Annotated in this window: 398 protein-coding genes, 2 tRNA genes, 1 other RNA gene and 1 pseudogene (1 of these 402 only partly in view); 225 read left to right on the top strand and 177 right to left on the bottom strand. The window is 74.2% G+C overall.

Annotation, left to right across the window (positions count from 1 at the left end; translation table 11 throughout):
* Both N555_RS29110 and N555_RS25930 read right to left on the bottom strand, forming a co-directional pair.
* Positions 1–1021 (bottom strand): flagellin N-terminal helical domain-containing protein (locus tag N555_RS29110; protein WP_029431769.1); only part of this gene is annotated, 1021 nt, incomplete at its 3' end.
* Between the two features lie 207 nt (positions 1022–1228).
* Positions 1229–2161 carry a sigma-70 family RNA polymerase sigma factor gene (locus N555_RS25930; protein WP_369794021.1) on the bottom strand — a complete coding sequence of 311 codons (933 nt, stop codon included), beginning with the start codon at positions 2159–2161 and terminating at the stop codon, positions 1229–1231.
* Positions 2162–2352: 191 nt separating this feature from the next.
* On the opposite strand from N555_RS25930, the gene N555_RS0112185 reads away from it, so the two are divergent.
* From N555_RS0112185 to N555_RS0112145, 9 genes and pseudogenes are all read left to right on the top strand, one after another.
* On the top strand, positions 2353–2838 hold the full coding sequence (locus N555_RS0112185; protein ID WP_029431767.1) for a flagellar protein FlgN: 486 nt from the start codon (positions 2353–2355) through the stop codon (positions 2836–2838).
* Positions 2835–4247 carry a flagellar hook-associated protein FlgK gene (gene flgK, locus N555_RS0112180; RefSeq protein WP_029431766.1) on the top strand — a complete coding sequence of 471 codons (1413 nt, stop codon included), beginning with the start codon at positions 2835–2837 and terminating at the stop codon, positions 4245–4247. Before N555_RS0112185 ends, flgK begins: the two co-directional genes overlap by 4 nt.
* Entirely contained in the window at positions 4247–5170 is a 924-nt protein-coding gene (locus N555_RS0112175; protein ID WP_029431765.1) for a flagellin N-terminal helical domain-containing protein, read from the top strand. Before flgK ends, N555_RS0112175 begins: the two co-directional genes overlap by 1 nt.
* A 43-nt stretch (positions 5171–5213) precedes the next feature.
* Entirely contained in the window at positions 5214–5618 is a 405-nt protein-coding gene (gene fliW / locus N555_RS0112170) for a flagellar assembly protein FliW (RefSeq protein ID WP_029431764.1), read from the top strand.
* Between the two features lie 79 nt (positions 5619–5697).
* A pseudogene (csrA, locus tag N555_RS29270) lies at positions 5698–5871 on the top strand (carbon storage regulator CsrA); the annotation flags it as partial.
* Positions 5872–6175: 304 nt separating this feature from the next.
* Positions 6176–6691: a hypothetical protein gene (locus N555_RS0112160; protein WP_051683989.1), complete on the top strand. Its 516-nt coding sequence runs from the start codon at positions 6176–6178 to the stop codon at positions 6689–6691.
* Between the two features lie 50 nt (positions 6692–6741).
* Positions 6742–7824 (top strand): sigma-70 family RNA polymerase sigma factor, encoded by a 1083-nt coding sequence (locus N555_RS0112155; RefSeq protein WP_029431761.1) that lies wholly within the window; start codon positions 6742–6744, stop codon positions 7822–7824.
* A 243-nt stretch (positions 7825–8067) separates the two neighbouring features.
* Positions 8068–8376, top strand: a complete 309-nt coding sequence (locus tag N555_RS0112150) for a hypothetical protein (protein WP_231502713.1) — start codon at positions 8068–8070, stop codon at positions 8374–8376.
* Positions 8373–9137 carry a hypothetical protein gene (locus tag N555_RS0112145; RefSeq protein WP_029431759.1) on the top strand — a complete coding sequence of 255 codons (765 nt, stop codon included), beginning with the start codon at positions 8373–8375 and terminating at the stop codon, positions 9135–9137. Before N555_RS0112150 ends, N555_RS0112145 begins: the two co-directional genes overlap by 4 nt.
* A 10-nt stretch (positions 9138–9147) precedes the next feature.
* Here the strand turns inward: N555_RS0112145 and N555_RS0112140 are convergent, their stop codons facing one another.
* The 4 genes from N555_RS0112140 to N555_RS0112125 all read right to left on the bottom strand — a co-directional run bounded on the left by N555_RS0112140 (position 9148) and on the right by N555_RS0112125 (position 14440).
* Positions 9148–11112, bottom strand: a complete 1965-nt coding sequence (locus N555_RS0112140; protein WP_051683988.1) for an NlpC/P60 family protein — start codon at positions 11110–11112, stop codon at positions 9148–9150.
* Positions 11113–11335: 223 nt separating this feature from the next.
* Positions 11336–11578, bottom strand: coding sequence for a hypothetical protein (locus N555_RS0112135; protein WP_051683987.1), 243 nt, complete (start codon positions 11576–11578; stop codon positions 11336–11338).
* Positions 11579–11589: 11 nt separating this feature from the next.
* Positions 11590–12906 carry a citrate synthase gene (locus N555_RS0112130; protein ID WP_029431756.1) on the bottom strand — a complete coding sequence of 439 codons (1317 nt, stop codon included), beginning with the start codon at positions 12904–12906 and terminating at the stop codon, positions 11590–11592.
* A 100-nt stretch (positions 12907–13006) separates the two neighbouring features.
* Complete coding sequence (locus N555_RS0112125; RefSeq protein ID WP_029431755.1) at positions 13007–14440, bottom strand: class II fumarate hydratase; 1434 nt, start codon at positions 14438–14440, stop codon at positions 13007–13009.
* 154 nt (positions 14441–14594) lie between these two features.
* Between N555_RS0112125 and N555_RS26850 the strand changes: the two genes are divergently transcribed.
* The 3 genes from N555_RS26850 to N555_RS0112110 all read left to right on the top strand — a co-directional run bounded on the left by N555_RS26850 (position 14595) and on the right by N555_RS0112110 (position 17368).
* Positions 14595–15296 carry a hypothetical protein gene (locus tag N555_RS26850; RefSeq protein WP_029431754.1) on the top strand — a complete coding sequence of 234 codons (702 nt, stop codon included), beginning with the start codon at positions 14595–14597 and terminating at the stop codon, positions 15294–15296.
* A 181-nt stretch (positions 15297–15477) separates the two neighbouring features.
* Entirely contained in the window at positions 15478–16638 is a 1161-nt protein-coding gene (locus N555_RS28320; RefSeq protein WP_197028978.1) for a hypothetical protein, read from the top strand.
* Between the two features lie 97 nt (positions 16639–16735).
* Positions 16736–17368, top strand: coding sequence for a DUF1707 SHOCT-like domain-containing protein (locus N555_RS0112110; RefSeq protein WP_051683985.1), 633 nt, complete (start codon positions 16736–16738; stop codon positions 17366–17368).
* Between the two features lie 15 nt (positions 17369–17383).
* On the opposite strand, the gene glpX is transcribed toward N555_RS0112110, so the two are convergent.
* On the bottom strand, positions 17384–18448 hold the full coding sequence (gene glpX / locus N555_RS0112105) for a class II fructose-bisphosphatase (protein WP_029431751.1): 1065 nt from the start codon (positions 18446–18448) through the stop codon (positions 17384–17386).
* A gap of 119 nt (positions 18449–18567) precedes the next feature.
* Between glpX and N555_RS0112100 the strand changes: the two genes are divergently transcribed.
* Together N555_RS0112100 and N555_RS0112095 are read left to right on the top strand one after the other, a co-directional pair.
* Complete coding sequence (locus N555_RS0112100; RefSeq protein WP_029431750.1) at positions 18568–19176, top strand: DUF4245 domain-containing protein; 609 nt, start codon at positions 18568–18570, stop codon at positions 19174–19176.
* A 214-nt stretch (positions 19177–19390) separates the two neighbouring features.
* Entirely contained in the window at positions 19391–19609 is a 219-nt protein-coding gene (locus N555_RS0112095) for a hypothetical protein (protein WP_029431749.1), read from the top strand.
* Here the strand turns inward: N555_RS0112095 and N555_RS0112090 are convergent, their stop codons facing one another.
* From N555_RS0112090 to N555_RS26840, 3 genes are all read right to left on the bottom strand, one after another.
* Positions 19610–19831, bottom strand: coding sequence for an exodeoxyribonuclease VII small subunit (locus tag N555_RS0112090; protein WP_029431748.1), 222 nt, complete (start codon positions 19829–19831; stop codon positions 19610–19612). It lies immediately after the preceding gene.
* A complete protein-coding gene (gene xseA / locus N555_RS0112085; RefSeq protein ID WP_029431747.1) occupies positions 19828–21048 on the bottom strand; it encodes an exodeoxyribonuclease VII large subunit in 1221 nt (406 codons plus the stop codon). Before xseA ends, N555_RS0112090 begins: the two co-directional genes overlap by 4 nt.
* An 88-nt stretch (positions 21049–21136) precedes the next feature.
* A complete protein-coding gene (locus tag N555_RS26840) occupies positions 21137–22162 on the bottom strand; it encodes a hypothetical protein (RefSeq protein ID WP_081866153.1) in 1026 nt (341 codons plus the stop codon).
* Positions 22163–22327: 165 nt separating this feature from the next.
* On the opposite strand from N555_RS26840, the gene N555_RS0112070 reads away from it, so the two are divergent.
* Positions 22328–23281 carry a 4-hydroxy-3-methylbut-2-enyl diphosphate reductase gene (locus N555_RS0112070; protein ID WP_029431745.1) on the top strand — a complete coding sequence of 318 codons (954 nt, stop codon included), beginning with the start codon at positions 22328–22330 and terminating at the stop codon, positions 23279–23281.
* 67 nt (positions 23282–23348) lie between these two features.
* Here the strand turns inward: N555_RS0112070 and N555_RS27910 are convergent, their stop codons facing one another.
* From N555_RS27910 to N555_RS0112040, 6 genes are all read right to left on the bottom strand, one after another.
* Positions 23349–23879, bottom strand: coding sequence for a DUF6542 domain-containing protein (locus N555_RS27910; RefSeq protein WP_029431744.1), 531 nt, complete (start codon positions 23877–23879; stop codon positions 23349–23351).
* Positions 23880–24405: 526 nt separating this feature from the next.
* Entirely contained in the window at positions 24406–25488 is a 1083-nt protein-coding gene (locus N555_RS0112060) for a DNA recombination protein RmuC (protein ID WP_231502712.1), read from the bottom strand.
* A 122-nt stretch (positions 25489–25610) separates the two neighbouring features.
* A complete protein-coding gene (locus tag N555_RS0112055; RefSeq protein ID WP_231502711.1) occupies positions 25611–26165 on the bottom strand; it encodes a methylated-DNA--[protein]-cysteine S-methyltransferase in 555 nt (184 codons plus the stop codon).
* Positions 26162–27649 (bottom strand): AlkA N-terminal domain-containing protein, encoded by a 1488-nt coding sequence (locus N555_RS0112050; protein ID WP_029431741.1) that lies wholly within the window; start codon positions 27647–27649, stop codon positions 26162–26164. The genes N555_RS0112055 and N555_RS0112050 overlap by 4 nt, the downstream gene beginning before the upstream one ends.
* Before the next feature lie 64 nt (positions 27650–27713).
* On the bottom strand, positions 27714–28073 hold the full coding sequence (locus N555_RS0112045; protein WP_029431740.1) for a nuclear transport factor 2 family protein: 360 nt from the start codon (positions 28071–28073) through the stop codon (positions 27714–27716).
* A gap of 47 nt (positions 28074–28120) precedes the next feature.
* The gene (locus tag N555_RS0112040; protein WP_197028977.1) at positions 28121–28876 is read right to left on the bottom strand and encodes a TetR/AcrR family transcriptional regulator; all 756 of its coding nucleotides are present in this window, start codon (positions 28874–28876) and stop codon (positions 28121–28123) included.
* A 119-nt stretch (positions 28877–28995) separates the two neighbouring features.
* Here N555_RS0112040 and N555_RS0112035 point away from each other — a divergent pair, with 119 nt between their 5' ends.
* Positions 28996–29601, top strand: a complete 606-nt coding sequence (locus tag N555_RS0112035) for an MSMEG_1061 family FMN-dependent PPOX-type flavoprotein (protein WP_029431738.1) — start codon at positions 28996–28998, stop codon at positions 29599–29601.
* A gap of 72 nt (positions 29602–29673) precedes the next feature.
* Entirely contained in the window at positions 29674–30219 is a 546-nt protein-coding gene (locus N555_RS0112030; RefSeq protein ID WP_029431737.1) for a glutathione peroxidase, read from the top strand.
* A 47-nt stretch (positions 30220–30266) separates the two neighbouring features.
* On the opposite strand, the gene N555_RS0112025 is transcribed toward N555_RS0112030, so the two are convergent.
* On the bottom strand, positions 30267–31277 hold the full coding sequence (locus N555_RS0112025; RefSeq protein ID WP_029431736.1) for an alpha/beta fold hydrolase: 1011 nt from the start codon (positions 31275–31277) through the stop codon (positions 30267–30269).
* A 50-nt stretch (positions 31278–31327) separates the two neighbouring features.
* Between N555_RS0112025 and ychF the strand changes: the two genes are divergently transcribed.
* On the top strand, positions 31328–32401 hold the full coding sequence (ychF, locus tag N555_RS0112020) for a redox-regulated ATPase YchF (protein ID WP_029431735.1): 1074 nt from the start codon (positions 31328–31330) through the stop codon (positions 32399–32401).
* Between the two features lies 1 nt (position 32402).
* Here the strand turns inward: ychF and N555_RS0112015 are convergent, their stop codons facing one another.
* The 7 genes from N555_RS0112015 to N555_RS0111985 all read right to left on the bottom strand — a co-directional run bounded on the left by N555_RS0112015 (position 32403) and on the right by N555_RS0111985 (position 41315).
* Positions 32403–33128 (bottom strand): ABC transporter permease, encoded by a 726-nt coding sequence (locus tag N555_RS0112015; protein WP_029431734.1) that lies wholly within the window; start codon positions 33126–33128, stop codon positions 32403–32405.
* Positions 33125–34075 carry an ABC transporter ATP-binding protein gene (locus N555_RS0112010; protein WP_029431733.1) on the bottom strand — a complete coding sequence of 317 codons (951 nt, stop codon included), beginning with the start codon at positions 34073–34075 and terminating at the stop codon, positions 33125–33127. The genes N555_RS0112015 and N555_RS0112010 overlap by 4 nt, the downstream gene beginning before the upstream one ends.
* Before the next feature lie 120 nt (positions 34076–34195).
* On the bottom strand, positions 34196–35278 hold the full coding sequence (locus N555_RS0112005) for an acetate/propionate family kinase (RefSeq protein WP_197028976.1): 1083 nt from the start codon (positions 35276–35278) through the stop codon (positions 34196–34198).
* Entirely contained in the window at positions 35275–37671 is a 2397-nt protein-coding gene (locus tag N555_RS0112000; RefSeq protein ID WP_029431731.1) for a phosphoketolase family protein, read from the bottom strand. Before N555_RS0112000 ends, N555_RS0112005 begins: the two co-directional genes overlap by 4 nt.
* A 153-nt stretch (positions 37672–37824) precedes the next feature.
* Complete coding sequence (locus N555_RS0111995) at positions 37825–38715, bottom strand: DUF4349 domain-containing protein (protein ID WP_081866151.1); 891 nt, start codon at positions 38713–38715, stop codon at positions 37825–37827.
* Positions 38716–38812: 97 nt separating this feature from the next.
* Positions 38813–39487, bottom strand: a complete 675-nt coding sequence (locus tag N555_RS0111990; RefSeq protein WP_029431729.1) for a hypothetical protein — start codon at positions 39485–39487, stop codon at positions 38813–38815.
* A 10-nt stretch (positions 39488–39497) separates the two neighbouring features.
* Positions 39498–41315, bottom strand: coding sequence for a substrate-binding and vWA domain-containing protein (locus N555_RS0111985; RefSeq protein WP_156036328.1), 1818 nt, complete (start codon positions 41313–41315; stop codon positions 39498–39500).
* A 203-nt stretch (positions 41316–41518) separates the two neighbouring features.
* Between N555_RS0111985 and N555_RS29265 the strand changes: the two genes are divergently transcribed.
* Together N555_RS29265 and N555_RS0111975 are read left to right on the top strand one after the other, a co-directional pair.
* The gene (locus N555_RS29265) at positions 41519–42007 is read left to right on the top strand and encodes an HU family DNA-binding protein (RefSeq protein WP_029431727.1); all 489 of its coding nucleotides are present in this window, start codon (positions 41519–41521) and stop codon (positions 42005–42007) included.
* Positions 41997–42599 (top strand): PaaI family thioesterase, encoded by a 603-nt coding sequence (locus N555_RS0111975; protein WP_051683980.1) that lies wholly within the window; start codon positions 41997–41999, stop codon positions 42597–42599. The genes N555_RS29265 and N555_RS0111975 overlap by 11 nt, the downstream gene beginning before the upstream one ends.
* 12 nt (positions 42600–42611) lie before the next feature.
* On the opposite strand, the gene N555_RS0111970 is transcribed toward N555_RS0111975, so the two are convergent.
* The 3 genes from N555_RS0111970 to N555_RS0111960 all read right to left on the bottom strand — a co-directional run bounded on the left by N555_RS0111970 (position 42612) and on the right by N555_RS0111960 (position 45177).
* Positions 42612–43181 carry a TIGR03086 family metal-binding protein gene (locus N555_RS0111970; protein WP_029431725.1) on the bottom strand — a complete coding sequence of 190 codons (570 nt, stop codon included), beginning with the start codon at positions 43179–43181 and terminating at the stop codon, positions 42612–42614.
* A gap of 72 nt (positions 43182–43253) precedes the next feature.
* Complete coding sequence (locus tag N555_RS0111965; protein ID WP_029431724.1) at positions 43254–44435, bottom strand: NAD(P)/FAD-dependent oxidoreductase; 1182 nt, start codon at positions 44433–44435, stop codon at positions 43254–43256.
* Between the two features lie 241 nt (positions 44436–44676).
* A complete protein-coding gene (locus N555_RS0111960) occupies positions 44677–45177 on the bottom strand; it encodes a hypothetical protein (protein WP_029431723.1) in 501 nt (166 codons plus the stop codon).
* Between the two features lie 164 nt (positions 45178–45341).
* Between N555_RS0111960 and N555_RS0111955 the strand changes: the two genes are divergently transcribed.
* On the top strand, positions 45342–46031 hold the full coding sequence (locus tag N555_RS0111955) for an NADPH-dependent F420 reductase (RefSeq protein ID WP_029431722.1): 690 nt from the start codon (positions 45342–45344) through the stop codon (positions 46029–46031).
* A 422-nt stretch (positions 46032–46453) separates the two neighbouring features.
* Positions 46454–47224 carry an SDR family NAD(P)-dependent oxidoreductase gene (locus N555_RS0111950; RefSeq protein ID WP_029431721.1) on the top strand — a complete coding sequence of 257 codons (771 nt, stop codon included), beginning with the start codon at positions 46454–46456 and terminating at the stop codon, positions 47222–47224.
* A gap of 36 nt (positions 47225–47260) precedes the next feature.
* Here the strand turns inward: N555_RS0111950 and N555_RS0111945 are convergent, their stop codons facing one another.
* Positions 47261–47890 carry a TetR/AcrR family transcriptional regulator gene (locus N555_RS0111945; RefSeq protein WP_051683979.1) on the bottom strand — a complete coding sequence of 210 codons (630 nt, stop codon included), beginning with the start codon at positions 47888–47890 and terminating at the stop codon, positions 47261–47263.
* A gap of 36 nt (positions 47891–47926) precedes the next feature.
* Complete coding sequence (locus N555_RS0111940) at positions 47927–49240, bottom strand: cytochrome P450 (RefSeq protein WP_029431719.1); 1314 nt, start codon at positions 49238–49240, stop codon at positions 47927–47929.
* Between the two features lie 109 nt (positions 49241–49349).
* On the opposite strand from N555_RS0111940, the gene N555_RS28315 reads away from it, so the two are divergent.
* A complete protein-coding gene (locus N555_RS28315; protein WP_029431718.1) occupies positions 49350–49547 on the top strand; it encodes a ferredoxin in 198 nt (65 codons plus the stop codon).
* Positions 49548–49553: 6 nt separating this feature from the next.
* On the opposite strand, the gene N555_RS0111930 is transcribed toward N555_RS28315, so the two are convergent.
* On the bottom strand, positions 49554–50399 hold the full coding sequence (locus N555_RS0111930) for a TIGR03620 family F420-dependent LLM class oxidoreductase (protein WP_029431717.1): 846 nt from the start codon (positions 50397–50399) through the stop codon (positions 49554–49556).
* 57 nt (positions 50400–50456) lie between these two features.
* Between N555_RS0111930 and N555_RS0111925 the strand changes: the two genes are divergently transcribed.
* Both N555_RS0111925 and N555_RS26830 read left to right on the top strand, forming a co-directional pair.
* Positions 50457–51398: an alpha/beta fold hydrolase gene (locus N555_RS0111925; RefSeq protein WP_156036326.1), complete on the top strand. Its 942-nt coding sequence runs from the start codon at positions 50457–50459 to the stop codon at positions 51396–51398.
* Between the two features lie 23 nt (positions 51399–51421).
* Positions 51422–51814, top strand: a complete 393-nt coding sequence (locus tag N555_RS26830) for a nuclear transport factor 2 family protein (RefSeq protein WP_051683977.1) — start codon at positions 51422–51424, stop codon at positions 51812–51814.
* Here N555_RS26830 and N555_RS0111915 read toward each other — a convergent pair.
* On the bottom strand, positions 51811–52122 hold the full coding sequence (locus N555_RS0111915) for a hypothetical protein (RefSeq protein ID WP_029431714.1): 312 nt from the start codon (positions 52120–52122) through the stop codon (positions 51811–51813). The genes N555_RS26830 and N555_RS0111915 overlap by 4 nt on opposite strands.
* 145 nt (positions 52123–52267) lie before the next feature.
* Here N555_RS0111915 and N555_RS0111910 point away from each other — a divergent pair, with 145 nt between their 5' ends.
* A complete protein-coding gene (locus tag N555_RS0111910) occupies positions 52268–52486 on the top strand; it encodes a hypothetical protein (RefSeq protein ID WP_029431713.1) in 219 nt (72 codons plus the stop codon).
* A 7-nt stretch (positions 52487–52493) separates the two neighbouring features.
* Here N555_RS0111910 and N555_RS0111905 read toward each other — a convergent pair whose 3' ends face one another.
* Positions 52494–53960, bottom strand: coding sequence for a protein adenylyltransferase SelO (locus N555_RS0111905; RefSeq protein WP_029431712.1), 1467 nt, complete (start codon positions 53958–53960; stop codon positions 52494–52496).
* Between the two features lie 51 nt (positions 53961–54011).
* A complete protein-coding gene (locus N555_RS0111900) occupies positions 54012–54578 on the bottom strand; it encodes a TetR/AcrR family transcriptional regulator (protein WP_051683976.1) in 567 nt (188 codons plus the stop codon).
* Positions 54579–54740: 162 nt separating this feature from the next.
* On the opposite strand from N555_RS0111900, the gene N555_RS0111895 reads away from it, so the two are divergent.
* A complete protein-coding gene (locus N555_RS0111895; protein WP_034509873.1) occupies positions 54741–56165 on the top strand; it encodes an MFS transporter in 1425 nt (474 codons plus the stop codon).
* A 114-nt stretch (positions 56166–56279) separates the two neighbouring features.
* Complete coding sequence (locus N555_RS0111890; protein ID WP_029431709.1) at positions 56280–56861, top strand: gamma carbonic anhydrase family protein; 582 nt, start codon at positions 56280–56282, stop codon at positions 56859–56861.
* 120 nt (positions 56862–56981) lie between these two features.
* Here N555_RS0111890 and N555_RS0111885 read toward each other — a convergent pair whose 3' ends face one another.
* From N555_RS0111885 to N555_RS28310, 4 genes are all read right to left on the bottom strand, one after another.
* A complete protein-coding gene (locus tag N555_RS0111885) occupies positions 56982–57740 on the bottom strand; it encodes a succinate dehydrogenase/fumarate reductase iron-sulfur subunit (RefSeq protein WP_029431708.1) in 759 nt (252 codons plus the stop codon).
* Positions 57737–59536 carry a fumarate reductase/succinate dehydrogenase flavoprotein subunit gene (locus tag N555_RS0111880; protein ID WP_197028975.1) on the bottom strand — a complete coding sequence of 600 codons (1800 nt, stop codon included), beginning with the start codon at positions 59534–59536 and terminating at the stop codon, positions 57737–57739. The genes N555_RS0111885 and N555_RS0111880 overlap by 4 nt, the downstream gene beginning before the upstream one ends.
* Positions 59536–60366: a hypothetical protein gene (locus N555_RS0111875; protein WP_029431706.1), complete on the bottom strand. Its 831-nt coding sequence runs from the start codon at positions 60364–60366 to the stop codon at positions 59536–59538. Before N555_RS0111875 ends, N555_RS0111880 begins: the two co-directional genes overlap by 1 nt.
* Before the next feature lie 233 nt (positions 60367–60599).
* On the bottom strand, positions 60600–61073 hold the full coding sequence (locus tag N555_RS28310) for a hypothetical protein (protein WP_051683975.1): 474 nt from the start codon (positions 61071–61073) through the stop codon (positions 60600–60602).
* A 141-nt stretch (positions 61074–61214) separates the two neighbouring features.
* Here N555_RS28310 and N555_RS0111865 point away from each other — a divergent pair, with 141 nt between their 5' ends.
* Both N555_RS0111865 and N555_RS0111860 read left to right on the top strand, forming a co-directional pair.
* Complete coding sequence (locus N555_RS0111865) at positions 61215–61532, top strand: hypothetical protein (protein WP_029431704.1); 318 nt, start codon at positions 61215–61217, stop codon at positions 61530–61532.
* A gap of 408 nt (positions 61533–61940) precedes the next feature.
* The gene (locus N555_RS0111860) at positions 61941–62312 is read left to right on the top strand and encodes a nuclear transport factor 2 family protein (RefSeq protein WP_029431703.1); all 372 of its coding nucleotides are present in this window, start codon (positions 61941–61943) and stop codon (positions 62310–62312) included.
* Positions 62313–62430: 118 nt separating this feature from the next.
* Here N555_RS0111860 and N555_RS0111855 read toward each other — a convergent pair whose 3' ends face one another.
* Complete coding sequence (locus N555_RS0111855) at positions 62431–63045, bottom strand: TasA family protein (RefSeq protein ID WP_034509870.1); 615 nt, start codon at positions 63043–63045, stop codon at positions 62431–62433.
* Between the two features lie 156 nt (positions 63046–63201).
* On the opposite strand from N555_RS0111855, the gene N555_RS0111850 reads away from it, so the two are divergent.
* The gene (locus tag N555_RS0111850; RefSeq protein WP_029431701.1) at positions 63202–64095 is read left to right on the top strand and encodes a DUF1028 domain-containing protein; all 894 of its coding nucleotides are present in this window, start codon (positions 63202–63204) and stop codon (positions 64093–64095) included.
* Positions 64096–64098: 3 nt separating this feature from the next.
* On the opposite strand, the gene N555_RS0111845 is transcribed toward N555_RS0111850, so the two are convergent.
* Positions 64099–64641, bottom strand: coding sequence for a PaaI family thioesterase (locus tag N555_RS0111845; RefSeq protein WP_029431700.1), 543 nt, complete (start codon positions 64639–64641; stop codon positions 64099–64101).
* On the bottom strand, positions 64631–65137 hold the full coding sequence (locus N555_RS0111840) for a winged helix-turn-helix transcriptional regulator (RefSeq protein WP_231502710.1): 507 nt from the start codon (positions 65135–65137) through the stop codon (positions 64631–64633). The genes N555_RS0111845 and N555_RS0111840 overlap by 11 nt, the downstream gene beginning before the upstream one ends.
* 78 nt (positions 65138–65215) lie before the next feature.
* Here N555_RS0111840 and N555_RS0111835 point away from each other — a divergent pair, with 78 nt between their 5' ends.
* Positions 65216–66415, top strand: coding sequence for a thiolase family protein (locus N555_RS0111835; RefSeq protein WP_029431698.1), 1200 nt, complete (start codon positions 65216–65218; stop codon positions 66413–66415).
* A gap of 152 nt (positions 66416–66567) precedes the next feature.
* On the opposite strand, the gene N555_RS0111830 is transcribed toward N555_RS0111835, so the two are convergent.
* The 3 genes from N555_RS0111830 to N555_RS0111820 form a co-directional block, all read right to left on the bottom strand.
* Entirely contained in the window at positions 66568–67341 is a 774-nt protein-coding gene (locus N555_RS0111830) for a succinate dehydrogenase/fumarate reductase iron-sulfur subunit (RefSeq protein ID WP_029431697.1), read from the bottom strand.
* 76 nt (positions 67342–67417) lie between these two features.
* Complete coding sequence (locus tag N555_RS0111825; protein WP_029431696.1) at positions 67418–69364, bottom strand: fumarate reductase/succinate dehydrogenase flavoprotein subunit; 1947 nt, start codon at positions 69362–69364, stop codon at positions 67418–67420.
* 27 nt (positions 69365–69391) lie between these two features.
* Positions 69392–70099: a succinate dehydrogenase cytochrome b subunit gene (locus N555_RS0111820; RefSeq protein WP_029431695.1), complete on the bottom strand. Its 708-nt coding sequence runs from the start codon at positions 70097–70099 to the stop codon at positions 69392–69394.
* A gap of 188 nt (positions 70100–70287) precedes the next feature.
* On the opposite strand from N555_RS0111820, the gene N555_RS0111815 reads away from it, so the two are divergent.
* Both N555_RS0111815 and N555_RS0111810 read left to right on the top strand, forming a co-directional pair.
* Positions 70288–70896: a sulfite oxidase-like oxidoreductase gene (locus N555_RS0111815; RefSeq protein ID WP_029431694.1), complete on the top strand. Its 609-nt coding sequence runs from the start codon at positions 70288–70290 to the stop codon at positions 70894–70896.
* Between the two features lie 5 nt (positions 70897–70901).
* A complete protein-coding gene (locus tag N555_RS0111810; RefSeq protein ID WP_231502708.1) occupies positions 70902–71624 on the top strand; it encodes an FAD-binding oxidoreductase in 723 nt (240 codons plus the stop codon).
* On the opposite strand, the gene N555_RS0111805 is transcribed toward N555_RS0111810, so the two are convergent.
* Positions 71621–73072 (bottom strand): M1 family metallopeptidase, encoded by a 1452-nt coding sequence (locus N555_RS0111805; protein WP_029431692.1) that lies wholly within the window; start codon positions 73070–73072, stop codon positions 71621–71623. The two genes, N555_RS0111810 and N555_RS0111805, sit on opposite strands and share 4 nt — an antisense overlap.
* Before the next feature lie 107 nt (positions 73073–73179).
* Between N555_RS0111805 and N555_RS0111800 the strand changes: the two genes are divergently transcribed.
* Positions 73180–73698 (top strand): GNAT family N-acetyltransferase, encoded by a 519-nt coding sequence (locus tag N555_RS0111800; RefSeq protein WP_029431691.1) that lies wholly within the window; start codon positions 73180–73182, stop codon positions 73696–73698.
* Between the two features lie 40 nt (positions 73699–73738).
* Here N555_RS0111800 and N555_RS0111795 read toward each other — a convergent pair whose 3' ends face one another.
* Positions 73739–75859, bottom strand: a complete 2121-nt coding sequence (locus N555_RS0111795) for a catalase (protein ID WP_029431690.1) — start codon at positions 75857–75859, stop codon at positions 73739–73741.
* A 145-nt stretch (positions 75860–76004) separates the two neighbouring features.
* Here N555_RS0111795 and N555_RS0111790 point away from each other — a divergent pair, with 145 nt between their 5' ends.
* The 3 genes from N555_RS0111790 to N555_RS0111780 are packed head-to-tail and all read left to right on the top strand — an operon-like array spanning position 76005 to position 78050.
* Entirely contained in the window at positions 76005–76907 is a 903-nt protein-coding gene (locus N555_RS0111790; RefSeq protein ID WP_029431689.1) for an ABC transporter ATP-binding protein, read from the top strand.
* Entirely contained in the window at positions 76904–77635 is a 732-nt protein-coding gene (locus N555_RS26820) for an ABC transporter permease (protein WP_051683974.1), read from the top strand. Before N555_RS0111790 ends, N555_RS26820 begins: the two co-directional genes overlap by 4 nt.
* Before the next feature lie 46 nt (positions 77636–77681).
* Positions 77682–78050, top strand: a complete 369-nt coding sequence (locus tag N555_RS0111780; RefSeq protein WP_029431687.1) for a nuclear transport factor 2 family protein — start codon at positions 77682–77684, stop codon at positions 78048–78050.
* Position 78051: 1 nt separating this feature from the next.
* Here N555_RS0111780 and N555_RS0111775 read toward each other — a convergent pair whose 3' ends face one another.
* Complete coding sequence (locus N555_RS0111775) at positions 78052–79206, bottom strand: serine hydrolase domain-containing protein (protein WP_034509865.1); 1155 nt, start codon at positions 79204–79206, stop codon at positions 78052–78054.
* Between the two features lie 84 nt (positions 79207–79290).
* On the opposite strand from N555_RS0111775, the gene N555_RS0111770 reads away from it, so the two are divergent.
* Complete coding sequence (locus N555_RS0111770) at positions 79291–79641, top strand: iron chaperone (protein WP_029431685.1); 351 nt, start codon at positions 79291–79293, stop codon at positions 79639–79641.
* A 4-nt stretch (positions 79642–79645) separates the two neighbouring features.
* Here the strand turns inward: N555_RS0111770 and N555_RS0111765 are convergent, their stop codons facing one another.
* Complete coding sequence (locus N555_RS0111765; RefSeq protein ID WP_034509863.1) at positions 79646–80191, bottom strand: DUF1990 family protein; 546 nt, start codon at positions 80189–80191, stop codon at positions 79646–79648.
* A gap of 42 nt (positions 80192–80233) precedes the next feature.
* On the opposite strand from N555_RS0111765, the gene N555_RS0111760 reads away from it, so the two are divergent.
* The 3 genes from N555_RS0111760 to N555_RS28305 are packed head-to-tail and all read left to right on the top strand — an operon-like array spanning position 80234 to position 82046.
* A complete protein-coding gene (locus tag N555_RS0111760) occupies positions 80234–81103 on the top strand; it encodes a HipA family kinase (protein ID WP_231502707.1) in 870 nt (289 codons plus the stop codon).
* Positions 81104–81132: 29 nt separating this feature from the next.
* Positions 81133–81534: a DUF3037 domain-containing protein gene (locus N555_RS0111755; RefSeq protein ID WP_029431682.1), complete on the top strand. Its 402-nt coding sequence runs from the start codon at positions 81133–81135 to the stop codon at positions 81532–81534.
* Positions 81531–82046: a DUF3995 domain-containing protein gene (locus N555_RS28305; protein ID WP_255347356.1), complete on the top strand. Its 516-nt coding sequence runs from the start codon at positions 81531–81533 to the stop codon at positions 82044–82046. The genes N555_RS0111755 and N555_RS28305 overlap by 4 nt, the downstream gene beginning before the upstream one ends.
* On the opposite strand, the gene N555_RS0111745 is transcribed toward N555_RS28305, so the two are convergent.
* From N555_RS0111745 to N555_RS0111720, 7 genes are all read right to left on the bottom strand, one after another.
* Positions 81991–82284, bottom strand: a complete 294-nt coding sequence (locus N555_RS0111745) for a 4a-hydroxytetrahydrobiopterin dehydratase (RefSeq protein ID WP_029431680.1) — start codon at positions 82282–82284, stop codon at positions 81991–81993. The genes N555_RS28305 and N555_RS0111745 overlap by 56 nt on opposite strands.
* Positions 82285–82308: 24 nt before the next feature.
* Positions 82309–83019 (bottom strand): phosphoadenylyl-sulfate reductase, encoded by a 711-nt coding sequence (locus N555_RS0111740; protein WP_029431679.1) that lies wholly within the window; start codon positions 83017–83019, stop codon positions 82309–82311.
* Positions 83016–83195: a hypothetical protein gene (locus N555_RS0111735; RefSeq protein ID WP_029431678.1), complete on the bottom strand. Its 180-nt coding sequence runs from the start codon at positions 83193–83195 to the stop codon at positions 83016–83018. The genes N555_RS0111740 and N555_RS0111735 overlap by 4 nt, the downstream gene beginning before the upstream one ends.
* Positions 83192–84865, bottom strand: a complete 1674-nt coding sequence (locus tag N555_RS0111730) for a nitrite/sulfite reductase (RefSeq protein WP_029431677.1) — start codon at positions 84863–84865, stop codon at positions 83192–83194. Before N555_RS0111730 ends, N555_RS0111735 begins: the two co-directional genes overlap by 4 nt.
* Positions 84866–84963: 98 nt before the next feature.
* Positions 84964–85050: a putative leader peptide gene (locus N555_RS29260; RefSeq protein ID WP_369794022.1), complete on the bottom strand. Its 87-nt coding sequence runs from the start codon at positions 85048–85050 to the stop codon at positions 84964–84966.
* A gap of 40 nt (positions 85051–85090) precedes the next feature.
* Positions 85091–85654, bottom strand: coding sequence for an adenylyl-sulfate kinase (gene cysC / locus N555_RS0111725; protein WP_051683972.1), 564 nt, complete (start codon positions 85652–85654; stop codon positions 85091–85093).
* A gap of 30 nt (positions 85655–85684) precedes the next feature.
* Positions 85685–86158, bottom strand: coding sequence for an RrF2 family transcriptional regulator (locus N555_RS0111720; protein ID WP_029431675.1), 474 nt, complete (start codon positions 86156–86158; stop codon positions 85685–85687).
* 43 nt (positions 86159–86201) lie between these two features.
* On the opposite strand from N555_RS0111720, the gene N555_RS29105 reads away from it, so the two are divergent.
* A complete protein-coding gene (locus N555_RS29105) occupies positions 86202–86972 on the top strand; it encodes a (deoxy)nucleoside triphosphate pyrophosphohydrolase (RefSeq protein ID WP_034509860.1) in 771 nt (256 codons plus the stop codon).
* 80 nt (positions 86973–87052) lie between these two features.
* Here N555_RS29105 and N555_RS27430 read toward each other — a convergent pair whose 3' ends face one another.
* Positions 87053–87223 (bottom strand): CsbD family protein, encoded by a 171-nt coding sequence (locus N555_RS27430; protein WP_081866146.1) that lies wholly within the window; start codon positions 87221–87223, stop codon positions 87053–87055.
* A 355-nt stretch (positions 87224–87578) separates the two neighbouring features.
* Here N555_RS27430 and N555_RS0111705 point away from each other — a divergent pair, with 355 nt between their 5' ends.
* The 7 genes from N555_RS0111705 to N555_RS0111675 all read left to right on the top strand — a co-directional run bounded on the left by N555_RS0111705 (position 87579) and on the right by N555_RS0111675 (position 94750).
* Positions 87579–89195 carry a peptide ABC transporter substrate-binding protein gene (locus tag N555_RS0111705; RefSeq protein ID WP_156036325.1) on the top strand — a complete coding sequence of 539 codons (1617 nt, stop codon included), beginning with the start codon at positions 87579–87581 and terminating at the stop codon, positions 89193–89195.
* Between the two features lie 166 nt (positions 89196–89361).
* Positions 89362–90285 (top strand): ABC transporter permease, encoded by a 924-nt coding sequence (locus tag N555_RS0111700; RefSeq protein WP_029431672.1) that lies wholly within the window; start codon positions 89362–89364, stop codon positions 90283–90285.
* On the top strand, positions 90278–91249 hold the full coding sequence (locus N555_RS0111695) for an ABC transporter permease (protein ID WP_029431671.1): 972 nt from the start codon (positions 90278–90280) through the stop codon (positions 91247–91249). The genes N555_RS0111700 and N555_RS0111695 overlap by 8 nt, the downstream gene beginning before the upstream one ends.
* Complete coding sequence (locus N555_RS0111690; protein WP_029431670.1) at positions 91246–92292, top strand: ABC transporter ATP-binding protein; 1047 nt, start codon at positions 91246–91248, stop codon at positions 92290–92292. Before N555_RS0111695 ends, N555_RS0111690 begins: the two co-directional genes overlap by 4 nt.
* The gene (locus N555_RS0111685) at positions 92285–93373 is read left to right on the top strand and encodes an ABC transporter ATP-binding protein (protein WP_081866145.1); all 1089 of its coding nucleotides are present in this window, start codon (positions 92285–92287) and stop codon (positions 93371–93373) included. Before N555_RS0111690 ends, N555_RS0111685 begins: the two co-directional genes overlap by 8 nt.
* 85 nt (positions 93374–93458) lie before the next feature.
* Positions 93459–94361, top strand: coding sequence for an N-acetyl-1-D-myo-inositol-2-amino-2-deoxy-alpha-D-glucopyranoside deacetylase (gene mshB, locus N555_RS0111680; RefSeq protein WP_029431668.1), 903 nt, complete (start codon positions 93459–93461; stop codon positions 94359–94361).
* Complete coding sequence (locus N555_RS0111675) at positions 94358–94750, top strand: DUF6113 family protein (RefSeq protein ID WP_029431667.1); 393 nt, start codon at positions 94358–94360, stop codon at positions 94748–94750. Before mshB ends, N555_RS0111675 begins: the two co-directional genes overlap by 4 nt.
* On the opposite strand, the gene N555_RS0111670 is transcribed toward N555_RS0111675, so the two are convergent.
* Positions 94726–95484 carry a GNAT family N-acetyltransferase gene (locus N555_RS0111670; RefSeq protein ID WP_029431666.1) on the bottom strand — a complete coding sequence of 253 codons (759 nt, stop codon included), beginning with the start codon at positions 95482–95484 and terminating at the stop codon, positions 94726–94728. The genes N555_RS0111675 and N555_RS0111670 overlap by 25 nt on opposite strands.
* A 152-nt stretch (positions 95485–95636) precedes the next feature.
* On the opposite strand from N555_RS0111670, the gene fdxA reads away from it, so the two are divergent.
* Genes fdxA through N555_RS0111655 form a run of 3 tightly spaced genes read left to right on the top strand, consistent with a single transcriptional unit; the run spans position 95637 to position 97612 of the window.
* Positions 95637–95963 carry a ferredoxin gene (gene fdxA / locus N555_RS0111665; RefSeq protein ID WP_029431665.1) on the top strand — a complete coding sequence of 109 codons (327 nt, stop codon included), beginning with the start codon at positions 95637–95639 and terminating at the stop codon, positions 95961–95963.
* Entirely contained in the window at positions 95960–97090 is a 1131-nt protein-coding gene (gene dapC / locus N555_RS0111660; protein WP_029431664.1) for a succinyldiaminopimelate transaminase, read from the top strand. The genes fdxA and dapC overlap by 4 nt, the downstream gene beginning before the upstream one ends.
* 9 nt (positions 97091–97099) lie before the next feature.
* Positions 97100–97612 carry a DinB family protein gene (locus N555_RS0111655; RefSeq protein WP_029431663.1) on the top strand — a complete coding sequence of 171 codons (513 nt, stop codon included), beginning with the start codon at positions 97100–97102 and terminating at the stop codon, positions 97610–97612.
* Positions 97613–97618: 6 nt separating this feature from the next.
* Here N555_RS0111655 and N555_RS28970 read toward each other — a convergent pair whose 3' ends face one another.
* Together N555_RS28970 and dapD are read right to left on the bottom strand one after the other, a co-directional pair.
* Positions 97619–98263, bottom strand: a complete 645-nt coding sequence (locus N555_RS28970; RefSeq protein WP_156036324.1) for a hypothetical protein — start codon at positions 98261–98263, stop codon at positions 97619–97621.
* 67 nt (positions 98264–98330) lie between these two features.
* A complete protein-coding gene (gene dapD, locus N555_RS0111645; protein ID WP_029431661.1) occupies positions 98331–99302 on the bottom strand; it encodes a 2,3,4,5-tetrahydropyridine-2,6-dicarboxylate N-succinyltransferase in 972 nt (323 codons plus the stop codon).
* A gap of 100 nt (positions 99303–99402) precedes the next feature.
* On the opposite strand from dapD, the gene dapE reads away from it, so the two are divergent.
* Genes dapE through N555_RS0111620 form a run of 5 tightly spaced genes read left to right on the top strand, consistent with a single transcriptional unit; the run spans position 99403 to position 102913 of the window.
* Entirely contained in the window at positions 99403–100506 is a 1104-nt protein-coding gene (gene dapE / locus N555_RS0111640; protein ID WP_029431660.1) for a succinyl-diaminopimelate desuccinylase, read from the top strand.
* A gap of 24 nt (positions 100507–100530) precedes the next feature.
* A complete protein-coding gene (locus N555_RS0111635) occupies positions 100531–101358 on the top strand; it encodes an LOG family protein (RefSeq protein WP_029431659.1) in 828 nt (275 codons plus the stop codon).
* A gap of 9 nt (positions 101359–101367) precedes the next feature.
* The gene (locus N555_RS0111630; RefSeq protein ID WP_029431658.1) at positions 101368–101748 is read left to right on the top strand and encodes a DivIVA domain-containing protein; all 381 of its coding nucleotides are present in this window, start codon (positions 101368–101370) and stop codon (positions 101746–101748) included.
* A complete protein-coding gene (locus tag N555_RS0111625) occupies positions 101735–102202 on the top strand; it encodes an SRPBCC family protein (protein ID WP_231502706.1) in 468 nt (155 codons plus the stop codon). The genes N555_RS0111630 and N555_RS0111625 overlap by 14 nt, the downstream gene beginning before the upstream one ends.
* 3 nt (positions 102203–102205) lie before the next feature.
* Positions 102206–102913: a DNA alkylation repair protein gene (locus N555_RS0111620; RefSeq protein WP_029431656.1), complete on the top strand. Its 708-nt coding sequence runs from the start codon at positions 102206–102208 to the stop codon at positions 102911–102913.
* Between the two features lie 5 nt (positions 102914–102918).
* Here the strand turns inward: N555_RS0111620 and N555_RS0111615 are convergent, their stop codons facing one another.
* The gene (locus tag N555_RS0111615; RefSeq protein WP_029431655.1) at positions 102919–103542 is read right to left on the bottom strand and encodes a LysE family translocator; all 624 of its coding nucleotides are present in this window, start codon (positions 103540–103542) and stop codon (positions 102919–102921) included.
* Positions 103543–103545: 3 nt separating this feature from the next.
* The gene (locus N555_RS26815) at positions 103546–103875 is read right to left on the bottom strand and encodes a luciferase domain-containing protein (RefSeq protein WP_051683971.1); all 330 of its coding nucleotides are present in this window, start codon (positions 103873–103875) and stop codon (positions 103546–103548) included.
* Between the two features lie 44 nt (positions 103876–103919).
* Between N555_RS26815 and N555_RS0111605 the strand changes: the two genes are divergently transcribed.
* The 6 genes from N555_RS0111605 to N555_RS0111580 all read left to right on the top strand — a co-directional run bounded on the left by N555_RS0111605 (position 103920) and on the right by N555_RS0111580 (position 109538).
* A complete protein-coding gene (locus N555_RS0111605; RefSeq protein WP_029431653.1) occupies positions 103920–104816 on the top strand; it encodes a DMT family transporter in 897 nt (298 codons plus the stop codon).
* Between the two features lie 152 nt (positions 104817–104968).
* Positions 104969–105517 (top strand): DNA-3-methyladenine glycosylase I, encoded by a 549-nt coding sequence (locus tag N555_RS0111600; RefSeq protein ID WP_029431652.1) that lies wholly within the window; start codon positions 104969–104971, stop codon positions 105515–105517.
* 119 nt (positions 105518–105636) lie between these two features.
* The gene (locus N555_RS27425) at positions 105637–105804 is read left to right on the top strand and encodes a DUF3117 domain-containing protein (RefSeq protein WP_081807929.1); all 168 of its coding nucleotides are present in this window, start codon (positions 105637–105639) and stop codon (positions 105802–105804) included.
* An 89-nt stretch (positions 105805–105893) separates the two neighbouring features.
* Positions 105894–107417 (top strand): leucyl aminopeptidase family protein, encoded by a 1524-nt coding sequence (locus tag N555_RS0111590; protein WP_034509854.1) that lies wholly within the window; start codon positions 105894–105896, stop codon positions 107415–107417.
* Position 107418: 1 nt separating this feature from the next.
* Complete coding sequence (locus N555_RS0111585) at positions 107419–108879, top strand: hypothetical protein (RefSeq protein ID WP_029431650.1); 1461 nt, start codon at positions 107419–107421, stop codon at positions 108877–108879.
* 29 nt (positions 108880–108908) lie between these two features.
* A complete protein-coding gene (locus N555_RS0111580) occupies positions 108909–109538 on the top strand; it encodes a DUF4232 domain-containing protein (protein ID WP_197028974.1) in 630 nt (209 codons plus the stop codon).
* Between the two features lie 6 nt (positions 109539–109544).
* On the opposite strand, the gene N555_RS0111575 is transcribed toward N555_RS0111580, so the two are convergent.
* Positions 109545–110051, bottom strand: coding sequence for a DinB family protein (locus N555_RS0111575; RefSeq protein WP_197028973.1), 507 nt, complete (start codon positions 110049–110051; stop codon positions 109545–109547).
* A gap of 111 nt (positions 110052–110162) precedes the next feature.
* Here N555_RS0111575 and N555_RS0111570 point away from each other — a divergent pair, with 111 nt between their 5' ends.
* A complete protein-coding gene (locus tag N555_RS0111570) occupies positions 110163–111119 on the top strand; it encodes a daunorubicin resistance protein DrrA family ABC transporter ATP-binding protein (protein WP_029431647.1) in 957 nt (318 codons plus the stop codon).
* Complete coding sequence (locus N555_RS0111565; protein ID WP_029431646.1) at positions 111116–111934, top strand: ABC transporter permease; 819 nt, start codon at positions 111116–111118, stop codon at positions 111932–111934. Before N555_RS0111570 ends, N555_RS0111565 begins: the two co-directional genes overlap by 4 nt.
* A 23-nt stretch (positions 111935–111957) precedes the next feature.
* Here N555_RS0111565 and N555_RS0111560 read toward each other — a convergent pair whose 3' ends face one another.
* Both N555_RS0111560 and N555_RS0111555 read right to left on the bottom strand, forming a co-directional pair.
* Positions 111958–115155 (bottom strand): AfsR/SARP family transcriptional regulator, encoded by a 3198-nt coding sequence (locus tag N555_RS0111560; protein ID WP_029431645.1) that lies wholly within the window; start codon positions 115153–115155, stop codon positions 111958–111960.
* A 29-nt stretch (positions 115156–115184) separates the two neighbouring features.
* Entirely contained in the window at positions 115185–116687 is a 1503-nt protein-coding gene (locus tag N555_RS0111555; RefSeq protein WP_029431644.1) for a phytoene desaturase family protein, read from the bottom strand.
* A 156-nt stretch (positions 116688–116843) separates the two neighbouring features.
* Between N555_RS0111555 and N555_RS0111550 the strand changes: the two genes are divergently transcribed.
* Both N555_RS0111550 and N555_RS0111540 read left to right on the top strand, forming a co-directional pair.
* Entirely contained in the window at positions 116844–117230 is a 387-nt protein-coding gene (locus N555_RS0111550; protein WP_156036323.1) for a hypothetical protein, read from the top strand.
* Between the two features lie 85 nt (positions 117231–117315).
* Positions 117316–117999: a DUF6766 family protein gene (locus N555_RS0111540; RefSeq protein ID WP_029431642.1), complete on the top strand. Its 684-nt coding sequence runs from the start codon at positions 117316–117318 to the stop codon at positions 117997–117999.
* Position 118000: 1 nt separating this feature from the next.
* Here N555_RS0111540 and N555_RS0111535 read toward each other — a convergent pair whose 3' ends face one another.
* From N555_RS0111535 to glgA, 4 genes are all read right to left on the bottom strand, one after another.
* On the bottom strand, positions 118001–119650 hold the full coding sequence (locus N555_RS0111535; RefSeq protein ID WP_029431641.1) for a SpoIIE family protein phosphatase: 1650 nt from the start codon (positions 119648–119650) through the stop codon (positions 118001–118003).
* A gap of 100 nt (positions 119651–119750) precedes the next feature.
* Complete coding sequence (locus N555_RS0111530; protein WP_029431640.1) at positions 119751–120494, bottom strand: ANTAR domain-containing protein; 744 nt, start codon at positions 120492–120494, stop codon at positions 119751–119753.
* Positions 120495–120516: 22 nt separating this feature from the next.
* On the bottom strand, positions 120517–121440 hold the full coding sequence (locus tag N555_RS0111525) for a hypothetical protein (RefSeq protein ID WP_231502705.1): 924 nt from the start codon (positions 121438–121440) through the stop codon (positions 120517–120519).
* Between the two features lie 182 nt (positions 121441–121622).
* Positions 121623–122795, bottom strand: a complete 1173-nt coding sequence (gene glgA, locus N555_RS0111520) for a glycogen synthase (RefSeq protein ID WP_029431638.1) — start codon at positions 122793–122795, stop codon at positions 121623–121625.
* Between the two features lie 119 nt (positions 122796–122914).
* On the opposite strand from glgA, the gene glgC reads away from it, so the two are divergent.
* Complete coding sequence (gene glgC, locus N555_RS0111515; RefSeq protein WP_029431637.1) at positions 122915–124135, top strand: glucose-1-phosphate adenylyltransferase; 1221 nt, start codon at positions 122915–122917, stop codon at positions 124133–124135.
* Entirely contained in the window at positions 124135–124638 is a 504-nt protein-coding gene (locus N555_RS0111510; RefSeq protein ID WP_029431636.1) for a 2'-5' RNA ligase family protein, read from the top strand. Before glgC ends, N555_RS0111510 begins: the two co-directional genes overlap by 1 nt.
* Here N555_RS0111510 and N555_RS28295 read toward each other — a convergent pair.
* Positions 124635–125468, bottom strand: coding sequence for a 5'/3'-nucleotidase SurE (locus tag N555_RS28295; RefSeq protein WP_051683968.1), 834 nt, complete (start codon positions 125466–125468; stop codon positions 124635–124637). The two genes, N555_RS0111510 and N555_RS28295, sit on opposite strands and share 4 nt — an antisense overlap.
* Before the next feature lie 120 nt (positions 125469–125588).
* Between N555_RS28295 and N555_RS25885 the strand changes: the two genes are divergently transcribed.
* Positions 125589–126458 carry a LysR family transcriptional regulator gene (locus tag N555_RS25885; RefSeq protein ID WP_051683967.1) on the top strand — a complete coding sequence of 290 codons (870 nt, stop codon included), beginning with the start codon at positions 125589–125591 and terminating at the stop codon, positions 126456–126458.
* A gap of 13 nt (positions 126459–126471) precedes the next feature.
* On the opposite strand, the gene N555_RS0111495 is transcribed toward N555_RS25885, so the two are convergent.
* Positions 126472–127149 carry an O-methyltransferase gene (locus tag N555_RS0111495; protein ID WP_081866143.1) on the bottom strand — a complete coding sequence of 226 codons (678 nt, stop codon included), beginning with the start codon at positions 127147–127149 and terminating at the stop codon, positions 126472–126474.
* Between the two features lie 196 nt (positions 127150–127345).
* Here N555_RS0111495 and sigE point away from each other — a divergent pair, with 196 nt between their 5' ends.
* The 4 genes from sigE to N555_RS0111475 all read left to right on the top strand — a co-directional run bounded on the left by sigE (position 127346) and on the right by N555_RS0111475 (position 130695).
* A complete protein-coding gene (sigE, locus tag N555_RS25880; RefSeq protein ID WP_051683966.1) occupies positions 127346–127939 on the top strand; it encodes an RNA polymerase sigma factor SigE in 594 nt (197 codons plus the stop codon).
* Positions 127936–128532, top strand: a complete 597-nt coding sequence (locus N555_RS0111485; RefSeq protein ID WP_029431631.1) for a zf-HC2 domain-containing protein — start codon at positions 127936–127938, stop codon at positions 128530–128532. The genes sigE and N555_RS0111485 overlap by 4 nt, the downstream gene beginning before the upstream one ends.
* Before the next feature lie 140 nt (positions 128533–128672).
* Entirely contained in the window at positions 128673–130181 is a 1509-nt protein-coding gene (locus N555_RS0111480; protein ID WP_231502704.1) for a S1C family serine protease, read from the top strand.
* A 73-nt stretch (positions 130182–130254) separates the two neighbouring features.
* Positions 130255–130695: a twin-arginine translocase TatA/TatE family subunit gene (locus tag N555_RS0111475; RefSeq protein WP_029431629.1), complete on the top strand. Its 441-nt coding sequence runs from the start codon at positions 130255–130257 to the stop codon at positions 130693–130695.
* 129 nt (positions 130696–130824) lie between these two features.
* Here N555_RS0111475 and N555_RS0111470 read toward each other — a convergent pair whose 3' ends face one another.
* A complete protein-coding gene (locus N555_RS0111470) occupies positions 130825–131976 on the bottom strand; it encodes an Mrp/NBP35 family ATP-binding protein (RefSeq protein WP_051683965.1) in 1152 nt (383 codons plus the stop codon).
* A gap of 155 nt (positions 131977–132131) precedes the next feature.
* Here N555_RS0111470 and N555_RS0111465 point away from each other — a divergent pair, with 155 nt between their 5' ends.
* Genes N555_RS0111465 through N555_RS0111455 form a run of 3 tightly spaced genes read left to right on the top strand, consistent with a single transcriptional unit; the run spans position 132132 to position 133656 of the window.
* Positions 132132–132638 (top strand): SRPBCC family protein, encoded by a 507-nt coding sequence (locus N555_RS0111465; RefSeq protein WP_029431627.1) that lies wholly within the window; start codon positions 132132–132134, stop codon positions 132636–132638.
* Positions 132639–132649: 11 nt separating this feature from the next.
* Positions 132650–133345: an AzlC family ABC transporter permease gene (locus N555_RS0111460; RefSeq protein WP_029431626.1), complete on the top strand. Its 696-nt coding sequence runs from the start codon at positions 132650–132652 to the stop codon at positions 133343–133345.
* A complete protein-coding gene (locus N555_RS0111455) occupies positions 133342–133656 on the top strand; it encodes an AzlD domain-containing protein (RefSeq protein WP_029431625.1) in 315 nt (104 codons plus the stop codon). The genes N555_RS0111460 and N555_RS0111455 overlap by 4 nt, the downstream gene beginning before the upstream one ends.
* On the opposite strand, the gene N555_RS0111450 is transcribed toward N555_RS0111455, so the two are convergent.
* Genes N555_RS0111450 through N555_RS0111440 form a run of 3 tightly spaced genes read right to left on the bottom strand, consistent with a single transcriptional unit; the run spans position 133653 to position 135938 of the window.
* Positions 133653–134129, bottom strand: a complete 477-nt coding sequence (locus N555_RS0111450; protein ID WP_029431624.1) for a methylated-DNA--[protein]-cysteine S-methyltransferase — start codon at positions 134127–134129, stop codon at positions 133653–133655. The genes N555_RS0111455 and N555_RS0111450 overlap by 4 nt on opposite strands.
* Before the next feature lie 41 nt (positions 134130–134170).
* Positions 134171–134707 (bottom strand): DUF1003 domain-containing protein, encoded by a 537-nt coding sequence (locus N555_RS0111445; protein ID WP_029431623.1) that lies wholly within the window; start codon positions 134705–134707, stop codon positions 134171–134173.
* On the bottom strand, positions 134700–135938 hold the full coding sequence (locus N555_RS0111440; RefSeq protein ID WP_029431622.1) for a magnesium transporter MgtE N-terminal domain-containing protein: 1239 nt from the start codon (positions 135936–135938) through the stop codon (positions 134700–134702). The genes N555_RS0111445 and N555_RS0111440 overlap by 8 nt, the downstream gene beginning before the upstream one ends.
* Before the next feature lie 26 nt (positions 135939–135964).
* Here N555_RS0111440 and N555_RS0111435 point away from each other — a divergent pair, with 26 nt between their 5' ends.
* The 3 genes from N555_RS0111435 (at position 135965) to N555_RS0111425 (ending at position 138792) form a co-directional block, all read left to right on the top strand.
* On the top strand, positions 135965–136831 hold the full coding sequence (locus tag N555_RS0111435; RefSeq protein ID WP_029431621.1) for a PhzF family phenazine biosynthesis protein: 867 nt from the start codon (positions 135965–135967) through the stop codon (positions 136829–136831).
* On the top strand, positions 136828–137745 hold the full coding sequence (locus tag N555_RS0111430; RefSeq protein WP_051683964.1) for a DMT family transporter: 918 nt from the start codon (positions 136828–136830) through the stop codon (positions 137743–137745). The genes N555_RS0111435 and N555_RS0111430 overlap by 4 nt, the downstream gene beginning before the upstream one ends.
* A 93-nt stretch (positions 137746–137838) precedes the next feature.
* A complete protein-coding gene (locus N555_RS0111425; RefSeq protein ID WP_029431619.1) occupies positions 137839–138792 on the top strand; it encodes an HpcH/HpaI aldolase/citrate lyase family protein in 954 nt (317 codons plus the stop codon).
* Positions 138793–138877: 85 nt separating this feature from the next.
* Here N555_RS0111425 and N555_RS0111420 read toward each other — a convergent pair whose 3' ends face one another.
* Positions 138878–139300 (bottom strand): DUF4190 domain-containing protein, encoded by a 423-nt coding sequence (locus tag N555_RS0111420; protein WP_029431618.1) that lies wholly within the window; start codon positions 139298–139300, stop codon positions 138878–138880.
* Between the two features lie 13 nt (positions 139301–139313).
* Entirely contained in the window at positions 139314–140006 is a 693-nt protein-coding gene (locus N555_RS0111415; protein WP_029431617.1) for a hypothetical protein, read from the bottom strand.
* A 132-nt stretch (positions 140007–140138) separates the two neighbouring features.
* Between N555_RS0111415 and N555_RS0111410 the strand changes: the two genes are divergently transcribed.
* A complete protein-coding gene (locus N555_RS0111410) occupies positions 140139–141335 on the top strand; it encodes an acyl-CoA dehydrogenase family protein (protein WP_029431616.1) in 1197 nt (398 codons plus the stop codon).
* 51 nt (positions 141336–141386) lie between these two features.
* Here N555_RS0111410 and N555_RS0111405 read toward each other — a convergent pair whose 3' ends face one another.
* The 4 genes from N555_RS0111405 to N555_RS0111390 form a co-directional block, all read right to left on the bottom strand.
* Complete coding sequence (locus N555_RS0111405) at positions 141387–142178, bottom strand: ABC transporter permease (RefSeq protein ID WP_029431615.1); 792 nt, start codon at positions 142176–142178, stop codon at positions 141387–141389.
* A complete protein-coding gene (locus tag N555_RS0111400) occupies positions 142175–143119 on the bottom strand; it encodes a daunorubicin resistance protein DrrA family ABC transporter ATP-binding protein (protein WP_029431614.1) in 945 nt (314 codons plus the stop codon). The genes N555_RS0111405 and N555_RS0111400 overlap by 4 nt, the downstream gene beginning before the upstream one ends.
* A 3-nt stretch (positions 143120–143122) precedes the next feature.
* Complete coding sequence (locus N555_RS0111395; protein ID WP_029431613.1) at positions 143123–143914, bottom strand: DUF4097 family beta strand repeat-containing protein; 792 nt, start codon at positions 143912–143914, stop codon at positions 143123–143125.
* Positions 143915–143992: 78 nt separating this feature from the next.
* Complete coding sequence (locus N555_RS0111390) at positions 143993–144505, bottom strand: toxin-antitoxin system HicB family antitoxin (RefSeq protein ID WP_029431612.1); 513 nt, start codon at positions 144503–144505, stop codon at positions 143993–143995.
* A 98-nt stretch (positions 144506–144603) separates the two neighbouring features.
* On the opposite strand from N555_RS0111390, the gene N555_RS0111385 reads away from it, so the two are divergent.
* Positions 144604–145539 (top strand): quinone oxidoreductase family protein, encoded by a 936-nt coding sequence (locus N555_RS0111385; RefSeq protein ID WP_029431611.1) that lies wholly within the window; start codon positions 144604–144606, stop codon positions 145537–145539.
* A gap of 4 nt (positions 145540–145543) precedes the next feature.
* Here the strand turns inward: N555_RS0111385 and N555_RS0111380 are convergent, their stop codons facing one another.
* Entirely contained in the window at positions 145544–145942 is a 399-nt protein-coding gene (locus N555_RS0111380) for a hypothetical protein (RefSeq protein ID WP_029431610.1), read from the bottom strand.
* A 79-nt stretch (positions 145943–146021) separates the two neighbouring features.
* Between N555_RS0111380 and N555_RS0111375 the strand changes: the two genes are divergently transcribed.
* The 9 genes from N555_RS0111375 (at position 146022) to N555_RS0111330 (ending at position 160065) form a co-directional block, all read left to right on the top strand.
* Positions 146022–147563, top strand: coding sequence for an acetolactate synthase large subunit (locus N555_RS0111375; protein WP_029431609.1), 1542 nt, complete (start codon positions 146022–146024; stop codon positions 147561–147563).
* 130 nt (positions 147564–147693) lie between these two features.
* Complete coding sequence (locus N555_RS26810; protein WP_051683963.1) at positions 147694–150306, top strand: putative bifunctional diguanylate cyclase/phosphodiesterase; 2613 nt, start codon at positions 147694–147696, stop codon at positions 150304–150306.
* Between the two features lie 103 nt (positions 150307–150409).
* Complete coding sequence (locus N555_RS0111365) at positions 150410–151333, top strand: glycosyltransferase family 2 protein (RefSeq protein ID WP_231502703.1); 924 nt, start codon at positions 150410–150412, stop codon at positions 151331–151333.
* 392 nt (positions 151334–151725) lie between these two features.
* Positions 151726–153075, top strand: a complete 1350-nt coding sequence (locus tag N555_RS0111360) for a lipopolysaccharide biosynthesis protein (RefSeq protein WP_029431606.1) — start codon at positions 151726–151728, stop codon at positions 153073–153075.
* Positions 153072–154100 carry a glycosyltransferase family 2 protein gene (locus N555_RS0111355; RefSeq protein WP_231502702.1) on the top strand — a complete coding sequence of 343 codons (1029 nt, stop codon included), beginning with the start codon at positions 153072–153074 and terminating at the stop codon, positions 154098–154100. The genes N555_RS0111360 and N555_RS0111355 overlap by 4 nt, the downstream gene beginning before the upstream one ends.
* An 11-nt stretch (positions 154101–154111) precedes the next feature.
* Positions 154112–155929, top strand: a complete 1818-nt coding sequence (locus tag N555_RS26805) for a glycosyltransferase (protein WP_156036321.1) — start codon at positions 154112–154114, stop codon at positions 155927–155929.
* Positions 155926–157374 carry a glycoside hydrolase family 16 protein gene (locus N555_RS26800; RefSeq protein WP_051683961.1) on the top strand — a complete coding sequence of 483 codons (1449 nt, stop codon included), beginning with the start codon at positions 155926–155928 and terminating at the stop codon, positions 157372–157374. Before N555_RS26805 ends, N555_RS26800 begins: the two co-directional genes overlap by 4 nt.
* On the top strand, positions 157365–159338 hold the full coding sequence (locus N555_RS0111335) for a DUF6541 family protein (protein WP_029431603.1): 1974 nt from the start codon (positions 157365–157367) through the stop codon (positions 159336–159338). Before N555_RS26800 ends, N555_RS0111335 begins: the two co-directional genes overlap by 10 nt.
* Entirely contained in the window at positions 159331–160065 is a 735-nt protein-coding gene (locus tag N555_RS0111330) for a hypothetical protein (protein ID WP_156036320.1), read from the top strand. Before N555_RS0111335 ends, N555_RS0111330 begins: the two co-directional genes overlap by 8 nt.
* Here N555_RS0111330 and N555_RS0111325 read toward each other — a convergent pair.
* The 4 genes from N555_RS0111325 to N555_RS0111310 form a co-directional block, all read right to left on the bottom strand.
* Positions 160062–160907, bottom strand: a complete 846-nt coding sequence (locus N555_RS0111325; RefSeq protein ID WP_051683960.1) for a DUF6492 family protein — start codon at positions 160905–160907, stop codon at positions 160062–160064. The two genes, N555_RS0111330 and N555_RS0111325, sit on opposite strands and share 4 nt — an antisense overlap.
* Before the next feature lie 94 nt (positions 160908–161001).
* Positions 161002–161349 carry a hypothetical protein gene (locus N555_RS0111320; RefSeq protein ID WP_029431600.1) on the bottom strand — a complete coding sequence of 116 codons (348 nt, stop codon included), beginning with the start codon at positions 161347–161349 and terminating at the stop codon, positions 161002–161004.
* Positions 161350–161535: 186 nt separating this feature from the next.
* The gene (locus N555_RS0111315) at positions 161536–162075 is read right to left on the bottom strand and encodes a hypothetical protein (RefSeq protein WP_197028972.1); all 540 of its coding nucleotides are present in this window, start codon (positions 162073–162075) and stop codon (positions 161536–161538) included.
* 12 nt (positions 162076–162087) lie between these two features.
* Positions 162088–162489, bottom strand: a complete 402-nt coding sequence (locus N555_RS0111310; RefSeq protein ID WP_051684011.1) for a hypothetical protein — start codon at positions 162487–162489, stop codon at positions 162088–162090.
* 425 nt (positions 162490–162914) lie between these two features.
* Here N555_RS0111310 and N555_RS0111305 point away from each other — a divergent pair, with 425 nt between their 5' ends.
* The 7 genes from N555_RS0111305 (at position 162915) to N555_RS0111275 (ending at position 167656) form a co-directional block, all read left to right on the top strand.
* The gene (locus N555_RS0111305; protein WP_029431597.1) at positions 162915–164159 is read left to right on the top strand and encodes a CpaF family protein; all 1245 of its coding nucleotides are present in this window, start codon (positions 162915–162917) and stop codon (positions 164157–164159) included.
* A complete protein-coding gene (locus N555_RS0111300; protein ID WP_231502701.1) occupies positions 164156–165013 on the top strand; it encodes a type II secretion system F family protein in 858 nt (285 codons plus the stop codon). Before N555_RS0111305 ends, N555_RS0111300 begins: the two co-directional genes overlap by 4 nt.
* The gene (locus N555_RS0111295) at positions 165010–165942 is read left to right on the top strand and encodes a type II secretion system F family protein (protein ID WP_231502700.1); all 933 of its coding nucleotides are present in this window, start codon (positions 165010–165012) and stop codon (positions 165940–165942) included. Before N555_RS0111300 ends, N555_RS0111295 begins: the two co-directional genes overlap by 4 nt.
* 37 nt (positions 165943–165979) lie before the next feature.
* Positions 165980–166177, top strand: coding sequence for a hypothetical protein (locus tag N555_RS0111290; protein ID WP_051683959.1), 198 nt, complete (start codon positions 165980–165982; stop codon positions 166175–166177).
* Complete coding sequence (locus N555_RS0111285) at positions 166170–166580, top strand: TadE/TadG family type IV pilus assembly protein (protein WP_029431593.1); 411 nt, start codon at positions 166170–166172, stop codon at positions 166578–166580. The genes N555_RS0111290 and N555_RS0111285 overlap by 8 nt, the downstream gene beginning before the upstream one ends.
* Positions 166577–167044: a hypothetical protein gene (locus N555_RS0111280; RefSeq protein WP_029431592.1), complete on the top strand. Its 468-nt coding sequence runs from the start codon at positions 166577–166579 to the stop codon at positions 167042–167044. The genes N555_RS0111285 and N555_RS0111280 overlap by 4 nt, the downstream gene beginning before the upstream one ends.
* A 63-nt stretch (positions 167045–167107) precedes the next feature.
* A complete protein-coding gene (locus N555_RS0111275) occupies positions 167108–167656 on the top strand; it encodes a hypothetical protein (protein WP_029431591.1) in 549 nt (182 codons plus the stop codon).
* A gap of 7 nt (positions 167657–167663) precedes the next feature.
* Here the strand turns inward: N555_RS0111275 and N555_RS0111270 are convergent, their stop codons facing one another.
* The 3 genes from N555_RS0111270 to N555_RS0111260 form a co-directional block, all read right to left on the bottom strand.
* Positions 167664–167879 (bottom strand): hypothetical protein, encoded by a 216-nt coding sequence (locus N555_RS0111270; protein WP_029431590.1) that lies wholly within the window; start codon positions 167877–167879, stop codon positions 167664–167666.
* Positions 167880–167988: 109 nt separating this feature from the next.
* Positions 167989–168981, bottom strand: coding sequence for a YihY/virulence factor BrkB family protein (locus N555_RS0111265; RefSeq protein ID WP_029431589.1), 993 nt, complete (start codon positions 168979–168981; stop codon positions 167989–167991).
* 48 nt (positions 168982–169029) lie between these two features.
* Positions 169030–170247, bottom strand: coding sequence for a YncE family protein (locus N555_RS0111260; protein ID WP_197028971.1), 1218 nt, complete (start codon positions 170245–170247; stop codon positions 169030–169032).
* Positions 170248–170355: 108 nt separating this feature from the next.
* On the opposite strand from N555_RS0111260, the gene N555_RS0111255 reads away from it, so the two are divergent.
* Positions 170356–171162, top strand: a complete 807-nt coding sequence (locus tag N555_RS0111255; protein ID WP_029431587.1) for a dioxygenase family protein — start codon at positions 170356–170358, stop codon at positions 171160–171162.
* A gap of 27 nt (positions 171163–171189) precedes the next feature.
* Here the strand turns inward: N555_RS0111255 and N555_RS0111250 are convergent, their stop codons facing one another.
* The 4 genes from N555_RS0111250 to N555_RS0111235 form a co-directional block, all read right to left on the bottom strand.
* Positions 171190–171831 carry a DUF4230 domain-containing protein gene (locus tag N555_RS0111250; protein WP_029431586.1) on the bottom strand — a complete coding sequence of 214 codons (642 nt, stop codon included), beginning with the start codon at positions 171829–171831 and terminating at the stop codon, positions 171190–171192.
* A gap of 118 nt (positions 171832–171949) precedes the next feature.
* The gene (locus tag N555_RS0111245; RefSeq protein ID WP_029431585.1) at positions 171950–172885 is read right to left on the bottom strand and encodes a hypothetical protein; all 936 of its coding nucleotides are present in this window, start codon (positions 172883–172885) and stop codon (positions 171950–171952) included.
* Positions 172886–173008: 123 nt separating this feature from the next.
* On the bottom strand, positions 173009–174607 hold the full coding sequence (locus N555_RS28290) for a serine/threonine-protein kinase (protein ID WP_051683958.1): 1599 nt from the start codon (positions 174605–174607) through the stop codon (positions 173009–173011).
* Positions 174608–174725: 118 nt separating this feature from the next.
* Entirely contained in the window at positions 174726–174962 is a 237-nt protein-coding gene (locus N555_RS0111235; RefSeq protein WP_029431583.1) for a hypothetical protein, read from the bottom strand.
* 33 nt (positions 174963–174995) lie between these two features.
* On the opposite strand from N555_RS0111235, the gene cutA reads away from it, so the two are divergent.
* From cutA to N555_RS0111150, 18 genes are all read left to right on the top strand, one after another.
* The gene (cutA, locus tag N555_RS0111230) at positions 174996–175367 is read left to right on the top strand and encodes a divalent-cation tolerance protein CutA (RefSeq protein ID WP_231502699.1); all 372 of its coding nucleotides are present in this window, start codon (positions 174996–174998) and stop codon (positions 175365–175367) included.
* 74 nt (positions 175368–175441) lie between these two features.
* Complete coding sequence (locus N555_RS0111225) at positions 175442–177223, top strand: putative bifunctional diguanylate cyclase/phosphodiesterase (RefSeq protein WP_051683957.1); 1782 nt, start codon at positions 175442–175444, stop codon at positions 177221–177223.
* A gap of 49 nt (positions 177224–177272) precedes the next feature.
* On the top strand, positions 177273–178388 hold the full coding sequence (gene prfB, locus N555_RS0111220) for a peptide chain release factor 2 (protein WP_081866140.1): 1116 nt from the start codon (positions 177273–177275) through the stop codon (positions 178386–178388).
* A 177-nt stretch (positions 178389–178565) separates the two neighbouring features.
* On the top strand, positions 178566–179255 hold the full coding sequence (gene ftsE / locus N555_RS0111215) for a cell division ATP-binding protein FtsE (RefSeq protein ID WP_029431579.1): 690 nt from the start codon (positions 178566–178568) through the stop codon (positions 179253–179255).
* A 44-nt stretch (positions 179256–179299) separates the two neighbouring features.
* The gene (gene ftsX / locus N555_RS0111210; RefSeq protein WP_029431578.1) at positions 179300–180193 is read left to right on the top strand and encodes a permease-like cell division protein FtsX; all 894 of its coding nucleotides are present in this window, start codon (positions 179300–179302) and stop codon (positions 180191–180193) included.
* A gap of 168 nt (positions 180194–180361) precedes the next feature.
* Positions 180362–180838, top strand: coding sequence for an SsrA-binding protein SmpB (gene smpB, locus N555_RS0111205; RefSeq protein WP_029431577.1), 477 nt, complete (start codon positions 180362–180364; stop codon positions 180836–180838).
* Between the two features lie 137 nt (positions 180839–180975).
* On the top strand, positions 180976–181899 hold the full coding sequence (locus tag N555_RS0111200; RefSeq protein WP_029431576.1) for an NADP-dependent oxidoreductase: 924 nt from the start codon (positions 180976–180978) through the stop codon (positions 181897–181899).
* Entirely contained in the window at positions 181896–182576 is a 681-nt protein-coding gene (locus N555_RS0111195; protein ID WP_029431575.1) for a GNAT family N-acetyltransferase, read from the top strand. Before N555_RS0111200 ends, N555_RS0111195 begins: the two co-directional genes overlap by 4 nt.
* A 21-nt stretch (positions 182577–182597) precedes the next feature.
* Positions 182598–183488, top strand: a complete 891-nt coding sequence (locus N555_RS0111190) for an amidohydrolase family protein (RefSeq protein WP_029431574.1) — start codon at positions 182598–182600, stop codon at positions 183486–183488.
* Positions 183485–183868, top strand: coding sequence for a VOC family protein (locus tag N555_RS0111185; RefSeq protein WP_034509842.1), 384 nt, complete (start codon positions 183485–183487; stop codon positions 183866–183868). The genes N555_RS0111190 and N555_RS0111185 overlap by 4 nt, the downstream gene beginning before the upstream one ends.
* Before the next feature lie 136 nt (positions 183869–184004).
* Positions 184005–184838, top strand: coding sequence for a GNAT family N-acetyltransferase (locus N555_RS25875; RefSeq protein WP_051683956.1), 834 nt, complete (start codon positions 184005–184007; stop codon positions 184836–184838).
* Positions 184835–185293, top strand: a complete 459-nt coding sequence (locus N555_RS25870) for a GNAT family N-acetyltransferase (protein WP_034509839.1) — start codon at positions 184835–184837, stop codon at positions 185291–185293. The genes N555_RS25875 and N555_RS25870 overlap by 4 nt, the downstream gene beginning before the upstream one ends.
* Positions 185294–185303: 10 nt before the next feature.
* Positions 185304–186179, top strand: a complete 876-nt coding sequence (locus N555_RS0111170; RefSeq protein WP_029431571.1) for an SCO6745 family protein — start codon at positions 185304–185306, stop codon at positions 186177–186179.
* Complete coding sequence (locus N555_RS0111165) at positions 186176–186703, top strand: carboxymuconolactone decarboxylase family protein (RefSeq protein ID WP_197028970.1); 528 nt, start codon at positions 186176–186178, stop codon at positions 186701–186703. Before N555_RS0111170 ends, N555_RS0111165 begins: the two co-directional genes overlap by 4 nt.
* A gap of 231 nt (positions 186704–186934) precedes the next feature.
* Positions 186935–188077 (top strand): magnesium/cobalt transporter CorA, encoded by a 1143-nt coding sequence (corA, locus tag N555_RS0111160; protein WP_029431569.1) that lies wholly within the window; start codon positions 186935–186937, stop codon positions 188075–188077.
* 366 nt (positions 188078–188443) lie between these two features.
* Positions 188444–188819, top strand: a transfer-messenger RNA (tmRNA) gene (gene ssrA, locus N555_RS27415).
* 82 nt (positions 188820–188901) lie between these two features.
* On the top strand, positions 188902–189273 hold the full coding sequence (locus tag N555_RS0111155) for a GatB/YqeY domain-containing protein (protein ID WP_029431568.1): 372 nt from the start codon (positions 188902–188904) through the stop codon (positions 189271–189273).
* 111 nt (positions 189274–189384) lie between these two features.
* Entirely contained in the window at positions 189385–190131 is a 747-nt protein-coding gene (locus tag N555_RS0111150; RefSeq protein WP_029431567.1) for a hypothetical protein, read from the top strand.
* Here N555_RS0111150 and N555_RS0111145 read toward each other — a convergent pair.
* Positions 190128–190535, bottom strand: a complete 408-nt coding sequence (locus N555_RS0111145; protein WP_029431566.1) for a cupin domain-containing protein — start codon at positions 190533–190535, stop codon at positions 190128–190130. The genes N555_RS0111150 and N555_RS0111145 overlap by 4 nt on opposite strands.
* An 85-nt stretch (positions 190536–190620) precedes the next feature.
* A complete protein-coding gene (locus N555_RS0111140) occupies positions 190621–191565 on the bottom strand; it encodes an alpha/beta hydrolase (protein ID WP_029431565.1) in 945 nt (314 codons plus the stop codon).
* Between the two features lie 134 nt (positions 191566–191699).
* Here N555_RS0111140 and N555_RS0111135 point away from each other — a divergent pair, with 134 nt between their 5' ends.
* Positions 191700–192563 carry an alpha/beta fold hydrolase gene (locus N555_RS0111135; RefSeq protein WP_231502717.1) on the top strand — a complete coding sequence of 288 codons (864 nt, stop codon included), beginning with the start codon at positions 191700–191702 and terminating at the stop codon, positions 192561–192563.
* Between the two features lie 69 nt (positions 192564–192632).
* Positions 192633–193637 (top strand): alpha/beta hydrolase, encoded by a 1005-nt coding sequence (locus N555_RS0111130; protein ID WP_051683954.1) that lies wholly within the window; start codon positions 192633–192635, stop codon positions 193635–193637.
* A 20-nt stretch (positions 193638–193657) separates the two neighbouring features.
* Here the strand turns inward: N555_RS0111130 and N555_RS0111125 are convergent, their stop codons facing one another.
* Positions 193658–194170 carry a DinB family protein gene (locus N555_RS0111125; protein WP_029431562.1) on the bottom strand — a complete coding sequence of 171 codons (513 nt, stop codon included), beginning with the start codon at positions 194168–194170 and terminating at the stop codon, positions 193658–193660.
* A gap of 79 nt (positions 194171–194249) precedes the next feature.
* On the opposite strand from N555_RS0111125, the gene N555_RS0111120 reads away from it, so the two are divergent.
* Positions 194250–194945: a dienelactone hydrolase family protein gene (locus N555_RS0111120; protein WP_029431561.1), complete on the top strand. Its 696-nt coding sequence runs from the start codon at positions 194250–194252 to the stop codon at positions 194943–194945.
* 13 nt (positions 194946–194958) lie between these two features.
* On the opposite strand, the gene N555_RS0111115 is transcribed toward N555_RS0111120, so the two are convergent.
* Positions 194959–196716, bottom strand: a complete 1758-nt coding sequence (locus N555_RS0111115) for a DUF2207 domain-containing protein (protein ID WP_029431560.1) — start codon at positions 196714–196716, stop codon at positions 194959–194961.
* Between the two features lie 113 nt (positions 196717–196829).
* Positions 196830–197204: a YybH family protein gene (locus tag N555_RS0111110; protein WP_029431559.1), complete on the bottom strand. Its 375-nt coding sequence runs from the start codon at positions 197202–197204 to the stop codon at positions 196830–196832.
* 135 nt (positions 197205–197339) lie between these two features.
* Between N555_RS0111110 and N555_RS28285 the strand changes: the two genes are divergently transcribed.
* The 10 genes from N555_RS28285 to N555_RS0111060 all read left to right on the top strand — a co-directional run bounded on the left by N555_RS28285 (position 197340) and on the right by N555_RS0111060 (position 205538).
* Complete coding sequence (locus tag N555_RS28285) at positions 197340–197516, top strand: hypothetical protein (RefSeq protein ID WP_197028969.1); 177 nt, start codon at positions 197340–197342, stop codon at positions 197514–197516.
* A 47-nt stretch (positions 197517–197563) separates the two neighbouring features.
* The gene (locus tag N555_RS0111100) at positions 197564–199078 is read left to right on the top strand and encodes an adenylate/guanylate cyclase domain-containing protein (protein ID WP_197028968.1); all 1515 of its coding nucleotides are present in this window, start codon (positions 197564–197566) and stop codon (positions 199076–199078) included.
* An 85-nt stretch (positions 199079–199163) separates the two neighbouring features.
* Complete coding sequence (locus N555_RS0111095) at positions 199164–200333, top strand: sensor histidine kinase (protein WP_034509836.1); 1170 nt, start codon at positions 199164–199166, stop codon at positions 200331–200333.
* Entirely contained in the window at positions 200330–200992 is a 663-nt protein-coding gene (locus N555_RS0111090; RefSeq protein ID WP_029431556.1) for a response regulator, read from the top strand. The genes N555_RS0111095 and N555_RS0111090 overlap by 4 nt, the downstream gene beginning before the upstream one ends.
* The gene (locus tag N555_RS0111085; protein WP_029431555.1) at positions 200989–201546 is read left to right on the top strand and encodes a hypothetical protein; all 558 of its coding nucleotides are present in this window, start codon (positions 200989–200991) and stop codon (positions 201544–201546) included. The genes N555_RS0111090 and N555_RS0111085 overlap by 4 nt, the downstream gene beginning before the upstream one ends.
* 114 nt (positions 201547–201660) lie before the next feature.
* On the top strand, positions 201661–202188 hold the full coding sequence (locus tag N555_RS0111080) for an RNA polymerase sigma factor (protein ID WP_029431554.1): 528 nt from the start codon (positions 201661–201663) through the stop codon (positions 202186–202188).
* Positions 202185–203036: a zf-HC2 domain-containing protein gene (locus tag N555_RS0111075; protein ID WP_051683953.1), complete on the top strand. Its 852-nt coding sequence runs from the start codon at positions 202185–202187 to the stop codon at positions 203034–203036. Before N555_RS0111080 ends, N555_RS0111075 begins: the two co-directional genes overlap by 4 nt.
* Positions 203033–203896 carry an ABC transporter ATP-binding protein gene (locus N555_RS0111070; RefSeq protein WP_029431552.1) on the top strand — a complete coding sequence of 288 codons (864 nt, stop codon included), beginning with the start codon at positions 203033–203035 and terminating at the stop codon, positions 203894–203896. Before N555_RS0111075 ends, N555_RS0111070 begins: the two co-directional genes overlap by 4 nt.
* Positions 203893–204849, top strand: coding sequence for a hypothetical protein (locus N555_RS0111065; RefSeq protein ID WP_029431551.1), 957 nt, complete (start codon positions 203893–203895; stop codon positions 204847–204849). Before N555_RS0111070 ends, N555_RS0111065 begins: the two co-directional genes overlap by 4 nt.
* A gap of 8 nt (positions 204850–204857) precedes the next feature.
* Complete coding sequence (locus tag N555_RS0111060; RefSeq protein WP_156036319.1) at positions 204858–205538, top strand: hypothetical protein; 681 nt, start codon at positions 204858–204860, stop codon at positions 205536–205538.
* On the opposite strand, the gene N555_RS0111055 is transcribed toward N555_RS0111060, so the two are convergent.
* Both N555_RS0111055 and N555_RS0111050 read right to left on the bottom strand, forming a co-directional pair.
* Positions 205441–206472 carry a potassium channel family protein gene (locus N555_RS0111055; protein ID WP_081866136.1) on the bottom strand — a complete coding sequence of 344 codons (1032 nt, stop codon included), beginning with the start codon at positions 206470–206472 and terminating at the stop codon, positions 205441–205443. The genes N555_RS0111060 and N555_RS0111055 overlap by 98 nt on opposite strands.
* Positions 206473–206569: 97 nt before the next feature.
* Positions 206570–208297, bottom strand: a complete 1728-nt coding sequence (locus tag N555_RS0111050) for a class I adenylate-forming enzyme family protein (protein ID WP_029431548.1) — start codon at positions 208295–208297, stop codon at positions 206570–206572.
* A gap of 94 nt (positions 208298–208391) precedes the next feature.
* On the opposite strand from N555_RS0111050, the gene N555_RS0111045 reads away from it, so the two are divergent.
* Positions 208392–209243, top strand: a complete 852-nt coding sequence (locus N555_RS0111045) for a patatin-like phospholipase family protein (protein ID WP_029431547.1) — start codon at positions 208392–208394, stop codon at positions 209241–209243.
* A gap of 44 nt (positions 209244–209287) precedes the next feature.
* On the opposite strand, the gene N555_RS0111040 is transcribed toward N555_RS0111045, so the two are convergent.
* The 5 genes from N555_RS0111040 to N555_RS0111015 all read right to left on the bottom strand — a co-directional run bounded on the left by N555_RS0111040 (position 209288) and on the right by N555_RS0111015 (position 215270).
* Entirely contained in the window at positions 209288–211741 is a 2454-nt protein-coding gene (locus tag N555_RS0111040; protein ID WP_197028967.1) for an ABC transporter permease, read from the bottom strand.
* 8 nt (positions 211742–211749) lie between these two features.
* Positions 211750–212502: an ABC transporter ATP-binding protein gene (locus N555_RS0111035; protein WP_029431545.1), complete on the bottom strand. Its 753-nt coding sequence runs from the start codon at positions 212500–212502 to the stop codon at positions 211750–211752.
* Positions 212503–212759: 257 nt separating this feature from the next.
* Positions 212760–213464 (bottom strand): response regulator, encoded by a 705-nt coding sequence (locus tag N555_RS0111025; RefSeq protein WP_029431543.1) that lies wholly within the window; start codon positions 213462–213464, stop codon positions 212760–212762.
* On the bottom strand, positions 213461–214645 hold the full coding sequence (locus N555_RS0111020; protein ID WP_051683951.1) for a sensor histidine kinase: 1185 nt from the start codon (positions 214643–214645) through the stop codon (positions 213461–213463). The genes N555_RS0111025 and N555_RS0111020 overlap by 4 nt, the downstream gene beginning before the upstream one ends.
* 85 nt (positions 214646–214730) lie before the next feature.
* On the bottom strand, positions 214731–215270 hold the full coding sequence (locus tag N555_RS0111015; protein WP_029431541.1) for a hypothetical protein: 540 nt from the start codon (positions 215268–215270) through the stop codon (positions 214731–214733).
* 152 nt (positions 215271–215422) lie between these two features.
* On the opposite strand from N555_RS0111015, the gene N555_RS0111010 reads away from it, so the two are divergent.
* The 5 genes from N555_RS0111010 (at position 215423) to N555_RS0110990 (ending at position 221007) form a co-directional block, all read left to right on the top strand.
* Positions 215423–216376: an ABC transporter permease gene (locus N555_RS0111010; RefSeq protein WP_029431540.1), complete on the top strand. Its 954-nt coding sequence runs from the start codon at positions 215423–215425 to the stop codon at positions 216374–216376.
* Positions 216373–217254 (top strand): ABC transporter permease, encoded by an 882-nt coding sequence (locus tag N555_RS0111005; RefSeq protein WP_029431539.1) that lies wholly within the window; start codon positions 216373–216375, stop codon positions 217252–217254. The genes N555_RS0111010 and N555_RS0111005 overlap by 4 nt, the downstream gene beginning before the upstream one ends.
* Positions 217254–218294, top strand: a complete 1041-nt coding sequence (locus N555_RS0111000; RefSeq protein WP_029431538.1) for an ABC transporter ATP-binding protein — start codon at positions 217254–217256, stop codon at positions 218292–218294. The genes N555_RS0111005 and N555_RS0111000 overlap by 1 nt, the downstream gene beginning before the upstream one ends.
* A 1-nt stretch (position 218295) precedes the next feature.
* Positions 218296–219315, top strand: coding sequence for an ABC transporter ATP-binding protein (locus N555_RS0110995; RefSeq protein ID WP_029431537.1), 1020 nt, complete (start codon positions 218296–218298; stop codon positions 219313–219315).
* A gap of 105 nt (positions 219316–219420) precedes the next feature.
* Positions 219421–221007: an ABC transporter substrate-binding protein gene (locus N555_RS0110990; RefSeq protein ID WP_156036318.1), complete on the top strand. Its 1587-nt coding sequence runs from the start codon at positions 219421–219423 to the stop codon at positions 221005–221007.
* An 87-nt stretch (positions 221008–221094) separates the two neighbouring features.
* Here N555_RS0110990 and N555_RS0110985 read toward each other — a convergent pair whose 3' ends face one another.
* On the bottom strand, positions 221095–221583 hold the full coding sequence (locus N555_RS0110985; protein WP_029431535.1) for a MarR family winged helix-turn-helix transcriptional regulator: 489 nt from the start codon (positions 221581–221583) through the stop codon (positions 221095–221097).
* A gap of 85 nt (positions 221584–221668) precedes the next feature.
* On the opposite strand from N555_RS0110985, the gene N555_RS0110980 reads away from it, so the two are divergent.
* The 3 genes from N555_RS0110980 (at position 221669) to typA (ending at position 224806) form a co-directional block, all read left to right on the top strand.
* Complete coding sequence (locus N555_RS0110980) at positions 221669–222232, top strand: YceI family protein (RefSeq protein ID WP_029431534.1); 564 nt, start codon at positions 221669–221671, stop codon at positions 222230–222232.
* A 70-nt stretch (positions 222233–222302) separates the two neighbouring features.
* Positions 222303–222635, top strand: coding sequence for a hypothetical protein (locus N555_RS0110975; protein WP_051683950.1), 333 nt, complete (start codon positions 222303–222305; stop codon positions 222633–222635).
* A gap of 278 nt (positions 222636–222913) precedes the next feature.
* Entirely contained in the window at positions 222914–224806 is a 1893-nt protein-coding gene (gene typA, locus N555_RS0110970) for a translational GTPase TypA (RefSeq protein ID WP_029431532.1), read from the top strand.
* Between the two features lie 50 nt (positions 224807–224856).
* Here typA and map read toward each other — a convergent pair whose 3' ends face one another.
* Positions 224857–225627: a type I methionyl aminopeptidase gene (map, locus tag N555_RS0110965; protein ID WP_029431531.1), complete on the bottom strand. Its 771-nt coding sequence runs from the start codon at positions 225625–225627 to the stop codon at positions 224857–224859.
* Between the two features lie 44 nt (positions 225628–225671).
* Here map and N555_RS0110960 point away from each other — a divergent pair, with 44 nt between their 5' ends.
* On the top strand, positions 225672–225941 hold the full coding sequence (locus N555_RS0110960) for a helix-turn-helix domain-containing protein (RefSeq protein WP_029431530.1): 270 nt from the start codon (positions 225672–225674) through the stop codon (positions 225939–225941).
* 176 nt (positions 225942–226117) lie between these two features.
* Positions 226118–226612: a DUF5994 family protein gene (locus N555_RS0110955; RefSeq protein ID WP_029431529.1), complete on the top strand. Its 495-nt coding sequence runs from the start codon at positions 226118–226120 to the stop codon at positions 226610–226612.
* Positions 226613–226621: 9 nt separating this feature from the next.
* Here the strand turns inward: N555_RS0110955 and N555_RS0110950 are convergent, their stop codons facing one another.
* Together N555_RS0110950 and N555_RS0110945 are read right to left on the bottom strand one after the other, a co-directional pair.
* Positions 226622–227875: an amidohydrolase family protein gene (locus N555_RS0110950; RefSeq protein ID WP_051683949.1), complete on the bottom strand. Its 1254-nt coding sequence runs from the start codon at positions 227873–227875 to the stop codon at positions 226622–226624.
* Positions 227872–228378, bottom strand: a complete 507-nt coding sequence (locus N555_RS0110945; protein ID WP_156036317.1) for a DUF7700 domain-containing protein — start codon at positions 228376–228378, stop codon at positions 227872–227874. The genes N555_RS0110950 and N555_RS0110945 overlap by 4 nt, the downstream gene beginning before the upstream one ends.
* Before the next feature lie 86 nt (positions 228379–228464).
* On the opposite strand from N555_RS0110945, the gene N555_RS0110940 reads away from it, so the two are divergent.
* A complete protein-coding gene (locus N555_RS0110940) occupies positions 228465–229256 on the top strand; it encodes an IclR family transcriptional regulator (RefSeq protein WP_051683947.1) in 792 nt (263 codons plus the stop codon).
* Positions 229257–229404: 148 nt separating this feature from the next.
* Positions 229405–231621 carry a CoA transferase gene (locus N555_RS0110935; protein WP_081866134.1) on the top strand — a complete coding sequence of 739 codons (2217 nt, stop codon included), beginning with the start codon at positions 229405–229407 and terminating at the stop codon, positions 231619–231621.
* Here N555_RS0110935 and N555_RS0110930 read toward each other — a convergent pair whose 3' ends face one another.
* The 5 genes from N555_RS0110930 to N555_RS0110905 form a co-directional block, all read right to left on the bottom strand.
* Complete coding sequence (locus N555_RS0110930) at positions 231622–232617, bottom strand: sulfite exporter TauE/SafE family protein (protein WP_029431524.1); 996 nt, start codon at positions 232615–232617, stop codon at positions 231622–231624.
* Positions 232618–232842: 225 nt separating this feature from the next.
* On the bottom strand, positions 232843–234255 hold the full coding sequence (locus N555_RS0110920) for an MFS transporter (RefSeq protein WP_034509780.1): 1413 nt from the start codon (positions 234253–234255) through the stop codon (positions 232843–232845).
* 11 nt (positions 234256–234266) lie between these two features.
* Positions 234267–235268, bottom strand: coding sequence for an inorganic phosphate transporter (locus N555_RS0110915; RefSeq protein ID WP_029431522.1), 1002 nt, complete (start codon positions 235266–235268; stop codon positions 234267–234269).
* A gap of 33 nt (positions 235269–235301) precedes the next feature.
* Positions 235302–235919 (bottom strand): DUF47 domain-containing protein, encoded by a 618-nt coding sequence (locus tag N555_RS0110910; RefSeq protein ID WP_029431521.1) that lies wholly within the window; start codon positions 235917–235919, stop codon positions 235302–235304.
* A 109-nt stretch (positions 235920–236028) separates the two neighbouring features.
* Positions 236029–236583: a sigma-70 family RNA polymerase sigma factor gene (locus N555_RS0110905; RefSeq protein ID WP_034509777.1), complete on the bottom strand. Its 555-nt coding sequence runs from the start codon at positions 236581–236583 to the stop codon at positions 236029–236031.
* Between the two features lie 91 nt (positions 236584–236674).
* On the opposite strand from N555_RS0110905, the gene N555_RS0110900 reads away from it, so the two are divergent.
* Genes N555_RS0110900 through N555_RS0110880 form a run of 5 tightly spaced genes read left to right on the top strand, consistent with a single transcriptional unit; the run spans position 236675 to position 241617 of the window.
* Positions 236675–237316 (top strand): zf-HC2 domain-containing protein, encoded by a 642-nt coding sequence (locus N555_RS0110900; protein WP_029431519.1) that lies wholly within the window; start codon positions 236675–236677, stop codon positions 237314–237316.
* Positions 237313–239109: a copper resistance CopC/CopD family protein gene (locus N555_RS0110895; protein WP_081866164.1), complete on the top strand. Its 1797-nt coding sequence runs from the start codon at positions 237313–237315 to the stop codon at positions 239107–239109. The genes N555_RS0110900 and N555_RS0110895 overlap by 4 nt, the downstream gene beginning before the upstream one ends.
* 29 nt (positions 239110–239138) lie before the next feature.
* Positions 239139–239879, top strand: a complete 741-nt coding sequence (locus N555_RS0110890; RefSeq protein WP_029431517.1) for a YcnI family copper-binding membrane protein — start codon at positions 239139–239141, stop codon at positions 239877–239879.
* Entirely contained in the window at positions 239876–240547 is a 672-nt protein-coding gene (locus N555_RS0110885; protein ID WP_231502697.1) for an SCO family protein, read from the top strand. Before N555_RS0110890 ends, N555_RS0110885 begins: the two co-directional genes overlap by 4 nt.
* 5 nt (positions 240548–240552) lie before the next feature.
* Positions 240553–241617 carry a hypothetical protein gene (locus N555_RS0110880; protein ID WP_051684003.1) on the top strand — a complete coding sequence of 355 codons (1065 nt, stop codon included), beginning with the start codon at positions 240553–240555 and terminating at the stop codon, positions 241615–241617.
* A gap of 24 nt (positions 241618–241641) precedes the next feature.
* On the opposite strand, the gene N555_RS0110875 is transcribed toward N555_RS0110880, so the two are convergent.
* Genes N555_RS0110875 through N555_RS0110860 form a run of 4 tightly spaced genes read right to left on the bottom strand, consistent with a single transcriptional unit; the run spans position 241642 to position 245900 of the window.
* Positions 241642–242460, bottom strand: a complete 819-nt coding sequence (locus N555_RS0110875; protein WP_231502696.1) for a phosphocholine cytidylyltransferase family protein — start codon at positions 242458–242460, stop codon at positions 241642–241644.
* The gene (locus N555_RS0110870) at positions 242447–243574 is read right to left on the bottom strand and encodes a CDP-glycerol--glycerophosphate glycerophosphotransferase (RefSeq protein ID WP_029431513.1); all 1128 of its coding nucleotides are present in this window, start codon (positions 243572–243574) and stop codon (positions 242447–242449) included. Before N555_RS0110870 ends, N555_RS0110875 begins: the two co-directional genes overlap by 14 nt.
* A complete protein-coding gene (locus N555_RS0110865; protein ID WP_051683945.1) occupies positions 243571–244356 on the bottom strand; it encodes an HAD family hydrolase in 786 nt (261 codons plus the stop codon). Before N555_RS0110865 ends, N555_RS0110870 begins: the two co-directional genes overlap by 4 nt.
* Positions 244353–245900 carry a mannitol dehydrogenase family protein gene (locus N555_RS0110860; RefSeq protein WP_081866132.1) on the bottom strand — a complete coding sequence of 516 codons (1548 nt, stop codon included), beginning with the start codon at positions 245898–245900 and terminating at the stop codon, positions 244353–244355. The genes N555_RS0110865 and N555_RS0110860 overlap by 4 nt, the downstream gene beginning before the upstream one ends.
* Positions 245901–246369: 469 nt before the next feature.
* Here N555_RS0110860 and N555_RS0110855 point away from each other — a divergent pair, with 469 nt between their 5' ends.
* The 6 genes from N555_RS0110855 to N555_RS0110830 all read left to right on the top strand — a co-directional run bounded on the left by N555_RS0110855 (position 246370) and on the right by N555_RS0110830 (position 249546).
* Positions 246370–247137 (top strand): M23 family metallopeptidase, encoded by a 768-nt coding sequence (locus N555_RS0110855; protein ID WP_081866131.1) that lies wholly within the window; start codon positions 246370–246372, stop codon positions 247135–247137.
* 22 nt (positions 247138–247159) lie between these two features.
* Positions 247160–247573: a helix-turn-helix domain-containing protein gene (locus N555_RS0110850; RefSeq protein ID WP_156036316.1), complete on the top strand. Its 414-nt coding sequence runs from the start codon at positions 247160–247162 to the stop codon at positions 247571–247573.
* A 20-nt stretch (positions 247574–247593) separates the two neighbouring features.
* Entirely contained in the window at positions 247594–248007 is a 414-nt protein-coding gene (locus N555_RS0110845) for a VOC family protein (protein ID WP_029431508.1), read from the top strand.
* Positions 248008–248098: 91 nt separating this feature from the next.
* Positions 248099–248171 (top strand) — tRNA-Ala (locus N555_RS0110840).
* Positions 248172–248286: 115 nt separating this feature from the next.
* Positions 248287–248586 carry a hypothetical protein gene (locus N555_RS25865; protein ID WP_034509774.1) on the top strand — a complete coding sequence of 100 codons (300 nt, stop codon included), beginning with the start codon at positions 248287–248289 and terminating at the stop codon, positions 248584–248586.
* A gap of 225 nt (positions 248587–248811) precedes the next feature.
* A complete protein-coding gene (locus tag N555_RS0110830) occupies positions 248812–249546 on the top strand; it encodes a hypothetical protein (RefSeq protein WP_029431507.1) in 735 nt (244 codons plus the stop codon).
* A gap of 87 nt (positions 249547–249633) precedes the next feature.
* Here N555_RS0110830 and N555_RS25860 read toward each other — a convergent pair whose 3' ends face one another.
* Positions 249634–250287 (bottom strand): GAF domain-containing protein, encoded by a 654-nt coding sequence (locus N555_RS25860; RefSeq protein ID WP_231502695.1) that lies wholly within the window; start codon positions 250285–250287, stop codon positions 249634–249636.
* Between the two features lie 206 nt (positions 250288–250493).
* Between N555_RS25860 and N555_RS0110820 the strand changes: the two genes are divergently transcribed.
* The 7 genes from N555_RS0110820 to N555_RS0110790 all read left to right on the top strand — a co-directional run bounded on the left by N555_RS0110820 (position 250494) and on the right by N555_RS0110790 (position 257503).
* Positions 250494–251402 carry a Dyp-type peroxidase gene (locus N555_RS0110820; protein ID WP_029431506.1) on the top strand — a complete coding sequence of 303 codons (909 nt, stop codon included), beginning with the start codon at positions 250494–250496 and terminating at the stop codon, positions 251400–251402.
* A gap of 67 nt (positions 251403–251469) precedes the next feature.
* Complete coding sequence (locus N555_RS0110815) at positions 251470–251658, top strand: hypothetical protein (RefSeq protein WP_156036315.1); 189 nt, start codon at positions 251470–251472, stop codon at positions 251656–251658.
* A 118-nt stretch (positions 251659–251776) separates the two neighbouring features.
* Complete coding sequence (locus tag N555_RS0110810; protein WP_029431504.1) at positions 251777–254146, top strand: xanthine dehydrogenase family protein molybdopterin-binding subunit; 2370 nt, start codon at positions 251777–251779, stop codon at positions 254144–254146.
* Positions 254143–255021, top strand: coding sequence for an FAD binding domain-containing protein (locus N555_RS0110805; RefSeq protein WP_029431503.1), 879 nt, complete (start codon positions 254143–254145; stop codon positions 255019–255021). Before N555_RS0110810 ends, N555_RS0110805 begins: the two co-directional genes overlap by 4 nt.
* Positions 255018–255503: a (2Fe-2S)-binding protein gene (locus N555_RS0110800; protein ID WP_029431502.1), complete on the top strand. Its 486-nt coding sequence runs from the start codon at positions 255018–255020 to the stop codon at positions 255501–255503. The genes N555_RS0110805 and N555_RS0110800 overlap by 4 nt, the downstream gene beginning before the upstream one ends.
* Positions 255504–255561: 58 nt before the next feature.
* A complete protein-coding gene (locus N555_RS0110795; RefSeq protein ID WP_156036314.1) occupies positions 255562–256119 on the top strand; it encodes a hypothetical protein in 558 nt (185 codons plus the stop codon).
* 82 nt (positions 256120–256201) lie between these two features.
* The gene (locus N555_RS0110790) at positions 256202–257503 is read left to right on the top strand and encodes an amidohydrolase family protein (protein WP_029431500.1); all 1302 of its coding nucleotides are present in this window, start codon (positions 256202–256204) and stop codon (positions 257501–257503) included.
* Positions 257504–257537: 34 nt separating this feature from the next.
* Here the strand turns inward: N555_RS0110790 and N555_RS0110785 are convergent, their stop codons facing one another.
* The 3 genes from N555_RS0110785 to N555_RS0110775 are packed head-to-tail and all read right to left on the bottom strand — an operon-like array spanning position 257538 to position 261122.
* Complete coding sequence (locus N555_RS0110785; RefSeq protein WP_231502694.1) at positions 257538–258860, bottom strand: hypothetical protein; 1323 nt, start codon at positions 258858–258860, stop codon at positions 257538–257540.
* Positions 258861–258864: 4 nt separating this feature from the next.
* A complete protein-coding gene (locus N555_RS0110780; protein WP_029431498.1) occupies positions 258865–259281 on the bottom strand; it encodes a cupredoxin domain-containing protein in 417 nt (138 codons plus the stop codon).
* Entirely contained in the window at positions 259278–261122 is a 1845-nt protein-coding gene (locus N555_RS0110775) for a hypothetical protein (protein WP_231502693.1), read from the bottom strand. Before N555_RS0110775 ends, N555_RS0110780 begins: the two co-directional genes overlap by 4 nt.
* A 61-nt stretch (positions 261123–261183) precedes the next feature.
* Between N555_RS0110775 and N555_RS0110770 the strand changes: the two genes are divergently transcribed.
* The gene (locus N555_RS0110770; protein ID WP_051683944.1) at positions 261184–261996 is read left to right on the top strand and encodes a MerR family transcriptional regulator; all 813 of its coding nucleotides are present in this window, start codon (positions 261184–261186) and stop codon (positions 261994–261996) included.
* 10 nt (positions 261997–262006) lie between these two features.
* Here N555_RS0110770 and N555_RS0110765 read toward each other — a convergent pair whose 3' ends face one another.
* Both N555_RS0110765 and N555_RS0110760 read right to left on the bottom strand, forming a co-directional pair.
* Entirely contained in the window at positions 262007–262186 is a 180-nt protein-coding gene (locus N555_RS0110765; RefSeq protein ID WP_156036313.1) for a hypothetical protein, read from the bottom strand.
* Positions 262187–262237: 51 nt separating this feature from the next.
* A complete protein-coding gene (locus N555_RS0110760; protein ID WP_051683943.1) occupies positions 262238–262528 on the bottom strand; it encodes a flagellar FlbD family protein in 291 nt (96 codons plus the stop codon).
* A gap of 182 nt (positions 262529–262710) precedes the next feature.
* Between N555_RS0110760 and N555_RS0110755 the strand changes: the two genes are divergently transcribed.
* Together N555_RS0110755 and N555_RS0110750 are read left to right on the top strand one after the other, a co-directional pair.
* Positions 262711–263061: a hypothetical protein gene (locus N555_RS0110755; protein WP_029431493.1), complete on the top strand. Its 351-nt coding sequence runs from the start codon at positions 262711–262713 to the stop codon at positions 263059–263061.
* A 105-nt stretch (positions 263062–263166) separates the two neighbouring features.
* Positions 263167–263874: a response regulator transcription factor gene (locus tag N555_RS0110750; RefSeq protein WP_029431492.1), complete on the top strand. Its 708-nt coding sequence runs from the start codon at positions 263167–263169 to the stop codon at positions 263872–263874.
* Positions 263875–263939: 65 nt separating this feature from the next.
* Here N555_RS0110750 and N555_RS0110745 read toward each other — a convergent pair whose 3' ends face one another.
* The 12 genes from N555_RS0110745 to N555_RS0110690 form a co-directional block, all read right to left on the bottom strand.
* The gene (locus N555_RS0110745; protein WP_029431491.1) at positions 263940–264536 is read right to left on the bottom strand and encodes a hypothetical protein; all 597 of its coding nucleotides are present in this window, start codon (positions 264534–264536) and stop codon (positions 263940–263942) included.
* Positions 264537–264661: 125 nt separating this feature from the next.
* Positions 264662–265294 (bottom strand): signal peptidase I, encoded by a 633-nt coding sequence (locus N555_RS0110740; protein ID WP_081866130.1) that lies wholly within the window; start codon positions 265292–265294, stop codon positions 264662–264664.
* A 34-nt stretch (positions 265295–265328) separates the two neighbouring features.
* A complete protein-coding gene (locus N555_RS0110735) occupies positions 265329–265958 on the bottom strand; it encodes a TasA family protein (RefSeq protein ID WP_029431489.1) in 630 nt (209 codons plus the stop codon).
* Between the two features lie 184 nt (positions 265959–266142).
* Positions 266143–266808 (bottom strand): response regulator, encoded by a 666-nt coding sequence (locus N555_RS0110730; protein ID WP_029431488.1) that lies wholly within the window; start codon positions 266806–266808, stop codon positions 266143–266145.
* A complete protein-coding gene (locus N555_RS28280) occupies positions 266802–266990 on the bottom strand; it encodes a hypothetical protein (protein ID WP_029431487.1) in 189 nt (62 codons plus the stop codon). The genes N555_RS0110730 and N555_RS28280 overlap by 7 nt, the downstream gene beginning before the upstream one ends.
* Entirely contained in the window at positions 266987–267628 is a 642-nt protein-coding gene (locus N555_RS25855) for a signal peptidase I (protein ID WP_197028966.1), read from the bottom strand. The genes N555_RS28280 and N555_RS25855 overlap by 4 nt, the downstream gene beginning before the upstream one ends.
* Positions 267629–267720: 92 nt before the next feature.
* Positions 267721–268335: a TasA family protein gene (locus N555_RS0110715; protein ID WP_029431485.1), complete on the bottom strand. Its 615-nt coding sequence runs from the start codon at positions 268333–268335 to the stop codon at positions 267721–267723.
* A gap of 235 nt (positions 268336–268570) precedes the next feature.
* Positions 268571–269833, bottom strand: a complete 1263-nt coding sequence (locus tag N555_RS0110710; protein ID WP_051683942.1) for a sensor histidine kinase — start codon at positions 269831–269833, stop codon at positions 268571–268573.
* On the bottom strand, positions 269830–270219 hold the full coding sequence (locus N555_RS0110705; protein WP_029431483.1) for a response regulator transcription factor: 390 nt from the start codon (positions 270217–270219) through the stop codon (positions 269830–269832). Before N555_RS0110705 ends, N555_RS0110710 begins: the two co-directional genes overlap by 4 nt.
* 161 nt (positions 270220–270380) lie before the next feature.
* The gene (locus tag N555_RS0110700) at positions 270381–271046 is read right to left on the bottom strand and encodes a DUF3618 domain-containing protein (protein ID WP_029431482.1); all 666 of its coding nucleotides are present in this window, start codon (positions 271044–271046) and stop codon (positions 270381–270383) included.
* 40 nt (positions 271047–271086) lie between these two features.
* Positions 271087–271620 carry a phage holin family protein gene (locus N555_RS0110695; RefSeq protein ID WP_029431481.1) on the bottom strand — a complete coding sequence of 178 codons (534 nt, stop codon included), beginning with the start codon at positions 271618–271620 and terminating at the stop codon, positions 271087–271089.
* A gap of 3 nt (positions 271621–271623) precedes the next feature.
* The gene (locus N555_RS0110690) at positions 271624–272448 is read right to left on the bottom strand and encodes a hypothetical protein (protein ID WP_029431480.1); all 825 of its coding nucleotides are present in this window, start codon (positions 272446–272448) and stop codon (positions 271624–271626) included.
* Positions 272449–272772: 324 nt separating this feature from the next.
* Here N555_RS0110690 and N555_RS0110685 point away from each other — a divergent pair, with 324 nt between their 5' ends.
* Positions 272773–273615: a siderophore-interacting protein gene (locus tag N555_RS0110685; protein WP_029431479.1), complete on the top strand. Its 843-nt coding sequence runs from the start codon at positions 272773–272775 to the stop codon at positions 273613–273615.
* Here N555_RS0110685 and N555_RS0110680 read toward each other — a convergent pair whose 3' ends face one another.
* The 4 genes from N555_RS0110680 to N555_RS0110665 all read right to left on the bottom strand — a co-directional run bounded on the left by N555_RS0110680 (position 273616) and on the right by N555_RS0110665 (position 278053).
* Positions 273616–274404, bottom strand: a complete 789-nt coding sequence (locus N555_RS0110680; RefSeq protein ID WP_051683941.1) for an enoyl-CoA hydratase/isomerase family protein — start codon at positions 274402–274404, stop codon at positions 273616–273618.
* 126 nt (positions 274405–274530) lie between these two features.
* A complete protein-coding gene (locus N555_RS0110675) occupies positions 274531–275451 on the bottom strand; it encodes a KPN_02809 family neutral zinc metallopeptidase (protein WP_029431477.1) in 921 nt (306 codons plus the stop codon).
* Positions 275452–275527: 76 nt separating this feature from the next.
* Entirely contained in the window at positions 275528–276376 is an 849-nt protein-coding gene (locus N555_RS0110670; RefSeq protein WP_029431476.1) for a formate/nitrite transporter family protein, read from the bottom strand.
* Positions 276377–276454: 78 nt separating this feature from the next.
* A complete protein-coding gene (locus N555_RS0110665) occupies positions 276455–278053 on the bottom strand; it encodes a helicase HerA-like domain-containing protein (RefSeq protein WP_029431475.1) in 1599 nt (532 codons plus the stop codon).
* Positions 278054–278113: 60 nt separating this feature from the next.
* On the opposite strand from N555_RS0110665, the gene N555_RS0110660 reads away from it, so the two are divergent.
* The 4 genes from N555_RS0110660 to N555_RS0110645 all read left to right on the top strand — a co-directional run bounded on the left by N555_RS0110660 (position 278114) and on the right by N555_RS0110645 (position 280812).
* The gene (locus tag N555_RS0110660) at positions 278114–278503 is read left to right on the top strand and encodes a hypothetical protein (protein ID WP_029431474.1); all 390 of its coding nucleotides are present in this window, start codon (positions 278114–278116) and stop codon (positions 278501–278503) included.
* Positions 278500–279762: a glutathionylspermidine synthase family protein gene (locus tag N555_RS0110655; protein WP_029431473.1), complete on the top strand. Its 1263-nt coding sequence runs from the start codon at positions 278500–278502 to the stop codon at positions 279760–279762. Before N555_RS0110660 ends, N555_RS0110655 begins: the two co-directional genes overlap by 4 nt.
* A 9-nt stretch (positions 279763–279771) precedes the next feature.
* Entirely contained in the window at positions 279772–280233 is a 462-nt protein-coding gene (locus N555_RS0110650; protein WP_029431472.1) for a nitroreductase family deazaflavin-dependent oxidoreductase, read from the top strand.
* Positions 280234–280326: 93 nt separating this feature from the next.
* Positions 280327–280812, top strand: coding sequence for a hypothetical protein (locus N555_RS0110645; protein ID WP_029431471.1), 486 nt, complete (start codon positions 280327–280329; stop codon positions 280810–280812).
* Positions 280813–280923: 111 nt separating this feature from the next.
* Here the strand turns inward: N555_RS0110645 and N555_RS0110640 are convergent, their stop codons facing one another.
* Both N555_RS0110640 and N555_RS0110635 read right to left on the bottom strand, forming a co-directional pair.
* Complete coding sequence (locus N555_RS0110640; protein WP_029431470.1) at positions 280924–281895, bottom strand: aldo/keto reductase; 972 nt, start codon at positions 281893–281895, stop codon at positions 280924–280926.
* A gap of 50 nt (positions 281896–281945) precedes the next feature.
* Positions 281946–283022 carry a winged helix DNA-binding domain-containing protein gene (locus N555_RS0110635; protein ID WP_029431469.1) on the bottom strand — a complete coding sequence of 359 codons (1077 nt, stop codon included), beginning with the start codon at positions 283020–283022 and terminating at the stop codon, positions 281946–281948.
* A 53-nt stretch (positions 283023–283075) separates the two neighbouring features.
* On the opposite strand from N555_RS0110635, the gene N555_RS0110630 reads away from it, so the two are divergent.
* From N555_RS0110630 to N555_RS0110605, 6 genes are all read left to right on the top strand, one after another.
* Positions 283076–283651: a class I SAM-dependent methyltransferase gene (locus N555_RS0110630; RefSeq protein WP_029431468.1), complete on the top strand. Its 576-nt coding sequence runs from the start codon at positions 283076–283078 to the stop codon at positions 283649–283651.
* 10 nt (positions 283652–283661) lie between these two features.
* The gene (locus tag N555_RS28965) at positions 283662–283784 is read left to right on the top strand and encodes a hypothetical protein (protein ID WP_255347351.1); all 123 of its coding nucleotides are present in this window, start codon (positions 283662–283664) and stop codon (positions 283782–283784) included.
* Between the two features lie 10 nt (positions 283785–283794).
* Complete coding sequence (locus tag N555_RS0110620) at positions 283795–284220, top strand: DUF1801 domain-containing protein (protein WP_029431467.1); 426 nt, start codon at positions 283795–283797, stop codon at positions 284218–284220.
* 110 nt (positions 284221–284330) lie between these two features.
* Positions 284331–284552, top strand: a complete 222-nt coding sequence (locus N555_RS0110615; RefSeq protein WP_029431466.1) for a three-helix bundle dimerization domain-containing protein — start codon at positions 284331–284333, stop codon at positions 284550–284552.
* Between the two features lie 34 nt (positions 284553–284586).
* Positions 284587–285570 carry a zinc-binding dehydrogenase gene (locus tag N555_RS0110610; RefSeq protein WP_029431465.1) on the top strand — a complete coding sequence of 328 codons (984 nt, stop codon included), beginning with the start codon at positions 284587–284589 and terminating at the stop codon, positions 285568–285570.
* 33 nt (positions 285571–285603) lie between these two features.
* Positions 285604–287223 carry an ABC-F family ATP-binding cassette domain-containing protein gene (locus tag N555_RS0110605; protein ID WP_029431464.1) on the top strand — a complete coding sequence of 540 codons (1620 nt, stop codon included), beginning with the start codon at positions 285604–285606 and terminating at the stop codon, positions 287221–287223.
* 6 nt (positions 287224–287229) lie between these two features.
* On the opposite strand, the gene N555_RS0110600 is transcribed toward N555_RS0110605, so the two are convergent.
* Genes N555_RS0110600 through N555_RS0110590 form a run of 3 tightly spaced genes read right to left on the bottom strand, consistent with a single transcriptional unit; the run spans position 287230 to position 290068 of the window.
* The gene (locus tag N555_RS0110600; RefSeq protein ID WP_029431463.1) at positions 287230–288423 is read right to left on the bottom strand and encodes a benzoate/H(+) symporter BenE family transporter; all 1194 of its coding nucleotides are present in this window, start codon (positions 288421–288423) and stop codon (positions 287230–287232) included.
* 8 nt (positions 288424–288431) lie between these two features.
* Positions 288432–288824: a Fur family transcriptional regulator gene (locus N555_RS0110595; RefSeq protein ID WP_029431462.1), complete on the bottom strand. Its 393-nt coding sequence runs from the start codon at positions 288822–288824 to the stop codon at positions 288432–288434.
* A 35-nt stretch (positions 288825–288859) separates the two neighbouring features.
* The gene (locus tag N555_RS0110590; protein WP_029431461.1) at positions 288860–290068 is read right to left on the bottom strand and encodes an amino acid deaminase/aldolase; all 1209 of its coding nucleotides are present in this window, start codon (positions 290066–290068) and stop codon (positions 288860–288862) included.
* Between the two features lie 61 nt (positions 290069–290129).
* On the opposite strand from N555_RS0110590, the gene N555_RS0110585 reads away from it, so the two are divergent.
* The 3 genes from N555_RS0110585 to N555_RS0110575 are packed head-to-tail and all read left to right on the top strand — an operon-like array spanning position 290130 to position 293237.
* Entirely contained in the window at positions 290130–291431 is a 1302-nt protein-coding gene (locus tag N555_RS0110585; protein ID WP_029431460.1) for a D-arabinono-1,4-lactone oxidase, read from the top strand.
* A 1-nt stretch (position 291432) separates the two neighbouring features.
* Positions 291433–292026 (top strand): TetR/AcrR family transcriptional regulator, encoded by a 594-nt coding sequence (locus tag N555_RS0110580; protein WP_034509743.1) that lies wholly within the window; start codon positions 291433–291435, stop codon positions 292024–292026.
* Positions 292023–293237: an MFS transporter gene (locus tag N555_RS0110575; RefSeq protein WP_029431458.1), complete on the top strand. Its 1215-nt coding sequence runs from the start codon at positions 292023–292025 to the stop codon at positions 293235–293237. The genes N555_RS0110580 and N555_RS0110575 overlap by 4 nt, the downstream gene beginning before the upstream one ends.
* On the opposite strand, the gene N555_RS0110570 is transcribed toward N555_RS0110575, so the two are convergent.
* Positions 293234–294121, bottom strand: a complete 888-nt coding sequence (locus tag N555_RS0110570) for an oxidoreductase (protein ID WP_029431457.1) — start codon at positions 294119–294121, stop codon at positions 293234–293236. The two genes, N555_RS0110575 and N555_RS0110570, sit on opposite strands and share 4 nt — an antisense overlap.
* A gap of 81 nt (positions 294122–294202) precedes the next feature.
* Positions 294203–295384: an alcohol dehydrogenase catalytic domain-containing protein gene (locus N555_RS0110565; protein ID WP_029431456.1), complete on the bottom strand. Its 1182-nt coding sequence runs from the start codon at positions 295382–295384 to the stop codon at positions 294203–294205.
* A 292-nt stretch (positions 295385–295676) separates the two neighbouring features.
* Here N555_RS0110565 and N555_RS27410 point away from each other — a divergent pair, with 292 nt between their 5' ends.
* The 3 genes from N555_RS27410 to N555_RS0110550 all read left to right on the top strand — a co-directional run bounded on the left by N555_RS27410 (position 295677) and on the right by N555_RS0110550 (position 299044).
* Positions 295677–296966, top strand: a complete 1290-nt coding sequence (locus N555_RS27410) for a M23 family metallopeptidase (RefSeq protein ID WP_231502692.1) — start codon at positions 295677–295679, stop codon at positions 296964–296966.
* A 124-nt stretch (positions 296967–297090) separates the two neighbouring features.
* The gene (locus N555_RS0110555; RefSeq protein WP_029431454.1) at positions 297091–298020 is read left to right on the top strand and encodes a cation diffusion facilitator family transporter; all 930 of its coding nucleotides are present in this window, start codon (positions 297091–297093) and stop codon (positions 298018–298020) included.
* Positions 298021–298087: 67 nt separating this feature from the next.
* Complete coding sequence (locus tag N555_RS0110550) at positions 298088–299044, top strand: cytochrome c oxidase assembly protein (protein ID WP_029431453.1); 957 nt, start codon at positions 298088–298090, stop codon at positions 299042–299044.
* Between the two features lie 103 nt (positions 299045–299147).
* Here N555_RS0110550 and N555_RS0110545 read toward each other — a convergent pair whose 3' ends face one another.
* Positions 299148–300725 carry an MFS transporter gene (locus N555_RS0110545; protein ID WP_029431452.1) on the bottom strand — a complete coding sequence of 526 codons (1578 nt, stop codon included), beginning with the start codon at positions 300723–300725 and terminating at the stop codon, positions 299148–299150.
* Between the two features lie 82 nt (positions 300726–300807).
* Here N555_RS0110545 and N555_RS0110540 point away from each other — a divergent pair, with 82 nt between their 5' ends.
* The 4 genes from N555_RS0110540 (at position 300808) to serB (ending at position 305356) form a co-directional block, all read left to right on the top strand.
* Positions 300808–301311 carry a metallophosphoesterase family protein gene (locus tag N555_RS0110540; protein ID WP_197028965.1) on the top strand — a complete coding sequence of 168 codons (504 nt, stop codon included), beginning with the start codon at positions 300808–300810 and terminating at the stop codon, positions 301309–301311.
* Positions 301308–302171 carry a putative RNA methyltransferase gene (locus N555_RS0110535; RefSeq protein ID WP_051683940.1) on the top strand — a complete coding sequence of 288 codons (864 nt, stop codon included), beginning with the start codon at positions 301308–301310 and terminating at the stop codon, positions 302169–302171. Before N555_RS0110540 ends, N555_RS0110535 begins: the two co-directional genes overlap by 4 nt.
* Before the next feature lie 68 nt (positions 302172–302239).
* Entirely contained in the window at positions 302240–303991 is a 1752-nt protein-coding gene (gene ctaD / locus N555_RS0110530) for an aa3-type cytochrome oxidase subunit I (RefSeq protein ID WP_029431449.1), read from the top strand.
* A 114-nt stretch (positions 303992–304105) separates the two neighbouring features.
* Positions 304106–305356, top strand: coding sequence for a phosphoserine phosphatase SerB (gene serB / locus N555_RS0110525; RefSeq protein ID WP_029431448.1), 1251 nt, complete (start codon positions 304106–304108; stop codon positions 305354–305356).
* Positions 305357–305434: 78 nt separating this feature from the next.
* Here the strand turns inward: serB and N555_RS0110520 are convergent, their stop codons facing one another.
* Positions 305435–306004, bottom strand: a complete 570-nt coding sequence (locus N555_RS0110520; RefSeq protein WP_029431447.1) for a nicotinamidase — start codon at positions 306002–306004, stop codon at positions 305435–305437.
* 11 nt (positions 306005–306015) lie between these two features.
* Positions 306016–307299, bottom strand: a complete 1284-nt coding sequence (locus N555_RS0110515) for a nicotinate phosphoribosyltransferase (RefSeq protein ID WP_029431446.1) — start codon at positions 307297–307299, stop codon at positions 306016–306018.
* A 66-nt stretch (positions 307300–307365) separates the two neighbouring features.
* On the opposite strand from N555_RS0110515, the gene clpS reads away from it, so the two are divergent.
* Together clpS and N555_RS0110505 are read left to right on the top strand one after the other, a co-directional pair.
* Positions 307366–307662, top strand: coding sequence for an ATP-dependent Clp protease adapter ClpS (gene clpS / locus N555_RS0110510; protein ID WP_029431445.1), 297 nt, complete (start codon positions 307366–307368; stop codon positions 307660–307662).
* A complete protein-coding gene (locus N555_RS0110505) occupies positions 307659–308159 on the top strand; it encodes a DUF2017 family protein (protein ID WP_029431444.1) in 501 nt (166 codons plus the stop codon). Before clpS ends, N555_RS0110505 begins: the two co-directional genes overlap by 4 nt.
* Here N555_RS0110505 and N555_RS0110500 read toward each other — a convergent pair.
* Positions 308095–308448 (bottom strand): hypothetical protein, encoded by a 354-nt coding sequence (locus N555_RS0110500; RefSeq protein ID WP_029431443.1) that lies wholly within the window; start codon positions 308446–308448, stop codon positions 308095–308097. The genes N555_RS0110505 and N555_RS0110500 overlap by 65 nt on opposite strands.
* A gap of 129 nt (positions 308449–308577) precedes the next feature.
* Here N555_RS0110500 and N555_RS0110495 point away from each other — a divergent pair, with 129 nt between their 5' ends.
* The 7 genes from N555_RS0110495 to N555_RS0110465 all read left to right on the top strand — a co-directional run bounded on the left by N555_RS0110495 (position 308578) and on the right by N555_RS0110465 (position 313695).
* Complete coding sequence (locus N555_RS0110495) at positions 308578–309051, top strand: M67 family metallopeptidase (RefSeq protein ID WP_029431442.1); 474 nt, start codon at positions 308578–308580, stop codon at positions 309049–309051.
* Positions 309052–309175: 124 nt separating this feature from the next.
* Positions 309176–309454 (top strand): ubiquitin-like small modifier protein 1, encoded by a 279-nt coding sequence (locus N555_RS0110490; protein WP_029431441.1) that lies wholly within the window; start codon positions 309176–309178, stop codon positions 309452–309454.
* Positions 309455–309495: 41 nt separating this feature from the next.
* Positions 309496–310446, top strand: coding sequence for a PLP-dependent cysteine synthase family protein (locus tag N555_RS0110485; RefSeq protein WP_029431440.1), 951 nt, complete (start codon positions 309496–309498; stop codon positions 310444–310446).
* 78 nt (positions 310447–310524) lie between these two features.
* Complete coding sequence (locus N555_RS0110480) at positions 310525–311262, top strand: MBL fold metallo-hydrolase (RefSeq protein WP_029431439.1); 738 nt, start codon at positions 310525–310527, stop codon at positions 311260–311262.
* Positions 311263–311274: 12 nt separating this feature from the next.
* Positions 311275–312231 carry a DNA polymerase domain-containing protein gene (locus tag N555_RS0110475; RefSeq protein ID WP_029431438.1) on the top strand — a complete coding sequence of 319 codons (957 nt, stop codon included), beginning with the start codon at positions 311275–311277 and terminating at the stop codon, positions 312229–312231.
* Positions 312228–313112: a TIGR03854 family LLM class F420-dependent oxidoreductase gene (locus N555_RS0110470; RefSeq protein ID WP_029431437.1), complete on the top strand. Its 885-nt coding sequence runs from the start codon at positions 312228–312230 to the stop codon at positions 313110–313112. Before N555_RS0110475 ends, N555_RS0110470 begins: the two co-directional genes overlap by 4 nt.
* A 100-nt stretch (positions 313113–313212) precedes the next feature.
* A complete protein-coding gene (locus N555_RS0110465) occupies positions 313213–313695 on the top strand; it encodes a DUF4262 domain-containing protein (protein ID WP_029431436.1) in 483 nt (160 codons plus the stop codon).
* Positions 313696–313702: 7 nt separating this feature from the next.
* Here N555_RS0110465 and N555_RS0110460 read toward each other — a convergent pair whose 3' ends face one another.
* From N555_RS0110460 to N555_RS0110440, 5 genes are all read right to left on the bottom strand, one after another.
* Complete coding sequence (locus N555_RS0110460; RefSeq protein ID WP_081866128.1) at positions 313703–315241, bottom strand: multicopper oxidase family protein; 1539 nt, start codon at positions 315239–315241, stop codon at positions 313703–313705.
* Positions 315238–316032: a hypothetical protein gene (locus N555_RS0110455; protein ID WP_029431434.1), complete on the bottom strand. Its 795-nt coding sequence runs from the start codon at positions 316030–316032 to the stop codon at positions 315238–315240. The genes N555_RS0110460 and N555_RS0110455 overlap by 4 nt, the downstream gene beginning before the upstream one ends.
* Before the next feature lie 136 nt (positions 316033–316168).
* On the bottom strand, positions 316169–316954 hold the full coding sequence (locus N555_RS0110450) for a hypothetical protein (protein ID WP_029431433.1): 786 nt from the start codon (positions 316952–316954) through the stop codon (positions 316169–316171).
* 182 nt (positions 316955–317136) lie between these two features.
* Entirely contained in the window at positions 317137–317631 is a 495-nt protein-coding gene (gene bcp, locus N555_RS0110445; RefSeq protein ID WP_029431432.1) for a thioredoxin-dependent thiol peroxidase, read from the bottom strand.
* A 59-nt stretch (positions 317632–317690) separates the two neighbouring features.
* Positions 317691–318095 carry a YjbQ family protein gene (locus N555_RS0110440; RefSeq protein WP_029431431.1) on the bottom strand — a complete coding sequence of 135 codons (405 nt, stop codon included), beginning with the start codon at positions 318093–318095 and terminating at the stop codon, positions 317691–317693.
* A gap of 166 nt (positions 318096–318261) precedes the next feature.
* Here N555_RS0110440 and rph point away from each other — a divergent pair, with 166 nt between their 5' ends.
* A complete protein-coding gene (gene rph / locus N555_RS0110435; RefSeq protein WP_029431430.1) occupies positions 318262–319002 on the top strand; it encodes a ribonuclease PH in 741 nt (246 codons plus the stop codon).
* The gene (gene rdgB, locus N555_RS0110430; RefSeq protein ID WP_029431429.1) at positions 318999–319610 is read left to right on the top strand and encodes an RdgB/HAM1 family non-canonical purine NTP pyrophosphatase; all 612 of its coding nucleotides are present in this window, start codon (positions 318999–319001) and stop codon (positions 319608–319610) included. Before rph ends, rdgB begins: the two co-directional genes overlap by 4 nt.
* Positions 319611–319632: 22 nt before the next feature.
* Here rdgB and N555_RS27890 read toward each other — a convergent pair whose 3' ends face one another.
* Positions 319633–319809: a hypothetical protein gene (locus tag N555_RS27890; protein ID WP_156036311.1), complete on the bottom strand. Its 177-nt coding sequence runs from the start codon at positions 319807–319809 to the stop codon at positions 319633–319635.
* A gap of 152 nt (positions 319810–319961) precedes the next feature.
* Between N555_RS27890 and N555_RS0110420 the strand changes: the two genes are divergently transcribed.
* The 3 genes from N555_RS0110420 (at position 319962) to N555_RS0110410 (ending at position 322227) form a co-directional block, all read left to right on the top strand.
* Positions 319962–321053, top strand: a complete 1092-nt coding sequence (locus N555_RS0110420; RefSeq protein ID WP_034509735.1) for an HPP family protein — start codon at positions 319962–319964, stop codon at positions 321051–321053.
* A 77-nt stretch (positions 321054–321130) separates the two neighbouring features.
* The gene (locus N555_RS27885; RefSeq protein ID WP_156036310.1) at positions 321131–321277 is read left to right on the top strand and encodes a hypothetical protein; all 147 of its coding nucleotides are present in this window, start codon (positions 321131–321133) and stop codon (positions 321275–321277) included.
* Positions 321278–321306: 29 nt separating this feature from the next.
* Positions 321307–322227 (top strand): DUF6910 family protein, encoded by a 921-nt coding sequence (locus N555_RS0110410; protein ID WP_029431427.1) that lies wholly within the window; start codon positions 321307–321309, stop codon positions 322225–322227.
* A gap of 11 nt (positions 322228–322238) precedes the next feature.
* Here the strand turns inward: N555_RS0110410 and N555_RS0110405 are convergent, their stop codons facing one another.
* From N555_RS0110405 to N555_RS0110395, 3 genes are read right to left on the bottom strand one after another with little or no spacing between them, the layout of a single operon-like run.
* The gene (locus N555_RS0110405) at positions 322239–323291 is read right to left on the bottom strand and encodes an LLM class F420-dependent oxidoreductase (RefSeq protein WP_029431426.1); all 1053 of its coding nucleotides are present in this window, start codon (positions 323289–323291) and stop codon (positions 322239–322241) included.
* A 5-nt stretch (positions 323292–323296) separates the two neighbouring features.
* The gene (locus N555_RS0110400) at positions 323297–324082 is read right to left on the bottom strand and encodes an enoyl-CoA hydratase-related protein (RefSeq protein ID WP_029431425.1); all 786 of its coding nucleotides are present in this window, start codon (positions 324080–324082) and stop codon (positions 323297–323299) included.
* Complete coding sequence (locus N555_RS0110395; RefSeq protein ID WP_029431424.1) at positions 324079–324912, bottom strand: enoyl-CoA hydratase/isomerase family protein; 834 nt, start codon at positions 324910–324912, stop codon at positions 324079–324081. Before N555_RS0110395 ends, N555_RS0110400 begins: the two co-directional genes overlap by 4 nt.
* Positions 324913–324998: 86 nt before the next feature.
* Between N555_RS0110395 and N555_RS0110390 the strand changes: the two genes are divergently transcribed.
* A complete protein-coding gene (locus N555_RS0110390; RefSeq protein WP_029431423.1) occupies positions 324999–327362 on the top strand; it encodes a CaiB/BaiF CoA transferase family protein in 2364 nt (787 codons plus the stop codon).
* Here the strand turns inward: N555_RS0110390 and N555_RS0110385 are convergent.
* The 4 genes from N555_RS0110385 to N555_RS25845 form a co-directional block, all read right to left on the bottom strand.
* Positions 327355–328164 carry a hypothetical protein gene (locus N555_RS0110385; protein WP_156036309.1) on the bottom strand — a complete coding sequence of 270 codons (810 nt, stop codon included), beginning with the start codon at positions 328162–328164 and terminating at the stop codon, positions 327355–327357. The genes N555_RS0110390 and N555_RS0110385 overlap by 8 nt on opposite strands.
* Before the next feature lie 158 nt (positions 328165–328322).
* Positions 328323–328934, bottom strand: coding sequence for a class I SAM-dependent methyltransferase (locus N555_RS0110380; RefSeq protein ID WP_029431421.1), 612 nt, complete (start codon positions 328932–328934; stop codon positions 328323–328325).
* A gap of 43 nt (positions 328935–328977) precedes the next feature.
* Entirely contained in the window at positions 328978–329889 is a 912-nt protein-coding gene (locus N555_RS0110375; RefSeq protein WP_231502691.1) for a sterol desaturase family protein, read from the bottom strand.
* A 20-nt stretch (positions 329890–329909) separates the two neighbouring features.
* Positions 329910–330494, bottom strand: coding sequence for a TetR/AcrR family transcriptional regulator (locus N555_RS25845; RefSeq protein WP_051683939.1), 585 nt, complete (start codon positions 330492–330494; stop codon positions 329910–329912).
* 56 nt (positions 330495–330550) lie between these two features.
* On the opposite strand from N555_RS25845, the gene N555_RS0110365 reads away from it, so the two are divergent.
* The gene (locus N555_RS0110365) at positions 330551–330943 is read left to right on the top strand and encodes a DoxX family protein (RefSeq protein WP_081866126.1); all 393 of its coding nucleotides are present in this window, start codon (positions 330551–330553) and stop codon (positions 330941–330943) included.
* 6 nt (positions 330944–330949) lie between these two features.
* Here the strand turns inward: N555_RS0110365 and N555_RS0110360 are convergent.
* Positions 330950–331030 (bottom strand) — tRNA-Leu (locus N555_RS0110360).
* 121 nt (positions 331031–331151) lie between these two features.
* Here N555_RS0110360 and N555_RS0110355 point away from each other — a divergent pair.
* Positions 331152–331397 carry a DUF3618 domain-containing protein gene (locus N555_RS0110355; protein ID WP_034509933.1) on the top strand — a complete coding sequence of 82 codons (246 nt, stop codon included), beginning with the start codon at positions 331152–331154 and terminating at the stop codon, positions 331395–331397.
* Positions 331394–331894 (top strand): DUF427 domain-containing protein, encoded by a 501-nt coding sequence (locus tag N555_RS0110350; protein WP_029431417.1) that lies wholly within the window; start codon positions 331394–331396, stop codon positions 331892–331894. The genes N555_RS0110355 and N555_RS0110350 overlap by 4 nt, the downstream gene beginning before the upstream one ends.
* Before the next feature lie 9 nt (positions 331895–331903).
* On the opposite strand, the gene N555_RS0110345 is transcribed toward N555_RS0110350, so the two are convergent.
* On the bottom strand, positions 331904–332521 hold the full coding sequence (locus N555_RS0110345) for a TetR/AcrR family transcriptional regulator (RefSeq protein WP_029431416.1): 618 nt from the start codon (positions 332519–332521) through the stop codon (positions 331904–331906).
* Between the two features lie 128 nt (positions 332522–332649).
* Between N555_RS0110345 and N555_RS0110340 the strand changes: the two genes are divergently transcribed.
* Positions 332650–333723, top strand: a complete 1074-nt coding sequence (locus N555_RS0110340; protein ID WP_081866125.1) for an EAL domain-containing protein — start codon at positions 332650–332652, stop codon at positions 333721–333723.
* Here N555_RS0110340 and N555_RS0110335 read toward each other — a convergent pair.
* Entirely contained in the window at positions 333720–334298 is a 579-nt protein-coding gene (locus N555_RS0110335; RefSeq protein ID WP_029431414.1) for a histidine phosphatase family protein, read from the bottom strand. The two genes, N555_RS0110340 and N555_RS0110335, sit on opposite strands and share 4 nt — an antisense overlap.
* A gap of 59 nt (positions 334299–334357) precedes the next feature.
* Between N555_RS0110335 and N555_RS0110330 the strand changes: the two genes are divergently transcribed.
* Both N555_RS0110330 and N555_RS0110320 read left to right on the top strand, forming a co-directional pair.
* Positions 334358–335212, top strand: coding sequence for an aldo/keto reductase (locus tag N555_RS0110330; RefSeq protein WP_029431413.1), 855 nt, complete (start codon positions 334358–334360; stop codon positions 335210–335212).
* A gap of 128 nt (positions 335213–335340) precedes the next feature.
* On the top strand, positions 335341–336495 hold the full coding sequence (locus N555_RS0110320; protein ID WP_029431412.1) for an acyl-CoA dehydrogenase family protein: 1155 nt from the start codon (positions 335341–335343) through the stop codon (positions 336493–336495).
* Positions 336496–336547: 52 nt separating this feature from the next.
* Here N555_RS0110320 and N555_RS0110315 read toward each other — a convergent pair whose 3' ends face one another.
* Both N555_RS0110315 and N555_RS0110310 read right to left on the bottom strand, forming a co-directional pair.
* Positions 336548–337798: an ABC transporter substrate-binding protein gene (locus N555_RS0110315; protein ID WP_051683938.1), complete on the bottom strand. Its 1251-nt coding sequence runs from the start codon at positions 337796–337798 to the stop codon at positions 336548–336550.
* Between the two features lie 225 nt (positions 337799–338023).
* Complete coding sequence (locus N555_RS0110310; protein ID WP_197028964.1) at positions 338024–339268, bottom strand: ABC transporter substrate-binding protein; 1245 nt, start codon at positions 339266–339268, stop codon at positions 338024–338026.
* Between the two features lie 311 nt (positions 339269–339579).
* Here N555_RS0110310 and N555_RS0110305 point away from each other — a divergent pair, with 311 nt between their 5' ends.
* Positions 339580–340365: a tyrosine-protein phosphatase gene (locus tag N555_RS0110305; RefSeq protein ID WP_197028963.1), complete on the top strand. Its 786-nt coding sequence runs from the start codon at positions 339580–339582 to the stop codon at positions 340363–340365.
* Positions 340366–340416: 51 nt separating this feature from the next.
* On the opposite strand, the gene N555_RS0110300 is transcribed toward N555_RS0110305, so the two are convergent.
* Both N555_RS0110300 and N555_RS0110295 read right to left on the bottom strand, forming a co-directional pair.
* Positions 340417–341679, bottom strand: coding sequence for an amidohydrolase family protein (locus N555_RS0110300; RefSeq protein ID WP_029431408.1), 1263 nt, complete (start codon positions 341677–341679; stop codon positions 340417–340419).
* 125 nt (positions 341680–341804) lie between these two features.
* Positions 341805–343031 (bottom strand): CaiB/BaiF CoA transferase family protein, encoded by a 1227-nt coding sequence (locus N555_RS0110295; protein WP_029431407.1) that lies wholly within the window; start codon positions 343029–343031, stop codon positions 341805–341807.
* A gap of 159 nt (positions 343032–343190) precedes the next feature.
* Here N555_RS0110295 and N555_RS0110290 point away from each other — a divergent pair, with 159 nt between their 5' ends.
* Genes N555_RS0110290 through N555_RS0110270 form a run of 5 tightly spaced genes read left to right on the top strand, consistent with a single transcriptional unit; the run spans position 343191 to position 347285 of the window.
* Positions 343191–343664, top strand: coding sequence for a pyridoxamine 5'-phosphate oxidase family protein (locus N555_RS0110290; protein WP_029431406.1), 474 nt, complete (start codon positions 343191–343193; stop codon positions 343662–343664).
* Positions 343665–343708: 44 nt separating this feature from the next.
* Positions 343709–344575: a mycofactocin-coupled SDR family oxidoreductase gene (locus N555_RS0110285; protein WP_029431405.1), complete on the top strand. Its 867-nt coding sequence runs from the start codon at positions 343709–343711 to the stop codon at positions 344573–344575.
* A 2-nt stretch (positions 344576–344577) separates the two neighbouring features.
* Positions 344578–345525 (top strand): zinc-dependent alcohol dehydrogenase, encoded by a 948-nt coding sequence (locus N555_RS0110280; RefSeq protein ID WP_029431404.1) that lies wholly within the window; start codon positions 344578–344580, stop codon positions 345523–345525.
* Between the two features lie 52 nt (positions 345526–345577).
* Positions 345578–346546: an alpha/beta hydrolase gene (locus N555_RS0110275; RefSeq protein WP_029431403.1), complete on the top strand. Its 969-nt coding sequence runs from the start codon at positions 345578–345580 to the stop codon at positions 346544–346546.
* A gap of 52 nt (positions 346547–346598) precedes the next feature.
* Positions 346599–347285, top strand: coding sequence for an IclR family transcriptional regulator (locus N555_RS0110270; RefSeq protein ID WP_029431402.1), 687 nt, complete (start codon positions 346599–346601; stop codon positions 347283–347285).
* A gap of 31 nt (positions 347286–347316) precedes the next feature.
* Here the strand turns inward: N555_RS0110270 and dmpG are convergent, their stop codons facing one another.
* Genes dmpG through N555_RS0110255 form a run of 3 tightly spaced genes read right to left on the bottom strand, consistent with a single transcriptional unit; the run spans position 347317 to position 350149 of the window.
* Positions 347317–348342, bottom strand: a complete 1026-nt coding sequence (gene dmpG, locus N555_RS0110265; protein ID WP_029431401.1) for a 4-hydroxy-2-oxovalerate aldolase — start codon at positions 348340–348342, stop codon at positions 347317–347319.
* Positions 348339–349295 (bottom strand): acetaldehyde dehydrogenase (acetylating), encoded by a 957-nt coding sequence (locus N555_RS0110260; protein WP_029431400.1) that lies wholly within the window; start codon positions 349293–349295, stop codon positions 348339–348341. Before N555_RS0110260 ends, dmpG begins: the two co-directional genes overlap by 4 nt.
* Positions 349292–350149 (bottom strand): 2-keto-4-pentenoate hydratase, encoded by an 858-nt coding sequence (locus N555_RS0110255; protein ID WP_029431399.1) that lies wholly within the window; start codon positions 350147–350149, stop codon positions 349292–349294. Before N555_RS0110255 ends, N555_RS0110260 begins: the two co-directional genes overlap by 4 nt.
* A gap of 110 nt (positions 350150–350259) precedes the next feature.
* On the opposite strand from N555_RS0110255, the gene N555_RS0110250 reads away from it, so the two are divergent.
* The gene (locus N555_RS0110250) at positions 350260–351033 is read left to right on the top strand and encodes an IclR family transcriptional regulator (protein ID WP_029431398.1); all 774 of its coding nucleotides are present in this window, start codon (positions 350260–350262) and stop codon (positions 351031–351033) included.
* A 22-nt stretch (positions 351034–351055) separates the two neighbouring features.
* Here N555_RS0110250 and N555_RS0110245 read toward each other — a convergent pair whose 3' ends face one another.
* On the bottom strand, positions 351056–351790 hold the full coding sequence (locus tag N555_RS0110245; protein ID WP_029431397.1) for a helix-turn-helix domain-containing protein: 735 nt from the start codon (positions 351788–351790) through the stop codon (positions 351056–351058).
* 64 nt (positions 351791–351854) lie between these two features.
* Between N555_RS0110245 and N555_RS0110240 the strand changes: the two genes are divergently transcribed.
* Genes N555_RS0110240 through N555_RS26790 form a run of 4 tightly spaced genes read left to right on the top strand, consistent with a single transcriptional unit; the run spans position 351855 to position 355687 of the window.
* Entirely contained in the window at positions 351855–353504 is a 1650-nt protein-coding gene (locus tag N555_RS0110240; RefSeq protein WP_051683935.1) for a bifunctional 3-(3-hydroxy-phenyl)propionate/3-hydroxycinnamic acid hydroxylase, read from the top strand.
* Position 353505: 1 nt separating this feature from the next.
* Positions 353506–354477: a 3-carboxyethylcatechol 2,3-dioxygenase gene (locus N555_RS0110235; RefSeq protein WP_029431395.1), complete on the top strand. Its 972-nt coding sequence runs from the start codon at positions 353506–353508 to the stop codon at positions 354475–354477.
* On the top strand, positions 354474–355319 hold the full coding sequence (locus N555_RS0110230; RefSeq protein WP_029431394.1) for an alpha/beta fold hydrolase: 846 nt from the start codon (positions 354474–354476) through the stop codon (positions 355317–355319). The genes N555_RS0110235 and N555_RS0110230 overlap by 4 nt, the downstream gene beginning before the upstream one ends.
* Before the next feature lie 5 nt (positions 355320–355324).
* Positions 355325–355687 carry an ArsR/SmtB family transcription factor gene (locus tag N555_RS26790; protein WP_156036308.1) on the top strand — a complete coding sequence of 121 codons (363 nt, stop codon included), beginning with the start codon at positions 355325–355327 and terminating at the stop codon, positions 355685–355687.
* On the opposite strand, the gene N555_RS0110220 is transcribed toward N555_RS26790, so the two are convergent.
* The gene (locus tag N555_RS0110220) at positions 355596–356402 is read right to left on the bottom strand and encodes an SDR family NAD(P)-dependent oxidoreductase (protein ID WP_051683933.1); all 807 of its coding nucleotides are present in this window, start codon (positions 356400–356402) and stop codon (positions 355596–355598) included. The genes N555_RS26790 and N555_RS0110220 overlap by 92 nt on opposite strands.
* A 261-nt stretch (positions 356403–356663) precedes the next feature.
* Between N555_RS0110220 and N555_RS0110215 the strand changes: the two genes are divergently transcribed.
* Both N555_RS0110215 and N555_RS26785 read left to right on the top strand, forming a co-directional pair.
* Positions 356664–357944, top strand: a complete 1281-nt coding sequence (locus N555_RS0110215; protein WP_029431391.1) for an acyl-CoA dehydrogenase family protein — start codon at positions 356664–356666, stop codon at positions 357942–357944.
* A gap of 61 nt (positions 357945–358005) precedes the next feature.
* Positions 358006–358479 (top strand): VOC family protein, encoded by a 474-nt coding sequence (locus tag N555_RS26785; RefSeq protein WP_051683932.1) that lies wholly within the window; start codon positions 358006–358008, stop codon positions 358477–358479.
* 3 nt (positions 358480–358482) lie between these two features.
* Here N555_RS26785 and N555_RS0110205 read toward each other — a convergent pair whose 3' ends face one another.
* From N555_RS0110205 to N555_RS0110195, 3 genes are read right to left on the bottom strand one after another with little or no spacing between them, the layout of a single operon-like run.
* Positions 358483–359490, bottom strand: a complete 1008-nt coding sequence (locus N555_RS0110205; RefSeq protein ID WP_029431389.1) for an aldo/keto reductase — start codon at positions 359488–359490, stop codon at positions 358483–358485.
* A gap of 14 nt (positions 359491–359504) precedes the next feature.
* Positions 359505–360887 (bottom strand): cytochrome P450, encoded by a 1383-nt coding sequence (locus N555_RS0110200; RefSeq protein ID WP_029431388.1) that lies wholly within the window; start codon positions 360885–360887, stop codon positions 359505–359507.
* A 31-nt stretch (positions 360888–360918) separates the two neighbouring features.
* The gene (locus N555_RS0110195; protein WP_029431387.1) at positions 360919–361110 is read right to left on the bottom strand and encodes a ferredoxin; all 192 of its coding nucleotides are present in this window, start codon (positions 361108–361110) and stop codon (positions 360919–360921) included.
* Positions 361111–361440: 330 nt separating this feature from the next.
* Between N555_RS0110195 and N555_RS0110190 the strand changes: the two genes are divergently transcribed.
* The 5 genes from N555_RS0110190 to N555_RS0110170 form a co-directional block, all read left to right on the top strand.
* Positions 361441–362724, top strand: coding sequence for an amidohydrolase family protein (locus tag N555_RS0110190; protein WP_034509718.1), 1284 nt, complete (start codon positions 361441–361443; stop codon positions 362722–362724).
* Positions 362725–363043: 319 nt separating this feature from the next.
* The gene (locus N555_RS25840; RefSeq protein WP_156036307.1) at positions 363044–363694 is read left to right on the top strand and encodes a carboxymuconolactone decarboxylase family protein; all 651 of its coding nucleotides are present in this window, start codon (positions 363044–363046) and stop codon (positions 363692–363694) included.
* 79 nt (positions 363695–363773) lie between these two features.
* Complete coding sequence (locus tag N555_RS0110180; protein ID WP_029431384.1) at positions 363774–365051, top strand: cytochrome P450; 1278 nt, start codon at positions 363774–363776, stop codon at positions 365049–365051.
* 23 nt (positions 365052–365074) lie between these two features.
* A complete protein-coding gene (locus N555_RS0110175; protein WP_051683930.1) occupies positions 365075–365278 on the top strand; it encodes a ferredoxin in 204 nt (67 codons plus the stop codon).
* Positions 365279–365393: 115 nt separating this feature from the next.
* Positions 365394–366987, top strand: partial view of an FAD-dependent oxidoreductase gene (locus N555_RS0110170; protein ID WP_029431382.1) — the 5' portion only. The gene runs 47 nt beyond the window's last position; only the first 1594 of its 1641 coding nucleotides appear in the window; it begins with the start codon at positions 365394–365396; its stop codon lies off the right edge, out of view.

Below are 366987 nucleotides of genomic sequence, written 5' to 3'. Positions count from 1 at the left end.
GGATGCGCGACTCCGACGCGGTCAGGTTCTCCACCGACACGTTGAGGTTGTTGATGGTGTGCTCGAACCGGTTCTGCAGCGCACCCAGGTTGGCCCGGGTGGTGGAGACGGTGCTGATCGCGGAGTCGATGGCGCTGATGGCCGCGCTCGCGCCGGAGGCAGCCGCGGCGTTGAACGTCGCGGTGCCGGTCACGCCGGCACCGGCGATGACCAGGTCGGTGGTGATGGACCCGGTCGGGCCGTTGGACTTGATGGCACCGAACTGGTCGACCTTGACGGTGAAGCCGGAGCCGTTGAGCTCCTTGTCGAAGGCCTTCTGCACCAGGGCCTGGTTGGCCGCGGCACCGGCGGCGTTGGTGGCCGTGGACCAGCCGGTCAGGTCCAGGGTGCGGGCGCCGGTGCCCTTGACGTTCACCGTCAGCACCGGGGCGGTGGCGTTGGTGTAGTCCAGGGCACCCGGGTCGAAGGTCCACTCGGGACCACCGGTGGAGACGTCGACCGCGCCGACGCCCAGGCCCGTGGCGCTCATGGCCGTGGTGACCGCGACGTTGATCGTCTCGCCGGAGTTCGCGCCGACCTGGAAGGTGCCGGAGTACGAGCCGCTGAGCAGGGCGTTGCCGTTGAACTTGGTGGTGGTGGCGATCCGGTCCAGCTCGGACTTGAGCTGGGTGACCTCGGCCTGGATGTTGGTCTTGGCGGCGGCGTTGAGGCCACCGTCGTTGCTGGCCTGGACGGCGAGGTCGCGCATGCGCTGGAGGATGCTGTGCGTCTCGGTGAGCGCACCTTCAGCGGTCTGCACGACCGAGATGCCGTCCTGGGTGTTGCGGACGGCGACCTTGAGGCCACCGATCTGCGAGCGCAGGCCCTCGGAGATGGCCAGACCGGCGGCGTCGTCGGCGGCGCGGTTGATGCGGAAGCCGGAGGAGAGCTTCTCCAGCGACTTGGTCATCTGGGTGTCGGTGACGGCCAGGTTGCGGTACGAGTTCATCGCCGCGATGTTGTTGTTCACGCTGAGACCCACGGGGGGTTCCTCCTTGGACGGGGCCGGGAGCCCGCCGCATCCGTGCCGCGGGCCTTGCACACCCCGTAACGGCAGATCCCAGCAGTCACTTGAGCACCAAACCGCAGGCCGGGGCGGCCGTCCCTCGTGCGGGGGAGGGACGGGGAACGCCGCAGCGCCCCGGCCGGGGAGGCCGGGGCGCTGCGGGAGGGCTCACGTCGAGGCGAGTCAGGCGGGGCGCGCCGCCCCGTACCGGTCGGTTCGGTGGTGCTCGGCCCCGTACCGCTCGGCCAGCCGGGCGCCCCGCGCCGACGGCATCAGGGCCGCCGGGGGTGCCGGCGGGGCAGCGTTGCGTCCGGCCACCCGGTCGACGTACGAGCGCTGCTGGTTGCGGGCGCGCACCCCGCCGTCCGCGGGGACGGCCTGGCCCTCCCACACCTCGCTCATCGCGGCGTGCAGCAGGGTCAGTGCCCGGGCCCGCATCTGCGAGACGCGGGAGAGCGTGACGCCGAGGTCCTCGGCGATCTCGGTCAGCGACTCGCCGCCGAAGAAGTTGCGCTCGATGACCTCGTCGAGCCGGTCGGGGAGCTCCCGGATCGCCTGCTGCAGGTAGCGGGCCCGCTCGACCCGGAGCAGCGCCCGCTCGGGCGACTCCCCGGGGTCGGGCAGGTCCAGCCCGCCGGAGTCGCCGTTCGAGTCGGCGTCGATGCTGACCATCACCGCCCGGTGGACGTCGACCTGCAGCGCCTCGAGCTCGCCCTGGCGCACGCCCAGGCTCGCGGCCAGCTCCTCGCGCGTGGGCGGGCGGCCCAGGGTGATGGTGAGCGCGTCGGCGGCGGCGTCGGTGCGGCGGGCCGCGGCCCGGACCGACCGGCTCGCCCAGTCGCCGGAGCGCAGCTCGTCGAGCACCGCGCCCTGCAACCGGGGCAGGGCGTAGGTGGCGAACGTCGCGCCGGCCGTGGGGTCGAACCGCCGCGCCACCTCGACCAGCGCCACCTTCGCGCAGGACAGCAGGTCCTCGCGGCTGACGTGGGACGGCAGCGAGATGCGGGAGGCCACCGCGTTGACCGCGAAGGAACAGAGCGGGAGGTGTTCGGTCACCAGGTCGTCCACCGCCCGGGCCGTGCGGGGGAGGGGAACGGCCGGGGGACGCTCGGTCACCGGAGATCGGGCTGCTCGCACACCTCCCTTCTCGGCACCCTCTACACCGGGCGGCACCGTCGGCCCACGGGGAAGATCTGACAACGTGCGCCCCTCGGCTTGAGGGTTCCTCGCCCGGTGCCGAAGGCCTCTCTGCGACGAACACGCAGGCCGCTCCCCGGTCTGCGACGGATCAGGGAGGCGGTGGGGACGTGGACTACCAGCACCTGTCGACGTTGCTGTGGCGAGAGCAGGAGTTCCTGGACCTGCTCTTGTTCAAGGCGGAGGAGAAGCAGTACCTCATCGTCACGGGCAAGACCCGGTGGCTGGCCCGCATCGCGCACGAGATCGAGGTGGTCCTCGACCAGCTCAGGACCCTCGAGGTCGAGCGCGCCGCCGTCACCGAGTCCATCGCCGTGGAACTGGGTCTGGACGCCAACCCCTCGCTGCGCCAGGTCGCCGACGCCGCCCCCGCGCCGTGGAACGACCTGTTCGGCAAGCACCACGAGTCGCTGCTCGTGCTGGTCACGGAGCTCCGTGGCCTCTCCGAGAGCAACCGCGGCCTGATCGAGGGCGGTCTGGCCGCCATCGACGAGGCCATGCTCTCCGTCCGTCCGCCCACCGCCGGCACCTACGGCGCCTCGGGCCGGACGACGGCCGGCGCCCACCGCGCCGTCACCCTGGACGGTGCCCTGTGAGCACCTTCGGCGGTCTGACCCGGGCGTCGACGGCGCTGTGGGCAGCGCAGCGCGGTCTGGACGTCACCGGGCAGAACATCTCCAACGTCAACACCGACGGCTACACGCGTCAGCGGGTCGAGCAGTCCTCGATCAACGGCTCCGTCGTGCCGGCCATCCACGCCATCGGTGACGGCATCGGTTCCGGCGTCGACTCGAGCAGCGTGATCCGCATCCGGGACGCGTTCCTGGAGGCACGCGGTCGGCTCGAGACGGCCAGCACAGCGCGACTGACCGTGGAGAGCGACGCGTACACCCAGATCGAGTCGGCCTTCCGCGAGCCGGGCGCCACCGGCATCCAGAAGATGCTCGCGAATGTCTGGAGCGGGTTCAGCGACGTCGCGAACAACCCGACGGAGCGGAACCTCGCCGCGCGCAGCCAGGTGATCGAGCGGCTGCAGACCCTCACCGCCGGCATCCGCACCACGGCGACCGCCATGGACAAGCAGTGGGATGACACGTACGCCTCCCTGCAGTCGGTCGTCAGCGACGTCAACGCGACGGCGTCCTCGATCGCGGAGCTGAACCAGAAGATCCGGCTGGGGAACCTGAGCGGCACCCCGGTCAACGAGCTCTCGGACCGCCGGGACTCGCTCATCATGAAGCTCTCCGAGCAGGTCGGCGCAACGGCGACTCCGGGCGAGGACGGCGTGATCAACGTGGCCATCGCCGGCTCGTCGCTCGTGACCGGGAACAGCGCGATCTCCGTCAAGCTCGTCGGGGGGACCTCGCTGGCCTCGGCCGCCACGTCGCCGCCGAGGCTGGTGGCCGATCCCGGTGGGTCGACGTTGGACCTCGGGGGGACGGCCGAGGGACAGGTCGCCGTGTTGACGTCCATCGTCCCCGGCTACCGCGCCTCTCTGGACTCGCTGGCGGACAGCCTGGCCACCGCGCTGAACACCCAGCACGCGCAGGGACTCGACCTGGACGGGAACGCCGGCGGTCCGCTGCTCGGCGCCTCGTCGGGGACGACCGTCACGGCGGCGAACATCACGGTGGCCCTGTCCGACCCGCGCAAGCTCGCGGCGTCCGGCGCGGTGCCGAGCGGGGCGGTGACGGTCAACGGCAACAACGCCGACGCGCTCTACCGGCTGTCCCTGGCGCCGGCCGGCGTCGACGCCAGCTATCGCGAGATGATCGTCTCCCTCGGCGTGAGGTCCTCGGTCGCCAAGGGCGACCTCGAGGTGCAGACGGTCATCCGCAACCAGGTGGACGCGGCCCGCGAGTCGGTCTCCGGGGTCAACCTCGACGAGGAGATGACGAACATGATGTCCTACCAGCACGCGTACTCGGCCGCGGCGCGGCTCGTGACCGCGATCGACGAGACCCTCAGCACCATGATCACCAGCATGGGCTTGGTGGGCCGCTGATGAGGATCACCCAGCGGGCCGTCGCGCAGACCAGCCTCCTCGGCCTGAACCAGAACCTCGCCCGGATGGCCAAGCTGCAGGAGCAGCTGACCACCGGCCGGGTGCTCAACGCACCGTCGGACTCGCCGACCGGCACGAACAAGGCCATGCAGGTCCGGCAGAGCACCGATGCGGTCATGCAGCAGGCGCGCAACATCTCCGACGGTCAGGGGTGGCTCGACGCCGCCGACAGTGCCCTCACCACGATGCTCAACCAGGTGCGCCGGGTGCGGGACCTGACGGTGCAGGGCCTGAACACGGGGTCCATCCAGGGCAACTCCGCCTCGGCCATCGCCACCGAGGTGGCGTCGCTGCGAGAGAGCCTGCTCGGCGTGGCCAACCAGACCATCAACGGACAGCCGGTCTTCGGCGGAGCCACCGACAAATCGCAGGCGTACGACCCCGCGACCGGCGCCTTCATCGGGGTCGGCGGCACCGTCGCGGGCGTCGACCAGACCGTGCCGCTGGTCCGACGGGTGTCCGACACCGAGGTCATCCGCGTCGACGTCACCGGCCCCGAGGCGTTCGGTGAGCAGAGCCCGGGACGTGACCTGTTCGCGCTCGTCGGTGACATCGCCGACCACGTCCTGACCGCCGGCGCGGACCCGACCGACCTGTCGACAGACCTCGCCGACCTGGACGTGGCGATCAGCCGGCTGCTGACCGCGGCTGCCGGCATCGGTGCGCGATCGGCCAGGCTGGATGCCGCGCAGCAGGTCAACACCGACCTCCAGTTGACGCTCAAGGGCCAGCTCTCCGACGTCGAGGAGATCGACCTCCCGAAGACGATCATGGAGCTGAACATGCAGAAGACCGGCTACGAGGCCGCTCTCGGCGCCACCGCCAAGGCCATCCAGCCCAGCCTCATGGACTACCTCCGATGACCGTCGTCATCCTGCCCACAGAGTCGCCGTCTGGAGTCGCATCGTGACGCTCGCCCCCGTCGCCACCCTGCCGCTGCTGGGCATGGTGCAGCCGGTGCCCGGATTCCCCGACCACCGTGACTACGTGCTCGTCACGGCCGACGGAGACGGGCTCCTCTACTGGCTGCAGTCGCTCGACGCGGACGGTCCGCGGTTCCTGGCCATCGCCCCGGCCCGGTACTTCCCGGACTACGCGCCCGAGCTGCCCCGGTCGGTGTGCGAGGACCTGGGTCTGACCGACCCGGCCGATGCCCAGCTGTTCTGTCTCGTGACGGTTCCCCCGGAGGGTGCGGCGGCCGCCACGGCGAACCTGCGGGCACCGGTCGTCGTCAACCGCGCCACCTGGCGCGCCACCCAGGTCGTGCTGACCGACGGCGCACATCCCATCCGGCGGCCACTCCGCCGATAACACCCATGGCGCCCATGCGCCCAGTGCCCGCGGTCCGCGGGCTGCCACGGAGGCCACCACAACCCATGGAGGGGTTCCCATGCTCACTCTCACCCGCAGCGTCGGCGAGACGATCCGGATCGGCGACGACATCGAGGTCCACGTCGTCGAGGTCCGCGGCGGCACCGTCCGGCTGGGCTTCAAGGCACCGCGCGAGGTGACCATCCACCGCGAGGAGGTCTACCGGCAGATCGCCGAGGCCAACCTGCTCGCCGCCCAGGTCACCGCCGACACCCTCGGCGCGCTCGCCGCGTTCGCCCCCCCGCCCGCCGGCGAGGTCACCGCACCCGCTGCGCCGGGGCAGGCGCCCTCCGCCTGACGCAAGTGCACGTCCCGGCCACCGTGCCGTTGTCGGTACTTGCCGATGAGTCGGTAGCCGAGCGTGCGCCGGGCAGCAACACGGGCAAGAACTGCCGAAGCTGACCCCGCACATTGCGTCGGAGACAGCGAGTGTTGTGCTGAAGTCGGCGTCGCCATGCGCCAGAGTTGCCCCCGAAGCACGACAAGGGGGCGATTCCATGTACCGCAGCGCTGACCAGGCCATCCCGGCCGACACCGTCGACCTGACGACCTCGTCGATCGACGAGCACGACCTCTCCATGTCCGACGAGCACGCGTCCGACGCCGTCCTCGACGACGACGGGGCCACCGACGCCGACACGGTCGTCGTCCACGTGGCCCTGCGCCCGCGGCGCGGCTCCGCCCGCCGCTGCCTGGCCGGCCTGGCCGCCCTGGCCGCCGCCCACCCCGACGTCGCCGTCGCGGTGACCGGCCTGGGCAAGGACGAGCGCACCGTGCGCGTCACCGTGGGCGTCGAGCTCGGCCCGCGCGCCGGGGTGGCCCGCTTCTCCCCGCAGGCGCAGGCGGCCTACGCGTTCGTGAGCGAGCTGTTCACCACGCTCTACGACCACATGCCGGTCTACTGCGCCGAGCCCGGCCCGGCCGAGTGCGCCGCCGCCGCCGGCCTCATGGCCAGCCTCGGCGTCGGGTCGGCTCCCGCCGACGTCCCCGCGGTCCAGCACACCTTCGCCTGAGCCACCCGCCCGCGACGCACCTCTTCCCCGACGCCTCGCCTGGAGCATCCGTGACCACCACCGCCACCCCCTCTGCAGAGCGCATCCGCCAGCCGCTGGTCTTCGGCGGCATCCCCGAGGCCGAGGGCTTCGCCCGCGTTCCGATCACCCCCCGGGACCGGGTCCACTTCCGCGTCGACCGCGAGCTCCCGCTGCCGGAGTTCCGGGCCGACCTGCCCGACCGCGTCACGGTCAGCTTCGACTCCGGCGAGGGCCTGTACCGCGTCGACGGCGCCTGTGGCCAGGGTCCGGTGCTCGCCGACTGGATCCGCGCCTGGTGCGCCGGGCGCGGCATCACCACCGTGGGCCTGCGCGCGGAGGCCGACGTGCGCCGCCGCGCCGCCCGGGACCTGCCCCCGGCCTTCCTCGACGACCTGTGCCGCCACTACGGGCCGGTCAGCCTCAAGCGCCTGCAGCGGAACATGAGCACGATCCGCCTGCACCTGCCCGACCCCGACGACCTCGCCCAGCAGGTCGCCGAGTGGATCCTCAAGGCCGTCGGCCAGTACGACGAGACCAAGGGCGTGCCGTTCGGCGCCTTCCTGGCCACCCAGCTCTCCAAGTGGGTGCACGACCTGGGCCGCGCCGCGCACGGCCGCACCGCCGCCGACACCGAGCACAAGCAGCAGAAGGCGATCGCCGCGTTCGTCGCCGAGCACCAGCGCCGGCCGTCGGAGAAGGAGCTCGCCGCCTACATGGGCCAGAGCGTCGCGACCCTCCGCCGCAACTCGCAGACCGTGGCGACCCTCAACGGCCTGCGCAACCTGCAGTCGCTGGACGGCGCCCCGGACGCCGCGGAGATCCTCATCCCCGACAGTCACGAGGCGCCGGACGAGATCATGGGCGAGGCGGAGCAGACGCTGCTCTCCCACGCGCTGACCGCCGCCTGCGCACCGGATCCGGGCGCCCGCCCCGAGCAGCGGGCCGGCCAGCCCAACGTGCTCGGCTGGGCCACCTGGTACCTGACCACCTGGGGCGGGGTCACCAAGACCCAGCTGTCGGCCGACCTCGGCACCAGCGTGCGCAACATGAACGTGCACGCCGACCGCGTGGAGCGGGCGCTCAAGACGCAGCTGGCCGAGCTCGCCGACTGATCCCGTCCGCACGCCGAAGGCCCTGGTCTCTGGGAGACCGGGGCCTTCGTCGTCCCCGGGGGTCGCGCGCCGGTGGTGGGCGCTGCGACCAGCGGGACGAAACTGCGCCGGAGAGGGTCCATGCGGCGCCCGGACTGCCGATATCACGGGTGTGACCGCCTCCCTGCTCCGCCGCCAGGCGCCGGGGACGTCCACGGGGGGCCCGACCTGAGCGCCCTCGCCGCGGGGGAACCGACCCCCGACGTGCTCGTGCCGTACTGGCTGGCCGCACCCGCGCGTGCCGCGCTGGCCGCCTCGGTGCGACACGGGCTGAACGCCGGTGAGGTGCACCCGGTCGCGGCGATCCACCTGGCCGACGTCCTCACCGAGCTGCACGTGGCCATGGCCCGCGACGCCGTCTGGCCGGGCCCCGCCGCCCGGGTGCGGCAGGCCACCGGCTGGGACGACGACGTGCTCCCGGTCCGTCTCTCCGCGGTCGAGCTGGAGAGCGTGCTGGCCCTGCCGGCCCTCCCCGAGGCGCTGCGGGTGGCGTTGGCCAGGGTGCCGCGGTGAGCGACTCCCCGTTCGGGCGGTCCTCGGCCGGCCTGCTGCACCGGCTGCGGCCGGTGCCGGTGGACCCCGACGACCTGCGCGACGTCGCCGCCGAGGTGTTGCCCGAGTTCGCGACCGCACGGCTGCGGCTGGTGCTCACCGACGACCGCGTGGACGGCCCGGTCCTCGTGCTGCGGGAGGACGAGCGCACCCTGCGCACCCCGCTGCGCGACCTCGCCGAGGACATGACCGCGGCCGGGGTCGTCGCCGCTCCCGAGGCGCTCGCGGCGGCGCTGGCCTCGTGGGTGGCCCACCGTCCGGTGCCCGACGCCGCGGCGGCAGCGACCGGTACCGCGGTCTTGGACTGGACCGACCGCGGGCGGACCGCGGTCGGCTGGCGCGTCGTCGTCCGGCGGGACGCGGTGGCGCTGCCCTGGATGCCGTCGCCCTCGGCCGGTGCCGAGGACGTCGCCCGGATCCGCGCCCGCGCCGTCGAACGCTCGGCCGCGGTGGAGACCGAGCTGCGGGTCCAGGGCCCGGTCGCGCTCTGGTCGCACCCCGTGGTGCCGCTGCTGGCCTCGGCGCCGTTCACCGCTCCGGAGCGGGTCCTCGAGCGGGTCGCGGCGGCGGGGCCGGCGATGCCCGACATGCACGTCGTCGTCACCCCCGGCCGGCCGGTGGCCGGTGCCGGTGCGGGTGTCGCCGCACGGCTGGCCGAGTCGACCGGCGAACCCTGCGTCCGGCTCCCCTGGCGGGACCTCGCGACCCTGCCCTGGCTCTGAGGCCGGTCGGCTACGCGTCGAGCAGGTGGCCGAACTCCCAGTGCCACGCCTCGGGCTTCTCCCCGCCCGGCTGCGCCCAGTCCGGCTGGACGAAGCCGTACCGGCCGGCGTTGGCCGTCATCCACTGCCACTCGGCGCTGCCGGCGCGGTTGATGCCGCCGCAGAGGTCGACCGCCAGCGCCCAGCCGTGGTTGGACGTGCCGGGATAGGCCGCCAGGCGGGGCTTGGCGCGGTACGCCGAGACCTGCGCGGCGAAGGACCGGTAGGAGTCGGTGATGCACATCGGCCGGCCGAAGTCGGCGGCGAAGGCGGCGGCGAGCCCGGCGTAGCCGGCCGCCGCGTCGCAGCGGAGGGCGTGCGACCCGCCGATCGCGCAGAGCGCCGAGGTCGGGATGCGGCCGTTGCCATAACCACCCCACATCGGGCTCACCGGGCCGACCGGCGCCGGCGGGGCACCGCAGGCGCCGTTGCCGTTGGCGGCGGGCGGCAGCGGGGCGTTGGGCGTGGCCGGGGACGGGAGGGTCACGCGCACCGTGCCGGTCGCGCCGGTCATCGTGCGGACGCCGACCGACCAGCCGGCGGCCGAGGCCGCGAGCACCTGGCCCTCACCGAGGTAGAGGCCGACGTCGGCACCGCCGTCGGCGAACACCAGGTCGCCGACCTGCAGCTGGGAGGCGGGGACGGGCGCGCCGGTGGTCCACTGGCCGGCCGCCGTGGTGGGCAGACCGAGACCGCCCTGCACCCACGCCGCGGCCGCGAGACCGGCGCAGTCGTAGGCGTCGGGCCCGGTGCCGCCGGCCTGGTAGGGCCGGCCGAGCTGGGCGAAGGCGACGCTGACGGCGGCCACGGTCTCGGCGGGCAGCACGGTGACCGGCCGGTTGCCGGCCACGGCGAGGGCCACGCCCGGGATGGGCATGCCGGTGCCGTCGAGGGCGGGGGAGAAGCCGTCGGGCAGGTCGGTGGGGTCGGTGAGCTCCGCCGCGGCGGGCGGCTGGATGCCGGCGACGGCGAGCGCGCCGAGGTAGTCCTGCCAGCGGTGCAGGGCCTGGGTATTGCGCTCCTGTTGCTCGCCGGCGGCCGGGACGGCGCTCAGGCCGGCCAGCTGCGCGGTGGTGGCCGGGCTGAGGTCGGCGACCTGCTCCCGGACCGCCGCGAGCAGGGTGCCGGACTCCGCCTCTGCGGCGTCGACGGCGACCTGCGCAGTGCGGGTGGCCGCCACCGCCGCGGTCACCGCCTGCTGGGCGCGGGCGGCCCGGGTGACGTCGAGGCTGCGGTCGTCGTCGGCCCGCTCGGCGAGCCCCTGCATCCAGAGGGCGTCGGACACGCTGCCGCTGTCGTGCACGTCGAGGGTCAGCAGGGGAGCGCGCTGCTCGGTCGTCATGCGGTACAGGTCGGCGGAGAGGCCGCCCACGGCGGCCCGCGCGGTCGCGGCGTCGGCGCGGGCCTGCGCCTCGGCGGCCTGTGCGCGGGCGAGCTCGTCGCGGCGGCCGACCAGGTCCTGCTGCAGCCGGCGGTAGCGGGCCGCGTCGTCGGCGAGGCTCTGCTGGGTGGAGGCGGCCAGGTTGAGCGGATCGGTCCCGGCCGCGGTGGCGGGCACCGGCGGGGTCGGGGAGAGGGCCCCGGCGAACGCGGGCAGCACGATGCCCAGGACGACGACCAGCGCCCGGCGCTTCCAGTGCCGGGCGTCCTGGGCGGCGAGGTACCGCCGCCAGGCCGGCGGCTGGACGGGACGACGGGAGCGCTTCTTCGCGGAGGTGCGCGCCGGTGCGCGGCGGGCAGCGGACGGGCGCCCGGTCCGCGTCGCGGCGGACGTGCGGGCGGGGGGCTTGCGGGCGGCGGGCTTGCGGGCGGCGGGCTTGCGGGCGGCGGGCTTGCGCGGCTCGGGCGTCGTGCGGGTGCCGGCGGGAGTCGCGTCCCCGGCGGCGGCGCGGGCGGCGAGCACGGCGCGGACGGCGGCCGCCTCCTGGGCGGTCATGGGCGTGCGCGTGGCGGAGCTGCGGCCCGCCGGGGGCCGGGCGGTACGGGCGGCCCTGGGGGCGGGCGTGCGTGGTGCGGGCACTGCGATTCCCCCGGGGGTCTCGTCCTACGCGGCCGGCGCGCTGCAGTGCAGCGGCCTCGCCGTCGTATCGACGGGACACGGGGGTGCCCGGAGGTGCGGGGGAGGGTCCCTCACCCCTGCGGGTGAGGGTGAGTTCCGGCTATGTCGCCCGATCGGTGGACCGGTCGGGCGAGACGGTCCAGCGCGGCGTGGCGGGCGCCCACCAGGCGCCGTGCTGCTCGTCGAGCGCCACGCGGTGCTCCACGCCGTCGTCGGTGCGGACGACGAGGGACACCTCGGTGATGCGGCGGGGCGCGGTGCCCGCACCGCCGGGGAGGAGTTGCCCCGTCGCCAGCGGCAGCGGCGGCAGGACGATGACCTCCTCCCCGGACGGCTCGGACACGCGGGGACCCGTCAGCGGTCGCCGAGCTCGACGAACGCGCGCTCGGTGGGGCCGGTGTAGAGCTGACGGGGACGGCCGATCTTGGTCGACGGGTCGGCGATCATCTCGCGCCACTGGGCGATCCAGCCGGGCAGCCGGCCGAGCGCGAAGAGCACGGTGAACATGCGGGTCGGGAACCCCATCGCCCGGTAGATCAGGCCGGTGTAGAAGTCGACGTTCGGGTAGAGCTTGCGCTCGATGAAGTAGTCGTCGGAGAGCGCGATCTCCTCCAGCTGCCGGGCGAGGTCCAGCAGCTCGCTGTTGCCGCCGAGCTTGTCGAGCACGCTGTCGGCGGTCTGCTTCACGATCGCGGCCCGGGGGTCGTAGTTCTTGTAGACCCGGTGACCGAAGCCCATCAGCTTGACGCCGGGCTCCTTCTTCTTGACCCGGTCGACGAAGCTCCGCATGTCGCCGCCGTCGCGCTGGATGGACTCGAGCATCTCGAGCACCGACTGGTTGGCCCCGCCGTGCAGCGGGCCGAACAGCGCGTTGATGCCGGCCGAGACCGACGCGAAGATGTTCGCGTGGGAGGACCCCACGAGCCGCACCGTGGACGTCGAGCAGTTCTGCTCGTGGTCGGCGTGCAGGACGAAGAGCATGTCCAGCGCCGCGGCGAGGTCGGGGTCCACCTCGTAGGGCTCGGCCGGGAAGCCGAACGTCATCCGGAGGAAGTTCTCGACCAGGCCCAGGGAGTTGTCCGGGTACAGGAACGGCTGGCCGACCGACTTCTTGTAGGCGTAGGCCGCGATCGTCGGCAGCTTGGCCAGCAGCCGCAGGGTCGACAGCTCCACCTGCTTCTCGTCGAACGGGTCCAGGGAGTCCTGGTAGAAGGTCGACAGGGCGCTGACGGCCGAGGAGAGCACCGGCATCGGGTGCGCGTCCAGCGGGAAGCCCTTGAAGAACTGCTTGAGGTCCTCGTGCAGCAGCGTGTGCCGGCGGATGCCCGAGTCGAAGGTCGCCAGCTGGTCGGGGGTCGGCAGCTCGCCGTAGATCAGCAGGTAGCTGACCTCGAGGAAGCTGGCCTTGCCGGCGAGCTGGTCGATCGGGTAGCCGCGGTAGCGCAGGATGCCCGCGTCGCCGTCGATGTAGGTGATCGCCGACGTGCAGGCCGCCGTGTTCACGAACCCGATGTCGAGCGCCACGTTGCCGGTCGTGGCCAGCAGCTTGCTCGTGTCGAAGCCGTCGGACCCCTCGGTGGAGGGGACGACGGGCAGGGGCAGTTCTCCGCCGGGATAGCGCAGGGCGACGTCAGGCGTGGCTACGTCACCGGCGCTCGTTGTCTCGCTCATCGCCGAGGACGCTACTGCTCCGCCGCCGAGTTGCCACCGGGCGGCACCACATCGGCGGGGATCCGGGGCCGCTGCCGGGCCGCGGATCCCCGCCGGCGGGTCAGGGGTGGGTCATGGAGAGGACGTCGAGGGCCTCGTCCAGCTGCTGCTCGGTGAGCTTGCCCTGCTCGACGTAGCCGCGTTCCACGACGACCTGGCGGATCGTCTTCTGCTCCTTCAGCGACTGCTTGGCCACGATTGCCGCCTCCTCGTAGCCGATGTACTTGTTCAGCGGCGTGACGATGGAGGGGGAGGACTCGGCGAGCTCGCGGCAGCGCTCGACGTTCGCGGTGATCCCGTCGACGGTGCGGTCGGCCAGGATGCGGCTGACGTTGGCCAGGAGCCGGATCGACTCGAGCACGTTGCGCGCCATCAGCGGCAGCGTCACGTTGAGCTCGAAGCTGCCGGTGGTGCCGGCGAAGGTCACCGCGGCGTCGTTGCCGATGACCTGGGCGGCGACCTGGATCGTCGCCTCCGGGATCACCGGGTTCACCTTGCCCGGCATGATCGAGCTGCCCGGCTGCAGGTCGGGCAGGTTGATCTCGCCCAGGCCGGTGCGCGGTCCCGAGCCCATCCAGCGCAGGTCGTTGGCGATCTTGACCAGGCCGACGGCGATGGTCTTCAGCTGGCCGGAGGCCTCGACCAGACCGTCGCGCGAGCTCTGCGCCTCGAAGTGGTCGCGCGCCTCGGTGAGCGGGAGGTCGAGCTCGCCGGCCAACCGCTCGATGATCGCCGCGGCGAACCCGGGCGGGGTGTTGATCCCGGTGCCCACGGCGGTGCCGCCCAGGGGCAGCTCGCCGACCCGGGGGAGTGAGGCGCGCAGCCGCTCGACGCCGTAGCGGACGGCGGCGGCATAACCGCCGAACTCCTGCCCGAGGGTCACCGGGGTGGCGTCCATGAGGTGGGTGCGGCCGCTCTTGACGACGTCGGCGAACTCGTCGGCCTTGCGCGAGAGCGACAGCTCGAGGTGCTGCAGAGCGGGGATGAGATCGCGGACGATCGCCCCGGTCGCCGCCACGTGGATCGCCGAGGGGAAGACGTCGTTGGACGACTGGGAGGCGTTGACGTGGTCGTTCGGGTGCACCGGCCGGCCGAGGGACTCGGTGGCGAGGGTCGCGATGACCTCGTTGGTGTTCATGTTGCTCGACGTCCCCGATCCGGTCTGGAAGACGTCGATCGGGAAGTGCTCGTCGAACTCGCCCTGGGCGACCCGGGCGGCCGCCTCCTGGACCGCGTCGGCGATCTCGGTGTCCAGGACGCCGAGGTCGGCGTTGACCCGCGCGGCGGCGCCCTTGATGGCCGCCAGCGCACCGATCAGCTCGCGCTCGATCGGCGTTCCCGAGATGGGGAAGTTCTCGACGGCACGCTGCGTCTGCGCCCGCCACTTCGCCCAGGCCGGGACGCGCACCTCCCCCATCGAGTCGTGCTCGACGCGGTACTCGGCGCCGGTGGCCGGCGGACCGTCCTGTCGAGGGGTGGCATCGGCAGGGGGCATGGCTGCGCTCCGTGTGGGGGAGAAGGGGTGGGTGCTCCAGGAGCGACCCTAGATGCCGGGTCCTGCTCCCTCCGGGGGAGCCGGGTCCGCGTCCTGACCCCGCGGCGACGTCGGTGCCCGTACGGTTCGCCGACCGTCGAGGCCGAGGAGCGCCATGACCGACAGCTACGGCACGCCCGGACAGGCGGCCTCCGGGTACGAGGTGTCCGGCGCCGGCTACCCGGCCCCGGGTGCGAGCACCCCCGGGTACGGCGCCTCCGGCTACGGCGCCCCCGTCTACGGCGCCCCCGGCTACGGCGCCCCGGTACACGGCACCCCCGGCTACGGGGCCCCTGGCTACGGCGTGCCCGTGCAGGGCCTCCCGGCGTCCGGCGGGCCGGCCCCGGTGTTCCCGCCGGGCCGGTACCGGCCGGTCCTGGTCGCCACGGCGGCCGCCGGCGTCCTGGTCGTGGGCGCCGCGGTGGCCGCGGCCGTGGCCGGGTCGATCATCGCCACGCAGGCCGACGACGTCGGTCGGGAGATCGGCGCGGAGCTGGGCCGTGCGCAGGAGCAGCAGATGGACCAGATGCTGGACGACATGCTGTCCATGGACCCCTACGCCATGGACCCCTACGCCGGCGGTGGCGCGTACGGCGCGCTCGGGCCGGTCGAGCAGTCGCCGCCGGTGGAGCCGGGCGAGCTCGGTCCCGACCCGGTGCTCGACGAGTACGCCCAGGAGTGCTTCGCCGGGGACCTCCAGGCCTGCGACGACCTGTACTACGAGTCGCCGCCCCTGTCGGCCTACGAGGAGTACGGGTCCACCTGCGGCGGCCGGGTCAAGATCTACACCGTGCCGTACTGCACCGAGCTGGACTGACCGACCGGCACCGGCGGCGTGCCAGTCGCGCGCAAGTGCCGCCCAAGCAGTGGGGCCGAGGGTGTTCCTGGGACCTCCCGTGACCTCTCCGTGCTGGTCGGCACGGAGGCCCCCCGAATAACATCCCCAAGCCACGCCCCTGGCGTGGGCCGTTCCCGCGATCGCTCGAGGAGTCCGCACCATGTCTCAGCCTCCGTATCCGCCCCCGGGTGGCTCTGAGCCCTCCGAGCAGCCTGGCAACCAGGGCTGGGGACAGCCGGGTCAGCAGCCCGACGAGGCCACGCAGCAGATGGGTCAGCCGGCGCCTCCGACCTCGCAGTACCAGGGCGGCCAGTACGGCCAGCCCGGTGAGCGCGACGAGACCGCGCAGTTCGGCCAGCCGCAGTACGGGCAGCCGCAGTACGGCCAGCCCCAGCCCGAGTACGGCCAGCCGCAGTACGGGCAGCCGCAGTACGGCCAGCCCCAGCCGGAGTACGGCCAGCCGCAGTACGGGCAGCCGCAGTACGGCCAGCCCCAGCCGGAGTACGGCCAGCCGCAGTACGGGCAGCCGCAGTACGGCCAGCCCCAGTACGGGCAGCCCCAGTACGGCGGTCCCGGTGGCCCCGGCGGCCCGGTCCCGCCGCCCGGTGGCTACGGCGGTCCGGGTGGGTCCTCCGGTGGCGGCAACGGCAAGCTGATCGCGATCATCGCGGCCATCGTCGTGGTCCTGGCCGGCGTCGGCGTCGGGCTGTTCTTCCTGCTCGGGGACGACGACGACGACAACCCCCCCGCGGCCCAGACCAGCGCCTCGACCAGCACCAGCCAGAGCTCCAGCAGCTCGTCGTCCTCCAGCACCTCGGCCTCACCGGTCGACTGCGAGGAGCCCTCGGGCGCCGGGACGCCGGGCGTGCCCGCCGCCGACAACCCGTGCGACATCACGGAGGCGGACCCCGACGGGGACCTCACCCCCCTCGCCGTCGACTGCGCCGACGAGGACTGGGACTCCTGTGACGACCTCTGGCTGCAGTCGGACGTCGGGTCCGACTTCGAGGCATACGGCTCCACCTGCGGCGGCCGCAACGAGGAGACCAGCGGCGGGTGCGCCGACCTCTACTCGGGTGGCGGCGCCGGTGGCGGCGGTGGTGGGGGCGACGTCCCGGCCGCGACGATCCCGCCGACCGGCCTCGGGAACGACGCGGCGCTGAACGGTCTGGCCGCGTCCTGCTTCGCCGGCGACATGCAGGCGTGCGACGACCTGTTCATCCAGGCGCCGATCGACTCGGCCTACGAGGGCTACGCCGACAGCTGCGCGGGACGTCAGCCCGAGGGCACCGGCACGTACTGCACGGACACGTTCGGCTGATCCCTGCCGGTCCGCATCGACCGGCGACACCGGCCCGGCACCTCGACGAGGTGCCGGGCCGGTGTCGTCCCGGGGCAGAGGCCTCTACGGTCGGGAGGTGACCGACGACGCCGCCGGGCCGCCGGACGTCCGGGCCTCCGACGCCGACCGCGAGGCCGTGGTGGCCCGGCTGCAGGTCGCCCTCGCCGAGGGACGCATCGACGTCGCGGAGTTCGGGGAGCGTGCCGGTGCGGCGCACACCGCCGTGACCATCGCCGACCTGGCCGCGCTCGTGGGCGACCTGCCGCGTGCCGCGGACCTGCGCGGTGCGCCGGACCCGGCCGCGCCGGCGGAGATCGTCGGCGCACGCCGCCCCGCGCAGCTGTCGTCGGTGTTCGGCGACGTGGTCCTGGGCGGCGCGGTCGAGCCGCCGCGGACGATCAACGCCGTGTTCGGCGACATCCGGCTGGACCTGCGCTCGCTGCGGACCGGCGCCGACCGGGTCGAGCTGCGGCTGGGCACGGTGTTCGGCGACGTGGACGTCGTCGTCGCCGAGGGCGTGGACGCCCAGCTGGACGGCTGGACCGTCTTCGGCGACAGGCGCACCCAGCTGGCGCCGGTGCCGCGGGTGCCGGGCACCCCGCGCGTGCTGGTCAGCGCGCGGACCGTCTTCGGCGACCTCCGGCTGCGCAGCCTCGCGCCCGGCGAGCCGACCAGCCGCTGGCGGGCCCGGCTCCGGCGCGGGCGCTGAGGCTGCGCGGCGCCGTCAGGCGTCGGTGTCGTGCCGGTCGAACGGCACCGCGGAGTACGCGCGCAGCTTCTCCAACGAGTGCAGGCTGTCGATCAGCCGGATGGTGCCCGAGCGCGACCGCATCACCAGCGACTGCGTGGTGCAGCCGCCGGACCGGTACTGCACCCCGCGCAGCAGCTCGCCGTCGGTGACGCCGGTGGCGACGAAGAAGACGTCGCCGGCGACCAGGTCGTCGATGGAGAGGACGCGATCGAGGTCGTGGCCGGCGTCGATGGCCTTCTGCCGCTCCTCGTCGTCCTTGGGCCACAGCCGGCCCTGCAGGGCGCCGCCCATGCACTTGAGGGCGCAAGCCGCGATGATCCCCTCGGGGGTGCCGCCGATGCCGACCAGCATGTCGACGCCGGTGCCCTCCCGGGCGGCGGCGATCGCGCCGGCGACGTCGCCGTCGCTGATGAACTTGATGCGCGCGCCGGCTTCGCGGACCTCGTGCACCAGTTCCTCGTGCCGCGGGCGGTCGAGGATGCAGACGGTCACGTCGGCCACGGAGCTGTGCTTGGCCTTGGCCACCCGGCGGATGTTCTCGGCCACCGGCGCGGTGATGTCGACGACGTCGGCCGCGGCGGGACCGACCGCGATCTTCTCCATGTAGAAGACCGCGGACGGGTCGTACATGGCGCCACGGTCGGCCACGGCCATCACGGAGATGGCGTTGGGCATGCCCTTGGCCATGAGGGTGGTGCCGTCGACCGGGTCCACCGCGACGTCGGTCTCCGGGCCGTAGCCGTCGCCCACCTGCTCGCCGTTGTAGAGCATGGGCGCCTCGTCCTTCTCGCCCTCACCGATGACGACGACGCCGCGCATGCTCACCGTGCCGATGAGGGCCCGCATCGCGTCGACCGCGGCACCGTCCCCGCCGTTCTTGTCCCCGCGGCCCACCCAGCGACCGGCGGCCATCGCGCCGGCCTCGGTGACGCGGACCAGCTCGAGAGCCAGGTTGCGGTCCGGTGCGGGGCGGTCGGCGAGGAAGGTGCTGACGCGGCTGGTCGAGCTGGGCTGTCCGTCGGGGAGCGGCAGGGACAACAGGACCTCCATGTAGGGACCCCATCCCGGGGTCCCTCCCTGGCTCGGAGGGGGCCTCGGACGCGCGGTCGGGGGACGACGGCGGCAGAGCGGGGGAGCTGTGCTGCGATCCTAGGGGAATGACCGGAGCCGGCCCCTCGGACCAGGAGCAGCAGACCGTCCCCGAGGAGGAGCGACCGCCGCCGGTGTCGGCGGTCGAGCGGGCCAACCGGATGAGCGCGGGCAACATGCTGCGCTCGCTGGCGCCGCTGGTCCTGATCTGCCTGGCGGCGGTCGGCTGGCTGGCCTTCCTCCGGGACGACGAGCAGGACCCGGTCCCGCCGGTCGACGCCGTGGGCACCATCGAGCGGGCCGCCGAGTACGCCTCCTACGACCTGGAGGCCCCGGCCGACCTGCCCGAGGGCTACCGGGTCAACGACACCGACATCACCGGGACCCCCGGGAGCCCGGTCACGCTGGGCGTCGACTACCTGACGCCGTCCGAGGAGTACGTCGGCTTCGTGACCAGCGACGACCCGGACGCGCCGGCGGTGGACGACGTCCTCGGCGACGCCGCGCCGCAGGGGACGGTCGAGATCGACGGGGTGGAGTGGACCCGGTCGACGACGGCGCGGGACGAGACGGCGCTCTCCCGCGAGGCCGACGGGGTGACCGTCCTCGTCACCGGATCGGCCGACGAGGACGAGCTGCGCACCGTCGCCGCCGCGGTCCGACCGGTGGCCGGCTGACCGCGCGGTGGTCCACGTCACGAGTTGGTGACGCTCCGGTGCGCCGCGCCGTGTGACAGCTGGGACGGGCGGGACCCTCGGCGTCCCGGCCCACCGGTATCCCCACGACGGGCCACCACTCGGATCCCTCGAGGAGTTCGGCGTGAACGGATACGGCGTGTGCCGCGGCGGCGACCACCGAGCGCCCCAGAGCGGAGGATCGTGCGCGTGCGGCATGGTCACCCGCATCCCGGCCCGGCGACCGGCGGTGCTCCCGTCGACGCCCGGCGCGGAGGTGCTCGCCCTGCTGGAGCGCTGCCTGCGCGACGGGCCCGGTGTGCTCGACCCGGTGGCCTCCGGCTTGCTGCGCGAGCGGGCGACCCAGCTCCTGGCCGCGCTGGACACTGCCGGTGGCCTCCCGCACCCCGGGGGACCGGAGCAGGCAGCGGCCTGACTACTGCGGCGAGTCGGCGGGAGCGGCGGCGGCCAGCCGCTCGCGGGCGCGGTCCAGCCAGTGCTGGCAGAGCTCGGCCAGCTGCTCGCCGCGCTCCCACAGGGCCAGCGACTCCTCGAGCGTGAGCCCGCCGGCCTCGAGCCGGCGGACCACCTCGGCGAGCTCCTCGCGGGCCTGCTCGTAGGTCGTGGTCGGCTGCTCGTCCTGCGTCGGCGTGGTCACGACTGCCCATCCTCCCTGGCCACCCGGACGGGCAGCCGGCCGCCGGCCACCCGGACGGTGAGCCGTTCGTCGTCGCCGACCTCCGCGGGGTCGCGCACCAGTGCGCCGTCGGCCCGCTGCACCACGGCGTACCCGCGCTCCAGCGTCGCGGCGGGGGAGAGGGCCGCGACCCTGGCCCGGGCGTGCTCGAGGTCGCGCTCGGCGCTCTCGACGCGGTGGGTGAGGGTGCGCAGCGACCGGCCGCGCAGTGCGGCGACGTCGTCGGCCCGGCCATGCAGCATGCGCTCGGGTGCGGCGAGGACCGGGCGGCTGCGCACGCCCTCCAGCCAGCGCTCCTGCTGCTCCAGCCGGCCGGTCAAGACCTGACGGGCGCGGGCCCGCAGCGACTGGACCAGGCGGCTCTGCTCGCCGATCTCCGGCACCACCCGGTGCGCGGCGTCGGTCGGGGTGGCGGCGCGCACGTCGGCGGCGTGGTCGACCAGCGTCGTGTCCGTCTCGTGCCCGACGGCGGTGACGACCGGCGTGCGGCAGGCGGCGATGGCCCGGACCAGTCCCTCGTCGGAGAAGGGCAGCAGGTCCTCCACGGACCCACCGCCGCGGGCGATCACGATGACCTCGACCTCCGGGTCGCGGTCCAGCCGCTGCAGGGCCTCGATGACCGAGCCGGCGGCCATGGGTCCCTGCACGAGGGTGTGGTGCACGGCGAACCGGACGGCGGGCCAGCGGCGGCGTGCGGTCACCAGCACGTCGCGCTCGGCCGCGCTGTCCTTGCCGGTGACCAGGCCGACGACCGCCGGCGCGAACGGCAGCGGGCGCTTGCGGGCGGCGTCGAAGAGCCCCTCGGCGGTGAGCAGCCGGCGGATCCGCTCGATCCGGGCGAGCAGCTCACCCAGCCCGACGGCGCGGATCTCGGTCGCGCGCAGCGAGAACGAGCCGCGGGCGATGTAGTAGTCGGGCCGGGCCCGCACGATCACCCGGGCGCCCTCGGCGAGCTCCAGGCCCGGGCGGTCGGCCACGTCGCGGGCGCAGGTCACCGGGACCGACAGGTCGGCGGCCGGGTCGCGGAGGGTCAGGAAGACCGTGCCCGCCCCGCGGCGGGAGAGCTGGGCGACCTGGCCCTCGACCCACACCTCGCCGAGCCGGCCGATCCACTCGGCGACCTTGCGGGCCACCGTGCGGACCGGCCACGGCGCCTCGGGGGACGACGGGCTGGTCATGCCCCCGAGACTGCCACGCGTGCAGCCGGCCCCCCTGCAGGGTCCCGTCGCGAGCGTGCGAGTGACGGGGGGCAGGGGGGTCCTTTCGTTACATGCCGCGGGGGGCCAGCGGGCTGGACTCGACGGCCTGCCGCTCCAGCTTCTCCAGGCGGTTGCGCAGCATCCGCAGGAACGGCTCGCGCGCCCGCTGGGCCTCCTCGTAGGCGAGCAGGTCCGCGACGGTGGAGAGCTGGTAGCCGCGGAGGCGGCCGCGCAGCTGGGCGACCGTCCAGCCCTCGTAGCCCTCGACGGGCGCCTTGGCCCCGCCCGTGGCGGCGGCGACGGGCGAGCCGCCTTCGTCGACCGCGGTCGCCTGGTCGGGGGTCGCCTCCTCGGCGGGGCTCTCCGGTGCGGCGACCGCCTCGTCGGTGACCGTCGCCTCGACGGTCTCCACCTCGCCGTCCGGGGTGAGGACGTCGACCTCGGTCACCTCGGCGCCGACGTCCGGGACGCCGTCCACCTCGCCCACCGGGGAGCCGCCGGGATCGGCCGGCACGCCGGGCGCGGCGTCGGTCTCGAGCAGCGCCGTCTCCAGGGCGTCCTCGGCCGTCAGCACGGCCTCGGCGTCCTCGACGGCGGCGGCCTCGTCGAGTGCCACCACCTGGTCGGTGATGTCCTGCAGGGTCTCCACGACCTCGATCGGGTCCGGCACGGCGGCCAGACCGGAGACCTCGTCGTCGACCAGCGATGCGGACGCGGTCACGGCGTCGGTCTCGTCGAGCGCCGCGGCGGTGTCCTCGACCGACAGGTCCTCGTCGTGGTCGGGCACGTCGGCGGCGGCACGGTCGAAGGCCGAGGCGCGGGCGGAGGGCGCCGGCGGGGTGTCGAGGACGTCGTCGTCGTCGAAGGTGGCGAGACCGGGCTCGTCCTCGCCGCGGAAGCCGGTGAGGACCTCGTCGCCGCGGGCGACCAGGCCCGCCCACTGCTGCTGCACCTTGAGGGCGGTCTGCATCGCGAGACCGACGGCGCGCACCGGCAGCCCGGGGAGGGCCTCGGGGAGCTTGCGCGCCTCGTCGAGAACGGTGGCTGCGAGTCCGACGTACGCGCGGATGGGCTCGGGGATCTGACGCGACATGCCGACAAGGGTGCCGCAGGCGCGCCGGTCCGGCAGCACCACCTCCCCGGATGTACCCACCCGGGGCATGAGTTCCGTCACGGCGGGCGTCCGGCGCCCCTGTCGGGGCGCCTCGTGGGCCGGCGAGGGACGGGGGACGGAGGCTCCGCTCTCTACAGTGGTGGCATGGCCGAACAGCGTGGACGAGTCCTGCTCGCAGACCCTCGCGGCTACTGCGCCGGCGTCGACCGCGCGGTCGTCGCCGTGGAGCGGGCGCTGGAGATCCACGGCGCGCCGGTCTACGTCCGCAAGCAGATCGTCCACAACAAGCACGTGGTCGCGACGCTCGAGCGCCGTGGCGCGATCTTCGTCGACGAGACCGACGAGGTGCCCGAGGGCTCGGTCGTCGTCTTCAGCGCGCACGGGGTCTCCCCGGCGGTGCACGAGCAGGCGTCGCAGCGCTCCCTGCGCACGATCGACGCGACCTGCCCCCTGGTGACCAAGGTGCACTCGGAGGCGAAGCGGTTCGCCAAGGACGACTTCGACATCCTGCTCATCGGCCACCGCGGGCACGAGGAGGTCGAGGGCACCTCCGGGGAGGCCCCGGCCCACATCCAGCTCGTCGACGGTGCGGACGACGTCGCGAACGTGCAGGTGCGCGACCCCGAGAAGGTCGTGTGGTTGTCGCAGACCACGCTCTCGGTCGACGAGACGCTGGCGACGGTCGACGCGCTGCGCGAGCGGTTCCCGACGCTGCAGTCCCCGCCCAGTGACGACATCTGCTACGCCACGCAGAACCGGCAGCAGGCGGTCAAGCTGATGGCCCCCGGCTGTGACCTGGTGATCGTCGTGGGATCGACCAACTCGTCGAACTCGGTGCGGCTGGTCGAGGTGGCACTGGAGGCCGGCGCGCGGTCGTCCTACCTGGTCGACTACGCCGCCGAGCTCGACGAGGCCTGGTTGGCCGGCGTGGCCACCGTCGGCGTCACCAGCGGCGCCTCGGTGCCGGAGGTGCTGGTCGACGAGGTGCTCGACTGGCTGGCCGAGCGCGGCTTCGGGGACGTCGAGACGGTCAAGGCCGCCGAGGAGCGGCTGGTCTTCGCGCTGCCGCACGAACTGCGCGAGAAGCGCACTTCCTGAACGCCTGACGCACGAAGGGCCCCTCCCGGAGTTCCGGAGAGGGGCCCTTCGTCGTCGGTGCGCGGTGTCAGCGCCGCGCGGCCCAGCGGACCAGCGCCAGCACCAGTGCGGTGCCGGTCGCCGCGGCCATCACGGTGAAGCCCTGACCGAGTGCGAGCTCGGCGGCGACCTCGGCCCCGACCTTCTTCGGGCCGGCGCCGGAAGCGCGGTGCGTGTACTTGAGGACGGCGACGACCGCGAGGTAGACCAGCGGCGGCGCGATCACCAGGGTGGTCATGTCGCGGCGGCGCACGAGCAGCGTGGCGACGGCGGTGCTGCCCACCAGACCGACGAGGGTGATCAGCCCGAGGGTGCCGTTGCCCGTCGCGTCGAGGAAGCCGGCGGCGAGGGTCACGACGAGGACGCCGAGGACGGCCAGGCTGCCCCGGAGCCGGCTGCCGCGCTCGGGGACGGTGGTCTCGGCAGGGCGGCCGGCGGCCCGGGGGGTCCGCGGGGACGACGCGGCGTCGGGCCGGCCGGCGTCGTCGGTCTCCTGCCGGCGCCGGCGGTCGGCGGCCGGGGACAGGCTGGCGGAGGAGCGCGGGTAGCCGGGGATCACGCGGCCGGACTCGTCGGGCCGACGCGGCGGGGTGGCGCGGTCGGCGGGGGGGACCGGCGGGCGCTGGACCGGGCGGCCCTGGACCGGGCGCCCCTGACCGGGGTTGCGCGGGGCAGCGGCCGCGGGTCGCTGCGCCGGCGAGCCTCCGCGGCCGTGCGAGGGCAGCGGCGGGAGGGGCGGCACCGGGGGACGGGCCGGGCGCTCGCCGGGCGCCGGACGGCCGGCGCGGGACGCGGAAGAGCCACCGGCGGACCGCGCGGAGCGAGCTCCGGCCTCCCGCCACGTGTCGGCGGAACTCACCGACGCCATGGCGCACCTCCCGTCCCGTTCGCGAGGAGCCCGGGGAGGGGCTCCCTTCATCAGGGGAAACGGTAGCGAGCCCAGCGGTGGTTCGGGGGCAGGCGGAGCCGAACCGCGCGGGCAAGTTGTGCCCAACCGGGGACGGTGCGCTGATCAGAGGGCGTTACGGGTGAGGGGCCTGTGACACGGGGTGACCTGCGGGCCTCCCGAGACGGACCGGTCACGCTCACCCGATGGTGCCGTCGCGGGGTTCGGTGAAGGTCGTGGCGCCGTCCTCCTGGGGGACCGGCGGCCGCAGCGCCCGGACGGTGGCCTCGATCGGCGGTGGGGTGGGCACCTCGGTCTCGGCGACCCCCAGCTCGTCGAACCGACGGGCGGCGGCCAGCACCGACCGCTCGTAGGAGCCGACCGTGTCGTTGTAGCGCGCCATCGCGGTGCCCAGCGCCGACCCGAGGCGGGTGAGGTGACCGGACAGGGTCGTCAGGCGGGCGTGCAGCCGGCGGCCGACCTCCAGCACCTGGTCGGCGTCGCGGGCCAGCCGCTCCTGCCGCCAGGAGTAGGCGACCGTGCGGAGCAGTGCGAGCAGGGTGCTCGGCGTGGCCAGGACGACGTCCTTGCCGAAGCCGTACTCGAGCAGGCCGGGCTCGGCCTCCAGCGCGGTGGTGAGGAAGCCGTCGGAGGGGACGAAGAGGACGGTGAACGGCGCCGCGGGCCGGAAGGCGGTCGGGTAGCGGCGGGCGGCGAGCGCGTCGACGTGCGCCCGGAGCTGGCGGGCGTGGTCGGCCACCCGCTCCGCCCGGACCGCCTGGTCGGTCGCCTGCACCGCGTCGATGTAGCCGGTGAACGGCACCTTCGCGTCGACCACCACCTGCCGGCCGTCGGCCAGGGTCACGACCAGGTCGGGGCGGACGCCCGCGCCGCTGTCGTTGGTGCCCGAGGGCTGCTCGACGAAGTCGCAGTGCTCCAGGAGACCGGCCACCTCCACGACCCGGCGCAGCTGGACCTCGCCCCACCGCCCGCGCACGTGCGGGGTGCGCAGCGCCGTGACGAGGGCGGCGGTCTCCTGGCGGAGCATCGCCGAGGTCTGGCCGACCGTGCCCATCTGCTCCCGGAGCTCCCCGTGGGCGGTGGCCCGGTCGCGCTCGATGCCGGCCAGCAGGCGGTGCAGGTGGTCGAGCGACTCGTGCACCGGTTCCAGCCCCGCCTCCGCCGGCCGGCGGCGGGCCAGCAGGGCGACGACCCCGAGGGTGACCGCGGTGGCCAGCAACGCGCCCAGCAGCAGGCCGAGGAGGAGGGAGGCGGCGTCCACGAGCGGAAGCGTGCAGCACCCCACCGACAGAACCGGTCAGCCCCGCCCGGGGACCGGCATAGGAAGCAATACCCACGTCTTGGCCCGCAGGACGTGGGTATTGCTTCCTATGCCTCGCGAGGTCAGGCGGCGGGGACGGCGGCGTGCTGGGCCTCGTGGTCGAGCAGCCAGCGCTTGACGTCGGTGCCCCAGCGGAAGCCGCCCATCCCGCCGTCGGACCCCATGACCCGGTGGCAGGGCACGAACAGCGCCGCGGCGTTGCGGGCGCAGGCGTTGGCGGCGGCCCGGATCGCGGCGGGCCGGCCGCAGCGGGCGGCGAAGCCGGCGTAGGTGTCCGGCCGGCCGGCGGGCACGGTGCGCAGCACCTCCCACGCCTCGGTCAGGAACGGCCCGGACCGCTGCTGCACGACGACGTCGTCGATCACCCCCACCTCGCCGGCGTGGAAGGCCTCGACGACGTCGAGCACCGCCAGCCGCTGGGCGGGCGCCACCGAGTCCGGGCGCAGCGAGCGGTGGATCACGGGCAGCAGGTCGCCGACCTCCTCGGTCCAGCCACCGGCGAGGACGACGTCGGCGCCGTCCGCGCCCTCGGTCACCACGACGGTGAACGGCCCGGGCGGGGTGGGCACGGTGGCGTAGCGGGCGGCGGTCATGCCGGCGGGGTGGGTGGGGATCACGAGGCGCTCCGATCGGAGGTGGCGGGCAGGGGACGGGTGAAGAGGGCGGGCACGGCCAGCGCCCAGAGGTGCAGCACCGCGTAGGAGCGCCACGGGCGCCAGCGGGTGAGGGCGTCGGCGTCCGAGGAGCCGAGGGCGGCCAGCGAGCGGCGCAGGGCGAGGTCGCCGGGCAGCCACACGTCGGGGTCGGCGAGACCGCGGAGGCCGACCAGCGCAGCCGTCCACGGGCCGATCCCCGGGACGGCGAGCAGCGAGCGGCCCGCCTCCTCGCGGTCGGCGCCGGGATCGAGGACGACGTCCCCGCGGGCCAGTGCGCTGGTCAGCGCGGTCACGGTGCGCCGGCGGGCCCCGGTGAGCCCGACCGTCGAGAGATCGGCCCCGGCCAGCGCCTCGGGCCGCGGGAAGGCGTGCGTGAGGGTGCCGACGGGCTCGGGCAGCGGGGTGCCACCCAGCGGCAGCAGCCGCGCGGTCAGTGTCCGGGCGCCGGCCACCGACACCTGCTGGCCCAGCACCGCGCGCACCGCGAGCTCGGCGGCATCGGGGGAGGCGGGCACCCGCCGGCCCGGCGCCGCGGCGACGAGGGCGGCCAGCGCCGGATCGGCGCCGAGCACGCCGTCGACGGCGGAGGGATCGGCGTCGAGGTCCAGCATCCGGCGGCACCGCGCCACCGCCGCGCCGAGGTCGCGGAGCTGGGCCAGCCGCAGCCGGGCGGTGACCGCGGACCCGTCTCCGGGGGAGAGCTGCACGACCGCGGGGCCGTGCGGCAGGTCGAGCACGCGGGAGAACGTCGTCCCGTCCCACTCCTCGAGGCCGGGCACCGCGTGCGCGCCCAGGAACAGCAGCACCTCGGCGGCGTCGAACGGCGGGCGGGCGGCCAGCCGGACGGTGAGCTCGCCGGGGGTGCCGGCCTCGGCGCCGGGACGGCGGCGGCGCATGTCCGACGGCGTCGCGGCGAAGACCTCGCGGATCGTGTCGTTGAACTGGCGGATGCTGGCGAAGCCCGCGGCGAAGGCCACGTCGGCCACCGGGATCGCCGTGGTCTCCAGGAGGACACGCGCGGTCTGGGCGCGCTGTGCCCGGGACAGCGCGAGTGCGCCGACCCCGAGCTCGCCGACCAGGTGCCGGTGCAGCTGCCGCTCGGAGTAGCCCAGGCGGGACGCCAGCCCGGGGACGCCGGAGCGCTCCACCTCGCCGTCGGCGATCAACCGCATCGCCCGGGCGACGACGTCGGCGCGGGCGTCCCACTCGGGCGAGCCGGGCACCGCGTCGGGGCGGCAGCGCTTGCAGGCGCGGTAGCCGGCGGCCTGGGCGCCGGCCGCGGTGGCGAAGAAGGAGACGTTGGCCGCGAGCGGGGTGCGCGCCGGGCAGGAGGGCCGGCAGTAGATCCGCGTCGTCCGCACCGCGGTGAAGAACCACCCGTCGAAGCGGGCGTCCCGGCTGGCCACCGCGCGGTAGCAGCGCTCGTGCTCCAGGGAGGCCGTCATGGGGACCAGCGTGCCACCCGCGGCCGCCGGGTACTGGCGGGAATCGGACGCCGCCGTGAGCCGGTCAGGAGTCCTGGTCGTCGAGCTCCACCGCGTAGGTCGTGATCGCGACGACGGCGCCGTCGGCGAACTCGTAGACGTCGCAGGACGACACCACCGACACCTCGTCGCCCTCGACGTAGCGGGCCACCACGTCGACCGCCGCGGCCCGGTCGTCGGCGGCCACGACGACGCGGCGGAAGTCGACCGAGGCGTCGGCGAGCCCGGCGAGGGACTCCTCGCAGGCGTCGATCACCGCCTGCCGGCCACGCAGCGTCGGCCCGCCGCCACGGGAGGTCCACACCACCTCCTCGGCGAGTGCGGGGTAGACGTCGCGGAAGCGGTGGCGGGAGAAGGCCTCGGCGATCTCGCGGGGTGCGGTCATGCAGGACAGACCGTCCGGGGAGGCGGACGTCATCGGTGTGCGCCGGCTCAGCGCTCGACCAGCACCGCGATCCCGTCGAGCAGTCGGGCGAGGCCGAACTCGAACGACCGCGCCGGATCGCCGGCACCGAGCTCGGGGCCGGCGACCGGTCCGACCCGCGCCGCGGTGGGGAAGCGCTCGGCGTCGAAGACCCGCTCGATGTGCGGTTCGGTCGCGCGCCACCACTGCTCGTCGGTCAGCCCGCTGGCGCGCTCGGCGGCGTGCTTGTCGTGCAGGCCGCCCACGCTGCCGCGGACGAAGTCGCCGACCAGCGTGATGACCAGTTCCATGTCGACCTCGGACAGGCCGAGCCCGTCGACGGCGCCCAGTTCCAGGTCGTACTTGCGCATCAGGTTCGGGCCGAGGATCGGCCGGCCGGTGCCCAGGTGCGCCGCCCAGGGGTGGCGGACGTAGAGCTCCCAGTTGGCGCGCGCCACGGCGGTCAGCCGCTCGCGCCAGTCCCCGGCCGGCGGGGAGGGGTGGACCTCGCCGAGCACGGCGTCGTACATGAGGTCCACCAGCTCGGCCTTGCCCGGCACGTGCGTGTAGAGGGTCATCGCACCGACGCCGAGCTCGGTCGCCAGCCGGCGCATCGTGACCGCGGCCAGGCCCTCGGCGTCGGCGAGCGTGACCGCCGCGGTGACGATCCGGTCGACGTCGATGCCGGCGCGCGGTCCGGGGCGGCGCACGGGCTCGGCAGGCGCCCGCCACAGCAGGGCCATCGTGCGGGCGGGGTCCCCGCCGCCGGTCGACTCGATCGCCACGACGCCAGCCTCTCCCATCGGCGCGGACGTCGGTGCGGGACGTCGAGGGGCTGGCCTGCTGAACGATGACCTGATTCGATGAACAGACGTTCATGCCCCGCCGAGCGGAGGAACGACCCATGGGTCGCATCAGCACGATCGACCAGCTCCGGGCGATCATCCCGGAGCCCAGCCCGACGGCGTTCGCGAAGATCCGCGACCGGCTCTGCGCGCAGGGGACGGCCTTCGTCGCGGGCAGCCCGTTCCTCGTGCTGGGCACGGTGGGCACCTGGGGTCTGGAGCTGAGCCCGAAGGGGGACCAGCCGGGCTTCGTCGGGGTCGTCGACGACCGGACCCTGCTTATCCCCGAGCGCAAGGGCAACCAGTTCGCGTTGAGCCTGGCCAACATCCTGGCCGACCCCCGGGTCGGCATCCTGATGATCCGGCCGGCCACGCACGAGGTGCTGCGGATCTCCGGGCGAGCGACCCTGATCGACGACGAGGACGTGTGCGCGCGGCTGTCGGCCGGCGGCCGCCCGGCGGAGCTCGCCATCCGCGTCGAGATCGACCGCGCCGCCTTCCACTGCGTGCGGTCGGCGAAGCGGGCCGGGCTGTGGGATCCAGAGACCTGGGACGAGCCGACCCGCGTCTCCTTCGGCCGGATCTACGCCGAGGCCCTCGCCCGACCGGAGGTCGAGACGCTCTTCGACGACCTCACCGAGAAGGTCAACGCGACGCTCTACTGAGCCGGGGGGAATAGCCCGAGTTCTGGTAGGGCTTGCGGTTGCAGCCCCATCCGCCGCGCGAGAGGACCCCGCATGAAGACCCACGACTTCACCGTCGACGCCGCCGACGGCTCGACCCAGCGCCTGAGCGACTACGCGGGGAAGGTCCTGCTCGTCGTCAACGTCGCGAGCAAGTGCGGGCTGACCCCGCAGTACGAGGGCCTCGAGCGGCTCTACGAGGACTACAGCGACAAGGGCCTGGAGGTGCTCGGCTTCCCGTCCAACCAGTTCATGGGCCAGGAGCCGGGGACGAACGAGGAGATCCAGGAGTTCTGCTCGACTCAGTACGGCGTCAAGTTCCCGGTCTTCGCGAAGATCGACGTCAACGGCGAAGACGCGCACCCGCTGTGGGCCTACCTGCGCGCGGCCGACCCCGGCGACTTCACCGCCGAGACCGCGCCCGGCCTCTACGACCACATCGCGAAGATCAAGCCCGAGGCGCTGGGCACCGACGAGGTGAAGTGGAACTTCACCAAGTTCCTCGTCGGCCGCGACGGCGAGGTCATCCGCCGCTACGAGCCGAGCGTGCCGCCGGAGCAGATCCGCGGCGACATCGAGACCGCCCTCTCGGCAGCCTGATCGCTCAGCGCTCCCGGGCGGCCGCACGGCCGCCCGGGACCGCTGGGTCAGACAGCCGGTGCCGGGCTGAGCGCCTTGTCCACGAGCGCGAGCAGCCGGTCGCTGACCTCCCGCCGGCGCTCCATCTGGACCATGTGGCCGACTCCCGGGTAGACCGCGAGCTCGGCGTCGGGCAGCGCATCGGCCATCGTGCGGCTGTGCTCGACCGGGCAGAGCCGGTCGGCGTCCCCGACGGCGATCAGTACCGGGACGTCGCTCAGCGCCGCCAGGGCCGTGACGCGGTCGTGGGTGGAGAACGTCGGCAGGAACGCGGCGACCGTCTCGGCGGTGGTGCCGCGGTGCACCTCCGTCGCCGCCGCGATGTCGGCCGCGTCAGCGGTGCCGCTGAAGATCAGCCACATGTCGAGGGTGCCGACGGGACGCTTCTTCCCGGCCGACTCCGCCTTGACCGCCCGCTCGTTGAGCACCGGCAGCAGCTTCTTGACGACCTTCGCGACCGGGGCCGGCAGGCCGTAGGTCACCGCGTCGAGGCCGCCGGAGCTGGTGCCGACGAGCGCCACCCCGACGATGCGGTCGCCGAAGAGCTCGGGCCGCTGCTCGGCCAGGGCGATGACCGTCATGCCGCCCATGGAGTGCCCGCCGAGCACGACCGGTCCCTCCGGCGCGACCTCCTCGAGCACCCGGGCGAGGTCGCGCGCGAGCTGCTCGATGGTGGCCGTGTCGCGGGTCGTCGGGCCGGAGGACCCGTGGCCGCGGTGGTCGTAGGTGACCACCCGCAGGTCGGACCGGGCCTCGAGGAGGTCCCGGATCTGGCCGGCCCACAGCCGCGAGGACTGCACGTACCCGTGTGCCAGGACGACTGTCGCGGCGGGGTGCTCGGCGCCGAAGACCTCGACGTGCAGGTCGACGCCGTCCTCCGTGCGGACCGTGCGGACCTGGCCCGACGGGGGCGGGGGCACCTCGGGCGCGGGCGGCGTGGGGCGGCCCGCGCGGCGGCGGGCGGCGACGGCCGCTCCGGCGACGACGACGGCGAGTCCGGCGGCAGTGGTGGCGCGCATGGCCGGGATGCTCCCAGGCGCGGACCGGGGGCGCCGTAGGCTGGTCTCCCGTGAGTCTCACCATCGGGATCGTCGGTCTCCCCAACGTCGGCAAGTCGACGCTGTTCAACGCGCTGACCAAGAACGACGTCCTCGCGGCGAACTACCCGTTCGCCACGATCGAGCCCAACGTCGGCGTCGTGGGGGTGCCCGACCCGCGCCTGGCCCGGCTGGCCGAGGTGTTCGGCTCGCAGAAGATCATCCCGGCGACGGTGTCGTTCGTGGACATCGCCGGCATCGTGCGTGGCGCCAGCGAGGGCCAGGGGCTGGGCAACAAGTTCCTCGCCAACATCCGCGAGAGCGACGCGATCTGCCAGGTGATCCGCGTCTTCAGCGACCCCGACGTCGTCCACGTCGAGGGCAAGGTCGACCCGGCTGACGACATCGAGACGATCAACACCGAGCTCGTCCTGGCGGACATGCAGACGCTGGAGAAGGCGATCCCGCGGCTGGAGAAGGAGTCGCGCAAGGACAAGGAGCGCAAGGCCCTGCACGACGCCGCCGTCGCCGCGCAGGAGGTGCTGAACTCCGGGAAGACGCTGTTCGCCGCCGGTGTCGACCCCGAGCCGCTGCGCGAGCTCACGCTGCTGACGACGAAGCCGTTCCTCTACGTCTTCAACGTGGACGCCGACGAGCTGGGCGACGAGGCCAAGCTGGCCGAGCTCCGCGCGCTGGTGGCCCCGGCCGAGGCGATCTTCCTCGACGCGCAGACGGAGTCCGAGCTGATCGAGCTGCCGGCCGACGAGGCAGCCGAGCTGCTGGAGTCGATCGGCCAGAACGAGCCCGGCCTCGACCAGCTGGCGAAGGTCGGCTTCCGCACCCTCGGGCTGCAGACCTACCTGACCGCCGGCCCCAAGGAGTCGCGGGCCTGGACCATCCCGGTCGGCGCCACCGCCCCGCAGGCCGCCGGGGTGATCCACACCGACTTCCAGCGCGGCTTCATCAAGGCCGAGGTCGTCTCCTTCGACCACCTCATGGAGGCCGGCTCGATGACCGAGGCGAAGTCCAGGGGCTGGGTGCGGATCGAGGGCAAGGACTACGTGATGCAGGACGGCGACGTCGTGGAGTTCCGCTTCAACGTCTGACCTACTTCAGGTCGTCGCGCAGGAAGCGCAGCCAGCCGGGCACGAGCAGGACCACCGCCCAGACGACGACGCCGAGGACCGCCACCGGGAGTGAGTGCACCTCGACGCCGGGCGCGACGTCGCCGGCCAGGCGGCTGGTCATGTCGCCCTCGAACGTCGCGTACACCAGCCGGTTCACCGCGGGCAGGAAGACGAGGAGGCCGGGCAGGACCAGCACGAAGGTCAGCGCCACGGTGATGGCGCCGCCGATCGAGCGGGTGAGCAGTCCGAGCCCGAAGGCGACGACCGTCACCGTGATGGCTGCGGGCACGTTGGCGAAGAGGGTCCGGGCCAGCTCGCCGCGGTCGAGGTCGATGCCCTGCTGCCGGGTCACGACGTCGACGAGGCCACCGGCAGCGGCGGCTGCGGCGATCGCCAGTGCGGCAACGGCGAGGACGAGGACCCCGAGCTTCGCGAGGAGCACCCGGCTCCGGTCGGCCTGGGCGGTCAACGTCCGCTGGAGGGCCCCGGAGTTGAACTCCAGGGTCGCCGCCCAGGCGCCCAGCACGATGGCCGCGATCTCGGTGAGCAGGCTGGTCACGGTGCCCATGACGCCGATGAACGCGGCGCCGTCGTCACGGGGGAAAACGTCGAGCATCGCGCCGGTCACCACCACCCCGCCCAGGACGGCGATCGCCGTCCAGCGGGGGAGGGCCAGGAGTCGCAGTTTCAGGAGCTCGGCGTTCACGGCTGCGTCCCGTCCTGGTCGGTGCCGGTGATCTCGAGGAAGGCCTCCTCGAGATTGGCGTGCTGGGTCTGCAGGCCGCGCAGGTAGATGCCCTGCTGCGCGAGCGCGCGGGTCAGCACGGAGGGGTCGTCGAGCGTGCGCGCCAGGACGACGTCGCCGTCGTCCACCGACACCTGGCCCAGGCCGAGCGCGGTGAGCGTGGCGACGGCGCGCTCCAGCGCCTCCGGCGCCACCTGGATGCGGTGCCCGCCGACGGTCGACCTGGCCCGGATCTCGTCGAGGGTGCCCTCCGCGACCAGGCGGCCCCTCTGCATCAGCACCGCGTAGTCGCAGGTCGACTCGATCTCGGCGAGCCGATGGGTGCACACCAGGGTGGTGATGCCGCGGCCGGGGAGTTCCTGGATCAGCTTGCGGATCTCGAAGGACCCCGCGGGGTCGAGCCCGTTGGTCGGCTCGTCCAGCACCACGATCTTCGGGTCCCCGACGAGGGCGAGAGCGATCCCGACGCGCTGACGCATGCCGAGGGAGAAGTCGCCGACCGGGTCGTCGAGACGTCCGGCCAGCCCGACGCGGTTCAGCAGACCGCGGACCTCGGCGTCACCGGCGGAGAAGCCGGTGGCGGCCACGCGGATCCGCAGGTTGTCGATCGGGCTGAGCCGCTTGTACAGCGGCGGGGCCTCGATGATCGTGCCCACCCGCCGTACCGCCTCGGCGAAGCCCCGGTCGCCCTTGGCCTGCCCCAGGACCCGGGCGCGCCCCGACGTCGCGGAGTACAGGCCGAGCAGCACCCGCATCGCCGTCGACTTGCCCGACCCGTTCGGGCCCAGCATCCCGACGACGGTCCCCTCCGGGACGCTGAACGACAGGTCCGACAGCACGGTGCGCTTCCCGAACGTCTTCGTGACCTGCTCGAACTCGATCGGGTGCGCGGACGAACCGGCCGTCACCACTGCAGCACGCTCATGTTCACCGGACGACCTCTCGACGATGGGACGGGGATCTGCGGGACGGACCACCCGGGTGGATGTGCGGGGCGGTCGTGCGGGAACGGCCGCGAGCTGCTCGGCTCAGGGCGTCGTCCCGGGGTGTGGTGGGCCGGCGGGGCGGGCGAGGGCCTGCTCGACGCCGGCGGCGATCTGCAGGTCCTCCCGCGAGCGCACCACGAGCGTGCGTACGCGTGCGCCGTCGCCGGTGACGTCGGCGTCGTCGGCACTGGTGGCCGCGTCGTTGCGGTGCGGGTCGACGGCGACGCCCAGATGGGCCAGCCGTGCCGCGGCTCCGGCGCGGACCGCCGGTGCGCGCTCGCCGACGCCACCGGTGAAGACCAGGACGTCCAGGCCGCCGAGCGCCACGGTCATCGCCGCGACGTGGGTCGCCAGGCTGTGCAGGTACACGTCCAGCGCGAGCCGGGCCTGCGGGTCGTCTCGCTCGAGGACCTCGCGCATGTCGCCGGTGCCGGCGAGCGCCAGCAACCCGGACGAGTGCTCCAGGGCGTCGGCGACCTCGTGCGGGCGCAGGCCCTCGTGCTCCTCGAGCCACAGCAGCAGACCGGGGTCGACCGAGCCGCTCCGGGTGGCCATCACCAGCCCGGCGAGTGGGGTGAACCCCATCGTGGTGTCGACGCTGCGCCCGTCCAGGACGGCGGCGAGCGAGGCGCCGGCGCCGAGATGGCAGGTGACCACGCGGCGGGCTCCGGGCACCAGCTCCCGCGCGCGGGACGACGCCCAGGCGTGGGACAGGCCGTGGAAGCCGTAGCGGCGGAGGCCCCACCGGTCCCGCCACTCCTGCGGCAGCGCGAAGGTCGACGCGGCCGCCGGGAGGGTGGCGTGGAAGGCGGTGTCGAAGCAGGCCACGTGCGGTACGTCCGGCAGCAGCTCCTGCGCCGCGGCCAGCCCGTCCAGCGACTTGGGCTGGTGCAGCGGCGCGAGGTCCACCAGGTCCCGCAGCTGCTGCTCGACGGCGGCGTCGATGACGACGGGCTCCACCAGATCGGCGCCTCCGTGCACGATCCGGTGCCCGACGGCATCCACTGCCGGTGGCCGTTCGGGCAGCCCGTCCGAGGAGTCGACGACCCGGCCGTCCTCGAGGACCGCCACCTTCAGCGAACTCGATCCGGCGTTGACGATCAGGATCCGCATGCCGTCGGTCACGCGACCGGCGAACCGGCCCAGGTCCAGTCGCGGACCTCCGGCATGTCCTCCAGGTGCTCGCGGACGTAGGCGGCGTGCCGGGCGAGCTGGTCGCGGCAGAACCGGGCGAGCTCCTCGCCGCGCTCGGGGACGCGGCGCGACCGGCGCAGCGCCTCCAGGACCAGGTGGTACCGGCTCATCCGGTTCAGCACGACCATGTCGAACGGGGTGGTCGTCGTGCCCTGCTCCTCGAAGCCGCGCACGTGGAAGCGCCCGGGGTTCGTGCGGCCGTGCAGCAGCTGGTGCACGGCCCGGGGGTAGCCGTGGAAGGCGACGACGACGTCGGTGTCGCGGCTGAACAGCTGGAGGAAGCGCTCCTCCGACAGGCCGTGCGGGTGGTCGTCCTGCGGGAGGAGGGCCATCAGGTCGATCACGTTGACCACGCGCACGCGCAGGTAGGGCACCCACTGCCGGAGGAGCTCGGCGGCGGCCAGCGTCTCCATGGTGGGGACGTCCCCGGCGGCGGCCAGGACGACGTCCGGCTCGTCCCGGCCGTTCTCGGGCTCGGTCCCGGCCCACGACCACACCGACGCGCCGGCCGCGGCGTGCGCGTTCGCCTCCTCCAGCGTCAGGTACTGCAGGTGCGGCTGCTTGTCGGCGATGAGCAGGTTGACGTGGTCGGTGCTGCGCAGGCAGTGGTCGGCGACCGACAGCAGGCTGTTCGCGTCCGGCGGCAGCCAGACCCGGACGACCTGCGGCGACAGCGGGATCACCGTGTCGAGGAGGCCCGGGCCCTGGTGGCTGAACCCGTTGTGGTCGTTGCGCCAGCAGGTGCTGGTCAGCAGGATCGTCAGCGAGGAGACCGGCGCCCGCCACGGCAGCGAGGCCGCGTGCTGCAGCCACTTCACGTGCTGGATCACCATCGAGGCGCTGACCATCGCGAACGCCTCGTAGGTGGCGAACATGCCGTGCCGGCCCGACAGCAGGTACCCCTCCAGCCAGCCCTGGCACAGGTGTTCCGACAGCACCTCCATGACCCGGCCGTGCGGTGACAGGTGGTCGTCGGTGGGGAGCACCTCGGCCTGCAGGCAGCGGTCGGTGACCTCGAAGACCGACTGAAGCCGGTTGCTGGCGGTCTCGTCGGGACAGAACAGCCGGAAGGTGCCGCCGCCGTCCTCCGTGGTGGTCCGCGCGTAGACGTCGCGCAGCAGCTCCCCGAGCGGGTGCGTCGTCTGGTGGAAGGTGGTCCCGGGTGAGGGCACCTCGACGGCGTAGTTCTCCAGCGGCGGCAGGTCCAGTGGGGTGCGCCGCCGTCCACCGTTGGCGTGCGGTGTCGCGCCCATCCGCAGGTCGCCCTCCGGAGCCAGCGCGGCCAGCTCGGGCACGAGCGCGCCGTCGTCGGTGAAGAGCGTCTCCGGGGAGTAGGAGCGCATCCACTGCTCGAGGAGGGCCAGGTGGGCGTCGTCGGTCTGCACACCGGACAGCGGCACCTGATGCGCGCGGAAGGTGTCCTCGACCTGCACGCCGTCCACCTCGTGCGGGCCGGTCCAGCCCTTGGGGGTGCGGAGCACGATCGCCGGCCAGCCCGGCCGCAGGTCCTCGCCGCCGCTGCGCGCGGCGGCCTGGATCTCCCGGATCCGGTCGTGGGCGTGCCGCAGAGCCGCCTCCAGCTCCCGGAACACCTGGTGCGGGTCGTCGCCGGAGACGAAGACCGGTGCCCACCCCTGGCTGGTCAGGTAGCCGGTGATCTCCTCGTCGGAGGACCGGCCCCAGACCGTCGGGCCGCTGATCTTGTAGCCGTTCAGGTGGAGCACCGGCAGCACGGCGCCGTCGCGTCGGGCGTCGAGGAAGGCCGGGATCTTCCACGAGCCCGACAGGGGGCCGGTCTCGGCCTCGCCGTCGCCGACCACGCAGGCGACCAGCAGGTCGGGGGAGTCGAAGGCGGCGCCGGCGGCGTGCACCAGCGCGTACCCGAGCTCGCCGCCCTCGTGGATGCTCCCGGGCGTCTGCACGCTGACGTGGGAGGGGATCCCGCCCGGGCTGGAGAACTGGCGGAACAGCCGCAGCAGCCCCCCGGCGTCCTGGCTGACCGCCGGGTAGACCTCGCTGTAGGTGCCCTCGAGGTAGGTGTTGGCGACGAGCGCCGGCCCGCCGTGCCCGGGCCCGGTGACGTACAGGCACGGCGTCCCGGTGCGCCGGATCAGCCGGTTCAGCTGCACGTACAGGGCGGACAGCCCGGGGCTGGTGCCCCAGTGGCCGAGCAGCCGCGGCTTGATGTCGTCGTGCTGGAGCGACCGGCGCAGCAGCGGGTTCTCGCGCAGGTAGATCTGCCCCACGGTCAGGTAGTTGGCGGCGGCCCACCAGCGGAGGTCCAGGCCGAGGTCGTCCGACGAGTAGTCCGTTGCGAGCGGCACGGTCCCGATCCCTGGCTGCGACGACATCCACCGACCCTCCCGCAGTCGTGTGAACGCCGCGCGACGGACGTGCGAATCAGCGGAGCCGGCCGCTCGGTGGTGTGGGGGAGGTCTCGGGAGGGTCTGGGCGCGCGTCCACGCGCTGAGGTGCCCTCAGGCGGTCGGGGACGGTGATGCGGGAGGCGGCGGGGCCATCGGCGCCGTCCGCCGCCGGGTCCGGCGGAGCGAGAGGACGACCGCGCCGGCCACCAGCAGGAGGACCGGCAGCCAGGGGAGCAGGGTGCCGAGGACGACGACGGCCGCGCTCCCGACCGCGAGCAGGGCGTCCCACCCGGCGCTCAGCCCGTCGACGAAGCCGGGGTCCCCGCCGGCTGCCACGACGGCGACCGGCTCCAGGTGCACGCTCAGCGTCGACAGCTCGACCTGGTCACCGAGGAACGCCCGCTGGGACTGCAGCGACTCCAGCTGCTCCTGCCGTGCCGACAGTGCTCCCTCGGCCGCCAGGAGGGCCTCGGTGCTCGCCGCGTCGTCCATCAGGGACTGCAGCCGCGCGACCGAGGTCTGCAGCGCCGAGATCCGCGCGTCCAGGTCGACCGCCGTGGACGTCACGTCGGAGCGGGACACCGACACGTTCCGCACGTCGCCGAGGTCTTCGAGCTCGGCCAGGACGCCGGTGAGCTCGTCCGCCGGCACGCGCACCACGAGATCGGCGACGGCGCCCTCGCCGTCCTCGGACGCCGCCTGCTCGGTGCGCTGCTCCACGCGGCCGCCGACGGACTCGACCAGCTCGCTGACCGCTTGGGCGGACTCGGCCGGGTCCTCGACGACCACCGAGGAGGTGGCGGTCGTGACGACCTGGCGTTCGGTGTCGGAGCCGGAGTCCGCCGACCCGCCTCCTGTATCGCCCGGGGCGGCGGGCGCCGGAACGGCCGCACCCCCGCCGCCCGAGTCCACGCTGCTCGAGCCCTCGTCGGACGAGCTGGAGCAACCGACCAGGAACGCCGCGGCCAGCGCCAGGACTGCCATGCCTGAGGAGCGCCTCATGGGCCGACGGTAGGGGGCGATCCGAGTCCGACCAGGGCCGATGCACGATCGTGGCGGCGTCGAGGCCCTTCCGTGACCCGGACCGCCTGCGGGCGTGTCAGCCCGGCTGCCCGGGCGGGAGTTGGCGGCCGGTCGCCTCGAGCTCGGAGGCGATGACGCGCAGGTCGTCGAGGCTCGTGGAGACCGCCTCGAGTGCCTGGGCGTCGCCGGCGGCCACGTCGCCGGTGCCGAGGGTGCTGGTCGCGAGGGTCGCGTTGGTCTCGACGAGGTTGCCGTAGACGTCGAGCAGCTGGTCGGCGGTCGAGCGCAGCCGCTCCAGCAGCGAGTCCCGACGACGGCGCAACCGGCCGGTCGCGCCGTCGTCGGCACCGCGGTGCCGACCCACCTCGGTGAGCTGCGCGATCGCGGCGTCCAACTGGTCGACGGCGCGGGCCACGGTCCGCGCGGTCGACTGCGCGGACCGGGCGAGCCCGGCGGCCTCGTCGGCCTGGGGTCGGACCGCCGGCACCAGGTCGGAGGCACAGAGCTCGTCGATCCGCGCGACAGCCTGCTCGATCGCGGCCACCAGGTGCATCTGGTCGGTCCCGGCGGAGCGGGCCGCCGGCAGCTCGGCTCGCCGGGGCTCGGGCAGCGCCTGGACGGCGACCCCGACCACGAGCGTGCCCACGACCACGAGCAGCCCGATCCCGATGCTCATGCCGAGCCCGACGGTCGCGAGCAGGCCCAGGAAGACCGCGAGCAGCGCGATCCGTGGGTCCAACCAGCGGTTCACCGACGCCCGCCTAGAAGTTGCTCAGGATCGCGGTGAACACCCGGCCGATGTTCGTCGCATCCCGCGCGTCGTAGGCCTTGGCCCGGGTGGCCGTCGCGATGCTCGTCAGCGTGTCCAGGTCCGCCGAGCTGCCGTAGGCGACGGTGAACACCCGGACGTGGTTCTCGCTGGCCCGGCTCTCCAGGTGATCGAGCAGATCCTCCTGGGAGATGCCGCCGTCGTACTCGTTTTGACCGTCGCTGAGCAGGACGACTCCGGTGATGTGCTGGTCGTCGGCCACGTCGCCCATCGTGTCGAACATGGCCTGCGTCGCCTCGTAGAGCGGGGTGCCGTTCTGCGGCTGCAACGCTGCGATGGCGGCGTCGAGCTGCTGGCGGTTGGCCCCCAGTGGGCCGACCGGCACCAGTTCCTGGTGGTTGCGGCCGCCCGCCAGGTCGGTGGTGAAGATGGTCAGTCCGACCTCGTCCGTGTCGGTGAGCTGGGGCAGGCTGTCGCGCGCCGCGCGCTTGGCCAACTCCATCTTGCTCTCGCCCGAGGCGCCGTTGGCGGGCTCGTCCATGCTGCCGGAGACGTCGATCAGCAGCATGACGCGGGCCCGCTTGCGCTGGTCGTCCCAGACGCTGCGGACCTCGTCGAGCACCTGGCCCGACGGGATCGTCAACGCTCGCTGCTCGGGCGACGGCGCGGTCGTCGTCCCGGCGTCGAGCAGGGACGACGGCGGCTGCCCGTCCAGGGAGCGGAAACCGGCGTCGCCGAACTCGGCCTGCTGGGCGTCCTCCCGCAGCCAGTCGGCGAAGTCCGCAGCACCGGCGCGCTGCTGCTCGGTCACCCAGTCGGCGTCGAGGACGGCGAAGGGGTTGTCGCTGTAGAGCGTTCCCTCCTCCGGGTACACGGCCACCAGCGGCACGTCCGGCGGGGTCGCGTCGGCCAGCGTGGCCGGGTCACCGCTGGGGTTACCGGCGTTGTAGTCGAAGACCGACTTCTCCTCGACCGCGACCGCCGAGATGTAGGACAAGCCGCGGCCGCGCCGGTCGGCGTCGAGCAGGTTGGCCAGGAAGGTCAGGGTCGTGTCGCCGTAGTGCACGACGGCCTGTTCGAGCGCACCCAGTCGCTGCTGCACTGCGGGATCGGCGACGTCAGCCGAGGTGAGGTCCGAGGACTTCCCGGTCGCCGCGGCCAGCTGACCGACGGTGGCGGCCAGGCCCGACGTGGAGATGTACGGGTTGGTCTTGCCGAGCGTGAAGCTCCCCCACTCGGGGTGCCCGAGCGATCCCCAGCCGGCCGGGTCTGCGGCGAGGGCGAGGACGTCGGACCAGCCGACGGGCGTCTCCGGCCAGCCCATCGCCTCCGCCATCGGCTGCGGCATGGCGAGCACGAGTGGCGTGGCGGTGATCTGCACCGGGGAGTCAGGCACGGTGATCGGGTTGTCGGCACTCGCCTGCTCGTAGCGCAGCAGGTTCAGCCAGGTCGACGACGCCGGTGTCCAGACGTCCGGTCGTTCGATGCCGGCGGCCACCCGCGAGTCGTCCCACCCGTCGACGAGCGCGGCCTCCATGTCGCCGGAGGCGGCGGTCTCCACCCGGACGGTCACGCAGGTGCTGTCGTCTCCGCGGCCCAGGCCGTTGTAGTCGTCGGCGAGGCGGCTGAGCAGCGGGCCCTTCTCCGACGAGGCGGCCACGGTCAACAGCTCGCACCCGTCCCGCGCTGTCACCGGTGCGCTGTCGGGGGCGGGGGAGTCGTCGTCGCCGCCCGTCACCAGCCGGGCGGCGACGATGATCGCCACCCCCGCCACCGCGGCGGCGGCGAGAGCCGCTCCTCTGCGCTCCACGGACACCCCGTTCCCGGTCCCGTCGGACCACTCGACTGCAGCCGGTGGAGTATGCGGTGCGGTCGGGGTGCGCCGGGCGTATCCGGCGACCTCCCGCGTCTCGCGGCGCAGGCGAACCGGGCGTGGCACTGACCAGCGTGGTTGGGGCAGTCTGTGGCTCGGCTGCGCGGAGTGCGCAGACGTGCGACGCGAGGAGACCGCCCGTGAACAAGACCGATCTCATCGTTCGGATGACCGAGCGGCTCAGCGGCGACCGGACCGCGGCCGTGGCTGCCGTCAACGGGGTCCTGGAGGAGATCGAGGGCAGCGTCGCCCGCGGGGAGCGCGTGTCCTTGACCGGCTTCGGCACCTTCGAGCGCCGCGAGCGGGCGGCCCGCACGGCCCGGAACCCGCGGACCGGCGAGGCGGTGCAGGTGGGTGCGTCGGTGGTGCCGGTGTTCCGCGCCGGCACCGGGTTCCGGACGCTGCTGACCGAGGCCGTGAGTGGAAACGGCTCGCGGGCGGCAGTCTCCCCGTCGCCCGCCGAGGTCGCCGAGGTCCCGGACGACGGCGCCGCGAAGGGCGGCAAGAAGGCCCGCAAGCAGCAGGCCGCGGGGAAGTCCGTCGCGGCGGAGTCCAAGGCCGGGAAGGGCAAGGACAAGAAGGAGAAGGCCGGCAAGAAGGCGGCCAAGGACATTCGCAGTGCCCGGTGACGGGGGCCTGCGCAGTCTCGGCCTGACCGAGGAGCCGCCCGAGCCGGAGCTCGCGCGGCTGACCGGCGCCGTCCGCCGCATCCAGGACTCCGTCGTCGGCACCGAGGCGCCGCCCGAGGTCCTCGCGCAGGTGTCGGCCCACCTCGAGCAGGCGGCCGCCCTGCTCGAGTCGTACGCGATGCGGCCGGACGCGCCCCACGACTGGAGCGACCTCCGGCGCTCGTCGGGGAGCCGGGTGCTCAGTCCGCTGCTGGCCGACGTGCGGGTCGACCACGAGTCGTTCTCCGCCGCCGTCACGTTCACGAACCACTACCTCGGCGCCAACGGGGCGGTGCACGGCGGCGTGCTGCCGCTGGTGTTCGACGAGGTGCTCGGCCGGCTGGCCAGCACCGACCGCCCGCGCTGCCGGACGGCCTACCTCCGAGTCGACTTCCGCCGGATCACGCCGGTCGGCCGACGGCTGCGGATCGAGGCGGCCTTCGAGCGGGAGGAGGGCCGCAAGCGGTTCCTGCGCGGCGCCCTGTACGACGGCGACGAGGTCACCGCCGAGGCCGAGGGCCTGTGGGTGGAGCTGCGCGAGGGCGCGCCCTGACCTCGGTGCCGGTCAGCGCGGGTCGCGGCCGATGAACGCCAGCAGCTTGGTCTGCGGGTCGGCGTCCTCGGGCACCGGAACCCGCGGGCCGTACTGACCGCTCGCGCGCAGCATCTCGTCCAGGGGCTCCATGCCCGCGAACATCACGGCGCAGCGTGCGGCGTCGAGGGTCTCGTCCTGTCCGGTGGCGCGGGCGAGGTCCCAGGTGTGCATGAAGACGTCGGCGGTGAAGAACTGCGACACCGCCTGCGGCAGCGGGATGTCGCCGATGTGCGGGTTGCTCAGCACGAGTTCGGCGGACGCCGGGTCGTCGAGCAACTCCTGCACGCCCGTGCTGAACGTCGTCCACGCGGCGACGGGGTCGTCGTCCACCGACGGCCCGGCGGGCAGCTCGATCCCCGCGCCGCCGTGCAGGAAGGCCGGGAACCACTCGACCAGATGCCGGACGACGTCGCGGGCGGTCCAGCCGTCGACGGGGGCGGGCCGGTCCCAGGTCGCGGCGTCCGTAACCCCCTCGACGAGCCGGGTGAAGCGGTCGGCGATCTCGCGGTACTCGTCGGCCGGGGACTGCTCGGCGTCCATGTCGGGGTCCTCTCGCGCGGGTGCGGTCAGGGGTATGACCGCGCCGTCGCGGGAACTCATCGCTCCCGGGGGTCAGACCCGGCCGCGGAGGATCCTCCGCCAGTAGACCTGCGGAAGGGCGTACCGGTCGAACCACCACGTGGCGCGCCGGGGCTTGGTCGGGTCGACGAACGGCACGGAGGGGCTCGGCCGGCCGTCACGGTCGACCTCGGTCAGCGTCAGCGTGTGCCGGCCGACGGTGATCGGCACGACCGTGTAGCCGTCGTAGCGCTGGAGCGCGCCGCCGTCCCGCGCCGCTCGCAGGTTGGCGCTCAGGACGGCGACCTGCTTGCGCAGTGCGCCACCGGACGGGCGGGGGGTCACCCCCGCGGCGTCGCCGATCGCCCAGATCGAGCCGTGCCGGCGGGAACGCAGGGTCTCCGTATCGGTGTCCACGAGCCCCGTCGCCGGGTCGGCCAGGCCGCTGCCGGCGATCCAGGACGGCGCCCGGTAGTGCGGGACGGCGTGGGCGAAGGCGACGTCGTCGAGCACCCGCGCTCCGGTCGAGGAGCCGACCGTGAGGGAGTGCAGGTCGGCGTCCACGCGCTCGATCCGCGACTGCCGCAGCACCTCGACGCCGTAGTCGGCGAGGGCGCGCTCGAGGACGTCGTCGGCCTGGGGGAGCCCGGTCGGCGTCGCCTCGGGGAGGAGCAGTCGCACCTCCAGGTCGGCCAGGACGCCGGCCCGCCGCCAGTGGTCACACGCCAGGAACAGCGGCTTGAGCGCCGTCGGCCCGCACGACGCCGGCTCCGGCGGCACCGTGAAGACGACGGAACCGCGACGCAGCGACCTCAGCCGTGGCCACACCTGGGGCGTGCTGCCCGGTACGTACGTGGAGGCCGCCCACCCGTCGGCGTAGGCCTCCTGCAGACCCGGGGTGGCCGTCCAGTCCTCCTCCAGCCCGGGGCAGAGCACGAGCGTCGAGTAGCGCAGGGTGCGCCCGAGCCGGGTGCGGACGGTCGATGCGTCGGGGTCGACCGCCGCGACGGCGTCCCGGATCCAGGTGCAGCCGTCGGGGACGACGTCGGCCATGGGGCGCTCGAGGTCGGCCATCGTGGCCTCGCCGCCGCCCACGTAGTTGAGCAGTGGCTTGTACCGGTGCAGCGGTTGCGGGGCCACGACCGTCACGCCGGAGAAGCCGTCGCGCAGCAGTCTCGCTGCCAGGGAGATGCCGGCGTTGCCCCCGCCGACGATGAGTACCTCGGGCTGCGCCATGCCACCGAGGTGCCCATCCGGGATGGATTGCACACAACTCATCGCCGCGGACCGGTGGGCTCACTTCTTGCGGAGATCGTGCGGAACGCCTGCGCGGACGGTGCGGCACGAGCGGCAGAGTTCCTCTTGTCACCGGGTCACGGGGGAACGGGGACACGCACGGGGGAGCACGGGGGAGCACGAAGGAGCCCCGCTCACCGCCTCGGGGGAGGGTCGGTGAGCGGGGCTCCTGCGCGTCCGCTCAGGTCGTGACGAGGCTGCGCGCGCTGTGCGTGACCGCCAGGGCCAGCCGGCGTGCGACGCGCAGCCCCTGGTCGGCCAGCGCGAACGTCGTCTCGATGGCCTCCTGCGGCCGGACCAGCACGGCCGGTACGAGGCTGCGCACGATCGTCGTCACGCCCTGCACGAGACCCGCGACGGCGTCCTCGCTGCTGTCCGCGGCCGCGGACAGCTGACGGCGGGCCTGCTCCTGCTCCTGCTCCCGCAGCTCCACGAGCAGATCGCGGCGGACGGCCAGGACCAGCTGGCGGGCCCGCTCGTCCTGGGAGCCGTTGCGCGTGGCCTGGAGCACCTCGGCAGCGAGCAGCTCACGCGCCCGGTCCTCCGCCTCGTCGCGCGTACGGCTGAGCTCCGTCAGCTCGGGGCCCGCGGCCGTCCCATCGGAGTCGGTGTGCGGAGCCTGCTCGTCGGTGTGCGGTCCGTCCGCGGGCGTGGTGGGCGACTTCTGCTTCGGCGTGGTCATGGCTTCCTCCAGGGTCGGGTCTGTCCGGCAGGACGAGAATCCGGCCGGCGGATGACCTCCGGGAGTGCGGTGGGGGCACAGCGGACGAGCGGGCCCCCAACACCCGGCGGAGCGGATCCGCTCGGGGCGGGAATGTGGTCCCTCGCCTCGGACTTGGCGCGTGCATGACGACTCTCGGACTCATCGGCAGCGGACACATCGGCGGGACCCTCGCGCGGCTGGCGGTCGACGCCGGCCACGACGTCGTCCTGAGCAACCGGCGCGGGCCGGACACCCTCGCCGACCTCGTGGCCGAACTCGGGCCGCGGGCGCGGGCGGCGACCCCGGCGGAGGCCGCGGAGGCGGGTGACCTCGTGGTCGTGACCGTGCCGCTGAAGGCCTACCGCGACGTCCCGGTCGAGCCGCTGCGCGGCAAGGTCGTGATCGACACGAACAACTACTACCCCGAGCGCGATGGCCACATCGCCGAGCTCGACGACGAGTCGACGACGGTCAGCGAACTGCTCCAGGCGCACCTGCCGGAGTCCCGCGTGGTGAAGGGCTTCAACAACATCTACTTCGAGCACCTGGGCAAGCTGGGGCGCCCCGCCGGGGACCCCGAGCGGTCCCTCATCGCGATCGCGGGCGACGACGCCGAGGCGAAGCGGACCGTCACGGAGTTCCTCGACTCGATCGGCTACGACGCCTACGACGTCGGCCCGCTGGCCGAGGGCTGGCGGTTCCAGCGTGACACCGCGGCCTACGCCGGCGTCTACCTCGCCCCGGGCACCGAGTTCCCCGGTCCCGGCCGACCGGCCACGGCCGAGATCCTCCGCGAGAAGCTGGCCGCCGCGAAGCGGTACCGCGACATGTGAGGTCGTGCGGGAATCGTGCGGAACCGGTGCGCGGATCCTGCGGCACGGGCGGCAGAGTCCCTCTCGTCACCGGGTCACGGGGGGAACGGGGACACACACGGGGGATGCACGCAGGAGCCCCGCTCACCGCCTCGGGGGAGGGCTGGTGAGCGGGGCTCCTGCGCGTCCCGGTGTCCACGGTCCCGTCGCACCGCCGGGGGATCGCCTCGGTCAAGCACCCGGATCCCCGCGCCGACCGGCCGCCACGGCGCCCGAGGAGCCCGTTGCGGACCGCGGGCCACCCGATCCGCCCGTACGGGGCGGGCACGCTCGCATCCGGACGGCCCTCGATCGAGGACGGACGTCGCGCCGCGTGATCGCGGCCACTTACAGTGCCGGGCGCGACGTGTCGGTGGTACGCGTCCCGGAGAGCGGAGAGACCGTTGGACCTCACTGGAGCATCAGCACTCGTCGTCGGCGGCGCCGGCGGGTTCGGCGAGCAGACCGTGCGCAAGTACGCGGCCGAGGGCCTCAAGGTCGTCATCGCCGACGTCGCCGAGGAGAAGGCCAACGCCATCGCGGCGGAGCTGGGCGAGAACGTCGTGTTCGTGCACACCGACGTCACCAGCGACGAGTCGGTCGACGCCGCCATCGCCAAGGCCCAGTCCCTCGGCACCCTCCGCGTGACCGTCATCGTCAACGGCGGCCCCGGTGGAGGTGCCGCCCAGCGGATCGTCTCCCGCGACGGCAAGCCGATGCCGATGGAGGCCTTCCTCCAGACGACCGAGTACTACTACACGGCCACCTACCGGGTGCTGTCCCGCGCGGCCGCGTCGATGCAGGGCAACGAGCCGCTCGAGGACAACCAGCGCGGCGTCGTGATCATGACCGCGAGCATCGCCGGCTTCGAGGCCGCGCCCGGCCAGACCAGCTACGCGATGGCCAAGGGCGGCGTCATCGCCCTGACCCTGGCCGCGGCCCGCGACCTCGCTCCGGCCGGCATCCGCGTCATGGGCATCGCGCCCGGCACCTTCCTGACCCCGGCGTTCCCGGACCCGGTCAAGGCCGACGAGACCTTCGGCAAGATGGTGCTCAACCCCAAGCGCATGGGCCGCCCCGCGGAGTACGCGAAGCTGGCCTACCAGATCGCCGAGAACGACTACCTCAACGGCTACGTCATCCGCCTCGACGGCGGCCTGCGCTTCGGCGCCTGATCCCGGTCCCCGGGGGGCGCCGACGCGCCCCCCGGGTCACTCCGGTGCGCTCGGGCGGTCGAGGCCGCCCGAGAGCTCCGTCAGGGTCCGCTCCAGCCCGCCGCGCAGGTCCCTGAGCGAGGGGACGACGCCCTCGCGGGCGGTCTCCAGCCACTGGTCCAGCGTGACCCGCAGCCCCGCCAGAGCGATCGCGGCGCACAGTCGCGGGTAGCCGTCGTCCTCCGCGGCGTCCACCCGTTCGGCGATGGCCTCGGCGAGCGCCGACTCCTGCGCCGCCAGGGCGGCGAGGAGCTGCGGGACCAGGGACCGCTCGCCGCGGATCACCACCAGGGCGGTGATGTGGTCCTGCCCGTCTCCCGACGCCCGGTCGAGCACGACGAGTGCCGCCTCGTGCAGCGCCCGGAGCACCGACTCGCTGCGCGGCCGCACCCGGAACTCGGCCACGAAGGCGCGGAAGTCGCCCGCGGCGCCGGCGACGACCGCCTCCTCCTTGCTGGAGAAGTAGTTGAAGAACGTGCGCAGGGCGATGTCGGCCTCGGCGGTGATCTGCTCCAGCGTCACCCGCTCGACGCCGTCGCGGAGAGCGAGCCGGATCGCCGCATCGCGGATCGCGGCCCGCGTCGCGGTCTTCTTCCGCTCCCGCCGCCCGGCCGCCTCGTTCTCCACGGCGACCTGTGTACCAACCGCCACGTCAGCTGCCTGTCATGCCCAGGTCACCGGCAGGGAGCGCACGCCGAAGAGGAGCATCTCGTTCTTCACGGGGACCTCCTCCACCGGCACGGCCAGGCGCAGTTCGGGCAGCTGCTCGAACAGCACCTGCAGGCCGATGCTCATCTCGATCCGCGCCAGCTGCTGACCCAGGCACTGGTGCACGCCGTGGCCGAACGTCAGGTGCGGCGGTCGCGGGCGGGTCACGTCCAGCTGGTCGGGGTGGTCGAAGTGCGCCGGGTCCCGGTTGGCCTCCGGGGCGGCGAGCATGACGGTCGCGCCCTTGGGGATGTCGACCCCGGCCAGGGTGACGTCGTCCATGGCGATCCGGGTGACGCCGAGCTGGATGATGCTCAGGTAGCGCAGCAGCTCCTCGACGGCGTTGTCGAACAGCGTCGGGTCCGCCCGCAGCGCGGCGAGCTGCTCGGGGTGGGACAGCAACGCCAGCGCACCCAGCCCGAGCATGTTCGCCGTCGTCTCGTGGCCGGCGCCGAGCAGCGTGAGGGAGATGTCGATCAGCTCGGAGTCGGTCAGCGCCGGGTCGCTGACCTGGATCAGCCCCGAGATGAGGTCGTCGCCGGGGGTGGCCCGCTTCTGTGCGACCAGCTTGCCCATGAAGGCGTACTGCCCGGCGGCCGAGGCCGCCTTCTCCTCGTCGCTGGCGAGCACGTTGGTGCTCACGGACGTGTACTCCTGGAACTCCTCCCGGTCGGCGTAGTCGACGCCGAGCAGCTCGCAGATCATCAGCGAGGGGATGGGCATCGCGAAGGCCGGGACGAGGTCGGCCCCGGTTCCGGCGGCCTGCATCGCCTCGATGTGCTCCGCGGCGATCTCCCGCACCCGGGACTCCAGCTGCTTCATGCGGCGCACGGTGAACTGGCCGGTGAGCAGCCGGCGCAGCCGGGTGTGCTCGGGCGGGTCCATGAAGATGAAGTAGCCGTCGGTGCGCGGCGGCGCGTCCTCGAACGGGATCACCGGGCACACGCCCCGCCCGGCCGCCTCCTTGCCCAGGGCCGCGACCTCCTCGGGCTGCATCGCGGTGACGTCGCGGTTGCGGAACTTGTCGGCGCTGAACCGCTGGTCGGCGAGCACGGCCCGGCCCTCGTCGAAGCCGGTCACCAGGTACACGGTCAGGCCGTTGGTCAGCGAGATCGGCTGCACCGGCCCCTGCCCGCGCCGGGCGAGCAGCCCCGGAGCCGGGTCGAACGGGCAGCCGGGCGGGTGCTCCACCATGTCGGCCTCGAGCGGGCGGCGCATCTCGATCAGGTGCGGCTCGACGGTGCTCGTCTGCGTGTCGTCGGTGGTCATCGGGGTGTCCTCTTCTCCGGGCCGTCGGACGTCGAGGAGGACGCTAGTCTGGTCATGCACGCCGTGCATAGATGCACGACGTGCATCGAATGAGAGACGAGGAGCTGCCGTGATCGTCGAGACCGACCGGGGCCGGTGCATCGGCGCCGGTCAGTGCGTGCTCAACGCCCCCGACCTGTTCGACCAGGACGAGGACGAGGGGCTGGTCCTCCTCCTGGAGCCGTCGCCCGCACCCGGGCAGGAGGCCGCCGCCCGGGCGGCCGCGGTGGCCTGCCCGGCGTCGGTGATCACGCTCCGCGAGGGCTGACCCGGGTCAGCGGACGGTCGCCAGCTCCCGGTAGGCGCCCGCGTCGTGGGACCGCGGACCCAGGACCTGCAGGCAGACGTGGTCGGCCCCGGCGTCGCGGTGTTCCCGGACCCGCGCCGCGATCGCATCGACGTCCCCGATGGCCACGATCGCGTCGACGAGGCGGTCGCTGCCACCGCCGGCGAGGTCGTCCTCGGTGAAGCCCGAGCGGAGCCAGTTGTTCGTGTAGTTGGGCAGGCCCAGGTACGGCGCCAGCGCCTCGCGGGCCGTCTCCCGCCCGGTCGCTACGTCGGACGTGAGGACGACGGGCAGCTCCGGCGCGACGAGCCGGCCGGGACCCACCCCGGCCCGTGCGGCGGCCGTGTTGGCCACGGTCACGTGGTACGGGTGCGTGCCGGCCGTGCGCTCGGCGGCCAGGGCGAGCATCTTCGGGCCCAGCGCACCGAGCACCCGGCGCTCCGGCGGCAGCGGGTCGGTCTGCGCGTCCAGGCCGTCCAGGAACGAGCGCATCGTCGCCACGGGGCGCCGGTAGGTCTGGTCGGTGAGGTTGTCCACCAGCGGCGCGTGGCTGATGCCCAGGCCCACCAGCAGCCGGCCCGGCCAGCGCTCCTCGGTCCGGTGCCAGCCCGCGGTCACCGACTCGGCCGTCTCCATCCAGATGTTGACGATCCCGATGCCGATGGTGATCCGGTCGGTGGCGGCCAGGACCTGCTCGATCTGGTCGAAGACGCCGGGCCGGATCCCTCCCGCCATCCACAGCACGTCGTAGCCGGCGTCCTCCACTGCGCGGGGCAGGTCGGCGGTGCCCTCCGGGAGATGGGAGAGCCACACGCCGCGGGGTCCGATGTCCATGCGGCAATCCTCTCGCACCCCTTCCGGTAGGTCATCCCGGCCGTGTACTCATCGGTCATGCCCAGCCGTAGCGTGGACCGCCGGATCGACGTCGGCGGGGGAGCCCAGCTCGCCGTCACCATCTACGTGCCGGACACGGTGCGCAGCGACGCCGTCCTCTTCCTCTTCCCGGGCGGCGGCTACGGCCGGCGCTACTTCGACCTGGACCTCGACGGCCACCCCGGCCACAGCCAGGCCCGGTGGCACGCCGACCGCGGGCAGCTCACCGTCACCGTCGACCACCTCGGCGTCGGCGACAGCACCGTGCCCGGGCACCCGCTGGGCTTCGCCGAGGTGGCGTCGGCCGGCGACACCGCCGTCCGCGCGGTGCTGGAGCAGGTGCGTGCCGGAGACCTGGATCCCGACCTGCCCGCGGCGCCCGGGGCGGTGGCGGTCGGCGCCGGCCAGTCGATGGGCGGCCACATCGTGGTCTGGACGCAGGCCGCCCACGGCACCTTCGCCGCGGTCGGCGCACTGGGCAGCAGCTTCACCCAGACCCGGCTGACGGGGCGGCCGGGGAGCCGGCCGGCGTTCCGCGGGGACGGGATGGACGCTGTGTACGCGGCGATGGGCGACGTCGACTTCGTCGCCAGCTTCCACTGGCCCGAGGAGCCGCCAGAGCTCGTCGCCGCCGACATGGACGCCGAGCACCTCGCGCCCTGGCGGTCGGCGACCGTGCCGGACTGCGCCGTCGAGCTCATGGAGCCCTTCGCGGTCGCCCGGCAGGCGGCGGCGGTCCGCGTGCCGGTCCTGCTGGTCTACGGCGAGCAGGACGTCACCGTCGAGCCCCTGGCCGACCTCGGGGTCTTCCGCTCGGCGCCGGACCTGTCGCTGCTGCTGGTCCCGCGCAGTGCCCACATGCACAACTTCGCCCCGACCCGGCACCGGGTGTGGGCCCGGCTGGAGTCCTTCGCCGACTCGGTGCTCTCCCAGCGCCTGCTGGCGACCCGCGAGGGCTGAGCGCGCCGCCGCGAGGTGCGAGCATGCCGGCCGTGCCCTCTCTCGCCGACGACCGTGACGCCATCCGCGACCTCTACGCCCGGTACGTGCTGTCCCTCGACACGGGGGACGCGGCGACCTTCGCCTCGCTCTACGCCGAGGACGGCGTCTTCGTCGGTGGCGGCACCGGTGGGGACGACGTCGTCGGCCGGGAGGCGCTCCTGGAGTTCGCGGCCGGTCTCGCGGTCGGGTCCACGCACCGGCTGTCGCTGAACCACGTCATCGACGTGGACGGCGACACCGCCGGGTGCCGGTCCTCGATCGTGGTGCTGGCCGGCACCGCCGTGGTCAGCGCCGGCCGGGTGCACGACGAGTTCCGCCGGGTGGACGGCGCCTGGCGGATCGCCCGGCGCACGTTCACCCCCGACCCGTCCTAGGCGGCGAGCCGGTGGTGGTGGCAGCGGCCGCCGCCGGTGGCGCGGGCGGCGCAGGGGGTGCCGGCCTTGGTGAGACCGCCGTTGTCCCCGCAGCGGGCCGGGGTGGCCGGCGCGGCAGCGGTCACCGAGCGCAGGAACGGCAGGACGACGCCCGGGACCTCCGGAGCGGGGGTCTCGATCGGCGCCGGGGCGGGCGTGGCGGAGGCCGCGGTGTGCTGCTCCCGCTCGGCACGGCGGTGCAGCACGGTCGCGGCCGACAGGCCGGCGGCGAAGGCGGTCAGGGCGGTGGCGAGGTGGCTGGCGCGCATGCCCTCCTCATCGGCAGGGCACCGGCCGGTTGGGAAGGGCCGGGCCGCGGGGACCGGCGGGGCGGGTGGGACGCGGTGGACGGATCGGTCCGCCACGCCCGCCCGCGTCCCGGGACGCGCCGGTGACCGGTGTCACCGTCGTCCCATGCACGAGCACCGCATCTCCACCGCCGGCACCCCGTCCGCCGAGGACGCCCACCGCCTCCGCTACCTGCACCTCGTGGCCGCCGCCCGCGCCGCCGCTCTCTGCCCGACCGACGAGCAGCAGGTCGCCGACGTCGTCCGGGTGACCGTGGACGACGAGGTGGACACCACGACCTTCCGCGCGATCGTCACCGAGGTCTCGCGCGACGTCCTCCGCTGAGGGTCGGTCAGGTGCCGCAGAAGGTCCGGTAGGCGGCGCCGAACTCCTCCGGCGCGGGCGCCGCGTAGCGCTCCAGGCCCTCCCGCTGCTCGAACGGGCGGGTCACCGCGGTGAGCAGCCGGCCCAGCGGCTCGAGGTCGCCGGCCGTCGCTGCGTCGAGGGCCTCCTCGACGAGGTGGTTGCGCGGGATGTAGACGGGGTTGACCCGGTCCATCGCGTCGCCGTCCGGCGCGAGGGCGCGCCACCGTTGGGCCCAGGCGTCGAAGCCGGCCAGGTCGAGGAACAGGTTGCGCGCGGGGTCGGCGTCGCCGCGGGCCGCCGAGCCCAGGGCCCGGAAGAACGTCGTGTGGTCGACGTGCCCCGCCTGCAGCAGCGCCAGGAGGTCGTCGGCGAGCGCGGTCGTCGCCTCGTCGTCCAGACCCTCGGGCAGGCCCAGCTTGGCGCGCATGCCGGCGGCCCAGGCGGCGCCGTACCGCGGGCGGAAGCCCTTGAGCGCCTCGACGGCGATCTCGACCGCCCGCTCCTGCTCGTCGGCGAAGAGCGGCAGCAGGGCCTCGGCGAGCCGGGCGAGGTTCCACTCGATGACCAGCGGCTGGTTGCCGAACCGGTAGCGGCCGCCCGAGTCGATCGAGCTGTAGACCGTGTCCGGGTCGACGGCCTCCATGAACGCGCACGGCCCGTAGTCGATGGTCTCGCCGGAGATGGTGGTGTTGTCGGTGTTCATCACGCCGTGGATGAAGCCGACGAGCATCCACTGCGCGACGAGCGATGCCTGCGCGGCGACGACGGCCTCGTACAGCGCCAGGTACCGGTTGTCGGCGGAAGCCGCCGCCGGATGGTGCCGCTCGATCGCCATGTCGGCCAGCCGGCGGAGCAGGTCGACGTCCCCGGTGGACCGGGCGAACTGGAAGCTGCCGACCCGCAGGTGGCTGCTCGCGATCCGCGCCAACACCGCCCCCGGGAGGGCGGTCTCCCGGTAGACCGGCCGGCCGGTCGCCACCACCGCCAGCGCGCGGGTCGTGGGGCTGCCGAGCGCGTGCATGGCCTCGCTGATCACGTACTCGCGCAGCATCGGGCCGACGGCGGCGAACCCGTCGCCACCCCGGGAGAAGGGGGTCGGTCCGGACCCCTTGAGGTGCAGGTCGTGCAGCTGGCCGTCGGGTCCGGTCAGCTCGCCGAGCAGCAGCGCCCGCCCGTCGCCCAGGCGCGGGTTGTACCCGCCGAACTGGTGGCCCGCGTAGGCCTGCGCCACCGGGTGCGCTCCGTCGGGGACGGCGTCCCCGACGAGGAGGCGCACGCCCTCGCCGCTGCGCAGCGAGTCCGGGTCGAGCCCGAGCTCGGCCGCCAGCGGCTCGTTGAGCACGAGCAGCCGGGGGTCCGGCGCCTCCTCGGCCTGCCAGGGGAGCGCCATCTCCGGCAGCTCGCGGGCGAACCGGTCGCCGAGGGAGACGGTCGACGGCGGGGCGGTGGTCACCTGCTCGACGGTACGACGGGCGGTCGCTCCCGCGCGTCCCGAGCGGTCGGTTCAGGAGGCGGGGGAGTCCACCAGTGCCTGGATCGCGGCGCCGTAGAGGTCGATGACCCGCTCGCGGCCGACGGTGGCCAGCAACTCCTCGCCCACGGTGGGCCAGGCCTGCATGAGCCCGCCGACCTGCGCTCCGATGAGCTCGGCGCGGGCGGCGACGCACGGGCCGGTCAGCAGGGCGGTCAGCCCGTCGATGAAGGTCGACCGGGCGGCCTGCCGCAGGCTGTCGCGGACCCCGTCGTGGTCCGACGCCCGGACCATCGCCGCGTAGGCGCGCCGCTCGCGGTCCCGCGCGGGGTCGAGGGCGTGCTCGACGAGCCGCCGGCCCAGGGTCTCCAGCGGGCCGTCGAGCTCGGGCCCGGCGCCGCGGTTGCCGCCGACCACTTCGACGAACAACTGCTCCTTGGACCCGAAGTGGCGGATCACCAGCGCGGGATCGACCCCGGCGGCCGCCGCGATCGCCCGGACGGACGTGGCGGCGAAACCGCGCTCCTCGAACAGCGCGAGCGCGCTCGCCGCGATGGCGCTCCGGGTGGTGGCACCCGCGCCGGTCGCTGTGATGGTCACCTCATCACGGTCGCACACCTGTCAACGTCGTTGACAAGGCGTTGGTCAACGGCGTTGACTACGCGGTAGTAGTTGCTCCGAGCAACGAGTCTTGGCCCCCGGCGACGCTGCCGGTCCCGCCGTTCCACCGTTCAGCCCAGCGTCCGAGGAGCTCTCTTCCGCATGACCACCCAGACCCTCGCCGTCCCCGCCCCCACCACCGAGCCCGCGGCACGCACCTGGCCGTGGTTGCTGTTCGTCGGGCTGGGGGCCCTCGTCGTGTCCCTCGCCCAGTCGCTGCTCATCCCGGTGCTGGCGACGCTGCCCGCGACGCTGGACACCTCGGCGGACACCGTCCAGTGGCTGCTCACCTCGACGCTGCTCGTGGCCGCCGTCTCGGTCCCGCTGTTCGGCCGGCTGGGCGACATGTTCGGTCCGCGCCGGATGCTGCTGGTCGCCATCGGGGCACTCGTCGTCGGCTCGGTCGTCACCGCGACCAGCACGAACGTCGCGGTGCTGATCGCCGGCCGGGCGATCCAGGGCGTCTCGGCCGCGGCCATCCCGCTCGGCATCGGGCTGCTGAGCTCCCTGCTCCCGCGCGAGCGGTCCGGCAGCGCGATCGCGCTCATCAGCGCCATGCTCGGGGTCGGCGGTGCGCTCGGGCTGCCCTTCGCGGGGATCATCGCCGAGCACTTCGACTTCCACGTGCTGTTCTGGATCACCGGCGCGGCCGCGGCGATGGCCTTCGCCGGCATCTGGCTCGCCGTGCCGGAGAGCCCGTTCCGCAGCGGTGGCCGGGTCGACGTCATCGGCGCCGTCCTGCTGGCCGGCACCCTCGTCTCGCTGCTGCTCCCGCTCGCGGAGGGCTCGGACTGGGGCTGGAGCTCGGGGAAGACGATCGGGCTGCTCGCGCTCGCGGTCGTCCTGCTGGTCGCCTTCGGCTGGTCGCAGACCCGGATCGCGTCGCCGCTGGTCGATCTCTCGACCCTGCGTCGTCGTCCCCTCGTGCTGACCAACATCGCCACGCTGTTCTTCGGCTTCGCGCTGTTCGCCTCGCTGATCGGCACCGCCTCCTACGTCCAGGCGCCCGTGTCCAGCGGCTACGGCTTCGGCTCGTCGATCGTCGTCGGCGGCCTGGCGATGCTGCCCGGTGGCCTCTGCATGCTGCTGTTCGCCCCGGTCTCCGCGCGCCTCATCGCCTGGCGGGGCGCGAACCAGGTGCTCGCGGTGGGCGGCGTCATCGTGGCGCTCGGCTGGCTGGGGCGCATCGTGTTCACCGGTTCGCTGACCCAGGTGGTGCTCGGCGCGACCGTGGTGGGCATCGGCACCAGCATCGGCTACGCGTCGATGCCGGCGTTGATCAACCAGTTCACGCCGCGCGAGGAGATCGCCGCCGCCAACGGCCTCAACATGCTCATCCGGTCCCTGGGCAGCTCGCTGGCCAGCGCCGTCGGTGGGAGCCTGCTGGCCGCCATCACGATCTCGGTCGGTGCCTACGCGCTGCCCTCGCTGACCGCCTACCGGGTGCTGTTCGTCATCTGCGCGCTCGCCGCGCTGGCCGCCGCCACCGCCGCGCTGTTCATCCCCTCCCGCCCCGAGCAGGACTGATCGCGCCGAAGACCCTTCCCGACCCGGTGTGATCCACGCCACTCTGCTCCCGGGTCGGGGAGCGGCACGGTGCCGGCGCGGGGGCGCGCCCGACGACCGGACCGGGAGCGCGACATGGACAGGGACAACTACATCGCGGAGCTGCCGTACGGCAGGCCCGACATCGACGAGGAGGCGTTCGTCGCGCCGACGGCGGTGGTCGTCGGCGCCGTCACCCTCGGGCCCCGGTCGAGCATCTGGTACGGCTCGGTGGCCCGAGCCGACGAGGAGCAGATCGTGATCGGCGCCGACTCGAACGTGCAGGACGGGTGCGCGCTGCACTCGGACCCGGGCTTCCCGCTGGTGGTCGGCCGCGGGGTCACCGTCGGCCACCGGGTGGTGCTGCACGGCGCCCGCATCGACGACGACGTCCTCGTCGGCATGGGCAGCATCGTGATGAACGGCGCGCAGATCGGCGGCGCCTCGATCGTGGCGGCGGGCGCGGTGGTCACCCCGGGCACCCAGGTCCCACCGTGGTCGGTCGTGGCGGGGGTCCCGGCGCGGGTGGTCCGGGCCGCCACCGAGGAGGACCTCGCCCACATCCGCGGCAACGCCGAGAGCTACACCCGCCGGCTGGCGGCCGCCCGGCGGGTCCGCCCCGTGGTCCGCCGTCCGCTGCCCGCGGCCGGGTTGGTCGCCGGCGACGGGATGTACTGACGCCTCGGGTGCGGGGGACGGTGGCCACGCGGGGCCGCCGGGTGCAGACCGTCACCGCGCAGCGGTCCCGTCGCGACGCACCGCGACAGGAGCGCTGGAGGGTGACACCGAGGTGGCTCCTCAGTCCTCCGCGCGCCGCCGGCGGATCTTCGAGCCGAGCCAGGTGAGCGGGTCGTACCGGCGGTCCACCACCCGTTCCTTCAGCGGGATGATCCCGTTGTCGGTGAGGTGGATCCCCTCCGGGCAGACCTCGCTGCAGCACTTGGTGATGTTGCAGTAGCCGAGCCCGAACTCGTCCTGTGCCACGGACCGGCGGTCGACGTCGTCCAGCGGGTGCATGTCGAGCTCGGCCAGCCGGATGAGGAAGCGCGGACCGGCGAAGACGGCCTTGTTCTCCTCGTGGTCGCGGATCACGTGGCAGGTGTCCTGGCAGAGGAAGCACTCGATGCACTTGCGGAACTCCTGCGAGCGCTCGACGTCGACCTGCTGCATCCGGTGACTGCCGTCGGCCTCCCGCGCCCGGGGCGTGAAGGCCGGGATCTGCGCCGCCTTCTCGTAGTTGTAGGAGACGTCGGTGACCAGGTCGCGGATCACCGGGAACGTCCGGAGCGGCGTCACCGTCACCGTCTCGTCCTCGGCGAACGTGCCCATCCGGGTCATGCACATCAGCCGGGGGCGGCCGTTGATCTCCGCGCTGCAGGACCCGCACTTGCCGGCCTTGCAGTTCCACCGGACGGCGAGGTCGCCTGCCTGGGTGGCCTGCAGCCGGTGGACGATGTCGAGCACGACCTCGCCCTCGTTCACCTCGACCGTGAAGGTCTGCAGGTCCCCGCCGCCGGCGTCGCCGCGCCACACCCGGAACGTCCCGTCATAGCTCATGCCGGCACCTCCTCGAACACCTCGGCGAGGTCGGCCGGCATCTCGGGCAGCGGTTGGCGGGTGAGCGCCACCGAGCCGTCCGGTGCCCGGGAGCAGATGAGGTTCGTCTTCCCCCACTCCGGCACCGGCCCCGGGAAGTCGTCGCGGGTGTGCCCGCCGCGGCTCTCCTGCCGCTCCAGGGCCGCCTTCGCGATGCACTCGCTGACCAGCAGCATGTGCGGCAGGTCCAGCGCGAGGTGCCAGCCCGGGTTGTACTGCCGGTGGCCCTCCACCGAGAGGTTGGCGACCCGCTCCTTCAGCGCCGCGATCCGCGCCAGCGCCTGCTCCATCTCGGCCTCGGTACGGATGATCCCGACCAGGTCGTGCATCGTCTGCTGCAGGTCGTGCTGCACGGTGTACGGGTTCTCGCCGCCCTCCCGTTCGAAGGGTGCGAGCGCCGCCCGCGCGGCGTCGGCCAGGGCGTCGTCCGGCAGCGGGGCCCGGTCCGGGTGGCCCGCGGCGTGCTCGGCGGCCGCGAGCCCGGCCCGCCGTCCGAACACCAGGAGGTCGGACAGGGAGTTGCCGCCGAGCCGGTTCGACCCGTGCATGCCGCCGGCCACCTCGCCGGCGGCGAACAGCCCTGGCACGCGGGCGGCCTCGCTGTCGGGGTCCACCTCCACGCCGCCCATCACGTAGTGGCAGGTCGGCCCGACCTCCATCGCCTCGGCGGTGATGTCGACCTCCGCCAGCTCCTTGAACTGGTGGTACATCGAGGGCAGCCGCTTGCGGATGTACTCCGGCGTCCGGCGCGAGGCGATGTCGAGGAAGACGCCACCGTGCGGCGTCCCACGGCCGGCCTTCACCTCGCTGTTGATGGCCCGGGCGACCTCGTCGCGGGGGAGCAGCTCCGGCGGCCGCCGGTTGTTCTTCTTGTCCTCGTACCAGCGGTCGGCCTCGTCCTCGGTCTCCGCGGTCTCCTTGCGGAAGAAGTCCGGGATGTAGTCGAACATGAACCGGTTGCCGGCCGAGTTCTTCAGGATCCCGCCGTCGCCGCGGACGCTCTCGGTCACGAGGATCCCGCGCACCGACGGCGGCCAGACCATCCCCGTCGGGTGGAACTGGACGAACTCCATGTTCACCAGCGTCGCCCCGGCCTGCAGTGCCAGCGAGTGCCCGTCGCCGGTGTACTCCCACGAGTTCGAGGTGACCTTGTAGGACTTGCCGATGCCGCCGGTGGCCAGCACGACCGACGGGGCCGACCAGGCGACGAACCGGCCGGACTCGCGCCAGTAGCCGAAGGCGCCGGTCACGCCGTTCTCGTCGGTGAGCAGGCGGGTGACCGTGCACTCCATGTAGACGTCGATGCCGAGCGCAACGGTGCGCTGCTGCAGGGTGCGGATCAGCTCCAGCCCCGTGCGGTCCCCGACGTGGGCGAGCCGCGCGTACCGGTGGCCGCCGAAGTCGCGCTGGCTGATCAGCCCGTCGGGGGTGCGGTCGAACAGCGCGCCCCAGTCCTCGAGCTCGCGGACCCGGTCCGGGGCCTCCTGCGCGTGTAGCTGCGCCATCCGCCAGTGGTTGAGCATCTTCCCGCCGCGCATGGTGTCCCGGAAGTGCACCCGCCAGTTGTCCTCCGGGTAGAGGTTCGCCATCGCCGCGGCGATGCCGCCCTCGGCCATGACGGTGTGCGCCTTGCCCAGCAGCGACTTGCACACCACCGCCGTCCGCGCGCCGCGCTCGTGCGCCTCGATCGCCGCCCGCAGGCCGGCACCGCCGGCCCCCACCACGACGACGTCGTACTCGTGCCGCTCGAGCTCCATCAGAAGAACCTCAGATCCGAGATCGTGTCGGTCGCCAGCAGCAGGACGTAGAAGTCGGCGAACGCGACGCCGAAGAGGGAGATCCAGGCGAACTTCATGTGGTGGGCGTTGAGCTTCGAGACGACGGTCCAGAAGCGGTACCGCAGCGGATGTCGCGAGAAGGAGTTGAGCCGGCCGCCGACGATGTGCCGGCAGGAGTGGCAGGACAGCGAGTAGAGCCACAGGAGCGTCGCGTTCGCCAGCAGCACCAGCGTGCCGAGCCCCATGTGCCCCCACGCGCCGGTCTCGTCGCGGAAGGCGAAGACGGCGTCGTAGGTCAGGATCAGGTTGAAGACCAGGCCCGCGTAGAAGAAGTACCGGTGGATGTTCTGCCCGAGCAGCGGCAGGCGGGTCTCCCCCGTGTAGCGGCGGTGCGGCTCGCCGACCGCGCAGGCCGGCGGGGAGAGCCAGAACGACCGGTAGTAGGCCTTGCGGTAGTAGTAGCAGGTCAGCCGGAAGCCCAGCGGCACGACCAGGATGTAGATGGCCGGCGAGATCCAGGACGGCCCGGTGAACAGCTCCGGGAAGGTGTCGCCCTCGCAGTCGGTGGTGATGCAGGGCGAGTAGAACGGCGAGATGTAGGGCTCGGAGAAGTAGTTCGCGTTCTGGAACGCCCGCACCGTCGAGTAGGCGATGAAGAGCACCAGGACCGTGACGGTGATCAGCGGCTGCAGCCACCAACGGTCGGTGCGCAGGGTGCGGGCCGCGATGGCGGCGCGGCGGGGCGGGGTCTCGGAGGTCCCGCGCCCGGGGGTGACCGCCCCGGTTCTGCGCGGAGCGGTCGCGGTCACGGCCGGCAGTGCGGCGATGTCCGCCGCGGCGCCCCGGGGACGCGGCGGGGATGAGCCCCGGCGTCCGCCTCCAACGACATGTCGTCCATGAGCGCCTCCAGCAACGTTGCTGACGCGCCGCCGCGTGGCGGTGGGGCGCAGTCGACCACGGAGGCGGGCCGGAGGGGAAGGGGTTGCGGGAGTGGCGGCCGGCGGGCCCCGGCGCCGCCCGGAGGCGGGCGCCGGGGGCACTGCTACCGGGTGTGCTCGGTGGCCGGCTCGTCCGCGGTCCGCTCGGTGAAGGCGGAGAAGGTCTGCGCGACCGGGTCCTCGTCCTCGGCGGCGGCGTTCACGGGCACGGGGCCGGCCGTGTTGCCCGGGTCCTCCGTCGCCGGCTCGTCGCCGGAGCGCCCGCGCATGGCCGAGAAGGTCTGCACCACGACCTCCTCGTCGTCCTCCATCGGGAACGACCCGGTGACGGTGGGACCGCTCGCCGAGCCACCCCCGGACCCGGCGGTGCTCCCGCCGGCCTTCTGGACCAGCCCGTCCACGGTGCCCTGCAGCGGCGCCGGCAGGCTGTCGCGCACCTTGCCGACGGCGTCCTGGACCTCCGGGCGGCCGGACAGCCGGGCCGCGGCCTGCTGGATCTGCTCGTACCGTGCGTGCCCTGCGCGGGAGCCGAGCACGTAGCCCGCGCCCAGACCGAGTGCGAACGACAGCTTGCCCATGAGTCAGCTCCTGTTCCGGCCCTGCGGCCGTCGATGTCCTGATCCCCATCGCCCTACCCCTCCTGGCGGAGGTGAACCCGCAGGTCGCGACCCGCGTGCGGGGTCGTTGACGCCGGGCGGTCGGCGGGTCACGCTCGGCCCATGACGGTCGTCCCGTTCCCCGCCGGCAGGTGGACCTGGGAGAGCGCGCGCGGGTCCAGTCGCGCCGTCCGAGTCTCGCCCCACGCGGACGCCGGCCTGCTGGCGGTCAGCTTCTGGCGGGAGGACCGCTGCGCAGGCAGCGTCCACCTCACCCCCGAGGAGGCCGCGTCCCTGGTCGGCCGGTTGTCCGCGGCGCTGGCCGGGATGGTGCAGCCGCCTGGCGCCGACGAGGTGGGCGGGGAGTCGGTCGAGCAGCGGCTGGTCTCCGTCGAGCAGCGCCTGCGGGCTCTCGAGGGGACGCCGGAACCGCCGGCCTGAGGGTCAGGACCAGTCGATCCCGGCGGCCAGGACGCGCAGCCGGACGCCGAGCGCCGGGTCGACCGACGCCGCCCAGGCCACCCGGCCCAGGACGTGGTCGCGGAACGTCTCCGGGTCGCGGTCGCGGACCTGGGTCCGCCAGCCCCGCGTGGCGCAGTTGTGCGGCAGGGCCCGCAGGGCGTCCCGCTCGGGCCGCGGCAGCGTGGGGTGCGCGTTGACGACGGTGCCGTCACCCGATCGGCGAAGCGGTCACCGGCCAGGCCCGGCCCCCGCTGAACGGGACCGGATCGCACCGGTCGCCCGGCCCGTCCCGCCGCGCACCGGGGCACCGTAGAGGGACCCGCGTGGAGGACAGGCAGCTCAACCGGCGGCGTTGACATCTCCGCGCCGTCGGCGGAACCCTCGGGCATGACCGATGACCTGCGTGAGGACCTGCTCGGCCTCGAGCGCCGCGGGTGGGACGCGCTCTGCGACGGCTCGGCCGCCGACTTCTACGGCCAGACGATGACCCCGGGCGGGGTCATGGTGCTGGCGAACGGCGCGGTGATGTCGAGGGACGAGGTGGTGACCGCGCTCGCCGGGTCGCCGGCCTGGGCGTCCTACGAGCTGGCCGACGTCATGGTCGTCCCCGTGGGCACCGACGGCGCGGCGATGGTCTACACCGGGCGGGCCTGGCGGGAGGCGGGTGGCGAGCCGTTCGTCTGCGCCATGACCAGCACCTACGTCCGGACGCCTGACGGGTGGCGACTGGCGCTCTACACCCAGACGCCGGTGGGCTGAGGGACCGGCCGGGGACGCGGCGACGCCCCCCGCTCCCGGGTCAGGGGGAGCGGGGGGCGTCGTCATCACCTGCCCCCTCCGTCGACACCCCGCGGTCGGCGGGGCGGGGGCAGGCGGGTCAGCGAGCGGTGCCGTCGGTCTGGACGCCGGTGAAGGTCAGTCCGAGCGTGGCGCTCTTGTCCTGGAAGGCGGTCCCGGCCGACGACGGCAGGGACACGGTGACGACCAGGTGGTCGATCCCGCCCGGCTGCAGGCTGGCGACGCCCGGGAGCGCGGCGTCCATGACGGCCCGACCCGAGTAGAGGGTCGTCGGGCCGGCGCAGGTGTAGGTCGGCGCCGACGCGGTGCCGCCCTGGGTCCAGGCCACCGGGCAGGAGCGGACGGACAGCTGGAGGCCGTTGGCGGCGTCGGTGGTCAGCACGCTGGCGGCGCTCGCCGTGGAGGCCAGGCTGACCCGGCCCAGCGGCGAGGTGCCGTCGTTGACGAGGTCCACGGCGCGGGTCATCGAGTCGCCCGGCACGAAGTTCGCCGTGGTCGCCGGGATGGTGGCGCCCCGCTGGCTCACGTCGATCGAGACGGTGCCGCTCGAGACGCCGGTGGAGAGCGGGGTGGTGCTGTCGGTGAACGTGCCGAACGTGCCCAGGCCGGCCACGGCGGCGGCTGCGGCCATGACGCCCAGCGAGCCGAGCACCTGGGTGCGGCGGCGGGCGACGACGCTGCGGGAAGACGTCATCAGGAGTTCCTCCGGTGGGTTCGCGACGGGCTGTTTCCGCCGACAGGGAGGACTCTCGGCCCCGAACCGCACGCCACCCGCCGCGCTCCCGCAAGGTCTCCGCAAGAACCCGGCCGGGGGTTTGCAGGGGACGCCGGGGCGGGCAGGCCGGACCGCGTGACCTACTCGATCGTCGCCCGGGACACCACGACCGGGGAGATGGGCGTCGCCACCCAGTCGCAGGCCTTCGCCGTCGGCAGCGGTGTCCCGTTCGCGCTGCCCGGCCAGGGCGTCATCGCCAGCCAGTCGATGGGTGAGCCGATGTACGGCCAGATCGGGCTGGACCTGCTGCGCGGCGGGTTCACCGCCCAGGAGGTGCTCACGGCGCTGCGCAGCGTGGACCCGAACCCCGAACTCCGGCAGGTCGCCGTCCTCGCCGTCACCGGCGACCTGGCGGCCTACACCGGTGAGGCCTGCGTGGCCGACGGCGGGCACATGGTGGGGGAGGGCTGCGTCGCGCTGGGCAACATGGTGGCCGGGCCGCAGGTGTGGGAGTCGATGGTCGCCACCTTCGAGACCTCCGAGGGACCCCTGGCCCACCGGCTGCTCCTCGCGCTGCACGCGGGGGAGGACTCCGGCGGTGACCTGCGCGGGCGGCGCTCGGCGGCCGTGTTCGTGGTGCGCGCGAGCACGACCGGCCGCCCGTGGCGGGACACGGTCGTGGACCTGCGGGTCGACGACTCCGACGACCCCGTGGCCGAGCTCGACGCACTGGTGGTCCGGCTGAGCCGCTACCAGGACGTCGTCCGTGCCTTCCAGCAGGCCATCGGCGGCGACCCGGTCACCGCCGACCGCGTGCTCGAGGAGCTGCGGCTGCCGGACCCGCACACGGAGCCCGACCACGTGCTGTGGCGGGCCGTGGTGGCGGGCCTGGCCGGGCGGGAGGACGCCGCCCGGGCCCTGCTGACCGAGCTGGCCGGCGTGGCACCGCAGTTCGTCGAGGTGGGACGGCGGTTCGGCTCCGCCGGCCTCGTCGACCCGGACCTCATGGCCCGGATCCTGCCCGGGTAAAGGTCAGGCCGGGATCGGGAAGACCAGCAGGGAGCTCGAGGCCGTGGCCACGCTGCGCCCGGCCGCGTCGAAGACCTCGCCCTCGGCGAAGGCCACGCGCCGGCCCGGCTTGACCACCCGGCCGACCGCGCGCAGCGGCCCGCTCTCGGCGGTCACGGGGCGCAGGTAGGTCACCTTGATCTCGATCGAGGTGTACCCGGTGCCCTGCGGCAGCGTGGAGTGGACGGCGCACCCGGCCACGGTGTCCAGCAGCGTGCACACCAGCCCGCCGTGGACGACGCCGATCGGGTTGTAGGCCGACTCGTCGACGGTGCAGGAGAACTCGACGCGGCCCGCCTCGACGGCGATCATGCCGAACTGCATCAGCTGCGCGATCGGCGGCGGGGCGAGGACGCCGTCGCGTATCGCCTCGAGGGCCTCCAGCCCGGACCGCCCCATCGAGGCGGCCGCGGTGAGCAGCGGGTCGTACCAGGTGACGGTGCGCGACCGCGGCTCGCCCCAGGCGGCGGGTACCTCGTCGGTGGCCGGGGTCAGGTCAGTGCTCATGGTCGTGCTCCTCGTCGGCAGGCAGGCCGGACAGCACCCGGCCGGCGGGGGTGAGCTCGCGCGTGACCCGGGAGCCGATCGCCGGCTCGCCGCAGGTGCGGCAGATCCACTCCGCGTCGACCGGGTGCTCCGCGTGGCCCGCGGGGGCGTGCTTGAGCAGGACGGGAGGCTCGTCCGCGACCCACTTGTCGCCCCACTGCAGCAGCGCCTGCAGGACCGGCAGCAGGTCCCGGCCGGCCGCCGTCAGGTGGTAGCCGGACCGGGGCGGGGCGTCGCTGTAGGCGCGCTTCTCCAGCACCCCGGCGGCGACCAGGGAGTTGAGCCGTGCGGTCAGCCGGTCGCGGGGTGCGCCGGTGCCGCGGGCGATGTCGCTGAAGCGGTGGCTGCCCCACGCGACCTCGCGGATGACCAGCAGCGACCAGCGCTCCCCGACCAGCTCCAGGGAGGCGGCGATCGAGCAGGCGCCACGGGGCAGGGGGAACGGAACGGCGGTCACCCCCATAGGTTTGCATATCAAACCGAGGCGCGCTAGCTTCCGATGGTCAGTTCGATCGTCAAACTCAGGAGGCCCGTCATGCGTGACGCGGTGATCGTGGAGGCCGTCCGCACGCCGGTCGGCAAGGGCAAGCCCGGCGGCTCGCTGTCGGGGGTGCACCCGGCCGATCTGCTCGCCGGGGTGCTGGAGAGCGTGGTCGACCGCGCCGGCATCGACCCGGCGGTCGTCGACGACGTGATCGTCGGGTGCGTGTCGCAGTCGGGGGAGCAGGCGGCCAACATCGCCCGTCGCGCGCTCCTGGGGGCGGGCTTCCCGGAGCACGTCCCCGGGACGACGGTCGACCGGCAGTGCGGCAGCAGCCAGCAGGCGGTGCACTTCGCTGCACAGGGCGTGATCGCCGGCTCCTACGACATCGCCGTGGTGGGCGGTGTCGAGTCGATGAGCCGGGTGCCCATGGGCAGCGCGGCGCGGGGCGTCGAGGACGTGATGGGGGAGCGGTACGCCGCGCGCTACCCGGAGGGTGGCGTGAGCCAGGGCGTGGCCGCCGAGCTGATCGCTGCCAAGTGGGGCCTGTCCCGGTCGCAGCTGGACGGATACGCCGCCCGCAGCCACGCCCGCGCCGCCGAGGCGTGGCGCGCCGGCCTGTTCGCCGACCAGGTCGTGCCGGTCAAGGCCCGGCAGGCCGACGGGTCGCTCGCGCTGGTGGGCACCGACGAGACCGTGCGACCGGGCACCGACGTCGAGACCCTCGCGGGCCTGCGGCCGGCCTTCGCCGACGACGCGGTCGCCGCCCGCTTCCCGCAGATCACCGACTGGCGCGTCACCGCGGGCAACAGCAGCCCGCTCAACGACGGCGCCGCGGCACTCCTGGTCATGACCAGCGAGAAGGCGCGCGAGCTGGGCCTCACGCCGCGGGCGCGGATCCACACCATGACCGTCGTCGGCGACGACCCGCAGATGATGCTCACCGCGGTCATCCCGGCGACGGAGAAGGCGCTGCGCCGGGCCGGCCTGTCCATCGACGACATCGACCTGTTCGAGGTCAACGAGGCGTTCGCCTCCGTCGTCCTCGCGTGGCAGGCCGAGACGGGCGTGACCACCGACAAGGTGAACGTGCACGGCGGCGGCATCTCGATCGGGCACCCGCTGGGGGCCAGCGGCGCCCGGATCATGACGACGCTGGTCGACGCGCTGCACCAGCGCGGTGCCCGCTACGGGCTGCAGACGATGTGCGAGGCCGGCGGACTGGCCAACGCCACGATCCTCGAGCGCCTCTGACCCCTGACCCCCGAGGCATAGGAAGCAATACCCACGTCTCCCGTCCCAGGACGTGCGCATAGCTTCCTATGCCTCGCCCAGGGCCGGTGCGGACGACGGAGGGCGGGGACCCCGAGTGGGTTCCCCGCCCTCCGGCGTGGGTGGTGCTGGACCTAGCTCTTGGGGCGCGTCCCCGCGCGCAGGGCGCCGAGCAGGTCGTGGTTGAGCCGCGAGATGGTCTCCATCGAGATGCCCTTCGGGCAGGACGCGGAGCACTCGCCGATGTTGGTGCAGCCGCCGAAGCCCTCGGCGTCCTGCTGGGCCACCATGTTCACCACGCGGTCGTTGCGCTCCGGCTGGCCCTGCGGCAGCAGCCCCAGGTGGGTCACCTTGGCCGCGGTGAACAGCATCGACGACGCGTTCGGGCAGGCCGCGACACAGGCGCCGCAGCCGATGCAGGTCGCCGCGTCGAAGGCGAAGTCGGCGTCCTTCTTCGGCACCGGCGTCGCGTGGGCCTCGGGGGCGGTCCCGGTCGGGACGCTGATGTAGCCGCCGGCCTGGATGATCCGGTCGAAGGACCGCCGGTCGACCGCGAGGTCCTTGATCACCGGGAAGGCCGACGCGCGCCACGGCTCGACGTCGATCGTGTCGCCGTCCTTGAACGACCGCATGTGCAGCTGGCACGTGGTGGTCTGGACCGCGCCGTCGTGCAGGCCGTTGCCGTGCGCCCGCCCGTTGATCATGACGCCGCACATGCCACAGATGCCCTCGCGGCAGTCGTGGTCGAACGCGACCGGGTCCTCGCCGTCCATGATCAGCTGCTCGTTGAGCACGTCGAGCATCTCGAGGAAGGACATGTCCGGCGAGACGTCGTTCAGCTTGTAGCTGACCATCTTGCCCGCGGACCTCGCGTCCGGCTGGCGCCAGACCCGCAGCGTGATCCGCATGGTGCGCTCCTGGTGGGGCGCCGTGGTGGCCCGGGTCGGGTCCTCGGTCATCGTCATCGCTGGCTCCGCTGGTTCGTCACTTGTAAGAGCGCTGGGCGAGGTGGACGTACTCGTAGTTGAGGTCCTCGCGGTGCAGCACCGGGCCGGTGCCCTGCGGCGTCCACTCCCAGGCGGCCACGTAGGCGAAGTTCTCGTCGTCGCGCAGCGCCTCGCCCTCGGGGGTCTGGCTCTCGGCCCGGAAGTGCCCGCCGCAGCTCTCGTTCCGGTGCAGGGCGTCGATGCACATGAGCTCGGCGAGCTCGATGAAGTCGGCGACCCGGCCGGCGTGCTCCAGGTTCTGGTTGAACGAGCCCCAGGTGCCCAGGACCTTCACGTTGGTCCAGAACTCCTGGCGGATCCCCTGGATGCGGTCGATGGCCTTGCGCAGACCCTCGTCCGTGCGCTCCATGCCGCAGTAGTCCCACATGAGCTGCCCGAGCTCGCGGTGGAAGGACGCGACGCTGCGGGTGCCCTGGATGGACAGCAGCTGCTGGATCTGGTCGGTGACGCCCTGGACGGCCTCCTGGGCGGCCGGGTGGCTGTCGTCGACCTTCGGGAAGGGCCCGTCGGCGAGGTACTCGGTGATGGTCGACGGCAGCACGAAGTAGCCGTCGGCCAGGCCCTGCATGAGGGCGCTGGCGCCGAGCCGGTTGGCGCCGTGGTCGGAGAAGTTGGCCTCGCCGATCACGAACATGCCGGGGATCGTCGACTGCAGGTCGTAGTCGACCCACAGGCCGCCCATCGTGTAGTGGACGGCGGGGTAGATCCGCATCGGCGTCGCGTAGGGGTCCTCGCCCGTGATCTGGGCGTACATGTCGAAGAGGTTGCCGTACTTGGCCTCGACGGCGGCCCGGCCCAGGCGCTGGATGGCCTCGGCGAAGTCCAGGTACACGCCCAGCCCGCCGGGGCCGACGCCGCGGCCCTCGTCGCAGGCCTGCTTGGCCGCGCGGGAGGCGATGTCGCGGGGCACGAGGTTGCCGAACGCCGGGTAGCGCCGCTCGAGGAAGTAGTCGCGCTCCTCCTCGGGGATCTGCCGGGCGTCGCGGGTGTCGCCGCGCTCCTTCGGCACCCACACCCGGCCGTCGTTGCGCAGCGACTCGCTCATCAGCGTGAGCTTCGACTGGTACTCGCCGTGCACCGGGATGCAGGTCGGGTGGATCTGCGTGTAGCAGGGGTTGGCGAAGTACGCGCCGCGCTTGTGCGCCCGCCAGATCGCCGTGGTGTTCGAGCCCTTGGCGTTGGTGGAGAGGTAGAAGACGTTGCCGTACCCACCCGAGGCGATGACCACGGCGTCGGCGTAGTGCGTGCTCAGCTCGCCGGTGACGAGGTCGCGGGCGACGATCCCGCGGGCGCGGCCGTCGACGATGATCAGGTCGAGCATCTCGGTGCGCGCGAACTGCTCGACGTTGCCGGCCGCCATCTGCCGCTCGAGGGCCTGGTAGGCGCCGTACAGCAGCTGCTGACCCGTCTGGCCCCGGGCGTAGAAGGTCCGGGAGACCTGGGTGCCACCGAAGGAGCGGTTGTCGAGCAGGCCGCCGTACTCGCGGGCGAAGGGCACGCCCTGGGCCACGGCCTGGTCGATGATGTTGACGCTGACCTCGGCGAGGCGGTGCACGTTGTTCTCGCGCGAGCGGAAGTCGCCGCCCTTGACCGTGTCGTAGAACAGCCGGTGCACGGAGTCGCCGTCGTTGCGGTAGTTCTTCGCGGCGTTGATGCCGCCCTGCGCCGCGACGCTGTGCGCGCGGCGGGGGCTGTCCTGGTACCAGAACGACTTGACCTTGTAGCCGGCCTCGCCGAGCGTGGCGGCGGCCGAGCCGCCGGCCAGGCCGGTGCCGACGACGATGATCGTCATCTTGCGGCGGTTGGCCGGGTTGACCAGCCGGCCGCGGAAGCGTCGCTCGCTCCAGCGCTCGCCGATCGGGACGTCCGTGGGCGCCTTGGTGTCGGCGATCGGGTCGCCGACGCTGAAGAGGTCGAGAGGCATGCCGGTGGCTTCCTTAGTCATGGAGACTCAGTCGATCAGGCCGAAGAGGACGGCGAAGGGCGTGAGCAGGAACCCGACGGTGATCACCGTGGCGATCGCCGTCGCGGCGTAGTTCACGGTGACCTCGCGACGCCGGTTGCTCTGCCCGAGGGTCTGCGTGGCGCTCCAGATGCCGTGCCGCAGGTGCATGCCCAGCAGGATCAGCGCGATCGCGTACCAGATGGTGACGACGGGGTTCTGGAAGCTGGCGAGCACGCGGTCGTACGGCGTGCCCGCGTGGCCCTCCTTGTTCACCGCGCCGAAGGTGAGGTCGAGCAGGTGCCAGATGATGAAGGCGGCGATGATCACGCCGCCCCAGCGCATCGTGCGGGAGGCGTAGCTCTGGGCCACGGCCTTCTTCGTCACGTACCCGTGCGGCCGGGCTCGCTTGGCCTGCCGCCACAGGGAGACGGCCGCCCAGATGTGGGCGCCGACGGCGACCAGCAGGACGATCCGGATGATCCACAGCGTGGTCGCGCCCGGCAGTGCCGGGTTGCCGATCGTGCGGAGCCACTCCGAGTAGTGGTTGAAGTCCTCGCGGCCGGCGAAGGCCTTGAGGTTCCCGATCATGTGCGCGATCAGGTACAGCACCAGGATGATGCCGCTGACCGCCATCACCGCCTTCTTGAAGACCGAACTGGTCTTCGCGGCCTTGGGCGCCCTGCGCTGGCCCGACTCCGTCGTCACCGTCACCACGAGCACGAAGGTAGGTCCAGTGCCCCATTGCGGCCAGGTAAACACACGGTGACTCAGCTCATGTAAGGCTGCCCTAATCCCTGCTCCACGCGGAGAATCGGTGCGCCGGTGTCCGAATCGTGACCCTTCCGACCATGCGGGAGGCTGGCGTCCGGCACCGCGAGGCGAACGACGAGAGGACGACGACCGTGACCGGACCCACCCGCGGCTTCCTGGGCCGCCGCCGGGAGCGCGATCCGCGGCTCCCCCCGGGCCAGTACGACGCCGGCAAGGACTGGCCGGTGCTCACCGCCGAGCCCACGCCGCGGATCAGCCCCGAGACGTGGAGCATCACGGTCGACGGCCGGGTCGAGCATCCGACCACCTGGGACTGGGACGAGGCGCACGCGCTGCCGCGGGCCGAGTACCGCGGCGACATCCACTGCGTGACCACGTGGTCGAAGTTCGGCACCTGGTTCGCCGGGATCAGCGTGGACACCCTGCTGGAGGCCGCCCGCCCGACCGCCGAGGCGCACTTCGTCATGGCGACGTCCAAGACCGGCTACACGACCAACCTCCCCCTGGCCGACGTCACCGGCGGCAAGGCGTGGGTGGTCTGGGAGTACGAGGGCGGCCCGCTGCCGATCGAGCACGGTGGCCCGGTCCGGCTGCTGGTGCCGCACCTCTACTTCTGGAAGAGCGCCAAGTGGGTCACCCGGCTCACGCTGATGGAGCGCGACCAGCCGGGCTTCTGGGAGCAGAACGGGTACCACGACCGTGGCGACCCGTGGCTCGAGCAGCGCTACCAGGGCGACTGAGCGGCGTGGCCGAGACGATGCTGGGTGCCGGTGGCCGAGCCCCGGCCGGCGGCTGGCGGACGGCGACGGTGCGGGAGGTCGACCGGCCGACCCCGCGCACGGTGCGGCTGCGACTCGAGGTGCCGGACCGGATCGACCACCTCGCCGGTCAGCACTACGTCGTCCGGCTGACCGCCGAGGACGGGTACCGCGCCCAGCGGTCCTACTCGCTGGCGTCGTCCCCGGGCGACCCGCTGGTGGAGCTGCTCGTGGAGCGGCTGGACGACGGGGAGGTGTCGAGCTACCTCGCCGACGTCGTCGAACCCGGGGACGAGCTCGAGGTCCGCGGGCCGATCGGCGGCTGGTTCGTCTGGGAGGGCGACGCCCCGGCGCTGCTGGTCGGTGGCGGCACCGGCGTCGTCCCGTTCGTGGCGATGGCGCGCACCGCGGCCGAGCTGGGCCGTCCGGAGCTGCTGCGGGTGGCCGTGTCCACGCGCACGCGCGCCGAGCTGCCGTACCTCGCGGAGCTGGAGGCGGCCGGCGCGGTGGTGCAGACGACGCGGGAGGCGTCCGGGATCCGGCCGGCCGGGCGGCTCACCGCCGCGGACCTCGTGCCGCTGTGGGAGCCGGGGCAGGACGTCTACGTCTGCGGGTCGACGCCGTTCGCCGAGTCGGCGACGCGGGTGCTCACCGGGCTCGGGGTGCCCGAGTCGGCCATCCGGGTGGAGCGCTTCGGTCCGTCCGGCTAGCCGAGGGAGGCCGGCCGGCCCGCGCCGAGCCACTCGGCGAACAGGTCGTCGAGGTCGGCTCCGGAGACCTCCTCGGCCAGGGCGACGAAGTCGTCGGTGGTGACCGCGTGGCCGGCCTCGGTGCCGAACCACTCGCGGAGGATCTCGGCGAAGTCGTCGTCGCCGACCTCGGTGCGCAGCGCCTGCAGCGTCATGGCGCCGCGCTGGTAGACGGCGTCGGAGAAGAGCTGGCCGGCGTCGGGGCCGGGGTCGCCGATCGGGATGCTCCAGAAGCTGCTGCCGGCGGGGCGGGCGGCCAGCCGGTCGAACTCCTGCTGCGGCGTCGAGGTCCCCTCGTGCTGGGCCCACAGCCACTCGGCGTAGGTGGCGAAGCCCTCGTTGAGCCAGATGTGCTGCCAGCCGCCGAGGCGGACGCTGTCGCCGGCCCACTGGTGCGCCAGCTCGTGCACCACCACGGCCGTGCCGGACTCCACGTCGGTGAAGAACACCGGGGAGTAGACCGGCCGGGTCTGCGTCTCCAGCGCGAACCCGAGGTCGACGTCGTCGACGATCCCGCCGGACTGGCCGAACGGGTACGGGCCGAACCAGCGCGACAGGAAGTCGAGCACCTCCGGCTGGCGGTCGAACGACGCGTCCGCGATCCCGCCGATGGTGGCCCCGTCCCCCTCGTCCAGCGCGGGGTCGATCGCGTCGAGGAAGTGGACGCCGCCCTCGTCGTACTCGTCGATGCGGAACTCCCCGACGGCGAGCGTGAGGAGGTACGGCGCCAGGGGGTCCTCGGTCGCCCACCGCCAGGTGGTCTCCCCGTCCTCGGTCACCGAGTCGACGAGGGCCCCGTTGGACACGGCCTCCAGGCCCTCCGGCACGGTGATCGACAGATCCACCGTCGCGGCGTCGGCGGGATGGTCGTTGACCGGGAACCAGCTGGCGGCCACGTCGGGCTGGCCGACCGCGAGGGCGCCGTCGCCGGTCTGCAGGAAGCCGGCGGCGCCCAGCCCGTCATCCAGTTCCTCGGGGACCCCCTCGTAGGACACGACGGTGGTGAACGTGTCCCCGTCGACCAGGGGCCGCGCGGGCGTGACGGTCAGCTCGCCCCCGTCCCGGGCGGTGGCCGCGTCCTCGCCGTCCACGGTCACCGAGGAGATCTCGAAGCCCAGGAAGTCCAGGTTGAACGCCGACAGGGTCTGCGTGGCGGTCGCGGTGACGGTGGCGGTGCCGCCGAGGACCCCGCTGTCGGGGTCGAAGCGCAGCTCGAGCTCGTAGCCGTCGACGTCGTACCCGCCGTTGCCGTCGAGCGGGTAGTAGGGGTCGCCGTACCCGTCGGCGCCGGGGACCGCGGCGGTCGCCGAGCCGGCGACCTCCGAGGTGCACCCGGCCAGTACCGCCGTGCCGACGACGAGGCCGGCGACGACCGCCGACCCGGCCCGTGCTGCTCGCCCGCGTGCCACCTGGATCCCTCGCCTGTCCGTCGGAGCCGCCGAGCCTGCCGCACCCGGTCGACGGTGCCCAGGGGCCCCCGCGCGGTGCCGTCCCCGGCGGACGGGAGAATCGGTGCATGCCGTCGGCCGAGGTCACCGCGACCACCCGTGTGGACGACGACCTCCGCAGCATCCTCCTGCAGCTGTGGACCGACGTCACGAACGCCGGCGGCGCGGTCGGCTTCGTCGCCCCGGTGACGCCGGACGTCGTCGCGCCGGTCCTCGACGGCCTCGTCGAGCGCGTCCACGCCGGGACGCAGGTCCTGTGTGTGCTCCGGGTCGACGGCGAGGTGGCCGGCTTCGCCGTGCTCTCCACGTCGGTCAGCCCGCTGCGCCGGCACTGGGCGACGGTGCTGCGGGTGCAGGTGGACCCGGCGCGCCAGGGGCAGGGGCTGGGCCGGGTGCTGATGCTCGGCGTGCACGACATCGCCCGGGCGCGCGGCCTGGAGTTCCTGCACCTCACCGTGCGGGGTGGTTACGGGCTCGAGGGCTTCTACGAGCGGCTCGGGTACGAGGTCTTCGGCCGGATGCCGGGGGCGATCCGGGTGGCGCCCGGCGACGACCGCGACGAGGTCCTGCTCCTCTGCCGCCTGTGACGCGGGGAGGGCGCCCGGTGGCAGCCCTCCCCGCGTCGGTTCAGGCAGCCGGTGCCGGCGGCACCACGCTGTTGGTGACCAGGGGCGTGCGGTCCCAGGCCCGGTGCATGCCGAGCGCGGCGACGGTCTCCGCGGCCATCGCGGCGTTCGCCGACGGCCCGGTGATGACACCCGGCGCCTCCGGGTCGATGCCGGCGGCGCGCAGCACCTCCACGCCGTCCCCCCACGCGCCGATGCCCTTCAGGTGGCGGAAGGCCTCCTGCAGCATCACGACGGCCCGGAAGTCGCCGTCCTTGGGTGCGCCGTCGGCGACGACGATCGCGTCGAACTCGATCGACCGGCCGGTGGCGAAGGTGCGCTCGACGATCTCGACGTCCTTGCCGTCGACGAGCTGACCGCCGTGCGGGGCGATGACCCGCAGCAGCGCGCCCTCGGCCTCCAGCGCCTTCCGCAGCTTCGCGATGCCCTTGAGGTCCGCGCCCGGGCCGGCCACGACGCCGACGATCCGGCCGGTGATCGGGAAGGGCTCCGGCTTGATCTGGCGCAGCGTGGGGGAGAGGACCCCGGGCTCCACCGGTTCTGGCGCCGGCGCGGGGAGGCCGAGACCGGTCGCGACCTGGGCGACCAGGTCGGCGTCGATCGTCGCCAGCACGGTCAGCGCCCGCTCCTTGATCGCCTGCTCGTAGACCTTGCCGAGCTCGAAGGTGTACGCGTCGGCGATGTGCTGCTGCTCGATGCTGGTCAGGCTGGCGTAGAACATCGCGGCCTGCGAGAAGTGGTCCTCGAAGGACACGTGGGTCTCCCGCACGATCTCGCCCTGGACCGGGCGCGGCACCTCCACGTACCCGCCGTCGGACCAGTCGGCGGGCACGGGGCTGCCGGCGTCGACCGTGTTGGGCAGGTAGGGCGCCTGCCCCTCGTGGACGGCGTCCTGGTGGAAGCCGTCGCGCAGGTTGTCGTTCAGCGGGGAGTGGCTGCGGTTGATCGGGATCTGCCGCCAGTTCGGCCCGCCGAGGCGGGTCAGCTGCGTGTCGAGGTAGGAGAAGTTGCGCCCCTGCAGCAGCGGGTCGTTCGTGAACTCGATGCCGGGGACGACGTGGTTGGTGTTGAACGCCACCTGCTCGGTCTCGGCGAAGTAGTTCGTCGGGTTGCCGTTGAGCACCAGCTTGCCGATCGGCTGCACCGGCGCGAGCTCCTCGGGCACGATCTTGGTCGAGTCGAGCAGGTCGATGCCCTCGAAGGTCTGCTCCTCGTTGTCCGGGAAGACCTGCACGCCGAGCTCCCACTCGGGGAAGGCGCCGTTCTCGATGGCGTCGGCGAGGTCGCGGCGGTGGAAGTCGGGGTCGAACCCGGCGGCCAGCTGCGCCTCCTCCCAGGTCAGGGAGTGCACGCCCAGGACGGGCTTCCAGTGGAACTTGACCAGGCAGGTCTCCCGGTCGGCGTTCACCAGCCGGAAGGTGTGGACGCCGAAGCCCTCCATCGTCCGGTAGCTGCGCGGGATGCCCCGGTCGCTCATGTTCCAGATCGTGTGGTGGGTCGCCTCGGTGTGCTGGGTGACGAAGTCCCAGAAGGTGTCGTGCGCGGACTGGGCCTGCGGGATCTCCCGGTCGGGGTGCGGCTTCCCGGCGTGGATGATGTCGGGGAACTTGATGGCGTCCTGGATGAAGAAGACCGGGATGTTGTTGCCGACCAGGTCCCAGATGCCCTCCTTCGTGTAGAACTTCGTCGCGAACCCGCGGGTGTCGCGGACGGTGTCGGCCGAGCCGCGGGAGCCCAGCACCGTGCTGAAGCGCACGAACACCGGGGTCTCCAGGCCCTTCTCGGCCATGACGGCGGCGCGGGTCAGCTTCCCGGCCGTGCCGTAGGCGGTGAAGACGCCGTGCGCCGCGGCGCCGCGGGCGTGCACCACCCGCTCCGGGATCCGCTCGTGGTCGAAGGCGTTGATCTTCTCGCGCAGGTGGAAGTCCTGGAGCAGGACGGGGCCGCGGCGGCCGGCCTTCAGCGAGTGGTCGGTGTCGGGGAGCCGCACCCCCGTCCCCGAGGTCAGGAAGTCGCCGGCCTGCGCGCGCGGGTCGCGGCCCTCCCGAGGTCCCTCATAGGTCACTCCGGTCGGGCTGACCGTCGTGGGTGCGGACTGGTCGGGCTGGCGTGCGGGGGGCATGGGTTCTCCAGACGGTGGGTCGTCGACCTCGACCCCCGCCACCTACCCCCGGGGCCGCAGCGGAACCGGACCGTCCCTGCAGGTGGGACGGGGACCACCGTCGCGCCTTCCCGCTGCGACCCACGCGGATCGCCATGATCGCGGGGTGATCGAGCTCGACGGGCTGACGAAGGTCTTCGGGGACCGCGTCGCCGTCGACGACCTGACCGTGCGCATCGAGCCCGGTCGCGTCACCGGCTTCCTCGGCCCCAACGGCTCCGGCAAGACGACGACGATGCGCTGCGTGCTCGGCCTCGCCCGGCCCACGTCCGGCACGGCGACCGTGCTGGGCGTCCCCTACCGGCGGCTGCGCCGGCCGCTCTGCCGCGTCGGTGCGCTCGTCGATCCCCGCGCCCGTCACCCCGGCCGGACGGCGTACGCGCACCTGCTGGCCCTGGCCCGCTCCAACGGCCTGCCGCGGGCCCGCGTGACCGAGGTGATCGACCTCGTGGGACTCGACGCCGTGGCCGCGGACCGGGTCGGCGGGTTCTCCCTCGGCATGGGCCAGCGGCTGGGCATCGCCGCCGCGCTGCTGGGCGACCCCGAGGTGCTGCTGCTCGACGAGCCGGTCAACGGCCTGGACCCCGAGGGGATCCGCTGGGTCCGCGAGCTCCTCCGGGCGCTCGCGGCCGAGGGGCGCACCGTGCTGGTCTCCAGTCACCTGATGAGCGAGATGGAGGACACCGCCGACCACCTGGTCGTGCTCGGCCGTGGCCGGCTGCTGGCCGACCTGCCGATGGCCGAGCTGCTGGGGGCGTCGGCCGCGGTCCGGGTGCGGAGCCCGGCCGCGCCGCTGCTGGCCTCGGCCCTGCGGCGGGCAGGTGCGGCGGTGACCCTCGAGCTGGACGGCGCCCTGCGGGTCGAGGGCATCGACCCGCCTGGTGTCGGGGACGTCGCGTTCGCCGCCGGGGTGCCGGTGCACGAGCTGACGCGGGTGGTCCCCTCGCTGGAGGCGGCCTACCTGGCGCTCACCGGCGGCGAGGTCGAGTTCCGGGCCGGGCTGCCGTGATCGACCTGACGGCCAGTGGCTGGATCCGCCTGCGCTCGGTGCGTTCCACCTGGTGGTGCAGCGCGGTCTACGTCGTCGTGGCGGCCGGTTTCGGCTGGCTCGCGGCGGCCGGTACCCCGTCGTCGTCCCGGGCCGACGTCGCCGTCGAGGTGGCGCTCACCGGCTTCGGCTTCGCCCAGCTGGCGCTGGTCGTGCTGGGGGTGCTCGCGGTGAGCGCGGAGTTCGGCACCGGCAGCGCGGTCTCCGCGCTGGTCGCGGTGCCCCGGCGGACGGCGTGGCTGGCCGCCACCACCGCCGTCGTCGTGGCCTGGGCGGCACTGGTCACCGCCCTGGTCGCGGTGGGCTGCGCGGTCGCCGCGCGGGCCCTCGTCGCCGTGCCGGGCGGGGTGTCGCTGACCGATCCGGCGGTCCTCCAGGACCTGGGTCTGCAGGTGGCCGGCGCGGTCCTGGTCACCGTGCTCGCGGTCGGGCTGGGGGTGCTGCTGCGGTCGACGGCCGGTGGGGTCGGGCTGGGCATCGCGCTGGTGTTCGTCCTGCCGCCGGTCCTGGCGGTGGGTGGGAGCCGCTGGACGTCCCTCGGGTCGCAGGCCCTGCCGGCGCTGCGCGTCGGCCGGGAGTCGTTCCTCGCCGTGACGACGACCTGGCCGGTCGGTCTGGCCGTCGCCGGGGCGTGGGCCGTCGGGGCGTGGGTCCTCGGCGCGCTGCTGCTGGAGCGCCGCGACCTCTGACCAAGGGCTCTCGTGCGCCGGCACGCGCCGGCGGAGCCTGGGCGGCGTGACCGACGAGCAGGCACTGCAGGGGCTGGTGGAGGCGTTCAACGCCCACGACCTCGACCGGATCATGGCCTTCTTCACCGACGACTGCGTCCTGGAGACCCCCCGCGGGCCCGATCCCTGGGGAACGCGCTTCAGCGGGCGCGCGGCCGTGCGGGAGGGGCTCTCCGGGCGGTTCGCCGGGATCCCGGACGTCCACTACGGGGAGGACGAGCACTGGGCCTGCGGCGAGCACGCGGTCTCCCGCTGGCTGCTCACCGGGACGTCGACGGCGGGGGAGCACATCCGGGTCCGCGGGTGCGACCTGTTCGACCTGGCGCCGGACGGCCGGATCCGCCGCAAGGACTCCTACTGGAAGATCGTCGGCTGAGTCAGCGGGGTCCGAACGCCGCCGCGCGGAACGCGTCGAACACCGCGGGCGGCTGCGGCGAGGCCCACATCTGGTTGGTCAGCAGCACCGCCGTCGTCCCGGTGACCGGGTCGGTCCACCAGGAGCTGCCCAGGCCGCCGTCCCAGCCGAAGGAGCCGGCCGACCGTCCACCGGGCTCGTCCTCCCGGCGGACGCCGAGCCCGAGACCCCAGCCGCCGCCCTCGTCGTCGACCGGCCCCGACTGCTCGGTGAGCATCGCGGCGACGGTGGGCTCGGCGAGCACCGGCGTGCCGTCCGGGGCCCGGCCGCCGGCGCACAGCATCGCGGCGAACGCGGCGACGTCGGCCGCGGTCGAGGCCAGCCCGTCACCGCCGTCGGGGAACGCCGGTGGGGCGGCCCACTGGCCGTCGGCGGGGTCGTAGCAGTCACGCCGGCCGTCGTCCCCCGGCGGCGTCCAGTGCGGCCCCAGCCGGTCGCGGGCGTGCGCCGGCACGCCGAAGCCCGTGTCCCGCATGCCCAGCGGGTCGAGGACCCGGTCAGTGAGCACCTCGGGCAGGGGCCGGCCCACCGCCCGTGCGACCAGGACGCCGAGCACGCTCGCGCCCACGTGGTAGAGCCAGCGCTCGCCCGGCTGGTACGCCAGGGGCACGCCGGCCACGAGGCGCAGCCACTCGTCGGGCGGGGGAGCGGCCTGCGGCTGCGGCGGTCCGGCGGGCAGCCCGGTCGCCGCCAGGGCCTCGAGGGTCGGCGTGGGCCAGGGGGCGGTGAAGTCGATGCCCAGGCCCAGCCGGAACGTCAGGAGGTCGCGCACGGAGATCGGCCGGCGCGCGGGCACGGTCCCCGCGGAGGCGTCGGCGGGGTCGGCGAGCACGACGCGGTCGGCCAGCTCGGGCAGCAGCCCGTCCACCGGTTCGTCGAGGGCCAGGACGCCGTCGTCGACCAGGACGAGGGCGGCCGCCGCCACGACCGGCTTGGTCATGGAGGAGATGCGGAAGACGGCGTCCGGGCGCACGGCGTCGGCTCCGCCCGGCGTGTGGGTGCCCGCGGCGCCGGAGCCGACCTCGCCGTCCCGCGACACCCACCAGGCCGCGCCCGGCACCTGGCCGTCGGCGACCGCGCCGGCCACCACCGCCTCGACGTCCTCCGTCAGTCCCATGCCGCTCTCCTCGTCGTCGCGTTCCCTGGTAGGACGGGCGCCGGAGCCGCGATTCATCGGCGGTACCCGACCGAGGAGCGTGCCGTGACCCCACCGACCACCGTCGACGAGTACCTGGCAGCCCTGCCGGAGGACGCGCGGGCGGCGCTGACGGAGGTGCGGGCCGCCGTCCTCCGCGGCATGCCCGGGGCGACCGAGACGATCCGGTACGGCATGCCGGCGGCGATGCTGGGCGGTCGGTACGGCCTGCACTTCGCCGCCTGGAAGAAGCACGCGGCGCTCTACCCGGTGCCGGTGTTCGAGGGGGACCTGGAGACCGAGGTGGCGCCCCTCCGGTCGGGGAAGGACGCCGTCCACCTGCGCTACGGGCGGCCGCTGCCGCTGGACCTCGTCGAGCGCATCGCGGCCGCGGTCGCCGCCCGCCGCGAGGGCTGACGGCTCAACCGCGGGCCGCCCGGCGGAAGGTGGCGAGGTACCGGCGGGTGGCCAGGGACTGCACGCCCCACGCGAGCGGACCGGCCAGCCGGGCGGCCGGCGAGGCCAGCCGGGAGAACACCCGCAGCACCACGGTCACCTCTCCGGAGGGGGCGATCCGCACGAGGAAGGCCTCCTCGCCGCTCTCCGGGTGCCCGGGCAGCGTGCCGTAGGCGAAGCCCTGCTCGTCGCCCCCGGTGCGCGCCCACACCACGCGGCACGGGATGTCGACGCCGAACCGGTCCAGCCCCGCGGTGAGGACGACGACCGTGCCCGGCTCCGTGGCCGGTCCGGTGGCGCGGATCCGCATCCCGACGCCGTGCTGGGCCCGCCAGCCGAACACCGCGGCGACGCACCGGTCGAACACCTCCCGCCCCGTGCCCACGGCGATCGTGTGCTCGGAGTGCCGGTAGCCGGCCGGCAGCTCCGGATCGGCGGTGCCGCCCACCTCCGGATAGGTGAACGGCACGTCGGCCAGGTCGGCCGGGGTCACGGCGCGGAGCAGTCCCATGCGGCCGAGTCTGCGCCGCGACCGCCGAGGTCACCGGATAGGTTGACCGGCACTGTGCTGCCCGCCGTCACCGCCACCCGCTACGTCACCCCGCTGCGCGAGGGCGGCTCGCTGCCGGGGCTCATGGAGGCCGACGACCTGGGAACCTACGTCGTCAAGTGGCGGGCCGCCGGGCAGGGCGTGCGGGTGCTCGTCGCCGAGGTCGTCTGCGGCGAGCTGGCCCGGGCGCTGTCGCTGCCGGTGCCCGCGCTGGTCACGGTGGACGTCGCCGCGGAGCTCGCGGTGGGGGAGCCCGACCAGGAGGTCCAGGAGCTCCTGCAGCGTTCGGCCGGGGTGAACCTGGGGCTGGACTACCTGCCCGGCGCCCTGGACTTCGAGGCCGGCGTGGGCGAGGTCGACGCCGGTCTGGCCGGCCGGGTGCTGTGGTTCGACGCGCTGATCGGCAACGTGGACCGCTCCTGGCGCAACCCGAACATGCTGTTCTGGCACGGCCGGCTGCAGCTGATCGACCACGGCGCCGCGCTGACCTTCCACCACAACTGGCCCGGTGCGCCGGCCGCCGTCGCCCGGCCCTACGACGCCGCCCAGCACGCGCTCGTCGAGTGCTCCCCGGACCTCTCCGCCGCCGACGCCGACCTCGCCCCGCGGGTGACCCGGCCGCTGCTCGAACAGGTCCTGGCCCAGGTGCCCGACGAGTGGCTGGAGGGTCCCGAGCCCGACGAGCCGCCCGCCGCCGTCCGCGAGCGCTACGTCGCGCAGCTGCTGGGCCGCCTGGACGCGCGCGACGCGTGGCTGCCCGGCCTGCTCGCCGCCGCGGCCACGGGCGGGGCCGGCCGCACGCGACCGCGGGTGGGCCAGAACCGCCCGGCCTGGCTGGGGCCGCCGCCGCCCGAGGGCGTGACCCAGCGGTGAGGGACGAATCGGAGCGGGACAGCACAACGGTGAAGCGCGAGACGTTCGAGTACGCCGTCCTGCGGGTGGTGCCGCGGGTCGAACGCGGGGAGTTCCTCAACGCCGGCGTGATCGTCTACTGCCGGCAGCGGGACTACCTCGGCACCCGCCTGCACCTGGACCCCGAGCGGCTGCGCGCCCTGCACCCGACCGCCGACGTCGAGGCGATCGCCCGGGCGCTGCAGGCGATCGCCGACGTGTGCGCCGCGGACGGCGCCGCGGGGGCGGCCGGCCGGGAGGCGCTGGGCTCGCGGTTCCGCTGGTTGACCGCGCCGCGCAGCACCGTCGTCCAGACCGGTCCGGTGCACACCGGGCTGACCGCGGATCCCGACGCCGAGGCCGACCGGTTGCTGCGCCTGCTCGTCCTGCCCGTGACGGATCAGGCGGGATAGCGACGCGCCCGCTGCCCGCCGCGGCCTACGGCGCCGCCCTGCTCGCGTTCGGCTCCGCCGCCTGGAGCGTCTACTGGACGGTGGGTGGCACCGCGCTGCTCGACACCGTGGGCGGCTCGATCGAGGAGGCCGCCCGGCGCGGTGGCGGCGTCGCCGTCGCCGTCGGTTCCACGACCGCCGCGCTCAAGGTGGCCGGTGGGCTGCTCGCCCTGGCACTCGTCCGACCGGGGGGATCACGGCTGCCGGCGGGACTGCTGGAGCGGACCGCGATCGGAGCCGGGGCGCTCCTCGCGTTCTACGGCGGTGTGCTGGCCGTCGTCGGTGCGGTGGCGCTCACCGGCGTGCTGGGCGAGCCGGCGGATCCGCATGCGCTGCGCTGGCACGTGCTGCTGTGGGACCCCTGGTTCCTGCTCTGGGGTCTCCTGCTGATGCTCGCGGGACTGGCCCGGCGGCGGCTCAGCCGGGGTGGAGCGCGTCGATCCGGCGGGCGAGGTCGAGGTCGAGCTCGCTGACCCCGCCGGCGGAGTGGCTGACCAGCATCAGGTGCAGCGTGCGCCAGCGGAGGTCGACGTCGGGGTGGTGGTCCAGCTGCTCGGCGACGAAGCCGATCCGGACGACCGCGGCGACGGCGTCGGCGAACGACGGCAACTCGATGCTGCGCCGCAGCCCGTCCCCGTCCCCGGACCAGAGCGGCAGGTCGGCGAGGGCGGTGGTGAGCTCGCCGGGGGACAGGCGTGGGGGTCGGGGCACGACGGTCAGTGTGCCGCCGTCAGATCACGTGTGCAGGCCGCACTCGGTCTTGCCGCGGCCGGCCCAGCGACCCGCGCGCGGGTCCTCGCCCGGGGCGACCGGCCGGGTGCAGGGAGCGCACCCGATGGAGGCGTAGCCGATCTCCTGCAGCGGGTTCACCGGCACCTGGTGCTCGGCGATGTAGGCGTCGACGTCGGCGTCGGTCCACGCGGCCAGCGGGTTGACCTTCACCATGCCGCGCTTGGCGTCCCAGTCGACGACCCGGGTGCCGGTGCGGGTCGGGGACTCGTCGCGGCGCACGCCCGAACCCCAGGCGGCATAGCCGGCCAGGGCCTCCGCCAGCGGCTGCACCTTGCGCAGCGAGCAGCACAGGTCGGGATCGCGCTCGTGCAGCCGCGGCCCGTACTCCGCGTCCTGCTCGGCGACGGTCTGCGGCGCCGTGACGTTCACCAGGGTGAGGGGCATGACGCCGCTGACCCAGTCACGGGTACCGATCGTCTCGGCGAAGTGGTAGCCGGTGTCGAGGAACACGACGTTCACGCCCGGGACGGCGCGCGACGCCAGGTGCGCCAGCAGCCCGTCGGCCATCGAGGAGGTCACGGCGAAGGAGTCCCCGAAGGTCTCGCCGGCCCAGGTGAGGACGGCCAGCGCCTGCTCGACCGGGTCCGCGATGCCCTCGAACCGGGCGTCGGCCTCGGCGGCGAGCTCCGGTGTCGCGGCGATGGCGGTGGTCATCCTGGGTGCACTCCCGTTCCGATCAGGCGGACCGCGAAGGCCCGCAGGCAGGCGCCGCAGCGCCAGCCCGAGGTCTTCTCGTCCTCGTACGGGGTGAGGTCCTCGTCCCCGCAGTACGGGCAGTGGAACACCGGGAGCTGGCGCTGCCTTCCCGACCCGCCGCCCTCCTCACTCACAGGAGCCAGGCCTCCTCGGCCCGGGAGACGTAGTGCGCGAACGACTCGCCGTCGGTCCGGCGCTCCTGGAAGCCGCGCAGCACGCGCTCGCAGTAGTCCGCCGTCTCGGCCTTGGTCACCTTGTGGCCGCGGAACTTGCGGCCGAACGACGCCTCGACGCCGAGGTGGCCACCCAGGTGCACCTGGAAGCCCTCGACCATCTCGCCCGAGTCGTCCTTGACCATCGAGCCCTTGAACCCGATGTCGGCGGTCTGGAAGCGGGCGCAGCTGTTCGGGCAGCCGTTGACGTTGATGCCGATCGGCACGTCGAAGTCCGGCAGGCGCTTCTCCAGCTCCGCGTAGAGGTCCTGCGCGTGCTGCTTGGTCTCGACGATCGCCAGCTTGCAGAACTCCAGGCCGGTGCAGGCCATCGTGCCGCGGCGGAAGGCGCTCGGCCGGACCTGGAGGTCGTGCTCGGCGAGCGCGGCGACCAGGGCCTCCACCTTCTCGTCCGGGACGTCGAGGATGACCAGCTTCTGCTGGGTCGTCGTCCGGATGCGGCCCTGGCCGTACTCGTCGGCCAGGTCCGCGATCGTGCTGAGCAGCGAGCCGCTGATCCGGCCGGTGCGCAGCGCGAAGCCCACGGCGTTGTTGCCGTCCTTCTGCTTCGCGACGCCGACGTGGTCGCGCTGGTCGTGCTTGGCGGGGGCGGGCGCCGGGCCGTCGGGCAACTGCTCGTGCAGGTACTCGTCCTGCAGCACCTGGCGGAACTTCTCCGGGCCCCAGTCGGCCATCAGGAACTTGATGCGGGCGCGGTTGCGCTGCCGGCGGTAGCCGTAGTCGCGGAAGACCGAGGTGCAGGCCGCCCAGACGTCGGTCACCTGGTCGGGACGGACGAAGACGCCGACCCGCTGGCCGAACATGGGGTTGGTCGAGAGCCCGCCGCCGACGAGGAGGTCGTAGCCGGCCTCGCCGGCCTCGTTGCGGACGCCGACGAAGGCGACGTCGTCGATCTCGGGCTCGGTGCAGTGGTCCACGCACCCCGACATCGACGTCTTCCACTTGCGCGGGAGATTCGAGAACTCCGGGTTGCCGACGTACTTCTCGACGGTCGCGGCGATCACGTCGGTCGCGTCGAGGACCTCGTCCTCGAGGATCCCGGCCAGCGGGCAGCCGAGCATGACGCGCGGGACGTCGCCGCAGGCCTCCATGCTGGACAGCCCCACGGACGCCAGGCGCTCCCAGATCTCGGGCACGTCCTCGATGCGGATCCAGTGGTACTGCACGTTCTGCCGGTCGGTCACGTCGGCGACGTCGCGGCCGAACTCGGTGCTGATGCCGCCGATGACCCGCAGCGCGTCGCTGGTGAGCTGCCCGCCGTCGATACGGACGCGCATCATGAAGTACGAGTCCTCGAGCTCCTCGGGCTCCAGCACGGCGGTCTTGCCGCCGGGGATGCCCTGGGCGCGCTGGGTGTAGAGCCCCATCCAGCGCATCCGGCCGCGCAGGTCCTGCGGGTCGATGGACTCGAAGCCGGCCTTCGCGTAGATGTCGATGATCCGCTGGCGGACCTCGAGGCCGTCGGAGTCCTTCTTCATCCGCTCGTTCGGGTTCAGCGGCTCCCGGTAGCCGAGCGCCCACTGGCCCTGACCCCGCTGGGGTCGGTTGCTGGTTCGCGTGGGGGAGGACACGGAGGCACTTCTTCCTGCGCCGTCGTCCGCCGGGATCAGCCCCGGTCGGGAGGCGCTGCCAGGGATCGAGCGCAGCAGGTGCTGCGGGAGGACTGGTGTCAGCGCGCGGCGTGACAGACCGCGCTGCTCACGCGCGCCAGGTCGATGTGCCGGCGCGCGACGAGGAGTACGCCACCACCGGTCACGCCCTGATGGTCTCACACCGCCGCGGGCCGCCGGTGTGACTCAGGCGACCGGGGCCGGTGCCCCGTTCTGCGCGGCCTGCACGGCGGCGCGGATCCGCGCCACGGACTCCGCCAGCGGGGTGACCGAGGTGTCGATGACGAGGTCCGGCCGGGCCGGCAGCTCGTAGGGGTCGTCGATGCCGGTGAAGCCGGTGATCTCCCCGGCGCGGGCCCGGGCGTAGAGGCCCTTCACGTCGCGGTCCTCGCAGACCTCCAGCGGCGTGGACAGGTGCACCAGCAGGAAGCGGCCGTGCCGTTCCACCAGCTCGCGGGCCTGCTCGCGCGCCTCCTCGTAGGGGGCGATCGCCGCGACGACGACGATGCCGCCGTGCCGGACGACCTCGCCGGCGACGAAGCCGATGCGGCGGATGTTGAGGTCGCGGTGCTCGCGGCTGAAGTCCAGCTCGCTGGAGAGGTGGGTGCGCACCACGTCGCCGTCGAGCACGGTGACCGGCCGGTCCTCGGCCTCCAGCTGCGCCACCAGGGCGTCGGCGATCGTGGACTTCCCGGCGCCGGAGAGCCCGGTCAGGAAGACGGTCACGCCGGCGGGGGCAGGACTGCTCATGCCGTCATCCTCCCGCCCGGCGCCACGGCGTCAGGCCCCGGGGGCGTCTCCGAACGAGCGCCAGGCGCTCTCGACGTCGGCCAGCTCGGTCACCTCGGCCGGCAGCTTCCCGGCGACGACGTCGGCGAGGGTGACCTCCTCGAGCACCCGCCGGTACGCGGCGCGCGCGGCGACCCAGACCGCGGCGAGCGGCTCGGCGGTGCCGGGGTAGACGACGTCCTCGGGGCGCTGACCGTGCACCTCGGCGAGGAACCCCTGCTCGACGCGCATGACCCGGGCGATGGAGATCTCCTCCGCCGGCAGCGCCAGCCGGTAGCCGCCCTCCCGGCCCCGCTGGCTGGTCACCAGCCGCGCGTGCTGCAGGTCGCCGAGGATCGACTGCAGGAAGCGCGACGGGATGTCCTGCGCGGTGGCGATCTTGTCGCAGGTGAGTGCGCCGGGCGCCGCGGCGGCCAGCTCGAGGGCGGCGCGGACGGCGTAGTCGACCCGGGCGGTGATGCGCATCGCCCCATCTTGCCGCCTCGGGGGCCTCTGTCAGGGTTGAGCCGTGCACCAGCTGCGATTCAGCACCGTGGTGGCGGCGCCGCTGACCGTCGCCTTCGACGTCGCGCGGGCGCTCGGGCGACCCTGGCGCGAGCCGCTGGTGGAAGTCGTCTCGGAGCGGCCGTACCGCGACGTCCACACCGCCGCCCCGGGCCGGCGGGGTCCCCGCGTGACCCACTCCCGCCGGTTCTCGGCCACCGGTGCCGGCACCCTCGTGGAGGAGCAGGTGGACTGGGCGCCCTCGATCCCCGGCGTGCTCGGCGCGGTGGCGCACCGGCTGGTCGGGCGCCGGCGCGTGCTGCGGGCGATGCAGGCCCACCTGGACGCCTACGCGGCAGCGGCCGCCCGCCGGGCGGAGGACGTCGTGCAGGTGGTCGGCGTGGCCCTGGTCGACGGCGACCGGGTGCTGGTGGCCCAGCGCGCGGACGGGCCGTTCGCCGGCCAGTGGGAGTTCCCGGGCGGCAAGGTCGAGCCGGGCGAGACCGACCTCGAGGGCCTGGTCCGGGAGTGCCGCGAGGAGCTCGGCGTGGAGGTGGCGCCGCAGGCCTTCCTCGGCGAGGTGCCGCTGGACGGCGTGGTCGCAGGTGGTGAGCCGGGATCGTCCACGCTGCGGGTCTGGTCGGGTCGGGTGACCGCCGGCACCGTGACGCCGCACGAGCACACCGAGCTGCGCTGGGTGCGGGCCGGCGAGCTCGCCGGGCTGGACTGGATCGCCGCGGACCGGCCGCTGCTGCCCGCCGTCGTCCGCTTGCTGGACCGGATGGTCGGGGCCTGAACGCGCGGACGAGGGGGGTGCGGGCCGCGGCCCGCACCCCCCTCGTCCCGACCCCGGCCGATCGGGCCGGGGTCAGCCGATCACTTGAAGGCGTCCTTGATCTTCTCGCCCGCCTGCTTCAGGTTGCCGGCCGCCGAGTCCTTCTTGCCCTCGGCCTCCAGGTCACGGTCGTGGGTGGCGGCACCCAGGGTCTCCTTGGCGCGGCCGCCCAGTTCCTGGGCCTTGTTGGCGATCTTGTCGTCGCTGCTCATGGTCAGCTCCTCTCGTCGATCAGGAGCTGCCGTACCCGTCACGGCCTGCGACGACACCACCGGGCGAGACCGTAATCCGTCCGGGCGACGGGGATGGTGGCCGCAACACGTCCCGTGCGGATGCCCTCCCCGCGGACACCCTCCCGTGGCTCTGTGGGATCCTTATCCAAGGTCACAAATGGACAACGCCGGTGGCACGCCGTCCGAAGGCTCCCTAGCGTTGTCAGCCGTGCACGGAGTGATCCCTCTCCGTTCACGTTCTCGACAGCTGACCGCCAGGGTCGAGTGCCTCGCGCCGGCTCCTGGTCTACCCGTCCGAAGACCCCGCGAACGCGGGACGAGAGAGGCCTTCCTCGTGAAGCTCAACAAGCGCCCACTCGCGCTCATCGCGATGGCTGCGGCCACCGCGCTGACGCTGTCCGCCTGTGGTGGTGGCGACGACGACTCCGGTTCCGGCGGCGGCGGTGACGGCGGTGGCACCTTCACCGCCTACATCGGTGAGCCGAAGAGCCCACTCGTGCCCGGCAACACCACCGAGAGCGAGGGCGCGAAGGTCATCTCCGCGCTCTGGACCGGTCTGGTCGGGTACGACGAGGACGGCGCCGTGACCTACGACGGCGTCGCCGAGTCGATCGAGTCCGACGACAACCAGAACTGGACGATCACGCTGAAGGACGGCTGGACCTTCCACGACGGGACGCCGGTTGACGCGCAGTCCTTCGTCGACGCGTGGAACTACACCGCCAACCCGCAGAACGCGCAGGACGGCGGCTCCTACCTGTCCCGCATCGCCGGGTTCGCCGACCTCGAGTCCGGTGCGGCGACCGAGCTCAGCGGCCTGGCGGTCGTCGACGACCTCACCTTCACGGTCCAGCTGGAGACGCCGTTCGCGCTGTTCCCGGCGGTCGTGGGCTACGACGCGTTCAACCCGCTCCCGGACGTCTTCTTCGACGACCCGGAGGCCTTCGGCACCAACCCGATCGGCAACGGCCCGTTCCAGGCCGACAGCGAGTACGTGCCCGGCCAGGGCATCACGCTGACCCGGTACGACGACTACGCCGGTGACGACGCCGCCCAGGCCGACGGCATGGAGTTCGTCGTCTACGCCGACCAGGCGACCGCCTACACCGACGCCGAGGACGGCAACGTCGACATCGTCGACGTCATCCCGCCCGACGTCATCGAGTCGGCCCAGTCCGAGTTCGGCGACAACTTCATCAACACCGAGGTCTCGCAGATCACCTACCTCGGGTTCCCGACGTACGACGCGCGCTTCGCCGACCCGCGGGTGCGGCAGGCCATCTCGATGGCGATCGACCGGGACGCCATCTCCACGGCGATCTTCTCCGGCACCCGTACCGCGGCCGACTCGTTCATCTCGCCGGTCGTCGACGGCTACCGCGAGGGCTCGTGCACGTACTGCGAGTTCGACCCCGACCAGGCCAACGACCTGCTCGACGAGGCCGGCTTCGACCGCAGCCAGCCGATCGACCTGTGGTTCAACGCCGGCGCCGGTCACGACGCGTGGATCGAGGCAGTGGGCAACCAGCTGCGGCAGAACCTCGGCGTGGACTTCCAGCTGCGCGGCGACCTGGACTTCGCCCAGTACCTGCCCCTCGGCGAGGAGAAGGGCTTCACCGGGCCGTTCCGCTACGGCTGGAGCTTCGACTACCCGGCCGCGGAGAGCTACCTGACCCCGCTCTTCACCCCGCAGTCCTTCCCGCCGGTGGGCTCCAACTACCCGTTCTACGAGAACCCCGAGGTCACCGACCTGATCCAGCAGGGTGACCAGGCGGGCACCGAGGAAGAGGCCATCGAGCTGTACCAGCAGGCGGAGGACCTCGTCGCCGAGGACATGCCGATGGCGCCGCTGTTCTTCACCCAGATCCAGACCGTGCACACCGACCACGTGAGCAACGTCCGGATCGACCTGTTCCAGCGGCCCGTGTGGTCCGAGGTCACCGTCAACTGACCTGACCCGGGCCAGCTGACGCACCACCCGCCGGGGGCGACCGTCCGAGCCGGACGGCCGCCCCCGGTGGCGCGTGCGCTCCCGAACAGCGCGCACGCGTTCGGACCGGCACGATGGACACCGGCGTCCCAGTCGACCTGAGGCGCACACACCCCGGAGGGGGACCATGGGCCGCTACATCGCGCGCCGACTCCTGATCGCGATCCCGACACTGGTGGGCGCGTCCATCCTGATCTTCGCGATGGTCTACGCCCTGCCCGGCGACCCGATCCGCGCACTCGCCGGCGACCGGCCGATCTCGCCGGCCGTCGTCCAGGTGCTGACCGACCGGTTCCACCTCGACGACCCGCTGTTCGTGCAGTACTGGGAGTACCTGAAGGGCCTGCTCTCGGGCGACCTCGGCACCGACTTCCGCGGCCGTCCCGTCCTGGACACCATCGAGCGCACCCTCCCGGTGACCATCCGGCTGACGATCGTCGCGGTCATCTTCGAGGCCGTGATCGGGCTCATCGCCGGTGTGCTGGCCGGTATCCGGCGCAACGGCTACTTCGACAACCTGGTGCTGGTCTCCACCACCGTGATCGTGTCGATCCCGATCCTCGTGCTGGCCTTCCTCGCCCAGCTGCTCTTCGGCCTGAAGCTGGGGTGGTTCCCGATCGCCGGGACCCGGGACGGCTGGTACAGCTACGTGCTCCCCGGGCTGGTCCTCGCCTCCGGCTCGCTGGCCTACGTGGCCCGGCTGACCCGGACGAGCATCGCGGAGAACATGCGGGCGGACTACGTCCGGACGGCCAAGGCCAAGGGGCTGCCGCCGAGCCGCGTCATCCTCCGGCACACCCTGCGCAACAGCCTGATCCCGGTCGTCACCTTCATCGGGGCCGACATCGGGGCCCTGCTCGGCGGCGCCATCGTCACCGAGACCGTCTTCAACCTCCCCGGCATCGGCCGCGAGCTGTTCGACTCCATCAAGGCGCAGGAAGGGGCCGTCGTCGTCGGGATCGTGACGCTGATGGTGTTCTTCTTCATCTTCTTCAACCTGATCGTGGACGTGCTCTACGCCGTCCTCGACCCGAGGATCCGCTATGACTGACCAGCAGCAGCGCGACCTGCTCCACGACGAGGTCGAGGCGGGGACCACCACCGGCCTCGCGAGCCCGTCGGTCGACGTCACCAGCGCCCGGCAGAACAGCCTGTGGTCCGACGCGTGGGGTTCGCTGCGCCGCAACGTGCTCTTCTGGATCGGCGCGGTCCTCACGGTGCTGTTCGCGGTGATGGCGGTGTTCCCGCAGTTGTTCGCGCGCGGACAGGACCCGCGGGCCTGCGACCTGGCGAACTCCAAGGCGCTGCCGTCGGCCGAGCACTGGTTCGGCTACGACGTCCAGGGCTGCGACTACATGGCCAACGTGGTCTACGGCGCCCGCAACTCGCTGATCATCGGCATCGTCGCGGTGCTGGTCGTGCTGGTGCTCGGCGTGCTCGTCGGGGCCCTCGCCGGGTACTTCGGCGGCTGGACCGACGGGATCCTGTCCCGGCTCACCGACGTCTTCTACGCGCTGCCGCTCATCCTCGGCGCCCTGGTGCTGCTCCGGGTGGGCCCGTCGACCAGCATCCCGATCATCAACACCCGCGGCCCCGGGGCCGTCGCGCTCGCGCTGGCGCTGTTCGGCTGGATGACGGCGATGCGGCTGGTCCGCTCGCAGGTGATCGCGGTGAAGAGCTCGGACTACGTGGCAGCGGCACGCGCGATGGGCGCGTCCAACACCCGGATCCTGGTGCGGCACATCATGCCGAACGCCGTCGCGCCGGTGCTCGTCTACACGACCATCACCATCGGCGTGCTGATCGCCGCCGAGGCGACCCTCACCTACCTGGGTGTGGGGCTGCAGCGGCCGGCGATCTCGTGGGGCCTGCAGATCGCGGCCGGGCAGGACAGCATCCGCACCGCCCCGCACCTGGTGCTGTTCCCCAGCATCGTCCTGACCCTGACCGTGATGGCCTTCATCATGATGGGCGACGCCCTGCGCGACGCCCTGGACCCGAGGCAGCGCGCATGACCCGCTCCGAGATCATCTCCTCCACCGAGCCGGCGCCCACCGGCGCCGCCCTGCTCGAGGTCGACGACCTGTACGTGGAGTTCCGCCAGCGCTCGGGCACGGTGCACGCCGTCAACGGCGTCAGCTACTCGCTGGCCCCGGGCCAGACCCTCGCGATCCTCGGCGAGTCCGGGTCGGGCAAGTCGGTCTCCGCGCAGGCGATCATGGGCATCCTCGACACGCCGCCCGCGGTGATCACCGGCGGCATCCGCTTCGAGGGCCGCGACATGCTCGCGATGCAGCCCGAGGACCAGCGCAAGATCCGCGGTCCGGGCATCTCGATGATCTTCCAGGACGCGCTGTCGGCGCTGAACCCCGTCTACAGCGTCGGCTGGCAGATCGGCGAGATGTTCCGCGTGCACCAGGGGGCCTCCCGCAAGGAGGCCAAGCAGCGCGCGATCGAGCTGATGGACCGGGTGCGGATCCCGGCCGCGGCCCGGCGGGTGAACGACTACCCGCACCAGTTCTCCGGCGGCATGCGCCAGCGCGTCATGATCGCCATGGCGATCGCCCTGGACCCGCGCATCCTGATCGCCGACGAGCCGACGACGGCGCTGGACGTCACCGTGCAGGCACAGGTCATGGACCTGCTGAAGGACCTGCAGCAGGAGACCGGCATGGGGCTGATCCTCATCACCCACGACCTCGGCGTGGTGAACGAGGTCGCCGACGACGTCGCCGTCATGTACGCCGGGCGGATCGTCGAGCGCGGCACGGTGGACGACGTCTTCACCCGGCCCGCCCACCCGTACACCGAGGGCCTGATGAAGTCGGTGCCCCAGGTCGAGGCCAAGGGCGGCCGGCTGCAGCCGATCGTCGGCCAGCCGCCGAACCTGGCCGCCATCCCCAGCGGCTGCCCGTTCCACCCGCGCTGCGCGCACCGCCGGCTCGGCGCCGCCGCGGCGCCGGGCCGCGAGTGCGCCACCGACGACCCGCCCCTGCGGCTGGTCGCGCCGGGCCGCGAGGCGGCCTGCCACTACAGCGAGGAGGTCCTGGGTGTCTGAGCCCACCACCGGAGCCACCGCCGTGTCGACCGCCTCGACGGCCGCCCTCTCGGGCGCCCGTGGCGCGATCGGCGAGACCCTGCTGGAGATCCGGGGCCTGCAGAAGTACTTCCCGCTGACCCAGGGCGTCGTCCTCCAGCGGACCGTCGGGCACGTCCGCGCGGTCGACGGCGTGGACCTGACGCTGCACCGCGGCGAGACCGTCGGCCTGGTCGGGGAGTCCGGCTGCGGCAAGTCCACGGTCTCGAAGCTCCTCGTGGCCCTGGAGAAGCCGACCGGCGGCTCGATCGTCTACAAGGGCAAGGACGTCACCGGGCTCTCCGGCCGGGCGCTCAAGGCCTACCGGCGCGAGGTCCAGATCATCTTCCAGGACCCCTACGCCTCGCTGAACCCGCGGATGACGGTCGGCGACATCGTGGCCGAGGGCTGGTCGGTGCACGCCGACGTCGCGCCTAGGAAGGGCCGGCTGAAGCGCACCCAGGAGCTGCTGGACCGGGTCGGGCTCAACCCGGACTACGTGAACCGCTACCCGCACCAGTTCTCCGGCGGTCAGCGTCAGCGCATCGGCATCGCCCGGGCGCTCGCCCTGCAGCCGGAGGTCATCGTCTGCGACGAGCCGGTGTCCGCGCTCGACGTCTCGGTCCAGGCCCAGGTGATGAACCTGCTCGAGGACCTGCAGGACGAGCTGGGGCTGTCCTACCTCTTCATCGCCCACGACCTGTCGGTGGTGCGGCACATCTCCGACCGGGTCGCCGTCATGTACCTCGGCTCGATCGTCGAGGAGGGCACCGACGCGCAGGTCTACACGCAGCCTTCGCACCCCTACACGCAGGCGCTGCTGTCGTCGGTGCCGCTGCACGAGCCGCACCTGCGCGGCCAGAAGGACCGGATCCTGCTGCAGGGCGACGTCCCGAGCCCGGCCGACCCGCCCTCGGGCTGCCGGTTCCGGACCCGCTGCTGGAAGGCCCAGGACATCTGCGCCGAGGAGGCCCCTGCCCTCGTCGACCGCGGGCAGGGCCACCCGGCCGCCTGCCACTTCGCCGAGGCCCGGATGGTCGTCCCCGTGGAGGTCGCGGAGTAGGCGCTCCTGCGGTGTTCCTCGTGCTCCTGCGGCGCTGCAGCACCGCAGGAGCGGGAGGAACACCGCAACAGGCGATGATGGCGCGGTGACCTCCACCCCCTCGCGGCGTCTGCTGCTGGTGCACGCGCATCCCGATGACGAGACGATCAACAACGGGGCGACGATGGCCCGCTACGTCGCCGAGGGCGCCCAGGTCACGCTGCTGACCTGCACGCTCGGCGAGGAGGGCGAGGTCCTCGTCCCGGAGCTGGCCCAGCTGGCCGCCGACCAGGCCGACCAGCTCGGCGGGTTCCGGATCGGCGAGCTCTCCGCGGCGATGACCGCCCTCGGGGTGACCGACTGGCGGTTCCTCGGCGGCGCCGGGCGCTACCGCGACTCCGGGATGATCGGCACCGAGGCGAACGCGAACCCGCGGGCCTTCTGGAACGCCGACCTCGACGAGGCCGTCGGGCACGCCGTCGCCGTCGTCCGCGAGACCCGGCCGCAGGTCGTCGTCACCTACGACGAGAACGGCGGCTACGGCCACCCCGACCACATCCAGGCCCACCGGGTGGCGATGGGCGCGGTCGAGGCCGCCGCGGACCCCGCCTACCGGCCCGAGCTCGGCGAGCCGTGGCAGGTCGCCAAGGTCTACTGGTGCTGCGTCCCGAGGTCGGTGCTGCGGGCGGGGGCCGAGCAGATGGCCTCGCTGGGGGAGGCCTCGCCGTTCGAGCAGCTCGGCGCGATCGAGGACATCCCGTTCGCGGTCGCCGACGAGGTGGTCACCGCCGCGGTCGACGGCCGGGCGCACGCCGGGGCCAAGGACGCCGCGATGCGTGCGCACGCCACCCAGATCACCGTCGACGGGCCGTTCTTCGCGCTCTCCAACAACTTCGGCCAGGAGGTGCTCGGCGTCGAGTACTACCGGCTCGTCCGCGGGGAGCGCGGCCCGGCGGGGGCGGCGGAGAACGGGTGGGAGGACGACCTGTTCGCGGGTCTGCCCGGGTGAGAGCGGTCGCCGGGGGAGTTCTCGCGGTCCTGCTGGCCGCCTGGTTCGCCGTCCTCGAGGTGTTCTGGCTGCCGCTGCAGTTCGGGTCCGTCCCGGTGCCGCTGTCGATCCCCGTGGCCGTCGCCGTCAACCTGCTGCTGGTCACCGGGACCCACCGGCTCACCGGGTCGCGGGCCGCCGCGGTGCTGCCCGCGGTCGTCTGGCTCGTCGTCGTCCTCCCCGCGAGCCAGCAGCGGGCCGAGGGCGACGTCCTGCTGATCGGCGACTGGCGCGGGCTGGCGTTCCTGCTGTTCGGCGTGCTCGGCGCCTCGCTCGCCGTGGGCCGCGTGCTGGGCGCCCCCGGGATGCCCGCCGGGCGGCCGGCTCAGGGGAGTGGCGCCCGCCGGTAGTGGTAGCGGTGGTGCTCGATGAACCCGTCCCGGCGGTAGAGGGCCCGCGCCGCCGCGTTCGACTCGACCACCTGCAGGTAGGACCACCGGGCGCCCCGCTCGGCACCCCACCGGTAGAGCGCGGCCATCACCGCCGAGGCCAGACCCTGCCGGCGGTGCGGCTCGTCCACCGTCACCGCGCCGACGCCCAGCCAGCCGTCGGTCACCACGCCCCGGGCGACCGCGGCGAGCGGCGCGGGTGCCGGGTCCAGGCGCACCGACGCGAAGACGACGTCCTCGGCGTCGGTGAGCACCCGGCGGGCGGCCGGGGGGAGGTCCCGGCCACCGTGCCGGTACCCGGCCAGCCAGGCGTCGTCGGGCGCGGGGGAGAGGTCGACCGCGACCCGGGCGTCGTCGCGGGCGGGAGGCAGCGGCGCGGTCAGGACCAGGGTGTCCTCGTCGCGCTCCCAGCCGGCCGCGGCGAACGCGGTCGTGGCCGCGCGGGCCTGGACGCCGGGCAGCTGGACGGCCGGCCGCAGGTCGCGCGCGGCGTACCAGCGGGTGACCGCGTCCACGGCCTGCGGCAGTGCGCAGCCGGGGTCGCCGACGACGAGGGCGGAGTTGGCGCGGCCGGTGAAGCCGCCGCCGGCGCGCAGCAGCCAGTCGCCCAGCCGGCCGGTCTCCCAGCCGCGCCAGCCGCGGGCGGCGAGGAGCTCGAGGTCGACCACGCCCAGTGGCGAGCGGCTCTGTCCCATGTCCCGATCCTCCGGGCGGGGTGCTTCCCGACCCGATGGGGGGTGGCGGCGCGGCCGGTCGCGCCGCCGACCGGGCGGGACGTCATACTGTGCGACGAGATGTGACCGGGCGCGGGAGCCCCGGTCGAGCTGCGTGTTCGGGAGGCAACACCGTGACCTACGTGATCACCCAGGCCTGTGTCGACGTCCTGGACAAGGCCTGTATCGACGAGTGTCCGGTGGACTGCATCTACGAGGGCGACCGGATGCTCTACATCCACCCCGACGAGTGCGTCGACTGCGGTGCGTGCGAGCCGGTCTGCCCGGTGGAGGCCATCTACTACGAGGACGACGTCCCGGACAAGTGGAAGGACTTCTACAACGCCAACGTGGAGTTCTTCTCCGACCTGGGCAGCCCCGGCGGCGCGGCGAAGACCGGCAAGGTCGGCCGTGACCACCCGCTGGTCGCGGCGCTGCCGCCCCAGGGCGAAGGACACTGACCTCCTCGCACGCGGGACCACCGGTTCCCGGCGGGCTCCCGGACTTCCCGTGGGACTCGCTGGGCGCCGCGCGTGCCCGGGCGGCGCAGCACCCCGGGGGCGTCGTCGACCTGTCCATCGGGACGCCGGTCGACGACACCCCTGAGGTCCTGACCGCCGCTCTCGCGGCGGCCGGCAACTCGCCGGGCTACCCGACGGCGCTGGGCACCGCGGAGCTGCGGACCGCGGCCGCCGGCTGGCTGGAGCGCCGGCTGGGGGTCCGACTGGCCGACCCGCTCGGCGCCGACCCGTCGGTGATCCCCACGGTCGGCTCCAAGGAGCTGGTCGCCCTGCTGCCGACGCTGCTGCGGCTGCGGGCGGGCACCGTGGTCATCCCCGAGGTCGCGTACCCGACCTACGAGGTCGGTGCGGTGGTGGCCGGCCTGTCGGTGCTGCGCAGCGACGTCCCGCCCGACGAGCCCGGGGACGCCGCGCTGGTCTGGCTGAACTCACCGGGCAACCCGCACGGCCGGGTCCTCTCCGACGACGAGCTGCGTGCCTGGGTCGCCTGGGGCCGCGAGCACGGGGTGCCGGTCGTCGCCGACGAGTGCTACGCGATGCTCGGCTGGGACGTCGAGCCCCGCTCGCTGCTGCACCCGGAGATCGCCGGCGCCGACCACACCGGCCTGCTCGCGGTGCACTCGCTGTCCAAGCAGTCCACCGCCGCCGGGTACCGCGCGGGGCTGCTCTCCGGGGACCCGGCACTGGTCCGCGGCATCTGGGACGTCCGCCGGCACCTCGGCCTGCTCGTCCCCGGGCCGGTGCAGGCGGCGATGGCCGCTGCGCTGGCCGACGACGCGCACGTCGACGAGCAGCGGGAGCGCTACCGGGGCCGGCGGGAGCGGCTGGCCGCGGCCGTGCGGGCCACCGGCGCCCGCATCGACCACTCGCAGGCCGGTCTGTACCTGTGGGTCACCCGGGACGAGGACTGCTGGACGACGATCGACTGGCTGGCGGATCTGGGCGTCGTCGCCGCGCCGGGCTCGTTCTACGGCCCGGCCGGCGCCCGCCACGTCCGCATGGCGCTGACCGCCACCGACGAGCGGATCGACGCGGCCGTGGAGCGCCTCGCCGGGGCGGCCCACTAGTTTCCGGGCATGACGCCACCCCGGCTGCGCCCTCCCGTCGACGGGGACGAGCGGGCCCAGCTCGTCGGCTGGCTGGACCTGCAGCGGGCGCTCGTCCCCTACAAGTGCGAGGGCCTCACCGAGGCCGACGCGCACCGGCCGGTGCTCCCGTCGTCGCCGCTGATGACGGTGGCCGGCATCGTGTCGCACCTGCGGTGGACCGAGCACTGCTGGTTCGAGGTGCTCTTCGCCGGGGCGCCGACGGACACCAACGTGCAGTTCGACGAGTCGCGCCCGGACGCCGACAAGCAGGTCGACGGGGTCCCGCTGGACCGGCTGCTCGACGAGTACGCCGGGCAGTGCGCCCGGTCGAACGAGATCGTGGCCGCGGCCGCCCTCGACGCCGTCTGCCGCAACGAGGAGTACTGCCCGGGCGTGCACCTGCGCTGGGTGCTCACCCACATGGTCGAGGAGACCGCCCGGCACGTCGGCCACCTCGACGCCGTCCGGGAGCTGATCGACGGCCGCACCGGCTACTGGTGAGGACGGTCAGCCGCAGGGGGACGCGCCGGCGTCCAGGGTCGTGGCCAGCTCGACGGCCATGGCCTCCCACTTGGCGTAGGCGAGCGGGAATCCGCTGCGCTGCACGAGCTGGGCGGCGTCCGTGAGAGGCATCGCGTCCCAGCCCGGCACCTGGAGCAGGCGGTCGTAGAAGATCCCGGCCGCGTAGGGCGGGTCCTGCACCTGCTCGGGCGTGCCCCAGCCCTGCGAGGGCCGTTGCTGGAACAGGCCGAGGGAGTCCCGGTCGCCGTGGTCGAGGTTGCGCAGGCTGGACTCCTGCATGGCCGTCGCCAGTGCGATGACGGTCGCCCGCTGGGGGAGGCCGCGGTCGCGCGCCAGCTGCGCGATCGTGCGGGCGTTGCCGATCTGCTCGTCGGTCAACGGCACCCCCGAGGCCGGCAGGGTGCACTCAGCGGTCTGCGGGACGGGCTGGTCGCCGTCCGCGCGCCAGGTCATCGCGACGAGGAGGACGACGGCGACCAGACCGGCCAGCCACCACCACGCCCGGACGAGCGTCTGGACCCCGGATGACCGGCGACCACGGGTGGGACGACGGCGGGCCCGCGACCGCGTCGCCGACTTCTTGCGCGGACCGGCCGACGGGCGCCGGGCCACCGTGCTCGCGGGGCTCATCGCCGTCGACTGTAGGTCGGCGGTCCTGTCGGTCCCGGGACCCGAGATGTCGCGTCGGCGACAGCCGTCAGTTCTTGTGCAGGTCGGCGTTCAGCGCGCCCCACTCGCCGGCGCGGGGCAGCGCCTCGAGCGCGCCGCTGACGCTGTTGCGGCGGAACAGCAGCCCGCTGCGACCGGACAGCTCGCGGGCCTTCGTCGTCGACCCGTCCGGCAGGGTGACCACGGAACCGGCCGTCACGTAGCAGCCGGCCTCGACGACGCAGCCGTCGCCGAGCGAGATGCCGACGCCGGCGTTGGCGCCGAGCAGGCAGCCGCTGCCGATGGTGACGACCTCCTTGCCGCCGCCGGACAGCGTGCCCATGATCGAGGCGCCGCCGCCGATGTCGCTGTCGGCGCCGACGACGACGCCCGCGCTGATCCGGCCCTCGACCATGGAGGGGCCCAGCGTGCCGGCGTTGTAGTTGACGAAGCCCTCGTGCATGACCGTCGTCCCCTCGGCGAGGTGCGCGCCGAGACGGACCCGGTCGGCGTCGGCGATGCGGACCCCGGACGGGATGACGTAGTCGGTCATCTTGGGGAACTTGTCCACGCCGAAGACGGTCACGTTCCCGACGGCTGCGCGCAGCCGGTGGGCGTTGAACCCGGCGGCCTCGACCGGGCCGGCGCTGGTCCAGGCCACGTTGGTGAGCAGCCCGAAGATGCCGTCCAGGTTCAGGCTGCGCGGCGTCACCAGCCGGTGGGAGAGCAGGTGCAGCCGCAGCCAGACGTCGTGGGTGTCGACCGGCGGCGCGGACAGGTCCGTGATCACCGTGCGGACGGCGACGACCTCGACCCCCCGCGCGTCGTCGGTGCGGACCAGGCCGCCGTAGTCCGGGCCCAGCTCGCCGGAGAGCTCCAGCGCGCCGAGCTGCACGGTGCCGTTGGCGGCGCCGGCGGGCGCGCCCAGCCGCGGCTCGGGATACCAGACGTCGAGGACGGTGCCGGACCGCGTCACGGTGGCGAGTCCGGCGGCGACAGCGGAGCGGGGGGCGTCGGTCACGGTCGACGACGGTACCGAGGACGTCCGGCCACCCAGCGTTCACCCGGCCCGCCGTGCCGTGGCCGACGACCCCCCGGACCAGCGCATAGGCTCGGCAGCCGTGAGCGTGCCCCCTCTCGACCTGTCGGCCGACGTCCTCGCGCTCACCCGTGCCCTGGTCGACGCGCCGTCGGTCTCCGGCGACGAGGCCGCGCTGGCCGGTGCCGTCGAGGCGGCGCTGCGCGCGCTCGGCGGGCTCGAGGTCGAGCGGGTCGGCGACTCCGTCCTGGCCCGCACGAACCTCGGCCGGCCCACCCGCGTCGTGCTCGCCGGCCACCTGGACACCGTGCCGATCGCCGACAACGTGCCGAGCCGGCTCGACGGCGACCGGCTGTACGGCTGCGGCACCAGCGACATGAAGTCCGGCGACGCGGTGATCCTGCGGCTGGCTGCCCGCTTCGGCGTCCCCGGCGCGGAGCCGGCGCACGACCTGACCTTCGTCCTCTACGACAACGAGGAGGTCGAGGCCGTGAAGAACGGCCTCGGCCGGGTCGCCCGCGAGCGCCGCGGCTGGCTCTACGGCGACCTCGCGATCCTGCTCGAGCCCACCGACGGCGAGATCGAGGCCGGCTGCCAGGGCACGCTGCGGGCGGTGCTGGAGATCCCCGGCGCGCGGGCGCACAGCGCACGCAGCTGGCTGGGCGTGAACGCCGTCCACGGTGCCGCCGGCATCCTGGCCACCCTGGCCCGGTACGACGCCCGCGAGGTCGACATCGACGGCTGCCGCTACCGCGAGGGCCTCAACGCCGTGCGGATCGAGGGCGGGGTCGCGGGCAACGTCATCCCCGACGAGTGCCGGGTGACGGTCAACTTCCGCTACGCGCCCGACCGGGACGAGGACGCCGCGGAGGCCCACGTCCGCGAGGTGTTCGCCGACGCGCTGGCCGCCGGCGTCACGCTGACCGTCGTCGACAACGCCGGGGGAGCCCTCCCCGGGCTGGCCGAGCCCGCGGCCGCGGCGTTCGTCGCCGCGGTGGGCCGCCCGCCCCGGGCCAAGCTGGGCTGGACCGACGTCGCCCGCTTCGCCGCCTTCGGCATCCCCGCCGTGAACTACGGCCCCGGCGATCCGCAGCTCGCGCACACCCGCGAGGAGTCAGTCCTCGTCGAGCGCCTGCAGCCCGCCGAGGACGCACTCGTCGCGTACCTGTCGACGCCGACCGCCTGACCCACCCCCTGGAGGAGCGCCCGCATGACGACCACGCCCGAGCCGGCCGGCGGCCGCAACCCCCGGCCGACCCGCCACCGCGGGCCGGTGATGCTGCGCGGCGGCGAGCCGGACCCGCGCACCCAGGGGACGACGACCGACGCGCGCCTGCTGGACCGGCGCGGGCCGACCGACTGGGTGCACACCGACCCGTGGCGCGTGCTGCGCATCCAGAGCGAGTTCGTCGAGGGGTTCGGGCTGCTCGCCGAGCTGCCGAAGGCCGTGAGCGTCTTCGGCAGCGCGCGCACCAAGCCCGACGACCCGTACTACGACGCGGGCGTGGAGATCGGGGCCGCCCTGGCGAAGGCCGGGTACGCGGTCATCACCGGTGGCGGGCCGGGCGCGATGGAGGCGGCCAACCGCGGCGCCTGCGAGGCCGAGGGCCTGTCGGTGGGGCTGGGCATCGAGCTGCCGTTCGAGCAGGAGCTCAACGAGTGGGTCGACGTCGGCATCGCCTTCCGCTACTTCTTCGTCCGCAAGACGATGTTCGTGAAGTACGCGCAGGCCTTCGTCATCCTCCCCGGCGGCTTCGGCACGCTCGACGAGCTGTTCGAGGCGCTGACGCTGGTCCAGACCCGCAAGGTCACCCGCTTCCCCGTCGTCCTCTACGGCGTCTCGTACTGGACCGGGCTGCTGGCCTGGATCCGGGCGACCATGGTCCCCGCCGGGACGATCAACGAGGCCGACCTGGACCTGATCACCCTCACCGACGACGTCGACGAGGTCCTCGCGGTGATCCGCGAGTCGGAGACGTGGGGGGACAGCGGCGGTGGCATGCGCGCTCCGCTGTCCACCGGCCCGTCCGATGCCTGACGCCTGACCGTGCTGTCCGCCGTCGTCTTCGTCGTCAGCGTGCTGCTGGTCGGCGGGCTGCTGTTCCTGCTCGGGTCGTTCCTGCTCGGCCGCGGGGAGACCCGGCCCCCCGCCGAGCTGGACCGCTCGCCGGTGGAGCTGCCCGCCGACCGCCCGGTGACGGCCGACGACGTGCGGGCGCTGCGGATCTCCGTCACCGCCCGCGGCTACCGGATGACCGAGGTCGACTGGTTGCTCGACCAGCTCGCCGAGACCATCGCGGAGCGCGACCGGGAGATCGCCGCGCTCCGCGGCCGGTCCGTTCCCCCGGCGCCCCCTCCGGGCCCCGGCACTGCTTCCCCCGACACCGCCGCGAGCGGGAACGGAGCGTCCCCCGATGCACATGCGTGAGCTGACCGAGCGGATCGACGTCGAGGCGCCTCCCGAGCAGGTGTGGGCAGCGCTCACCGACTGGACCCGGCAGGGCGAGTGGATGCTCGCCACCGACGTGGAGACCGTCGACGGCCCCGCCCAGGGGGTGAAGGGCCGGCTGGCCGCGCGGACCGGGCTCAAGCTCCCCGGGCGGCGCCGGCACGTCGGCGTCCTCGACACCATGGTGATCACCGAGTGGGAGCCGCCGCGGCGCGTGGTCGTCCAGCACACCGGCCGCGTCGTCCGGGGGCCGGGCATCTTCGAGGTGGAGCCGCGTGGCGAGGCGTCGAGCTTCGTCTGGACCGAGCAGCTGTGGCTGCCCCTCGGCGTCGTCGGGGTCGCCGGCTGGCCGCTGGCCAAGCCGTTCGTCGCCCTCGGGGTGCGCCTCTCGCTGCGCCGGTTCGCCGCCTTCGCCCAGACCTACCGCGCCTGAGCCGTGTCGGCCGCCGCGATCCGGACCGAGCTGGCGGAACTCGCCGACCCCGAGCGGGCGGCCGGGATGGCCCGCTACTTCCAGGTCCGGCCGGGTGGCTACGGCGAGGGCGACCGGTTCCTCGGGATCGCCGTCCCCCCGCAGCGGGCGGTCGCGAAGCGGTACGCCGCGACGACCCCGCTCGCCGACGCCGGCGAGCTGCTCGGCAGTTCGTGGCACGAGGAACGGCTCACCGCGCTGTTCGTGCTGGTCCGCCGCTTCGAGCGGGGGGACGACGACGAGCGGGCCCGGATCGTCGAGCTGTACCTCGCCCGGCGGGACCGGGTGGACAACTGGGACCTCGTCGACGCGTCGGCGCCCTACCTGCTCGGCCCGTGGTTGCTGGACCGGGACGACTCCGTGCTGGACGAGCTCGCCGGGTCGCCGTCCCTCTGGGACCGGCGGATCGCGGTCATGGCCACCTTCGCCGGGATCCGCGCCGGGCGCCCGGAGGCGACCCTGCGGATCGCCGACCGGCTGCTGACCGACCCCGAGGACCTGCTGCACAAGGCCGTGGGATGGATGCTGCGCGAGGTGGGCAACCGGGACCTCGCGTGCGCGGAGGCCTTCCTCGGACCGCGGTACCGCCGGATGCCGCGCACGATGCTGCGGTACGCGATCGAGCGGTTCCCCGCCGACCGCCGCCGCGACTACCTCGCCGGCCGGGTCTGACCGCCTCAGCCCCGGTCGAGGGCGAGGCGGGCACCGAAGCCGAGCAACGCGCAGGCGGTGAGGGCGTCCAGTGCCCGCCGCACCGGCCGCCGGGCCAGCACGCCACGAGCCCGGTGCAGGACGGCGACCAGGACGAGCGACCACACCACCCCGATCACGGCGTGGGTGAGGGCGAAGGCGACCAGCACGGGCACCGCGGCGTCCGGGCCGAGGAACTGCGGGAGGACGGCCAGGTAGAACGCCAGCACCTTCGGGTTGGTGATGTTGCTGAGGAACCCCTGCCGGAACCCGCGGAGTGCGACACCGTCGGCCGGGGTCGCCCGGCCCGCCAGGTCGGCGTACTCGCCGCGGACGGCCGAGCGCAGCGCCTGCAGGCCCAGGAACACGAGGTAGGCGATGCCGAGCCACCGGATCGTCTGGAACAGCGGCTCGACGCGGACGATGACGGCGGCCAGCCCGGCGGCCGCGGCCGTTCCCTGGACGGCGTTGGAGGCGGCGATGCCGAACGCGCTCCACGTGCCGCGGCTGCGGCCGCCCGCCAGCGTGTTGCGGATGACTACGGCCGTGTCCGGTCCCGGCACCAGGACGAGGACCGCGGCGAACACGAGGAAGGAGCCGTAACCCGACACCGGCTAAGCGTCCCGCACGAAGGCCAGGGACTCACGGGCGAGATCGAGGTCGGCGGCGTCGTCCGGGCCGAGGGCGATCCACTCGCGCATGGCGGCACCCCGGCCGTTGCGGAAGGGCGTCCCCGCGCCCGCGGCCACCAGGGCCTGCACCCGTGCCCGCGGCAGCTTGAGCACCAGGGCGCCGTCGACGGACATCGCGACGATCGAGCCACCGGCCTTGAGCGCGCCGGACCCGAACCCGCGCGAGCCGCCCTCGCCGGGCAGCTGGACGCCCGGTTCGCCGGCCAGGGCATCGGCGAGCGCCGCGAGGCGGCGTCGGGAGTCGTCGGTCATGGCCGTCATGATGACCGGGTGCGGAACGTCTGCGGAGCGGATCGGTGAGCCGGCGCGGCTGGGTGCTCTTCCTCGCCATGTCGGTCATCTGGGGCGTGCCGTACCTGCTGATCAAGGTGGCGGTCGAGGACCTGTCGCCGGTCGTCGTCGTGTTCGCCCGCTGCGCCATCGGCGCCGCCCTGCTGGTGCCCTGGACCATCGCCCGGGGTCACCTGCGCCCCGCGCTGCGGCAGTGGCGGTGGCTCCTGGCCTTCACGCTGCTGGAGATGACCGGGCCCTGGCTGCTGCTGTCCTACGCCGAGACCTCCCTGTCCAGCTCGCTGACCGGACTGCTGGTGGCCGCGGTGCCCTTCGTGGCGGCGATCGCGGGGCGGGTGCTGGGGGAGGAGCGGCTCACGCCGGTCCGGCTGGCCGGCATGGGGCTCGGCGTCGTCGGCATCGCGGTGCTGCTCGGCCTGGACGTCGGCGGCGCGCAGCTGCTCCCGCTGCTGGCCGTCGCGCTCACCGTCATCGGCTACGGGACGGCGCCGCTGATCGTGACCCGGAAGCTGGCCGACGTCCCCGGCGTGGCCGCGAGCTCGATCGCGCTGGTGGTGACCGCGGTCGTCTACGCACCGTTCGCGCTCACCCGGCTGGACGAGGTGGGTCGGGCGGACGGGGCGGCGCTGCTGTCGGTGGCCGTGCTGGGCGTCGTCTGCACGGCCCTGGCGCTGTCGTTGTTCTTCGCGCTCATCCGCGAGGTCGGGCCGCAGCGGGCGCTGGTGATCACCTTCCTCAACCCCGCCGTCGCGGTCCTGCTCGGCGTGCTCGTGCTCGACGAGCCGTTCACCCTCGGGCTGGCGCTGGGGCTGCCGCTCGTGGTCGCGGGCTGCGTGCTGGCCACCCGCCGCAACGAGCCGCGCGCCGCCGACGAGCCGGCCGTGGAGACCCCCGTCCCCTGAGGACGCGACCGCGTCGGCTGTCCGTGGGGTCCGCGTGCTCGTGCTCTGCCCAGCATCGTGGGCAGAGCACGAGCGAGCGGGAAGGGGGATCCGGACGCCGCCTCCCGTGGACGGCGGACAGGACCGTCGGTCGGCCGGGCTAGCGTCCGCGCGTGGACCGGATCCGATGCGCCTGGGGCGACAGCGCCCCCGAGTACGTCACCTACCACGACGAGGAGTGGGGGGTGCCGCTGCACGGGGACGACGCCCTCTTCGAGCGGCTCACCCTCGAGGCGTTCCAGTCGGGGCTCTCGTGGTTGACCATCCTGCGCAAGCGGCCGGCCTTCCGCGCGGCCTTCGCCGGCTTCGACATCGACGCGGTGGCGGAGTTCACCGAGGAGGACCGCGCGCGGCTGATGGCCGACGCCGGCATCGTGCGCAACCGCGCGAAGGTGGACGCCGCGATCACGAACGCGCGCGCCGCCCAGCGGCTGCCCGAGGGGCTCTCGGCACTGCTGTGGTCCTTCGCCCCGGAGGGGCCCCGGGAACGGCCGGCGACCCTCGCCGACGTGCCCGCCACGACCCCCGAGTCGGTCGCCATGGCCAAGGAGCTGAAGCGTCGCGGGTTCGCCTTCGTCGGCCCCACGACGGCCTACGCGCTCATGCAGGCGACCGGGATGGTGGACGACCACGTGGCCACCTGCTTCCGCGCGCTCACCTGAACGGTGTCCCCAGGTTGGTCTCGGGGGCGGGCATACGGGATCATGGGCACAGCTCACTGCACTGAAGGACGCCACACCGCCGCCAGCACGGTGGCGGGTGGCCGGCGAAGGAGGCACGCATGGCGGCCATGAAGCCGCGCACGGGTGAAGGTCCCCTGGAGGTCACCAAGGAGGGGCGCGGCCTGGTCATGCGCGTACCGCTCGAGGGCGGCGGGCGTCTCGTCGTCGAGTTGTCGCCCGACGAGGCGACGGCGCTCTCCGAGGCACTGAAGGGCGCGACCAGCTGAACACCGCGGGAAGCCCGCCTCCGGGCGGCCCCGCACCGGGCGACGCGGCCCCGGCCGCCGGCATCACGCCGGCGGCCGGGGCCGCGCCGTTGCCGGGGGTCGAGCTGCTGGCCGCGCTGCCGGTGCTCGGTGAGGACGACGTCCTCGCCGTGCCGGTGGGTGCCGGCGGCACGCTCCCCGGCTGGCTCACGGACCCGGACCCCGCGCGGGCGGCGCCGGTGCCCGCGGATCTGCTCGCCGGCGCGCTGCGCGACACCGGGAACACCGGCGCCACGGGGAAGATCACCAACCTGCCGGTGCCCGGACGGCGACCCCGCAGCGTGGTCGCGGTCGGCACCGGCTCCGGCACGCTGCCGGAACTGCGCTCCTACGTCGCCATCGCGGTGCGGCGCGCGCAGACCCTGGCCGAGTTCGGCGCCCGCCGGCTGGTGCTCCCGCTCGACGGGGTGGCCCCCGCCGGCGCAGACGAGGTGCGGGCCGCCGTCGAGGCCGCGCTCCTCGCCGGCTACCGCTTCCGGGACACCAGCCGGCCGCACCCGCCGCGCCTCGCCGAGGTGCTCGTGGTGGCCGCCGACGCGCAGGACCCCCGCGTCGCCGCCGCGGCGCACGCCGGCCGGGTGACCGGCGAGTCCGTCGCCTGGGCCCGCGACCTGGTGAACACCGCCCCGAACACCAAGAGCCCGGAGTGGCTCGCTGATCAGGCCCGGGAACGACTCGGCGGGCTCGAGTCCGTCACGCTCACCGTGCTCGGGCCCGACGAGCTCCGAGCCGGGGGCTTCGGCGGCGTGCTCGCCGTGGGCGGCGGCTCGGCGCGAGGGCCCCGGGTCGTGGTCGCGCGCTACCGGCCGGCCGGGGCGCCCGACGGCCGTCCGGTCCTGGTCGGCAAGGGCATCACCTACGACAGCGGTGGTCTCTCCATCAAGACGAACGCCGGCATGCGCGAGATGAAGACCGACATGGCCGGTGGCGCCGCCGTCCTCGCCGCCGTCGACGCCGCGGCGCGGCTGGGGCTCCCGGTCGCCGTGACCGCGGTGGTCCCGGCCGCGGAGAACGCCGTCTCCGGCGACTCCTACCGGCCCGGGGACGTCGTCCGGCACGTCGGCGGCCGGACCACCGAGGTGCTGAACACCGACGCCGAGGGCCGCCTGGTGCTCGCCGACGCCCTCGCCCACGCGCGGCTGGAGCTGGGCGCGACGGTGCTGGTCGACGTCGCCACGCTCACCGGCGCGATGAAGTCCGCCCTGGGATCCCGCACCGCGGGCCTCTACGCCACCAGCGACGGGCTGGCCGACGCCCTCACCACCGCCGCCGGCCACTCCGGGGAACGCGTGTGGCGGATGCCGTTGGCCGGGGAGTACGCCGACACCCTCGAGAGCACCGTCGCCGACGCCAACAACGCACCCGGCAACCCCGGCGCGACGACGGCGGCGCTGTTCCTGAGGCCCTTCGCCGGGGAGCTGCCGTGGGCCCACCTCGACATCGCCGGGCCGGCCCGCGCGGGCTCCGACGAGGCCGAGGTGGTCAAGGGCGGCACCGGGTACGGAGCCCGACTGCTGCTGCGCTGGCTGGAGGCCGGTGCGCCGGTCGACCCGACGCCCACCGTGGAGGACTGACATGGCCGACGACGACGGCGTCGTGTTCCCGGCAGACCTCGAGGGCCGGCGCAGCACCGCCGCGGTCGGCCGTGCGGTCGTCGCCGACGCGCTGCGGCCGGTCGACCCGCCCGGTGCGCGGGCCGCGGAGCAGGAGACGAACTGGCGGGGCGGCTACCTCGTGCACTTCCGCCGGCTGGTCGAGGCCGGGCTGGCCGATCCGGCGGCGGCGCGCACCCTGGCCGCGGCCGGGCTCGCCTCGCTGCACGACCGGATGCGCGTCGCGGCCGACGGCGAGGAGCGACCCCTGGCCTCCCTCGACGCGGAACCGGCCGGACGGACGCTCGGCACGCGGGAGGTGCGGGGCACCGCCGAGCCCGAGCGGGAGCTCTCCCTTCCGTTCCGCGGCGCGCGGCTCCGGGGCGACGACCTGGCCCGCCGGCTCGATGCCTGGGTCACGGCCGGCGCACTGGAGCCGTCCGCGGCCGAGGCGGTCCGCGCCGTCGCCGCCCACCCCGAGTGGCTCGCCGTCCCCGACCGGACGATCGTCGTGCTCGGTGCCGGCGCGGAGATGGGGCCGCTGACCGCGCTGCTCCGCTGGGGCGCCCGGGTGGCCGCCGTCGACCTTCCGCGGGCGCCGCTGTGGCGGCGGGTGCTGGAGACCGCCGACCGGGGTGCGGGCACGCTGGTCGTCCCGGCCGGCCGGGACGACGGCGACCCCGCCGAGGCCGCCGGCGCCGACCTGGTGCGGGAGGTGCCCGCGGTCGCCGAGTGGATTGCAGCCCTGCCGGGGAGCCTGGTGCTCGGCAACTACGTCTACGCCGACGGCGCGGACAACGTGCGCGTCTCCACCGCCGTCGACGCCCTGACGCTGCGCCTGCAGCGGGAGCACCCCGACCTGGCCCTGGCCTTCCTCGCCACGCCGACCGACGTCTTCGCCGTCCCGCGGGAGGCGGTCGAGCACTCGGTGCGCGCCTACGCCGGCCGGTCGACCCCCGCGAAGCTGCTCGTCCGGCCGTTGCGCACGGTCACCGCCGGCCGGCTGCTGCAGCGCGGCTACGTGCCCGGTGCCGAACCCGGGGTCAACGACAGCCTCGTCGCCCAGCAGGGGCCCAACTACGCGCTGGCCAAGCGGCTCCAGCGCTGGCGGGCGACCACCGCGCGGGCGGCCGGGACGACGGTCTCGATGAACGTCGCGCCGCCCACCCGCACCCGCTCCGTGCTCAAGAACCGGGCGCTGGCGGCGGCCTACGCCGGTGCCCACCGGTTCGGCGTCGAGGTGTTCGAGCCGGCGACCTCCAACGTGCTCATGGCCGCGCTGCTCGTCCACGACCTGCAGACCGGCGGCGGGCCCCGGCACGAGCACCCCTGGCAGGACGAGGCGCACGCCGCCGTGCACGGCGGGCTCTGGCGCACCGCCTACGCCCCGCGCAGCGCGCTGGGTCTCGCGGCGCTGCTCGGGCTGGGCGCGGCGCGCGGCTGACCGCGTCCCGCCCCGGGAGGATGGCCGGCGTGCCGCCGCCCGCCCGCTCGCGCCGCCTGCTGCCCGCGCTGGTCGCCGGCGCGGTCGTCGTGCCGGCCGCGGTCGTCCTGCTCGCGCTGCGTCCCCTCGCCGGCGGGTCGGACGCCGGCGGCATCGCACCCGCGCCGACCGCGACCGCTGCGCCGAGCCCGGAGGAGGCGGCCCCCGCGCCCGCGGGGACACCCGTGCCCCAGCCGCCGGCCACCTGCTCGCCGGCCGGCCTGCGGATCACCGCCGGACCGGTCGACGCCGCCGTCGGCCACCGCGCCGCCGTGCTCACCGTGACCAACTGCGGAACGGAGCCGCGGGACGTCACCGGCTACGCCGACGTCGCCGTCCTCGATGCCGCGGGGACGCCGATGCCGGTCGCCGTGGTCCACGAGTCGACGTACACGGTCATCGACCCCGGCCCCGTGCCGCTCCTGCTGCAGCCGGGGGAGAGTGCGGTCACCGGCATCTCCTGGTCGGCGACCGTCACCGACGGCGAGATCGGGGAGGGGCAGGCGGTCCGGGTCGCAGCCGTGCCCGGCGACACCGCCCAGGTGCTGCCGATGTGGGTCGACCTCGGCACCACGGGGGAGATCGCGGTCGCCGCCTGGGCGACCGAGCTGGCGCGCTGAGGCCGGTCACTCCCCGGTGGCGCCGTCGATCGCTTCACGCAGCAGGTCGGCGTGGCCGTTGTGCCGCGAGGTCTCCTCCAGCAGGTGCAGCAGCATCCACCGGAGGCTGAACCGCTGGCCGTCGGGGAGCGGCACGGACAGCGCGTCGAGGTCCCCGGTCGCGGCGACGACCTCGTCGGTCCGCCGGCAGGCCAGCCGGTAGCGCTCGCGCAGCTCCTCGGGGTCGAGGTCGAGCGCCCGGTCGAACTCCCAGTCGGGGGTGGCCTCCCAGTCGATCCCCGCCCACGGCTCGGGCGACGGCTGACCGGCGAAGCGCTCGACCGCCCACGACTCCTCGACCAGCGCCAGGTGGTGGACGAGGCCGGCGAGGGTGAGGGACGACGACGGCAGCCGCCGGCCCAGCTGCTCGCGGGCGAGCCCCTCGGTCTTCAGCAGCATCGTGTCCCGCTGGTAGGTGAGGAAGCCGGTCAGCTGGACGGTCTCGGAGGCGTCCTTGGGGGGATCGATGCGCACGCCGGCCACCCTCGCACCCGCTCCTGACACGGCGCACGCGACTTGTGTCAGCGCCGTGTGCGCCCCGTGCCAGCGCCTCCCCGCATCGTCGGCGGCGACGAGAGGGGAACCATGACCATGGCGATCGAGGCCGAGGGCCTCACCAAGCGGTTCGGGACGACGCAGGCGCTGGCCGGTGTCGACCTGCACGCCCGCGAGGGCACGGTGCTGGGTGTGCTCGGGCCCAACGGCGCGGGCAAGACGACGGCGGTCCGGGTGCTGGCCACCCTGGTGCAGCCCGACTCCGGCAGCGCCCGCATCGCCGGCCGCGACGTGCTGGCCGACCCGGCCGCCGTCCGCTCGCTGATCGGGCTGACCGGGCAGTACGCCTCGGTCGACGAGGACCTGACCGGCACCCAGAACCTGCTGCTCATCGGCCAGCTGCTCGGGCTGCGCACCCGCGAGGCCCGGGCGCGGGCCGTCGAGCTGCTCGAGTGGTTCGACCTCACCGAGGCCGCCGCCCGCACCGCGAAGACCTACAGCGGCGGCATGCGCCGGCGGCTGGACCTCGCGGCCAGCCTCGTCGGCCGGCCGTCGGTGATCTTCCTCGACGAGCCGACCACCGGGCTCGACCCGGCCAAGCGCGAGGAGATGTGGGACGTCGTCCGCCGGGTGGTCGCCGACGGCGCCACGGTGCTGCTGACCACGCAGTACCTGGAGGAGGCCGACGCCCTCGCCGACGACATCACCGTCATCGACCGCGGCCGGGTCATCGCCCACGACACCCCCGACGGCCTCAAGCACCACGTCGGCGGCCAGCGGCTGCGCGTCCGGCCCGTGGACCCCGCCCGTGCCGGCGACGTCGCGCGGCTGCTCACCGAGCTGACCGGCGGCGCGCCGGCGGTCAGCGACCGCGGCGACCTCACCTGCCGGGTGGCCGACGACGCGCTGCTGCCCGAGCTCACCACCCGGCTGCAGCGGGCCGGCGTCCCGGTGAGCGAGCTCTCCCTGCACCTGCCGAGCCTCGACGAGGTCTTCCTGACCCTCACCGGCCGGCCCACCGACGAGATCCCCCTGGAGGCGGCATGACCACGACCCTGACCGAGCGGGCGATGCCCCTGCCGGCCGCGACGACGACCCCGACGACCAGCTCGTTCTGGCGGCAGGCCGTCGTCCTCGCCCGGCGCAGCCTGATCAAGACCTGGCGCACGCCCGAGGCGCTGATCGACGTCACCCTGCAGCCGATCATCTTCCTGGCGCTGTTCACCTACGTGTTCGGCGGCGCGATCGCCGGCGGCTCGCAGGAGGACTACCTGCAGTTCCTGCTCCCGGGCCTGCTCGGGCAGACGATCGCGATGGCCAGCGTCTCCCTGGGCCAGAACCTCAACGCCGACATCGAGAAGGGCGTCTTCGACCGGTTCCGGTCGCTGCCCATCGCCCGGTCGGCGCCGCTGGTCGGCGCCGTCATGGCCGACCTGGTCCGCTACCTGATCCTGTTCACGGTCATGGTCGGCGTCGGCATGCTCATGGGGTTCGACCCGGCGAGCTGGACCGGGGTGCTCGGTGCGCTGGTCCTCGCCATGGGCTTCGCGCTGTGCTTCGGCTGGATCTCGGTCTACATCGGGATGATCGTCCGGACCCCGGGTGCGGTGCAGGGGATCATGTTCCTGCTGATCTTCCCGCTCGCCTTCGGCAGCAACGTCTTCGTCTCCACCGAGACCATGCCGGGCTGGCTGCAGGCGTTCGTCACCGTGAACCCGATCAGCCACCTGGTCAGCGCGGTCCGCGGCATGATGCTCGGCGGCCCCGTCGGCAACAACGTGGTCTGGACCCTCGCCTGGATGGCCGGCCTGCTCGCGGTCTTCCTGCCGCTGGCCGTCCGCGCCTACCGCAAGCGCGCCTAGGGCCCGGAGGAGATCCGTCGGCGTCACGCCGACGGATCTCCTCCGGTCGGGTCCAGGCGGGCGATCGCCTCGTCGGCGGTCAGGCCCAGGCCCTCGGCGAGAGCTGCGTCGTACCCGTCGCCGAGCGCCGCGCGGAGGGAGGCGACCAGCTCGGCGACGGGGAGACTGGTCCGGTCCTCGGCGCCCCGCAGCCGGACCGAGGCGCCGTGGAACACCGCGGCGTCCCGGAACCGCCCCCTCGCCCGGGCGAGCAGGGCGGCCGACATGCCCACGTTCGCGATGATCGGCTTGTCGCTGGTCAGCAGCGCCTGGGGGAACGCCGCGCGCAGGTGCTCCGCGGCCGCCTCGAGCCGGCCGATCCGCACGGCCAGCGCGGCGGCCGCCGAGTGCCCGATCGCCCCGCCGTGGGCGTTCATCAGCGACGGGCGTTCCAGCCGGTCCAGCTCGCCGGCCAGGGACTCGTAGGCGACGGCGACCGCGGCGTCGTCCGTCGCGGCGACCGCGATCGCGCCCTCCATGGCCACGACGAGCAGCCGGTGCAGCAGGTTGCCGGCGCCGAACCCCTGCTGCGCGCGCATCGCCGCCAGGTGCCGCCGGGCCCCGTCCAGGTCGCCGGCGCGCAGCCGCAGGTCGGCCAGCCGCATGGTCACCAGCAGGTCGTCGGAGCTCTGCCCGCCCAGCCGCCGGATGAGCTCGCGGGCGCGCTCCAGGTCCTCCGCCGCACCCCGCAGGTCGCCGTCCATCGTGCGCACCTGGCCGCGGGCCGACAGCAGGGCCGCCAGGCCCCAGGAGTCGTCCAGGGCCTCCCACTCGGCCACGCCGACGTCTCCGTCCCGCCGCATGGACTCCATGTCGCCGTCGTTCTCGGCGTACATCAGACGGGCCAGCCGGCCGGTCGCCCGCACCCACGGGTCGGGGTCGGTGAGGATCTGCTGCAGCACGTCGTCCGCGGCCGCCCGCTGATCGCTCATCAACAGCAGCAGTGGCCGCAGCACCTTCGCGGCCGGGTGCGCCGACTCCGCACCGCTCAGCCGGCCGGCCATCGCGGCGAACGCGTCCTGCTGGGCCCGGGCGTCGCCGGCCTCGGTGCCGACGGCGAAGCCCAGCACCATCTGCAGGGCCTCGGCCAGCACCCCGGTCGGGGTCTCCCGCGCCCCCGGCACGCCCAGCACGAACGCCGTCCAGCGGGCGGCCTCCTGACCGCTCTCGCGCAGCACCCAGTACCAGCCCAGGGCGACGACGAGATCGACGGCCCGGCGGGCGTCGCCGGCCTCGCCGAGGAAGCGCAGCGCCGCCAGGACGTCGTCGTGCTCGGTGTCGAGCACCCGGAGGGCGTCGAGCTGGTCGGCGCCGCGCAGCCGGGCGTCGTGGTGCCGGGTGAGGGCGAGGAACCGGTGCGCGTGCGCGGTGCGGGCCGGGGTCAGCAGCCCCTGCTGTGCCAGCCGCTCGGCGCCGTACTCGCGCAGCGTCTCCAGCATCCGGAACCGCGTGCCGTCGGGCGTCGGGCCGGCGATCAGCAGCGACTTGTCCACCAGGGCGTGCAGGACGTCGGCCAGGTCCCCGGCCGGGTTCCCCCCGGGCACGACGGCGGCCACCGTCTCCTCCGTGGCACCCGAGGCGAACACCGAGAAGTGCTCGGCGACCTCGCGCTCGCGGGGCGTGAGCAGGTCCCAGCTCCACTCGACGACGGCGCGCAGGGTGCGGTGGCGCGGGGTCGCGGTGCGCCGTCCTCCGGTGAGCAGCCGGAAGCGGTCGGCCAGCCGCTCGGCGACCTCCGCCGGGGTCAGCACCCGCAGCCGGGCGGCCGCCAGCTCGATCGCCAGCGGCAGCCCGTCGAGGCGGCGCACGATCTCCACCACGGCGTCGTCGAGCACGACGTCGGGAGCGACGGCGCGCGCCCGGTCCAGCAGCAGGCGCACCGCCGAGGCGTCCGCCGCGGCGGTCAGCGGTGCGCCCTCGGCCGGGACCCCGAGCGGCCCGAGCGGGGAGAGGGCCTCGCCCTCGATGGCCAGCGGCTCCCGGCTGGTCGCGAGCACCCGGACGCCGGGGCAGCGGCCGAGCACCTCGGCGACGACCTCGGCCACGGCGTCGACCAGGTGCTCGCAGTTGTCGACGACGAGCAGGCAGGTCGCCGGTCGCAGCCGCTCCAGCAGCCGCTCTCGGGCCTCGCGGCGCGGGTGGTCGGGCACGGTGTCGGGCACGGCGATCTCGCGGCCGCCGAGGCCGTCCAGCACCGCCTGCCAGACCGCGGTGGGCTCGGTGACCGGTGCCAGCTCGACCAGCCAGACCCCGTCGGGCACCGGGACGGCGGAACCGGCTGCCACCCGGGCGGCGACCTCGCCGGCCAGCCGGGTCTTGCCCGAGCCGCCGGCGCCCACGACCGTGACCAGGCGGCCGGCCGCCAGGCGGTGCAGCACCGTCCGGACGTCGTCCTCGCGGCCCACGAAGCTCGTCACCGCGGCGCGCAGGTTGGTCGGCGGGGCGGCCGGCCGGTCGGCCTCCCGCAGCAGCTCCGCGTGCCGGGCGCGCAGCGCGGGGGAGGGGTCGGTGCCGAGCGTGTCGGCCAGGGTGGCGCGGATCCGCTCGTAGGCGGCGAGCGCCTCCGCGGGCCGGCCGGCGGCGGTCAGGGCGTCGACGAGTACGGCGGCGAGGTCCTCGCGCAGCGGGTGGGCGGCGGCCGCCTCCTCCAGCAGGGGCACCACCTCACCGGCCCGCCCGGAGCGCACGGCGAGCGCGGCCCGCCCGCACAGGACCTCCAGCCGGACGTCGGCGAGCGCGGCCCGGCGGCCGGCCGCCTCGGGGGAGTCGTCCCCGGTCAGCGGCTCCCCGCGCCACAGGCCGGCGGCCTCGGCGAGGACGGCGTCGGCAGCCGGTGCGTTCCCGTCGGCGAGCAGCCGCCGGCCCTCGGCGGCGAGGCGGGTGAAGCGGACGGCGTCCACGTCGTCGGGGCCGACGGCGAGGCGGTAGCCGGCGGGGGACTGCTCGACCACCTCGGGCCGGCCGAGGGTGCGGCGCAGCCGGGACACCAGGGACTGCAGGCTGTTCGCCGGATCGGTCGGCTGGTCGTCGCCCCAGACGGCGTCGGCGAGTGCCCCGGCCGACACCCAGCGGCCCGGGTCGAGGGCCAGGGTCGACAGCAGCTGCTGCAGCCGCGCCCCGGGGACCGGGACGACGCGGTCGCCGTCGCGGACCTCGAGGGGACCCAGGTAGCCGATCCGCACGGCGGGAGTCTCCCACCCGGCACCCCCGCTCACGCGGGACCGACGAGGCCGGCCACGATCTCCGCCGAGAGCGTCACCAGGGGCAGCCCGCCACCGGGGTGGGCCGAGCCGCCGACGAGGAACAGGCCGGGCACCGGCCCGCGGTTGCCCGGGCGGAGGAACGCCGCGCGGGCACCGTTGCTGGAGGTGCCGTAGATGGATCCGCCGACGCTTCGGGTCTCCCGCGCCAGGTCGGCGGGGGTGCGGACGACCCGCCAGAGCACGCGGTCGCGCACGTCGAGCCCGCGGGTGGCCAGCACCTCGAGCACCCGGTCGGCGTACCGGTCGACGAGCCCCGGCCGGTCCCAGTCCACACCGCCGTCCGGGTCGTGCCGCGGCGCGTTGACGAGCACGAACCACGACTCGCTGTCCTCGTCGGGCCGCGTGGCGGGGTCGTCGGGGGCGCTGACGTAGACCGTCGGGTCCTCGACCGGCCGCGGGGCGCCCCGGTGCCGGCCGACGCCGAACACCGCGTCGAACTCGGCGTCGTAGTCGTCCGGGAACAGCACCGTGTGGTGGGCCAGGCCGGGGGTGCGGCCGCGCAGGGCCAGGAGCAGCACGAAGCCCGACAGCGAGGGGGTGCTCCGGCCGAGGTCGCGGCGCACCCGCCTGGTGGTCCGCAGCGGCGGCAGCAGGTCGCGGTACAGCGCGGTGGCGTCGGCGGCCGAGACGACGACGTCGGCCCGCACCACCTCGCCGTCGGAGAGCTCGACACCGGCGGTCCGGCCCCCCTCGACCAGCACCCGCTCGACCGCCGTCCCGGTGCGCAGCCGGGCGCCGCGCTCGGTGGCCCGCTCGGCCACCGCCTGCGCCAGCCGGTGCAGCCCGCCGCGCACGTACCAGGAGCCGAAGGCCTGCTCGGCGTACGGCACCGTGGCGAGGACCGCCGGCGCCCGGCGCGGGTCGGAGCCGGAGTAGGTGGCGTACCGGTCCAGCAGGGTGCGCAGCGCGGGGTCGCGCAGCTGCGACCGGCCGAGCCCGCGGAGCGTGCGCCACGGCGCGACCGTGGCGACGTCGTGGCCGCTGCGGGCCAGCCGGGCGAGCGTGGCGGCACCGGCCAGCGGGGAGCGGAGGAACGGCTGCTCGGTGACCCGCCACATCCGCTCCGCGCGGGCCATGAGGCCGGCCCACTGCGCGCCGGCGCCGCCGCCCAGGGCCGCGTCGAGGGCGGCCGGTATCGCCGCGGGCTCGCCGGGGAGGGCGAGGGAGGTGCCGTCGGCGAAGCGGTAGGCCACGGCGGGGTCCAGCCGGACCAGCCCGACCGACTCCTCCAGCGGTCCGCCGGTGGCGGCGAACAGGTCGCGGTACACCTGCGGGAGGGTCACCAGGCTCGGGCCGGTGTCGAACGCGTGCCCGTCGCGGGCGTACCAGCCGAGCTTGCCGCCCACGGTGTCCGCCTGCTCGAGCACCGTGACGTCGTGGCCGAGCGCCGCCAGGCGGGCCGCCGCGGCCAGGCCGCCCAGTCCGGCGCCCACCACCGCCACCCGCGCCACGGCCGCCACGGTAGGCCGCGGGTGCGGGGGGCCGGCGGACCGCGGGCCGGTGTCCCCCGGCCGGGTGGCGGTCGTTTGGCCGTCGGCGCGGACCGGGTAACCGCAGGTCGCGCGGGTGAGCACAGCCCGCGGCGTCGTACCCGGAGGGGGATCGACGTGATCGCAGCGAGGGTGGTGCCGGCCGTCGCGGCCGGCGCGGTGGTCCTGAGCGGCTGCGCGAGCACCCAGGAGCCCGACGTGCGCGACGTCGCGACCGCGTTCACCGATGCCGGCGGGGACCCGGCGGAGCGGTGCGAGCTGCTGGCCGAGGCGGCCCGGACGGCGCTGGAGTCCGAGGAGTCGGCGCCGTGTGCCGACGCCCTTCCCGGGCTGCCACTGGGCGGCGGTGCGGTGCAGGAGGTGGCGGTGTGGGGTGGCAACGCCCAGGTGCGGCTCACCGGCGACACGGTGTTCCTCACCGAGACCTCCGCCGGCTGGCGGGTCACCGCCGCGGCCTGCATCCCGCAGGAGGAGGGCCCCTACGAGTGCGAGGTGGGGTCATGAGGGGTGTGCGCCGCCTCTACGTCGCCTACCTGACGGTGATCCTGCTGGGGATCGCGTCCGTCACCCTGCTGGGACTGATGGGCCGATGACCGCGCCGCGGGGGTTCGTGCGGGACAACGCCCTGGGGCTCGCCTTCGGCGGGCTGTTCCTCGTCACCCTCCTCGGCCAGGCGATCTCGGGGACGGCGGACTTCAACGCGGAGCAGGTGGCGAACGGGCTCGAGCCGGTCTCGTTCGGCGACTACGTCACGTCGTCGTCCTTCGGCGTCGACGTGATGGAGAACTGGCAGTCGGAGTACCTCCAGTTCTTCCTCTACGTCTTCGCCACCGTCTGGCTCGTGCAACGTGGCTCGGCGGAGTCCAAGGAGCCCGGGGACGAGGGCATGGAGTCCGACGAGGAGCAGCGGGTCGGCGCGCACGCCCGCGCGGACTCCCCGGCCTGGGTCCGCGCCGGCGGCTGGCGGACGACGCTCTTCTCCCGGTCGCTCGGCCTCGTCATGGGCGGGCTGTTCCTGCTGACCTGGACGGCGTCCTCCGTCGCCGGGTGGGCCGCGTTCAACAGCGAGCAGCTCGCCGACCGGGAGGACCCGGTGAGCTGGGTGGGCTACCTGGGGGAGGCCGACTTCTGGAACCGCAGCTTCCAGAACTGGCAGTCGGAGATGCTCGCCGTGGGCTCGATGGCGGTGCTCTCGGTGTACCTGCGCCAGCGGGGGTCGCCGGAGTCCAAGCCGGTCGGGGTCGCGCACGCGGAGACCGGCGAGACGGGGTGAGTCAGCCGGGGACGCAGAGGGCCAGGACGGCGAGGTCGTCGGCCTCGTGGCGGGACCCGGAGACGCGCTCGGCGACCGCCGCCGCGATGGTCTCGGCGATGCAGTCGGCGGCGTGCGGACCGGGCCGGGTCAGCAACCGGACCAGGCCCTCCTCGCCGAGCTGGTCGCCCTCGGCGTCGCGGGCCTCGGTGACGCCGTCGGTGTAGAGCACCAGCGAGGCCCCCGGTTCCAGCGTCACCGGGACGCACGCGAAGCGGGTCTCGTCGCCCACGCCGAGCGGCCGGCCCACGACGCCGACCTCCTCCCAGCTCCCCGCCCGGCGCAGCAGCGGCCGGGGGTGGCCCGCGATGCTCAGCCGGCCCCGCACGCTGCCCGGTCCCGGGTCGAGCACCAGGCAGGCCGCGGTGACGAACCGCAGCGGACCGCCGGCCTGCTCGTGCAGCAGGGCGGAGTGGACGGCCGCCAGCACCTCGGCGGGGTCGCCGGAACCGGCCGCCGCGGCGCGGGCGGTGTGCCGGGTCAGCGCGGTGACCGCCGCCGCCTCGGCGCCGGTGCCGCAGACGTCGGCGATCAGGACCATCCAGCGCCCGTCGGGCAACGGGACGACGTCGTAGGTGTCGCCACCGACCAGCGCCGAGCCGCCGGGCCGGTACCGCGCCGCGAGCTCCAGCCCGGGGACGGGGGGCAGCGTCGCCGGCAGCAGGCTCCGCTGCAGGGTGTCGGCCAGCTCGCGCATCTCCGACTCCGCACGGAGCCGGCCGAGGAACTGCCCGATCTGACGGCCGGCGTTGCCCAGCACGTCCAGCAGCTCGGGCGGCACGGGTCGCGGCTGCCGGGTGAACAGCTCGCAGACGCCGAGCAGGGTGTCGCCGCGCAGCAGCGGGAACGCCACGCCGGTGCGGAACCCGGCCGAGCGCGCGGCCGTGGCGCCGTAGGTGGGCGGCGCGGTCTGCAGGTCCTCGATCGCGACGGGCTGCTGGCGGCGCCAGGTGAGGCCGGGCAGCCCCTGGCCGCGGACGAAGGTCAGCGGCAGCTTCGCGGCGTGCAGGGCGGCGACGTCCACGCCGGGCACCGCCCAGATGCCGCCGTAGGTCAGCCGCGTCCCGCTCTCGTCGGGCTGCCACAGGATCGCGCAGTCCCAGTCCAGCTCGGCGCAGAGCGAGGGGAGCAGCCGCTCGAAGGCGACGTCGGCGTCGGGGGCCTCGGTCAGCGCCGTCGTCACCCGCAGCGTCGCCGCCAGGTAGCGGCTCACCTGCAGCTGGCGTTCCAGCAGGATGGTGGTGCTGGCGTCACGGAGCACGGCGACCACGGCGGCACCGAGCTCGGGCAGGTCGGCCTGGCCGAGGGTCACGTCGATGGCCACCTCGTGGCCGTCGGCGTGCAGCGCCGGCAGCTGGGTGGTGTTGCCGACGAGCTCGCCCTGCCCGGTGGTGAGGAACCGGGTCATGTGCGCCCCGTGCCCCGACCGGAAGCGGGTGGGCATGATCGCCGTCAGCGGCCGGCCGACCACGTCGGCGGGGTCGTGGCCGAGCAGGCCGGTGACCGCGGCGTTGACGTAGACGATCCGGCCCTCGGCGTCCGCGGCCACGACGGTGTCGGGCAGGGACGCCAGCAACGAGACGGCAGAGGCGCCGGGAAGGCGCTCGGGCATGGTCCCTCCCCCGGGGTTGCCCTGTGCTGTTCCTCCAGGGTCGCACACCCGCGGTAGGAGCCCGGTCACTCCGTGTCGACAAATCGACGTGTCGGGGAGGTCAGGTACCGGTCTCCTCCGGCAGCTCGAGCGCCGTGGCCTCGACCCGGCCGGACAGCACGTCGGCGGCCACGTCGTCCACCGAGCGGCCGGCGGCGTACGCGGCGGCCCGCAGCAGGTCCAGCGCCCCCCGCGTGTCCGTACGGTGGGCGACGCTGAGCTGTCCCAGCGCCTCCCACACGACGGCGCGGCGCCGCGCGGCCGGGGTGCGCAGCCAGTGCGGGCCCGACGCCGGCTCCCAGTCCGACCAGATCGCCGCCTCGCTGAGGGCCGAGGTGACGAGCGCACCGACGGACATGGCCTCGAACACCGGCACCCGCCCGACGTCGGTCTCGTCGACGAGGAAGAGGTCGATCGCGACGTTGCCGGCCAGCGAGAGCGGCAGCGGCAGCGCGACGACGCCGCGGTAGGGCGTGCGGGCGAGCAGCAGCTCGGCGAAGGGCAGCCAGCGCCGGCGGAGGTCGTCGGTCATCGCGAACACCGGCTCGCCGTGGGTGTGGGCGGCCAGGCAGGGGCCGGTGCCGACGGTGAACTGCAGCCGCTCGGCGGTCGCGGCGTCGTCGGAGCTGGCGCCCAGGGGCAGCCGGCGGCCCGACCCGTCCTCGACGCTCAGCCCCGCCCCGTCGACCGGCAGTGTCTCCGCGCAGGCGCGCATCAGGCGGACGGGCAGCAGCTCGGGTCCGGTCAGGCCGGCGTCGGCTGCCCGGTCGAGCGCCGAGCCGAACCGCTCCGCGATGGTTCCCATCCCCGAGGGGTTCCCGGCCTGGTCAGGACCAACCGGGTCCTCGGTCCGTGGTGCTCGCCGCCCGATGGGTGTATGCCGCCTCGCGGACGTCGTCGTCGGACTCGAGGCCGGCGCCGAGCGCTCCGCCCACCGTGGCCAGCGAGCAGGTGAGCCACGCCAGCTCCAGGTAGTCCGACAGGTGGGCCGGGTGCCCGAGGCCCTCGGCGAACAGCGGCTGCACCACCAGCAGCAGCCCGCCGGCCAGCGCGAGCACGAACAGGACGGCGTACAGCGACAGCACACCGAGGACGACCGTCGCGGCGGTCGCCACGTTGAACAGCACCACCTGCTTGCGCACCCGCCGTCCGCGCGGCCGCTCCCACATCTGCGCCCCCACGATCAGCGTGACGACGACGGCCACGACCGAGCCGAGCGCGACCGTGGTCAGCCGCACCCAGCCGAAGGCGTCGGCCAGGCGCCACACGTCGCTGGTGATCAGCGCGAAGACGCCGGCGGCCACGGCGGCCGTCAGCGCGCGGGAGAGCCGGATCGCCAGCCGCCAGGGCTGGTTGGCCCGGACCATCCCGGCGAGCAGCCGGACGTTGCCGCCGAGCACCCGCGCGGTGAACCGGATGCCGTCGGCGTCGTCGTCATCGGCTGCCAGCTGCCGCAGCCGCCGGCCCAGCGCCGCGCGGTCGTCGGCGTCGATCTCGTCGTCCCCGGTGCCCAGCAGGTTCCGGACCAGGCCGACGGCGGTCTGCAGCGCCCGGCGGTGCCGGCCGACCGCACCCAGCGCGGGCAGGGAGAGGAGCGCGACCCCGTGCACCGGGCTGGCCGTACCGACCACCGGCCGGCGGGAGACCTCCAGCGGCACGTCGGTCAGCGCCACGGCGAGGTCCCAGTCCTCGGCGAGCAGCCGGGTGCGGGTGGCGGCGACGATCTCGTCGCCGTCGGCCGGGGGCTGCACGAGCCCGTCCTCGACGGTGCGGACGTCCCAGCGGACCTCCGGGTGCTGCGTGGTCAGCTCGGCGGCCAGCTCCGGCGCCAGCCGGAGCGCCAGCTCGGTGGCGGGGCCGGGTGCGGCGACCAGGCCGACGACGACGTCGGGCAGCGCGTCCGCACCGGGGAGGGGCAGCGGCGCCGGGGCGCTCAGCGCCGCCCGTCCAGGACCGCGGAGTAGACGCCGACCGTCTGCTGGGCGACCGCGGGCCAGCCGAACTCCGACAGCACCCGCTCGCGCCCGGCGGCGCCCATGGCCGCCGCGCGACGGGGGTCGGCGAGGAGCTCGGCGATGCCCGCGGCCAGCCCGGCCTCGAAGCTCGCGGGATCGGCGGCGTCGTAGGGGACCAGCAGCCCGGTCCGGCCTGAGTCGACGACCTCCGGGATGCCGCCGACCGCGCTGGCCACGACGGCGGTACCGCACGCGGCCGCCTCGAGGTTGACGATGCCGAGCGGCTCGTAGACCGACGGGCAGACGAACACGGTCGCGCCGGTGATCAGCGGCACCAGCTGCTCACGGGGCACCATCGACTCGATCCAGACGACGCCGCTCCGGCGGGCCTGCAGCGCGGCGACGGCCTCGGCGACCTGCTGGCGCTCGGCCGGGGTGTCGGGGGCGCCGGCGCACAGCACCAGCCCGGCCTCGGGAGGCAGCAGGTCGGCGGCGGCCAGCAGGTGGGTCAGCCCCTTCTGCCGCGTGATCCGGCCGACGAACAGGGCGTACGGCCGGTCGGGGTCCACGCCCAGGGAGCGGACGACGTCGGGCGCCGGCACGGGGCGGTAGGCCTCGGCGTCGACGCCGTTGTGGACGACGTGCACCCGCGCCGGGTCCAGCTCGGGGTAGACGGCCAGCACGTCGTCGCGCATGCCGGCGCTGACCGCGATCACCGCGTCGGCCGACAGGTAGGCGGTCCGCTCGACCCAGGAGGAGAGCCGGTAGCCCCCGCCGAGCTGCTCGGCCTTCCACGGCCGGCGGGGCTCCAGCGAGTGGGCGGTCACCACGTGGGGGACCCCGTGCACCAGGCCGGCGAGCAGCCCCGCGCCGTTGGCGTACCAGGTGTGGGTGTGCACCAGGTCGGTGCCGCCGAGGGCGGCGGCGATCTCGACGTCGGTGCCCAGCGCCTGCAGCGCGCCGTTGGCCGCGGTGAGCCCCGCCGGGACGGCGTACCCGGCGGCGTCCGCCCGCTGCGCGCCGAAGGCGTGCACGTCGATCTCGGGCCCGGCCGGGAGGGAGCGCAGCGCCGCCACGAGGTGCTCCACGTGCACGCCGGCGCCGCCGTAGACGTCCGGCGGCCACTCCCTGGTCACGATGCCGATGCGCACCCCGACAGCCTAGGAGGGGCCTCGTCCCCCGGCCCGGCGGCGGGCACTCCGTCACCCGTGGGAGCGGTAACGGCGCTGCTGAGGGGTTACCGGCGCGCGGAGGCGGATACGTTGACCGCATGCGTGGCGGTCCCCGGGTGCTCGGCATCGTCCTTGCCGGTGGTGAGGGCAAGCGTCTGGCGCCCCTGACCCAGGACCGGGCCAAGCCCGCGGTGCCCTTCGGGGGCAACTACCGGCTGATCGACTTCGTGCTCTCCAACCTCGTCAACGGCGAGATCCGGCAGATCGCGGTGCTCACCCAGTACAAGAGCCACAGCCTCGACCGGCACATCACGACCACCTGGCGGATGTCGCAGCTGCTGGGCAACTACGTGACGCCGGTGCCGGCGCAGCAGCGGCTGGGCCCGCGCTGGTACATGGGCAGCGCCGACGCGATCTTCCAGAGCCTGAACCTGATCTACGACGCCCGGCCCGACATCGTCGTGGTCTTCGGTGCCGACCACGTGTACCGCATGGACCCGCAGCAGATGATCGACCAGCACCTGCAGACCGGTGCCGCGGTCACGATCGCCGGCCTCCGCGTGCCGCGGAGCGAGGCGAGCGGATTCGGGATCATCGACGCCGGCGCCGACGGCCGGGTGCGGCAGTTCCTGGAGAAGCCCGCGGACCCGCCCGGGCTGCCGGACTCCCCGGAGGAGAGCTTCGCCTCCATGGGGAACTACGTGTTCAGCACCGACGCCCTGCTCGAAGCGCTGCGGACCGACGCGGAGGACCCGCACTCCGTGCACGACATGGGCGGCTCGATCATGCCGATGCTCGCCGAGGCCGGCGAGGCGTGGGTCTACGACTTCTCCACCAACGTCGTCCCGGGCGCCAGCGAGCGTGACCACGGCTACTGGCGCGACGTCGGGACCATCGACAGCTACTTCGACGCGCACATGGACCTGGTGTCGGTGACGCCGGTGTTCAACCTCTACAACGACCGCTGGCCCATCTGGACCCTGCCGCCGCAGCTGCCGCCGGCGAAGTTCGTGCTCGGCGGGCGGGCCGAGGAGTCGATGGTCAGCGCCGGGGCGATCATCGGCGGCGGCTCGGTGCACCACTCGGTGGTCTCCCCGGGCGTGCGCATCGACCGCGGTGCCCGGGTCGAGGACAGCGTCCTGATGGACGGCGTGCAGATCGGTGAGGGCGCCTACGTCCGCCGGGCCATCCTCGACAAGAACGTCGTCGTCCCGCCGTGGGCGCGGATCGGGGTCGACCTCGCGGCCGACCGCGGGCGCTACCACGTCAGCGAGGGCGGCGTGACCGTGCTCGGCAAGGGAGCGCGGGCGCTCCTCTAGTGGAGCCGCTCGTCGTCACGCTGCTGCTGGGCGCCGAGGCGCAGCAGCGGTTCGACCGGCTGCGGGCCACGCACTTCCCGCCGGAGCGCAACCACCTGGCCGCGCACGTGACGCTGTTCCACGCCCTGCCGGGGGCCGAGCGGGCGCGGGTGGACGCCGACCTCGCCGCAGCCGCGGGGCGGCCGGCCTTCGGCGTGGCGGTCACCGGGGTGCGCTCCCTCGGCCGCGGGGTCGCCTACACGCTCGCCTCGCCCGAGCTGGCGCAGCTGCGGGCCGGCCTCGCCGACCGCTGGGCGCCGTGGCTGACCCCGCAGGACCGGCAGAAGCACGCCCCGCACGTCACGGTGCAGAACAAGGTCGACCCCGCGACGAGCTCGGCGCTGCACGCCGAGCTCGCCGCCGGGTTCGTGCCGGAGACGGTGCCCGCCCGGGGGCTGGGCCTGTGGCGGTACCTCGGCGGACCGTGGGAGCCGCTGGCCGAGCACCTCTTCGACGCGGCCTAGAGGTCGGCCGGGACCTGCTCGATCGACGGGTAGCCGGCGGCCAGCGCGTCGTAGTCGGTGACCGGGTCGGGGTTCGACTGGTCGCATGTCGAGGCGAACGGGTCGGCGCCCTCGGGGAACGACTCGGCCAGCACGGTCTCCTGCAGCTCGCCCATGGACGACACCGGGCAGGCGGGGACGTTGATGCTCGTCACCGTGTCCGCCTGGGCGGTGCCGGCCAGCAGGGCGTCGCGGTTCTCCTCGATCCAGTCGAGGGCGAGCTCCGCGGCGAACTCGAACTGCTCCTGGTCCAGCTGCAGGTTCGCGCTCACCGCGAGGGCGGGCACCCCGCGGCGGATGGCCGTCCGGCCCACGCCGACGGTGCCCGAGAGGGCGGCGAACGGCCCGATGTTCTGTCCGGGGTTGATCCCGGAGACGACGAGGTGGGGATCGAGGTCCAGCTCGTCGAGACCCACCACCACGGTGTCGGCCGGGAACCCGTTGACGGCCGTGCCGCTGACGCCGGCGGGGGTGGCCCCCTCCTGGTAGGTGACCACGCCCTCGCTGCGGGTGTCGGAGCTGCCGCTGCGCTGGTCCGCCGGTGCGACGAGCGTGACCTCGACGTCGGGCAGCGCCGAGAGCCGTCCGAGGAGCACGTCGATCGCCGGGTTGGTGATCCCGTCGTCGTTGGAGTACAGGATGCGCAGCGGCTCCGCAGGCGCCTCGCTGGTCTCGGTCGCCGCGGCGGCCGGGGCGTCGTCGCCGCCGTCGTCGTCGCTCCCGCAGGCGGCCAGCAGCGAGGCGAGGGCGAGCGCGGCGGCGGCCGCGCGGATGTCGAGGGAACGGCGCACAGGGGTCCTCCGGGATCTGGGATGGGCCGCTGGAGTGTTCCGGGTCACGTCGGATGAGGTCCAAGACCCGCGCGGTCGAACCCATGCCCCCAGGGCATGGGTCGTTCCTAGGCTGCGCGCATGAACCTCCAGCAGCTGCGCTATGTCGTGGCGACGGCGGACGCCGGAACCATGACCGGTGCCGCGGCCGCCTGCCACGTCGCGCAGCCGGCCCTGAGCCGCGCCGTCCGCGCGCTCGAGCGCGAGCTGGGCCTGTCGCTCTTCCGGCGGGACGGGCGGCGGGTGGCGATCACCGACGAGGGCCGGGCGGTGGTCGCCGCGGCCCGCCGGGCGCTCGGCGAGGTCGCGCTGATCGAGGGCCTGGCCGGCCGGGTCGCCCGGCAGACGACCGTGACCGTCGCGGCGACCCCGACGATCCAGGCCGACCTCGGCTCGGGTCTGCTCGGGGAGTTCCGGCAGCGGTACCCGCACTTCCCGGTCCGGCTGCTGCACTGCCCGAGCGCCGAGGCGGTCGGCGAGGCGGTGGCCGACGGGCGGGCCGACGCCGGGGTCTGCGACCTGCCCGTGTCCGGGGACCTCGTCGAGCTCCCGTTCGAGACCCGGGAGGTCGTGCTCATCGCGCCACCCGGAGCCGACCTGCCCGACCCGGTCCCGATGGCCTCGGTCGCCGCCCTCCCGCTCATCGTCCCCACCCGGGGGGACCGCCGCCGGGGGATCGAGGCGATGGTCGCCGGGGCGGGGGTGGAGCTCCGGGTGGGCTTCGAGAGCGACGAGCGCTCGTCGTGGATCCCCGCGGTGCTCGCCGGGTTCGGCGGCTGCCTCTGGTACCGGGCCCAGGGTGCCGAGGCCGCTGCGCTGGGCGCCCGGGTCATGGGGCTCGACCCGCCGATGCGCTTGTCCATCGGGGTGGTGCACCGCGAAGAGCACCTCGCGCCGCCGGTCGCCGGTCTGGTGCGGCTGGCGCGGGAACGCACGTCCCCGCCGGAGTGACCGCCGTCCGGGTTCAGCGGGCGGTGCTGGCCACCAGGAGGCCCGCGCCGATCGGCAGGACGGCGGAGGTGAGCCGGTCGTCCTCGCGCACCCGGCGGGCGACGTCCCGCCAGGCCACCGTGGCCGGGTCGCGCACGGACCGGTCGGCGATGCGACCTCCCTCGAGCAGGCCGTGGCAGACCAGCAGCCCACCGGGGCGCAGCAGCTCGACCAGCCCCGGCAGCTCCGCGCTGTAGTCGGTCGGCGCGGTCGCGCAGACCACCAGGTCGTACGCGCCCGGGGACAGCCGGGGGAGGACCTCCGCCGGGGACCCGAAGATCATCCGGGTGCGGCCCTGGGGGTGCCCCGCGTCGGTGAACGCCCGGCGCGCGGCGCGCTGCTGCTCGGCGTCGGTGTCCAGGCAGGTGAGCACGCCGTCGCGGCGCATGCCCTCCAGCAGCCACAGGCCGCTGATGCCGCCGCCGCTGCCCACCGAGACGACGGCGCGGGCGCCGGCCCCGGAGGCGAGGACGGCGAGGGTGGCGCCGACCGCGGGGCTGATCGGCACCGGCCCGGGGAACTGCTCGGCCCGGGCACGCGCCGCGGTCAGGGCCGGTGTCTCGGCGGCGAACCGGTCGGCGTAGGCCCGTCCCGGGTCCCCGTTCGGCTCTCCGCCCTCGTTGCCGTACGGCGGCCGTCCCTGGGCGCTCATCAGGAGCGAGGGTAGTGGCGGCCGGCGGCGTCCCCGCGCGCGGCGCAGGCTGTGAAGTGCCTGTGAACGGGAACACCCACCCGCGGGGTCCGTTGGAGGTGATGTGCGACCTGCCCGAGCCGCGAGTACACCCGTCGGAGCCAGTCCCGCCGCGTCCGGACCGGGAACCGCGGGCCCCGTCTGCGATCCTGGGGGCGTGCCCGAGCCCACCGCCTCCGTTCCGGAGGAGCAGCCCGCCGGTGCGGCCTGGGTCGCGCCCACGTGGGAGCAGGTCGTCCGCGACCACTCCGCCCGCGTGTACCGGCTGGCCTACCGCCTGTCGGGCAACCCGCAGGACGCCGAGGACCTCACCCAGGAGACCTTCGTCCGGGTGTTCCGCTCGCTGGCCGACTTCTCGCCCGGCACCTTCGAGGGCTGGCTGCACCGGATCACGACCAACCTGTTCCTCGACATGGTCCGGCGCCGGCAGCGGATCCGCTTCGACGCGCTGCCCGAGGACACCGAGCGGCTGCCCGGTACCTCGCCCAGCCCCGAGCAGGTCTACGCCGACACCCACCTCGACCCGCAGGTGCAGGCCGCGCTCGACGCCCTCGCGCCGGAGTTCCGCGTGGCCGTCGTCCTCTGCGACATCGAGGGTCTGACCTACGAGGAGATCGCGGCCACCCTGGGCATCAAGCTCGGCACGGTCCGCAGCCGCATCCACCGCGGCCGGGTCCAGCTCCGCGCGGCGCTGGCCCACCTCGCGCCGCGGCGCCCCGAGGCGGTCCCGGCGGAGGAGGGCGGGGCATGAGCCTCCCCGAGAGCCACCTCGCGCAAGAAGCCATCGCCGCCCTCGTCGACGGCGAGCTGGCCAGCGGTCCCGCCACCCGCGCGGCCCGGCACCTGACCGGCTGCGTGTCCTGCCGCATGGCCGTGGAGGCCCAGCGGGAGGCCAAGGAGGCCCTGCACCGGGCCACCGACGTGGCGATCCCCGGCGACCTGCTCAGCCGGCTGCGCGACATCCCGTTCACCGCGGAGGTGCCCGGGGCCGGTGGCCCCGGGGCGCTGAGCGCCGACTCCGGCCACCTCACCCTCCGCGACGGCAGCGGCGCCTGGTCGGTCTCGCTGGAGCCGCATCCCGTGCCCGCGGCCCGGCCCGGGTCCGCACGCTGGCTGCGCCGGGGGCTGGCCGGCACGCTCGCCGGTCTCGGCATCGGCGTCACCGCGCTGGCCCTGAGCCTCCCCGGTCCCGACGAGCACGCCGGCGGCCCGGCCGATCCGGTCGCCGACTCGCGGGTCCCCGCCGAGCGCAGCGAGGTCGTGCCGCCGGTGGTGCGCACCCTCACCGTCGGTGCCCCGACCGCCGCCGTCGTCCCCGCGGGCACCCGCGCCGGCACCCCCTGACCCCCTGACCGCCTGACCGCCCCGCCCTGAGCACCAGCCGACCGACCGACGCCCCGCGCCCGGGGGAGGACCCGCTGCCCGAGACCCCGCCGTCCCCCGAGGGGGACGACCGTTCCGCCGTCGGCGGGTCCCCGGACGAGGTGTTCGCGCGGCCGGCCGGCCGCCCGGACGGCTTCGACCCGCCGGCCGCACGGCACCGCGCCGCCGCGCCGGCCCCCGCCGAGCCCAGCCCGGCCCTCCGCTCGGCGTTCGGCCGCCCGGCCGAGGTCGGTGGCACCTTCGCCGACGGCCGGCCGCCCCTGCCGCCCCGGCCCGCCGCCCCGCCGCCGCCGGAGGCGGTCCTCCGCGCCTTCGCCCCGCCGGGCACCGACCGCCGCGGCCTCCAAGAGCCCCCCGGTGGCCGGCCCGGGAGCCGGCGCACCTCGTCCGGGCCGTGGTGGAAGGCCGACGCCCGGAACGACCCGTGGCGCGACCCGCACGCGCCCGCCGCCCTCACCGGGCCCGCCGTCTTCCCCGACGAGGACGAGCAGGACGGCCCGGTCGTCGTCGACGGGAAGGGCCGCAAGCGGCTGCGCCTGCGTGACCTGTCGATCCGGATCTCGGCCCTCGTGCTGCTCGGGGTCCTGGTCATCGGTGCGCTCGGTGGCGCGCTGGGCTACTGGCTGACGCGGACCGCCGCCGAGTCGCCGCTGCTGGACCCCGACTCGCAGCTGTCGGAGGTCGACGAGGGCGTCGTCCGCGAGCCGGGCTCGGTCGCCGAGATCGCCGAGGCCATCACGCCCGCCGTGGTGTCGATCGAGGTCCGGCTCGGGGACGCCGGCGCCACCGGCTCCGGGGTCGTGGTCGACGGCGCCAACGGCTACATCGTCACGAACAACCACGTGGTCTCCGCCGCCGACGGCAACGACGACGCGGAGATCCGCGCGGTCTTCTCCGACGGCAGCGGCTCCGAGGCCCGGATCGTCGGCCGCGACCCGGCCAGCGACATCGCCGTCATCAAGGTGGAGAAGCCCGGCCTGGTCGAGGCCTCGCTCGGCAGCGTCGACGACCTGGTGGTCGGCGACCCGGTCATCGCCGTCGGCTCGCCGCTCGGCCTGGCCGGCACGGTCACCAGCGGCATCGTCAGCGCGCTCGACCGGCCGGTCCGGTTGTCCGGCGAGGGCAGCGACACCAACGCCGTCATCAGCGCCGTGCAGACCGACGCCCCCATCAACCCGGGCAACTCCGGCGGCGCGCTGGTCGACGCCACCGGATCGGTGATCGGCATCAACACCGCCATCGCCTCGCTCGGCGGCGGCAGCGTGGGCCTCGGCTTCGCCATCCCCATCGACCACGCCCGCGACATCGCCGAGCAGCTCATCTCCACCGGTGAGGCGGTGCACGCCACGCTCGGGGTCAACGCGCGGTCGGTCACCGACGGCACCCGCGACGGCGCGCTGGTCGTCAACGTCGAGCCCGACGGCCCTGCGGCCGAGGCGGGCCTGCGCGAGCAGGACGTGATCATCGCCCTGGACGGCATGCCGGTCGGCAGCTCCGAGGATCTGGTGGTCGCCTACGACGCCCACCGGCCGGGTGACCGGGTGACGATCGAGTACGTGCGCGGCGGGGACGAGTCGACGACGGTCGAGGCCGTTCTCACTCAGGCGTAGCGCCCCACCCCGCCCGCGGGGGACCTACGCTGGGACTGCCCGCAGGGTGCGGCCGAGCAGGACGGGAGCTGCGGTGTTCGACTCGATCGGCTGGGGCGAGATCGTCGTCCTCGCGCTGGCCGCGTTGTTCATCTTCGGTCCGGAGCGGCTGCCGGACCTGGCCAAGGACGCCGCGTCCGGGCTCAAGAAGCTGCGCGGCGCGCTGACCGGCGTCCGGGCGCAGGTGGACGAGTCGCTGGGCGACGACCTCGCCGGTCTGCGCGACCTCGACCTGCGCAAGTACCACCCGAAGACCTTCATCCGCGACCAGCTCTTCGCCGACGACGACGCCCCGCCCGTGCGCCGCGGCACCGCCACCGGCAACGGGTCCGGCGGGCTGGCGGGGGAGACCGCCGCGGCGACGGCGGCTCTCGCGGGCGCCGCCCCCAGCCGGCGGGCGCTCGCCGCGCGGAGCGCCGCCCCGCGGCCCCGCGACACCGGCACCCCACCGCCCTTCGACGTCGACGCGACGTAGCCGCACACCCGCTTTTGCGGTTCTCCTCGTGCTCCTGCGGTGCTGCAGCACCGCAAGAGAACGCGCAACACCGCGAAAGCGCACAGAGGCCGGCCTCCCTGACGGGAGACCGGCCTCTGGTGGTTCAGCTCAGTGCTTGACCGGGGTCAGGCCGAGGGACATGCCGGACAGGCCGCGCTGGCGGACGGCGAGGGAGTCGGCGATCTTCTCCAGTGCCTTGGCCGCGGGCGACTCCGGCTCGGCGAGCACGATCGGGGCGCCGTTGTCGCCGGCCTCGCGCAGCCGGGTGTCGAGCGGGATCTGGCCGAGCAGCGGCACGCGGGCGCCGAGGGTCTTGGTGAGCGCGTCCGAGACCGCCTCGCCACCACCGGAGCCGAAGACCTCCATGCGGGAGCCGTCGGGCATGTCCATCCACGACATGTTCTCCACGACGCCGACCACCTGCTGGTGGGTCTGCGTGGCGATCGCCCCGGCTCGCTCGGCCACCTCGGCGGCGGCGAGCTGCGGCGTCGTCACGACGAGGATCTCGGCGTTGGGCACCAGCTGGGCCACCGAGATCGCGACGTCACCGGTGCCCGGCGGGAGGTCCATGAGCAGGACGTCGAGGTCGCCCCACCACACGTCGGCGAGGAACTGCTGCAGCGCGCGGTGCAGCATCGGCCCACGCCAGACGACCGGGGTGTTGCCCGGGGTGAACATGCCGATCGAGATGACCTTCACGCCGTAGGACTGCGGCGGCATGATCATGTTGTCGACCTGGGTGGGCTTGTCGTCGACGCCGAGCATGCGGGGCACGGAGTGGCCGTAGATGTCGGCGTCCACCACGCCGACCGACAGCCCGCGCTTGGCCAGGGCGGCGGCCAGGTTCACCGTCACGCTGGACTTGCCGACGCCGCCCTTGCCGGAGGCGACGGCGTAGACGCGGGTCAGCGAGCCCGGCTGGGCGAAGGGGATGACCGGGTCGGCGGTGTCGCTGCCGCGCACCGTCTTGCGCAGCTCGGCGCGCTGCTCGTCGTTCATCACGTCGAGCTCGACCGACACCGAGGTGACACCGGCGACGGCACCGACGGCCTGGGTGACCCGGTTGGTGATCGTCTCGCGCATCGGGCAGCCCGCGACGGTCAGGTAGACCGCGACGTGGACGGCGCCGTCGGCACCGATCTGCACGTCCTTGAGCATGCCGAGCTCGGTGATGGGCCGGTTGATCTCCGGGTCCTGGACGGTGGCCAGGGCGGCGTTGATCGCGTCGAGCGCCGGCTGACCGGTCAGGGTGTCGGACATCGGGATGTGGGTCTCCTTCGACGGGGCGCCCGTTCCGGCCTCCGGCCTCGGCGCCACCTGCGCACACGGGTCTGCAGCCACTGTACGGCGGGCTGCGCGGCGGCCCCGCCGTCGCCGGGGTGATCTGCTGCTCAGCTGCTGACATGCTCGCGGGCATGAGCAGCGCCGAGAGCCCGACACCCGACGCCGAACGCATCGAGGTCAGCCGGTTCGTCCCGGCGCCCCCGCCCGAGGTCTTCGCCGTGCTGCGCGATCCCCAGGGGCACGTCGACATCGACGCCTCCGGGATGCTCATGGACGCCGAGGGGGAGCCGGTGTCGGCCGTCGGCGACCGCTTCCTGGTGCACATGGACCGCGAGGCGCTGGGTGACTTCCCGATGGGCCAGTACGACGTCGAGGTCGTGATCACCGCCTTCGAGCCCGACCGCGAGATCGCCTGGACCATCGAGGGCACGGTCAAGCCGCCGCTGCGGCACGTCTACGGCTACCGGCTCGAGGAGGTCGAGGGCGGCACCCGGGTGACGTCGTACTACGACTGGTCGGACCTGCGCGAGGACTACCGGGCGTTCCTGTCCTTCCCGATCGTCCCGGAGAGCGCCCTCAAGGGGACGCTGGGCATCCTCGACCGGACCGTGCGCCGGCGGCGCACCCGCTCCGCCTAGCCTCGGCGGACGTGCCCGACGCCGCCCGCACCGCCGTCCTCCGCGACGCCATCGGGCTGGGGGTGGCGGTCGGGCTCTACGGCGTCGCGTTCGGCGCGGCCGCCGCCGCGGCCGGACTCGACGCCTGGCAGGCGCTGGTGATGTCGCTGCTGATGTTCACCGGCGCCTCGCAGTTCGCGCTGGTCGGCGTGCTCGGCGCCGGGGGCAGCGCCCTGGCCGCGGCCGGCAGCGCGCTGCTGCTGGGCACCCGCAACACGGTCTACGGCGTCCGGCTGCTGCCGCTGCTGCGTCCGCGCGGCCTGGGCCGGGTCGGCACCGCCCACTGGGTCATCGACGAGACGACGGCGATGGCGGTGGCCGCGCCCGACCGCCGCCTGGCCCGCGTGGCCTTCCTCGCCACGGGCGCCAGCGTCTACCTGCTGTGGAACGCCACCACTGTCGTCGGGGCGCTGGGGTCGGCGGCGCTGGGGGACACCGCCCAGGCGGCGCTCGACGCCGTCGTCCCCGCGGCGTTCCTCGCCCTGCTGTGGCCACGGCTGCGCACGCCGTTCCCGGAGGCGGCCGTGCAGCGCCGGGTCGCGCTCGGCGGCGCCGTCGTCGCACTGGCGCTCACGCCGTTCGTGCCGGCGGGCGTGCAGGTGATCGCCGCCGTGGTGGCGGTCGCGCTGGCCGGCCGGCCGCGTCCGCGGGCGGGGGTGGCCGCATGAGCTCCGGGACGATGTGGACGCTCGTGCTCGGCGCCTCGCTGGGCTGCTACCTGCTCAAGCTGGCCGGGCTGTCGGTGCCGGCCCGGTGGGTGGAGCAGCCGTACGTGGCGCGGACGGTGGACTTCGTCCCCGCGGCCCTGCTCGCCGCGCTGGTCGCCGTCCAGGCGGTGGCCTCGGAACAGGAGCTGACGGTCGACGGCCGGCTGGCCGGGCTGGCCGTCGCCGCGCTGGCGCTGGCGCTACGGGCGCCGTTCATCGTGGTCCTCGTGCTCGCCGGCGCCACCGGGGCGCTGGTGCACGTGCTCGCCTAGAACAACCGGCTGTCGCGCTGCTCCAGGTCCAGCAGGAAGCGCTTGCGGGGCAGGCCGCCGCCGAAGCCGACCAGGCTGCCGTCGGCACCGACCACGCGGTGGCACGGGACGACGACGGCGACGGGGTTCCGTCCGCACGCCAGCCCCACCGCCTGCGCTCCGCCCGGTTCGCCGACCGCCCGCGCCACCTGGCCGTAGGTGTGGGTCTCGCCGTAGGGGATGCGCGCGAGCTCCGCCCACACCGCGAGCTCGAAGGTGCTGCCGACCAGGTGGTGCGCGAGATCGAAGTCCGCGCGGTCGCCGCGGAAGTACTCGCCCAGCTGGGCGGCCACCGGAGCGAGCGCCGCGTCGTCGCGCTGCCCGAGGTCGGCGTCGGCACCCGGTGGCTCGAGGTACAGCCGGACCAGGACGCCGTCGGTGGCGACGACGGTCAGCGGCCCGATCGGCGAGGGCACGGTCGCGTGCGCGCGCATGCCCGTCAGTCTGCCGTCCCGGACCGACAGGACCGGTGCGGCTACTTCGCGCCCTCGGCCTGCGCCCGGGCGGCCTCGCGCTCCTTCTTCTTGCGCTTCTTCTCCCGGTGCTCGCCGTCCTCCTCGAGGAGCCGGCCCAGCTCGCCGCGGATGAAGTCCCGCGTGGCCAGCTCGCCGACCGCCACGCGCAGCGCCGCCAGCTCCCGCGCGAGGTACTCGGTGTCGGCCCGGGTGCTCGCGGCGCGGGCGCGGTCCTCCTCGGCCTGCACCCGGTCGCGGTCGGCCTGCCGGTTCTGCGCCAGCAGGATCAGCGGCGCGGCGTAGGCGGCCTGGGTGGAGAAGGCCAGGTTGAGCAGGATGAACGGATAGGGGTCCCACCGCAGGTTGACGGCGGCCACGTTCAGCGTGATCCAGACGATGACGATGATCGTCTGGACGGCGAGGAAGCGCCCGGTCCCGAGGAACCGGGCGATGCCCTCGGCGAACCGCCCGACCGCGTCGGGGTCCAGCCGCAGGAAGTTGCTGAGCCCCCGCGTCGAGCCCCGCGGGACGTCGAGCCGACGCCCGGGGTCAGCCACGCCGGGCCCGCTCGCGCCAGTCCTCGGGCAGCAGGTGGTCCAGCACGTCGTCCACGCTCACGGCGCCGACGAGCCGGCCCTTGTCGTCGACGACCGGCGCGGCGACCAGGTTGTAGGTGGCGAAGTAGTGGGTGACCTCGGCGAGGGGGGCCGCCGGGCGGAGCGGCTCGAGGTCGTCGAGGACCCCGCTGACCAGGCTCGACGGTGGCTCGCGCAGCAGCCGCTGGATGTGCGCCAGCCCGAGGTAGCGGCCGGTGGGGGTGGCCGACGGGGGACGGCAGACGTAGACCTGGCTGGCCAGCGCCGGGGTGAGCTCCGGCGCGCGGACCCGGGCCAGTGCCTCGGCGATCGTCGCGTCGGGCGTGAGGATCACCGGCTCGCTGGTCATGATCCCGCCGGCGGTGTCCTCGGAGTACTGCAGCAGCTGGCGGACCGGCGCGGCCTCGTCGGGCTCCATGAGCTCCAGCAGCCGGTTGCGGTCGACGTTGGAGAGCTCGGCGAGCAGGTCGGCGGCGTCGTCGGGGTCCATCTCCTCGAGGACGTCGGCGGCTCGGGACTCGTCCAGGGTGCCGAGGATGACCACCTGCTCGGCCTCGGGCAGCTCGCCGAGGACGTCGGCCAGCCGCTCGTCGTCGAGGGCCTCGGCGACCTCGTGCCGCCGCTTGATCGGCAGGTCCTGCAGCGCGTGGGCCAGGTCGGCGGCGTTGAGCTCGCGGTAGGTGGCGATCAGCGTCTCGGTGCCCTGACCGGACTGGGGGAGGGCCAGCCCACCGACCTCGGCCCAGGCCAGCTGGTGCAGCTGCCCGCGGCGGCCGATCCGGCCCGGCTCCTGGACGGCGAGCCGGGTGACCTGCCAGTCACCGGTGCGGGTCTGCTCGATGCCGGCGTCGACGACGGAGGCCGGGCGGCCCGACTCGCTGATCGTCACGGTCCGGTCCAGCAGCTCGCCGAGCACCAGCGTCTCGCCGCGGCGCTGCTCGAACCGCTTGAGGTTGATCGTGCCCGAGGAGAGCACCACCGAGCCCGGGTCGATCGCGGTGACCCGGCCCATCGGCACGAAGATGCGCCGGCGCGCCACCACCTCGACGACCAGCCCCAGGACCCGGGGGGAGGCGGTGTCCACGCGCAGCGCGATGACGACGTCGCGCACCTTGCCGACCCGGTCGCCGTTGGGGTCGAAGACGGTCAGTCCGGCGAGCCGCGAGACGTAGGCCCGCGTCACCGTCGTCATGGGCGCTGAGGCTACCGTCGGGTGCCGTGGACGCCCCGGCAGCAGCTCTGGACTACGAGATCGTCGACGTGTTCGCGCCGCGACCGTTCGCCGGGAACCCCCTCGCCGTGGTCTTCGACGCCGACGACCTGACCACCGCCCAGTGCCAGGCGCTGGCGAACGAGTTCGCGCTCTCGGAGACCTCGTTCCTGATGGCCCCGCGGGAGGGCGGCGACTACCGGGTGCGGATCTTCACCCCGAACACCGAGCTGCCCTTCGCCGGGCACCCGAGCGTCGGGGCCGCGCACACCCTCGTGCGCACCGGCCGGCTCCGGGCCGGCACGGTGCGCCAGGAGTGCGGCGCCGGCGTCCTCGACGTGGTGGTGGACGACGGCGGCGCCCGGCTCTCCGGTGGCCGACCGACCCTCGAGGAGGGGCCCGACCCGGCCGACCTCGCCGAGGCCCTCGGTCTGACGCCCGCCGACCTGGTCGGGCAGCCCGCCGACGTCGCCGGTTGCGGGCTCCCCTTCACCTACCTGCACGTGCACCCCGACGCCGTCGACCGGGCGGTGCCCGATCCGGCGGCCCTGGAGCGGGTGGGCGGGGGCGGGGTCTCCGTCTTCTCCTGGGACCACACGACCGCGACCGCCCGGGCTCGGGTCTTCGCCGGCGGCCTCGGGTTCGGGGAGGACCCGGCCACGGGCTCCGCGGCGCTGGGCACCGGCGTGTGGCTGGTCGCCGCGGGGCTGCTCCGCGGCGAGGGCGTGAGCGACTACGTCGTCTCCCAGGGCGAGCTCATGGGCCGGCCCTCGGTGCTCACCTGCACCGTGACGGCCACCGCCGGGGCGGCCCTCGCCGCCACGGTCGCCGGGGCGGTCGTGCCGGTCGCCTCGGGCCGCATCCGCGTGCCGTGAGCGCGGGCACCGCGTGGGCGGTCCACCGGCCGGGACCGCGCGAGCTCGGCGTCCTCTCCCTCGCCGTCGTCGGCATCAGCCTGTCCGCGCCGCTGACGACGCTGCTCACCGCACCGATGCTGGCGCTGGCCTTCTGGCGCAACGCCGCCGGCGCGGGCGTGCTGCTGCCGGTCCTCGCCGTGCGGGAGCGGGCCACGCTGGAGGGGCTGCGGCTGCGGGACCTCGGCAGCTCCGTCGTCGCCGGGCTCTTCCTCGCCGCCCACTTCGCCTCGTGGCTGCCCAGCCTGTCGATGACGACGGTCGCCGCGTCCACCGCGCTGGTGACCACCACCCCGATCTGGACGGCGCTCGCGGCCCGGGCCGTCGGGGTCCGGCTGCCCGCAGCCGTCTGGGCCGGGCTGTGGCTGGCCGTCCTCGGGGTGGCGCTCATCGCCGGCGTGGACGTCACGGTGAGCACCCGGGCGCTGGCCGGTGACGCGCTGGCGCTGCTCGGCGCGATCTGCGCCGGCGGCTACGTGCTCGCCGGGGCCCGCGCGCGTGCCCGGTTGTCGACGTCGGCCTACGCGGTCGTCTGCTACGGGGTGTGCGCGGTCGTGATCGCCGGAGCCGCGCTCATCACCGGCACCCCGCTGGGCGGCTTCTCGGCCCGCGACTGGTGGCTGATCGCGGCCATCACCTTCTGCGCGCAGCTGCTCGGGCACACGCTGCTGAACCAGGTGCTGGCCTCGGTCGGCCCGACGATGGTCAGCCTCGTCGTGCTGCTGGAGGTGCCGGGTGCGCTGCTGTTCGCGCTGGTGCTGCTCGGTCAGCTGCCGCCGGTGCTGGCGCTGCCGGGCGTGCTGCTCGTCGTCGCCGGGGTGGGTCTCGTGGTCCGCGCCAGCCGGCCGGTCACGCTCGTGGAACCGGCCACATAGCCCGACCTGGGACGGCGGAGTGATCACGCCGTCATTACCCTCCGGTAGCTGAGGGGCGGCGAGGGCGCCGCCGAACCCACCGCTGGAGGCACCGTGGCCGAGCTCCGTTCCCGTCGTTCCAACCTGGCCGTCCCGGGCAGCAACCCGCGCTTCCTGGAGAAGGCGAAGGGGCTGAACGCCGACCAGGTCTTCCTGGACCTGGAGGACGCCTGCGCGCCGCTGGCCAAGCCCGGTGCCCGCAAGAACATCGTCGCGGCGCTCAACGAGGGCGGCTGGGGCGACAAGATCCGCACCGTCCGCGTGAACGACTGGACGACGGAGTGGACGTTCCAGGACGTCCTCGAGGTGGTCGGCGGGGCCGGCGCGAACCTCGACTGCATCATGCTGCCGAAGGTCCAGGACGCCGCTCAGGTCAAGGCGCTGGACATGCTGCTCACCCAGATCGAGAAGGCCAACGGCCTGGAGGTCGGCCGGATCGGCATCGAGGCGCAGATCGAGACCGCGCAGGGCCTGATCAACGTCAACGACATCGCCTTCGCCAGCGACCGCATCGAGACGATCATCTTCGGCCCGGCCGACTTCATGGCCAGCATCAACATGAAGTCGCTGGTGGTCGGCGCCCTGCACCCGGACTACCCGGGCGACCCGTTCCACTACATCCTCATGCAGATCCTCATGGCCGCCCGCGCCCGCGGCGTGCAGGCCATCGACGGGCCCTTCCTGCAGGTGCGCGACGTGCCCGCGTTCGAGGAGGTCGCCAAGCGCTCGGCGGTGCTGGGCTTCGACGGCAAGTGGGTGCTGCACCCGGGCCAGGTCGACGCGGCGAACGAGATCTACTCGCCGTCCCAGGAGGACTACGACCACGCCGAGCTGATCCTCGACGCCTACGACTGGGCGACCTCGGAGGCCGGCGGCAAGAAGGGCTCGGCGATGCTGGGCGACGAGATGATCGACGAGGCCAGCCGCAAGATGGCCCTGGTCATCGCCGGCAAGGGCCGCGCGGCGGGGATGTCGCGCACGTCGTCCTTCACGCCCCCCGAGGACTGACCCTCCCCGCCTTCCCTCGACGAGATCTGCACACTCGTCGCCATCAGCCGCTGATGGTGACGAGAGTGCAGATCTCGTCGCGTCTTCAGGGGCTGACGGACAGAGACGTGGCGGCGACGACGAAGAAGAGGATGCCGATCACGAACAGGCCCACCGAGATGCCGCCGACGATCACCCCGGCCAGCGCCATCCCGTCGCCCTGCTCGCCGGTCTCGCGGATCTGCCGCCGGGCGATCAGCCCCAGGACGAGGCTGGCCGGTGAGAACACGAAGATGAAGACCAGCGCGAGGATCGCCATCGTGTTCGTCGGCCGCGCGTAGCCGTAGCCCGGCGGGTAGCCCGGTCCGTAGCCCGGGGGCGGGCCGTAAGCGGGCGGGCCGTAAGCGGGCGGGCCGTAGGCCGGCGGCGGTCCGTAGCCCGGGGCGCCGTACGCCGCCGGCTGGCCGTACGGCTGTCCGGACCCGGCCGGCGGTGGGTCGCCGCGGTAGAAGTCGCCGTCGCTGCTCACGTGGTCCTCCCGATCACTGGCCGACCGCGGCGCCGGGCAGAGCGCGCAGTCGCTGGGCGATGCCCTGGGCCGCTTGCGCGCCCGCCGCAGGATCCTCCGCGATGAGCACCGACACCACCGCGCCACGCCCCTGGGCGATCACGTCCTGGGTGGCGCCGTCGGCCAGCTGGTAGCGCGCCACGACGACGTCCTCCGCCAGTCCCTCGATCCCGGGCGGCTCCAGGAACGTCCGGTCGTCGGCGGGGCAGGCCGACAGCGCGTCGCGCAGCTCGGTGAGCGCGAGGGCCCCCGCCTCGGCCGAGTCGTAGGCGATCGCCTCGGAGGCGACGCTCGGCGCGCCCTGCGGGTCCAGCCCGACGACCGGGAACTTGATGGTGCGCTGCTCCTCGGAGGCGAAGCTGATCCCGCAGATGCCCTCGAGGCTGGGGTTGCCGGACAGGTCGCTGTTCTCCGGCACCGGGTTGGCCTGCACCGACCAGCCCGGCGGCAGGTCGGTGGCCCGGAGGGCGACGGCGAAGGCGGCGGACTGGGCGTCCGGGACGGTCGCCGGGTCGATCTCCGCGCCGGCGGACTCGGCGGCTTGCGCGGGGGCGGGCGCACCGGTCGGGGCGCCGGTGCTGCCCGAGGCGGCGTCGTCGTCCCCGGCGCAGCCGGCCAGCAGCAGGGCGGCGGCGACCAGGACGGGCAGGCGCCGGCGGAGGGACATCGGCCCCGACGCTAGCCCTCCCGGGGACCCGATCGCCCGAGGTGACCGGTGCCACGGAGAGGGATGGGCCGCCGTCCCGCATACTCGCCGGTAACAAAAGGACACCGGAGTCCCCCCGGAGGAGCGCAACCGATGGCCCGTCTCGCCCAGACCGCCGACCTGACCGACGTCCAGCAGGAGATCCTGTCGACGATCCGCAGCTTCGTGGACAAGGAGATCATCCCGGCCGCGCAGGAGCTGGAGCACTCCGACACCTATCCGCAGGAGATCGTCGACGGGCTCAAGGAGCTCGGGATCTTCGGGCTGATGATCCCCGAGGAGTACGGCGGCCTCGGCGAGAGCCTGCTGACCTACGTGCTGGCGGTCGAGGAGATCGCCCGCGGCTGGATGAGCGTCTCCGGCGTCATCAACACCCACTTCATCGTCGCCTACCTGCTCCGCCAGCACGGCACGCAGGCGCAGAAGGAGCGGCTGCTGCCGCTCATGGCCACCGGTGAGGTGACCGGCGCCTTCTCGATGTCGGAGCCCGGACTGGGGTCCGACGTCGCGGCGATCCGCACCAAGGCCGTGCGTGACGGCGACGACTACGTGATCGACGGCCAGAAGATGTGGCTGACCAACGGCGGCTCCTCCTCGCTGGTGGCCACGCTGGTCCGCACCGACGAGGGCGCGGAGAGCGCGCACCAGAACCTGACGACGTTCCTGGTCGAGAAGCCCCGCGGCTTCGGCGAGGTCGCTCCCGGGCTCACCATCCCGGGCAAGATCGAGAAGATGGGCTACAAGGGCGTCGACACCACCGAGCTGGTGTTCGACGGCTACCGGATCGGCGCGGACGCGATCCTCGGCGGGGTGCCCGGCAAGGGCTTCGCGCAGATGATGGACGGCGTCGAGGTCGGCCGGGTCAACGTGGCCGCCCGCGGCTGCGGCATCGCGATCCGGGCCTTCGAGCTGGGCATCCAGTACGCCCAGCAGCGGGAGACCTTCGGCAAGCCGATCGCCCAGCACCAGGCGATCGCGTTCAAGCTCGCCGAGATGGCCACCAAGGTCGAGGCCGCGCACCAGATGATGGTCCGGGCGGCGCGGCTCAAGGACGCCGGCCAGCGCAACGACGTCGAGGCCGGCATGGCCAAGATGCTGGCCAGCGAGTACGCCGCCGAGGTGACCCAGGAGTCGTTCCGCATCCACGGCGGCTACGGCTACTCCAAGGAGTACGAGATCGAGCGGCTCATGCGCGAGGCGCCGTTCCTGCTCATCGGCGAGGGCACCAGCGAGATCCAGAAGACGATCATCAGCCGCAGCCTGCTGAAGACCTACGCGCTCAAGCGCTGAGGCCCTGTACGCCAGAGGCCCAGAACCGGACCGGTTCTGGGCCTCTCGCGTTCAGCGGGCGGGACGGCGCTCGTAGTTGGCGCGGGCCCAGAGGTAGCCGACCACGCTGAACGCCAGGCACCAGGCGACCGCCACGACACCGCTGCTGCCGATCGCGGTGCCGGTGAGCAGACCGCGCAGCGTCTCGATGACGGGCGTGAACGGCTGGTGCTCGGCGAACCAGCGCAGCCCGGCCGGCATCGACTCGGTCGGCACGAACCCGCTGCCGAAGAACGGAAGCAGGAGCAGCGGCATCGGCGCGTTGCTGGCGGCCTCGACGGTCTTCGTGGCCAGGCCCATGGCGGTCGACAGCGACGACAGGGCGAGGCTGACCAGGGCGAGGAGCCCGATCGCGGCCAGCCACTCGCCCGGCCCGGCGTCGGGGCGGAAGCCGACGAGCAGCGCCGCACCGAGCACCAGTGCCAGGCCCACCATCGTCTGGACGACGGCACCCCCCACGTGCCCGGCGAGGACGGCGGCGCGAGCGATCGACATGGTCCGGAAGCGGGCGATGATGCCCTGGGTCATGTCCATGGCGACGGAGATCGCGGTGCCCTGGGCGGCGGCCGCGACGGCCAGCACCAGCAGGCCGGGGGCCAGGTACTCGACGTACTCCGCCCGGCCGCCCTCGGGTCCGCCGAGGCCGGCGCCCAGGGTGCCGCCGAAGACGTAGACGAACAGCAGCAGGAAGACGATCGGCATCCCGGCGACGATCAGGGTCAGCGACGGGTAGCGGAGCGCGTGCCGGAGGTTGCGCCGCAGCATCGTCGAGGAGTCGGTGATCGTGTGGCTCGGCGTGGTCACGGGGTGCTCACCTCTGCGTCGGGAGAACGGCCGGTCAGGGCCAGGAAGACGTCGTCCAGGTCGGGCTGGTGCACGGTGAGGTCGGCGACGTCGACCGCCGCGTCGTCCAGGACGGCGAGCAGGTTGCGCAGCGCGCGGGCGCTGCCGTCGCTGGGCACGTCGAGGGCGAGCGCCTCGACGTCCACGGAGGCCGTCCGGAGGAGCCGGGCCGCCTCGTCGAGTGCCGGCCGGTCGGCGAACTGGAGCCGCAGCGACCCGCCGGGGATCTGCCGCTTGAGCTCGGCGGCGGTGCCCTCGGCGACCAGCCGGCCGCCGTCGAGGACGCCGATCCGGTCGGCGAGCTGGTCGGCCTCCTCGAGGTACTGCGTCGTCAGCAGGACCGTGACGCCGCCGGCGACCAGGCCGCGGACGACGTCCCAGACCGCCCGCCGGCTGCGCGGGTCGAGGCCGGTGGTGGGCTCGTCGAGGAAGACGATCCGCGGATCGCCCATCAGGCCCATCGCCAGGTCCAGCTTGCGGCGCATGCCACCGGAGTAGGTGGACGGGGGAGTCGCGGCGGCCTCCACCAGGTCGAAGCGCTCGAGGAGGTCCGCGGCGCGGGCGCGGCCGGTGCGCCGGTCCAGGTGCAGCAGGTCGGCCACGAGGCGGAGGTTCTCGGCGCCGGTGAGCAGGTCGTCGACGGCGGTGGACTGGCCGGTGACGGCGATCGCGGCGCGCACGGACCGCGGGTCGCCGACGACGTCGTGCCCGGCCACCCGGACCTCACCGGCGTCGGGCGGGGTGAGCGTCGACAGGACGTCCACGGTGGTGGTCTTGCCGGAGCCGTTGGGGCCGAGCAGGGCGAAGACGGAGCCCGCGGCGACGGTGAGGTCGAGGCCGTCGAGGACGACCTGGTCGCCGAAGGACCTGCGCAGCCCGGTGACGGAGATGGCGGTGGTCATCGGTCAGGCCCGCCGGATGAGGATGTCGCCGTAGGACGTGCGGGCGTGGATCTCGACGGTCTCGCCGGCGCCCTCGGGGCCCGCGGTCTCGGTGAGCGTGTTCCGGATGCGGCCCGAGCCCGAGGACACGTCCAGCCAGGCCGCCGTCCCCTCGCGGACGCCGGCCTCGACCTCGCCGTAGGCGGTCTCGAGGACCAGGGACCCGCGGACGGCCTCGCCCACGCGGACCTGGCCGTACTTCGTGCTGCCGGTGAGCGAGTCCAGCGCCCGGTCGACGGTGACGTCGCCGTAGCCGGTGCCGAGCCGGGCGGGGCCGGCGACTTCGCCGACGCGGACGTTGCCGTAGGCGGTGGTCACGTCGGTCTCGCCGTCGACCGCGGCGGCGGAGACGTTGCCGCTGGAGGTGCGGGCTCGCAGGCTGCCCACCCGGTCCAGTCGCAGGTCGCCGTGCTTGCTCTCCAGGTCCACCGCACCCAGCCGGCCGGTGCAGGTGATCTCCCCGGCCGTGGTGCGGACCTCGAGGGCGGACCCGGTGGGCACCACGACGTCGACCTCGATCTCCGGGCCGGAGCCGAAGAAGAGCAGCCGCGGCCGGCTGGTCGAGCGCACCAGCAGCTCACCGGCGTCGAAGGTGACGCGGGTCTGCTCGGCCGCGGTGACGTCGGCGGAGCTGTTCGCGTTACGGGGACGGACGGTGACGACCGTGTCGTGCCCGTCGTCGGCACGGACGTGGACGGTGCCGGAGACGACCTCGATGCGGGCCGCGATCGGTCCGGGGGTGTCGAACGTGGGCATGGCTGCGCCTTCCTCAGGGCAGGGGGGATCGCCCCCGGACCGGTCGGCCGGGGGAGAGGTGCGGGGTGCGGGTGCGGGCTAGCGGGCCCAGCCGCTGTACTGGGTGCCGCCGGACCACCGGCTGCGACGGGAATCGGACGACGGGGCGGGACCGGGCTCCATCGCGGTGGCGACGGCCCGGACGAGCCAGGTGTTGACCGAGACGCCGAGGCGGGCCGCTGCCTCGTCGACCCGGCTCTTGAGCTGCTCGGGCAGCCGCAGGGTGATGCGGAGGGTGCCGCCCTCGTCGGGGTCCGGGACGGAGGGGGGCTCGGGGGACGGTGCGTCGGCGGCAGGGGCCGGCTCGGTCGGGGGAGCGGTGACGGCGAAGCCGAGGTCGCTGCCGCGGAGCCGGACGTCGACCGTCCCGGGGGCGAGCTCGGCGGTGATCTCCTCGGCCGCCTGGGAGAGCGCGCTGAGCAGCGCCAGGCGGACCGAGGACTCCAGCGGGGCGGTGAGCCGCTCCGCCAGTGCACGTGCCTCGTCCCCGCCGGCGTCGGCGGCGGCCAGGAGGTCGCGGCGGAGCTGGTCGACGAAGGGGCTGAGGTCCATGACGCCACTGTGACACCACAGTGGTGTCACGTCAAGCAGGAGTGACGCCACGGTGGTGTCAGGAAGACGGGGGAGGTCGCCGGGGGTTGGCTTCCGACATGCGCGCAGTGGGAGTGACCGAGTTCGGCGGGCCCGAGGCCCTGCACGTCGTCGACGTCCCGGCGGAGCCGCTGGGGGCGGGACAGGTGCGGATCCGGGTGGCGGCCGCGACGGTCAACCCGACCGACACCGGTCTGCGCGCGGGGCTGTACGCACGGGGCGAGGACCGTGCCGACCCGCCGAAGGTCCCCGGCATGGACGCCGCCGGCACCGTCGCCGAGATCGGCCCGGACGTCGACGGCGACCTGGCCGTCGGGGACCTGGTCATGGCCGTCGTCGTGCCGACGGGCTCGCACGGCGCCTACCGCGAGGACCTCGTCGTGCCGGCCGCCTCGGTGGTCCGGGTGCCGGCCGGCACGGACGCCCTCGCCGCCTCCACGCTGCCGATGAACGGGCTCACCGCCCGGCTGGCCCTCGACCGGCTGGCCCTGCGGCCGGGGCAGGTGCTCGCCGTGTCCGGTGCCGCCGGCGCCCTGGGCGGCTACGTGGTGCAGCTGGCGAAGGCCGAGGGGCTCACCGTGGTCGCCGACGCGGCGGAGGCCGACGAGGAGCTGGTCCGCAGCTTCGGCGCCGACGTCGTCGTCCGCCGGGGCGAGGGCGTGGCCGGCCGGATCCGGGAGGCGTTCCCCGACGGGGTGGACGGCGCGGTCGACACGGCCCTGCTGCACGAGCAGCTCACCCCCGCCGTGCGCGACGGCGGCGGGTTCGCCACGGTCCGCGGCTGGGCCGGCGACGGCGACCGGCTGACCTTCTCGCCGGTGTTCGTCCGCGAGTACGCGCAGAACCGGGATGCCCTGGATCGGCTGCGGCAGCAGGCGGAGGACGGCGTCCTGACGCTGCGCGTGGCGCAGACGTTCCCCGCCGAGCAGGCCGCCGAGGCGCACCGCCGGCTCGAGGCCGGGGGCACCCGCGGGCGGCTGGTGCTGACCTTCTGAGCGGTCAGCCGCGGCGGGCGACCACCGGCAGGTAGACGGCCAGGCCCATGATCAGCATGGCCAGCGGCACGTGCACGACCACCGTGCCGCGGCTGTCCTCGGCGGCCGTGCCCAGGCCGAACTCCACCACGAGGAGGACGAACAGCAGGGCCGTGGCGATCACCACCGGCCGGTGGTGCCGCATCCACACGAGTGCGGCGACGAGCGCCAGCAGCGCGAGCACCAGGGTGGCCTCGGCGCCGTACTGGTGCACGTCCACCCACGTGCCCGGGTCGTCGGTGCCGCCGAGGAACAGCCCGGCCCACAGCCCCTGGAGCAGCACCCCGAGAGTGGTCAGGCCGACCAGCGCGCTGAACGCGGGGTGCGGGCGGACGGCGGGAGTGGCGGGCTGCGGGGTGCTCATGGCTCCTCGTTCGACGACGGCTGCGGGCGCCGTCAGTCTGGCCCAGCGAGGGTCGCCGACGCGTGCGAGGGTCGCTGACGTGAACGGAGCACAGGCACTCGTCCGGACGCTGGTGGCCTCGGGGGTCGACGTCTGCTTCGCCAACCCCGGCACCTCCGAGATGCACTTCGTCGCCGCACTGGACGACGTCCCCGAGATGCGCGGCGTGCTGACGCTGTTCGAGGGCGTGGCGACCGGCGCGGCCGACGGCTACGCGCGGATGGCCGGCCGGCCCGCGGCCACGCTGCTGCACCTGGGGCCGGGGCTGGGCAACGGGCTGGCGAACCTGCACAACGCCCGCCGCGGCGGGGCTCCGCTGGTCAACGTCGTCGGCGACCACGCGCGGTCGCACAAGCGGCTGGATGCGCCGCTGGAGTCCGACATCGACGCGCTCGCCGGCACCGTCTCCGGCTGGGTGCGCCGGTCGCTGTCGCCGGCCGACGTCGCCGCCGACGCCGTCGACGCGGTCGCCGCCGCCGCGCGCGGCCAGATCGCCACGCTGGTGCTCCCCGCCGACGTCTCCTGGTCCGAGGGCGCGGAACCGGCCGATCCGCCGTCCCCCTGGTACGCGCCGGTGCCCACCGGCTACCGGCTCACCCAGGTCGCGGCGGCCCTGCGCTCGGGGGCGCCGGTGGTGCTGTTCGTCGGTGGGGACGTCGTGGCGTCCGAGGCCGGACTCCGGGCGGCCGCCCAGGTCGCCGCGGGCACCGGCGCGCGGCTGATGAGCGAGACGTTCCCGGCGCGGACCGTGCGCGGCGCGGGGCTGCCGGACCTGCCGCGGCTGCCGTACCCGCCGGAGATGGCGATCGCCTCCCTGGCCGGCACGGCGCACCTGGTGGTGGCCGGTGCCCGCCCCCCGGTGCACTTCTTCGGTTATCCCGACACCCCCGGCACCCCGGTGCCCGAGGGCTGCCGGGTGCACGTGCTCTCCGAGCCGGGGGAGGACGGCACGGCGGCGCTGCGGGAGCTGGCGGACCTGGTCGCGAAGGAGGTGCAGCCCCAGCTGCTCGAGGCCGCCCGGCCGGAGCTCCCGACCGGGGAACTCACCCCCCGGTCGATGGCCGCCGTGGTCGGGGCGCTGCTGCCGGAGCGGGCGATCGTGGTCGACGAGGCGCTCACCTCCGGTGTCGGCCTGGCCGAGCTCACCTCCGGCGCGCCGCGGCACGACTGGCTGTCGCTCACCGGTGGCGCGATCGGCGACGGGCTGCCCATGGCGGTCGGCGCGGCCGTGGCGGCGCCGGACCGGCCGGTGCTGGCCATCCAGGCCGACGGCAGCGCCATGTACACGATCTCCGCGCTGTGGACGATGGCCCGCGAGCAGCTCGACGTCACGGTGCTGATCTGCGACAACGGCTCGTACGCGATCCTGCAGGGCGAGCTCTCCCGGGTGGGCGCCGCGGGCGGCGGGGAGCGGGCCGGCAAGCTGCTGGACCTCGGCGGGCCGGGCCTGGACTTCGTCGCCCTGGCCACCGGGATGGGGGTGCCGGCGACCCGCGCGACGACGGCGGAGGAGCTGGCCGACCAGCTGCGGAGTGCCCTGGCCGAGCCGGGACCGCACCTGGTGGACGCCGTCCTGCGCTGACCGCCGGTCTCACCCCCCGGGGTGAGTCCGTGTTTCGCCGGATGGAGCACCTCCTGCCGCGCACCGATGCATCCCGGGACGGGACATCGGCATACGGAGGCATCCAGTGGGGCGATTCGGACGTGCGTGGGTGGCCGCTGCCGCTCTGGCCGCCGTCGCGCTGCTGTGCGTGTACGTCGGCCTGTACGGGAGTGTCGCGGGGTCGTGGATCGCCCACGCCGTGGAGCTGGCCGCGTCCGCGTTCGCCTGGTGCGCCGGCCGCCGGCGGCCGGCGCCCACCCGCCGTGCGGTCACCTTCCTGGCCCTGGGGTTGTTCGCCTACTTCCTGGCCGACGTCAGCTGGTGGGTCCAGCGGGAGATGGGGTCCGGCCTCGAGGTCGCACCCTCCGATGTCCTCTACCTCTGCTCCTACGCCGCCCTCGCCCTGGGGGTGTGGCGGCTGGCCGGCAGTCGCACCTGCAGCCGGGACGAGCGGCTCGCGAACTGGATCGACAGCGCGGCTGTGCTGGGCGCGGGCCTGACCCTCGCCTGGGCGCTGTCGCTGGCGTCCAGTTCCTCGGGAGCCGACCTGCCGGCCGGCACGCGACTGGTCTGGTCCCTGTACCCGGCCCTGGACGCGCTGCTGGTCCTCGTGGGGGTCCGGTTGCTCACGCAGGGCGCCCTCGGCCGCTGGTACGCCGTGTGCTTCACCGTCGGCGCCGGGCTCTGGCTGCTGGGCGACCTCGGGTACCTGCTGGGCGCCGACGCCTCGGTGATGAGCCTCCCCCTGGACACCGGGTGGATGCTCGGCGCCGTCCTCATGGCGCTCCTGTCGCTGTCGCCCGTGTCCCCGATGGCGGAGGTGGACGCGACCCGCGCCGCCGTCCCCCGAGGCCTCGGCCGGCTGGCGCTCCCGCTCGGGTCCCTGGTCGTGCCGGCGGGCATGGAGGCGGTCAACGACGTCAGCGGCGCCGAGGACACCCCCGGTCTGCTGCTGGTCACGACCGTGGCGCTCACCGCCCTGGTGTTCGCCCGCGCCGCGCTTCTCGTGCGCGGCGAGGCCGCGGCCCGGGCGGGGCTGGTCTCGCAGCAGCGGTACAGCGCGGCTCTGGCCGCCCACAGTTCCGACGCCGTCGTCGTGCTCAGCCGGGACGGCCGGCTGCTCAGCGACCCGGCGGGGCTGCCGGCGCTCTTCCAGCTCGACGGCACGCAGGACCTGGAGGCCGGCGACCTGGTCCGGGCGCTGGGGCTGTCCGCCGACGAGGCGCACGTGATGTTCCGCCGCGCGCTGCAGGCCGCCGGCGAGGTCGTCGACGCGGAGCTGACGTGCGTCCGCGGTGGCGTGTCGTTCTGGATCGGCGTCCGGCTCGCCGACCTGACCGACAACCCCGACGTCGGGGGCATCGTCGTGCACGTCACCGACATCACCGACCGCAAGCGGGCGGAGGAGGCCCTGGCGCACCAGGCCTTCCACGACGACCTGACCGGCCTCGCCAACCGCGCGCTGTTCGCCGACCGGGTGGACCAGGCGCTGCGCCGCGGTGCCCGCGGCCAGGGCCAGCCCGCGGTCGTCTTCATCGACCTCGACGGCTTCAAGGGCGTCAACGACACCCTCGGCCACCCGGCCGGCGACTCGCTGCTGCGGCAGGTGGCCGCCCGGCTGCGCTCCGTGGTCCGCGCCGACGACACGGTGGCCCGCCTCGGCGGTGACGAGTTCGCCGTCCTGGTCGAGCAGTCCGGCTCCGGGCCGGACGAGGCCGTCGCGACGGCGGAGCGGGTGCTCGCCGCCCTGGCCGCGCCCGTCGTGCTGGACGGGCAGAGCGTCACGGTGTCGGGCAGCGTCGGGATCGCCGTGGGCGACGCCGACGCCACCAGCGACACCCTCCTCGGGGACGCCGACATCGCGATGTACGCCGCGAAGGTGGCCGGCCGTGGCCGGTCGGTGGTCTTCGACTCGGCGATGCGCGACTCCGCGGTCGCCGCCCGCGAGCTCGAGCAGGAGCTGCAGGGCGCGCTGGCGGCGGACGAGTTCCGGCTGGTCTACCAGCCGGTGGTCGATCTTGCCGACGGTGCGGTGACCGGCTTCGAGGCGCTGCTGCGGTGGGACTCGCGGGCGCTGGGGGCCGTGTCGCCGGACCGGTTCGTGCCGGTCGCCGAGGCCTCGGGCCTGATCGAGGACATCGGCGCGTGGGTGCTGCGCGAGGCCTGCGCCGCCGCGGCCGACTGGCGTGCCGAGCACGGACGCGACGTGACGATGGCGGTGAACGTGTCGGCGGTGCAGCTGACCTCGCCGCACCTGGTCGAGCACATCACCGAGGCGCTGGCCCTCAGCGGCCTGCCGGCGTCGGCCCTGGTGCTCGAGGTGACCGAGACCGCGCTCGTCGCGGACCCGGACCGGGCCAGCGAGTGCCTCGCGGCGCTGCGCGCCCTGGGCCTGCGGCTCGCGCTCGACGACTTCGGCACCGGCTACTCGTCGCTGGCGCACCTGCGGCAGTTCACCGTGGACGTGCTGAAGATCGACCGGTCGTTCGTCGCCACGATCGGTGAGGACGGCGTCCTGCCGCCGATCGTGCGCGGGATGATCGACCTCGGCCGGACGCTGGGGCTGGAGATCGTCGCCGAGGGCGTGGAGACCGAGGTCCAGCGCCGGCTGCTCGTCGACGGCCGCTGCGACCTGGCCCAGGGCTACCTGTTCGCCCGGCCGCTGGAGCCCGCGGACGCCTCGCTGCTGCTGCTCGCGTCGACCGCCCGTACCGGCGCCTGACCGGCCGCCGGGTGGCGCACCGCGGCGGCGGCGAGTCGCGGGAACGACCGGGAACGGCCGGTAGCATCGCCCGGGCCATGAGAGTCCTCCGGAGCCGGCACTCGTGAGCGCCGGTGCGTTCGCGCCGGTGGCGCCCGGGGACATCAGCGTCGTCATCTGCGCCTACACCCAGGCGCGGTGGGACGACCTGGTCCGCGCGGTGGAGAGCGTGGAGCGGCAGGAGGACCCGGTCGGGCAGGTCGTCGTGGTCATCGACCACGAGGACGAACTCCTCCGGCGGGCCACCGTGCGGTTCCCGGCCCACCGCGTCGTCGCGAACGACCGGGCGCAGGGGCTGTCGGGCGCCCGCGATGCCGGTGCCGCGGAGTGCTCCGGCGCCGTCGTGGCCTTCCTGGACGACGACGCCGCGCTGGAGCCCGACTGGTCGACGGCCACCGCGCGCTCCTACGACGGCGCGGTCCTGGGCGGCGGCGGCGCGGTGCTCCCCGTCTGGGTCGCCGGGCGGCCGCGGTGGTGGCCGCCCGAGTTCGACTGGGTCGTCGGGTGCTCCTACCGCGGGCAGGCGACTGCACGGGGCTCCGTGCGCAACCCGATCGGCGCCAACATGAGCATCCGGCGCGAGGTGCTGGAGGCGGTGGGCGGGTTCGATCCGCGCGTGGGGCGGCTCGGGGCGGTGCCGACCGGCGGCGAGGAGACCGAGCTCTTCATCCGTGCCCGCCGGGCCTTCCCGGGCACCGACGTCGTCATGGAGCCGGCGGCCGTGGCGCACCACTGGGTCCCGGCCGCCCGGTCCACCTGGCGGTACTTCGCCCGTCGCTGCCGGGCCGAGGGGTTGTCCAAGCGGGTCATCGGGGGGCTCGTCGGTACCGAGCAGGGCCTGTCCGCCGAGCGCTCCTACGTCACCCGGACGCTGCCGCGCGCCGCGGGCGTCGCCCTGCGCGGCGGGCAGCCCGCCACGGCGGCGGCCCTGGTCGCCGGCCTCGTGCTCACGGCCTGGGGGTACGTCACCGCCCGGCAGCCGCGGTGAGGCCGCTCCTCGGTCGGCTGCGCGCGCTGCTGGCCCGCCTGGGGGCGACCGGCGAGCCCGCGCCGCACGTCCTCGACCCGTCGCGCGGAGAGGACCGGTGCGGGCGGTGCGGTCACGAGCGCCGGGCGCACGAGCACCTGCGCCGCGGCACCGACTGCGCCCTCTGTCCGTGTGGCCGCTTCCGCTACGCACGTCGCCCACAGGCTTACTGAGAGTCACTTCAGGGTCCGAGTTCACCGCTCGGAGTAGTGCCGAGGTGCCTCTCCGTCATGTACGCAGGGTGATGGGTCACACCCCTTGCCCGGGCGCGGCATCGACCGCCATCTTGTGACCACGTCGCAGCGTCGCGGCCGTCGCACCACCATGCACGGCCACATGCGGACCGGGGGCACATGACGATCACGCGCGCGACGGCGTCGTCCTCGCGCCCCCTGAGCCGGGCACGGGCGCTCGCCGGTGACTCCCTGGCCCGCAACAGCGCGATGATCGCCTCGGCCTCGCTGCTCACCTCGGTCCTGGGCTACGCGTACTGGGTGGCGGCGGCCCGTCTCTACCCGGCGCCGGCAGTCGGCGCGGCCTCGGCCGTGATCTCCCTGATGGCCCTGGTGTCGACCGTGGCGATCCTGGGCGGCCAGTCCCTGCTGGTGCAGCGTCTCCCGCACCGCGGCACGCGGGAGATGTGGAGCGCCACGCTCACCGCCACCATGCTGCTCGGTGGTGGCGCGTCCCTGGTCGGCGCGCTCGCCGTCATCGCGTTCGTCCCGGAGTCCGGCACCGGCTCGGGATTCCTCGGCGCGCCGGAGCTGGTGGCGCTGTTCGTCGTCGCCGTCGTCGCGACCACCGTCTCCACGCTCTGCGACTTCGCCTGGGTGGCCGAACGGCGCAGCGGCGTCATGCTCGCCACCAACGCCGTGTTCGCCGTCGGCAAGCTCGGGCTGCTGGTCGCCCTGACCACGGTCACCGACGGTCTGGGTGGGCTGCTCCTGTCGTGGACGGCGACCTGCCTGCTCGCCACGGCGGTGTCGCTCGTCCTGCTGCGGCGCCTGAAGGGCCATCGCGTCGTCCTGCGGGGGACCGTGGGCGAGATGCGCGTGGTGCTGCGCTCCCTGGCCGGCCACCACCTCATCAACCTCGCCGTCGTCGCGCCCACGCTGATCATGCCGGTGATCGCGGCGGCGCGGCTGTCGCTGGAGGACTCCGCCTACCTGTACGCGGCGTGGCGCATCGGCACGTTCTTCGTCCTCGTCGCCTCCGCGACCGGGTCGGCACTGTTCGCCGAGGGCGCCCACGACCCCCAGGGGTACGGCTCCCGGTCGCGGCCCACGCTGCGCCTGCTCGCGCTGGGCTTCGTCGCGGGCATGGTCGTGCTCATCGCGCTGCGCGGCCCGATCCTGGGCGTCTTCGGCCCCGAGTACCGGGAGCACGCCTCCACCGCCCTGCTGCTGCTCGTCCTCGCCGCGCCGGCCGAGGCGACCATCGCCCTCGGCTGCGCCGTCCTCCGCGTCCGGGGCCAGCTGGCCGCGGCCGGCACGCTGACGGGGACCGTCGCGGTGCTCGGACTCGGCGCGGCCTGGCTGCTCATGCCCACGTACGGCGTCACCGCCGGGGCTGCGGCGGCACTGGCCGCCAACACCCTCGGCGCCGTCGCCATCCTGCTCGTCCTGCGCGCCGGCCGTCGCCGTCCCGCCCTGGTCCCGGCCGATGTCCCGTTCCCGTCGTCCCACTCCGAGGAGAACCCGTGAGCGACACCTCCATCGGCGGCGATCGGATCGCGCCGCTGCGCGTCCTCGCGCCGGCCGCCCGCCGCGAGCTCGACCCGGCCGGGCCGACCGTCACCGTGGTGGTCCCCGCCATGAACGAGGCGCGCAACCTGCCCTGGCTCGCGGCCCGCATGCCGCGGGGCGTCGCCGAGATCATCCTGGTCGACGGCCGGTCGGTCGACGACACCGTCGCCGTCGCGCGCGCCCTCTGGCCCGACGTCCGCGTGATCACCCAGAACCGCCGCGGCAAGGGCAATGCCATGGCCTGCGGATTCGCCGCCGCCACCGGCGCGATCACCATCATGATCGACGCCGACGGCTCCATGGACCCCGGCGAGATCCCGTTCTTCGTCGACGCGCTCGTCGCCGGGGCCGACTACGCGAAGGGCAGCCGGTTCCGGCCCGGCGGCGGGTCCAGCGACATCACCCGCCTCCGCCGGCTCGGGAACTTCGGTCTGAACGCGCTCACCAACGCCTGGCACGGGACCCGCTACACCGACCTCTGCTACGGCTACAACGCCTTCTGGACCCGCGTCCGCGAGGTCATGCGCCTGGACCCCGGGACGCCGGCGGACTCCAGCGAGGACCGCCGGTGGGGCGACGGCTTCGAGATCGAGACCCTCATCAACGTCCGGGTGCACACGGCCGGGCTGCGCATCGCCGAGGTGCCGTCCTACGAGACCCTGCGCCTGCACGGGGCCAGCAACCTCAACGCGGTGAGCGACGGCCTGCGGGTGCTCCGCACGATCGCGTTCGAGCGGCGTGTCCAGCGGGCGCTCGCCGTCGACCAGCCGATCCCGGCGGAGATCCACGAGGCCGCGGCGGTCGGGGACGTCGACGCCGAAGCCACCGAGCAGGCCGGCGAGGCGGACCGGCCGTCGCCGCACGTGGATCCGCACCGCGTGGCCAACTTCGTCGCGCAGGTCCAGGCGAGCCCGGGCGCCGGGACCGCACGGGAGGTCGTGCCCGCCGAGGCGGCGGTCGTGCCGCCCGTCCCCCCGCGGTGACGGGCGACCGGTTGCGCGTCCTGCAGGTCACCCCGCGCTTCCGTCCGGACCTCGGTGGCACCGAGACCCACGTCGCCGAGGTCACCCGCCGCCTCGCCGAGCGCGGGCGGGTCGACGTCACGGTGCTCACGACCGACCGCACCGGAGCCCTCCCCCGGGAGGAGATGGGGGACGGCGGCGTCCGTGTCCTCCGTCGCCGGGCGTGGCCGCGCGGACGTGACTGGCACGTCGCCCCGGGGCTGGTGCGCGTCGTGGCCGACCGGCGCTGGGACGTCGTGCACCTCCAGGGCGTCCACACCGCGGTGGCGCCGCTGGCGATGGCCACGGCGCTGCTCCGGCGGACGCCGCTGGTCGTCAGTCCACACACCGGCGGGCACGACGCACGGTCGCGGACCGCGGTCCGGGGCCTGCAGTGGCGGGTGCTCGGGCCGCTGCTGCGCCGTGCCGCGGCCGTGCTGCCCGTGGGCCGGTTCGAGGAACGGCTGTTCGAGCGCAGTGCGGCGGTGCCGGCCGACCGGTTCACGATCGTCCGCAACGGCGGGGCGCTGCCGCCGGCGCCCACCGAGGAGACCCCGGTCCCCGGCCGGGTGGTGTCCGTAGGGCGCCTGCAGCGGTACAAGGGCCACCACCGCGCCGTCGAGGCCGTTGCCGCCCTGCGCCGGCACGACGACCGGGCGCACCTGCACGTCTACGGCGCCGGCCCGTGCGAGCAGGAACTCCGGGACCTCGCCGCGCGGCTGGGGATCGCTGACCACGTCACCGTGACGGAGGTCCCGCCCGGGGACCGTGCCGCGATGGCCTCGGCGCTGGGCCGGGCCTCGGTCATGGCCGCCCTGTCGGACTACGAGGCCCATCCGGTCGCCGTCATGGAGGCACTGGCTCTCGGCGTCCCCGTGGTCGGGACCGAGGTCGCCGGGATCGGCGACCTCGTGGAGGACGGCTGGGTGACCGGCGTGGCGCCCGGTGCGGACGCCGAGGAGGTCGCCTCGGCGCTGCTGCGCGCCGCCGGCTCGGGACGGCGATCGTCCGGCCCGCTGCTCCCGACCTGGGAGGAGGCCGCCCTCGCGCTGGAGGGGGTCTACGCCGCCGCCGCCCGGGCCGGGGAGCTCCCCGCGGCCCCGGCCCCCGCGACCTGGCGGACCGTGGACCTCGTGCGGGCCGACGTCGACCGCTACCGGTACATGCTCGAGCTCGACGGGGTGCTGCGGCCGGACTCCCGCTCCCGGACGGTCAGCGGTCTGCAGGCCCTGCTGATCTGCCAGGGACTGCAGGCCACGGTCGTCCACCGGGTCGGCCACGCGCTGTGGCGCTGGACCCCGCGGTCCGCCGCCGGCCGGGCGGTCCGCACGGGCGCGCGGGTGGCGCACTGGATCGCCAACCGGGTGGTCGAGACGGCCACCGGCATCTCCATCGCCGACCAGGCCACCATCGGCCCCGGCCTCCACATCAGCCACTTCGGCGGGATCATCGTCGGCCAGGTGGAGCTGGGCGCCAACTGCAACCTCTCCCCGGGCGTCGTGATCGGCCGCTCCGGTCGCGGCGGCGACTTCGGCCGGCCGGTGCTCGGCGACCGCTGCTGGGTGGGCCCGGGGGCGGTGCTCACCGGCCAGCTGGAGGTCGGCGACGACGCGGTCATCGGTGCGAACGCCGTCGTCCTGCGGTCCGTCCCCGCGCGCAGCGCGGCGTACGGCGCCCCCGCGCGGATCCACGCCGGGCGGGCCGGTTTCGAGATGGTCGTCTACCGGGGACTGGCCACCGATCCCGCGCGGCTGGCCTCGCTCGCCGCGCTGTCCCGCGACCGTGACCCCCGCGCCGTGGAGGTCGGGTGACCACGACGTCGTCGCCGGACCGCGAGGAGGTCCGGGTCCGGCCGTCGCCGGCGCACCGGCGCGCCCGCCGCGGGGGAGCAGCGGCCCGTTCCTGGGCGGCGTGGACCGCGATCGTCGTCGTGGCGCTCCTCGCCGTGGGAGCCGTCCTGCTCGGCGTGGCGCGGGTGCTGCCGGACCTGGAGTCGCAGTCGACCCCGTCCCCGGGCGCGTGGACCTTCCGTGCCGCCGCCGGGAGCTCGGTGGTCGACGACCACGACGTCCGGTGGCCGGAGGCGACGTCGCTGCGGGGCGGGCGCGACGTCGCCGTCCCCGGGGTCGCGCGCGGGACCGCCAGCCCGCAGCTGTACGAGCAGGCGAGGGTCGGTGCGCGGTCGTGGACCGTGTCGGTGCCGAACCCCGGGACCTACGCCGTCGACCTGCTGGTGGTCCAGCCCGATCCGGATGCCCCCGCGGGCAGCGACGTCTTCGACGTCCTGGCCGACGACGGCGTCGAGGCGCCGGTGACGCTCGAGAGCGGCGTCGAGCTGGTCCCCGGCCCGGCGCTGCCCCAGCACGTCACCGGCATCGTGCGGGTGCGCTCGACCGAGCTCACCCTCACGTTCGACGCGATCCAGGGGGAGCCGGCGGTCACCGGCCTGGTCGTCACGACGATGGGGGACGAGCCTGCCTCGACCCTCCTCGACCAGCGGTTCGACGGGGCCGCCGGGTCGCCCTCGCCCGGGCCGTGGCGTCCGGTGACCGGCCCCGGCCCGTTCGGCGACGGCGAGGTGCAGGGCTACTCCGGCTCCTCCCGGCACGTCGCGCTGGACGGTGAGGGCCACCTCGTCCTGCAGGCGGAGCCGCTGGCCTATCCGGAGACGTGGACCGACGTGGCCGGCTTCCGGCACGTCCAGCCGTGGACGTCGGCCCGGCTGGAGACCGAGGGACGCTTCTCCGTCACGTACGGCACCGTGTCCGCGCAGATGCAGGTCCCGCCGGGACAGGGGCTCTGGCCCGCCTTCTGGATGATCGGCGCCGACGTGGACCGCAACCCCTGGCCGCTCGCGGGGGAGATCGACGTGATGGAGCACCTCGGCGGCGACCCCGCCACGGTCTACAGCTCGGTGCGCGGGCAGGGCGACTCGCTCGACATGCCCGACAGCGCCGGCCGGCGCGTGTCGCGCCTCGGGTCCGGATGGACGGCGGCGGAGCCGCTCACCGGGGCCATGCACACCTACAGCGCCCAGCTCACGCCCGGCTACGTGACCTTCGCCGTGGACGGCCGGCCCTACCAGACCGTCTCCCAGGTGGACCTGCGTCGCGGCCAGCAGTGGCCGCTGGGGAAGCCGTACTACCTGATCCTCAACCTGGCCGTCGGCGGGTCGTGGGGCGGACTGCCGGACGGGACGACGCCGGTTCCCGCCCGGCTGCTCGTCGACAGCGTGCAGGTGAGCGGATGGCGCTGACCCGGGAGGTCGACGTCGCTCCCGCCGGGGTCCGGGACCCCGGCGGCGGGGCGACCACGCGGGGGAGCGGGGCGCCCGCGTCGTCCCGCCGCCGGCCGTCGACGACGGGCCCGCTGCTCCTGCTCATGGCCGCGGGGCTGCTGGTGCACTCGTTCGCGGGGGTGCTCGGCCGCGCCGGCGTCGACCCGTCGCGGGTGGACCTGGTGTTCTGGGGATCGCTCGCGGTCATCGTCGTCCCGGCCGGCGTCCGCGTCTGCCGTCGCGACGTGCCCGGCTCCGAGCGGCTCGCGCTCGTCACCGGCATCGCGGTGGCGCTCCAGCTGAGCCGCACGGTGCTCTACCCCGACCAGTTCGTCTACCACGACGAGATCGCGCACGCGGCGACCCTGGACCACATCCGGGAGACCGGGCACCTGTTCAGCGCCACGCCGACGCTGCCGGTGTCCGCCTTCTACCCCGGCCTGGAGGTCGTCACCTCCGCGGTCCAGGACCTCACCGGTCTCGGCGCCCGGCCCAGTGCCGTCGTGGTCCTGGTGCTGGCCCGGCTGGTGCAGACCGTGGCCCTGTTCGCGCTGCTCGGCCGGCTCAGCGGCTCGTCGCGGGTCGCCGGCATCGCGTCGGTGGTATACCTGTGCAACCCGCAGTATTTGTACTTCAACTCGCAGTTCTCGTACCAGACGCTGGCACTGCCGCTGTCGATCCTGGTCCTCGCCCTCGTGCAGCGGTGGCTCGCCGCCCGGCAGGCCGCGCGGGACACCGGCACGGGGAGTCGCACGGCCGGTGCCGGGCTCGCGGTGCTGACCGTGGTCGTGCTGGCCGGCGTCGTGCTGACCCACCACCTGACGTCGATGCTGCTCGTGGGGTTCCTCGCCGCCTGGGCCGTCGTCGACCTGCTGCTCAACCGGCGGCAGGCCCGGCAGGCGCCGGTCGTCGCCCTGGCCGCCGTGATCGGGGCGGTCCTCGTCCTGGCGTGGCTGTTCCGGCCGGGGAACCCGGTCGCCGACTACCTCGCGACGATCGCCCGGTCCTCGGTCGAGCAGGTCTCGGCGCTGGCCGGGGGGCAGAGCGAGCGGCACGGCCTCTTCCAGGACGCGCAGGGTGACGCGCCGCCGGTGTGGCTGCGGCTGGCCGCCGTCTCCTCGCTGCTGGTGACCTGCCTCCTGCTGCTCCTCTCGCTGCCGGCGGCCCGCACGTGGCTGCGCCGGCGGGAGCCGCTCGCGGTCTTCCTGGTGGTCTTCGCGCTGATGTACCCGTTGATCCCCGGCGGCCACCTGACGCCCGCGACGTCGGAGGTGTTCGACCGCTCCTCGGGCTTCGTCTACATCGGCCTGTCGTTCACGGTGGCCTGGTGGCTCGTGCACGGGTACCGGAAGGCGATCGTGCAGCGGGCGGCGAACTCCGCGCTCGCCGTCGGCACGGTCCTGGCACTCCTCTTCGTGGGCGGCATGTCCTTCGGGTCCGGGCCGCGGTGGAACCGGCTGCCCGGCCCCTACCTCGTGCAGGCCGACTCCCGCAGCGTGGACGCCGTCAACCTCGCCGCCGCCCGCTGGGCCGCGGAGGAGCTGCCGCCGGGGAGCCGGGTGCTGGCCGACCGGATGAACCGGCTGCTGATGGGCAGCATCGGCGGGCAGTACCCGGTGACCCAGCTGGCGGACGAGATCAACCCGTCGTCCCTGCTGCTGTCGCCCCGCTTCGGGGCCGACGACGAGGAGGCGCTGCGCGACGACGACCTCGACTACGTCGTGGTCGACCTGCGGGGCTCGCAGACCCGCCCCCGCGTGGGCGTGTACTGGGAGAACGGCGAGTGGGGCCAGCCGCACGACATCCCGGTCACGCTGGAGGCGCTGCGCAAGCTCGCCGACGTCCCGGGCGTCGAGCGCATCTACGACAGCGGGTGGGTCGTCGTCTACGACGTCTCGGGCTGGCGCGACCCGGCCGGGGCCGCGGGGGTGTCCGGTGACTGAGCGCTCCACGGAGACGGTGGGATCGTCGCGCCAGCGGGTCGACGTGGTCGTCGCGGCCGTCCTGGTCGCGGTCGCGACCGGCGCGGTCCTCGCCGGCGCGGTCGCTCCGGCGCGATCGGGAGCGCTGCTCCTCGCGGCCGCGGCGGTCGGCCAGGTCCTCTGGCGGCGCAGCACGATCGGCGGCTGGGAGCTCCTGGCGACCGCGACCGGCGTGCTGCTGGCCGTCCTCGCCGGCGCGGGCGTGCTGCTCGACCGCTTCCCGGGCGGCATCGACCGCGCGGGGTGGGCCGCGGTCGCCGGCCTCCTCGGGGTCGTCACCCTGGCGGTGGCCGCCACGCGGCCGGTCGTGCGGTCGGAGGCGGTGCCGGTGGCCCGTCCCGGTCTCTGGCTGGCCGCCGGTGCGGCGGCGCTCGTGGTCGCCGTCGCGGTCGGCGTCGCGGTGTCCGGCTCCCGGGCGGTCGACGTCCCGCCCACGCAGATGTGGCTGGACACCGCGGCCGACGGCGGAGAGGTCGTGGCGCTGCGGGCCCCGGGGCCGGCCGGGCCGTTCGACGTGTGGCTGGAGCCGGAGGGTGCGCCCGCAGTCCTGCTGACCAGCGGCCTGTCGGTGTCCGGTGGCCAGGTGACGACCGTGCCTCTGCCGGAGGTGACGGTGCGCAGCAGTGTCGTCCTGCGCAGTCCGTCGTCGCCGGAGGCGATCCGGTCGCTCGTCGTCGAGCCGGACTAGGTGCGTTCGCCGGCGGCGTCGAGGGCGTCCAGCCGGGTGCGGACGCGCTCGACGTCCAGGCCCTTCGGCACGAGGTGCACCACCGCGGAGTCCCAGGCGAAGCCGCGGACGGCGCGGGGCGAGTGCAGCTGCGCGAGGTACCCGTTCGACGCCTCGCGGACCGGCGGGCGCTGTCGCAGGACGTCGAGCACGTAGGTCGCGTAGAGCGTCCACTCGCCGAAGAGCCTCTGCTCCTTCGGCGTCGTGCCGCGGCCGGCGAGCAGCGTCGCCCAGGGCTCGGGGCCGTAGCGCTCGGTCATGAACGTCTCGAGGGACTGCAGCACGCGCCGGTCGAAGGGGAAGAAGTCGTTGATGAAGTCCACGTGCCGCAGCGCCTGCTCCGGCCGCGTGCCGAGGATGTCGCCGACGGCCCGGACGCGCGCCCGCTCGTAGCGCCAGTGCACGTCTGGCAGGCGGTGCCGGGTCCACCGCAGCACGGCCGCGTCCCCGTCGACGAGGTCGGTCCGCGGCACGTCGCGCAGCAGCAGGGTGTCGGCACCCAGGTTGACGGCGAACGGCGCGTCGACCAGGCGGTGGGCGCGCAGCTTGAGCACCTGCTGGCGGTACCACCCGGGCAGCGCCGCCTCCGCCGGGGTGAGCCAGTCGGCGTCGGCGCTGACCCGGACGGGGACCGTGACGGGCTCGCGGTCCAGGCTCCGCTGCACCGCGTCCGGGTCGTTCGTGACGACGTGCACGCTGCCCGCATCCGGGAAGTGGCGGTCCAGCGACCGCAGGGCCAGCGGGAACAGGCCGTCGACGTCGCGGGCGTGGACGCACATGAACACCCCGAGGTCCGCCGGCATCCCGACATCCTCCGGTCTGCTGCCCGCCGACGCGACGGCCCCGGTCGCGGCGGGAAGGCGATCTCCGCCACGCGGCGCCGGGTCCCCCGTCGGCTCAGACGACCAACGGGCACAGGTCCACGATGTCGGCGTCGATCTCCGTCTCGATGAGGTCGCCGGTCTCCGCGTCGACCCTGAGCTCGAGTTCGACGGTCTGCTCGGGATCGGAGAAGTAGCCCAGCAGTGGCAAGCCGGCCGCCTCGAAACCGGCGATGTCCGCTGGCTCACCAGTGGGCCAGGGTGCTGGCGCCGGAGAGGAGGTTGGTGACACGAGGTCGACGGTGGCGCCGCCGCGGAACTCCGTGAGCGTCCCGCCGGTAGCGAGCGTGCGGGTGCGCTCCTCGACGTCGCGGACGTCCCCCGCGGTGATCGTCACCGTCGTCCCGCAGGCCGGGACCTCCACGACCTGGTCGTAGAACGCCGGGTCGACGGGCTCGAACCGCCCCCCGTGACCGTTCCTGTGGCCGGAGCCGTCATCTCCTGTCGCAAGGGCGGAGCCGGCGAGTGCCGATCGCCGAGCGTCGTCGCATGGTCCTGCTCCCCGGTGAGTGCGGTTCCGGGGGCGCTCCTCGCACCTCCTCCGCTCCACCTACAGCGGGCCGGGCGGATGCTGACCCGTCACCCCTGACTCTGTGCTCGTCTCCGGTGGGGATCGCTGGGGGCTGCGATGCCCTCGGCCGGTGAGGGTGGCGAGGACCAGCAACAAGGCCGTCTGACCGAGTACGCCGGGTGCGAGCGTGGGCGCGGGGCCCACCGTCTTGGTGGCGGCGTACCACCACCGCTGCAGCGCGGGGAGATTGTCCCAGCTCTCGGCGTAGCGCTGATCGAGGACGCCGGCGTCGTAGTTGGCGCGGATGTGCGTGATCACGCCGTAGATCGAGGCGGCCAGAACGAGCAGCGCGAGGACGCGGGCGGCGGTCACGCCTCGTCCGTCGGGGAGGATCACCAGGACTGTCGCCACGGCGAGGACGGCCAGTGCCGCCCAGGGCGTCAGTTGCTCCCAGCTGTTCCAGTGTCGTTCGGTGGCCAGTTCGAAGGCGGTGGCGAGGATGCCGATCGAGGTGAGTGCGATGAGTCCCCGCCGCACGAGCACCGTGCCGTCGGAGACAGCGTCAGCACCGCGCGCCATCGAGTACCTCTGTCATGGCATGAGCGCCGAGACGATCTTGTCGACAGTCTCCTGGCCGGGGTTGTACTTGGCGAGGTTGTCCCGCAGCCTCGTCAGGTCAGGGTCGTCCGTCGGGTAGGGGCGGTATTCGACGACCTCCTCGGCCCACCGCTCCGCGTTGCTCACTCCGGCGCTCTCCAGGGCGGCGGCGATCTCGTCCGCTGAGGCGGTGTTCGCCGACACCCTCGTCCCGGCCGCGGTCGTGGGGCTGTCGGTCGCGGACTCGGTGCCGCTCGTACTGGAGCTGCTCGTCGCCGTCGCCGAGGGCACGGTGCCGGCGCTCGAGGTCGCCGTCGAACCGTCGCAGGCAGCTAGGCCGAGAGCGAGGAGCGTGGCCGCGCACGCCATGGCCAGGCGGGCATCGATGGTGGACATCCACGCTCCCATCGGGGTCGGGTGACCTACCGCAGGATGCCCGAGTGTCCATGCAACTGGCCAGGACTGGGCGGCGAGCTGGTCACCCACTGACAGCGGCGGGGTCCCACCGGGCCTGGCTGCGAGGAAGACCGAGGCGGCTTCCAGCGGCTCCCGGCGGGCCCCACCCTGGCCTCGTCGACGAGGCCAGGGTGCGGGCGCTCGTGCTCTGCCCACGGGGGCTGGGCAGAGCACGAGCGCGCCCGACCCCCTCACCCCGCCCCTTCGCCTGCCCCCCGGCGGGTGTCACCCGTTCCGGTGGTCCGCGACGCCCCGTGAGCGTGAGCTGTCCACAGGACGCCTGCCGCACGGCGCACGGAACCGGCCGGTTCTCCTACAGTCCCCGCGATCTGGGAACCGGGCGACGCGGGGGTGAGGGTGTGCCGATGGCGGCCAGCGCGCTCGAGGTCGTCGACGGCGAGGTGCGGGAGCTCATCCGTCGTCGTGGGCTGGACCCGCTGGTGGACCCGGTGCCCGTCCGGTCGCTCGTCCGCGACGTCGTCGCCGACTACTCCGAGCGGTCGCTGACCTCGACGCTGCCACCCATCGGCGACCCGGAGTCGATCGTCCGCGACGTGTTGGACCGGGTGGCCGGGTTCGGTCCGCTGCAGCGCTACCTCGACGACCCGGAGATCGAGGAGGTCTGGGTCAACGAGCCCGGGCGCGTGTTCGTCGCACGGCGGGGGCGCAGCGAGCTGACGACGACGATCCTCGGCGCCGGCGAGCTGGCCGACCTGGTCGAGCGGATGCTGCGCACCTCCGGCCGGCGGCTGGACATGTCGACGCCGTTCGTCGACGCGATGCTCCCCGACGGCTCCCGGCTGCACGTCGTCATCCCGGACATCACCCGGCGGCACATGGCGGTCAACATCCGCAAGTTCGTGCTGCAGGCGCACTCCCTCGACGAGCTGGTCCAGCTCGGCACCCTGACGGCGCACGCGGCGCGGTTCCTTGAGGCCGCTGTCGCCGCCGGTCTCAACGTGCTCGTCTCCGGCGGCACCCAGGCCGGGAAGACGACCCTGCTCAACTGCCTGTGCGCGGCGATCCCGGCCCGGGAGCGGGTGATCACCGCCGAGGAGGTCTTCGAGCTCCGCGTCCCGCTGCCCGACGTCGTCTCGATGCAGACCCGCCAGCCCAACCTCGAGGGCGCCGGCGAGATCCCGTTGCGGCGGCTGGTCAAGGAGGCGCTGCGGATGCGGCCCTCGCGGATCGTCGTCGGCGAGGTGCGCCAGGAGGAGTGCCTGGACCTGCTCATCGCGCTCAACTCGGGCTTGCCTGGGATGTGCACGCTGCACGCCAACAGCGCCCGCGAGGCCGTGACGAAGATGTGCACCCTCCCGCTCCTGGCCGGCGAGAACATCGGCCACGCCTTCGTCGTCCCCACGGTGGCGGCCAGCGTCGACCTCGTCGTGCACGTCGGCACGGACGTCGACGGCCGGCGCCGCGTCCGCGAGATCGTCGCGGTCCCCGGCCGCACGGAGGACGGCGTGGTCGAGCTGGCCGACGTCTTCACCTCCCGCGACGGCCGCCTGGTGCGCGCCGGCGGGCACCCGCCCCACCCCGAGCGGTTCGCCGCGCAGGGCATCGATCTCGCCGCTCTCCTGGACGACTCCGGCAGGTGGGAGCGGTGACCGGCGCGCTCCTCGGGCTCATGCTCGGCGTCGGCCTGCTGCTCGTCTGGCGCAGCGGTCCGCGGGCACCGCAGCGACGGCCGGGGCCGCGTCGCATCGGGCGCCGCCAGCAGCAACTCGCCGCGGCCGGGCTCACGGGCATCAACAGTGCGCAGCTGATGGCCCTCCAGGTCGGTCTGGGGCTCGTCGTCCTGGTGATCGTCCTGCTGAGCACCGGCACGGTCACGGTGAGCCTGGCGTTCGGCGTCTTCGGGTTCGCGCTGCCCGCGGTGCAGGTGCGCCGCCTGGCGGCCCGTCGTCGCGCGGACCTGCGGGAGGTCTGGCCCGAGGTGGTCGACAACCTCGCCTCCGCCGTCCGCGCCGGGCTGTCGCTGCCGGAGGCGCTGGCCGCGCTGGCGGTCCGCGGGCCGGAGGTGCTGCGCCCGACGTTCGCGCGGTTCGCCGCCGAGTACCGCAGCAGCGGCCGGTTCGGTGCGTGCCTGGACCGCCTCAAGGCCGACCTGGCCGACCCGGTCGGCGACCGGATCGTGGAGACGCTGCGCGTGGCCCGGGAAGTCGGCGGCAGTGACCTCGGGCGGGTGCTCCGCACGCTGGCGACCTTTCTCCGCGAGGACGCCCGCGCCCGAGCCGAGCTCGAGACCCGGCAGGGCTGGGTGGTGCAGGCCGCGCGGCTGGCGGTCGCGGCACCGTGGGTGGTCCTGCTGTTGCTGGCCACCCAGTCCACGACGCTCGCCGCCTACGACTCGGCGGCCGGCACGGCGCTGCTGCTCGGCGGCGGTGCGGTGTGCCTGGTCGCCTACCGGCTGATGCTGCGGATCGGGCAGCTGCCCCAGGACGTGCGGGTGCTGCAGTGATCCTCGGGATGCTGCTGGGCCTCACCGCGGCGACCGGGGTGCTCCTGGTCGTCACCTACGCGCCGCCGTTCCGCTCGGTGCGGCTGGTCGACCGGCTCGCGCCCTACCTGCAGGACGCGCCGACGCCGTCCCGGTTGCTGGGGACGGCGACCGAGCCGGGGCTCCTCACGGCCGCGCGGCGGGTCTTCGGCCCCGTGGTGACCGACGGCGCCCGCCTGCTCGACCGCGCGCTCGGCGGCCGGGCCGCGGTCCGCCGCCGCCTCGACGCGCTGGCCTCCGACACGACGGTCGAGGACTTCCGCGTCGAGCAGGTCGTCTGGGGCGGGCTCGGCCTCCTGGGTGCGGCGGGCGTCGCGCTCGTCGGGACGCTGGCCGCGGGGGAGTTCAACGTGCTGTCGGTGGGCCTGCTCTGCGTGGCCGGGGCGGTCGGCGGTCTGCTCGGCCGCGACTGGTGGCTGACCCGGCAGGTGACGCGCCGCGAGGAGCTGCTGCTGGCCGAGTTCCCGGTGGTCGCGGAGCTGCTGGCGCTGGCCGTGACGGCGGGAGAGGGGCCGGCCGCCGCCATCGACCGCGTCACCCGGCTCTCCGGCGGCGAGCTGGCCCGTGAACTGGGCGGTGCGCTCGGACGGGCCCGCGCCGGGGTGCCGCTCACCGAGGCGCTCCAGCAGGTCGCCGACCGCACCTCGCTGGACCCGCTCGCCCGGTTCGTCGACGGCCTCCTGGTCGCCATCGAGCGCGGCACGCCGCTGGCCGAGGTGCTGCGGGCGCAGGCCGCCGACGTCCGCGAGGCCGGCAAGCGGCGGCTGCTCGAGGCCGGCGGCCGCAAGGAGATCGCGATGATGGTCCCGGTCGTCTTCCTGGTGCTCCCGGTGACGGTTCTCTTCGCTCTCTTCCCCGGATTGATCAGCATCGTCTCGCTGGCGTCATGAACGCGGCGACCGAACGAGGAGGACGCACGTGCGTCTCATGACCCTGTTCCTGGCCGCGCTCGCGGCGCTGGCCGCCCGTCTGCGCGGGGAGGATCCCGAGCGCGGCGACGTCCCCGGCTGGGTGATGATCACCGTGATGACGGCGGCGCTGGTGCTCGCCATCCTCGTCCCGTTCCGCGAGGCGATCGTGAACGCGGTGCAGAACGCCCTGGACTCCGTCACGAGCGGTGGCTGACCCGCAGCTCGTGGGGGACGACGGCGAGCGCGGGAGCGCCGTCGTCGAGTTCGTGCTGGTCTCGGTGCTGATCGTGGTGCTGATGCTCGCTGTGCTGCAGGTGGCGGTCTACGTGCACGTGCGCAACGTGGTGACCGCCAGCGCGCAGGAGGGGGCGCGGTACGCGGCCAACGCCGACGTGCCGGTGGCCGACGGCGCTGCACGGACCTCCGAGATCGTGGCCGCGGCGACCACCGAGGGGACGGCGGCGGGTCTCACGTGCACCTCGACGGAGGAGCTCGACGACACCGGCCTGACGCTCGTGGTCGTGCGCTGCACGGGTGCGGTCCCGACGCTGCTGGCGGGCCTCGGGGACCTGCTGCCCGTCGACGTCACCGGTCGTGCCGTCCGGGAGGGCGCATGAGGTGGGTCCTCGGGCGCCTGCGGGGTCCGGACGGGGAGCGCGGCTCGTCGCTGGTGGAGTTCGTATTCGTCGCGCTGGTCGTGTTCGTGCCGCTGGTCTACCTGGTGGCCGGGTTCTCGTCGGTGCAGCGCGGGGTGTTCGCGGCGACCGCGGCCGCACGCGAGGCCGGCCGGGCGCTGGGCACCGCACCGGACGTCGCGACCGGGATGGCGCGGGCGGAGCGGGCGGTGGAACTGGCGGTGGGCGACCAGTCGGTGGAGGCCACGGACGTGCGCCTGGAGTTCGCGCCGGCGGGGTCGGGCTGCGACGCGGCCGGCAGCTACACCCCGACGCTGACGCCGGGGGAGGAGTTCAGCGTCTGCGTGACGGTCACCGTGCGGATCCCGCTGCTGCCGGAGTTCATCGACGCCAACACCGCGACCGGCCAGTTCGTCGTCCAGCGGGACCGCTACGTCGACGCCTGAGGTCCACTCCTCGGCGGGAGAGGAACGCGGCACCGGCGGCGGGAGGAGTGACAGGGTGGCGGGATGGACTGGCCGTGGGAGACGTTCTTCGCCGCCACAGCCCAGGTCTCGGTCACGGCCTTCGTCGTGCTGGTCGCGACCCTGTCGATCAGCAGCAGCCTGATCTCCGGTGATCCTCGGGTCCGGTCGCCGCTGAAGCTGGCGGCCGCGGGCACTGCCCTCCTGAAGCTGCTGGTGCCCTTCCTGGCGGCCATGGTCGCCCTGATGCCCGGTCATCCCTGGCGCGTCGGGTACTGGGTCATGGGCGGCGCGGGAGTCGCCGGCCTGATTCTCCACGCGGCGGTCTACGAGCGTCACACGGACGATGCGGACCGCTTCGACGCGCAGCAGTTCTGGCTCGGCTCGACGGTGTCGCTGGGGGTCTACGTGTGGATCCTCGCCGCCACCACCGCGGACGAGGCCTGGTCGCTCACGGTGGTCGCTGCACTGAGTGTGTGGCTGCTCTTCTCGGGGTCGGTCGAGGCGATCCTCCTGCTGGTCCAGGGGCGGAAGACGATCTCGACGGCCCTACCTCGGCCGGCCCGTCCGCTGCCTCCTGGGCCACCCGCCTGAGCCACCCTCAGTGGGGCGCGGGGGTGCCCTCGACGGTCGCGGTGAACTCGAACCACGCCTGGCCGCGCCACTCCGGACCGGGCGTCGGCCCGTCGACGGCGAGGGTGCTCCAGTCGGGTACTCGCCCCCCGGCCATCGCGATCAGCTGCAACTGCTCCTGCAGTTGCTCCGTCGCGAGCACGGTGTCGTCGCTGGCCAGGGCCGCTGCTGCCCGGTACATCATGGGAAGAGGGTGACCCCTCCCTCCGACACTGCCGCCATCCCTCCGTCGCGCGTCCGATCCGAGCCCGGCCGGAGCCGGTCAGTCGTCACGCACAGTGACCGGCTGGGCGTCACCCGTCCCGCGGAGCCGAGCCGTTCCGGTCCGGCTGGTCGAACGTCACGTGCACGGTCTCGAACCCCTTCTGCCGCTCCGCCTTGGCCGAGCCCGTGTAGCTGCGGCGGTCCCCGGGGGTCAGGTCGACCGCGTCGGTGAACGGGGTGAGCAGGGCCCGCGGCCACAGCCGGTCCACCCGGACCACGTTGATCTCGACGCAGAGCACGAAGGCCACCGCCGACAGGTAGAGGAACGCGAGCATCCCCAACACCAGAGCGAAGACGCCGTTGATGGCGCTGGCGCTGTCCATGACCCGGCCGACGTACGCCACCCCGAACGTCTGCAGCAGCTGCCAGAGAACCGCCGCGGCCAGCGCCCCCGGGAGCACCTGGCGGACGGTGAGGTGCCGGGCGGCGGCCAGCCGGAAGGCGAACACGAACACGACCGCGTTGACCACGATCGACGCCACCAGCGCCAGCACCCGCAGCAGCACCCCGAGCGAGCCGGCACCGCCCGCGCCCAGCGTCGACAGCGCCGTCGTCCCGATCACGGCCAGCCCGGCGGTGGCCAGCAGCAGCAGGCTGCGGCCGCGGGCCAGGAACGGGTTGGGCCGGTTGTTCCGCGGCACCGCCCAGGCGGTGTTCATGGCGTGCTGCACCGCCTGCGCGACGCCGAGCCCGCCGTAGAGGGCGCCGAGGACCCCGATGACGACGCCGAGCGTGCCGCCGCTGAGCCCGCGGGGTTCGCCCAGCTGCTCACCCACCACCGGGAACTGGCTCAGCGCCGAGTCGATCAGCCGCTCCTGCAGGTCCGGGTTCCCGGCGAGGACGGAGCTCAGGATCGTCGTCGCCAGGAGCAGCAGCGGGAACAGCGAGACGAACGCGTAGTAGGTGATCAGCGCGGCCAGGTACGGGCCGGAGTCGTCGACGTACTTGTAGACGACGGCGATCGGGAAGCCGGCCACCGGATGGCGGCGCTGCAGCCGGTCCAGTCGATCGGCGAGTGCCACGTGCGCAGTCCACCACGGGCGCGGGGGATGCGCCCCGCGCCCGTGGTGTCAGCGCGTGACGCCGGTGTGCCCCAGCGAGTACCGACCGGGCTGCGGCCAGACGCACAGCCCGTGCGGCTTGCCCGCGGTCGGGATGCGCGCGAGCAGCGAGCCGTCGGCCGTCGAGATCACGTAGACCTCGTTGTCGTACCGGCCCGACAGCCACAGCTGGGTCCCGTCGGCGGTCACGCCGCCCATGTCGGGGCTGGCGGAGCCCGGGATGGTCCAGGTGGCGATCGGCGCACCGGTGTTCGCGTCGAGGACCGAGATCGAGCCGCTGTGCCGGTTGGTCACGTACAGCTGCGTGGCGTCGCGGCTCGGGTAGATGCCGTGCGTGCCGGGTGCGGTCGGGATCTCCCCGATCACCTGGGTCGCGGCGCCGTCGAGCACCCACAGCGAGCCCTGGTCGGAGTCGGCGATGTAGAACCGGCTGCCGTCGGGGGAGAGCTTGATGTCCTGCGGGCCCATGTGCGTGTTCATCACCGGCATGTCGATCAGCCGCAGCACGGTCCGCGACGGGACGTCGACGACGGCGACCCGCCCGGCGAACTCGCAGGTGAAGACCGCGGTCCGCCCGTCCGGGGTGAAGTCGGCGTGGTCGATGCCGGCGCACTCGGGGATCTGCAGCCGGCTCTGCTCCACCCAGGTGTGCGGGTCGTAGAACACCAGCGACCTGCGGGCCTCGGCCACCGAGATCGCGGCCGCGCCGTCCGGGGTGAAGTACATGTTGTACGGGTCGTCGACCGGGATCCGGGGGCCGTTCTGGCCGGTCACCGGGTCGATCGGGGTGATCGTGTTCCCGATGTCGTCGGTGGCGTAGAGCGTGCGCATGTCCCACGACGGGACGACGTGCTGCACCTCCAGGCCGGCGGGGAACTTCGCGACCACCTGGAAGGTGGCCGGGTCGATCTCCCACACCTCGCCGCTGTTGTGCGGCACGTAGACCATCGGCCGGGCGGCGCGGGCGGCCTCGCTGAGGTCGTCGGGGCCGGTCTCGGAGTAGACGTTGCCGGCGTCCAGCACCGGCGGCATGCCCGGGAGCTGGTCGGCGATCACCGGGGTCGGCGCGGCGGTCGTGGGCGGCGGCGTGCTCATGGCCGGCGACGACGACGAGTGGCCGTGCGCGTGCGTCTCCTCCGCAGCGTCGCTGCCGCCGTCGTCGGACGAGCAACCGGCCACCATCAGCAGCACACCCAGGGCCGCCGTCGCCGCGTTCCGGATCCTCACGAGCCCTCGCCTCCGTGGCGCCCCGTGCGCCGCCGGACACCCTCACACGTCCGCGCGCCGAGGGGAACCGCGGGCGGGCGCGGCGCGCCGGGACTAGCGTCGCCCGCCGTGGACGACGGGGGCAGCGGGTTCGGACGGCGGCGGCTGCTGGGCGCCGGCGGGCTGCTGACCCTCGCCGCGGTGCTCGACGCGTGCACCGGCGAGAAGCCGCAGGCCACCGCCCCGACCGCCAGCGCGTCGTCGTCCGCCGCCGCCCCGTCGACCCCTGCGCCGCCGCCGCTGCCGACCGCCGTCGGCCTGCTGGACGGCACCACGCCCTGCGTGCTGACGCCCGACACGATCGCCGGGCCGACGTGGTTCGACGCGCACGCGGTGCGCAGCGACATCCGCGACGGCCGGCCCGGCACTCCGCTGGACCTGGCCTTCCGGGTGGTCCGGCTGCCCGACTGCGCGCCGGTGCCGGACGCCGTCGTCGACCTGTGGCAGTGCGACGCGGGCGGGATCTACTCCGGCTTCGCCGGAGCCTCGCCGGGGGAGGGTGGCGACCCGGGCGGCACCGACGAGTACGGCGACCCGCAGTCGGCGACGACCGAGGGCACCGCGTTCCTGCGCGGCACCCAGGTCACCGGCCTCGCCGGCGTCGTCACCTTCGCCACCGTCTACCCCGGCTGGTACCCGACGCGGACCCCGCACCTGCACCTCAAGGTGCACCTCGACGGCGGCACGGTGCTGACGACGCAACTGTTCTTCGACGACACGGTCAACGACGCCGTCCTCGCCGCCGGGCCGTACGCCGGGCATCCCGGCCGGGACACCCGCAACGACACCGACGCCTTCTATGCCGACCAGGCGCTGCTGCGGACCGCGGCGCAGGGCGACGGCTGGCTGGCCGCGATCGTCCTCGGCGTCGTCTGACCGGGCGGGGTCAGTCGGTGCGCGCGGTCAGTCGGCGGCGGGCACGAACTCGACGGTGACGTCGTCCACGCCGAGGGAGTTCGCCAGCGCGGTCAGCATGTCGCGGGTGCCGTCCTCGGCGCGGTCGAGCAGGTCGCTGTCGTCGGCGGCGTCCTCCAGTCGGTCCTCGGCCATGGAGAAGAGCTCGCTCTCGTCGGTCGGGTCGTCGCCGAGCGCGTCACCGACCCGGTCGACCAGGCCGCGGTCGCGGTCCAGGACACGGCTCTCGTCGGGGTCGATGCGGGCCTCGGCGAGTTCCGGCGCGGGCAGGACGATGGTGGCCGCGTTCCCGTCCTCGGACAGCTTCACCGCGTCGGAGTCCAGGTGGGCGAAGTCCACGTAGGCGTCGACCGTGCCGGTGGCGAGGAACTGCACCCGCTCACCGCTGATCACCGCGGGCACGTACGGGGTGTCGGACTCGACGTCGACGACGACCTGGAAGCTGCCGGTCGCCGCGTGGTACTCGTCGAGGTCGGCGAGGGAGACCAGCAGCGGGGTGGTGCTGCGGTCGATCTCCTCCGGTGCGAACGGGTTGCCCCAGTCGAACGAGCCCACGGCGAGCACCCCGAGGCCCACGGCCCCCGCGACGACTCCGGCCTTGACCAGTCCACGGCGGCTCTTCGACGGCATGCGAGGGCTCCTCGGTGTCGCTGGGGGATCCCCCGGGCGCTGCGCCTCGCGGGGGTACCGCCTACAGCGATGCGCCTGCCGACCCCATTCCCGTTCCGCCGGCGATCCCGAGAAGAGATCAGGGGACGTAGACGCCCTCGACCGACACGACCTCGCCGCCGGCCACGGTGAGCCGCATGTAGGAGTGCTCGCCGGCGTCGTCGGAGACCGCGGCGGTGCCGGCCAGCGCGGCCACGGAGGCGACGCCGACCTCCTCGGCGGTCCACGGGTCGACGTAGGAGGCGTCCGCCCCGGAGCGGACGGGGACCGCGGTCACCCGGTCGTCGACGTCGCGGGCGTAGTAGGCGCTGCACTGCTCCCAGCCGTTGTCGGCCACGCCGTCCTCGGCGCAGGCGGCGGCCGCGGCCGGGCCCTCGAACCAGTCCACGAGGTCGACGTAGACCGCGTCGGCGGTGACGGCGCGCAGGAAACCCACGTGCCGGCCGTCGGAGAGCCGGTCGGCCACCACGGGCTGGGTGGTGCGGACGGAGATCTGCTCGTCGAGCCGGAACCCGGTGCCGGTCCAGTCGTAGGTGACCGAGGCCCAGTGGCCGGGGCAGCAGGTCGGGTCGTCGGAGCCGGCCGCGCGGCCGGTGACGGTCAGCGTGCCGGCGCCGGTGGTGAGCGCGGCGTCGAAGAAGGGGATGCCCTCGCCGAGGACGTCGAGGGCGGCGGGCTCGCCGCGGGACACGTCGAAGACGACGACGTCCTGGCCGGGCTCGGACACCGCGCTCGGGCAGGCGGCCAGCACCAGGACCTCGTCGGTGCCGTCGCCGGTGAGGTCGGCGCGGGAGGTGGCCACGGTCAGCTCGTCCCAGCTCGCGGCCGGCAGCCCGTCGGCGACCCAGTCGGCGCGGGACGCGCAGCCGGCGGCGCCGTACGCCAGCGACTTCCAGTCCGGCGACACGTCCGGCACGTCGGTGGCCTGCCCGGAGACCCCGGTGGTGCACCCGCCGAGCACGGCGCCGCCGGCCAGGAGGAGCGCGGGGAGTCGCGGGGCGCGGCGGCTGGGCATCGGGCTGCTCCGGGGAGAGGTGGCGGGCGACGTGCCCGCATCCCCGACATCGGCATGCGACGGGAGTGGCTTGAGTGGTGGATGTGACGGATGTGACGACCCGTCGTCGTCAGGTCTGCACCCTCAGCGGCGGGCGACCAGCGGCCGCAGCACCTCGGCGACCACCCACGTCAGCACGGTCGTGGCGGCAGTGGCGAGGAAGGCGCCGCCCATCTCGCCGGTCGCGCCGGCCGCCACCTGCACGGTCGTGTACGCGACGGCGCCGACGAGGTTCGAGGCGACGAGCGCGGCCCGCCAGCCGAGGCCGGGGCGCACGAGCCGCCAGACGACCAGGTCGGCCACCTGCGCCCCGGCGAAGGCCGCCGGCCCGGCCAGCGAGGCGCCCGATCCCTGGTCGGCGAGCACCAGCGTGCCGACGGCGATCGCGCCGAGCACCCACGGCAGCCCGCCGGCGCGGTCCAGCGCGTCACGCACGCTCAGCGACAGCCCGAGCAGCACCTCGCTCGCGAGGGCGGTGAGCCCGAAGCCCACCGCGACCCCCGCCGGGTAGTCGGCGTCGGCGCGGTCCATGAACGCCACCAGGGCGACGAAGAACGCGGCGACGAGCAGGGCCAGGACCGGCCGGCGGCGCCGGACGGGCGGGGCGGGACGCGGTGGGAACGACGGCGGCGGGAAGGCGGCCGGCGGGAACGGGCCGCGTGGGGGAGCGGCCGGCGGGGTCGGCCACGCCGCCGGGGTCGGTGCGGCAGCGGCCCGCGGCACCGGTCGCAGCAGCGGCGTCGGTGAGCGCGGCGTCGGAGCGGGGACGGCGACCGGCGGCCGGGATGCCGGCCGCGGCACCGGAGCGGCGGTGACTCGCGGGGCGCCGGTGGGTCCCGGAGCGGCAGCGACGGGGGCGGCCACCGCCCGCCGCGCCTCGGCGACCAGCTGCCCCGCGGTCGCGGTGCGGCGGGCCGGGTCCCGGGCCAGAGCCCGGCGCAGCACGGCGTCCAGCGCCGGCGGCACGTCGGCCCGCCGGGCCCACAGCGGAGCGGGCTCGGTGTGCAGATGGGCGTGGTAGGCGCTGGGCAGGCTGCTGCTGGGGAACGCCCGGATCCCGGTCAGGCACTCGTAGAGCACGCAGGCCAGGGCGTAGACGTCCACCCGCGGGTCGACGTCGGAGCCGGTCACGAACCGCTCCGGGGCCATGTACTCGTAGGAGCCGATCGCCGTCCCGGTCTGGGTGATCGCCGCGCCGTCCTGGGAGGAGCGGGCGATGCCGAAGTCGACGAGGTAGACGAACGGGTCGTCCGGCCGCCCGGTCAGCAGCACGTTCGAGGGCTTCACGTCGCGGTGGACCAGGCCGTCGGCGTGCGCGGCGTCCAGCGCCTCGGCCAGCTGCCCGACCACCGACAGCGCCGTCGCCAGCGGGAGCGGCCCCCACCGGGCCAGCCGCGAGGCCAGGTCCTCGCCCTCGACCAAGCGCATGTCCAGGAACAGCCGGCCGTCGATCTCGCCGTAGCGGTGGATCGGGACGACGTGCGGTCCGCGCAGCCGGGCGGTCAGCCGCGCCTCGCGCTGGAACCGGGCGCGGTAGCCCTCGTCGGCGGCCAGGTGCGGGGTGAGCAGCTTGAGCGCGACCACCCGCTCGTGCTCGGTGTCCCAGGCGCGGTGCACCTCGCCCATGCCGCCGCGGCCCAGCGGCCCCAGGAGCCGGTAGGGACCGAAGGTCGCTCCGTGCACCCCGCCCCCTGGTCGTCGCGGCCGGACCCGAGCATCCCACGGCGACGGGCCCGCCGGTGGTCGACGAGCGCCGGCGGCCGCCCCTCGACGGGGGCCGCCGCCGGCCTGCGGAGCCGCCTCAGCCCCCGCGCTTGACCTCGGCCTCGACGATGCCGCGCAGGGCCGTGACCAGCGAGGTGTTGCCGGTGTCGCCGGACTCGAGCGCCGAGCGGGCCTCACCCGGGAGCGCGCCGGTGTCGACGTCGTCGAGCCAGGTCACGTCCCCTCCGGTGCGGCGGCCCACCCGCAGCGTGGCGTCCTCCCGGCGCACCACGTACTCCTCGCCGTCCAGCTGGATGGTCATGTCGTCGGTCATGGTCGGCCCCCTACCCCGGACCGGGGCGTCGGCATGCCCGGGACGATGGCGGTCATGGACGACGAGTGCTGCGAGGTGGTGGTCACCGCCGCCGACGAGGAGTGGCTGGCCGGTCTCACCCGCGACCTGGTGGAGCGGCGGCTGGCCGCGTGCGGGCACCACCTGACCCGGATCCGGTCGGTCTACCGCTGGGAGGGGGCGGTGCACGACGAGCCCGAGGCCCGGGTCGCGCTGCACACCCGGCGGGCGCTGGTGCCGGCGATCGTCGAGCACGTCACCGCCGTCCATCCCTACGACGTGCCGTGCGTCATCGCCCTGCCGCTGGTGGACGGCGCCCCCGACTACCTGGCCTGGGTCCGCGCCGAGACGCAGCCCACGCCCACCCCTCCGGGGGAGGCCGGCTGAAGGACGGACGATCCTGTGCCGAAATGGTTCGGGAACGGGTCCGACAACGGGCCCGCAGCCGCGAGGAGGAGCTGGTGGACGACGTGCTGTTCCCCCGTACCTCCGTCCCCGACCCCGGGGACGCCGTGACGGCGGTGCTCGACGCGCTGCCGCTGCCCTCCCTGCTCGTCGACTCCCATGGCCTCGTCCGGTACTCGAACTCCGCCTGGCGGTACTGGCTGGACGCCCTCGGCGACGAGCGGCTTCGCTGCGCCCACGGGCACACCCGCTACTTCGACCTGGTCGCCCGGCTGGGGGACGACCCCGAGATCCGGGCGTTCACCGACCGCATGGCGGCGCTGTTCCGGGGCGAGGTCGCCCGCGTCGAGCACGACTACGGCCTCGCCTGCCCGGGTGGCGCCCGGTGGTACCACCTCGAGGCGGCGCCGATCGAGGGCGGCTCCCGCTTCGTCGTCACCCACGCCGACGTGACCGCACGCGTGCGGGCGAGCCGGGAGAGCGCCTGGCTGGCCCGGCACGACCCGCTGACCACGCTGCCCAACCGCAGCCACCTGCACCAGCTGGTCGACGCCGAGCTGCGCCGCGAGGGGCGTGGCCCGCTGTCGCTGCTGCTGCTCGACGTCGACGGGTTCAGCGACGTCAACGACGCCTCCGGGCACGAGGCCGGGGACGAGCTGCTGCGCCAGGTCGCCGCGCGCCTGCGCCGGGTCGCCCGGGGCAGCGACGTCGTCGGCCGGCTCGGCGACGACGAGTTCCTCCTCGTCTCCCCGGACTGCCCGGACGACTGCGCCGCGACCGTCGCCGAGCGCTGCCAGGCCGCGCTCACCGCGGAGCCCTTCTCCGTCGGTGGCAGGGTCCTGCGGCTGGGTGCCAGCGTCGGGGTGGCGACCGCCGCCGTCGGCACGGACGCCGGTGCGGCCGGGCTCGTCCGCGACGCGGACCTGGCGCTGTCGGCCGCTCGCGCCTCGGGCCGGGGCGGGCTGCACTCCTTCACCCCGGAGCTGCGTGCGGCCGCCGAGCGCCGTGCCGCCCTCGGAGTGGAGCTCGAGCGCGCCATCGAGGGCGGCGAGCTCGTCCTGCACTACCAGCCGATCCAGCACCTCCCGAGCGGGGAGTTCACCGGGGTCGAGGCGCTCGTCCGCTGGCAGCACCCCGAGCGCGGCCTGCTGCCGCCGGGGGACTTCCTCCCGGTCGCCGAGCAGTACGACCTGCTCCTGCCGCTCACCCGCTGGGTGCTGCACGCGGCCGCGGCCCAGGCCGCCGAGTGGGCCCGGCACGGGTCGGTCCTCGTCGTGGGCGTCAACGTGCACGCCCGGCACCTGTCCACCGGCACGCTGGTCGACGACGTGTTCGCCGCACTCGCCGTGACCGGCCTCCCGCCGGAGCAGCTGGTGGTCGAACTGACCGAGACCTCCGTGGCCGAGGACCCCGTGTGCGCGGCCGCGCAGCTGGCCGAACTGCGCCGCCGCGGGGTCGAGGTCTCGATCGACGACTTCGGCAGCGGCTTCTCCTCGCTGGGGCAGCTGGTCACCCTGCCCACCGGCGTGCTCAAGATCGACCGGAGCCTGGTCGCCTTCCCCGAGGGCCGCCGGGACCACGCGGCGGCGGCCATCGCCGCCGTCGTCGCGCTGGGCCGTGCCTGCGGCATCCGCAGCCTGGCCGAGGGCATCGAGACCGCCGACCAGCTGGCGCTGGCCACCGAGCTGGGCTGCACCTTCGGCCAGGGCTACCACCTCGGCCGGCCGATGCCGGCCGCCGAGGTCCCCGGCTGGCTGCTCGCGCACAACGGCGGACGCCGGCCGGTGCCCTGGTCGGCCATGTCGGAGGGGCGGGTCACCCTCACCGCGGCGGGCTGACGGTCGGGCCGGCGCCCCCCGCCTCCGCAGCGCACTACCCTCGACAGACGTGGCTGCTGACTTCTCCGTCGTCCTGGACGAGCTCGACACGACCCTGAAGTCGATCGAGGCCGTGCTCGACGTCGACAAGCTGCGCCAGGAGGTCGCCGAGCTCGAGCAGCAGGCCGCCGCCCCGGACCTGTGGAACGACGTCGAGGCCGCCCAGGCGCTCACCTCCAAGCTCTCCTACCTGCAGGGCGACCTGCGCCGGGTCGAGGAGCTGCGCAGCCGGCTGGACGACGTCGGCCTGCTGCACGAGATGGCCGCCGAGGAGGACGACGCGGCGACGACCGCCGAGGCCGAGCGGGAGCTGGTCAGCATCCGGACGGCCATCGACGAGCTCGAGGTCCGCACCCTGCTGTCGGGTGAGTACGACGCCCGCGAGGCGCTGGTGACCATCCGGTCGGAGGCCGGCGGCGTCGACGCCGCCGACTTCGCCGAGATGCTGATGCGGATGTACCTGCGCTGGGCCGAGCGGCGGAAGTACCCCACCGAGGTCTACGACGTCTCCTACGCGGAGGAGGCCGGCATCAAGTCGGCCACCTTCGCCGTCAAGGCGCCCTACGCCTACGGCACGCTGTCGGTCGAGCAGGGCACCCACCGGCTGGTCCGGATCTCCCCGTTCGACAACCAGGGCCGCCGGCAGACCTCCTTCGCCGGTGTCGAGGTGCTGCCGGTCGTGGAGCAGACCGACCACGTGGACATCCCCGAGAACGAGATCCGGGTCGACGTCTTCCGCTCCTCGGGTCCCGGTGGGCAGAGCGTCAACACCACCGACTCCGCCGTCCGGATGACCCACATCCCGACCGGCATCGTCGTGTCCTGCCAGAACGAGAAGAGCCAGATCCAGAACCGCGCCGCTGCCCTGCGGGTGCTGCAGGCGCGCCTGCTCGTCGTCCGCCAGGCCGAGCAGCGGGCCGAGATGGACGCGCTCAAGGGGGAGGGGAGCAGCTGGGGCAACCAGATGCGCTCCTACGTGCTGCACCCGTACCAGATGGTCAAGGACCTGCGGACCGAGGTGGAGAGCGGGAACCCGTCGAACGTGCTCGACGGCGACCTCGACTCGTTCATCGAGGCGGGTATCCGGTGGCGCAAGCAGCAGGAGGCTGGCGGCGCAGCCGCCTGATCCGTCGCGGGTCGTGACGGACGGCGTTGCCATCGTCACACTCGGGTGGCGATGGCGACGGTGCGTGATCACCTTCCAGGCAACTCCGGCCCCACCCGTGACGGTCTGCGAGAACGCTCGGAGCGTTGCTCCGCGAACGGCCGATCACGGGACCCCGGACAGGTACCGTGGCGCCTCGTGATCGAATTGCAACACGTCACCAAGATCTATCCGGCCAGTGCGCGGCCGGCCCTCGATGACGTGTCCACCGAGATCGACAAGGGGGAGTTCGTCTTCCTCATCGGGTCGTCCGGATCGGGCAAGTCGACGTTCCTCCGGCTGCTGCTGAAGGAGGACGACCCGACCAAGGGCACGGTCAGCGTGAACGGCAAGACGCTCAACACGATGAGCAAGTGGAACGTGCCGAAGCTGCGCCGCACGATGGGCTGCGTCTTCCAGGACTTCCGGCTGCTGCGCAACCGCACCGTGGAGCAGAACGTCGCCTTCGCGCTCGAGGTCATCAACAAGCCGCAGCGCACGATCAAGCGCGTCGTCCCCGAGGTGCTGGAGATGGTCGGCCTCGAGGGCAAGGCCAACCGGCTGCCCGGTGAGCTCTCCGGTGGTGAGCAGCAGCGGGTCGCGATCGCCCGCGCGTTCGTCAACCGGCCGCTGGTGCTGCTCGCCGACGAGCCGACCGGCAACCTCGACCCGGAGACGAGCGAGGGGATCATGCTGCTGCTGGAGCGGATCAACCGCACCGGCACCACGGTGATCATGGCGACGCACGACTACCACATCGTCGACTCGATGCGCCGGCGCGTGATCGAGCTCAACGGGGGCCAGATCACCCGCGACCAGTCGCGCGGTGTCTACGGGGTCGGCCGCTGAGCCTCGGCTCCCCGACCTCCGACTGAACTCAGAACAGGGAATCCATGCGCGTCAACTTCGTCCTGTCCGAGGTGGCCACCGGGCTCCGTCGCAACCTGACCATGACGGTCGCGATGATCCTGACCACGGCCATCTCGCTCGGCCTCATGGGCACCGGGCTGCTCATCGCCGGGATGATCTCCGACATGAAGGAGATCTACTACGACAAGGTGCAGGTCTCCATCTTCCTCGAGGACGGCGTCACCGAGGAGCAGCGCGCCGCGCTCGAGACGCGGCTGCAGGAGCTGCAGACCGACGGCGAGGTGAAGAGCTACCTGTACGAGTCCAAGGAGGACGCGTACGCCCGCTTCCAGCAGCAGTTCAGCCAGCAGCCGGAGCTCGTGCAGAACACCCCGGCCGACGCCCTGCCGGAGAGCTTCCGCGTCGAGCTGGTCAACCCGGAGCGCTACGACGTGATCGCCTCGGAGTTCCCCGACGCGACCGACGGCGTGGACCAGGTGCGCGACGAGGGCGACTTCCTGGACCGGTTGTTCAGCCTGCTCAACGGCGCCCGCAACGCCACCATCGCCGTCGCGGTGGTGCAGGCGCTGGCCGCACTGCTGCTGATCTCCAACACCATCCAGCTGGCCGCGTTCAACCGGCGAAACGAAACGAACATCATGCGGCTGGTCGGCGCCTCCCGCTGGTACACCCAGCTGCCGTTCATCCTGGAGGCCGCGCTGGCCGGACTGATCGGTGCGCTGCTGGCCATCGGCGGCCTGGTGGTCACCAAGCTGCTGTTCGTCGACCGGGCCCTGGCGGGGCCGATCAAGGCGGGGATCATCCCGCCGGTCGACTGGAGCGCCATCGCCACGATCAGCCCGATCATCGCCCTCGCCGGCGTGGGCCTGGCCGCGATCGCCGCCTACGTGACCCTGCGGTTGTACGTGAGGCTCTGACATCGCGATCCTCCGGATCGCACCGCGGCCAGGAGCCGTTCCCGACCTGCGCTGAGCCCTGCCGTCGCACCCTTCGCGGACCCCTCCGGGGCCCACTCGGGCCCGACCCGCGCAGGGCGGCACCGGTCCGGAGGCGACCGTGGTGGCGTTCGCGAATAACCTGTACGCATGCCGCGGGAACAGGGCCAGAAGTACATCGCCCAGAACAAGAAGGCGCGGCACGACTACTCGATCCTCGACACCTTCGAGGTGGGCCTGGTGCTCACCGGCACGGAGGTGAAGAGCCTGCGGGCCGGCCGTGCCTCGCTGGTCGACGGCTTCGCCAGCATCGACGACGGCGAGGTGTGGCTCCAGCACGTCCACATCCCCGAGTACACGCAGGGCACGTGGACCAACCACGCCGTCCGCCGCAAGCGCAAGGTGCTCATGCACCGGTCCGAGATCGACAAGCTGATCGGCAAGACCAAGGAGGGCGGGCTGACGCTCGTCCCGCTGGACCTGTACTTCAAGGACGGCAAGGTCAAGGCCACGCTCGCGCTCGCCAAGGGCAAGAAGAGCTACGACAAGCGCCACGACCTCGCCGAGCGGGACTCCCGCCGCGAGATCCAGAAGGCGTTCGGCCGCTACGTGAAGGGTCGCCGCTGACTCTCGGCCCGGGCCTCGCGCCGGCCGACTGCCGCCATGTGGTCGCGGGTGCCGCCCTGTAGCGCGGCGCCGACGACGACACCGCGGCACCGGGGTGCGCACTCGGCGCGCCGGGTCACCCGCCTACGGTGATCGGCATGCGCGGTGTGGCTTACGACCGGTTCGGCGACCTCGACGTCCTGGAGCTGCGCGACGACCTGCCCGAGCCGCCGGTCGGCCCCGACACCGTGCTGGTGCGGGTGCACGCGGCCGGGGTCAACCCGGTCGACATGGGCATCCGCGCGGGCGGCCTGCGGTCGTTCTTCCCGCACCGGTTCCCGATCGTCCCGGGCTGGGACGTCGCCGGCGTCGTCGAGGCCGCGGGCCCCGCGGTCGTGGACTTCGCGCCCGGTGACGAGGTGTTCGGCTACGTCCGCCGGGACGACGTCCAGTGGGGCACGCAGGCCGAGTTCGTGCCGGCGCCGCAGCGCTGCCTGGCGCACAAGCCGGAGTCCCTGTCGTTCGCGGAGGCCGGTGCCCTCCCGCTCGCCGGGCTCACCGCCTACCAGGCGCTGACCGAGGCGCTCGAGGTCGGCGAGGGCGACCGCGTGCTGGTGCACCGGGCCGCGGGCGGGGTCGGCTTCAACGCCGTCCAGATCGCCGTGGCACTGGGCGCGCACGTCATCGGCACCGCCAGCCCGCGCAACCACGGCTTCCTCCGCGACGCCGGTGCCGCGGAGTGCATCGACTACTCGGCCGGCCCGGTCAGCGAGCAGCTGTCGGAGCCGGTGGACGCCGTCCTCGACCTGATCGGCGGCGACGCCCTGGCCGACGCACCGAAGCAGCTGCGCGCGGGTGGCCGGCTGGCCAGCGTGGTGGACCCGGGGGTGCGCGACCTCGGTGGCCGGTACGTGTTCGTGCGACCGGAGCGGCACGACCTCGAGGAGCTCGGCCGGATGGCCGACGCCGGACAGCTGCGGGTGCCGATCGCCCGGGCCTTCCCGCTCGAGCGGACCGCCGACGCGCAGCGGCTGGTCGCCGAGGGCCACGTGCGCGGCAAGGTCGTCGTCACCGTCCCGTGAGCCCGCACCCGCTCGACCGACCGGCCTGGTCGGCGCTGACCGGGCCGCACGCGCACTTCGCCCAACGGCGGGGGGACGTGCTCCGCTACCCGGCCGACGTGACCCCGTTCCTCGGCATGCCGTCGTCGACGCCGACCGCGCAGGACTGGGCCGATGCCGCGGTGCTGGTCGGCCCCGGCGGCCTGGTACCCCTCGCCGGCCTCGACGCACCCCCACCGGACGGCTGGCCGGTCACCTGGCAGGTCGCCGGAGTCCAGCTGGTGGACGACGGTGTCGTCGGTGCCCCGGACGCCGAGGCCGTCCGGCTGACCGCCGACGACGTCCCGGAGATGCTGGCGCTGGTGGAGCGGACCCGCCCCGGGCCGTTCCTGCCCCGGACCATCGAGCTCGGCACCTACCTCGGCGTCCGGGACGGGGGTGCTCTCGTCGCGATGGCCGGCGAGCGGCTGCACCCGCCCGGCTGGACCGAGATCAGCGCCGTCTGCACCGACCCCGCCGCCCGCGGCCGGGGGCTGGCGACGCGGCTGGTCCGGGCGCTGGTGCACGGCATCCGGGAGCGGGGCGAGCAGCCGTTCCTGCACGCGGCCGCGGACAACCCGGCGGTCGCGCTGTACGAGTCGCTGGGCTTCCGCCGCCGCCGGTCGGTGACCTTCGCCGCGGCCCGCGTGCCCGGCTGATCCGATCTAGGGTCGGATCCCGTGGTGGCACCCCCGGACGACGACGTCGACGTCCCGCGGTACTGGCGGGAGCTGGGGCTGCCCGGCCTGGTCGACGTGCACGTGCACTTCCTGCCCGAGCGGGTGCAGGCCAAGGTCTGGGCGTACTTCGGCCGGGCCGAGGAGCACTACGGCGCGGCCTGGCCGATCACCTACGCGCTGCCGGTCGAGGAGCGGCTCGCGGTGCTGGACCGGCTCGGCGTCCGCGCGTTCTCCACGCTGCCCTACCCGCACCGGCCGGGCATGGCCGCCTGGCTCAACGACTGGTCCTCGCAGTTCGCCGACGAGCACCCGCAGGTCCTGCGCTCGGCCACCTTCTACCCGGAGCCGGAGGCGCCGGTCTACGTGGCCGAGGCGCTCGACCGGGGCGTGCAGGTGTTCAAGGTGCACGTGCAGGTGGGCGCCTTCGACCCCCGCGACCCGCTGCTGGAACCGGTCTGGAGCCGACTGGCCGAGACCGGGACGCCGGTGGTGATCCACTGCGGCTCGGGACCACTGGCCGGGCGGCACACCGGCCCGGAGCCCATGGCCGGGTTGCTCGACCGGCACCCGAGGCTGCAGCTGGTGATCGCCCACCTCGGCATGCCCGAGTACCGGGAGTTCCTCGACCTGGCGGAGCGCTTCGAGCGGGTGCACCTGGACACCACGATGTTCGCCACCGACTTCACCGAGCGGCTGATGCCCTTCGACCGCGCGGACCTGCCACGGCTGGCGGCGCTGCGGGACAAGGTGCTGCTCGGGACCGACTTCCCGACCATCCCCTACGCGTACGCCCACCAGCTGGCTGCACTGGATCGACTCGGGCTGGGGGAGGAGTGGTTGCGCGCCGTCCTGTGGCACAACGGCGCGCGGCTGTTCACGATCGGGTCGTGACCACCCCGGAGATCCGCTTCACCGCCGCCGTCCTGGGCACGCCGGACCCGCGTGGCCTGGCCCGCTTCTACCGCGACCTGCTGGGCTGGCCCATCCGCGACGACACCGACGACTGGGCGACACTGCGCCCGGTCGGCGGCCCCGGGCTCTCCTTCCAGCTCGAGACCGAGCACGTGCCACCGGTCTGGCCGCCGGAACCGGGCACCCAGCAGATGCAGACGCACCTGGACTTCGAGGTCGGCGACATGGCGGCGGCCTGCACGCACGCCGAGGCGCTCGGGGCTCGGCGGCTGGGTGGCTACCGGGACGAGGACGAGGACGTGGCGGTCTTCGCCGATCCCGCGGGCCATCCCTTCTGCCTCTTCACGCCGTTGCGATGACCGGCCTCACGACCCGCCCGCTCACCCTGGACGACGCGGCCGCGGCGGCCGAGCTGCTCCCGCCGCCGAACCGGTCGACGCCACCGGCGAGCACGAGGACGCCGCCGACCTCGCCGAGTGGTGGGGCAGCGAGCTGGTGGACCTCGACCGCGACGGCCGGGCGGTCTGCGCCGACGACGGCCGGCTCGTCGGCTGGGCGACCGCCATCTCCTCGCCGGGTGTCCGAGACGCCTTCCGCGTGTGGCTGGAGGGCCGGGTCGCCCCCGACTCCCGGGGACGGGGGATCGGCGGGCGGCTGCTGGACTGGCAGATCGCGCGGGGGACCGAACAGCACGCCGCGCTCGAGCCCGAGGCGTCCGCCCGGCTGGTCGTGCACGTGCACCCGACGATGGGCGCGCTGGAGGCGCTCGTCCGGCGGCGCGGCTTCACCGCCGAGCGGTACTACGCCGTCATGCGCCGGCCGCTGACCGACCTGCCGGAGCCGCGGACGGTGGCCGGCGTCGAGCTCGTCCCCTTCACGGCCGAGCGCGACGAGGACGTGCGCCGGGCACACAACGCCTCGTTCACCGAGCACCACGGCTCGGTCGAGCGCGACGAGGTCGCCTGGCGGAACTGGTTCACCGGGCAGCGGGCGTTCCGCCCCGACCTGTCGGTGCTGGCGCTGGCCGACGGGGAGGTCGCCGGTTATGCGCTCGCCTACGTCGTCGAGGCCGACACCCGCGCGACCGGCGTGCCGACGACGCACCTGGGACAGATCGGGGTGCTGCCGGGCGCCCGCGGGCGCGGCATCGCGTCCGCGGTGATCGGCGCGGCGCTGCGGGCGGCAGCGGCGGCCGGCCTCGAGCGGGCCGCCCTCGACGTCGACACCGAGAACAGCACCGGCGCGTTCGGGCTGTACGAGCGGCTGGGTTTCCGCACCGACCGCACGTGGACCTCCTGGGCCCTGCCACTCCGCCCGGTCCGCGGATGACCGGGCCGGTCACGCTGCGGCCGGCAGCGGAGGGAGACCTGGACCTGATCGAGGCGGCCGAGCGGGCCTACATGGAGGACGTCGAGCCGGCCCACCTCGGGGACTGGACCCGCGCGCTGGACCGCAACCGGGCGCTGTGGCGCACGCTGCTGCCGACCACCACGGTGCTCGAGCTCGCCGGGCGGCCGGCCGGGTTCGTCACGTGGCGGCCCGACGGGGACGCCGCCCTCGTCACCACCGTGCAGGTGCTGCCGCCCGCGCGGCGCCGGGGGCTCGCCCGGCGGCTCCTGGACGCCGTCGACCGCGACGCCGCGGCCGCCGGCTTCGCGGAGGTGCGTCTCGGGGTGCACCGCGACAACCCGGCGCGGGGCCTCTACCCGGCCGCCGGGTTCGAGCCGGCCGGGGAGGACGGTGAGTACCTGCTCCACCGGCGGGCGGTCGGCGGCGCTCAGTAGGGTGCGGCCCATGGTCAGCGCCGATCAGTCCGCCCCCGCCGTCGACACCGCCCTCGCCAACCGGGCGCACCGGGCCACCGAGCCGCTGCACAACCACCTCTACTTCGCCCCCGAGCAGGACGAGCACCTCAGCGCCGTCGGGCTGCGGCCGGGGCGGATGTGCTACTTCGCCGGCCGCGCGGCCCCCATGGGCGCCGTCGGCCCGGGCACGGTGACGGCGACCTTCTACAACTTCTCCCCGGCGATCGTCGCCCGCCACATCCCGCGCGCCTGGACGCTGGCCGGCCCGGAGCAGGTGATCGCCGCCCGGCTCGACGCCGCCCGCGCCTCCCTCACCCGGCTGCTCGGCGACGCCGCCGGCTCCGCGGAGATCGAGGAGCTGGCCGGGCTGCTCCGCGAGGCCTGCTCGGTGCTGACGCCGGAGGGGCGCCCGCTCTACGCCGGGCACGCGGACCAGCCCTGGCCCGAGGAGCCGCTGCTGCAGGCCTGGCACGGCGCGACGCTGCTGCGCGAGCACCGCGGCGACGGTCACATCGCCGTCCTCGTCGGGCACGGGCTGTCGGGCATCGAGGCGCTGCAGAGCCACTCGGCGACCGGCCGCGGCTTCACCCCGGCCGCCGCCCAGGCGCTCCGCGGCTGGACCGACGAGGAGTGGGCGGCGTCCCTGGCGCGCCTGGCCGAGCGGGACCTGGTCGTCGACGGCGACCTCACCGAGGCCGGCCAGCAGCTCCGGGCGCAGGTCGAGGCCGAGACCGACGCGCTCGCCGTCGAGCCGTGGGCGCACCTGGGCGCCGAGCGGACGACGCGCGTGGTCGAGCTGGCCAAGCCCCTGTCGGCCCGGATCGCCGGGGCGGGCGCATACCCGGACGGCGTCTTCGGCAAGTGAGCCAGCGGCTGCCGGGGGCCGCCGACGACGGCCCGACGGCGGACCTGCTCCGCGTCCGGCGTGGCGGCGAGCTCAGCGATCTCGACCGGCTGCTGCTGCACAGCCCGCCCGTCGCCGAGGGGTGGAACGCGCTGCTCGGTGCTCTGCGGTCGGGCACCACCCTGCCCGCCGACCTGCGTGAGCTGGTGGTGCTGCGGATCGCCGTCCTCAACGGCGCGGCGTTCGAGTGGGCGGCGCACGAGCCGATCGGACGGCGCGCCGGCCTGACCGACGCGGACCTGGACGCGCTGCGCCGGCCCGACGGCGCCGGGGCGTGGTCGCCGGTGCAGGCCGCCGTCCTCGCCTTCACCGACGCCTCCACCCGCGGGGTCGCCGTCCCGGACGAGGTGTTCGCCGGTGTGCGGGAGCACCTGGACGACCGCCGCCTGGTCGAGCTGACCGCGCTGGTCGGGGGCTACGCGATGGTGTCCCGGTTCCTCGTGGCGCTGCAGGTGCCGCCGCCGGAGGGCGAGATCGCCGGCTGAACAGCGGGTGACGGGGGAGTGATCTCCGTCCTGACCGGCGGCTGAGACGCCCGCGGCGTGTCACGATGGACGACGGCCCGCTCGACGCCGGCCGACCGACCCGGGAGGAGGACGCGCATGCTCACCGAGCCGCCCAGTCCCAGTCCCGAGGTCCTCCCCGCCTGACGCTGCCGCGCCGCGTGCGGAGGACCTCCGCTGCGTCCTGTCGCACCAGCGTCCCGGGAGTCCGTCATGGTCGAACGTCGCCTCGCGCCCCTCACCGCCCTCACCACGCTGCGCCGCCCGCGCGCCGAGGTGGTCCGCCGTCCCCTCGCCGTCCCCGCTGAGCCCGAGCCGGCCACCGAGCGCCCCTCACGGATCGTCGACAACGCCGTCTACGCCGGCGGCCGGCGGGTGGCCACCCCCGACACGGCCGCCGACAGCCACGAGTGGCTGACCGAGGGCTTCGACGACCGCATGGTCTGGCTGGGCCTCTACCGGCCCGAGCCCGCCGAGCTCGGGGAGCTGGCGGAGCAGTACGGACTGCCCGAGCTCGCCGTCGAGGACGCCATCCAGGCCCACCAGCGGCCCAAGTTCGAGCGCTACGGCGACACCCTGTTCGTCGTCCTCAAGGCCGCGCGGTACCTGGACGCCACCGAGGAGGTGGAGTTCGGCGAGCTGCACCTGTTCCTCGGCCGCGACTTCGCCGTCACCGTGCGGCACAGCGAGTCGCCGGACCTGTCGCGGGTGCGGCGCCGGCTGGAGAGCGAGCCGGCGCTGCTGGCCAAGGGCCCCGAGGCGGTGCTGTACGCGATCCTGGACGCCGTCGTGGACGGGTACTCGCCCGTGGTCGCGGGCCTGTCCAACGACATCGACGAGATCGAGGTCCAGGTCTTCGCCGGTGACCCGGGTGCCTCGCGGCGCATCTACGAGCTGTCGCAGGAGGTGCTGGAGTTCCAGCGCGCCGCCGCACCCCTGGCCGGCATCCTCGGCGCCATCACCGCCGGCTTCGAGAAGTACGGCGTCGACGAGGAGTTGCGCAGCTACCTGCGCGACGTCGCCGACCACGTCGCGCAGGTGATCGAGCGGGTCGAGGGGTTCCGGCTGCAGCTGCGCGACATCCTCACCGTCAACGCGACGCTGGTGGCGCAGCGGCAGAACGAGGAGATCCGCGAGCTGACCCTGACGAGCATCGCGCAGGGCGAGGAGGTCAAGAAGATCTCGGCCTGGGCGGCCATCCTCTTCGCGCCCAGCCTCGTCGGCGGGGTCTACGGCATGAACTTCGAGCACATGCCGGAGCTCGACTGGCGGCTGGGCTATCCGTTCGCGCTGGTGCTGATGCTCGGGGTCAGCGTCACCCTCTACGCGATCTTCAAGCGCCGCGGCTGGATCTAGCGCGCCGTCCGTCCCGGCGTCCCTTGCGGTGTTTCTCGTGCTTCTGCGGCGCTGCAACACCGCGGGTCGAGCGGGAACACCGCAAGAGCTGGCGTCGGCACCCCGTTGGGGGTGTTCCTCGCGCATCGCTGGTCCTGCAGAACTCCCAATGGACGAGCAACACCCGCAACGGGTGCCGGGCAGGGACGGAGGAGACGTACCGGCGTCCCTTGCGGTGCTTCTCGTGCTCGTGCGGCGCTGCAACACCGCAGATGGGCGAGAAACACCGCAAGAGCTGCGCCGGCGGGGCGATCGCGACGCAGGCGGCGGCGAGGCGCGGGAACACCGGGCTGGACGCAGCCGTTACCCTCGATGCATAACTGCACAGGGGGTGATTGGTCTCGACTGCGGTCGGGTGACCAGGGGAAGCGAGCCGAGGAAGGCAACGATCATCTCGTTAACGATCCGTTGCACAACACACAAGCGCCGATTCCAATCAGCGCGACTTCGCTCTCGCTGCCTGATAGCAGCTAGACGAGTCTGTCAGCCCGGGTTCGTCATCGACCCGGATCCTGGCATCAGCTAGATGACTCACCGCACGCACCGGTCGCGGATGCGTGTGGGACACCACACAGCGACTGGGCCCGTCACGTCGACCTGTTCGCGGGATCGACGGGGCCGAGTAGAGGCACAGCGGACTGCGCTCGGAGAAGCCCTGGTGATGCGTCGTAGGACGCGGGTTCGATTCCCGCCACCTCCACCCCTGAACACGAGAGCCCCGGTGCGGACGAGAGTCCGCCCGGGGCTCTCGTGCATCCGGACGGCGACCGGCAGACTCCGAGCCCATGACCGACGACCCGGCGGCGCAGCTGCGCGCCACGCTCCGTGCCGACCTCCGCGCCGCGATGAAGGCGCGGGAGAAGGAGGCCGTCTCCGCGCTACGGACGGCGCTCGCGGCCATCGACAACGCCGAGGCCGTCGAGGTCGCCCCGACGGCTGCGGAGGACGGGAGCGCGCACGTCGCCGGCGCCCGTGCGGGGGTCGGTGCCACCGAGGCCGAACGCTGCACCCTGTCGCTGGCCGAGGTCCGCACGCTGCTGCGGCAACAGGTCGACGAGCGGGACACCGAGGCCGCGCGCTGGGAGGTCGACCGCCCCGACGCGGCGGCCCGGCTCCGGGGCGAGGCCGATGCCCTCCGGGCGTACCTGGCCACGTGACCTGTCAGTCCAGCACGGATACGGAACGTCGGCGAGCCGGAGTCACCCGATGGGCGGCATCCGGTCGGTTCGCCGCGCTCCCGCGGTCCGTGCGCACCTAGCTTCCGGCCCATGACCGCGATGCTGCGCCGCCGCGCCCTCCCCGTCGCCCTGGGCGGAGCGCTGCTCCTGTCCGCCGTCTCCGGCTGTGCGGAGGAGGACGACGGCGAGGCCGCTGCGCCGGCCTTGGAGTCGTCGGCCCCGGCTCCCGAGGACACCCCGGCGACCGACGACGACCTGGTCGCCGGCCTGCTCCCCGAGGACGCGTTCGGACCGGCGGCCACCGTCACCGACGTGGACGTCCGGGAGCTCTCCGCCTCCGCCTCCGGTGCCGGCGTCCTGCCGCAGGGCGTGACCCTGACGCCCGCGGAGTGCACCGAGGGGCTGGGCAAGATCCAGCCCGACCCGGTCAAGTTCGACGCCGTGGCCGGGCGGTCCGCGGAGACGCCCCGGACGCTGACCGTCCAGATGCTGCTCGAGGACGGCGAGGTCGAGGCCGGCTCCGCGGCGGACTTCGAGACCTTCCTCGACCGCTGCTCGCACGTCGACATCACCGCGCCGGACGGCACCACCGGGAGCCTCGACCTGCGGCCGCTGGAGATTCCGCAGGTCGGCGACGTCACGCAGGGCGTCGCCTTCACCGTGACGGTCGGCACCCCCGACGGGACGGGCGCGGCGGTCAACGCGCTGATGGCCGTCGCCGTCGAGGGCCGGCGGATGGTCTTCCTCTCGCAGGTGGCGCCCGACGGTGCCGCGCTCGACGAGGCGGCGTTCAGCGACCTGTTCGACCAGGCCTACGAGGCGCAGGGGGACGTCTAGCCCGCAGCCGGGCCGGCCCCGCCGTCCGCGGCCGGGGCCGGCCCGTCCACGTTGACGACCGCCTCGCCCGACCCGGCCCGCACGACGACGAGGGTGGACTCGACCTCGGCCGGGTTCAGCTCGCGGTGCACCGCGTGGGGCGGCACGTAGAGGAAGTCCCCCGCGGTCGCCTCCAGCACGTCGGCGCCCCCGGGTCCGAACTCCATCCGCAGCGCGCCGGAGACCACGTAGATCGTCGACTCGTACTCGCCGTGGTGGTGCCAGCCGGAGGCCACGCCCGCGCCGGTCGTGACGTGCCCGGCCCACATCCCGCCGGTGGCGACGGCCTCCTCGCGGTGCATGCCGGGGGTCGGGTGACCCTCGCTCCGGTCCTCCGGCCGCACCAGCCGGACCTCATCGCTCACCGCAGCCTCCGTGTGATCGCGGACGGCCCGAGGGTTCTCCCGGCCGCCCGCCCGCACAAGCCCCCGGACAGCACCCGGACGGGCCTCAGTCCCGGCGGCGGTGCCGGTCGACGAAGCGCCGCCGCTCGGCCGCCAGCTCGACGTCCTCGGGAGCGGTGCCGCCGAACCCGCCGTGCGGCATGGCCTCGCCCACGTGCAGTTCGGCCTCCACCCCGGCCGCCCGCAGCCTGCGGTGCATCCGCACGGCGTTGGAGAGGAACAGGTCCCGGGTGCCGGCCTGCAGGAAGGTGGGCGGGAAGCCGGTGACGTCGGCGAACAGGGGCGACAGGTGCGGGTCGGCGAGGTCGGCGCCGGCGGCGTACAGCCGGTTGACCTCCAGCAGGGGGCCGAGCACGTTGTCGAACGCCAGGTTGGTGGTGAACGAGTCGCCGGACTCGGTGAGGTCCAGCTCGGGGGTGTTCAGCACCAGGGCCGCCGGCATCGGCAGGCCCTCCTCCCGAGCCCGCACCACGAGCGCGGCGGCGAGGTTGCCGCCCGCCGACGCCCCGCCGACGACGACGTCGGCCGGCTCGCGGACCTCGAGCAGCGCCCGGTAGACGGCGACGCAGTCGTCGAGGCCGGCCGGATAGGGGTGTCGCGGCGGCATCCGGTAGTCGACGCCCCAGGTGGTCAGACCGGTCGACATGGCCGTCATGGCGGTGAACGACCGGCACAGCTCGCCGCCGCCCATGATCAGTGCCCCGCCGTGGACGTCCAGGTAGACCGGACCGGCGTCGTCCGGGGTCCCCGGCGGGCGGGCGACGAAGGTGCGCACCCCGCCGACCTGCCGCTCCTCCACGTCCACGGGGAAGGCGTCGGCGGGGAACCGCTCCTGCAGGGAGGCGTCGCTGGCGGCGACCAGCCGCTCCCAGCCCTCGACGTCGTCCTGGGCGGGCCAGTCCGCGGCCACCCGGGGGACGGCGAGGACCTGCCGGGCCGCCTCGCTCACGCTGGACGGGAGCGGTACCGGCGACTGCGCTGTCTCCGTCATGGGTCGTCTCCTGACTCCGGCACCCGGTGCGGGCACGCGGGCCATCCTGGCGGGCCGGCGAGTGCTGTGGCACCCCTGCCGGAAACCGGTCGACGGCGCAGCACCCGGCTGCCAGGCTCGGCCGGGTGCAGCGCATGGTCCCCATCGCCCCCGGCACCGAGCTCTGGGCCGAGGAGCGCGGCGACCCCGCGGGGACACCGGTCCTGCTGGTCATGGGCGCCAACGCCGGGGCCCTGACGTGGCCGGACGAGCTGGTCGACGCCCTCGCCGAGCGGCACCGCGTGATCCGCTACGACCACCGCGACACCGGGCGCTCGACCCGCGCCTTCGACGTCCGCCCCTACGCGATCCGCGACCTGGCCACCGACGCCGTCCGGCTGCTCGACGGGCTGGGCATCGCCCGGGCGCACGTGGTCGGGATGTCGATGGGCGGCACGCTCGTGCAGCTGCTGCTCCTCGACCACCCCGACCGGCTGCTCAGCGCCACCGTCTTCGCCACCTCGGCGCTCGGTGCCGGGCTCGCCGACGCCGACGGGAGCAACGGGGCCGACCTGCCCGGTGTCGACCCCCGCCTGCTCGAGTTCTGGGACTCGATGGGGGAGGAGCGCGACGAGGCCGCGGAGCTGGACTGGCGGGTCGAGCACTGGCGGCTGCTCAACGGCGACGTCGTCCCGTTCGACCCGGCGGAGTTCCGGGCCCTGGAGGAGCGGGAGATCGCCCACGCGGGCACGGCGGTGTCCTCGGCCGCGCACGCCCTCGCCGACCAGTCGGGGCTCGACCGGGGTGCGGAGCTGGCCGCCGTCCGCGTGCCGACGCTGGTGATCGAGGCGCCGGCGGACCCGATCAACCCGCCGCCGCACGCCGCCCACCTGGCCTCGGTGATCGGCGGGGCCCGTCTGGTCACCGTGCCCGGCATGGGCCACGCGATGGGCCGCCCCGTCGTGGCGCCGCTGACCCGCCTGATCGCCGAGCACCTCGCCGCCGTCGACGGGAACTGAGCCCACCGGTACCACCGGAACTCGCTACGGTGCCTCGGGACGGCGTCGGCAGCGGAGAGGGAACTCGACATGGCACAGCTGGACCTGCGGGTACGGGTGCTGGGGCGGCTGCTCCGGCGGGCCAACTCCATCTCGCGGATGGACGACGAGCAGATCCGCAAGGCCCAGCAGACCGTGATCGGCCACAACCCGGTCCTCGACCTGGTGCTCGGCGGGGTGGCGGCGGGCGTGCGGATCACCGAGGACACCGCGGCCGGCGAGACCGGTCCGCTGACGATCCGCGTGTACCGGCCGGAGGGCGCCTCGGGTGCGCTCCCGCTGGTCGTGAACTTCCACGGTGGTGGCTGGGTGCTCGGCTCGCTCGACATGGCCGACTGGCTGTGCAGCAACGTGGCGCGCAGCGTCGGTGCCGTCGTCGTCTCGGTCGACTACCGCCTGGCGCCGGCGCACCGCTGGCCGGCCGCGGCGGAGGACAGCTACCGGGCGCTGGTCGACATCGCCGCGCGGGCGGCCGAGTTCGGCGCCGACGGCGAGCGGCTCGCGGTCATGGGCGACAGCGCCGGCGGCAACCTCGCGGCCGTCGTCGCGCTGATGGCCCGGGACCGGTCGGGCCCGCGCATCTCGCTGCAGGTGCTGCTCTACCCGGCGACCGACATGACGTTCGCGAGCCCGTCCATCACGGAGAACGCGGACGCGCCGATCCTCAGCGAGGCCGAGATGGTGGCCTTCCGCGCGCACTACCTCGGCGACCAGAACGCCCGCGACCCCTACGCCTCCCCGCTGCTCGCCCGCGACCACAGCGGCCTGCCCCCGGCGCTGGTGCAGGTCGCCGAGCACGACCCGATCCGCGACGACGGGCTGCGCTACGCGGCCGCGCTCGAGGCGGCCGGCGTCCCGGTGCGCACGACGACCTACGTCGGCATGCCGCACGGCTACCTGTCGTTCCCGAAGATCTGCCGGAGCGCGCCGCAGGCGCTCGGCGAGGTCTGCGCCGAGCTGCACGCCGCCCTGGAGCCGCAGGCCCGCGCCGACGACGGGCACCCGACCCGGCGCGGCGAGGTGCTCGCCGGCTAGCGGCGGCTACGCCACCCGGCTCAGACGCCGGTCGTGCCGTCGATCCGCTCGCGGATCAGATCGGCGTGGCCGGCATGGCGGGCGTACTCGGCGACCATGTGCGAGTAGATCCACCGGAGCGTCACCGCGCCGCCCATGAAGGGGCTCGTCGAGTCCAGCGGGCGCGGGGCGCAGTTCTCCCTCGCCTGCGCGACCTCGGCCGCCCAGGTCGCCCGTGCGTCGGCGACCGTGGCGCCGGGCGCGAGGTCGAAGCCCCCGTCGGGGCCGGCCGGATCGGCGTCGGGGTCGTGGATGGGCGGCACCGGCTCGCCCAGCAGCACCCGGCGGAACCAGTTCCGCTCCACCTCCGCCATGTGCTGGAGCAGCCCCAGCAGGGTCAGAGGTGACGGCGGGACGGCGGTCTCGCGGGCCTGCTCGTCGGTCAGTCCGTCGGTCTTCGCCACCAGCGTGGCGCGGTAGAAGTCGAGCCAGCCCTCGAGGGTGGCGCGCTCGTCGGCGTCGAGCGGGGGCATGGCGCGGTCGGGACTGGTCACGGGCGTCGATGCTGTCACCGGCCCCCGACAGCACCGACGGGCGGCCGATCTGCCGGTGCCGCAGGATCCCGGTGTGCCGATGACGACGTTCGACGCCCCCGCCGGCCCGCTCCCGGCCTACGCCGCCACCCCGGACGGCGAGGGTCCGTGGCCCGGGGTGGTCGTGGTCCACGACGCCTTCGGCATGACCGACGACCTCCGGCGGATCACCGACCGCTTCGCCGCAAACGGCTACCTGGCCATCGCGCCGGCGCTGTTCCGCCGGGGCAACCGGCTGGCCTGCGTCGTGACGACGCTGCGGTCGGTGGGGAAGGGCTCGGGCCCGGCGGTCGACGACGTCCTCGCCGCGGCCGCGCACCTGCGCGCCGACGACCGGTGCACCGGGAAGGTCGGCTCGGTCGGGTTCTGCATGGGGGGCGGGTTCGCTCTCCTGACCGCGCCGAGCGGGGTGTTCGACGCCGCGGCGCCGAACTACGGCATCTGGCCCGGCAACCGCGCGGAGCTCGCCGCCGCCTGCCCGACGGTCGCCAGCTACGGCGCGGCGGACCGCATGCTGCCGGACGCGGCTGCCGAACTCGACGCGCAGCTCACCGCGGGCGGGGTGCCGCACGACGTGAAGGAGTACCCCGGCGTCGGCCACTCGTTCATGAACGACTGGGGGACGCCGTGGCCGCTGCGCTTCGTCGAGCGGACGGCCGGGCTGGCCTACTCCCGGCCGGAGTCCGAGGACGCCTGGGCGCGGATCCTCGCCTTCTTCGGCGAGCACCTGCGCTGACCGGCGCGGCGGCTCACCAGGAGCCGCCGCCCCCGCCGCCGGAACCGCCGCCGACGCTGCCGCTGCTCCCGGACGAGGACCCCGACGACGAGGACGACGGGGCCACGCTGGTGCGGCCGCAGCCGGTCAGGAACACCGGGCCGTAACCCGCGTAGTACAGGTACGGGTCGCGCCGGCGCCCGGCCGGGACCGCGGCCGTCCGCGCCAGCTCCGCCCACCGGTCGGCCTCGCCCAGGGCCATCGCCCACGCGGTGTAGCGCCCGACCTGGCCGGTGGCGACGGCCGTGTCGATCGCGGCCTGCGGCGACCCGGCCAGGTACTGCCGCAGCGACTCCACCTGCAGCCAGGCGGCCGAGCCCTCGGGGGTCAGCACCCGCAGCTCCCAACCCCGCAGGAACGCGGCGGCGCCGATGCCCGCGAGGACCCCGCCGACCGCGGCCAGCAGCAGCGGGACGGCGACCGAGTCCCCGGCCAGCGCCGCGCCGCCCAGCGCGATCGCGATGCCGACGACGCCGACGAGCAGGCCCAGCCACTGCACGCGCCGCGCCCGCTTCTCCGAGGCGACGTCCCACAGGCCGGAGGACTTCTGCTCGGCCTCCAGCACCTCGCCGACCTGCGTCCACCCCGCGGCGAACGCCGGGTCGTAGCTGCCCAGCGCCAGCCGGTCCCGGCCGGAGAAGGCCTGGTCGAGCACCGTCGCGGCCACGCCCGCACCCGCGGCCCGCCGCACCAGCACCACCTGGTCGGGCAGCCCCGGGTCGCTGGTCAGCTCGACGGCGCCCGTCGCCGCCTGGTCGAGCAGCCAGGCGGCCCGGTGCCGGTCGGCCACCGACCCGGCCAGCAGCACCCCGCCGAGCGCCGGGCCGACCGCGACCGGCAGTTCCGGCGACGGAGTGGCGGCCGCGGCGAGCTCGTCGAGGTCGATCCGCGCGTCGGCACCGGTCGCGGCCGCCGGCATCCCGGTCGCCGGGAGCCGCTCCCGCCCGGCACGGCGCAGCAGCCGGAGGGTGCCCAGCCCGGCGAGGAGGGCCAGCGCCCCGGCCACCGCGCCGACGGCCAGCGGATCGGCGCCGGGGGGCGGCGGCGCGGCGGCCGGGGGCCGGGGCGGCTCCGGTGTCGCGTCGCCGGCCGCACTCTCGGCCGCGTACACGGTGACGCCCTCCCCGGCGGCCAGGTCCGACGCCCGGACGACGAGCTCCCCGGAGTCGCGCACGGAGATCGCGCACCGGTCGGTGGACCCCTCGCTGCCGCGCACGCAGCGCCGCGGCTCGAGCTGGGCCGCCGCGACGACGTGCACCTCGACCTCGTCGATCGGCACGTCCCACCCGGTGCCGACGGCGTCCCAGGCCAGCTCGCCGTCCGCGGTGACCTGCGTGAGCGAGTAGCTGATCGTGTAGCGGTGCTCGCCGGAGACCGTGGTGTCGGGGTCGCCGACCCGGATGAGCGTCGTGCCGTCGCCGGGCTCGATGCTCACGTCGTCGGGCGCGTCCGGCGAGGAGACCTCGACCGGGGCGTCGGCGTCCAGGTCGGGGACCTCGCGGAGGACGCCGTGCCGGTCCTCGGCGCCGAAGTCGTAGTCGATGACCTCGACGACGCGGGCGCTGCCGTCCGGGGCGACCGTGGCGGTGATCCACAGCCGGGACACCCGCTCCTCGCCGGCCAGGGCGGCGACGACCGCCGCCACGCCGGCGAGGACCACCGCGACGAGGACCACGAGCGCGAGGCCGGTGCGGCGGCGCCGGCGGACGGCGGGGGAGGACGCGGATGCCATGCCCTCCTCTTACAGCACGGATGTCCCGGGAACGGGCCGCCGGACCGTGACTGCGGCCGATTCGTCCCCGGGTGCGGGAGCCGGTCCGGCGGCTCCGCTCGGGGCGGCGACGCTCAGCCCGGCGGCGGGGAGTGGTGCTCGTGCTGCACCAGCCACCGGTCGCCGTCGCGGCGCAGGCCCACCGTCAGCCGGATGGGGAAGCCCTCGCTGCCCGGGGCGCCGATGGTGATCAGCCCGTACGCGAACGCGACGTCCTCACCGGCGACGACGGTGAGCGCGGAGACGTCGAACTGCCCGCGGCCCTGCGCCTCCCAGAACAGCTCCCAGCTGGCCCGGTAGGCGGCCCGGCCGGCCACGACCGCCGGTGGCACCACGTCGAACAGGACGACGTCCACGTCCCGTCCGGCGACCGCGCGCTCGGCGTCCGCCGCGCGCACCGCCTCCGCCCACTCCGCCAGCGCCTGCCGCACGTCCTCCGTCGGGTCCATGGCAGAGGTGACTGCTGTGAACGGCGGATGTCATCGCGCCCCACGCCTCCCTCGAAGGGGTCGGTTCGTGTGTCGCGGCTGGAGGTGCACCGGCGCCCTGCCGATCCCCTGGGTATCCGACGAGGGGAGCCGGTCATGTACGACACGGCATGCAGGGCAGTGGCGCAGGCGGGCACGGTCGCGGCGACGGCGTCGCTGGACTCGGAACAGCCCTGGCCGCTGCTGCTGGTCGCCGGCTGGCTGACCACCGCCGCCGACAGCGCGCTGGCCGCCGGTCACCTCGCCGACCTCGAGGCCGCGTTCGCCCTCTGACCCCTTCGGGGCGCGCGGTCGCGGAGTCCCTCCGCGATCATGACCCGGTGACGGGGATCCCGCGGACCGCCGGCGCCGTCCAGCGGGCCGGGGCCCTGCTGGCATGGGCGCCGAGCGGCCGCACCGCCGTGCCGCTCATCGTCGCGCTCGTCGTCGTCGCCAACCTGGTCGGCGTCGGCACCGTCGTGCTGCTGCTCCTCGGGGTGGGCGGCGACGCCGACGCCAGCCGCACGCCGACCCTGGCCACCGCGCTCGCCTATCTCGTCGTCGCGTTCCCCGCCGGCATCTGGGCGGGGCTGCGCCGGCAGCGGGCCACCAACGCCTGGCTGCTGGCCGGCCGCGCCCCGACCGCCGCCGAGGCGGCCCGGGCGCTGCGGCTGCCGGTCGACACCGCGCTGGTCGCCCTGGCGATCTGGCTCGTCGGCGCGGTCCTCGTGGGGTCGGTGGCCGCAGTCGTCTTCCCCGACGCCCGCGTCGGCATCCGCGTCGGGGTGGCCGTCGTCCTCGGTGGGGCGGTCACCGCGGGTGTCACCTACCTGCTCGTCGCCCGGGCCGCCCGCGCGGTCACCGCCCGGGCGCTGGCCGCCCACCCCCCGACCGGCCGGCTGGCCCTCGGTGTCCGTCCCCGCCTGGTGCTCACCTGGGGCATCACCAGCGGCGTGCCGCTCGTCGGCGTGGTGCTGCTGTTCGTCGACCCCACCAACCCGGGCGGGCCCGGCGCCGCCGCCGTCGTCTTCCTCGTCGTCGTGGCCCTGCTGGTCGGCCTGCTGGCCACGCTGCTCACCGCCCGCGCCGTCGGGGCGCCGCTGCGCGACCTGCGCCGGGCCGTGCAGCGGGTCGGGGAGGGCGACCCCTCCGTCCGCGTCGTCGTCGACGACGCCGGCGAGATCGGCCTGCTCCAGGAGGGCGTCAACTCGATGGCCGCCGGGCTCGCCGAGCGCGAGCAGCTGCGCGACCTGTTCGGCCGGCACGTGGGGACGACGGTCGCCCAGCGCGCCCTGGCCGACGGCGTCTCCCTCCGCGGCGAGCTGCGCACCGTCGCGGCGCTGTTCGTCGACATCGCCGGCTCCACCTCGCTGGTCCGCCGGACCGGGCCCGAGGAGATGGTCGGCCTGCTCAACCGCTTCTTCGCCGTCGTCGTCGACACGATCGAGGACGAGGGCGGGCTGGTGAACAAGTTCGAGGGCGACGCCGCGTTGTGCGTCTTCGGGGCGCCCACCGACCACCCGGACCCGGCCGGCGCGGCGCTGCGGGCCGCCCGCCGGATCTGCGACGCCGTCCGCGCGGCCGGCGAGGTCGACGTCGGGGTCGGGGTGGCCTGCGGACCGGTGTGGGCCGGTCAGGTCGGCGCGGCCAGCCGGCTGGAGTACACGGTGATCGGCGACCCGGTGAACGAGGCGGCGCGGCTCACCGAGCTGGCCAAGGACTCCGCGGGCCGGGCCGTCGCCAGTGAGCCCGCGGTGCAGGCGGCCGGCGGCGACGAGCGCGGCCACTGGACGCCCGACCGCGAGGTGGAGCTGCGCGGCCGAGGCGAGCCGACGCGGACCTGGGTGCGCGGCTGACGGCACGGTCGTCGGTCGCCGGGCGCAGCCGGATCTACGTCCAGATGCTGACGCCGGCGGGCCGCTGCGTCCCTAGCCTGGGCCCGTGGCCGCCCCGGTGAACGGCAGGCGCAGGACCGCCCTCGCGCTCTTGGCCGTCGGCGTCGTCGTCTTCGGGTCGGTCATGGCGCAGCGCCTGCAGGACCCCTCACGCCGGCTCGACGCGGCCGGCCTGCTGCTGGCCGCGGTCGCGGCTGTCGCGCTGCCGTGGCTGCGCCGGTTCCCGCCGCTCGCCCTGGCCGTGGTCGTCGCGGCCGCGGCGACCTACCTCGCGGTGGGCTATCCCTACGGGCCCGTCCAGATCTGCCTCCTGATCGCCTTCTTCGCGGTCGGTCGCACGACCGGCCTGCGTCGCTCCGCCATCGGGTGCGGGGTCGCGGCGGTCGTCGTGGGGGTGGCCGTCGCGCCCCGGACCGGCGACTCGGGACAGCTCTTCCCGGGTGCCGTGGCGATCGCGTGGACGGCGAGCTGGCTGCTGCTGCCCTGGTCGCTGGGCGCGCTTCTGCGGCTCCGTGCCGACGCCGAGCGGTCGCGGCGGGACCAGGCGGTGGCCGACGCGGTCACCGCCGAGCGGATGCGGCTGGCCCGCGAGGTCCACGACGTCGCCGGCCACGGCTTCGCCCTCATCGCCCTCCAGGCCGACGTCGCGCTGCTGACCCTCGACGACCAGCCCGCGCAGGCCCGGACCTCCCTCGCCGCGATCCGCGCCGCCAGCGGGGCCGCGCTCACGGAGCTCCGCGCCTCCCTCGAGGTCTTCGGCGCTCCGCCGGAGGGGGCCGGCTCGCCGCCGCGGGGCCCGCTCGACCTGCCCGGGCAGCTGGCCGAGGTGGTCGACCGCGCCGGTCGCGCGGGGCTGCCGGTCGAGCTCGCCGTCGACCCCGCGGTCCGCGCGGTGGGCACCGGGCGGGCCCGGGACGAGGCCGTCGTCCGCGTCGTGCAGGAGTCCCTGTCCAACGTCATCCACCACGCCGGCGCGGCGCCGGCGCGGGTGACCGTCGACCTCGAGGGCGACCTGCTGCGGGTCACCGTCACCGACCTCGGCACCCCGCCGGCGACCGGGCGCCGGCCGGGGACGCCGGGCTCCGGCCTGGCCGGCCTCGCCGAGCGGCTGCGTCTGGTCGGCGGCGACCTCGTCGCGGGGCCGCGCCCGGCCGGCGGCTACGCCGTCACCGCCACGGTGCCCGCGGCCTCCGGCGGATCGGCGGAGTCCCCGTGATCACCGTCGCGCTGGCCGACGACGACGAGCTCGTCCGGATGGGACTGCGGGCCCTCCTCGAGCGCGAGGCGGACCTGGCGCTCGTGGGCGAGGCGGCGGACGGCGAGGGCGCGCTGGCCCTCGTGCGCGACCACCACCCCGACGTCCTCCTGCTCGACGTGCGGATGCCGGGGATGGACGGCATCGAGGTGCTGCGCCGGATCGCCGCCGACGGCGGGCTCGACCGCACCCGGGTGGTCGTGGTGACGACGTTCGAGATCGGCCAGTACGTCGTCGACGCGCTCGCGGCCGGGGCCAGCGGGTTCCTGGTCAAGGAGCGGGCGGCGGAGGAGGTCGTGCACGCGGTGCGGACCGTCGTCGCCGGGGATGCGCTGCTCTCCCCGTCGGTGACCCGGCGGGTGGTCGGGCTCTTCGCCCGGCACCTGTCGGCGACCGACCGCCCCGCCGCCGTCGAGACGCTGACGGCCCGGGAGCGGGAGATCGTCGCCTGGGTCGCCACCGGCCGGTCGAACGACGAGATCGCCGCGGAGCTGTTCCTGAGCCCCGCGACCGTACGCACCCACGTGGGGCGGGCGCTCACCAAGCTCGGCGCCCGCGACCGGGCACAGCTCGTCGTGCTCGCCGTGCGGGCCGGCCTCGTCCTGCCGCCGGTGTCATGACGGCGGGGTCCGGGGTCGCGGTGCGGCGGGCGCCCCGCTGGGCGATGCGCCGGGTGCACCGGCGGGCCGCCCTCGGGGTCCACCTGTGGTCCGGCGGTGCGTGGATCGGCATGGACCTGGTGCTGGGCATCCTGGTCGTCATCGCGCTCACCACGGACGACACCGGGCTGCGCGCGGTCTGCCTCCAGGCGTTCGAGCTCTTCGCGATCTGGCCGCTCACCGTCGTGGGGCTGGTGTGCCTGCTCAGCGGTGTTCTGCTGGGGCTCGGCACGCCGTACGGGCTGCTCCGCTACTGGTGGGTGGCCGTCAAGCTGGCGATCAACCTGGTGCTCAGCACGCTGGTGATCGTGCTGCTCGGCCCGGGGATGCGCCGGGCGGGGGAGCAGGGCCGGGAGCTGGCCGCGGGCGGGTCCCCGTCGATCGACGTCAGCAGCCTGGTGATGCCGCCGACGGTCACGATCGTGGCCCTGACCGTCGCCGTCTGGCTGTCGGTGGCCAAGCCGTGGGGGCGGACCGCCCGGGGCCGGCGCTCAGCTCGGCCGGGGAGCGCCTGACCCGGCGCGTCCCACGGACCCTGTCCCCGCACCGCCCCCGCCGGGACACTCCGATCCCGAGGGGCGCTCCGGCGGCAGCGAACACCTCGGGGCCTCCGGAGCTACAGGTGCAGCATGAGGCAGGAGCCGCGCTCGGACGGTGAGCTGCTGACGGCCGTCGCCGACCGCGACCGCGAGGCGCTGCGAGAGCTCTACGACCGGCACGCCCCCTGGCTGCGCGCCCGGCTGGCCCGCCGCTGCGGCGACCAGGGGATCGTCGAGGAGGTCCTGCAGGACACCTTCCTGGCCGTCTGGCGGACCCCCACCGGCTACCGCGGTACCGGAGACGTGGCCGCGTGGCTCTGGGGGATCGGCATCCGCCGGCTGCTGTCGGCCGTGCGGCCACGGCGCCCGCTCCCGCTGCGGTTGCTGGTCGCCCCGCCGGCGCCGTCGGCCGAGGACGAGGTCCTGCTGGCCGTCGAGCACGGCGACCTCGCCGCCGCCGTCGACGGGTTGTCCCCGGAGCTGCGCGCCGTCGTGCGGGCCGTCGTGCTCGACGGGCTGACCAGCCGCGAGGCCGCCCGGCTGCTCGGGCTGCCGGCCGGGACCGTGCGCACCCGGATGGCCCGCGCCCGGGCCCAGATGCAGGAGGCACTCACATGACCTGGCACGTGGACCCCGGGACGTCGGCCGGATACCGCGCCGGCGCCCTCCCCGAGGTGGCGGCGGCCTCCGTCGAGGCCCATCTGCTGCAGTGCGCGTCGTGCCGGGCGGTCGTCGCCGCGACCGTGTCCCCGGCCGAGCGGGCGGCCCACGACCGCACCTGGGCGGCGATCGGCCGGGGCGTCGACACCGAGCCCGCGACCGCGGCCGAGCGGCTGCTCGCCCGGGTGCTGCCCCCGCACGTGGTCCGGCTGCTCGTCGCGGCGCCCGCGCTGCACCTCGCCTGGTGGGCGGCGGGGACGGGCCTGCTCGGGCTCGCCGTGCTCGCCTCCCACCTCGGCAGCGGGCGCGCCGGGACGGCGGTGTTCGTGGTCGTCGCGCCCCTGCTGCCGCTCGCCGGCGTCGCGCTGGCCTACGGCGCCGTCGACGACCTCGCCGGTGACGTGGCCGGCACGGTGCCCTACCCGAGGTTCCGGCTGCTGGTGCTGCGCACCGCCGCCGTCGCGGCCGCCACGCTCCCCGTCGCCGGGCTGCTGGCCCTCGCGCTGCCCGGGAGCGGCCGGCCGGCGGTCCTGTGGCTGGCGCCGGCGCTGGCCCTGTGCGCGCTGACCCTCGCGTTCTCCGCCCGCCGCGACCCCCGCCGGGTGGCCACGCTGCTCACGCTGCTGTGGCTCGCCGCCTCCTGGAGCGCGCTGCGACCACCGCGGCAGCTGCCCCTGCTGGCCGCGCTCGAGCGCTCGATCGCCTTCCGCCCGCCGGGGCAGGTGGCGCTGCTGTGCGCTGCCGTCCTGGCTCTCGCCGTCGCCGTCACCCGTCGCACCGCCTTCGCGGACAGGAGCAGGACATGACCCACCCCGTCGTCCTCACCGGCCTCGGCAAGCGCTACCGCGGCACGACCGCGCTGCACGACGTCACCCTCGACCTGCCGGCGGGTGTCACCGGGCTCCTGGGCCCCAATGGGGCGGGCAAGACGACGCTGCTGCGGATCGTCGCGACGGCGCTGTCGCCCAGCAGCGGCGAGGTCCGCGTCGGCGGCCACGACCCCGCCGACCCGTCGGGGCGGTTGGCGATCCGCCGCCGGCTGGGCTACCTGCCGCAGGAGTCGACGGTCTTCGGTGGCTTCACCGCGTTCGCCTTCGTCGACTACGTGGCGGTGCTCAAGGAGATGACCGACCGGGCGGCGCGGCACGCCGAGGTCCGGCGGGTGCTGGACGAGGTCGGGCTCGGCGACCGCGCGCACCAGCGCATTCGGGCCCTGTCCGGTGGCATGCGGCGACGGGTCGGCCTGGCGCAGGCCCTGCTCGGCCGCCCCGAACTGCTGGTCCTCGACGAGCCCACCGTGGGCCTGGACCCCGAGCAGCGGCTGCGCTTCCGCGAGGTGCTGGCGGGGTTGTCGCCCGACACCTGCGTGCTGCTGTCCACCCACCTGACCGAGGACGTCGCCGCGCTGTGCCCCCGCGTGGTGGTGATGGACCGCGGCAGCGTCCGCTTCCAGGGCCCGACCGCCGGGCTCGCCGCGCTCGCCGAGGGCCGCGTCTGGGACGCCGACGCCGCAGACCCGGGCGCCACGGTCTCCTGGCGCACCCCGGAGGGCCGGGCCCGGAACGTCGGATCGCCGCCGCCCGGCGCCGACCTGGTCCCCGCGGGGCCGGAGCACGGCTACCTGCTGCTCACCAGCGCGGCGTCGTCCGCGGAGCGTGTGTCGTGATCGCGGTGCTGCCCGCCCGGTCGGACGTCGTCGGCGGGGACACCGTCCGGGCGCTGGTCGCTGCCGAGATCCGCCGCGCCCTCCGGAGCCCGCTGCTGTGGGCCGGGCTGGCGGGTTCGCTCGCCATCGTCTGGTGGTTCGACTCCGATGGCGCGTTCACCGATCCCGGCGCGTACGGCGAGCACTACGCCGCGTGGGAGTTCCCGGTGGGCCCGCTCGCGTTCGTCGCCTTCCTGGTGGCGAACGGCGCCGCCCTGCGGGACCGTCCGCCGCCGGCTGCGGACCTGCTCGCCAGCACCCCGGCCCGCGGCTGGGAGCGGACGGTGGGCCTGCTGGCCGGCGCGCTGGTCCCCACGCTCATGGGGCTGGCCGTCTTCGGCGTCCAGGACACCGCGGTCCTGGCGCATGGCACTGCCGTGCTGGGCGACGGACCGTGGGTGAGCACGTTCGAACCCGCGCTGCTGGAACTGCTCGGCGGCCCGCTGGCGGTCGCCTGCTCCTGGGTCGCCGGGATCGCCGTCGCCCGGCTGGTGCGCTCCCGCACGGTCGGCGCGGTCCTCGGCTTCCTCGGGTGGGCGCTCTTCTCCTTCGACTTCTACACGTTCCTCTACGCCCCGTTCGGCCTGTTCGCCCTGTCCCGGTCCGCGGTGGTGGCCGCGGACCTCGGCTCCGACCCGTCCCCGGCGCAGCTCGCTGCGCACCAGGCGGTCGGGCGTCCCGGCGACCTCGTCCCGGGATACCTCGGGTTGGACCGGGACCTGCCCTCCTACGCGCTGCACCTGGTGTTCGTCGTCGGCGTCGCGTCGCTCCTCGCCGCCCTGGCGCTGGCCCGCAGCGGCCGGGACCGCCGCACGCGGCCGGTGGGCGCGGTCGGCCTCGCTCTCGTCCTCCTCGGCCTCGGCGGGCAGGTGCTCACCCTCGACACCGATCTGGGCTGGCTGGACCCGCTGTGAGCCCGGCCGTGCCGTGGCCCGTCCTGCTCCTCGCGAGCCGGCGGGCACTCGCCTGGCGGGCCCTGGCCGGGACCGGCGTCGCCGCGCTGGGCCTGGCCGCCCTGGCAACGGTGCTGCCGCCGGCGGGCGCCGCTCAGCTGCCGGGTCTGGCGCTGCTGGTGCTCGGCTGCGGGCTCGGTGCGACGGCGGACGACCCGACGGCGGCGCTGACCGCCGCCACCCCGGTGACCGCGCGCCGGCGGCTGGCGGCCCGCGCCGTCCTGGCGCTCCCGGTCTCGGCGGTGACGGTGGGGGGTGTGGCGCTCCTCGCCGCCGCCGGCGGGGTGCCTCCGACAGCGGAGCTGGTCCGGTCGTGGGTGGTGCTCGCCGTGCTGGCGCTGGGCGCGGGAGCGGCCGGCAGCCGCTACGGGCTGCCCGGGGCGCTGTCCGCGACCGTCCTGCTGGGCGTCGTGCTCGTGCTGCAGACGACGCTCCCGGAGGCCGTGCGGCAGGCGTGGCCGTGGGACTCCACCGTCGAGCGGGTGGTCCTGGGTCTGCTTCTGGCGGCGGTGCTGCTCGCGGGCGCGACCCGGGACCCGGCCGCGCGGAGCCTCAGGTCAGGTGCGCCCGGACGACGACGAGCTCGTCCTCGGGCTGCAGCGTGCCGATCAGCGGGTCGTCGAAGCGCAGCGTCCGCCCGCCGCGGCTGACCGACAGCACGATGTCGGTGAGCTGGCGCGGGCCGAGGCCGACCTCGCCGGACTTGACCGTCCGTTGGTGCAGGTCGAGCCCCTGGCCGCCGGTCACGAGGTCCTCGACCACGTTGACCACCTTGGGGTGGTCGGTCGACAGGCCCAGCAGCCGGCCGGAGGTGGCCGACGTGGTGATGACCGTCGTCGCGCCCGACTGCCGGAGGAGGTTGGCGTTCTCCTCCTCGCGGACGGACGTGGTCAGCGGCACGGTGGGGTTGAGTTGCCGCACGGTGAGCGTGATCAGGACGGCGGCGTCGTCCCGGTTGGCCGCCACGATCACCGCCCGCGCCTTCTCCACCGCCGCGCGGCTCAGCACCTCGCGCCGGCTGGCGTCGCCGACGATGCCGGTCAGCCCGGTCGTCGTCGCCTCCTCGACCAACCGCTCGTCGGTGTCGACGACGACGATCTGGTCGGCCGGCGTGCCGTTGGCGCGCAGCGCGCGGATGGCGCTGCGGCCCTTGGTGCCGTAACCGCAGACGATGACGTGCTGGCGCACCGAGGACCTCCACCGGCGGATGCGGAACTCCTCCCGCGAGCGCGCGGTCAGCGCCTCGAGGGTGGTCCCGATGAGGACGATCAGGAACATGATGCGCAGCGGCGTGATGAACAGGACGTTGATCAGCCGCGCGTGGTCGGTCACCGGCGTGATGTCGCCGTAACCGGTGGTCGAGAGGGTGACGGTGGCGTAGTAGAGCGAGTCGAGCAGGCCGATGCCCACCTCGTCGCCGTCCCGGTAGGAGTTCCGGTCCAGCCAGACCACGAGGACGGTGAGGCCCAGGAAGAACGCGGCGAGCAGGACCCGCCGGCGCACCTGGCGCACCGGGGACTCCTCGACGTGCGCCAGGACGACGCCGGTGTGCGGATCGTCGGCGTCCCCACGGTGGTCCTTCACCCCGCGGACGATAGTGATCGCCGGCCCCGCCCGGGTCGTGCCGCACCCGTCCGGGGGAGGCGGGCCGTGCCGCCGTCCCCCGGACGGGCCCCGGCGGTCAGCCGGCGGCGCCCCGCTCGCGCTGCGCCAGCTCCCGCTTGAGCACCTTGCCGGCCGCCGAGACCGGGATCGCGTCGATGAAGACGACGTCGCGCAGCCGCTTGTACGGCGTCACGTGCTCGTTGACCGCGGCCATGACGGACTCGCGGGTCAGCGCCGCCCCGTCGTCGTCGTCCTTGCGGACGACGTAGGCGACCGGCAGCTCGCCCGCCTCCTCGTCCGGCCGGCCGACCACCGCGGCCCCGGCCACGCCCGGCACGCCGAACAGGTGCTCCTCCAGCTCGCGCGGGAAGACGTTGTAGCCCTTGTAGAGCAGCATGTCCTTGGTGCGGTCGACGATCGCGAGGTAGCCGTCCTCGTCCAGGATCCCGACGTCGCCGGTGTGGAACCAGCCCTCGGCGTCGATCGACTCGGCCGTCGCGTCCGGACGGCGCCAGTAGCCGCGCATCACCTGCGGCCCGCGGATGCAGACCTCGCCGCGCTCGCCGGCCGGCAGGGGGTCGCCGCCGCCGAGCGGGCGGATGGTGATCTCGGTGTCGAAGATCGGGACGCCGACCGTGCCGGCCCGGCGGCTGCCGGACTGGAACGCCGGGTTGCCCGTCGCCTGCATCGTCACCTCGGTGAGCCCGTAGCCCTCCCCGATGAGGGCGCCGGGCAGCAGCGCCTGCAGCCGCTCGATGAGCGGCAGCGCGAGCGGGGCGGCGCCGCTGGAGACCCCGCGGACGCTCGACAGGTCGGCCTCGTGGATGCCGGGGACCTGGAGGAGTGCGACGAACACCGGTGGGGCCCCGCCGAAGCCGGTGACCCGGTACCGGACGGCGTCCTCGAGGTAGCGGACCGGGTCGAAGCGCATGTGGATCACGGCCGTCGTCCCCGCCATGACCAGGCCGTTGAGGTAGCCGATCACCCCCATGGCGTGGAACCACGGCGCGATGGTGACCATCCGCGCCTTGCCCAGCCGCGTGGGGTGCTCCTCCGGGCCGAGCACCTGGCGCAGGGTCACGTCGCCCTCGGCGTCGAGGTCGGGCACGGACCCGCTGACCCAGCACCCGGACTGGAGCACGTTGGTGACGACGTTGCGGTGGGTCAGCTCCACGCCCTTGCTCACCCCGGTGGTGCCGCCGGTGTAGGCCAGGTGGGCGAGGTCGCCGGCCGGGTCGATCCCGGCGTCGAGGTGCCGGTCGGTGGGATCGGCGGCGAGCAGGTCGGCGAGGTCGACGTCGCCGGGTTCGGTGGTCGCCCGGGCGGCGAAGTCGGCGGCGTGCGCCGGTCCGGTGACGATGACGGTCTCGACCGGCGTCTCGGCCAGCGCGCCGCGGACGAAGGGGAGCAGCTGGTCCCAGGTGACGAGCACGCGCGCGCCGGAGTCGACCAGCTGGGCGGCGAGGTCGGGCGCCGGCAGCAGCGGGTTGGTGGGGGAGAACGTGGCCCCGGCCAGCAGGATCCCGTAGTAGACCGCGGGGTACTGCCGGCAGTTGGGCGCGTGGACGGCGACGACGTCACCGCGGCCGATGCCGGCGTCGGCGAGCCAGTTGGCGACCGCGTGCGCCCGCCGGCCCAGCTCCGTGAAGGTCAGCTCGACGTCGTCCTCGATGAACGCCGGCCGCTCGCCCCAGCGGCGGGCGGCCGCGCGCAGCACCGACCCGACGGGCACCGCGGGATAGTCCAGCGACCTCGGCAGACCCGGGGGCCAGGAGACGGTCGTGGTGCTGTCCGTCGCGGTCATGTGCGTCCTCTCGGCCGGTCCCTCAGCGTCCACCCCAGCGTGTCGCAGGTCACTTCTCCGTGTCGAGTCGGGGTGCCTGGGGGACTCTCCCGGGATGAGCGCGGATCGAACGGCCCTCGTGCTGGGCGGCGGGGGCATCACGGGGATCGCCTGGGAGATCGGCCTGCTGGCCGGCCTGGCCGAGGCGGGGGTGGACCTGAGCGGGGCCGACCTCGTCGTCGGCACGTCGGCCGGGTCGGTCGTGGGGGCGCAGGTCACCAGCGGAGCGGGGCTCGAGGAGCTGTACGCCCGGCAGCTGGAGCCGCCGGCGTCGGAGCGGGTGGCGCAGCTGTCGCGCGCCGCGCTGGCCCGGTACGCGTGGGCGATGCTGCGCAGCCGGGGCCGGGACGAGGAGTTCCGCCGCCGGGTCGGTGCGATCGCCCGGGCTGCCGCGGACGCCGGCCTGACGCCGACCGAGCAGGAGCGGCTGGAGGTCATCGGGTCCCGGTTGATCAGCACCGAGTGGCCCGACCGCCGGCTCGTCGTCACCGCCGTCGACGCCGAGAGTGGCGAGTTCCGCGCGCTCGACCGGGACTCCGGGGTGTCCCTGTTGCAGGCCGTCGCGGCCAGTTGCGCCGTGCCGGGCGTCTACCCGCCGATCACGATCGACGGGCACCGCTACGTCGACGGCGGCATGCGCTCGGCCGCGAACGCCGACCTGGCCGAGGGGTACGAGCGGGTCGTCGTGCTCGCCCCGATCGCCCGCGGCGTGGGCCCGCTGGCGAGCGTGGACGCCCAGGTCACCGGGATGGTCGCCCGCGTCGCCGTCGTCACGCCCGACCAGGCCAGCCGGCGGGGGATCGGGAAGAACGTGCTCGACCCCGCGGCCCGCCGTCCGTCGGCCGAGGCCGGTCGCGCCCAGGCCGCCGCCGTCGCCGACCGGGTCCGCGAGGCCTGGCAGGACTGAGGTGGAGTGCCACGGCGCAGGTTTCCTGCGCCGTGGCACTCCGTTCAGCCGGCGAGGGCGGCCACCGGGGGGATGCGGGCGGCGCGGCGGGCCGGCAGCACCGAGGCGACGAGCCCCGCGACCGTGGCGACGACGACGATCGCGGCCACCTGCAGCCACGGGAAGCTGAGCACCACCTCGCCCTGCCCCCCGAGCACCGACGCGACGCCGATCAGCCCGTACCCGGCGCCCAGCAGCACCCCGAGCACCGCGGCGACCCCGGCCACCAGCGTCGCCTCCCACGCCAGCAGGCCGCGCACCTGGCCGCGGGTGAGCCCCAGCGCCCGGAGCAGCCCGTTCTCCTGGCGCCGCTCGACCACCGACAGGGCGAGCGTGTTGCCCACCCCGATCAGCGCGATGAGCACCGCGACGCCGAGCAGACCGGTGACGATCAGCAGCAGCACGTCCACCACCTCGTCCAGCGCCGCCCGCTCGCTGGCCAGCCCGCTGACCGAGGCCGTCGGCACCAGGCTGCCCGCCACGTCGGTGATCTCGTCCACCACGTCCGCCTGGTCGGCGCCGTCGTCCAGGCGCAGCCACACGGTGTCGGCCACCGCGTCCGGGTCGAGCGACTCGAGGTCGGCGGTGGTGAGCAACGGGTGGTCGGTGTCGCCGAGGGCCACGGTGAACGTGCGCGCGGCACCGTCGTCCCCGGTCAGGACCACCTCGCCGCCGTCCTCCACCCCCCAGCCCTCCACGGTCCACCAGGGGAGGACGGCGGTGCCCTCGCTCGGCAGCGGGAGGTCGTCGGTGGAGCGCAGCACCGGGGCCGCCTGCGCCGGGTCGACGCCCAGCGTCCAGCCCTCGTAGCCGTCCGGCCCGGTGACGCCTCCGGCACTGAGCCCGGCCGCGGCCCGCACGCCGTCGATCGTGGCCAGCCGCCCGGGCAGCGCGGCGGGGATGCCGTCGTCGGTGTTGCCGGTGACCACCACGTCGGTGGGGTACTGCGCCGCCAGCCCGGCCTGCGCGGTCGCCCGGGTGGAGGCGGCGCCGACCACCATCGCCGTGGTCAGCGTGACGCCGATCAGCAGAGCGGTCGCCGTGGCCGCCGTCCGGCGCGGGTTGCGGGTGGCGTTGCCCCCGGCGAGCCGGGCCGTGACCCCGCCGGAGCGGACGAGCCGGCCGGTCGCGGCGACCACCGGCGGGATCGCGCGCTGGGCCAGCAGGACCACGCCGAGGAAGCTCAGCGCGCCACCGCCCACGGAGAGCAGCACCTCGGACTCGGCGGTGCCCAGCGCCATGGCCGCGGCCCCGGGCACGACCAGCAGCAGACCGGCGACCAGCCGGAGCAGCCCGCCCCGGGAGCGCAGCGGCGCGGGGTCCAGCGGGCGGAGGGCGGCCAGGGGTGCGACCCGGGTCGCCGCCCGGGCCGGGGCCAGGGCCGCGACGAGGGTGGTGAGCGTCCCGACGGCCAGGCCGCCGAGCACCGCCGACAGCGGCACCGAGACCCCCGCGAGCGGTATGGGTGAGTCGGTGCCCACCAGCGCCGAGACGAGAGCGGCCAGCCCGATGCCGACGCCGACACCGAGCGCGGAGGCCGCGACGCCGGTGAGCGCGGCCTCGGCGAGCACGCTGCGCCGGATCTGCCGGGCGGTGGCGCCGACGCAGCGCAGCAGGGCCAGCTCGCGGGTCCGCTGGGCGAGCAGCACCGCGAACGTGTTGGCGATGACCAGGCCGGCGACCAGCAGGGCGACGGTGCCGAACACCAGCAGCATCAGCGTCAGGACCTCCGCGTCACCGGTCAGTCCCTCGGCCTCCCGCACGGCCTGCTCCTCGCCGGTGCGGACGTCGACGTCCTGACCGGCGAGCGCGTCCCGCACGGTGGCGGCCAGCGCGTCGGCGTCGGTGCCGCCGGTCCCGGCGACCCGCACCTCGCTGGGGCCCAGCGCGCCCCACGCCTGCACCTGGTCGCCGGAGACGAAGGCGCGGCCGTTGAGCCCGGCGCCCGGGTCGCCGCCGAGGTCGACGACCCCGACGACGGTGACCTGCGAGGACTCCTCGACGCCGTCCTCGGCGTACGTGGTCACGGTGATCACGTCGCCGACGTCGGCGCCGACCCGCTCGCTGACCGCCGCCTCGCCGGGCCGGTCGGGCAGGGCGCCGTCGGCCAGTTGCTGCCAGCGCAGCGCCGGGTCCTCGGCGACGGAGTCGACCAGCAGGTACTGCGCGCCGGACCGGCCGGGGACCAACGCCTGCACGGAGGTGGAGGTGGCGAGGTCGACCGCCTGCACGCCGGGCACGCCGGCGATCTCGCGGGCGACGCCGTCGACCGGCTCACCGGTGGTGCTGGTGACGACGACCTCGGCGCTGACGTACCGCGCGCCGACCGCCTCGAGCATGGTGTCGCGGGTCGTCTCGCTCAAGGTGAGCGTGGCGACGACGAAGCCCACCGCGATGACGATCGCGACGGTGGAAGCGACCAGGCGGGCGGCGTGCGCCCGGAGGCCGGAGAGGGTCACGCGGAACATCACGCACCCAGCCCGCGCAGCGCCGACAGCACCGTGTCGGCCGTCGGGCTGTCGATCTCGCCGGCGAGCCGGCCGTCGGCGAGCAGCACCACGCGGTCGGCGTAGGCCGCGGCCGAGGGGTCGTGGGTGACCATGACGACGGTCTGGCCGGTCTCCCGGACGCTGCTGCGCAGCAGGTCGAGCACCTCCGCGCCGGAGCGGGAGTCGAGGTTGCCGGTGGGCTCGTCGGCGAAGACGACGTCGGGACGCGACAGCAGCGCCCGGGCGACGGCGACCCGCTGCTGCTGGCCGCCGGAGAGCTCTGCGGGGCGGTGCCGCAGCCGGTCCCGCAGGCCGAGCCGGGCGACCACGGCGTCGAACCAGGCCGGGTCGGGGCGGCGCCCGGCGAGCTGCATCGGCAGCACGATGTTCTCCCGCGCGTCGAGCACCGGGAGCAGGTTGAACGACTGGAAGACGAAGCCGATCCGCTCGCGGCGCAGCTTCGTGAGCTGGTCGTCGCGCAGCCGGGTCAGCTCGGTGTCGCCGAGGAACACCTGCCCGCCGGTCGGGGCGTCCAGGCCGGCGAGGCAGTGCATGAGCGTGGACTTGCCGGAGCCCGAGGGGCCCATGATCGCGGTGAAGGCGCCGCGGGCGAAGGCGACGTCGACGCCGGCGAGCGCGTGCACGGCGGTGGCGCCCCGGCCGTAGGTGCGGGTCAGCCCGGTGGCGCGGACGGCGTCCGTGGTCGGCGGCGGCTCGCCGGGGACGGTCATCACGGGGACGGGAGCGGACACGGGGAGACCTCCGACGACGGGGGAGCGGGACGCTGTCCACGCTGCCGCCCGGGGCCGTCGTCCCGCGTCGGAGCGGCGGGTGATCTCGGCTCCGGCGTCCCTGCTCCCGGGGTCCTACGCGGGGGTCATCCCGGAGTCGGACAGGACCGCCCGCATCGAGGCATAGGAAGCAATGCCCACGTCTCGGCGGTCAGGACGTGCGGATTGCTTCCTATGCCTCGGACGGCTCCGATGCCTCAGGCGTCGCGGAGGAGGTCGGCCGGCTGCACGAGGCCGGTCCGGTAGGCGAGGACGACGGCCTGCACCCGGTCGCGCGACCCGGTCTTGGCCAGCACCCGGCCGACGTGGGTCTTCACCGTGGCCTCGCTGACCACGAAGTGCGCGGCCAGCTCGGCGTTGGTCGCGCCGTAGGCCATCTGCACCAGCACCTCCCGCTCGCGCGGGGTCAGCTCGGCGAGCTCCCGCGGCTCGGCGGCGGGAGCCGACGACGTGCCGCGCAGCATCGGTGCCACGTGCTGCAGCAGCCGCCGGGTGGACGACGCCGCGATCACCGAGTCGCCGGCGTGCACCGTCCGGACCGCGGCCAGCATCTCCTCGGGCGGGGCGTCCTTCAGCAGGAACCCGCTGGCCCCGGCGCCGATCGCCGCCACGACGTACTCGTCCAGGTCGAAGGTGGTGAGGACGACGACGCGCGGCGGATCGGCCTGCGCGGTCACCCGGCGGGTGGCCTCGATGCCGTCGGTGCCCGGCATGCGCACGTCCATGAGGACGACGTCGGCGGGCGTGCGCGCCAGCAGGCGGACGGCGTCCTCGCCGGTGCCGGCCTCACCGACCACGGTCAGGTCGGACTGGGAGTCGATGACCATCCGGAAGCCGGCCCGGACCATCTGCTGGTCGTCGACGAGCACCACCCGGATGCGGCCGTCGGGCGGCGAGCTCATCGGCGCGCCCGGTAGGGGAGCAGCGCCTGCACGGCGAAGCCGCCGCCCGACCGCGGTCCCGCGGTCAGCCGGCCACCGTGCAGCTGGGCCCGCTCCACCATGCCGCGCAGCCCCTGGCCGCCGGGCGAGCCGGCCACCAGTGCCGCCGAGGCGCCACGTCCGTCGTCGAGCACCGCGACCTCCAGTCCGTCGTCCCGCCAGGAGAGTCGCACCCACGCCCGGCTGGCCGAGCCGGCGTGCTTGAGCACGTTCGTCAGCGACTCCTGCACGATCCGGTACGCGGCCAGCTGCGGCCCGGCCGGCAGCGGGCGCGGCGTCCCCTCGACGAGCAGGTCGACGTCCAGTCCACTGGCCCGCACGTCCTGCACCAGGGCCGGGACGGCGGCGACGTCGGGCTGCGGGGCGTACTCCTCGCCGGGGCCCTCGCGCAGCACCCCGAGCAGCGACCGCATGTCGGTGAGCGCCTGCCGGCCGGTCGCCGCGATCGCCTCCAGCGCGCCGGTCGCCGCCGCGGGGTCGGTGCGCCCGGCGTAGCGGCCACCGTCGGCCTGGGCGATGACCACCGACAGGGAGTGCGCGACGACGTCGTGCATCTCACGGGCGATGCGGGCGCGCTCGGCGGTGGCGGCCAGCCGCATCTCCTGGTCCCGCTCGATCTCCAGGAGCCGCGCCCGCTCCTCGAGGCCGGCCTCGCGCTGCACGCGGAGGCGGCGCAGGTGGCCCAGGGCCCAGGCGGCGACGACGGCGATGCCGATCGTCCCGGCGATGAGCACCAGGTTGTCGGGGGACTCCGACGCCGCGTAGAAGAAGGTCGCCGCGAGCAGTGCCCCGACCAGGCCCAGGACCAGTCCGGCCGCGCCCGCCCAGCGGGGGCCGTACGCGGCCAGCGCGTGCACCATCACCAGCGCCGCCACGTTGGCCGGCAGGAAGTCCGGGACGCCGCCGAGCTCGAACAGGCCCACCACCGTCACCGCGGCGGCCGCCGGCACCGGTGCGCGCCGCCGCCAGACGAGCGGGACGATCAGCAGCGTCCCGAGCAGGAGGGCGGGGACGTCGTACGGGTTCCACGCCGCGGCCGGCAGGACCACCAGCGTGAACCACAGGACCCCCGCGATCGCCGCGTCGACGGCGAGCGGGTGGCGGCGCATCGCGGTCGCCAGGCTGTCCAGGGGGTGGTCCATCGCCCGTCGAATCTAGGCAGTGGACGACCCGCCGTCGTCCACCCGCGGGATGACCCGCCGCTCCCGCCAGGGGTGGACGCGCGGCTCAGCCCCCGACGTTGCAACCGACGAGCACCGAGGAGACGTCGACCGGCGCGAACGCGGTGCCGTCCTCGGCGACCAGGCCGCCGATCCGCAGCCGGCCGTCGCTGGAGCCGCACGCCTCCCCGGGTGGGTCCACCGTGAGGTGCACGGTCCCCGCGACGGCCTCCTGCCGGCCGGTCGGCTCCGGGCCGACGAGGACGTCGGTGCAGAGGTCCTGGGTGAGGTCGCCGGGGCCGGTGAGGACGGTGACGGTGACCTCGGGGTCCGGCAGCTCGTAGGTGGACTCCGACGGGCCGGCGGCCGGCCGGTCGGCGAGATCGGCGGACACGGTCACGACCACCTCGCCGTCGTCGGACGCGGCCCAGAAGAACACCTCGGCGCACGCATCGCCGCGGACGAGCTCGACGTCCCTCCCGGAGGGCCCGCCCGGTCCGCTGGCCCCGACCGCGGGCGCGCTGTTGCCCGCCGTCACAGACACGCAGCCGGGCAGCAGGAGCCCGAGTGCGAGGACGGCGGGGAGCAGGGCGGGGCGGACCGGCACCGGCGCAGTCTGCCCGGGCCGGGACGGTCACGGGGTCGTCACGGCTCGCCGGATGTCTCTTGCACCGCCGAGGCCCATCTGTATAAACATTGCTCTGACAGCTGTGATGTGGGCAACGTCCACGCACGGTCCTGCGAGGGGAAGTGGGCCGCATGCTGCTCTTCGCCGCGAAGCGGATCGTCCGCGCACTACTCGTGATCCTCTTCGCGACGTTCCTCGTGGTGGCGCTGCTGTCCCTGGCCCCGGGGTCGCTCGCGGTCACCCTCCTGGGCGACGCCGCCACCCCGGAGTCCATCGCCGACCTCGAGGCGCAGCTGGGCATCGACAAGCCGCTGTGGTCGCAGTACTTCGGCTGGCTCGGCGATGCGGTGCAGGGGGACTTCGGCACCTCGCTCCGCACGCGGCAGGACGTGCTGGACGCGGTCTGGGAGCGGATCCCGGTGACCCTGGAGCTCGCTTTCCTGGCGCTGGCCATCGCCCTGCTCGTCTCGGTGCCGATGGCCCTGGCCGCGGCCAACCGGCCGGGCAGCCTGATCGACCGGGTGTCGACCTTCCTCGCGTCGGTCGGCCTGGCGCTGCCGGCGTTCGTCGTCGCCCCGGTCCTCGTGTACTTCCTGGCGGTGAAGGCGGGGGTGTTCCCGGTCTCCGGCTGGGAGCGGGTCAGCGAGGGAGCCGGGGAGAACCTGCGCCACGCCCTGCTGCCGGCCATCGCGGTGGCGATCCCGGAGATCGCCGCGTTCCAGCGGCTGCTGCGCACCGACCTGGACTCGACGCTGCACGAGGACTTCATCCACGCGGCCCGCGCGCGCGGGATGTCACGCAAGTACGTCCTCTGGCGGCACGCGCTGCGCCCGTCTTCGTTCTCGCTGGTCACGCTGGCCGGGATCTCGTTCGGCCGGCTGATCGGCGGCACGGTGATCGTCGAGGCGGTCTTCTCGCTGCCCGGCCTGGGCTCGCTGATCGCCGGGTCGATCTCCGCCCGCGACGTCATCACGGTCCAGGGGGCCGTCGCCTTCATCGTCATCACCTACGTCGTCATCAACACCCTGGTCGACATCGGCTACGGGTTCCTCGATCCGCGCGTCCGACGGGAGTCCGTCCGATGACCATCGTCGATCCGGGTGTCGCGCCACCCAGCCTGCCGAGCGCGGGCCCGAAGCTCCCCGCGCCCCGGGAGCGCCGGTCCTGGCTGGTCGCCCTCTGTGCCGGCTGGCTCGGACTGGTGGTGCTCGCCGCGGTGCTGGCACCCCTCCTCCCGCTGGCCGACTACGGCGCGATCGCCGGTCCGCCCCGCGGCAAGCCCGAGCTCTCCCTCGACGGCCTGCTCGGCTACGACGTCCTGGGCCGGAGCATGCTCTCGCGGCTGATCTACGGCGCCCAGGCCTCGCTGCTGGTCGGGGTGGTCTCCAGCCTGATCGCGTTCGTGGCCGGCTCGTTCTTCGGCCTGCTCGCCGGGTTCCTCCGAGGCATCGTCGACACGGTCGTCTCCTTCGTCACCGACACCCTGTTGGCCTTCCCGCCGCTGGTGATGCTGCTCGCGCTCGCCTCGGTCCTGCGGCCGAGCATCAGCACGCTGATCGTCTCGCTGTCGCTGCTGATGACGCCGACCTTCACCCGGCTCGCGCGGGCCAACACCATGCGCTGGGCGTCGCGGGAGTTCGTCATGGCGGCCACCAACATGGGCGCCGGCCTGCCGCGGTTGCTGAGCCGGGAGGTGCTGCCCAACGTGGTCCCGTCGGTGGCGTCCTACCTGCCGGTGGTGATCGCCGCGCTGATCGTGGCCGAGGGGTCGCTGAGCTTCCTCGGCCTCGGCATCCCGTCGCCCACCCCGAGCTGGGGCGGGATGATCGCCGACGGTCAGGACCTCATCTCCCGGTTCCCCAACCTGGTGTTCGTCCCGGCGGTCACGATCCTGCTGACCGTCCTCGCGCTGAACATCGTGGGCGACCGGCTCCGCCTCCGCTTCGGCGAGCGGGGCGCCTGATGACCGTCAGCCGGCCACAGCCGCTGCTGAGCGTGGCGGACCTGCACACCTGGATCGCCACCGATTCCGGTCCGGTCCGGGCGGTCGACGGGGTGACTCTCGAGGTCGCCGCGGGCGAGGCCGTGGGTCTGGTCGGGGAGTCCGGCTCGGGCAAGTCGATGCTCGCCAAGACCGTCATGGGGCTGCTGCCCGACCGGGCCGGCACCTCCGGCTCGGTGCTGCTCGACGGGGTGGACGTGCTGACCGCGTCCGAGAAGGTCCGGCAGAGCATGCTCGGTCCCAAGGTGGCGATGGTGTTCCAGGACGCCGGCCGGGCGCTGAACCCGGTGGTGCGGATCGGCCGCCAGATCACCGAGGGCATGGTCCGCCACCTCGGGATCTCCGGGTCCGAGGCGCGGGAGCGGGCGGTCGCGCTGCTCACCGAGGTCGGCGTCCCCGATCCGCGCCGCCGGCTGTCGAACTACCCGTTCCAGCTCTCCGGCGGCATGCGGCAGCGGATCATGATCGCGATCGCCCTGGCCTGCGAGCCGGACCTGCTGATCGCCGACGAGCCGACGACGGCGCTGGACGTGACCGTGCAGCGGCAGATCCTCGACCTCCTCGACCGGGTCCGGACCACCCGCGGCATGGGGCTGGTCCTCATCAGCCACGACCTCGGCCTGGTTGCCGGCCGGACCGACCGGGTGGCGGTCATGTACGCCGGCCGGATGGTCGAGGAGGGACCGACCGACGCGGTGTTCGACTCCCCGCAGCACCGCTACACCGAGGCGCTGCTGGCCTCCACGCCGTCCCTGGACGCCCCCCGGGCGCGGCGGATGCGGGTCATCGAGGGGGCGCTGCCCGATCCGCGCCGGCCTCCGGAGGGCTGCCGGTTCGCGCCCCGGTGCGGTGCGGCGGACGCCGCCTGCGGAGTGCCCGGGGCCGACGTCCTGCGCGACGGCGTGCTGGGTCACCGGCACGCCTGCGTCCACCCCGTACCGCTGTCCGGGGTGGGCGTCCCGGCGGGGGCGCTCGCGCCCGCCGACGAGACGAGGAGCTGACATGGCCGGCACCGGCGAGGCGCACCTGCTGACCGACGCGGACGACACGGTCCTGTCGGTGCACCACCTGCAGGTCGAGTACCGCACGCCCGGCGGGGTCGTGCAGGCCGTCAGCGACGTCAGCTTCGACGTCCGGCCGGGGGAGACCCTGGGCCTGGTCGGCGAGTCCGGCTGCGGCAAGTCGACCACCGGGAAGGCCGTCCTGCGGCTGGAGAAGATCGCCGGCGGTCGGGTCGTCTACCGGGGCGAGGACCTCGCGGTGACCAAGCGCGGGACCCTCCGCCGGCTGCGCCGCAAGCTGCAGATGATCTTCCAGGACCCGGTGTCGTCGCTGAACCCGCGGCGCTCGGTGCGCGAGCTCGTCGTCGAGGGGCTGACCATCGCCGGGCGGCCCGTGGCCGAGCGGCGCGAGGCGGCCGACCGGGTGCTGGTCGACGTGGGGCTGGACCCCGAGCGGTTCGGCCCGATGTACCCGCGGCAGCTGTCCGGGGGGCAGGCGCAGCGGGTCGCCATCGCCCGCGCGCTGGCCATCCGCCCCGACCTGATCGTGTGCGACGAACCCGTCTCGGCGCTCGACGTCTCGGTGCAGGCCCAGATCGTCAACCTGCTGCGCGACCTCAAGGACGAGCACGACCTCACGCTGGTCTTCATCAGCCACGACCTGTCGGTCGTCCGCTCGGTCTGCGACCGCGTGATGGTCATGTACCTGGGGCGGATCTGCGAGGTCGGTGACGTCGACTCGGTGTTCGCCGCGCCGGCGCACCCCTACACGCGGGCCCTCCTGGACTCCGTGCCGCGGCGTCGCGCGGTCGGCGGCTTCACGGGGCCGGCGCTGGAGGGCGACATCCCCACGCCCCTGGACCCGCCGTCGGGCTGCCGGTTCCGCACCCGCTGCCCGCTGGCGACCGATCGCTGCGCCGAGGACGTGCCGGAGGTCCGCTCGGTGGGCGAGGGCCACTTCGCCGCCTGCCACTACGCCGAGGTCGCGGCGGAGGCGCCCCTGGTGCCCGCCGCCGTCTGACTCGTCGTGACCAAGTCGTGACCGTCATTACCTCCAATCATTGCTATCTATGACGTGTATCACCGCAGTGCAGCACGCCCCGACCCCCGACCCGAGGCAGGTCCCGTGAAACTCACCCGACGGCGCAGCGTGTTCATCGCTGCCGCACTCACCACGTCGCTGATCCTGGCCGGCTGCGGAAGCGACGACAGCGGTGGTGACGGTGTCGACGCCAGTGGCGAGCAGGCCAGCGGCGACCCGGTGGAGGGTGGCTCGCTCACGTACGTCACCGTCTCGGAGCCGGCCAACCTCGACCCGGCATCGCTGAGCAACTCGCTGATCACCAACAGCGTCTACGGCAACGCCCTGTACGGCCAGCTGCTCGAGATCACGCCCGAGGGCGAGGTCGAATACGGCCTGCTGGAGTCGCTGGAGAACCAGGACAACACCACCTGGATCGCCACGCTGCGGGAGGGGCTGACCTTCAGCGACGGCACGCCGCTGGACGCCGAGGCGCTGAAGTTCAACTGGGACCGCGACAAGGACCGCACGGTGGCCAGCTCGCAGACGGTCGCGTCGGCCTCGGCGATCGCGTCGACGACGGTGGTCGACGAGCAGACGCTCGAGGTGACCCTGGCGAAGCCGACCGCGCAGCTCCCCTCGGTCCTCATGGCGATCAACTTCGTGGGTTCGCCGACCGCGCTCGCCGCGGGGCCGGAGGCCTTCACCGCCAACCCGGTGGGTGCCGGCCCCTTCACCATGGACTCGTGGTCGCGCGGGGACCGGATGGTCCTCTCGAAGAACCCCGACTACTGGGACGCGCCGAAGCCGTACCTCGACGAGCTGGTCATCCGGGCGAACCCGGACGACAACCAGCGGTACAACTCGCTGCAGGCCGGCGAGGTGGACCTGATGGTCGGCAACAACTACGAGACCGCACAGCTGGCCGGTGACGGCGGCTTCACCGTGCTGCCGGCGGGCTTCTCCGGCTTCACCAACCTCGAGTTCAACTTCTCCAAGGCGCCGTTCGACGACCCGCGTGCCCGCGAGGCCATCTCCCTGGCCATCGACCGGCAGGCGCTCATCGACACGCTGTACGGCGGAGCCGGTGAGGAGCCGCCGACCTCGATCCTCCGGGACACCTCGCCGCTGTACGACGACTCGGTGACCTTCCCCGAGGCCGATCCCGAGCGGGCGCAGGAACTGCTGGACGAGCTGAACGCCGACGGCAAGCCGCTGTCGTTCACGATCTCCTCGAGCAACAACAGCGACACGGCCCGGGCTGCCGAGATCATGCAGGCCCAGCTGCAGGAGTTCGAGAACCTCACCGTCGAGATCGAGCCGCAGGAGTCGGCCAGCTGGTTCGGCCGGCTGGCGCAGAACGACTACGAGGCCACCATCTACGGGGCGGCGTTCGTCGACCCGAGCCCGGTGATCGACACGCTGGTCGGCACCGGCTCCGCGACCAACTTCACCCGGCTGAGCGATCCCGAGATCGACGCGGCTCTGGAGCAGGGGCGGCTGTCGGACGACACGGCGGAGCGGCAGGAGGCCTACGCGACCGTCATGCAGCGCATGGTCGACCTCAGCGCCATGGTGGTCTACACGTGGAGCCCGGCCTTCATCCTCACCAGCGAAGAGGTGGGCGGGATCCGGTTCTACGGTTCCGGCAGCACGCCGGTCGACGGTCTCTGGATAAACCCCGACGCGTGACGGAGCCGCCGGACCCCGGTCCGGCACAGCGGTGAGCGGCGCCCCGCCGGACCACGGTCCGGCGGGGCGTCCCGCGTTCCCGGGGGGTCAGCGCGGGCCGAGGTGGCGCAACAGCGTCTCGCCGACGTCCCGGATCGAGGCGACCTGCTCGGGGCTGAGCTGGTCGAACAGGTGGGTGCGGACGCTCTCCACGTGCACGGGCGCAGCGGCCTCGAGGGCGGCGAACCCCTCGTCGGTCAGGACGGCGAGCTGGCCGCGGCCGTCCTCGGGGCAGACCTGCCGGCGCACCCAGCCGCGCTCCTCCAGTCGCGAGACCGCGTGCGAGAGGCGACTGCGCGAAGACAGGCAGCGGTCGGCCAGCTCGCTCATCCGCATGGACCGCCCGGGCGTCTCCGACAGCGCCACGAGGATCTCGTAGTAGGCGTGCGAGATCCCGGTCGCGCGGGTGAGGTCCCGGTCGAGCCGGTCGCTGAGCAACTGGGTGCTGTAGAGGTAGGCGCGCCAGGCCTTCTGCTCCTCCGCGTCGAGCCAGCGCGTCCCGAGGGCCGAGTGCTCCGGCGATTCCGACGACGTCATGTCCTCAGAGTACTAGCGGAATAGTCAAGCCTTCAACTACGCTACCGAGGCAGAAGGTCAAACGCTCAACCACTTGGAGATCCTCGTGACCAGCTCCACCACCGTCCAGATCCCCGGCTACGTCGCGGGCACCTGGGACATCGACGCCTCACACTCGACGGTCGGCTTCTCCGTCCGCCACATGATGGTCAGCAAGGTCCGCGGCTACTTCCGCGACTTCTCCGGCGAGATCACCACCGCCGAGGACCCGGCGCAGTCGACCGTGACCGCCCGCGTGAACATGGACTCGATCGACACCCGTCAGGAGCAGCGCGACGCGCACATCCGCTCCGCCGACTTCTTCGACGTGGGCAACCACACCGAGATGACCTTCCGCTCCACCGAGGTCCGCACCGACGGCGCCGACTGGACCGTCCTGGGCGACCTGACGATCAAGGGCATCACCAAGCCGGTCACCCTGGAGCTCGAGCTCAACGGCTTCGGCCCCGACGCCTACGGCGGCACCCGCGCCGGCTTCAGCGCCAAGACCGAGATCTCCCGCAAGGAGTACGGCGTGGACATCGACATGCCGATGGACGGCGGCGGCGTCGTCGTCGGCGACAAGATCACCGTCGAGCTCGAGATCGAGGCCGTGCTCCGCACCGCCTGATCCCCGCTTCGAGAGCCCCGGACGCCCCGTGCGCCCGGGGCTCTCGCGCGTCCGGAGGACACTGGCGTCCGTGACGACGTCGCTGCGTACCCGTGCCCGCACCCGCTTCCCCTCCGCCGTGCTCGTGGCCACCGGCCTGGCCGCCGGCTTCGGCATCGCCCAGGGCACCGGCGTGCGGGCGCTGGGAGGTGCGGTGTTCGCCGCCGGGGGGCTGGCGGCGGGGTGGCTGTGGGTCCAGCGCCGCGGCTGGGCCGTCGCGCTCGGCCTCGGGGGGCTCTACATCGGCGCGTTCGTGCTCGCCCACGTGCTGGCCATCGGCGCGGGATGGCCCGCCTGGCTCGCCGTCGGCCTGGTCACCCTCGCCGCGGCCGGGACCACCGCGGTCGTCGCCGACCGCCCCTGACCGTTCCCCCGCAGCGCCGTTGTCACCGTGCGGCGTGACAGCAGCGCTGGAGGTGACAGCGGACGGCGCCCGGGCGGCCGGGAGCGCGTGAGACTGGTCACCCGCAGCCGCTCGCGCGGGGGAGAAACCGGGACCGATCGGCCGGAGCGGGGTCCCGGAGCGCCTAGCATGGGAAGGTCGCCGGGCCGGCGGCTGTTACCTGTGGTGTCTGTGGTGCCCCGTGGCTGAGTTGCCCGGCAGGCGCCGACCCCCCTGATCTCCCTGAGGTGCCTCTCCGCATGCCCACTCGCGACGACCTGCGCAACGTGGCGATCATCGCCCACGTCGACCACGGCAAGACGACCCTGGTCGACGCCCTCCTCCGTCAGGCCGGCGCGCTCGGCCGGGCCAAGGGTGAGGGCACCGACAACGACTCCACGCAGGACCGCGTGATGGACTCGATGGACCTCGAGCGCGAGCGCGGCATCACCATCCTCGCGAAGAACACCGCGATCCACCTGGCCGACGAGAACGGCAACCCCGTCGTCGTCAACATCGTCGACACCCCCGGTCACGCCGACTTCGGTGGCGAGGTCGAGCGCGGCCTGTCGATGGTCGACGGCGTCTGCCTGCTCGTCGACGCCTCCGAGGGTCCCCTGCCGCAGACCCGCTTCGTGCTGCGCAAGGCGCTGGCCAAGGGGATGCCGGTCATCCTCGCGGTCAACAAGACCGACCGCGCCGACGCGCGCATCGCCGAGGTCGTCGACGAGTGCTACGAGCTGTTCATGGAGCTCATGGAGGACGCCGGCCTCGACGCCGACAACCTCGACTTCCCGATCGTCTACTGCAGCGGCCGGTCCGGGAAGGCGTCGCTGACCCGTCCCGAGAACGGCACGGAGCCCGACAGCACCGACCTCGCACCGCTGGTCAAGACGCTGCTCGACACCGTCCCGGCGCCGGTCTACGACGCCGAGGAGCCCCTGCGCGCGCAGGTCACCAACCTCGACGCCTCGCCGTTCCTCGGCCGGCTCGCGCTGCTGCGCATCCACTCCGGTGAGATGAAGCGCGGCCAGCAGGTGGCCTGGTGCAAGACCGACGGCACGATCAAGAACGTCAAGATCACCGAGCTGCTGGTCACCGAGGGCCTCACCCGCACCCCGGCCGACAGCGCCGGCCCCGGCGAGCTCGTGGCCATCGCCGGCATCGAGGACATCATGATCGGCGACACCCTCGCCGACCCGAACGACCCGCGGCCGCTGCCCCCGCTGACCGTCGACGAGCCGTCGATCTCGATCACCATCGGGATCAACACCTCGCCGCTGTCGGGCAAGTCGGGCAAGAAGCTCACCGCCCGCCTGGTGAAGAACCGCCTCGACCAGGAGCTGGTCGGCAACGTGTCGGTGCGCATGCTGCCCACCGACCGTCCCGACACCTGGGAGATGCAGGGCCGCGGCGAGCTGGCGCTGGCCATCCTCGTCGAGCAGCTGCGCCGCGAGGACTTCGAGCTCACCGTCGGGCGGCCCACGGTCGTCACCAAGGAGATCGACGGCAAGCTGCACGAGCCGGTCGAGCGGGTCACCATCGACACCCCGGGCGAGTACGTCGGCACGCTGACCCAGGCGCTGGCCACCCGTCGCGCGCGGCTGGAGAACCTGGTGCACCACGACACCGGCTGGGCGCGGATGGAGTACATCGTCCCGTCGCGTGGCCTGATCGGGTTCCGTACCGAGTTCCTCACCGAGACCCGCGGCACCGGCGTCCTCAACCACAACCTCGAGGGCTACGAGCCGTGGCTGGGCGACATGCGCGCCCGCCCCACCGGCTCGCTGGTCGCCGACCGCCAGGGCGTGGCGACGACGTACTCGATGTTCTCGCTGCAGGAGCGCGGCCAGCTCATGGTCCAGCCGGGCACCGAGGTCTACGAGGGCATGATCGTCGGTGAGAACTCCCGTCCGGACGACATGGACGTGAACATCACCAAGGAGAAGAAGCTCACCAACATGCGCAAGTCCACCTCCGAGGAGCTGGAGCGGCTGATCCCGCCGCGCGTGCTCAACCTGGAGCAGGCGCTGGAGTTCTGTGCCGAGGACGAGTGCGTCGAGGTCACCCCGGCCACGGTGCGCATCCGCAAGGTGGTGCTCGACCAGACCGAGCGCGGCAAGGCGAAGAACCGCAAGCCCAAGCCGGTGTGATCCGACCGCACGAAGGCCCCCTCCGCGCTCGCGGCGGGGGCCTTCGTCGTTCAGCGGGGGGCGGTGAGGATGCGCGGGCCGTCCTCGGTGACCGCGACCGTGTGCTCGACGTGCGCAGCGCGGCTGCCGTCGGCGCTGCGCAGGGTCCAGCCGTCGGCGTCCACCCGGTAGTCGTCGCTCCCGCCGGCCAGGAACCACGGCTCGATGGCGATGACCAGCCCCGCGCGCAGCCGCAGCCCGCGGCCGGGCCGGCCGTCGTTGGGCACGTGCGGCGCCTCGTGCATCGTGCGGCCGACGCCGTGCCCGCCCTGGTCGAGGTTGATCCCGCACCCGCCGGCCCGCCCGACGGCACCGATGGCGGCCGAGACGTCGCCGATGCGGTTGCCCACCGTGGCCGCGGCGATCCCCGCGGCCAGCGCCCGCTCGGTCGTGTCGACCAGCCGCAGGTCCTCGGGGCGGGGCGTGCCGATCGGGTAGGTCCGGGCCGCGTCACCCACCCAGCCGTCCAGCGTGGCCCCGGCGTCGACGCTCAGCAGGTCGCCGTCCTCCAGCTCCTCGGGGGTGGGGATGCCGTGCAGGGCGACGTCGTTGACCGAGAGGCACACCACCCCGGGGAACGGGGGAGTCGTGGCCGCCGGCGCGTAGCCGAGGAACGGCGAGGTCGCGCCGGCGTCGGCGAGGACGTCGCGCGCGACGGCGTCCAGCTGGGTCAGCCGCACGCCGGGGGCGGCGAGTGCCTGCACCGCCGCGTGCACGTCGGCGACCACCGCGCCCGCCGCCCGCATGGCGTCGATCTCCCCGGGTGTCCGCAGCTCGATCATCTCGTCCCTTCCGGTATTGGTATCCCGGTATTACTATCACGGCCATGGTGCGACCGCCGCTGAGCCCCGAGGACCGCGAGCGTGGTCGCCGGCTAGGGGCGCTGCTGCGGGCGGCGCGGGGTGACCGGCCGCCCGCGGAGGTCGCGGCGGCGTCCGGGGTGAGCCCCGAGGCGCTGCGGAAGATCGAGTCCGGACGGGTGCCGACGCCGGCGTTCTTCACCGTCGCGGCGCTCGCCCGCGCCCTCGACATCCCGCTCGATCGGCTGGTCGCCGACCTGGCCGAGCGGCCGGCCGGGAGCGCCCTCTCCGCCTGACCGGGGCGACCCGCGCGGAGCGCCGTGACCGTTTCGTGACGTGTCGTGATGACCGGCCGGGAGGGCTCGGCACGCCCGCCGGCAACGCGCGGGCCGGCGCCCGTCGCCGCACCTACGTTCGTCTCGGATCCCTGTGACCTCGGCAGGGGCGGACGACGGAAGGCTGGCTGGCGCTGATGAGGAACACCCGCACGGGACCGCTGTTCGAGGCCGAGGGGCACCGGGGTGGGATCGACGTCCGGGTGAGCATCCGCAGCGACGCCGGGGACGGCGACCAGGGCTTCGACGGCGCCTGGTTCCCGCGCAGCCGCGACCTCGCCGTCGAGGTGCCCGAGCTGATCGCGGCGCTGGACCGGCACGGGGTGCGGGTGGAGCGGTTCACCTACGCGCTCGACGCGTGGCTGCCGGCTCCGCGCAAGGTGGTCGTCGGTGGGCGCGTCGTGCGCACCGGGGGGTTCCGCAGCATGGAGCCCGGTGCCGTCTGCCTGACGTGGGCCGGGGGCAACAAGCGCGCCGACCTGCTCGTCGTCCCGCCGGAGACCGACGTCGTCACCGGCGCCCGCGCCCTGCGGCTGTGCACCCGGCGCGGCCTGCCCCGGTCGCCGCAGATGGTCATGGCGGCCGCGCGTGCCACCCCACTGCCCCAGGTGCCCGTCCTCCGCGCCGTCTGACGCAGCGGGTCAGGCCGCCGGCCGTGGGGCGGTGGCGGTGCCGGGGAGCTGCTCGGGCAGCTGGAACAGCCTGATGGCGTTGCCCCGCACGATCTTCTCGACGTCCTCGGCCGGCACGCCCCGGAAGATCCTCTTCGCGTAGGCCCGGCTGTCGGGCCAGGTGGAGTCCTGGTGGGGGTAGTCGGTCTCGAAGGTGATCTGGTCGACCCCGATCGCGTCCCGGACGGAGATGCCGAAGTCGTCCTCGAAGAAGCAGCCCCAGATGCGCCCCGGCACGTACGTGCTGGGGTAGTCGGTGATGCCCGGATCCCACTCGTCGCGGTAGTTGCGCTTGCGCCACAGCGTGTCCAGGCGCTCCAGCAGGAACGGCATCCAGCCGATCTGCCCCTCGGAGAACGCCAGCTTCAGGTCGGGGAACCGGGCGAGCACCCCGGAGAGCAGCCAGTCCGACATCGACAGCTGGGAGTTGATCGCGGTCAGCGAGATCTGCACGTGCGCCGGGGCGTCGTTCGAGGTGATCGGCACCTGTGACGAGGACCCGATGTGCATGTTGATGACCGTGCCTGTCTCGTCGCAGGCGCGGAAGAACGGATCCCAGTAGCGGTTGCGGTCGTGGATGCTCGGCAGGCCCAGGGCTGCGGGCAGCTCGCTGAAGGCGACCGCCCGGACGCCGCGCGCGGCGTTGCGGTGGACCTCGGCGGCGGCCAGGTCGGCGTCCCACAGCGGGATGAGACACAGTGGGATCAGGCGGCCACCGCTCTCACCGGCCCACTCCTCGACCATGAAGTCGTTGTAGGCCCGCACGCAGGCCAGTCCGAGGTCACGGTCGTGTCCCTCCAGGAACGTCTGCCCGCAGAACCGCGGGAACGTGGGAAAGCACAGCGAGCGCTCGACGTGGTTCAGCGTCATGTCCGCGATGCGGGCCTCACGGTCGTAGCAGCCGGGTCGCATCTCCGCGTAGCGGATGGGCCCCGGCACGATCTCGTCCGCGGTCCTGCCCACCGCGGCGTTGCCGATCAGCACGCCCGTGCGGAAGTCCTCGTAGACCCACCAGTCGGTGCGCGGACCGTCGAACCCGACGCGGAACGCGGTCCAGCCCGAGCGGAAGGCGCGCGGGTTGAGCGAATCGGGCACCATCTCGTAGGCGCCCTGGACGACCCGGGGGCCCGCGGCGCGGTGCTTCTCCGGCAGCCAGCGCTGCCACAGGTCCGGCGGTTCCACGATGTGGTCGTCGACGGAGATGATCGGCGGGATCTCGGTCATGCCGGCACCTCCTGCCCCAGGCCGGCCCGCAACTCGACCAGGCGGTCGAGAGCCCGGCCGACGGCCGCGGCGTCGACCGCCTCGCCGAGATGCCGGCCGCCCGACTCCGCCAGCATCTCCGGCAGCCGCCCGCGCAGGCGCTCGACCGTCCACGCGAAGGGGTCGCCGAACGCCACGGGGTCCATCTCGTGCACGACCTGGAACGGCTCGTGCGGGTGCACGTAGTGGTAGTGCGGCCCCTTGTCGAAGCAGTCGAACCGCAGGTACTCCAGCCCGTCGTCGGTGCCGAAGACGTGGACGCTCGCGCCACCGTCGTCCGGCTCGCCGCCCTCGTCGACGAGGTCGCGGACCGCGCCCGCGTCCGGCCGGTCGGCGTAGAAGCCCTGGATGATCGCAGGGTTGAGCTCGCGCATCTCCAGCCCGAAGGTCACCGGCCCGGCGGGGACCCGGACGGTGTTCTCCTCGACGGGGGCGATGGGCTGGATGTGGTGGGTCGTGCCCACGGCGTCCTCCTCGGTCCGGGATCGTGACGTCCGCAGCGTGTCGACGGTCACCGCCGCGCGTCAACATCTGCACTAGGTTTCATTTCATGACCAGATCGTCGGCGGCCGCCGAGGACGTCCGGCAGGGCAGCGGCACGACTCTGCAGTCGGTGCGGCGGGCGGCCAGGCTCCTGCTGGAGTCGGCCCGGGACGGGGGCATCTCGGCACGGGAGGCCGCCGAACGGCACGGCTTCTCCCTGCCGACGGGCTACCACCTGCTGAACTCCCTCGCCAGCGAGGGTCTGCTGGCCAAGGACCGGCACGGCCGGTACGTGCTCGGTCCGGCCGCCGGGGTGATCGCCGAGGCCGTGCACCGGGACGTGCGGGTGCCGGAGCGCTACACGGCCGCGCTGCGCGCGCTGGTGCGCGAGACCGGCGAGACGGCCTACCTCAGCGCGTGGGGGAGGGGGGAGCTCCGCATCCTCGCCGTCGAGGAGGGCTCGCACATGGTCCGCGTCACCGGGCTGGCCGTCGACTACGCCAGCAACCCGCACGCACGGACCAGTGCCCGGGTCCTGCTGGCCTGCGCCACCCCCGCCGTCCGGCAGGCGCACCTCGCCGACATGCGGCTGCGCCGGCTCACCCCCGCCACGATCACGAGCCGGGAGCGGCTCGAGCAGGACCTGGACCGCATCGCGGTCGAGGGGATCGCGATCGGCCGCGACGAGTACGTCGTCGGCCTCACCTGCGCCAGCGTCGCCGTGGTGGAGAACGGGGTGGCGACCGCCGCCCTGACCATCGCCGCCCCCACGGACCGGTTCCGGTCGACGGAGCCGGCCCTGACCGCTGCGCTGCGGGACGCCGGCACCCGGGCCGCGCACGGCAGCACGCCGGCCTGACCGGGAGGACGAGGATGAGCAACCGCTACGTGGTGGCGGTCGCTGGGACGGACGGGCACGTGACTGTTCGCCAAGGCGCGACGAAAAGCCTTCCCTCTCATCTTTGTGCGGATGGCGCTAGCGTCCGGGGGGTGGCGGGCGGAGAGGCATGACACAGGCGCCGTTGGAAGGGGTACGCGTCCTCGAGGTCACCACGGGCCAGGCCGGGCGGACGACGGGCATGCTGCTCGCCGACCTCGGCGCGGACGTCGTCCGGGTGGTGCCGCCCGGCTGGGCTCCCGCGCCGCCGGAGTCCCCGGCCGGCCCCGAGGACCTGTGCTGGGACCGCGGGAAGCGGTTCGTCACGGCAGGGGCCGGCGTCGTCGCGGACCTCGCCGGCCGGGCCGATCTGCTCGTCGACGACTCCGTCCCGGGCGCGCCCGGGACCGCGGATCCCGGAGCCGCACACCCGGGGCTGGTGCACCTGGCGATGCCGCCGCACGGCTCGGCGGGCCGCTGGCGGGACCTGCCGGCGGACCCGCTCCTCACCGGTGCCCTCGGCGGCTTCGCCGTCTTCCACCCCTCCACCGACCCCGGCACGCCGATCGCCTCCGTCGTCCCGCTGGTCGCCGCCGTGCACGGGGCGCTGGGTGCCGTGACCGCCACGGCCGGGGTCCTCGCGGCGCGCACCACCGGGCACGGGCGGGCGCTGGAAGTCACCGGCCTGCACGCCTCGGCCGCCTGCCTGGCCGTCATGGCGGTCGACGGACTCGACGTCGACCGGATCGTCTCCACCGGCGGGCGGCTGAACGCGGGGGCGAGCTTCCGCGTCTACCGCTGCGGCGACGGCCGGTCGCTGCACCTGTCGGCGCTCACCGTCGACTTCTTCCTGCCGGCGCTGACCGTGCTGGACCGGCTCGACGTGATGGTCCTGCCCGGCGTCGACGGCGAGTTCACCAACCTGCACCTGCCCGAGATCGGCGCGATGGTGGGCGTCGAGCTGGAGCGGACCTTCGCCACCCGCCCGCGCCAGGAGTGGCTGGACCTGCTCGCCGGGGCCGGGGTGCCGGCCGCGCCGGTGAGCGACCGCGCGGAGTGGCTCGGCGGCGAGGTGCTGGCCTCCGCCGCTCCGCCGGTGGCCCTCCGGCACCCGGTCGCCGGGTCCGTCGTCCAGCCCGGCGTGCCGGTGACGTTCGACGGCGCCCCCGGGGTGCGGCGGCTGCCCGGGCCCGACGCGCTGGTCGCGCCGGCGGACGTCTGGCCCGGGTCGCCCGCGCGACCGGAGCCGTCGGGCCCGCGACCGGACGCGCCGCTGGCGGGCCTCCGGGTGGTGGACCTGAGCACCTTCGTGGCCGGGCCGTTCGCCAGCACGCTGCTGGCGGACCTCGGCGCGAGCGTGGTGAAGGTCGAGCCGACCCGCGGTGACCCCTACCGCGTCTTCTCCGCCCCCTACGCCGCGGTCAACCACCGCAAGCTCGTGGCCGAGGTCGACCTGCGGCGCGCCGACGCCCGCGCGGAGCTGCTCGAGCTCCTCGCCGAGGCCGACGTCCTGGTGGACAACCTGCGGCCGGCGAAGGCGCGGGCCCTGGGCCTGGACGACGGCCTGCTCGCCGCCACCGCGCCGGCGCTGGTGCGCTGCTCGGTCTCGGCCTTCGGCCGGTCCGGCCCCTTCGCGGACCTGCCGGGCTTCGACCCGGTCATGCAGTCGCGGTCGGGGCTGGCCGTGGCGCAGGGCGGGGACGACGAGCCGGTGGTCATCACCGCGCCGACGATCGACATCGGCACCTCGTGCCTGGCCGCCCTCGGGGTGCTGGCCGGGCTCGTGGAGCGCACGCGGACGGGCGCGGGCGCCGCCGCCTCGGTGTCCCTGGCGGCGACGGCGTCGTTCCTCCAGGCCGCCGAGCTGACCACCTACGCCGGGCGTCCGGAGCCGCCCACGGGGGGCCGCGACTTCCGCGGTCCGTCCCCGTTCCGGCGCCACCACCGGGCCGCCGACGGCTGGCTGACGATCGCCGCCCGCACGCCCGGCGAGGAGGAGGCCGCGGCGGCGCTGGTGGGTGGCACGGAGCGGCTCGCGGAGACCCTCGCCGCGGAGCCGGTGGAGCACTGGCTCCGGGAGCTGGGGTGCCTGGGGGTCCCGGCCTGCCCGGTCACCCCGCACGCGGGCTTCCTCACCCAACCGCTCCTGGTCGAGAACGACATGACCCATGTCGTGCGCGATCCGCGGTTCGGCCGGTTCCGGCTCGTCCGCGGGTACTCCGGGCCGGTCGTCGCACTGCCCCACGACGCCGTCGCCGCGCACTGGCCGACCGCACGGGAGCGGCTGGCCGCGGTGGGGACCCTCGCCGAGCGCTGGTCCCGCGTGCCCGATCCGGCGAGCGGCTGATCAGTCCTGCGGCGCGCTCGGCCGGCCGGCGGTCAGGGGCCGGTCGGCCTCGGTCCCCACCGGAGGCTCGAGGAGCTCGGCCCGCTCGAGGGCGGTGGCCGCGGCGGCGACGGCGTCGGCGGACTCCAGCGCGCGGTCCTTGCGGTACTGCACGAACGACCACGCGACCGCGGCGGCCCAGATGACGACCAGGACGGCGTACACGGCGGCGGCGACGCCGTCGGACGCGTCCAGCCAGTCGCTGCGCAGCAGCGTGCGGCTGTTGGTGAGGATGATCATCCCGCCGACCAGCGAGCCGAGCAGCCGCGGCGGCACGTGGCGCACCAGCCAGGCCGCGATCGGGGCCGCGATCATGCCGCCGATCAGGAGTGCGGCCACCCAGGCGAAGTCGATCCCCTGCGAGCCGAGCGCGACGAGGAAGCCCAGACTCGCCGCGACCGCGACGAGGAACTCGGACGTGTCGATCGAGCCGATGACCTTGCGCGGCTCCATGCGGCCGCTGGCCAGGATCGCCGGGGTGCCGACCGGACCCCAGCCACCGCCGCCCGTGGCGTCGACGAAGCCGGCGACCAGACCGAGCGGCCCGAGGAAGCGCTTGCGCATCGGCTTGCCGAGGTTGCGCCGGTCGATGCCCCGCAGCGTGAACCGGATCAGCAGGTAGGCGCCCAGCGACAGCAGGATCAGCGACATCACGGGGGCCGCGACCGCGGTGGAGAGGTGGGACAGCACCGTGGCGCCGGCGAAGGCCCCGACGGCGCCGGGGACGCCGATCCTGGCAACGACCTTCCAGTCGACGTTGCCGAACTTCCAGTGCGCGACGCCGGAGATCAGCGTGGTGCCGATCTCGGCGAGGTGGATCGTCGCCGATGCCGCGGCCGGGTTGGTGCCGATGGCCAGCAGCAGCGTGGTCGACGTGACGCCGTAGGCCATGCCGAGGCTGCCGTCGACCAGCTGGGCGCCGAGGCCCGCGAGCGCGAGCAGGATCAGGGTCTTCACGAGGGCTGGACTCCGGTGTCACGGGGCCGCGGCGCGCGACGGAGCGCGCGGCAGCACGGGAGGAGCGGGCAGATCAGAGGAGGATCAGCAGCCCGGACAGCGGGAGGCGCACACGCGCAGCAGGTCGACGTGGATCCGCCCCACCAGGAGCACCGCCGTCGCCGCCATGGGACCAATGTCCATCAGATCGGTCGACATAGCCAGCCCGGCGTCCGCGGAGTGGGATCACCGCCGGAGGACGTCGTCGCGCACGGTCGCCCAGGCCAGCAGCCCGCCGACGGCGAACAGCCCGGCGCAGGCGAGCATCGCGACCCGGTAGGACGTGGCGAAGGTCACCGGGTCGGCGTAGTCGTCGCCGGACAGCCCGACGACCACGGGCAGCGCGGCGACCGCGAGCAGCTGGGCGGCGCGGGCGACGGCGTTGTTGACCCCGCTGGCCACGCCGGCCAGCTCGTCCGGTGCGGCGGCCAGCACGGTCGCGGTCAGCGGCGCGACGGTGAGCGCCATCCCGAGGCCCTGCAGCAGCGACCCGGGGAGCACGTCCACGACGTAGGGCTGCCCGCCGTCGACCGTGGCGAGCCACAGCGTCCCGGCGGCGACCACCAGCGGCCCCACGGTCATGGGCAGCCGCGGGCCGATCCGCGTCGCCAGCGCGCCCGCCCGCGAGGAGAGCAGGGTGATGACGGCGATCGAGGGCAGCATCGCCGCGCCTGCGGCGGTCGCGTCGTACCCCAGCACGGTCTGCAGCTGGAGCACGAGGAACAGCCACGTCCCGCCGAGGCCGCCGTACACGGCGAACGTCGTGAGGTTGGCCCCGGTGAACTGCCGGTCGCCGAACAGCCGGGGCGGCAGCATCGGCTCGGCCACGGACCGTTCGCGCCGCACGAACGCGACGCCGGCCAGCAGGCCGACGGCCGCCGCGGCCAGGACGTCGGCGCCCCCGGGCCGGTCGGCGGCGCCGATCAGGGCGTAGGTGACCCCGCCGAGCGCCACCGCCCCCAGCGCCGCGCCGGCCACGTCGAACCGACCGTGCGGGCCGCCGTCCCGGCTCTCGGGCACGTGCCGGCCGGCGAGGGCGAGCACGGCCACCGCGATCGGCACGTTGAGCAGGAAGACCAGCCGCCAGCTGGCCAGGTCGACCAGCAGCCCGCCCAGGAAGGGCCCGGCGAGCCCGGCCACGCCGGCCAGCGACGACCAGAGGCCGATCGCGCGGGCCCGGTCGGCGGGCCGGAACGAGGACTGGATGAGGGCCAGGCTGCCCGGGGTCAGCAGCGCGCCGCCGATGCCCTGCACCACTCGGGCGGCGACCAGCTGCCCGGGGGACTGGGCGAGCCCGCACAGCAGCGAGGCGGTGGCGAACCAGCCGACGCCGATCAGGAACACCCGCCGCCGGCCGTAGCGGTCGCCGAGCGCTCCGCCGAGGAGCACCAGTGCGGCCAGCGCCAGCGTGTAGCCGGTGACGGTCCACTGCAGTCCCGACAGGGAGGAGCCGAGGTCCGCCCCGATGGCCGGCAGGGCCACGTTGACCGCGCTGGTGTCCAGGAACGCCATCCCGGAGGCCAGCACGGTGGCCCCCAGCAGCCACCGGGAGCGGGCAGTGCCCAGCGCGACGGGAGCGACGTCCTCCGTCGCGGACACGGACGGGTCGCTCAGCCGACGACGGCGTGGGTGAGGAAGTACGCCACGGCGGCGACGGCACCGGCTGCCGGCAGCGTGACGACCCAGGCGATGACGATGTTGCCGGCCACGCCCCACCGCACGGCCGACAACCGCCGGGTCGCGCCCACGCCCATGATCGAGGTGGTGGTGATGTGCGTGGTCGACACCGGCACGGCGAAGACGGTCGCCGTGGTGATCATGACGCTGGAGGCGACCGTCTGGGCGGAGAAGCCCCCGGCCGGGGTGAGCTGGATGATGCGCCGGCCGAGGGTCCGCATGATGCGGAACCCGCCCGCGTAGGTGCCGGCGCTGATCGCCAGCGCGGCCGCGAAGACCACCCACAGCGGCACCTCGAAGGTGTCGATCTCACCGGCGGTGAACAGCGCGAGGGTGATGATGCCCATCGTCTTCTGGGCGTCCTGCATGCCGTGGCCGAGGGCCATCGTCCCGGAGCTGACGATCTGCGCGTAGCGGAAGCCGCGGTTGGCCTTGGAGACGTTGGTGCTCCGGAACGTCCAGAGGATCGCGAGCATGAAGAGGTAGCCCAGCCCGAACCCGACCAGCGGCGAGAGCACCATGGGGATGACGACCTTGTCGAGGATCCCCTGCCACTGCACGGAGTGGGACGCCGCCAGCGCCGCCCCGACGAGGCCGCCGATGAGCGCGTGCGACGAGGACGACGGCAGGCCGAAGTACCAGGTGATCAGGTTCCAGGTGATCGCCCCGATCAGCGCGGCGAACACCAGTTGCAGCCCGTCCGACCCCTGGGGGGCGTCGATGATCCCCTCGCCGACGGTCTTGGCCACCGAGGTGGAGATCAGCGCCCCGACGAGGTTCATCACCGCGGCGAGCGCGAGCGCGACCCGCGGGGTGAGTGCCTTGGTCGAGACGGCGACGGCGATGGCGTTCGCCGCGTCGTGGAAGCCGTTGGTGTAGTCGAACGCCAGCGCGACCAGCACGATCGCGATCAGCGCGAGGAAGGCCGCGTCCATCAGAGGGTGTCCATCACAGGGTGTCCATCGGGCCTACGACTCCTTGACGCTGATCGTCTCGACGACGTTCGCGACGTGCTCGAAGGCGTCGGCGGCCTCCTCGAGCTGGTCGGCCACCTCCTTGAGCTTGAGGATCTCCAGGGCGTCGAACTCGCCGCTGTAGAGGCGCGACAGCAGCCGCCGGTAGAGCTTGTCGGCCTCGTTCTCGATCCGGTTGACCTCGATCCAGTACTCGGAGAGGTCCTTCAGGGTGCGCAGCCGGGGCATGGCCTCGGCGGTCGTCTGGGCGGCCCGCTGCAGCAGCGCCGTCTGCTGGTGCATCTCGGCCGGCAGCGTGCCGAGGCCGGTGAGGACCACCAGGTCCGCGGCCGCCTCGACGAAGTCCATGACGTCGTCCAGGTCGCTGGCCAGGTTGTAGATGTCCTCGCGGTCGAACGGCGTCACGAAGCTCGAGTTGAGCTGGCGGAAGATCGCGTGGGTCGACTGGTCGCCGACGTGCTCGAGCTCGCGCAGCTTGGCGGCGAGCTCGTCGCGTCGGGCGTGGTCGTGGATGAACTCGCTCAGGACGTCGGTGGCGGCCACCAGGTTCTCCGCCGAGGCGGTGAACAGCGGGTAGAAGCTCGAGTCCTTGGGCGTGAGGCTGAAGGGCACGCGTCGCTCCGGTCGGCAGTGGGTTCCCGGACGCCCGATCCGGGAGCGGACCGGGCGCAGGGCCGTCGCGCAGCATAGGTGCCCAGTTCTCCCGGTGTTCACCACACCGTCACCCGTGCGCCGCGTCGTCCTCCCGAGCGGTGAGGGCTGTGACGAGGTCGTCACGCGCGCGGGCGACACGGGAGCGGATCGTGCCGACCGGGCAGCCGGCCACCTCGGCCGCCTCGGCGTAGGGCAGTCCGAGCAGCTGGGTGAGGACGAAGGCCTCCCGCCGCTCGGCGGTCAGCCGGGACAGCAGGTCGGCGACGACGACGCTCTCGCCGACCCGGTCCGCGGTGTCGGCGTCCGGACCCTCGACGGCCCGCAGGACCGCGTCGTCGGAGACCACGGTGAGCCGCCGGCGGCGACGCGACCGCAGGGCGTCGGCGCAGACCCGGCGGGCGATCGCCAGCAGCCAGGTGCGCAGCGTGGAGCGGCCCTCGAACCGGTGCAGAGACCCGAACGCCCGCAGGTAGGTCTCCTGGGTGAGGTCGTCGGCGCTCGCGCGGTCGACCAGGGCCGCGCACAGCCGCCACACGTCGGACTGGGTGGCGCGCACCAGCGCCGCCGCCGCGAGGGCGTCGCCCTCGACCGCCGCGGTCGCGTACCGCTCCAGCTCGTCCATGCCCGCTTCCCGCTCGTCGGCCGGCCCCGCTGTCAGCCAGGTCACATCGCCGGCCGGGAACCCCCTCCGGGCGGCGGACGACTATGTCCTCATGCAGTGTCCCGCATTCCGCGAGGCGGCCTCCGCGCGGTTCGACGGCGAGCCGCCGACGATGCCGGCGGCCGAGCTCGACGCGCACCTGGCCGCGTGCCGCGCGTGCGCCGCCTGGGTGGCGGACGCGACCGCGGTGACCCGCCGTGCCCGGCTGGCCCCCGCGCCGCCCGTGCCCGACCTCACGGCCGCGGTGCTGGGCGCCCTACCGCCCCGGCTCCCCGGCGGAGCCGCGGCGGCCCGGGCCCGGCTGGCGACCTCGGTGCTGCGGCTGGCGCTGCTGGCGGTGGGCGCCGCTCAGGCGCTGCTCGCCTGGCCGGCGCTGGTCGACGGCACCGCCGCCATGAGCGCGCCGGTGCACATGGCCCACGAGACCGGGGCGTGGAACCTCGCGGCGGCCGCGGCCTTCGTCGCCGTGGCGGTGTCCCCGCGCCTGGCGGCGGGTGCGCTGCCGTTCCTCGGCACCTTCGTCGTCCTGCTCACGCTGCTCACCGCGCGCGACCTGGCCGCCGGGCACGTGCCCGCCGACCGCGCGGTGGCCCACCTCCTCCTCCTCGTCGGGGTCGCGCTCGTCGGGGCGACGGCGTGGCGCGGGCGCCGGCGCACCTCCCGGGTGGTCTCCGCCGAGCGGGTGCCGGCGTGAGCGGAGCCGCGACGGCCGCCTCCCGGCGGCGTCCGCTCGCGGTCCTGTTCCTGCTGCTGGCCGGCTGGCTGCTGGCCGGCGTCGTCACCGCGGGCCCGGCCGCCGCACACGCGGAGCTGGTCGGCACCGACCCCGGCGAGGGTGCCCGGCTCCAGGAGGCGCCGGACGAGATCACGCTCCAGTTCAGCGAGTCGGTGTCGGTGGGTGCGGGCTACGTCCGGCTCCTGCACTCGGACGGCACCGTCCACCAGACCGAGCTCTCGGCGGACGGCGACACCCTCACCCTCGTCCCGGACAGCCCCCTGCCCGACGACGCGGGATACCTCGTGACCTACCGGGTGATCTCCGCCGACTCGCACCCGATCGCCGGTGCCTTCTCCTTCACCGTGGGCGACGCCGATCTGGTGGCCGCCGACGTGGCCGGCACCGGGCACAGCGGTGACCCCGGGATCCGGGTCCTCCTGCCCACCGCCCGCTGGATCGGCTTCGCCGGTCTGGCCCTCGCCATCGGCGTCCCCGCCATGCTGGCGCTGTGCTGGCCGGCCGGCTGGGCCTCGGCCCTGCTGCGCCGGCTCACCACCGCGGGGCTGGCGGCCGTCGCCGCCGGCGCCGTCCTCACCTACCTCGCGCAGGGTCCCTACTCCGCCGGCAGCGGCCTGGGCTCGCTGGTCGACCCGTCCCTGCTGGCCGACACCGCCCGGTCCGAGCTGGGCGTCGCCCTGCTGGTCCGGCTGGCGCTGACCGCCGGCCTGGCGCTCCTGCTGCTCCGGTGGCTGCGCCACGGCGAGGAGCCCGTGCCCCAGGCCTTCGCGCTCGGCGGCGTGTTCGCGGCGGGGATGGTCGTCACCACCGCGGCGGTCGGCCACCCGGTCGCCGGGCCCTACCCGGCGATCGCGGTGGTCGCCGCCACCGCGCACGTCGCCGCCATGACGCTGTGGCTGGGCGGCCTGACCGCGCTTCTGGCCGGCGTCCTGCGGGACGGCGTGCCGGCGCGGGAGATGGCCGCGGCCCTGCCGCGCTTCTCCCGGCTGGCCGCGATCTCGGTGACGGTGCTGGTGGTCTCCGGCGTCGTCCAGGCGGTCCGGGAGGTGGGCTCGCCGTCGGCGCTGTTCTCCACCGACTACGGGCGCCTGCTGACGGCGAAGCTGGCCGTGGTGCTGCTGCTCCTGTCCGCCGCCGGGGTGTCGCGGGTGTGGGTGCAGCAGCGCCTCGGCGTCCGCCGGCCGCGGGCCCCCCGCCGCCGGGTGACCGCCCACGCCTTCGCCGCTCCCGCCGGCACGCCGCCGGAGGTGGTCAGTGCCGCGGCCGCCCGGGAGGAGGGCCTCGCCGAGGCGGCCGGTGCCGAGCGGGGCGTGCTGCGCCGGTCGGTCCTCGTCGAGGCCGGTCTCGGGGTCGTCGTCCTGGCGCTGTCGGCGGTCCTCGTCGGCACGGCGCCGGCCCGCGCGACGGTGGCCGAGCCGGTCGACGTGACGCTGCCGCTGCAGTCCTCGGCCGGGGAGAGCGGATCCGTGCAGATCTCCCTCGATCCGGCCCGCACCGGTGCCAACCTGCTGCACGTCTACCTCTTCGACGAGACCGGTCAGCTGATCCAGCCCGAGGACATCCGGGTCACCCTCACCGAGCCCGCCCAGGAGATCGGCCCGCTGGCCGTCGACCTGGAGCCGGCCGGCCCGGGTCACTACGTCGGCGACGACGTGGCGATCCCCTCGGCCGGCACCTGGACCCTAGCCGTCTCGGTCCGGCTCGACGAGTTCACCGCCACCACCGCCAGCACCGACTTCCCGGTCCGCTGAGCCCCCCGCCCCGGCCCGACAGGAGCACTGTGTCCCTCTCCCTGCCCCGTCCGCTCCTGCGCCTCGGCGCGGTCGCGGCCGCGGTCCTCGTCGCACTGGCGGCGTCCCTCGCCGTCGCCGGGAGCGCCTCGGCGCACGTGTCCGTCTCGTCCGCGGACGCCGCACCGGGGGGCTCCGGCAAGATCACCTTCCGGGTGCCCGACGAGAGCGACACGGCGAGCACCGTCTCGCTGCGGGTGCAGCTGCCGGCGGACACGCCGCTGTCGTTCGTCAGCACGCTGCCGGTCCCGGGGTGGACCGTCACGACCACGTCGTCGGACCTGCCGGCGCCAGTCGAGGTGGAGGGCGAGCAGGTCACCACGTACGTCTCCCAGATCGAGTGGCGGGCCGACGCCGGGAGCGGCATCGCGCCGGGCCAGTTCCAGGAGTTCTCGTTCTCCGGCGGCCCGCTCCCGGACACCGACGCGTTGGTGCTGCCCGCGGTGCAGACCTACGACGACGGCACCGAGTCGGCGTGGATCGAGCCCACCGTGGAGGGGCAGGAGGAGCCCGAACGCCCGGCACCGGTGCTGACGCTCACGTCTCCCGCGGGGGGCGCCGGCACCACGACGACGGCCGGCGACGACGAGGCCGGCCACGCCCACGGGGACGTGTCCGACAGCGGCGACGCCAGCGGCCTGGCCCTCTTCGTGGCGATCCTGGCCCTCTTCACCGGGGGAGCCGGTGTGGTCCTCGGCTACCGAGCCGGCCGACGTACCGTGGCCTCGTGACCGCCCCCCTCCGGAGCGTGCCCGCCCGCAGGCTGTCCGCCGCGCTGCTCGCCGCCGGCCTGCTGCTGGGCGCCTGCTCCTCCGCCGACGCCGACGCGGCCGCTCCCTCCTCGAGCGGGCACGACCACTCCGGCGGTGTCACGGTCGAGGGCCCGGACGACCGGTTCGCCGGGATCGACCTGCCCGACCCCTTCCAGCGCCCCTCGTTCACGCTCACCGACACCTCCGGGGCGGAGTACGACTTCGCCGACCGGACGGCGGGCCGGCCCACGCTGCTGTTCTTCGGCTACACGAGCTGCCCCGACATCTGCCCGACGACCATGCTCGACGTCGGGCTCGCCCTGGGCCGGCTGGACCCCGGGGTGGCCGAGCAGGTGCAGATGGTCTTCGTGACGACGGACCCCGCGACCGACACCCCCGACGTGCTCCGGGGGTACCTGGACCGCTTCGACGCCGACCTGCCGGTGCCCTTCGTCGGTCTCACCGGCGACCAGGGCGCGATCGACCGGGCCCAGCTCGCCGCCGGCGTCCCGCTGGCCGAGGAGCAGGGCCGGCTGCACTCCACGCTGCTGCTGCTGTACGGCGCCGACGACGAGGCGCAGGTCGCCTTCGACGGCGGGAACACGCCCGCGGACATCGCCGCGGACGTCGCCGCCATCGTGGGGTGACCGCGGTGCGCAGAGCAGCGGCCCGCTCGCTCGTGCTCCTGGCGGGGATCGTCGCGGTGCTCGCGCTCGCCGGGCCCGCCGGAGCGCACGTCGGCGGCGACGTCGCCGGCAGCGACTTCGACGGGCGCGTCACGTCGGTGACCCCCGAGGTGCCGGGCGTCACCGTCCGCGTCCTCCAGTTCGGCGACGAGTTCGAGGTCGTGAACACCACCGGCACCGAGGTCGCGGTGCCCGGCTACAGCGACGAGCCCTACCTGCGGATCGGCCCCGACGGCGTCTGGCGCAACAGCCGGAGCCCCGCCACCTACCTGAACCTGGACCGGTACGGCCGCGCCGACATCCCGGACTCCGTGGACGTCGACGCCGAGCCGGAGTGGGTGCAGGTCTCCACCGAGCCGCGGTACGTGTGGCACGACCACCGGACCCACTGGATGAGCGAGGGGCAGCTGCCTCCCGCGGTGGCCGCCGACCCGGACCGCGAGCACCTCGTGGCCGACTGGGTCGTGCCGATGACGCACGGCGGCACGACCGTGGAGGTGGCCGGCGAGCTGACCTGGGCCCCGCCGCCGTCGCCCTGGGTGGTCTGGCCGGCGCACCTGGCGGTGGTGGCCCTCGGCCTGGCCGCCGGCCTGCTCGCCCGCGACGCCCGCCCGCTCGGTGCGGCGATGCTGCTGGGGGGTGCCGCGGCGCTGCTGCACGCCCTCACGACCCCCGAGCCGCCGGCGTCCGTCGGCTCCTACGGCGGCGCACTCGCCTCGGCGCTGCTCCCGGCCCTCACCGCGGTCCTCGCCGCCGCGCTCGGCGCGTGGGCCGCCTGGCGTGGCCGGGGGGCGATGGCCGGGCTGTTCGCGGTCGTCCTGGGCTGGCTGCTGCTGGTGCAGGGCCTGCCCGACGTCGACGTGATGTGGAGCGCGCACCTCCTGGCCGCCGGTCCCGAGGGCCTGGCCCGCGTCGCGGTGGGGCTCCTGCTCGGCCTGGGAGCCGGGCTGGTGGGCGGCGGCATCGCCGCCGTGCGCCGCTTCCGCGACCCCAGCCCCCGGACGGCAGCGGACCCCCAGCCGGTCGGCTGAGGGTCCGCTGCGCAGGGCCGGGAACTAGGCGGTCTCGGCCACCCGGAGCCGGGCGCGGGCGGAGAACAGCTCGTTGGCCCGCTCCAGGTCGGCCTCGAAGTCGACCTCCACGGCGGAGAACCGGCTGATGTCCACCGGCTGGAAGCGCAGCCCCTCGGTGACGATCGCCGTCTCGATGCCGCGCTCGAAGTAGTCCTGGGCGTCGCACGCCTCGAGGTGCTCGACCAGCACCGCCTTGTCGGCCGCCGAGACGTAGTTGATCCCCACCGCCTCGCCCAGGCCGCCGGTCACCTTCTTGGACAGCTCGGCGATGCACCCGTCGGCGTCGAGGGTGTACTTGACCTCCTCGTCGGCGACGGTGGAGGTGTCGACGCAGACGAAGCTCTCGTCGTCCCGCAGGTGGGGGAGCGCGGCCTCGAGCACCTCCCGGTCGAACACGACGTCGCCGTTGAGCCACAGCACGCCGCCGTCCCGGGTGGCGCGCAGCGCGCGCAGCAGGCTCTTCGAGGTGTTGGTCCTCGCGTAGTCCGGGTTGTAGGTGAACCGGACGTCGGAGGCGGCCCGCATGATCCGCTTCGCCTTGAAGCCGACGACGACGGTGACGTCGACGCCCTCCCCGAAGACCTCCCGCAGGGTGTCGAGCTGGCGCTGCATGATGCTGCGGCCGTCGTGCAGCGGGGTCAGCGGCTTGGGGTGCGGGCGGCCCAGGCGGGTGCCCATGCCGGCGGCGAGGATCACGACCTGCACAGGGGCGGGTTCGGTCCGGCGTGAGTCGGTGGAGCGGGCGAGTTCCAGCAGACCGGTGGCCGGTCCGGCGTCGAGAGCGCTGTCAAGAATGCGCACTGTCGTCCCCTCCTCGGGTGTTCGCTGTTCCGGGGGACACCGTGTCCGCCGGGAAGATGACGTCGAGGACGCGCTCGGTGGCGTGGCCGTCCTCGAGGGAGCAGAAGGTCTCGCGGAACCGCGCGTAGCGGTCCGCGGTGCGCGCGGTCAGGGCGTCGAGGTCGGCGAGCGCCTCGACGAGCTCGGCGCTGGTCCGCAGCAGCGGCGTCGGCGCGACCTCGGCGAGGTCGAAGTAGAAGCCGCGGAGCTCGTCGGAGAAGTACTCCAGGTCGTAGGTCAGGAAGAGGATCGGCTTCCCGGTGACGGCGAAGTCGAACATCGTCGAGGAGTAGTCGGTGACCAGGACGTCGGCGGCCAGGTAGAGCTCGCTGATGTCGGGGTGCCCGCAGACGTCGCGGACGGGCGAGCCCTCGGCGATCTCCAGCCGGTCCATGACCATGTTGTGCAGCCGCAGCAGCAGCACGTGGTCCTCGCCGAGGCGGGCCGAGAAGTCCTCGAGGTCGACGGCGAACTCGAAGTCGCGCGGCCCGGTCTTGTTGAAGACCAGGTCGTCGCGCCAGGTCGGCGTGTAGAGGACGGCGGTCTGCCCGTCGCGCAGGCCGAGCTCGGCCCGCACCCGGGCGCGCACCTCGTCGCGCCCGGGGCTGCTCAGCACGTCGTTGCGCGGGTAGCCGGTCTCGTGCACCGGCCCCTCGAAGCCGAAGGCCTTGCGGAAGCGGGGCGTGCTGGCCGGGTTCGGCGACACCAGGTGGTCCCACCGCGCGATGTCGTGCTCCAGGTAGGCCAGCCGCCCCTCGGGCGCCCACAGGACGTCGTTGTGGATGCGCTTGAGCGGCGTGCCGTGCCAGGTCTGCAGGTACGTCGTCCCCGGCCGCTTCTCCCAGTCCAGGGGGATGTGGTCGTTGGAGACCACCAGGTCGGCCTGTTCCAGTGACGCGATCGACTCCGGACTGCCGAACTCGATCGTCGCGACGCCGGCGGGGAACGAGGCCTGGGTGTGCGGGGCCGACAGCCAGGTGTGGGTGGCGTCGACCCCGCGGCGGACCAGTTCCTCGTACAGCGCGCGGGGGCTGTCGGAGAAGTGGCCGCGGAAGGCCACGTAGACGATGTTCACCGGGTTCCTCCCGTGGATGCGCGGCGGACGAGGACGGGGAGCAGCAGGTCGGCCAGTTCCCGCCAGGACCCGACGACGGTCAGTGCCCCGGCCTCCCGCAGGGCGGCGGCCCGCTCCGCGCGCTCGGCCGGCTGGACGAAGAGCAGGTTGCCGACCGTGGGGCAGCCGGCCCGGACGGCCGAGAGGGTGCCGGCGACCGAGTCCTCGACCGCCAGGCCCGCGGCCGGGTCGATCCCCAGCTGTGCGCAGGCGTGCAGGTAGACGGCCGGGTCGGGCTTGCTGGTCGGCACCGGGAGGGAGTCCTCGGCGCTGAAGCGCACCTCCGCCGGCAGCACCCCGTCCAGGCCGGTCGCCCGGAAGCAGGCGTCGAGCCGGGCGAGGGCGCTGGAGCTCACCACGGCCGGGCGCAGGTACCCGGCGAGCTCGGTCACCGCCGCGGTCGTCTCCGCGTGCGGGCGCAGCACCTCGCCCAGGTACGCGGTGACCGCGCGCTTCTCCTCGGCGACCCACGGCTCGATGTCGGCGTCGGGCCGGCCGGCCTCGGCGGCCAGCCGCCGGGACGTGGTCCGGAAGTTCATCCCGGTCGTGGCCAGGCGCAGCTCCTCGGCGGCGTACCGCGTCGGTGACCCGAGCTCGGCGAGGAAGCGGTTCGTGACCTCCGCGGAGGCCACGAACGCGGGCTCCTCGCTGGGGAACAGGTTGCCGTCGGCGTCGCAGAGCAGCGCCCGCAGGCCGGCCACGACGTCGGCCGGCAGAGGAGAGGTGGCGGAGGCCGCGGTCATCGGGCGAGCACCCGCGACCGGCGGACGGCAGCGGCCACGGTCGGCCGGACGCCGTCGCGGACGAGGTCGCTCAGCGCCGTCGTCAGGTCGGCCACGAAGGTGGGCTCGTCGGCGAGGTCCCCGAAGACCGGGCGGACGGCCAGCACCGACCGGGGGTCGGTGCCGCCCGCGCGGGCGAGGAACTGCAGTTCCGCGCCGCGGTCGTCCTCGACGGCGTCGTGCAGCTGCAGGTACCGGATCCAGCCCGCCACGGCGAGCGTGAGGAGCGGAGCACGCCGGCCGGCCGTCAGCGACTGGCGCAGGGAGGGCAGCAGGTGGTGGGCCATCTTCGTCGAGCCGCGCCGGCACAGCCGCGGCAGGCGGTCGCCGATGGCCGGGTTCGCGAAGCGCTGCAGGAGCACGGCCTTGTACTCGTCGAGGTCGACGCCCGCGGGCCGGGGCAGCAGCGGGGTCACCTCGTCGTCCATCAGGCGGGCGGCGTAGGCGGAGAACACGCCGTCGCCCATGAGCTCGTCGATCTGCTCGTAGCCGGCCAGCGTGCCCAGGTAGCCGAGGGCGGAGTGGCTGGCGTTGAGCAGTCGCGTCTTCATCAGCTCGTACGGGGCGACGTCCGGGACGAACCGGACGCCGACGGCGTCCAGCGGCGGCCGGCCGTTGCAGAAGTCGTCCTCGATGAACCACTGGGAGAACGGCTCGGTGATCACCGGCCAGCGGTCGTCGACGCCGTAGCGGTCGGCCACGGCCGCGCGCTCCTCCACCGTGGTCTGCGGCGTGATCCGGTCGACCATGCTGCTGGGGAAGCTCACCCGGTCGGTGATCCACCGGGCGAGGACCTCGTCGCGCTGCCGGGCCAGGCCGACCACGGCGGCGCGCGTCGCGTCGCCGTTGCGGTGCATGTTGTCGCAGGAGACGACCGTGAACGGTGCCGTACCGGCGCGCCGGCGCCGGTCCAGCGCCTCGACGACGTAGCCGATGGCGGTCGACGGCCGGTGCGGCTCGGCCAGGTCGCCCAGCAGGGCGGGGCAGGCCAGGTCGAGGGCGCCGCTGTGCGGGTCGAGGGGGTAGCCGGCACCGGTGATCGTCATGGTCACCATGCGGGTGCGCGGGTCGGCGAGCCGGTCGAGCACCGCCTCGGGGGCGTCCGGGGCGAAGAGGTAGTCGACCATCACGCCGACGACGCGGGCGCGCTCGCCGTCCGGGCTGCGCTCGACGACGGTGTAGAGGTGGTCCTGCGGGGCCAGCGCCTCCTGCATGCCACGGTGCCGCAGGCCGACGCCGACCACGCCCCAGCCGGTCGAGATGCCGAGCTGGGCCAGGTCGTCGAAGTAGGTGAGCTGGTGGGAGCGGTGGAAGCCGCCGACGCTGAGGTGGACGACGGCCGGGGTGAGCTCGGCGCGGTCGTAGGTCGGGACGGTCAGCCGCTCACCGTGGAGCAGCAGGGTCGCGTCGGAGAGGGGTCGGACGGGGGCGACGGCCGGAGCGGTCGGGTGGGGCACGGTGCCGGCGTGGGCCGGCGGACCGGGAGAGAGCTCCGGCGTCGTCATACAGCGTCCCCGTTCTGTCACTTCTCGTCGTGCGATGACCTCCAGTTGGGTCCACCACTCGGTGTTCCCGCAGGCGGGTGCCCCGACGCCGTGGAGGCGCAGGGCGGATCAGCGGGATGCTGATCATCGGTTCCCGTCGGAGCTGCTGTCCACTCGGGGACGAGGAGCGACTCCTCGATCACCGGCGGGATCGGCGGCCCGACGTCTGCGTCGGACCGGCGCGATTGGCTCCACGCCGGGAAGGCGTCCGTGCCCATCCCCTCGGGAAGTCAAACTCCTGAGCGGTCGGAGGAGTTCCGTTGGGCACGCGACGTGACCGGACCGAGACTCGTGGGACGTGTGGGACATCACCCTCCGCGTGTCCCCCCGGACACGCCGCGCGGGGGGTCACGAACCGGTCACACGGTGTTTGTATCGGCGGGCCAGCGATCCGGGCCCCCGGGCTCTTCCCCACGGAGCAGGCAGGTACATGCGCCGCAGCACCCACGGCACCCGCGACATCGCGGAGGGCCCCAGCACCGGGTCGCATCGCGCCATCGGCGCGCCCGGTGGCGTGCGGGGACGGCGGCCGGCGGCGCTGCTGGCCGCGCTGATCGCGGGCGGGATGGCGGCGGCGTTCCTGGGGCTGCAGAACGCGCCGGAGGCGGCGGCGGACCCGACGAGCGTCCTGGCGGCGCAGCAGGAGCTGGGCATCGCCGACGAGGCGACCGAGATCATGCCGATGGCCTCCATCACCGAGGCTGAGGCCCAGCAGCGGCTGCAGGAGGTCACGGCCACCCGGGCCGCCCGCGCCGAGGCCGAGGCCGCTGCCGCCGAGGCGGCCGCGGAGGCGGCCCGCCCGAAGGCCGTCCTCCCGGTCGCCGGCGCCCGCTACACCAGCTGCTTCTGCTCCCGTTGGGGCACCTTCCACTACGGCATCGACCTGGCGGCGCCGATGCGCACGCCGGAGTACGCCGCCGCCGACGGCGTGGTGCTGCGGGCCGGCGCGGCCAGTGGCTTCGGCCTGGCCGTCTACATCCTCCACGAGAACGGCGACGTCACCGTCTACGGCCACATGGACTCGATCCTGGTCGAGGTGGGCGACTACGTCGACGCCGGCGACACGATCGCGCTGCTCGGCAACCGTGGGCAGTCGACCGGCCCGCACCTGCACTTCGAGGTGCACCAGGGCGGCATGGACGGCCGCCGGATCGACCCCGTCCCGTGGCTCGCGGCGCGCGGCGTCGAGGTCGGCTGACCGGCTCTGCTGGGATGGCGCCGTGGGCAGCGCCGCGGAGGACACCAACCGGTGGATGCTGCGCGCCCGTGACGCGATGGACCGGGCCTACGCCGAGCCGCTGGACATCCCGACCCTCGCCGGGATCGCGCACGTCTCCGAGGCGCACTTCATCCGGACCTTCCGCTCGGTCTTCGGCGAGACCCCGCACCGGTACCTGCAGCGCCGCCGCGTCGAGCGGGCGATGTTCCTGCTGCGCTCCACCGACCGCTCCGTGACCGACATCTGCACGGCGGTCGGGTTCAGCAGCCTGGGCACCTTCAGCCGGGTCTTCCGCGACGTGGTGGGCGAGCCGCCGAGCGTGCACCGCCGCCGCGGCCCGCTGCCCCTCGCGCCGTCCTGCTTCGCGATGGCGTGGCTGCGACCGAGCAGTTTCGGAGAAGCGCCGCAGGCCTGAGCGCCCCTAGCGTCCTGGACATGCTGAAGGCGCTGACCATCACCCAGATCTACGTCCCCGACCAGGATGCCGCGCTCGACTTCTACGTCGGCAAGCTCGGCTTCGAGGTCACCAACGACATGGCGTTCGGCCCCATGCGGTGGCTGACCATCGCCCTGCCCGGCCAGCCCGACCGGCAGATCCTGCTCGAGAAGCCCGGTCCGCCGTCCATGAGCGACGAGACCGCCGCCCAGGTGCGCGAGCTGGTGAGCAAGGGCGCGGCGGGCGGCCACCTGTTCTTCCAGTGCGAGGACGCGCACAAGACCCACGCCGAGCTCAAGGAGAAGGGCGTGGAGATCACCGAGGAGCCGGTCGACCAGCCGTACGGCATCGACTTCGGCCTGCGCGACCCGTTCGGCAACCACCTGCGCATCGCCCAGATGACGCAGGGCTGACCGCCCGGCGCGCCCCACCCCCTCCGCGTCGGCGCGCGGCGGGGGATGTACAGTTCTGGACGGCTCAGGGGCACTCGACCGGGGCCGGAACGGGGCTGTGGCGCAGCTGGTAGCGCACCACACTGGCAGTGTGGGGGTCAGGGGTTCGAGTCCCCTCAGCTCCACCCGTTCGCACTCAGGGCGTCCTCCTCCGGAGGGCGCCCTGAGTCGTTCCCGGCGGCGCTCGATCGCTGATCGTGTCAGGTTGCGACACGATCAGGAGCGACCTACCGTCGACCGGTGCCCGATCAGCGGCCGGTCACCGACGGCGACGTGGAACGGATCCGCGCCGCGATGGCGGGCGTCAGCGCCGCCCAGGAGCGGCTGGAGCAGGCGGTGGCCGAGGCGCTGCTCAACGGCGCATCGGTGCGCTCGGTGGCGGCGCTGGGGTTCTCCGCCAACACGGTGCAGAAGTACGGCCGTGCGCACGGCTGGCCGACCGCGGTGAACCGGAGCCGGTTCTACGAGTCGCTCGACGCGCGCGACGAGCGGGCGCGCGAGGCCGTGCGGGGCGGCCCCGCCAGCCGCTTGCTGGACTGACGGAGCCTGACCGCGGAGGCTGCAGTTGTGAACGCCAGCGGCTCAGGACGACGCTACGGACGATGCCGCCGGCCCGCTCCGAACGTGTCATCGGCTCACCCGTTCGCCGACTCCGGCGTCCCCTCCGGTGGCGCGCGGTGGTCGCCTCGGGGAAGGTGGACCTGCGGGTGAGAGCAGCCCGGCTGCACCGCCGCGCATCGCCGTGGCCTGCACGTCTGGAGTCCGGTGACCCTCGCCGAGCAGTTGCGCGACGCGCTGACCGAGTCGGCGGCCGAGCTGTCCGCCCCCGAATTGCTCCCCACCCGCCTGGCCCGCGCGGCCGCGCGGGTGCTGCCCGTCGACGGCGCGGGCATCAGCCTCTTCTTCGCCCACGACCGGCGGCTGCCCCTGGGCGCCAGTGATCCGGTCGCCGGGGAGGTCGAGCGGCTGCAGTTCACGATCGGCGAGGGGCCGTGCCTGGCCGCGCACGCCGAGGGGCGACCGGTCGTGGCCGACAAGGGCTCCATCGCGACCCGCTGGCCGGCCTTCTACGACGCGCTGGTCGCCCGCACGCCCGTCCGGGGCTCCATCTCGCTGCCCCTGGGCGGCGGACTGGGGGGCATCGGCGCGCTGGACCTCTACATCGTCCCGCCCCGGGGTGTCGGGGACCTCGGCCTGCAGGACGCGCTGGCGGTCGCCGACGAGGTGGCGGCCACTCTCGAGGCGCAGTCCCGGGCGACCCAGCGGTCCGGGGACGCCCCGGCATGGGTCGACGCCCCGGCCACCGAACGGCGGGCGATCGTCTGGCAGGCCATGGGCTACCTCAACGCGGGGCTCCGGATGGACAGCGAGGACGCGCTGGCGGTCCTCCGGGCGTACGCCTACGCCGAGGGCGGGGACCTCGACGACGTGGCCCTCGAGGTGGTCGAGGGCCGGCTCCCGCTGGAGCGCCTGGCGCTGGAGAGCGACACGCCCCAGTAGGCCGCCGGCTGCCGGGTGGTCAGCCGAGGTCGATCTGCCCGGTCTGCACGAGGCGCTCGGCCACCTCGCGGACCTTTTTGTTCGTGGTCATCGAGACGCGGGCCAGCACCTGGAAGGCCAGGTCGGGGAGAGCGTGAAGCGCTCCATGAGCATGCCCTTGGCCTGGTCGATGGTGGCCCGTGACTCCAGCGCCGACTGCAGGTTCTCCGCCATGTCGCGGGCGTTCTGGTAGTCGAGCATGTTGGCGGCGGCGACGCCGGCGTAGGGCGCCAGCCGCGCGGCCACCGCCGTGCTCATGTCGTCGAACGCGTCGGCTTCGCGCGCGTAGATGTTCAGCGCGCCCCGCACCCCCTCGTTGATCGGCAGGGGCACCGACAGCGAGGCCAGGGCGCCGTAATCCGCGGCCGAGCGCATGTAGTCCGGCCACCGCGTCTCGACGCGCGTGTCGGGCACCCAGGTCAGCTCGCCCGTCGCGGCGGCGTGCAGGCACGGGCCGTACCCGTGCCCGTACTGGCTCTCGTCGCAGTTTATGGCCAGCTGTCCGCTGTAGGCCAGCGTGCTGGGCCGGTCGTCGACGAGCAGGGAGACCGAGGCCTCGGGGCGGCCCGGCATCACCTGCCGGGTGACGTCGGCGACCTTCTGCAGCAGCGACGACACGGAGCTGTCGCGCAGGGTGACCCGGGCGAGCTCGTCCAGCGCCTGGACGATCACTGCGGGTGGGTCCTCGGTCCTCGGGTCCATGGCGCCGCCTCGGTGTGGTGACCGGGGCGTACGCACCCGCGGCCGCCGGCATCCCGGGGATCGGGGCCGGTGCTGGGGTGCGCCGCGTCATGACGCACGGGGCGCGCAGCTGCACGCGCCCACCCGCACGCTAACCCTCCCCGGTTCCGAGAGCGACCGGTGCGACCGCGCGGGTCGCCGGAGCGGGCCTGGCACGCTGTGCAGCCGTGACGTCGCAACCCGGGATCTTCGCGCTGGGCACCCCCGAGCACTGCTACCTGGAGCTGGACCTCGCGCCCGGGACGGCGCCCGATGCGCTCGTGCGCGCGGTCGTCGGGGTGAGCGGCCCGCTCTCCACCGTCGGCGGGGTCAACCTCGTGGTGGCGTTCCGCCCGGAGCTCTGGGAGCAGGTGGCGCCGGGGGACGGTCCGCCCGACGCGGCCGGGTTCGCCGAGCCGATCACCGGACCCGGCGGGTTCACCATGCCCGCGACCCAGCACGACGCGTGGGTCTGGGTGGCCGGCGGCAACCGCTCCGCCGTCTTCGACAACGCCCGCCAGGTGATCGACGCCGTCCGCGACGTCGCGGACGTCGCCGGTGAGGTGACCGGGTGGCTGTACTCGCACTCGCGCGACCTCACCGGCTTCGTCGACGGCACCGAGAACCCGTCCCTGCTGGAGGCACCGGGGGTCGCGACCGTGCCGTCGGGGCCCGGCGCCGGGTCCTCGGTCCTGCTGTTCCAGGTCTGGCGGCACGAGACGCGGGGCTGGGAGACGCTCGGCGTCCGCGGCCAGGAGCGGGCGATGGGCCGGACCAAGGCCGACGACGTCGAGTTCTCCGACGAGGAGAAGCCGGCCAGCGCGCACATCGCCCGCACGAACATCGAGGTGGACGGCGAGGAACGGAAGATCTTCCGCCGCAACGTCGCCTACGGCGGGGTCACCGACCACGGGACGGCGTTCGTGGGTTTCGCGCAGGACCGCTGGCGGATGCACGAGATGCTGCGGCGCATGGCCGGCGCGACCGACGGGATCCGCGACGCGCTGACCCACTGGACCACGCCGCTGTCCGGCGCGTACTACACCGTCCCGACGGTGGAGTCCCTCGCCCGTTTCGCGCCGGAGGACGACGACTGAGCGGCCGGCGCCCCCGCCCGCCGGAGCGCCGCACCCGCCGTCAGGGCGTCGGACTACCGTGACGGCCATGTCACTGGTCTTCCACTGGGGCGGCCCCCGCCACGGCGAGGTGGACGACGTGGCGCCCGACCAGCTGGCGTCGTCGGTGCTCGTCTACGACGGCCCGCACTGGTTCGGCGTCTACGAGCGGTTCCAGCCGGTCCAGGTCCGGGACACCCCGAGCGGACCGGCCGAGGTCTGGGTCGTCCGCGAGTAGCCGACGGCGGCTCCCGCTGGGGTGATCCTTGCCACAGCGGCGCCCCTCCGACAGCATCCGGTGGGCCGGACGGCGCGCGAGCGCCGCACAACGGCCGGGCGCTGCGGAGAGGGGTCTCGTGACCGAGGTGGGGGCTCGCGCCGTCGGCGCCAGCGTGCGGCGGGTCGAGGACCCGCGGATCCTGACCGGGCGGGGCCGCTACCTCGACGACGTCGTGCTGCCCGGGATGCTGCACGCGGCGTTCCTCCGCAGCTACGCGCCGCACGGGCGGCTGCTGTCGGTGGACGTCGCCGAGGCCCTGGAGCTCCCCGGGGTGGTGGCGGTCTACACCGGCGCGGACATGCAGCGCCTCACCGAGCCGGGGAAGCCCGGGGTGATCGCGGGCATGGACCAGATGCCCGGCATGGCGCTGCCGGCGTCCTACGGCCTCGCCGTCGACAAGGTGCGGCACGTCGGCGACCCGATCGCCCTGGTGGTCGCCGAGAGCCGGTACCTCGCCGAGGACGCGCTCGAGCTCATCGAGGTGGACATCGAGCCGCTGGAGGCCGTCGTCAGCTACGCCGACGCGCTCGACCCGGCCAAGCCGCCGCTGTTCGAGGAGGTCGGCTCGAACCTCGCCTTCCAGATGGAGCTGCCCCTGGGTGACGTCGACGGGGCCTTCGCCCGCGCCGACCGGGTGCTGACCGCGACCATCTCGGTGCACCGGCACCACCCGAACCCGATGGAGACCCGCGGGATCGTGGCGAGCTGGGACTCTGCGGCGCAGAAGCTGACCCTGCACGCCAGTACCCAGTCCCCGCACATGCTGCGGCTGCTGCTGCCCCCGCAGATCGGCGTCCCGATGGAGCAGATCCGGGTGCTGGCCGCCGACGTCGGCGGCGGCTTCGGCCTGAAGAACAGCGTCTTCCGGGAGGACGTCGCCGTCGCGGCCGCGGCCAAGGACCTGGGTCGCCCGGTCAAGTGGGTGGAGGACCGGCTCGAGCACCTCGCGACCGGCGGCCACGCCCGTGAGGAGAAGGCCGACGTCGAACTGGCGGTGACCGACGACGGACGGATCATCGGCGCCCGCCTGGACCTGGTGCTGAACGTCGGCGCCTACCTCGCCGACCCGTTCCCCGGCTCCACGATGGCGATGGCGGCCGTCATGTTCTTCCAGGGACCGATGAAGCTCGAGGCACTGGGGGCCAAGGCCACCAGCGTCTTCAGCAACAAGGCCACCTACGTCAGCTACCGCGGCCCGTGGGCGACCGGCGACTTCCTGCGCGAGCGGTCGCTGGACATCGTGGCCCGCGAACTGGGCCTGGACCCCGTCGAGGTGCGGCGCCGCAACTACGTCGTCCGCGACGAGTCCCCGCTGGCCATGCTGACCGGCACGCCCTACCTCGGCGTCACCACCCGGGAGTGCCTGGAGGAGGCCGTCCGCCTGCTCGACGTCCCGGCCTTCCGGGAACGGCAGGAGGCCGCGCGGGCCGAGGGCAGATACCTCGGCCTGGGCCTGGCCGCCTACCTCGAGGGTGCGCCGCCGCCGAAGACCAACGGCGAGCGGCAGGCCGACATCGTCGGCGACGAGACGACCTACCTGGCCGTCGACGAGCGTGGCCGGGTGGTCATCACCACCCGGCAGCAGCCGCACGGCCAGGGCCACCAGACCACACTCGCGCAGGTCGCCGCGGACGAGCTCGGCGTGCGCTTCACCGACATCGACGTCCTGTGGGGCGACACCGACATCACGCCGGTCGCGCTCATCGGCACCGGCGGCAGCCGGGCGGCGACGATGGCCAACGGCAGCGTGCTGCACGGTTCCCGGGCGCTGAAGGCCAAGGTGCTGGCCCTGGCCGCCGAACTGCTGGAGGCCGACGCCGGCGACCTGGAGCTGGCCGACAGCACCGTCTCGGTCCGCGGGACCCCGGGCATCGCGCTCCCCCTGGCCGAGCTGGCACGGATCGTCGCGACCGAGCCGGAGCGGCTGCCCGACGGCGTGGACGCCGACCTGCGGATCACGGAGGTGTTCGACGGAGGGGAGGGCGGCTGGTCCGGCGGCGTGCACGCCTGCGTCGTGGAGGTCGACGTCGAGACCGGGCTGGTGGCCTTCGAGCGCTACGTCGTCGTCGAGGACTGCGGCCTGCCGGTCAACCCGGCCATCGTCGAGGGGCAGATCCGCGGCGGGGTGGCCCAGGCCGTCGGCGCGGTGCTGCTGGAACACGCCGCCTACGACGAGGACGGCCAGTTCGTCGCCGCCTCGTTCCTGGACTACCTGATGCCCACCAGCACCCTGGTGCCCGACATTGAGGTGCACCACGTGCAGACCGTGCTCAACGACCCCGACGTCAACTTCCGGGGCGTGGGGGAGGGCGGCATGATCGTGGCCCCCGCGGCGATCACCTCCGCGATCGAGGACGCACTCGCGCCCTTCGGCGCGCAGGTGCGCGAACAGCACCTGCCACCCTCGCGGATCCTCGAGCTGGTCGGGACGGTGCCGGTCCGATGAAACCCGCACCGTTCGCCTACGCCGCCCCCACGACCGAGGACGAGGTCCTCGACCTGCTCGCCGAGCACGGCGACGAGGGCAAGGTCATCGCCGGCGGCCAGAGCCTGCTGCCGATGCTCTCCATGCGGCTGGCCCGGCCCAGCGTCCTGATCGACCTCAACGGCGTGGCCGGCCTCGCCGGCATCACGGAGTTCGACGGTGGCGTGGCCTTCGGCGCGACCACCCGGGAACGGGCCGCGGAGCGGTCGGCGCTCGTCGGCGACCGGCTCCCGGTCCTGGCCGAGGCGCTGCCGCTGATCGGGCACGAGGCCATCCGCAACCGCGGCACCATCGGCGGCAGCATCGCCCATGCCGACGCCTCGGCGGAGCTGCCCGCGGTGGCCGCCGTGACCGACGCCCAGCTGGTGCTCCGCTCCCGCGCGGGCGGCGAGCGCGTGCTGTCGGCGGCCGAGTTCTTCCAGGGGCACTACACGACCGCGCTGGCCGACGACGAGCTGCTCACCGAGGTGCGCATACCGGGCTCGCCGCCCGGCGCCGGCTGGGCGTTCACCGAGGTCGCGCGGCGGCACGGCGACTTCGCGCTGGTGGGGGTCGCCGCGATGGTCGTGCTCGACGACGCGGGCTCCGTCGAGGCCGCCCGGCTGTGCCTCATGGGCGTCGCCGACGTGCCGCTGCGCCTGCCCGCGGTCGAGGCGTCGCTCGCCGGTCAGCCCGTCTCGGCGGACACCGTCGCGGCCGCGGCCACCGACGCCGTCGCCGGCCTGGAACTCGCCTCCGACGTCCACGGCAGCGGCGACTTCCGCCGCCACCTCGCCGAGGTGACCGTCCGCCGTGCCCTCACCACCGCCGCCGACCGGGCAGGAGCCCCCGCGTGACCAGTCCCCTCACGAGTACCGATATCTCCCTGCGGGTCAACGGCGAGGAGCGCTCGGCGACGGCCGACGTCCGCACCACGCTCGCCGACTTCCTCCGGGAGGGCCTCGGGCTGACCGGGACGCACCTGGGGTGCGAGCACGGCGTGTGCGGCGCGTGCACGGTGCTGCTGGACGGCGCGGCGGTGCGGTCGTGCCTGCTGCTCGCCGTGCAGGCGCGGGGCGCGGAGGTCACGACCGTCGAGGGGCTCGCCGAGGGCGACCGGCTGCACCCGGTCCAGCAGGCGTTCCACGACAGCCACGCGTTCCAGTGCGGCTTCTGCACGCCGGGCTTCGTGATGACCACCGTCGCGCTGCTGGCGGAGGAGCCCACGCCCAGCCGGGAGCGGATCCGCGAGTGCCTCAGCGGCAACGTCTGCCGGTGCACGGGCTACCAGAGCATCGTGGACGGCGTGGCGCTGGCCGCCTCCCGCGACGCCGGCTGACCCCGGCCGGACGCCCGGCCCGGGGAGATCGGGGCTCCGCGGCGGGAAGATGTCCGCCATGCCGCAGTTGTTCACCGTGGGCCGGTTCGCCGATGAGACCTCCCGCCGCCGGACGGCGCTGACCGCGCAGGTGCTGCAGTGGGCCCTCGACGCCGAGCTGTCCGATCCGATCCGGTGCGTCGACGACCTGCTGCGCGCGTCGGAGCCCGACCTCCCGCGGCTGCGGCGCGCGGAGGCGACCTTCGGGACCGGCACCGCCGCACGGCTGACCGTGACCGTCCGCGTGCCGTTCGACGGCGACGGGCGGTTCTTCGCCAGCCGCCCCGGCCGCGCACCCGACGCCGATCCGCCGGTGGGGGACTGGGGCCGCCGGGCCGACGGCGGTCCGGTGCTGCGGCTGCCGGAGAACTTCGCCCCCGACGTCGATGCCGGCACCGTGCGTATCTGGGCCGGCCGGGCGGTGGACGCCGTCGAGCAGCACCTCACGGCCCTGCGGGTGGAGGCCGCGGAGCAGTCCGCACGGCTGTCGGCCGACCTCGTCGACCTGGCGCGCCGGCGTGCCGCGGACCTCGCGCGGCGGCAGGTGCTGCAGGAGGAGCTCGGCGTCGGCATCTGACCGGGGGTCGGACGTTGTCCCGGTGCTGTGACCGGTGCCACACTGCGGCGGCAGGCCGGACCCCAGCCGAACAGGAGCAGTCGTGCGCCTCGACGATCTCGTCCTGGTGAGCGTCGACGACCACATCGTCGAGCCGCCGTCCATGACCGACTACATCCGCGACCACGTCCCGGCGAGGTTCAAGGAGCGGGCGCCGCGGGTGATCCGCCGTCCCGACGGCACCGACGCCTGGCTGATCGAGGGCCAGGAGATCCGCACCTTCGGCCTCAACGCCGTGGCCGGCCGGCCCAAGGAGGACTGGGGCCGCGACCCGGACACCTTCGAGGAGGTCCGGCCGGGCGCGTACGACGTGCACGAGCGGGTGCGCGACATGAACGCCAACGGCATCCTCGCCAGCCTGAACTTCTCCTCCTGGCCGGGCCTGGGCGGGCAGTTCTTCGTCACGAACGACGACAAGGAGTTCTCCGCCGCGATCCTGCGCGCCTACAACGACTGGCACATCGACGAGTGGTGCGGCTCGCACCCCGGCCGGTTCATCCCGCTGGCGCTGTCCGGGTTCGCCGTGGGGCCGGAGTTCATGGCCGAGGAGATCCGCCGGGTGGCCGACAAGGGCTGCCACGCCGTCTCGTTCCACCCCGAACCACACCGGTTCAACGGCATGCCCGACATCCACGGCGACGAGTGGGACGAGGCCTACCGGGCGTGCGAGGAGTCCGACACCGCGATGGTGTTCCACTTCGGCGCCGCACCGAACTTCATGCCGCGCTCGCCGTTCGACGTCATGATCCACACGATGCCGTTCGCCACCGGCATCTTCGCCAGCGAGCTGCTGTGGTCGCCGATCCTGCGCAAGTTCCCGACCCTGCGGTTCTCCCTCGCCGAGGCCGGGATCGGCTGGGTGCCCTACTGGCTGGAGCGGGCCGACATCACCTACCAGAAGCACCACCAGTGGACCGGGCAGGACTTCGGCGACAAGCTGCCCAGCCAGGTGTTCCGGGAGCGGGTGCTGACGTGCTTCATCGAGGACACCGTCGGCCTGGAGATGCGGCACCACATCGGTGTCGAGAACATCGCGTGGGAGTGCGACTACCCGCACTCGGACGCCACCTGGCCGCAGTCGCCGGAGATCCTCATGAAGTCCCTCGAGGAGGTCGCGATCCCGGACGACGAGATCAATGCGATGACCTGGGAGAACGCCTGCCGGTTCTACCGGTTCGACCCCTTCGCGCACGTGCCGCGGGAGCAGGCGACGGTCGGTGCGCTGCGGGCGCTGGCCACCGACGTCGACGTGACCCCCAAGGCGCTGCACGGCGACCACCCGGAGATCCTCAAGCAGATGCAGGCGATGCAGCGGGCGCGCGCGTCCGCCGACGGCCGGGGCTGAGCCGCTGGGCCGGCCGGGGCACCCCCCGGCCGGCTCAGAACCCGAAGAGCAGCCCGAGGCCGCCCACGGTGAACAGCACCATGACCACGACCAACGGCAGCTGGTCCGACGCCGGCGCCCGCGGGGCCACCCGGAGTGCCTGCTCGTGGGCGAGCGTGACGCCGAGGACGTGCCCGGTGACGACCGCGCCCACCTGGACGTAGGCGATGAGGTCGGCCGAGACCGCACGCAGGTCGACGACGTTGCCGTAGGTGCCGAACAGGTCCACGCCCGCTGTGCCGAAGGGGTTGCTGGCGAGGATCCACGTCGTCTGACCGTCGAGGGCGAACAGGCTGAAGTAGTGCGCGACGGTGTAGCCGAGCGCGATGGGCAGCACGGTGGCGGCGAACAGCCGCGGCTGCGGGCCCAGCGGCAGCCGGCTGAGCCGGCCGGACAGCCGGGTCCCGGCCAGGTACAGCAGCGAGACGAGCGCCACCATGACGGCCAGGCCGAGGGCCCCGGAGATGACGTCGTCGGCCGCTCCCGGTCCGTTCTGCCACCACACCGTCCGGGTCAGCCCGTCGAACGCGGTGGAGCCGAGCAGGACCATGACGACCGCGGCCAGCCCGGCCCGGGCCGGCGTCGTCATGGCGTTGGTCAGCGGCGAGCGCAGGACGACCCGGCGGTCGTCGCGCCGGCCGACCAGCGACAGCCGGGCGAGCAGCGTCGAGTACACCTCGAAGCCATCACCGGCGGCGAACCACTCCTCGCCGAACCACAACGAGGCGCCGACCTGGACGAGCGCGTAGCCGATCAGCCAGCCCGCGACGACGTCCGGGTCCGACCGCCCGGCCGGCACCAGCTCCAGCCACACGAACGCCAGCAGGGAGACCGCGCCCGGCCAGAGCCCGAGGCGGGGGAGCAGACGGCCGGGAGCCCGCGGGGGGCCGACCAGGGGGCGCAGCAGCCGCGCGACCAGGCGCAGCGGGTTGACGACCCGCCACACCGGCCCGAGGAGCAGGCTCGCCGGCACCAGTCCCACCCAGAAGGTGACGTAGAGGACCCAGGGCGCGAGGTTGCGTGTGGTGTCCTCCGGTCCGGCCAGCGCCACGGCGAGCACCAGGACGGCGACGGCGAGCACGACCCCCTGCAGGGTCCGGCGCAGTCCGGCCGAGTCCGCCGCCCGCTGCATCCATGTGGGCAGCGGGCGGCCGGAGCGCTCGTCGCCGAGCTTCGGCGTGCGCCAGAAGAGCAGCAGCACGACGAAGCTGACGAGGATCGCCGCGCCCGCCCCGTACAGCGCCAGCCCGAGCGGCAGCGGCAGGTCGGTGCGCGACCCGACCCCGTGCGCGACCACCTCCACGGCGGTGCCGTCCACGCGGTCAGCCGACCTGCAGGCTCAGCAGCACCGTCCCGGCCTCGTGCAGCTCGCCCTCGAAGACGCCGGGGATGTCGGCGGGAAAGGTCAGCGTGGCCGGCTCGCCGGGGACCAGCTCCGCCTCGAGGTCGTAGCCGTGCAGGTGGAACGCGTCGGCGGTGTCGCTGGTGACCGTGAGCATGACCTGCTCGCCCAGGTCGACGGGGACCCGGCCCGTGTCGCCGGACGCCTGCCCGCCGGTGACGTCGACCGTGAGCTGCCGGCCGGAGGCGCTGCGCGGGGCGGCGTCCGTGGGCTGCGCCGTCGTCCCGGCCGACGACCCGGCCGGGCTGCTCGCCTCGTCGTCGGGGTCGGTGCCGGCGCAGCCGGCCAGGAGCAGGGCGGCGGTGAGGACGACGGCGGCCCGTGCCCGCGCCGTCACGGGGCGCCCACGCCGGTGGGCACCGGGCTGTCGACGGGGGCGTCGGGGAAGCGCTCCCCGGCGCTGCCCCGGCGGGAGTAGCGGCCCACGCCCCACGAGATGCCGGCGATGAGGGCGAGCGTGCAGCCCAGCACCACGAGGTTCGCCAGCGCCCACAGCCCGCCGCCGGACTCCTTGAGCTCCCGCTGCAGGACGTCGATCTCCGGGATCGCGCTCCGGGTCACGCCGTCCTCCGCGGCGATCTCGTCCGCCGGGATGGCCTCGTCGGCGGGCAGGTAGATCGGCACCGCGTACAGCTGCCGGCCGTCGTGCACGCGCAGCAGGGTCTTCCAGTCGTCGTGCAGCGGGACCGGCTCGGTCGTGCGGTACTCGCCGGGCCCGATCCGCTCCAGGTCGTCGACCACGAGTCCCTGGCCCTGCCAGGCGGTGATCTGCACCCACGCCGGGTCGTCCACGGCGTCGGCCGGGCTCAGCTGCACGGTGATGTCGGCCGTCCGCGGGTCCGAGGTGACGTCGCTGATCGTGAAGGTCGCCTCCACGTCGTCGGGGACGGTCGCGATCAGGCCGTTGGTGACGCCGGCGGCGATGGCCACCAGGGAGGCGACCAGCACGGTGCGGGCCACGGCGGGGCGGGGGAGCCGCCGGCGCAGGCCGAGCGCCAGCAGCGCACCGAGCAGGCCCCCCGCGACCCCGGCGAGCACCGCCATGAGCGTGCCCTCGACGAGGACGTCGCGGTTCCACGACAGCGTCTGGGTGAGGTGCGTCCAGCCCCACTCGGTCGCGGTGCCCACGGTGCCGATCAGCACGCCGGCGACGGCGCCGAACACCAGCGGCCGGCGCACCAGCGGCAGTGACAGGGCCAGCAGCTCGACGACGATCGCCGACCCGAGGTACAGCGGGAACTGGGGGGTGATCTCGCCGAGGACCGGACCGACGACGAGCGCGATGAGCCCGCGGACGACGAGGAAGAACGCCGTCGCCATCAGTGCGCCGCCGCGACCCATCCAGAGCCGCGCGGCGACCAGGGCGAGCCCGGCCGCGCCGGCGATCATGAACGGCTCGAGCACCAGCCGGAACTGCGGGACGTCGAAGTCGTACTCGCCCTGGAAGACCGACAGCCCCAGGAGGAGGCCACCCATCGCCGAGCCCTGCCGCAGGAACCGGCCGACGTTTCCGACCTTGCGGTCGCCGTCGTCGGTGGAGGCGCCGCCGTGGCCCTCCATCTCCAGGATCAGCAGGCCGACGATCGACAGCCCGGCGCCGGTGATGAGCATCAGGTGGGTGGGGCCCCAGAGCGTGACGTCCTGGCCGAACAGCCGGTGCCAGACGTCGTCGAGCGGGAAGCCCAGCAGCGCGTAGAAGCCGGCGCCGCCGAGGATGATGCCGCCGACCGGGACGTCCCAGCCGCGGATGAAGTGCACGGACGCGGGCCCCGGCTCCTCGTCCAGGGGCATGGAGCAGGCGAGCACGCCCGCGGCGAAGACGCCGAACAGGCCGAAGAGGATCAGGTAGTGCGCCGGGTTGGCCAGCGGCCCCTCGTCGCGGCCCACCCCGATGTGCAGCGAGATGTCCCAGAGCATGCCCAGGAGGGCGACCAGCAGGGACAGCGTCGTCAGGACGGTGGGCAGCGCCACCCAGCCCGGGACGCCGGTGGCCCGGCCGAGGCGGCCGCCCACCCGGCTGAGGACGGTCGTGCGGCGGGTGCGGTGCAGGTACACCGACCCGACGAGCACGGCGGTGAGCGCGAAGCCGATGCCGGTGGCCAGGGCGACCTCCCCGAGGGCGGCACCCCCGGCGGGCCGGCTGTCAGCGGCGAGAACGGCGGACATCGTCGTCGACACGTTGGTATGGAACACCCGTCATGTGACATCGGCAAGTGCTACATAAGGAGCTGGCGCTACCGTGGAGCCGATCGAGGAGGTGGGAGCGCTGTCCGTCAGTGCGCCGGGCGAGCCCGAGGACGAACTGGACCGTGAGCTCACGGTCGACGCGCTGGCGGCCCGGGTCGGGATGACCGTGCGCAACGTCCGCGCCTACGCCGCCCGGGGGCTGCTGCCGCCGCCGCGGCTGGTCGGCCGCACCGGCTACTACGGCCGTCAGCACGTGGCCCGGCTGGTACTGGTCCGCGAGATGCTCGCCGAGGGCTACCCGCTGACGATGATCGAGCGCACGCTGGCGCACGCCCCCGAGGCGGCCAGCTCGGCCACCCTGGCGCTGCACCGGGCCCTGCTGGCGCCGTGGCTGCCGCCCGAGGCGGAGACGACCACCGCCGAGGCCCTCGCCGCCCGGGCCGGCATGTCCCCGGACGCCGAACTGGTCGACCAGCTCGTCACGATGGGCCTGGTGGAGCGGCTCGACGACGGAGCGCTGCGCGTGCTCGACCCCTCGCTGCTCACGGCGGGGCTGCAGGTCGTCGAGCTCGGCGTGCCACCGGCGGCCCTGATCGCCGCACAGACCCGTGTCGTGGAGCACGTGCGGGCGATCGCCGACGTCTACGTCTCGATGTTCCTCGAGAGCGGGTGGCGCTCGCTGCTGGAGCGGGCGGGGGAGGGCACGCCCGGGCAGCAGCTGGCCGGCGTCCGCGACATGGTGGACCGGTTGCAGCCGGCCGCCGCTCAGGCGCTGCTGGCCAGCTTCCGGACCGAGATGGCCACCCGGGTGCAGGGCGCGCTGACCCAGGTGCTCGAGGGGCTCGAGGGCCTCGACGCGAGCTGACCGGGCGGGGCTACTCGGGGTCGACGCGCTCGTGCGAGCCGTCGAGCCGGGCGTTCTCCCGGGCGGTGAGCCGGCGGTCGCGCACGACGGCGCCCACCACGACCGCGACCAGGAGGGCGGCCGGCACGAAGAACCCGGCCGTCGCGATGAGGCTCAGCCCGTCGGTCGCGAGGACGGCGTCGGGGGTCACGTCCACACCTTCATGTGACACCGGACGATGTCACGTGTCAAACGGGAGGGATCAGCGCCCGAGGGCGGTCGCCGGGCAGCCACGGGTCTCGGCGATCTCCGACAGCATGTCGTGCAGGGCGCGCGGGTCGGCGGTCACGCCGCGGTCGAGCTCGTAGCAGGACACGATGTCGCCGGCCCGGGCGTCCCGGACCCGCAGCGCCACCTGCTCCACGGTCTCCGCGACGCTGACGTGCGTCCCGTCCACGAGGAACACCACGGTGTCCGGCGTCGACTCGACCCGCTGGATGGCGGTGGGGTCGATGCGGCACGACTCCCCGCTGCGACACGTGAGACCGATCATGACGGTCCTCCTGCTGTTGCGGGGCTTCGGACCCCGGCGGCGCCCTTCCGTGGGCAGGGAAGGGATCGACGTCTGCGCGCACAGCCTTGAGCCGAGACCGCCGGTTCCCGCTCGTCGGGGTGACGATCACATGGCTACGGTGCCGATGTGCGCCGGTACCGGACCGCTCTCCGCACCCTCGGGTGACGACCGTCGCCTCGCCTCGCCCCGGCTGGCCTGGATGGCAAACGGCGCCGCTGACCACGGCGGCCCTCGACGGCACGCTCGACGCGGTGGTCGCCGTCGACGTCCGGGCGTTCTGGACCCCGCCGGCGCAGGAGTGGGACGTCGTCGCCCGCGTGCCGGCGCCCGCCGGGCGGGTGGTGGTCGGGTTCTCGGTGATGCGTCCCGGTGCCGACGATGACGTCGCCGCCGAGGTCGGACGCGCGGCCGGCGCCCGGGGGCTGCGGGTCACGGCGGTGCACCGGGGCGCGACGGCGCCCATCCCGTCGGCGGCCGTCGAGCTGCGCCGGGCCCTCACCCCGACGGGGTAGGCGCCGGCAGGGCGGGTCAAGCGGCCCCCGGGCACGACCGATCACCCGGTCAGGTGACGCACTCCGCGCCACCGCCGTACGTCCCCAGGACGGGAGGAACAGGTCGTGGCCGAGCAGTCCGTGCTGGTCGTCGAGGACACCGACGAGATCCGCGAGCTCGTCGTCACCGTGCTCACCCGCGCGGGGATGGACGTGCGCGCCGTGGGCACGGGTGCCGAGGCGCTCGAGGAGGTCCGACGGTCGGCTCCCGACGTCGTCGTCCTGGACCTCGGGCTGCCCGACGCCGACGGCACCGAGGTGTGCCGCCAGATCCGCGCCGAGTCCGAGTGCTACGTGCTCATGCTGACCGCGCGCGCCGAGGAGGTCGACCTGCTCATCGGGCTGGCCGTCGGCGCCGACGGGTACATGGCCAAGCCGTTCTCCCCGCGCGAGCTGGTCGCCCGGGTGCAGGTGATGCTGCGCCGCCCGCGCGTCCCCGCCGCCCCCGAGCCCGCCACGACCGTCGAGGAGCACGTCCGCCGGCTCGCCGAGCTCGAGGTGGACGAGGACAGCCGCGAGGTCCGCGTCGACGGCACCGTCGTCGACCTGACCCGCACCGAGTTCGACCTGCTCGCCGCCCTGGCGTCCCGGCCCGGCCGGGTCCTGCAGCGCGAGACGCTGCTGCGCGAGGTGTGGCAGACCGACTGGGAGGGCAGCGTCCGCCTCGTCGAGGCGCACATGTCCAACCTGCGCCGCAAGCTGCAGGCCGCCGGGCTCAGCTCCCCGGAGATCAAGACCGTCCGCGGCGTCGGGTACCGGCTCGTCGCTGCCTAGACCAGCGCACGCGCGAGGGGCCCGGACCTGATCAGGTCCGGGCCCCTCCGCGTTCGGCGGCTACGTCAGCAGGTGACGACGTTGCTCATGGTCCCGGGCGCCGTCCAGCCGTAGCTGGTCAGCGTGACCATGGACAGCACCGGGCGGTAGTTGACCACCGAGGCGTCGTAGGTGCCGGTGAACTTCGTGGCGTTGGTCGCGGCGTTCCCCATCGCGTAGGCCGTGCCGTTGGAGAGGAAGGCGGTCATCTGGTAGCCCGTGATGCCGGGTGTCTGGCTGGCCTTCCAGGTGGCAGTCGCATACAGCGTCGTGTCCGCGATCGTCTGGGTCACCGTGTACTGGCCCGCCGCCGGGCTGCCGTCTGTGCGGACGGTGGTGTTGCTCTCGACGTTGCTGGTGCTGACGGCGCTGGTGGTGGTGGTGCTGCTGTTCAGCAGCACGTCCGAGTACATCGTGTAGACGCGCCTGATCACCGTCGTCGTCGTGACGCACGAGGTGTCGACCTTGACGTTGGACGGCCCGGTGACGACCGCGGTGGTGATCGAGGGCCTGGTGACCGGCGCCGCGGTGTCGGAGAACAGCGCGTTCGCGGGCAGCGAGGCCCCGACGACGACGGCGACGGTGAGGACGAGCAGGAGCACGCAACGGCGGGTGCGGGTCATGGCTCGGTCTCCTCTCTGGTGCGGGGTGGTCCCGGCGGGGGTTGCTGGAACATCTCTGACTGTGCGGGGTGGACCTCGCGGTTCCCTCGCGCCTTCCGCAAGAGATCCGCAAGACCCGGGGCGGGTCAGGCCCGGTCGGCCTCGGCGTCGTCCTCGTCGTCCTCGTCCCGGACCGGCTGCCAGATGCTCAGCAGCATCCAGCCGGCCAGCAGGGCGGGGGCGCCGTAGACGAGGGCCTTGTTGACGACCGGGTCGCGCAGCGCGGTGATGGCGTTGCCGATCTCCGGGACGACGGCCCGCATCTGCCAGGCGGTGTCGCCGGTGAGGACGGCGGTCCAGGGGTCGGGTGCGTCGTTGGCGTCGCCCTGGGTGCGGACGGAGACGGTGCCGTCGGCGGTGTGGTCGACCTCGATGACGCGGTGGGTGACGACGCGGTGGTCGTCGATCGGGATGTGGTAGGTGATCACCATGCCGACCTCGACGTCGGAGACGTCCAGCGGCGTGGAGACGACGACGTCGCCGGGCTCGATGTTCGGGGCCATGCTGCCGGTGAGCATCGTCATGGTGCGGTAGTCCAGGACGTGCGGGCCGAGGGCCAGGCCGACGAAGGCCAGGACCGCCGCGGCGACGAGGGCGCGGAGGCTCCAGCGGCCGGCGAAGCGGGCGCACGCGCGGAGCAGGCCGGTGCGAGCGGCCTCCGCGGCCGGGGGCAGCGGGGCGGCTGCCCCCGGGGCGCGGGCGGGGAGGACGGCGGTCATGGCGGGGGGTCTCCGGTCTCGTCGGCGATCGAGGTCAGCGGGCGCTGGCGGCGCGCTGGGTACCGGTGAAGACGAGGCTGAGCGTCGAGGACTTGCCCTGGAGGTTGTCGCCGGCCGTGGTGGGCAGCGAGATCGTGAAGGTCAGGTAGTCGGTGCCCGAGCCGGGGACGGCCGCGTCGACCGGGTTCAGGCTCTTGAGGCCCGCGAGGGTCCGGTTGGAGACGGCTGCGGTGGTGCCGAAGTCGGTGACCGTGCCGCCGCAGGTGTAGGTCGGCGCGGTGGCCGTGCCGCCCTGGGTCCACGGCACCGTGCAGGACTTGACGTTCAGCTGCAGGCCGTTGGCGTCGGTGTTCAGGACGCTGGAGACGGTGGCCGTGGTGCCCAGGGTGACCGAGGACAGGGCCGACGTGCCGCTGTTGACCAGCGTGACCGCGCGGGTCATCGAGTCGCCGGGCACGAAGTTGCCGGTGGTGGCCGGGATCGCGGCGCCGGGGGTGCTGAGGTCGATGTTCACCGTGCCGGAGGCGACCGCGGTCGAGATCGGCGTCGTGGAGTCGGTGAACGTGCCGAAGGTGCCGAGGCCGGCGACGGCGGCAGCGGCGCCGAGGACGCCGAGCGAGCCGATGACCTTGCGGCTGGTGGCCTTGCGGGTGCGAGCGGACATGTCGTTCTCCTGCGGGGCGGGCCGGGGCGGGGTGTCCCGGCTGACAGGAACGACTCTGCGAGCCCAACCGCAGGGGTCCCGCCACTGATCCGCAAGATCACCTCAAGAAGACGGACCCCGTACCCACCTGTGCGGAATGGCGGTTCTGCACGGTGCGGAATGGCGGTTCTGCACGGTGACGACCTCAGGCGGTCGCGAGGTCGAGCAGCCGGTCCACCAGCTCGTGCGCGAGGACCCCCCGGCGGGCGTCGGCCGCGATCGCGCGGCACAGCTCCGCCACCTCGGGGTGCCCCAGCTGGGCGCTGGTCCCGGCGAGGGTGCCCGAGGCCGACGCGAGGGCGGTCGCGTCCCCGGAGCGGGCACCGGCGTCGATCGCCTCCAGGCGACCCGGCAGTGCGCCGGCGTAGAGCTCCTGCAGGCGGCCGGCCAGGTCGTCGTCCACCCCGTCGTCCGTCATGTCGTCCGTCAGGTCCTCGTCGGCCACGCCGGCCGGCCCGGAGACCCGGCCGAGCAGGAACCGCAGCAGCACACCGGGGTCGACTGGTGCCGGGAGGACGGCGAGCGCCCCCGCGGCGCTGCCGGCGGACCGCACCTCGGCGGTGAGTTCCCCGGCGGTGCCCAGGAGGTGGGCCCGGCACCCGGTGAGCCGCAACCGGCGCAGCAGCGCCGGGCCGTCGCCGTCGGGCAGGTCCAGGTCGGCCACCACGAGGTCCAGCTCGGTGGAGCGGGCGACGGCGAGGGCCGCGCGGAGTCCGTCGGCCTCCCGGACCCGCCAGCCGGCGGCCGCGAGGAGAGCGGCGGTCTGCAGGCGGTCGGCGCCGTCGGCCCCGACGACCAGGGCGGTCAGCACCGGCCCGACTCCGTCGTGTCGCCGGAACCGGCCGTGTCCTGCGCGCAGGCGGAGGCCGGCTGGTCGGGGCGGGCGGAGACGGCACCGGCCCAGGCGGGCAGTGCGCTGGTGAGCACCAGGGCGACGAGCAGGCCGGCGAGGGGCAGTGCCCGCGACCGCGGCTGGTCCGTGTGGGCGGTCATCGGGCTCCTCCGGCGGTGGTGGTGTCGTCGTCTTCCCGGCCCGGCCGCCAGATGGAGACCAGCATGCAGACGCCGAGGGCGACCGGCAGCAGCTGCACGAACAGGGTGCTCAGGGTGTCGTTGCGGAGCGCGGTGATGACGTTGCCGATCTCCGGGACGACGGCCTGCACCTGGTAGGCGGTGTCGCCGGTGAGGACGGCGGTCCAGGGGTCGGGTGCGTCGTTGGCGTCGCCCTGGGTCCGGACGGACACGGTGCCGTCGGCGGTGCGGTCGACCTCGATGACGCGGTGGGTGACGACGCGGTGGTCGTCGATCGGGATGTGGTAGGTGATGACCATGCCGACCTCGACGTCGGAGACGCTCAGCGGCGTGGAGACGACGACGTCGCCGGGCTCGATGCTCGGGGCCATGCTGCCGGTGAGCATCGTCATGGTGCGGTAGTCCAGGACGTGCGGCCCGACGGCCAGTCCGAGGAACGAGAGCACTGCGGTGCACACCAGCATGCGGAGGCTCCAGCGGCCGGTGAACCGGAGGATCGCGCGCACCGGGCGGCGCCGGCGGCGGGCCGGGCGGCCTGTGGCCGGCCCGCCCGCGGAGGGCGCCTGTGCCGTCCGCGGGGCGGGGAGTACTGCGGTCATGGTCTTCTCCGTCGATCTCGTCGATCTCGTCGTTCCGGCCGGGACTGCCGGCCGTTCACCTGGGTGCGGGCGCCCGCTGGGCGGGCGCCGGGTCAGCGGGCGGAGCCGGCGCGCTGCGTACCGGTGAAGACGAGGCTGAACGTGGAGGTCTTGCCCTGGAAGCCGTTGTCGGCGGCCGTCGGCAGGCTGATCGAGAAGACCAGGTTGTCCACGCCGCCGGGGTTCAGGCTGTTGAGGCCGGCCAGGGTGCGGTTGGAGACGACGGCGGTGCTGCCGAGGTCGGTGACCGTGCCGCCGGTGCAGGTGTAGGTCGGGGCAGTGGCGGTACCGCCCTGGGTCCACGGCACCGTGCAGGACTTGACGTTGAGCTGCAGGCCGTTGGTCGTGTCGGTGTTGAGGACGCTGGAGACGGTCGCCGTGGTGCCGAGGGTGACCGAGGACAGCGCCGAGGTGCCCGAGTTGCTCAGGGTGACCGCGCGGGTCATGGAGTCGCCGGGCACGAAGTTCGCCGTGGTGGCGGGGATGGCCGCGCCGGTCGAGGCGAGGTTGATCTTCACGGTGCCGGAGGCGACGTCGGTGGAGATCGGCGTGGTCGAGTCGGTGAACGTGCCGAAGGTGCCGAGGCCGGCGACGGCGGCAGCGGCGCCGAGGACGCCGAGCGAGCCGATGACCTTGCGGGTGGTGGCCTTGCGGGTGCGAGCGGACATGTCGTTCTCCTGCGGGGCGGGCCGGGGCGGGGTGTCCCGGCTGACAGGAACGACTCTGGGATCTCAACCGCAGCCCACCCGCCCGCTCACCGCAAGGCTTCCGCAAGATGACGGCCCCGTGCTCTGAGGCGCCCGGGGACTCAGGGCACAGGGACGACGGGGTACCTCTCCGGATGCTCGTGCTCTGCCCACCATCGTGGGCAGAGCACGAGCGCGCCCGAGCCTGGCGGAGAGGTCAGCGGGGGAGCGTGAGGGTGAACGTGGTGCCGTGGCCCTCGGTGCTGGTCACGTCCAGGGTCCCGCCGTGCGCGGTGGTGATGGCCTTCGTGATCGACAGCCCGAGACCGACGCCCTTCACGGCGTTGCGCTTGGCGGTCGAGGCCCGGAAGAAGCGGGTGAAGAGCTGGTCGAGCTCGGCGGCCGGGATCCCGTACCCCGTGTCGGTGACCGAGATCCGGGCGACCGGTGCGCTGCCGGGGCGCTCGTCGTCGGTCGTCGTCCCGTCGGGCGCCTGCCAGCCGGCCCGCAGGGCGAGCGTGACGCAGCCGCCGGCGGGGGTGAACTTCACGGCGTTGGAGACGAGGTTGTCGCAAGCCTGACCGAGCCGGACGGGGTCCCCGGGGACGACGAGGCCGCCTTCGGGCAGCTCGAGGTCCAGCCGGACGCCGCCCGCGGTGGCCGCGACGCGAGCGGTCTCCTCGGCGCCCCGGAGGACGGCGGCCAGGTCGACGTCCTCGGGCTGGAGGGTGAACCGGCCGGCCTCCACCTGCGCGGTGAACAGCAGGTCGCCGACCAGGCGGAGCAGGCGCTGGGCGTTGCGCTCGACCGTGCCGAGGTGGGAGCGCTGCTCGTCGGTCAGCGGCTGGTCGGGGTCGTCGAGCACCAGCTCGAGGTAGCCGAGGATCGAGCTCAGCGGGGTGCGCAGCTCGTGGCTGATGAGGCTGACGAACTGGTCCTTGAGCCGCTCGCTCGCCCGCACCTCCGTCATGTCGGTGGCGACGAAGTTCCAGCCGGCGTGCTCGCCGGAGTCGTCGGACCGGGGGGTGACCGCGACCGAGACGGTGCGCTCCTCGCCGCGAGCGGTGACGTAGGTCCAGTCGCGGACGTCCCGGCCCTCCGCCTGTGCCACGCGGACCAGCGCGGCGAGCCCGCCGCCGTCGGCGGCCAGCTCGTCGGCCAGGTGGAAGTCGGTGACGAGGCGGCGGCGGACGACGTCGGCGCGCGGCAGGCCGAGCAGCTTCTCGGCTCCCGGGTTCCACACGCGGACGACACCGTCGAGGTCGGTGCCGATGATCGACTGCTCGGTGACCGCGTCGATGACGCTGGTCATGGTCTGGGCGCGGGCGGCGAGCATCCGGCCGGCCGTCTCCAGCTCACCGTCGCGGCGTTCCATGTCCGCGCGCAGGGCGTCGCGCTCGGCGGCGAGGCGGGCCACCTCGGCCCGCAGCAGGTCGATCTCGGCGGTCGTCGTGGCCGGGGTCTGCTCGACGGCGGTCATGCCGGCACCCCGCCGGCCAGCTCGCGCACGCGGGCGACGAGGCCCGCGACGGTGAACGGCTTGGCCAGGTAGCTGTCGGCGCCGGAGGCGAGGCCCCGGGCGACGTCCTCGGGGGAGGCGCCGGCCGACAGGAGGAGCACCCGCACGCCGGCGGTCGACGGATCGGCGCGGAGCGCGGAGCAGACCTCCAGACCGGTGGCACCAGGCATGGAGACGTCGAGGACCGCGAGGTCGGGGAGGGTGTTCCGGGCGCCGTCGAGGGCCGCCGGACCGTCGGCCGCCTCGGTGACGACCCGGCATCCGGCCCGGCGGACCGCCAGGCACACCAGGGCGCGGATGTCGTCCTCGTCGTCGGCGACGAGCACGCGCGGTGCGTGCGGCTCCACGGTGGTGCTCCCGTCGGTCGGCTGTCCTCTCCGTCGAGGTCGGCGTCCGTGGTGCCCCTCTGCAGCCGGGCCCGGGCGGCGTCACCCCAACAGGTGACCCCCGCACGACACAGCGCGCCCCGCCGGAGGACCGGCGGGGCGCGCTGTGCGGACGGGCAGCTCTACTGGCTCTGCACGGTCTCCTTGGACTGCTGGGCCTGACCCTGCACGTCCTGGGCGGCCGACTGGCCCTCGTGCTTGACCGTCTGGGCGGCGTCGGTCGCGGTGGCCCGGACCTCCTCGACGGCGTGCTGGGCGACCGGCTTGAGCTCCTCGCCCATCTCCTGGGCGGCCTGCTTGGCCGGGGCCAGCAGGGTGTCCTTGTTCTCCCGGAGGGCGGTCTCGGCCTGCTGGGCCAGCTGCTGCTCCTTCTGCGTGGCGGGCAGCAGGCTGGAGACCAGCCAGCCGACGCCGAAGGCGATCAACCCGGCGGCCATGGGGTTGCCCTGCGTCTGGCGCACGATCTGGTCCGGCGCCTGCTGCACGGCGTGGGCCGCCGAGGACGCCGCACCCTGGACCGAGTCCGCGGCGCTGGAAGCTGCGCCGTGCACCGAGCCCGCGGCGTTCTGGGCGTGGTACTGGGCGGTCGAGGTGGTGTCGTGTGCGGAACCCATCACCTTCTCCTTGGCTCGCGTGATGCGGCCCTTGGCCGCGGTAACCCGCCGGTCCATGACGCGCGCGGGGTTGACCTTCTCGTTGAGGGCGTCGACGTCGTAGCTCAGCTCGCGCCGCGTCTCGTCGATCTGCCGGCGGATGACGTCCGGGTCGTTGCTGGTGGGAGTGGTCATCTCTGGTGTCTCCAGGTGGGTGGGGGCCGGTGGCCGCGGGTCAGTGGGGCTTCAGGGCGCCGGGCACCTGCGAGAGGGTGTCCACGGTGCGCTCGGGCTTCGGGTTGACCTGCTGGAACTTCTTCTTGCCCAGCACGAAGGCGACGGCGCCGACGATCCCCCAGAGGATCGCGACGATCAGCGCGGCCAGACCGGCGTCCATCAGGTTCTCCAGCGCCCACCACAGGGCGATGGACAGGAACAGCGCCACCATGTAGCCGGCGAAGCCCGCGGCTCCGAAGAGCCCGGCGCCGGCGCCGGCCTTCTTCGCCTCGACCTTGACCTCGACCTTGGCGAGCTCGAGCTCCTGGCGCATCAGGGTGGAGAGGTCCTTGGCGACCTCGCCCATGAGCTGGCCGACCGAGGTGCCCTCGACCGCGGGGCGGCCCTCGGCGGTGGTCGGCGTGCCGATGTCCCCGGAGACCGGCGGACCGGAGTGTGCGCCGTAGGGGTCCGGCGCCACGTAGTTCGCCTGGGGTTCGCCGTAACCCGGGGCGTTACCGACGGGCGTGGCGCCCGAGTAGGGAGTGCTCATCGGTCAGGCCACCCCGCCGGGACGACGGGTCGGGTCATCCCAGCCCGCCGGAGCGGTCGGCGGGACGACGCTGCCGGCGGGCGGCACGGTGCCGTACGGCGGCGGCGGGACCGGGGCGCCGGTCGTCCCGTAGGTCTCGGTGGCGTAGGTCTCGGTGCCGTAGCCGGTGGTGGCCTCGGAGTAGGTGCCGGTCGTCTCGTAGCCGCCGTAGGCCGGCGCCGGGTCGACGTAGTTCGTCGGGGTGCGGTAGGTGCCGCTGGTGCCGGTCGAGCTGGTGCCCGAGTCGGAGTGGGCGGCCTTGACGCCACTGGTCAGCCGGCCGGCGACGACGCCGGCGAGGGCTGCACCGAGCAGGAAGGTGCCGGGGTTGCGGCGGGCGAAGGAGCGGATGTCCTCGAGGAGGGCCGCGGGCTCGCGGTTCTGCAGGAGGTGCGCGAACTCCTCGACCTTGCCAGCGCCCTGCCTGACCAGGTCCGCGGCCGGGCCGGGGGCCGGGGCGTTGCCCTCGGCCATCCCGCGCAGCGCGTCGGCCAGGCCGGCGAGGCCCTGCCCGGCCTTCTGCTGCTGGGTGACGACCTGCTGGCGCAGCTGGTCACGACCCTGGGCCAGGACGTCCTGGGCCTGGGCCTTGGTCTCCTGCACGACCTGGCTCGCCTGGTCGGCGGCGGTCGAGGCGACCTGGCTCGCGCCCTGCGCGGCGGTCTGGCCGACGGCGCGGGCCTCGTCCTTCGCGACGTCGGCCTTCGACGTGTCGCTGGTCGAGGGGCTGGTGGCGCCCGCCGTGGTGGCGGGGGGCGGCGGGAACGGGGTGTCGATGGAGTGGGTCATCGGTCCTCCTCAGGCGTCTGACGTGGTCGGGGCATGTGCGCTCGGTGTGGGGCCCCTGCTCGGGGCGCGACCGGGCCGCGTCCGTGCGGGCCCAGGACACGGCTCCACCGGCCGCCGGAGCGACCTCGGGAACGTTGTGGGAGGGGAAGGCCGGCGACCCCGCGGTGGGCGCCGGCCGAGTCGTCCCACCGTGTCTGAGTGGGCCACCGGCCTGCAGTTCTGGGGTACCCGGACGATCACGGCCGAAACGACGGCGTCGATCCACCTGATCCGTCGCGGAGTAAGGTGAGGCTTCCCTATCCGCCTCAGGTCTGGAGCGCCCTCATGGCCGAACCCACCGCGCGCCGCCGGCGCATCGCCCGCCAGGCCACCGTGATCCGCAGCAGCCGGGTGACCCCGCACGTGGTGCGCATCGTGCTCGGCGGCCCCGGGCTCGCCGGGTTCTCGCCCGTGCACTCCGACTCCTACGTCAAGCTCGTGCTGCCGCCCCGGGGGGCGCCCTACGCGGCTCCCTTCGACCCCGACGCCGTCCAGGCCGAGCACCCCCGCGAGTTCTGGCCGAGCACCCGCACCTACACGGTGCGGCGGTGGGACGAGGCCGCCGGCGAACTGACCCTCGACGTCGTCACGCACGGGGACGAGGGGCTGGCCGGGCCCTGGGCGTCGGCCGCGCAGCCGGGGGACACCGTCATGCTCTTCGGTCCCGGCGGCGCGTACACGCCCGGCACCGACGCCGACTGGCACCTCCTGGTCGGCGACGAGACGACGCTGCCGGCGATCGCCGCCTCGATCGAGCGGCTGCCGGCCGGCGCGCGGGCGCTGGCCTTCGTCGAGGTCGCCGACGCCACGGAGCAGCAGGACCTCGTGCTGCCCGAGGGGGTCACCCTGACGTGGGTGCACCGCGGCGACCACGCCCCCGGCACGGCCCTGGTCGCGGCGGTCCTCAGCGCCGCGCTCCCGGAGGGCACGGTGCAGGCGTTCGTGCACGGCGAGGCCGGCGCGGTCCGTGACCTGCGGCGTTGGCTGCGCGGCACCCTCGCCGTCCCGCGGGAGCTGCTGTCGGTGTCGGGCTACTGGCGGATCGGCCGCACGGAGGACCGCTGGCAGGCCGAGAAGCCGGAGTGGAACGCGGCCGTCGAGGCCGACGAGCAGACCCTCGCCGTCTAGCTACCCGCGCCAGGGGAAGTCGGGGGAGCGGCGCTCGCCGAACGCGGCGACGCCCTCGGCCAGCTCGCCGGCCGCGATGGTCTCGCGGTACCACCGCGCGGCCTCGGGTCGGCCGTCGCCGCCGGCGAGCACCGCGGCCACGACCTCCTTGGTCGACCGCTGGGTCAGCGCCGAGCGCGACGCCAGGACGCCGGCGAAGCGCCGCACCTCGTCCTCGAGCTCCTCCGGTGGCAGCAGCCGGTCGACCAGGCCGGCGCGCAGCGCGGTCGGCGCGTCCACCAGCTCGCCGCTGAACAGCAGGTAGCGGGTGAGTCCCGGTCCGACCAGGTCGACCAGCGTCTTCGTCGACTCCGGGGTGTAGACGATGCCGACCTTCGCCGGGGTGACGCCGAAGACCCCGGTGTCGTCGCTGAAGCGCAGGTCGCAGCAGGTCGCGAGCTCGACCCCGCCGCCGATGCAGTGGCCGCGGACCATCGCGACGGTCGGCTTGGGGAACTCGCGCAGGGCCGCCTGCGCGGCGAGGTTGTCCCGGCGCAGTGCGGCCATGGGGTCCGTGGCGTCGGGGCCGCCGAGGAGGTCGGCGATGTCGGCGCCGGCGCAGAAGCTGCTCCCGGCGCCGGTCACCACGAGCACGCGGACTCCCGCGTCGGCGGCGGGCCCGGCGAGCACCTCCGGCAGGTCCCGCCACATCCCGGCGGTGAGCGCGTTGCGCTTGGCCGGCCGGTCGATGGTGAGGACGGCGACGCCGGGGCCCAGGCCGTCGGGGGTCAGCGTGAGGTGCTCTGCCATGCCGACATCCTCACGGCAGGCCGACCGCCCGCTCGCAGGGGCCCGCCCACCGTCACCGTGCAGCGCTGCTGTGGCGCCGCACCGTGACAGCAGCGCTGCCGGGTGAGGGCGAGCGGCGAGCGGGAGCTAGCCGAGGTCGTCGGTGGCGAAGGTGTCGCACTGCTGGAGGTCGCCGGTCCGGTACCCGGTGCTGAACCACTGCCGCCGCTGCTCCGAGGAACCGTGCGTGAAGGTGTCCTGGTCGACGGTGCCGCCGCCGAGCTCGCGCTGGATGAAGTCGTCGCCGATGCGGCCCGCGGCGTCCAGTGCCCGGTCGATGTCGTCGTCGTTGATCTCGCTGATCAGCGGCTCGCCCGACTCGTCCGGCACCGTCTCGGCGTGGTCGGCCCAGGTGCCGGCGAAGCAGTCGGCCTGCAGCTCCAGGCGGACCGTCCCGCTCTCCGGCCCGGTCTCGCCCGGGGTGACCTGCTGGTTGATGCCCAGCAGGTTCTGCACGTGGTGGCCGTACTCGTGGGCCAGCACGTACGCGTTGACGAACAGGCCGCCCTCGGCGCCGAACTGCTCCTGCAGCGTCTCGAAGAAGGTGAGGTCGATGTACACCAGCTGGTCGGCCGGGCAGTAGAAGGGGCCCGAGCCGCTGGTCGCCCCGCCGCAGCTCGTCTGCACCGAGCCGGAGAAGAACACGGTGTCGGTGGGCACGTACCGGTCGCCGAGCACGCCGGCCCAGTAGTCCTGGATCGACTCGATGTCGGCGACGACGGCGCAGTCGACGGACTCGTTGGCGTCCTCGCCGGTCTGGCACTGCTGGTCGAGCTGGGTGTTGTCGGCGGTCTGCCCCTGGCCGAGCGACCCGAGCTGCCCGCCGAGGGCGCTCGCGGCGTCACCGCCACCCCCTCCGCCGCCGAGCACCTGGAACAGCACCAGCACCAGGACGCCGACCAGGCCGAGGCCGCCACCGCCCACGGCCAGGCCGCGCCCCCCGCCGCCGCCGCCGCGGCGGTCCTGCACGCCGGAGGTGTCCAGCCGTCCCGACTCGCGGTACCTCATGGCTGGTGGTCCTCCCGGTCGACGAGGCGCCGCCGGAGGCGGCGCCGACGGAGGCACTGCCCCGGCCGGGAGCCGGTCATGCGCGCTCGGGCGCCTCGCCTCCGTGCGCGGGCTCCCGCGCCGGCTGGTCCTTGAGGAACAGGTACCAGTACGACGTCCCCACGAAGACCACCGCGCCGATCAGGTTGCCCACCCCGGCGAACAGCCAGTTCAGCACCGTGTTGCCCCACGTCACGCCGTCGACGTCGGCGAAGATCGCGGCCGGCAGGAAGAACATGTTGGCGACGACGTGGTCGAACCCCATCGCGACGAAGGCCATGATCGGGAAGAAGATCGCCAGGATCTTGCCGGAGATGCTGGTGGTCGCCAGCGACATCCAGACCGCCAGGCAGACCAGCCAGTTGCAGCCGATGCCGCGCAGGAACACCTGCCAGTGCGACTCGTTCTCGGCCTTGGCCTGGGCGATGCCGGCCAGCCGCTCGAAGGTCAGCCCGGCGCTGCCGCTCGCGCCGGCGTGCCCGATCACCCCGCTCTGGATCGCGAGGAAGAACGCGACGAGCAGCGCACCGATCAGGTTGCCGATCAGCACGAGCGTGAGGTTCTTGGCGACGTCGCGCAGCGACAGCCGGCCCTGCATGGCCCCCAGCGGGACCAGCAGCATGTTGCCCGTGGCCAGGTCGGAGCCGGCGACGAGCACCAGCACGAGCCCCAGGGTGAACGCGGCGCCCATGAAGAGCGTGGGCAGCGTGCCCCACGTCGCGGGGTCCAGCCCGGAGGAGACGGTGATCGCGACCAGCGCGCCGAAGGAGATGTAGGCGCCGGCGAGGAAGGAGCTCACCAGCACGCGGTCCCACGACCGGTGCACCTTCTTCGCCCCGGTCTCCGCGGCGACCTGGGCGATCTCGGCGGGCTGCTTGTCGGTCATGCGGACCTCCGGAGCGGCGGGTGGCTGCCGGTCCATGCTGCGGCCGCACGCCCGCTCCCGCCCGCCGAGCAGAGCCGTTCAGCGCCGGCGGCGGCGGGTGCCGAACAGCCCGCGGGTGATCTCCCGGCCCAGGGCCGACCCCACGGAGCGGGCGAAGGAGCCCAGCGCCCCGTCGAGCAGGTCGCCGCCCTTCTCCTCCCGGCGCCGCCGCGGCGGCGGCTCCTGCTGCTCCATCTCCGGCCACGGGCTGGGCAGGGTCTCCGGCGCGGGCGCGGGCGCGGGCGCGGGCGTCGGGGCCGGCGCGGCCGGCGGGGACAGCCGGGCGGCGAGCATCTCGCGCGCGGACTGCCGGTCGACCGCGGTGCCGTACCGGGCCTGCAGCGGTGAGGCGGCCACGGCCGCGGCCAGGTCGGCCGCCTCGACCGTGCCCATGTGCGAGCGCGGGGCCCGCAGCATCGTCCAGGCCACGGGGGTCGGGGCGCCGCGCTCGGAGAGCACCGTGACCGCGGCCTCGCCCGTGCCCAGCGAGGTCAGCAGGGTCGCGATGTCGTAGTCCTCGCTGCGGGGGAACGTCTTCACGGTCTTCGCCAGCGCGTCGGCGTCCTCCGGCGTGAAGGTGCGCAGCGCGTGCTGCACGCGGTTGCCCAGCTGGGCGAGCACCGGCCGCGGCACGTCGGTGGGGTTCTGGGTCACGAAGAAGACCCCGACGCCCTTGGACCGGATCAGCCGCACGGTCTGGGTGACGGCCTCGAGGAAGGCCTTGCTGGCGCCGGTGAACAGCAGGTGCGCCTCGTCGAGGAAGAAGACCAGCTTCGGCCGGTCGACGTCGCCCACCTCGGGCAGGTCCTCGAAGAGCTCGGCGAGCAGCCACATCAGGAACGTCGAGAACAGCGCCGGCCGGTCCTGGATGGCCGGCAGCTCGACGGCGCTGACGACGCCGCGGCCGTCGGCGGCGGTGCGGATCAGGTCGGCCGGGTCGAAGGCGGGCTCGCCGAAGAAGACGTCGCCGCCGAGGTCGGCCAGCCCGATGAGCTCGCGCAGGATCACCCCGGCGGTCGCCTTCGACAGCCCGCCCAGCCCCTCGAGGTCGGCCTTCCCCTCCTTGCTCGTCAGCCAGGTGAGGACGGCGCGCAGGTCGGCCAGGTCGAGCAGCGGCAGACCGGCGGCGTCGGCGTGGTGGAAGACCAGCCCCAGCGAGCTCTCCTGGGTGGCGTTGAGGTCCAGCACCCGCGACAGCAGCACCGGGCCGAAGTCGGTGACGGTCGCGCGCACCGGCACGCCGGTGCCCAGCCCGCCGAGCGCGAGGTACTCGACCGGGAACCCGGTCGGCGTCCAGGGGTCGCCGGTGGCGGTGGCGCGCTCCCGGACCCGGTCGCTCTCGGCCCCGGGGCGGGCCAGGCCGGCCAGGTCGCCCTTCAGGTCGGCCAGCACCACCGGGACCCCGGCCGCCGACAGCTGCTCGGCCATCAGCTGGAGGGTCTTGGTCTTGCCCGTGCCGGTCGCGCCGGCGATGAGGCCGTGCCGGTTGAGCATCGCCAGGGGGACGCGGACCTGCGCACCGGGATGCGGCCGGCCGTCGAGGACGACCGCGCCCAGTTCGACCGCCGGTCCCGTCGCGGCGTACCCGGCGGCGATCCGGTCGGCGGGGTCCTGCTCGGGCTCGCTCGGCTCGACCACCGGGCGACGGTAACGTCAGTTCCGGGGTCGAGGACGTCTCGGCCGAGCGGGGGAGGGTCCGTGGCGGTCTCCAACCGCGTCAAGAGCGCCCTGACGACGACGGTGCTGGCGACTGCGGCGACCGGGTTCCTGGCCGGCTGCGGCCTCGAGGACGACGACGACGAGCAGGTCGCCTACTGCACCGACGAGGACGGCGAGATCGTCGACGACAGCTACTGCGACGACGGCTACCGCGGTGGCGGCGGGCTCTTCTTCCTCTACCTCGGCGGCTTCGGACGGGGTCTGCCCGTCGGCACGGTGCTGCCCAGCGGCGGCACCCGCATCGACCCCCGCGACACCACCGCCCGCCGCAACGCCGGCCTCCCGGCGACCGGGAAGGTCACCGGGGGCACGCGGGTCAGCGGCGGCATCGGGTCGGGCACCGGCGGGCGCGTGGGCGCCGGGAGTTGAGGAGACTCGAGACCGGCGTCGTCCGGCCGGGGTGGGAAGCCGAGATCGAGGCCCAGGGGCTGGTCTACAACCGGACGGGCCTGCCCGGCGGTGAGATGCGCAGCTACTGGCGCGAGGGCCCCTTCTACGACTTCACGATGGCCGAGGTCGAGCGGCTGGAGGGCTGGGTCGCGCAGCTGTTCTCGATGTGCGAGGCCGCCGGCGACCACGTGCTCGAACGGGACCTGCTCGACCGGATGGGGATCCCCCCGATCGCCCGGCCGGAGATCCGCCGGACGTGGGAGGCCGAGCCGCCGAGCATCTACGGCCGGTTCGACCTGCGCTATGACGGCGAGGGCCCGCCGAAGCTGCTGGAGTTCAACGCCGACACCCCCACGGGCCTGGTCGAGGCCGCCGTCACGCAGTGGAACTGGCACCTGTTCACCGGTCAGGGCGCCGACCAGTGGAACGCCCTGCACGAGAAGCTCGTCGCCGCCTGGCAGCGCAACCTGCTGCGCTGGGAGCGGCGGACCGGCATCCGGCCGCGGGTGCACCTCGCGTGGACCAGCGAGGAGAAGTCCGGCGAGGACCGGATGACCGTCGCCTACCTGATGGACACCGTCGTGCAGGCCGGCTACGAGGCGGTCGAGCTGATCGTCGAGGACATCGTGCTCGACGACGGCGACGGCCGGTTCTACGACGCCCAGGGCCGCCACCTCGACGTCGTCTTCAAGCTCTATCCGTGGGAGTGGCTGATCGAGGACGAGTTCGGCCCGGCCGTCCTCGCCGACGCCGCCCGGCCGGGCGGGACCACCTGGGTGGAGCCGGCCTACAAGATGCTGTGGAGCACCAAGGCGCTGCTGCCGGTGCTGTGGCAGATGTTCGGCAGCGACCCGGTGCTCTCCCAGTTGCTGCTGCCGGCCTACTTCGCCGACGAGATGCCCTCGTCGTGGCGGACCTACGTGCGCAAGCCGCTGTGGGGGCGGGAGGGGGCGAACGTCGCCATCGTGCGGGACGGGCAGGTGGCCGTGGAGCTGCCCGGCAGCTACGGGACCGAGGGCTTCGTGGTGCAGGAGTTCGCGCCGCTGCCGGACTTCGCCGGCGTCGACGGCCCGCACCACCCGGTGCTCGGCGCCTGGGTGGTGGACGGCGAACCGGCCGGCCTGGGCATCCGGGAGAGCGACGGGCTGATCACCGACAACCTCAGCTTCTTCGTCCCGCACACGATCGACCACCGGACGCCGTCCGCCCCGCGAGCAGGGCGGCGCGGTCCGGCCTAGGTTCGGGTCATGCCGCTGACGGGTGAGTACGAACCAAGTCCGCAGAAGTGGGTCCGCGACCAGGTGGAGCTCTACGAGCGCACCGGCGGACGGGAGGGGAACACCCTCCTCGACCGCGGGCTCCCCGTCGTCATCTTCACCACGAGGGGCGCCAAGAGCGGCAAGGTGCGCAAGCAGCCGCTCATGCGGGTGGAGCACGAGGGCGCCTACGCCATGGTCGGCTCGCAGGGCGGCGCCCCCACCGACCCGGCCTGGGTGGCGAACCTGCGCACGTACCCGGACCAGGTGACGGTCCAGGACGGCCCGGAACCGTGGGACGGCGTCGCCCGAGAGGTCACCGGCGAGGAGCGGGCGCAGTGGTGGGAGCGGGCCGTCGCCGCGTTCCCCGACTACGCCGACTACCAGACGAAGACCGATCGGCAGATCCCCGTGTTCGTCGTCGAGCGGGCCGAGCCGGCCAACCCCGCCTGACCGTCCGAGCAGCGCGCGCGGGTGCCTGGTGCGGCGGGGCGGCGTCGGCCACACTCCGGCGCCGTCCCACCCCCGACCCGTTGAGGTGACCCCGTGCCGAGCATCGCCCAGACCTGCGCCCGCATCGCCGCCGAGCTGAACCCGCCTGGCCAGCCGTTCCGCTACACGTGCGACGGCAACCGGGTGGTCGGGACGTGGGACATCGCCGACGTCAGCTACACGAACTTGGTCGCCGGCGGCACCATCGACGAGGACTACGCGATCACCGTCACCCTGGACGAGGCGTCGGGGACGTATGACTTCGTCGAGCGGAAGACCGAGAGCGAGTCCGAGGGCGGCCTGCGGTCGGACGGCACCATCGGCTTCTCCAGCCAGAAGTCGTCGTTCAGGGGCAAGAGCATCGGCAAGCAGTGGGGCGGCGGCGCGGCTTTGCGGGCGACCTCGCACGGCGAGACCGGGCACACCTGGAGCTACTCGTTCGAGACGTCCCGGATCAAGGAGCCGCTGTTCGGCCTGCTCGCCTCCGCCGGCTGGGAGCCCGAGAAGAAGGGCTTCTTCGCCCGCCTCTTCTCCCGCTGAGGAGGCGCGCGGGCGCCGGCGGGCAGGTGGTCCTGCCGCTGCTCGGGCTCTGCCCAGCATGCTGGGCAGAGCCCGAGCGTCCGGGGAGGTCGTCCCCTCGGGCTCCCGGGATCAGAAGCCGACCACCTCGTGCGGGCGGTAGGGCTCCTCGAGGCGGGCGATCTCCTCGTCGGTCAGCTCCAGGTCGACCGCGGCGACGGCGTCGTCCAGGTGGGCGTCCTTCGTGACGCCGACGATGGGTGCCGAGACCACGGGCTTGCTGAGAACCCACGCCAGCGCCACCTGGGCGCGCGGCACACCCCGCTCGGCCGCCACCTCGGCCACCCGCTCGACGATCACGCGGTCCGAGGCCTCGTCGTAGAGCTTCTTGCCGAACTCGTCGGTCTCCGACCGGGCGGTCGCGTCGTCCCAGTCGCGGGTGAGCCGGCCACGGGCCAGCGGGCTCCAGGGGATGACGCCGATGCCCTGGTCGGCGCAGAGCGGGTGCATCTCCCGCTCCTCCTCGCGGTTGAGCAGGTTGTAGTGGTCCTGCATCGACACGAAGCGGTGCCAACCGTGCTCGCCGGCCAGGTACAGCGCCTTGCTGAACTGCCACGCCCACATCGACGAGGCGCCGAGGTAGCGCACCTTCCCCGAGCGGACCGCCGAGTCCAGTGCCTCCAGGGTCTCCTCGATCGGCGTGACGGGGTCCCACCGGTGGATCTGGTACAGGTCGACGTAGTCGGTGCCCAGCCGCCGCAGCGAGGCCTCGAGCTCGGCGAGGATCGCCTTGCGGGAGAGCCCGGCGCCGTTGGGGCCCGGCCGCATCCGGCCGTGCACCTTGGTCGCGAGGACGACGTCCTCGCGGTCGGCGAAGTCGCGGACGGCCCGGCCGGTGATCTCCTCGCTCGAGCCGGCCGAGTAGACGTTCGCGGTGTCGAGGAAGGTGATGCCGGAGGCGAGCGCCTTCTCGATCAGCCGGCGGCTGTCCTCCTCGGGGAGGCTCCACGGGTGCGGGCCGCGCTCCGGGTCGCCGAAGCTCATCATCCCCAGGCAGATCCGCGAGACCTCGAGACCGGTGCTGCCCAGCCGGACGTACTTCATGTCGTCGTGTCCATGGCCTCAGCCTCGTCCGCCGACGACGCCCCTGCACGTCAGGGGAGCGCGGCCGCGAGCTCCGGGATGGCGGCGGCCACGTCGTCGGGGAACTCGGTGAACGGCTCGGGCGCCGGGACGCGCCTGGCACCGCTGCCCTTCCACCGCCACACGCCGACGACCTGGCCGCGGTGCACGACGGTCGACCGGAACATGCCGTTGTTGCCGGGCACGATCTGCTGCGCGAACTCTGCCGGTACCGCGCAGGTGCGGTCGGCGTAGCCGAGCACGAACTCGTCGAAGCCCGGCAGCAGCAGGACGGCGTCCTCGACCTCCGCGCGGCAGGCGGCCAGCCGGTCGGGCAGGTCGGGCGGCATGAGCAGCTCCCGGCCGTCGACCTCGAGGGAGGCGAACTCGTCCCGGACCGCGCCGATCCCGGCGCGGACGTCGCGCAGGCCGAGCCCCGCCCAGCGGGCGAGGTCGGCCTCGGACGCCGGGCCGTGGCCGGCGAGGTACCGGCGGGCCAGCTCTCCCAGCGACTCCTCCCGGGAGAGCCGCCGGGGCGAGGGCACCCACTCGTCGAGCAGCACGAACGCCTGCTCCCCGTCGTCGGTCGGGCCCATGACCAGCGTTCCGGTCTGCGACAGGTACCAGAGCACGTGGTAGCCGCGCTGCCCGCCGACGTCGACGCCCGCGCCGAGGGCCTCCAGCAGCGCCGCGCGGGTCAGCCGCCGGCCGCCACCGAGCGCGCCGCAGGCGAGCTCCCGCCGGCGCTCGAGGTCGGCCTCGGTGAGGCCCACCTGCGCCCGCCGCCGGACCGCTCCGGCGAGCACCCGAGGGCTGCACAGCTCCAGCAGCCAGTGCAGGTCGCCGGCCGGCAGGAGGTGCAGCGTGCCGCGCATCGGCCAGGAGCGGACCACCGTGCCGCCGTCCAGCGCCGCGCGTACCCCGGACAGGGAGCGGTCGCGGGTGCGCAGCGCGACCGAGGTGAGCGCCCCCGGGTAGTCCTGCCCCTGCACGCAGAGGAGCCCCCCGACGGCGGCGGCCGCGTCCGCGGCCGGGGGGCCGGCGAGCCGCTGGGCGACCAGGCGGAGCAGCGCCAGCTCCCGGGGCGCCACCGTCGGCGTCGTCGTCATGCCGGCAGCCTGGCAGGCGGCACCGACGATCCGGGAGCTGCCAGGATCGGGGCGTGGACGCGCAGGCATGGGACGCCCGGTACGCCGAGCGCCAGCAGTGGTCGGGAGAGCCGAACGCGCTGGTCGCCGAGCTGCTCGCCGGCTCCCCGCCGGGGTCGGCGGTCGACCTCGCGGCGGGGGAGGGCCGGCACGCGCTGTGGCTGGCCGGCCTCGGCTGGCGGGTCACCGCGGTCGACTTCTCCGCCACCGGACTGGCGCGTGGCCGCGAGCGGCCCGAGGCCGGCCGGGTCTCGTGGGTGACCGCCGACGTCCTCACCTGGGCCGGTCCGGATGAGCCCGTCGACCTCGTGCTCGTCGCCTACCTCCACCTGCCGCCGCCGGACCTCGAGGATCTGCTGCTGCGCGCGGTGGGCTGGCTGCGTCCCGGCGGGCGGCTGCTCGTGCTCGGCCACGACGTGGACAACGTCGAGCGCGGGGTGGGCGGTCCGCAGGAGCCGGCGATCCTGCACAGCGTCGCGCGGTTCGGGCCGGTCGCGGCCCTGCTGGACGTCGACCGGCTCGCCCAGGTCCCGCGCGAGACGCCGGCCGGCACCGCGCTGGACACGGTGCTGTCCGGCCGCCGGCGGTAGCGTCCCGGTCGTGATGGGGATGGGCGGCGCGGGTGGACCGGACGCCGAGCGACGCCGGCGGCTCGTCGCCGCCGTCATCGTGGTGGCCATGCTGCTGGCCGCCGTCGCCACCGCGCTCTCCCTGATCGTCTGAGGGAGCCCCGGTGGACGACGACGTCGAGGCCTGGTTCTCCGCCGCGGGCGACCGGGAGGCGGAGTTGCGGCGCGTCGACGCGCTGGTCACCGCTGCCGCCCCGGGCCTCGACCGGCGACTGGTGTCCGCCGGCAGCGGGCAGATGCTCGGGTACGGGTTCATGCCCTACGAGCCGCGCTCGGCGAAGGTCGCCACGACCTGGCCGCTGATCGCTCTCGCCGCGCAGAAGCGGCACCTGTCGCTCTACGTGTGCGCCGTCGTCGACGGCGAGTACCTGCCCGAGGCCCGTGCCGATCGGCTGGGGAGGGTGTCCTGCGGCAAGAGCTGCATCCGCTTCCCCTCGCTGGACCGGGTCGACGCCGGCGAGCTGTCCGCGCTGCTGCGCGACGCCGCGGCGGTCACCCGCGAGGGCGGCAACGCCTACTTCGCGACCTGACCTGCGGCGGGGCCCTTGGTCCCTGGTCTGCGGGCCGTCGCCGGGTCACCGTATGCGGGCGCCGGTCGGGGGGATCGGAAGCGGCGCAGCCGGTGGGGGAGGGACGACGGATGACGCAAGCGCTGGCCCGGACGACCGATGACGACGCCGCGATCGACCAGGCGGTCGTGCGGCTCACCGCCGAGTTCCGCACCACGCTCCGTCCGCAGGTGATCGGCACCGTCGTCCGCAGCTGCCGCCGCGATCTCAGCGGGGTGCCGGCGACCGCGCTCCCCGAACTCGTCGAGCGGCTGGCCCGCGCCCGGCTGCAGTCCGAGGAGCGCCCCGCTTGACCTCGAGTGCACGTGAGGCGGTTGCCTCCGCTGCATGCGAGCCATCCGACTGCACGAGTTCGGTGCCCCCGACCGCCTGGTCCTCGACGAGCTGCCCGACCTGACGCCGGCGCCCGGGGAGGTCCGCATCGCGGTCGAGGCCGCCGGGGTCCACCTGGTCGACACCACGCTCCGGCGCGGCGACCCCGGCCCGGTGTCGCTCCCGCGGCCGGAGCTCCCGACGATCCCGGGGCGCGAGATCGCCGGAGTCGTCGACCAGCTGGGGGCCGGGGTGGACCCGGCCTGGCTCGGCCGGCGGGTCGCCGCCCATCTCGGGGCGGTCCCGGGCGGGTACGCCGAGCAGGCGGTCACGGCCGTCGACGGGCAGCTGTTCGTCCTCCCGGAACAGGTCGGCTGGGCGGATGCGGTCGCCGCCGTCGGCACGGGCCGCACCGCGCAGGGTGTGCTGGAGCTCGAGCCGCCGTCGGCCGACGACGTCGTCCTGGTGCCGTCGGCCGCCGGTGGGATGGGCTGGCTGCTCGTGCAGGCCGCACGGGAGTCCGGTGCCACGGTGGTGGCCGCCGCGGGCGGCGCGGAGAAGGTGTCCCGGCTGGCCGAGCTCGGCGCCGACCTGGTCGTCGACTACCGGGCTCCGGGCTGGGACGAGCGGGTCCGGGCGGCGACCGGTGGGGTGTCGCTCGTGTACGACGGCGTCGGCGGCGCGGTCGGCCGGTGCGCGCTGGAGCTGCTGCGACCGGGTGGCCGGCTCGTCATGTTCGGCTACTCGGGCGGGCGGCCGACCCAGTTCGACACCGGCGACGTGGTCCGGCTCGGGATCACCGCGGGGTGGTCGCTCGGGCCGCGGATGACCGCCCTGCCCGGCGGCATCCCGGGCCTCGCCCGCCGGGCGCTGGACCGCGTGGCGTCGGGTGCCTGGCGGCCGCTGGTCACGCCCTACCCGCTCGCCGAGGCGGCCCGTGCGCACGCCGACCTGGAGCAGCGCCGGGTGCTGGGCAAGGTGGTCCTGCGCACCGCCTGAGAACGCGGTTGTCCCCGCCCGGAGACTGTCGGGGTGGGTTACGTCGACGTGAGCGGGATCCGGCACACGCTGCCGGACGGCCGGGTGCTGCTGGACGACGTGTCCTTCCGCATCGGTGAGGGCGCCCGGGCCGCCCTCGTCGGGGAGAACGGTGCCGGCAAGACGACGCTGCTGCGGATCATCAGCGGCGACCTCGTGCCCGAGGCCGGCGCGGTGGCCCGCACCGGCGGGCTCGGCGTGATGCGCCAGTTCATCGGCTCGGTGCGCGACGACACGACGGTGCAGCGGTTCCTCGTCGACCTCTCGCCGCCCGCCGTCCGGGCGGCGTGGGACGCCGTCCAGGCCGCGGAGCTCGCGCTCATGGAGGCCGACGACGAGCCGCGGCAGATGGCCTACGCCACCGCTCTCGGGCACTGGGGCGACGTCGGCGGCTACGACGCCGAGGTCACCTGGGACACCGTGACGGTCTCGGCGCTCGGCGTCCCCTACGACGGCTGCAAGTACCGGGAGCTGTCGACCCTCAGCGGCGGCGAGCAGAAGCGGCTGGCGCTGGAGGCGCTGCTGCGGGGACCCGACGAGGTGCTGCTGCTCGACGAGCCGGACAACTACCTCGACGTCCCCGGCAAGCGGTGGCTCGAGGAGCGGCTGCTCGACACCCGCAAGACCGTGCTCTTCGTCAGCCACGACCGTGAGCTGCTCAACCGGGTCGCCGACCGGGTCGTCACCGTCGAGGGCGGGACGGCGTGGGTGCACGGCGGGGGCTTCGTCAGCTACCACGAGGCCCGGTCGAGCCGGCACGAGCGGCAGGCCGAACTGCGCCGCCGGTGGGACGAGGAGCACGAGCGGCTGGTCGAGCTGGTCCGCACGCTGCAGCAGCAGGCCAAGAACTCGCCGGCCATGACGTCGACGTACCACGCGATGCAGACCCGGCTGGCGAAGTACGAGGCCGCCGGTCCGCCGCCGGAGCCGCCGGCCGACCAGCAGGTGACGATGCGGCTGCGCGGCGGTCGGACCGGGGTCCGCGCGGTGACGGTCGAGCAGCTGGAGCTGACCGGCCTCATGAAGCCGTTCGACCTCGAGGTCTTCTACGGCGACCGGGTCGCGGTGCTCGGGGCCAACGGCGCCGGCAAGTCGCACTTCCTCCGGATGCTGGCCGGCCAGCAGGTGGCGCACACCGGCTCGTGGCGGCTGGGCGCGCGCGTCGTCCCCGGGCTGTTCGCGCAGACCCACGCCCATCCCGAGTGGCTGGAACGGACGCCGGTGGACCTGCTGTGGCACGGCGAGCCCGGCCGGCCGGGCGTCGACCGCGGCCGGGCGATGGCGGCGCTGCGCCGGTACGGGCTCGCCGAGTCCGGCGACCAGCTGTTCCGTCACCTGTCCGGCGGTCAGCAGGCGCGGTTCCAGGTGCTCATGCTGGAGCTCTCCGGGGCCACGCTGCTGCTGCTCGACGAGCCGACCGACAACCTCGACGTGCTGTCGGCCGAGTCGCTGGAGGAGGCGCTGGCCGCCTTCGACGGCACCGTGCTCACGGTGACCCACGACCGGTGGTTCGCCCGGTCCTTCGACCGGTTCCTCGTCTTCGGCGCCGACGGCCGGGTGTACGAGTCGGCCGAGCCGGTCTTCGACGAGACCCGGGTGGTCCGCCCCCGCTGACGCCGGTCAGCCGGCGGGCGGGCGCCCGTGCCGGAGGACGGCGCGGACGACCAGCCCGGCCACCAGCGCCCAGAAGGCCGCGTTCACCCCGGCGATCGCGATGCCCGAGGCGGCCGTCGCGAAGGTGACGACGGCGGGGATCCGCTCGTCGGCGTCGGCGAGGGCGGCCTGGAGGGAGGAGGCCAGCACGGTGAGCAGCGCGAGCCCTGCCACGGCGGGGATGACGCCGGCGGGGGCCAGCAGCACGAGCGCGCCGAACGCCGCGGAGGCGATGCCGAGCAGCACGAGGACGCCGCCCGAGGTCACGCTCGCGATCCAGCGCCGGGAGCGGTCCTCGCCCGCCTCCGGGCCGGCGGCCAGCGCCGCGCTGATCGCGGCCAGGTTGATCGCGTGGCCTCCGGTCGGCGCGCCGACGACCGTGCCGATGCCGGTCACCACCATCGAGCGCCGCCAGGGCACCTCGTACCCGAGGCTCTTCATGACGGCGGCGCCGGCGACGTTCTGCGAGGCCATCGTCACCAGGTAGAGCGGCACCGCGATGCCGACGATCCCGCCGAGGGTGAACGCCGGCGTGGTCAGCTCCAGGTGGGGGACCAGGTCCGCCGGGTCGATCGACGTCCCGGAGACGGCGAGATCGACGCCGATGACGACCGCGGCGGTGAGGAACGCCAGCGGGGCGGCCCAGCGCGGGAGGAACCGCATCGCGAGGAGCCAGACCGCGACCACCGGCGCGACCGCCAGCGGGTTGTCCGCGAGCCCGGTGACCGGTCCGAGGCAGAGCTGGAGGAGGACGCCGGCGAGCATCGCCTGGGCGACCGACGGGGGGATGCGGGCGACGAGCGCGCCGAGCCACGGGACCAGCCCGGTGACGGCGAACAGGACGCCGGTGACGAGGAAGGCGCCGACCGCGGCCGGCCAGCCGCCGTCGACCGTCCCGGTCGAGGCGAGCAGCGCCGCGCCGGGCGTGGACCAGGCGACGGTGATCGGCATCCGGGTCCACAGCGCCAGCAGGGCGGAGGACAGCCCCATCGTGACGCTGACCGTGAGCAGCCCGCTCGCGGCCTGGCCGGCGTCGGCGCCCACACCGGCCAGCCCGGTCAGGACGATGACGAAGGAGCTCGTGAAGCCGACGAGGGCCGAGACCACACCGGCGGTGACCGGGCGGGACAGGGCGCCGTCCGACGCCGGACCGGGGGGCATCGGCCGGCTCAGGCGGCGGCGCGGCAGGCGGCGCAGGTGCCGAAGATCTCCAGCGTGTGGCTGACGTCGGCGAAGCCGTGCTCGCCGGCCACCTCGTCGGCCCAGCGCTCGACCGCGGGGCCGGCGACCTCGACGGTGCGGCCGCAGGTGCGGCAGACCAGGTGGTGGTGGTGCTGGCTGCTGCAGCGGCGGTAGAGCGCCTCGCCGGTGTCGGTGCGGATCGAGTCCAGCTCCCCGTCGTCGGCCAGCGACTGCACGGCGCGGTAGACCGTGGACAGGCCGACCCGGGCGCCGGCGGAGCGCAGCAGGGCGTACACGTCCTGCGCGCTGTGGAACCCCTCCAGGTCGGCGAAGAGCAGCCGGATGGCGTCGCGCCGCGGAGCGGGACGCGGCTGGGTCACGAGCCCATCGTGGCACGCGCCGTCCGGGGAGCCGGTCAGCCGAACGAGCGCCCCTCGCCGCGGTAGGTGTCGAACGCGCCGGTCAGCCGGTCGCCGGCCAGCGTGTGGAGCACCGCGACGTGCTCGGCGACCTCGCCGGCCTTCGCGTGCCGGACCCAGACCCGGTCGCCCACCCGCAGCCGGTCGGCGGCCGCACCGCGCAGGGGTGTCTGCACCTCGCCGGCCCCCTCGGTGCCGACCATCGTCAGCCCGGCCGGGTGCACCGGCGTGGGCAGCCGGTCGGCGCCGGCCGGCCCCGAGGCGATCCACCCGCCGCCGGCCACGGTGACGGTGCCGGGCGCGGGGCGGCGGGTCACCGGCAGGGCGAAGAGGACGGCGGGGCTGCCGCGGAAGGCCCGGTACCCGTCGAAGAGCGTGGGGGAGTAGAGCCCGGACCCGGCGGCGAGCTCGGTGACCGAGGCGTCGGCCGTCGTCGTCTCCAGGCTGCCGGTGCCGCCGCCGTTGACGAACTCGAGGTCCGCCACCTCGCGGACCGCGGTGACGGCAGCGCCCCGGCGTCCGGTGAGCTCCCGCACGGACACCGCCTGCATCCCGCGGACCGCCAGACCCCGCAGGGGCCGGCCCGGCGGCGAGTTCTGCACGCCGGCCACCTGGGCCTCGTAGGCCATCAGCCCGACCAGCCGGAACCCCGGCCGCCCGCTCACGGTCCGGGCCAGCGCCGCGGCCTGCTCGGGCGTGTGCACCGGTGAGCGCCGGACCCCGACGTGCACCCGTCCGCCGGCGGCCCGCAGCGACGCGTCGAGGTCCAGGCAGATCCGCAGCTCGGGGCGGGCGCCCGGGGCGGTGACGGCGTCGACCAGGTCCAGCTGCTCGGGGGAGTCGACCATCAGCGTCACGCGGGCGGCGAGCTCCGGGTCGGCGGCCAGCGTCCGCAGCGCCGTCCGGTCGGCCGTGGGGTAGCCGACGACGACGTCGGTGGACACCGGGTCGTCGCCGCCGGCCAGCCACAGCGCCTCGGGCAGCGTGTAGGCGAGCACCCCGGCGAAGCCGGGACGGGCCAGCACCCGGCGCAGCACCGGGCGGCTGCGCACCGACTTGCTGGCCACCCGGATCGGCCGGCCGCCGGCCCGCCGCTCCAGGTCGGCGGCGTTGGCGTCGAGGGCGTCGAGGTCGAGGACCGCCAGGGGCGGGTCCAGGTCGGCCGTCGCCGCGTCCAGCCGGCTCCGCGCCGTGTCGTCGTCCACGACGGACGAGCATGGTGCGCCGCAGCGAAGTGGGTCAAGTGTCCCACTAGGGTGCGCTGCTGTGACCACGAGCTGGCGCAACTGGGCGGGGAACCAGCGGGCCGACGGCGTCACGGTGCTGCACCCGGCCGGCACCGAGGACCTCGCGCGGGCGCTGACGACGGCGGCTGGCGCGGGCCGGCGGGTGCGCCCGCTGGGCAGCGGCCACTCGTTCACCGCCGTCGGCCGCCCCGACGAGGTCGCCCTCGCCTTCGACCGGCACGCCGCGCTGGTCGACGTCGGCCCGACCGGCCTGGTCACCGTGCAGGCCGGGATGCCGCTGCACCGGCTGAACGCCGAGCTGGCCGCCCGCGGCTGGGCGCTCACCAACCTCGGCGACATCGACCGGCAGACCGTCGCCGGGGCGCTGTCGACCGGCACCCACGGCACCGGCGCGGCCTTCGGCGGCCTCGCCACCCAGCTGCGCGCCCTCACGCTGGTCACCGCCGGTGGCGAGGTGCTGCGCTGCTCGGCGGCCGAGCACCCCGAGGTGTTCTCCGCCGCCCGCATCTCGCTGGGCGCCCTCGGCGTCCTCGACACGGTGACGCTGCAGGCGGTGCCGGCCTTCGCCCTGCGCGCCGAGGAGGGGTCGGCGGGGCTGGACGAGCTGCTCGACGGGTTCACCGGCTACACGACCTCGGCCGACCACGTGGAGTTCTACTGGTTCCCGCACACCGACCGGTGCCTGACCAAGCGCAACACCCGGGTGGCTCTGGACGACCTCGCCCCGCTGCCGCGGCTGCGCGCGTTCTGGGACGACGAGGTGCTCGCGAACGCCGGCCTGGCCGCGGTCGTCGCGACCGGCCGCCGGGTGCCGGCGCTGGTCGCCCCGCTGGCCCGGTTCTCCGCAGGAGCGCTGGGCGCCCGGACGTACACCGACGTCGCGCACCGGGTGTTCGTGTCGCGGCGCCGGGTGCGCTTCCGGGAGATGGAGTACGCCGTGCCCCGCGAGGCCGCCCCGGAGGTCCTGGCCGAGCTCCGGCGGGCGGTCGACGCGAGCGACTGGCGGGTGCCCTTCCCGGTCGAGGTGCGGGTGGCCGCGGCCGACGACGTCCCGCTCTCCACGGCGTCGGGCCGGGACACCGCCTACGTCGCCGTCCACGTGCCCGCCCGGAGCGAGCCGGGGGAGTACTTCGCCACCTTCGAGGCGATCGCCGGCGCGGTGGGCGGCCGCCCGCACTGGGGCAAGCTGCACTCCCTCGACGCGGCCGCCCTGGCCGGGCGCTATCCCCGGTTCGGCGAGTTCACCGCGCTGCGCGACCGGCTCGACCCCACCGGCGTGCTCGCCAACGCGCACCTCGACCGCGTCCTCGGGCGGGCCTGACGTGCCCCGGCTGCCGGTCACCGACCGGCGGGAGGCCCTCGTCGAGGCCGCGCTCCGCGTGATGGCCCGCGACGGGCTCGCCGCAGGCACCACCCGCGCCGTCGTCGCCGAGGCGGGGATGTCGCTGGCGAGCTTCCACTACGCCTTCGCCTCCCGCGACGAGCTGCTCGCCGAGCTGGTGCGCCGGGTGGTCGGCCGCGAGCTCGCCGCCGCGACCGCCGTCCTGGACCCGGCCGACGGCCTCGCCGGCTGCCTGCGCGCGGCCGCCGGCGGCTACCTCGCCCACCTCGAGGACGATCCCGGCGCCGAGCAGCTGAGGCTCGAGCTGACCCTGCACGCCGTGCGCGACCCCGCCCTGCACGCGGTGGCCCGCGAGCAGTACCGCGCCTACACCGACGCGGCGGCGACCCTGCTGGATCAGGCCGCCGCCCTCACCGGCTCGACGTGGGGCCGCCCCGTGCCCGAGCTCGCCCGGTTGCTGGTCACCCTCGTCGACGGCGCGACCACCACCTGGCTGGTCGACCGCGACACCGCCGCCACCCGCGCCGCCCTCGACGCCGCGGTGGAGCTGTTCGCCGTCCGGTACACCGCATGACCGCCGCGCCGCCCAGGATCGACCGCGCCTGGACCCTGCGCTTCGGGCTCGCCTGGCTCGGGCTGTGGGCCGCCCAGCTGGCTCCGGTGCAGCTGCTGCTGCCGGTCCAGCTGGACGACCTCGACCCGGCGCACAAGGTCCGCGATCTCGCGCTCGTCAACGGCCTGGCCGGGCTGGCGGCGCTGGTCGCGCTTCCCGTCTTCGGCGCGCTCTGCGACCGCACGCGCTCGCGGTGGGGACGGCGCCGCGTCTGGATCGCCGGCGGGGTCGCGGGCTACGCCGTCGGGCTGGTCCTCACCGGGTTTGCCGGCACCTGGCAGCTCGTCGCGGTCACCTGGCTGCTCGCCCAGGTGGGCATGTACGCGGCGATGGCGGGGCTGACCGCCGCCATCGTCGACCAGGTGCCGGCCGATCAGCGCGGCGCGGCGTCGGCCGCCGTCTACGCCCCGCAGGCGATCGGCATCGTCGTCGGCCTGGGGCTGGTCACCGCGCTCGGCGGCGGAGTGGCGCCGGGCTACCTCGCGCTGACGGTGCTCCTCGTGGCCTCCGCCGTCCCGTGGCTGCGCCGATCCCGGGACCCCGAGCCCGGGCCCGGGGGCCGCCCGGTCTCCCTCGCCGCGGCGGTGCGCGCCACCTGGGAGGCGCCGACCCGGTCGCCGGACTACGCCTGGGCCTTCGCCGGCCGCCTGCTGGTCAGCCTCGGCAACGCCCTCGGGACGACGTACCTCCTCTACTTCCTCGACGACGGGCTGCGCGTCGACGACCCCGAGGGCTCGCTGCTGGTCCTGACGCTCGTGTACGTCGTAGCGACGGTCACGGCGACGTGGGCCGGCGGGGTGCTGTCGGACCGCACCGGCCGGCGGCGGGTGTTCGTCGGCTGGGCCGCCGTCCTCCAGGCGCTGGCGTGCGGCCTGCTCGTCGTGGCGCCCAGCTGGCCGGCGGCGCTGGGAGCCGGGGTGCTGCTCGGTGCCGGGTACGGCGCCTACACCTCGGTCGACCAGGCGCTGGTGACCCAGGTGCTGCCCGACGCGCGCACGCTGGCCGGCGACCTCGGCGTGATGAACGTGGCCCTGGTCGCCCCCCAGGCGCTGGCCCCGCTGCTGGCCGGCGCAGTGATCGGGCTGTCCGGCTACGGCGCGCTCTTCACCCTGGCCGGCCTGTGCACCGTGCTCGGCGCCGTGTCCGTGACGAGGATCCGCTCGGTGCGCTAGAGGTCGACGTCGGGCTCGCCGGTGCCGCCGATGCGGTCCAGCTCCTCCAGCTCCAGCGGTCCGAGCACCCGCGCGCCGGCCTGCAGGTTCTCCTCCAGGTGCGCCACGGACGACGTCCCGGGGATCAGCAGGATGTTCGGGCTGCGGGCCAGCAACCAGGCGAGCGCGACCTGCATCGGCGTCGTCTCCAGCCGCCGCGCCACGGTGTCCAGCGCCGCGGACTGGATGGGCGTGAAGCCGCCGAGCGGGAAGAACGGCACGAACGCGATGCCCTCGTGGGCCAGGGCGTCGACCAGCGGGTCGTCGTCGCGGTGCACCAGGTTGTAGTGGTTCTGCACCTGGACGACCGGGGCGATGGCCCGGGCCTCGGCGAACATCTGGGTGGTCACGTTGCTGACGCCCAGGTGCCGGATCAGGCCCTGCTGCTGCAGCTCGGCCAGGGTCTCGAACGGCTCGGCGAGCGACCGCTCGATCGGGGCCTCGTACCCGGGCATCCGGAGGTTGACCACGTCGAGGACGTCCACGCCGAGGTTGCGCAGGTTGTCGTGCACCGCCGAGCGCAGCTCGTCGGGGGTCAACGCCTCGGGCCAGTCACCCTCGGGGGTGCGGCGGGCCCCGACCTTCGTCACGACGGTGAGCCCGTCGTAGGGGTGCAGCGCCTCGCGGAGGATCTCGTTGGTCACGTGCGGGCCGTAGTAGTCGCTGGTGTCGATGTGGTCGACGCCCAGCTCGACCGCCCGGCGGAGGACGGCGACCGCGGCCGCCCGGTCGGCCGGCGGGCCCATCACGTGCGGGCCGGCCAGCTGCATGGCGCCGTAGCCCAGGCGGTACACCGGCCGGTCGCCGAGGGGGAACTGGCCGGAACGCGTCGCGTCGATCGTCATGTCCGACTCCTACCCGCCCGGCCGCCGGTATGCGCGTGGGCGGGGCGCCGCTGGCCGGCACCCCGCCCACGCGCGGCCGGCTCAGGGGGTGAGCAGCACCTTCACCGCGCCGTCCTTCTTCTCCCGGAAGTTCGCGTAGGCCTCGGGAGCCTGCTCGAGCGGCACGTGGTGGGTCGCGAAGTCGTCGACGCCCAGCGGGTCGCCCTCGGCGAGGATCGGCAGGATGTCGGGCACCCAGCGCCACACGTTGGCCTGACCCATGCGCAGCTGGATCTGCTTGTCGAACATCCGCATGAGCGGCAGCGGGTCGGTGGCCCCGCCGTAGACGCCGGACAGCGAGATGGTGCCGCCGCGGCGGACCGCCTCGATCGCGGTGTTGAGCGCGGCCAGCCGGTCGACGCCGGCGACCTGCATGACCTTCTCCATGATCGCGTCCGGGACGATCGCGGTGGCCTTCTGAGCCAGCGAGGCCAGCGGCGAGCCGTGCGCCTCCATGCCGACCGCGTCGATGACGGCGTCCGGGCCGCGGCCGTCGGTGGCGTCGCGGATCTCCTGGACGACGTCGGCCTGCGTGGTGGAGCGGATGACCTGGGTGCCGCGCGCGGTGGCCCGGGCGATCCGCTCCGGGACGACGTCGGACGCCCACACCTTCTCGATGCCGAGGTGGGAGGCGATGCGGGTGCACATGTCGCCGATCGGCCCGAGCCCGAGGACCAGCAGCGTGCCGCCCGGCGGGACCGCGGCGTACTGCACCGCCTGCCAGGCGGTCGGCAGCACGTCGGAGAGGTAGACCCAGCGGTCGTCGGGCAGACCGTCGGGCACCTTGATCGGCAGCGTGTTGCCGAAGGGCACCCGGAGGTACTCGGCCTGGCCGCCGGGCACCTGGCCGTAGAGCTTCGTGTAGCCGAACAGCGAGGCGCCGAAGCCCTTGTCGCGGTTCTGCGTCGTCTCGCACTGGGACTGCAGCCCCTGCGAGCACATCCAGCAGGTGCCACAGGAGATGTTGAACGGCACGACGACTCGGTCCCCGGGCTTGACGGCGGTCACGTCCTTGCCCACCTCGCGGACGATCCCCATGGGCTCGTGACCCATGACGTCGCCGACGCTCATGAACGGCGCCATGACCTCGATGAGGTGCAGATCCGAGCCGCAGATGCCGGTGGACGTCACCTCGACGACGACGTCGGTCTGCTCCTCGATCCTCGGGTCGGGGACGGTGTCCACCCGGACGTCGGCTCGGCCGTGCCAGGTCACTGCGCGCATACGTGGAGCTCCTCTAGTCGTCGTCGGGAGGGTCCGACCAGAGGCTTCTGCCCGGCCGTGAGCCTCATCGCCCCTGGTTCAGGGTTCAACCGGCGTGCCTGTCACTCAGCGTGATGCTGGATCGACGGAGTGCTTAATGACATCCGTGCAGGTCAGTGGCCTACGCCACACAACCAATGGGACCTACCCCGTCTCACAGATCACGAACCGATCACGCCGTGTTTACATGGCTCCCGTTCCTTCCCCGGACCACCCACGCAACACGTCCTTGTCCCCTGCGGAAGACAGGTGCATGTCCCAGCTCCACCACGACCCCGACCTCGACGAGGCGGCGGTGCCCGCTCCGGGCTCCGGCACCCCCCTCGACGGCCCGCGGGAGGTGCCTTCCGGGCGCCCCGCTGTGGCTCCGGCGGAGGTCTCGTCCACCCCCAGCTCCCGTGGCGTCACCCCCAGCAGCGCGGCCTCCCGCGCCGCGGCCGCGGCCCGCAGCGCCCGTCGGGCGGGCGTGGAGATCGGGGCCCGCTCGGTCGTCGGCGTCCGTGCGGTCGCCGCGGCGGCGCGCCGGATGCGCCCCGACGTTGAGACGTCCGTCCCGGAGTCGCACCTGGCCGGTCCGGGGGACCTGGCGGAGCTCGCGGAGCAGGCCGAGGTGACGGCGCTGGCCGGCCTCGGCGAGGTCGCCGCACTGCCCGAGGTCCAGGAGCTCCCTGAGCCCCCCGCGGAGCCCGAGGCCCCCGCCGCCGAGGCCCTCGACGGCGAGGCCCTCGACGGCGAGGCCCCCGACGCCGAGGCGCCCGAGGCCGAGGACGGCCCCGAGCGCTGCACCGTGCCGCACGTCGTCGCGGGCCGGGGCCGGCACCGCGCCGCCCTGGTGCGCCGCCGTCCGGCCCTCGTCCTCGCCGCCGTGCTGGTCGCCGGGACCGGCCTAGGGGTGCTGGCCGGGAGCGACACCGAGGCGCAGGCGGACACCTCGCCGGCGGTGGAGGAGTCGGTGAGCGTCGCCCGGGCCCTCGGCATCGAGGGCACCGCGCCCGCTCCGGTGGCCGACGACGCGGCCCGGCTCGCCGAGCTCGCGTCCAGCCGCGCCACCCGGGACATCGAGCAGTTCGCCGCCGCCCAGGTGCAGAGCGAGGCCGACCAGCGGGTCAGCGCGTACTACGCGGCGCTGGCCGCCGAGGCGGCCCGGCCGAAGGCGGTCCTGCCCGTCCAGGGGGCGCGGCTCACCAGCACCTTCGGCGCCCGCTGGGGCACCCTGCACGCCGGCATCGACCTGGCCGCGCCGATGGACACCCCCGAGTACGCCGCCGCGGACGGCGTCGTCCTCGAGGCCGGACCGGCCAGCGGCTTCGGCCTGGCGGTCTACATCCAGCACGACAACGGCGACGTCACCGTCTACGGCCACATGGACCAGATCCTGGTCCAGCCGGGGCAGGTCGTGCGCGCCGGCGACACCATCGCCCTGCTGGGCAACCGCGGTCAGTCCACCGGCCCGCACCTGCACTTCGAGGTGCACCAGGGTGGCCTCGACGGCACGAGGATCGACCCCCTCCCGTGGCTGCGGGAGCGCGGCGTCCAGATCTGAGCCGCGAGCCGCATCTCCTCGACGCCCCCCGCCCGGTCCCCCCGGTCGGGGGGCGTCGTCCGTACGGGCGGGCCGAGGTGGGGCACACTCGGTGAGCAGGCCGGACGGGAGGGGAGAGTCGCTGATGGGGCACGACCACGGCCACTCGCACGGCCACTCCCACGGCACGGCCGCGGCGGGGCACCGGCGGCGCCTGGCCGTCGTCCTGGGCCTGACGCTCGCGGTCCTCGCCGCCGAGGTGCTCGGCGCCGTCGTCTCCGGATCGCTCGCGCTCGTGGCCGACGCCGGGCACATGGCCACCGACGCCCTCGGGATCGGCCTGGCGCTGGCGGCGGTGTCGCTCGCCCAGCGGCCGCCCACCGGCCGCCGGACCTTCGGCTTCCAGCGGGTGGAGATCCTCGCCGCCTTTGCCAACGGCGGGCTGCTGCTCGCGGTCGGGGTCTTCGTGCTGGTCGAGGCGATCCGCCGGATCGGCGACCCGCCAGACGTCGACGCCGGGATCATGCTGCTGGCCGCGGGCGCCGGCCTGCTGGTCAACCTCGTCGGCATGGCGATCCTGCACCGCGGCCGGGACGAGTCGCTCAACGTCCGGGGCGCCTACCTCGAGGTGTTCTCCGACGCCCTCGGCTCGGTCGCCGTGCTCGTCGCGGCCGGTGTCATCGCGCTCACCGGCTGGACCCCGGCCGACACGGTCGCGTCGGTGCTCATCGGCTGCCTGGTGCTGCCGCGGGCGTGGGCGCTGCTCCGCGAGGCGCTCGACGTGCTCCTCGAGGCCGCCCCGCGGGGCGTCGACCTCGACGAGGTCCGCACCCACATCCTCGAGGTCGACGGCGTGCTCGCCGTCCACGACCTGCACGCGTGGACCATCACCTCGGGGCTGCCGGTGCTGTCCGCGCACGTCGTCGTCACCGACGAGGCCCTGGACGGCGGCCACGGCGGGCGGGTGCTCGACGAGCTGTGCGCCTGCCTCGGCGACTGCTTCGACGTCGAGCACTGCACCTTCCAGCTCGAAGCGGCCACGCACGCCGCCCACGAGGCCCCCGTCCACGACTGAGGCCGCTCCCTCACGTTCCCGTGGTGGGACAGTGGGGAGCGACGTCGGCCTGGGCTGGAGGACATCGGTGGACCACGGGCACCACTCGGGCATGTGGGTGCCCGGCGAACCGCCGACGCTGGGGCGGCTGTTCCTGCCGCACCTGGAGCCGTGGTCGGTCCTGCCCGTGCTCAGCGTGCTGGGGCTGGTCCTCTACCTCGTCGCCGTCGTGCGGCTGCGCCGGACGGGGGTGAGCTGGCCCTGGTGGCGGACGGCGTCCTGGGTGGCCGGCACGGTCTCGCTGTTCGCGGTCACCGGCACCTGGTTCAACGGCTACAGCATGGTGCTGTTCAGCCTGCACATGACCCAGCACATGGTGCTGTCGATGCTGACCCCGCTGCTGCTGCTCTGCGCGGCCCCGGTGACGCTGGCCCTGCGCACCCTGCCGCGCGGGAAGGACCTGGCCGGGGTGCCGCGGGCGCTGCTGCTCGACGGGCTGCACAGCCGGGTCGCGCAGGCGATCTGCTCGCCGGCGTTCACCATCCCGCTGTTCATCGCGAGCCTCTACGGCATCTACTTCACCCCGCTGTTCGACGCGCTGATGTCCTCGCCCGTCGGACACCAGTTCATGCTCACCCACTTCGTCGTCGTCGGGCTGCTGTTCTTCGGGCCCGTCCTCGCCCAGGACCCGTGGCCCCGCCAGGTCGGGCACGGCGGGCGGCTCCTCGAGCTGATGGCGCCGGTGCCCTTCCACGCGTTCTTCGGCGTCGCGGTGATGCTGTCGACCTCGCTGGTGGTCGAGACCTTCGCCGAGCCGCCGGCCGGCTGGGGGACCGACGCGCTCCGCGACCAGGGCGTCGCCGGGGGCATCGCCTGGTCGTTCGGCGAGCTGCCGACCGCGCTGGTGCTCGTCGTCGTCCTCGGCTCGTGGATGCGCTCGGAGGAGCGCCGGGCCCGGCGCCTGGACCGCGCCGCCGACCGCACCGAGGACGCCGAGCTGGAGGCCTACAACGCCCGGCTGCGCGCGCTGGCCGACAACCGCTGATCGGCCGCGCCGGGATCAGGTGACCTGATCCCGGCGCGTCCTCCCCCACGGTCTGCCGTGGGGGAGGACGCGTTGCCGTGGGGGAGGACGCCGGGCAGCGACCTCAGCCGACGTGGACCGGCGCCGCCCCCTCGGCGGGCAGGTCCTCCTTCGTCGCCTTGATCAGGACGGCGGAGACGACGGCGCCCGCGAGGAGCAGCACCGAGGCCCAGGTGAAGGCGGTCGTGTAGCCCTCCACCTGCGCGGCGATGGGCGCCTGCGGGTCCCCGTCGGCCACGAGGTCGGCCAGGGCCGTGCTGGTCGCGCCCACCGAGAGGCTGGCCAGCAGTGCCGTCCCGACGGAGGCGCCGACCTGCTGCGTGGCGTTGAGCAGGGCGCTGGCCGCGCCGGCGTCGTGCTGCCCGGCGCCCAGCAGGGCCAGGTTCGACAGCGGCACCATCGTGAAGCCCAGCCCCAGGCCCAACAGCAGCTGCGCCGGGAACGGCAGGGCCCAGAACCCGGTGTCGAGGTCGACGAGGCTGAGGAGGAACAGGCCCGCTGCCGCCAGGAGGCCACCGGCCACCATGAGCGGCTTGGGCCCGGTCCGCACGACCAGGGCGCTCGCGGCGCCGGCGGCGATCAGCACCCCCACCGTGGTCGGCAGCGAGGCCAGGCCCGCCTCCACGGGCGTGTACTCCAGCACCTGCTGGAAGTAGAGGCTGAGGAAGAAGAACGCCCCCAGCAGGCCGGCGCCCAGGAGCGCGGCGGTCAGGTAGGCCCCGCCGCGGTTGCGGTCGGCGACCAGCCGGATCGGCATCAGCGGGTTGCGGACCCGGCGCTCGAACAGCACGAACGCCACGACCAGCGCGACGCCGAGGACGATGAACAGCCAGGCGAGGCCGTCGGTCCAGCCGCTGTCGGGCACGACGATCGCGGCACCGGTGCCCTGCGCGGCCTCGTTGGCCGCCGCCGCCTCGGCCGCGTTGGTCTGCGACGTCTCGGCGACGCGGGTGAAGCCGTACACGAACGAGGCCAGGCCGAGCGTGATGAGGACGGCGCCCGGGATGTCGTACTTCGTGTCGCCCGGGGCCCGGCTCTCCGGCACGAAGGGGATCGCCAGGGCGACGGCGACGGCGGCCACCGGCAGGTTGACCCAGAAGCACCAGCGCCAGTCGGCGTACTCGGTCAGGACGCCACCGAGGAGCAGGCCGACGGCCGACCCGCCGCCGGCGATGGCGCCGTAGACGGCGAAGGCCTTGGCGCGCTCCCGGGCGTCGGTGAACAGCACCGTGATCAGCGCCAGGGACGCCGGGGCGAGCAGGGCACCGAAGGCACCCTGGAGGGCACGGGCGGCGAAGAGCATGCCCTCGTTCTGGGCGAGCCCCCCGAGCGCCGAGGCGAGGGCGAACCCGGCGGCACCGACGAGGTAGGTGCGCTTGCGGCCCCAGAAGTCGGCGATCCGGCCGCCCAGGAGCAGGAAGCCGCCGAAGGTCAGGGTGTAGGCGGTGACGATCCACTGCTGGGACGCCGACGAGATGTCGAGGTCGGCCGACACCGCGGGCAGCGCGATGTTGACGATCGTCGCGTCGAGGATGACCAGCAGGACGGTCAGGGCGATGACGCCGAGAGCGAGCCAGCGCCGCTCGTAGGGCTCGTCGGGGAGGGTCTCCGCGCCGGCCGGCGGGGAGGTGTGCTCAGACATGGGGGAGTTCCTCGGGATGGCAGGGAAGGCGGCCGAGATCGTCGACCGACCGGAGAAGTTATCGGCCTGCGACGATCGGGTCGTGCCCGTTTCGCTGGTCATGACGGCCGACACGCACGTACCCAAGCGGTCGCGTGACCTACCTCATGCCCTGTGGACGGCGATCGAGGCCGCCGACCTCGTGGTGCACGCCGGCGACTGGGTCGACGCCGCCCTGCTCGACCTGATCGAGAAGCGCTCCCGCCGGCTGCTGGCCGTCTACGGCAACAACGACCACGGGCCGCTGCGGGAGCGGTTGCCGGAGGTCGCCCGTGCCGAGGTCGAGGGCGTGCGGCTGGCCGTCGTCCACGAGACCGGCGACGCCAAGGGCCGCGAGGCCCGGTGCGCGCTCCGGTTCCCCGACGACGACGTCCTGGTGTTCGGCCACAGCCACATCCCCTGGGACACCACCGCGCCCACCGGCCTGCGGCTGCTCAACCCCGGCTCGCCGACCGACCGCCGGCGCCAGCCGCACGGCACCTTCCTCACCGCGGTCGCGGCCGGCGGGGCGCTGCACGACGTCACGCTCCACGCGGTCCCCCGGTGAGCCCGGGGCGGCCGTTCCCCGCCGCCGCGGTCGACCTGCTCGCCTGCCCGGTGTGCGCGGCGCCGCTGGAGCCGCTGCCGGGGGACGCCGGCCTGCGGTGCACGGCGGGCCACGCCTTCGACCGGGCCCGGCAGGGGCACGTCACGCTGCTGCCGCCGGGGCGGTCGCCGGCGACCGGCGACTCCGCGCAGATGGTCGCCGACCGGGTGGCCTTCCTCGGCTCGGGCGCCTTCGCGGGCATCAGCCGTGCGCTCGGCGACGCCGTGCTGGTGGGGGAGGAACCGCCGGCGACGCTGCTCGACCTGGGCGGCGGTACGGGCCACCACCTCGCGGCCGTGCTGGACCGACTGCCGGACGCCACGGGGATCGTCCTCGACGCCTCCCGCTACGCCGCCCGCCGCGCCGCCGCCGTCTCCCCGCGGGTGCTGGCGGTGGTCGCCGACGCCTGGGCCCGCCTGCCGGTCCGCGACGCCGCGGTGGACCGGGTCCTCGGGGTCTTCGCGCCGCGCAACGGACCGGAGACCGCCCGGGTGCTGCGGCCCGGTGGGCGGCTCGTCGTCGTCACCCCGGCCGGCGACCACCTCGCCGAGCTGGTCGGCCCGCTGGACCTGCTGCGGGTGGACCCGGACAAGGAGGCCCGCCTGTCGGGGGCGCTCGAGCCGCACCTGGCGCCCCTCGCGACGACCGCCCACCGCGAGCTGCTGGAGCTGTCCCACGCGGCCGTGGGCACCCTCGTCGGGATGGGTCCGCACGCCCGCCACCTGGTCCCCGCCGAGCTCGCCGCTGCGGTCGGCGGGCTCCCCGAACCGGTGCGGGTGACGGTCTCGGTGCAGATCAGCAGCTGGGCTCCCACGGTGTGACCGCACCGTGACGCGCGGGGCCCGGCGTCGGCGCGAAGTCCGCCGGGAGCACGGTCTAAGCTCGCGCCGTGACGATCGCACCGGCGCCGATCGTGAGCCGGCCCAGCCCGGCTCGCGAGGTCGAGAAGGGCTCGCGGCTCTCGAATCTGCTGCGGACCACCGACCACAAGACCATCGGCTTGATGTACCTGGTCACCTCGTTCGTGTTCTTCGCGATCGGCGGCCTGATGGCCATGCTGATGCGCGGAGAGCTCGCGCAGCCGGGCCTGCAGTACCTCTCACCCGAGCAGTACAACCAGCTGGTCACGATGCACGGCACGATCATGCTGCTGATGTTCGCGACGCCGCTGTTCTTCGCGTTCGCGAACCTGATCATGCCGCTGCAGATCGGCGCCCCTGACGTCGCGTTCCCGCGACTGAACGCGCTGTCGTACTGGCTGTTCCTCTTCGGCTCCACCATGGCGGTCTCCGGGTTCCTCACCCCGAGCGGCGCCGCCGACTTCGGCTGGTACGCCTACGCCCCGCTGTCGGACGCCGTGCACTCGCCCGGCGCCGGCGCCACGCTGTGGTTCTCCGGCCTGGCGGTCAGCGGTCTGGGCACGATCCTCGGTGGCGTCAACTTCATCGCCACGATCATCTGCCTGCGCGCCCCCGGCATGACGATGTTCCGGATGCCGATCTTCACCTGGAACACGCTGGTCACCAGCCTGCTGATCCTCTTCGCGTTCCCGATCCTGACCGCGGCGATCATGGGCATGCTGGCCGATCGAAATCTCGGGTCGCTGATCTTCTCCCGCGAGAACGGCGGGGCGATGCTGTGGCAGCACCTGTTCTGGTTCTTCGGGCATCCCGAGGTCTACATCATCGCGCTGCCGTTCTTCGGCATCGTCACCGAGATCATCCCGGTGTTCAGCCGGAAACCGCTGTTCGGCTACAAGGGCATGGTCGGCGCGACGCTGCTGATCGCGATCTTGTCCGTGGCCGTGTGGGCGCACCACATGTACGCCACCGGCGCGGTCCTGCTGCCGTTCTTCGCCTTCACGACCTACCTGATCGCCGTGCCGACCGGCATCAAGTTCTTCAACTGGATCGGCACCATGTGGCGCGGCCAGATGACCTTCGAGACGCCGATGCTGTTCTCGCTGGGCTTCATGGTCACGTTCCTCCTGGGTGGCCTGACCGGTGTGCTGCTGGCCAGCCCGCCGCTGGACTTCCACCTCAACGACAGCTACTTCGTCGTCGCCCACTTCCACTACGTCGTCTTCGGCACCGTGGTGTTCGCCGCCTACGCCGGCGTCTACTTCTGGTTCCCCAAGATGTCGGGCCGGATGATGGACGAGCGGCTGGGCAAGCTGCAGTTCTGGCTGACGTTCATCGGCTTCCACGGCACGTTCCTGGTGCAGCACTGGCTGGGCGGTGAGGGCATGCCGCGCCGGTACGTGAACTACCAGGAGATCGACGGCTTCACGACGCTGAACGTCATCTCGACGGTGTTCTCGTTCGTGCTCGGTGCCTCCCTGATCCCGTTCGTCTACAACGTGGTCAAGTCGTGGAAGCACGGCCAGCTCGCGCTGCGCGACGACCCCTGGGGCCACGGCAACTCGCTGGAGTGGGCGACCTCGTCCCCGCCGCCACGGCACAACTTCACGTCCATCCCGAAGATCCGTTCGGAGCGGCCGGCGTTCGAGGCGCACTACCCGCACCTCATCGAGCGGCTGCACGCGGAGGCGCACGTCGGCAAGCGGCACGAGCCGTACGCCGCGGAGCTCGGCGGCACCGCCGGCCCCCGCCAGGGGCCGAACGACCCCGACCCCACCTGATCGACCGCTGGACCGCCGGAGGCCCGGGACCGTCATGGTCCCGGGCCTCCGGCGCTCTCCGCGCCGGAAGGGCCGGTGAGCGGGCGGTCCCCGGCGGTGCGGCACGATGACCGCGTGTCGCTGGACCCCGCCCCCCGCACCCTCCGTCCGGCTCCCACCTCCCGGCCCAGCGCGGTCCTGACCGTCAGCGGCCCGGACCGTCCGGGCGTCACCGCCCGGCTGTTCACCGCACTCGCGGCCCCCGACGACGGCGTGCCTGCGGTCGAGGTGCTGGACGTCGAGCAGGTGGTGGTGCACGGGCAGCTCGTGCTCGGCGTCGTCGTCGCCCCGGGATCCGACGGGGAGGGCACGACGGCGCTGGTCGCCCGCCTGGCCGAGCTCGCGTCGCGGGTCGCCGCCGACACCGGCATGCAGGTGGCGGTCGAGGCCGCGGCCGACGGCGTCGCGGCAGCCGGCGGGGACCGCCCGCACCACGTGATCCTGCTCGGCCGTCCCGTGCTGCCCGGAGCCGTCGCCGGAGCGGCCCGCGCCATCGCCGGTGCCGGGGCGAACATCGACGCGATCCGACGGCTGTCGGACTACCCCGTGACCAGCTTCGAGCTCACCGTGTCCGGTGCCGAGGCCACCGAACTGCGCACCGTGCTCGCCGCCGTGGCCGCCGAGACGGGCACGGACATCGCGGTCGAGCGGGTGGGCCTCGCCCGCCGCAGCAAGCGGCTGATCGTGCTCGACGTCGACTCCACGCTGGTCCGGGGCGAGGTCATCGACGAGCTCGCCGCCCGTGCCGGGCGCGCCGCGGAGGTCGCGCGCATCACCGCGGCCGCGATGAACGGCGAGCTGGACTTCGCCGAGTCGCTCCGGGCCCGGGTCGGCGCGCTGGCCGGGCTGCCCGTCGAGGTGCTGGACGAGGTGCGGGAGGCCCTGGTGCTCACCCCGGGCGCCCGCACCCTCATCCGCACGCTGCAGCGGCTCGGCTTCCGCTGCGGCATCGTCAGCGGCGGCTTCACGCAGATCACCGACCCGCTCGCCGAGAGCCTCGGCCTGGACTTCGCCGCGGCCAACACCCTCGAGGTGGCCGACGGCCGGCTCACCGGCGGGCTGGTCGGCGAGATCGTCGACCGCGCCGGCAAGGCCCGGGCTCTGGCCCGCTTCGCCGGGCAGTACGGGATCCCGCTGGAGCAGACCGTGGCCGTCGGCGACGGCGCCAACGACCTCGACATGCTCAACGCCGCCGGCCTGGGCATCGCGTTCAACGCCAAGCCCGTCGTCCGCGAGCAGGCGCACACCGCGCTCAACCAGCCCTACCTCGACGCCGTCCTGCAGGTGCTCGGCTTCACGAGGGACGAGGTCCTCGACGCGATGTGATCTGGCTCTTGCGGTGTCTCCCGCGGTTCTGCGGTGTTGCAGCGCCGCAGGAGCGTGAGGAACACCGCAAGAGTGCGGTCACGTCGGGCGGTGGACGGTGCCCTCGAGCTGGACGCCGGCGGTGCGGAGCTGGTCGAGCGCGGCCTCGACGGTCGCCTCGGCGACGCCCGCGGTGAGCGGCAGCAGGACGCGGGTCGAGAACCCCTCCGCGACCGCGTCGAGGGCGGTGGCGCGGACGCAGTGGTCGGTGGCGATGCCGACGACGTCGACGGAGTCCACCGCCCGCGACCGCAGCCACTCGGCCAGCGGGACGCCGTCGGACCGCGCCTCGAAGCCGGAGTAGGCGGCCGCGTACTCGCCCTTGTCGAAGACCGCCTCGATCGGCTCGCGGTCCAGCCGCGGGTGCAGCTCCACCCCGCCGGTGCCGACCACGCAGTGCGCCGGCCAGCTGTCGACGAAGTCGGGGGAGTGCGAGAAGTGGCCGCCCGGGTCGACGTGGTGGTCGCGCGTGGCGACCACGTGAGCGTAGCCGCCGGAGCGGGCGTGCTCACCGATCGCGGCGGCGACGTCCGAACCGCCGGCCACGGCGAGGCTGCCGCCCTCGCAGAAGTCGTTCTGCACGTCGATCACCAGCAGGGCGCGGGTCATGGGGACTCCTCTCAGGCGTGGACGGTCTCGATGGCGCAGTCGCCGCGGGAGAGGGCGAACGCCTCGGGGGGCATCGTCGCCCGGACCCGCCGGTGGTGCTCGCGGGCTTCCGCCAGCGCGTCGACGGGGGAGAGCTCCCGGCACACGCGGCCGTCGCGGACCAGCTCGACCACCAGCTCGCGGTCGCCGTCCTGCGGCTCGATCGGCTGCGCGCACACGATCTCGGTGGTCGCCGTGCCCGACGCGTCGTGCCGGCGGACGGCGTGCTTGCGGCCCCCCACCGAGTTCTTGCCCTCGGACCGCTTGGCGACGGGGACGCCGTCCCGCTCGACCAGCTTGTAGACCATGCCGGCGGTGGGGGCGCCGGAGCCGGTCACCAGGGAGGTACCGACGCCGTAGCCGTCGACCGGGGCGGCCATGAGGCCGGCGATCGCGTACTCGTCGAGGTCGCTCGTCACGATGATCCGGGTGCGGGTGGCGCCCAGGGAGTCCAGCAGCTCGCGGGCGTGGGAGGCCAGCGTCGGCAGGTCACCGGAGTCCAGCCGGATCGCGCCGAGCTCCGGGCCGGCGACCTCGACGGCGGTGCGGATGCCCTGCTCGACGTCGTAGGTGTCCACCAGCAGCGTCGTCCCGGTGCCGAGCGTGGCGACCTGCGCGCGGAAGGCCGAGGCCTCGTCGTCGTGCAGCAGCGTGAAGGCGTGCGCGCTGGTCCCGGTGGTGGGCACCCCGTAGCGCCGTCCCGCCTCGAGGTTCGAGCTGGAGGCGAAGCCGACCAGGGAGGCGGCGCGGGCGGCGGCCACCGCGGCTGCCTCGTGCGTGCGCCGCGAGCCCATCTCGATGCACGGCCGGTCGCACGCGGCGCCGACCATCCGGGCCGCGGCCGACGCGATCGCGCTGTCGTGGTTGAGCACCGACAGCACCAGGGTCTCCAGGAGGACGCCCTCGGCGAAGGAGGCCCGCACGGTCAGCACCGGCGACCCCGGGAAGAAGTACTCGCCCTCGGCGTAGCCGTCGACGTCGCCGCTGAAGCGGAAGTCGGCCAGCCAGTCCAGCAGGCGGGGGTCGGTCACCCCCTGCGCGCGCAGCGTGGCGAGCTCGTCGTCCCCGAAGCGGAAGCCGGGCAGGGCCTCCAGCAGCCGGCCGGTGCCGGCCACGACGCCGTAGCGGCGGCCGTGCGGCAGCCGGCGGGCGAAGACCTCGAAGACGCAGTCGCGGTCGGCGGTGCCGTCGGCCAGCGCGGCGGCGACCATGGTGAGTTCGTACCGGTCGGTGAGCAGGGCCGTTCCCGTCGACATGCGTCCGAGCCTAGGCAGGACGGCGCGCCCCGACCTGCCGAGAGGTGTCGTCCTAAGCTCTACGACGTGGCCGGACCGCTCGCGCCGACACGGTCCCCGGAGACCGTCGTCGAGGAGGAGAACGACCTCGACCGTCCCTGGGTGACCGTCGTCTGGGACGACCCGGTGAACCTCATGACCTACGTGACCTTCGTCTTCCAGGAGCTCTTCGGCTACGACGAGGCGAAGGCGACCGAGCTCATGCTCCAGGTGCACCACGAGGGGAAGGCGATCGTCAGCTCCGGCCCCCGGGAGCGGATGGAGCACGACACCAGCCGGCTGCACGCCTACGGGCTGTGGGCCAGCTACCAGAAGGACTCATGAAGCCGTTCCGCCGGAAGGGCGACGAGTACGTCGCCCGACTCGACCCCGCCGAGGCCGGCATCGTCGGCCTGCTTCTCGACCAGCTCGAGCAGCTGCTCACCGGCGAGGAGGACGACGTCGAGGGCGACGAGGTCGTGGCCCGGCTGCTGCCCGAGGGGCACCGGGGCGACCCGGCTCTGGCGGCGGACTACCGCGAGCTCACCCGGGACAGCCTCGTGGCGGGCAAGGCCGACGACCTGGCGATGGTGCGCGCGACGCTGCCGGCCGAGGGCGGGGCGCTGCGCCTGGACGCCGACCAGGCCACCGCGTGGCTGCGCACCACCAACGACCTGCGGCTGGCCCTGGGCACCCGGCTGGGCATCAGCGCCGACACCGAACCCCCGGAGGAGCTGGCCAGCGAGGCCGACCAGCAGCTGGCGGTCTACTACTGGCTCACCGCCGTGCAGGGGTCGCTGGTCGACGCGCTCGTCGCGGGTCGCGCCGGCCGAAGGTCGTGAGCACCAGCAGCGCGAGCAGCACCGTGAGCGCGAAGAACACGTAGACGAAGCCGTGCAGGTCGACGTCCTGGATCGCGGCGGCGATGGTCGACAGGAGCGTCAGGCCGGCCGCTCCGAGGAGCAGCACGAGGGCCAGGAAGCGCAGCACCACGACGACGATCAGCGACGTGCGGTCGCTCGGGTCGCTGCTCAGCCCGTTGCGGCGGCGCAGGAGCCCGCGGACGCCGAGGACGAGCGCCGGCAGGGCGAGCAGCGCGACCACCGCGGCCAGGAGGAGTTCGACGAGCACGGGACGGAACGGTATCGCCTGGCGCTCGGCGTGACCGGCGCCACGGATGCGGCGTCGCCCACGTCCCCGCCGTCCCCCGGTCGGAGGACGGCGGCAGTGCCCGGATGCCGGGCGCCTAGACTGTCGGGCGTGCTGCGCATCGACCGCGCGACCTACGACGCCATCGTGGCCCACGCCCGGGAGGACCACCCGGACGAGGCCTGTGGCGTCGTCGCCGGTCCCGAGGGCAGCGACCGGCCCGAGCGGTTCATCCCGATGCTCAACGCCGCGCGGTCGCCCACGTTCTACGAGTTCGACTCCGGCGACCTGCTGCGGCTGTACCGGGAGATGGACGACCGGGACGAGGAGCCGGTGGTGATCTACCACTCGCACACCGCCACCGAGGCGTACCCCTCGCGCACGGACATCTCGTACGCGTCGGAGCCCAACGCCCACTACGTGCTGGTCTCCACCCGGCACCACGAGGGGCAGACCGGCCTGGCCGGGGACGACGTCGAGTTCCGCAGCTTCCGGATCGTCGATGGCTCGGTCACCGAGGAGGACGTCGAGGTCGTCGAGTCCTACCTGTTCGGCCACTCGCCGACCACCGTCGTCTACGACTAGGCCGCGCTGTGCCGTGGGGCACGGAATCCCGCACGGCGACCGGGCGTTGCCCGAACTGACGAACCACCCCGCTGTCGTACAGCGGTGCCCGCACCCAGCCCACTCCTGAGGAGAACCGCACGCCATGGCCATCGAGGTCCGTATCCCGACCATCCTGCGCACCCACACCGGTGGGGCGAAGACCGTGGAGGGCAGCGGCGCCACCCTCGGCGCCCTCGTCGACGACCTCGACAGCCAGCACCCCGGCCTCAAGAACCGCCTCGTGACCGAGGAGGGCAAGCTGCACCGCTTCGTGAACGTCTACGTCAACGACGAGGACGTCCGCTTCACCGGCGCGCTCGACACCTCGGTCAAGGACGGCGACTCCGTGACGATCCTCCCCGCGGTCGCCGGCGGCTGCTGAGGCAGCTGCCTCACCTGTCCCTCCTCCCCGGAAGAGCTCTCATGGCCCGCTTCGCCTCCCTCGTCGACTCCCTCGGCGGCACCCCGCTCGTGGGGCTGCCGCGGCTGTCGCCGACCCCCGACGTCCGGCTGTGGGCCAAGCTCGAGGACCACAACCCGACCGGGTCGATCAAGGACCGCGCGGCCATCGCGATGATCGAGGCGGCGGAGAAGGACGGCCGGCTCCAGCCGGGGGCCACGATCCTGGAGCCCACCAGCGGCAACACCGGGATCTCGCTGGCGATGGTCGCCCGTCAGCGCGGCTACAAGCTGATCTGCGTCATGCCCGAGAACACCTCGATCGAGCGGCGCCAGCTGCTGGAGATGTACGGCGCGCAGATCATCGGCTCCCCGGCCGCGGGCGGCTCGAACCAGGCCGTCGCCATGGCCAAGGAGCTCGCCGCCGAGCACGACGACTGGGTGATGCTCTACCAGTACGGCAACCCCGCGAACGCCGAGGCGCACTACACCGGCACCGGTCCCGAGATCCTCGCCGACCTGCCGTCGATCACCCACTTCGTCGCGGGCCTGGGCACCACGGGCACCCTGATGGGCTGCTCCCGCTACTTCCGCGAGCGCAAGCCCGACGTCCAGGTCATCGCCGCCGAACCGCGCTACGGCGAGCTGGTCTACGGCCTGCGCAACATCGACGAGGGTTTCATCCCCGAGCTGTACGACGCCTCGCTGCTGGACTCGCGGTTCAGCGTGGGCCCGGAGGACGCCATCCACCGCACCCGCCAGCTGGTGGAGCGCGAGGGCATCTTCGCGGGCATCTCGACCGGGGCGATCCTGCACGCCGCGCTGGGCATCGCCGACCGGGAGGTCGCCGCCGGCCGTCGGGCCGACATCGTCTTCATCGTCTGCGACGGCGGCTGGAAGTACCTGTCCACCGGCGCCTACGCGGGCACGCTCGACGAGGCGACCGCCGCGCTCGAGGGCCAGCTCTGGGCCTAGCGGTCCGGCGCCCGTCCCGCACGGAGTCCCGCCGCCGGTTAGCCTGACCCGCGCCATGGGGATGCGACGGGAGTACCGGTGAGGCTCACGGTGGTCGGCTGCTCGGGCAGCGGGCCGGGCCCGGCGTCGGCGGCGTCCTGCTACCTCGTCGAGCACGACGGCTTCCGGGTGCTGCTGGACCTGGGGAACGGTGCGTTCGGCCCGCTCCAGGCGGTGGCCGACCCCGACTCGATCGACGCGGTGCTGCTCACCCACCTGCACGCCGACCACTGCCTCGACGTCGCCCCGTTCGTGGTCTGGCACCGCTGGTCGGGCCGCAGCTCGGGGCGGCGGATCCCGCTGATCGCCCCGGCGGGCGCCGAGCGGCGGCTGGCCGTGATCTGCGAGGAGGGCGGCAAGCCGCTCACCGACGTCTTCGACTTCCGGGTCACCCCGGTGACCGCGGAGCTCGGCCCGTTCGCCGTGCAGACGGCGCGGACCGAGCACCCCGTCGAGTGCCACGCCGTCCGGCTCACCGCGCACGGCTCGTCGCTGGTCTACAGCGGTGACACCGGGCCCAGCGACGGGGTGGCACACCTCGCCCGGGGCGCCGACGTGCTCCTGGCCGAGGCCGCGCACCCCGACGTCCCGGACCTGCCGCCGGCGCTGCACCTGACCGGACGGCAGGCCGGCGAGCTCGCGGCCACGGCGCGCGTGGGGCGGCTGCTGGTCACCCACGTCCCCGCCTGGGTGGACCCCGACGCGCAGCTGGCCGGGGCCCGCGCGGTCTTCCCCGCCGCCGAACTCGTCCGCACCGGCGCGAGCTACGAGATCTAGGAGAGGGCGGGCATGGCCGACGACGAGAGGGACGGCGTCCGGCTGACCTCGCTGGACTCCGAGCTCGGGGACGGGCTCGGGGTGACCAAGGGCGACCTCGTCGACCACCTCGACGGGTTCGCCGACCGGCTGGTGCCGCTGCTGGCCGGCCGGCCGCTGTCGGTGATGCGGGTACGTCCCGGCGCGGCACCGTTCATGCAGCGCAACGTGCCCAAGGGCGCGCCGGAGTGGGTCCGCACCGTCGCGACGTGGTCGGCGTCGGTCTCCCGGGAGATCCACCAGGTGCTCTGCGACGACCGCCGGACGCTGCTCTGGCTGGCCAACCAGCGGGCAGTGGAGTTCCACGTGCCGTTCCTGCCGGCCGGGGCGACGCAGCCCACGGGCCTGGTGCTCGACCTCGACCCGCCCGAGGGCGCGGACTTCTCCGTCGTGGTGGCGGCGGCCGACCTCGTCCGGCGGGCACTGGACGGAGCGGGGCTCGCCGGGGCCGTGAAGACCAGCGGCTCCAAGGGCGTGCACGTCGTCGTGCCGATCCGGGACGCCGACCCCGTGGACGCGGCCGCGGCCACCCGTGCGCTGGCCGCGCGGGCGGCGGCGCTGGACCCGGAGGTCGCCACCACCGCCTACATCAAGGAGGACCGGCACGGCCTGGTCTTCGTCGACTCCACCCGGTCGGGGACGGCGACGATCGTCGCGGCCTACAGCCCCCGCGTGCGCCCCGGTCTCCCGGTGTCGGCGCCGGTGGACTGGGCGGAGCTCGCCGCTGCCGACCCGCGCCGGGTCACCGTGCGGACGGCGGGCGAGCTGCTCGGTGCCGGGGACCCCTGGGCGGCGGCACTACCGGAACCGCAGGCGCTCCCCGCTGAGCTGGTCGCGGAGGGGCACACCATCCCCGTGGCCCGGGTGGCGGCGATGCACGAGGGCCGCCGCCGGGCCCGCGCGAAGCGAGCGGCGGAGGAGGGCTCGTGAAGGTCCGCATCGGGATCGGTCTGGGGCCGACGGCGACGGCGGAGGACACGACCGCGCTCGTCGACCGGCTGGAGCAGGCCGGGGTCGACTCGCTGTGGTTCTCCGAGCAGGTCGCCGCACCGCTGGTCGACCCGGTGGTGGGCCTGGCGTACGCGGCGTCGCGGACCCGCCGGCTGAAGCTCGGCACGGGGGTCAGCGTGCTGCCCGGCCGCCATCCGGTGCTGGTCGCCAAGGAGCTCGCGTCGCTGGCCTGGCTGGCGCCACGCCGGATCCTGCCGGTGTTCGGGCTGCAGCCGGCGCGCGAGGCCGAGCGGGCGTACTTCCCGGTGCCGGCCGGCCGGCGTGGCGCGGTGCTCGACGAGTCCCTGACGCTCGTGCGGCGCCTGCTCAGCGAGCCCCGGGTGACGTTCGCCGGGGAGTTCTTCACCGTCGAGGACGCATCCGTCGGGTTCCGGCTCGAGCGTCCGCTGGACCTCTGGCTGGGCGGCTCGGCCCCGGCCGGGCTGCGCCGGGTGGGCCGGCTGGCCGACGGCTGGCTGGGCAGCTTCCTCACCCCGGCGGAGGCCGCGGACGCCGTCGGGACGATCCGATCCGCCGCCGCCGAGGCCGGGCGCACGATCGACGACGACCACTACGGGATGAGCCTGCCGGTCGCGCTCGACGGCGCCGACGAGCGGACCCTCGCCGCCGTGGCCGCGCGCCGCCCCGGTACCGACCCCCGGGCGCTCGTGCCGCACGGGTGGGACGAGCTGCGCCGGGTGGTCTCGGCGCACGTGGACGCCGGGGTGAGCAAGTTCGTCGTCCGCCCGTCCGGGGCGCCCGCCTCGTGGGACCGCTTCGTCGACGAGTTCTGCGCCGAGCTGCTCCCGCTGCAGACCTAGGGGTACGACGGTCCGCGGCACCGTCCACAGGCCGGCCGCCGTCCACAGTCCGCCCGGCGGCGTCCAGCGGGAGGTCGGTCCCGCCGGACAGGCTCCGCCCATGTCCCTCGACCCGCAGATCACCGCCTTCCTCGACCAGGAGGACGCCCACCTCGCCGCCGTCCTCCGCGAGCACCGCTGGGCGGTGCAGTGGGTCGGCCCCGGCGAGGAGTCCGGCCAGCCGCCCTTCGCCTACACGATCGGGCTGTTCGGCCTCGGGCACCCCGAGCTCGTCGTCAGCGGGGTCGGGCCCGCCGTCGCCCGCGGCATGCTGAACTGGGCCGCGGCGCTCGTGATCGCCGGCCGCGACCTCGTCCCCGGCGAGGAGCTGAGCCGGGAGACCGGCGGCCGGCTGGTCGTGGAGGTGTGCCCCAACCCCGGCGAGGTCGTGTTCGGCGCGAACCGCTGGTACCGCCGGCCGGACGAGTTCTCGGTGCCCGCCCACCAGCTGACCTGGCCCGACGCCGAGGGCCGCTTCCCGTGGGACGACGGCTACACCGAGCCCCCCGGCGGCCAGGCCCGGCCGGGGGAGTGGAGTGCCTGACCGCGGCTCAGCCGGCGGGGTCGACGACGTACTGGCCCATCATCCCCTGGTCCTCGTGCCACAGGACGTGGCAGTGGTACATGAACGGCGTCCGGTCGTCGGCCGGCTGGGCGAAGTGCACCAGCAGCTGGAGCGGGGTGCGGGGCGGGACGTAGACGGTGTCCTTCCACCCGGCCAGCTCCGGCGGCGGAGGTGCCCCGCCGACCGACAGCACCCGGAAGCGGACGCCGTGCGGGTGGAAGCTGTGCGGCTGCTCGTGCCCGCTGGTGACCGTCCACACCTCGGTGGCGCCCAGCGGGACACGCAGGTCGATCCGCCCCGGGTCGTGGACCTGCCCGTTGATCCGGCCGGCCGACAGCTGGAACGTCTGCTCCCCGGTCGCGGTGGCCGGGTCGGGGGCCGGGACGTCGGCCGGCGCGGCCGGGAGCTCCGGCGACGGGGCGAGCTCTGCGGCCGCACGCAGCTCGAGCAGCGGCAGCGGCTCCGCGGCACCGTAGGTCTCGGCCAGCTGGGGGAGCAGGCCCAGGTCCGGCGGCAGGGACACCAGGCCGATCCGCTCACCGGGGTCCAGCCCGACCACCACCTCGGCGCGCTCGCCGGGGGAGAGCCGCACCGACCGCACCGGCAGCGGTGCCGCGAGCAGACCGCCGTCGGTGCCGACCAGCGTGAGCTCCCGGCCGTCGGCGGCGGCCAGCGCGTAGACCCGGGCCGGGGAGGCGTTGACCACCCGGAGGCGCACCCGGGTGGAGGTCACCGGGAGGCAGCCGCCGGCCACCCCGTTGACCAGGACCGCGTCGCCCAGCGGCCCGATCGCCGTCCGCGTCTCCTCGTCGATCCGCCCGTCGGTGGTGAACCGGGGGTCGGAGAGCAGCAGTGGGACGTCGTCCACCCCGTACTCGGAGGGGAGCCCGGGTGGCGCGTCGTCGTCGTCCACGAGGAAGACGCCGGCCAGGCCGCGCAGCACCTGACCGGTCGTGGCCCCGTGCGGGTGCGGGTGGTACCAGAGCGTGGCCGCAGGCTGGGCGACCGTCCAGCTGGGCCAGACGGTGCCTCCGGGCGCGACGGGGGCGTGCGGGCCGCCGTCGGCGGCGCCCGGCAGCTCCATGCCGTGCCAGTGCAGCGTGGTCTCCTCCAGCAGCTCGTTGACCACCTCCACCCGCACCGTCTCCCCGCGCCGCGCCCGCAGCGTCGGGCCGAGGTAGGCGCCCTCGTAGCCGCAGGTGGGGGTGTCGGTCCTGGCGCGGAACTGCGCGGTCCCGGCCTGCGCCCGCAGCCGGAAGACCCGGACCCCGTCGGCGTCGACCCTGGAGGGCGCCGCCGGCGGGGCAGCGACGATCGGGGTGCCGTCGTCGGCCAGCGCGGGGGAAGGGCGCCGGGGCGACGACGAAGCGGCGGAGCGGGCGGGGTCGGCGGTGCAGGCGCACAGCAGGGGCAGGGAGAGCGCGGAGAGTGCGCCGCCCAGCAGCGCCCGCCGGCTGAGCACGCCGATCGGGGGCCGCCGGGGGGCGCCGGGGCGACCGGTCCTCCCGGCGGCACCGCGGCTCATGCGACCGTGACGGCCGCGATCATGCCGAGCATGAAGTGCGGCGGGCTGGCCTCGTCGTGGCTGACCGGGCAGATCAGCAGGTAGTCGCCGGCCGGCAGGTCGAGGGTGACCCCGCCGGTCGCGCCCGCGGGGGCGTAGGTCTCGCCCAGCAGCTCGATCTCCGCGAACGAGCCCTCCGGGTCGGCGACGAACTCCTCCGGTGTCAGCGTCTGGCCCTCGGCCACGGCGGCGATGAGCATGACGTGCTCCTCCCCGGCCTCGGTCTCGTTGGGCATCACGAACGTGGTGAGGCCGGCGTCGAGCACGGCAGGGACGCCCTCGAACGTGTAGTCGACGGCGGTGACGGTGACGGCGGTGTGACCGCACTCGTCGGCCACCGTGCTCTCGATGGTGCCGACCGCGTCGGCGGTGCCGGGCTCGTACAGCCCGCTCGAGTCGCCGCCGGCCAGCTGCTGCTGCACGTGGTGCAGCGTCGCGGCGGCGTCGGCGGCGGCGTCCGGGGCGTTCGCGACGATCGCCGCGACCGGGTCGGCCAGAGCCTCGCCGAAGGCGGCGACGTCCTCGGCGCTGGGCTCACCGGTCTCCCCGCCCTCCGGCCGGGGCGTGGCGTCGTAGTCGACGACGCCCTGGCAGAAGGCGTCGGTGTCCGCCGGGGTGACCTCGGCCGTGTCGCCGGCGGCCGACGTCGGGGTGTCGCCGCCGTCGTCGTCGGTGCTGCAGCCGGCGGCCGCCAGCATCGCGGCGAGGCAGCCCGCGGCGAGCAGGCGGGTCGAGGTGGTCGTGCGGGACATGGGAGGTCTCCCCGAGGGTCGGTGGTCGCGTCCACCGGACCCTCGCGCGGCGCGTGACCCGGGCACGAGGGACGGCCGTCCCGATCCGCCGGGAACCGGTCCCGGGACCTCGGCCCGTGCGCGGCGGCGGTCACGGTCAGGCGACGGTCAGCGACGTGATCATGCCGAGCACGAAGTGCGGGGGAGACGTCTCGTCGGCCGAGATCGGGCAGAGGAGCAGGTAGCTGCCCGGCTCGAGGTCGAGGGTGATGCCGCCCTGGGTGTGCGGCGGGGCGAACGCGCCTCCGACGATCTCCAGGCGACCGAAGCTGCCCTCGGGGTCGGCCATGAACTCGACGGGTGTGATCGCCTGCCCGTCGGTCGGCCGGGCCACGAGCATCACGTGCTCCTGGTCGTGGTCGGACATGTTGGCCATGAGGAAGTTCGTCTCGCCGGCGGGGAGGGTGGCCGGCACGCCCTCGAAGTTGTAGTCGACGGCGGACACGGCGACGTTGGTGTACCCGCACTCGTCGGCGACAGCCTGCTCGATCGTGTTCAGGGTCTCGAAGGTCGCGGGATCGGCGAAGACGGAGCCGTCGCCGTCCGTCAGCCGCTGCTGGATCTCGGCGAGGTCGGCCGCGGCGTCGGCGGCCGCGTCCGGCGCGGCGTCGACGATCGTCTGGACCGGCTCGGCCAGCTGCTCGCCGAACGCGGTCGACTCCTCGGCGCTCGGGGTGTCGCTCTCGGGCGAGGGGAGGGCGTCCATGGTGATGACCGCCTGGCAGAAGTCGTCCACGTCGGCCGCGGCGGAACTGCTCGCCGTACCGCTCGACGCCGCCTCGGCGGTGTCGTCGTCGTCGGAGGACCCGCAGCCGGCGAGCAGGAGCACGGTGGCGAGCGAGCCGCCCGCGAGGGCACGGGTGAGGTGGGTGCTGCGGGTCATGGGGATCGGGCCTCTCGAGCGGACGGACGACGACGGATCGATCGTCGGGTCCGACCGGGGCCCTCGGCGGGGGTGCCAGCACCCGGCTCCGCGGCGGTCAACCCCTCGCAGCCGGCGGGGGCAGCCCACACGCACGACGCCCCGCCGGGCCGGGGCCGGGCGGGGCGTCGGGGGCGAGCGGGTCAGAGACCGAGGTCGCGCCGGAGCTTGGCGACGTGGCCGGTGGCCTTGACGTTGTAGGCGGCCTTCTCGATCCGGCCGTCGGCGTCGATGACGAAGGTCGACCGGATCACCCCGACGACCTCCTTGCCGTAGAGCTTCTTCGGCCCGAAGGCGCCGTAGGCCCGCAGCACCGCCTTGTCGACGTCGGAGACGAGCGTGATGCCCAGCTGCTCCTTGTCGCGGAAGCGCAGCAGCTTGGCCGGCGGGTCGGGCGAGATCCCGATGATGTCCAGCCCGGCCTCGGCGAGCTCGCCGGCGGCGGCGGTGAAGTCCACCGCCTGCGTCGTGCAGCCCGGGGTGAGCGCGGCCGGGTAGGCGTAGACGATCACGCGGCGCCCGCGGTGCTCCGACAGCGCGACGGGGTTGCCGTCGGCGTCGGGGAGGGTGAAGTCCGGCGCCGGGTCACCGGGGGAGAGCCGGACGGGGGCGGCGTCCGTGGAGGCGGTGTCGGTCATGCCGCGCATCCTGCCGTGCTCGGCCGACCGGATCCACGCCGGAGGGTGCGGCCGGCCGGTCAGCCCCGGAGGAAGGACAGCCGGACGTGGCGCTGCGGGTTGTCCCCGTTGGGATCGACCAGGCAGATCCGCTGCCAGGTGCCCAGCTGCATGCGGCCCTCCAGCACCGGGACGGTGGCGTGCGGCGGCACGAACGCCGGCAGCACGTGGTCGCGGCCGTGCCCCGGGCTGCCGTGCCGGTGCCGCCAGCGGTCGTCGGGTGGCAGGAGGACGTCGAGCTGGGCCAGCAGGTCGGGGTCGCTGCCGGACCCGGTCTCGATGATCGCGATGCCGGCGGTCGCGTGCGGCACGAACACCTGCAGCAGGCCGTCGGTCTCGGCGGCGACGAACGCGGCGCACTCGTCGGTCAGGTCGACGACGGCGGGCGCACCGCCGGTCCGGACGGCACGGAGCTCGGATCGCATGGCGCCGATCCTGCCGGAGCCCCGGTCCGTCGTCCTCCCGCACCGCAGCGCGTCCTCCCTCACCGCAGACGGTGGGGGAGGACGCGCGGGGATCAGGTCACCTGATCGTCGCCGGAGCGCGGGTCAGCCCGGGTGTGCCCACAGCAGCGCACTACTGTCGACTCACGTGACTCCCGCCCCGCAGACCCCTCGTCCCGACGGCCGCGCGGCCGACCAGCTGCGCCCGGTCACGATCACCCGCAACTGGCTCGACCACGCCGAGGGCTCGGTGCTGGTGGAGTTCGGCCGCACCCGGGTGCTCTGCGCCGCCAGCGTCACCGAGGGCGTGCCCCGCTGGCGCAAGGGCTCCGGCCTGGGCTGGGTGACCGCCGAGTACTCGATGCTGCCGCGCGCCACGCACACCCGCGGCGACCGCGAGTCGGTGAAGGGCCGCATCGGGGGACGGACGCACGAGATCAGCCGGCTGATCGGCCGCTCGCTGCGCGCCTCGATCGACCTGGCCGCGCTCGGCGAGAACAGCATCGCCCTCGACTGCGACGTCCTCCAGGCCGACGGCGGGACCCGGACCGCGGCCATCACCGGCGCCTACGTGGCGCTGGCCGACGCCGTCTCCTGGCTGGGTGAGCGGGGGAAGCTGGGCAAGGCGCAGCCGCTGCCGCGGTCGGTGGCCGCGGTCAGCGTCGGCGTGATCGACGGCGAGCCGCGGCTGGACCTCGCCTACGAGGAGGACGTCCGCGCCGGCACCGACATGAACGTCGTCTGCACCGGCGACGGCGGGTTCGTCGAGGTGCAGGGGACGGCGGAGGGTGCGGTGTTCGACCGGCCGACCCTCGACGCCCTGCTGGACCTCGCCGTCGCCGGTTGCGCCGAATTGACCGCGATCCAGCAGCGGGCCCTGTCGGCATGAGCACCCGGCTGGTCCTCGCGACCCGGAACGCGGGCAAGCTGGCCGAGCTGCAGCGGCTGCTGGCCGGCGCGGTCCCGGGCGTCACCGTCGTCGGCCTGCGCGACGTGCCGGAGTACAAGGAGGCGCCGGAGACCGGTGCGACGTTTGCGGAGAACGCGCTGCTCAAGGCCCGCGAGGCGGTCCGGTACACGGGTCTGCCGGCGGTGGCCGACGACTCGGGGATCACCGTCGACGCGCTCAACGGGATGCCCGGCATCCTGTCGGCGCGCTGGTCGGGCCGGCACGGGGACGACGCCGCCAACACCGCCCTCCTGCTCGCGCAGATCGCCGACGTGCCCGACGAGCGGCGCGGCGCGGGGTTCGTCTGCGCCGCGGCCCTCGTCACCCCCGACGGCGGGGAGTGGGTCCTCGAGCGCGAGTGGCGCGGGCGGGTGGTCCGCGAGCCGCGGGGGACCAACGGCTTCGGCTACGACCCCGTCTTCGTGCCCGACGGGCTGGAGCTCACCTCCGCCGAGCTCGCACCCGGGGAGAAGGACGCGAGGAGCCACCGGGCCCAGGCCTTCGCGGCCCTGGTCCCGGTGGTCGCCGAGGCGCTCGGGGAGCGCTGAACCGCAGCACGAGGACGCCGGGTCAGCCGGCGGCCGGCGCGGAGCCCAGCCAGTCGAAGGGGTCGCCCGCCTCGGGAGCGGCGTGGCGGCCGGTGCGCATCCACGCGGCGCGGAAGTCGGCGGGCGAGGCCCAGCCGGGCTCGTCGGCGGTCTCGGGAGCGCGGTGCCGGCCGGGAGCGTGGGGGAGGACAGCGGTCATGCTCCGGACGTCGGCACGGTCGCCGTCGTCCCGCAGTCACGGCGGAGGCGACCCGACCCGATCGGGTGACGCGCCGTGCCGGCCGCGGGGCCGACGGCGCGGCTAGGGTCGCCGCGGTCGACGGCGACGGCGCCGTCGGGAGAGGACTCCGGGTGCACGCCGACCGCCGGGCCTGGCTGGCCTCCCTGCGTCCCGGGCCGGTCGGTTACCGGCCCCTCGACCTCGCCCGCGGCGGCCTGGGTGCGCTGGTGGGCATCGTCGTCGCCGCGCTCGCGGCCCGGGTGCTGCCGGGCGGACCGGCGGCGCTGCCCTTCATCGTGGCGCCGATGGGCGCCACCGCGGTGCTGCTGTTCGCCGCGCCGGCCAGCCCGCTGGCGCAGCCGTGGTCGGTGCTGGTCGGCAACGTCGTCTCGACGCTGGTCGGGGTCACCGCCGGGAAGCTGATCGACGACGTGGCGCTGGCCGCCGCGGTCGCCGTGGGCTGCGCGATCGTGGTCATGATGCTGCTGCGCTGCGTGCACCCGCCGGGCGGTGCGTGCGCGCTGTTCGCCGCGGTCGGCGGCTCGGCGGTGGCCGAGCAGGGATACGCCTTCGCCGTCCTGCCGGTCGGCGTGAACACCGTCGTCCTGCTGGCGGTCGGCGCGCTGGTCAACAACCTGACCGGCCGGCCGTATCCGCACGTGCCCCCGCCCCCGCCGCCGAGCCAGGGCACCGACCTCGCGCCCAGCGAGCGGGTCGGCGTCTCCACCGAGGACGTCACCCGGGCGATCGCCCGGCTCGACCGCGGCCTGGACGTGCTGCCCGGCGACGTCGTCGCGCTCGTCCGTGATGCGGAGGCGCACGCACTGGACCGCCGGCTCGGGCGACTGCGGGTGGGCGCCCTCATGGCGCGGGACGTGAAGAGCGTCCTGCCGGGGGACACCCTGTACCGGGCCCGGATGGTGATCAACCAGCACCACGTCAAGGCGGTGCCGGTGGTCGACGCCGAGCACCGGGTCGTCGGGATCATCACGGTGTTCGACCTGTTCAACCGCGACGTCGTCGAGTTCGACCCGGTGTCGAAGGTGATGACGACGCCGGTCACCACCGTCTCCGAGGACACGCCGGTGGCCGAGCTGGTCGAGCTGATGACCGACCGCGGGCTGCGCAACCTGCCCGTGGTCGACGGCGACGGACGGCTGGTCGGGATCATCACGCGGACCGAGCTCATCGCCGTGCTGCACCGGGCGCTGGTCGGCTCCTGACCGCGGGGCGTAACCGCATCGGGCGGAGATTGGCCGCGGGGGTACCGCGCGCGGACGGCGTCGCCTTGGATCAGCCGGTGCCGTCCCTCCTGCAGAAGCTGCTGTCGTCGCTCGCCGTGGTCGGCGCGGCGGCGGCGCTGCCCCTCGTCGCGTCGGTCGGGTCGTTCTCCCCGGACGCCGACCCCTTCCCGCACTCGGTCGAGGGCCCCGCCGTCCAGGAGTGACGCGGCCCGGGGGAGGGCATCCGGGAACCGTGCGCATCGACGTGGCGGCGGTCCGCGAGCTGCGGTTCGACGACGGGACGCCGGTGACCGCCGCCTCCGGGATCGCCCCGCTCGGCGACGGCTGGCTGGTCGTGCAGGACGACGCCACGACCGCCGCCTGGCTCCGGCCGGACTCGGTCCTCCCGGTGCGGCTGCTCCCCCCGGTCGACGGGCTCGACCACTTCAGCGAGCGCGCGGGGACCAAGCACCTCAAGCCCGACCTCGAGGTCGCCTGCCCGGTCGAGGTCGACGGCGCCCCGGCGGTGCTCGCGCTGGGCTCCGGTTCGTCGCCCCGCCGCATGCGGGGCGTGCTCGTGCGCCTCGCCGGTGGGGTGCCGGTCGCCGTGGCCGCCGACCTCACCCCGCTGTACCAGCGGGTCGCCCAGGCGCTCGGCGTGCCGCCGGACCGGCTGAACCTCGAGGGCGCCAGCCGGCACGGGGACACCGTGCGCTGGTTCCAGCGCGGCAACCTGGCCGCCGGCGTGCCCTCTGCGGGGGTGGACCTCCCCCTGGCGCCCCTGGTCCGCGCCGTGCTCGACGGGACGGGTGCGGCGTCGGTACCGGTCGGCGCGGTCCACCGCTACGACCTGGGCGAGGTCGCGGGCGTCGGCCTGGCGGTGACCGACGCCGTCGCCCTGCCGGACGGGCGGACCCTGCTCAGCGCGGCGGCGGAGGACACGCCGAACGCGGTCGACGACGGTCCGGTGGTCGCCACCGCGCTGGCCCTGGTCGACGGCGACCGGCTCCTCGACGTCACGCCGCTGCCGACGCCGGGCGGTCGCGTGCACAAGGTGGAGGGGCTGGCCCTGCGCGGGGTGGACGGCGAGGTGGTGACGCTCCTCGCCGTGGTGGACGACGACGACCCCGCCCTGCCCTCGACGCTGCTGGAGCTGCGGGTGCGGCTGGGCTGAGGAGAGGGGTGTCAGGCGGTGAGGTCCCGGAGGACGGCGAGCGAGGCCAGGCGGGTCGGGTGGTCCTCGCCGAGCGCGGTGGCGTTGAGCGTCGTCGCCCCGGCCTCGGCGAAGGCGGCGACCCGCTCGGCGACGAACCCGCGGGGCCCGACCAGGGACACCCCGCGGACCAGCTCGTCGGGCAGCGCCGCGGCCGCCTGCTGCTGTCGCCCACCGAGGTAGAGCTCCTGCACCTCCCCGGCGGCATCGGGGAAGCCGTACCGGACGGCGAGGTCGTTGTAGAAGTTCCGCCCGCGGGCCCCCATGCCGCCGATGTACAGCGCGAGGTGCTGGCGCACGCGGCGCAGCGCCCGCTCCGCCTCGTCGGCGTCCTCGGTGACCAGGAGGGAGGTGTCGGCGACGACGTCGAGCGGGCCGAGCGCGGGATCCCGGCGCGCGGTGCCCTCGGCGAGCGGCCCGCCGAACGCGTCCGCCGCCCGTTCCGGCAGGTAGAAGACCGGCTCCCACGCCTCGAACAGCTCGGCGGCCAGCGCCACGTTCTTCGGCCCGAGCGCCGCGAGCATCAGCGGGATGCGGTCGCGGACCGGGTGGTTGACCAGCTTCAGCGGCTTGCCCAGCCCGCTGCCGCCGCGCTCGGGGGTCAGCGGCACCTGCACGTGCGGGCCGTCGTGCTCGAGCAGCTCCCGCCGCCAGACCTGCCGGCAGACGTCGACGACCTCCCGGGTCCGGGCCAGGGGAGCGGTGTACGGGACGCCGTGGAAGCCCTCGACCACCTGGGGGCCGGAGGCGCCGAGGCCGAGGGTGAACCGGCCCTCGGAGACCGAGTCCAGCCCGGCCGCGGTCATCGCCAGCAGCGCCGGCGTCCGGGAGTAGACGTTCAGGATCCCGGCGGCCAGCTGCAGGGTCGTCGTCCGGGCGGCGAGGTAGCCGAGCTGGCTGACCGCGTCGAAGGACCAGGCCTCCGGCACGAAGACGATGTCCAGGCCCGCGGCCTCGTACTCGCCGATGACGGCGGCGGCCTCGCGGAAGCCCCCGCTGTAGGACAGCGGCATCCCGATCCGCATGCGGGTCACCGCCCGGTCCAGACCGGCGGGCGCTTCTCCAGGAAGGCGCGCACGCCCTCCTTCGCGTCGGCGGACCCGGACGTGCTGTGGGCGTGCTCTCGGGTGAGCTCCCACTGCACCTGCTCGGCGGCCCGGGCGCCGTCGCGCAGCCCGAGCGCGATCCGCTTGCTCGCCTGCACCGCGAGGGGCGCGTTCCGGGCGATCCGGCCGGCGAGCTCGAGCGCGGCGTCGACGAGCTGGTCGGCGGGCACGACCCGGTTCACCAGGTGCAGCTCCAGCGCGCGGGCGGCGGTGATCGGGTCGCCGGTGAGCACCAGCTCCATGCCGATCCGCTCGGGGAGCTGGGTCAGGGCACGGAAGGCGCCGCCGTCGGCGGCGATCATCCCGATGGTGACCTCCGGCAGGCCGATGACGGCGTGCTCGGCGGCCACGGCGAGGTCGCAGGACATCAGCAGCTCGGCGCCTCCGCCCATGGCCGCGCCGTTGACCGCGGCGATGGTCGGCTTGCTGATCGGGTGCCGCACCCAGCCGGCGAACCCCCAGTGCTCGAAGCCCGGCGGCAGCACGGTCTCCCCGCGGGCCTGGGCCTTGAGGTCGGCCCCCGCGGAGAACGCCTTGTCCCCGGCGCCGGTGATGACGACGACGCGGACGTCGGGGTCGGCGTCGACCTCGTCGAGCAGCCGGCCGACGGTCATGTGCACCTCGCCGTCGACGGCGTTGCGCACCTCGGGCCGGTTGATCGTCACCAGCAGCACGTGGTCCCGCCGCTCGACCAGCACCTTGTCGCTCATCGGCCGGTGAACCGCGGCTCGCGGCGCTCGACGAACGCCTGCATGGCCTCCTTGGCGTCGGAGCCGATGCCCAGGCCCAGCAGCGTGACCTCCTGCTTGGCGACCTGCTCCATCGTCTGCTCCAGCGCGTCGTTGATCTGGCCCTTCACGTGGCCGATCCCGATCGTGGGTCCCGCGGCCAGCCGCCGTGCCCAGTCGCCGGCGAACGCCAGCAGTTCGTCGTCGGGGACGCAGCGGTTGGCCAGCCCCCACTCCGCCGCCGTCCGCCCGTCGACGGGCTCGCCGAAGAGCGCCATCTCCTTGGCCCGCACCGGGCTCAGTGCCCGGGTGAGCAGGAACGCCCCCGCCCCCTCCAGGGGCAGGCCGCGGTTGACGAACACCTCGCTGAACCGGGCCGACTCGGCTGCGACCACGAGGTCGCAGGCCAGCGCCAGGTTGCAGCCGCCGCCGTAGGCCGGTCCGTTCACCGCGGCGACGAACGGCTTCTCGTTCTCCCAGATGGCCCGGGCCAGCCGCCACCAGCCGAACCGCCGGCCGTCCTCGCGGGCGACGTTGGCCAGGGCGCCGCGCTGCCGCTCGGGCGGGATCTCGATGTGCGGCGGGGACATGAGGTCGGCCCCCGCGCAGAAGGCGGTGCCGCTCCCGGTGACGACGGCGGCACGGATGTCCGGATCGGCCCGGACCTCCTCGATCGCGGCGAGCAACGCATCGCGCAGGGGGTGGTGGATCGCGTTGCGGACCTGCGGCCGGTCGAGGACGAGCCAGGCGACGCCGTCCTCCACGCGGAACGCCAGGCCGGCCTCGGCCCAGGCAGCGGCGGGAGCGGACATCGTCGTCCTCCGGTCTGTATCGGAAGGCTGACGGTATCCACGGAGCGAGCATTGTGTCGACGCGTGACCGTGGACACACTGCGACGGTGACGATCCCCTCGGGCAGCGCTCTGGACGGCATCCGCATCCTCGACCTCACCTGGGGCCCGGGTGCCTCGGTGGGCGTGACGATGCTGGCCGAGCACGGCGCCGACGTCGTCAAGGTCGAGCCGCCGGGCGGCGACCCGTTCCGCGGCTACTCCGGCAGCGCGGTCTGGCACCGCAGCCGCCGCTCGATCGCGCTCGACCTCACCCAAGCCGCCGACGCCGCGGTGTTCGAGGACCTCCTCGCCGGTGCGGACGTGCTGGTCGAGGGCTTCCGGCCGGGTGTCATGGACCGGCTCGGCTTCGGCTTCGACGCCGTGCACGACCGCCACCCCGGACTCGTCTACTGCTCGGTGTCCGCCTGGCCGGTCGGGCACCGCAACGAGCAGCGCGCGGGCTGGGACGCCCTCGTCCAGGCCGCCGGCGGCGCGCAGACCGAGCAGCCCGGCTGGCGGACGGGCCCGGTCTACAACCACGCCCCGACCCCCTCGCTGGGCGCGGTCTTCCTCGCCCCGATGGGCATCCTCGCCGCGCTGCACCAGCGCGCCACGACCGGCCGCGGGCAGCACGTGCGGACGTCGCTGCTGCAGGGGCTGTTCCTGTACACGACGCAGATCTGGCAGGACGTCGAGCACTGGGCGCCGGCCTTCCACGACGTGATGGCGAAGACGTACCCGCCGGGCATCCACCAGGGGATGATCTGGCAGGCCGCCGACGGCTGGATCCACCTCTCGGTGCTGTCCGGCCTCACGCCCAAGCGGTCGATCGAGGACATCCTCGGCATCGACCAGCCGCACCCCTACGTGCAGGCCTCCGCGCCGGCGGAGCAGCGGGAGGCGTGGCACGCCGAGCGCGCGGCCGCGTTCCTCTCCTGGAAGGTCGCCGACCTGGCCGCCGTCCTCCGGGAGAACAACCACGCCTGCGAGCCGATCGTCCCGGCCGAGCAGGCGCTGGCCGAGCCGCACCCGCAGCTGGCCGCCAACGACATGGTCGCGCAGGTGACCGACCCCGAGCTGGGTGAGACCACGCAGATGGGGGTGCCGATCCACCTGCTCGGCACCCCCGGCGCGATCGTCTCCCCGCGGCCCCGGCTCGACGAGCACGGCGCGGCCGTCCGGGCCGCCGGGTGGGGTGCCGAGCGGATGGGTCCCGTGCCGTCGGGTGGCCCGGCGCAGCCCACGGCGCTGGGCGGCCTGCGGCTGGTCGACTTCGGCCAGTACCTGGCCGGCCCGTTCGGCCCGATGCTGCTCGGCGACCTCGGCATGGACGTCGTCAAGATCGAGCCGGTCACCGGCGACAACATGCGGATGGCGCAGGCGCCCTTCAACGGCTGCCAGCGCGGCAAGCGGTCCCTCGCGCTGGACCTGAAGAACCCGCGCGGCCGGGAGCTCGCCCTCGAGGTCGTGCGCACCGCCGACGTCGTCCACCACAACATGACCCGGGGTGTGGCCGACCGGATCGGCATCGGCTACGCCGACTGCCGGGCGGTGAACGAGGCCGTCATCTACTGCAACACCTACGCCTACGGGCTGGCCGACCCCCTCGGCCGCTCCGGTGGGCTGGACCCGCTGTACCAGGCCAGCAGCGGCATCGAGTTCGAGCAGGGCGCGGTGCACCTGGGCCAGCGACCGCTGTACGTCCGGTTCGGCTTCACCGACCAGGCGAACGCGGTGCTCTCGGTGGTCGGCGTGCTGCTGGCGCTGGCCCACCGCGACCGCACGGGGGAGGGGCAGGAGCTCTGGACCTCGCTGCTCGACGGGGGTGCGGTGTTCGCCTCCGACGCGCTGCTGGTCGACGGCGTGCCGGTGGAGCGGCCGCACCTGGACGCCGGGCTGCACGGCATCGGCCCCGGCTACCGGCTCTACCGCTGCCAGGACGAGCAGTACCTGCAGGTCGTCGCCACCACCGACGCGCAGTGGACGGCGCTGTGTGCCGCCGTCGGCGCCGGGGAGCTGGGGAGCCGGCGGGGGGACCCGCGCGAGGAGCTGGAGCCGGTGCTCGAGGCCGCGTTCGCCGGCCGCACGTCCTGGAACTGGAAGCGCACGCTCGACGCCGCCGGCGTGCCGTGCGAGCTCCCGCTGGACACCCAGGGCGGCGTCGCCCCGCTGTACGACGCGGACAACGTGCGGCTCGGGCTGGTCGCCGAGTACGACCACCCGCTGTACGGCCGCACCCGGCAGTTCGGGCACCTGATCGACTTCTCCGAGACCCCGGGCCGCATCGCCGGGCCCGCGCCGCTGGTCGGCCAGCACACCCGCGAGCTGCTCGACGGCATCGGCCTCACGCAGCGGGAGATCGACGAGCTGGTCGCCGCGGGAGTGGCGTACGAGCCGCGGGAGGACTACCGCGAGCGGTTCGTCAACTGAGCACCCGGCCCCGCCGGCGGACCGGGCCGCCGTCGGGCCGCAGGTGCACCGGGACGAAGCCCGTGCGGCGCTGGAAGTAGCGCGTCCCCGGGCTGGTGAGGAGCATCGACCCGCCGACGGCGAGGGTCGTCACCCCGCGGTCGATGAGCCGGTCGGCGAGGTGCGCCTGCAGCGCGTATCGGGTGACCCGGGCGGCGGGGTGGCCGAAGGCGCTCACCATGGCGATGAGACCGGCCCGGCCCTCGTCGACGACGGTCTGCGCGACCGCCACCGGGTCCCCGTCGGCGTCGTAGGCCACCGACCACAGCCGGTCGTCGGTGGGCCGCTGGTGGTCCGGGGCGAGGTGCTCGGGGGTGGCGCCGCGCCGGCCGGCGAGGCCGACCGCGATCCGGTGCAGCTCGCCGGCGTCGTGGACGGGCACGCACCGCACGCCCTCGGCCGCGGCGCGGGCCGCGTTGGTCCGCAGCGCCTGGCGGGGCCGTCCGCGCAGGTACTCCGCGGAGCTCCCGGGGAGCTCCAGGACCGCGATCGGTGCCCGGTTGAACGGCAGCCGGCGGTCCGGGCGGAACCAGGCGCGGAGCTCCCGCCCGGCCGGGGCGTCGCTGAAGGACAGCGGGTGGTCGGGGAGCTCGCGCAGCACCGTGCGGACGGCGGCGAGGCCGTCGCGCGAGGCCGCGGCACGGGCCCGGGCCGCGGGTGTGGCGGCGGTGCGCACGCCCTGCACGTACCCGGCCGCTGCCTCGAGGGCCTCTCCGCAGGCCCACTCCGAGCTGCGCCGCTCCGCTACTGCCGTCCCCGTCATGCCGTCCACTCCCTGCCGCCCCGCGTGACCCCCGCCACGCGCGCACAGAAGAGCAGAACCGATCGGTTCCGGTAGGTCGACCCGCCTGAGCTGTGTCGATCCGCAACTCGGCACGCCCCACCCACCCCACCGGTCCCAGGAGGCGGCGAAACGGCGGATCAGGCGGTGGCGCGACCCTCGTACATGAAGCCGGCCGGCCGCGGTGACCCCGGCTCGTAGTAGGTGTCCAGCGCGGAGACGGTCAACGGCGAGGCGGCCAGGAGGTGTGCGACGTCGGTGTCCAGCCGGCAGCCGGCGATCGCCAGATTGAGTCGGTTGCTGCGGCGCTGCCACCCTGCGACACCGGCGTCGGGGGAGAGGCCGTGCTCCACCAGGTGCAGCGCCGCGCCCGGCTTGAGCACGCGGGCCACCTCGGCCAGGGCCAGGTGGGCGTCGGGCACCCCGCAGAGGACCCAGGTGCAGAGGGCGGAGTCGAAGCGGTCGTCGGGGAACGGCAGGTCGCGCGCGTCGGCCGCGGCGACGGTCACGGGCACGGCGGCGCTGTCCCGCCGTCCGGCGGCGAGCCGCAGGGCGCCGGTCGAGGGCTCGACCGCCCACACCCCGGTGACGGCGGGCGGGAGGTGCGGGAGGTTGCGGCCGGACCCGTAGCCGATCTCCAGCACGTCGCCGGTCAGGCCGGCGCACACGCGGTCGCGGATCGCGCCGGTGGCCTTCTCTCCGAGGGTCGCGTCCAGCAGGCGCGGGCGGACGTACCGGCTGTAGAGCCCCATGCCTCCGCAGCCTGCTCCGGTCGGCGCCGCGGGTGCAACGCACTCAGCCGGCGGCCGTCGCGGGCTGGGCGAGAGTGGACGGGGCCTGCGCCGGCGACCAGCCGGGGCCGCGGACCAGGCGGGCCAGCCGGTGCGACCACCGGCGGTCCGCGCGCACGTCGCGGGCGATGGCGACGTACTCGGCCGCGGCGATCCGCAGGGGGTTGAAGCTGGCGACCGGCTTGGTGATCCCGTAGCGCACCGGCTCGACCTCGGGCTCGAAGGTGCCGAAGAGCCGGTCGAACAGGATGAGGACGCCGCCGTAGTTCTTGTCGAGGTACTGCGGGTTCCGGCCGTGGTGCACGCGGTGTTGGCTCGGGGTGTTGAAGACGTACTCGACCGGTCGCGGCAGCTTCCCGACGAGCTCGGTGTGGATCCAGAACTGGTAGAGCAGGTTGATCGACGTCGCCAGCACGTACAGCACCGGGTTCACGCCCAGCAGGATCAGCACCGCCCCGAACGGCCACTCGGTCAGCGGCGTCCAGGGCTGCCGCAGCGCCGTCGACAGGTTGTAGCGCTCGCTGGAGTGGTGGACGACGTGGGACGCCCAGAGCAGGCGGATCTCGTGCTCGGCGCGGTGGTACCAGTAGAAGAGGAAGTCCTTGCCGAGGAGCGCGACGGTCCAGGCGAGCCAGCCGGTGCCCAGGTCCAGCGGCGTGGCGTTCCACAGCAGCACGTACCCGCCCAGGCCGAGCACGGTGGTGATCGCGACCGGGACGACGAGGCTGCCCAGCCCCATCCCGAGGCTGGCCAGCGTGTCCTCGACGGTGTAGCCGGCGCGGTCGCCGGCGTCCGTTCGTGCCTCCCGGCCGAGCACGACGGCCTCGACGACCATCAGCAACACGAAGGCCGGGACCGCGTAGAGGATCAGGTCGACCTCGGCCATGTCGGCCAGCGAGCCGCGCAGGTGTTCCACGTGCTCTCCTCCTGGGTGGGTCAGCGGTCGTCCAGCTGGGAGTGGACGACGGCGACGAGCGTCTCGATCCGGTGCTTGCGCTCGGCGTCGCCGACGACCCCGAGCGCCACTCCGAAGACGGCGCTCACCGCGAGGTCGAAGACCGCCTCGAACTGCGGGTGGTCCACGTGGGCGGGCAGCAGGTCCCGGGCGACACCGAGTACCCGCGCGGTGTGCGGTCCGTTCACCTGCTCCAGCTGCGCGGCCAGCTCGCGGTCGGTGCGCGCCCAGACCGTGAGCTCGAGGACGGCGGCCAGGCGGGGCTCGTCGTGGGTCTGCCAGAGCAGCCGGACGGCGTCGCCGAGCGGATCGCCGCTGAGTGCCGACACCTCGGCGAATCGGGCGAGGTACTCGGCGACGGCCTCGTCGAACACCCGGGCGGCGACAGCGCCGAGCAGGGCCGCCTTGCTGGGGAAGTGGTTGAACAGTGCGCCCGAGGAGACGCCGGCACGAGCGCAGACGGCAGCCGTGGTGCAGCCGGCGATGCCGCCGTCGACCAGGCAGTCGAGCGCGGCGTCGAGGAGGGCCGCGCGGGTCGTGGCACGGCGCTGGTCCTGGGTCGGCACGCCGCGACGTTAGAAAGCGAGTACTCGGTATGTCAATCACGCCTAGTGTCCGCGGCATGAGCGCTCCCCGAACCACCGCCCGGCTGCTGCTCGGCGGGGCGATGGTCTTCGCCGGCGTCGCGCACCTGACGTTCCAGCGGTCGGAGTTCCAGGCCCAGGTGCCCGGCTGGTTCCCCGTCGACGAGGACCTGACGGTGCTGGCCTCGGGCGTGGTCGAGATCGGGCTGGGCGCGGCGTTCGTCGCGCTCCCGCGCCGGCGGCGCACGCTCGGGGCCCTGCTGGCGGCGTTCTTCGTCGCAGTCTTCCCGGGCAACGTCGCCCAGTACCTCGAGGGCGCCGACGCGTTCGGCCTCGACACCGACCGGGCGCGGCTCGTCCGGCTGTTCTTCCAGCCACTGCTCGTGCTCTGGGCCCTCTACGGCGGGGGCTGGCTGCGCCGCCGCGACTGAGGCCGGTGCGGGAGGCGGGAGTCGAACCCGCACGCCCGAAGGCACCAGATCCTAAGTCTGGCGTGGCTGCCGTTACACCACTCCCGCGCGGCTGCGGAGTCTACGACCGGGGTGGTCGACGGCCCACCGAGTTCGGCGGGGTCGCCCGTGCGGGTGCTGCCCGCGGCGGTCGCGCGCCGCTCCCGCCGCGTTCTGGCAGGCTGTGGCCGTGCCTCCTCGCGACCCTCGACAGATCCAGCTGGAGATCGACGCCGCCCGTGAGTCGCTGGCGGCCACTCTCGACGAGCTGGCCTTCCGCAGCAGCCCCACCCGGCTGAAGGCGAAGGGGCGCGACGCCGTCGTCCACTTCTTCCAGAGCCCGGCGGGCAAGGCGACCCTCGGCGCGGTGGGGCTGTTCGTCACCGTCGTCGTCGTCAACTCGGTCCGCAGCCGCGGCCGCAAGCGGAAGCGCTGACGCCCGTTCCGCGCCGCGATCCGGTCGGGCCCGGCCAGGAGTCCGTCTGGGACTACCCCCGGCCGCCGTCGGCGGAGGTCACCGGCCGGCTGGTCGAGGTCGAGATCGGGGGCCGGGTGGTCGCCCGCACGACCCGTGCTGTCCGGGTCTGCGAGACCAGCCATCCGCCGGTCTACTACGTGCCCGCCGACGACGTCGTCCCCGGTGCGCTCGCGCCCGGCGGCGGCACGTCGTGGTGCGAGTGGAAGGGCGCGGCGAGCTACTGGGACGCCGTCGTCGACGGGCGGCGCGTGCCGGCGGTCGGCTGGTCCTACGAGGACCCGACGCCCGGCTTCGAGCACCTGCGCGGCGCCGTCGCGTTCTACCCGAGCCGGGTCGACGCCGCCCGGGTGGACGGCGTCGCGGTCCGCGCCCAGGCCGGCGACTTCTACGGCGGCTGGATCACCCCCGAGGTGGTCGGGCCCTTCAAGGGAGAGCCCGGCACGCTCGGCTGGTGACCCGCCGCGTCAGCCGAGCAGGCTGCGCAGGCCCGGGAGGACGACCGTGTCCAGCACCTGGTCGGCGTAGTCGTGGGTGACCGGATCGCCGGTCAGCAGCCACCGCTGCACCAGCAGTGCACTGCTCGCCTCCGACAGAAGCGATGTGTCGACGTCGGCTTTCAGCTCACCGCGCTCGGCCGCCTGGGTGTACATCTGCCCGTAGGAGTCCCGCCACGCCTGCAGCGGACCGTTGTGGAACGCCTCGGTCAGCGCGGGCTGGTGGCTCATGGCCGGCAGCAGCGACCGGATCGCGGTCCCGACGGGACCGTTGACGACGTCGACGAGCCGGTGGACGACGGCGCGGACGTCGCCCTCGAGGGAACCGGTGTCGACCGGCGCGGCCAGTGCCTTGTTCATCACCGCGATGGTGTCGACGACGAGGTCCTGCTTGGTGCGCCAGCGCCGGTAGATGGTGGCCTTGCCGACGCCGGCCTCCGCGGCCACCGCGTCCATGGTCAGGGCGCCGTAGCCGACCTCGCCCAGCAGATGCAGGATCGCCTCGCGGATCACGCCGTCCCGGCTGGGATCGCGCGGGCGCCCGCCGCGGCTCGTGCGCACTGTCTCGGTGGTTGCGACGACTGCCATGCAGTTGACCTTAGACACTTAAGCTGTGAAGTTCCGGATCTCGGCCCTCCCGCTCGTGGCCGAGTCGCCCGGACGGGTCCTCCGCGCGCCTGTCGGTCCCCGCCCGTCCCCTCGGTCATCCTGCTGACGTGCCCCGGACCATCAGCACGCACCGGCGGCGGGAGACCTGGGACCTCCCGGAGGTCGCGACCCGCCTGCTGCTGGCCAGTCCCGTGGAGAGCGCGCTCCCCGTGGTGGCCGGGATCGCCCGGTCCGTCGGGCTCTCGGTCTACCGCTCCGGCGGCCTCCTCGACATCACCGACGACCGCGACGGGGTCGGCGTGGAGCGGCTGTTCGACCGGCTCTCCCGGGAGCTGACCACCGCCGAGGCCGAGGTGCTGCGGGTCGCCGCCGACCCGCCCGGCGAGTACACCGCCCTGGTCACCCGCCTGCTGACCGCGCCCACCCTCGCCGTCGAGCTGGCCCGCCGCGGCAACACCGCGGAGGTCGGCGTCCTGGCCGAGGCCGAGCTGTGGAGCGTCTACCAGCCGATCGTCTCCCTGACCGACGGCGCCGTCGTCGCCCACGAGGCCCTGCTGCGCGGCCTGGCCGACGGCCGCGAGGTCGGCGGTGGTGACCTCTTCTTCGTCGCCGAGTCCGCCGACTGGCTGCCCCGGCTGGACCGCATCGGGCGGGAGTGCGCCGTCTCCGGCGCCGCCCCGTGGCTCGGGGACGCCGACCTGTTCGTCAACACCCACCCGACTTCGGTGCACCGGCCCGAGTCGGACCTGGAGAGCACCCGGCAGCTCATGGACGACGCCGGGCTGGACCCGGGGCGGCTGGTGATCGAGGTCGCCGAGCCGCCGGCGGTGACCGAGCACGGGCACCTGCTGTCGGTGCTGGAGCGGTACCGGGAGCTGGGCTGGCGGGTCGCGCTGGACGACGTCTCCGCCGGCTGGGCCAGCCGCGAGCTGCTGGCGACCGTGCGCCCCGACGTCGTCAAGCTCGGCAAGCGGCTGGTCCAGGCCCTGCCCGATCCGGGCGCCCGCACGATGGTCCGCTGGGTGGTCGACGCCGCGCACGGCGTGGGCGCGCAGGTGGTCGCCGAGGGCGTCGAGGACGAGCGGACCGCCGAGGAGGTCACCGGCCTGGGTGCCGACCTCGGTCAGGGCTGGTACTTCGGCCGCCCCGTGGTGCTGGAGCCCGAGTCCGCGACGGTCTAGAGACCCCAGCCGGTCAGCACCGGCCGGGCGTGCTCGTGGCCGAGCACGCCGAAGGCGCCGGCCGGCAGCGCGAACAGGGCGCCGGACTCCGGGCCCAGCCCCAACCAGCGCGCGGTGAGGATGCGCAGCACGTGGCCGTGGGCGACCAGCGCGACGTCGCCGTCGTCCAGCCGGGCCCGGGCCCGCGCCAGCACCCGGTCGACCCGCTCGGCCACCTGCGCGAGCGTCTCGCCGGGGGTCGCCCCCGGCACCACGCCGTCGCGCCAGACCGACCACTCGTGGCCGAGCTCGTCGCTGATCTCGGCTGTGGTCCGGCCCTCGTAGCCGCCGTAGTCGACCTCCAGCAGGTCCGGGTCGACGTCGGTGGCGGTCAGCCCGGCGAGCTCCGCCGTCCGCCGCGCCCGCTGCATGGGGCTGACCCGCACCTCGACGAACCGGCGCCCGGCCAGGTGCGGCGCCTGTGCACGCGCCTTGTCCTCGCCCTCCGGGAGCAGCGGCAGGTCGGTCAGACCCGTGTGCTGTCCGTTGCGGCTCCACTCGGTCTGCCCGTGCCGCAGCACCACGATCTCGCCCACCCCGCCCATGCAACACGCTGCCGGGAACACCCGCGCGGGGGAAGGTCTTGGCACCTGGCATGACCACCGCACAGCTCAGCGACACCTTCTCCCTCGGCGGGGACCTGCCCGTCCACCGGCTCGGCTACGGCGCCATGCAGCTCCCCGGCCCGGGCGTGTGGGGCGAGCCGGCCGACCGCGACGGCGCACTGCGCGTCGTCCGCGCCGCCGTCGACCAGGGCGTCGACTTCATCGACACCGCCGACTCCTACGGCCCCTTCGTCAGCGAGCTGATCATCGCCGAGGCGCTGCACCCGTACCCCGAGGGCCTCGTCATCGCGACCAAGGCCGGCCTGACCCGCCAGGGCCCCGGCATCTGGACCCCGGTCGGGCGGCCCGCCTACCTCCGCCAGCAGGTCGAGCTCTCCCTGCGCCACCTCCGCCTCGAGCGGATCGACCTCATCCAGCTGCACCGCATCGACCCCGACGTCCCGCTGGCCGACCAGCTCGGCGTCTTCAAGGAGCTGCAGGAGGAGGGCAAGGTCCGGCACATCGGTGTCTCCGAGGTGTCGGTGGAGGAGCTCCGGGCGGCGCGCGAGATCGTCGAGATCGTCAGCGTGCAGAACCTCTACAACCTGACCAACCGGCAGTCGCAGGACGTCCTGGACCACGCCACCGCCGAGGGCATCGGCTTCATCCCGTGGTTCCCCATCGCCACCGGCGACCTCGCCGCCCCGGACAGCCCGGTCGCCGACATCGCCCGCGAGCTGGACGCGACGCCGTCCCAGGTCGCGCTGGCCTGGCTGCTGCAGAAGTCGCCGGTGGCGCTCCCCATCCCGGGCACGAAGTCCGTCGACCACCTCACCGAGAACCTCGGTGCGGCCCGGCTCACGCTCTCCGACGAGGACATGCAGCGCCTGGACGCCCTCGCCTGACGCCGCGAGATCTGCACAGTCGTCACGATCAGCTCCTGATGGCGACGACTGTGCAGATCTCGTCGAGGAGCGGGGGCGACCCGGCACCCGGGTGAACGTCGTTTCTGGTCTGGTCCACCATGTCCTCCATGGACGCCGAGGACCTCAAGCAGATCAAGAGCGCCGTGCGCCAGCTCGTGCACGACGTGGTCATCCCCCGCGAGGAGCAGATCGACCTCGAGGACCGTGTGCCGGACGAGATCCGCAAGGCCGCGGCCGAGATGGGGCTGTTCGGGTACAACCTCCCCGAGGAGTACGGCGGCCTCGCCGTCGACATGCGTGGGGACGTCGAGCTGTCCCTGGAGTTCGGGTACACGACCCCGGCGTTCCGCTCCATGTTCGGCACGAACAACGGCATCGCCGGCCAGGTCATCGCCCGGTGGGGGAGCGAGGAGCAGAAGCAGCGCTGGCTGCCGCGGCTGGCGGCCGGTGAGCTGATCGCCTCGTTCGCGCTCACCGAGGCCGAGGCCGGCTCCGACCCCGCCGGGCTGCGCACCAGCGCCCGCCGCGACGGCGACGGCTGGGTGATCAACGGCAACAAGCGGTACATCACCAACGCCCCGTGGGCCGATCTCTTCGTCGTCTTCGCGCGCAGCGACGCCGAGGCGACCGGGGGGCGCGGGATCTCGGCGTTCGTCGTGGACGCGAAGGCGCCCGGGGTCACCGTCGGCCCGAAGGACCGCAAGATGGGGCAGGCCGGGGCATGGACCTCGGAGATCTTCTTCGACGACGTCCGGGTGCCGGGCGACGCGCTGGTCGGCGAGGAGGGCCGCGCCTACTCGAAGGCGCTCACCGTGCTCTCCCGCGGCCGGCTGCACATCGCCGCCCTCTGCGTCGGCATGGCCCAGCGGGTGCTGGACGAGTCGGTCGCCTACGCCGCCACCGCCAAGCAGGGCGGTGCACCGATCGGCCGGTTCCAGCTGGTCCAGGGCCTGATCGCGGACATGTACACCGAGCTGGTCGCCGGGCGGGCGATGGTCCGCGAGGCCGCCGTCCGCTACGACAGCGGCGAGGACACCGCGATCGGCCCCTCGGCGGCGAAGCTGTACTGCAGCGAGATGGTCGGCCGCGCCACCGACCGCGCGGTGCAGGTGCACGGCGGCCTCGGCTATCTGCGCACCACGCCGGTCGAGCGGTTCTACCGGGACGCGCGCCTCTACCGGCTGTACGAGGGCACCAGCGAGGTGCAGCGCGTGATCATCGGCGGTGGGCTGCTGCGCGAGGCGGGCATGCCCCGCTCCTGACGGCAGTGCACCGGCCGGCCCCGCGCGGGGCCGGCCGGTGCACTCGCGGAGATCAGTTGATGCGCTCGCCGCAGGCCGGCGAGGCGCCCTCGACCGGCACGAACTCCTCGCCCTCCAGCGTCACGTAGTACTGGCACGACTGTGCCTGGTCGGCGACGGTGAAGTCGATCGGCTGTCCGTAGAGCCCGCTGGCGTCGAAGGTGTCGTCCTGGTTCAGGGCGTCGATGAACTCCTGCTGGGTGGCGTCGCAGCCGGCGACCTCGAGGCCGTGCAGCAGCAGGTCGGCGTTCAGCCAGCCCGAGGACATCGCGTAGCCGGGGATCCCGGACTCGACGCCCTCGTCGCGGACGGCGTTGGCCAGCCGCTCGGTCGCCTCGGTGCCCAGCGACACGGGGGCGTAGCCGATCGAGAAGCTCACGCCCTGCGCGGCCTCGATCGCCACCGGGTTGTCCAGCAGGTCGGCGCCGTAGCCGGTGGCGGCCAGGATCCCCTTCGTCTCGACGCCTTCCTGCTCCAGCCCCTGGACGACGGCGAGGGCGGTGTCGAAGGTGATCGGCAGGTAGACCCCATCGGTGCCGGAGTCCTTGATGCCGAGCACGATCGGGCCGACGTCGGTGCTGCCGAACTGCACGTTCGGGTTCAGGTAACCCACCTCGAGCCCGGCCGCCTCGGCCGAGTCGGCGGCCGACTGCAGCGCGGCCGCCGACGCCGGCACGGAGAAGGCGACCCCGCCGAACGTGGTGGCGCCGATGGTCTCGAAGAACTCGCCGGTGTTGGAGTACACCGCTTCCGGATCCGGGACGGGCTGGGCCGGGAACATGTTGTTGCCGACCTCGCGCCACTCCGGGCTCTGGTCGGTGACGTCACCGAGGACCGGGGTGCCCGCGCCCTGCGTGGTGACGAACTGGGTGGCGCCGAAGAAGTTGGAGCTGCTGGACAGGATCGCGTAGACCTCTTCCTGCTGGACCAGCCGCTGGGTCGCGGCGAGGGCTCCGGCCGGGTTGGAGGCGTCGTCGGCGTCGACGATCTCGAAGTCGTTGTCGGCGCACTCGCCGCCCTCCTCCTGGTACGCGGCGATGCGTGCCTCGACGCCGCTGCGCGCGGCCGGCCCGTAGGTCGCCGCCGCTGGTCCGCTGAGGGGGGTGATGACGCCGACCTTGATCGTCTGCGAGCCGCCGCTGCCACTGGCGGCGGCGGAGTCGTCACCGCCGCTCCCGGGGTCCTCGTCGTCGCTCCCGCAGGCGGCCATGGCGATCAGCAGCGCGCACGTGGCAGCCGTGGCCACGGTCTTCGTCGTCCTCATGTGCCGTCGTTCTCCTCGTCGTCGAGTGAAGCGGGCAGAGCAGGACCCGGGCGCGCGACGGGCCCACGAGGACCGCAGGGATCGACGCCGCCGGGATTCGAACAGGTGATTTAAAGCGGCGGGACTGTAGCAGAGATCACACTCGTCGCGGCAGCCGGATGACCTGAGGCAACGGGCCGGCTCCCCCGCCAGGGGGAGCCGGTCCGGCTCAGGTGTCGCGCTGGATCAGTTGAGCTTCTCGCCGCAGACCGCCGAGCCGTCTCCGGCGGGCACGAACTCCTCGCCTTCGAGGGTGACGAAGAACAGGCACGACTCGGGCTGGTCCTGGAGCGTGAAGTCGTACGTGTTCTGGAACAGGCCGCTGCCGTCGTACGTGTCGTCCTCGTTCAGCGCGGTCATGAACTCCTCCTGCGAGGCGTCGCAGCCGGCGAGCTCCAGGCCGTGCAGCAGGAGGTCGGCGTTGAACCAGCCGGAGGTCATCGCGTAGGACGGGATGCCGGTCTCCACGCCGGAGGCCTGCACCGCGGCCTTGAGCCGGTCGGTCGCCTCGGTGCCCGACGACACGGGGGCGTAACCGATCGAGAAGCTGACGCCCTGTGCGGCCTCGACCGCGGGCGCGGACGCCAGGAGGTCGTTGCCGTAGCCGGTGGCAGCCAGGATCCCGGCGGTCTCGACGCCGCTCTGCTCCAGCCCCTGCACGATGGACAGTGCGCCGTCGAAGGTGATCGGCAGGTAGAGGGCGTCGGTGCCGGAGTCCTCGATGCCCAGGACGATCGGGCCGACGTCGCTGCTGCCGATCGGGAAACTGTCGTTGACGTAGCCGGTGTCCAGTCCGGCTGCCGTGGCGGACTCGACAGCCGCGTTCAGGGCGCCCTGGGAGGCGGCGACCGGGAAGGCGACACCGCCGAACGTGGTGCCACCGAGGGACGCCATGTACTCGCCGACGATCGGGTAGACCGCCTCGGGGTCCGGGACGGGCTGGGCCGGGAACAGGTTGTTCCCCGGCTCGCGCCACCCCGGGCTCTGGTCGGAGGCGTCACCGATGAACACGGTGTCCGCGGCGCCCGTGGTGGCGAACTGCGCCACGCCGAAGAAGTTGGAGCTCGTCGACAGGACCGCGTACACGCCCTCCTGCTGCACCAGGCGCTGCGTCGCCGCCAGCGCGCCGGCCGGGGAGGAGGTGTCGTCGGCGTCGACGATCTCGAAGTCGTTGTCGGCGCACTGGCCGCCCTCGTCCTCGTAGGCCGCGATCCGCGCCTCGACGCCGCTGCGGGCGAGGTCCCCGTAGGTCGCGGCGGAAGGCCCGCTCAGGGGGGTGAGGACGCCGATCTTGATCGACTGCGAGCCGCCGCCCCCGCCCCCGCTGGTGGCAGCGGCGTCCCCGCCACCCTCCTCGTCGTCGTTCCCGCAGGCGGTCAGCGCCAGCAGAGCGCAGGTCGCGCCCACCGCAATCCGGGTCGTCGTCCTCATGTCCGGTCGTCTCCTCGTGGTCGAGTGGGGGAGGTGCATCGGGGGAGTGGGGCGCCGCACGCCGGGGGCGATGCCGACCGGGGCCAGGGAGCCGCCCGGCTGCGTGTCGCTGACGTGCGTTATCTGCATCACACGTCCTGATATGTGAAACGTAACGGCAGTCACATCTGACAGGCAAGGCCTCGGAGGCGGCCTGGGGTCACAGTCTTGTAACGACCGATCGGTCCAACTAGAGACAGATGGGCTCGCCGGTCGACAGCTGGCAGAACGAAGTTCTTGACCAGCAGAACTCTGTGCTGGAGCGTCGGGGCATGACGGATCGCCGAGTGCAGGAGACGGATGCCACGGACCCCGGGTGGGTTCCCGAGGGCGTGCTCAACTTCCGGGATCTGGGTGGTCTCCCGGTCGTCGGCGGCGGCCGGGTGCGGCGGGGCCGGCTGTTCCGCAGTGCGACGCCGCAGCTCATGACCGAGGGAGACCTCGAGTGGCTGCGCTCCCGCATCGGACTGCGCACGGTCATCGACCTGCGGTTCGCCAAGGAGTCCGCCGCCGAGGGCTGCGGACTCCTGGCCGACAGCGACATCGCCGTCGTCAACATCCCCTTCCGGGTCCCGAAGCCGGCCGACCTCTCCACGCCTGTCGCCGAGCAGGCCCCGGCGCAGATCTCCGAGGTGCTGGGCCCCTTCTACGTCGGCATGGTCGAGCTCAGTGCCGAGCGCATCGCCCGGGCGGTGCACCTGCTCGTGGACGACGGGATGCCGGCGCTCTTCCACTGCGCCGCCGGCAAGGACCGCACCGGGATCCTGGCGGCGCTGCTGCTGTCGACCGTGGGGGTCCCGGACGACGCCGTCGTGGCCGACTACGTGCGCACCAACGAGTCGCTGGACCGGATGATGGCGCAGTTGCGGTCGCTGGACTTCTACGCCGACCGGGTGCACCTGCAGGAGCCGCAGCGCAACACCGTCGACGGCGGGGTGATGCAGGGCTTCCTGGACGGTCTGCGCCGGACCCACGGCTCCCCGCGGGAGTACCTGCTGGGCGCCGGGGTGACCGAGGCCGAGCTCGCCGTCCTGCGCGACGACCTCGTCGAGCGCTGACCACGAGCAGGGCCCGGGGCGCCCGACGAGGGTGCCCCGGGCCCTGCGCGGTCAGACGGAGCTCGTGCGCTTGTCGTAGAGCCGGCGCCACTCGTGCTTGGACCGGATCGTGGTGTCGACGTCGGGGGACAGGGCGCGGAGGGCGCCGACCGTGGCGTCCTCCTTCGCGATGTGCGTGAACGGGTCCCAGCCGAAGAACCGGCAGGTGTTCTGCCAGAGGATCTTGTGCATCTCCTCGTCCGGCACGCCCGCGCCGCCCATCTCGGCGTGCGCCCACTCCGGGGCGTTGGGCCAGATCGCGTCGGAGTGGGGGTAGTCGCACTCCCACGCGATGATGTCGATCCCGATGTCGTGCCGGACCTTGAGCGCCGTCGGGTCGGTGACGTAGCAGGCGAGCGAGTGCTCGCGGAAGATGTCGCTGGGCAGCTTGCCGCCGAAGTCGTGGCCCAGCCAGCGCTGGTTGGTGTAGTGCCGGTCGCAGCGGTCGAGGTAGAACGGGATCCAGCCGATGCCGCCCTCGGAGAAGGCGACCTTCAGCTCCGGGTAGTTGTGGAACGCCCCACCCCAGAGCAGGTCCTGCGCCGCGAGCGACGACACCTGGTTGGACAGGATGATCATGTTGTCGATCGGGGCGTCGGGGGCCATCGTGATGGCGCCGAAGCCCTGGCCGATGTGCAGGCACATGACGACCTGCAGCTCCGAGGCGGCCTGGAAGAAGGGGCCCCAGTACTCCAGGTCGTGGTAGCTGGGCAGGCCCTGGACGTGCGGCAGCTCCGGCATCGTGACGGCCCGGACACCCTTGGCCGCGACCCGGCGGAGCTCCTCCACCATGGCCGGCTGGTCCCAGACCGGGATGATCGCCAGCGGGATCATCCGGCCCGGGTAGGCCGTGCACCACTCGTCGATGTGCCAGTCGTTGTAGGCCTTCAGCATCAGCAGCGACAGGTCCTTGTCTTCCGCCTGCTGGAAGTACCGCGCGCTGAACCCGGCGTAGGACGGGAAGCACATCGAGGCGAGGATCCCGTTGCGGTTCATGTCCCGGACGCGCTCGTGGATGTCGTAGGCACCGGGGCGCATCTCGGCGAACGTGGAGGGGTTCAGGCCCCACTCCTCGTTCGGCCAGCCGACGACGGCGTTGAGCCCCACCGAGCCCAGCGCGGTCCCCTGGAACCACCACTTCGCGAAGCCGTTCTCGTCGATGATGGACTTCGGGGCGAGGTCCATGTACTTCGCCGGCAGGTGGTTCCTGTACATGTCGGGCGGCTCGATCACGTGGTCGTCGATGCTGACCATCAGCATGTCCTCGACGTTCATGGGGTGCTCCTCCGTGGGGTTCCGGTGCCGGCCTCAGGGGTCGGCGGGGGCCCGGCCGTCGTCGGCGGCCGGGAGTCGAGTGGGCGGCAGCCTCCGGTGCAGCACGTGTACCGGGGCGGGGCGGGCTACGCCACCACGCCGTCGATCTTGAGCTGGAGGACGGCGGCCTCGTCGAGACCGAGCTCGTCGGCCAGGATCCGGTCGCCGTGCTCGTTGAAGCCCGGTGAGCGGCCGGGTGTGCGCTGCTCGAGGTCGAACTGGACGGGGGTGCTGACCAGGCTGAAGGGGATGCCCTGCTCGTTGCGCGTCTCCAGCAGGTAGCCGTTCTCCCGCACCATCGGGTCGTCGGCGATGTTGACCGTGTCCTGCGCCGGTGCCCACTGGCCCTTGAGGTCACGCAGCCGCAGCTTCCAGCTGTCGAAGGTGTCGCCGAGGAAGGCCGCGCGCAGCAGGTCGCGGGCCGCTCCCGAGTTCTCCTGCAGGCTCTCGTGGGAGGTGAATCGCGCGTCGGTCGTCCACTCCGGGTGGCCGAGGACCCGCGCCACCTCCGGCCAGTAGTGGAAGCCCTGGAGCATGCACAGCGAGATGAAGCGGCCGTCGGCGGTCCGGTAGTTGCCCACCAGCGGGTTGAGCGACGCCGCGGCCTCCGGGGGGGCCGCGGACTGCGGCACACCGGTCAGCTGCGACATCCCGATCGGTGAGCCGAGCCCCCACATGCCGGTGGCCAGCAGGGACACGTCGACGACGGTGGCCTCGCCGGTCCGCGCCCGGTGGAACAGCGCGGCGGAGATGCCGCCGGCGATGACCATGGCGCCGAGGGAGTCGCCGAACGCCGCACCCGGCGGGCCGGGCAGGTGGTCGGACCCGGACACCTGCATGGCCGTGGCGATGCCGGCGCGCACCCAGAACCCCAGCAGGTCGTAGCCGCCCAGGTCCTTGTCCGGCCCCAGCGGCCCGTACCCGGTACCGCGGGCGTAGACGATGTCCGGGTTGGCCGCGCGGATGTCGTCGACGTCGACCTTCAGCTTGCGGGCGACGGCGGGCAGCTTGTTGGTGAGGAACACGTCGGACGTCGCGGCGAGGGCGTAGAGGATCTCCCGCCCTCGATCGGTTGTCAGGTCCAGGCCCAGGCTCTGCTTCCCCCGGTTGGCGTGCTCCATGAACATGTGGACGCCACCGCTGCCGACGTCCAGGCCACCGACGTTGCCCAGGCCCCGTTGCGCATCGCCCCGCTGGACGTGCTCGATCTTGATGACGGTGGCACCCCAGTCCGCGAGGATGCCCGCCGCGAGCGGGGTGAACGTGTGCTCGGCGACCTCCAGGATCCGCACCCCGGACATGACGGCGGTCATCGGACCACCCGCCCGGCTCGTCCTCGGCTGCGCACGCCCATGGACCCTCCCTCGTCTCCCGCGCACCGCCGCGCGTCGACCGACAGCTTGCCAGAATACTGTTCTGTGTGGGCAGAATCCTGACTCGAGGCCCAACGGAGGGCCGCGGGAGGGGCGGTCATGACCGAGCAGCGTCGAGGTCGACGGATCGCGTTGTCACCCGAGGAGCGGGACCGCTACCTGCGGGAACAGCGGACGTGCCGGGTCGCGACGGTGGGCCCGGACGGCCGGCCGCACGTCTCCGCGCTCTGGTTCGTCTGGGACGGGTCCGCCCTGTGGCTGAACTCCCTCACCAACAGCCAGCGGTGGGCCAACCTCGTGCGCTCGCCCGCCGTCAGCGTGCTCGTGGACTCGGGGCACGAGTTCCTGGAGCTCGCGGGCGTCGAGCTGATCGGGGACGTCGAGGTCGTCGGCGACGTGCCGCGGACCGACGCCCCGCACCCGGAGCTGGAGACGCCGGAGCGGCTGTTCAGCGACAAGTACGCCGGCGGCCGGGGCTTCTCCTACGACGGCCGGCACGCGTGGCTGCGCCTCGTCCCCGAGAAGGTCCTCAGCTGGGACTTCTCGAAGATCCCGGTCCCCGCCGGCTCCTGACCGGCGGCGCACCCCATCCCCCCACCGATCCACGGAGGTACCCCATGCCAGGACGTCTGGAAGGCAAGGTCGCGCTGATCACCGGCGCGGCCCGTGGCCAGGGCCGCAGTCACGCGGTCCGCCTCGCGCAGGAGGGCGCCGACATCATCGCCGTCGACATCTGCGCCGACATCGAGTCCAACCTGTACCCGCTGTCGCGGCCGGAGGACCTCGCCGAGACCGCGCGGCAGGTCGAGGCGCTGGACCGGCGCATCGTGACCCGCCAGGCCGACGTCCGCGAGCGGGCGCAGCTGCGCGAGGCCGTCGAGGCCGGGGTCGCCGAGCTGGGTGGCCTGGACATCGTCGCGGCCAACGCCGGGATCATGCCGATGCGCAAGGGCGACGCCGCGGACGCGATGGACTTCGTGGACGCCTCCGACGTCGACCTGCTCGGTGTCATGAACGCCGTCGCGGCGGCGATCCCGCACCTGCGCGACCGCGGCTCGATCGTCGTCACCGGCTCCACCGCGGGGATGCTCAAGGGCGCCGCGGACAACCCGGAGTTCGGGCCCGGCGGCGCCGGCTACAGCTGGGCCAAGCGCACGCTCATCTCCTACGTCGAGCAGATGTGCCTGCACCTGGCGCCCCGCTTCATCCGGGTCAATGCCATCCACCCGACCAACGTCAACACGCACCTGCTGCACAACGACGAGCTGTACAAGGTCTTCCGGCCCGACCTGGAGAAGCCGGAGCTGGACGACGTGAAGCCCGCCTTCGTCGCCTGGCAGGCCATGCCGATCCCGTGGGTGGAGCCGGTGGACATCTCCAACCTCGTCCTCTTCCTGGCCAGCGAGGAGTCCCGGTACATCACCGGTCAGCAGATCCGCGTGGACGCGGGCTCGCTCATCAAGCACGCCGCAGCGGTGGGCTAGGGATGCGGGCGGTCCGCGGGCAGGAGGGCGCGCCGGTCCTCGTCGAGGTCGACGAGCCGCCGGGGCACGCGGGTGAGGTCATCACCATGCGGGCGGCCGGCATCTGCGCCTCCGACCTGGGGTACCTGGCGGCCGGCACGACCCGCGTGCTCGGTCACGAGCTGGCCGGCGTCCGGGCGGACGGCACGCCGGTCATGGTCGAGGGCATGTTCGGCTGCGGGGAGTGCGGCTACTGCCGCGAGGGCCGCAACAACCTCTGCGCGATGTCCACGCAGCGGGCGCTGGGCATCCTGCAGGACGGCGGGATGGTCGAGCGGTACCAGGTGCCCGCCCACAAGCTGATCCCGCTGCCCCGTGGGCTCGACGTCGCCAGCGCCTCCCTGGCGGAGCCGGCGTCGGTGTCGTGGCACGGCGCGCGGATGGGCGGCGCGGGCCCCGGCGCGCGGGTCGTCGTCATCGGCGGGGGCAGCGTCGGTCAGCTCGCCGCCGCGGCCGCCACCGCGCAGGGTGCCGCGCACGTCGCCCTCGTGGCCCGACACCCGCACCAGCATGCGGCGCGGGAGCGGCTGGGCTTCGCCGAGCCCGACGGCGACCTCTACGACGTGGTCATCGAGGCCGCCGGCTCGGCCAGCGCGCTGCAGAGCGCCGTCGACCGGGTCCGGCCGGGCGGGAAGATCGCCGTCCTCGGCGTCCACTACGGCGGGCTCGACGTGCCCTACACCTCCATGCTGCGCAAGGAGGTGACGTTGGTGGCCTCGCTGGGCTACTCGTCGTTCGAGGGCCGGCGGGAGATGCAGCAGGCGGCGGAGATGCTCGCCGCCAGGCCGGAGATCGCCGACACCCTGATCACCCACCGGTTCCCGATGGAGGACGCCGCCGAGGCGTTCCGGGTCGCGGCGGACCGGACCGTGGGCGGGATCAAGGTCGTCCTCGACATCGGCCCGGCCTGACCGGCGTGGTCTGATGGCCGCCGCAACCCACCTGATCGACGGAGGACGACCGATGCCCCCCATCGACCTCGAGGCCCGGGTCGAGCCGGGGACGCTCGAGATCTTCCCCCTCCTGCCGCGCTGGGACTTCACCAGCATCGACACGATCCGGCGCACCTACGCGGCAGCCGCGGCGCCGCCCGCGCCGGCGGACCCGCGGGTCACGCGCACCGACGCCGTGGTCCCGGGGGTGGACGGGCGGCCCGACGTCCGGGTGCGCTGGTACCGCCCGGCGCAGGGTGAGGGCCCGCTGCCCTGCCTGGTCTGGCTGCACGGTGGTGGCTACATCATGGGCAACCTCGACGAGAACGACGGCCGGCTGGAGCGGATGGTGGTCGACCTGGGCTGCGCCGTCGTCTCGGTGGACTGGCGACTCGCCCCCGAGCACCCCTACCCGGCCGGGCTGGACGACGCGGAGACGGTGTGGAGCCGCGTGGTCGAGGACGCGACCCCGCTCGGACTGGACCCCGCGCGGCTGGTCGTGGGCGGGGCCAGCGCCGGCGCCGGTCTGGCCGCCGCCCTGTGCCTGCGGCTGCGGGACGTCGGCCGGCCGCAGCCGGCCCTGCAGTTGCTCGTCTACCCGATGCTGGACGACCGGGAGCGGACGGCGTCGATCCGGGCGATCGAGGACCCGGGCCACCCCGGGTTGTGGAGCATCCGCGCCCAGCGGCTGGCCTGGGCGGCCTACCTGGGCCCGCTGGCCGGCGGGGACGTCCCGCCGACGGCGGCCCCGGCGCGCGCGGAAGACCTGCGCGGGCTCGCGCCGGCCTTCGTGGGGGTGGGGGACGTCGACGCGTACCTCGACGAGGACGTCGACTACGCCGTCCGGCTGTCCGGGGCGGGGGTGCCGACCGAGCTGCACGTCTACCCGGGGGTCATCCACGGCGGGTTCGGTGCGCCGCCGCGCACCCCCCGGACGGCGCAGTTCCTGCGCGACATCCACGAGGCCCTCCGCACGGCCTTCGCCCCCCGGGAGGGGTGAGGGCCGGTCGCGCGGGGCCGGGCCGGAGCGGGTCACGCCGTACCCTGCCGGTGTGCCTCCGGCCCAGGAACGAACCCCGCAGTCGGGGACCCAGACGCTCGCGCGCGGGCTCAACGCGCTGCTGGCCGTCGTGGAGTCCCCGACCGGCATGACCGTGCAGGAGCTCGCGCGGGTGCTGGACGTGCACCGGTCGATCGCCTACCGGATCCTGCAGACGCTCGCCGACTACGGCTTCGTGCACGCCGGCCGCGACGGCCGCTACCACGGCGGCGCCCGCCTCGCGGCGCTGTCGCACTCCTACCTGCCGGGCCTGCGCGCCACGGCGCTCCCGGTCATGCAGGAGCTCGCCGACCGGGTGGGGGCGTCCGTGGCGCTCTTCGTCGTCGAGGGCGAATCGGCCGTGGCCGTCGAGATGGCCGTGCCGATCTCCGCCGGGCACCACATCGCCTTCCGGCAGGGCGAGCGGGCTCCGCTCGACCGCGGGGCGGCGGCCTACGCGCTGCGCTCCGCACTACCGCCGAGCCCGGACGACCCCGAGCCCGTGCGCAAGGTGCGCGAGGCCGGCTTCGCCTACAGCCAGAGCGAGGTCGAAGCCGGCGCGCACGCGGTCGCGGCGCCGATCCACGGAGTGCACCCGCGGGCCTGCCTGGCGCTGATCACGCACGTCGAGCAGCGGGCCCACGACGCCACGGCGAGCGTCGTCAAGGCCGCCGACTCGCTCAGCGCGGCGGTGACCTGACCACTCCGCCCCGCGGGACGGAGGAGGCGGATCAGGCCCTCGCCGCCACCAGGTCGAGGGCGATGTCGGTGATCATGTCCTCCTGGCCGCCGACCAGCTTCCGCTTGCCGCACTCGAGCAGGATCGAGCGCACGTCGAGCTCGTAGTCCGCCGCCGCCACCTCCGCGTGCCGCAGGAAGCTCGAGTACACACCGGCGTAGCCGAGCGTCAGCGTCTCGCGGTCGACGCGCACCGGCCGGTCCTGGAGCGGCCGGACGATGTCGTCGGCGGCGTCCTGCAGCGCGAAGACGTCGCACCGGTGGTCGAAGCCGTAGATGTCGGCGACGGCGACGAAGGCCTCGATCGGGCAGTTCCCCGCGCCCGCGCCGTGCCCGGCCAGCGAGGCGTCGACCCGGTACACGCCGTTCTCCACCGCGACCACGGAGTTGGCCACCGACAGGGACAGGTTCTCGTGGGCGTGGATGCCGATCTCCGTGCCGGCGTCGAGCACGTCGCGGTAGGCGCGCACCCGCTCGGCCACGCCGGTCAGCGTCAGCCGGCCGCCGGAGTCGGTGACGTAGACGCAGTGCGCGCCGTAGGACTCCATGAGCTTCGCCTGCCGGGCCAGCTCCTCCGCCGGGGCCATGTGGCTCATCATCAGGAAGCCGGAGACGTCCATCCCGATCTCACGCGCGGTGGAGATGTGCTGGGCGGAGACGTCGGCCTCGGTGCAGTGGGTGGCGATCCGCACCGACCGGACGCCGCGGCTGTAGGCGTGCTTGAGCTCCTCGACGGTGCCCACGCCCGGCAGCAGCAGGGTGGTCAGGCGGGCCCGCTGGAGGACGTCGGCGGCGGCCTCGATCCACTCCCAGTCGGTGTGCGAGCCCGGGCCGTAGTTCAGCGACCCGCCGGCCAGGCCGTCGCCGTGCGCGACCTCGATGGCATCCACCCCGGCGGCGTCGAGCGCGGTGACGATGCGCCTGACGTCGTCCGGGGTGATCCGGTGCCGGATGGCGTGCATGCCGTCCCGGAGGGTGACGTCCTGGACGAAGATGGGCGTGCCCGTGCCGTCGCTCATCGCGCGTTCTCCTTCGCGGCCGCGATCCGCTCGGCGACCTGCAGGCCGGCCGAGGTCATGATGTCGAGGTTCCCGGCGTAGGCCGGCAGGTAGTGCGCGGCTCCCTCGACCTCGAGGAAGACCGACACCCGGTGGGTGGGCCGGGTCGTCGTCCCCTCGGGGAGGAGGGTGTGCACCGGCTGGTCGTCGGGGATCGCGGTGATCTGCACCTGCTGCTTGAGCCGGTAGCCGGGGACGTAGGCGGCGACGTCGCCGACCATCTTCTCCACCGACGCCCGGATCTCGTCGTGCAGCGCCTCGTCGGGCGCCTCGACCAGGCAGAAGACCGTGTCGCGCATGATCAGCGGCGGCTCGGCGGGGTTCAGGATGATGATCGCCTTGCCGCGCCGGGCGCCGCCGACGCTGACGATCGCCTGCGAGGTCGTCTCGGTGAACTCGTCGATGTTGGCGCGCGTACCGGGGCCGGCGGACCTCGACGCGATCGAGGCGACGATCTCGGCGTAGGGCGTGGGGGCGATCCGGGAGATCGCGGCGACGATCGGGATGGTCGCCTGGCCGCCGCAGGTGACCATGTTGAGGTTCTCGGCGTCGAGGTGCTCGTCGAGGTTGACCGCGGGCACGACGTAGGGGCCCAGCGCGGCGGGGGTGAGGTCGATCAGCCGCTTGCCGTACGGCGCCAGGGCGGCCGCGTTGGCCTTGTGCGCCGAGGCCGAGGTGGCGTCGAAGACGATCTCGATCTCGTCGAAGCCGGGCATGGCGATGAGGCCCTCGACGCCCTCGTGCGTCGTCGGCACCTTCATGCGGGCGGCGCGGCGCAGGCCGTCGGAGTCCGCGTCGATCCCGACCATCGCGCCCATCTCCAGGCCGGTGGAGCCGCGCAGGACCTTGATCATCAGGTCGGTGCCGATGTTGCCCGACCCGATGATGGCGACCTTCGTCTTCTTCGCTGTCATGGCTGGTCCTCCCGGACGCTGAACTGGGCGGTGACGGAGCCGAGGCCGCTGATCGCGGCGGTGACGGTGGCGCCCGGGGGGATCGGGCGCATGGGGCCGAGGGCCCCGGACAGCACGACCTGGCCGGCGCGCAGCGGCTCGCCGAAGGTGCGGGCCTGGTGGGCGAGCCAGGCGACGGCGACCAGCGGGTCGCCGAGACAGGCGGCACCGGTGCCGGTCGAGACCTCCTCGCCGTCGATGCTCATCGACATGGTCACGTCGACCGGCTCCAGCTCGGCGAGGGTGCGGCGCTGGTCGCCCAGCACGTAGACCCCGGACGACGCGTTGTCGGCGACGGTGTCGGCGAAGGAGATGTCCCAGTCGGTGATCCGGCTGTCGACGATCTCCAGCGCCGCCACGGCGTACGCGACGGCGGCGCGGACCTGGGCGGCGTCCAGCGGGCCGTCGGCGAGGTCCGCCCCCAGGACGAAGGCGACCTCCGCCTCGGCCTTCGGCTGGATCAGCCGGGAGAGGGGGATGACCGCACCCTCCTCGTAGGCCATGTCCTCGAAGAGCACGCCGAAGTCGGGCTGGTCGACCCCCAGCTGCCGCTGCACGGCCTCCGAGGTCGCGCCGATCTTGCGGCCGACGACGCGGGCGCCACGCGCGACCTTCGCCGCGTTCAGCCCCTGCTGCACCGCGTAGGCGGCGGCGACATCGTCCCGGCCGATGAGGTCGCGGACCGGGGCGCAGGCGACGCCGGAGAAGTGCGCCGTGACGAGCCGGTCGACGGCGGCCGTCAGGGACTCCGGGGCGACGGTGGTGGTGGGCGCGGCGACGGGTCCACCGGGGACCTGGTACTGGCTGGTGCTCATGCTCCGCTCCCGGACGACGACGTGGCGCCGCTCACCCTCCTCGCGCGGGGGTGCCGGGGCCCAGCGCTGCGTCTCGCTGAGCGATACGGTCCCGGCCGTGAGGCGTGCCGGTGGGTGAGGAAGCGGACCGCAACACCGTCCTGGGCAAGGCGGTGACGATCCTGCGCGCCTTCACCCCCGACGACCGGACGGTGGCGCTCGCCGAGCTGGTGCGTCGCACCGGCCTGCACAAGGCCACGGTGCACCGGCTGGTCGGCGAGCTCGTGACCAACCGCCTGCTCGACCGGGTGGAGGGCGGCTACCGGCTCAGCGGCGGGCTCTTCGAGCTCGGGATGCTCGCGTCGGTGGAGCGCAGCCTGCTCGAGCTGGCGATGCCCTTCCTGCAGGACCTGTACGAGCGCACCCACGAGACGGTGCACCTGGGGGTCCGGGAGAGCGCTGAGGTCGTCTACGTCGCCAAGATCGGCGGCCACCGCCAGGCTGCCGTCCCGTCCCGGACCGGCGGGCGCATGCCGGTCCACTGCACGGCCCTGGGCAAGGTGCTGCTGGCCCACGCCGACCCGGAGCTGCGCCGGAGCGTGCTGTCCGGTCCGCTGGAGCGGCGCACGCCCCGCACGGTCGTGGCGGCCGGCATCCTGGCCCGGCAACTGGCGGAGGTGCTCGAGGCCGGGGTCGCGTTCGAGCACGAGGAGTCCGCCGTCGGGATCACCTGCGTCGCCGCGCCGGTGCTGGTCGGCGGGACGGAGGCGGTGGCCGCGGTGAGCGTCACCGGCCCGACCACGCGGCTGCGTCCCGAGCTGCACGTCGCCGCTGTCCGCGCGGCCGCCGCGGGGCTGGCGAGCACCATCGCCCGCGGGCGCCTCCTGCCCGGCGCGGCTCCCTGATCGGTCTGCTGTCACGTCCTGCTCAGCGCAGGCGGTCGGCCACCTCCCGGGCCGCGGCGGCGACGGCCGGCCCGGCCCCGCGCGCCCGCTCGGCCAGGTGGGTCACCACCGTGAGGCAGGCGCGTGGCACGGTGCCCGGGACGACCGCGGCGACCTCGTGCACGCCGTTCCCGTCCGCGCCCGCGCCGGCGGCCCATCCCAGCTCCCGCGCCTGCTGCACCCCGACGGGTTCGCCGTCCCGGGGGGCGTCGGCCGACCGCAGGGCGTCGGCCGTGGGTCCGGCGTCCAGCGGGGTGCGCCGTCCCTGCCGCAGCGCGAGGTGCGGTCCGGGGGTGGTCGGCCGGACCAGGTCGACGGCGACCGCCGAGTCGCCCTGGACGACGACGAGCACCACCGACGCGCCGAGCCGGTCGCAGAGCCGGCGCATCGGGGGGAGCGCGGCCGCCCGCAGGCCGGAGGAGCCGCCGGCCCCCATGGTCGCGAGCCGGGAGCCGGGCCGGTATGTGCGCTCGTCGTCGGTGCGGACGAGTCCGACGTCGAGCAGGGTCTGCACCACCCGGTAGGCGATGGACCGGTGGACGCCGAGGACGGCGGCCAGTTGCTGCACGGTCATCCCGTCCGGTGCCGCGGCCACCGCGATGAGCGCGTCGAGGCCCCGCGCCAGCGTCCGGTTGCCGAAGGTCCGCGCCGGAGCGGAGGTGTCCGGCCGGGGTTCCGGGAGGGGCCGGGGCGGCTCCGGCGTTCCTTGACCCTCCATCGAGCCGATGTTACGTTCCGGCTCAGATAATTCAACCTCAGTTGTAACTATCGAACGAGGTGGCATGACGCATCGGGACGTGGTGATCGTCGGAGCCGGCCCCGTCGGTCTGATGACGGCGAACCTGCTCGGCGGCTACGGGATCAGCGTCCTGCTGGTCGAGGACCGGCCCGAGATCATCGACTACCCCCGCGGCGTGGGCATGGACGACGAGTGCCTGCGCACGTTCCAGACCGCGGGGCTGGTCGACCGCGTGCTGCCGCACACCGTGCCGAACCAGCGGCTCATCTTCCTCAACGGGGACAAGAAGGTCCTGGCGGAGATCGCGCCGCGCACCGACGAGTACGGCTGGCCCCGGCGCAACGGGTTCGTCCAGCCGCTCGCCGACCAGGTGTCGCTCGAGGGCCTCGACCGCTACCCGCACGTCGAGGTGCTGTGGAGCACCCGGATGACCGGCCTGCGCCAGGACGACGCCGGCGTGACGCTCACCCTGGAGGGTGCGCACGCCGGTGAGGTGACCGCGTCCTACGTCGTCGGTGCCGACGGCGGCCGCAGTGCCACCCGCACCGCGCTCGGCATCGGCTTCGAGGGCAGGACGTCGAGCACCCGCTGGCTCGTCATCGACCTGCGCAACGACCCGCTGGGCCAGCCCGGGGCGATCGTCGGCGCCGACCCGCGCCGTCCCTACGCCTCGATCAGCATCCCGCACGGGATCCGCCGCTTCGAGTTCATGCTCTTCGACGGGGAGACCGAGGAGATGGTCGAGCAGCCCGGCTTCATCGCCGAACTGCTGGACGGCTTCGTGCCCGATCCCGAGCGGGTCGACATCGTGCGCCGGCGGGTCTACACCCACCACTCGCGCATCGTCTCCGACTTCCGCGCCGGGCGGGTGCTGCTGGCCGGCGACGCGGCACACCTCATGCCGGTCTGGCAGGGCCAGGGCTACAACAGCGGCATCCGCGACGCGAGCAACCTGGCGTGGAAGCTCGCCGCCGTCCTCCAGGGCCGCTGCGACGCCTCGCTGCTCGCCAGCTACGACGCCGAGCGGCACGGCCACGCCCGCTCGATGATCGACCTGTCGACGCTCGTCGGACGGGTCATCTCGCCCACGAACACGCTGGTCGCCCGCGCTCGGGACGTCTTCTTCCGCGGCATCACCGCGATCCCCTCGGCCAAGCGCTATCTGGTGGAGATGCGCTTCAAGCCGATGCCGACCTTCACCGCCGGGGCGCTCAGCTTCGCCGAGTCGGTCGCCCAGCCCTCCCCGGTCGGCCGGCTGTTCCCCCAGCCGCGGGTCGACACCCGCGAGCGCGCCGACGTCCTCCTGGACGACGTCCTGGGGCCGTGGTTCGCGCTGCTGGTCTGGAACAACGACCCGCGGGCGCTGCTCGACGACGACGCGCTGGACCGGTTCCGGCGCCTCGGCGGGCGCCTGGTCGCGCTGCGCCCGGCCTGCCAGCTCTCCTGGCCCGACCAGGACGCCGACGACGTGACCGTGGTCGGCGACCGCACCGGGCGGCTCAAGGAGTGGTTCGACACCCGCCCCGACACCGTGGTGCTCGTCCGGCCCGACCGGGTGGTCGCGGGCGCGTCCCCGGCGCAGCGGGCCTCGGCCATGGTGCGGGCGGTCAGCGACGCGATCGGGCTGGCGCCGGCCCTCCCCGCCGCCGGGGCCGTCCTGCCGGCCGACTCGCTCGAGGCCGTCGAGGCCTGACATGCCTCTCGCCCTCGTCGCGACGTCGCACTCGCCCCTGATCGGGAGGAACGACCCGGCCCCCGAGGTCCGGGCCGAGGTGGACTCGGTCCTGGGCGCCGCGCGGGACTTCGTCGCCGACTACGACCCCGAGCTCGTCGTCCTCTATGCGCCGGACCACTACAACGGCTTCCTCTACGACATGATGCCGCCGTTCTGCGTGGGTGCCGCGGCGACCGCCGTGGGGGACTACGGGCTGCCGGCCGGGCCTCTGGACGTGGACCGGGACGTGGCGTACGCGCTGGCCCGCGGAGCGCTGGACGCCGGCGTCGACCTCGCCCTGTCTGAGGCGATGCAGGTCGACCACGGGTTCGTGCAGCCGCTGACGTTCCTCTTCGACTCGCTGACCAGCGTCCCCGTCGTCCCGGTCTTCATCAACTGCGTCGCCGAGCCGCTGGGGCCCGCCTCCCGGGCGCGGCACCTGGGCCACGCGATCGGGCAGACCCTCGCCGGGCTCGACCGGCGGGTGCTGGTGATCGGCTCCGGCGGCCTCTCGCACGACCCGCCGGTGCCGCGCCTGGCCGAGGCGCCGCCGGAGGTCGCCCAGCGCCTCACCCACGGGCGCAACCCCACGCCGGAGCAGCGCGCCCAGCGCGAGGGCCGGACGCTCGCGGCGGCCGTCGAGTTCGCCGGCGGCGGCACCGGGCTCCGGCCCCTCAACCCGGACTGGGACGCACTGGTGCTGCGCTCGCTGGCCGCCGGTGACTCCGCGGCCATCGACGAGCAGGACAACGACTGGTTCGTCGCCGAGGGCGGCCACTCCGCCCACGAGGTCCGCACCTGGATCGCGGCCTTCGCCACGCTCGGCGCGGCGGGGCCGTACACCGTGCGCTCCTCGTTCTACCGACCGATCCCGGAGTGGATCGCCGGCTTCGCGACCGTCACCGCCGTGCCGCAGGCGAGCACGGCCCTCTCCGGACAGGCAGCCCGATGAGCATCTGGACCTCGATCAACCACCTCCCGCTGACCCAGCGCTACGTCCAGGTGGGGGAGTGGCGCACCCGCGTCCTGGAGACCGGCGCGGGGCCGGCGCTCGTGCTGATGCACGGCACCGGCGGGCACGTGGAGGCGTTCACCCGCAACCTCGAGGCGCTCGCCCGCGACCACCGCGTGATCGCCTACGACTTCCCCGGGCACGGCTTCACCACCCACGCGGACCGGGACCTGGAGATCGCCGACTACGTCGACCACCTCCGGCAGCTGCTGGACGTGCTCGACGTCCCGTCGGCGCACCTGTGCGGGGAGTCCCTGGGTGGCTGGGTCGCGATCAAGTTCGCCGCTGCCCACCCGGAGCGCGTCGACCGGCTGGTGCTGAACACCCCCGGCGGCACCATGGCCACCCCCGAGGTCATGGAGCGGATCCGCTCGCTGAGCCAGGCGGCCGCGGACGACCCGTCCCCCGAGCGCATCCGGGCCCGCCTGGAGTGGCTGATGGCCGATCCGTCGTCGGTGACCGACGAACTGGTCGACGTGCGGCGCGGCATCTACTCGCAGCCGGGTTTCGCCGACTCGATGCGGCACCTGCTGTGCCTGCAGGACCCCGAGATCCGGGCGCGCAACCTGGTCACCGACGACGAGCTCCGGTCGATCGCGCAGCCCGCCCTGGTGATCTGGACGTCGGACGACCCGTCGGGGCCCGCCGGCGCCGGGATGGCCATGGCGGACACGCTGCCGGCCGGGGAGTTCCGGCTGATCTCCGGCGCCGGGCACTGGCCGCAGTGGGAGCAGCCCGAGGCCTACGACCGGCTGATGGTCGACTTCCTCGCGAGCCGGTGACCGGCGTGGACGCGGACCGGACGGTCGAGGTGTTCCGGGCGCTGGCCCACCCCGTGCGCTGTCGCATGCTGACGCTGATCGCCGGGCACGACGAAGTGCCCCGCGGCGAGCTCGAGGAGTCGATGGGCCTGCCGGCGGACACGGCCAGCTACCACCTCAAGATCCTCGTCACGGCCGACGTCGTGCAGATGCGCCGCAGCGGGCGCAACGCCTTCTACGCGCTGCGGCGCGACGTCCTGGCCGACCTGCAGGACCAGCTCGTCGCGATCGCGCTCGTCAGGCGGGATGCGGGGAGCCGGGGCCGCCCCAGCCGGGAAGCAGCCCGTGCTCGTGGGTCAACCGCGGCAGGTCGATCCGCGTCGTCCTGAGCGCGTCGGCGTCGGGGGACTCGACCAGCCAGACGACACCCGGCCCGATCGCCTCCGGGGGCGACACCGGGGCGCCGGCGTACTTGGCCAGGAACTCGGCGAGCTTCTCCCCGTAGGCGACCATGCCGGGCTGGACGGTGAAGGCCCGGATGCCCCGGTCGCCCAGCTCCGCGTCCAGGATCCGGGCCAGGCGGTCGATCCCGGCCTTGCCGGCGGCGTAGGCGAAGCTCCACCCGGTGGTCGCCACGGAGGCGCGCGGGTCCAGCACCACCACGTTCGAGCTCATGTTCACGACCGTCCCGCCGCCCTGTTCCAGCATCAGCGGCACCGCCCGCCGGCAGAGGAGAGCAGGGGCGACGACGTCGGCCTCCAGGCTCGCGGCGAGCTCGTCCAGCGAGGTCTCGAGCACGACCGTCCGCATCGCCGGACCCTGGTAGACGCCGATGTTGCACAGGACGTCGCAGCGGCCGAACCGGTCGGCGGCCGCCTGGGCGAAGGCCTCGACGGCCCGCCGGTCCGTGAGATCGGCGGCGAGGGGCAGCGCGGCGCCGCCGACCGCGCGCACCTGCTCGGCCACCGCGTCGAGCCGGCCCTGGTCCCGCGAGGTGAGGGCCACGTCGAACCCGGCGCGGGCGAGCTCCACGGCGGTGTTCGCGCCCATCCCGCGGCTGGCCCCGGTCACCCACGCGACCCGTCGCGCGCCCTCGATCGTCATCGGGTGCCGGACCCGCCGTCGATGATGAGCCCGTCGTGCGTCATTCCCACGCTCCCCGGCCGGCCACGGGGCCGGCGACACACTGTTCCTAGCGGCCAGAACGGCGTTCGGACAAGAGCGGGAGCTCGCCGCGGGGCGTCTTGGGCTCGATTTCTGTTCTTGCCCTCCAGAACGATGTTCTGCCACTGTGCTGGACAGGACGCCGGGGAGCCGCCACCGATGGTGGCCGGGTGGACCCGGCCACCAGGAGAGGAGCCCGCAATGGCGTGGGACTTCAGTACCGACCCGGAGTACCAGGAGAAGCTCGACTGGGCCCGGACGTTCGTGAAGGAGAAGGTCGTCCCCCTCGACTACGCCTTCCCGAAGGAGCAGTTCAAGCGCCCGATGAGCCCCGAGCTCAAGGCGATCGTCGACCCGTTGAAGCAGGAGGTGCGCGACCACGGGCTGTGGGCGACGCAACTCGGTCCGGACCTGGGCGGCCAGGGGTACGGGCAGCTCAAGCTGGCCCTGCTGCACGAGGTCATCGGGATCACGAACTGGGGCGCCTCGATCTTCGGCACCATGGCGCCGGACACCGGCAACGCCGAGATCCTCGCCGCCTACGGCACGGAGGACCAGAAGTCGGAGTACCTCCAGCCGCTGCTGGGCGGCGACATCGTGTCGTGCTTCGCGATGACCGAGCCCCTCGGCGGTGCCGACCCCTCGCAGTTCACCACCCAGGCCGTCCGGGACGGCGAGGAGTGGGTCATCACCGGCGACAAGTACTGGGCCTCGCACGCGCGGTGGGCCGAGTTCCTGATCGTCATGGCCGTCACCGATCCCGACGCCCCGCTCACCAGCCGCATGTCGATGTTCATCGTCCCCAAGGACACCCCGGGGATGACGTTCGTCCACCAGACCGGGCTGTGGGGCGACGCCCCGGAGGACGGGGCGCACGCGCTGATCGAGTTCCGCGGCGCCCGGGTGCCGTCCGACTCGATCCTCGGCCGGCCGGGGGAGGCCTTCGCCGTCTCGCAGACCCGGCTCGGCGGCGGCCGGCTGCACGCGGCGATGCGGGCCATCGGCAGCTGCCAGAAGGCCATCGACATGATGGCCGAGCGGGCGCTGTCCCGTCGCACCAAGGGTGAGCTGCTCGCCGACAAGCAGGCCGTCCAGATGGACATCGCCAACTCCTACGCCGAGCTGGCCCAGTTCCGGCTGTACGTCCTCTACACCGCCTGGCAGTACGACCAGACCCACGACTGGCGCGCGATCCGCAAGGACGTCTCGGCGATCCAGGTCCTGGTCGGCAAGGTGATCCACGACATCGGCCGGCGTGCGGTGCACATGCACGGCGCCCTCGGCATCAGCAACGAGCTGCCACTCATGCAGATCCTGCACGGCGGCGAGATCCAGGCCCTGACCGACGGGCCGACCGAGGTCCACCAGGTCGTGCTCGCCAAGCAGGTGCTGCGCGGCTACACGGCGGCCGACCCGACGTGGCCGAGCGAGTTCCTGCCGCACCGCCGCGAGCAGGCGCGCAAGGACCTCGGGCTGGTCTGACGCGACAGCGGGCGGGCGCTCCCCGCGCCCGCCCGCTGTCGTCCCGACAGGAGGAGATGGCGTGCTGGACGAGGTCAGCGGCCTGCTCGGCGGCGAGCCGTACCACGTGCGCATCGTGGTCGAGGACGTCGGCGCAGCGATGGAGGAGTACGGCACGCTGTTCGGGGTCGAGTGGGCGGAGCGCCGCCGGGCCGAGTTCCCGGTCGACCTGCGGGGGACCCGGCGGACGCTGCGGTTCGACACCGTCTACGCCCGCACCGGCCCGGTCCGCATCGAGCTGACGGTGATGAAGCCGGACACCTTCTGGCGGCCCGGCGGCGGCATGCACCACCTCGGCTTCTGGTCCGACGACCCGATGGCCGACAGCCGGCGGCTCGCCGACGCCGGCTACCGACAGGAGGCCCTGCTGTACCCGTTCCCCGGCGACCCGGTCGCACCGGTGGCCTTCAACCGCGGCCCGCAGGGCATCTTCCTGGAGCTCGTCTCCTCCGGGATGCGCGCCGGCATGGAGGCCGGCTGGTCCGCACCGGCCTGAGCGTCAGGAGGCCGCCGCCCCCGCCTCACGGGCGACGATCGCGTCGACGGCGACGAGGTCGTCCGGGGTCAGGTCCCAGTCCATCGCGGCGGCGTTGGCGGCCACCTGCTCGGGCCGGGTGACGCCGGTGAGCACCGAGGCGACCCCCGGCTGGGCGGCGACCCAGGAGAGGGCCAGCTCCAGCAGCGTGTGGCCGGAGTCGGCGGCGAAGGCGGCGAGCTCGTCCACGGTGGCGAGCCGGGCGTCGGACAGCAGCGGCTGCCTCGACATGGCCCCGTCCCGGAGGATCGTCGCCACCAGGGCGTCGGAGGCCAGCCGAGAGCCCGGCGGCGGGGGCAGCCCGCGGGAGTACTTCCCCGACAGCAGCCCGCTGGCCAGCGGGAAGTAGGCCAGGACGGCGGTGTCGCTGCGGGCGAGCGCGCCGAGCAGTTCGTCGGCCGGCCGCTCCAGCAGGCTGAACTGCAGCTGGCAGGAGCGGAAGGGGCGGCAGCCCGACCGGGCCGCGACCCCGGCGGCGTCGTCCACCTGCTCGGCGGTGGCGTTGCACCAGCCGATCTCGCGGACCTTCCCGTCCGTGACGAGCCGCGTCAGCGCCTCCAACACCTCGTCGACCGGGGTGTCCGGGCCGGGGAAGTGCTGCTGGTAGAGGTCGATGCGGTCGGTGCCCAACCGGGTCAGGCTGGCCTCGACGGCGGCGACGATGCGGGCCGCGCCGCGCCGGTCCGGGTCGTCGGCGTCCTCGTCGAGGAACTTGGTCGAGATGACCGCCTCGTCCCGGCGCGAGCCGAGCGCCCGGCCGATCAGCTCCTCGGAGTGACCCTCGCCGAGGAACGACGTGATGCTGTACTCCTCGGCGGTGTCGACCAGGTCCACCCCGGCGTCCAGCGCGGTCCTCAGGATCCGGGTGACGGTGCCGGCGTCGCAGCCCGGACCGAAGAAGTCCGTACCGAAGGTGTTGCCGCCGATGCCGAGGACTGAGACCTCGAGGTCGCCGATCCGTCGTCGTCTCATGCGGGCGCTCTCGTTCAGTCGGTGAGGCGGGCCTGCTTGCGGGCGGTGACCGGCTCGGCGAGCCGCTGCTCGTCGACGATCCGCTGCAGCCCGGCGACGGTCTCCGTGACGCCGGGGCCGAGACGCCGGCCGGGGGTGAAGGTGGCCGGCAGGTGCTTCATCCCGTTGATCGTCCCGGTGGTGTCGTAGTGCACGGCGCCGGACGGGTCGCAGACGAAGTCCGGCATCCGGTCCAGGGCGCCCTTCAGCATCGTCTTGAAGGTCGCGCGGGCGACGTTGGAGCCGATGCACCGGTGGATGCCGAGGCCGAAGCTCGAGTGCCGGTTGCCCTTGCGGTCCAGCTGGATGCTGTGCGGCTCCTCGAAGAGACCGGGATCGCGGTTGGACGTCGCCCAGCCGACCCAGAGCCGCTCGCCCTCCTTGAACTGCTTCCCGTCGATCTCCACGTCCGCGGAGAACGTCCGGCCATCGCCCGGGGCCGGCGTGTAGAAGCGGAGGAACTCCTCGGTCGCGCTGTCGCGCAGGTCGTCCCACTCGCGGACCAGCCGCTCGCGCTGGTCCGGGTTCTCCGACAGCCACTCCAGGGCGTGCGCGGTGAGGGCGGTGGTCGTGTCGAAGCCGCCACCGATGAGCAGCGTGACCTGGGACAGCACCTCCATGTCGTCGGGGGAGTGCCCGCTGATGTCGGCCCTGATGAGGCCGTCGATGAGGCCCGGCCGGGGGGCGACCCGCAGCTCGGCGATGCTCTGCATGGCACGCATGCCCATCTGCATGCCGAGCTCGCGGACCCGGCCGATGTCCGGGTCGTCGGGGTGGGTGTAGACGGTCGCGTGCGACGGCTCGCAGTAGACGACCCAGTCCTCGAGCGGCAGGCCCAGCATCGCCATCGTCAGCACCGCCGGGACGATGTTGGCCAGGTCGTCGACGAAGTCGATCCGCCCCGACTCGATGTGGTCGTCGATGCACGCGCGCACGAGCTCGTCCATGACCGGCTGCCACCGGGCCACGGCGGCCGGGGACAGGTAGGGGTTCATGACGTTGCGGTAGTACCGCTGCTCCGGCGGGTCCATCTCGAGGATGCCGCCGCGCACCACGCGCTGCTCCCGCGGCGGCGGCGGGATCGAGATCCCGTCGTAGCCCTTGCGCTCCAGGTGGATGTCGTTGTCGTTGGAGAGGACGTCGGCCCGACGGACGATGTCGAAGACCTCCTTGTTCCCCGTGACCATCCAGTAGCCGCCGTAGGTCTCGTTCCACGCGATCGGGGCGTTCGCCGGCAGCTCGTCGGCGAGCTCCCGGAACGCCGTCCGCCAGACCGTGCTGTGCCGGTCGACGTCGATCCGCGGCTGCCTGCGCGCCTCGTCGTCCACGGAGCCGGGGTCGATCTGGTCGATGCTCATGGCTGTCTCCAACTCTCGATGACGGGTGGGCTCAGCTGAGTGCGACGGCCTGCTCGGGGCAGGTCCGCGCCGCCTCCCGGGCGGCTTCCTCGCGCCCCGGCGGGACGGCGTCGACGGCCGCGGCGGCGTGCCCGTCCTCGTCGCTCAGGACGAAGAGGTCGGGCGCGGTCATCGCGCACAGCGTGTGTCCCTGGCAGACGGTCGAGTCGACGGTGACCTTCACGGCGGGCTCCTCGCGGGATGGGGACGACGGACCGAGCTGGTGCCGAGACGAGCAGGCCGGCCGGAGGGCGCACGGCGCCGCTCCGGCCGGTGGGGAACGCGGCCCGGTGTGGCCCAGGTCTCTCGACGTCGGGGAGCATGCCAGAACAACGTTCTGGATAGCCAGAGTCGGCGTGAGGGAAGTCAGATCCGATGCGCCGGGCGGTCGGTCGACGTCATCAGGCCGCCCGCTCTGCCACGGTGCCCCTGGGCCCTTGCTCTGCCACGTGAGCTGCATTACCTTGGCCATGCAGATGTCGCCCAATGGTGTGCAAATAGCGAGAGGATCGCCGTGGCCTTCAAGGAGTTCGTCGTGTCGGGGGACGCGCACATCATCGAGCCCGTCGACCTGTTCAAGACCCGGCTGCCCGTCCACCTGCGCGAGCGCGCGCTGTGGGAGGAGGAGTTCTCCCTCGACGAGCCGATCGTCCCGGGGGGTCACACCGAGTTCAAGAAGCTGCACACCATCGGCTTCGACGGCTGGACGATCTCGAAGTACCGGCAGAAGGGCGGCCCGACCCCGGACGGGGAGCCCGAGCACATCATGCGCGACATGGACCTCGACGGCGTCGACGCCGCGGTGATGTTCCCGAACCTGTCGCTGTTCGTGCTCTTCACCGACGACCACGAGCTCTCGATGGCGCACGCTCGCGTCTACAACGACTGGGTCGCCGAGCGGTACCTGCCGTACGGCAACCGCATGGTCCCGACGGCGGCCATCCCGCTCACGCACATCCCTGACGCGGTCGCCGAGATCGAGCGCGTGGCCCGGCTGGGCTTCAAGGCCGTCCTGCTGCCCGAGGTCCCGCCGATGCCCTACTGGTCGCGCGAGTACGACCCGGTGTGGGCGGCGGCCCAGGCGCACGGCCTGCCCGTCTTCTTCCACGTCGCCACCGGTGGCGTGAAGGTGGACGAGGGGCAGTCCCAGACCGCCAGCACCGTCAAGGGCCTGATGATGGCCGTCAACATGGGCAAGGGTCAGCTGACCGACCAGATGGCGACCCAGCGCACGCGGGGCGGCGGCAACACCGGTGCGGCCAGCCCGCAGAACATCATCGCCGCCCTGATCAGCAGCGGCGCCTGCGAGCGCTTCCCGAACCTGCACTTCAACCTGGTCGAGTTCAGCGCCGGCTGGCTGGTGTCCTACATGGGTTTCATGGACCGGGCCTGGCGCAAGGGCACCGGGCAGGACGAGAACTGGTGGCTCGGCTTCTGGGACGACTCGCGCCCGCCGACCGACCAGCCCACGATGGGCCGCCTGTTCAACATCAACACCAAGTGGCCGCTGCCGCTCAAGCCCAGCGAGTACGTGCAGCGCCAGATCCACGTGCAGTTCGCCGACGACCCGACGGCCGTCAAGGCCCGCCACATCACCGGGCTGTCGACGATCATGTGGGGCAACGACTACCCGCACGCCGAGGGCACCTTCCGCGAGAGCGCGGACTGCATCGCGGAGAACTTCGAGGGTGTGTCCGACGAGGACCGCGCCGCCATCCTCGGCGGGACGCTCGCCGGGGTCGTCGGCCTCGACACCAGCAAGAAGCTGGCGCCGGCCCCGGAGCCGGCGTCCGTCTGACCGGCTGACATGCCCGCCACGGCGGGTGGGAACCGCCCCGGATCCGAGGACCACCTCGGGCCCGGGGCGGTTCGTCGCCGTGCCCGGGAAGCGGTGCCCGTCGCGCCCTCCGGCGAGGCGGCGGCGGCGCCTTGACGGTGCCCGGCACGTCTGTCAGATTGAATTAGACCAACCGGTCGGTACGGAAATGCCGCCTCGATGACAGCGCTGCTGTCCGGGTGCGCACATCGACGCAGATGTGGGGCGAGGACGTGGCAGCTCGGAGGAGTGCAGCGGTTCCGGAGGGCGGGCGCAGCGGCGCAGCCCCGGGGGGCGGCGCGTGAGCGAGCCCCGCGTCCCACCCCTCCCGGTCGACCAGTGGGGTCCGGAGGTGCTCGCCGCCGTGCGCGTGCTGCGGCCTCCGAGGGACGAGCCCCTCGCGCGGACGGGCGACGGGGCGCCGACGGCCGAGGCGGCCGCGGCCGCCGCTGACGAGGCGAAGGCCCGACGGCGCAGCCGCAAGCCGGGCAACCTGATCGGCGTCCTCAGCCAGCACCCGGATCTCATGGCGGGCTGGTTCCACTTCCAGAACCACCTCTTCACCTCCACCCTGTCGCCGCGCGTCCGCGAGATGGTCACGGTGCGGACCGCCTGGTTGCGGCGCAGCGAGTACGAGTGGGCCCAGCACGTGGCCATGGCGCGACGCCTGGGGATCAGCGAGGAGGAGATCGCCGCGCTGGAGGAGGGGCCCGACTCCCCGGTCTGGGACGCCACCGACGCCCTCGTGCTGCGCGCGGTCGACCAGCTGTGCGCGACCCGCTACGTCAGCGACGACGTGTGGGCGGCGCTGTCGGAGCGCCTCGACCGCCGGCAGGTGATGGACCTCGTCTTCACCGTCGCCGCCTACGACGCGCTCGGGTTGGCCCTCGAGAACTTCGGCGTCGAGCTCGACGACGGCGCCCAGGGGTTCGCGCCGGAGGAGCGTCGATGACCCCTTCTGGCGCGCGGGACACCTCCCCGGCGCACGTCCCCCTCCCGACGACCGCTGACAGCACGACTGGAGCCGACGCATGACCGACGTGACCGCGATCGACCACTTCACCGACCAGGCCACGGCGCTGGACCCCTACGCCTACTACGACGCCCTCGTGCGCGCCGCCCCGGTGTACATCGAGCCGCGGTACGGCTGCGCCATCGTCTCCGGGTTCGAGGAGGCGCTCGCGGTCTGGCGGGACCCCGACACCTTCTCCTCGGCCAACATCGTCGCCGGGCCCCGATCGCCCTTCCCCGCGGACGTCGAGGTGTCCGGTGACGACATCACCGCCCTCGTCGAGGAGCACCGCTCGGCGTGGCCGCAGTCCGACCAGATCGTCGCCTGGGACCCGCCCCTGCACACGGCGCACCGCGCCCTGCTGATGGGGCTCATCACCCCCAAGCGGCTGCAGCAGAACGAGGAGTTCATCTGGCGGCAGACGGACCGCCAGCTCGACGTGGTCCTCGCCGAGGGCACCTGCGAGTACATCGACGAGTACGCCCAGCCCTACACGTTGCTGATCATCGCCGACCTGCTCGGGGTGCCCGAGTCCGACCACCAGCGGCTGCTCTCCCTGGTCGGGATGGGTGGCGGCGGAGTCGTGGGCAGCACCGAACTGCACGACAAGTCGGCCCACCACTCGCTGGCCCCCCTGTACGACTACTTCGTCGCGGCGATCGAGGACCGCCGGCGCGAGCCGCGCAGCGACGTCCTCACCGGGATGGCCCAGTCGACGTTCCCCGACGGCACCGTGCCGGAGCCGATCGAGGTCGCGCGCATCGCGTCCAACCTCTTCGCCGCCGGCCAGGAGACCACCGTCCGGCTGCTGGGCACCGCCCTGCAGATCATCGCCGAGGACCCCGAGCTGCAGAAGGCGCTGCGCGCCGACCGTGCGCTGATCCCACGCTTCCTCGAGGAGGTGTTGCGGACCCAGGGGCCGATCAAGGGCGCCTTCCGCCTCGTCCGCAGGACGACGACCCTCGGCGGCGTCGAGCTGAAGGCCGGCACGCGCGTCTTCCTGGCGAACGGGGCGGCCAACCGCGACCCCCGCCAGTTCGAGGACCCGATGGAGTTCCACCTCGAGCGGCCCAACGTCCGGCGGCACGTGGCCTTCGGCCACGGCGTGCACACCTGCCCGGGGGCGCCGCTGGCGCGCTCGGAGGTCCGCATCTCCATCGAGCGGCTGTTCGACCGGACCACGGACATCGCCATCTCCGAGGCCCACCACGGCCCGGCCGGCGCGCGCCACTACGACTACATGCCGACGTTCATGTTCCGCGGCCTGATGACGCTGCACCTCGAGTTCACCCAGTGACGGCGACCGACCGAGGAGGGCCGGTGACCCTGGACATCCGTGTGGACCGCGACCTGTGCATGGGGTCGGGTCAGTGCACCATCTACGCGCCGCGGACCTTCGCCCAGGACGACGCGACCATCGCCTACGTCCTCGACCCGGACGGCGGCACCGAGGAGGAGGTCCGGGACGCCATCTCGGCGTGCCCGACCGGGGCCCTCAGCGTGGCCGGCGAGGACGACGACTGAGCCTCCCGAGGGCCCTTGCGGGCGCCGGGACCGCTGCCTACTCTCGCCTGTAGCTATCTATGAACATTGCTGTGCAAACTGCGAACGCAGATCCCCGGAGCGGTGAGGGCGTGCGATGCGACAGACCTACGACGTGGTGGTCCTCGGATCGGGAGCGGCGGGGCTGACCACGGCCCTCGCGGCGGCTGTGGAGGGCGGCAGTGTCGCGCTCTTCGAGAAGGCGGAGCTGCTCGGCGGGACGACGGCGCTGTCCGGCGGAACGATCTGGTTCCCCGACAACCAGCCGGCCCGCGCGGCGGGGATCGAGGACTCCCGCGAGCGCGGTCTGGAGTACCTGGCCAGCCTGTCCAACGGGCTGATCCTCCCCGAGCTCGCCGAGGCGCTGGTCGACGGCGGCCCGCAGTTCGTCGACTTCCTCGAGGCGAACACCGAGCTGCGGCTGCGCCTGGTGGAGGGCTATCCCGACTACCACCCGGAGCACCCCGGTGGCATGCCCGGCGGGGGCCGCTCGATCGAGCCGGACTTCTTCTCGTTCGTGGGCATGGAGGAGTGGGTCGACCGCATCGCCGGTGACGTCCGCCGGATGCTCATCGCCGAGACGCCGCTGGGCGGGGGGACCGGCTCGCTGACGCCGGAGGTGCTCGCCGAGCGTGAGGAGGCCCGGCTCGAGGGCCTGGGCCGGGCGCTCGTCGGCGGCCTGCTCAAGGCGTGCCTGGAGCGGGGTGTGCACATCGCGACCCGGACCCGCGGCCTGCGCCTGCTGACCGAGGACGGCGCCGTCACCGGGGTCGAGGTCGAGGACGCCGACGGCGTGCACGGCCTCCGGGCCGGCGCCGTCGTCCTGGCGACCGGCGGTTTCGAGTACGACCGCGCCCTGGTCCGCGACTTCCTGCGCGGGCCGCTCACCGAGCCGTTCGGTGCGCCGACCGACACGGGCGACGGTCTGCGCATGGCCATGCGCATCGGCGCGCAGCTGGGCAACATGCGCGAGGCCTGGTGGTCGCCGATCGTGCTGTCGCCGGGGACGCGTCGCGACGGCGGGCGCAACGGCCTGCTCGCCTCGCGGGAGCGGGCGCTGCCCGGCGCCATCATGGTCAACCGCTACGGCCGCCGCTTCGCCAACGAGGCCGCGAACTACAACGCCATCGGCGGCGCCTTCCACCGGCTCGACGAGTCGAAGCTGGACTACCTCAACGTGCCGGCGTACATGGTGTTCGACCGGTCCACCGTCGACCGGTTCGGCGTCCTCGGCGGTGCCCCGGGCGCCGAGCTGCCGGCCTGGGTGACCCGCGCCGACACGCTGGAGGAGCTCGCCGAGGCCCTCGGGGTCCCGGCAGGCGAGTTCCGCGCCACGGTCGACCGGTTCAACGAGAACGCCCGTGCCGGGGTCGACCCGGACTTCGGTCGGGGGGAGAGCGCGTTCGACCGCTTCCCCGGCGGCCGGATGGGCGACCCCGACTCGCCGTTCTCGACGCTGGGCCCGGTGGAGACCGGCCCGTTCTACGGCGTCGAGGTGGCGATCTCCGCGCTGGGCACCAAGGGCGGCCCGCGCACCGACCGCGAGGGGCGGGTCCTCGACGTCGACGGCGACGTCATCGGCGGGCTGTACGCGGCCGGCAACGCGATGGCCAGCCCGGCCGGCATGGTCTACGGCGGCGCCGGGGCGACGCTCGCGGTGGCCGGCGTGTGGGGCCTCTACGCCGGGCGGG

It is taken from the genome of Blastococcus sp. URHD0036, assembly GCF_000701365.1.
Classification (GTDB): Bacteria; Actinomycetota; Actinomycetes; order Mycobacteriales; family Geodermatophilaceae; genus Trujillonella.
This window is presented reverse-complemented; position numbering and strand designations above follow the sequence as displayed.

Bases quoted from the DNA above. Each gene is read 5' to 3' on its own strand.
- N555_RS0111570 (WP_029431647.1), top strand. From the start codon at position 110,163: ATGACCATGGCGATCGAGGCCGAGGGCCTCACCAAGCGGTTCGGGACG.
- N555_RS0110400 (WP_029431425.1), bottom strand. From the start codon at position 324,082: ATGAGCGACAAGGTGCTGGTCGAGCGGCGGGACCACGTGCTGCTGGTG.
- N555_RS0111115 (WP_029431560.1), bottom strand. From the start codon at position 196,716: ATGGCATCCGCGTCCTCCCCCGCCGTCCGCCGGCGCCGCCGCACCGGC.
- N555_RS0111955 (WP_029431722.1), top strand. From the start codon at position 45,342: ATGACGACTCTCGGACTCATCGGCAGCGGACACATCGGCGGGACCCTC.
- N555_RS0111585 (WP_029431650.1), top strand. From the start codon at position 107,419: ATGGCCGACGACGACGGCGTCGTGTTCCCGGCAGACCTCGAGGGCCGG.
- N555_RS0111910 (WP_029431713.1), top strand. From the start codon at position 52,268: ATGCACGAGCACCGCATCTCCACCGCCGGCACCCCGTCCGCCGAGGAC.
- N555_RS0111390 (WP_029431612.1), bottom strand. From the start codon at position 144,505: ATGGACCTCAGCCCCTTCGTCGACCAGCTCCGCCGCGACCTCCTGGCC.
- N555_RS0110305 (WP_197028963.1), top strand. From the start codon at position 339,580: ATGACGGATCGCCGAGTGCAGGAGACGGATGCCACGGACCCCGGGTGG.
- N555_RS0110695 (WP_029431481.1), bottom strand. From the start codon at position 271,620: ATGAGCACTCCCTACTCGGGCGCCACGCCCGTCGGTAACGCCCCGGGT.
- N555_RS0110615 (WP_029431466.1), top strand. From the start codon at position 284,331: ATGACGCAAGCGCTGGCCCGGACGACCGATGACGACGCCGCGATCGAC.
- N555_RS0110900 (WP_029431519.1), top strand. From the start codon at position 236,675: ATGCAGTGTCCCGCATTCCGCGAGGCGGCCTCCGCGCGGTTCGACGGC.
- N555_RS0111890 (WP_029431709.1), top strand. From the start codon at position 56,280: ATGGACAGGGACAACTACATCGCGGAGCTGCCGTACGGCAGGCCCGAC.
- N555_RS0111765 (WP_034509863.1), bottom strand. From the start codon at position 80,191: ATGGGACTGCTCCGCGCCGTGACCCCGGCCGACCTGGCCGACGTGCCG.
- N555_RS0110520 (WP_029431447.1), bottom strand. From the start codon at position 306,004: ATGACCCGCGCCCTGCTGGTGATCGACGTGCAGAACGACTTCTGCGAG.
- N555_RS0111250 (WP_029431586.1), bottom strand. From the start codon at position 171,831: ATGCCGTCGAAGAGCCGCCGTGGACTGGTCAAGGCCGGAGTCGTCGCG.
- N555_RS0110650 (WP_029431472.1), top strand. From the start codon at position 279,772: ATGCCGCTGACGGGTGAGTACGAACCAAGTCCGCAGAAGTGGGTCCGC.
- rdgB (WP_029431429.1), top strand. From the start codon at position 318,999: ATGAGCACCCGGCTGGTCCTCGCGACCCGGAACGCGGGCAAGCTGGCC.
- N555_RS0112035 (WP_029431738.1), top strand. From the start codon at position 28,996: ATGGGTCGCATCAGCACGATCGACCAGCTCCGGGCGATCATCCCGGAG.
- N555_RS0111035 (WP_029431545.1), bottom strand. From the start codon at position 212,502: ATGACCGTCCCCGGCGAGCCGCCGCCGACCACGGACGCCGTCCGCGCC.
- N555_RS0111155 (WP_029431568.1), top strand. From the start codon at position 188,902: ATGACCGACGACCCGGCGGCGCAGCTGCGCGCCACGCTCCGTGCCGAC.
- N555_RS0110635 (WP_029431469.1), bottom strand. From the start codon at position 283,022: ATGACGACGACGCCGACGGTGGCGCCCCGGGAGCTGGCGCTGCTCCGC.
- typA (WP_029431532.1), top strand. From the start codon at position 222,914: ATGCCCACTCGCGACGACCTGCGCAACGTGGCGATCATCGCCCACGTC.
- N555_RS0110320 (WP_029431412.1), top strand. From the start codon at position 335,341: ATGGACGCCGAGGACCTCAAGCAGATCAAGAGCGCCGTGCGCCAGCTC.
- N555_RS0110960 (WP_029431530.1), top strand. From the start codon at position 225,672: ATGGTGCGACCGCCGCTGAGCCCCGAGGACCGCGAGCGTGGTCGCCGG.
- N555_RS0111940 (WP_029431719.1), bottom strand. From the start codon at position 49,240: ATGACCACCGACGACACGCAGACGAGCACCGTCGAGCCGCACCTGATC.
- N555_RS0110700 (WP_029431482.1), bottom strand. From the start codon at position 271,046: ATGACCACTCCCACCAGCAACGACCCGGACGTCATCCGCCGGCAGATC.
- N555_RS0111485 (WP_029431631.1), top strand. From the start codon at position 127,936: ATGAGCCTCCCCGAGAGCCACCTCGCGCAAGAAGCCATCGCCGCCCTC.
- N555_RS0110860 (WP_081866132.1), bottom strand. From the start codon at position 245,900: ATGACGACGCCGGAGCTCTCTCCCGGTCCGCCGGCCCACGCCGGCACC.
- N555_RS0110475 (WP_029431438.1), top strand. From the start codon at position 311,275: ATGGCCGACGACGAGAGGGACGGCGTCCGGCTGACCTCGCTGGACTCC.
- N555_RS0110285 (WP_029431405.1), top strand. From the start codon at position 343,709: ATGCCAGGACGTCTGGAAGGCAAGGTCGCGCTGATCACCGGCGCGGCC.
- N555_RS0110565 (WP_029431456.1), bottom strand. From the start codon at position 295,384: ATGCGCGCAGTGACCTGGCACGGCCGAGCCGACGTCCGGGTGGACACC.
- N555_RS0110460 (WP_081866128.1), bottom strand. From the start codon at position 315,241: ATGAGCCGCGGTGCCGCCGGGAGGACCGGTCGCCCCGGCGCCCCCCGG.
- N555_RS25885 (WP_051683967.1), top strand. From the start codon at position 125,589: ATGAACCTCCAGCAGCTGCGCTATGTCGTGGCGACGGCGGACGCCGGA.
- N555_RS0111830 (WP_029431697.1), bottom strand. From the start codon at position 67,341: ATGCGGATCACGCTGCGGGTCTGGCGCCAGCCGGACGCGAGGTCCGCG.
- N555_RS27430 (WP_081866146.1), bottom strand. From the start codon at position 87,223: ATGAGCAGCGACGACAAGATCGCCAACAAGGCCCAGGAACTGGGCGGC.
- N555_RS25870 (WP_034509839.1), top strand. From the start codon at position 184,835: ATGACCGGGCCGGTCACGCTGCGGCCGGCAGCGGAGGGAGACCTGGAC.
- N555_RS0111895 (WP_034509873.1), top strand. From the start codon at position 54,741: ATGACCACCCAGACCCTCGCCGTCCCCGCCCCCACCACCGAGCCCGCG.
- N555_RS0110915 (WP_029431522.1), bottom strand. From the start codon at position 235,268: ATGGACGCGGCCTTCCTCGCGCTGATCGCGATCGTGCTGGTCGCGCTG.
- N555_RS0111970 (WP_029431725.1), bottom strand. From the start codon at position 43,181: ATGGACGCCGAGCAGTCCCCGGCCGACGAGTACCGCGAGATCGCCGAC.
- N555_RS0111400 (WP_029431614.1), bottom strand. From the start codon at position 143,119: ATGACCACCGCCATCTCCGTCACCGGGCTGCGCAGGTCCTTCGGCGAC.
- N555_RS0110995 (WP_029431537.1), top strand. From the start codon at position 218,296: ATGGCCGGCACCGGCGAGGCGCACCTGCTGACCGACGCGGACGACACG.
- N555_RS26840 (WP_081866153.1), bottom strand. From the start codon at position 22,162: ATGTCGCGTCAGATCCCCGAGCCCATCCGCGCGTACGTCGGACTCGCA.
- N555_RS0110640 (WP_029431470.1), bottom strand. From the start codon at position 281,895: ATGAAGTACGTCCGGCTGGGCAGCACCGGTCTCGAGGTCTCGCGGATC.
- N555_RS0112095 (WP_029431749.1), top strand. From the start codon at position 19,391: ATGGTCACCCGCATCCCGGCCCGGCGACCGGCGGTGCTCCCGTCGACG.
- N555_RS0110315 (WP_051683938.1), bottom strand. From the start codon at position 337,798: ATGAGGACGACGAAGACCGTGGCCACGGCTGCCACGTGCGCGCTGCTG.
- N555_RS0110405 (WP_029431426.1), bottom strand. From the start codon at position 323,291: ATGCGGATCGGGATGCCGCTGTCCTACAGCGGGGGCTTCCGCGAGGCC.
- N555_RS0110255 (WP_029431399.1), bottom strand. From the start codon at position 350,149: ATGAGCACCAGCCAGTACCAGGTCCCCGGTGGACCCGTCGCCGCGCCC.
- N555_RS28970 (WP_156036324.1), bottom strand. From the start codon at position 98,263: ATGAGCCCCGCGAGCACGGTGGCCCGGCGCCCGTCGGCCGGTCCGCGC.
- N555_RS0111310 (WP_051684011.1), bottom strand. From the start codon at position 162,489: ATGTCCACCATCGATGCCCGCCTGGCCATGGCGTGCGCGGCCACGCTC.
- N555_RS0111245 (WP_029431585.1), bottom strand. From the start codon at position 172,885: ATGCCCAGCCGCCGCGCCCCGCGACTCCCCGCGCTCCTCCTGGCCGGC.
- N555_RS0111335 (WP_029431603.1), top strand. From the start codon at position 157,365: ATGGCGCTGACCCGGGAGGTCGACGTCGCTCCCGCCGGGGTCCGGGAC.
- xseA (WP_029431747.1), bottom strand. From the start codon at position 21,048: ATGACCAGCCCGTCGTCCCCCGAGGCGCCGTGGCCGGTCCGCACGGTG.
- N555_RS0111315 (WP_197028972.1), bottom strand. From the start codon at position 162,075: ATGGCGCGCGGTGCTGACGCTGTCTCCGACGGCACGGTGCTCGTGCGG.
- cutA (WP_231502699.1), top strand. From the start codon at position 174,996: ATGCCCGGGACGATGGCGGTCATGGACGACGAGTGCTGCGAGGTGGTG.
- N555_RS0110275 (WP_029431403.1), top strand. From the start codon at position 345,578: ATGCCCCCCATCGACCTCGAGGCCCGGGTCGAGCCGGGGACGCTCGAG.
- N555_RS0111865 (WP_029431704.1), top strand. From the start codon at position 61,215: ATGACGGTCGTCCCGTTCCCCGCCGGCAGGTGGACCTGGGAGAGCGCG.
- corA (WP_029431569.1), top strand. From the start codon at position 186,935: ATGGTCGAACGTCGCCTCGCGCCCCTCACCGCCCTCACCACGCTGCGC.
- N555_RS0110570 (WP_029431457.1), bottom strand. From the start codon at position 294,121: ATGACGATCGACGCGACGCGTTCCGGCCAGTTCCCCCTCGGCGACCGG.
- N555_RS0111290 (WP_051683959.1), top strand. From the start codon at position 165,980: ATGACCCTGTTCCTGGCCGCGCTCGCGGCGCTGGCCGCCCGTCTGCGC.
- N555_RS0112045 (WP_029431740.1), bottom strand. From the start codon at position 28,073: ATGACCGCACCCCGCGAGATCGCCGAGGCCTTCTCCCGCCACCGCTTC.
- N555_RS0112030 (WP_029431737.1), top strand. From the start codon at position 29,674: ATGAAGACCCACGACTTCACCGTCGACGCCGCCGACGGCTCGACCCAG.
- N555_RS28320 (WP_197028978.1), top strand. From the start codon at position 15,478: ATGTCTCAGCCTCCGTATCCGCCCCCGGGTGGCTCTGAGCCCTCCGAG.
- N555_RS0112140 (WP_051683988.1), bottom strand. From the start codon at position 11,112: ATGACCGCCCAGGAGGCGGCCGCCGTCCGCGCCGTGCTCGCCGCCCGC.
- N555_RS0112050 (WP_029431741.1), bottom strand. From the start codon at position 27,649: ATGACGGCCTCCCTGGAGCACGAGCGCTGCTACCGCGCGGTGGCCAGC.
- N555_RS0110205 (WP_029431389.1), bottom strand. From the start codon at position 359,490: ATGAGACGACGACGGATCGGCGACCTCGAGGTCTCAGTCCTCGGCATC.
- N555_RS0110845 (WP_029431508.1), top strand. From the start codon at position 247,594: ATGCTGAAGGCGCTGACCATCACCCAGATCTACGTCCCCGACCAGGAT.
- N555_RS0110795 (WP_156036314.1), top strand. From the start codon at position 255,562: ATGCCGCAGTTGTTCACCGTGGGCCGGTTCGCCGATGAGACCTCCCGC.
- N555_RS0110455 (WP_029431434.1), bottom strand. From the start codon at position 316,032: ATGTCCCGCACGACCACCTCGACCCGCCTGCTCGCCGCGGGCTGCCTC.
- N555_RS0111690 (WP_029431670.1), top strand. From the start codon at position 91,246: ATGACCCGCTCCGAGATCATCTCCTCCACCGAGCCGGCGCCCACCGGC.
- bcp (WP_029431432.1), bottom strand. From the start codon at position 317,631: ATGACCGACACCGCCTCCACGGACGCCGCCCCCGTCCGGCTCTCCCCC.
- N555_RS0112130 (WP_029431756.1), bottom strand. From the start codon at position 12,906: ATGAGCGAGACAACGAGCGCCGGTGACGTAGCCACGCCTGACGTCGCC.
- N555_RS0111135 (WP_231502717.1), top strand. From the start codon at position 191,700: ATGGTCCCCATCGCCCCCGGCACCGAGCTCTGGGCCGAGGAGCGCGGC.
- N555_RS0111170 (WP_029431571.1), top strand. From the start codon at position 185,304: ATGGTCAGCGCCGATCAGTCCGCCCCCGCCGTCGACACCGCCCTCGCC.
- N555_RS26850 (WP_029431754.1), top strand. From the start codon at position 14,595: ATGACCGACAGCTACGGCACGCCCGGACAGGCGGCCTCCGGGTACGAG.
- N555_RS0111695 (WP_029431671.1), top strand. From the start codon at position 90,278: ATGACTGACCAGCAGCAGCGCGACCTGCTCCACGACGAGGTCGAGGCG.
- N555_RS0110805 (WP_029431503.1), top strand. From the start codon at position 254,143: ATGAAACCCGCACCGTTCGCCTACGCCGCCCCCACGACCGAGGACGAG.
- N555_RS0111045 (WP_029431547.1), top strand. From the start codon at position 208,392: ATGAGCGCGGATCGAACGGCCCTCGTGCTGGGCGGCGGGGGCATCACG.
- N555_RS0111120 (WP_029431561.1), top strand. From the start codon at position 194,250: ATGACGACGTTCGACGCCCCCGCCGGCCCGCTCCCGGCCTACGCCGCC.
- N555_RS27890 (WP_156036311.1), bottom strand. From the start codon at position 319,809: ATGACCGCTGTCCTCCCCCACGCTCCCGGCCGGCACCGCGCTCCCGAG.
- N555_RS0111670 (WP_029431666.1), bottom strand. From the start codon at position 95,484: ATGGGACAGAGCCGCTCGCCACTGGGCGTGGTCGACCTCGAGCTCCTC.
- map (WP_029431531.1), bottom strand. From the start codon at position 225,627: ATGATCGAGCTGCGGACACCCGGGGAGATCGACGCCATGCGGGCGGCG.
- N555_RS0110450 (WP_029431433.1), bottom strand. From the start codon at position 316,954: ATGACCCGCAGCACCCACCTCACCCGTGCCCTCGCGGGCGGCTCGCTC.
- N555_RS0111325 (WP_051683960.1), bottom strand. From the start codon at position 160,907: ATGCCGGCGGACCTCGGGGTGTTCATGTGCGTCCACGCCCGCGACGTC.
- N555_RS0110985 (WP_029431535.1), bottom strand. From the start codon at position 221,583: ATGACGTCGTCGGAATCGCCGGAGCACTCGGCCCTCGGGACGCGCTGG.
- N555_RS0110555 (WP_029431454.1), top strand. From the start codon at position 297,091: ATGGGGCACGACCACGGCCACTCGCACGGCCACTCCCACGGCACGGCC.
- N555_RS0111470 (WP_051683965.1), bottom strand. From the start codon at position 131,976: ATGTCCGACACCCTGACCGGTCAGCCGGCGCTCGACGCGATCAACGCC.
- N555_RS0111720 (WP_029431675.1), bottom strand. From the start codon at position 86,158: ATGCGCATCACCGCCCGGGTCGACTACGCCGTCCGCGCCGCCCTCGAG.
- N555_RS0110505 (WP_029431444.1), top strand. From the start codon at position 307,659: ATGAAGCCGTTCCGCCGGAAGGGCGACGAGTACGTCGCCCGACTCGAC.
- N555_RS0111075 (WP_051683953.1), top strand. From the start codon at position 202,185: ATGACCTGGCACGTGGACCCCGGGACGTCGGCCGGATACCGCGCCGGC.
- N555_RS0111655 (WP_029431663.1), top strand. From the start codon at position 97,100: ATGACGCCACCCCGGCTGCGCCCTCCCGTCGACGGGGACGAGCGGGCC.
- N555_RS0110230 (WP_029431394.1), top strand. From the start codon at position 354,474: ATGAGCATCTGGACCTCGATCAACCACCTCCCGCTGACCCAGCGCTAC.
- N555_RS0110280 (WP_029431404.1), top strand. From the start codon at position 344,578: ATGCGGGCGGTCCGCGGGCAGGAGGGCGCGCCGGTCCTCGTCGAGGTC.
- cysC (WP_051683972.1), bottom strand. From the start codon at position 85,654: ATGAGCAGTCCTGCCCCCGCCGGCGTGACCGTCTTCCTGACCGGGCTC.
- N555_RS26815 (WP_051683971.1), bottom strand. From the start codon at position 103,875: ATGACCGACGACTCCCGACGCCGCCTCGCGGCGCTCGCCGATGCCCTG.
- N555_RS0110905 (WP_034509777.1), bottom strand. From the start codon at position 236,583: ATGGACGAGCTGGAGCGGTACGCGACCGCGGCGGTCGAGGGCGACGCC.
- N555_RS0111625 (WP_231502706.1), top strand. From the start codon at position 101,735: ATGCACATGCGTGAGCTGACCGAGCGGATCGACGTCGAGGCGCCTCCC.
- N555_RS28285 (WP_197028969.1), top strand. From the start codon at position 197,340: ATGTACGACACGGCATGCAGGGCAGTGGCGCAGGCGGGCACGGTCGCG.
- N555_RS0111010 (WP_029431540.1), top strand. From the start codon at position 215,423: ATGCTGCTCTTCGCCGCGAAGCGGATCGTCCGCGCACTACTCGTGATC.
- N555_RS27410 (WP_231502692.1), top strand. From the start codon at position 295,677: ATGTCCCAGCTCCACCACGACCCCGACCTCGACGAGGCGGCGGTGCCC.
- ftsX (WP_029431578.1), top strand. From the start codon at position 179,300: ATGCGCGTCAACTTCGTCCTGTCCGAGGTGGCCACCGGGCTCCGTCGC.
- N555_RS0110680 (WP_051683941.1), bottom strand. From the start codon at position 274,404: ATGGCAGAGCACCTCACGCTGACCCCCGACGGCCTGGGCCCCGGCGTC.
- N555_RS0110330 (WP_029431413.1), top strand. From the start codon at position 334,358: ATGACCACCGCACAGCTCAGCGACACCTTCTCCCTCGGCGGGGACCTG.
- N555_RS0110740 (WP_081866130.1), bottom strand. From the start codon at position 265,294: ATGACCGCCGTCCTCCCCGCCCGCGCCCCGGGGGCAGCCGCCCCGCTG.
- glgC (WP_029431637.1), top strand. From the start codon at position 122,915: ATGCGTGGCGGTCCCCGGGTGCTCGGCATCGTCCTTGCCGGTGGTGAG.
- N555_RS0110690 (WP_029431480.1), bottom strand. From the start codon at position 272,448: ATGACCCACTCCATCGACACCCCGTTCCCGCCGCCCCCCGCCACCACG.
- N555_RS0111450 (WP_029431624.1), bottom strand. From the start codon at position 134,129: ATGCGCGCGCACGCGACCGTGCCCTCGCCGATCGGGCCGCTGACCGTC.
- N555_RS0111415 (WP_029431617.1), bottom strand. From the start codon at position 140,006: ATGTCCCTCCGCCGGCGCCTGCCCGTCCTGGTCGCCGCCGCCCTGCTG.
- N555_RS0111700 (WP_029431672.1), top strand. From the start codon at position 89,362: ATGGGCCGCTACATCGCGCGCCGACTCCTGATCGCGATCCCGACACTG.
- N555_RS0110855 (WP_081866131.1), top strand. From the start codon at position 246,370: ATGCGCCGCAGCACCCACGGCACCCGCGACATCGCGGAGGGCCCCAGC.
- N555_RS0111540 (WP_029431642.1), top strand. From the start codon at position 117,316: ATGACCGCGCCGCGGGGGTTCGTGCGGGACAACGCCCTGGGGCTCGCC.
- N555_RS0110290 (WP_029431406.1), top strand. From the start codon at position 343,191: ATGACCGAGCAGCGTCGAGGTCGACGGATCGCGTTGTCACCCGAGGAG.
- N555_RS0111455 (WP_029431625.1), top strand. From the start codon at position 133,342: ATGAGCTCCGGGACGATGTGGACGCTCGTGCTCGGCGCCTCGCTGGGC.
- N555_RS0111200 (WP_029431576.1), top strand. From the start codon at position 180,976: ATGCGCGGTGTGGCTTACGACCGGTTCGGCGACCTCGACGTCCTGGAG.
- N555_RS0110935 (WP_081866134.1), top strand. From the start codon at position 229,405: ATGACACAGGCGCCGTTGGAAGGGGTACGCGTCCTCGAGGTCACCACG.
- N555_RS0110685 (WP_029431479.1), top strand. From the start codon at position 272,773: ATGGCCGAACCCACCGCGCGCCGCCGGCGCATCGCCCGCCAGGCCACC.
- N555_RS26830 (WP_051683977.1), top strand. From the start codon at position 51,422: ATGCCGGCCGTGCCCTCTCTCGCCGACGACCGTGACGCCATCCGCGAC.
- N555_RS0112125 (WP_029431755.1), bottom strand. From the start codon at position 14,440: ATGCCCCCTGCCGATGCCACCCCTCGACAGGACGGTCCGCCGGCCACC.
- N555_RS28280 (WP_029431487.1), bottom strand. From the start codon at position 266,990: ATGACCGCCCACACGGACCAGCCGCGGTCGCGGGCACTGCCCCTCGCC.
- N555_RS0111440 (WP_029431622.1), bottom strand. From the start codon at position 135,938: ATGACGACGGTGACGCGGGCCTACGTCTCGCGGCTCGCCGGACTGACC.
- N555_RS0111005 (WP_029431539.1), top strand. From the start codon at position 216,373: ATGACCATCGTCGATCCGGGTGTCGCGCCACCCAGCCTGCCGAGCGCG.
- N555_RS0110180 (WP_029431384.1), top strand. From the start codon at position 363,774: ATGACCGACGTGACCGCGATCGACCACTTCACCGACCAGGCCACGGCG.
- N555_RS0111020 (WP_051683951.1), bottom strand. From the start codon at position 214,645: ATGGACCACCCCCTGGACAGCCTGGCGACCGCGATGCGCCGCCACCCG.
- N555_RS0111140 (WP_029431565.1), bottom strand. From the start codon at position 191,565: ATGACGGAGACAGCGCAGTCGCCGGTACCGCTCCCGTCCAGCGTGAGC.
- N555_RS0112160 (WP_051683989.1), top strand. From the start codon at position 6,176: ATGTACCGCAGCGCTGACCAGGCCATCCCGGCCGACACCGTCGACCTG.
- N555_RS0111465 (WP_029431627.1), top strand. From the start codon at position 132,132: ATGAGCAGCGCCGAGAGCCCGACACCCGACGCCGAACGCATCGAGGTC.
- N555_RS0110545 (WP_029431452.1), bottom strand. From the start codon at position 300,725: ATGTCTGAGCACACCTCCCCGCCGGCCGGCGCGGAGACCCTCCCCGAC.
- N555_RS0111565 (WP_029431646.1), top strand. From the start codon at position 111,116: ATGACCACGACCCTGACCGAGCGGGCGATGCCCCTGCCGGCCGCGACG.
- N555_RS0112025 (WP_029431736.1), bottom strand. From the start codon at position 31,277: ATGCGCGCCACCACTGCCGCCGGACTCGCCGTCGTCGTCGCCGGAGCG.
- N555_RS0110240 (WP_051683935.1), top strand. From the start codon at position 351,855: ATGACGCATCGGGACGTGGTGATCGTCGGAGCCGGCCCCGTCGGTCTG.
- N555_RS0110245 (WP_029431397.1), bottom strand. From the start codon at position 351,790: ATGGAGGGTCAAGGAACGCCGGAGCCGCCCCGGCCCCTCCCGGAACCC.
- N555_RS0110735 (WP_029431489.1), bottom strand. From the start codon at position 265,958: ATGTCCGCTCGCACCCGCAAGGCCACCAGCCGCAAGGTCATCGGCTCG.
- N555_RS0110745 (WP_029431491.1), bottom strand. From the start codon at position 264,536: ATGACCCGCACCCGCCGTTGCGTGCTCCTGCTCGTCCTCACCGTCGCC.
- N555_RS0110610 (WP_029431465.1), top strand. From the start codon at position 284,587: ATGCGAGCCATCCGACTGCACGAGTTCGGTGCCCCCGACCGCCTGGTC.
- N555_RS0111270 (WP_029431590.1), bottom strand. From the start codon at position 167,879: ATGATGTACCGGGCAGCAGCGGCCCTGGCCAGCGACGACACCGTGCTC.
- N555_RS0111085 (WP_029431555.1), top strand. From the start codon at position 200,989: ATGACGGCGGGGTCCGGGGTCGCGGTGCGGCGGGCGCCCCGCTGGGCG.
- N555_RS0111925 (WP_156036326.1), top strand. From the start codon at position 50,457: ATGCCCAGCCGTAGCGTGGACCGCCGGATCGACGTCGGCGGGGGAGCC.
- N555_RS0110465 (WP_029431436.1), top strand. From the start codon at position 313,213: ATGTCCCTCGACCCGCAGATCACCGCCTTCCTCGACCAGGAGGACGCC.
- N555_RS27425 (WP_081807929.1), top strand. From the start codon at position 105,637: ATGGCGGCCATGAAGCCGCGCACGGGTGAAGGTCCCCTGGAGGTCACC.
- N555_RS0110950 (WP_051683949.1), bottom strand. From the start codon at position 227,875: ATGACCGAGATCCCGCCGATCATCTCCGTCGACGACCACATCGTGGAA.
- N555_RS0110365 (WP_081866126.1), top strand. From the start codon at position 330,551: ATGAGCGCTCCCCGAACCACCGCCCGGCTGCTGCTCGGCGGGGCGATG.
- N555_RS0110940 (WP_051683947.1), top strand. From the start codon at position 228,465: ATGACCAGATCGTCGGCGGCCGCCGAGGACGTCCGGCAGGGCAGCGGC.
- N555_RS0110675 (WP_029431477.1), bottom strand. From the start codon at position 275,451: ATGAGGTACCGCGAGTCGGGACGGCTGGACACCTCCGGCGTGCAGGAC.
- N555_RS0110220 (WP_051683933.1), bottom strand. From the start codon at position 356,402: ATGACGATCGAGGGCGCGCGACGGGTCGCGTGGGTGACCGGGGCCAGC.
- N555_RS0112175 (WP_029431765.1), top strand. From the start codon at position 4,247: ATGAGGATCACCCAGCGGGCCGTCGCGCAGACCAGCCTCCTCGGCCTG.
- N555_RS0111795 (WP_029431690.1), bottom strand. From the start codon at position 75,859: ATGCCCCCCGCACGCCAGCCCGACCAGTCCGCACCCACGACGGTCAGC.
- N555_RS0111930 (WP_029431717.1), bottom strand. From the start codon at position 50,399: ATGGACATCGGACCCCGCGGCGTGTGGCTCTCCCATCTCCCGGAGGGC.
- N555_RS0111530 (WP_029431640.1), bottom strand. From the start codon at position 120,494: ATGGGAACCATCGCGGAGCGGTTCGGCTCGGCGCTCGACCGGGCAGCC.
- N555_RS0111845 (WP_029431700.1), bottom strand. From the start codon at position 64,641: ATGAGCACTGACCTGACCCCGGCCACCGACGAGGTACCCGCCGCCTGG.
- N555_RS0111860 (WP_029431703.1), top strand. From the start codon at position 61,941: ATGACCGATGACCTGCGTGAGGACCTGCTCGGCCTCGAGCGCCGCGGG.
- N555_RS0111070 (WP_029431552.1), top strand. From the start codon at position 203,033: ATGACCCACCCCGTCGTCCTCACCGGCCTCGGCAAGCGCTACCGCGGC.
- N555_RS0111835 (WP_029431698.1), top strand. From the start codon at position 65,216: ATGCGTGACGCGGTGATCGTGGAGGCCGTCCGCACGCCGGTCGGCAAG.
- N555_RS0111025 (WP_029431543.1), bottom strand. From the start codon at position 213,464: ATGAGCTCGCCGCCCGACGGCCGCATCCGGGTGGTGCTCGTCGACGAC.
- N555_RS0110710 (WP_051683942.1), bottom strand. From the start codon at position 269,833: ATGACCGCCGTCGAGCAGACCCCGGCCACGACGACCGCCGAGATCGAC.
- N555_RS0111995 (WP_081866151.1), bottom strand. From the start codon at position 38,715: ATGAGGCGCTCCTCAGGCATGGCAGTCCTGGCGCTGGCCGCGGCGTTC.
- N555_RS0111855 (WP_034509870.1), bottom strand. From the start codon at position 63,045: ATGACGTCTTCCCGCAGCGTCGTCGCCCGCCGCCGCACCCAGGTGCTC.
- N555_RS0111410 (WP_029431616.1), top strand. From the start codon at position 140,139: ATGGCCCGTCTCGCCCAGACCGCCGACCTGACCGACGTCCAGCAGGAG.
- N555_RS0110600 (WP_029431463.1), bottom strand. From the start codon at position 288,423: ATGCCCCCCGGTCCGGCGTCGGACGGCGCCCTGTCCCGCCCGGTCACC.
- N555_RS0111150 (WP_029431567.1), top strand. From the start codon at position 189,385: ATGACCGCGATGCTGCGCCGCCGCGCCCTCCCCGTCGCCCTGGGCGGA.
- N555_RS0110865 (WP_051683945.1), bottom strand. From the start codon at position 244,356: ATGACCGCGGCCTCCGCCACCTCTCCTCTGCCGGCCGACGTCGTGGCC.
- N555_RS0110395 (WP_029431424.1), bottom strand. From the start codon at position 324,912: ATGTCCGCTCCCGCCGCTGCCTGGGCCGAGGCCGGCCTGGCGTTCCGC.
- N555_RS0111305 (WP_029431597.1), top strand. From the start codon at position 162,915: ATGGCGGCCAGCGCGCTCGAGGTCGTCGACGGCGAGGTGCGGGAGCTC.
- N555_RS0110515 (WP_029431446.1), bottom strand. From the start codon at position 307,299: ATGTCGACGGGAACGGCCCTGCTCACCGACCGGTACGAACTCACCATG.
- N555_RS0111740 (WP_029431679.1), bottom strand. From the start codon at position 83,019: ATGACCACCGCCATCGCCGCGACACCGGAGCTCGCCGCCGAGGCCGAC.
- N555_RS0111380 (WP_029431610.1), bottom strand. From the start codon at position 145,942: ATGAGCACCCCGCAGCCCGCCACTCCCGCCGTCCGCCCGCACCCCGCG.
- N555_RS0111960 (WP_029431723.1), bottom strand. From the start codon at position 45,177: ATGACCACGCCGAAGCAGAAGTCGCCCACCACGCCCGCGGACGGACCG.
- N555_RS0110260 (WP_029431400.1), bottom strand. From the start codon at position 349,295: ATGACAGCGAAGAAGACGAAGGTCGCCATCATCGGGTCGGGCAACATC.
- N555_RS25860 (WP_231502695.1), bottom strand. From the start codon at position 250,287: ATGGACCCGAGGACCGAGGACCCACCCGCAGTGATCGTCCAGGCGCTG.
- N555_RS0111235 (WP_029431583.1), bottom strand. From the start codon at position 174,962: ATGACCGACGACATGACCATCCAGCTGGACGGCGAGGAGTACGTGGTG.
- N555_RS0111915 (WP_029431714.1), bottom strand. From the start codon at position 52,122: ATGCGCGCCAGCCACCTCGCCACCGCCCTGACCGCCTTCGCCGCCGGC.
- N555_RS0110200 (WP_029431388.1), bottom strand. From the start codon at position 360,887: ATGAGCATCGACCAGATCGACCCCGGCTCCGTGGACGACGAGGCGCGC.
- N555_RS0110380 (WP_029431421.1), bottom strand. From the start codon at position 328,934: ATGGGGCTCTACAGCCGGTACGTCCGCCCGCGCCTGCTGGACGCGACC.
- N555_RS0110760 (WP_051683943.1), bottom strand. From the start codon at position 262,528: ATGATCGGTCTCACGTGTCGCAGCGGGGAGTCGTGCCGCATCGACCCC.
- N555_RS0111280 (WP_029431592.1), top strand. From the start codon at position 166,577: ATGAGGTGGGTCCTCGGGCGCCTGCGGGGTCCGGACGGGGAGCGCGGC.
- N555_RS0110310 (WP_197028964.1), bottom strand. From the start codon at position 339,268: ATGAGGACGACGACCCGGATTGCGGTGGGCGCGACCTGCGCTCTGCTG.
- N555_RS0110575 (WP_029431458.1), top strand. From the start codon at position 292,023: ATGACCGCCGCGCCGCCCAGGATCGACCGCGCCTGGACCCTGCGCTTC.
- N555_RS0111385 (WP_029431611.1), top strand. From the start codon at position 144,604: ATGCGCGCAGTGGGAGTGACCGAGTTCGGCGGGCCCGAGGCCCTGCAC.
- N555_RS0111800 (WP_029431691.1), top strand. From the start codon at position 73,180: ATGCCGTCGGCCGAGGTCACCGCGACCACCCGTGTGGACGACGACCTC.
- N555_RS0111395 (WP_029431613.1), bottom strand. From the start codon at position 143,914: ATGCCCACGTTCGACACCCCCGGACCGATCGCGGCCCGCATCGAGGTC.
- N555_RS28310 (WP_051683975.1), bottom strand. From the start codon at position 61,073: ATGGGCAAGCTGTCGTTCGCACTCGGTCTGGGCGCGGGCTACGTGCTC.
- N555_RS0110235 (WP_029431395.1), top strand. From the start codon at position 353,506: ATGCCTCTCGCCCTCGTCGCGACGTCGCACTCGCCCCTGATCGGGAGG.
- N555_RS0111000 (WP_029431538.1), top strand. From the start codon at position 217,254: ATGACCGTCAGCCGGCCACAGCCGCTGCTGAGCGTGGCGGACCTGCAC.
- N555_RS0110300 (WP_029431408.1), bottom strand. From the start codon at position 341,679: ATGAACGTCGAGGACATGCTGATGGTCAGCATCGACGACCACGTGATC.
- N555_RS0111360 (WP_029431606.1), top strand. From the start codon at position 151,726: ATGACGATCACGCGCGCGACGGCGTCGTCCTCGCGCCCCCTGAGCCGG.
- N555_RS0110440 (WP_029431431.1), bottom strand. From the start codon at position 318,095: ATGCGATCCGAGCTCCGTGCCGTCCGGACCGGCGGTGCGCCCGCCGTC.
- N555_RS0110485 (WP_029431440.1), top strand. From the start codon at position 309,496: ATGGCCCGCTTCGCCTCCCTCGTCGACTCCCTCGGCGGCACCCCGCTC.
- N555_RS0111880 (WP_197028975.1), bottom strand. From the start codon at position 59,536: ATGGAGCTCGAGCGGCACGAGTACGACGTCGTCGTGGTGGGGGCCGGC.
- N555_RS0111885 (WP_029431708.1), bottom strand. From the start codon at position 57,740: ATGAGCTATGACGGGACGTTCCGGGTGTGGCGCGGCGACGCCGGCGGC.
- N555_RS0111535 (WP_029431641.1), bottom strand. From the start codon at position 119,650: ATGCCCGAGCGCCTTCCCGGCGCCTCTGCCGTCTCGTTGCTGGCGTCC.
- N555_RS0111775 (WP_034509865.1), bottom strand. From the start codon at position 79,206: ATGGGACTGACGGAGGACGTCGAGGCGGTGGTGGCCGGCGCGGTCGCC.
- N555_RS0110215 (WP_029431391.1), top strand. From the start codon at position 356,664: ATGGCGTGGGACTTCAGTACCGACCCGGAGTACCAGGAGAAGCTCGAC.
- N555_RS0112100 (WP_029431750.1), top strand. From the start codon at position 18,568: ATGACCGGAGCCGGCCCCTCGGACCAGGAGCAGCAGACCGTCCCCGAG.
- N555_RS0111080 (WP_029431554.1), top strand. From the start codon at position 201,661: ATGAGGCAGGAGCCGCGCTCGGACGGTGAGCTGCTGACGGCCGTCGCC.
- N555_RS0111635 (WP_029431659.1), top strand. From the start codon at position 100,531: ATGACGACCACGCCCGAGCCGGCCGGCGGCCGCAACCCCCGGCCGACC.
- N555_RS0111495 (WP_081866143.1), bottom strand. From the start codon at position 127,149: ATGAGCGCCCAGGGACGGCCGCCGTACGGCAACGAGGGCGGAGAGCCG.
- N555_RS0111825 (WP_029431696.1), bottom strand. From the start codon at position 69,364: ATGCCTCTCGACCTCTTCAGCGTCGGCGACCCGATCGCCGACACCAAG.
- N555_RS0110715 (WP_029431485.1), bottom strand. From the start codon at position 268,335: ATGTCCGCTCGCACCCGCAAGGCCACCACCCGCAAGGTCATCGGCTCG.
- N555_RS0110295 (WP_029431407.1), bottom strand. From the start codon at position 343,031: ATGACCGCCGTCATGTCCGGGGTGCGGATCCTGGAGGTCGCCGAGCAC.
- N555_RS0110490 (WP_029431441.1), top strand. From the start codon at position 309,176: ATGGCCATCGAGGTCCGTATCCCGACCATCCTGCGCACCCACACCGGT.
- N555_RS0111275 (WP_029431591.1), top strand. From the start codon at position 167,108: ATGGACTGGCCGTGGGAGACGTTCTTCGCCGCCACAGCCCAGGTCTCG.
- N555_RS0110345 (WP_029431416.1), bottom strand. From the start codon at position 332,521: ATGGCAGTCGTCGCAACCACCGAGACAGTGCGCACGAGCCGCGGCGGG.
- N555_RS0112070 (WP_029431745.1), top strand. From the start codon at position 22,328: ATGGCCGAACAGCGTGGACGAGTCCTGCTCGCAGACCCTCGCGGCTAC.
- N555_RS0110385 (WP_156036309.1), bottom strand. From the start codon at position 328,164: ATGACGGGGACGGCAGTAGCGGAGCGGCGCAGCTCGGAGTGGGCCTGC.
- N555_RS0110670 (WP_029431476.1), bottom strand. From the start codon at position 276,376: ATGACCGACAAGCAGCCCGCCGAGATCGCCCAGGTCGCCGCGGAGACC.
- smpB (WP_029431577.1), top strand. From the start codon at position 180,362: ATGCCGCGGGAACAGGGCCAGAAGTACATCGCCCAGAACAAGAAGGCG.
- N555_RS0111965 (WP_029431724.1), bottom strand. From the start codon at position 44,435: ATGGCGCAGCCCGAGGTACTCATCGTCGGCGGGGGCAACGCCGGCATC.
- dmpG (WP_029431401.1), bottom strand. From the start codon at position 348,342: ATGAGCGACGGCACGGGCACGCCCATCTTCGTCCAGGACGTCACCCTC.
- N555_RS0111050 (WP_029431548.1), bottom strand. From the start codon at position 208,297: ATGACCGCGACGGACAGCACCACGACCGTCTCCTGGCCCCCGGGTCTG.
- N555_RS0110815 (WP_156036315.1), top strand. From the start codon at position 251,470: ATGTCACTGGTCTTCCACTGGGGCGGCCCCCGCCACGGCGAGGTGGAC.
- N555_RS0110955 (WP_029431529.1), top strand. From the start codon at position 226,118: ATGAGGAACACCCGCACGGGACCGCTGTTCGAGGCCGAGGGGCACCGG.
- N555_RS0111110 (WP_029431559.1), bottom strand. From the start codon at position 197,204: ATGGACCCGACGGAGGACGTGCGGCAGGCGCTGGCGGAGTGGGCGGAG.
- N555_RS25855 (WP_197028966.1), bottom strand. From the start codon at position 267,628: ATGACCGCAGTACTCCCCGCCCCGCGGACGGCACAGGCGCCCTCCGCG.
- N555_RS0111130 (WP_051683954.1), top strand. From the start codon at position 192,633: ATGGCACAGCTGGACCTGCGGGTACGGGTGCTGGGGCGGCTGCTCCGG.